Source organism: Mycobacterium sp. 134, assembly GCF_048282715.1.
Taxonomy (GTDB): Bacteria; Actinomycetota; Actinomycetes; order Mycobacteriales; family Mycobacteriaceae; genus Mycobacterium; species Mycobacterium septicum.
Genome location: NZ_JBLVUN010000008.1, coordinates 225,870 through 680,392, shown reverse-complemented (window position 1 = coordinate 680,392; position 454,523 = coordinate 225,870). Strand labels below are relative to the sequence as shown.

The window sequence follows — 454,523 nt, the reverse complement described above, 5'->3', positions numbered from 1 at the left end:
GCATCGCGCCGCGGTCGTCGATGCTGACCCGGGACACCCCGTGAACGTCCTTGGGCTGATCCACCACCACGACCGGCAACTGACGCTGACGCACCACCGGCAGATACGGATCGTCGTCGGAGGCCGAGTACACCACGAACCCGTCGACGCCCGCCGCGAGCACCGCCGCCGAACCGTCCTCGAAACTGCGGTTGGGCCCGATCGCCACCAGGAGCAGCCCCTGCCCCACCGCTTCGCAGGATTCGGCAAGTCCGGCAACGAAATCCAACGCGGCGGGATCACTGAACGAGTAGTTGAGCGCCTCGGTGATGATCAACCCCACAGCGCCGGCCTTGCGGGTCCGTAACGAGCGCGCCACCGGGTCCGGCCCGGCATAGCCCAGCCTCTTGGCCGCATCGAAGATCCGGTCGCGAAGCTCGGCGGACAACTGGTCAGGTCGGTTGTAGGCGTTGGAGATGGTGGTGCGAGAAACCTTCAGTTCGGCCGCCAACGAAGCCAGGGTGGCCCGCCGTGGCGGGTGGGGACTCCTTGGCATGCTTTCCGAGGCTAGTGGATTGCTGAATTCCTCACCCGGTCAACCGTCCAGACCGCCAGCCAGAATCCGCAGGCGATCGTGACGATCACGAAGCTCGGCGGCATGTTGAAGATTGCGGACACCGCCAGCCCGGCCCACACCGAGATGACGCTGATGCCGGTCGAGATCGCCATCGCGAGGATCGGCCGGGCCGTCACCATGATTGCCGTGGCAGCCGGGGTGACGACGAGCGCGAACAACAGCAGAGTGCCCACGGCCAGCACCGCCATCGTCACCGCGATCCCCAGCAGGACCATGAACAAGACCGACAGCACGCGTACCGGCACCCCTTTGGCCTCGGCCACCTGCGGGTTGACGGACGCGAACAGCAATGGGCGGAAGACGAATACGACCGTGGCGGCCAACAAGAGCAGCAGCGCGGTGAAGTTCAGCAACTGCTGATGCGTGATGGCCAGCAGGTTGCCGAACAACACGTTGGTCAGCGTGGACGAGTTCTTCGTCGCCAACGAGTTGAAGAACAGACCGAAACCGGTGGCCAGGGCCAGCACCGTGCCGGTGGCAACCTCGCGATCGTGGGCCCGGCTGCCCAGCGCCCCGATCACCAGGGCCCCGCCGACGCAGAACGCCAACAGGCCCATCCCGACCGGAAGCCCGAGCAGCGCCGCACCGGTGGCGCCGGGTAGACCGATGTGGGCCAGAGCGTGGGCGGCGAAAGCGGTGTTGCGCACGATGACGAAATAGCCGATCAGCCCGGCGGCCAGCGCCACCAGCGTGCCGCCGATCAACGCATTCCGCATGAATGCCGAAGTCAGGATCTGCCACCAGTTGTGCTGATAGCCCATCGCGAATGTGCCCGCAGCCTGCAGACCCGCCGACATCACACGCTCCTCATGTACATCTGCCCCAGCGGGGTGTGGGCCACCTGCACCTTGGTGCCGTACAGGTGGGTCAGCAACTCGGCATCCACCACCTCGTCGATGGCAGCGTGGTGGGCGTGCCCGTCGAGCAGATAGATGGCGCTGTCGAGCACACTCAGCAGCGGGTTGAGGTCATGGGCGACAACGAGGATCGTCACGCCCAGGTCCTGGTTGAGCCGGGCCAGCAGCTGCACGATCTCGTGCTGGTTGCGAAGGTCGAGCGCGGCCAACGGTTCGTCGAGGATCAGCATCTTCGGATGTCCGACAAGGGCATTGGCCAGGGCGATGCGCTGACGTTGCCCTCCGGACAGTTCCGAGAGCCGCATGTTGGCGAACCCGGTCGCCTCGACCCACGCCAGGGCCTCGTCGACCCGGGCCCGGTCGGCGGCCGAGGTTCGGGTGAAGCCCCACCGCCGTCCGGTGAGCCCGAGGGTCACCGCGCCCCGGGCCCGGATGGCCTCGCCCGCGCCTGCGGCGTAATCCTGCGGGACGTAGCCGATCAGGTCGTTGTGCTCACCGGGTGCACCGCCGAGCACCCGCACCGAACCCGACGCCGCGGGCAGCAGGCCCAGCATGACCTGCAGCATCGTCGACTTGCCCGACCCGTTGGAGCCGATCAGCGCGACGATGCCACCGGTCGGGATCTCGAAGGTGCCCTCCGACCAGATCAGCCGTCCTCCGCGCACGGCACTGACGTCGTCGAAGACAAGGGCGGGTTGAGACTCGGTGCTACTGCTGGACACCGAGAGCCTTGGCAAGGGCGGTCAATTGGTTCACCTGCCAAGCCTCGAACGAATCCGCTCCCGGCGCCACCGTTTCGGTGACATCGACAACCGGGATTCCCGCGCTCTCGGCGGCGGCCCGGATCTGCTTGGGCAGCGAGCCCTCGGTCTGGGTGTTGTAGATCAGCACGTCGACGCCGCGGTCGGCGAGCAGACGCAGGAACGCGTCCAGGTCGGCCGGCGACGGGTCGGTCTCGTTGGACGACGCGGCCTGGTAGCCCGCGGGTGTCGCATTGACCAGGCCGACCGCGGCCGCCATGTCGTCGAACACCGTTTCGGTGGCGGCGTAGCGCTTACCGGTGGCCTTGGCCTTGATGTCGGTGATCAGCTGTTGGTAGGGCTGCATCGAGGTGGTGAACTCGGTGCGGCGCTGCGCGAAGTAGTCGCGCGCGTCGGGAGCCAACTGGCCCAGTTCCTCGGTGATGGTGTCGGCGACGCCGTTCACCGCAGCGGGGCTGTACCAGGCGTGCGGGTTGTTCGAGTGCTCGTGGGCATGCCCCCCGTCCGCGTCGCCGTGGTCATGGTCATGGTCATGGTCGTCATCGCCCGCCCCGATCGCGGAGACGACGACGGCGTCCGGCGCCGTGCTCTGGGCCAGTTTGGCGGCCCACTCGTCGTAGTGCCCACCGTTGATGACCACCAACTGCGCGCCCTGGAACTTGGCCGCATCCGCGGGCGAGGGCTCGAAGTCGTGCGGATCGACCGATGACCCGGCCAGCACCGTGGTCACCTTGGCGCAGTCACCGCCCAGCGCGGAGACGATGTCGCCCCACTGGTCGACGCTGACGACCACGTTGACCGGCGTGGTCACGCAGTTCCCCGCGGACTCGGGCTGCTTGGCCTCATCGGAGCCGCAAGCGGCCAGGGCGAATGGGGTGGCCAGCAGGAACGCGGTGGCCACGGCGCGGAGATTCATGGGCGAGAGCACGGCGATAACGATAACCGTTTGCATTAGCGGATGCACGCCCGGATGATGATTTATTGAAAATCGTTTTCATTAAGGAGTGCGATGTCCGATTTGCTGCCCGTCACCGTGTTGTCCGGCTTCCTCGGCGCCGGGAAGACCACGCTGTTGAACCACATCCTGGCGAACCGGGACGGCAGGCGCGTCGCCGTGATCGTCAACGACATGAGCGAGGTCAACATCGACGCCGCGCTCATCGCCGGGCAGGGGCACCTCGACCGCACGGAGGAGAAGCTCGTCGAGCTGACCAACGGCTGCATCTGCTGCACCTTGCGCGAGGACCTGGTGGAAGCCGTCGGCGCGCTGGCGCGACAGAACCGGTTCGACCAGTTGGTGATCGAGTCGACAGGGATCTCCGAACCCATGCCCGTCGCGGCCACCTTCAGCTGGGAATTCGAGGACGGCTTCAGCCTGGGCACACTCGCGCGGCTGGACACACTGGTGACCGTCGTCGACGCGTCGACCTTCCTGACCGAGTTGGCCCGGGGCGAAGCGCTGGCCGAGCGCGAGATGACGGCGGGTCCGGGCGATGCCCGCAGCATCGCCGACCTGCTCACCGATCAGGTGGAGTTCGCCGACGTCATCCTGCTCAACAAGACCGACCTGGTCAGCCCGGCAACCCTCGACACCGTCCAAACACTGCTGCGCAGGCTGAATCCGACCGCCAAGCTGATCCGGACCGACCATGGCGTGGTCGACATCGGCGAGGTGCTGGGCACCGGGCTGTTCGACCCGGAGGCCGCCGCCCAGACCCCGGGCTGGGACGAGGAGATCGCCGACGGGCACACACCCGAAACCGAGGAGTACGGCATCAGCTCGATGACCTTCCGCTCCGACCGGCCGTTTCACCCCCAGCGCCTCGGTGACGCGCTCGGTCAGGTCACAAGGGTGTTGCGCAGCAAGGGATTCTGCTGGATCGCCAGCCGCCCGACGATCGCCGCCATCTGGTCACAGGCCGGGCCGAACCTGGCGATCGAGCCCGCGCAGTACTGGTCGCGCACCGAGATCGCACCGGGTCAGGAGATCGTGTTCATCGGGATCAAGCTCGACCGGGACAACATCCACCGGCTACTCGACGGGGCCCTGCTGACCGATGCGGAACTGGCCGAGGGCGAACGGGCCTGGGCCGGCTATCCCGATCCGCTGCCTGCCTGGAACGTCACTCACGCACACTGACGGGCTTACGCCCCCACACCGAGTACATCGTCGGTGACCGGTAGACGAACGTCGGGTCCGCCATGGCCCGACGGGCGTCGGCCAGGACCGACTCGGTGACGACCCCGCCGTCGATCATGACGTCGTCGAGCTTTGCGAAACTCTCCACGAGAAATCCTGATTTCACGCTTCCGCCCTGCTCCGTCGTCGAGCCGACGTCGTTGCCCCTGGCGTCCAGGCCCAGCTCGTCGACGTGGGCCGGCAGGCGTGCGCCGTAGTGCAGATCCATCACCCCTGCGGCGACCAGAAACTCGTGACGCGCGCGCAGGTAGGTATGAAAGCCCGCCGTCGACGGGTGATCCGGGGTGAGTGATCGGGCGGTGCTGTAGTCGGGCTCCTCGACCACCAGCCAACCTCCCGGCCGCAGCGCGGCCACCATGCGGCGCAGTACCGCGGGCGGATCGGCCATGTGCACCATCAGGACGCGGCAGTGCACGAGGTCGTATGCGGCCGGCTCGATCTCGTCACGGGTGATGTCGCAGCGACGTACCTCGATCCCCAGCGCGGGCAGGTCGTCCAGGAACCTCGGATCCAGGTCGACGGCGACGACATGGCCGGTGGGTCCCACGCGGCCGCCGAGCCACCGTGCGACCGATCCCCCTCCCGCGCCGACTTCTAGACAACGCCAGCCCGGACCGACCCCGATGGTGTCGAAGGTGCGGATGGTCCGTGGATCGCCCAGTGCTTCCAGCCGCTGCAGGCGCTCCCGCTCCTGCGTCGCTTCGTAGTCTGCGGCGAAGTACCGCCCGTCCGCGTCGGCATCGATCGCCATACCGACATTCTCGACTATTCCACCGGCTAGTGCGTATGGCCTACCGCGCCGCTGAGCTCGTTGGGTGCCTTATCCAGCGTTGTCGACGTGCCGACGTCGCCGGATTCGATGTCGACGGTGTGCACCTGCCTGGTGGCGGGGTCGGTGACGAACACGTCGTGGCCGCGGACGAACAGGCTCGGCCTGGGCTGCTGCCAGTCATCGGGCTCGGTCCACGGCTCGGTCACCGCGATGGTTTTCACGGTGCGCCCGGAAACCGGGTCGACGACATGGAGCTTGCCGTCGGTGCCCAGGATGAGCGCTTCGGCGTGCGGACCGCGCGCCAGTGACCGGAAGGAGTAGCTGACCGTCTGCGGCAGGGGTATCAGCCGCAGCTGATTGCTCGCGGTGTCGATCAGGGCGAACCGGTTGGGCCGCTCCAGTTCGGCATCGGGATCGACCTTGTAGTCGCCCAGCGCCACCGGTGAGTCCTCATGTCCGCGAACCGTTCCCACCCGGCCGTATGCGTCCGGGGCGGCGATCTTGGCGAAGGCACCGTCAGAGAATGTCAATGCGCCGTTCTCACAGCCGAATACGACAGTGGAGGTATCCACGACCGTTTCCCCATGGATACCCGGGCACTCAGCACTGCGGGCGATCTCCCGGTCCGAGGCGTCGAAAGCGACTGCACCGCTGCGTTCGTCGGAGTCACCTTCGGTACGCACCCAACTCCCGTCGTCGAGCACCACGGCGACACCGTGGTGCGGCTGTGGCGCTTTCATGCCTCTCATCCGCGGTACGGCAGCGGTGAGATTGTGCGGATCGAGCACGGTGATCTCACCGGACCCGTCGGCGAACAGCACGGTGTGTTCACCGTGGGCGACGACGTGACCGGGATCGTCGGCCACGAAGGTGGTGTCGGTCAGCTCCCCCGCCGACGCGTCGAGCAGCCGGAAACCCTCGCCCGTGGACACCAACAGGTGCGAATCGTCGCCGGCCGGGTTGACCCGCAGGAACCCCTCCAGCGGGATGTCGGCCTTGACCTGCAGGCTGTTGCCGTCCAGCACGTAGAGCCCACCGTCGTAGGTGACCACCAGCGGATCGGGTATCGGCTCGCGTGCCGTCTGCTGCGTTTCGCCGCCGCCGCAACCGGTCAGCGCTGCCGCGAGCGCACCGGCCAGGACGAAGACCTTCGATGGATTCGGCATTCGTTCTCCTTGCTTGTTGATCGGAATCACCAGCCCGCGGCCACCAGGAAATCCGGGATGACGTTCGTCCGGTGCGTGCGCTCGACCCGTAGGCCGTTCGCGTAGTCGACTTCGTGTACTGCCCTCGCCGTCGCGTCGTTCACGTAGGCCCGTCCTGCACCGACCTCGATCACCGGCGTGCCGACCGGAGCGGCGAGCAGTTCGAGGCGGCCGGCGTGTACGCCTGCCGCCACATCAAGGGCATGCAGAACGCCGTCTTGAGTCACCGCCAGGACGGTGGTGCCGCCTGCGGTGTTCACCGCGACCACGCCGGGCAGCCGCATCGACGCCCACCGGCGGCCGTCGAACAGCCACACCTCATCACCGGCCACGGCCGCCAGCGAATTCCCGTTCCTGCGATAGCCGAACGGCCCCAACGGCTCCCGGGGCCGGATCGGTCCGAAAGCGATGCTCTCGGTCACCAGCGCTCCGCCCCGGCTGGAGATCTTCAACGCACCGTCACGGCAACCGAGCACGACCGCCCGGCGGAGTGCCACCGCGTCGCTGACCGCCGGGCAGTCTCCGAGCACGGCGGCCTGTTCGGCGACCGTGCTGACCGGTCCCCGATCGGAGACCGTCACCAGGTCATCCCCCAATGCGACTGCAGCCAGCGCTTTGTCAGACCCCTGCGCGACGGCCGAGGATGTGACCTCACCGCGCGCGAAGGCGTCCCGATCCAGCGCTACGACCGCACCGTCAGCGCGGCGGGCGACGGCCAGCGCACCATGGCCCCGTACCGCGGCGACCCGCCCGTCGATCCGCCCCACCACGGCCGGTGGTCCGTCATAGAAATGCGAATGGTCGCCGTGGTCGAACGTCCACGCCCCGCCGTCCAGGATCGTCAGCCCGGCATCGCCGTGCAGGTAGCCGTACCGCCCGTCGCCACTCACGGCGTCGACGCGGCCGAGCTGCCCCAGCCCGGTCTCGACAGAGTCCGCGACATCGAGCACTGCGCCGGCCCCGGTTTGCCGCTCCACCAGGATCAGCCGCGTCACCGGCCGATCCGCTTCCCGGGGCGTCGCAGGCTGCCGGGGATCCGGCGCGGTGGAGCACCCGGCGATCAGGAGGGCGACGAGCGCCATCACCAAGGCCCTGTTCAGCACCCCAAACTCTTATCATTAATGACATTCATTTTCAATAAGGGATCGTGCTCGGCATGCCCGAGGGCCCACCTAAGCTCGACCCGTGTCTGAGCACGCCTTCAACCCCGACGAGCGCCGCGCCGTCTACCGGGCCATCGCCGAACGCCGGGACATGCGCCGGTTCGTCCCCGGCAGCACGGTGCCGCCCGAGGTCCTCGGCCGGCTTCTGCAGGCCGCCCACGCGGCGCCGAGCGTCGGCCTGATGCAGCCGTGGCGGTTCATCCGGATCACCGACGATGCGCTGCGCGGCAAGATCCACGCCCTGGTCGACCAGGAACGCATCCACACCGCCGACGCACTCGGCTCGCGCGGCGACGAATTCCTGGCGCTCAAGGTCGAAGGCATCCTCGACTGCGCCGAGCTGTTCGTCGTCGCCCTCGGCGAGAACCGCGACCGGCACATCTTCGGCCGCCGGACCCTGCCCCAGATGGACCTGGCCTCGGTGTCCTGCGCCATCCAGAACATGTGGCTGGCGGCGCGCGCCGAGGGCCTCGGCATGGGCTGGGTGTCGATCTTCGAGCCGCTGCCCCTGGCCCAGTTGATGGGCATGCCCGCCGACGCCGAGGCCGTGGCGATCCTGTGCCTGGGCCCAGTACCCGAATTCCCGGACCGGCCGGTGCTGGAGATCGAGCACTGGACCGTTGGGCGCCCGCTGCCCGAATTCGTGGCCGAGAACGGCTGGCCGAGCGAGGCGTCGCCTTAGGCTGGACGGATGGCCGCCTCCGTCGATCTCAATGCCGATCTCGGTGAGAGCTTCGGAGCGTGGAAACTCGGTGACGACGAAGCCATGCTCGGCCTGGTCACCAGCGCCAACGTGGCCTGCGGATTCCACGCCGGAGACCCGGCACTGCTGCTGCGCACGTGCCGCGAGGCCGCGGCGCGGGGGGTACGCGTCGGCGCCCAGGTGAGCTACCGGGACCTGGCCGGCTTCGGCAGGCGCTTCATCGACGTCACCCCCGAGGACCTGACCGCCGACGTGATCTATCAGATCGGCGCGCTGCAGGCCATCACCCATGCCGCGGGTACGACGGTGACCTACGTGAAACCCCATGGCGCGCTGTACAACACGATCGTCAGCCATCCCGAACAGGCAGCCGCCGTCGCGGCCGCGGTGGCCGCGGTGGACGCGGGCCTACCGGTGCTCGGCCTGTCGGGTTCAGCGTTCTTCGAGGAGGCAGGGCGGCGCGGGCTGCGCACCGTCGCCGAGGCCTTCGCCGACCGCGCCTACCAACCCGACGGCACGCTGGTATCCCGCCGCGACCCCGGCGCCGTGCTGCATGATGCTCCGGAGATCGCCGAGCGAGTCGCGGGCATGGTGATGAGGCTGCAGGTCACCGCGGTGGACGGATCCGTCATCCCTGTCACGGTGGAATCTGTTTGTGTACACGGTGATTCACCCGGAGCCGTCCAGATCGCCACGGCGGTGCGCGAGCGCCTGTCCGCTGAAGGGGTCACTCTGAGCGCCTTCTGCTGACAGGTTCGCCTGGCATGATGGCCGCGTGGTGGCGAACCCGGCGGTGATGCGGTGGCGGCCGAGTTCCATGCAGGTTCTCGTGGCCGGGATCATCGCGTTGGCATTGGCCGGCACCACCCTGCGTGGGATCGTCGAAAACACGCCCGACGTGGCGACGGCAGCCACGGTGTTCTGCGGTGTGTTCGTCCAAGCACTGCCGTTTCTGGCGCTCGGCGTGGTGATCAGCGGGCTGATCGCGGTCTTCGTGACGCCCGAGCGCCTGGCCCGCTGGCTGCCCCGGCGTCCCGGCGCGGCCATCTTGGCCGCCGGCATCGGCGGCGCGGCATTGCCCGGCTGCGAATGCGGTTCAGTGCCGGTGGCGCGCAGGCTTTTCGGCGACGACGCCGAGGACGGCACCGTGGGCGCGGCGGCGCTGACCTTCATGCTGGCGGCACCTGCCATCAACCCCGTCGTGCTGGTGGCCACCGCCGTCGCGTTCCCCGGGCACCCGCAGATGGTCGCCGCCCGGTGCGCGGCATCACTGCTCACCGCACTGATCATGGGCACACTCTGGGCCAGGTTCGGCAGCCCGGAGTGGATCACCCGCCGGCTGCCCAGGCCACACCACGGCGAGGGTTCACGGTGGGCGGTCTTCACCGAAGCCGCACGCCACGATTTCCTTTCAGCGGCCTCCTATCTGGTTGTGGGCGCGGCGGCCGCGGCGGCCCTGCACGTGTTGGTTCCGACGTGGGTGTACGAGCACCTCGCGGGCCAGATCGCGCTGGGGGTGATCACCATGGCGGCACTGGCGGTTGTGCTGGCGTTGTGTTCGGAGGCGGACGCGTTCGTCGCGGCCAGCCTCACCATGCTGCCGCTGCTGCCGCGGCTGGTGTTCCTGGTCGTCGGGCCGGCCGTCGACATCAAGCTGTTCGCGATGCAGGCCGGCATGTTCGGCCGCGCGTTCGCCGTCCGGTTCGCACCCACCACCTTCGTGGTCGCCACGGTGGTGGCGACGGGCATCGGCCTGCTGATCCTGGGGCCACAGTGAGCCGCGAAACCGAGAACGCTCTGCTGCTGCTGATCGGGGTCAGTACCGCGATCATCGCCGTCTCCGGCGCCTACACCCGGTACGTCAAGCCGGGACTGCTGCCGTACCTGGTGGCGACCGCGGTGTTGCTGATCGCGCTGGCGCTCGCCGCGATCGTGCGGGATATCCGGCACGGCCGCCGCGAAGGCGGTCCGGACGACGCGCATGATCATCCGCACTCGCCCGGCGTCGCGTGGCTGTTGCTCATCCCGATCGCGCTGCTGGCCTTCGTCGTGCCCCCGGCGATCCGTCCCGACGCCGCGTCGGTGACCGCGGTGTCCACCGATGTGCTGCGCCGTCCGTTCCCACCCCTACCCGACGGCACCGCTCCGGAGATCTCCCTGCCCGACGCACTGATCCGTGTGGCACAGGACTCCGCGGGCACCCTGGACAACCGCACGATCACCGTCACCGGGTTCACCATGCGCGACGGCGACCGCAGCGACCTGGCCCGGGTGGTGATCATCTGTTGCGCGGCCGACGCTCAGCTGGCCCGCATTCGTCTCTCCGGACCGGCAGCGGCACAGGTGGCCGGCTACCCGGACGACACCTGGATCAAGGTGGTGGGCACGATCCCTGCAGGGCAAAGCGATTCGAGCCGACGGGCCATCCCGACGATGACGGCCCTGAGCGTGACCCGCACCGATCCCCCGGCGCGTCCCTACGCCTACTGACGCCTGAGCCCGCAATCACCGCACTTCGATCCGCCCGGCACCCGGTAGTACAGGCAACAGCTGCGTCGGCGGAACGCCCACCCGGTCAGGTCGCCCGTGCCGGTCAGGTGCCCGGTGGCCAACAGCGATTCGGTGACTCCGCGGATATCGTCACCCAATTCCGGCCGAGCCCGCGCCAAATCGGCCGCCGCCGCGACCAGGGCCGCCGCGGCATTGCCGTAGAGCAGACGCGGCGCCATCTTGACCCGGAGCCCCGCGGCCAGCGGCTCAAGGTGTTCGGTGATCACCAGCCGATACAACTGGCCCACCATCGCCGGGCCACCATCCGCCGGCTCTCCCACCGGCACCGGCAACCTCAGCTCGGTGCGGGCGGCATGGCGCTGCAGATCGGCGAGGTCCGGCAGCACACCGAATCGCAGCGCACACGCCAGCAGCGGTGACCATAGGCGCGAGGCATGACTGAACTGGATCAGCGACGCACCGATACGCAGATCCGTCGTGGCGTTGCGCGCGCTCGTCGCGGCGACGAGGTCGGTGCAGCCGTCGTCATAGCAGCGCTGCACCGGAACCCAGTCGGCCGGCTCCCCGCCAACAGTGATCGCGAAGAATCCTCCATACGAGGCGATTTCGCTCAGTTGGTCACCGATGTTCACGGCCTCGCCCCGATCTTGGCGGGGACGGCTACCTGCGGCCTACCGGTATCGGCATCGAGGGTGATCCGGGCCTCGACCCCGTACACCTCGGACAGCAACCCCTCGGTGAGGACGTCGGCCGGCGTGCCGACCGCCACCAACCCTCCCCCGTCGAGCACGCAGATCCGATCGCAGTAAGACGCAGCGAGATTCAGATCGTGCAACGCGGCGATGACCGTCGCACCGGTCTCCCGCAGCAGGTGCAGTGCCTCGTGTTGATGGCGCAGGTCGAGGTGGTTGGTGGGCTCGTCGAGCACGATCACATCGGTGCGCTGAGCCAGCGCCCGGGCGATCAGCACGCGTTGCTTCTGTCCGCCCGACAGCCGGCCGTAACCGGCTTGGCTCAGTTCCGCGATGTCCAGCGCCGTCAAAGCCGCGCCGATGATCTCGCGGTCCTCTGCGTTGTCGGCCTCGAATGATCGCTTGTACGGGGTGCGACCCATGGCCACCATGTCGAACACGGTGAGCTCGAAATCGCCTGCAGCTTCCTGCAATACCGCCGCGACCCGGCGGGCGGCCCGCTTGCCCGGCAGCTTCCACACGTCGGTGCCGTCGACCAGCACCCGACCGGAGCTCGGTCGCTGCGCCCGGTACAAGGTGCGCAGCAGTGTGGTCTTGCCCGCGCCATTGGGACCCACGACGGCCAGCATCTCACCCGGGGCGACCGACAACGACACGTCGGAGATCAACGGTGTACCGCGCACCGTCACCGAGACCGCCTCGAACGTCACTGCCGCCGTCACGTCACGGCCTTCCGCCGCATCAGCCACAGGAAGAACGGCCCGCCGGCGAGCGCGGTCAGAATGCCCACCGGCAGTTCCTCCGGCGCGGCCACGGTGCGGGCCACGATGTCACACAGCACTAGGAACGCCGCGCCCAACAACGCGGCGGCCGGCAGCGCTCTGCGGTGATCGGCACCGACCAGCAGGCGCACCACGTGCGGCATGATCAGCCCGACGAACCCGATCGTGCCGCTGACCGCGACCATCGCCCCGACCATGAGCGCCACGACGACGAACATTCCCGCCCGGAACCGGTGCACGTCCAGACCGAGCGAGGTAGCCGCCTCCTCACCGGTATAGAGCAGGTTCAGCGATCGGGTGAAGGCCAGCAGCACGATCACACCGACGAGGACCGCCACCGCGGGTACCCACACCATGCGCCAGGTGGCGCCGCCCAGGCCGCCGAGCATCCATCGCACGGCCGCCTGGGTCTTGTGTGGATCGTCAGAGGTGACGATGAGCAGACTGGCCACCGCGGACAGAACTTCGGCCACCGCCACGCCGGCCAGGATCAACCGCGCGGTCGTCATCCGCCCGCCCGAGCGGGCCAGGAAGTACACCGCGACGAGCGCGAGAAAGGCTCCGAGGAAGGCCGCCAGCGGGACGGTGAACACCTGCAGCGCACCGGCACCGAACACCAGGATCACCACGGCACCGACCGACGCTCCCGACGAGACACCCAGCAACATGGGATCGGCCAGCGGATTGCGCACCACGGCCTGCAGCGCCATCCCACACGCCGCAAGGCCGGCGCCGACCACCACGCCCAGCACGACCCTGGGCAGCCGGGCGTCGAGCACGATGGATTCCCGCACCGCGGGCCAACTCTGCTCGACCAGGCCCGGATGGACGGCGTGCAGCACGATGGCCCACACCTGCCCAGGAGGTATGGACACCGAACCGATCGCGACACCGGCGGTCATCGCCATCAGCAACAGCCCGGCCAGTGCAGCGATGGTGAGCCGGTAGGGCATCAACTGAACCGGTCGGGGTGCAGCTGCCGGGCCAGGGCGTCCACTGCCCGGCCCACCCGTACGCCGACCACCACCGAGGACAACGGGAGGACCGCGAACCGCTGCTGGGCGACAGCCGGAACATGCTGCAGGAGAGGATGTTCGGTCAGGAATCGCTTCTTGTCCGCGACCGGCTGGTCACCGTAGTCGTAGATCACGATGACCTCGGGCGCGCGATCGGCGAACTGCTCGAACGACACGTCGCCCCACACCTTGGGCACATCGGCGAACACGTTGACGCCACCGGCGGCCTCGATCATCAGGTTTCCGATGCCCTTGCCACCCGAGGTGAATACGGTCGCCTCACCGCTGTCGTAGACCGCGACGCGCACGGGCCGCACCCCGCGCAGCTTCGCCGCGGACTGCGCCAGCTCGCCATGGAGCTTCTCGATCTGCTGCTCGGCCCTGGCGGTGACGCCGAATATTGTTCCGATGTTGCGGATTTCGTCGTCAACGGTGGATACCGCGACCGGCTCGGACCGGCAATCCTCGATGTTGAGATAGGTGTGAACCCCGGCATCGGTCAGCCGTTGCCTGCCGCGGCCCTCTTTCTCGTCGAACGCGCTGTCCCAGCCGCCGTAGACGAAATCGGGTTCGACGGCCAGCAGCGACTCGTAGGACGGGTACTCCTTGGCCAGCACCGGAACGGTGTCGTAGGCGGCCTGGTATTCGGGCAGGATCCGGTCGTCGAGATAGGACGTGCCGACCATGGAATTCTCCAGGCCCAGCGCCAGCAGCGTCTCGATCGCATGCTGATTGAGCGCGACCGCACGCGCCGGCGGCCGGTCATAGGTGGTGCTGATGCCGCAATTGTCCACGGTGACCGGGAATCCCGGCGCGGCATCGACCGCGGTGCCGGGCGCCTCGGTCGAGGCACACCCCGACACCAGTAACGCCGACGCCAGTCCGGCGATCAGCCAACGAGCGGCCATGGGCGTACCCGTCCTCTCCGGGGAGATCCGCCCCAGTACGTGAGGTGGCGACTGCGGTGTGTATCTGGCTCTACAGTGGCGGGACCGCGCCGGATTCTCACCGGCTTCCACGATCCGCAGTCGCCCTATCGCCGTCGATGGTAGGTCAGGCCGGGCCGACCACCGGCAGCAGCGCCATCTCCCTGGCGTTCTTGATCGCCGTGGCGACCTGGCGCTGTTGCTGCGGGGTGAGCCCGGTGATGCGTCGGGACCGGATCTTGCCCCGCTCACTGATGAAGGTGCGCAGCAGGTGGACATCCTTGTAGTCGACCTCGGTCACGCCGAGGGCCGTCAGTTGATTGCGCCTCGGCTTCTTGAGTTCGGTGACCGGAGGGCGCTTCTTGGTGTTCTTCCGGGAATTCGACGCCATCACCAGCTCGACTTCCGCACGCCCGGCAGTTCACCGCGGTGTGCCAGTTCGCGCACCCGGACCCGCGAAAGCCCGAACTTGCGCAGATGACCTCGCGGGCGGCCGTCGACCGCGTCTCGATTGCGCAGCCGCACCGGGCTCGAATCACGCGGCAGCCGTTGCAGCGCCGAGACCGCCGCGGTTTTCTCTTCACGGGTACTGGCCGGATTGCGGATGATCTCCTTGAGCTCGGTCCGCCGTTCGGCGTAACGCTCCACGAGTACCCGGCGCTGCTCGTTCTTGACGATCTTGGATCGCTTGGCCATCAGCGCTCCTCGCGGAAGTCGACGTGGCGGCGGACGACGGGGTCGTATTTGCGCAGCACGATCCGGTCCGGGTCATTGCGGCGGTTCTTGCGGGTGACGTAGGTGTACCCGGTCCCCGCAGTCGATTTCAGCTTCACGATGGGCCGAACATCGGTGCTGGCCATCAGATCTTCTCCCCCGCGCTACGCAGGCGGGCCACAACCGCCTCGATGCCGTCGCGGTCGATCACCTTGATCCCCTTGGCGCTGACCCGAAGTCGGATGCGGCGCCCTTCTGCTGGCAGGTAGTAGGTCTTGGTCTGAATGTTGGGGTTCCAGCGGCGTCGACTGCGCTTGTGCGAGTGCGACACCGTGTTGCCGAACCCGGGCGAGCGCCCGGTGACTTGGCAGTGGGCAGACATCGGTCTCCTTCGGATGGGGTAGCCTTACGATAATGATAATCGTTTTCAACAACAACTTCACCGGGAGGTGCAGTGCGAACCCCTGTGGTGCTGATCGCCGGTCAAGGTGACAGCGACGGCGTAGCGGAAGAACTGGGCCGCAGGCCGGGAACCGTGCTGGTGCGCCACGCCTTTGACGGCCAGGTGGTCCTGCGGACCGTGTCCGACGGCGGCGGGACATCCGAACTCGCCCTCGAGCTGGCCCACGGTTGCCTGACCTGCACGGTCCGTGACGATCTGCTGATCCTGTTGCGGCGCCTGAGCCGGCGCGGCGACGTGGAGCGCATCGTCGTGCAGTTGATGCCCTGGCTGGAGGCCGAGCCGGTGTGCTGGGCGATCAACACCGTCCGGGTCCACGTCGGGCCCGGCTACCTCGACGGACCCGCCGCCCGCGACGTGACCATCGAGGCGGTCGTCGCAAGCCTGGACGCCTCGGTCTGGCTGGAACAGTCCGTCGGCGACGAGGAGCTGCCCGACGGGCGCACGGTCGCCCAGGTGGTCGTCGGTCAGGCCGAGTTCGCCGACATGCTGGTGCTCAACGAACCCGACGCCACCACACTGGCGGTGCTGCGCCGGCTCGCACCCCGCGCCCGCATCACCGTGGGCCCCGACCAGGTGGAGCTCGGCCTGGCGCACCTGGAACCGAACAGTCCGCGCGGGCGCACCGCGACACCGCACGATCCGCTCCTGGCCGGTGAACCGCCGCTGGAACCCGACGACGAGGTCATCATCGTCGAATTCGCCGCGCGCCGGCCGTTTCACCCGCTGCGCCTGCACTCCGCCGTCGATCAGCTACTCGACGGTGTGGTGCGCACCCGTGGGCGGGCCTGGCTGGCCAACCGGCCCGCCGACGTCATGTGGATCGAGTCCGCAGGCGGCGGAATGCATTTCAGCAACGCCGGAAAATGGCTGGCGGCAATGGATTCCACCGAGCGGGCCTACACCGACCCCGAACGACTGGCGATGGCCGCGATCGACTGGCATCACCAGTTCGGTGATCGCCACATCTCTCTGACGGTCCTGGTCTGTGGAGCCAGGCCCGGCGAGGTCATCGAGGCGCTGCGCGGCGCGCTGCTCACCGACGACGAGCTGGCGCGGCCCGGGCAGTGGGCCGATTACCCCGACCCGTTCGGGGATTGGCACGAAGAACCCTGCCAGCCCGGAATCGACGAACCCGCCGCATCGGCCCGTCAGGAAGCCCACCAGGAAGGGGAATCCCAGTGAAATCCGACATCCACCCCGACTATCACCCCGTGGTGTTCCAGGACGCGGCGACGGGCACCAAATTTCTCACCCGGTCGACCGCAACCAGTGAGCGCACCATCGAGTGGCCCACTGCCGACGGGATCCAGACCTACCCGCTGATCGTCGTCGACGTCACCAGCGATTCGCACCCGTTCTGGACCGGCTCCGCGCGCCATATCGACTCGGCCGGGCAGGTGGAGAAGTTCCGCCGTCGCTACGGATAGGCCGGCTCTAGGGTGGGGCCATGCGGCTCAAGCCCGGCAGACCCGATCTGGCCCCCTATGCGCGGTTCTTCGACGCACCGTCGGCCACACCGCAATCCCCGGTCACGGTGACGTGGGCCGGGGTCAGCACGCTCCTGGTCGACGACGGCTCCTCGGCCGTCCTCACCGACGGGTTCTTCTCCCGGCCCGCGCTGTCGAGCGTCGTCCTGGGCAAGCTGACGCCGTCACTGCCGCGCATCGATGGCAGCCTCGCCCGTCTCGGCGTCGACAAGCTCGAAGCCGTGTTGCCGGTCCACACCCACTTCGACCACGCCATGGACTCGGCCGTCGTGGCCGAGCGCACCGGCGCCCGACTGGTGGGCGGTACCTCGACCGCCCAGGTCGGTGCCGGCGGCGGCCTGGCCCGCGACCGGATCGTCACCGTCACCCCGGGCGAAGCCGTCACCCTCGGAGCGTTTCAGGTGACGCTCTTCGAGTCCGAGCACTGCCCACCGGACCGCTTCCCCGGCACCATCACCGCGCCCGTCGTGCCGCCGGTGAAGGCCTCTGCGTACAAATGCGGTGAGGCCTGGTCGACACTGGTGCACCACCGGCCCAGCGACCGCAGCCTGCTGATCGTCGGCAGTGCCGGCGCGGTGCCGGGTGCACTGGACGGGCAGCACGCCGAGGTGGTCTACCTCGGGATCGGCCAGCTCGGGTTGCAGACCGAGCAGTACCTGGAGAGCTACTGGGCCGACACCGTGCGCACCGTGGGTGCGCGCCGCGTGGTGCTGATCCACTGGGACGACTTCTTCCGGCCGCTGCACAAACCCCTGCGCGCACTGCCGTACGCCGGTGACGACCTGGACGTCTCGATGCGGGTGCTGACCCGGCTGGCCGAACAGGACGCGGTGAGCCTGCACCTTCCGGCGCTGTGGGAGCGCGCCGACCCATGGATCAGTTGAGCCGCTGAAACGACGGCGGCAGCGGCAGGCCCAGCTCCGCCAGCACGCCACGCAGCCGCGTCGGGTAGTCGGTGATGAGGCCGTCGACGCCGTCCGCGATCAGCGCCCGCATGGCCGCCGGTTCGTTCACGGTCCACGGGGTCACCTTGAGGCCCAGCGCGTGTGCCCGCTCCACGAATCCCCGGTCCACCAGCTGGAACTGGGGTGAGAGCACCGTGGCGCCCACCGATACCGCGCCGGCGATCGGATCGCTGTCCACTGCCGGATCGATCCCACCGAGCCACGGAGAGCCGGGCACCCAGGTCGTGTCATCCCACAGCGCCACCCTCGGTATCGACGGCTCGGCCCGCCGCACCAATGGCAGTGTGCGCCAGTCGAAGCTCTGGATGTCCACCTTGTCGACCTTGCCCGCCGCCCGTACGGCATCGAGGATGACGTCGACGAACTCCTCCGGAGTGGCCGAGGTTTCGGGTTTGTCCGCCTCGATCTTCGTCTCGATGTTGAAACGCACGTCGGCGTTGTAGGCATCGGTCAGCGCGAACACCTCGGGCAGCACGGCAATCTTGTTGTCACGCACCACCTCGGCGTCGGGGAATCCGCTCAGGAACTTGCCGCAGTCGAGGGTGCGAATCTGGTCGAGGGTGAGATCGTGCACCAGCTTCCCCACGTACGGGTACATCGGGTCGCCCGGGAACGCCGGGGCCGTGTCGGCACATTTGGTCTCGTCGATCCGGGGGTCGTGCCACACCAGGGGTTGCCTGTCCTTCGTGAGCACGATGTCGAGCTCGAGCGTGCTCACCCCGAGCTCCAAGGACTTCGCGAAGGCGCGCAGCGACTCCTCGGTCGTCTCGCCACGCCCGCCCCGGTGGGACTGCAGGTCCAACCCGGCGGGCGCCGCGACGGCCGGCGGGACAGACTGGAACACGGCAGCCAGAGCGAACAACAGGACCATCGGTGCAGCCGGACGCATGGTCACCAACGCTATCGAGCAAACCGAGTACGGTCAGGTCCGCGTGGCCCGGCCGCGTGAATCGTCATCGAATGTTCGACTGGCCGAAAGGAACCACGCCGTTGATTCTGGCCCTGGTGCTGCTGGCCGTCGTGTTGGTGTTCGCGCTCACGCGGCCCGAGGGCTGGCCCGAGGCCGTCGTGGCGATTCCGGCTGCCGGGCTGTTGATCGCCTTCGGCGTGATCTCGCCGGACGACGCACTGGCCGAGGTGAATCGCCTTCTGCCCGTGGTCGGTTTCCTCGCCGCCGTGCTGGTGCTGGCCCACCTGTGTGACGACGAGGGCCTCTTCCACGCCGCGGGCACCCTGATGGCCCGGGCCAGCAGGGGTGATTCCCGAAGGTTGCTGACCCGGGTGTTCCTGATCGGGGCGACGACGACTGCCGTGCTCAGCCTGGACGCGACCGTGGTGCTGTTGACGCCGGTGGTGCTGGCCACCGCCCGCACACTGGCGATACCACCCCGCCCGCATGCCTACGCCACCGCGCATCTGGCCAACTCCGCGTCGCTGTTGTTTCCGGTGTCGAACCTGACCAACCTGCTGGCATTCGCGGTGGCCGGCCTGTCCTTCACCCAGTTCAGCGCGGTGATGGCGCTGCCCTGGCTGGCCGCCATCGGCGTCGAGTTCGTGGTGTTGCGTTGGCTTTTCCGCCGCGAGTTGAGCAGCCCCGCTGCCGAGGTGGCTCCTCCACCGCCCGAGGTTCCGGTATTCGTGCTCGTGGTGTTGGGTTTGACGCTGGCGGGTTTCGTCGTCACCTCGGTGTTCGACGTGTCGCCGGCCTGGGCGGCGCTGGCCGGGGCGGTGGTGCTCGGCGTGCGCAGTATGGCTCAGCGGCGCAGCACGATCGGCGGAATCGTGCGCGCCGTCAACGTGCCGTTCCTGGCGTTCGTACTGTGCCTCGGTGTGGTGGTGGACGCAGTGGTCCACAACGGCCTCGGCGACGCCATGCGCGGGCTCCTCCCGGCCGGCGATTCGCTGCTCGCGCTGCTGGGCTTCGCGGTGGTGGCCGCCGTACTGGCCAATGTGGTCAACAACCTGCCCGCGGTGCTGGTGCTGCTGCCGCTGGTGATGGCGTCGGGACCGGGAGCAGTACTGGCGGTGCTGATCGGGGTCAACGTCGGCCCCAACCTCACCTATGTCGGCTCTCTGTCGAACCTGCTGTGGCGCAATGTCGTTCACCGTGAATGCCTGCCCGCGCGGTTCACCGAGTTCAGCCGGGTGGGGCTGGCGACGGTGCCGCTCACCCTGGTGGCCTGTGTGTTGGCACTCTGGGCCGGCCTGCGGCTCTTCGGCGGTTAGGCGACACCGTTAACTTGCCGGTGCCGCACCGTTCGCATTGACCCGGTAGCACGGCAAGGGTGAGCGACAACGCGACAGTCAGCAGGCGAACGTTGCTTTTGGTGGGCGGCACCACCGCGATTCTGGGCGCCGGTGCCGGGATCGCCGTCGACGGTTTCGTCCGATCGTCGGGGCCGGAGCTCTGGCAGCGCGAGGACCGCAGTGGCGCGCCCCGGGTCGGCGGGCTGCACCTGCAGTACGGTGCCGATGCCTCGTCCGAGGTCGTGGTGTCCTGGCACACCGCCGCCCGGGTGGGCAACCCACGGGTGATGTTCGGCACCCCGAACGACGGCTTCGGCGAGACCGTCGCCGCCGACACCGTCACCTACCGCGACGGGCAGTCCGGCACCGAGATCCGGGTACACCACGCCCGGCTCACCGGCCTGCTACCCGACACCGACTACATCTACGCCGCGGTACACGACGGCGTGAGCCCCGAACTGGGCACCGCCCGGACTGCGCCGCGAGGCCGGGCTCCCTTCCGGTTCACCAGTTTCGGCGATCAGTCCACGCCGACGCTCGACGCGATGGTGGCCGACGCGTTCGGGAGCGACAACCGAGGTTCGCCTGCCGCGGGTGACATCACGACGGCGGTCGAGAACGCCCGACCGCTGTTCAACCTGGTCAACGGAGACCTCTGCTACGCCAACCTGTCCGGCGACCGGATCAGAACCTGGTCGGACTGGTTCGAGAACAACGCCCGCTCGGCGCGGCACCGGCCCTGGATGCCCGCCGCGGGCAATCACGAGAACGAACTGGGCAACGGTCCGATCGGCTACGCCGCGTACCAAACCTATTTCGCCCTTCCCGATTCCGGAGCGGACGCCGAGCTGCGCGGCATGTGGTACGCGTTCACCGCGGGCGCGGTACGAGTGATCAGCCTCAACAACGACGATGTGTGCTATCAGGACGGTGGGAACTCCTACGTCCACGGCTACTCCGGCGGAGCCCAGAAACGTTGGCTGGAGAGTGAATTGGAGCATTCGAATGCTGACACCGGGATCGACTGGATCGTGGTGTGCATGCACCAGACCGCGGTGTCGACCGCCGACCGCACCAACGGCGCGGATCTCGGGATCCGCGAGAGCTGGCTGCCCCTGTTCGACCGGTACGGCGTCGACCTGGTGGTGTGCGGACACGAGCACCACTACGAGCGCTCGCACCCGATCCGCGGTGTGCAGCCGACCGATACCCTCACCCCGATCCCCATCGACGGCCACGGGGATTCCATCGATACCAGCAGGGGCACAGTACATCTGGTGATCGGCGGTGGCGGCACCTCGATCCCGTCGAACCGGACGTTCTTCCCCGAGCCGCGCTGCCGCGTGCTGACCGGGGTCGGGGCGCTCGACCCGGCGCTGGGCAAACGCACCCCGCGATATGTCACCGAGGCCGCGCCGTGGTCGAAGTTCCGCGACCGGGACCACGCCTACGGTTTCGTGATGTTCGACGTCGACCCGGGATCGCCGGGCGGCGAAACCTCGATCGAAGCAACCTATTTCGCGGTCGACGGACCGTTCGGCCAGACCGCGCCGGTGGATCGCTTCACCCTGCGCAAGAAGCGCCGGGCCTGACTACGAACTGCGGCGCTGACGGGCGATCTCGGCCAGCACCACACCGGCCGCCACCGAGGCGTTCAACGACTCCGTCGGCCCGGCCATCGGGATGGAGACCACCGCGTCGCAGTTCTCCCGCACCAGCCGGGACAGGCCCTTGCCCTCCGAGCCGACCACCACGACCATCGGCCCCGAGCCCTCGAGCTCGTCGAGCGTGGTGTCACCACCGGCATCCAGGCCGACCACCTGCAGACCGGCATCGGCATAGCTCTTCAGCGTGCGAGTCAGATTCGTCGCCCGCGCCACCGGCGTACGGGCCGCGGCACCGGCGCTGGTGCGCCACGCCACCGCGGTCACCGACGCCGAACGGCGCTGCGGGATCACCACACCGTGCCCGCCGAACGCGGCCACGGAACGCACGATGGCGCCCAGGTTGCGCGGATCGGAGATGTTGTCCAGCGCGACCAGCAGCGCGGGCTCCCCTGACTCGCGGGCTGCCTTCAACAGGTCGTCCGGATGGGCGTAGTTGTACGGCGGCACCTGCAGGGCCAGGCCCTGGTGCAGTGCGTTGGAGCTCATCCGGTCCAGATCGTGGCGTTGCACCTCCAGGATCGAGATGCCCCGGTCCGCGGCGATCTGGACGGATTCGGTGAGCCGCTCGTCGGCCTCGGTGCCCAGGGCCACGTACAGCGCGGTGGCCGGGACCTTGGCCCGCAGGCACTCCACGACCGGGTTGCGGCCCAGCACCAACTCGGTGTCGTCGGTCTTCTTGTGCCTGCCCTGCGCCTGGCGCGCCGCCTTCGCGGCCTTCTTGGCGGCCGGATGATGCGGACGCTGATCCGCGCGCGGGGTGGCCCCACGGCCCTCGAGCCCGCGGCGACGCACGCCGCCGGACCCGACCGTCGGCCCCTTCTTGGTCCCCGCCTTGCGCACCGCGCCGCGCCGCTGCGAATTCCCGGCCATTACGCTCCGTTCCCGTCCACCAGTGCCCACTGAGGACCGTCGGCGGTGTCGGTGACCTCGATGCCGGCCGCTTTCAGCCGATCCCGGATGGCGTCGGCCGCCGCCCAGTCCCGGTTGGTCCGGGCCTCGGCCCGTCCGGCCAGGGCCCACTGCACCAGCTCATCCACTGCGGCCAGGGCGGCCGAAGTCTCGTCCCGCGATTCCCAGCGCTCGTCGAGCGGATCGCAACCCAGGATGCCCATCATCGCCCGGATGGAGGAGGCCTGCGCCATCGCGCCTTCGTGATCGCCGGCGTCCAGCGCGCGGTTGCCCACGGCCCGTGCGGCGTGCACCTCGGCCAGTGCGATCGGCACGGCGAGGTCGTCATTGAGCGCGGCCGCGAACTTCGGCGTCCAGTCGCCCACGGCGACGGCACCGACGCGGTTACGCACGCGGTGAAGGAAGTCCTCGATGCCGCTGTAGGCCTTCACCGCGTCCTGCAGCGCGTTCTCGGAGAACTCCAGCATGGACCTATAGTGCGCGCTGCCCAGGTAGTAACGCAGCTCGGCGGCCCGAACCCGTTGCAGCACAGCAGGAATCGAGAGCACATTGCCCAGCGACTTGCTCATCTTCTCGCCGCCCATGGTGACCCAGCCGTTGTGCAGCCAGTACCGGGCGAAACCGTCGCCCGCGGCCTGCGCCTGGGCAATCTCGTTTTCGTGGTGCGGGAAGACCAGGTCCATGCCGCCGGCATGGATGTCGAACTCCGCGCCCAGATACGCCTCGCACATCGCCACGCACTCGGTGTGCCAGCCGGGACGTCCGCGCCCCCAGGGCGTCGGCCACGACGGCTCGCCGGCTTGGCGCCCTTCCACAGCGTGAAATCGCGCTGATCACGCTTACCCGTCGCCGCACCCTCACCCTGGTGCACATCGTCGATGCGGTGGCCGGACAGCGCGCCGTAATCAGGCAGGCTCAGTACGTCGAAGTAGACGTCGCCGCCCGCGGCGTAGGCGTGGCCCTTCTCGATCAGCCGGTCGATGAGCTCGACCATCTGGGTGATGTGGCCGGTGGCCCGCGGCTCAGCCGAGGGCGGAAGCACGCCGAGCGCGTCGTACGCGGCGCTGAAAGCCCGCTCGTAGGTCGCGGCCCACTCCCACCACGGCCGGCCTGCGTCGGCCGCCTTGTTGAGGATCTTGTCGTCGATGTCGGTGACGTTGCGGATGAACGCAACGTCGTATCCATTGGCGGTCAGCCAGCGGCGCAGCACGTCGAACGCGACTCCGCTACGGACATGACCGATGTGCGGCAGGCCCTGGACGGTGGCACCGCACAGGTAGATCGATGCGTGCCCCGGCCGCAGCGGTACGAAATCTCGTACGGCACCCGCCATGGTGTCGTACAGCCGCAAATCGGAGGCAAACCCCGACGCGACAGCTTGAGCGCGATCGGTCACGACGTGCCAGCTTACCGGCCTATTCGGCAGGAACCACCAAAGCGCTGGCTATCGCGGCCAATCCTTCACCCCGGCCGGTCAGACCGAGCCCGTCGGTGGTGGTGGCCGACACCGATACGGGCGCCCCGATCAGCTCGGAGAGCACGCGCTGCGCCTCGTCCCGGCGTGGCCCGATCTTGGGCCGGTTGCCGACCACCTGGACCGTGGCATTGCCGATCTCGAAACCCGCCGCCAGCACCAGTCCGCGGACGTGACGCAACATGTCCGAGCCGGTGACCCCGCGCCATTCCGGCCGGTCGGTGCCGAAAACCGCGCCGAGGTCGCCGAGGCCGGCCGCACTGAGCAGCGCGTCACACAATGCGTGGGCGGCGACGTCGCCGTCGGAATGGCCGGCGCAGCCGTCGGCCCCGTCGAAAAGCAGCCCCAACAACCAGCAGGGGCGCCCCGGCTCGATCGGATGGACGTCGGTACCGAGCCCGACCCTGGGAATCCTCACGTGGCACGCGCCATGACAGCCTCGGCGAGCAGCAGATCCAGAGGCGTGGTGATCTTGAAGGCCAGCGGATCGCCCTCGACGATCTGCACGGGCGTACCGATCTGTTCGACGAGCGAGGCGTCATCGGTGACCGCGCCGGCCCCGGCCCGCTGATAGGCCCGGCGCAACACGTCGGTACGGAACCCCTGCGGGGTCTGTACGGCCCGCAGACCGGCCCGCTCGGGCGTCCCCAGCACCGCACCGTTGGCGTCGACCGCCTTGATGGTGTCGGCCAGTGGAAGACCCGGGACCACAGCGGAGTGGCCTTCGGCCAGCGCCGCGACCACCCGGGCGATCAGCGTCGGAGGGGTCAACGCCCGGGCGGCGTCGTGCACAAGGATGAAATCGGGGTCGCCGGCGGCTGCCAGGGCCAGCCCTACCGATTCGGTGCGATCGGCTCCCCCGGCCACGATCTGCGCGCGGCCCCCGAACAGCAAGGTCGCCTCATCCGTGAGCGCGGGCGGAACCGCGACCACGACCTTGTCGATCGCCCCTGAGGCCAGCAGCCCGTCAAGGGCGTACTCCAACAGGGGTTTGTCCCCCAGATTGACGAACGCTTTCGGTCTGCCCGCGCCTAGCCGCTCACCTGAGCCGGCGGCCGGGACGACCGCGACTGTTGTTGCCACCACGCGTCAGGACGCGGCGGCCAGAACCTCGTCGAGGATGGTCTCGGCCTTGGCGTCATCGGTGTTCTCGGCCAGCGCGAGCTCGCCGACCAGAATCTGCCGGGCCTTGGCCAGCATTCGCTTCTCACCCGCGGACAGACCGCGTTCCTGATCCCGACGCCACAGATCCCGGACTACCTCGGCAACCTTGTTCACGTCACCTGAGGCCAGCTTCTCGAGGTTGGCCTTGTAGCGGCGCGACCAGTTGGTCGGCTCTTCGGTGTGCGGAGCACGCAACACCTGGAAAACCTTGTCGAGGCCTTCTTGGCCAACGACGTCGCGGACTCCGACGTATTCGGCGTTGTCTGCGGGCACTCGAACGGTCAGATCCCCTTGGGAAACCTTCAGGACGAGATATTCTTTCTGCTCGCCTTTGATAGTCCGGGTTTCGATCGCCTCGATCAACGCAGCACCGTGGTGTGGATAGACGACGGTGTCTCCGACCTTAAAAATCATCTGATTCGAGCCCCTTTCGCTAGTCCATCCTAACACGGGCCCAGATCACATGCGCACCAACTGCGCAGGTCAGGGGCACTGCAGGTGAAGAACAGGGGTTGACATGGTGACGAAAGCGTGCAACCAACCGACCCTGGAGACGCCCGAAATGGGTGTCGGCGCAAAGCGGTTGCGGGCCTGAGCCGCCCGTTGCCGAGCCCCCTTGCGACCCGTCTGCCGAGCCCTCGCATTCCGCCCGCCGACGCCACCTACTACTGTGCATAGTCGAAGTACGCCGACCCAGCTCAGGAGGCTTGAGTGAACCGCTTCGCAATGCGCGCCTCGGCAGGTCTGGCCGCATGTGGCCTGACCGCAGCCGTTCTCACCGGCTGCAGCGCCGGGCAGGTCTCCCAGACGGCAACCCAGGAGCCCGCCGTCAACGGCGTGAACGCACAGGCCGGTGCGATCTCGCTGCGCAACGTGCACCTGCGCGCGCCGCAGCAGAAGGACTACGTCGAGCCGGGCTCCGAGGCCGAGCTGCTGTTCGTCGCGGCCAACGGATCGACCGAGGCTCCCAACAAGCTCGTCTCGATCAAGACGACCGTCGGCGACGTGGCACTGACCGGGGACCAGACCATCCCGGCAGGCGGCGTGCTCGTCGTCGGCGAGCCCGACGGCCAGCTGAAGCCGCTGGAGAAGACCGAGGCCGCCGACGCCGTCACCGCGAAGGTCACGCTGACCAAGCCGGTCACCAACGGACTGCTCTACGACTTCACGTTCAAGTTCGAGAACGGCGAGACCACGGTGGCCGTGCCGATCTCGGCAGGCGAGGCGCCCCGGCGCGACAAGGCCGGCGAGGAGCCCGCCGAGGGCGCCGAAGCCGGTGGCCATCACTGATCTGACGCACCGCTGACCCGCGGGGTCCCGTCCGGCGCGTGCACACCGCCGATGTCGGGGCCGACCGCTACTGTCACGGCGTGGCCGGTTCGAAAGTACGTTCGCAATACCGCTGCTCGGAATGTCAGCACTCCACACCCAAATGGGTGGGCCGCTGCGCCAATTGCGGCACCTGGGGCACGGTCGACGAAGTAGCGGTGCTCGCCTCTGTGGGCGGATCGGTCCGCCGCTCGGTGGCCCCGACCTCACCCGCGGTTCCGATCACCTCGATCGACCCCGGAATCACCCGGCACTACGCGACCGGCGTCACCGAACTGGACCGGGTCCTCGGCGGCGGCCTGGTGGCCGGTTCGGTCACGCTGCTGGCCGGTGAACCCGGCGTTGGCAAGTCCACCCTGCTCCTGGAGGTCGCCAACCGCTGGGCGCACACCGGCCGACGGGCGCTGTACCTGTCCGGCGAGGAGTCCGCGGGCCAGATCCGGCTGCGCGCCGAACGCACCGGCTGTACGCACGAGAACGTCTATCTGGCAGGCGAATCCGACCTGCAGATCGCTCTCGGTCACATCGAGGAGGTCAAACCGAGCCTGGTGATCGTCGATTCGGTGCAGACCATGTCCACCACCGAGGCCGACGGCGTGACCGGAGGGGTCACCCAGGTGCGTGCGGTGACCACGGCGCTGACGGGCCACGCCAAGACCGCCGTCGGAGACCCGGCCGTGGCCATGATCCTGGTCGGGCACGTGACCAAGGACGGCGCCATCGCGGGCCCGCGTTCCCTGGAGCATCTGGTCGACGTGGTGCTGCACTTCGAAGGTGATCACGCGTCGAGCCTGCGCATGGTGCGCGGGGTCAAGAACCGGTTCGGCGCCGCCGACGAGGTCGGCTGTTTTCAGATGCACGACAACGGAATCGAGTGTGTCAGCGATCCGTCCGGACTGTTCCTGGACCAGCGCCCGGCAGCGGTTCCCGGCACCGCCATCACGGTCACCCTCGACGGCAAGCGACCGATGATCGGTGAGGTACAGGCGCTCGTCGCCCCGCCCGTGGGGCCTCCCCGGCGGGTGGTCAGCGGGATCGATTCGGCCCGTGCGGCGATGATCGGCGCGGTGCTGCAGACCCGCTGCAGCCTGCCGATCGGCAACAACGACATCTACCTGTCCACCGTCGGCGGCATGCGGCTGACCGATCCGTCCTCGGACCTGGCCGTGGCGGTCGCCATCGCGTCGGGCTATCTCGACATCGCGTTGCCGATGAACGCGGTGGTTATCGGCGAGGTGGGGCTGGTCGGCGATCTGCGCCGGGTCACGGGCATGGATCGCCGGCTGGCCGAGGCCGCCCGGCTGGGCTTCAACATTGCCGTGGTGCCGCCCGGGGCCACCAGTGCACCCGCGGGGTTGCGCGTCATCACCGTCGATCACATCGGGGCGGCATTACGGGCACTCAAAGACATCGCGATTGCCAGCAATCGCGGACAGCATGGACAATAGCGGCCGACCCTAGGAGAACCGATGGCCGTGAACTCCGGCGCCAGGACCAGCCGCACCGTGGTGCATCTGGCTCGGCCGACGCTACGAGAAACCCTCGGCCGGCTGGCGCCCGGCACCCCGTTGCGCGACGGCCTGGAACGCATCCTGCGCGGCAAGACGGGCGCGCTGATCGTGCTGGGTTACGACGACAGCGTGGAAACCATCTGTGACGGCGGGTTCGCCCTGGACGTGCGTTACGCCCCCACCCGGCTGCGTGAGCTGTCGAAGATGGACGGCGCGGTGGTGCTGTCCAGCGACGGCAGCCGGATCGTGCGGGCCAACGTCCAGTTGGTGCCGGATCCGTCGATACCCACCGACGAATCCGGTACCCGCCACCGTTCGGCCGAGCGCACCGCCATCCAGACGGGCTATCCGGTGATCTCCGTGAGCCATTCGATGAGCATCGTGACGGTCTACGTCGCCGGGGAGCGGCATGTGGTGCCCGATTCGGCGACCATCCTGTCGCGGGCCAACCAGACCATCGCGACGCTGGAGCGCTACAAGGGCAGGCTCGACGAGGTCAGCAAGCAGCTGTCCACCGCCGAGATCGAAGATTTCGTGACGCTGCGCGACGTCATGACCGTGGTGCAGCGTCTGGAGATGGTGCGCCGGATCAGCCTTGAGATCGACGCCGACGTCGTCGAACTCGGCACCGACGGACGCCAGCTCAAACTGCAGCTCGACGAACTCGTGGGCGACAACGAGGCCGCGCGCGAGCTGATCGTGCGGGACTACCACGCGCTGCCGGACCCGCCGACCGCCGCTCAGGTCGGCGCGACGCTGGACGAGCTGGACGCCCTCACCGACAGCGAACTACTTGACTTCACAACGCTGGCAAGGGTTTACGGTTATCCCTCGACTTCCGAGGCGCAGGATTCGGCGATGAGCTCACGCGGCTACCGCGCCATGGCGGGGATACCGCGACTGCAGTTCGCCCACGTCGATCTGCTCGTCCGCTCGTTCGGCTCATTGCAGGGGCTGCTGGCCGCCAGCGCGGACGATCTGCAGTCGGTCGACGGAATCGGGTCGATGTGGGCCCGGCACATCCGTGAGGGACTGTCCCTGCTCGCCGAGTCGACGATCGCCGACCGGCTCGCCTGAACGTCAGTTACCCGGCGCGGCCGGATCAGCCGGCGCTGCACCCTCCGGGGGCGGCCCGGGCAGCTGCGGATTGGGTTGGGCCAGTATGAACGGCACCGGCGCCGATCTCAGATTGCCGAGCTGCACCATCAGGTTGTAGGTGCCGGGCCCGATCGGCTGACGCGGCATCGGGCACTGCGGCCCCGATCCCATGCCGGTCCAGGTCACCTCGGTGGTCACCTGTTCACCCGGGTTGAAGGTCTTCACCAGCGTTTCGTTGGACGGCGCGCAGTCCAGGTTGGACCAGAGCCGGTTGTTGTCCAGTGAGTACACGTAGGCGGCCAGTACCGCGGCGCCCACGTCACGTTTGCAGGCCACCAGGCCGATGTTGGTCACGACCATGGTGAACTTCGGCTGATCGCCCACGACGTACTCGGGCTGGCTGGTGATGCCCTTGACCGCGAGCGTCGAATCCGGGCAGTCGTCGCCCTCTTTGAGCAGCGGCGGCGGGGTCACCGCGGCGGTCGGCGTGGCCGTCGGCGGCGGCGCGTGCTGAGCCGGGGGCACCACCGGGGTCTTGACCTCGGGGTTCTCCCCCGGCAGCGGCGTCGGCGGTGCGGCCGTGGCAGACGCGTCGGTGGACTTTGTCTCGGCTCCAGAGCTGCTGGTCACGATCACCGCGACGATCGCGGCGATGATCCCCACGACGACCACCGCGATTCCGATGGCCAGCGCCCTGCGCCGCCAGTAAATCTGCGAGGGCAGCGGCCCATGAGGTTCGAGATCCAACACGGCTTTCACGGTAAGCCCAGGTCATGCACAGTTGTCCGAGGCGACTCGGCGTGTCGGAGCACTGAAGCTGTTTCGCTCCTCACGTGCGCAGCGAAATTCTCAGGCTTCGCCGATGTTGCCGAGATGGCTGCGCAGCTCCACGTGACCGTCCGACAGGTGGTAGGTGGCGCCGACGATGGCCTGCGTACCTGCGGCCAGACCATTGGAGATGGCGGCCGACCGCATCTGCAGCTGGTTGACCGTCTCCTTGACGTGGTAGGCCTCGAACTCGTCGACCCGGTTCAGGCCGGCGTGACGACCCATCAGGATCGACGGGGTCACCCGCTCCACGATGTCGCGCACGTAGCCGCCGGGCACCTGCCCCTCGTCGAGGGCGGTGATGGCGGCCTTGACCGCGCCGCAGCTGTCATGGCCCAGGACCACGATCAGCGGCACCTCCAGGATCGACACCGCGTACTCGATCGAGCCAAGCACCGCGTTGTCGATGACGTGGCCGGCGGTGCGCACCACGAACATGTCGCCCAGACCCTGGTCGAACAGCAACTCCGCGGCAACGCGGCTGTCGCCGCAGCCGAACACCACGGCGGTGGGCTTCTGCCCGTGGGTCAGCTTTGCTCGACGGGCGATGTCCTGGCTGGGGTGCTGCGGTTCGCCGGCGACGAAGCGGGCGTTACCGTCCTTGAGTGCCTTCCAAGCGGACACGGGATTCGAATTGGGCATATCAGCCATTTTGCATGAGATGCCGATGAGCATCGACGCGGAGCAGCTCGTCAGCTGGTACACAGACGCCCAGAGGGACCTGCCGTGGCGCCGACAAGGGGTGACCGCCTGGCAGATCCTGGTCAGCGAGTTCATGCTGCAGCAAACACCGGTGGCCCGGGTCGAGCCGATCTGGCTGGCCTGGATCGACCGGTGGCCCACCCCGTCCGCGACGGCGGCCGCCGGGTCGGCCGAGGTGCTGCGGGCCTGGGGCAAGCTGGGCTACCCGCGGCGGGCCAAACGTCTGCACGAATGCGCGGTGGTGATCGCAGGCGAATACGGCGACGAGGTGCCCACCGACGTCGAGACCCTGCTGACCCTGCCCGGCATCGGCGCCTACACCGCGCGAGCCGTGGCCTGCTTCGCCTACTCGGCCAGCGTTCCGGTCGTCGACACCAACGTGCGCCGTGTGGTCACCAGGGTCTTGCGTGGGCAGGCCGATGCACCCGCCCGTGCCCGCGACCTCGACGATGTCGCCGCGCTGCTGCCTGACGACGCCACCGCACCGACCTTCTCGGCCGCCCTGATGGAGCTGGGCGCGGTGGTGTGCACGGCCCGCGCGCCGCAGTGCGGCTGCTGCCCGCTGAGCCACTGCCGGTGGCGGTCGGCCGGGTATCCGGAGGGCACGATGACCCGAAAGGTGCAGCGCTACGCCGGAACCGATCGGCAGGTGCGCGGCAAGCTGCTGGATGTCCTGCGCGACAGCAGTTCTCCGGTCACCCGTGCGCAGCTGGACGTGGCCTGGCTCACCGATACCGCACAACGGGATCGCGCACTGGACTCGCTACTGGTCGACGGCCTCGTCGAGCAAACTATGGACGGCCGGTTCGCACTCGCCGGCGAAGGCGAAATTCCATGAGATCGGCATGAATCCGGTGCGCGGCACACCATTTGGGCCGCACATCACATAGAACGGATTCATGTCAAGCAAATTCTTAGCGACGTTTGCATGTACGGCAATGGGTCTGGGTATGGGGCTGGGCCTCGCGGCGACAGCCAACGCCGCACCTTCCGGTACCGGTTCGGCGGCCGACACGGTGCGCGACCTGCAGAGCCGGGGCTATCACGTGCAGATCAACTCGAACGCCAATACGGCCCTGTCGAATTGCCGGGTGACCGGGGTGCACGGACTGGCCGACTCCAACATCAACGAGGACGGCTACCGGATCGATTCGACTCAGCACACCACGGTGTACGTCAACGTGGCCTGCCAGCCCGACGGCTGAGCCATCACGCGATGACAGCGTCTTCGTCTACACCACAGGCGAATTGACGCCGGTAGTCCGAGGGCGTCACGCCGATCAGCCGGCGGAAGTGATGGCGCAGCAGCGTTGCGGTGCCGAACCCCGCCTGCCCGGCGATCCGGTCGATGTCCAGGTCGGACTCCTCCAGCAGCCTGCGCGCGTACAGCACCCGCTGATCGGTGATCCACTGCATGGGGGTCGTGCCGGTCTCCTCGACGAACCGGCGGGCGAAGGTGCGCGTGGACATCGCCGATCGCCTGGCCAACGTCGTCACCGTGTGCGGCTTGTCCAGATTGCCTATGATCCAATCCAGATGCGGCGCAAAGCCTTCCGAACACCTGACCGGAATCGGCTGATCGATGAACTGACGTTGCCCACCATCGCGCTGCGGCGGGACCACCATTCGCCGGGCGATCTTGTTGGTCACCTCGCTGCCGAGTTCGCGGCGAACCAGGTGCAGGCACGCGTCGATGCCCGCCGCCGTGCCTGCGCTGGTGATCAGATTGCCGTCGTCGACGAACAGGACATTCCGGTCCACCTTGGCGGTGGGATATTTGCGAGCCAAGGCGTCTGCGTGCATCCAGTGCGTGGTGCACGGCCTGCCGTCCAACAGACCCGCCGCGCCGGCGAGGAACGCGCCCGAGCACACCGTCAGGATGATCGAGCCCGCGTCGGCAGCGGCCCGCACGGCCTCCAACGCCTCCGGCAGGTATCCGGTGCCCCCTATTGCGGGGATCGCCACCAGGTCGGCGCCCTGGAGGGCATCGAGCCCATGCTCGGGGGTCAGGGTTGCCCCGACCGAAGTCCGCAGCGGCTTGCCCGGTTCGGGTCCGCACACTTTGAAGTCGAAGTTGGGTACACCGTCGGCCGACCGGTCGATCCCGAAAACCTCGCAGATGACGCCGAACTCGAAAACGGCCAGACCGTCCAGCACCAGCGTGGAGACGCTTCTCAGCATGGCAGCATTTTATCGTAAGGTGTCAGCGCTGCCACTGTTGGCTGAATATTTCCCCGACGAGCATTACTGCCATGACTATTGCACTCGCTCTGATCATCCTCATCTCACCCTTCGCGGTCGCCGCGGCAGTGGGCTGGGCGGCGCGGCGCGGCAATGTCCTGCGGTTCCGCCTCGACCTGTTCGACATCAACCAGCCCGACTACGAGACGTATCGCGCCGGCCACGACCTCGACGTGATACGCAGCCGGTTCGAACACCAGCCGTCCTGGCCGAGCGCAGGTGTCCTAGGCGAGCGCCGTTAGAAACTCCGTCACGGCTTCGCGGTACACCTCGGGCGCATCGTCGTGGATCAGGTGCCCCGCGCCGGGTACGTGCAGATACCTGGTGTCCTTCCCGATCTCGGCCATCCGGCGCATCTGCCCCGGCGGCGCCACCGAGTTGCCCGCCTCCATGAGCAGGGTCGGTACCCGCACGTCGCGCCACTGCTGCCAGTAGTCCCGCGTGCCCCACTGGGCAGCGATGTCCAGCCACCACTGCGGGTACCCGTGCAGCCGCCAGCCGGTGGGCGTTCGGTCGAACGCCTCAAGGAAGTACTGGCCCGCGACCGGCCCGAACTCGTCGTAAACCTCTTGTGCCGAGCCGAATTCGACCGGAAGGGCGTGCACCCACGGCTCCCACGGCCCGGTGGTGCGTCCCCGGAAATCCGGGGCCATGTCCTCCACCACCACCGCGCGGGCCAGTTCGGGGCGGGCGGCGGCCAGACACCACGAGTGCAACGCACCCATCGAATGCCCCACCAGCATCACCGGCCGCCCGAGACCTGCCACGGCGTCACCCAGGTCCGCGACGAAACGCTCGGTGCTGATCGGATACGGATCGACCACGTCGCGCCCGCGGTGCCACGGTGCGTCATAGGTGTAGACCTCGCCCAGCCCAGCCAACCAGGGCAATTGGCGCGACCAAGTGCTGCCGCGACCCATCAGCCCGTGCACCAGGACGATGGGCTCGCCGCGCCCCCCTCTATGGGTGAGCAGATCTGTGACCATCCCGTTATCTTGCCGGGCAGTCGCGGTAGCCTGAACACCATGCCCGTCGTGAAGATCAACGCCATCGAGGTCCCGCCCAACGCCGGCCCGGAACTGGAGAAGCGGTTCGCGAACCGTGCACACGCCGTCGACAGTCAGCCCGGCTTCCTGGGCTTCCAGTTGCTGCGCCCGGTCAAGGGCGAAGACCGCTACTTCGTGGTGACGCAGTGGGAAACCGAAGAGGCCTTCCAGGCCTGGGCTTCGGGCCCTGCTGTCGAGGCGCACAAGGGCCAGCAGGCAAAGCCTGTGGCCACCGGCGCATCGCTGCTGGAGTTCGAGGTTGTGCTGGACGTTGCAGGGCCCGCTGCCCAGGCGTAGCCGCGGCCGGACGCTGCACCGCACGGTCGGCCTGACGGCCATCGCAGCGGTCGCCGCGGCCCTGGCTTGTGGCTGTTCGCCGAACGTCGCGCCCGCGGCCGAAGTGTCCTACGGCGCGCACATCGACACCATCACCCCGCCGGGTCTGCGCGCCAAGCAGACCATGGACATGCTCAACTCCGACTGGCCGATCGGCCCGATCGGGGTGCGCACCCTGGCCGCACCCGAGAAGGTCGACCTGGTCGGGACCAAGATGGACTCCATCTGGTGGGACCGCCCGTTCAAGGTCACCTCGGTGGACATCGGGGCCGCGCAGGCCACGTTGCACGTACTGACGTCCTACAACGTGGCCCAGGACATCGAACTGCGGACCAACGATGTCGGTCTGGTGGACCGGTTCGAGGTCAACCTGGTGCCGCCGAAGATCGACAAGTGGTCCGACATCGACACCGAGCTGACCAAGTCGGGAGCGCGCTACTCCTACCGGGTGTCCAAGGTGAACAACGGCAAGTGCGAGCAGGTCGCCGGCACCAACACCGACATGTCGCTGCCGCTGGCTTCGATCTTCAAACTGTACGTACTGCTTGCGGTTTCGGATTCGGTCAAAGCCGGCACGCTCAAGTGGGACGATCACCTGACGATCACCAAGGAAGGCAAGAAGCTCGGCTCGGCCGGGCTGGACAAGCTTCCCCCCGGCGCTCAGATCACCGTGCGGACCGCCGCCCAGCAGATGATCTCGGCCAGTGACAACATGGCCACCGACCTGCTGATCGAGCGGATGGGCCCCGCCGCGGTGGAACGCGCACTGGTCACCGCGGGTCACCACGATCCGGCCAGCATGACCCCGTTCCCGACCATGCACGAAGTGTTCTCGGTCGGCTGGGGCGAGCCGAACCTGCGCGATCAGTGGAAGAACGCCTCACCCACCGATCGAGTGGCACTGCTGCAGCAGACCAATTCCCGCCCCTACGAACCGGATCCGTATCGCACCCACACCCCGGCCTCCAATGACGGCCTGGAGTGGTTCGCCAGCGCCGCCGACATCTGCCGGGTGCATGCCGCCCTGCAGGCCTCCGCGTTCGGGCCGGCCGCGCCGGTGAAGGACATCCTCTCGGCGCTGCCCGGAATCGACCCCGATCCGGCGAAGTGGAACTACATCGGCGCCAAGGGCGGCAACCTTCCCGGCGACCTGACCTTCAGCTGGTACGCGGTGGACTACACGGGGCAGCCATGGGTGTTCAGTTTTCAGCTGAACTGGCCGAAGTTCCGTAGCCCCACTGCCGCAGGCTGGTTGCTGCAGATCGCCAAGCGGGCGTTCGCCATGGCGCCGGTCGGACAGTAGGGCCGCGGACTAGTTGCTGCTCCGCAAGGTCCAGGCCTGGCCGCGGAAATGCATCACGGTGCGGCTGAGTGGCGCGATGTCGATGCGCCAGAACGACTTTGCCGGGGCGTCCAGCGCGACGAGGATGGCCGCCCGGATCACCGCCGGGTGGGTCACCGCGACCAGCCGCCCGCGCGTCGAGACCAGACCGTCCATCCAGCGATGAACCCGGTTGACGAGACCGACGACGGATTCGCCGCCGTGCGGCGCCCGGGTCGGATCGGTCAGCCAGACCGCCAGGTCCGCGGGCAGCACCCCGCCCAGCACACCCCCGCGCCAGCTGCCGAAGTCCAGATCGGCCAGTTGGGGTTCGACCACCGCTGACAGGCCCAGCAGCTCGGCGGTCTGGCGGACCCGTTTCTCCGGCCCGCAATACGCGGCGTCGATGACGCCCAGTTCGACGGTCGCATCGGCCTGGCGGTGGCCCAGCGGGTTCAGCGGCTCGTCGGTGGGAAATCGTCCGGCAGCGGTGGCGTCGGTCATGGCGTGCGACACCAACGTCAGCCGGACGACCTCACTCACTGGAACTCACGCGGTGACGGACTGCTTCTTCTCATCCAGCAACCGAGAAAGAGATGCCGCGCTGACAAGTCCGATCGTCGCCCAGATGATCACTTGGGTGCCCAGGCCATAGAGCCGGAACTCGTAGAGATCAACCGCCGGGAAACCCGGGAACACGATGGCGCCGGCATCATCCCGCAACGGACCGGGTGTCTCGTCGATCGTGGGCAGGATCAGCATCAGCACGGTCACCGCGACGATGTATGCCGCAACCCCGGCGAGGGTCGCATTCCAGGCACCGAGCTTCGGTGCCAGTTGATGACCGAGATATGCCGCGGCGACCATCAACAGCGCCGACAGGCCGACCATCAACAGGTACAGCAGCGCCCGCTGCGTGATCGTCTCATCGAGGCTCGTGGCCGGAGGATTCGGCGGATACTTGAGCGAAGGCACGATCCACAGCGAGATCAGCATGCCGCCGGCGATGAGCACGGACAGCGTGCGGGCCGACAGGTTGTTGAGCCGGCCGTATGCCACACAGAACACCACGGCGAACAGTGCGCCCATCGCGATGCTGAACAGCAGCACACCGAATCCCATGCCGATGTTGGACTGGATACCGCGACTGAAGAGCTCACCACCCTCTTCACCATGGCTGTGGCCACCATGTGCCACAGACATCGCCTCATGGGCCGCCGCAGTGCCGTCCTCGAAATCGATGGCGCGGCCGACGATGGGTTCGATGAAAATCTTCGACCACACGAACGCGAAAAGACCAGCTAGGGCGCCGGCGAGTACGCCGCGCCAGATGACATGTTTTTCCATTGTTCTGTTATCCCCAGCGTCAGGTCAGTGGCAGGGGAAACCGAGCAGGTGCCGGGCGTCGTGCACGAACTCGTGGATGTACATGTTGTCCCCGAAAACCGAGGTGGCACCCTGGTCGACGCCGACGAAGTACAGGATGACCAGCGCGAAAAACGCCGTCAAGGACAACCAGGCCACCGCACTGGCCGCAGACAGGTCGATCGCGCCCACCCGGCTGTTACGCGCCTCAGGAGTAGTCATCGGGGTTCCTTTCCGGGAATTCGCGTCCCAGTCCGTTCGTGACAGGTCAGGGTCTGACTGTTAACAGTGGCGCGGCCGTCCTGGATTCTCACCAGGTTCCTTTGCCTGTCGATTACAGCAGCATCCTAACCACCGCGCAGGAGTTCTCTCATCGGCAGGTATGAAACCGGCATGAAAAATGCCCCCGCCATTGCGGCGGGGGCATTTTTCGTCTTGGACCTTATTGCGCTTCGTCGCCGGAGGCGACTATTCGGCCGTGGCTCCGGCCTTGGCCAGATCCGGACCGTCGGAGCCGGCAGCCTTGGGCGCACCGGAGAACGTGAACTTCGCGTCCTCGCCGGCGCTTTCGCCGTCCCAGCCCTCGACATCGACCGTAACCAGCTGGCCCGGGCCGAGCTCTTCGAAGAGGATCTTCTCCGAGAGCTGGTCCTCGATCTCGCGCTGGATGGTGCGCCGCAGCGGGCGGGCACCGAGCACCGGATCGAAGCCACGCTTGGCCAGCAGGGCCTTGGCCTTGTCGGTCAGCTCCATGGCCATGTCCTTGGCCTTGAGCTGGTTTCCGACCCGGCCGATCATCAGGTCGACCATCTGGATGATCTCGTCCTGCGTCAGCTGGTGGAACACGATGATGTCATCGATGCGGTTGAGGAACTCCGGCCGGAAGTGCTTCTTGAGCTCGTCGTTGACCTTCTGCTTCATCCGCTCGTAGTTGTTCTCCCCGCCGCCCTGGCTGAAGCCGAGTCCGACAGCCTTGCTGATGTCGGAGGTTCCCAGGTTCGAGGTGAAGATCAACACCGTGTTCTTGAAGTCGACCGTGCGGCCCTGACCGTCGGTGAGACGTCCGTCCTCCAAGACCTGCAACAGGCTGTTGTAGATCTCCTGGTGGGCCTTCTCGATCTCGTCGAACAGCACGACCGAGAACGGCTTGCGACGCACCTTCTCGGTGAGCTGGCCGCCCTCTTCGTAGCCGACGTAGCCCGGAGGGGCACCGAACAGCCGCGACGCGGTGAAGCGGTCGTGGAACTCGCCCATGTCGATCTGGATGAGCGCATCGTCGTCGCCGAACAGGAAGTTGGCCAGCGCCTTGGACAGCTCGGTCTTACCGACACCGGACGGGCCGGCGAAGATGAACGAACCGGACGGACGCTTCGGGTCCTTCAGGCCGGCGCGGGTACGCCGGATCGCCTTGGAGACGGCCTTGACGGCGTCCTCCTGGCCGATGATCCGCTTGTGCAGCTCGTCTTCCATGCGCAGCAGGCGCGTGGTCTCGGCCTCGGTCAGCTTGAACACCGGGATGCCGGTCCAGTTGCCGAGCACCTCGGCGATCTGCTCGTCATCGACCTCGGCGACAACGTCGAGATCGCCTGAGCGCCACTGCTTCTCACGCTCACCGCGCTGAGCAACCAGGGTCTTCTCCCGATCGCGCAGGCTCGCGGCCTTCTCGAAGTCCTGCGCGTCGATCGCGGACTCCTTCTCCCGGCGCGCGTCGGCGATCTTCTCGTCGAACTCGCGCAGGTCTGGCGGAGCGGTCATCCGGCGGATACGCATCCGGGCGCCGGCCTCGTCGATCAGGTCGATCGCCTTGTCCGGCAGGAACCGGTCGTTGATGTACCGGTCGGCCAGGGTGGCCGCGGCCACCAGCGCACCGTCGGTGATCGAGACGCGGTGGTGCGCCTCGTAGCGGTCACGCAGACCCTTGAGGATCTCGATGGTGTGCTCGACCGTCGGCTCACCCACCTGGACCGGCTGGAACCGGCGCTCCAGGGCGGCGTCCTTCTCGATGTACTTGCGGTACTCGTCGAGGGTGGTCGCACCGATGGTCTGCAGCTCGCCACGGGCCAGCTTCGGCTTCAGGATCGACGCGGCGTCGATCGCGCCCTCGGCAGCACCCGCACCCACGAGCGTGTGCAGCTCGTCGATGAACAGGATGATGTCGCCGCGGGTGTTGATCTCCTTGAGCACCTTCTTCAGGCGCTCCTCGAAATCACCGCGGTAACGGCTGCCCGCGACCAGTGAACCCAGATCCAGGGTGTAGAGCTGCTTGTCCTTGAGCGTCTCGGGGACCTCGCCGTGGACGATGGCCTGGGCCAGGCCCTCGACGACGGCGGTCTTGCCGACGCCGGGCTCGCCGATCAGCACCGGGTTGTTCTTGGTGCGGCGGCTCAGCACCTGCATGACCCGCTCGATTTCCTTCTCACGGCCGATGACCGGATCGAGCTTGCCCTCCATGGCGGCGGCGGTCAGGTTGCGGCCGAACTGGTCGAGGACCAACGAGGTGGACGGGTTGCCCGACTCGCCGCCACGACCACCGGTACCGGCCTCGGCGGCCTCCTTGCCCTGGTAACCGCTCAGCAGCTGGATGACCTGCTGGCGCACCCGGGTCAGCTCGGCGCCGAGCTTGACCAGCACCTGCGCGGCCACGCCCTCGCCCTCACGGATCAGGCCGAGCAGAATGTGCTCGGTGCCGATGTAGTTGTGGCCGAGCTGCAGCGCCTCACGCAGGGACAGCTCCAGCACCTTCTTGGCACGCGGCGTGAAGGGGATGTGGCCGGACGGCGCCTGCTGTCCCTGGCCGATGATCTCCTCGACCTGGCTGCGCACGCCTTCCAGCGAGATGCCCAACGACTCCAGCGACTTGGCGGCTACGCCCTCGCCCTCGTGAATCAGACCCAACAGGATGTGCTCGGTCCCGATGTAGTTGTGGTTGAGCATCCGGGCTTCTTCTTGCGCCAGGACGACGACCCTGCGGGCACGGTCGGTGAATCTCTCAAACATCGGTGGTTACCTGCTCTCCATCGCTAGCGATACCCGCGTACGGCTGCGTTCTATCGGTTTTCTCGTAGCCCGCACGTGTACCTACCGTCCACTCTAATGGGCGGCCGTCCCGGGCGCGGAGGTTGGCGGTCCGTTCCGGCGGCGACGCACCCAGTACGAGCTGTCCACATCTACTGCTGCAGATGAGCAACGCCGCCGGTCGGCGAATCGTTTCCGAAAATCGCGGCTTTCGGGTTCGCCACTAGCGAAAACTCCGGACCGGGAATTCTCACCGGTCCGGAGCTGGCAACTGTCGGTTAAGTTGCGGTCGTTTATGTGGCGGCGTGGAAGGCGTCGATGACGTCTGCGGGGATACGGCCACGCGTCGACACGTTGTGCCCGTTGCGGCGGGCCCATTCGCGGATGGCGGCACTCTGCTCGCGATCGATGGCGCCGCGGCCACGGGCCGGGCCTGCCGCCCGTCCGCGCCGGCGCCCGCCGACCCGGCGTCCGGCCTCCACCCACTGCTTCAGGTCGTTGCGTAGCTTGGTGGCATTCTTCGAGGAAAGGTCGATCTCATAGGTGACACCATCGAGGCCGAATTCGACCGTCTCATCGGCGGTGGCCTCACCGTCGAAATCATCGACCAGCGTGACGGTCACTTTTTTCGCCATTACCCCGCACCGAACCCTTCTGCATACGCATTGGTGACTACGCCTGAGTATCCTGCACCTGCGCCCTAATGTGCCACAAAAACGCACACATTTCCAACGACGCGTGGATCACGGCAGTTCAGTTAGTCTGGCGGCGAACAATCGGGAACAAAACCGTCTCCCGAATAGACAACCCCGTCAGCGCCATCAACAAGCGATCGATACCCATTCCGGTGCCGGTGGTGGGCGGCATCGCGTACTCCAATGCGGCGAGGAAATCGTCGTCGAGAACCATTGCTTCGTCATCACCGGCTGCAGCCGCGCGGGCCTGGGCTTCGAATCGTTCCCGTTGGATTACCGGATCGACGAGTTCGGAATATCCCGTGGCGAGTTCGAAACGCCGTACGTAGAGGTCCCATTTCTCGGTCACCCCGGGAATGCTGCGGTGAGCCCGGGTCAGCGGCGAGGTCTCGACCGGGAAGTCGCGGACGAACGTCGGGGCCCAGAGCTTCTCCCCCACCGTGTGCTCCCAGAGTTCCTCGACCAATTTTCCGTGCCCGTAGCCACGGTCACGGGGAATCTCCAGCTCGAGCCCGTCGGCAATACGCCACAAGTACTCAACTGATGTGTCGGGAGTGATCTCCTCACCGAGAGCCTCCGACAGCGAGGGATACATTTCCAATGTGTCCCATTGCCCGTCGAGATCGTAGATAGTGCCATCGGGCAATGGCACTTGACGCGTACCGATCGCCTCGTCGGCAACTTCTTGAATAAGTTCACGCGTGACTACCGCGGAATCGTTGTAGTCGCCATACGCCTGATATGTCTCCAACATCGAGAATTCCGGCGAGTGTGTGGAATCGACGCCTTCGTTTCGAAAGTTCCGATTCAACTCGAAAACCCGGTCAAAACCGCCGACGATGCAGCGCTTGAGGAACAGTTCCGGCGCAATCCTCAGGTACAGATCGACATCGAGCGCATTGGAGTGGGTGATGAACGGCCGCGCCGCCGCGCCGCCGGCCAGCGTCTGCAGCATCGGCGTCTCGACCTCCAGGAAGCCGCGCCGTTCCAGCGCCGAACGCACCGCCCGCACCACCGCGACCCGCTGCCGGGCGATGCTGCGCGCCTCCGGGCGCACGATGAGATCGACGTAGCGCTGACGCACCCGGGTCTCTTCGCTCATTTCTTTGTGAGCAACGGGCAGGGGCCGCAGGGCCTTGGCCGCCATCTGCCAGGAGTCGGCCAGCACCGAGAGCTCACCGCGCTTGGAGCTGATCACCTCGCCGTGGACGAAGACGATGTCGCCGAGGTCGACGTCGGCCTTCCACGCGTCGATGGACTCCTGACCCACCTGAGCCAGGCTGATCATGGCCTGCAGCTGGGTGCCGTCTCCTTCCTGCAGCGTCGCGAAGCACAACTTGCCGGAATTCCGGGCGAACACCACCCGGCCCGTGACACCGACGATCTCGCCGGTCTGGGTGTCGGCGGCCAGGTCCGGGTAGGCGCTGCGCAGTTCGGCCAGCGAATGCGTGCGCGGAACGGTGACCGGATAGGGCTCGCGCCCCTCAGCCAGCAGCCGCTCCCGCTTGGCCTGACGAATCCGGAACTGCTCGGGAAGGTCGGCCTGGGACTGGGACGCGTCGTCGCGATCGGCTGGGCTCACAAAATGCCAGCTTAAATGAACTCGCGGGCGCGCAATTGCACGCCGACAAGCCGGCGGCTCCCGGCCACGAGCCAATGGACCGGCGGTTCAACGGCATACCCGCGTCCCGGCGGGGTCAGGCCGCGACCCAGGTGTGCACAACCTCACACCGGTCACCTGGCCGGCTTGAGCCGTCCCCGCTGGCTGTCCCGGTTGCGCTCGAACACCAGCCGCAGGCCGTCGAGGGTGAGATGGCGGTCGTAGTGCTCGACCGTCCGCAGGTCCGGCAGCACCAGCGGCGCGGTGTGGCCGGTGGCCACAACCGCGACGTCGCTGCCGGAGAAGCCGTCGACGTCCTCGCGGATCCGGCTGACCAGTCCGTCCACCAGTCCGGCGAACCCGAAAACCGCGCCGGCCTGCATGCATTCCACGGTGTTCTTGCCGATCACCGAACGCGGCCGGGTCAACTCGACCCGGCGCAGCGCGGCCGAGCGGGCAGCCGCGGCGTCGGAGGACACCTGCACACCGGGCGCAATCGCCCCGCCGAGGAACTCCCCCTTGGCCGACACCACATCAACACAGATCGACGAGCCGAAATCGACGATGATCGCCGCGGTGCCGTATTTGTGATAGGCGGCAAGACAATTCACGATGCGGTCGGCGCCGACTTCCTTCGGGTTGTCGACCAGCAGCGGGATGCCGGTACGCACACCGGGCTCGATCAGCACATGCGGCACCGTCGGCCAGTACTGCTCGAGCATCACACGCACCTCATGCAGCACCGAGGGCACAGTGGACAGCCCCGCGGCCCCGGTCAGACGCTCGGAGTCGTCACCGATCAAGCCGTCGATGGTGAGCGCCAACTCGTCGGCCGTCACCTCGGATTCGGTCCGGATCCGCCACTGCTGCACCACCTTCGCGTGATCACCTGTACCGGAGATCAACCCGACGACGGTGTGGGTGTTGCGGACGTCGATGGCGAGCAGCATCAGCGGGGCGACATCAGTTCGGAGACGTCCTCGGGGACATACGCCGGATCATGACCGTGTTCGCCGAGATCGATCTGCTTGTTGTCCGCGTCCACGAACACGATTCGCGGCTCATACGCGCGGGCCTCGGCATCCTCCATCACCCCGTAGGCGATCAGGATGACCAGATCGCCCGGGTGAATGAGATGCGCTGCGGCACCGTTGATCCCGATCACACCGGTGCCACGCTCGCCGGTGATGGCGTACGTCACCAGCCGGGCACCATTGTCGATGTCGACGATCGTCACCTGCTCGCCTTCGAGCAGATCGGCAGCCTCCATCAGGTCGGCGTCGATGGTCACCGAGCCCACATAGTGCAGGTCGGCCTGCGTCACCGTGGCGCGGTGAATCTTGGATTTCAGCATGGTGCGCTGCATCAGTTCCTCCAGGGCAGTTCGTGATTGTCGCCGTCGCCGACGCGAGGGTGTCCGTCGATTCCGGCGGATGCTCCGATATCTACTGAGATGTTGTCCAGCAGGCGAGTTCGGCCCAGCCGGGCTGCGACAAGCAGCCGGCCTGCCCCTCCCCCGGCGCGGGGCCCAGCATCGGATCGCGCACTTCCAGGTAATCGACGTCGATGGCGGGTACCTCGTCGAGCACTCCCCGGGCCGCGTCGATGGCGGCCGCCGCCCCGCCCGCCGCGGCGTACTTGCCGGCCAGCAGGGCCGCCGACAGGGCTCCGGCCTGTTCCCGCTCGTCGGCGTCGAGATACCGATTGCGCGATGACATTGCCAGGCCGTCGGATTCCCGGACGATGGGAACCCCGACGATCTGCACGTCGACGTTGAGATCGGTGACCATCTGCCGGATCAATGCCAGCTGTTGATAGTCCTTTTCGCCGAAGAAAGCCCGATCGGGCCGGACGATCTGGAGCAGCTTGAGCACGACGGTCAGCACCCCGGCGAAATGGCCGGGGCGCGCGGCCCCTTCGAGCTCACCGCCGCCGGGCCCGGGCTCCACACTGGTCCGCGGACCGTCCGGGTACATCCCTGAACCGGTTGGGGTGAAGGCGATCTCGACCCCTTCGGCGCGCAGCGCGGCCAGGTCCTCGTCGAGCGCGCGCGGGTAGGCGTCGAGATCCTCCCCCGCCCCGAACTGCAACGGGTTGACGAAGATCGACACCACCACGACCGCGCCGGGAACGCGCTTGGCCGCGCGAATCAGCGTCAGGTGGCCCTCGTGCAGCGCACCCATGGTGGGCACGAGGGTGACGCGGCGCCCGCTGGCGCGCAGGGCCCGGCTGACTGCCGCGACATCGGCCGGTGCCGAGTAGACGTTCAGTTCACCGGCGACGAACTTGGGAGGGTTGCTCTGGGTCATCCTTGACTCGTTTCAGGGCTGGTTTCCGGGCCTGCATCTGAGAGCACCGCGAACACGTCCACGGGCGCATGTGCGCGTTGGGCGGTACGCAGTGAGTCGGCCCGATATGCCTGGGCCAGTTGGGGATCCAATGCGCGCAGGGCTCTCAGGTGAGCGCCAACCGCTGCTGCGTCGCCGCGTGCGACGGGTCCGGTCAACGCGGCCTGGCCGCGTTGCAGCGCGTTCTCCAGCGCGGCCCGGGCCAGCGGGCCCACCACCCGCTCGGGCAGACCGCCGGGCGCATCGCCGACCAGCTCCTGGCCGAGCAGTTCCTCACCGCGCAGTGCGGCCCGCAGCGTGTCCACGGCGTCGAGCACCAACGTGACCAGGTGGTTGCTGGCATGCGCCAGTGCCGCGTGGTATTGCGTCCGCGCGTGCTCGGGCACCCGGAACGGCTCCCCACCGATCTCCAGCACCAGCGACTGGCCGATCGCGTAACCGACTTCGTCGGCCGCGGTGATGCCGAAACACGTATCGGGCAACCGCGCGAGGTCCTCGTCGGCGCCGGTGAACGTCATCGCCGGATGGATGGCGAGCGGGATGCACCCCTGCTCGGTCAGCGGGGCCAATACCGCCACCCCGTTGGCACCGGAGGTGTGCACCACGATGGTGCCGGGCCGCACCACGCCGGTGGCAGCGAGACCGGACACCAGCGATGCCAGCTCGGCGTCCGGAACCGTCAGCAGCAACAGCTCAGCGCGCTGCGCCACGTCGGGGACGGGAAGGATCGAGGTATCGGGCAGCCGCCGCTGTGCCCGCAGCCGGGAGGCCTCGGAGATGGCACTGCAGGCCACCACCACGTGCTCGACCCGTTCCAGGGCATAGCCGAGCGCCGTGCCGACCCGGCCCGCCGAAATGACGCCGACGCTGAGCCTGGCAGGACGCAATCCCTCAGGAGGGGACCACCCGTTTGCAGGGGGCTGCTCCATCGCAGACGACCTCACAGGATGAATAGGTTTCAGTCGTTCCAGTCCCGCGTTGCGGGTACCGGACGGTCGTCACGAGACTAGCTCACTCGTCGCGACGCCTGCGACGCCCGCCTTCGGCAGGGGCGGACTGAAACCGTGCCAGCAGCTCATTTACCGACTGCCCGTCGGCATGGTGCCCGTTCGCCGGCTCGGGTTCCGGTTCGCTGCGGTGCCGTGATCCCCGCCGGGGCGGTTCGGGCGGTTGCGACGATTCGGTGGCCAATGCCGGCGACGACTGGGCCGGTGCGGACCGGCCGGGATCGGAGGTCTCGGCCGCGGCGGAGTGCCTGCCACGAGGCGGCGGCTCGGGAGCTTGGCCTGCCGACATCGCGGGGGCCGGCGCAGGCGCCGGTTCGGGGGCCGGCGCAGGGGCCGGTTCGGGGGCCGGCGCAGGGGCCGGTTCCGGAGCTGGTTCGGGGGCCGGCGCCGAGGTTTCCTCTGGTGTCGATTCGGGGGCGCGGCGCCTGCCGACGTACTCGGCCGATGCGCCGTTCTGGGTCACCGGCGCGGACCAGTTGCTGCCGGGGGCGCCCGCGGGGATCCACTGTCCCTCGGCGGGAGCCGGTTCCCAGCCTGTGGCCGCGGGCTCGGCGACAGGCGCAGGCGTACTGACCGGCTCCGGTTCGGGAGCCTCGATCGTCGGTGACGGCTGCATCGGCGGCATGGCCGGCGGCGGTGGCGGCGGCGCCCACGTGGACGGCGGCTCCGGCTGACTGCGTGCGGCCGGTTGCGGCTCAGGCCTGCGCTGCGGCTGGGGCTCCGGGCGCGCCTGAGGCTGCGGTTGCGGTTCCGGTCGGGGCTCGGGCCGAGGCGCGGGCTGGGGCTCCGGCCGGGACACGGGTTGCGGTTCCGGTCGAGGCTGAGGTTCCGGCTGACGCGGGGGTTCCGGCTGACGCGGGGGTTCCGGCTGGCGTGCAGCGTCCTGCTGACGCCGGCGGCGACGGGGCTGTTCACCGGCAGGCATCGGTCGCGACGGTAGACGGTGCGCACCACCCGAGGTCGCCCAGTCGTACTCCGGCGGATGCGGCTCGGCCGGAACGTCGATGATCGGGCTTTCCTCGGTGCGCGACGTCCGAATGTCGGTGACCTCGACGGGGGGCACATCCAGGCGGCTGGCGGTCACCCGGCCCGCGGTGCGCACCGTGCTCTTGTCGGTCTCGATGGCCGGGCGGTGCACTAGGTCCGTGTCGAACAGGATCTCCAGGTTCGCCCGCAATGCGGCCAGCTCGGAACGCAGCGCGGCAACCTCGTCGGCCGCCTGCGCGCGCAGTTCGGAGGCCAGCTCCCGGCGCAGCTCGGTCTCGACGGTCAGCTCGTACTCCCGCCGCGCCGAGATCTCCCGATCCAGCTGCAGGTCGTAGACGAACTTCAGATCCCGGGCCTTGGCCTGGTCCAGGTCACTCTGACGCCGGTAGATGACGGAGACGAAGGCCGCCACCACGGCAGCCCACAGGGCCAGGATGACGGCGAGCTTCAGCAACTCGACGCGATCGGTGAACACCAATGCGGAACTGGCCAGAATGGCGAGTACCAGCAATACCGTTAAGAGCAGCCAGCCTGGCCTTCGGCCGCCGCGCCGTGGCCGACCACCGCGGGGCAGAACGGTCATGCGCCGACTGTACCCGTCACCGGTCATCCAGCCTGGCGACCACCACGGCGATTCGGGCAACTACCTCACACAATCCGTCACTCAGGGGCAGTGTCCCCGTTGTCCGGCGGTTCCTCGGGGGATTTGCAACAGTGCTGCAGCCACACCGCCGCGACAGCCAGCGCCAGGGCACTGACCGCGGCCACCGCCGCGCCGGGGGTGTCCTCGCCGGCCACCCGCAGTTCGCCGCGCCGGGGCAGCAGGTACACCAGCACACCGATCCACCAGCCCGCGACGACGGCGCCCACCCAGGCCGAGGCCTTGGCGATCACGACCGACCGGGCCACCGTGAGCGGGTGCAACCGACCTGCGCCGACCCCGATCTGCCCGTCGTTGATCTTGGCCCGCACGTAGAACGCCCAGCCCGCCTCGACGAGCGCGACGGCCAGCAGCGAAAGCCCGGTCCACACCGTCAGCGGCGGGAACCAGCGGTAGAGCACTCCGATCAGGATGTAGCCGACGATGGCGACGACAACGACCGCGGCGGCCAGGTCGCGCTTGCGGGTTGGGCCCATCAGTCCGCCACGGGTTCGGTGTCGAAGTCCAGCGCCAGGTCAGTGCGCCTGACCCCGGCCCGTTCGGCCGGGTCGATCTCCTCCAGCAGGTGCGCGACCCGCCGTGTTCGGCCGACCACTGTCAGCGTGGCATCCGGATCCACTGCCAACCACGGGATCAGGACGAAGGCACGGAGGTGGGCCAGCGGGTGCGGCAACGTGAGGTCGTCGTCGCGGGAAAGCACCTCGATGTCACCCTCGTGGCAGGTGACCAGGTCGACGTCGAGGGTGCGCGGGCCCCATCTCTGCTCCCGTACCCGGTCCGCCTCCTGCTCGAATTGTTGTCCCCGCCGCAGCCAGCCATGGCAGTCGAGGTCCGGATCGTCGGCGATCAACACCGCGTTCAGGAACGGTCCCTGCTCGACTCCGCCCCAGGCGTCGGTCTCGAACACCGGCGACACCGCGCGCACCGCGGTCCCCAATCCGTCGACCACCGACTGCAACCGGGCCAACCGGTCGCCGAGGTTCGACCCGATCGAGAGCACTGTGGAAGTCACTGGCTGTTCCCTCGCTCAGGCTTTCTCTGCTCCTCGCGTGCGCGGGACCGCCGGGCCACCACCGCGACGTCGTCGAACGTCAGAGGAATCGGGGCGCTGGGCTTGTGCACCACCACCTCGACCGCGTGCAGACGCTCGTCGGCCATGATGGCGTCGGCGATCTCGGCCGAGACCGTCTCGATCAAGTTGCGCGGCGGCCCCGCGACGATGTCCGCTGCCCGCTGGGCCAGTGCACCGTAATCCAGGGTGTCCGCCAGATCGTCGGTGGCCGCCGCCCGGCGCAGGTCCACCCACGCCGTGATGTCCACGACGAACTCCTGACCATCGCGGCGCTCGTGGTCGAAGACACCGTGATTGCCCCGAACCCGCAAGCCGCGCAACTCAATTCGATCAGCCAACCCGACCTCCAGATTCCCAGGCCTCCAGCACCGCGAGCGCGTCGACGGAGGCCACCACATCGTGCACCCGCACACCCCAGGCCCCGTGCTGGGCGGCCAGCATCGAGATCGCGGCCGTGGCCGTCTCCCGGCCGTCCGGTGGTCGGGGTGTCCCGTCCGCGCCGGCCAGCAAGGAACCCAGAAAACGCTTGCGTGACGCACCCACCAGCACCGGGATACCGGTGGCGATGAATTCGGGCAGCGCGTGCAGCAAGGCCCAATTGTCCTGGGCGGTCTTGGCGAATCCCAGGCCCGGGTCGATGATCAGCCGCTGCGGGTCGACACCCGCGGCGACCGCGGCGTCGACGGCGCCGAGCAGTTCGGCACGGACCTCGGCCACCACGTCGCCGTAACCCGGGGCGTGATGCGGCTGCTCGGCACCGACCGAACGCCAGTGCATCAGGATCCACGGCGCCTTCGCCTCGGCGAGCAGGGGTGCCATGTTCGGGTCGGCCAGGCCGCCGGACACGTCGTTGACGATCTGCGCGCCGCTTTCCAGCGCGACCTTCGCCACGTCGGCGTGCATGGTGTCGATGCTGACGGTGATTCCCTGGGCCGCAAGCGCTTCGATCACAGGAGCGACGCGGGCCGCCTCCACCGCGGGGTCGACCCGCACCGCACCGGGGCGGGTCGACTCCCCACCCACATCGATGATCGCGGCCCCCGCGGCGGCAAGAGCCAGCCCGTGTTCGACGGCTCGGTCGCGGTCGATGAACCTGCCGCCGTCGGAGAACGAATCGTCGGTCACGTTCACCACACCCATGACCTGCACGGGCGTTCCGCGAGGGACAATCGGGCCGGGTGGGTTCACTTCCGGAGGATGAGTTCCAGCGCCTCGGCCCGGGATGCCTTGTCGGTCTTGAACTGTCCCCGCACCGCGGAAGTGGTGGTGACCGCGCCCGGTTTACGGACACCGCGCATCGCCATGCAGAGGTGCTCGGCCTCGATCACCACGATGGCCCCGCGCGGATCGAGCTTCCGCATGAGCGCGTCGGCGATCTGGGCGGTCAGGCGTTCCTGCACCTGCGGGCGCTTCGAGTACAGGTCGACAAGGCGGGCGATCTTCGACAAACCGGTCACCCGGCCGTCGACGCCGGGGATGTATCCGACGTGCGCCACCCCGTGGAACGACACCAGATGGTGTTCGCAGGTGGAGTACAGCGGGATCTGCTTGACCAGCACGAGCTCGTCGTGCTCCTCGTCAAAGGTGGTGTTGAGCACCGCGTCCGGGTCCGTGTACAGACCCGCCATCAGCTCCTTGTACGCACGCGCCACCCGAGCAGGGGTGTCCAGCAGACCCTGTCGGTCGGGGTCCTCGCCGATGGCGATCAGCAATTCACGAACGGCCGCCTCGGCCCGGGGTTGGTCGAACACCCGCGTGGCCGTATCGGTGTTGTTGTGATGCTCGCGCAGCGACTGCGACATCGAAGCCTCCGTTCTCGGATCAGCCGTGGGCCGGCGGGTTGGGCCGGTCGGCCCGCTCAGGTCCACCGTCCTGGCCCGCCTCCTCGTTCGGATTCGGCTGACCGGGATGAGGATAAGGCTGGTACGGGTACGGCTGGGGCTGTTGCCATCCCGACGGATGCGGCGGCGGGTACCAGTAACCCTGCTGCTGGGGCGGCTGGTATCCGGGCTGCGACGGGGCGGGCGGCCAGCCCGGGGCGTGCCAGCCGGCCGGAGCACCGTAATCGGGCTGGGTCGAGCCGTTCTGGTTGGACCCGTTCGGCGGCGCACCGTTGGTCCCGGCCCCGTTGGTCTCGTTCGCGCGCTCGGCCTCGCGGCTGGCGGCGGCGATGGCGGCCTTGAACGCGGGCTCCGGCACCGGCGGCGGCCACGGCTCACCGCGCTCGATGGCGATCTCGCCCGGGGTCTTGATCGGCGGCTTGTCCGACGGCACCCGGCCACCGAAGTCGTCGAACATGGTCAGCCGGGGACGCTTCTTCACGTCACCGAAGATGGCCTCGAGCTCGACGCGGTGCAGCGTCTCCTTCTCCAGGAGCTCACCGGCCAGGGTGTCGAGCACGTCGCGGTACTCGCTGAGGATCTCCCACGCCTCGGTGTGCGCGGCCTCGATGAGCTTCCGCACCTCGTCGTCGATGTCGCGGGCCACCTCGTGGCCGAAGTCGGCCTGGGTACCCATGGTGCGGCCCAGGAACGGATCGCCGTGCTCGGTGCCGTAGCGCACGGCGCCAAGCTTGGAGCTCATGCCGTACTCGGTGACCATCGCACGGGCGATCTTGGTGGCCTGCTCAATGTCGGACACCGCACCCGTGGTGGGCTCGCGGAAGACCAGCTCCTCGGCAGCACGGCCACCCATCGCGAACACCAACCGGGCGATCATCTCCGACCGGGTCATCAGGCCCTTGTCGTCCTCGGGGACTGCTACGGCGTGGCCGCCGGTGCGGCCGCGGGCCAGGATCGTCACCTTGTAGATCGGCTCGATGTCGGGCATCGCCCACGCGGCCAGGGTGTGCCCGCCCTCGTGGTAGGCGGTGATCTTCTTTTCCTGCTCGCTGATGATGCGGCCCTTGCGGCGCGGGCCGCCCACGACGCGGTCGACGGCCTCTTCCAGCGCCGCACCGGTGATGACGGTGCCGTTCTCGCGGGCGGTCAGCAGCGCGGCCTCGTTGATGACGTTGGCCAGATCCGCGCCGGACATGCCGACGGTGCGCTTGGCCAGCCCGTCCAGGTCGGCGTCGGGGGCGATCGGCTTGCCCGCCGAGTGCACCTTGAGCACCGCGCGACGGCCGGCCAGGTCGGGGTTGGACACCGGGATCTGCCGGTCGAAGCGGCCGGGCCGCAGCAGGGCCGGGTCGAGGATGTCGGGCCGGTTGGTGGCCGCGATCAGGATGACGCCCTGGCGGTCGCCGAAACCGTCCATCTCGACCAGCAGCTGGTTGAGGGTCTGCTCACGTTCGTCGTGACCGCCGCCCATGCCCGCGCCGCGCTGACGGCCGACGGCGTCGATCTCGTCGACGAAGATGATGCACGGGCTGTTGGCCTTGGCCTGCTCGAACATGTCGCGCACGCGGGACGCACCGACGCCGACGAACATCTCGACGAAGTCCGAACCGGAGATGGTGAAGAACGGAACCCCGGCCTCACCCGCGACCGCGCGGGCCAGCAGGGTCTTGCCGGTGCCGGGCGGACCGTAGAGCAGAACGCCCTTGGGGATCTTTGCGCCCAGCGCCTGATAGCGGCTGGGGTTCTGCAGGAAGTCCTTGATCTCGTAGAGCTCCTCGACCGCCTCGTCGACGCCGGCAACGTCGGCGAAGGTGGTCTTGGGCATGTCCTTGCCGAGTTGCTTGGCCTTGGACTTGCCGAAGCCGAAGCCCATCCGGCCGCCGCCCTGCATGCGGGAGAACATCACGAACAGGCCGACCAGCAACAGCAGCGGCAGCATATAGATCAGCATCGAGCCGAGGAAGCTGCCCTGGTTGACCGTGGTGCCGAACTTGATGTTCTTGGCGCCCAGCTGATCGGCCAGCTTCAGCGCGTAGCCGGTCGGGTATTTGGTGATGACCTTGTCGGAATTCTCGGTCTCTTCTTTGCCGCTCTTCAGATCGAGACGCAGCTGCTGTTCGCGGTCGTCGATCTGGGCGCTGTTGACGTTGTCAGCGTTGATCTGAGCTACCGCCACCGAGGTGTCGACGGGTTTGTAGCCACGGGTGTCGTCGCTGAAATAGAAAAACGACCAGCCCAGCAACAGCACGACCGCGACCACGGTCAGCGTACGGATCACATTTTTGCGGTTCATCGATCACTCGGCCGAGTTCGGCCCGGTCCTTCCAACGTGCGCAGTTGAGACATTCAAGGCTACCGCTAGACCAACGTCCGGCAGTTCCCGGCGGTATCCAGCGTTACCAGGCGCACCTGAAGTGCCCTCACTCACGGGCGATGCGCGCCACTTCCGCGATGACGTCGCCGTACCAGCGGAAGAGTTTCAGGGGCTCGGGCTGATCGTCTTGTAGCAGGTCCGACCAGCAATCCGCGACCGCGGCCCGGGCCGCGCCACCGATCCACGGCTGCGGCAACAGTTGGGGTGGCAGCAGCGGATCCGGCTCCACGGCTCGGGTGAACTCCGCGGCCAGCTCGATCGCGATGCTGAGCCGGGTCGCCCGGGCGGCGCCCGCCAGCTCCTGCGCCGCCCGTCGCGCCGTTGCCAGGAGGCGATGATGACCGTCGGCGATGCGGTCGAGCGGCCACAGGGCTTCGGCGAGAGCCCGGGCCTCGCTGACACCGCCGACCGTGAGGTCGGTCGTGGTGAGGGTGGTGACGCGATCGGCGACGCCGAACCGGTCGGCCGCGGCCTGCACGTATGGCTCCCATTCGTTGGGTGAGACGTACAGGCCGCCCTGGACGGGGGCGCCGCCCAGGCGGAGGACGGCGTCGCGCATCGAGTCGCGGGCCGATCGCGCGGACTCGCCGATGGCGAAGGCCACCACATGCCACCGGCCATCCCAGTCGGCCTGTCCACGGTCCTGGGCGTACATGTAGCGGACGAACTCCAGATCCGGCTCGATGGTGCTGCGCATCTCCGGCGTCGCCCGCAACACCGCCTTGCGCCCGCGGCCGTCCTGGACGAACTGCCCTTCGGCCACCAGACGTTTGATGCACAACCGCACCTGCTGGTCGCTCATACCGAGGGTGTTGGCGACGTCGTAGAGCTCGCCCGCGTCGACCGTGGCGTCCGCACGCAGCATGCTCTCGACCAGGATCCGGGTCGGGACGGCATGGTCGGTCTCGGTGCGTACCTCAGGGCTCATCGGTACTCATGGTCCACCACGATCAGCGGGGGTGAACCGGTACGCCCGAGTTCACGATCGAGGTCGGCGAAGAACCGGTCGCTGTCGATCACCGCGTCGGGCGGGTGCACGCCGGCCCGACGGGCGCTGCCGTCGGCGATCTGGGACATGCCGAGCGCCAACGGAATTCCGGTAGCGCGGGCCATGTCTGTCAACAACGCGTCGATGCCGGCGGCCGGGTTGAGGTGGGCCAGCACGGCCGTGTCGCGGCCGCGGCGATCGCCGAACGCCGCGGCGAAGAAGGGCGGCAGGCTGCCCGGGCCCTTGTTGGTCAGGGCGCGCGGCAACGATCGGATGATGCCGGGGAGATCAGGTTTGGCGATGCGGCGGGCCGCGGTCTCGTTGGTGAGCCGGCCGCCGTCGATGCCCCGGCGCAGCACGTCGAGATAGGCGAGCGCAGACGGACTGATGACCATGAGGTTGGCCGATTCTCCGGTCGGTTTGAGGGTGCGTTGCAGCGTGACGGGTTCGGGGTGCCCAACGGTGTAGGCAGTGCCGCGGCGGCCGCCCGGGAGCTCGAGCGTCACCGGCCGCAGTGGCCGTTGTTCGGTCAGCGAGCCGGCCCGCACTCCGGTGATGGTGCCGCTGCTCTGCTGCATCCAGTGCACGGCCGCGGCCGTCGGTGACCCGTCCGGGCCGATCAGTTGGTCGCGGCCGGCCTCTTCCCCGCCGGCCGTCACGTCGACCGGCCATGCGGTGTAGACATCGCGCACCGAATCCAGCCGAGAGGCAGCCGCCGCGGCGAGCAGATTGCTCACCCCCGGGCTCGCACCCATGCCGATGACTGCGGTCACGCCCGCTGCACGGGCCTGCGCGTCCAGTTCGAGCATCTGCACGGTGGGTTCCCAGTCGTCGCAGATGTCGAGATAGTGCGTGCCCGTATCGATCGCGGCCCGCAACACCGCCAGTCCGAATCGGTAGTACGGGCCGACGGTGTTGAGCACCAGGTCGGCCTCGCCGAGCGCATCGAGCAGTCCGGCGCCGTCGGTGACATCCACCCGGCGAGCGCTGACCGGCACGGCGGCACCGGACAACTCACGCGCGAGGCGCTCGGCGGCCGCGAGATCACGGTCGGCGATGACGATGTGCTCGACGCCGCCGCCGTACGCAACGGTCCGAACGGCGACGGCACCCATCGCTCCGGCGCCGCCCAGGGCGAGAACTCTCATGGAGTGGTCCTTTCGGGTTGTGTTTCGACGAACTGCCTGAGGGAGTCGAGGTAGCCGGGGGCGTACAGCGAGCGCGGCGCGACAACCGCCACCAGGAACGACCGGACGCCTTGGTCGTGGTCGAGCGGCGCCTTGGCGATGCTGTGCGAGGCATCCGGGAACGTCTGAACGGTCAGCAGGTTCGGCGGCACCTGCGCGCGGTAGACCCGTTCGGTTTCGCCAACGTCGACGTTCCGGTCCTCGGCTCCCAGCATCAGCAGGACCGGGACCGTGATCCCGGACAGCTGTGGCGTCACGTCGGACAGGTAGTTGGTGCGCACGAACCGCCACCGGTCGGCCGACATCGGCGGGTCGTCGATCCCGCTCGCGATGTACCGGCCGTAGTCGGCACCGGCGCGCAGCAGCCGAACGGATTCGGCGCGGCGCGCCAATGCGGCAGCGATCTCGGGATCGCCGGCCCCGCGTGCCCGCAGTTCGGCCAGCAGGTTGTATTCGCCTTGGCGCAGCCAGTTGATCGCAGGCCCGACCAGGATCATGAACTGCAATTCGGGGTGGTTGACGGCCACCTCGGGCACTACCCAGCCGGCCTGGCTGATGCCCCATATCCCGATGCGGCGCGGATCGATGTCGCTGCGGCCGCGCGCCCAGGTCAGTACGGCCTCGGTCTCGACGGCACGGTCATGCATGCTCTGATACAGCCAATTGCCCTGCGCCCCTTGGACACCAGGCTTGTTCCAGGAGACCGAGGCATAACCGGCCCGGGCGAACGCCTCCCACAGCGGCCGGTAGAACGAATCGCGAGACGCGTCCGCCGGGCCGTCGCCGTGCACGAAGACCACCAGCCCGTGCGGCTTTTCCACGCCGGTCGGCAGGGCGAGGATCGCCTCGAGCGGCTGCGCCGAGCCCGGTATCTCCACATGTTCTTCGGTGATGGCGAAGTCGTTTCGAACGACGACGACGGCGCCGAGCGTGGCCGCGCCGAGGCAGCAGACGGCGATCACCCGAAGACAGACGCAGAGCATAAAACTATCGTACTTGAAACGTCCGTTTTACTTTCGATAGTTATCGATAGACAGGCTTACGAGGCCGCCGATCCTGTGCTTGGCTGAGACCGTGCCCATACCAACCGAACGGTTAGTCGATACAAATGGCGTGACACTGAAGGTGCTGGAGGCGGGTGAACGCGGAAATCCGGTGGTGGTGCTGACCCACGGATTCCCCGAACTGGCCTATTCATGGCGGCACCAGATCCCGGCGCTGGCGGCGGCCGGCTACCACGTCCTCGCCCCTGACCAGCGCGGTTATGGCGGCTCATCGCGGCCCGAAGCCATCGATGCGTACAACATCGTCGAGCTGACAGCCGACATCGCCGGTCTGCTCGACGACGTCGATACAGAGCAGGCCGTGCTCATTGGCCACGACTGGGGCTCACCGGTCGCGACGAACTTCCCGTTGTTCTACCCGGACCGGGCCAGAGCGGTCGTGGCCATGAGCGTGCCGCCGGTACCGAGGGCGCCCGCACCCCCGACGCAGATCTGGCGCAAGATCGTCGGAGACAACTTCTTCTACATCCTGTACTTCCAGGAACCCGGCGTCGCCGATGCCGCGTTGGGCGCCGACCCGCGGCAATCGTTGCGTCGAACCATCGCCATGGAGGGTCTCGCCGAGGCGCCCGAGAACGTGGCCGATCGCCCGGTGCCGCCGCTGCCGGACTGGATCAGCGCCGACGAGTTCGAGCACTACGTGCAGGCCTACACGGAGACCGGCTTCACCGGGCCGCTGAACTGGTACCGCAACTTCGACCGGAACTGGGAGCTGACCGAGAGCACTCCCGCGCCGACCATCACCGCGCCCACCCTGTTCCTGGCCGGCACCGCCGACCCGGTGCTGGGCTTCACTCCGCGCGACAGAGTGCGCGAAGTGGTCACCGGCGACTACCGCGAGGTGCTGCTCGACGGCGCCGGGCACTGGCTGCAGCAGGAACGGCCCGACGAGGTGAACGCGGCGCTGCTGGAGTTCCTGGGAGACCTCAAGTGAGCCCGCTGAACTTCGGCGTCTTCATCACGCCCTTCCACCCCGTGGGCCAATCCCCCACCACCGCACTGCAATACGACATGGACCGCGTCGAGGCGCTGGACCGGCTCGGCTATGACGAGGCATGGTTCGGTGAACACCACTCCGGCGGTTACGAACTCATCGCATGTCCCGAGGTGTTCATCGCCGCCGCCGCAGAACGGACCAGACACATCCGGCTGGGCACCGGCGTGGTGTCGCTGCCGTACCACCATCCGCTCATGGTCGCCGACCGCTGGGTGTTGCTCGACCACCTCACCCGCGGCCGGGTGATGTTCGGCACCGGACCGGGCGCGCTGCCGTCGGACGCCTACATGATGGGCATCGACCCGGTGGACCAGCGGCCGATGATGCAGGAATCCCTCGAGGCGATCCTGGCGTTGTTCCGTGCCGCACCCGACGAGCGGATCGACCGCAAAACCGACTGGTTCACCCTGCGTGACGCGGCACTGCACATCCGCCCCTACACCTGGCCCTATCCCGAAATTTCCACCGCGGCAATGGTTTCCCCATCAGGTCCGCGACTGGCCGGGGCGTTGGGCACGTCCCTGCTCTCCCTGTCGATGTCGGTGCCCGGAGGCTACGCGGCCATCGAGACCACCTGGGAGACGGTGCGCGACCAGGCCGCCAAATCCGACCGGCCCGAACCGGACCGGAAGAACTGGCGGGTACTGGGCATCATCCACCTCGCCGACACCCGCGAGCAGGCCATCGAGGACTGCACGTACGGCCTGCAGGACTTCGCCAACTACTTCGGGGCAGCCGGCTTCGTGCCACTTTCCAACGACACCGGTCCGGCCCCGTCCCCCTACGAGTTCGTGGAAAACTATGCCGCAGGCGGCAATTGCTGCATCGGTACCACCGCCGACGCCATCGCCTACATCCAGGACCTGCTGGACCGCTCGGGTGGCTTCGGCACCTTCCTGCTGCTCGGCCACGATTGGGCGCCCCCGGCCGCCACCTTCCATTCCTACGAACTTTTCGCGCGTGAGGTGATCCCGCATTTCAAGGGTCAGCTCACCGCGGCCCGGGCATCCCACGACTGGGCCAAGGGCATGCGGGATCAACTGCTGGGCCGCGCCGGGCAGGCGATCGTCAACGCGATCACCGAAGCCGTCACCGAGGACGCCGCCGGAGACGCCGCCGAGGAGAAGAGTTGATGCGCGCCGCGGTCCTGCGCGACGGACGGATGGTCGTCCGCGACGACGTGCCTGAACCGACGCCAGGCCCGGGTCAGGTGCTCGTCGAGGTGAAGGCCTGTGGAATCTGTGGCTCCGACCTGCATTTCGCCACCCACGGCGCCGACATGCTGGCCGCGAGCGCGGACCTGGAGGGCGTGCCCGACATCGACATCGACCTGGCCGGTGACGTCTTCATGGGCCACGAGTTCAGCGCCGAGATCCTCGCCGCGGGCCCGGGCACCGAGGCGCCCGCGGCGGGCACCCTGGTGACCTCCGTACCGGTGCTGATCTCGGCAGGTGGCGTCGCACCGATCGTGTACAGCAACACCACCATGGGCGGATACGCCGAGAAGATGCTGCTGTCGGCACCTTTGCTGCTACCGGTACCCAATGGTCTGAGTGCCGAACACGCCGCGCTCACCGAGCCGATGGCCGTCGGCCTGCATGCGGTCAACGCGTCGCGCATCGAACCCGGCGAGGCGGCGCTCGTCGTCGGCTGCGGCCCGGTCGGCATCGCCATCATCGCCGCGCTGAGGCTTCGCGGTGTGGAAACCATTGCGGCGTCGGACTTCTCCCCCGCCCGCCGGGAACTCGCCGCCACGATGGGCGCGCACGTGACGTTGGATCCGGCCGCCGATTCACCGTTCCATCAGTGCAAGCCCGCGGTGGTGTTCGAGGCAGTCGGCGCCCCCGGCGTCATCGACGACGTGCTGCGCCGGGCACCCGCGGGCGTCCGGCTGGTGGTGGCCGGAGTCTGCATGCAGCCCGACACCGTGCACCCGTTCTACGCGATCACCAAGCAGATCAACATCCAGTTCGTGTTCGGCTACGACCCCGCCGAGTTCGCGGACTCACTGCGGGCCATCGCCGAGGGCGACATCGACGTCGCACCGATGATCACCGGGACCGTGGGCCTCGACGGCGTGGGCGCCGCGTTCGGTGAACTCGCCTCCCCCGACCGGCACTGCAAAGTCCTGGTGACGCCGTGACGTCCCGGTAGGGTTTTGGTCATGCCGATCGCCGGAAATGCGAAATTGCGGGTCCTCGGCGTTGCCGCGGCGGGATTGATCGCCGTCAGCGCCAGCGCGTGCGATACGACCTCAGGCCCCGCCGGTGGCGCGCCGGACGGCGCCAGGCAGGTGACCGTCGTCGGATCCGGTCAGGTGCAGGGCGTTCCGGACACCCTCACCGCCGACGTGGCGATGGAGTTCACCGCGCCGGACGTGTCGGGCGCGCTCAACCAGTCCAGCCAGCGCCAGCAGGCCGTGATCGACGCGCTGGTCGGATCGGGGATCGACCGCAAGGACATCAGCACCACGCAGGTCAGCGTGCAGCCGCAGTTCACCGACAGCAAGATCTCGGGTTACCAGGCCAGCAATGCGATCAAGGTCAAGATCCGCGACACCGCCAAGGCCTCGGCGACGCTGGCGCTGATCGCGAGCACCGGAGGCGACGCGACCCGCATCAACTCGGTCAACTACTCGATCGAGGACGACTCGGATCTCGTGCGCGACGCCCGCGCCCGGGCATTCGACGACGCCAAGAACCGCGCCGATCAGTACGCCGGGCTATCCGGAATGCACCTCGGCAAGGTGATCTCGATATCCGAGCAGTCCGGCGGTTCCACCCCGCCCACGCCGACCCCGATGCCGCGCGCGGCGATGGAAGCGGTTCCGCTGGAACCAGGTCAGCAGACGGTGAACTTCTCGGTGACGGTGATCTGGGAGCTGACCTAGCCGTACCGCGGTCCCCGTTCACTTTGAGACCGCGCACACTGCTACCCGCAAAAATGCGGCGTCAGCTCAAAGTCAACAAGGAGTTTCTGTTCACCGGCTCAACCCGCCGGCGCGATGTCCACGGGGATGCCGTTGAGCACCGCGGTGCCCGACAACGGGTCCAGATGAGTGCCGTCGTTGAGCTGGTTGACGTTCACCCCGGGCCGGCCGGCCGCGAGCTCCTGACCGGTACCGCCGCGGTCATGACCCCAACCGTGCGGCAGCGAGACCACGCCGCGCCGCATGCCGTCGTCCACCTCGATCGGGGCGAGCAGCTCACCGCCCGGCCCCTTGATCACGGCGATGTCGGTGAGTCCCAGCTCCGCCGCGTCATCGGGGTGGATCTGCAGCGTGCACCGGTTGGAGCCGCCGGACAGCGCCGGAAGGTTGTGCATCCAGCTGTTGTTCGACCGCAGATGGCGCCTGCCGATCAACAGGAACCCGCCCGCCGTGCGGCCGAGCGCCTCGCGCAGCCGCGCCACGTCGGCGACGATCGGCTCCGGTGCGAGTTCGATTCGCCCGCTCGGGGTTCGCAGGATCTCGGGGACCCGCGGTTTCAGCGGCCCCAGGTCGATCCCGTGCGGGTTGGCCTTCAGCCGCTCCATGGTGAGCCCGCCGGGCTTGGTACCGAACGCGTCACCGTAGGGCCCGAGCCGCAGCATCATGTCCAGCCTGCGTTCGTAGCCGGGGCCGTCGTACAGCATCGAGGTGAGCTCCTCGACGTCGCGGCCCGCCACCGGTGAGTCGGCGTCGGCGACCTCTTTCGCCAGCGTCGTCGCGATCACCTGCGCGTCGACGAGCGCGGGGTCGCCGTCGGCACCGATGCCGTAGAGGATCAGCGCGAGCCGGGACAGGATCGCGGGCTCGTCGGGCCGCCCGTCGGTCGGCAGTGCCGGCGACGAGTACCGAACGTTGTTGCGCACCGCGAGGTTGTTCAGTGCGACGTCGAAGTGCGCGCTGCGGGCCGGCGGAGGCGGCGGCAGGATGACGTCGGCGTGGCGGGTGGTCTCGTTGAGGTAGGGATCGATGGACAGCATGAAGTCGACGCGGTCCAGAGCCAGGTCGAGGCGGTCACCGTCCGGCGCGGACAGCACCGGGTTTCCGGCGATCGTGATCATCGCCTTGATCTGGCCCTCGCCGGCGGTGTCGATCTCCTCGGCGAGCGCGGCGGCCGGCAGCTCGGAGAGCACCTCCGGGTAGCCCGAGACCCGGCTGGCCCACCGTCCGGTCTTGAAGCCGCGACCGGGTCTCGGCGGGCGTGGTGCCGGCGCGGCGGCGCCGAGCGCGAACATCGCCCCGCCGGGCCGGTCGAGGTTGCCGGTGAGGATGTTGATGACGTCGACGAGCCAGCTGCCGATGGTGCCGAACTCAACCGTGGATGTGCCCATCCGGCCGTAGACGGCCGCCGTCGGGGCTGCCGCGAGCTCGCGGGCCAGTTCTCTGATCTCGCCGGCGCCCACCCCGCACGCCGGGGCCACGGCCTCGGGGGAGAACTCGTCGGCCAGCGCGCGGAGCTGTTCGGCGCCGGTGACGTGGTCGGCGAGCGCACCGAGTGCGACCAGTTCCTCCTCGAACAGCACGTGCACGATGGCGAACAGGAGCGCCGCATCGGTACCGGGCCGGGGCGCGAGGTGGCGGTCGGCGAGTTCGGCGGTGCGCGTGCGGGCCGGGTCGATGACCGTGAGCCGGCCACCGCGTTTACGCAGTGCGCGCAGCTTGCCGGGGAAATCGGCGGCGGTGGCCAGGCTGCCGTTGGAGACGAGCGGATTCGCACCGATGATCACCAGATAGTCGGTGCGGTCGAGGTCGGGGACGGTGAACGCGATCGGGCTGCCGAACGTCAGGCCCAGCGCGACGTGCTTGGGCATCTGGTCGAGCGTGCTGGCGCTGAACACCTGCCGGGTGCCCAGACCCCGGATGATCAGCGGCGCATACAGGCTGCCTGCGATGGTGTGCGCGTTCGGGTTGCCGAGATACACCCCGACCGAGGCGCCGCCGTGCTCGCCGATCACCGCGCCGAGTCGCTCGGTGATGACCGCGTAGGCCTCGTCCCAGGTGCCCTCGGTCAGCACGCCGTCACGGCGGATCAGTGGTTGCGTCAGCCGGTCCGGATCGTTGTCGAGTTCACCGAAGCTGGCGCCCTTCGGGCAGATGAATCCCGCGCTGAACACGTCGTCCCGGTCACCGCGGGCGGCGGTCACCCGATCGTCGGAGATGGTGAGTGTCAGGCCGCAGGTGGCTTCGCAGAAGGGACAGATCCGCAGGGCTGTGCGCATCCCCGAATTCTGCGCCGGACGGCGGCCATATGTAAGCCTCCGGCTTAAGGCGTTTCGTACACCTTTGGTTCGAGGGTGCCGATGTAGGGCAGGTCGCGGTAGCGCTCGGCGAAGTCCAGCCCGTACCCGACGACGAACTCGTTGGGGATGTCGAAGCCCACGTAGGCGACGTCGAGTTCGGTCTTGACGGCCTCGGGCTTGCGTAGCAGCGTGCACACCCGCAGCGATCGCGGGTGCCGGGTGGCCAGGTTGCGCAGCAACCAGGACAGGGTCAGCCCCGAGTCGATGATGTCCTCGACGATGAGCACATCGCGGTCATTGATGTCGCGGTCGAGGTCTTTGAGGATGCGCACCACGCCAGAGGACGAGGTGGACGAGCCGTACGAGCTGACCGCCATGAACTCCAGCTGCGTGGGTAGCGGAATGGTCCGGGCCAGATCGGTGACGAACATGACCGCGCCCTTGAGCACGGTGACCAACAGCAGGTCGTCGTTGCCCAGATTGTCTCGGTACTGCTCGGCGATCATCTCGGCGAGTTCGACGGTGCGGGTCCGGATCTGCTCCTCGGACAACAGCACCGATTTGATGTCTCCCGCATACAGCTCGGCAGAGTCGACAGCCACTGCAACAGCGTGCCATGGGAGGGGGCCGCTTTCCAACGCGGATCGCTAGACCGGTGCGGTGTGCATCGTCAGCACGCCGTTGCGCCGCGCCGCGAACAACCGCTGTTTGCGCAGCCCGGAACCGACCGCCACGCCGCCCTGTCCGCGCCATGCCGTCACCAGCCGGTCCACCCCGCGGATCTGGATGTCGGTCAGATCACACGCGCCGCCGTCCAGCAACCAGGCCCGGATCACCCGGCGGCGCAGCGCGTCGGGCAACGGGGCCAGCCGGACCGTGTCCAGGCCGGCCTCGGTGCGCGCCGCGGCCAGCGCCTCGCCGGCCAGCGCGTCGAGCGTCTCGGTGTCCTCGCGCAGCGCGGTGGCGGTGCGGGCCAGCGCCTCGGCCACCCCTCCGCCGAGCACGTCCTCCAACAGGGGCAGCACCTCGTGCCGGAGCCGGACCCGGGTGAACCGGCGGTCGGCATTGTGCGGGTCCTGCCACGGGGCGAGGCCGAGTTCGTCACAGACCGCATGCGTCAGCGTGCGCCGGACCCCCAGCAGCGGCCGGTGCCACGGCGGGTCGTGCGGGCGCATCCCGGCGATCGAGCGAGCACCCGATCCGCGGCCCAGCCCGAGCAGCACCGTCTCGGCCTGATCGTCGAGGGTGTGGCCGAGCAGCACCGGCGCGCCGTCACGGGCTGTGTCGAGTGCTGCATAACGCGCTTGCCGGGCCGCGGCCTCCGGCCCGCCGGTCCGGCCAACCTCGACCGAAAGTACATGTGCCGCAACGCACCCCAGGGCCAGCGCGTGCCGGTGCGCGGTTTCGGCGACGGTGTCCGATCCGGCCTGCAGCCGGTGGTCGACGATCAGCGCGGTGGTGGGCCGCAGGTCGGCCGCGACCGCGGCCAGGGCCAGGGAATCCGGGCCGCCGGACAGTGCCACGCACCAGGCCGACCCGTCGATGCTCTGACCGGCGGCCGCCACGGCTTGCCGCAGCGCGGCTACAGCACCCGTTCGATCCATCGCTGCGGTTCGTCGATCTCGTCGGGCAGCGGCAGGGTGTCGGAGCTGGACCAGATCGTGTTGAAGCGGGCCATCCCGACCTTCGTCACCACGTGGTCGACGAACGCCTTGCCCCGGGTGTACTGGCTGATCTTGGCGTCGAAGCCCAGCAACGCGCGGACCACCCGCTGCAACGGAGGCTGCTTGCGCTGCCTGCGTTCGTCGAAGCGACGCCGGATGGTCGAGACCGTGGGCACCACCGCCGGACCGACGGCATCCATCACGTGATCGGCATGCCCCTCCAGCAGCGTGCCGAGCACCAACAGCTGATCGAGCGCGCGGCGCTGCGGTTCGGCCTGCACGGCGCGCATCAGGCCAAGGACACCGCTCGAATTCGGGTCAGGGGCCGCCCCGTTGCGTTGATCGCGGACGAACTGCGCAAGGCGGCCCACCACCTCGGCGACGTCCTCACCGGCATCCTGGGTGAGCACCGCCAGGGCCTGCGACATGTGGTCGGCCAGCCAGGGATTGGCCCGGAACTGCACCCGGTGGGTGACCTCGTGCAGGCACACCCACAGCCGGAAATCAGCTGGGCTGACCCGCAATTGACGTTCCACCGCGATGACGTTCGGATACACCAGCAAAAGCTCGCCACCGTCGGGGCCGAACGGATCGTACTGACCGAGGATGCCCGAGGAGATGAAAGCCAGCACCGCGCCCGTCTGTGCCCCGGTCACCCGGCCGGTGATGAATCCCGGCTTGTGCTCGTCACTTTCGTCACCGGGTTGGCCACCCGTGGTCATCACCCGCATCGAACGGGTGGCCGCGCGGATCCAGTCGGGACGGTCCACCACGCGGGCCTCCGGCACCTCCGCGCCCTCGATCAGACCCGTCACCTCGCGCACCGGCAGCTCGGCGGCCTTCGAACTCTCCGAGAGCTGCTCGATCACCTGGTTGCGGGTGTAGTCACTGGAAGCCGGGGCCGGCCGGGCCAGCTTCGCCCCGACCGTCGCGGCGAAATCCCAATCGACCGCGCGGCCCGCGGTCATGGTGACCCGGTCGCTCATGTGCCACATCCACACGACCGCAGCACCGCGGCCAGCTCGTCGATCGCGGTGCGCCCGGTGGGCCCGGCGTTGTTGGAGATCAGCGCGAACGTCAGCACCCGCCCGTTGTCGTCGGTGACGATGCCGGCCAGCGCATTGGTGCCAGTCAGCGACCCGGTCTTGGCTCGCAGCCAGCCCGCGGCGTCGCGCCCGGCATCGGTGTCGAGGTAGCGGTTGGACAGCGTGCCGCTGCCGCCCGCGATGGGCAGCAGGTCCACCAATGGCCGCACGGCAGGTTCGGTGTTGCCGGCCGCGATGTTGACCACCTCGTCGAGAATCCGGGCGGTCAGCCGGTCTTCGGTCGACAGCCCGCTGGAATCGACCAGCTTGGCGGCCGACATGTCGATGCCGATGCCCTCGAGTTGGCTCAGCACCGCGTCGACACCCCCGTCGAAGCTCTGCGGCCGATGCAGTTGAGCCGCCACCTCACGGGCGATCGACTCGGCCATCACGTTGTCGGATTCGTTCATCATCTGGCGCAGCCGCTCGATCAGCGGCGCGGACTGCACCGCGGCGATCTGCTTACCCGGCACCGCACCGGACAGCACCGTCACCGTCGCGGGGTCCACCTTGAGCGCGGCGGCCAGGGCCCGGCCCGCGTCGAGGGCCGGGGTGGTCGACCGCCTGGATTCGACCGTCACCGGCTGGATGCGCCCGCCGTCGAGCATCACCGATTCCATCGGCGCGATGTCACCGCCCTCGATGTCGGCGGGATCCCAGCCCGGGGCCATCGTCGGGCCGCTGTACTCGCTGGTGTCCACCCGGACCGCGGTTACCGTGATGCCGCTGTTGCGTACCTGCTCGGCCAGGTCACTGATGCGGGCCGCGCCTTTGTACCAGGTGTCGGTGTCCTCGGGTGCCGCCGAGAGCGTGGTGTCCCCGCCCCCCTTGAGCACCACCAGACCCGGCTGGGAGTCGACGGCCAGGACCGTGGTGGCCAGCCGGGCATTGCGGTCCAGGGTCAGCAGTGCGGCCGCCGTCGTCAGCACCTTGTTGACCGAGGCCGGCTGCATCGGCACCCCGGAATTCTGTTCCCACAGTTCGGCGCCGGTCTCGGCATCGGTGATCCGGCCGGTCACCTCACCGAGATCGGGATTCGCCAGAGCCGGTGCCAGCGCGGCGGCCAGGCCGCTCACTGTGGGAGTGGGCGCCGACATGTCCACCGGGACGATCCCCGGGCTGGCGGTCGCGGCAGCAGGTGCCGGCGTCACCGCCTCGGCATCACTGGACCGGTGCCCGGTGAGCACGGCAGCAACGGCGACGACGGCGGCGACCAGCACCAGGACCACGACGCCAACCGCCACATGGGTGGACTGCCGCCACCGTGTGGGCCGCATATTTCTCCTGCTCTGCCGGTGGTGGGGACGAGCCACCCGTTTAGGCCAGACTATCGCTCGATTAGGGTTGACCCGCGTCGTCGCCCGACGACCCAAGCCTGACCGCAGATGCGAAGGAGCCGCGACGGTGAAGTTCGACGTCGTCATCGAGATCCCGAAGGGTTCGCGCAACAAGTACGAGGTTGACCACGAGACTGGCCGGGTCAAGCTCGACCGCTATCTCTACACCTCGTTTGGTTACCCCGCCGACTACGGGTTCTTCGAGGACACCCTCGGCGAGGACGGCGATCCGCTGGACGCGCTGGTCCTGTTGCCCGAGTCGGTGTTCCCCGGCTGCACCGTCGAGGCCCGCCCGGTCGCGATGTTCAAGATGACCGACGAGGCCGGCGGCGACGACAAGTTGCTGTGCGTGCCCGCCGGGGATCCGCGCTGGGACCACATCCAGGATCTCGGCGATGTGTCGCAGTTCGAACTGGACGCGATCAAGCACTTCTTCGTCCACTACAAGGACCTGGAGCCGGGCAAATTCGTCAAGACCGCCGACTGGGTGGGTCGCGAAGAGGCCGAGGCCGAGCTGCAGCGTTCGGTCGAGCGCTTCAAGGCCGAAGGCCACTAGCTCCGTCGCAGATCCCAGCAGAGTTAGCCTCGCTGTAACACGGGGTAACTCCCCTGTGCTCTGCGCCTCTCATGCTGAGCAGGTGTTGATGCATCAGGGCATGGGACTTGAGGCGTACAACGCACTGCCCCTGCGGCGTGCGGTGCACGCTGTGTACGAGTGCTGCTACAGCGTGGTGCTGGCGACCGATCTCGCCGGTGGGCGCCCGTTCGCCGACCACGACTCGCTGTTCCGGCAGGCCGACGCCCTGCTGTTCAGCCTCGGTGAGGATTCCATCGACCGCGTGCTGCAGGCCTATCCGCACATCGGCAGGCGACCGCGCAGCCCGAAATCGGTGTGCGAACAGTGCTCGGTGTGGGACGACGATCCCGCGGTGATGACGCAGCTCAACAACGAGGTCCTGCACTACGCCGAGCGGTTCGGCTTCGGCTTCGTGATGTTCGTCGAGGATTGCTGCGCGCACCGGGCCATGACCGGGATCGTCGACCGGCTGCACAACGACCGCGAGACCGAACGCAAGGTCGTCCGCAACGAGCTGGCCCGCATCAACCGGGCCCGGCTGGAGCGCATGCTCGGCCCCGAGGGCGGCTACTACAACTGGTAGCCCGTCGCTACACGGTGATTTCGCGTGCGGAACCCGGATGCGTGCTGACGGTGACCACCACACGTCCCGGCCCGGTCCACAGAGTGCCGCGGCTGTAGCCCGCGGAGCCGTAGTGCCCGCCCGCGGCCGGGTCGGCCGTCGAGTCAACCGTGATGGACTGCCTGCCCGATTCCCCGGTGTCGCGGTTGCGCCACGTGGTTTCGACATCGAGTGCGCAGGCCGCGGTGCGGTTGTCCGACGAGAAGTGGACCGCCACCGCCACCCCGTTCTCCACCCGGTTGCCTTGCTGCAGCGGCGCGACCATGGCCTCGGCACCGGCGGTTCCTGAGCAACCCGGAAACACTGTGACCTGGGTGTCGTCGAAGTGGGCGTAGCCCGCGGCCGACGCGGGAGACGCGCATACGACTGCCGTAAGGATGGACACTCCGAGCGGTACCGCGATGCCGGCCGACATTGGCTTCCCCTCCCGAATCACTCGCTCCCCCTATGACCTATCGAGGCGACGTCGCAGCTTGTTACACACGGTGCCGTATCGTGATGCAGCAGAATCGATTTCATTGCCTACCGGGCACCGACCGAGGACAGCCATGCCCATTTCCACACATCGCGTCCTGCAGATCGGCCCGCTGAAGCCGTCACTGGCGGTAACCCTGCGCACCGACTACCAGGCCTACGTCCTGCCCAACGGAGACGGGCGCGGTGCGTTTCTGGCCGAACACGCGGCGGAGATCACCGCGGTGGTGGTCTCGGGCGTCACCCGCGTCGACCCGGATCTGATGGCGGCACTGCCGAATCTGAAAGTCGTGGTGAACTTCGGCGTCGGGTACGACAACATCGACGTGGACGCGGCCGCGGCGCGCGGTATCGGTGTCAGCAACACCCCCGACGTGCTCGACGACTGCGTGGCCGACACCGCGGTGGGCCTGCTCATCGACACCATGCGCCGGTTCTCCGCCGCCGACCGCTACGTGCGGGCCGGCCGCTGGCCTGTGGACGGGAACTATCCTCTGACACAACAGGTTTCGGGATCCAGCGTCGGCATCCTGGGGCTGGGCCGGATCGGTGGGGCGATCGCCACCCGGCTGACCGCGTTCGGCTGCTCGATCAGCTACCACAACCGCAGACAGGTCCCCGACAGCCCGTACCGCTACCTCGACTCGCCGGTCGAGCTGGCCCGCCAGGTAGAGGTGTTGGTGGTCGCCGCGGCAGGTGGCGCGGGCACCCGTCACCTCGTCGACCGGGAGGTTCTCGATGCACTGGGGTCCGACGGCTATCTGATCAACATCGCTCGCGGCACCGTGGTCGACCAGGACGCCCTGGTCGAGGCCCTGACTCACGGCCGGCTGGCCGGCGCGGGGCTGGACGTGTTCGCCGACGAACCGAACGTCCCCGACGCATTGACGAAACTGGACAACGTGGTGCTGCTGCCCCATGTCGGCAGTGGCACCGTGGAAACACGGGCAGCCATGGAGGCATTGGTCCTGGCCAACCTGAACCGGTTTCTGCAATCCGGTCAGCTGGTCACGCCGGTTCGGTGAACGCGGCCCTAACGCACGTTGCAGCCGGTCCCCATGTTGTGGCAGTGCACGCCGGAACTGCACGATCCGCAACTACACCCGCAGGCGACCTTGGACTGCGGCCGGACCGCGGGCTGTGGCGGATAGAAAACATCGACATCCCGGTCTCGACGCGGGCGATCACGACGCGGCATGAGTGGCTCCCCTCGCTGACTTCGGTCTATATGGGAAGGCTATGCCTCGGTCGGCGCGGGTAGTGGCGGATTGACCTGCCTCAATCACGCCCGTGACGGGTACCTGTGCGGCAATGATGTGCCGATGGACGACCTTGTGCACGGCCACTGTGACGACCGCTTTCACGCAGTACGCGACGCCCTGGCAGACGCGATCGCCGCCGGAGAGGAAACCGGCGCCGCCATCGCGATCGACATCGACGGTGAACTCGTCGCCGACATGTGGGGCGGGCACGCCGACGCCGCGCGTACCCGAACATGGGACGCCGACACCATCGTCAACGTCTTCTCGTCCACCAAGACCGTGACGGCACTGGCCGGGCTCATGCTGATCGACCGCGGACTGATCACCGCCGAGGCCCGGGTCGCCGATCACTGGCCCGAGTTCGCCGCAAACGGCAAGCAGGACATCGAGTTCCGTCATCTGTTGACGCACAGCTCAGGCTTGTCGGGATGGGACCAGCCGTTCACCATCGAGGAAAGCTACGACTGGGAGAAGTCCACCGCCGCACTGGCTGCCCAGGCACCGTGGTGGGAGCCGGGTACCGCGTCGGGGTATCACGCCCTGACCCACGGGCACCTCATCGGAGAGGTGGTGCGCCGAGTCACCGGCAAGTCTCTCAAAGAATTCGTCCGCGAAGAGATCTCGGGGCCGCTGGGCGCCGACTTCCAGATCGGGGCCGGCCCCGGGGACGCGCACCGCATCGCCGACATCATCCCGTCCGACGAACCGCTCGATCTGCCGTTGGACCAACTGTCCGAGATCGCACTCAAGACGTTCACGGGGACGCCGTCACCGGCAATCGCGAACAGTCCCGGCTGGCGCGCCGCCGACATCGGTGCGGCCAACGGACACGGCAACGCGCGGTCACTGGTCCGGATTCTCTCGGCAATCTCGTTGGGCGGCACGGTGGACGGGGTGCAGCTGCTGCGGCCGGAGACCGTCGAGTCGATCTTCGAGCTTCAGCTCGACGGCCCCGACGTGGTCCTGCTCGGACACCCGCTGCGCTGGGGACTGGGATTCGGTCTGCCGCAGACGCAGACCGTGTCCTATGTCCCCGATGGCAAGATCTGCTTCTGGGGCGGCTGGGGCGGTTCCTGGGAGACCTGCAACCCCGATCACCGCGCCACGTTCGCCTACGTGATGAACAAGATGGGGCCGGGCGTCGAAGGTTCCGCGCGCACCGCCCGCTATCTGAACCTGTTCTACGAGGCTCTGGCTGACAAGGCGAATCGGCGGCCTGCCGGGTGGGCTGCAACCTGCTGACGGGCTGCCAACGTTAGTATTTGTCGACGCGTCCTTGGATACCGTCTCCACAGGCGCACGAATCACGTCGGAGGTAACCGGATGACCAGCCAACCGGACCCGGCAGGCTGCTCAGTAGAAGAGAGCCGTGTCGGTCAGGTCAGTGTGGTGACAGTGGCCGGAACGGTCGACATGCTCACCGCGCCCCAGCTCGAAGAGGCGATCAACTCCGCCGTAAAGAGCTCAGCCCCGGCCATCGTTGTCGATATGAGCGCCGTGGAGTTCCTGGCCTCGGCCGGGATGGGCGTCTTGGTGGCGGCACGGGAACAACTCGGAGACACCGCGCGGTTCGCGGTTGTCGCCGACGGACCGGCCACCAGTCGACCGCTCAAACTGGTCGGGATCGCCGAGGTCGTTGATCTGTTCGCGACGCTCGACGAGGCTTTGGCCGCATTGAAGACATAACGCCGGCGACTACGGGGTAGCCATAGGTCGACATGACACACGCAGGCCAGTCAGCTCAGTTCGCCAAGGACGTGACGGCCGCACCGGAAGTTGCGGCCCAGATACGCCGTGAGTTCTCCAGTTGGCTGAGCACGCATCTCACGCTCGACCCGACCAAGGCCAGTGATGTGGTGCTGGCCGTGAACGAGGCGCTGGCCAATGCCGCCGAGTTCGCGTATGTGAATGCCCAAGCGCCCGGGGTGATGCACGTGCGCGCCGATTACGACGAGGACACGGCGGTACTCACCGTCACCGTCACCGACGAGGGCGTCTGGCGCATCGATGAGACCGGCCACAAGAACCCGGCCCGCGGGCGGGGAATCCCGTTGATGCGCGCCCTTACCGATCACGCCGTGATCGACTCGAACCACGCAGGTACCGAAGTCCGCCTGCAATGGCGTCACATCGATCAGGACTGCGGAAGCCGCACCACCTGAACGAAGAACTCGTCGATCTGACGGACCGCGCTCATGAACTGGTCCAGGTCAACGGGTTTGGTCACATAGGCGTTCGCATGCAGCTTGTAGCTGCGGAGAATGTCCTCCTCGGCCGAGGAGGTAGTCAGTACCACGATGGGGATGTAACACAGATCCGAGTCGGACTTGATCTTCTCCAGCAACTGCCTGCCGTCGTATTTCGGCAGGTTCAGGTCCAGCAGGATCAGATCCGGGCGCGGCGCGTGTTCGAAGGCGCCACGCCGATAGAGAAAGTCCAGGCCTTCCTCGCCGTCACGAGCGACGTGCAAGTTGTTCTTGATCTTGTTGTGCTCGAAGGCTTCCCGGGTGATGAGCTCGTCTCCGGGATCATCCTCGACCAACAGGATGTCAATGGCTCGGTTGACCGATAAGGTCACTGTGAAGTTCCTTCCAACTGGGCTTCAGACACGACGTCGGGGACGGTCGTGGGTGTCTCGGGCAGGGTGAATACGAACCGGGTGCCGGGCGAGTACGACGTGTCGATCCAGATGGATCCGCCGTGGTGCTCGACGATCTTCTTGCACAGCGCCAGTCCGATACCGGTGCCGCTGAAGGCGTCGCGTCCGTGCAGGCGTTGGAATATCACGAACACCTTGTCCACGAACTCCTCGCCGATGCCGATCCCATTGTCCGAAACACTGAATACCCAGTTTTCGGCCAGTTCACCCGTACCAGGCCGGCAGTTGATGACGATCCGGGGCACAACCCCCTCGCGACGGAACTTCACGGCGTTGCCGATCAGGTTCTGCCACAGCATGGCCATCAGGGTGGGATCGCCGTCTATCTGCGGCAACGGCTCATCCGGTCGTTCGATCTCGGCGCCCGACTCCCCGACCGCCGTCGCCAGGTTCTTCAACCCGCTGTCGAGTGCCTCGTCGAGGTTCACCTCGGTATGGGTGGCGTTGAGCCGGCCCACCCGCGAGAACGTCAGCAAGTCGTTGATCAGCGATTGCATGCGCTTGGCGCCGTCGACGGCGAAGCCGATGTACTCGAGTCCCCGCTCGTCCAATTTGTCGCTGTAGCGCTTCTCCAGCAGCTGACAGAACGAAGCGACCTTCCGCAACGGCTCCTGGAGATCATGCGATGCGACGTATGCGAACTGCTCCAGTTCGGCATTGGAACGGCGCAACTCCTCGGCCTGCTGATCGAGGGTCTCCTGAGCAGACCGCGATGCATCCAGTTCGTCGACAACCCGCTGCCGCATATCCTCGACATCGGCCGCGATGGCCCGAATATCCTTGGGGCCCTTGGGGATGATGCGTTCGGAGAAGTTCCCCTCGGTGATCCGGCGACACGAGGCTGCCAACGCGGCAAGTGGTCGGGTGACGGCGCTGCGCACCAGCACCGTCAACAACACCGCCATGGTGAAGAAGGCCGCGATCATCGCGATCACCACGCCGTCGCGCCAGGCCCGAACGTGGCCCAGCTCATCGACGCTGGCCTGCCGGGCCTGACTGAGGTTGGTGTTCTGCACATCGAAAAGCCCACGCAGGCCGTCGAATTCCCGCTTGCCGCGATCCGCGGAACGGGTGTCGACGACCGCGGGCCGGCCGACCTGAACGCCGGCGACGAGCGGCTCCGCATAGTTGGCCCGCCATGCCGCCGCTGCCGTCTCGATCGAGTCCAGATCGGCCAGGAGATCGTCGTGGCCGGCCAGGTAGCCGCGGATGTCCGCTGCCGCCGCCGCTTCGGCGCGCTGCCCGTCGCCGTAGGGCTCCAGGAACCGCGGGTCGGCGGCAATGGCGTATCCACGCACGGCCGTCTCCTGGTCCCGCAGAGCGGCCTGCAGTTGGTAGGCCGCAACCCGAGCGGGCTGAATGTTGTCGATCAGCTCTCGCGATACGGCATCGGTACGGCTCACCAGCGCGATACCGGCTACCGCACCGGTCAGGACGATTACACACATCACCGACACCAGCAGGTTCTGCCAGCCTTGCACTGTGAGCTTCATACCGGTGAACGCTCCACTCTGATCAGCGCGATGTCATCACTGAGACCGCCGTGTGGACGCGCGCGGGATTCGACTTCGCCGATCAGTGCATCGACGAAGTCGCGTCCGGGCAGCTCTGCCAGCGACTTCGCCAGTTCGAGCAGGCCTTCTTCGCCGAGACGTTCGCCGCCGGACCCCGCGTGCCCCTCGAACAATCCGTCGGTGAGCAGCACCAGACCGTGTCCTTCAGGCAATGCAAGCCGGTTGACCGGCCACTCCTTGGCCCCCAGGCCGAGCGCGGAGCCCGCGGTGGGCTCGATCCATCGCACGGTATCGCCGCCGTGTAGCAGCAGACCCGGATGTCCGGCCCGAACCACGTCGTACTGCCCGCTGTCGGGATCGAGCGCCACGCTGAGCAGGGTCGCGAAGATTCCCGGTCCGTGGCGCTCGGTGGTCAGGATGCGGTCGAGCTGGCGCATCCGCTCGTTGCCCCGCAACCCGGCGAATGTGAGTGCGCGCCAACCGATCCGCAGAGCCACGCCGAGGGCGGCCTCGTCGGGACCGTGTCCGGCGACGTCGCCCATCATCACGTGCACGGTCCGGTCGGGGGTCTGCACGATGTCGTAGAAGTCTCCGCCCAGCAGGGCATCCCGACGGCTGGGCAGAGATTTGGTGACGATCTCGACACCCGGATCGTCCAGGAGCAACGCCGAGGGCAGCAGGCCGCGCTCGAGACGAGCGTTCTCCCGTTCACGCAGCCGGCTGGCGTGCAGGTCCACCGCCGTCAGCTCGGCGCGCTTGCGCTCGATGGCGTACACCAACGCACGTCGCAGCATCTCCGGATCGACGCGTCCCTTGACGAGATAGTCCTGTGCGCCCGAGGCGACCGCGGATACGCCGAAATGCTCGTCGTTGAGACCGGTGAGCACGATGACCGGAATAGCCGAGTCCAGCCTGCCCAGCCGGTGCAGCGCATCAATGCCCTGTGCGTCGGGCAGATTCAGGTCGAGCAGCACGCAGTCGGGGCGGTCATCGGCCAGCACGCGTTCGGCGGCCGCCATGGACTGCACCCAGACCAGGTCGATGTCAGCGGTGTCGGCCAGATCGGCGATCTGCTCTTCGACCAGCAGCGCGTCGCCGCGGTCGTCCTCGACCAACAACAGAGACAATCGCCGGCCCGGACCGGGACCGGCGAGTGTGGCAGAGGGATACGGCTGCTCCGCGCGCATGGGATCACGTCCTTCACTCACTGAGGCCACCCGGTCGCGCTGACCTCTGCATTAGTGACGACGTGGTCGAGAGTACCTAGACGCGGGCGTCAATTCCCCGGCGGTCGACCAAATACGGGCTCGAGATCAGGAGGCCCGGGCCTGTGAGCGCAGTTCCAGCCTGCGCAGCACGTCGCCGCCCAGAACCCGCGCATCCTGGCCCGGCGTGGCCGGGATGAGGGTGACGCCGTCGGCGACCTCGGCGGCCTCGATGTCGGCGATCAGACCGGTAAGGCCGTCGACCGTCCCGACGTAGCGCACCTCGGCCTCGGGGCCGGCGACCGTCAGGCTGCAGCGCGCCGAGCGATAGTCCCCGGCCACCGCGACGGTGACATCGAGGATCACCGAGAGGGCCTCGTCCTCGGACTTGAGACCGGACCGGATCCGGCGCGCCTGGGCCAGGTCGGACGCTGAGATGCGCGCCGTCGGCTCGTCGCCGTCGGTCAGCTCGGTCCAGGTCTCGGCGTCCGCCACGAATATCCGCACCCCGCCACGCTAAGTGCAAATACCGCACCTGCACAGAGTTACGTTCAGGCGGAATGCAAGGAACTAACGCGCGTCCCGCACCCGTGTCTTGTACAGACTCGCGACGGTGGTGATGGCCAGCGTCACCACGATCACGCCGAGGCTGGCCAGCGTCGGGATCTCCGGGACGTGCACCGGCTCACCGCCGTTGATGAACGGCAGTTCGTTCTCGTGCAGTGCATGCAGCACCAGCTTGACGCCGATGAAGGCCAGGATGAACGCCAGTCCCTGGGACAGGTAGACCAGCCGCTTGAGCAGGTCACCGAGCAGGAAGTACAGCTGCCGCAGACCCATCAGGGCGAACACGTTGGCGGTGAACACCAGGTAGGGCTCCTGGGTCAGCCCGTAGATCGCCGGGATCGAGTCCAGCGCGAAAAGCAGGTCGGTGGTGCCCAGCGCGACGATCACCAGGAACATCGGCGTCATCAGCCGCTTGCCGTTCTCGTGCACCCACAGCTTCAGGCCGTCCCACTGGTCCGTGGTGCGCAGGTGCTTGCGGGCGAAGCGCACCACGCCGTTGTCGCCGTCGTCGTCGTGGTCGGTGTCACGGACGAGGTTGATCGCGGTGTACACCAGGAATGCGCCGAAGATGTAGAACACCCAGGAGAACTGGTTGATGGCCACCGCACCGAGCGCGATGAAGACGCCGCGGAAGATCAGCGCCAGGATGATGCCGACCAGCAGGGCCTGCTGTTGATAGACCCTCGGCACCTTGAAGCTGGCCATGATGATCAAGAAGATGAACAGGTTGTCGACCGAGAGTGAATATTCGGTGAGCCATCCCGCGAAGAACTCCAGCCCGAACTGGCTGCCGTGGAAGTACCAGACCCATACGCCGAAGGCCACCGCCATGCCGATGTAGATCGACAGGTACGTCGCGGTCTCACGCGTGGTGGGTTCGTGCGGGCGCCGCCCGATCACGATGACGTCGAACAGCAGAACGGCGATCGTCACTGCGAGGGTGACAATCCATTCCAGCTGGGTTACCTGCATCAAAAATCCTCCGGTCGTCAAAACGCCGGAGGTCTCTTCCACCGGAAACACGCACCGGTCCGCGACACCGATCGATCATTGACGACCGACGTGATGACGACATCGCAGCGAAGGAATACTCCCCTCCGCCGACCAGTCTGCCTGACGGATCCCACGAACCGAAATCGAACCGGCACGCCGGCCGACCCGCCGTGCGCCACTGGGCCGTCGCCGCGGCGGCTTAGTAGTTTGTACTCGTGACAGCTCCCGCCGGTCCGCACGAGATTCCTCCGCAGTACGTGCTATCCCCACTGGCCCCCGAGCCGCGCACGCTCGTCGACATCCTGCACGACACGGCCCGGCGTTTTCCCGACGCACCCGCCCTCGACGACGGCGCCGTCCAGCTGACCTACGCCGAGCTGATCGCCGACGTCGCCGACAGCGTGGCCTGGCTGGCGGCGCGCGGAATCGGCCGCGGCGACCGGCTCGGAATCCGGATGCCCTCGGGCAGCTATGCGCTGTACGTGGCGATCCTGTCGGTGCTGGCCTGCGGTGCGGCCTACGTCCCGGTCGACGCCGACGACCCCGACGAACGGGCCGAGCTGGTGTTCGGCGAGGCCAATGTGGTCGGCGTGATCACCGAGGCCGGCCTGGTGCGCGGGCCCGGTTCGTCGCGTGGCTGGCGGGCCGCCGAGCCGCTGGGTCGCGACGATGCCTGGATCATCTTCACCTCGGGGTCGACGGGCACTCCGAAAGGTGTGGCCGTCACCCATCGCAGCGCCGCGGCGTTCGTCGACGCCGAAGCACGAATGTTTCTGCAGGACAACCCGATCGGTCCGGGAGACCGGGTACTGGCCGGACTGTCGGTCGCCTTCGACGCGTCCTGCGAGGAGATGTGGCTGGCCTGGCGGCACGGCGCCTGCCTGGTGCCCGCGCCACGGTCGCTGGTGCGCAGCGGCATGGACCTGGGCCCATGGCTGGTCTCGCGGGACATCACGGTCGTCTCCACAGTGCCGACCCTGGCCGCACTGTGGCCGGCCGAGGCGCTGGAAGCGGTGCGGCTCTTGATCTTCGGAGGTGAGGCCTGCCCGCCCGAGCTGGCGGCCCGGCTCGCGGTGGACGGCCGCGAGGTGTGGAACACCTACGGCCCCACCGAGGCGACCGTCGTGGCCTGCGCCGCACAGCTGGACGGCCAGGGACCGGTCAGCATCGGCCTGCCGCTGGCCGGCTGGGACCTGGCCGTGGTGGACAAAGACGGCCTGCCGGTGGCGATCGGCGACGTCGGCGAGCTCGTGATCGGCGGAGTGGGTCTGGCCCGCTACCTCGACCCCGACAAGGACGCCGAGAAGTACGCGCCCATGCCGACGCTGGGCTGGAACCGCGCCTACCGCAGCGGCGACCTGGTACGCCTGGAGGCCGACGGCCTGTACTTCCAGGGCCGCGCCGATGATCAGGTCAAGGTCGGCGGCCGTCGCATCGAACTGGGCGAGGTCGACAACGCGCTCGTGCACCTGCCCGGTGTGAGTGGCGGCGCGGCCGCGGTGCGCAAGACTGCCAGCGGTACCCCGCTGCTGGTCGGCTACATCGCCAGCACGGACCCGGATTTCGATCTGGCCGCTGCCCGGACCGCACTGTCGGAGTCGCTGCCGGCCGCCCTGGTGCCCCGGCTGGTGCTGCTCGACGAACTCCCCACCCGCACGTCGGGCAAGGTGGACCGCAACGCACTGCCGTGGCCGCCGCCGGGAGATGCCGATCAGGGCGCCCCGCAGCTCGACGGCACCATGGGCTGGCTGGCCGGGCTGTGGCAGGACGTCCTCGGCACGCCCGTCGAAGGGCCGGAGGCTGATTTCATCGCGCTGGGCGGCGGTTCACTGTCCGCCGCGCAGTTGGTCGCCGCGCTGCGCCGGCGCTACCCGCTGGTGACCGTCGCCGACCTCTATGACCATCCTCGGCTCGGCTCACTGGCCGGCTATCTCGACGAGCTCAAGCCGCCGCCGCAGATCCAGATCCGCGAGGTCAAACCGACGCCGCTGCTCACCCAGGCCGCACAGGTCGCGTTGTCGCTGCCGTTGGCCACCCTCACCGCCATGCAGTGGGTGGTCTGGCTGGCGCTGCTTAACAATGTGGCCGCCCAGACGGGGATCGTGTCGTGGGCGCATCCGCTCAGCTGGTGGTGGGTGCTGGCCGGATTCCTGCTGTTCGTCACTCCCCTGGGTCGCATGGGCATCGCGGTGCTGTTCGCCCGGATGCTGCTGAGCGGACTCGAGCCGGGCACCTACCGCCGCGGCGGGCCGGTCCACCTGCGGGTCTGGATCGCCGAGCGGTTGGCCGATGCCAGCGGCGCGGAGAACCTGGCCGGTGCGCCGTGGATGGTCTACTACGCCCGCGCCCTGGGCAACAGCGTCGGCAAGGGCGTCGACATGCACTCGGCCCCGCCGGTCACCGGGATGCTCAAGATCGGGCACCGCGCCTCCGTCGAGCCCGAGGTGGACCTGACCGGACACTGGATCGACGGCGACCTGTTCCACGTCGGGCCGGTGTCGATCGGCAACGACGCCACGATCGGTGCCCGCACCACCCTGCTGCCCGGCGCGAGCATCGGCAAGAACGCCGACGTCGCCCCCGGATCGGCCGTGGTGGGCAAGGTCAAGAACGGTCAGTTCTGGAAGGGCTCGCCCGCCGTGAAATCCGGCAAGGCCCGCCACCCCTGGCCCGACCACCGGCCGGGGCGCGCCCCGGTGTGGGTCGCGGTGTACGGCGTGTCCTCGCTGCTGCTGGCCGGCCTGCCGCTGCTGGCCCTGGCCGCGGGCCTGGCGGTGATCGTCTGGGGCGTGCATGACACCGCCTCACCGGCCGACGCCCTGCTGCCCGCGCTCGCGTGGACCCCGGCCGCTGCAGTAGTCGCCCTGGTGACCTATGCCGCGCTGACCGTCGTCGGGGTGCGCATCCTGTCGGTGCGGCTCTCGGAGGGCTACCACCCCGTGCGCAGCCGGGTGGGCTGGCAGTTGTGGACCACCGAACGCCTGATGGACGCGGCCCGCAACTACCTGTTCCCGATCTACGCCAGTCTGCTCACGCCGTGGTGGCTGCGGCTGCTCGGCGCGAAAGTCGGTAAGGACACCGAGATCTCGACCGCCCTGTTCACCCCCAAGTTCACCGAGGTGCAAGACGGCGCGTTCCTGGCGGACGACACCATGGTGGCGTCCTACGAACTGGGCGGCGGCTGGATCCACGTCGCCAAGGCCACCATCGGCAAGCGCGCTTTCCTCGGCAACTCCGGCATCACCCAGCCGGGCCGCAAGGTGCCCGACGACGGCCTGGTGGCGGTGCTGTCGGCCGCGCCGCACAAGGCCAAGGCCGGCTCGTCATGGCTGGGCAGCCCACCGGTTCGGCTGCGCCGCAACGCCACCGAGGCTGATGCGCTGCGCACGTTCCATCCGTCGGTCCGGCTCAAGATCATGCGCTCGGCGGTGGAGACCTGCCGGCTGATCCCGGTGATCGTCACCTTCGCGATCGGCGTCGCGGTGCTGGGTGCGATACAGGCGGTGACGATGCGGTTCGGCTTCCTGTGGGCCGCACTGTCGGGAGGTGTCGTGCTGCTGGTCGCCGGCCTGGTGGCCGGAACCATCGCGGTGATCGCGAAGTGGTTGGTGGTCGGCCGGATTCGCGCGGTCGAACATCCGCTGTGGTCGTCGTTCGTCTGGCGCAACGAGGTGTCGGACACCTTCGTCGAAACCGTCGCCGCACCTTGGTTCGCCCGGGCCGCCAGTGGCACCCCCGTGATGAATCTGTGGCTGCGCGGACTGGGCGCCTCGATCGGCCGTGGCGTGTGGTGCGAAACCTATTGGTTGCCCGAAGCCGACCTGGTGGCGCTGGACACCGCCGCCACCGTCAACCGCGGCTGCGTCGTGCAGACTCACCTGTTCCACGACCGCATCATGCGGTTGGACAGTGTTGTCCTCGAAGAAGGTTCGACGCTGGGGCCGCACTGCGTGGCGCTGCCCGCGGCTCGGCTGGGTGCCGGCGCCACGGTCGGACCGGGCTCGCTGGTGATGCGCGGTGACGAGGTGCCGCCGTCGACGCGCTGGCAGGGCAACCCGATCGCGCCGTGGAACATGTTCGGCAAGAAGCGTGCGGCCGACAAGGCCGCCGAAAAGTCCGCCAAGAAGACAGAAGACCCCGCCGCGTGACCCGATCGAAGAAGGCTGCAAAGAAATTGGCACCCCCGCCGGTTATTGACCCGTATCTGCCGCGCAACGGCAATTTCGGGTACCGGGTGTCGCGCTACGAACTCGACCTCGAGTACAAGGTGGCGATCAACCGACTGGCGGGCACGGCCACGATCACCGCGGTGACCTTGGCCGCGCTGCGCAACTTCACCCTCGACCTGTCCGACGCCCTGGCGGTGTCGCGGGTCACGGTGAACGGCCGCCGCCCGGCCCAGTACCGATGTTCGGGCGGGAAGCTGTCGATCACCCTGTCCTCGGCATTGCCGGCCGGGGCCGCGATGACCGTCGTCGTCCGCTACAACGGAACCCCGCGCCCCATCGAGTCCTATTGGGGTGACGTAGGTTTCGAAGAACTGTCGAACGGGGCCCTGGTGGCCGGCCAGCCCAACGGGGCGGCTTCCTGGTTCCCGTGCGACGACCATCCCAGCTCGAAGGCGAGCTACCGGATCCAGATCAGCACCGACAGCCCCTACTACGCCCTGGCCAACGGTGAGTTGATCTCCCGCAAGGCGCGCGCAGGGCACACCGTGTGGACCTACGAGCAGGCCGAACCGACGTCGAGCTACCTGATCACCCTGCAGATCGGCCAATACGAGAGCCAGCGTCTGACCAAGACCCCGGTGCCGATGCACGCCGTGCTGCCGGCCCGGTTGCGCCGCGAGTTCGACCACGACTTCGAGCACCAGCCGCAGATGATGAAGTTGTTCATCAAGCTGTTCGGCCCGTACCCACTCTCCAGTGGCTACACCGTTGTCGTCACCGACGACGATCTCGAGATTCCGCTGGAGGCCCAGGGCATCTCGATCTTCGGGGCCAACCACTGCGACGGGCACCGCGGCGCCGAACGGCTGATCGCCCACGAACTGGCCCACCAGTGGTTCGGCAACTCGGTGACTGCGCGACGCTGGCGCGACATCTGGCTGCACGAGGGTTTCGCCTGCTACGCGGAATGGCTGTGGTCCGAGCATGCCGGCGGCCACACCGCGGCGGAGTGGGCCGAGCACTATCACGAGCGCCTGCGCGACAAGCCCCAGGATCTCCTGCTGTCCGATCCCGGACCGGAGGACATGTTCGACGACCGGGTCTACAAGCGCGGCGCGCTGACCCTGCACGTCCTGCGCACCCGGATCGGTGACCGGAATTTCTTTGCGCTGCTGAGGGATTGGACGGCCCGCTACCGGCACAGCACCGCGTTCACCGACGACTTCACCGGGCTGGCCGCCGGCTACACCGATGAGCCGCTACAACCGCTGTGGCAGGCCTGGCTGTATTCCAAAGAGCTGCCGGACCTGTGACCGATGCCGGCGGCGCCCCCGCCACAGGACCCATCACGCGCAGCAGCGTCGCCCGCGTCGGACTGGCGACGGCGATCAGCGCGTTGTGCGGTTACGCCGTGCTGTACCTGGCCGCGCGCGATCTCGAGCCCGCCGGCTTCTCGGTCTTCAGCGTGTTCTGGGGCGCGTTCGGCCTGGTGACCGGGGCCGCCAACGGTCTGTTGCAGGAGGCCACCCGCGAGGTCCGCTCGTCTCGGCACCGGGATCTCAGCGGCGGGCCCACCACCCACCCGATGCGTATCGCCGGGCTGGTCGGCATCGCCGCGGCCGTGGTGATCGCGGTCAGCTCACCGCTGTGGAGCCCGCATGTGTTCGTCGAGTCCCGGGCCTTGAGCGTGGTGCTGCTGAGCGTCGGGCTGGCCGGATTCTGTCTGCACGCCACCCTGCTCGGGATGCTCGCCGGGGTGAACCGCTGGACCGAGTACGGGTCCCTGATGGTCACCGACGCCGGAATCCGGGTGGCCGTCGCCGCAGCGACGTTCGTGCTCGGCTGGGGGCTGGCGGGGTTTCTGTGGGCCACCGTGGCCGGGGCGGTGGCCTGGCTGATCATGCTGATCGCGGCACCCGCCGCGCGCCTGGCGGCTGGGCTTTTGACCGCGGGCAGTCCCGCGACGTTCCTGCGCGGGGCCGCCCATTCGATCGCCGCGGCCGGCGCCAGCGCGATCCTGGTGATGGGGTTCCCGGTGCTGCTCAAGGCCACGTCGGGTGATCTGGGTGCGGCCGGCGGCGTGGTGATCCTGGCCGTGACCCTGACCCGGGCTCCGCTACTGGTTCCGCTCACCGCGATGCAGGGCAATCTGATCGCGCACTTCGTCGACCAGCGCGACAAACGGCTGCGGGCACTGCTGGCCCCGGCGGCCGCGGTGGCTGCTCTGGGCGCGGTGGGTGTGGCCGCGGCCGGACTGCTGGGGCCCTGGCTGCTGCGGGTGGGATTCGGCGACGAGTACCGGGCCGGCGGCGCCCTGCTGGCCTGGCTGACCGCGGCAGCCGTCGCCATCGCGATGCTCACCCTGACCGGCGCCGCGACCGTCGCCGCCGCCCTGCACCGGGCCTACGCGCTGGGCTGGATCATCGCCACGGTCGCCGCGGTGGCCCTCTTGTTGCTGCCGCTCGGATTGGAAGAGCGCACCATCATCGCGCTGCTGTGCGGACCGCTGGTGGGAATCGCGGTTCACCTGGGCGCGCTGGCGAAGCTGGCTCTCGAATGACCGTGTAGTTTGGTGCCCATCGACATGCGCTATCAGGACGTTTGGATCGTCATCCCCGCCTTCAACGAGGCGAGCATCATCGGCGACGTCATCTCCGACGTGCGCTCGGTTTTTCCTAACGTGGTGTGTGTCGATGACGGCAGCCGCGACGACACAGCGGATCTGGCATTCGCCGCCGGCGCGCACGTGGTCCCGCACCCGGTGAACCTGGGCCAGGGAGCGGCGATCCAGACCGGGGTGGAGTACGCCCGCAGCCGGCCCGGTGCCCGGGTGTTCGCGACGTTCGACGCAGATGGACAGCACCAGGTCAAAGACGTGATGCGGATGATCGATCGGCTCGACACCGACAATGTCGATCTGGTGGTCGGTACCCGGTTCGCCGGCACGGTCACCCACGTCCCGCCACTCAAGCGCGTCATCCTGCGCGCCGCGGCGTTTCTCAGCCCGCAGAGCCGCAGCCTCGGCCTGACCGATGCCCACAACGGACTGCGGGTGTTCAACAAGACCGTCGCCGACGCACTCAACCTGACCATGAACGGCATGAGCCATGCCGGCGAATTCATCGCACTGGCAGCCGAACACCATTGGCGGGTCGCCGAGGAACCGGTCGAGATTCTCTACACCGACTATTCGAAGTCGAAGGGCCAGCCGCTGCTCAACGGCGTCAACATCGTCTTCGACGGGCTGTTGCGCAGGAGGATGTCCCGGTGAACTGGATTCAGGCTCTGCTGATCGTCTCGGTGCTGGCGTTGCTGGCCTACCTGCTGGGATCCCGACGCAGCGCCCGGTCCAAAGCGTGGGTCAAGGTTGGCTTCGTGCTGTTCGTGGCGGCGGGCATCTACGCCATTCTGCGGCCCGATGACACCACGATTCTCGCGAATTGGCTTGGCGTGAAACGCGGTACGGACCTCATGGAGTACGTGCTCATCATCGCGTTCGTGTTTGTCACGCTGTCGACATACCTGCGCTTCAAGGACATCGAGCTGCGTTACGCCCGGCTGGCCCGGTCCGTGGCCCTGCAGAACGCGCGAGTTCCGGAAGATTCCTAGCGGCTGAGCAACGTCGCCAGCATTTCGATCCTGGCGTCCTCCAGCTCGGGCATCGGCAGCACGCGCCGCACCATCGCGGCCCCGTCGAATGTGTTGATCGCGATGGTCAGCATCACGGCGAAGACATCTTCGGGGAACTGATCCATCCCGGGCGCGGCCTTGGCGATTTCATAGATGCTGGCGATGTACTCGGCAAGCACGGTCTGCAGTGCGGCCCTGAGCTTTTCGTCGGTGCGAGCCGCCATGAGCAGCTCGTGCCACACGGTGTTGGTGTCACTGCCCGCGATGTCGCGCAGGATTCTCAACTGCGCCGGCAACGGCGGCTGCTCGGCGGCGATGTCCGCGCCCAACTTGCTGCCCAGCTCCAGCTGACGCCGTGCCACCTCACGGGCCGTGGCCGCCATGAAGTCGCTCATGGTGGGGAAATGCCGGAACAGCGCGCCGTCGGAAACCTTGGCCCGCTTGGCGATCACCGCTGCCGAGGCCTTGGCGTAGCCGACCTCGATGATGGTGTCGATCGCGGCGTCGAGTAGTCGTGCGACGGTTTCCTCGCGGCGCTGCTGCTGGGTTCTGGCCATGTCAGACCGGCGTATGGTCCAGTTTCTCAGCACCGGCCCGCAGGTAGCGCCCTGACTTCACCGACACACCGTAGCCCTCCCGGAACTCACCGTTGCGGAACACCACGGCGCCGTTGACGGCTGTGGCGACAACAGCGTCGTCGCTGCGGTTCACCATGCGGCTCAACCCTCCGTAGAACGGGACCGATTCCTCGTGATACGCCTCCACCGAGTCGTTCAGGCCGGCGGGGTCGATCACCACGAAGTCCGCCCGGTCACCTTCGCGCAGCGTACCGGCCGAGACGCCGAACCAGTCGGCTACCTCGGCGGTCAGCCGGTGGACGGCGTGCTCGGTGGTCATGAACGGCTTGCCCGCCAATTGCGCGTCGCGCACTCGCTTGAGCAGCTTCACCGAGTAGTTGTAGAACGCCATGTTGCGCAGGTGCGCACCGGCATCCGAGAAGCCCATGTGCACCGACGGGTCCTTTGCCAGCCGGTCGAGATGCTTGGGACGGTTGTTGGCCACGATGGTCGTCCAGCGAACATTGCGCTCACCGTTGTCGACGAGCACATCGAGGAACGCGTCCAGCGGGTGAATGCCGCGCTCGTCGGCGATCTGACCGAAGCTCTTGCCGATCAGCGCCTTGTCCGGGCATTCGACGATCGTGGCGTCGTGGAAGTCGCGGTGCCACAAGGTCGGTCCGAGCACGCGGCGGTCGAAGGACTTGCGGAACCGGCGGCGGTACTCCGGGTCGGCCAGCAGCTTGTTGCGCTCGAATTGATCCTTCAGATGCAGGGCTGCGGTACCCGCGCCGAACTCCTCGAACACCGGGAGATCGATTCCGTCCGAATACAATTCGAACGGCACGGGCAGATGCTGGAAACGCACCTTGGCACCGAGGACGCGGTTGAGCAGCCGGACGCCCGGCCCCAGCACCCGCACCGCACCGGGCGAGGACTTCGCGTCGGCCGAGACCAGCAGGCTCATCCGGACGTCCCGGCGGCGGCCGAACAGGCCGCTGCTCTCTATGAAGAAGTTCAGCGCCTCATGGATTTTGGCGACGTTCGGCGCGCTCTGCAGCATCCGTCCACGCTTGCGCAGCACCTTGATCAGGCGCCGGCGCTCACGCCAGGTCGCGAACGTCGACGGCAGTGCGCGGGACCGGAAGCGGTCCCCGTCGAGCTTGTCGATCGCCGCGTCCATCCCGGACATGCCGAGCATGCCCGCTTCGAGCGCCTCATCCAGCCTGGCCGCCATGGTCTCCAACTCGGCGTCGGTCGGCATGACCCCGCGGGTGGTGGCCCGGTCCAATCCCAGCACCGAGGCCCGCAGATCCGAATGGCCCAGCAGCGAGGCGATATTCGGGCCGAGTGGCAGCTCGTCGATGGCCTTCACGTATTCGGCGGGACCCGACCAGGTCTTGTGCTGCTCGAGGGCGCCCAGCACGAATTGACGCGGGACCGCCTCGACGCGGCTGAACAGGTCGGCAGCGTCCTCGGTGTCGGAGTAGACCGTCGACAACGAACACATGCCGAGCAGGACGGTGGTCACGCCGTGGCGCACCGATTCCCGCAGGCCCGGATCGAGCAGGATCTCGGCGTCGTAGTGGGTGTGCACGTCGACGAAGCCGGGCAGCACCCATTTGCCGCCGGCGTTGATGACATCCGGGCAGTCGGTCTCGTCAAGGGGTGTGGCCGACACCGCGACCACTACCCCGTCGCGGATTCCGAGCGTGCGGACCTGCGGCGGGGCGCCGGTGCCGTCGAACCACAGGCCGTTGCGAACGATGACGTCGTAGGACATGACGCCACGCTAAACGAGAAAGTGAGTACTCACAATCTTTTAGCGAGAATTACTCCGGAAGTATTCGACCGTCCTGGGGATACCCGCCGCCAGATCCACCTGCGGCCGCCAGCCCAGCACATCCCGGGCCCGGCGAATGTCGAGCTGGGAACGACGCAGGTCACCGAGCCGCGGCGGGTGCATCTCCGGTTCGTCTGCGGCACCGACCGCCAGGGCGATCGCGGTGTGCATCTCGCGGGTCGAGGTCTCCACCCCGGTGCCGACGTTGAACCGTTGACCGCCGCCGTCCGGCCCGGACGCCTTCACGAAGGCGTCGACCACGTCGTCGACGAACACGTAGTCGCGGGTGTCGGAACCGTCACCGAAGATCTTGGTGGGCCGCCCGGCCAGCAACGCCTGGGCGAAGATCGCCACCACGCCGGCCTCGCCGTGCGGATCCTGCCGTGGGCCGTAGACGTTGGCCGGGGCGATGTGCGAGCAATCCAGGTTGTACAGATTGCGGAACATGTTGAAGTAGACCTCGCCGGCCACCTTGCTCGCCGCATACGGTGAGGCCGGATTCGTCGGCGCATCCTCGCTCGTCGGGTAGGACGGCGGGGTGCCGTACACCGAACCGCCCGAGGACGTGTGCACCACCTTGCGGACGCCGGCCTGACGGGCCGCCTCGGCCAACCGGACCACGCCCACCACGTTGACCGTGGAGTCCAGTTGCGGATCGTCCACCGAACGCTTCACCGAGATCTGCGCCGCCAGGTGGAAGATCACCTCAGGCTGGGTGTCCTTGAGCAAGCCCAAAAGGTCCGCGTCGACGATGTCGGCCTTCACGAACTCGAACTTGTCGCTGTTGTCGGCGTTGCTGAGGTTGTCTGCCCGCCCCGTGCTCAGGTCGTCGAGTCCGACGACGCTGTGCCCGTCTGCGAGCAGCCGGTCGACCAGCGTCGATCCGATGAAACCTGCCGCTCCTGTCACCAGTGTTCGCACGGCCACACCATACCGACGGCGACTAGGGCCCCGCTGTGTCCGTACAGTCGGCAAGAGTGAACAAGGTCGCCCGCACTGCTGTTGCGCTGATCGCGCTGCATCTGGTGGTCCGGGCGATCCTCGCCTTCGGGGGCTATTTCTACTGGGACGATCTGATCCTGATCGGCCTGGCCGGAACCCAGAATCTGCTGTCGCCGTCCTTCCTGTTCGACGATCACGACGGCCATGTCATGCCCGCGGCGTTCCTGGTGTCCGGCGCCGTCACCCGGCTGGCCCCGTTCTCCTGGGTGCTGGCCGCGGTGAGCCTGGTGGTGATGCAGCTGCTGGCCTCGCTGGCGTTGCTGCGGGCACTGTGGGTGATCCTGGGCTGGCGGCCGGTGCTGCTGGTGCCGCTGACGTTCGCGTTGTTCACCCCGCTGGCGTTGCCGGGGTTCGCGTGGTGGGCGGCGGGGCTGAACACGCTGCCGATGCAGGCCGCGCTGGCGTGGGTGGTTGGTGAGGCCGTGCTGCTGGTGCGGACGGGTAATCCCCGCCACGCCGTCACCGGCGTGCTGGTCTTTCTCGGCGGGCTGCTGTTCTTCGAGAAGGCCGCGGTGATCCCGTTCGTGGCGTTCGCGGTGGTGGCTCTCTTGGGATACGTCACCGGGACTTTCAGCGTGCGCGAGGTGTGGCAGCGCGGTCTCCGGCTGTGGGTCGGGTCCCTGGCGCTGATCGTGGCGTGGATCGGGGTCTATCTCGTCGTCGTCGATCAGAAGCGGTGGAGCTTCGACCTGGCCATGACCTGGGACCTGCTCAGCCGCTCCTTCACCCATGGCATCGTGCCCGGGCTCGTCGGCGGCCCATGGTCCTGGCAGCGCTGGGCGCCGGCCTCCCCGTGGGCCACGCCGCCGGTCTCCGTGATGGTGCTGGGCTGGGCGTTCTTGGGCGTCGCGCTGGCGGTGGTGCTGGTGCGCAAGACCCGCATCTGGCCGGTGTTGGTCGTGGCCCTGGGCTATGCCGTGGCCTGCCAGATCCCGATCTATCTGATGCGCTCGTCGCGGTTCACCGCGTTGGAGCTGGCGCAGACGCTGCGCTACCTGCCCGATTTGGTCGTGGTGCTGGCGCTGCTGGCTGCCGTGGGATTCTGTGCGCCGAACCGGGATTCACGGTTCTCCGCCGCCCTCTCGGCATCGAAGGCGCGCACTGCCATATGCGTCTGTCTTGCAGCGCTTTTCGTAGCAAGCAGCCTGTATTCGACCTTCACCTTCTTGAAGGTGTGGCAGGACAACCCGGTGCCGGCCTATTTGAACAACGCCCGCGCGTCGCTGGCGTCCACCTCATCGGCCGCTCCGCTTCTGGACCAAGAGGTCGATCCGCTGATCCTGCAACGCGTGGCGGCCCCGGAGAACCTGGCCAGCCACATGTTCGCCCTCGCCTCACCGCGCCCAGAGTTCGCCTCGGCGACAACAGATCTGCGGATGTTCGATCGCACCGGGAAGCTACTTCCCGCGAAAGTGACGTGGGTGCGCACCATCGTCGAAGGGCCGGAACCGAAATGCGGATTCCTGGTACAGCCCGACGAGCCCGTCGTCATGCCCTTGGACGGGCCGCTGCTGCCGGCCGACTGGACCACCGAGATCAACTACCTGGCCAACAGCGACGGCTCCTTGACCATGGCGCTGGCCGAGGGGCCTGAGGTGAAGGTGCCGGTGCGCCCCGGGCTCAACCGCGTCTTCGTCCGGCTGCCCGGGGCTGGGCAATCGATCTCCGTGCAGGCCAACACCGCCGCCCTATCTGTATGCATCTCCCCCGGACCCGTGGGATTCCTGGCACCGAGGTAGCTCGGGTGCTGAGATACTGAGGGTTGACTATCGGGATTTGTCGAGGGGGACGCTTCTGTGAGCGCGCTTGATGGCTTCTATTCAACGTGGAGCAAAGCCAAGGACACCTTCGGTGTCGGCACCCCCACCGACGGCAGCCAGTACAACGGCAGCAGCTCGCAGCTGCTGAAGATGAAGTCCTCGATCGAATCGGCCCAGCCTGACGACCGCTGGCAGGGTTCGGGGTCTCAGGCCTATGCCGCGGTCAACAAACAACATGCCGGCGTGTACGAAAAGTTGGCCGACCTCGACAAGAAGATGGCCGCCGAGGTCACCAACGCCGCGAACGTCGTCACCAACGGGCGCAATCAACTCGACACCACGAAGTCCTGGGTCGACAGCGCGGTCCACTCATTGCCCCAATCGCTGAGCTCGCAGGCTCGCGAGAAGAGCCTGATCCCGATTGCCAAGGAAGGCATCACTCAGGTCAACAACACCGTCAGCACCGCCAACGGCGACATGCTCAAGATCGGCTTCCGCGTCAGCGACCTCAAGAATGCGTTTGATGAGCTCCAGAATCAGAAGCTCGGGCCGGGCGAGAAGAAGGGCAGCGAAGAAGCCCACGCGTTACCTCCAGAAGAGCAAGCCAAGAAGGATGTTCAGAACGCGCTACTCAAGGGGGACAAGGACGCGGCAGCGCATGTGGATCAGATATTGAGCGGGATCAAACCCGGTCAGGAGCTAACGGCGGAACAAGCCGCTTACATGAGCCAAATGGAATCCCAGCAAAAGGACATGTCAGTAGCGGCCCTGAAGGACGCAAGAGAAAAGCTCGGCGAGCATGGCGATGTCATCCCGAACTCATGGCAGCTAATGAGCAATGACGATGTCCCCCGATCCACGGGAAAATTCGATGACCAACAGAAGGGCGGCTTCGACCGATTGCCGCAGAGCGTTCAGGATGCCCTCAAATCGCCAGGCGCATTGCCAGTCACCACGGAGGTGAGTGACATCGCGGCCATCGTTAAGGAAGGTGATCCAGCGCTACAGACCGGTACCGAGCTAGATCGTGAACTGATGCGCAAGGCGGACCGGATGATGGACTCGGGGTTGTTCACGGGCGATGTCACTTTCGCAGACCCTCATGCGAAGTACGTTGAGAATACCGTTCAGGACATTTTTGAAGCAGCGGGCCGCGACCACCAGATCGTTTACGACCAAATATCGGGTAATCATGGCGACGACGGTCAGGATTTCTTGAAAGACGTCACCACGCACGAGTGGTCAGACGACGGAAAGGCCGCCGGTTCTCTGTTCGAATGGACGAAGGACTCTCCCGAGAGCAAACTCTCTGCTGAGACTGCAAATGTCTACGCCGAATTTCTCGGACGTGAAAGTGGCGATCTGCTTGCGATCAACGGCAACCATCAGATCGGGGACATGAATCCTGATCTCGTCAAGGCGTTCGCCAACGGATTGATGCCGTATCAGGACGAACTGGTCACGGACCAACCGAAGGTGAATACCGATTTCCACCGCCTCGACGACCTCGGCAGCACAATGGACAAGACGAAGGGCCTCTTCGCTGTAATAGATTCGCAGCCCGAAGCAGCGCGAGATTGGAACAAGGCCGCATACAACAACGCTCTTGAGATGCAGAATTCGTTCGCGGAATACGCGAAGGAACACCCCGACCTACCAAAAGGTGACGCCCGGGTGGACGACCTGCAAGCCTCGGCCCGACTGCTTGGCGTAATCGACGGCGGCATGAGTCAAGAGACACTTTCGAACATCCACAACGGCCAGATGAATGCCGATCAAGCACTGGAAAATGCTAAGGAAGCCTACGAAACCAAAAAAGACATACTCCGCAGCGTATTTTCCTACGGCAAAGGCGGTGACTTGATCACCAACACCTTCGCGGACATGATCGCAGGCGGCCCACCAGACAAGGCCGACTTTAAATTCAACGAGGACGGAACCCTAACCGACGTGGGCCTTACCGCCAATGAGACGTCGGTTCAGCATCAGATCACACAGGCTCAGTACGCCGTGGCGTCACAGTTCGTTCAGGATGGTAATCCACATATCGAAGACCGATTCTTCGATGACACCAGCGGACGGTTGAAGCCGCCAAGCCAGATTAGTGATGCGGACTGGAGCATTTACGACGCTCAGTTAACCGCCGCGATGGCCGACAAGACACAGATCGCGGCAATGATGACGAAGTTCAGCCAAACTTTCGGGCACGTCGGCGGGTACCAAAAATGAGGTTCTGGCTCACGCTAGTCACCGTCGGAATACTTGCGCTCGTCGTCGCCTGTACTTCGCAGGACGAGCCTTTGCTTCCTTCGAGCACGGACACCGTCGCGATCGCCGAGAAGATCACCGGATCAAACGATCAATCGTTCTTGTGGGATATCACCGCTGCATCGTGGGATGACGACGGTCGTCGGGCGGCTGAGCTCTTTGCCTGGGTTCCACGGGACGCGCTTTCGACCGATCGAACAACAGCAACCCGGGCGGGGGCCGCCGCGCACGCCATCGCATCGTTCTTGGCAGACGAGCGGGAGAAGGTTGCGGGTACACCGGCGAATCCTGCACTCTGGCAAGCCTTTGCGCAGAGCCTAGTGCCTTATCTCGGAGCGATGGTCGCCGATGAGAGCGGAGTTGCAGGATTCGAGCCGTTGGACGACCCCGAGTCGCAGATGCGGCGCACGGTCTCGCTATTCGCGGCGATGACGAAGGAAGCCGATGCGCACCGCACTTTCAGTACAGCCGTCTCCCAGCGTGCTGACACCTACGAAGCCGCGTTCGCAAGAGCCGCCGTGGCGGAACCTCTCCTCGCGGACAGAGGCCCCACCAAAGAAGAACTTCTTCAAGCAGCGCGCCTCCGAAGCCTTTTAGCGACTGGCACCCACTCGGCAGATCCGACCTCGGACAAGCCCACATCTACACGTGCGCAAACACAACTCGCTTATCAAGTTGTTTCACTCACCGCACGTCCGGATGATCCTCACATCAATGAAGAGTTTTTCAGAGACGGTCGCCTACTACCTCCAAGTGAAATTGCTGCCGAGGACTGGAGCATCTACGACAGTCAACTAACGGTGTATCTCGCTCCGTGGCCACGCATCAACGGGGCGATCCGCGAGTTCGGCAGCGCGTACGACGTTATTGCCCGGGGACAGTGACGCGAGAGGAAGAGCGCCACTGCCGTGACGAATTCTTTTGGGGTGCACAGGATCAGCGCTGCGGCCCTGTCGTTGGCCTTGGCCACATTCACACTTTCAGCATGTTTCCCAAGTTCGCACAATCGGCAACAGATGGAGACAACCATGAATGCTCCCGCCGCCAAGCACACGTCCAATCCCGTTCGACACGAGCTGGAGCCGTTGACCAAACGCTTCCCTGCGATCGGGTCGCCCGTCAACGCATCGTGGGTGAGCGGAGACATGGGTGATCCGGATGTACCTGGGCCATCGCTGTACTGGATCGACAGCGTCGTCGAACTGAGCCCGTCCGTCGCAGAGGATTTGAAGGCGAGGTACCGCCCGGTGCCGACCACCGACCGGCCCGATGTCTGGGAATCATTGCGGGCCGACCTGCCGCAGGGCAGCTTTCTCGCCAGTAGTCAACTCGACGCGGCTTTCACCGGCACCAAGATCAAGTCCAAGGCGTTCCTTGCCGAGGATGGGCCAGTCGTCGTCGTCACCGCCACCGGTGAATAGCTCGTCAGGCCCGTGCCAAGCTGGCAGGCATGACTGACGACGTACGCGAACAGGGTCTGCGGGTCCTCCAAGAACTCGTGCCGCATCTGTCGGAGAAGAACGTCGAACCCGACGGTTCCTTCGGCGACGAACTGCTGGCGATCGGGGTCGACAACGTCTTCGGCCGGCTGTGGAGCCGTGACTGACTGAGCCGGCGTGACCGCAGCCTGGTCACCATGGGCATTCTGATCGCCCTGCGCGCCACCGATGAGTTCGAATCCCACGTCAGGATCGGCCTGAGAAACGGCCTCACCGAAGACGAGATCGCCGAGGTGATCTACCACTCCAGTGGCTACGCGGGCTTCCCGAACGCCAACACGGCGATGAAGGTCGCCAAGAAGGTGATCGAAGGGCCGGACTCGCTGTAGCCGCTCTCCGAGCGCCTACGCCGACTAGCGCAAAAAAATGGAGCCACCCAGGGGAATCGAACCCCTGACCTATTCATTACGAGTGAATTGCTCTACCGACTGAGCTAGGGTGGCGCGCTCGGCGAACCGGGCGGCACGAGTCTACGGCAGGCCCCCGCCCAGACCCAACTCACCCACGCAGCGCCTGCCCGATGGTCGCCACCATGGCATCGACGGCGAACTTCGGCTTGACGTTGGTGGCCAGCGCTTCGCGGCATTCCAGCACCGCCTCGATGCAGCGCAGCAGCCGGTCCGGTGACACGTGGTCGGCCATGGCCTGCACTTTCTCGGCCATGTCCGGGTGATTGGCGGTCACCGCCGTGGCTCCCGATGACACCAGCAGTGCATCGCGGAAATAGGTGGCCAGGTCGATCAGGGCCCGGTCCAGCGCATCGCGGGAGGCCCGGGTCTGCCGGGACTTCTGCCGCCGCTCCAGCTCCTTGAGCGCACCGGCGGTGCCGCGGGTGGTGGTCGCGGTGCCCTTTCCGGTCCCGCCGGCCCCCAGGGCCGTCTTGAGCTCCTCGGTCTCGGTCTCGTTGCGCCCGACCGTCAACGCCAGCGCCTCCGCCTCGGCGACGGCCACCATCTCCTCAGCGGCCGCGAATGCCCGCGCCGGCGTCGCGGCGTCCCGGGCCAGTCCCAACGCGCGTTTGCGGCGCTCTCTGGCCTCCGGATCGGTCGCGAGCCGCCGGCCGGCCCACGTGCCCGCCGCTGACCGAGGCCGCCCAGCGAGCGTCTTCCTCGGGCAGCCCGTCACCGGAGATCAGCACGTCGGCGATGGCATCCACCGACGGCGTGGTCAGCGCGACGTGCCGGCACCGCGAGCGCAGCGTGATCGCGATGTCCTCGGGGTCCACCGATGGCGCGCACAGTAGGAACACCGTCGACGCGGGCGGTTCCTCCACCACCTTCAGCAGCGCGTTGGCAGCGCCTTCGGTGAGCCGGTCGGCGTCCTCGATCACGACGATCTGCCAGCGCCCGGTCCCGGGCCGGCGCGACGCGATCTGGACGATCTCGCGCATCTCCTTGACCGCGATGGACAGCCCCTCGGGCACGATCCGGCGCACATCGGCGTGGGTTCCGGCCATCGTCGTCGTGCAGGCCCGGCATTCACCGCACCCCGGAGTCCCCTCGGACGTGCACTGCAGGGCCGCCGCGAAGCACAGCGCCGCGACCGAACGCCCTGATCCGGGCGGGCCGGTGATCAGCCAGGCATGTGTCATGGTCCCGACGGTGGTGCCACTGTGTGGCGAATCACCCCGGGCCGCCAAGGCGGCCGCCACCAGCTCCTGTTCCACCGCATGCTGGCCAACCAGCCGCGCAAAAACCCCGCTCATCGTCCCCAACAGTAGTGGTCAAGCCGACACAACCGCGTCACAGCAGGCGCTCAACGTCCCTGTGGCCCGATACGGTGAACGGGTGACCGCGGAGGCAATCCCCATGAGGCGAATCAACGCATTCGTCCGGTGGGTGGCGCGTACCCCGTGGCCGGTGTTCACGCTGGGCATGCTGCAGGCCGACATCATCGGCGCACTGTTCGTTCTGGGCTTCCTGCGCTTCGGTCTGCCGCCCGAGGACCGCATCCAGCTCCAGGATCTGCCGGTGTTCAACCTGGCGATCTTCCTGGGCTACCTGTTCGTGTCGTTCACCATCGGCGCCTACCTGGCCCTGCGGCTGCTGATCCCGGTCATCCGATGGCAGCGCCGCGACACCCTGCTGTCCAAGTCGGACCCCAGCATCACCGAGCTGGCCCGCGTGCGGGCGCTGAAGATGCCCTTCTACCGCACCCTGATCAGCGTCACGAACTGGTTTCTCGGCTCGATCGTGTTCATCGTGGCCAGCTGGCCGGTGGCCAGTAAGTCCGCGCCCGTCGTCCTGGTCGCCACGGCCCTTGGCGCGACGGCCACCGCGATCATCGGCTATCTGCAGTCCGAGCGTGTGTTGCGGCCGGTCGCGGTCGCCGCGCTGCGCGGCGGCGTTCCGGAGAACTTCCGCGCCCCCGGGGTGATCCTGCGCCAGGTGCTGACCTGGGTGCTCTCGACGGGCGTGCCGGTCCTGGCCATCGTGCTGGCCCTGGTGGCCAGCAAGTTCTCGATCCTGACCGCATCCGCCGACCGGCTGATCACCCCGCTGTTGCTGCTGGCCATCGCCGCGCTGGTGATCGGGCTGTCCGGCACGATGCTGGTGGCGATGTCGATCGCCGACCCGCTGCGCCAGCTGCGCTGGGCGCTGGGTGAGGTGCAGCGCGGCAACTACAACGCGCACATGCAGATCTACGACGCCAGCGAGCTGGGCCTGCTGCAGGCCGGATTCAACGACATGGTGCGCGAGCTGGCCGAGCGGCAACGGTTGCGTGACCTGTTCGGCCGGTACGTGGGTGAGGACGTGGCCCGCCGTGCCCTGGAGCGTGGCACCGAGCTGGGCGGCCAGGAACGCGACGTCGCGGTGCTGTTCGTGGACCTGGTGGGTTCGACGCATCTGGCGTCGACCATCCCGGCCGGCGACGTGGTGAACCTGCTCAACGAGTTCTTCCGAGTCATCGTCGACACCGTCAACCGGCACGGCGGGTTCGTCAACAAGTTCCAGGGTGACGCGGCGCTGGCCATCTTCGGCGCGCCCATCGAGCATCCCGACGCCTCCGGTGGCGCGCTGGCCGCGTCCCGCGAGCTGCACGACGAGCTGCTCAGCGTGCTGGGCAGCGACACCGAGTTCGGTATCGGGGTCTCCGCCGGGCGCGCGATCGCCGGCCACATCGGCGCTCAGGCCCGTTTCGAGTACACCGTGATCGGCGACCCGGTGAACGAGGCCGCGCGCCTCACCGAGCTCGCCAAGCTGGAGGAAGGCCACGTGCTGGCCTCGGCGATCGCGGTCAGCGGCGCCCTCGATGCCGAGGCGCTGAGCTGGGACGTCGGCGAGATCGTGGAATTGCGCGGCCGCACGGTGCCCACTCAGCTGGCCCGCCCGATGAACCTGGTGCTGCCCCGCGACCTGGAGCGTCAGGCCGAGAGCGACGTCTCCAGCTAGAAGGCTCAGGCCTTCTTGGCGGCGGCCTTCTTCGCGGGAGCCTTCTTGGCCGGCGCCTTCTTGGCAGCCTTCTTCGCTGCCTTCTTGACCGGTCCACGGGCGCGGCGATCGGCCAGCAGTTCCGAGGCCCGCTCGTCGGTGATCGACTGCACGTCATCGCCCTTGCGCAGGCTGGCGTTGGTCTCACCATCGGTGACGTAGGGACCGAAGCGGCCGTCCTTGATCACCATCGGCTTGCCCGACGCCGGGTCGGTGCCCAGCTCACGCAGCGGCGGGGCGGCGGCGGCCTGGCGCCCACGGCGTTTCGGCTCCGCATAGATCTTCAGCGCCTCGTCGAGGGTGATGGTGAACATCTGTTCCTCGGTGGCCAGCGAGCGAGAGTCGGTGCCGCGCTTCAGGTATGGGCCGTAACGGCCGTTCTGCGCGGTGATCTCCTCGTTGTTCGACGGGTCGACGCCGACCACCCGCGGCAACGACAGCAGCTTGAGCGCGTCGTCGAGCGTCACCGTCTCCAGATCCATCGAGCGCAGGAGCGATCCGGTGCGCGGCTTGGGGCCGGTCGGCTTCTTGCCCTTCTTGGCCGTCGCGCCGGCATCCGGCTCCTCCGGCGGCTCGGGGAGGATCTCCGTGACGTAGGGACCGAATCGCCCGTCCTTGGCGACGATTTCGTGTCCTGACACGGGGTCGACACCCAGAACCCGACCCTCTTGCGGTGTGGCGAAAGCCTTTTCGGCCAACTCCAGGGTCAGCTCGTCGGGAGTCAGCTCATCCTTGAGGTTCGCGCGCTGCGGCTTGAGCTCCCCGGGATTGTCCGGGTCGGCGATCATCCGCTCCAGGTACGGACCGTTGCGGCCCACCCGGACCACCACTGCGCGGCCTTCTTCATCGTCAAAGAGCTTGATGGAGTTGACTTCTCGCGCGTCGATGCCTTCGAGATTCCCGCCGACGAGATGCTTGAGCCCACCGGCGCGGGCGATCGAGCCCTCGACGCCGTGCTCGCCGCCGAAGTAGAAGTTCGACAACCAATTGGTGCGCTGTTCCTGGCCGTTGGCGATCTCGTCGAGCTCGTCTTCCATGGCCGCGGTGAAGTCGTAATCCACCAGTCGTCCGAAGTGCTGCTCCAGCAGGCCCACGACGGCGAACGCGACCCAGGAGGGCACGAGAGCGCTGCCCTTCTTCTGCACGTAGCCGCGGTCCTGGATGGTCTTGATGATCGAGCTGTACGTCGACGGGCGACCGATGCCGAGCTCTTCGAGGGCCTTGATCAGCGAGGCCTCGGTATAGCGAGCCGGTGGGCTGGTCTGGTGGCCGTCGGCGGTCAGATCGGCGGCGTCGACGCGCTGCCCCTGGGTCAGGTTCGGCAGACGGCTCTCGGCGTCGTCGGACTCGCCGCCGGCCAGCTCGTCGATGCTCTCGACGTAGGCCTTGAGGAAGCCCGGGAACGTGATGGTGCGACCGGAGGCGTTGAAGACGACCTGCTCGCCACCCGCCGCGGTGCCGGCGATGCGCAGCGACAGCGTCGTACCGCGCGCGTCGGCCATCTGCGAGGCCACGGTGCGCTGCCAGATCAGCTCGTAGAGCCGGAACTCGTCGGTATCGAGCTGCGCGTGCAGCTGGCCCGGGGTCTGGAACACGTCACCGGCGGGGCGGATCGCCTCGTGCGCCTCTTGGGCGTTCTTGACCTTGCGGGTGTACTGCCGCGGCGTCGGGTGCACGTACTCCGAGCCGTACAGCTGGCCCGCCTGGGTACGCGCGGCGTTGATGGCCGACTCCGACAGCGTGGTCGAGTCGGTACGCATGTAGGTGATGTAGCCGTTCTCGTACAACCGCTGCGCGATGCTCATGGTGCGCTCCGAGGAGAACCGCAGCTTGCGGGCGGCCTCCTGCTGCAGCGTCGACGTCATGAACGGTGCGTACGGCTTGCGCGTGTACGGCTTCTGCTCGACGGAGCTGACGGCCAACTGGGCACCGCGCAGTCCGGCGGCCAGGGCCCCGGCGCTGGCCTCGTCGAGCACGAGCACCTCGTCGGGCTTCTTCAGCTGACCGAGGGAGTCGAAGTCACGACCGGCGGCGACCCGGCGCCCGTCGACGGTGTTGAGCTTGGCGGTGAACTTGGGCGGCGAGGCCTGCGGATCGGAGACGCTCGCGTCGAGTTCGGCGCTGACGTCCCAGTAGCCGGCGCTGCGGAACGCCATGCGCTCCCGCTCGCGCTGCACGATGATGCGCGTGGCCACCGACTGCACCCGGCCTGCCGAGAGCTTCGGCGCGACCTTCTTCCACAGCACGGGCGACACTTCGTAGCCGTAGAGCCGGTCGAGGATGCGGCGGGTTTCCTGCGCATCGACCAGCGCGATGTCCAGGTCACGCGGGTTTTCCGCGGCGGCACGGATGGCGGGCTCGGTGATCTCGTGGAACACCATCCGCCGGACCGGCACCTTGGGCTTCAGCGTCTCCAGCAGATGCCAGGCGATCGCCTCACCCTCACGGTCACCGTCCGTTGCGAGGTAGAGCTCGTCAACACCCTTGAGCAGGTCCTTGAGCTCGGTGACGGTGCTCTTCTTGTCGGGACTGACGATGTAGAGCGGTTCGAAGTTGTCGTCGACATTGACCCCGAGGCGCGCCCATGGCTCGGATTTGTACTTGGCCGGCACGTCGGCGGCATTGCGCGGCAGGTCACGAATGTGCCCGCGGGAGGATTCGACCACGTAATTGGAGCCCAGGTAGCCAGCTATCTTGCGCGCTTTTGTCGGCGACTCGACAATCACGAGTCGCCGGACATTTCCCTTGCTACCGCTGCCGCTATCGCCAGCCAACTGTGCCTACGCTCCACTTCTTTAGTTGCCGCGCCACGCCCGGCAACTGACAATTTCGCATTACGCGCGAGCCTACGCAAACCGGCTCTCCGCGTGTGCACCATTAAATACGTGGCCAATGCGCCAACGCCGCCGCCTCCCCCGGTGGTTCCCCTACGTTCTCGACCAGGCGCGATAAGCGACGCCGCCCACTGATCCGCAGGGCTGGATGCGAGCCCCTGGTCCCGATCAATGTCGGGGCGATCCCCACCCGCATCATGGCCGCGGCCAGCACAGCGTGGGTATCGGGAGCGTGTGGGTCCAGTCCCAGCAGGTAGCGGTCGTCGGCCTCGGGTGTGCCCGCCGCCAGCGTCCAGGCCCGCAGCTCGCGCGAACCGGGCAGCCAACCAGCCGGCACCGTCTTGACCGCGCCCCTGGTCCACTCTCCCGCGATCAGCATCAACTGCGGATCCAGCGCGGTGCGGACCAGCGGGTTGTTCTCGTCGGTCCGAGATACCTCCGACACCAGGCCGGCCTCACTCATCATCTCGGCCAGGCCATTGGCGCGCCACAGCTCGTCGACGACCACCGAAATCCGGGCTGCCTGCTGGCCGCCGTGGCTCGCCAGCACAACCTGTCCCGGCCCGGCGAGAACCCCGGTCAGGTCGGCCACCGAGGGCGGCACCGACTCGGCCGAGAAGAAGGACAGCTGGCTCACGAATCGACACTAAGCCAGCGCAGCCCGCAAAAACGAGAACACCCCCGCGGTGTCCTATGCGGACTCACACGGGGGTGTCTCTTTGGGTTTGTTTGGCTCAGATGGCCCGAACACCCGTGGCCTGGGGCCCCTTGGGGCTCTGGCCGACCTCGAACTCAACCTTCTGGTTCTCCTCCAGGGTGCGGAATCCGCTGCCCTGGATTTCCGTGTAGTGGACAAACACGTCAGCCGAGCCGTCCTCCGGAGCAATGAAGCCGAAGCCCTTCTCCGCGTTGAACCACTTCACAGTTCCCTGTGGCATCTTTTGTTCTTTCCTTCTCTTTCAACCGGGTGCGGTCCACCGACTTCCGATGCACCGGGCCCGTTCCGACCGCCATACCAACGCGCGAGTCGACCGGAACTTAGACCCGACCTACAACCCTCGCAGGAACCGCGATCGCAACGACGATCCTGCGAGTGCGAGTACAAACACAGAAGCTGCGACCGTGATCAGTCAATCATGTCGAAGGCTGCTGCGACAGTCTCGGGATGCGGCGCGTGGTGAACAATTCGTTTACAAATCCGACCCGATGTCGGCGGGGTAGATCGCAGGAGGACCAGCAGTGCTCGATCAGGGGTCAGATTTCGGCCGTGAGCTGCTTGCTTGCGCTGTCGACGGCACCCCTTCCGGCGAAAATCCGCTACGCCATGTTGCGGATATCCCTCCACGACAGGGCAAACCACATGAGTGGCCGCAATGGGCCAATTCGGAGGTCGTCCAGGCGTTGATCGACCGCGGGATCGCCGCGCCGTGGTCGCACCAACTCGCCGCCGCAGAGTTGGCCCACGACGGGCGGCATGTGGTCGTGTCCACCGGAACCGCGTCGGGCAAGTCCCTGGCCTACCAACTACCGATCCTGACGGCGTTGGCCGAGGAGCGGCAGGCGCGGGTGCTGTACCTGTCCCCGACGAAGGCGCTCGGCCATGACCAGCTGCGCACGGCACAGAATCTCACCGAAACCGTCACCGCACTGCGCGACGTCGCGCCCGCACCGTATGACGGGGACAGCGCGACCGAAGTGCGCCGGTTCGCCCGGGAGCGCTCACGGTGGATCTTCTCCAATCCGGACATGATCCATCTGTCGCTGCTGCGCAACCACGCGCGCTGGGCAGTGTTCCTGCGTCACCTCAAGTTCATCGTGATCGACGAATGCCATTATTACCGTGGCATTTTCGGTTCGAATGTGGCCATGGTGCTGCGCCGGCTCCTGCGGTTGTGCGAGCGTTATTCCCCGGACCATTCCGGGCCGACCGTGATTTTCGCGAGTGCCACCACAGCGTCACCGGCCGAGACCGCCGCCGAGTTGATCGGACAGACGGTCGCCGAGGTGACCGAGGACGGCTCCCCGCAGGGCGCACGCACGATCGCGCTGTGGGAGCCGGCCCTGCTGGACGACCTCACCGGCGAGAACGGCGCGCCGGTGCGACGTTCGGCCGGTGCCGAGGCCGCGCGGGTGATGGCCGATCTGATGACCGAGGGTGCGCGCACCCTGACCTTTGTCCGGTCCCGCCGCGGCGCGGAGCTCACCGCACTCGGAACCCGGGCCCGGCTGGAGGACACCGCACCCGAGCTTGCGGATCTGGTGGCGTCCTACCGGGCCGGTTATCTGGCCGAAGACCGCCGCGAGCTCGAACACGCGCTGACCGACGGACGACTGCGCGGTCTGGCCACCACCAACGCGCTGGAGCTCGGCATCGACATCGCCGGGCTGGATGCGGTGGTGCTGGCCGGGTTTCCCGGTACCGTCACCTCGTTCTGGCAGCAGGCCGGCCGGTCCGGCCGACGTGGGCAGGGCGCGCTGATCGTGCTGATCGCGCGCGATGACCCCCTGGACACCTACCTCGTGCACCATCCGGCGGCGCTGTTGGACAAGCCGATCGAGCGGGTGGTGATCGACCCGACGAATCCGCATGTGCTGGGCCCGCAATTGCTCTGTGCCGCGGCTGAGCTGCCGCTGACCGAGGCCGAGGTCCGACTGTGGAACGCCGAGACGGTCGCCGAGACACTGGTCGACGACGGGCTGCTGCGCAAACGTCCGGGCGGCTACTTCCCCGCTCCCGGCGTCGATCCGCACCCGGCCGTCGACATACGCGGCTCCAGCGGCGGCCAGATCGCGATCCTGGAGGCCGACACGGGCCGGATGCTGGGCAGCACCGGCGCGGGCCGGGCAGCGGCCTCTCTGCATCCCGGCGCGGTGTATCTGCACCAGGGCGAGACCTACCTCGTCGACTCGCTGTCTTTCGAGGACGGTGTGGCGTTCGTGTACGCGGCCGACCCCGGATACAGCACGTTCGCCAGGGAACTCACCGACATATCGGTCACCGGGGCCGGCGAGCGCAGGACGTTCGGCCCGGTCACCGTGGGTCTGGTTCCGGTTTCCGTGACCAACACCGTGGTCGGCTACCTGCGCCGCCGCATCGACGGCGAAGTCATCGATTTCGTGGAACTGGACATGCCGCCCAGCACGCTGGACACCATGGCGGTGATGTGCACCATCACCCCGGAGGCCTTACAAGACAGTGGTATTGACCCGCTTGCGGTGCCGGGGAGTCTGCATGCAGCCGAACACGCCTCGATCGGTCTGCTGCCGCTGGTGGCCAGCTGCGACCGCGGCGACATCGGCGGGGTCTCGACGGCTGTCGGGCCGGTGGACGGCCTGCCGTCGATCTTCGTCTACGACGGCTATCCGGGCGGTGCCGGCTTCGCAGACCGCGGATTCCGCAATCTGGGTACGTGGTGGGGCGCGACGGCCGATGCGATCGAGGCCTGTGAGTGCCCGCAGGGTTGCCCCTCGTGCGTGCAGTCACCGAAGTGCGGCAACGGCAACGACCCGCTGGACAAAACGGGCGCGATGAAAGTGCTCCGCCTGGTGCTCGGCGCGCTGAGTACTTCCTCAGCGTGATCCCCCGACCGCGTTGACGACCGACCCCTCGACGGCCGACTACGCGGATCGACAACTACGTGGCTGCATTCGGCCACGCCGAACACACAGACGTTGCGATGAACGGTCGGACAACGCGATCCGTTCCCAATCCCGGAGGCCGGGCGCAGTGGCAAATTACGTGAACTCACTCATGTTTGCAACCCGACAGACGGTAGTTCCGGAAACCCGTGACCGTAATCCGCAGTTTTCCGGTGCGGATTCCGTCGTCCTCGGGCGTGAAGGCAGCTACGGGCAGCGCCGGTAAAATGCCGCGCATGACCCACGACTGGCTGCTCGTGGAGACACTGGGTAGCGAGCCTGTTGTGGTCGCACGAGGTCTGCAGACAAAGAACCTCGTCCCGATCAGTGTGTTTCTGCGCCGAAATCCGCACCTGATGGCAATTCAGAGTGCCATCAGGGAAACCGTGCAAGCGGGCCAGGGCCTCAGCAGCATCACACCCAAGAACGACCGCGTAATCCGCACCGAGGTGGTGCGGATGTCCGACGGACACATCCACGGGGTGCATGTCTGGATCGGGCCGGCCGATGCCGAACCGCCGCAACGGCCTGTTCCCGGCCCGCTGGTCTGGGATCTGACCGCGGGCGTGGCCACCGACACCGCCGAATCCCTGCACAACAGCGGCATGAACCCGGAGACCGAGGCCACCCACGACCGCGCGTTCGCTGACGACTTGCCGTCTCGGGATCTCAACGGCAGCGAGTCCAAGGTGCTGGCCATGACGATCAAGCCGGTGGTGGGTAACACTTTGTGCACCACCTGGGACGTCACCGATCACCGCGGAGAGGCGATCACCGTGGGTTTCGTGGCCCGGGTGGTCACAGAACCCCACGATGACGGCTCCGACCGGCTGATCTGCCGGGCGATGAACTGGCGCAGTGAGCGCGAGACTCCCGTGGTCCGCCCGGACAACCTGGCGCAACGCATCCTCGACGGGCTGGCCCGGCCCGGCGTGCACCGGGCCCTGGTCGGCCTCGACGACTGGAAGCTGCTCAAGTGGCTCGACGAGCCCGCACCGTTCTTCGACTGGCGCAACCGCGACGGTGGACCGGCCCGCATCCATCCGGCCGACGCCCGGCACATGGCCCGGATGACCACCGATTTCTCCGGTGGCGCCACCACCGCCGTGCTGCGGATGCGCACCGAGGACGGCGGCTGGCAGCCGGTGCACATGACCATCAACCGGATCGAACTGGACGACAACACGTTCGCGGGGCTGATCGCCCTTCGGCTGCCGACCGACGACGAAGTCGCCGCGGCGGATCTCGACGAACTCGACTAACCGGCCACCTCGACTACCCGGCGAAGTCCACCGGGCCCGCGCGAGCGACCGCCCGGGCCGGACCGACTCCCCACCGACCGATGCGGACCGGAACCGAAACCTCCAGCACCACATCGAGCCCGTCGATCCGGCAGTCCGCGAGAACCGCCCGCATTCGGGCGGCAACCTGGGTGGCCTGTCGGCATGCCGCGTCCGGACCGGACACCACCGCGCCTGCGGCACCCAGGGCGGCCAGGTCCGCCGCGGCCTGCGCCCGGTGCCGCGCCGTCGCCGCAGCACCGAGGTAGGCGCCGCCGGCCGCGAACGCGACCACCATCGCGATCATGGCCGCGGCCAGCAGCGTGGCCGCTCCGCGCTCACCCGATGCCGGGTTCGGTGACTGCTGACGCCTCGGCCGACACCGTGAACCCCGGCAACGCCGTGGCCGCGCTGACCCGAGCCACCACCAAACCGCCGTCCTGCCCGACGTGCACCACCGCGCCGGACGGGGCGACCCGGCGAGCGGCCGCCGTTGCCGCCTCCCCCTCGCCGCGGGCCGCCAGGCGGGCGGCTTCGCGCGCGGCGTCGATGCAGCGGATCTGCATGCCCACCGCACTGAGGCCGCCCACACACAACACCAGGACCGCCACCAGCGATGCGATCGCGAAGGCGGCCTCGACGGTGACCGCGCCCCGGTCATCTAGATGTTGGTGTTCAGTGCCCGGCTGATGATGTTGGTCAGCGCGCTCACGATCGAGTCCCCGGTGACCACGGTGTACAAGATCGCCCCGAACGCCGCCGCGGCGATGGTGCCGATCGCGTACTCGACGGTGGACATTCCCGACTCGTCGAGCATCAACAGCGCCACCTTGGCGTTCACCCTCCGAATCATGTTTCCTGCCATGGTCTTTCCTCCCTTTGCGATGTGTGTTCACAACAGACCTGAACCCAGCACGTCACCGGCAAGACCGGCGACCACAGGTATGACGCCCAAACACAGAAACGCCGGCAGATAGCAGAGCCCCAGCGGGCCGGCCACCAGCACCGAGGCGCGTTCCGCCACCGCGTCGGCGGAGGTGGCAGCGTCGTGCCGGGTCTGGGCGGCCAGCTCGGCCACCCCGTCGGCCAAGGCGCTGCCCGAGGCGGCCGACCGGCGGGCCAAACGCAACAAGGCTTCGGCGTTCTTGTCCTGGGGCGCTGCAACATCTCCTGTGGCCCAGGCCGTGGCCGGGTCCGCCCCGAGTGCCAGGAGTTCGGCCGCACGACGCAGCAGCGGCGCCAGTGCCGCTGGCGCTGAAGGGGTTACCGCCGCAGCCGCTGTCGACACCGCCATCCCGGCCGCCAGGCAGGCGGCGAACAAGTCGAACGTCGAGGCCGCGCCAAGCGGATCGTCAGCCCGCACCGGCCGCGAGCGCGCGCGAACCACGCGGCGCTGCGCGGCGCGGGCCCGCACGCGGGCCGGATCCGCCCCGATGAGCAGGGCGACGGCCAGAAACATTGCTGCCCAGCTCATCTCAGCACCCGCTCGGTGATCCGGTCCGACCACATCAGCCCGGAACAGGCCAACAGGACTCCGATGACCAGCAGCCAGCCACCCGCTCCCGCACCGCACAGGAACGCCAACGGCCGCGCCCCGATCATCTGACCCAGCGCGATCCCGGCCACCGGCAAACCGGCGAGCACCGCCGCCGTCGCCCGCGGGCCGGCCATCGCCGCCTCGACATGCGAGGAAAAGCGTTCACGCTCAACGATGTCGCGTTGCGCTGTGCGCATCAGGGTGGCGATGGAGAGCCCATGCACGTGGGCCAGACGCCAACACGCCGCGAGCCGTTCCCAGTGCATCGGCAATCGGGATGCCGCCGCAACATCTTCCAGCCCGGCCGCGACGTCGGCGCCCAGGCGCGCGCGAGCGGCCACGGCGCTCATGCCGTGGTGCACCGGGCCGAAGACCTCGCCGGCCGCGGTGCCGAAGGCATTGACCGGGTGGACTCCGGTCCGCAGTTCACCGACCAACACGTCCAGGGCGGCCTGCAGGGCCGCGGATTCCTGTTGTCGCTGAAGCCGGCGAGCGCGGCCCCTGCGGCGTATCGCCACCGTTGCGGACACCACCGCCGCGGCGAGCGTGACCGGCAGCGGAACCAGCCCGGCCACGACGACTCCGACCACCACCACGATCGGCGCCGCCCGCACTCGACGCGGTCCCGGTGCGTCTGCCCGCCGCAGCGCGGTCGCCCGCCGGGGTGCGGCCGGCCACAGCAGAAGCGCGGCCGCCAGTGCCAGCGCGCTCGCCGTCACGGCGCCGCTCGCCGTTCGATGAGGGCATCGAGAGTCTTTGCTCCGCAGCCCAATCCGCTGCCGACATGCCAGGCCGTCACCACCTCGAGATCGCCCCGGGCGGCTCGGCGCAGCACCGCGATCTCGACGAGCCGGCGCTGCCCGGCGCCGTCACGCCCGACGTGCAGCAGAACCTGCACGGCCGCGGCGAGCTGACTGATCAACGCGGCGCGGTCCAGGCCGCCGAGCGCACCGAGGGCCTCCAATCGAGCCGGTACCTCCGCCGGACTGTTGGCATGCACGGTCCCCGCTCCGCCGTCGTGCCCGGTGTTGAGCGCCGCCAGCAGGTCCACCACTTCGGCCCCACGCACCTCCCCGACGACGATCCGGTCCGGGCGCATCCGCAAGGCCTGCCTGACCAGGTCGCGCACCGTGATCTCACCGATGCCCTCGACGTTGGCACCCCGGGCCACCAGCTTGACCAGATGCGGGTGGGACGGGGCCAATTCGGCGGCGTCCTCGACGCACACGATGCGTTCATGGGCGGGCACGGCACCCAGCGCTGCAGCCAGCAGGGTGGTCTTGCCGCACCCCGTGCCGCCCGAGATCAGGAATGCCAGCCGGGCCCGGATGATCGCGTGCACCAGGTCGGCGGCCTGCGGCGGGATCGCCCCGGACCGGGAGAGCGAGCCGAGATCCTGCGTCGCCGGGCGCAACACCCGCAGGGACAGGCAGGTGCCTGCGGCGGCGACGGGAGGCAACACCGCATGCAGACGCACGGTGAACGGCCCGATGCCGGTGAGCTGACCGTCCACCCAGGGCTGCGCCTCGTCGAGCCGGCGCCCGGCCGACAACGCCAACCGCTGCGCCAGCCGGCGGACGGCGGCTTCGTCAGGGAAACGCACTGTGCTTCGGTGTAATCCGTTGCCGTCGTCCACCCACACCGTGTCGGGTGCGGTGACGAGCACATCGGTGGTCGACGGGGCACACAGCAGTGGCTCCAGGACACCGGCGCCGGTCAGTTCGGTCTCGAGCAGCCGCAGGTTGCTCAGCACCTCGGTATCGCCGAGCAGTCCGCCGGACTCGGCCCGGATTGCCGCGGCGACCGCACCCGGATTCAGTGGGGTGGCCTCGGCCGCGAGCCGTTCGCGGACCCGGTCGATCAGTGAGGTGCTCATGCCGCCTCCTGCGCGGGGTGACCGGCCAGGACCGACAGCACCCGGCGCGCTGCCGCGCCCAACGGAGACCGTGGGCGCACCCGCAACCCGCCACGCTCCAGGACCTCCGCGATGCCGGCCTGTGCGCGCATCGCGGCCAGCATCGGCAGGTCCACGATGCGGGCCACCTCGTCGGCCCGCAGCCCGCCCGGCGACGGACCCCTCACCACGACACCCGCATTCGGGTTGCAGGCCAACACCCACGGTCGCGCCGCTGCCGCGGCGGTGCATGACCGCACGTCGGCCGGTGTCACCAGGACCACCAGATCGGCGGCGTCCAAAGCGGTTTCGGCCGCTTCGGTGGCCCGCCGCGGCACATCGCACACGACCGTGACGCCACCGCGGCACCCCGCGTCGATGACTGCACCCAGCGGCCCGGCCTCGATATCAGCACCCGAGCGTCCGCTGGAGAGCACGCTGACCCCGTCACGACGGGGCAGCGCGTCGCGCAGCGCCGGATAGCCCAACCGACCGCCCTGCAGTGCCAGATCCGGCCAGCGCAGGCCGGCCAGGTCCTCACTGCCTGCCACCAGGTCGATCCCTCCGCTCCACGGGTCTGCCTCGACCAGCAGCGCGGTCTGCGCAGATTGCGCCAGCGCCACCGCGAACACCGACGCCCCGGCGCCTCCTCTGGCACCCAGTACGGCCACCACGGGACCTCGACCGGCTTCGTCGTGGGAGGCGGCCTCGGACAGGGCGGCCACCAGCTCGGCGTCCTGGCCGGGAAGCGTCACCAGGTGTTGCGCGCCGATCGCGATGGCGGCCTGCCAGTCATCGGGCCGCGGGGCGTCGTTGCCGACCAGGATCACCCTGGTGCGCCTGGGCAGCGCCCGCGCGGCGCAGCGCTGTGCGGACGGGGCGTCGAGTACGACCGCGGCAGCCGCCATCCAAGCCTTCCGCCCCGAGGGTTGCTCGACGACGACGAGACCGACGCCGGCGGCAGCGGCCACCCGGGACACATCGTCACGCAGCAGTGGGTCGGCGATCAGTGCCAGCACCGTGCCGGTCGGGGCGATCGGGGGGTTCGGGACAGCCATATGCCCACCCTGCGGGCAACCACGGACCGGGCACCATCACCAATTCGCGGATTGTGGATGAAATCCGTGCTGGGGATGAACCACGGTCCGCGAACGTACCGCCGAGTTCAGGTGAAAATACGGTTCCGCAAAAAACGCGACCGGACGGCCAAGGATTCTTCCCCTGAAAAAGGGACGACCCCCGCCAGGGGGGAGGAGGCGGAGGTCGTCGTGTATCAGCCCCGGGGGGTCGGGCTGATACACCCTCGGCATAAGCCGAGTAATGCTCACTATACACACGGAACTGCCAAAACACGCAAGAGACACCTGCGCGGGCTACCAACCCGGATTCCGGGAGTCACGCCCGGAAGAATGTGTCGTGAACTGCCATTTTGCGTTACCGGACAGATGGCAGGGTGCACGTGCCTCTATGCTGGCGCTGTGACCGCATCCGATCGGGCTGCCGGGGAATTGATCGCACAGCAATCCGGGCCGCAGGACGGTCGGCCAGTGCGCACGGCGGCCTTCTTCGACCTCGACAAGACCGTCATCGCCAAGTCCAGCACCCTTGCTTTCAGCAAACCTTTCTTCAACCAGGGACTGCTGAACCGGCGCACCGTCCTCAAGTCGACGTACGCCCAGTTTCTGTTCCTGATGTCGGGCGCCGACCACGACCAGATGGACCGGATGCGCAGCTACATCACCAACATGTGCACAGGCTGGGACGTCGAACAGGTCAAGTCGATCGTCGGCGAGACCCTGCACGACATCGTCGACCCACTGGTGTTCGCGGAGGCCGCAGAGCTGATCGCCGACCATAAACTGTGTGGCCGCGACGTCGTGGTGGTGTCGGCCTCGGGCGAAGAGATCGTCGCGCCGATCGCCCGGGCACTGGGCGCCACCCACGCGATGGCCACCCGGATGGTGGTCGAAGAGGGCCGCTACACCGGCGACATCGCCTTCTACTGCTTCGGCGAGGGCAAGGTCGAAGCAATCCGCGCCCTGGCCGCACGCGAGGGCTACGCACTGGATCACTGCTACGCCTATTCGGATTCGATCACCGACGTCCCGATGCTCGAATCCGTGGGTCACCCCACCGCGGTCAATCCGGACCGGGGACTGCGCAAGGAAGCCGCCTCCCGCGGCTGGCCGGTGCTGACTTTCACCAGGCCGGTGTCGTTGCGCGACCGGCTTCCGGCGCCGTCCGGAGCCGCGGTGGCCACCACCGCGGCCGTTGGCATCAGCGCCATCGCGGCGGGTGCACTGACATATTCACTGCTGCGCCGCTTCACTTCCTGACCTACCGCATGTAGTAGCTGACACCCCGGCGTAACGATCAGAAGTCGGGTGCATTTCACCCTTGCTGTGACCGTGGTCACGTAGTACAAAGGAACCACGGAAGCTTGGATGAGGCCAAGAGTTAGCCGGAAGAGAAGGCTAGATCTCCCGAACCAGGCTCCCCAGCACGGGTCCCGGCACCCACGCGGAGCACATGCCGCGGAATAGGCAAAAGTGTTGCGGGCCTGCGTGATTGCGAAGAGCGGACGGCCACGACGGCCCTTTGGGTAGGGTTGCAGCCGAAGCGCATTGCAAGGACGCCGAGGCCACCCACGCAACCCACGTTGGCACGCTTGGTAACCGGTATCCGTGCTAGCGGGCGACGAGCCGAAACATCGTTTCGGACCGTCGCCCGCTTTCGTTTGCTGAGATTCCTCTGACGCGGAGCGTCAGCCGGCGGCCGACTGGGCGATCTGCAGCGCTTCCCGCGCTCCGCCCTTCAATGCCTCACTACTGAGCAGCAGCCATGCGGTCAGCCCGTCGGGCGTACCCGAGGCGAATCCCCGTGCGGCAGCCCGGTACTCCCCCGACTTCCGCATCCAGTGCACTTCGGGAACCCCGAGCCCGTGCGGGTCCAGCCCGCTGGCGATGGTCACCAGGCGTGAGACCGCGCGGGCCACTACGCCGTCGGCGGTGCCGAAGGGAGCCAGGCTGAGTAGTTCGCCGTGGGCGACGGCGGCCAGGACCGGGGCGGGCACCTTGGAACCGCCGGCCAGGATCTCCGTCAGCAGCTCGAGGCGGCGGCCGACGTCGGGATCGGTCCGCGGCCGGCCAAGATGCTCATCCTCGGTGAGGTCGGCGGCGGCCAGGGCGTGCAGCCGGGCCAGCGCCTGCATCGGGGCGCGCTGCCACACACCGACCAGCGCGGTGGCGCCGCCTTCGAGTGCCTCGGCGACCCGGATGGCGCCCGCCGTGACCGGATCGGGTTCACCGTCGGCGGACAGCTGGACGGCCCCGCCGTCGAGCACTGCCGAGGCCCGAGCCGCACGCAACGCGGCTTCGGCGGCGGTCTGCGGCCAGCCGCGCAGGTTGAACTTGTGTCGATGCGCCCGGCCCAGGGCCTCACGCGCTTCGTCACTGGCCGCTGAAACACCGGGCAGGTCGAGCAGCGGTGCGAGTGGATCGGTCATGGCCGAAACGCTAGCCGACCGCTGAACGCCGTCTCGCCGACCGTTGGGCGCATCAGGACAGCCGCCCGGCAACCGCCTTGTGAGCTCCCAACGCCGCTGCAACCTTTGGTGACTAGGCTCACATCCATGTCAAACGCGCCAGCGACGTCTACCGAAGTTCCGTCAGCCTATCCGCCGCCCGCCGATTTCGCGGCCAACGCCAACGCGACGGGCGAGTTGTACGCAGAGGCCGAGAAAGACCGGCTGGCGTTCTGGGCCACCCAGGCCAACCGGCTGAGCTGGCAGACCCCGTTCAGCGAGGTACTCGACTGGTCGGAGGCACCGTTCGCGAAGTGGTTCGTGGGCGGCAAGCTCAATGTCGCCTACAACTGCGTCGACCGCCATGTCGAGGCGGGCAACGGCGACCGGGTCGCGATCCACTGGGAGGGTGAGCCCGTCGGCGACGCCCGCGACATCACCTACGCCCAGCTCAAGGACGAGGTCAGCAAGGCCGCCAACGCGCTGACCGCACTCGGCCTGACCGCCGGCGACCGCGTCGCCATCTACATGCCGATGGTGCCCGAGGCGATCGTGGCCATGCTGGCCTGCGCCCGACTGGGCGCCATGCACAGTGTTGTCTTCGCGGGCTTCTCGGCCAGTGCGCTGCGGGCGCGCGTCGAGGACGCTTCGGCCAAGCTCGTCATCACCACCGACGGCCAGTACCGGCGCGGCAAGGCCGCCTCGCTCAAGGACGCCGTCGACGAGGCAGTCTCCGATCAGCCGTCGGTCGAGCACGTGCTGGTGGTGCGGCGCACCGGCATCGATGCGAACTGGACCGACGGACGCGACCTGTGGTGGCACGAGACCGTCGATGTCGCCTCCCCGGAGCACACCCCGGAATCCTTCGACTCCGAGCAGCCGCTGTTCCTGCTGTACACCTCGGGCACCACCGGCAAGCCCAAGGGCATCGTGCACACCTCGGGCGGTTACCTCACCCAGGCGGCCTATACCCACTACAACGTCTTCGACCTCAAGCCCGAGACCGACGTGTACTGGTGCACCGCCGACATCGGCTGGGTCACCGGGCACACCTACATCACCTACGGGCCACTGGCCAACGGCGCCACCCAGGTGGTCTACGAGGGCACGCCCACCTCGCCCACCGAGCACCGCCACTTCGAGATCATCGAAAAGTACGGTGTCACAATCTATTACACCGCTCCCACGCTGATCCGCACCTTCATGAAGCTGGGCCGCCAGATCCCGGCCGAGCACAACCTCTCGAGCCTGCGGCTGCTGGGTTCGGTCGGCGAGCCGATCAACCCCGAGGCCTGGCGCTGGTACCGGGAAGCCATCGGCGCCAACAAGACTCCGATCGTGGACACCTGGTGGCAGACCGAAACCGGTGCCATCATGATCTCCCCACTGCCCGGTGTCACCGCGACCAAGCCCGGATCGGCGATGACGCCGCTGCCCGGCATCTCGGCCAAGATCGTCGACGACGACGGCAACGAGCTGGTGCCCGGCGCCGACGAAGCCGAACATGTCACGGGTTACCTGGTGCTGGACCAGCCGTGGCCGTCGATGCTGCGCGGCATCTGGGGCGACCCGCAGCGGTTCAAGGAGACCTACTGGTCGCGCTTCGCCGAGCAGGGCTGGTACTTCGCCGGTGACGGCGCCCGCTATGACTCCGACGGCAACATCTGGGTCCTGGGCCGCATCGACGATGTCATGAACATCTCGGGCCACCGCATCTCGACCGCCGAGGTGGAGTCCGCCCTGGTCGGGCACTCCGGGGTGGCCGAGGCCGCTGTGGTCGGTGCCAGCGACGACACGACGGGTCAGGCCATCTGCGCGTTCGTGATCCTGAAGGCGTCCGCGCACGGCGGCGCCGAGAACATGATCGACGAACTGCGCGCCCAGGTGGCCACCGAGATCTCCCCGATCGCCAAGCCTCGGGAGATCCACGTGGTGCCCGAGCTGCCCAAGACCCGCAGCGGCAAGATCATGCGCCGGTTGCTGCGCGATGTGGCCGAGGGCCGCGAACTCGGTGACACCTCGACGCTGGTCGACCCCAGCGTGTTCGAGGCAATCCGCGCCAGCAAGTAGGCCAGTAGGTAGGACGTCCGCCTAACCGACCGGGACGAAACCCGTTCCCGGTCGGTTCTTGGCGGTGATGTCGGCCAGCTGCGTGTTGAACGACATGGTCACGGCCGGCGTGTGCAGGGGCACGAACTTCACCACGCAGGTCGGCAATTCCTCGGTGTAGGCGCCGTGGAGCATGCCGACCAGCCGGTTGTTCACCGTGACGGGCGCCCCGGAGTCACCGGGCTGGCCGCACACCTGGTTGACGATCGTGCCGGGGTCCTGTCCGGGCCCCCACGTGACACCGCACGAAGACCCCGTCGTGCGGCCCAGTTTGCAGGCGATGTCGCCGAACACCGGGTCCGGCCCGAGTCCGTCGATCTGGAATCCGTTGACGTTGTTGGTCGGGGTGACCTTGGCCGGATCGAACTGGATGACGGCGTAGTCCAGCAGATCGTTGCCGGCGACCATCGTGCCCACCACCCCGGCGTCGGGGGCACCTTCGGCTGCCACCACGGCGCCGGGACCCCCGCAGTGCGCCGACGTGAAACCGATGAGGCGGCCGGCGCTGTCGTGCCCGATCGTGGTGAGCGTGCAGAACGCATCGCCGTTGACCACGATGCCCGATCCGCCGCCGAGCACCACCGGCGGATCGGCAAGCGCCTGGGCCGGGGTCAGCATCGCCACGACGGCGATGATCGGCGCGCCAATGAGCCACTGCCAGCGGCGTCTGCTCGTCAAGTGTCCTCCGATCGACGCGCCCGACCCGCGCAACTCAAGAATGCGGTCAGTCTACTAAGACGCGGATGTCGGCCGGGATCGTTAACGGCTTCGCCGCATGGCAACATGAACGCCATGAGCACAGGCGACCGCAGGGACGGCGTTCCGACGACGGTGACCTCGATTCCGCTCGTCGACCCGCATGCCCCCAAGCCGGACCCCTCGATCGGTGACCTGGTCAAGGACGCCACCGCGCAGGTCTCCACCCTGCTGCGCGCCGAGGTGGAACTGGCCAAGGCCGAGATCACCCGCGACGTGAAGAAGGGCCTGACCGGCAGCGTGTTCTTCATCGCCGCGCTGGTGGTCCTGTTCTACTCGACCTTCTTTTTCTTCTTCTTCCTGGCCGAGCTGCTCGACACCTGGCTCTGGCGCTGGGTGGCCTTCCTGATCGTGTTCGGGCTCATGGTGCTGACGACAGGGGCGCTCGCGGTGTTCGGCTTCCTGAAGGTGCGGCGGATCAAGGGTCCGCAGCAGACCATCGAATCGGTCAAGGAGACACGCGAGGCGCTCACGCCCGGCCACGACAAGGCCGCGCTGCCAGCTGTCCAAACCAGGCCGGCCACCGACCCGTCAGGCTGGTAATGCCCCCACCCGACCCGTCGATCACCAGGATCGAGGGGCCATGGCGGCATCTGCAGGTGCACGCCAACGGTATTCGGTTCCATGTGGTGGAGGGCGAGAGCGAGAGCCCGCAGCCCGATCGCCCGCTGGTCATCCTCCTGCACGGGTTCGGCTCGTTCTGGTGGTCGTGGCGTCACCAACTCACCGGACTGCCCGGCGCCCGGGTCGTGGCGGTCGACCTGCGCGGCTACGGCGACAGCGACAAACCACCGCGCGGTTATGACGGCTGGACCCTGGCCGGGGACACCGCGGGGCTGGTGCGCGCGCTGGGGCACAAGACGGCGACGCTGGTCGGGCACGCCGACGGCGGCCTGGTGTGCTGGGCGACGGCCGTGCTGCATCCACGCGCAGTCGACGCGATCGCCCTCGTCAGCTCACCACATCCGGTGGCGCTGCGGGCCTCCACATTGACCCGCCGTGACCAGGGCCGGGCCCTGTTGCCGTCGATGTTGCGCTATCAGGTGCCCGCGTGGCCCGAACACGCGCTGACCCGGCATGACGGCGCCGAGTTGGAGCGCCTGGTCCGCGGCCGGGCCGGTGCCAAATGGCAGACCAGCCAAGACTTCTCCGACACCATGGGCCATCTGCGCCAGGCCATCCAGATTCCGGGAGCCGCGCATTGCGCGCTGGAATACCAGCGGTGGGCGGTGCGCAGCCAACTGCGCAGCGAGGGCCTGCGGTTCATGCGCTCGATGAAACGCCCGATCAGCGTGCCCGTGCTGCACATGCGCGGCGACGCCGACCCGTACGTCCTGACCGACCCGGTCCACCGGACCCAGCGCTATGCGCCGCACGGCCGATACGTATCGATCACGGACGCAGGGCATTTCGGCCACGAAGAACAACCCGAGGCCGTCAACGAGCAGCTGAGCCGCTTCCTGGCCCAGCTGCCCGCCAGGTGATCAGGAGTTGATGCACGTCCCGGTCGCCACCCGCTGGGTGTTGCCGACCTTGGCCAGCTGACGCTCGACTTCCTTGGCGGTCAGCACGAACCCGGTGTCGGCGTCGTCGACGGCCGCGCCGAACACCACGCCGAGCACCTTGCCCGCCCGGTTGATCATCGGCCCACCTGAATTGCCTTGCCGCACCGTGCCCCTGACCGTGTAGACCTCGCGGGTGACGGTGGTGCTCCGGTAGATGTCTGGTCCGTTGAGCTCGATGATCTCGCGCACGCGGGCCGGGGTGGCCAGGAAGTCGCCACCCCCCGGGTAACCCATCACCACGGCATCGGTGCCCTTCGGGGCCGGCTGATCGGCGAACTGCAGCGGGGTGATCGGCAGATCCGGCACGTCGAGGATCGAGATGTCGGCGTTGGGGTCGTACGACACCACGCCCGCGTCGTAGGTCTTGCCGTCGGCCTCGATGGTCACGCTGTCGGCGCCGGCCACCACGTGGGCATTGGACATCACCCGGTTGGGCGCGACCACGAATCCGCTGCCCTCCAGCACCTTCTGGCAGCTCGGCGCGATGCCGCGGATCTTGACCACGCTGGGCCGGCTCGTCGTCACGATGGGATCGGTGGCCAGCGCGGCGTCGGGGGCGTCGACGTTGACGATCGGGGTGCGGCCGAACGGTTCGAGCACATCGGGCAGCCCGGAGGTGTCCAGCAGTGCCGACAACCGGTTCGGCACCGAGCGCATCCAGTCCGGCGCCACCTTGTCGACCTCGGTGAGCACCCGCGAATTCTTCACTGCCGCAGCCAGATTGGGCTGATCCGAGGAGGTCAGCAGGCTACCCAGCAGCCAGGACGCCACCAGGACCGCGACCAGCATCAGGCTCACCCCGACCACCGAGTCCAACGCGCGGAACAGCCGGTTGCGGATGGTGCCGCGCACGGCACGGCCCAGCACCACACCGGCGATCTCACCGATCACCACCAGCGCGAGGATCAGGAACAGCGTCGCGAACAGCTTGGTGCGGTCACCGCTGACGTGCGGAATCACGTGCGGCGCCAGCAGCACGCCCGCCACCGCGCCGAGCACCACACCGATGAACGACAGCAGGGAGCCGAGCGCGCCGGAGCGCCAGCCGGAGATGGCTGCGACGAAGCCGATGCCGAGGATTGCGAAATCGAGCCAAACCGAGGGTGTCATCTATATCCACTTCAACATGGGGCTTCACCGTAACCGTTGTCATGCCCGACGAGGGCCATTGCGTCATCGAGTCCGCGGACGTCCTCGGTGTTCCAGGGCTTGGCCCAGCCCGCGACGTCGAGGATCGCCGAGATGACCTGGCCGGTGAAACCCCACACCAGCATCTCGTTGAGCAGGAAGGCCGGTCCGGCGAACCGGCTGGTGTTGGCCTCGCGGTACACCATGAGCCGGTTCTCCGGGTTGATGAAGGCCCGCACCGGAACCCGCGCCACGACGGCGGTCTCGGATTCGTCGACGACGGCCACCGGGCCCGGGTCGGGCGAGTACGCCAGCACCGGGACCACATGGAACCCCGACGGCGGGATGAACATCTTCTCCAGGGTCGCAAGGGGGTACAGCCGGCTGGTGTCGATGCCGGTCTCCTCCCACGCCTCGCGGAAGGCCGTGCCGACAGGCCCCTGGTCGCCGGGATCGGTCGCGCCGCCGGGGAACGCGGCCTGGCCGGCGTGGTGGCGCAGTGTCGAGGCGCGGACCGTCACCAGCAGGTCGGCGTCCTCGGGAAGGAGCGGGGGCGCGCCGTCCGGCGGGCCGGAGAAGAGGACCAGGACCGCGGCATCGCGGCGAGCACCGGCCTGGGCGGCCTGATTGTTGGCTTCGACAATCCCGGCCAGCACGTCCTTGGGTACCCGCCGGCGGTAGGCATCCGGCACCCGGTCGAGGTTGTCCACCAGCGGTTTGAGCCAGGCCGGGGCGGCATCCGGGAACAGCCCGTCGCGCGTCGATCTCACCCCGGTGCTCCTATCGGCTAGAGCGGATCTTCTCGTCGACCGCCGCCGCGATCTCGTCGGCGCTGACGAACGAACGGGGGAGGGTCCCGGCCACGCTACCGTCCGCGCGCAGTACCACCGTCGCAGGCATGACGTTGGGCACCTTGAGCGCGGCCGCGACCAGTCGCCGGCCGTCCTGCAGCGTCGGCAGGTGCACTCCGAGTTCGGCCAGCCGCACCAACGCGGCCGTCTCGTTCTCGTCCTGGTGCACGGTCACCACCAGCACGTCGTCACCGACCCGGCGTTGGTATTCGGCCATCGCGGGGAGCTCGTCGGCGCACGGCCCGCACCAGTAGGCCCACAGGTTGAGCACCACGGTCCGGCCCGCGAGCGCGGATGCCACGTCGACGGGCTTCCCGTCACCCGCACAGTCCAGGGTTATGCCGCGCAGCGGCCCGGAACCGGGAGCAGCGCCGGCCTTCTTGTCCTCACCGGGACAGGGCGCCAGATCCGCGCGGGCGCGAGGACCGGCCAGGGCCTCCGGGGTATCGGCGTCGCGGTGATCGCGAGACGTGGACTGCCCGGCCCCGGCCTGCGGCACCGGCTCGTCGCGCAGTTCCATCCAGAATGCGGTGCCCAGCGCCACCAGGACCACGAGGACCACCACGGTCCAGCGGGCCGATCTACTCATCGTGCGTTCACAGCCCCGCCAACGCCAGCAGATGCTCGGTCTCGGGGCCTTTGACCAGTGCGGCAGCGGTCTCCGGGTCGGTGGGTCCGAGCCCGAACGACGGGCAGTCCTTGGCCAGCACGCACACTCCGCAGGCCGGCTTGCGGGCGTGACAGACCCGGCGGCCGTGGAAGATCACCCGGTGGCTGAGCAAGGTCCATTCCTTGCGTTCGATGAGCTCACCGATCGCGAACTCGACCTTGACCGGGTCCTCCTCCGTCGTCCAGTGCCAGCGGCGCACCAGCCGCCCGAAGTGGGTGTCGACGGTGATCCCCGGGATGTCGAAGGCATTGCCCAGGATGACGTTGGCGGTCTTGCGCCCCACCCCGGGCAGGGTCACCAGGTCCTCGATGTTGTCGGGCACCTCGCCGTCGAACCGGGCCACCAGCTCCTGGCCCAGCCGGATCAGCGAGTTGGTCTTGTTCCGGTAGAAGCCGGTCGGCCGGATCAGCTCCTCCATCTCGGTGCGATCGGCCTGCGCGTAGTCCAGCGCCGTGCGGTATTTGAGGAACAACGCGGGCGTCGTCAGGTTCACCCGCTTGTCGGTGCTCTGCGCCGACAAGATGGTCGCCACCGCCAGTTCCAGCGGGTTGGTGAAGTCGAGCTCGCAGTAGACATGCGGAAATGCCCGGGCCAGTTCGCGATTCATCCGGCGGGCCCGACGAACCAGGCCCAGGTGGGTTTCGTTGTCCCACTTCTTGGACCGGCGCGTTTTCCCAGTTGGGGCAGCAGTCGCAGTCACGTCAATCAGCGTACTGACCTCGTCGGACATTCCGTGGCGCGGACCGGTGATGATTCGTGACCCCACTGAGACCTACGCCGTGTTAACTACTGCCTTGTGTCGTGGTTGCTGGTAGCGCTCACCCCGGGGTTGCTCATGCTGGCGGCGTTCGGGCTCGAGCGGCTCGAATCGGGGTTGGACCGAAAACCAGCCCCTGCGGCGGCCGTCATTCCACGCGTCAAGCCGATGATCATCGACCTCGACAGTGAGCGTTTGCCGACGCGGTACTACGAGCCGCAGGCCATCAATACCGGGTTTCCTGCGTCTCGACCTGTCAATCGTGTGTAGCGTGGGCTAGTCGCGAAACCGCGTACCTCTAGACTGAGCAGGAAGTATCAGTAAGAGGACAACAGACTCAATAGCTTAAGGGGCAACGTGGACGAGATCCTGGCCAGGGCCGGAATCTTCCAGGGCGTCGAACCGACCGCCGTTTCGGCGCTGACGAAGCAGTTGCAGCCCGTCGACTTCCCGCGCGGGCACACGGTCTTCGCCGAAGGCGAGCCCGGCGACCGCCTGTACATCATCATTTCCGGCAAGGTGAAGATCGGCCGCCGTTCGCCCGACGGTCGGGAGAACCTGCTGACCATCATGGGTCCGTCGGACATGTTCGGCGAGCTGTCGATCTTCGACCCGGGGCCCCGTACCTCGAGCGCCACCACCATCACCGAGGTGCGCGCGGTGTCGATGGACCGTGACGCCCTGCGCGCGTGGATCGCCGACCGTCCCGAGATCGCCGAGCAGCTGCTGCGCGTCCTCGCCCGTCGTCTGCGTCGCACCAACAACAACCTGGCCGACCTGATCTTCACCGACGTTCCCGGTCGCGTTGCCAAGCAGCTGCTGCAGCTGGCCCAGCGGTTCGGAACCCAGGAGGGCGGGGCGCTCCGCGTCACGCACGACCTCACGCAGGAAGAGATCGCCCAGCTCGTCGGCGCGTCCCGCGAGACCGTCAACAAGGCACTGGCCGATTTCGCCCACCGCGGCTGGATCCGGCTGGAGGGCAAGAGCGTGCTGATCAGCGACTCCGAGCGGCTCGCAAGGCGCGCCCGCTAAGCGCGCAGGTAGTCCAGCTGGGCCTGCACCGACTTCTCGGCGGCATCCCACAGCTTCTGGTCGACGTCGGTGTAGACGTGCTCGACGACCTGTCGGGCCCCGGCGTCTTCTCCGAGTTCCCTCAGCGCTGCCCGTACCTGGTCCAACCGCTCCTCGCGGTGGGCCAGGTACATCGCGGTCACCGCGTGGAGATCGGCAAGGTCCGGTCCGTGCCCGGGAAGCACCGTGCGGGCACCCAGCCCCTGCAGCCGGTGCAGGGATTCCAGGTAGTCGCGCAGGCTGCCGTCCTCGGTGTCGATGACGGTCGTTCCGCGCCCCAGCACGGTGTCTGCGGTCAACACCGCGTCGTCGAGCACGAACGACAGTGAATCGACGGTGTGCCCCGGAGTGGCCATCACCTTGATCCGCAGGCCGGCGGCATCGATCACCTCGCCGTCGGCCAGCGGGCCGCCCAGACCACGCAGGAAGCCGCTGCCGACCGAGCGCACCACCGCCCCGGTGGCATCCACGAGCTTGTCGATCCCGCCGGTGTGGTCCTCGTGCTTGTGGCTGATCAGCACCAACGCGACGGTCCCCAGTCCGGCGATACGCGCGATGTGCGCCTCGTCGTCGGGACCGGGGTCGACGACGACGATCTCGTCGCTGCCCGGCCCGCGCAGCACCCAGGTGTTGGTGCCCTCCAGCGTCATCAGGCCCGGGTTGTCGCAGAGCAAGACCGAGGCCGATTCGGTGACCGGTCGCAGCAGCCCGTAGGCCGGGTGTTCGGTCACGCTGTCACTCACGCGGTTTCGACGATGATCTCGACTTCGACCGGCGCGTTGCGCGGCAGTTCCGACACGCCGACGGCGGAACGCGCGTGTGCGCCCGCCTCGCCGAAGATCTCACCGAACAATTCCGAGGCGCCGTTGATGACGCCGGGCTGTCCGCTGAATCCGGGGGCGGAGGCGACGAACCCGACCACCTTGACGACCCTGACGACGGAGTCGATGCCCACCAGCGCGTGCACCGCGGCCAGCGCGTTGAGGCCGCAGATCCGGGCCAGCTCCTTGCCCTGCTCGGGGCTGACCTCGGCGCCCACCTTGCCGGTGGCCTGCAGCTCGCCGCCCTGGATCGGCAGCTGACCGGCGGTGTAGACCAGATTGCCGGTGCGCACCGCGGGTACGTAGGCGGCCAGCGGCGCGACCACGTCGGGCAGTTCGATACCGAGTTCGGCCAGCCGTGCCGTCACGGTCATTTCGGCCGCTTCAGGTAGGCGACGTGCTGCTCGCCGGTCGGGCCCGGCAGCACGGAGACCAGCTCCCAGCCGTCCTGTCCCCACTGGTCAAGAATCTGTTTGGTGGCGTGGGTCAACAACGGCACCGTGGCGTACTCCCACCGGGTTGGTTCGCTCATGGGCTGAGCTTATCGGTCGGACACACAGGCTTGGTTAGCATGCACTGGTGGCAACCACTGAGAGCGGCGCCAAACACGTCGGCTGGCCGTCAAGGCTGACCAAGGCCCGGCTGCATTTCGTAACGGGCAAGGGCGGCACCGGCAAGTCGACCGTCGCGGCGGCCCTGGCCCTGGCGCTGGCCGCCGGCGGCCGCAAGGTGCTGCTGGTCGAGGTCGAGGAGCGCCAGGGCATCGCGCAGCTGTTCGACGTGCCGCCGCTGCCGTACGAGGAAGTCAAGGTGGCCACGGCCGACGGCGGCGGTCAGGTCAACGCGCTCGCCATCGACATCGAGGCCGCGTTCCTGGAATACCTCGACATGTTCTACAACCTCGGCCTGGCCGGCCGGGCGATGCGCCGCATCGGGGCCATCGAGTTCGCGACCACCATCGCGCCCGGTCTGCGCGACGTGCTGCTCACCGGCAAGATCAAAGAGATCGTGACACGGACCGCCAAGGACGCCAAGGGCAAGCGCGGTGTCTATGACGCCGTTGTGGTGGATTCTCCTCCCACCGGCCGCATTTCGCGGTTCCTGGACGTCACCAAGGCGGTCTCCGACCTGGCCAAGGGTGGGCCGGTGCACTCCCAGGCCGATGGCGTGGTCAAGCTGCTGCACTCCGAGCAGACCGCCATTCACCTGGTGACGCTGCTGGAAGCACTCCCGATCCAGGAGACGCTGGAGGCGATCGACGAGCTGACCGAGATGGGGCTGCCGATCGGGAGCGTCATCGTCAACCGCAACATCCCGGCGTACCTGCCCGCCGGGGATCTGGCCAAGGCCGCCGAGGGCGACATCGACGCCGACGCCGTCCGCGCCGGCCTGGACAAGGTCGGAATCACCTTGGCGGACGATGATTTCGCCGGCCTGCTCACCGAGTCGATCCAGCACGCCACCCGGATCGCGGCCCGGGCCGAGAGCGCCGAACAGCTCGACGCCATCGACGTTCCCCGCCTCGAGCTGCCCGCGCTGGCCGACGGCGTCGACCTGGGCAGCCTGTATGAACTCGCCGAAGCACTCGAACAGCAGGGGGTCCGATAGTGAGTGCCAAACCGCCCGCCCTTGACATGCACACCATCCTGTCCGACACCGCCAACCGCGTCGTAGTCTGTTGTGGCGCAGGCGGAGTCGGCAAGACCACCACCGCTGCCGCGATGGCGCTGCGGGCGGCTGAATACGGCCGCACCGTCGTGGTGCTCACCATCGACCCGGCCAAGCGGCTGGCCCAGGCGCTGGGCATCAAGGATCTGGGCAACACCCCGCAGCGGGTTCCGCTGGCACCTGAGGTGACCGGCGAGCTGCACGCGATGATGCTGGACATGCGCCGCACCTTCGACGAGATGGTGGTGCAGTACTCGGATCCCGGCCGCGCAGACGCCATTCTGGAGAACCAGTTCTATCAAACCGTCGCCACGTCGCTCGCCGGGACGCAGGAATACATGGCGATGGAGAAGCTCGGCCAGCTCCTGGCCGAGGACAAGTGGGATCTTGTGGTGGTGGACACCCCGCCGTCTCGCAATGCGCTGGACTTCCTCGACGCGCCGAAGCGGTTGGGCAGCTTCATGGACAGCCGGTTGTGGCGCATGCTGCTGGCGCCGGGGCGGGGCATCGGCAAGCTCGTCACCGGCGCGGTCGGCCTGGCCATGAAGGCCCTGTCCACGGTGCTGGGTTCGCAAATGCTTTCGGACGCAGCCGGTTTCGTTCAGGCGCTGGACGCCACGTTCGACGGTTTCCGGCAGAAGGCCGACAAGACCTACGAACTACTCAAGCGGCGCGGCACCCAGTTCGTGGTGGTGTCGGCGGCCGAGCCCGATGCATTGCGTGAGGCGTCGTTCTTCGTCGACCGGCTCTCGAACGAGCACATGCCGCTGGCCGGGCTGATCCTGAACCGCACCCATCCCACGCTGTCCGACCTGCATGCCGAGAAGGCCGAGGAAGCCGCCGACGAATTGGCGGCCGAGGATCCGGATTCGCTGGCCGCGGCGGTGCTGCGCATCCACGCCGACCGGGCCCACACCGCCAAGCGCGAGGTGCGGCTGCTGTCCCGGTTCACCGGCGCCAACCCGCATGTGGCGATCGTCGGCGTGCCGTCGTTGCCGTTCGATGTGTCCGATCTCGACGCGCTGCGCGCGATCGCCGATCAGATCACCGGCGAGGCGGCCGACGCCGCCTGACCGGCGTCCTCCAGATATCGGCGGATCTCGTTGCCCAGCAGTCCCATCGCCTCCAGGCACGGATCGCGATGGTCCTCACCCCAGGCCCAGTTGGCCAGGACGGCGTAGCCGACCCGGCGTCCACTGGCAGGGTGCCCGACGCATCCGATGTCGATGCGCGCGTCGGAGATGGTCCCGGTCTTGTTCCAGAGTTCGAAGCCGGCGTCGGGCTCGGTGTGGGCCAGTGGGTCCAGGCCGAATGCCCGCGCCACCATGGACAGATCGGTGTTGACGCCGAGCCATCGCCGCACCCGTTCGGACGCCGCGACACCGTGGATGTCGCCCGCGTGCAGGCGTCCGACGAACTCGCACAGTTCCGCCGCGCTGCCCGTTGAGAGGGTGAGCGGATCATCCTGGGATCGGTTCAGCCGCACCCGGTCCCGCAACCCGCTGGCGGTGAACCCGAGGTCGCGGGTGGCGCGCTGCACCTCGTCGAGCCCGAGCCGGCGAAGCAGCATGTTGGTCGCCATGTTGTCGCTGACCGCACCGATCAGCAGGCACAGGTCATCGATCCGGTGGCCCTGCTGCCTCAGCAGGTAGAGGATGCCGGAATCCGCCACCTGGTCCTCGGCGGTGGCGGCGACGACTTCACCCGGGTCCAGGGTCACGTCGTCGAACCGGCGCGCCACCTCGGCCAGTAGGAAGACCTTCCCCACGCTGGCCGTCTTGAGCACGCGGTCCGGAGTGTGCTCCCACAAGGTCTGGCCGGTGCTCAGGTCCGTGACGCGGGCCGACCAGGTCGCCGTGTCGGCCAGCCAGGACGAGGCCCGGGAGAAGAAGCCGCTCATGCCAGTTCGGCGACCTCGGCGTCGACGGGCAGGCGCCCGAACCGCTTGCGCAGGACGTAGGCCACCACGACCACGACGAGGCTCACCACGCTGGCCAGCAGCTGGACGCGCTGATCGACGTCGAACAGCATGGCCAGCAGGACCACGACGAAACAGGCGATCACCACGATTGTCAGATACGGGAAGAACCACATCTTCAGCGTCAGCTTGGACGGGTCTTCACGTTCGATGGCCCGGCGTACCCGCAGTTCGGAGACGCCGATCATGATGTACATGAAGATCGCGACCACGCCGCACGAGTTCACCAGGAACAGGAACAGTGAATCGGGGGCGATGTAGGCGAGCACCACCGAGATCCAGCCGATGACCGTGCTGGCCAGTACGGCCCGGGTCGGTACGCCGCGGGAGTTGGTGCGCACCAACCACTCCGGCGCGTCGCCGTGCGACGCGAGGACCCGCAGCATGCGCGAGGACGTGTAGATCGACGAGTTCAGCACCGAGAGCACCGCGGTGAGGATGACGAAGTTCATGATCGCGCCGGCACCGGGAATCTCGAGTTTGTCCAGCGCGGCCACATACGGGCTGGACAGCACGGATGCGTCGTTCCACGGCAGGATGCACACGACCAGGAAGATCGACCCGACGTAGAACAGGATGATCCGCCAGATGACTCCGGTGGTGGCCCTGGCCACCGACTTCGCGGGCTCGGCGCTCTCCGCGGCGGCGATGGTGACGATCTCGGCTCCACCGAACGCGAAGATCACCACCACCACGGCGCCCAGGATCGCCCCGACACCGTTGGGCGCGAACCCGCCGTGGGACACCAGATTGCTCAGTCCGCTGGTATCGCCCGGCCACAGCCCCAGGACCCACAACAGGCCCAGCACGATGAAGGACACGATGGCGGCGACCTTGATGCCGGAGAACCAGAACTCGAATTCGCCGAACCACCGCACCGAGATCAGGTTCGTCACGGTCATCACGGCCATCAGCAGCATGGCCATGAGCCACAGCGGCAATCCGACCCAGACGGACAGGATCTTCGCCCCGGCAACGGCTTCCACCGCGATGATGATCACGTAGTAGTACCAGTACAACCAGCCGAGGGTGAAGCCCGCCCACGGCCCGATCCCCATCCGGGCGTAGTCGGCGAACGCACCGGTCCTCGGCTTTGCGACCACCATCTCGCCCAGCATGCGCAGGGTGCACAGCACCAGCGCGCCGGCCAGAACGTAGGACAGGATCGCGGCGGGGCCTGCGGTCTTGATGACCGCACCGCTACCGACGAACAGCCCGGCACCGATGGCACCGCCGATCGCGATCATCGTCATGTGTCGCGTTTTCAGCGACCGGGCCAGGCCGGAGCGGGGTTCGTCGGTGGAGGACGACTGGGATGTCGATTCGAGCATGTGGGCGGTCGCAATCAGTCGGAGGGTCAGGCGGACGGGAGCAGAGGCAGCGGCACAAGAGACGGTTCGCCGGCCTCGGTGACGATCTGCTCGATCGTCTGGGCCCGACGGGCAAGCGACCAGCGTCGGTCGCCCTCGGCGTCGGTCCCCACGGTGTAGACCGCGGGTCGGGGCAGCGCGTTGTACGAGAAGTGGGTGGAGAAGTAGTAGCCGCCCGTATCCGGAACAGCCACCAGGTCTCCCCCGCGAATGAACGGCAATTCGCGGCCGACGGCCAGCATGTCACCGGTGAAGCAGGCGGGCCCGGCCACATCCTGTACTCGCATGCCGTCGTCGCGTCGCCGCCCCTGCCGGTCGTAGATCTCGACCCGCAACGGCCAGGCCTCGGGCGCGAAGATCGTGCGGGTGGCCACCTGCACACCGGCGTGGGTGATGGCGATCGGCCGGCCGCCGGTGACCTTCGTGTACTCGACCCGGGCGACGATGGTGCCGGCCTTGGCCGTCAGCGCGCGCCCGAACTCGGTCACCAAGGCGTACGTGCCGTCGAACAGCTGCGGCACCGCGGCCTCCAGCGCGGCGCGGTGATCGGCGAAACTTGGTGTGATGTCGTCGGATTCGAAGTTGACCGGCAATCCTCCGCCGATGTCGATCCGCTGAATCTGCCGGAAGCCGACCCGTGCGGTGATCTCGGCGGCGAGCTCTGCCACCAGCCGTACGCCCTCGGCGGCGTGCGCGAGGCTCATCCCCTGCGATCCGCTGTGCACGTGCAGCTGGGTCAACCAGGGCCGGTCCGCGAAGGCGTCGACGATTTCGTCGCGATGGTCGGCCAGCCCGATCCCGAACTTGGAGGTGGTGGTGGCCGTGCTCATGGCGCCGATGGTGCCGGCGCCGGTCTGGGGATTCAGCCTCATGCCGATCACCGACCGATGTCCACCCGCCCGAGCGATCGCCTGATCGACCCGCGCCAGCTCCTGGAAGTTGTCGATGTTGAACGACACCCCCAGCGCGAGCGCCCTCTCTATCTCCGTCTCGGTCTTGGCCGGAGAGTCGAACACGATGCGTTCTGCCGGGAAGCCGGCGGCCAGCGCCAGTTCGAGCTCACCGGGGCTGGCCACCTCGCAACCGAATCCCGCCTGGGCGAAACGCGCCAGCACCGGGCGCAGGGTGATCGCCTTGGCCGCGATGGTGTGCAGTGCCGGCATGCTCGACGGGTAGGCCTCGGTCAGCGACCGCATCAGTTCATCGAGGGTGTCCAGATCGATGACTCCGCACATCGGGTGCAGGTCGCCGATGAATCCCTGCCGAACCACACCGGCCACGATTTCGCCGCGCCGGTGCAGGAGCGTGTCCGGATCCGGCAGTGGTGGCCCGGTACGCAGTGGTGCATCAATCACAGATAAACCCTATGAACACAGCCCCTGGTGGGGAGAGCCATACGGGCTGAGGAATTCCGCGCGGATCTTCGTCGGATTCAGAGGAAGCCCCCGAGAACTCGATGGTGGTATCTCCGAAATGCACTAACCGGATCCGCGATTCTTGTCGATGTCGACGGGCGGGTGGCCGGCGCGGACCTCACCGCGTCGTTCCCACACCAGCAGCCCAAGGGACGCGCGGAGCCGCGCTGCCGCCGAGTGCAGGTCGATACCGGAGACCACGCGGATCCGGTCCAGTCGGTACCGCAGCGAATTGGCGTGGATGCCCAGTTCGCGGGCCGCCCCGCTCAGATTGCCCGGGTGGTCGAGCACGGCCGCGACGGTGTCGATGAATGCGGTGCCGTGGTCGGTGTCGTGCCGGCGCAGGGCAGACAGCGGTTCGGTGATCGTGTCGGCCATCGGATCGAGCAGATCGGCCGCCCGAACCAGGGTCAGCGCGTCCTGTACGTCGGCAGCGGTGAGCACCGGCCCGTGCGGCGGGTACGCGGCACGAAGCGCGGCCGCGTCGAGGACCTGGCGGGCGACGACAGCGGAGTCGCGCAAGGAGGCGATGGCGTCGACGACGGGACCGACCGCGACCGGGCCGGCGTGGGCAGCCGAGACCCGGGTCAGGTGCCTCGACAGGTTGTCAGCCAGATCCGCTTCGGCGGACTCGTCGTCCAGCACCGGGAGCACGACGAGCAGATCGTCCCCGACCCGCGCCGTCCGGGCGCCGGCCCGCAGCGCCTGAACATGGAACATCAGGGAGCGCGACGCGGGCGTATCGGAGCCGAGCGCGACCACTGCATGTCTGCTGTCAGGTTGCAGCCCGAGCAACGCCGCCGGGACTCCGGGGTCCACCCCACGCGAGAGCAGGCCGACCAGAGCCGACTCCTGGAGCCGGCGTTCGTATTGGTCGCGGTGGACTTCTCGCAGCATCATCGCCGCGGCGGTCTGGCGCACCTGCAGCAGCAGCTGCCTCAGTTCTTCGCGATCGGTGTCGTCGTCCAACGCCGCCCAGATCGTGCCGAGCGTTTCGGTGCCCGATTTCATCGCGACCACCATGCGGGCCGGGTCGTCATCCTCGGCATTGCGCACGACCACGTCATCGGATCGCCAGACCGCAGGCAGGAATCCGGTGGACATCAGCCGCTCGACCCGCCACGCGGGTACTGCGCCACCCAGGATCGTCTGGTTTCGGATCGGATCGACACCCGGCCCGACGACGGCGTACGCCAGGACCCGGGAATCCAGATCCTCGATCGTCACCGGAGCGCCGGTCTGGCTACTGATCCAGCGGGCCAGGGCCTGCAAGTTGTCCACCTGCGGGGCCGGGCTGACGATGCGACCCGCACCGAGCAGCCGGACCAGGACCCGAAACAGCTCGCTCCAGCCCACCCATGGCGAACGCCGGAACAGTCTGGTGGAGTGGCTGGGCAACATCGACACGTCGGTCGTCGCGTCGGGTGGAAGCACAACGGCCGCAGCGGTTCCCACCTCGTCGAGCAACGACCCGAGCGCGAAGCGGTCCTCGATGCGACTGCTGACGAACACGATGGTGCCGCTGTAGTCCGCCGGCGTGCCGGGCTCATGCAGGGCGACGTCGCTCAACAACGGATCGTCGCCGGTTTCCGCCGCGGGCAGCGGTATCAGCATGCCGGCGGCACCAGAAACCATCGCCGACAACGGAAGAACGCTGGCAGGCTCACTCACTGCTGCTGATTACCATGTGCCACAACCGAATACACTACCGTCGGCTGCATTTTGGCGCGCGCGGGCAGAGTGAGCCCGCGTAAACACGGAGGCTAGACCGCGCTGCGGTGGTGCTTGCGCTGGGCGGCGAAGAACTCGGACCAGGAGATGACTTCGGGATGCTGCTTGAGCAGGGCACGGCGCTGACGTTCGGTCATCCCGCCCCAGACTCCGAACTCCACGCGGTTGTCGAGTGCATCGGCACCGCATTCGAGAATCACCGGGCAGTGCCTGCAGATCACCGCGGCTTTGCGTTGTGCGGCACCGCGGACGAACAATTCGTCCGGATCGGCCTGGCGGCACCTCGCCTGCGAAACCCAGGCGATCCGGGCTTCGCCCTCGCCTCGGTGGACCAGGTTGGCGGCTGGGGCGGAAGCGTTCATCTTGTCTGCGACAGTTCGTGTACCTGACACCAGCGATCCCTTCGTTCCAGCCATCTCCCCAGATGGCAGGCTTCGAACCTTCCGGTGTAGAACGCCGTTGCGATCTACGCCACATTGCGCCAGCCTGTGTTACCTGGATCGCACTGTGTGTCCAAGCTAGGTGGTCAGAGGGTATTAACGCAACAGTTTGCGAGCCACTTTTTTGGGACGGCCGTGCCGTCTGACTGAGTTATTGACGCATTCTGGTATTTCTGCAGGCAAGGGCGATATGCCGGTGGGCCCCGCTCGCCGGAAACCCACCTCGGCGAGATAGCTACTCTGTACCCATGCCGGAGCCGCCGACACGACCGCCCGCGCAGCCACCCCAAGCGGTCACCATCATCAAACTCGCATGGTGCTGCCTGCTGGCCAGCGTTTTGGTGGCCACTTTCATGTTCCCTGTCGTGGGTGGATTCGGCCTGATGTCCAACCGGGCCTCCGACGTGGTGGCCAACGGCTCGGCCGCCCTGGTGGACGGCGAAGTTCCGCAGGTCTCGACGATGGTCGACGCCAAGGGCAACACCATCGCGTGGCTGTATTCACAACGCCGCTTCGAGGTGCCCAGCGATCAGATCGCCAACACCATGAAGCTCGCCCTCGTCTCGATCGAGGACAAACGGTTCGCCGAGCACAACGGTGTGGACTGGCAGGGCACCCTCACCGGCCTGACCGGGTACATGCGCGGCGACTCGGACACCCGCGGCGGTTCGACCATCGAACAGCAGTACGTGAAGAACTACCAGCTGCTCGTCGTCGCCCAGACCGATGCCGAGCGCCGTGCCGCGATCGAGACCACACCGGCCCGCAAACTGCGTGAGATCCGGATGGCCCTGACGCTGGACAAGACCTTCACCAAGCCCGAGATCCTGACGCGCTACCTCAACCTGGTCTCGTTCGGCAACGGCGCGTTCGGCGTTCAGGACGCCGCGCAGACCTACTTCGGCGTCAACGCCTCCGAGCTGAACTGGCAGCAGGCCGCCCTGCTCGCCGGCATGGTGCAGTCCACCAGTGCGCTCAATCCCTACACCAATCCCGACGGCGCCCTGGCCCGGCGGAACCTGGTGCTGGACACCATGATCGACAACATCCCTCAGGAAGCCGAGGCGCTGCGGGCCGCCAAGCAGCAGCCGCTGGGCATCCTGCCGCAGCCCAACGAGCTGCCCCGCGGCTGCATCGCAGCCGGAGACCGGGCGTTCTTCTGCGATTACGCGCTGGAGTATCTGGCCCGCGCCGGCCTGTCCAAGGAACAGGTCGCCAAGGGCGGTTATCTGATCAAGACCACGCTGGATCCGGATGTGCAGGGCTCGGTGAAGTCGGCGATCGACAGCATCGCCCGGCCGGATGCCCCCGGCGTCGCCAGCGTCATGAGCGTGATCAAGCCGGGTAAGGAATCTCATCCGGTCCTGGCGATGGGCAGCAATCGCACCTACGGCCTGAACACCGACGCAGGCGAGACCATGCAGCCACAGCCGTTCTCGCTCGTCGGCGACGGCGCCGGGTCGATCTTCAAGATCTTCACCACGGCCGCGGCCATGGACATGGGGATGGGCATCAACACCCAGCTTCCGGTGCCCGGCTTCTTCCAGGCCAAGGGTCTGGGCAGCAGCGACACCCCGGGATGCCCCAAGGAAACCTGGTGCGTGAAGAACGCCGGCGGTTACCGGGGCTCGATGAGCGTCACCGATGCCCTGGCCACCTCGCCCAATACCGCCTTCGCCAAGCTCATCTCGCAGATCGGCGTGCAGCGGTCGGTCGACATGGCGGTCAAGCTGGGGCTGCGGTCCTACGCGTTGCCCGGCACCGCCCGCGACTACGACCCGGAGAGCAACGAGAGCCTCGCCGACTTCGTCAAGCGCCAGAACATCGGCTCGTTCACGCTGGGCCCCATCGAGGTCAACGCGCTCGAGCTGTCGAACGTGGCGGCCACGCTGGCCTCGGGCGGGACCTGGTGCCCGCCCAACCCGATCGGCCAGGTCCTCGACCGGCACGGCAATGAGGTGTCGGTGACCACCGAGACGTGCGAGCAAGCGGTGCCCGAGGGGCTGGCCAACACCCTGGCCAACGCGATGAGCAAGGACGACCAGGCCGGCGGTACCGCGTCGGGGTCGGCCGGTTCGGTGGGCTGGGATCTGCCGATGTCGGGCAAGACCGGCACCACCGAGGCGCACCGCTCGTCGGGCTTCCTTGGCTTCACCAACCAGTACGCGGCCGCCAACTACATCTACGACGATTCCACCACCCCCGGAGAGCTGTGCTCGTTCCCGCTGCGCCAGTGCGGGGACGGCGACCTGTTCGGCGGCAACGAGCCGGCCCGCACCTGGTTCACCGCGCTGAAGCCGATCGCCAACAACTTCGGGCCGGTCGCCCTGCCGCCGACCGATCCGCGCTATGTCGACGGCGGCCCCGGTTCCGTGGTGCCCACCGTGAACGGGCTGGACGAGACCGCCGCGCGCCAGCGGCTCAAGGAGTCCGGATTCCAGGTGGCCGACGGCGCCGCCTCGGTCAACAGCAGCTCGCGCTACGGCACCGTGGTCGGCACTTCGCCCGCCGGGCAGACGATTCCGGGCTCGATCATCACGATCCAGATCAGCAACGGGATCCCGCCGGCACCGCCGCCGCCCCCGGTGGCGTTCCCGTTCCCGGGTGGCCCGCCGCCGGAGATCGGCCAGACAGTGGTCGAGATCCCGGGGCTGCCTCCGATCACCGTGCCGGTGCTCGGGCCTCCACCACCCCCGTGACGGCCGGATCGCAGTAGGCTTGCCTGCATGTCAGTGAAGAAGGCAGCTGCCGTCACCGCCGGTTCGTTGGTTGCCGGGATCGGCTACGCGTCCCTCATCGAGCGCAATGCGTTCGTGCTGCGGGAAGCGACCATGCCGGTACTGGCCCCGGGCTCGTCGCCCCTGCGCGTGCTGCATCTCTCCGATCTCCACATGCGTCCCAATCAGCGCCGCAAGCAGGCCTGGCTGCGCGATCTGGCACGCCTCGAGCCCGACCTGGTGGTCAACACCGGCGACAATCTGGCCCACCCGAAGGCCGTGCCTGCTGTCGTGCAGTCATTGAGTGACCTGCTTTCGGCACCCGGCCTGTTCGTGTTCGGCAGCAACGACTATTTCGCGCCGCGCCTGAAGAACCCCCTGAACTACGTCACCAACCCGCAGCACCGCACGCACGGTGAGCCGCTGCCGTGGCAGGACCTGCGCGCGGCCTTCACCGAGCGCGGCTGGCTCGACATGACCCACATCCGCCGCGACATCGAGGTGGCCGGGCTGCACATCTCGGTGGCCGGGGTCGACGATCCGCACCTCAAGCGCGACCGTTACGACACCATCGCCGGCCGGGCCAACGGAGCGGCCAACCTGACGCTGGGCCTCACCCACTCCCCCGAGCCGCGGGTCCTGGACCGCTTCGCGGCCGACGGCTATCAGCTGGTGCTGGCCGGACATACCCACGGCGGGCAGCTGTGCCTGCCGTTCTACGGGGCCATCGTCACCAACTGCGAGCTGGACCGGTCCCGGGCCAAGGGCGCCTCGAAGTGGGGATCGCACATGCAGCTGCATGTGTCTGCGGGGATCGGCACGTCGCCGTTCGCGCCCGTGCGGTTCTGCTGCCGCCCGGAGGCCACCCTGCTGACGCTGGTCGCGGCGCCGACCGGAGGCGGGCACGTCGGGATCAGGGCCGGGCAATCCAGCCCGACCGTCTCGGCCCGGTGAGCGAACCTGGCTGTACCGCGTCGCGCCCCCGGCCCCGCCGGTGGGTCGACAATGCGGTGCGGCTGATCGAGGCCGATTCCAAGCGCAGCGCCGACACCCATCTGCTGCGCTATCCGCTGCCCGCAGGGTGGCGTGAGGAAGTGGATGTCGCGCTGTACCTCAAGGACGAGTCCACCCACATCACCGGCAGCCTCAAGCACCGGCTGGCTCGTTCCCTGTTCCTGTACGGGTTGTGTAACGGCTGGATCGGTGAGGGCACCACGATCATCGAGGCATCCTCGGGGTCGACGGCGGTGTCCGAGGCCTACTTCGCGGCACTGCTCGGTCTGCCCTTCATCGCGGTGGTGCCCGCCTCGACCAGCGGCTCGAAGATCGCACTGATCGAAGCCCAGGGTGGCCGTTGCCATTTCGTCGCCGAGTCGTCCCAGGTGTATGCCGAGGCGCACAAGTTGGCCGAGGAGACCGGCGGCCACTACCTGGACCAGTTCACCAACGCCGAGCGGGCCACCGACTGGCGCGGCAACAACAACATCGCCGAGTCGATCTATGAGCAGATGCGACTGGAACCGCATCCGGTCCCGGAGTGGATCGTGGTGGGGGCGGGCACCGGCGGCACCAGCGCGACGATCGGCCGCTACATCCGCTACCGCAGGCATGCCACGCAGTTGTGTGTCGTCGACCCGGAGAATTCGGCGTTCTTTCCCGGCTACGCGCAGGGCCGCGACGACGTCGTCACGGGAGCGTCCTCACGTATCGAGGGCATCGGCAGGCCGCGGGTGGAGCCGTCGTTTCTGCCCGGGGTGGTCGATCGCATGATCGCCGTGCCCGACAACGGGTCGGTGGCCGCGGCATACCACGCGAGCCGGGTGCTGGGACGCCGGGTCGGGCCGTCGACGGGAACCAATCTGTGGGGCGCGTTCCAGCTGCTGGCCGAGATGGTCGCGCACGGCCGCAGCGGGTCGGTGGTGACCCTGCTGGCCGACAGCGGTGACCGCTACGCGGACACCTACTTCGATGCGGACTGGCTCAGCGCCCAGGGGCTGGACACCTCGGAGTCCTCAGAGGTGCTCTCGGAGTTCGAGCGTTCGGGCAGCTGGTCCTGATCGGTCTCGGCCGTCAGGAACAGCCACAACGCTGCCAGGGCGAAGAACCCCAGGTAGATGAAGGCTCCCAGGACGGTCATGAGTACTCCAGTCGATTCCGGTGATGTCATTGTGTAGAACACCACCGACACGTCCTTTGCTTCCCGTTCCCGGGGAGTGACGTACGCCGCGGGGACCGTTTGGCTTTCGAGGTACCCGGTGCGATAGGCTGTCGAAGCTTCACGCGGGGTGTGGCGCAGCTTGGTAGCGCGCTTCGTTCGGGACGAAGAGGTCGTGGGTTCGAATCCCGCCACCCCGACAGTGACAAAGTGCCTGCCCGCCGGTAATTCCCGGCGGGCAGGCACTTCTCGTCAGATACTCGCGTTTGGCGATCAGGAGTTTCCGGTCAGTTTGTCCTTGACCGAATCGACCCCTTCCTTGATTTTGTCCCCGGCTTCGGAGATCTTCTGCTTGACCGAGGCGGAGCCCTGATCAGCTTGACCTTCGGCCTTCAGGTCGTCGTCGCCAGTGGCCGCACCGAAGCCTTCCTTGGCACGGCCCTTGAGGTCTTCGGCCTTGTTCTTCGCATCGTCAGCGATTCCCATATCTCAGGCATCCCCTTGTCCACATTGATCCAGCGGTTCGCTGGGTACTGTGCTGTACCCCGATACCGGGGTCGGCCAAACCGACGGCTCGAATGTGGTCAGAACCACCGGGCGTGCATCTGATCCAGAAATGCCTTGGTGATCGGATCGCCCGACCGGTCGGCGATGACGCTGTCGATTCCGCATCGGGGACGCAGGGCGGTCTGGGCCGAATCGGCAAGCAGCGCGCTGTTGCGGCTGCTGTGCCGGTGAGCATCGTCGACGTCACTCATGTGGATGGCCCTTCTTACCGTGGCCCTTTCCATTCCCGTGACCGTTGCCGTTGCCGATGCCAGGGCCCTGGTCCCACTCGTCCTCGGGCACCGTCGGCGTGAACGTCGGAATATCCGTCGCGGCCGGAACGGTCGGCTCGACTGACGTGGTCACCGGCGTGACCGGCGCGCGTTGTGGCGGCGGGTCGGAGATCAACAGAACGGCCGCGAGGATGACGCCGGCCAGTAGACCTGCCGTCAGGAGGGCCATCTGGATGCGGGAACGCCGGGCTGGAGGAGGCGGCGGCGGGGCGGGCAGCATCAGGGTCGCGGGCCGAGCCGGCGCCTTCTGCAGGGCGGCCCGCATCTCGGCGGCATTGGCGAAGCGGTAGGCAGGATCCCGCGACATCGCGCGCTCCAGCACGTGGATCAGAGCCGGATCGACATCCGGACGCAGCATCCCGATCGGCATCAGCGGCTGCTCGAGCACCGCGCGCATGGTGGCCACCGGATTGTCGCGTTCGAACGGAAGCTGCCTGGTCAATGCCTCGTAACCCAGGACGCCCAGGGCATACAGATCGTCCGACGGCGACGCCGGCCGGCCGGTAATCCTTTGTGGGCTCAGATAATTCGCGGTCCCGAACACCATCCCGACGCGGGTGTGGGCGGCCCCGTTGGTCTTTGCGATTCCGAAGTCGGCGAGCTTGGCCGTGCCGGATGCGGTGATCAAGACGTTGCCGGGCTTTATGTCGCGGTGCAGGATGCCCGCCTCGTGCGCGGCGGTCAGCGCACCGAGCAGGTCGGACAGCACCCAGCGCACGCGGTCGGCCGACAGCGGGCCGGCCTCGATCTCGTCGGCCAGGGTGGGCCCGGGCAGTCGTTCCATGACGATGTACGGCGTCCCGTTGTCTTCACCGCTGTCGTGGACGGCGACGATGTTGGGGTGGTTCAGCGCGGCAGCGGCCCGCGCCTCGTTCTCGAAACGCCTGCGGGTCACCTCGTCGGCGGCCAGGGCCGGATAGAGGAGTTTGATCGCCACCGGACGCGACAGCCTGGTGTCCCAGCCATCGTGCACCTCGGCCATGCCGCCGCGGCCGAGCACGCCGCGTAGCTGGTAGCGGCCGGCGAGCGCCGCCGTCATAGGTCCCCTCTCCGGTATGCGCTTGTATCCGAGTATCCCGCAGTGCCGCTGTGCGGCATGCTGGCACCATGCCCCGGTTCACGCTGGAATCCGCCGACGCCGATTTCTTCGACACGGCACCGCACATCTTCACCTATGAGAAGCGTTTCGCCGCACCGCCCGAAAAGGTGTGGGAGTCGCTGGTATCCGACGAGTCCCTGGCCGCGTGGGGTCCGTCGATCACCGCAGTGAACTGGTTGACGCCGAGGCCCTTCGGTGTCGGCACCTCCCGCGAGGTGACACTGGCGCCCGGCGTGGTGCGGGTACACGAGACGTTCTTCCGCTGGGAGGAAGGCCGCCGGTACTCGTTCACGGTCGATCACGCCAGCATTCCGTCGCTGCGCCGGTTCGCAGAGGACTACCTCGTCGAACCCGTCGGCGACGGCCAGACACAGTTCACCTGGATCGTGGCGATCGAGCCGAAACCGTTGTTCGCGATTCCGTTCAAGGGGCTGGCGCCGGTGCTCAAGGCCGCGTTCGGACGGCTGGCCTCCGACGGTCAGCGCTATTTCGCCAACCAGGTGTGAGCGCCGTCCCAACCAAGCAGTTGATAGCCTCGGCCGATGGCCGCGCTGAGCTGGATCGCCCAACTGTTGCAGTTCGATCGCCACGGTGATGACTTCTGTATTCGCGAGCCCCGCCGGGGTGCGGTCGAGCGGTTGTTCGGCGGCCTGATCGCGGCTCAGTCGCTGGCGGCTGCCGGCGCCACGGTCGACGACGGCAAACTCCCGCAATCGCTGCACGCCTACTTTGTCCGCGGCGGACGCTACGACGCCGACGTCGAGTTCCACGTCGACCGCATCCGGGACGGACGCGCGTTCGCCACCCGCCATGTCACCGCCAGCCAGGGCGGGGCGGTGATCCTGGAGATGATCGCGTCGTTCCACCATCCCGAACCGGGACTCGACTGGTTCCCCGAAGCACCGCCCGCACTGGAGTTCGCGGCGGCAGTCCCCAAGGCCGAGGTGCTGGATTTCGGGGACAAGTTCGAACTGCGCACCACCCACGACGATGCCTCGGAGTTCGCCATCCCACCGTTCTGGGTCAGGGCCAGCACCCCGATCGAGGACGATCCGCTGATCCGCGCCTGCACGCTGACGTTCATGTCCGATCTCGGTCCGGTGCCCTCGGCGCTGCCACCGAATGTCCGGCTACGGTCCGATCTCGGCTTCGCGGCGAGCCTGGATCATTCGATCTGGTTCCACCGCCCGTTCCACCCGGAGCGCTGGCATCGCTACGAGATCCAGCCGGCCAACCACAACGACTCGCGCGGCCTGGCGGTCGGTTCCCTTTACGACGCCGACACGACGCTGATCGCCAGCGTGACGCAGGAAGCGCTCTGGCGGATCCAACCGGACTGAAGCAGCGCTACAGCCGCGCCTTGACCGCGGCCGACAGCCGCGCACCATCGGCCTTGCCCGCGGCAATGGCCGTGGCGGCCTTCATCACCTGGCCCATCTGACGCATGCCGGGGCGCTCCCCGATCTGCTCGGCGACCTGTGCGATGGCGGTGTCGGCGACGTCGGCCAGCTCGGCGTCGGTCAGCGGGGTGGGCAGGTACTCGTCGATGACGCGGGCCTCGGCGTGCTCGTTGGCCGCCAGTTCGCCCCGGCCGTTCTGCGTGTAGATCTCGGCGGCCTCGCCGCGCTTCTTCGATTCGCGGGCCAGTACCGCGATCACCTCGGCGTCGGACAGCTCCCGGGCCTGCTTGCCCGAGACCTCCTCGCTCTGGATCGCGGCCAGCACCATGCGCAGGGTGGCGGTGCGCAACTTGTCCTGCGCCTTCATCGCGCCGGTCAGATCGGCACGCAGCTTGTCCTTGAGGTCGGCCATAGCGTCAACCTACGCTGCGATCACTCCTGGCCCGCCACGAATTTCGCGTCGACCGACATCGAGACCTCGATATCGGCGGGTGAGAAGTCGAGTTCCGGCGCACCGCCGCCCTTGGGTGCGGCCATCGCCCGCATTGCCAGAGGGGACGATGACCCCTCCGGAGACCGGCCCAGCATGCCGGCATCGCCGATCGCCACCGGCCGGACCGGACCGAGACCCAGTGCGTCGGAGAAGCGCTGGGCCCGGGTGACCGCGTCCTGCACGGCGGCGGTGTGCACCCGGACGACGAGTTCGTCGCGATGCTTGGCGGTCAGTGCCCATTCGATCCGCGACAGCGAAAAGCCGCCGGTGTCGGTGACGTGGCCGCCGACCCATCGCGCCATCGCGGTGAAATCACTGAACTTGACCTCGAGCCCGACGCTGGCATGGTGCACCAGGGGCAACTGCTTGCCCTCGTTGTTCCAGGGCCGGTCGGCCCAGGTGCGCACGTGCCCGGTGGACCACCAGGTGACCGGGCCGCCGTCGGGGTTGTGCAGCGGTGCGATCGAGGACTTCACCGCGTCCACGTCGCGGACCACCCGCTCGTACACCGGCTCGATGGCCGGCCCCTCGTAGCCGATGGTGGCATGCACGGTCGCACGTTCGGGCGGCTGAAAAGCGGAGAACGACCCACGCACGATGATCTCGGTCGACATGCCCACACGGTAGTTGCTGACGGCAACTACGGTGAATGCATGACGAGCGGCCGGCCATACCTTGCGCACTTTTCGGCAGGGAACGTCATCCCGCTTCGTCCGTTGAGCCTGACCGAGATCTTCAACGGCGCGGTGGCCTACGTCCGCACCAACCCCAAAGCGACGCTGGGGCTGGCCACCATCGTGGTGCTCGCCTCGCAGATCATCACGCTCGCACTGCAAATCGGGCCGCTGTCCGCGCTCGGCGAATTCGACTCCACGCTGCAGGGCGAGGCCCCGTCGTCCGGGACCGTCGCGGTGTTCGCCGGTGGCGTGTTCACCGGCATCGTGGTCACGACGCTGGCCTCACTTCTGCTCAGCGGCATGCTCACGGTGGTGATCGGCCGCTCGGTGTTCGGCGGAAGCATCACGGTCGGTGAGGCGTGGCAGCGGCTGCGTGGCCGGTTACCGGCACTGATCGGGCTGACCGTGTTGCAGGCTCTGGCTTTGGCGGCCGTCATTGCCGGCGTGGCGGTGGCGATCGCCGGTGCGGGCAGCATCGGCGGCGGGCTGGCCGCGTTCGCGATAGGTGCCCCGTTGGTGGCACTCGTGCTCGTCGGCGTGCTCTACGTGTCGACGGTTCTGCTGTTCGCCCCCGCGGCGATCGTGTTGGAACACCTCGGGATCGTCGCGGCGGTCAAGCGCTCATTCACGTTGGTGAGCAAGGACTTCTGGCGTGTGCTCGGCATCTGGGTGCTGGCCACGATCGTGGCCGCGGTGATCGGCTGGGGCGTGGGTGCGCCGTTCAACATCGCCGGGCAGATCATGACGATGATCGCCGACGGCCCCACGATGCCGGCGTTGATCCTCAGCGCCGTCGGCTCCGCTATCGGGCAGATCGTCACCGCACCGTTCAGCGCGGGCGTGGTCGTGCTGCTGTACGCCGATCGCCGGTTCCGGGCCGAGGCGTTCGATCTGATGCTGCAGACGGGCGCGGGTGCACCGGTCGAAACCGCCGACCAACTCTGGCTGCCTGCCCCGGTACACCCGAGGTGACGAGCATCGAAATCGACCGTGACGCCGCGCACGACGCCGCGCAGAACGAACTGACCAAGCCGATCTACCCCCGGGCTTCGCCGGCCGATCAGATCGGCGAGTGGCTGCGGGACCTGTTGTACCGGATCACCGCCGCCGGCTCGACGAACCCCGGCGGCTGGTTCACCATCTCGGTACTGGTGATCCTGGTCGTTGTCGCCGTCGTGGTGGCCGTACGGATCGCGCGGCGGACAATGCGCACCGCACGCGGTGCGGACCAAGCACTGTTCGGCAGCCAGGAGCTCAGCGCCGCCCAACACCGGTCGATCGCTGAACAATATGCCGCACAGGGTGATTGGTCGGCAGCAATCCGGCACCGGGTCCGCGCCCTGGCACGCCGCCTGGAGGAAACCGGGGTGCTCGACGCCGTTCCCGGGCGTACCGCGACCGAACTCGCCCGCGACGCCGCGGCGGCGCTACCCGCTGTGTCCACCGAACTGTTCAGCGCGGCAAACACATTCAACGACGTCACCTATGGTGAGCGGCCGGGTACCGAATCGGCCTACCGGGCGATCGCGGCCCTCGACGAGGTCAGGGCGCCTTGAACCCCAGTTCGGTAAGACACAGCCTCCGCACCGCCCGCTGGGTGCTGCTGACATTCGCCGTCGTCGTCGCGGTGGCGATCGCGACCGTCTACCTGACCGCACCGCGTCCCGGCGGGGCGATGGATCCCGAGTCCACCTCACCGGAGGGCACCCACGCATTGGTCAGCCTGTTGCGAGACCACGGTGTCGAGGTGATCACCGCTGCCGACGCCGACGCGGCGGCCCGCGCCGCCCCGGCACCCTGCTGGTGGTGGCGCAGACGATGTTCCTGTCCAGCGAGAAAACCGTCGCCCGGCTGACCCATCTCCCCGGGGACCTGCTGCTCGTCGCACCGACCGGGCTCACCCGCGAGAAACTGGCCCCGCAGATCCAGCTCGACAAGCCCACGGAGTTCGGCGGCGGAGAGCCGGATTGTGAACTGCCCGAGGCGAACCGGGCGGGCACGGCACAGTTGGGCACCACCGATACCTATGCGGCCGCCGGCAGTACGCCGGTCACCCTGTGCTACGACGGCGCACTGGCGCGCTACCACGACGGGCCACGCACCGTGACCGTGGTCGGCACGGGTGACTTCATGACGAACTCCCGCCTGCTCAAAGAGGGCAATGCGGCACTGGCCATGAATCTGGCCGGCGCCGCACCGCGGGTGATCTGGTACGCGCCACAGCATTTCGAGGCCAGCTCGACAGCGAACGGCAAGCTGTCGGATCTGATGCCACCGCAGGTCCGGTGGATCGTCCTGCAGCTCTGCCTGGTGGTGGCGCTGCTGGCGGTGGCCCAGGCCCGGCGCCTCGGTCCGTTGGTCACCGAATCCCTGCCGGTCGTGGTCCGCGCATCGGAGACCGTCGAGGGACGTGGACGGCTCTACCGTTCCCGCCGGGCGCGCGACCGGGCCGCCGACGCGTTACGCACCGCGGCGCTGGGCCGGCTGCTGCCCAGGCTCGGGTTGAACACCGCCGCGGCACCGCAGGCCGTCGCGGCCGCCGTCGCCGCACGCTGCGGCACCGCGGCGAACTCGGCCGGCGCCGGTAGTACTGCCGGCTCGGCCGGCGCCATCCTGTTCGGCCCGCCGCCGGTCTCCGACGCCGAACTCGTCCACCTCGCACACCAACTCGACGACATCGAAAGGCAGGTCGCACAGTCGTGACTCAGCCCACCTCCGAGAACGCCCGTGAAGCCCTGCTGGCCCTGCGCAACGAGATCGCCAAGGTGGTGGTCGGCCAGGACGCGGTGATCAGCGGCCTGGTGGTCGCGCTGCTGTGCCGCGGGCACGTGCTGCTCGAGGGGGTCCCGGGCGTGGCCAAGACCCTGTTGGTGCGCACCCTGGCCGCGGCGCTGCAGCTGGAATTCAAGCGGGTGCAGTTCACACCGGACCTGATGCCCGGCGACGTCACGGGCTCCCTGGTGTACGACGCGCGCACCGCCGAGTTCGAATTCCGCAGCGGCCCGGTGTTCACGAACCTGCTGCTGGCCGACGAGATCAACCGGACACCGCCGAAAACCCAGGCGGCGCTTCTGGAAGCCATGGAGGAACGTCAGGTCAGTGTCGACGGCCTTCCCCGGCCGCTGCCCGACCCGTTCATCGTGGCGGCCACCCAGAACCCGATCGAGTACGAGGGCACCTATCAGCTGCCCGAGGCCCAGTTGGACCGCTTCCTGCTGAAGCTCACCGTGCCGCTGCCGCCGCGGGATCAGGAGATCGCGATCCTGAGCCGGCACGCGCAGGGCTTCGATCCGCGCGACCTGTCGGCGGTACGGCCGGTGGCGGGTGCGGCCGAGCTGGCGGCTGGACGCGACGCGGTGCGCCAGGTGCTGGCCGGTGACGAGGTGCTGGGCTACATCGTCGACATCGTCGGTGCCACCCGGCATTCCCCGTCACTGCAGCTGGGTGTGTCACCGCGCGGCGCGACGGCCTTGCTGGCCACGGCAAGGTCGTGGGCCTGGCTGTCCGGCCGCAACTACGTGACCCCTGACGACGTGAAGGCGATGGCCCGGTCGACGCTGCGCCACCGGGTGGCGTTACGCCCGGAGGCCGAGTTGGAGGGGGCCACCTCCGACGGAGTGTTGGACGGCATCCTGGCCTCCGTCCCGGTACCGCGCTGATGGTTCTCACCGGCCGCGCCGGTCTGGTGGCACTGGTCTGTGTGCTGCCGATCGCGTTGGCCCCTTGGCCGGCAACGGCTTTCGCCGTGCTGGCGGCGCTGTTGGCCGCGGCGGTGGCGGCCGATGTCGCGCTGGCCGGCGCTACCGGCGGCCTCCAGGTGACTCGTAGCGGCGAGTCCACCGCGCGCCTGGGCCAGACCGTCGATGCGGTGCTGACCGTGCGCAACACCGGGCGCCGCCGGGTGCGCGGCGCGATCCGCGATGCCTGGCCGCCCAGCGCGTCGGCGCGACCTCGCGCCCACCAGGTGAACATCGCGGCGGGCCAACAAGTTTCGCTGGCCACCCGGTTGCACCCCGCGCGCCGCGGTGATCAACGGTGCGAGCTGGTCACGGTGCGCTCGATCGGCCCGCTGGGACTGGCCGGCCGGCAACGCTCACGGCAATTGCCCGGGCAGGTACGCATCCTGCCGCCGTTCCTGTCCCGCAAGCACCTGCCGTCCCGGCTGGCCCGACTGCGGCAGTTGGACGGTGCGATCCCGGTGCTGATCCGCGGTCAGGGCACCGAATTCGACTCGCTGCGTGAGTATGTGGTCGGTGACGACGTCCGCTCGATCGACTGGCGGGCCACCGCCCGGCGCGCCGACGTGGTGGTGCGTACCTGGCGTCCGGAACGCGACCGCCGGGTGGTGATCGTGCTCGACACCGGACGCACCTCGGCGGGCCGGGTCGGGGTGGACCCGACCTCGCTGGATCCGGGCGGGTGGCCGCGGCTGGACTGGTCGATGGATGCGGCGCTGCTGCTGGCGGCCCTGGCCTCGCGGGCCGGGGATCACGTCGATTTCCTGGCCATCGACCGGGTGACCCGCGCCGGGGTGTTCAATGCCTCACGCACCGAACTGCTGTCCACGCTGGTCTCGGCGATGGCGCCACTGCAGCCCGCCCTGGTGGAATCCGATGCGACCGCGATGGTTTCGGCGGTGGCGCGCCGGGTGCGGGGCCGGGCGCTGGTGGTCCTGCTGACAGACCTCAATGCCTCTGCCCTCGACGAAGGTTTGATGACGGTGTTGCCGCAACTGTCGGCACGCCATCAGGTGCTGCTGGCCGCGGTCGCCGATCCTCGGGTGGACCAGTTGGCGGCCGGCCGTTCCGATGCCGCGCAGGTGTATGACGCCGCCGCTGCCGAACGGGCCCGTAATGACCGCCGGGCCATCGCGTCACGGCTGCGCGGGCACGGCGTCGATGTGGTCGACGCCCCGCCCGAAGATCTGGCGCCGGCACTGGCCGACCACTATCTGGCGATGAAGGCGGCGGGAAAGCTCTAAGCGGTGGGAACCAGATCGGGTGCGTCTTCGAGATCGCCGCTCTCGCCCGCCCGCACGGCCTTGCGCCCGAAGTGGAACACATAGCCCAGAAAGGCCAGCTCGGCCGCGACGCCGATGCCGATCCGCATCCAGGTGGGTAGCGGCGACGGGGTCACCAGGGCCTCGATCAGACCGGACACCAGGAGCACCACGGCCAGTCCGACCGCGGCGGCGACCACTGCCCGGCCCTGTTCGGCCAGCACCTGCGCCCGCGGCCGGTTGCCGGGTGCGATCACCGTCCAGCCCAGCCGCATCCCCACCGCGGCGGCCAGGAACACGGCGGTCAGCTCGAGCAGTCCGTGCGGGGTGATCAGGCCGAGGAAGAAACCGCCCTTGCCCGCGCTGAACATCAGCCCGGCGATCAGGCCGAGGTTCGCGGCGTTCTGGAACAGCACGTACGGGATGGGCAGACCGAGCAGGATCGCGAAGGCGATGCATTGGGCGGCCACCCAGGAGTTGTTCACCCAGACCTGCAGGGCGAACGATCCGGCCGGGTGCTCGCTGTAGTAGGACTCGAAGTCGTGGTTGACCAATTCGTCGATCTCGCTGGGGGTTCCGACGGCCGCGTGCACATCGGGGTTGCCCGACACCCACAACGCCAGCGCCACGGTCACGATGAAGAACGCCACCGCGGATCCCAGCCACCAGCGCCAGGACCGGTAGGCCACCACCGGGAAGGACACCGTCCAGAACCGGACGAACTCACGCCACAGCGGCGCGTGCGCGCCGGTCACCGCGGCTCGTGCCCGGGCCACGAGCCCGGACAACCGTCCCACCAGGACCGAATCCTGCGAGGCCGATCGCACCATCGACAGGTGAGTGGAGACCCGCTGGTAGAGGTCCACGAGCTCGTCGACCTCGGCACCGGTCAACCGGCGGCGTCGTTTTACCAACTGCTCCAACCGGTCCCAGGTGGGGCGATGGGCCACGACGAACGCATCGACATCCACCCGGCAAAGCGTAGTCGGTAGCGTGTGTCGGTATGGTTTGGCAGCCCGCGCCGGTGGTGACCGGCGACGCCGTCGTCCTCGACGTGGCGATCGCCCAGTTGCCCGTGCGCACCCTGGCCGCACTGATCGACATCGTGGTCATCGCCGTCGGCTACGTGGTGGGCGTGGTGTTGTGGTCGATCACCCTGACCCAGCTCGACGAGGCGTTGTCGGCCGCGATCCTGATCATCTTCACGGTGCTGACCCTGGTGGGCTATCCGGTGCTGATGGAGACCGCGACGCGTGGCCGGTCGCTGGGCAAGATGGCGTTGGGCCTGCGAGTGGTCGCCGACGACGGCGGCCCGGAACGTTTCCGCCAGGCGATGTTCCGCGGGCTGGCCGGCTTCGTCGAGATCTGGATGCTCACCGGTGGGCCCGCCGTCATCTGCAGCCTGGTGTCGGCCAAGGGCAAACGGCTCGGCGACATCTTCGCCGGGACCGTGGTGATCAGTGAGCGCGGACCCAAGCTGAACCCGCCTCCGGTCATGCCCCCGGCGCTGGCCTGGTGGGCCGCCTCGCTGGAACTGTCGGGCCTCGGCCCCGAGCAGGCCGAGTTGGCCAGGCAATTCCTGTCGCGATCGGCTCAGCTCGATCCGCGGATACGCCATGAGATGGGGCACCGGATCTTCGGTGAGGTGGCCTCGCGCATCTCGCCACCGCCACCGCCGGGCGCGCCGGCCGAGTACGTGCTGGCAGCGGTGCTGGCCGAGCGGCACCGTCGCGCACTGGCCCGGCTGATGCCGCAAGCCCGTGCGGTGGCGTATCCGGCGGCCTATCCCGGCTATCCGCCACCACCGCCGACCAGCGGTTTCACCCCACCCAGCTAGGGTGTGGGACATCACTGTCTCATTTTGACCCGATCGTGCTACATTTTGATCCATGATCAATTCGGCATCGACGCACAGCGGGCCGCGTGAGCGCACCCGCAAGGCGATTCTCGATGCCGCGATGACGGTCCTGGCCGACAATGCGACGGCGTCGCTGAGCGATATCGCAACCGCCGCCGATGTCGGCCGCAGCACCGTGCACCGGTACTACCCGGAGCGCACCGACCTTCTGCGTGCCCTCGCCCGGCACGTCCATGAGCTCAGCAACGCCGAAATCGACCGCGCGGACCCGACTCACGGTCCCGCCGACGAGGCACTGCGCCGCGTGGTGGAAAGCCAGCTCGACCTGGGTCCGATCGTGTTGTTCGTCTACAGCGAGCCGACGATCCTGGCCGATCCCGAGCTGGCGGCCTATCTGGACACCGGCGACGAGGCGATCGTCGAGGTGCTCAACCGAGCGTCGGTCGACAGGCCCGAATATCCCCCAGGATGGGCCCGGCGGGTGTTCTGGGCGCTGCTGCTGGCCGGCTACGAAGCCGCCAAGCAGGACGGCACCCCCCGCCACCAGATCGTCGACGCCATCATGACCAGCCTGACCGCGGGCACCATTCATCTCCCGCGCGGCTGACCCCAAACTTGCTTGGAGAAACCCAATGTCCACCTGCCTCGACGGCAGCCCCGCTGTGACGCCGACCCCGAAACGCGCCTGGGTGGCGCTCGCGGTCCTGATGCTGCCGGTACTGCTGATCGCCATCGACAACACCGTCCTGGCCTTCGCCCTTCCGGCGATCGCCGAGGACTTCCGTCCCGCGGCATCCACCCAGCTATGGATCGTCGACGTCTACTCCCTGGTGCTGGCCGCGCTGCTGGTCGCCATGGGCGGGCTCGGTGACCGGTTCGGCCGGCGCCGCCTGCTGCTCATCGGCGCCACGGGCTTCGCGATCGTCTCGGCCGCCGCGGCCTTCGCGCCGAGTGCGGCCTACCTGGTCGCCGCGCGTGCGGCGCTCGGCGTCTTCGGTGCGATGCTGATGCCGTCGACGCTGTCGCTGATCCGCAACATCTTCGTCGACGCCTCCGCGCGCCGGCTCGCGATCGCCATCTGGGCCTCGTGCTTCACGGCGGGCTCGACGCTGGGCCCGATCGTCGGCGGCGCGCTGCTGCAGCATTTCCATTGGGGCTCGGTGTTCCTGGTGGCCGTGCCGATCCTGCTGCCGCTGCTGGTGCTGGGTCCCCGGCTGGTGCCGGAATCGCGTGACCCGAACCCGGGCCCGCTGGATCTGGTGAGCGTGACCCTGTCGTTCACCGCGATGCTGCCTTTCGTGTGGGCGATCAAGACTGCTGCCCACGACGGCTTCTCGGGTGGCGTCGTCGCGGCGTTCGCGATCGGCATCGCCTCCGGCGTGCTGTTCGTGCGCCGGCAGAACCGCAGTGCCACACCGATGCTCGACATGGGCCTGTTCTCCTACGCGCCGTTCAGCGCGTCGATCCTGGCGAACTTCCTGTCGATCGTCGGCCTGATCGGGTTCATCTTCTTCATCTCACAGCACCTGCAGTTGGTACTCGGCCTGTCGCCGCTGGCGGCCGGTCTGGTGACACTGCCGGGCGCGGTGGTGTCGATGATCGCCGGCCTGGCGGTGGTCAAGGCCGCCAAGCGGTTTGCGGCGGACAAACTGATGATCTTCGGCCTGGTCTTCGTCGCTGCCGGGTTCGGCTTGATCCTGGCCTTCCGTCACGATCTGTCGGTGGCCGCGGTGATCGCGTCGTTCGTGGTGCTTGAGCTGGGTGTCGGCGTCTCACAGACGGTGTCCAACGACACCATCGTGGCATCGGTGCCCGCGGCGAAAGCCGGTGCGGCGTCCGCGGTCTCGGAGACCGCCTACGAGCTGGGCGCCGTGGTGGGCACCGCGACGCTCGGCACGATCTTCACGGCGTTCTACCGCAACAACATCCAGGTGCCGGCCGGGCTGACCCCGGCGCAGGCCGCCGACGCCGGTGAGAGCATCGGCGGCGCCACCTCGGTGGCCGCGGATCTTCCCGCCGAAATCGCGCAGCGCCTGCTGGATTCGGCCCGCCTGGCGTTCGACTCCGGCATCGCGCCGACGGCGATCATCGCGGCGACGCTGGCGCTGGCGGCGGCCGGGATCGTGGCGGCCGCGTTCCGCAGGCAGGCTCAGCGGTAACGCAGACCGATCAACAGCAGTACGGCGCCGATGAACCCCGATGCGGTGCGCACGTGGTTCCAGGCCGTCCAGGTGGTGAAGTAGGCCTGCCATTCGGCGGCCGCATCGGCCAGGTCGATCTGGTCGAGGTGGTTGTTGAGCGGCACGTTGAACGCCATGGTGATCACCACGCCGAGGACGCCGAAGATCGCGCCGGCCAGCAGATACCAACTGCCCGGCCGGCCGATCTGGGCCACCGCGATCACGCCGACGATCACCGACAGCATCGCCGAACCCAACAGGAACAGCAGGAACGGTGCGTTGCTGTTGGCTTCGGCGTTCATGCCGCGCATGGCGGTGACGGCGTCGACCGGGCCGGTGCGGTCGAGGCCGCGCATCACGAAAGTGGAGAACGCGTAGAAGATTCCACCGGCGGCGGCACTGCCGAGGGCGGCGGCTGCGGTGAGGACGACGACGGGGCTGATGGTCATGGCTTCAGTCAACGATGCCGAGGTGAGACGTTCCATCGCCGAGAATCCCAATTCCATACGCGATCGTCTCGCTCGCGCCTCACACTGCCAAGATGGATCCGTGACGTTCGACGAGGTGGTGGCCGAAGCCGACGCGGCCTCGGTGGACGGCTGGGACTTCTCGTGGCTGGAGGGCCGGGCGACCGAGGCCCGGCCGTCGTGGGGCTATCAGCGCCTGATGAGCCAGAGATTGACGACCGCGTCCTCGGCGCTGGACATCCAGACCGGCGGCGGTGAGGTTCTCGCCGGCGCGGCGACGTTCCCGCCGGCCATGGCGGCCACCGAATCCTGGCCACCCAACCTCGACCGTGCGACCCGGCTGCTCGGACCCCGCGGCGTCGTCGTGGTCGCCGATCCCGACGAGCCGCCGCTGCCGTTCGCCGACGCGGCATTCGATCTTGTGCTCAGCCGGCACCCGGCCACCGTGTGGTGGGACGAGATCGCTCGCGTGCTGGCTTCGGGTGGTACCTACCTGGCCCAACATGTCGGCCCGGCAAGCGTTTTCGAGCTGACGGAGTTCTTCCTCGGCCCGCAGCCCGAGGCCCGCAGGGCCCGCGACCCGGAAACAGAGGCCGCCGCCGCGCGGACCGCCGGCCTGGACATCGTCGACCTGCGTGCCGAGCGGCTTCAGGTGGAGTTCTTCGACATCGGCGCGGTGGTGTACTTCCTGCGCAAGGTCATCTGGATCGTGCCCGGTTTCACGGTTGACACCTACCGCAACCGGCTCGCGGCGCTGCACCGGCAGATCGAGGCCGACGGTTCGTTCGTCGCGCACTCGTCGCGCCACCTGATCGAGGCGCGCAAGCCGGGCTGAGCGCTACCCTACGGTCGTGGACGCCCTGGTCGGACTGCTCGACGGGGTACGTGCGCGGGGCGCGTTCGTCCTGCGGTTGCGGATGGATCCGCCCTGGTCACTGGCCATTCGCGACGAAGCACCCCTGGCACTGATCTGTCAGACCCGCGGTGACGCGGTCATCGTCGGCGATCACAGCGGCACGTTCCGGTTGGGTGCGGGCGACGTCGCACTGACCCGCGGCACCGAAAACTATGTCTTCGCAGACGATCCGGCCACACCGCCGAGCGTCGTCATCAATCCCGGCCAGCGTTGCACGACCCTGTCCGGCGAAGATCTGCAGTTCGAGATGTCGCTGGGCCTGCGCAGCTGGGGCAACAGCGCGACCGGATCATCGGAGTCGATCGTCTGCGCCTACGAAGGGCGCAGCGAGGTCAGCGCCCGCCTGCTCGACGCGCTGCCGGCGGTGCTGGTGCTGCGAGCCGACGAGTGGGACACCCCGCTGATCGATCTGCTGTCCGTCGAAGCCGGCCGCGACGGACCCGGGCAGGAGGCCTACCTCGACCGCCTGCTCGACCTGCTGCTGATCGGCGTGCTGCGCACCTGGTTCGACCGGGACGGCAATGCTCCGTCGTGGTGGCAGGCCGAACAGGATCCCGTCGTCGGCCCCGCACTCAAATTGATCTACAACAATCCGGCACATCCCTGGACCGTTGGCAATCTTGCTGCAGCCGTGGGATGTTCGCGTGCGGTGTTCGCCCGCAGGTTCACCGATCAGGTCGGCGAACCGCCGATCGCGTTCCTCACCGGTTGGCGCCTGGCGCTCGCGGCCGACCTGCTGCGCGGCAGCGAGGCCACGATCGCCGCCGTGGCCCGGCAGGTCGGCTACTCCACACCGTTCGCATTGAGCAGCGCGTTCAAGCGGTCCTACGGGGTCAGCCCGAACGAACATCGGGCGGTGTGACCGCACCTGCGGCCCGGCGCGCAGCGAGCGCCCCGGCGATCGACGTGGTCGCGATGGTGAGCAGCGCGCCCAGCATCAGGGCCGCGGGCTCACCCGGCGCCAACAGATGCTGTTCGGTACCCAAAGTGGCGGCGGCGACCGGGACACCTAGCTGGGCGGCGGAGAACACCGCGAGGGTCGCCGGCTGACCCAGCAGCCGGCCCGCGCCGTGTGCCAGCACCGCACCGAGGCCCAGAGCCACACCGAGCCCGATGAATTCGGGATGGTCGGCGAGTTCCCGCACCTGCAGCGATGCACCCAGCCAGACGAAGAACAACGGGCCGAAGAATCCGTCGGTGATGCCGAACAACTGCCTGGCCAGCCGGCGGGGCTCCCCGATCGCCGACACCACCAGGCCCAGCGCGAAACCGGCGAGCATGATCGAGACGTGCGTGCCCAAGGCGATGGCCGACAGCCCGAACAGGAAGATCAGGCTGAACCGGAGCTCGAGCGCGAACTTGTGCTTCTCGGAATAGTGGTGCAGACGGCGGCGCAGACCCCGCGCATACGCGGCCCGCAGCACCAGGAACAGCACCCCCGCACAGCCCGCGATGACCAGCGCTCCCAGAGCCGCGCGCGGGGCGCGTTGGATGTCGATCACCAACGGCAGCAACACGATCGATGCCGCATCGGCGATCGCGATCTGAGCGGTCACGGACAGCACGGGCGGCCCCTCCAGGCGTAGCCCGTCGATGACCGGCAGGGCCAGCGCAGCAGACGACGAGGCCATCACGACGGCGTACAGCGCCGCGTGCCCGGTGCCGAACGCACGCGCGATCACCACGCCGAGCACCGCGGCCACCGCGCCCACGAAGACCGCCCGCAGCAGCGCCCTGGGGATCGCGGTACGCAGCGTGGTGTCACGCACCGGTACGTGGGTACCGACGACGAACATCACCAGGGCGAAGCCGATGTTGGCCAGCAGGGTGAAGGTCGGATCGGTGTGATCGACGATGCCGAATCCGGTTCTGCCGACCACGATCCCGGCGACGAGCTCACCGACCACCACCGGGACGCGCAACCGCGGCACCGCGGCCAGCACCGGTCCGGTCAGGCCGATGACCGCGACCAGCGCCAATGTGTCGAACCCGAACCCGGCCACCTCAGCCCGTCACGCCTGCCAGGACACCAGATGGCACGGTATCGGGGTGTTCTCGTCGGTGACGTAGCTCGCGCACACCCGGTGATAGCCGTCGGCGATCTGTAGCCGCACCCCGCCGACCGCCTGGCCGCGCACCAACAGGATCGGCGACAGCCGCTTGCCGGCGCTGATCTTCGACAGGTCGTCGCGGACGTGGGCGTTGGTTTCTGGCAGCAACGGCAGTCCGGCGGCCCGCAGGATGTCTTTTGCCTTGCGGTACACCACCTCCGCCGTCTTGAGCGCCGCCACCGTATCGGCCACAGCGCCGGGCTCGGCGATCAGGCCGAGGTAGTCGGCGGCGGCGTCATAGTCGTGCCCCTCGGGAGAATCGAGCCACTTCACGGCCATCCGCACACATTAGGCGCTGATCCAGTTCCCGTGGAACCCGTACGGCACCCGTCGCGGCAGTTTGATGGTGGCGACAGGCTTTCCGCCGAAGTCCGACGCATCCACGATCACGAGGTCGCTGCCGTCGCGCTCGGGGTTGTAGACGTAGCCCAGGTACCACCCGTTGGTCTCGTCGGCCGGACCCGTCCCGGGGACGAAGACGGCTTCCCCGGGCCCGCCTGATCCGAGTTCGTGGCGAACACCGGCACCGCTGGTCAGGTCGTAACGGATCCACGCGTTGTCCGCGACGGACACCGAGTACCGGGCCGGTAGGCCGGCCAGCCGGTCGTCGATGCGGGGGAACTCCACCCCGAGACCGTCGAGCTGACGTTCGCGGACCGTCCCGGTGGCCAGGTCGATCCGCCATTCCCACAGCACGCCCTCGACGTCGAACCCGCCATCGTTGCGCCAGAGCTCCGGATAGCGAACGGCCTGCAGCACAATCGAATTGCCGTCGTCATGGGCGTTGGCGACGTGGAACACGTAGCACGGGTCGATGTCGAACCAGCGGATCGGCGCGTCGGGGTCGTCGCGGCGCAGCACACCGAACCGGGCGCCGTAGTCATCGCTCCAGCGGTAGGGCATGTCACCTTCACCCTTGACCGCGATGTCCAGGTCGAACACCACGGGCAGGTCCATGAAGATCACATGGCCCGCGGTCATCGCGAAGTCGTGCATCATGGTGTGCGCCTTGACATCCACCGGCCGGTTGATGGTCAGCTCACCGTTGGCGTCGGCGCGGTGATAGGTGACGTAGGGCTCGAGGATGCTGCCGTATCCGAAGAAGTGCAGTTCCCCGGTCGTAGGGCAGATCTTGGGATGCGCGGTCATCGAGTCGACCAGTTTCCCGCCGAAGTCGTAGGCGCCCACGGTCTCCAGGTCGTCGGTGATCTCGTAGGGCAGCGAGGACTCCACGAGCGCCAGGGTCTTGCCCGCGTGGTTGACGACGTGGGTGTTGGCGACCGCGGACCGCAGGTTGCGCGTGCCGTCGGCGTTGTACAGCGGGAAGTCCTTGACGAAGCTGTCGGTGCGGACCCAGCGGTTGCGGTACCACTTGGCCGCACCGTTCTCGATGCGGATGCCGTGGATCATTCCGTCGCCGGTGAACCAGTGTTCGGTCGCCTGGCGCGGGTTCGGGCCGTTGCGCAGGTACCAGCCGTCGAGTTCGGCGGGGATGGCCCCGTCGACGGGCAGGTCGTACTCGGTGAGTTCGTCGGCAACGGGTGCGTAGTTGCCGCGCCGGAAGAAGTCGGTTTCGCCGATGGGCAGGGCTGAGGTCATGCACTCAACGGTGACATTCCACAACTGACATGTCAATAGTGGACGGTAGACTGATGGAATGAGTCTGCGCATGGCGGCACTTGGCCTGTTGGCACAGCACCCCGGCAGCGGGTACGACCTGCTCAAACGGTTCGAGAAATCGATGGCGAACGTCTGGCCCGCCACCCAGAGCCAGCTGTACGGCGAGCTCAACAAGCTGGCCGCCGCCGGCCTGATCGAGGTGTCGGCAATCGGCCCCCGCGGCCGCAAGGAGTACCGGATCACCCCGGCCGGCCGCACCGAACTGCAGCGCTGGATCACCAATCCCGCCGACGACCCGCCCGAGCGCAGCGCCGGGCTGCTACGGGTGTTCCTGCTGGGCGAACTGCCCCGCGACCAGGCCCGCGAGCACCTGGCAGCACTGGCCGCGCACGCCGACTCCGAAGTGGCGCGCCTCAAGGAACTGGAGTCCTCCATCCCCTGGTCCGACACCGACGAGGACCTCTATGGCCACGCAGCCTTGGAGTACGGCCTGCGTTTCAACGCCATGCAGGCCGAGTGGGCACATCGACTCACGAAGGCTATCGACAACCGATAGATTCCGATATATCGTTGACGCATCGGAAGCGCCAAACGATGCTTCCTCCCCGACAACGAAGGATTAACTTCAATGACCCACCCATTCAATTCACAAAACGGCGGCTTCGGATTCGTTCCACTCGGCCGCGAAGAGGCCCGCATCATGTTCCGCCAGGCCCGACAGGCCCGCCGGGACATGCGCGAGCAGATGCGCGCACAGGCGGACGCGACCCGTGAGCACGGCGTCGACGCCACCTGCCAGACCGGCTTCGGCGGCCCAGGATTCGGCGGCCCGGGCTTCGGGCCCGGTCGCGGCTTCGAATTCGGTTTCGAGCCGCGCGGCGGCTTCGGCTTCGGATTCGGCGGACCCCGGGGGCGGGGTGGCCGCGGCGGACGCCGCGGTCGACGCGGCGACGTGCGTGCCGCCATCCTGACCTTGCTGGCCGAACGGCCCATGCACGGCTACGAGATGACGCAGGAGATCGCCACCCGCAGTCACAACCTGTGGAAGCCCAGCCCCGGCTCGGTGTACCCGACCCTGCAACTGCTCGTCGACGAAGGTCTGATCACCCCGACCGAAACCGAGGGCAGCAAGAAGACTTTCGAGCTGACCGAGGAAGGCCGCCAGGCCGCAGCCGGAATCGAGACCGCGCCCTGGGACCAGATCACAGAGGACGCCGATCCCGCTGCCATGAACCTCCGCGGCGCCCTCGGCCAGCTGATGGCCGCCGTCGGGCAGTCGAGCTTCACTGCCAGCGAGGATCAGCAACAGCGCATCCTCGACATCGTCAACAACGCCCGCCGTGAGGTCTACCAGGTCCTCGGCGAGGAGTAACGGCCCGTAGGCTGCGTTTGTGAACAGCCTCGTGACAACCATCGCGCCGGCCGTCGTCGCAGTCTTGACCGCGGCCGGCGCGGTCATCGGACTCCAATTCCGTGATGTCGATTCCTACGAGCGCCGGCGCAACATCTGGCAGTGGCTCCTGGTCCTGCTCGCCGCCGCCGCGACATTAGGGGCCGTCGGATCGGCCTCCGGTGTGGGAAGCATCGTCGAGGCCACCATCATGACGGTGGTCGGCGTGGCCGCCGTCGTCCTCGCGCACGTGCTGTGGCGGCGGCGTGTTCCCGACGCCGAACCCCGTAACGTCGCGATCGCCACTGCCGCCGCCGCGTGCGCGGTCCTGGTCATCGTCGGCGTGACCACACTGACCTACACCGGGAACAAGGGCTGCCGTCAGGCCGATCCGCTCGTGCAGTCCAGCCGCGCGAGTTCGGGCGCTCTCATGCCGACGATCGAGGCCAACCAGGGTCCGACGGTCGGCGACTTCACCGACTGGGCCAAGATCATCCGCGAGCAGGCCGATCAGGTGACCGACGGCGACGTCGCGCAGCACGCGCACCGAATGGGCGAGCTGGCAGGACAGATCGCCGAGTCGGTCAGGAGCAACGACAAGGCCCAGCACGCGCTGCTCGGCAAGGAGTACTACGACGAACTCGGGGCGATCCTGAAGAAGTGCCAGATCCAGGTGACCCGCTAGATCTCGACCCAATCCAGGGTTCGTGAAACCGCCTTGCGCCAGCCGGCGTAACCCGCGGAACGCTGCTCGTCATCCCATTGCGGGCTCCACCGCTGGCCCTCCTGCCAGTTCGCCCGCAGGTCGTCGGCACTCTCCCAGAACCCGACCGCGAGCCCGGCCGCGTACGCCGCGCCCAGTGCCGTGGTCTCGGCCACCACGGGCTTGACCACCTCGACTCCCAGCACGTCAGCCTGGATCTGCATGCACAGCGCATTGGCGGTGATACCGCCGTCCACCTTCAGAACCTCAAGGTGCACACCGGAATCGGCTTCCATGGCCTCGACCACGTCGCGGCTCTGGTAGCAGATCGCCTCCAGGGTGGCCCGCGCCAGGTGAGCGTTGGTGTTGAAGCGCGACAGGCCGACGATGACGCCTCGCGCGTCGGAGCGCCAGTAGGGAGCGAACAGCCCGGAGAACGCCGGCACGAAGTAGACGCCGCCGTTGTCGGCCACCTGCCTGGCCAGCGCCTCGCTCTGCGCGGCACCGCTGATGATGCCCAGCTGATCGCGCAGCCACTGCACCGCCGAGCCCGTCACCGCAATCGAACCCTCAAGGGCGTAAACCGGTTTCGCGTCACCGAACTGGTAGCACACCGTGGTGAGCAGCCCGTTCTCCGAACGCACGATCTTCTCGCCCGTATTGAGCAGCAGGAAATTGCCTGTGCCGTAAGTGTTCTTGGCCTCACCGGGCTCCAGGCACACCTGCCCCACCATCGCGGCCTGCTGATCGCCGAGGATTCCGGTGACCGGCACCTGCCCGGCCAGGGGACCATCGTCGCGGGTGATCCCGTACGAGGCCGGGTACGACGACGGCTTGATCTCGGGCAGCATCTGCCGCGGAATCGAGAAGAAGGACAACAGTTCGTCGTCCCAGTCCAGGGTTTCCAGGTTCATCAACATGGTGCGGCTGGCGTTGGTGACGTCGGTGACGTGCACGCCGCCGCGGTAACCACCGGTGAGGTTCCAGGTCACCCAGCTGTCGGGCGTACCGAAGATCGCGTCACCGTTCTCCGCGTCGCGCCGGACCCCCTCGACGTTGTCCAGGATCCACTGGATCTTGCCGCCCGAGAAGTACGTCGCGGGCGGTAGCCCCGCCTTGCGGCGGATCACGTCACCGCGGCCGTCGCGGTCCAGGGCCGCGGCGATGCGGTCGGTGCGGGTGTCCTGCCAGACGATCGCGTTGTGGTACGGCCGCCCGGTGTGGCGGTTCCAGACCAGCGTGGTCTCCCGCTGATTCGTGATGCCCAGCGCGGCGAGGTCCCCGGCCACCAGGTTGGTCTTGTTCAGCGCGGTCATGATCGCCGCGGAGGTGCGTTCCCAGATCTCGACCGGGTTGTGTTCCACCCACCCCGCCTTGGGCAGGATCTGCTGGTGCTCGAGCTGATGGCGCCCCACCTCGGCACCGGCGTGATCGAAGATCATGCATCGGGTGCTGGTGGTGCCCTGGTCGATTGCAGCTACGAAGTCCGCGGACATTCGTACATGATGGCTTACATGGCTCCCGACCCCTCAGATATCGACCGGATGCCACGGGGCGGGTTCCGCGCGTCGTGCCTGGACCGGCTGCTCGAGACCGACCGGCCGGAGTACCTGGACCGGGACGATGTCGACACCTCTGTGAAGAACCAGGTGATCGGGGCGCTGGACTGGACCGGCCGGTTCTTCAAGAACCATCAGCGCTTCGCCGCGATCGCGCTCGATCTGGTCGCCGAGGTTCCCGATCCCCGAATCCTGGAGTTGGGCGCCGGGCACGGCGGGGTGTCTCGCCAACTGCTGGCCGACCATCCATCGGCACGGGTCACCGTCACCGACGTCGACCCGGAATCGGTGGCCCGCATCGCCGCGGGTGACCTGGGCAGCCATCCCCGCGCCGAGGTCCGCCAGATGGACGCCACTGCGATCGACGCCGCCGACGGCAGCTACGACCTGGCCCTGTTCGCGTTGTCGTTCCACCACCTGCGCCCGGCTCAGGCCGCGCGGGTGTTCGCCGAGGGCACCCGGGTTGCCGACACTCTCTTGATCATCGACCTGCCGCGCCCGCCTGCCCCGCTGCACCTGCTGCGCCTGGCAACGATGCTGCCCGCGGCGGTGGTGCTCCCGTTCGCGCACGACGGTGTCATCAGCTCACTGCGCAGCTACAGCCCCTCGGCATTGCGCAGCCTTGCCCGCCACGCCGACCCGTCGATCGAGCTCAAGCTGCGCAGCGGACTGAACCTGCCCCAGATCGTCATCGCCAGACGCGCACGGTGAATCTCCTCAGGCGCGTCGTTTGACCTGTGGCGCCACCGCGAAGAAATCTGCCACGGTGGAAGCCAGCTCCAGGAAGGCCTGCCGCGTCGGCCCGCCGAGGAAGCCGAGGTCCACTTCGGCGCCCTCGGCGAGGTGGTCGTCGAATGGGATCACGTGCAATGCCCGCACCCTGGGCAGGAAATGGTTGGACAGCTGCCCCATGTCGAGCCCGAGCGCGCCCGGCCTCGATGCGCTGACCACCACGACCGCCTTCGGCACCAGGCGTGAATAGCCATTGCGCTCAAGCCAATCCAATGTGGCGAGCGCGCTTCGCGCCGAATCGATGGCAGGCGAGGCCACGATCACGATCGCGTCCGCAGCATCCAGCACGCCCGCCATCGCCGAGTGCACCAGCCCGGTGCCGCAGTCGGTCAGGATGATGTTGTAGAAGCGCTGCAACACACTCAGCACGCCGCGATAGTCATACTCCGAGAAGGCTTCTGAGGTGGCCGGGTCCCGCTCGGACGCGAGGATCTCGAGGCGGCTCGTACTCTGAGAGGTGTGCCGGCGGATGTCGGAGTAGCGGGATATGCCGTCGTCGAGGAGCACGTCGCGCACCGTGGAAGCGCATTCGTTGGGCCCGCGCTGGGCCAGCGTGCCGAAGTCGGGGTTGGCGTCCACCGCGATCACCCGGTCCCCGCGGGTCGCCGCCAGCGTGGCTCCCAGGCCGACGGTGGTGGTGGTCTTGCCGACCCCGCCCTTCTGGGACAGCAGGGCGATGTTGAACGGACCGCCGACCACCGGCTGGTTGACCCTGTCGATGAGCGACTTTCGGCTGGCCTCCTGCTCGGAGACTCCCGGGTTGATGCCGGTGGCCCGGTAAACAGCCTTGCGCCAGCCAGATTTCGGGGTGGGCGCAGCACGGATCAGCCCCAGATCGCCGTTGCTCGGCACCACCGAGGCAGGGTGGCTCGTCGCGGCTTCCGGCTTGCTGGACGTGAACGGAGTCTGCTCCGGCGGCCCGAGCGGGAGCCGCTCGTCGTCGCGATCGGTCATCGCTGCTTCCTTTCGGTCAACTCGAGGCCGTCATGCCGAGCACCTGCTTGAGTGCCGCCCGCATGTCGGCCGGCTCGATCCGCATCAGTTGCGCCTCGTCGAGTTCCGCCAGGTTCGTACCGTGGATCTCGCTGAGCCGGTACTCGCGCTCCTCCTCGGCCGCCTCGATCACGTTGCGCACGAACCGGCCGTTGCCGGCGAGGTCGATGCCGGGGCGCAGTTGTCCCGTCGAGTCGAGGGCCTCGCTCTGGCACAGCGTGACGCACGAGCTGACGAGTTCCTCGTGGGCGGCCTCCGACAGTTCCGAATCCCTGGTGCGGGCCACCAGCTTTCCGATGTCCCCGAGTTCCTGGGGACCGTACGAGCCGAACCGTATCCGCTTGGTGAACCGTGACGCCAGACCGTCATTGGAGGCCAGGAAGCGATCGATCTCGGCGTCGTACCCGGCGATGATCACGACCAGGCGGTCGCGATCGTTCTCCATGCGAGCCAGCAAGGTGTCGACTGCCTCACGACCGAAGGCGTCGCCGCCGGACAGCCCGGTCTGGATCAGCGTGTAGGCCTCGTCGATGAACAGCACCCCGTCCATCGCCGAGTCGATCAGCGCGGTCGTCTTGATCGCCGTGCTGCCGAGATGCTGGCCGACGAAATCGTGACGCTTGGCCTCCACGATGTTCGGTGTCCGGAGCAACCCCAGCCCGCAGTAGGTCTGGGCGACCACCCGGGCGATCGTGGTCTTGCCGGTCCCGGGTGGGCCGGTGAACGCCAGGTGCAGGCTGCGCGCCGCCGAGCTGAGCCCCTTGTCTCCGCGAACCTTTGCCAGCATCGCCGCCGACTTCAGTTTGGCAACTTGAAGTTTGACCTCTGACAGGCCGATCTGCCGATCCAGTTCCTCCTGCGCGGCCCGCAGGTATTCGTTGCCGCGCTCCGACAGATCGTCGGCCAGCAGGTCTTCTGCCGACGGCACACTGGCCGGGTCCCACCGGTCGGAGCGCGAGTCGACGATCTCCTTAGAGGTGATCACCAGGCGGTACTTCGGATCGGCCAGCGCGGCGGCGTTCGCCTCGAATCCCGGGTCCTCGCTGTAGATACGCTCGAAGATCACCCGGGCGTCCTGCTCCTCGCCCATCTCCCGCAGGGTCAGTCCCTTGCAGAACTCCGCAGCCCGCCGAGCCCCGGGTACCGGGCCCTCGATCGCCCGGTCGAGCCGGCGGATGCCTTCTCCGAACAGTCCCATCTGCGCGCACGCCGACCCGACCATCAGATCGGCTCCGGCACCGATATAGCTGTCGGTGAAGGATCCCGAACTGCTCAACGCACTCAATACGTCAGGCCAGCGCTGCGTGGTGAAGTGCAGTACGCCGCGGATGTACGCACAGATCTCACCGGTGTCGCCATCCGCCGGCGTTGTGGTCTGTTCCAGCTTGTCGAGAACCTGCTCGGCTTCGTCGAAATCCTTGGCCTGAATCATGCTGGCCGCGTATGCGAGCCACATCTCGGTCTTGCTGCTCAACGGGTAGTCGAGGTACAGGCCGGTCTGGAAGCGTCCGCTCAACGCTCGTTGCGGCAGCCCGAGTCGGCGCTGCTCGCGAAACAATGAGAGTGTGCTGGTTCGGTACAGGTGGTAGATGACCTCGGGACTGGTGTCACCGGTGGCCGCACGGCCCAACCACGCATCGCACATGTCCGGGTCGTACTCGGTGGCCCGGCGGAACGCCAGTGCCGCGTACTGCAGGTCGCGCTCGGTCTCCAACCCGTCGATGGGAATGCCGAGCGACAGCACCCCGGCATCGAAAACCCGCTGCGCATCGGTAGATCCACTCATCGGAGGTGACACATCTCCTCACTGCACGGTCAGCCGCGATTCGCCCGCGAGTGTACTAAGTTGAGCAGAATGGCACAGCCGGTGCAGTCACCGGGCGGAACGATTTCGGTGCACACGACCGAACGGGGTCTGCCCGTCGCTCTTCGACTCGACCCCGTCGAGTTGAAGAAACCGCCTGCGCAACTAGCCGATGAGATCATGGCGCTGTGCCGCTTGTCGGCGGCCCGCGCCCAGGTCGACCGCAGGCGGGAGCTGGCCGAAAAGGGTTACGGCACATCGGTCATCGACCCGCTGCGGCTGGCGACCGAAGACGAATTGGCCCGTGCCGAGGACGAGGTCCTCGGTGACGAGGAGGACCTTCCGCCGACCTGGGGCAGGTCGGTATGACCAGTCTCGCCGACTCCCTCCTCGCCCGCATCCGTAAGCAGCGTGACCTGGTGCAAGCCATGGACGAGCACTGCCAATCGATTTCGGCGCGCGTCACCAGCCGTGACGGGAACGTCAGTGCCGAGGTCGACGGGCTGGGATCGATGACCGGGCTCTGGCTCGGGCCCGGCGCACACAAGCTGGGCGCCGATGTGCTTGCCAAGCTCATCGTCGAAACCGCCAGCGCCGCTGCACAGGTCGCATCGGCACGGCAGCAGTACCTCACCGAAGAGTTTGCCCAGCGCATGCAGGAACTCGGCCAGGCGCCGCTGACCCGTTGGGACGGCGGCTCTTTCGAACCCGAGCGTCAATAACCGCCGGGCAAACCAGTTGCGCGGACGGGATGACGACTGCGCCGCAGTTCAGGGCGCCCAAGAATTGCTTATCCAGCAATTTTTGCCGTTGCACTAATTACCAGTACGAACGATCTACACGTGTAATTCGCACAAAATTCAGTTAGCTGCGGCCGGTCAACGCCGCTATAGTTTATTGGTCTCGTGCCCACACAACCCCCGCTTCCAGCCGGAAAGGTATTAGCACGATGAGCGACATTTTCGCCGCCCAACCTTCGGGAATGGCCACCTTTTCCGCTGCAAACGAAGCAGTCGGCTCCGCGATAACCACAGTCGGTTCTGCCGACTCGGCGGCGATGCTCATGTCCGCAGCGGCCGCGCTCGGCCCGATCGGAGCGGTCTACCTCGCCGCCTTCGGACCAGCTCAGGCCAACAATCTGGCAGGGACACTGTTGGTCGGCGGGGTGCACGCCGCCACAGGTGCCGCCACTGAAATGTCGCGGTCCGCCGTGCTGTCCAACGACGACGCCTAGGCCTGACGCGATATGCCGACAGTTTTGCCTCCCCGCCCGGTGACCCCGGTAGGTCAGCTAGCTCAACAGGTTCCCGGCTACGACGCAACCCCGGTTATCGCTGCTCAAGAACAGAATCTGCAAGATTTTCTGAATTTGCCAGTGCGACAAATTCTTGAGCGCCTGGGTTTGCCACCAATTGCCGATCAAAAGCCCGCGGAAGAACCGCCGCCCGAGGGCCAACCCGAGCAGCAGCCGCCGGCCAATCCGATGGACCCGAGTGCGTTGATCAGTCCCGTCACCGATGCGCTGAGCAGTTTGGGCAGCGGCTTGTTCGAGGGCGTCGATCCGACGACGATGTTGCAGTCCATCTCCAAGATGTTCGACTCCACCGGCGGGTCCATGTCCAAGTCGGTCAGTTCGGCAGGCGACGCGTGGCAAGGTGCCTCCGGTACGGCCGCGGCGACCAAGACCACCGCCGCAATTTCCGACGGCGCTGAGGTCGGAGCCCAATCCGATGCGCTCAGGACCAGTTTGTCCGCGGCAGCAACCAACGTCGGCCAGGCTCGGGTCCGGCTCATCGAGATCATCACCGAATTCGCCGCGACGATCGCGGCCATCGGACCCATGATCATCTTTCCGTGGGGCTGGGCAGCCGCAATCGCCGCCGCCAACAAGGCAATTGCCACCACGGCCGAGGTGATGACGGAACTGCAGACTTCGCTGGCCACCCAGGCAGCTCAGGTCACCACAGCCGGTGCACCGGTGGGCATCACCGCTGCACCCGAGGGTGCCTCGTCGCTGGCCGGCCTGGCCTCGCTGATGCCGATGGCGATGAAGGGCGCCGAGGCCGGGGTGCAAGCCGGGACCGGTGCGGCGTCGGCGGCCAGTCAGGCCGCCGCGAATCCCGCCATCGATCCATTGGACCCGGCCGCTGCCGATGCGGCCGAGGCCGAAGGCGGCCCACCGATCGCGGGCGCGGGAATGGGCGCAGGCGGCGGTGGCGGTGGCGGTGGGATCGGCAGCGGCGCACTGGCACCGCGCTCACTACCCATGGCATCAATGCTTCAAGCGGAAAGCGCAAGTGCCCCAGCACAATCAGCTGCACCGCGAATGGGGGGCGCCGGTGCACCGGGCATGATGGGCGGCGCACCCATGGGGGCGATGGGCGCCGGGCAGGGCGCGAACGCCTCATCGAGCAACAACCACACCTCGGCATCGTTCCTGCACACCACCGACCAAGGCAGCGAGATCGTCGGCGATCTCGGTACCGCGGCACCCCCGGTCCTCGGGGAAGCCGACCCGTATCAGACCCCGGACGTCGAACTCCGGATCTAACCAACCCGACAAGGAGAACCGTCATGGCCGACAACGCCGGTATGTCCATCCAGCCCGGAGAGGTCCAGGAGATCAGCCGTCAACTCGACGAGCTCGCCAACCGGGTCCAGCGGGTGATGACCGACGAGGCGCCCAACCTCACGGTGACGCCATCCGCCCGCGATGAAGTGTCGCAACGAATCGCCCAGACCCTCAACGAGGTACACACCTCGTTCGGTACGTCCACAGACCAGGGCATGACCGAGGTTCACGAGGTGGCGGCGACGCTGCGTGGCCATTCGTCCAACATCGCGGCCTCCGAGGACTTCGCCGGCTGATATCGCCACGACCATTCGAGTTCTGTCGACGAGGGGAGGTTTCCGGGCGTGGGGTTCACCGACGTTGCGTGGGAGTCGCGCAGCACCGAACAGCTGGCTCGCGACCTCACCGAGGGGCCCGGTCCGGCGTCGGTCGGCGGAGCCGGTGCGGCCTGGATCCGGGTTGCCAACGAATTGGCAAACATCTCTGTTGATTTCGACAAGCTTGTGGCGCGCCTCCGGACTGTCTGGGACAGCCAGGCCTCCGACGCCGCAGCACAGCGCCTGGAAGAGTTCGGTAAGTGGCTGCAGGCGATCAGCCTCAGCGCAGCCGGCAACGGACAGCGTGCTGAGGAAGCTGCAGTTGCCAACACCGTGGCAGTGCTGGCGATGCCCAGCGTGTCAGAGGCGATCGAGACGAAGACCGCACAGGACATGATGGCCTCGCTGGCGGCTTACAACGGGGCCGTGCTGACCGGAACGTTCGCCGAGTTCGACGCGGCCGCCACCGCCGACGCGGCCAACGCTGCCGCCGTCATGCAGCAGTATGAGGAGGCCGCTGCTCCCCTGGCCCAGCCGTGGGAACAGCCCGTGCCTCCCGAGGTGTCAAAAGGCAACGCACTCAAGGCTGAACAGGGTGCCGACAGTGCAGCAGGCGCCGGCGGTGGGGCCGCCGGCGGCGTCGCGTCGGTGCCCCCTCCGCCGCTGGCACCCATGTTCGCACCGGGCATCAAGTCGAGCGGCGACCCGAAGGCGCTGCAGAAGACCGGGTTCGCCGGCGGGGGCGGCGGTGGATCGGGCACCGGGATGAGTGGTGCCCCCTATGCGCCGATGGCTGCGATGGGCCGCGGCGACCAGAACCGCGACTACGAATCCGTCCAGCCTGCGGCGGCTCTGGACGGGGCGGGTGAACCAGGTGCGGGGGTGTCCGACGCAGGGCAGGCCTGGCTGCCGGCCGCGCAGCAGAACGATGCGCCGTTCATGGTGTCGAATGTCAGTTGGGGTCCCGATACCGCGGTGTTCGACGAACTCGCCGCTCCCGAGGTGCCCGCTGGTGAAGGTTTCGCCGATGAACCGGAGCGCACTCTCGAGCAGGTGGACAACCGCTGGGTCACTCCTCCTGTGATCGGCGTCGACCGGGGGCTCAACTTATGACGGCGTCGCTCGCTGGACAGTTCGTCGTCACCGACGACGAACTGCATGTTCTGGCAGCACGTCTCGGTGTCCAGGCGATGCCGTTGGTGCTGGACCTGCGACCGCGGCACCCTACCGAGACTGCCCGCGCCGAGGCGCTCTGGCAGGCCACCCGGAGCCTCACCGAGCGCGGCCTCCTGACGGCCGGGGAGGTGAGCGCGGAACTGTCTGCGGTGGTGCAGTCGCTGCAGCGGCCCGACCGTGAGCTGGCCATGCGCCTGGTGACCCCCGATGGTTTGGCCCGTGTCACAGTCGTGCTGGATGGCACGCAATGCATTTCGGCCTGCCGGGTGGGTGACGCGATCACGGTGGAGACGATCGACGACGGTGCGAACCTGTCCAGCGCGGCGGGCGCCCTGCTGCGTCGGCTTCCGGCATCTGCACCCGCGGAGATCAGTCCGGTCGGCGCTCCGCTCACCGAGGTCAGCCAGGCACTGTCTGATACCCATGACGCCACGGTGTTGTCCGACCGGATCCGGGCGCTCGGAGCCGATCCCCGCTCCGCGATGACGCTGGGTTCGGCGCTGGCGGCGCGGTTGGCGTTCGCCGAGATCGTCTACTACGCACTCGATGACGACGTCGACCGAATCTCGCGGTCCGCCGGGGCGGTCGGCATCTTCTACACCAAGCGCGGACGGATCGTGGGCGCGCCCAGTGCATCGCCCAGCGGCCAGTTGTGGACCACCCTCAAGCCGGGATCGGACCACACGATCAAGCAGGCCGTCGGCCAACTTGTCGAGCTGTCCGGCTACAGATGGGGGGACTGCTAGATCCGCTCCGTGTTCACTAGCGAATTCTCAACCACCGTCCGGCGATTCGCGCCGGGTATGACAAAGAGAGGTACGGCATGACGCTTCATCTGACGCCCGCGGAAGCTCAGCAAAAGATCGAGAACATCGACAAACAGATGATGGATGTCCGGCGGCTGGCAGCCCAGATCCTGGACCAGACCGAGTCCATGACGGCCAGTTCCTGGACGGGCGGCAAGGCGGCGAAGTTTCGCGGCATCATGACGCAGCACCACGAAGACTTCAACTACGTCATCAACAACCTGCAGCAGATCGTCGACAAGGGAAAGTCCGACATCAACACACTTGTCACCCACGACGCCGATTAGAGATCGAAAGGTTTGATCAATGGATACGGATAACATTCGGTACCAGTACGGAGCCAACTACGCGTCCCTGGACGACATTCAGGGAGCGACCAACAACGCGCAGGCCATGCGTGAGGAAGTCAGCCAGGTTTTCGCCGCGCTGCAGGGCGTGTACGAGGGCCAGGCCGCAGAGACGCTGAACCAGAAGCAGATTCAGATCCTGCAGCAGATGGACGCGATCCTCAACGAGATCACTCAGACCCGGACCGGGGGCAATCAATCTCAGGAAGACGCCGCGGCGCTCGACGCCCACCTTGCCGGCGGCTTCTAGGGCGCCAGTATCGTCGGCGGGCTCGGTTGTCGGCTTCATCGCGACCGAGCCCGCTTACGCGTCCGGTGCGGGCTGTCAGAGAGAAAGGGGCTCAGCATGATCACTGATGAGGTAGCCCCGCTTCGCCATGGGCTCGAGCCGTGGTTCATGAGCGGTTTCGAGTTCCGTTGCATCTGGGAGGCACTCGGCCTCGACCGCCTGCCGTCCCCATTGTCCTACCGCCACCGCGGACCGACGTTCATGTCCGAGGTGGCGGCCGACCGCCGTGAGGCGCTCGCCCGGTTGCGCGCCGGACTGAACCCGAATCGGGTTCGTATCCTTGAGGCTTTGCGGTACCCGGCATACCTCCTGCAGGGATTCGGCCAGATCGAGACCGGCCAGGTCTACCGATTGCTCGGGGTGATCGGCACGACGGGTTACTGCGCGGTCATCACCCAGGATCCGAGCGAGCAGCTCATCTTCGGCGAAGACGTTCAGATCATCGGCTGTGTGAACATCGACTTTCCTCAGGTCGTCCTGGAGGCGCTCCCTGCCTACAAGCCCGGTACCCGGCCCCGCAAGGAAGAACTGCTCGAGGACGAGACCCCGACCTCGGCGCTTCGGGACACGAAGATCACCGGATCGATTCTGCTCAGCGGTTCGCCCGAGTTCACGATGGACTATCAGCTGCTCAACCCCGACCACCTGACCGTGATCAACATCGCCGACGACGGTGCGTACGTGGTGAACGAGGGCACGAAGTCATTTCAGATCATCCCGGCGACGGTGCCCAATCTCATGCAGGTCTTCAAGAAGGTCGAGAAACGGCAAGCAGAAGCATTGGCGGAGAAGCTCTCCGCCGAGAAGTCGGACCGGGATTTCGATGCCCTACCTTGACGCCGTCTCCGTCTACGTGCCTGCGGGTACGGACAGTCAAGGCCGCCCGAAACATCTCGCGACCGCCGCTTCCGAGATGCAGTCGGTCCACGAGATGGTGGAACTTGCCGGTCGTCAGATCGACGAGTCCGCGTTGTCCGCGGCGGCGGACAGCATGGCCGCCTCCTTCCATTGCGGCACCCTCTATCAGGGCGAACATTTCTGGCCGATACAGAATTCACTGCAGCAGTCCCTGCTGGGCAGAACGTCGGCCGGATCCGCCACAGAGATCCGCCAGTTCTGCTCCGGTGGGCTGTATGGCGTGATGCTCGCCGACGCGGTGCTGCAGGCTGGTTGGGCCGGCGACTACGCCATGGTGACGGGCGGTGACAGCATCTTCTATTTCGACCGGCATGAGTATGCCGCCAGCCCGGCCACCGAGGGTTCGCTGCTGGGCGACAGCGGTTTCTGCGCGCTTCTGAACCGCGAACACGGGTTCGCCCGAGTGGTGTCCGCCGCAGCACGCTCCCACAATCCGTCTGCCGGCATGATGCACGGCAGGGCCGACGGCGCCATCGACGATCCGAAGTTTCCGACCTTGGCGGACTGGATCACCCGGTGGGAAGACTATGACCGACGCGGTCCCGGGACGGTACGAGACAACGCGATAGCCAGTTTCCGGGTGGCCGTCCAAACCGTGACCGAATGCTATGAGCGCGCGGGCGTGCAGCCGGACGACATCGATTGGTTCGCCCCATCGTTCATCGAGCCGAGCTACGTCACGGACATGCTGGCCAAGCAGACCTTCCTGCGACCCACATCCGGTCTGTATTCCTTCGCCGCACAATTCGGTCATCTGACCGTCTCGGATTTCGGCGTGAATCTCGCCTATCTGATGAACAACAAGATCGCCAAGGTGGGCGACCTGGTGCTGCTGTTCGCCGCCGGGAATTTCGTCAACTGCGCCGCGGTGCTCCTGCGTATCGAGAAAGAGGTGACTCTCCCATTCAATATGCCGGCGTGACACCGCGATTCACATGAACCACCACCGCAGAGGAGAAGACTGATGACCAACCCGTGGGGCGGCCTGGACGCCGACACCGTGAACAAGAAGCTCTACCTCGACCCGACCGTCATCTCAGAGGTCAACAGGGTCTTCGAACCGTACGAGGAGAGCCTCGAAACCCTCATCGGCGATTCCCTCGACGAGACCACGGGATACTTCGGCACGCCGGAAAACCCGCTGGCAGTTCTGGTTCAGAAAGTCTTCGATGCCCGCGGCAAGGAATTGACCGATTACCTGAAAGAGCAGTTGTCGCAGACGCAGGGATTTGTGAAGACTGCCCGGGATGCGGCGGAGGCCATGCGGACCTCCGAGAACGACTAGTCACAGCACCAACAAGCAGCTTGGGGACATCATGAGTGGCTTCGGGAATCACCTCGGCGCAACGATGGGTACAGCCACAAACGAAGAAGGCGACAGCCAGAGCGTCTATGACAGTGCGTTCGTCACCAACTCCTATTTCCCCAAACGGGCCGCGCTGATCGGCGACGACGGCAAGTTCGTCCAGTTGGACTCGGATCTGCAGGACGAGAACAAGGTCGCCAAATACCAGCCGAACAGCGCCCTTCTCGGCGAAGTCCCCGGATTGATATCGGACAACAGCACGTACCTGGAGGTACAGGACAAACTCTCCGGCCCCGAGTCCCTGAACTGGGAGGGCAAGTCCTTCATCTTCATGCGCAAGGAGCGGGACTCGCTCAACCCCGGCAAGATCCAGCAGCTGGGCAAGGACTGGACGGAACACGGCGACACCCTGAAGACGACTTCCAAGGATTTCAAGGAGACCGTCAACAAGACGATCGAGGGAAAGTGGTCCGGTGAGAGCGCCACGGCCGCCGAAGCGGCGTCCAAGCAGGTCACCAAAACGTCTATCTACGACTTCACGCTGGCTTCCGACGCGATAGCCGACCGACTCACCGTGCTCCACGACGCGTTCACCAGTCTTCGAGACCAGTTCCCCACCTACGCGAACGACCAGTTGATCGAAAAGGGTGATTTCGACAAGGCGAAGCTCGACGCGAAGATCGCCGATTTCAATTCCAAGTACCACATCGACGGCAGTGGCTACCTGCGCAACAACGATGACGGTTACGTCACCGCGGCCGACGCACTCAAACAGCTGGACGAGATCAACCGCTCGATCGACGCCTATCAGAAGGCGGTTCAGCTGTTTCAGAACATCTACAACCCGACCGTCGAAGCAGTCACGAAGAATTTCCCCAACCTGCCGACCCCACCGAACATGAAGTACGGGGATCCCACCGCGCCCGGCGGACCCGGCGGACCGACGAGCCCCGGCGGGCCCGGTGGCGGCACCAGCCCGTTCAAGCCGGGTGGCGGCAGCGGCATCAAACCTTTCGACAAGTCGGACCTCGACAAGCTGAAAACAGACAAGCCGACCGACCTCGACAAATACAAGCCGATCGACCAAAAGCCCACGGATCAGAACGATTCCACGACCGATCCGACCAAGGACGCTCTCGACAGCCTGACCGATCCCATCAAGTCGGCCATCGACTCGGCAACCAACGCCGCCAAGGATGCGGCCGGCCAGCTCGCAGATGCCATGAAGAACGCCGCAGGGCAGAACCCATTGGGGCAAGGGCTCGGCGGCCCGCCCGAGGGCGTTCTCGGCCTCGGGCCGCAAGGACTCGGCGGCGCAGGTGCAGGCAAGGGGGCGGGCGGCGCGGGTGGCGGAGTCCCGTTGCGCGGCATGCCGAGTGGCCTCCCGTCCACCGCACCCGCGACCACCGCGGCGAAGGTGACCGCCCCGGCCGCCGCCGCCGCCGGCCTGGGTGCGGGAGCGGGCAGCCCCGGAGCGGGCGCCCCCGCTGCCGGGCAGCGCGGAGATCAGAACGGCAAGGGCCACCAGGTCAACAAGGCACTGCGCCGCAAGAAGAACGGCAAGGACGTCATCGGCGACGCGGACGCGTCGGTGCCTGTGGTCGGCGCGAACGAGGAAGCGGAACAGCCGGAGAACGCACCCGTCGAGCAGTCCGAGTTCCGTCGCCGCATTCCGCAGCGGGACGGTACCTGGCAGCCCAACTCGGCGGTCCAGCCCGGCCCCGCGCGGCAGACCCGAGCGCCGCAGTTCACGCAGGAGCGCTCAGAGTGATGACTCAGGGCTTGTCTTGTTGTTCCAGAGCGTCGGCGGTGATCCGCAGGCCGTCGGCGTAGTAGTCGAGCAGGTTGGTCTTGGCGGTGATCGACCCGTCGACCCAATCCAGCTGCGCCTTATAGCCTTTGGAGCCGTCGGCGAACCTGTTGCCGATCTTGTCGTGGCCCCATGCCTCGCCCTCACCGCTGAGGAACTGCATCAGCGCCGAGTGCACGGCTTTCATGTCATTGCTGACGAAGGCGAGGTATGCGGCGGTGCCCCGCAGCTCGGACGGTGTGACTCCCAGCGGTACGGTCATCGCACGCTCCTCACGGTCGGGTACTCGTCTGGTTCTTCTTCGCCGCCGTAACCCCGAACCGGCGCCTGCACAACGGACGACAACAGATCCCTGATGTCGGGGGCACCGTCGACGATGTCGGACAGTGAGGGCATCTCCTCCCGCCGTCGCGCCAGCGGGGCAAGGAGTTCCGCGACCTTCTGCTCGACGTCACGGGCGGCCTCCTGGGCCGCGGCGGTGATGTGCGATCCCAGATCGGCCAGATCATGGTCGTCCAAATAGGATTCGCCGACCGCCACATGGGTGACGACACCGTCGGCGTTCACAGTGACCGTGACTGTCCCACCGGCCTGAGTGGCTGTTGCGGACAACACTGCCCGCTCTTCCTCGACGGCAGCCAGCTCGGTGAACTGTTCCTGCACGAGTGCAAGAGCATTGATGAGTTCATGCCGTGCCGCATCGTTGTCCATGCTCAGTCCCCGTCTCCCCCACTGGCCGCCGCGGCGCCACCCCCATCGGGTGTCGAAGCCTTGGTGCTGCGTGCCGCAGCTCTGCCCCGCACCCCGCCGGTGACGGCAGTGGGCACCGACCCGAGGACCGAAACGGGGTCGATGTTCTGACCCGTGGCCAGTGCGCCTGTCACCTTCTTGGACATGCCGGCGACGTACCCGACGGCAGCCCCCTTCAGAGCTGAATTGCCCAGTGCGCGCTGTCCATAGATGCTGACAGTGCCCTGCGTCGCGCCACCGACTGTGTTCGCCAGCGCGACCACTCCCAACCGATTCCAGTCGACTCCGTTCTGATGCCCCTTGGACTGCTGCACCCCCTGGATGAACACTTCTTGCCCCAGGGCTTCAGCCGCCTCGACGCCGGCCTTCTTGATGATCCGGTGCACGGTTGTCTTCGTCATCGCCTTGCCCAGGTCGGTCATGACGTCTTTGAGCAGCACCGCCACCATCCGCTGGATCGCGGCGGATGTCGTCGTCTCGATGATGGGGATCTCCGCCGCCGATGCGCCGAAGGTCACCGAGGTCTGAGCCAGTGCCCAGGAAATCTCGAATGCCGCGATCGCCAGTGAGGTCAGGATCTGGAGCTTGGTGTATTCGATGTTCTTGCCGGTACTTTCGGCAAGCGTGCCGAGCGCGGCCATCGCATCGGCGAGCTTGTCGACCGTGGCGTCGCCGTCGAACAACATCGCGAACTGCTTGTCCGCGGCTCCAGCCGTAACGCCCTGTAGGACTGCACTCGTGCCGGCCCGCATCCGGTTCAGTTCGGGTATCAGATCTCTCAATTGTTCGGCGCGGTCGCCCCATTCACCGCCGATGCGGTACATGGCGTCCTCGTCACCTTTGGGCCATTGCGAGCCGACCAGGTAGGACACCCACTGTAAAGGCCCGGGAATCTGCAGGGTCACGCGATCCCCCATCGGCGAAAAGTTCCATGCAGCATTGAAATTCAACGCTATTGCGCGCTACCGCACACCGCCATTTCTGACGGCCTTGTTCGCCGAGAGTTCAGCTACCCGCCAGTTCTAAGTCAGAAGACCCGCCAAGCTCAGCTGGTTGGCCGCGGCATAGACCTGCGCATCGGGACGATCACCGAAAATCGCCGCGACGTCATCGACGGTGGCGGTGCGATCGGTGGCGACCTCCAACAGGGCCTGGCAGCGATCGATCGTGGCAGCGCCGGTTTGGGACACCATGTCGGCGACCGTCGCCTCCGGGGTCCAGATGGCCGGGAACGGCACGTCGAGCTCGCCTGAAGTGTCGGTTCCGCCGCGATACCACTGACCGTTCGACCACCAGAAGCAGAAACTCAGCAGCCCGTTGCGATTTCGGGTGTTCAGCACCGAATCGTTGACCCAGGCGGGCGCTCCCCCGTACAGGTCGGGCAGCGGACCGCCGCCGTTGTAGGCGGCTTCGAGCAACTCGGAATTCCATTTGCCGCCGGAGAGCACCGCACGGTCACCAGGCAGCAGGAACAGCGTCGACCCGCTGCGGACGTCGCTCTCGAACCAGGCGTACCCGGGATAGATGCGTGGCCCCCAGCCCGACCCGCTACCTGCGTAGGCAGCCGACAGCACGGCCCAGCGGGCCAGCAGCTCGGGAAGCGGCGGGATCTGTTCTGTGACGACGGCTTCGCGGCCGGCATCCTTGTCGGCGGCGGCCGCGGCCGCGGCCTGGGCGGCGTCGCGTCCCTGTGCGTCGGGCCCGGCGGTGTAGCCGGCCAGCCACACCGGCACCTGCGCACGTGGGTAGGCGTCGAGGTCGTTGCGGTAGTGCTCGGCCGCCACGATCTGGTCGTCCGGGAACGGCTCGTCGCCGTAGTCGTAGTCGACCGTCGCCTCACCGCGATTGGTGACGTTCAGCAACAGCCGCCACCACGGCCCGGCACTCATGCGGGCCGCGACCTCGCGTTGTTGCCGCACCAGGTCGGCGATCGACTGGGGCACCGGGACCAGGCCGGTTCGGTCCTGGGCCCAGAACTGCACCTGGGCGATCTGGGAGGTGACGGTGAAGGCGAACACCGCGGAGAACTCGTCCCAGCCTTCCGGACCGAGCTGGGCCAGCTGCTGCACGATCGAGTCGATGAGGCGGGACGCCTCCTCGGCCGTCGCGGTTTCTGAACTGGTCGGTGCGTCGCCCACCGGTGCGGGTGGCTCGTCGACGATCGTGAAGTCGGCGATCGCGCCCGGGTCGTCGGCGGCCGCCAACCGGAACTGCTTCTCGAACTCGGCCATGAAGGCGGCCTCCGCGGAGTCAGCGCCGTTGGACTGAGCTCCGCCATTGGTTTGGACCGCGGGTTCCTGTGCGGTGAACGCATCCCGCGCCTGCTGCGGCGGGATCGACGACGACACCTCTTCGATGCGCCCGGAGTCACCCACCAGGAAGATCGACCGTCCGACCGGGATGTCGAGGAAGGCCATCGGGTCGCTGTCGTCGATCTCGACCGGTGCGTACACACTCCAGCCCTTGTCGAAGCGATCAGCCGCCAGACCTTCGGTCGGATAGTCGAGCCCCCTGGACCTGATCCAGTTCGTGACCAACGAGATTGCCTGTGCCGCTTCCATTGCCCCCTACCTTCCCAGCTTCTGCTGTTCGGCTTCGATTTCGTCGGCCAGCGCCGAGCGTTCGGCTTGTTGGCGCGCCAGCAGCCCGGCGCTGAATGCGGTCCAGGCCGCGTCCTGCTCCGGCGTCATCTGAGCGCCGTGCACCTCGGATTCGACATCCGGGTGGTGGTCCAGGAACTGGTTGAACAGCGCACCCATCTCCCGACTGTGCTTGCGGTTGAGTTCGATCCGTCGCGGGTCCATACCTACTCCTCGTCACCCTCGTACAGCGCCAACTGGTCGAAGACCACCAACGCCACCCGGTCCGGGTCATCGGTCGGGTGCACCCGCAGCGTGTGGTGTGGGTTCGGCGCATCGTCGACGATGATCACGCTCTTTATCCCGGCCGGGAGGTTCGCCGGCCAGTCGATCTCGTCGGTGGGTTCCTCGACCAGCACATGCGCGCGCTTTCCGCGCAGGCCGGTCTGGTCGTACCGCAACGGCGTGGGCTTCTGGCTGCTCATGTGGTGTCCTCTTCCTGATCCTGCGGACGGTCGTCGTCGGGCCCCCTCATGGGCGGCAGATCGGGCGGATTGTCCGGATCGATGCCGAGACCTGCGTTCACACTGCCACGGCTGCGGGTGGAGCTGGCAACGATGGCCTCGTAGATCTCATCGCCGACGCGTCCCTTGGCGCGGTTCCGTTCCACGAGCTCGTCGAAGGTGGGGTTCGGTTCATTTTCGTTGAGCCATTCGGCCAGCTGCCGGTCCGACATCAGGGAGCGGGTCCAGCTGCGGATGGTCGCTCTCATCCCGTACATCGTCCTGGCCCGTTCCTCGGCGCCGACGCCGTCGCGCAGGAGTTGGTCCCGAAGCTCCCGCATCCGCAGTTCGTACGTGGTGTAGACGGTGCGGGTCTCCTCGTCGGACAAGGTCCCTGCCGAGTAGTGACTATGGGTGGCACCGTCGATGATGGCTTCGTAGACGGCGTCGCCCGACAGTCCCTTACGTTCGTACCGGGCGACCAGATCCTCGAACGACGGATTGCTCTCGTTCGCCGACAGCCAGTCGGCGGCCGGGCGGTTCTCCATCAACTCCCGGGTCCAGGCGCGCAGCGAGCTACGCAGACCCGCCAGGGTCCTGGCGCGGTCCTCCGCGCTGACACCGTCGCGGATCATCTGCTCGTTGAGCGCCCGCAGCCCGAGTTCGAACTGCGAGTACACCGCACCGGTCTCGATGTCGGTCAGACTGCCCGGTGCCATGCGGCTATGGGTGGAGGTGTCGACGATCGCTTCGTAGATCGCATCCCCGGTCAGACCGCGCTCGGCGTTGCGCGCGACCAGGTCCTCGAAGGTCGGGGTGGTTGTGTTGCGCGACAGGAACTCCGCGGCGTCCCGGTTGCTCATGAGCTGATAGGTCCAGGCTCGCAGGGCGTTCCGGGCATCAGATAGCTGTCTGGCCCGTTCCTCCGCGCTGACGCCGTTGCGCATCAGTTCTTCGTTGAGCTGACGCAGCTTGCTCTCTCCGTCGCTGAACGCCGTGATCGCCTGGGCCTCCGTCAGCGAACCCGGTACCTGGTCGGGCAACCCGAGCGGACTGAGCGGATCCGCGTCGGCGATGGGCAGATGCTTGACCAGGTCGATCGAGGTGTTCTCCAGCAGCCGACGCCCAAGGTCTGGTTCAGCGTCGGTCTCCAGGACCGCGAGGTCGATGGGCTCCGGCAGTCGGGGGTTGTCCACTTCCAGCTGCGGCATCATCTCGTCGAGCAGCGCCCGGCCCTCGGCGCTGAGCCCGTTGTACATGTCCTCGGCCCGCATCTTGATCTGGTCCAGCGCGCCTTGCAGGTTCTCGAGATCGGGACCCCAGGTGAACCCGCGACGCGCCCACGCGTTGCTGCCCTGTCCCTCGGAAGTCAGTTCGATCCGGTGCACTCCGGAGCGCACGTAGTAGCGCTCCAGTTCGGCCGACAGCGCCTTGGAGAAACCTTCACCCCGGTCCTGTTCCCGGGTGATGGACATCAGTGTGTTCTCGACGACGAGGTTGCCGTCCTCGTCGCGATAGAACACCCGATCGACGGACCCGATTTCGTTGTCGCCGTTCAGGATTGTCCCCGAGAGGAAGACCTGTCCGGTATCAGGCGATGCCTCACCCTGGAACTCGACGCGGTACGGCCCGTACGTTCCGGACAGATCTTCGGCGAGTCGTTGCACGCGCTGCGGATCGAGGTTGTCGACCAGGTCGCCGAGCGGCTCCGGTTCTCGGGGGCCGCCCTTCACATCGCCGACGGAGTCAGCGGCACCCAGGCGCAACGGCACGTCGTGCAAAGGGTTCACCGCATCGCCATTGGCATCGAGATAGCCGACTGCGGTGCGGTCTACCGCGCCCTGACCCCAGTGCGGCGGCCATCCCGAACGCTGCCCGGTCTCCCGGTCGATCAGATAGATCTCATCGCCGTCGTTGACCGCGAGGTACGCATGCCCGCCGCTGCGTCCGCCCCGCCAGCGCGACGTCACCACCGCCGACGAGCCGTCACCCAGTTGCCGAAGCGTCTGTTCCACTTCGTCGTAGGTGGCAAATCGCGCCGAGGATCCGACAGCTTCGTACAGGGACCGGGCCGGTACGCCGGTACGAGTGGGTTCGACGTCGACCTGGTAGTCGCGGCCGTATCGCTCTGACAACCGGTCGGCGACATCGAGTGCGCAGTTCTGCGTCGATGTCTGCGGATCGCCGGCGAGTTCCACCACCGCCGGACCAGGCAGATACTTCACGTAGTAGATCGAGGTGTCGTCGAGTAGTTTTCGGCCCAGTGCCGGTTCGGCAGCCGTGGCGAGGACGGCGAGGTCGATCGGCTCGGGTAACCGCGGGTGACCGACTTCGAGCCGTGGCATGATCCCGTCGAGCACGGTCTGGGCCTCGGTACTGACCTGGTCCCGCAGTTGGCGCGCAGCGTCTTTGATGCCGTCGAGTGACTCCTGCAAGAGGTCTGGGTCTGTATCCCAGGTGAATCCCCTGTGTGCCCACGCGTTGCTGCCCTGCATGTCGGACATCAATTCGATGCGATCGACGCCCGACCGCACGTAGTACTGTTCCAGTTCGGACGACAGCGCTTTCGAGAAACCCTTTCCGCGATAGTCGGTGTTCTCGATTTCCACGAGCACGTTCTTGACCACGAGGCTGCCGTCCCCGTCGCGATAGAACTGCAGTGTGACGTAGCCGATTTCGGCATCGGCGCGGATCACGCCGTGAAGGTCGAAACCCTGACCGGCGATATTCGGCGCAGCCTGGAACTCCACCTGATACGGCCCGTATCTCCCGGACAGATCCGCCGCGAGTCGGCGCGTCCGAGCCGGGTCGGCGCTGTCCACCACCTCGCCGAGCGGTTCGGCGTACCGACCTTGGACATCACCGATCGCATCGGCGGCATCGAGGTACCTGACCCCGCTCCAGTGCGTTCCGGTCAGCAGGTCGCGCCCCAGATGCGGTTCCTCCGCTGTGGCCAGCGCCGCCACATCGAAAGGCTCGGGGAAATCCGGTCGACTCGGATCCAGGCGCTGCACAAGGTCATCGAGGACCGCCCGCGCATCCGGACCGACCTGATCACGCAGTTGGAGCGCCGCGTTCCTGACGTTGTCGAGCGACGCCTGCAACTTCGCCGGATCGGGGTTCCAGGTGAAACCTTGACGCGCCCAGGCGTAGCCACCGTCCTGTTCGGTACGCATCTCGACCCGGTCGACTCCCGAGATCGCGTAGTAGCGCTCCAGCTGCACACGCAAGGCCTTCGAGAAGCCCTTGCCGCGGAACTCCTTGTCGGCAATGTCGATCACGTTCTGCTGAGCGACCAGGTTGCCGTCCCTGTCACGGACGAAGGTCACCTGCATGAACCCGATTTCCTCGTCGCCGTCGAGGATCGAGCCGCCTACGATGACCTCACCGGTCCGTTCGTCGGCAACGGCCCGGAACATCTCGACGCGATATGGGCCGTATATCCCAGAAAGATCCGCGGCCAGTTGCTGGACCTGATCCGCGTCGAAGCTGTCGACGATCTCACCCAGTGGTTGGGCGTAGGTCGAGTCGACCCGCCGGGTGGTTTGGTCCTGCGCCCGGTACTCCTGTTGTCTCGCCAGGAAGCCGTCGGCGTCTGGCAGACCTTTGACATCGCCGACGCTGTCGGCGGCGCTCAGCGAAACCTGCACGGGCTCATCACCGATCGGGTGGACCGGCTCACCGTTCTCGTCGAGATATCCGACGGCGGTGCGGTCCACGGCGCCTTCGCCCCAGTGCGGTGGCCAGGGCGAGTACTGCCGGGTCCGCGGGTCATAGAGCTGCACCTGCTCGCCGTCGGTGACCGCGAGGAAGGCATGCCCACCCTGACGGCCGCCGTCGGCCGACCAGCGCGACACCACGATTGCCGACGACCCGGCGGGCCTGCCCAGCAGTTCGGTCTCGATGTCGGAATAGGTCGCGAACTGGGAGCGCGACTGCGCCGCCTGGAACAGCGCCCAGGCGGGCACCCCCGTACTCGTGGGCGCTACGGACAGATCGAAACGCCTGCCGTAGAGCGTCGACAGCTCGCCGGCCACCCCGTAGGCGCAGTTGTCGTTGGCCGGGTTCGAAGTGGAGTCGCCCCCGAAGAGGTTCTGCAGCCAGCCTTTCAGGCCCGTGCGGGTCGGAGCGACGGGCGCGGAGTCCAGATACTTGACGTAGTGCACGCCATTCCGGCCGTGCACCGCGCCGGTGCCGTCCAGCAGGCGCCGGCCCAGATCAGGCTCGGCGGTGGTGGCCAGGTTGGCCAGGTCGATGGGTTCCGGCAACCGCGGGTTACTCGGATCCAGCTGTCGCACAACCTGATCCAGGAGGGCCTTGGCCTCGTCGCTGACTGTTTCGCGCAGCTGGCCGGCCGACATCTTCACCCGGTCGAGCGATTCCTGCAGCTGACGGGCCCCGGGATCCCAGGCGTAGCCTCGTCGGGCCCAGGCGAAGGCACCCTTGTCGTGGGTGGTCAGCTCGATCCGGTCGATGCCCGAGTGCACGTAGAAACGTTCCAGCTCCGAGGTCAGGGCCTTGGAGAAGCCCTTGCCACGCAGTTGGGTGTCCTCGATGACCAGCCCGGTGTGGTAGGCGACGAGGTTGCCGTCACCATCCCTGGCGAACGATCGCTGAATGGTCCCGATCTTGGTGTCGCCGTTGAAGATCTCTCCGGTCAGCATGACCTCGCCGGTCAGGTTCTCGGCGCGCAGTTGAATGCGGTAGGGCCCGTACCTCCCGGACAGGTCCCTGGCGAGCTGTTGGACCCGGGCATGGTCGGAGGCGTTGTCGACCACGTCACCCAGTGGCTCGGCGTAGCGGGTGTCGACCAGTCTTGTGGCCGGGTTCTGCGCCCGGTACTCGGCCTGCTGCCGGGAGAATTCCGGATCACGCTGGGGGCCTTGAACATTGCCTACGGCATCGGCAGCATCGAGCTGCAACGGCACGTCGGCGGTCATCGGCCCGACCGGATCGCCATTGGTGCGCAGGTAGCCGACGGCGGTCTGGGTTACCGCGTGCTGACCCCAGTGCGGTGGCCACGGCGAGTATTGCCGGGTGTGCGGATCGTAGAGCTGCACCTGGCCGTCGATCTTGACAGCCAGGTAGGCGTGACCGCCCTGCCGCCCACCGGTCCACTGCGACGTCAGCACGGCCACCCGCAGCGACGGGTCGCCCAGCAGTCTCGCCTCGACCTCGTCGTACGTCGCGAACTGCGCATCGGAGCCGACGGCCTGGAACAGCGCGCGTGCGGGCACACCGCGCCGCGACGGGGTGGCATCCAGACCGAACGTCCGGCCGAACAACGAGGACAGCTCTTCGGAGACCGTGACGGCGCAGTTCGGCGGCCGGCGCCACAGCGCGTTCCAGAATCGTCGGCCCCCCACTCGATCTCCGGCGGGTTCGACAGTGCGCAGCAATGGCTGCCGGCGGCTGCGTCCCATCTCGGTGCGGTGCTGCTCGGTGGTGACGGCATCGGTACGCCCAGCGGCGACGCGCCCCAGGTTCGTCGTCGATTCGGTGTTCAGGAAGTACGTGTGGTGGGTGCCGCCCGTGAGGAGGCGATTCGTGGATGCCGGCGGCTCGGCGGTGACCCGCACGGCGCCAAAGGAATCCATCGCCGGGTCGGTGCCGAGGCCGATGCCCAGGATCCGGCCGTTGGAGCCGGAGGTACGCCCGCCCAGCGCGGTGACCACATCTCGCGATGAGGAGGCGACGAACACGTTGTCGGCGCCGATACCGAACTCACCGGCGGTACGCACCGGGCCCGCCCCGGGCGAGCCGACCAGGGACACGGTTCGGACCTGCCCGGCCAATCTCCCGTTCTGACCGGCGTATCCGGTGGTGGTCGATCCGTAGGAGTATCCGAAGACGTGATTGCCGGTGAAGTGGCTGCCGTCGCCGGCGAGTGTGTCTCGGGCGGCGTTGAATGCCCTGATGTCGCTGTAGAGGATGTCTCCGCCGGTGCGGGCCATGCCGTGCCCGGCCGCACGCAACGTGCTCCAACCGCTGGGCGCGTCATAGCCGACCCAGGCGATCGATGCCGCCGACAATCCCGGGTTCTCCTGCTGCACAGCCTGAAGGTGATTCAGTGCGGAGGTGGTGTTGAAGCCGAGCAGCGAGTCCATCGTGGTGCCGACGCCCGGCACGTGCCAGGACACCGAGTCCGCGATGTAGGGGTCGGCGCCGTAGCTGAGCACGGCGCGCCCGTCACCGCCGAACTCCGATACGTCGAAGGCCAGCAGCAGCGGTCCGTCGACCCCGGCCTGTGCGGCGTCGACGGCTGCCTTGCGCAGCGCGAGGTCGAGTTTGTCCATCCGGCGGAGGAATTTCTTCTCCGCGCCGCTCAACCGTTCCCCGCGATCCGCCTTCGACTGGACGGCATCCGCCTGCTCCCGCATCTGTTGCAGGACATTGCGGTTCGCGCGGTCGCGATCCGCAGCGCCGATCCCTTCCGCGTTACCGATGTGCTGCGGGTATGTCTCGATGACGGCGCTGCGTTGCTCGTCGGTCAGGCCGGACCACCAGCGGGCATTGTTGGCCGCCCGTGCCGACGCCTCCTCGGCCGGCCCCATCGGATTGCGCAGTTCGTCGGGCCGCACCGGCGGAATCCGCCGCGCCAAGGCATCGTCGGCCAACTGCCGAACCGTCTCGCTGAGTGCAGGTTCCGGCGCAGTCACCGAACTTTCGTGCTCGGTGGACGATTGCGTGGGCGCATCTCCGAGCATGTTCCCGGTTCGGCCCGGATGGTCGGTGGCGACCCAGTCGACGCCGAGGTCCCGGGCGAACTGCACATCGGCCTCGTTGTTGACCGTCCAGCAGTAGGTGGCGAGTCCCCGGGCCGCGGCCGCCCCGACGAGTTCAGGATTGTTGCGCAGCGTTTCGATGGACGGGCCGATGGCCGTGGCACCCACCATGCCGGCCAGATATCGGGCCGACGGGCCCAGCAGAACCGTGGGGACGTTCGGCGCGGCCATGCGGACCCGCACCAACGCATCGGGGTAGAACGAGATCACCGCCGCCTTGACCAACTGGTCCGGTCCCGGGTTCGCCAGCCCGTGCCGTTCCAGCGCGGCGACCACCTCACGCTCGATCTTCAAGCCCTGCTGCGCAGGATGTTTGGTCTCGATGAACAAAGTCACCGGACGGTCGGCATCCTGGGCAAGCTGGATGAACTCATCCAGGGTCAGAATGCCGTGGCCGTCGAAGTCGAGTGCCTGCAACTCGGCCAGCGTCATGTCGCCGACCCGGCCGGTGCCATTCGACGTGCGGTCCACGGTCTTGTCGTGGATGAGCACCAACTCACCGTCCTTGGTGAGCCGGACATCGCATTCGAGGGCGCCCGCGCCCTGCCGCAGCGCTTCGGTGTACGCGGCCCGGGTCTGCTCCGGGAAATCGTGGGAAGCGCCCCGGTGGGCGACCACCTGGGTCCCGGACTCGGTGCGGCTCGGCGGGCCCGCTTGGGTGACAACGTGATTGCCGGTGAACGGTCCCGGCTCTCCCAATGACTGACGGGTCGCGTGGAAGGCGGCCAGGTCCCGGTGCAGCGCCCCGGTGTCGCCGATCCAGGCGATGGCCGCCGAGTCCTGCACGCCGGTGGAGCTTTGCAGCCCGTCGAGAGCACGGGCGGTCACGGTGCCCAGCTGTTCGATCGCCCCTCGAGTGGTCTGCCAGGTCACGTTCGAAGCGTGGTACGGGTCGGCGCCGAAGCTGATGACGGCGTGACCGTTGCCGCTGAACGCCGAGGTGTCCAAGGTGAGCACCAGCGGGGTGTCGAGGCCGGCCCGGGCAGCGTCGGCGTCGGCCTTCCGCACCGCGAGGTCGATCCGGTTGACCCGCTCCAGGAAGGCACGTTCTTCGCGGGTGGCCCGGCCGAACTGGTCGAGCTTGGTCTGGATGTGGTCGGCGCGCTGTCGGTAGTGCTGCAGCACAGCACGATTCGCGACATCACGTTCGGCGGCCGGCAGACCGTCGGTGTTTCCGTGCGCCAGACCTTCGGGGAGTCCCTGGACCCTGCCGATGGCGGCCGCGGCGAACTGGTTGTGCCACCGGCCACGGTGGACAGGTTCGCCGTTACTGCGCAGGTAACCGACGGCGGTCTGGGTCACCGCGTCCTGACCCCAGTGCGGGGGCCATCCCGAATACTGTCGGGTGTGCGGGTCGAACAGGTACACCCGGCCGTCGATGTTGACCGCCATGTAGGCGTGCCCGACGGGCTGTCCTCCGCTCCAGCGCGAGGCCATGACCGCCATCGATCCCGGCGGCATACCCAGCAGCGTCTCCTCCACCTGCGTGTACGTCGCGAAGTCGGCGCTGGATCCGAACGCTTTGAACATCGCCCGCGCGGGTGTCCCACGGCGTGACGGCGCGGTGTCGAGCTGGATGTCCCGGCCGGTGCGTGCCGACACCTCCCCGGCCAGAACCTGGGCGCAGTCAGCGCCGCGGGTCCACCGCGGGACGCGGTTCCGGTTGTGCGTGTCGGTCGGGTGAAAGACACCGGGATCGTCGTCGAGCCGCATGACCGGCCGGCTCGCGGCGGGTTCCGTGGTGCGGGAGCGGTTTCCGTCGACGGCGCGATGCGGTTCGAGGTGGACCCGCTCCGGGTGTCCGGCAGCGATGCGGCCGATGTTGGTCAGCGATTCGGTGCGGACCGCATGAGAAGGAGTGACCAGCCACTGCCGGGTCCCGGGACCGTCGGTTTCCAGATAGTCGAAGTAGGCGTTGTGGGTCGTCAGGGTGTCCTTGCGATCCATCGACGCGGGGAATTCAGCGCTGATGCGTTGCCCGCCGAAGGTATCCATCGCGGGGTCGGTGCCCAGACCGATCCCGAACCGGCCCTGCGAGTCCGAGGTCCGCCCACCCAGCCCGGTGACGAAGTCCCGCGACGACGAGGCGACGAAGACGTTGCGGGTGTCGATCCCGAAATCACCGGCACTCCGCAACGGACCGGCGCCCGGTGAGCCGATCAGCGTCACCGTGGTGATGTGCGGCGCCAGCCGGCCTCCGGCACCGGCGTAGCCCGTGGTGGTCGACCCGTACGAATGCCCGAACACATGATTGCCGTTGAAATGGCTTCCGTCACCGGCGAATGCGTCGTGCACCGCGTTGAAGGTGCTGATGTCGGTGTAGAGCATCTCGCCGCCGGCACGGGCCAGGCCGGCGGCTACACGCGCCGATGCCGAATCGTTCGGTGCGTCATATCCCAGCCAGGCGATCGAGGCTGCCGACAGTGAGGGGTTCTCGGTTCGCGTCGACTGCAGGATGTTCAACGCGCAGTGCATGATGTAGTCGAGCTTGTCCAGCTGGGAACCCAGGCCGGGCACGTACCACGACACCGATTCCGCCGTATACGGGTCGACTCCGAAACTCACCAGCGCGCGGCCGTCACCACCGAACGCCCCCAGGTCCAGCGCCAGCAGCAGCGGGTGCCCGACCCCGGCCTGCTGAGCCGCCACTTCCGCTCGCTGCATGGTGGTTTCGAGCCGGTTGATCCTTCGCAAGAAGTCCAGGTCGCGATTGCCGGGATTCTGACCGGCATCGACCTTTGCCTGCACTGCCGCAGCCCGCTCGGCGTGGCGCCGCAGCATCTCCCGGTTGGCGGCGTCGCGAACGGCAGCGGGAATGCCTTCGGCGTTGCCGATCTGCTGCGGATACTCCTGGAGCAGAGCTTGTTGCTGCTCCTCCGACAACCCCGACCACCACGCGGCGTTGTTGCGAGCTCGCGCCACCGCTTGCGGTTCCCGACCCAGGGGATGTGCCAGGTCGTCGACGGCCAGCGGCGGAATCCGTTGCCCCAGCGCCTCGTCCGCGACCACGCGCGCCACCGACGGCTCGATCTCACCCGCACGCCACCGTGGATTCCACGGCCGTCGCGGGCCTTCGTGCTCTACCTGGGTATCGCCGTCCAGTCGCAGTGGACGTCCGGCCCCCGGATCCACCGTGCGGCCGTCGACCACCCGACGATGCCCTTCCAGGTCCAGCCTGTCGGTGCGCCCTGCGGCGATCCGCCCGGAATTGGCCAGGGATTCCGTCCGCACCGGCGGACCGTCGCCCTCACTCACATGGTGGTAGTAGCTCTTGTGTGTCCCGACGGTGCTCGCAGTGTTCATCGACGCCGGGAACTCGGAGGTGACCCGGACTGCCCCGAATTCGTCCATCGCCGGATCCATACCCAGCCCGCGCCCCGCGAAGCGGCCGTTCTGCTCCGCTCTGCGCCCACCGAACCCGGTGACCGGATCCCGCGACGAGGACGCGACGAACACGTTGCCGTCCTCGAGCCCGAACTGACTGGCATGGTGCATCGGTCCGGCACCTGGGGAGCCCAGCAGTGTCACGGTGCGGACGTCGTTGGCCAGACGCGCGCCCCGGCCCGCGTAGCTCACGGTGGTCGAGCCGTAAGAGTGGCCGAAGATGTGGTTTCCGTTGAAGCGGCTGCCATCTCCGGCCACGGTGTCGCGGGCGGCATTGAAAGCCCGGATATCGGAGTACAGGATCTCGGCGCCGGCGCGCGCCAACGCCGGGCTCAGCACCCGGCCACTGGCTGCGCCGTTGGGCGCGTCATAGCCGATCCAGGCAATGGACGTGGCCGCGAGTGTGGGATCTTCGCGCATCGTCGACTGCACGTGGTTCAGCGCGTTGCGCATGTTGCCTTCGAGCTTGTCGACCGTCGTCGCGAATCCGGGCACCAGCCACGACACCGAATCCGCCTGATACGGATCCGCACCGAAGCTCACGACCGCCCGGCCGTCACCACCGAACTCGAACGGGTCCAGTGAGAGCACCATCGGTCCGCCGACCCCGGCCTGCGCCGCGTTCGCCGCCGCTGCCTGCAAGGCGAGGTCCAGACGATTCACCCGCAACAGATTGGCGAGGTCGTCCTTCCCCGGTCGCACACCACGATCGATCATCGACTGCACGTGATCCCGGAAACGGCTGATCGCCAGGCGGTTCGCGGCATCCCGGGCTGCCGGCGGGATACCTTCCGCGTTGCCGATCCGTGACGGATACGACTCGATCAGCGCCTGCCGCTGCGCATCCGTCAGGCCCGACCACCACGCGGCATTGTCGCGGGCCCGCGCCACCGCATCCCCGGCCCTACCCAGCGGATTGACCAGATCGGCGGCACCCGCGGGCGGAACCCGCTGCGCCAGAGCAGCATCCGCCACCGCCCGGGTTGCCGTGTGCTGCGTCTGGCCGCTGGCCGGAGTCCAGGTGGGTTCGGTGACGGCGTGCTGTGGGTCGACTTCGATGTCGGCATCGCGCCACCGCGGATTCCACCAGTTGCGGCCCTGGTTGTTGTTCCGTGCCCCCGCCGGTTCGACGGTTTCCCTGCGAGTTCCGAAGAAGCGCCCGGGCCGCTCCGCCATGGTGCGGTGTGGTTCGAGATCGAGTCGTTCGGTGTGCCCGGAAGCGATGCGGCCGACGTTGGCCAGCGACTCGGATCGGACCGCGTTCGCCGGAGTGACCAGCCACTGCCGGGTGCCCGGGCCGTCGGTCTCCTGGAAATCGAAGTACGCGTTGTGGGTCGCGGTCGTGTCCTTGCGGTCCATCGACGCCGGGAACTCCGCCCGGATCCGCTGCGCGCCGAAGGTATCCATCGCGGGATCGGTGCCCAGACCCCGGCCCCACCTTCCATGCGAATCCGGCGTGCGCCCACCGATGCCCGTCACGAAATCCCGAGAAGACGACGCCACGAACACGTTGCGAGGGTCGATCCCGAAATCGCTGGCACTCTGCAACGGGCCCACGCCGGGTGAGCCCAGCAGCGTGATCGTGCTGACGTGCTCCCCCAACCGGCCGCCACGTCCGGCATAACCGGTGGTCGTCGACCCGTACGAATGCCCGAAGATGTGATTGCCGGTGAAATGGCTACCGTCCCCGGCGAACGCGTCACGCGTCGCGTTGAACGCGCTGATGTCGGCGTGCAGGATGTCACCGCCGGCCTCGGCCAACTTCGTACTGCCAACCCGGACCGTCGCCGAGTCATTGGGTGCGTCATAGCCCAACCAGGCGATCGAAGCCGCCGATAGGGACGGGTTCTCGGTTTGCGTCGACTGCAGGATGTTCAGTGCGCAGTGCATGATGTAGTCGAGCTTGTTGATCTGCGACCCCATACCGGGCACGTACCACGACACCGAGTCCGCCACGTACGGGTCGACGCCGAAGCTCACCAGCACACGTCCGTCGCCGCCGAATGCCGGAGGGTCGAAGGCGAGGACCAGCGGCTCCCCCACACCGGCCTGCTGAGCGGCCACGTGCGCCCGTTGCAGGGCACTCTCCAGCCGGTTCACCCGCAGCAGGAAGTCGAGCTGCGTGTCGTTGGGGCGGGTACCGGCATCGATCTGCGCCTGGATACCGGCGGCACGGTCCAGATAGCGTTGCAGCACACGGCGATTGGCCACGTCGCGGTCGGCGGCCGGGATGCCTTCGGCATTGCCGATCTGGAACGGGTACGCCTCGATCAGATCGGCCCGCTGCTGCTCGTCGAGTCCCGACCACCACGCCGCGTTGGCTCGTGCGCGGGCCACCGCCTCGGCCTCGTTCCCCAGCGGGGTGACCAGGTCCTTGATGCCCACCGGCGGGATCCGTTGCCCCAGCGCCTGATCCGCTGCCACCTGCGCTGCTGACGGCTCGACCTGGCCCGGATGCCACCGAGGATTCCACCGGCGTGGCTCCCCGGGCCGGTGGGTGTCGATATCGCCGTCCAGCCGCAATGCGCGCCCGGCGGCCGGTTCGACGGTGCGCCCGTCGACGACCGTGCGATACCGTTCGCCGTGAAGCCTCTCGGGATGCCCGGCGGCGATCCGGCCGAAGTTGGCCAGCGATTCTGTGCGCACCCGTGGATCGGTGTCGCCGTCCATGTAGCGGTAGTAGCTTCGGTGGGTGCCGACGCTTCCGCCGTCGTTCATCGATGCTGGGAATTGGGCGGTAACCCGCACCGCCCCAAACGTATCCATCGCCGGATCGAGGCCGAGACCGCGCCCGAAGAACCGGCCGTTCTCACCGGGTGTGCGCCCACCCAACCCGGTGACGGGGTCCAGCGAGGAGGACGCGACGAACACATTGTCGGCGCCGATCCCGAAATCGCGGGCATGCCGCATCGGACCCGCACCGGGCGAGCCCAGCAGCGTCACGGTGCGGATGTCGTTGGCCAGTCGCCCGTTCCGACCGGCGTAGCTCGCGGTGGTGGAACCGTACGAATGCGCGAAGATATGGTTGCCACTGAAATGGCTGCCGTCAGCGGCCACCGTGTCGCGCGCTGCGTTGAACGCCCGGATGTCGCTGTACAGAATCTCGGCGCCCTGGCGTGCGAGCGTCGGCCTGGCGACCCGGGGGGTGGCCGAATCGTTCGGCGCGTCATAGCCGATCCAGGCGATCGACGTCGCCGCCAGCGTCGGATTCTCCCGCAGCGTCGACTGCAGGTGGTTCAGCGCATTGCGCATGTTCCCTTCGAGCTTGTCGATCGTCGTCGCGAACCCCGGCACCAGCCACGACACCGAATCCGCCTGATACGGGTCTGCGCCGAAGCTCACGACGGCCCGGCCGTCGCCGCCGAACGCGGGCGGATCGAATGCCAGCACCAGCGGCGCGTCGAGGCCGGCCTCGGCTGCTTCGCGCCCCATCTGTTGCAACGCGGCATCCAGGCGGTTCATGCGCAGCAGGTGGTTCTTCTCCGGCTTGGTCAGCTTTTCGCCGCGATCGAGCTTCTGCTGCACGTGATCCCGGGCCATCTGCAGGGCGGTGCGGTTCGCCAGGTCGCGGGCGGCCGGCGGAATGCCCTCGGAATTGCCGATCCGCGTCGGGTACGTGTCGATCAGCGCCTGCCGCTGTTCCTCGGTCAGACCCGCCCACCAGCGCACGTTGGCCTCGGCCCGGGTTCGGGCGTCCTCGGCCACACCGAGTGGATTGACCACATCCCCGGCGCTCGCGGGGGGATCCCTCTGCGCCAGCGCATCATCCGCGATCTCGCGCGTGCTCTGAACCGTGGGCGCGGTCGGTTCGAGAGCAGGAGCATCGGTCTCGGACGACGGTTCGAGTTGTGTGTGGGTTCCGCGGTTGGCTCCGAAGGCTTCCGCCCACGGGTCGACCCCGAGGCTGAGTTCGGCGATCGGCGTCCGTCCTGCCTGCGCGGCGGGAACGTCCCGCGACGTCGACGCCACGTAGACGTTGTCGGCCCCGATGCCGAACTCGGCGGCGCGGCGTACCGGGCCGGCTCCCGGCGAGTCGGTGAGGGTGACCGTACGAATGTCATTGGCCAGCCGACCATCTCGGCCTGCGTAGCTGACGGCGGTCGAACCGTAGCCGTGGGCGAAGATGTGGTTGTCGGTGAAGTGGCTGCCGTCGGCGGCCACGGTGTCGCGGCCCGCGTTGAACGCCCGGATATCGCTGTAGAGGACGGCGCCGCCCTCGCGCGCGGACCCGTGCCCCGCCACCCGCCACCCGCTCCAGCCGCTGGGCGCGTCATAGCCGAGCCACGCGATCGAGGCCGCTGACTGCCCCGGGTTGGTCTGGAGGGTGGCCTGCAGGTGGCTGAGAGCGCCGTCCATGCAGGCGCCGATCCGGTCGATCGTGGTGCCCTGCCCCGGCACGTGCCACGACACCGAATCCGCTCGATACGGATCGGCACCGAAGCTGACGACCGCTCGGCCGTGACCGCCGAATTCCGACGCATCGAAGGCCAACAGCATCGGCGCGTCGACCCCTGCCTCCTGGGCGCGGGCTTGCGCGTCGGCGAGCGAGCTCTGGATCCGGTCCAGCCGAGCCAGCATTCGGCTCTGACTGCGGGTCAACCGCTGGCCACTGTCCCGCCAATCCTGCAATTGCCGACGTTGCGCTTCCAGCAGTTGGGTGTTCGCCGCATGGCGGGCTGCCGGCGGGATGCCCTCCGCATTCCCGATGTGCTGCGGGTGCATGTCGATCAGGGCGCGCTGCTCGTTGCCCGTCAGCCCGGTCCACCAGGTCGCGTTGGCGCGCGCCCTTGCGTCGGCCGACTCCATCAGTCCCAGCGGGTTTCGCAGGTCACCGGCATCGACCGGGGGCACGCGTTTCGCGAGCGCCTCGTCGGCGATCTGGCTCTGGGGTGTGACATGCCGCCACTGCTCACCCGGCGCCTGGTCCGGGGTGCCCTGTACGTCGCCCACCGCAATCGCCGCGGCGAGATCGTCGGAGCGAAGTCCGAGCTCGTTCACCGGATTGCCCTGTGCGTCAAGGTAACCGACGGCGGTCGTCGACACCGCGCTCTGGCCCCAGGACGGTGGCCAGCCCTGCCGTTCCCCGCGGTGCAGCAGATATACGTCTTTACCGTCGAACACGGCGACGTAGGCATGTCCGCCCTGGCGTTGTCCGTCGCCGGCCCATGCCGACGTGATGACCGCGGCAGAACCGGGCTCCATCCCGCGCAGCGCGGCCTCGATCTCGCTGTAGGTGGCGAAGTCGGCCCGTGACCCGATGGCCTGGTACAGGGCCCGGGCCGGCATTCCGGTGGACGACGGCTCCCCGGTGACCGGGTAGTCCCGGCCGAAGTGCGACGCCAGATCATCGGCAGCGTCGAGCACACAATTCTGGTCGCCACGCGTCGGAACCGAGACCTGTTCACCGGTGTTCGGCGCGTTGTTCTGGTTCGTGTCCTGCGCGGTCTCCTGGATCCGCGCGGCCGGGACTCCCGCGGCCTGCGATTCCGGCCCGGCGGGCTGAGCCGTCGGAGGGGCCTGCTTCGGCTCGGCGGGCTTCGAATCAGAGTTCGTCGCAGCCGGTTTGGCAGCTTGCCCGGGTGTGTTGGTTGTTGTCGTGGGTGCGCTGGTCGTGGTCGTGGTCGTGGGTGTGGAGGCCACCGGTGTCGGCGAGGTGGCCGGCGATACTGTGCCCGGCGACAACGGGGCTTCCGGCGTGGGAGCCTGCTGCACCTGCGTCGGATCGGCAGGTGCCTGTGCGACGTCTGCGACCTCGGGAGCAGCCTGTGCACCTTCGACATGCTGAGGGCCGTCGACCGACACCGGTTCGGCAGCTACTGCGGCGTGGGGCACGTCCGTTGTCGAGACATTCGCCGCCGGGTCGGCGGCATCCTGGTCCGGGCTGAGCATGGCCGTATGTGCGGGCTCATCGGCGGGGATGTCGGCCGAATCGCTGTTGTCGTGCTCCGCCTCTGACGAGTCCTGCTGCTCATCCCGATCGGCGGGTGCATGTCGGCTTTCGGCGTCGGCTTCGGTATCGGTCTCGGCGTCGGCTTTGTCGGGTGTCTCGTCGGAGTCCTGATCTGTGGACTCGTCGACCGCGCTGTGCCGTTCCCCGTTCTTGGACGTCGGCTTCGAATCGGACTGCGGTGTCGTGTTGTTCGTCTGGCCACCGCTTCCGCGCCCGGCTCCCGCCTTCGCCGGTGCGACCGACTGCCCGGTGGAATCGTTCTGCGGAGTTCGGTTGGCCGTGGTCTCACCGTCGTCGTCGGTGTCCTGCTGTCCGGTGTCCAGCCTCCCGTCCGGATTCTCGCCCCGCAGGCCGACATTCGGAGCATCGGGCCGCGGCGGACCCGCCGGATTCGTCTGGTTGCCCTGCTGAGGCGCATGGCCTCCGCCGATGCCCTTCAGACCACCGATGCTCGTGCTGGTGGAACTGGCAAGGATCGAGATCGTGTCGAACTCGCCACCGACCGACAAGGTGCCGGCCACGTTGCCAGATACGCCGGCGGTGAACATGGTGGTGGCGCCCTTGGTGGCCGCCATGAACCGGTTGCGGGCAGGTCCGAGCCCGTGCGCGACCGGGACAGCGGTTGCCCCGCCGGCTCCACCACCGACCGTCGAGGCGATCGCCGTCTGTTTGAACCGGTCCCACCGGTAGTCGGCGTGTCCGTTGTTCGCCTGGATACCCTGGACGATCCCCTCTTGAAGCAGCCCCTGCCCGAGCTCCTCGAAGGATTCCTGGATGGTTTCGTGCAGGAGCCTTTTCATCATCGTCTTGGTCAGCAGTTCGGCCATCTTCTCGCCGATACGCCGGATCGCCCACGCGACGAGCGCACGTATCCACGCCATCGTCGTTGTCTCGATGACGGGGATCGCTGCCGTCGACGCCCCGAGCGTCGGACTCGACATGGCCAGGCTGTACGAGATCTCGGCGGCCGCAAGGGCCAGTCCGACGATGATCGACAGCTTGCTGTATTCGATCTCGGAGCTGAAGTTGGTGGCGCCCTCACCCATCCCCGAAATGCCTTGGGCGAGTTTGTCCACCGTGTAGTCGCCGTCGAACAGCATGGCGAACTGCTTCTCCGCGGCATCGGCGGTGTCGCCGAACAGCACCGACATGGTCTCACCGCGGACCCGGCTCAGGTCCGGGACGAGATCCTGAAGTGCTTCTGCCGCGGCTTGATAGTGCTCGCCGATACGGCGCGTGCGGGTTTCACTGCCTTGCGGCCACTCACCGCCCGCGAGATATGACACCCATTGGAGCTCGGGTGGGATCTGGATGTCCACGCGGTGCGGTGACCGCTACGGCTGGTCTTGCTGTTCGAAGGAGTCCGCGGAGCCCTTCAAGCCGTCCGAGTAGTAATCGAGCAGGTCGGTCTTGACCGCCACGGACCCGTCGACCCAATCCTTTTGCGCCAGATAGCCTCCGCCGCCTCTCGCGAACCCGTCACCCATCTTGTCGTCACCCCACGCGGCGCCTTCGGCGGCCAGATTGGATTGCAGGGACGACAGCACGTTCTTCATCCTGACGCTGACGTCATTGAGGTCCTTCGAGGTCGCCCGCAGGTCAGAAGGTCCGACACCGAGTTCGTCAGCCATTGATTCATCTCCTCACGGTGGGGAAGGCGGATTCGTCCCGGTCGTCGTCCTCCGGCTCACCCGCCCGGACCGCGTCATCGTTGCCGTATACAGCTCTGGTCAGATCGCGCAGATCGGGCGCGCTGTCGACGACGTCGGACAGCGACGGCATCATCCGGCGCCGTTCCTCGATCGGCATCATCAGCGCAGCCGACCGCTGCGCCACGAGCTGGGCCGCGGACTGCGCGGCCTCTGTCACGTGGCCGCCCAGTTCTTCGAGTTCGAACTCTTCGAGATAGTTCTCATCGATCACGGTTTCGATGACACGGCCGCGGGCGTCGACGGTCACCTCGACCAGGCCATCGGCCGCCTTGACGCTGGCGGTGAGCTGCGCCTGCTCGCGCTGCACCGCCGCAATATCGGCCATCTGCTCTTGGACCAAGGCAAGCACCTCGGTCATCTGATGCCGGAGGGCATCGTTACTCATTCGGGCCAGTCTTCCAGATCCACCCAGGCACCGCCACGTTCTTTGCCGAATTCGATTACGGCCGACCATATTTGAGCGTGTGAACAATTACGTTTGCGAAATTGCCATCGTCGCAATGCCACTCACACCGTAATTTGCCACCCACGCGTAGATAACCGAGATTTACTCGGCAGTCCGTGTCGTCCGCCGATAGCTCTCACGCCCTTGACCGATGGGCACGTTCTTTGCCTTCCCCGACCGTGAGGGCGGCGTGGTCACCCGTACTGGGATGCGGCGCGCAGCCTGGGAAACTTCTCCGCAACGGCCGCAGCCAATTCCAGATACGCCTGGAGTGTGGCCGGATCCAGCAGGTCGAAGTCGACGTCGGCACCCTCGGCCAGATGCGGATCGAACGGGATCATGTGCACCGAACGGCATCGGGCTTGGAAGTGCTCGTAGACCTTGTCCAGTTTGAGTTTCGCCGATCCTGGCCGCGAGGCACTGAGCACCACGTGCGCTTCGCGGACCAGAGCGGAGTGACCGTGCTGCATCAGCCAGTCCAGCGTCGCCGATGCGCTACGGGCCGCGTCGATCGCCGGGGAGCTGACCAGCACGATCGCGTGCGCCAGATCGAGCACGCCCGCCATCGCGGAATGCATAATGCCGGTGCCACAGTCGGTGAGGATGATGTTGTAGTAGCGACGCAGGATGCTGACGGTGCGGCGGTAGTCGGATTCTCCGAAGACCTCCGAAACCGCGGGTTCCTGTTCGCTGGCCAGCACTTCCAGTCGGCTGCCGGCCATCCGGGTGTGGTTGCGGACGTCGGCGTAGCGCTCGATGTCGGGATCCGACAGCAGGTCCCGCACGGTGGACTGGCTCGACGCGTCCCGAACCCGTTCGGCCAGCGTCCCGCGATCCGGGTTGGCATCGACCGCGATCACCCGGTCCTGCCTCATCATCGACAGCGCCGAGCCCAACCCCAGCGTCGTCGTGGTCTTGCCGACACCACCCTTGATCGACAACACCGCGATCCTGAAGTCGCCGGCGATCGGCTGACGGATCTGGGCCAGCAGGTCGTCCCGCTCACGCTCCCTGCGTGATTCACCGGGATTGACGTGACCCGCACTCGCCAGATGCACAGCCCGGCGCCATCCGGAGTGAGGTGCGTTGCGGGCACGGTTGATGATTCCGGCGTCGTCGAGTGAGGGCGGCACCGGCGAGTACTGCGGCGGCGGGGCGGCGCCGGTCGGCGGGGGCAGGAGTGGGGGCAAGAAGCCGGCGGCGGGAACGGAAGCGGAGGGAGCGGAGGAGGAGGCGGGGGCGGTAGTGGCGGCAGGGCATGCCTTGCCGTCTCCGGCAGCGGCGGAATCGGGATCAAACCGGTCGGCGGCTCCGGGCGCTCAGGAGCCGGCGGCTCAGGCTGAGGCTCAGGTTCAGGGGTCGGCTCGGGACGGCGTTGCGGTTCCGGCTCGTCGACGTCGAACCGTTCGGCGAACTCGCGCGACCCGATCGAGCTGTGCATCTGCCACGGCGGCGGGGCCAGCCGACGAGCAGGAGCCGGTGCAGGCGCAGGCGCCGCAGGAGGAGGAGACACCACAAAGGCGTCGGTCGTGTCATCGGCAGGCGAGGTGGCGGTGTGGGCCTGCCGGGCCGACCGTTGCGCCGCAATCTGTTCCAGCAACGCAGCAGCCCGGGCCTCCACCGCGTCCAATTCGCCAGGCGCCAAGTCGTCGAGCGATGTGGGCTCGCCGATCGGCCGATTCTCGTCCGGCATCTTTCCCCTAACTCACCTGGTCCGCCGCCGGGCAGCAGCCACCGCCACCGCCGCCACCATCAACGCAAGACACGCCGCGGTGACGGTGAAGACGATCCTGCGCGCCCGCACATTACCCGGGTCGGGTTGCGGCGGCCCGCTGATCGGTGAAGCGGCAGTGACATCGCGGCCGTCGACCCCCGGCGGGAGCTGGTAGGTCAGTGCCGCGACTGGGTCCACGACTCCATAACCCGTGGCCTGGTTGGGTCCATTCCCCGGGGTGCGGGCCGTCCGTTCGACCAGATCCTTGACCTCGCCCGCGGTCAGGCCCGGGTAACGCGACCGGATCAGCGCCACCACACCCGAGACGAACGGCGCCGCGAAGCTCGTGCCGTTCAGTGGGGCCAGCCCCTGCTGGCCGAGTTGTGCGTTGCTCAGGCCGGGACCGCCGGCGTCCAACGAGGTGACCCGCTCGCCCGGGGCAGCCACCGCCACCCACGGCCCGTGCAGGCTGAAGTCGGCCGGGGTGGCCGACGTCGTCACGGCGCCGACGGTCAGCACGTAGTCGGAGAACCAGGCCGGGCTGGCGATGGTGCTGACGCTGTCCCAGCCGGTGTGCAGCGGTTGGTTCGGATCGTTCATGTTGTTCTGTGCCTTGCACATGCTCTGGGAGTTGAAGTTGCCCGCCGCGGCCACCACCACGACATTGCGTTCGTAGGCGTAGCGCACCGCAAGCCCGAGTTCCCGGTCGTCCATTCCGGCCGAAACCGGCGCGCAAGCCACCTCCGACAGGTTGATCACCGTGGCACCGAGGTCCACCGCCCGAGTGATCGCTAGCGCCAGAGTGTGCGTATTGCCGTAACCGATCGATGTCGCGTTGGGGTCGTCGTTCTGGCTGCTGCTCGTGCCCGCGACGCTGAAGGCGCCGCTGTTCTGCCGGATCGACAGGATCGAGGCCTCGGGGGCCACCCCGGCGAAGCTGTCACCGTCGGCGGGGGACGCACCGATGATCCCGGCGACCAGGGTGCCGTGTGCGTCGCAGTCGACCAGGCCGTCGCTGTTCGACACATAGTCGCCGCCCGGTTCGAGCGCGGGAAGCCGGGGATGACGGTTGACGCCGGTGTCGATCACCGCCACCTTCTGCCCGGCGCCACGCGAAAAGCGCCATGCCCTGCGGTATTCCAGCATTGCCTCCGCGCTGGTCTGCTTGGTGAAGTCAGTTCCCGGGAGTACGCCGGTGGGGACTCCGCAGATCGCCTTCTGCTCGGTCGGCTGAGCCGGTGCGACAGGCCCGTTCGGCGGCGGACCGGGTTCGACGACCGGCGGCGCCACCGCACCGGCAGGCGGCGCGCCGAAGCCGGCCAGCGCCACCGTCAGGACGACGGTCGCCACCGCCACGTACCGCCGGGCGGTCACTAGCCGCCCAGCCGTTCGTACAGTCCGAGCGGCCACAACGCGAGTGGGATCACCGCGGCGACGGCCAGGTATTCGAGATACACCGCGACGCTCCGGATCCGATGCGCGTAGGAGGCGGCGACCCCGCCCACCACCAGCACCGCGAGTACGACGACTCCGGCGAGCTGCAACAACCAGGCTCCGGTCTGGGCTTGCACACAGGCCACCAGCACCAGCGCCACGGCAGGCACGGCAAGCGCGGCCCGTTCCGGCCAGGTCGTCGCCCGGCGGCTTCTCAGGGCCGGGACCGCAGCACAGACCAGGGCGAAAGCGAATGCCGCCCAACCGGTATCGACCCGCATCAATGCAGTGGTGCTGATCAGCGCGGTGGTTGCCGACCCGGCCAGCAGGCCGGAGCGGGTCAGCACCGCTGACTGCACCCGGTCCCACACCTGTTCCGCGCTCGGCATCGGGGTGCCGGGTTCCGCCGCGGCGACGGACGCGGTGAAGGGATCGTCGCCCGGCGATGCGCCTGCGGACGGCACCGGGTATTGGTCCAGCCGTGCCGTCAGCGCAGGCACAGCCAGACACCCGAACACCGCCACCACGGCGGTGACCGCAGCCACCACCGCGACCGGTACGCCCAGCGTCCTGGCCGCGAATGCCGCCGTGCCGAAGCCCAGCAGCACCGCCGCCGCGACGTAGGTCCAGTGGCCGGCACTGATCACGCGGTGACATATCACCGTGAGCACCAACAACACTGCGCTCCCGACCGCCAGGCCGACATCACCGTGCGGGGCCGCGAGCACCCAGCCCGCGGCGACGCCGACGGCGATCACCGGCGGGCCGACCGCAGCGGCGATGTCGGTCCTGCCGAGCACTCGGCGCACGAGTGCGGCTGCGCCGACCAGTGCAAGCGCCATCAGCGCCGCAGAGACCAGAATCATCGGCCGATGCGCCGACAACCCAGGGGCGAGCAGGAGAACGACCCACACGGCCGCGCACAGCCACAACCCGGCGAATGCCATCATCCGCGCCGCGGTGGCACTCCATGCCGCGTAGGACGCGCGGTTCAACCGGGCCGCCGCGTCCACCACGTCGTCGTACAACGTGGGCGGCGACAACGCCTGACGAGCCGAGAGGCGCAACAGCTCACCGTTTTTCACCCCGGCTTCGCGCAGGGTCCGGTTGGGCTCCAGCACACCGGCGCCGGCCCGGCCCGCACGACTGAGCACCCAGAACGTCCGTCGCTCATCCCGATCGGCCATGTCGTCACTGCGCTCGTCGTCCCGGGACTTGATCAACCGGGCCAGCTCCGGAAGGAACGCGGCCACCGGGACGTCGGCCGGCAGCGCGACATCGAGTTGGGTGCGCCCGCCGACCACGGACACCCGCATCGCCTCGGGTGCCGCGGACACCACGTGCACCGAGCGAAGCTCCTCGACGCCGGTCACAGGTCGGGCATCCGGGACAGTTGCACCACGCCGCTACGGGTGGTCCGCGAGACCAGCATGCCGCGGCCGGGAGGCATCGCGGTGGCCTTGTAGCCGCCGAACAGGCCGCCCTCGTCCTTGCTTCCGCTCATCACCAAACCATTGCAGGACAGGTCTTTCAGGCGTCCGACGATCGGATCCATCATCGCCCGCCCGGCACCGCCGCTGCGGCGGACCACCACCACGCGCAGGCCGATGTCACGGGCCTGCGGCAGATACTCCACCAGCGGGCCGAGCGGATGACTCAGCGAACCACCGGGAATCAGGTCGTAGTCGTCGACCATCACGAACAGGTCCGGGCCCGACCACCAGGACCGCTCCTTGAGTTGCTGCTGGGTGATGTCGTTGGGTGGCAGGCGATCTTTGAGGGCCCCGGCCAGTGCCGTCATCAGATCGGTGCACGACTGAGGTGCCGTGGCATAGCCGCCGAGGTATTCGTCGGGGACGACGCCCAGCATCGAACGACGGAAGTCGACCAGGATGATCTTGGCCTCCACCGGGCTGGCGTTCTCCATGACACCGGCGGCAATGTTGCGCAGCAGACCGGTCTTTCCGCATTCGGTATCGGCGAAGGCCACCAGGTGCGGTTGTGAATCGAAGTCAAGAACCACGGGGGCGAGCTCTTCTTCGTTGATGCCGATCGCGATCCGGGCCTTGCTGAGTTGGCCGGCATCGCGGGCCGCGCGTACGACGTCGTCGCGGTTCACGTCGTGCGGGAGCATCCGCACCTTCGGCGCCTCCCGGTCCTGATAGTGGGCGCGCACCGCCTCGACGGCCCCGGCCACCCCGGCGGGCAGATCCTCCACCGCCGAACTGGAGTCAAGCCGGGGCAACCCGATCAGGATGTGCAGCCGCTCGGAGTTGATACCGCGACCGGGCCGCCCGATCGGCACCAGTTCGGCAGAGCGGCGTGCCACCTCGCTGTCGATCGGGTCGCCCAGGCGGAGTTCGACGCGGGTACCGAGCATGTCCTTGACCGCAGGCCGGATCTCCATCCACCGCGATGCGGTGATGGCCAGGTGCACGCCGTAGGACAGACCCTGGATGGCCAGCGACTGGATCACCGGGTCGAGCAGCTCGAAGTCGCTCTTGATCGAAGCCCAGCCGTCGATGACCAGCACCACGTCGCCGAACTTGTCCTGGGGCACCTCTCCTTTGGCCTTGCGCTGGCGGAAGTCGCGCATGGACTCGATGCCGAGTTCACGGAACAGCTGCTCGCGGCTCCGCAGCACCCCGGCCACCTCGGCCACGGTGCGCCGGATGGCGTCGGCGTCCATCCGGCCGGCCACCCCGCCGACGTGCGGCAGCTTGGCCAGGCTGGTGAGGGTGCCGCCGCCGAAGTCCAGGCAGTAGAACTGCAACTGCTCAGGGGTATGGGTGGTAGCGGCGGCCAGGATCAATGTGCGCAGCGTGGTGGACTTGCCCGACTGCGGCCCACCGACCACGGCCACGTTGCCCTGGGCGCCGGACAGGTCGACCATGAGCACATCGCGACGCTGATCGTAAGGCCGGTCCACCACACCCATCGGCATCCACAAGCGGCCGTTGAGGTTCTGTGGTGCCGACCAATCTGATTCGGGCAGAAGCTCGTTCACCGCAGGACTGTCGTCGAGCGGCGGCAGCCACACCTCGTGGGCGGGCCTGCCATGGCCGCGCAGCCGGCTGACCACCATGTCGAGAAGCGTGGTCTTGGTGGGACCGACCGGAGCGGAATCCGCCTCGACCGGCGGCAGCGCCGAAGGCGCCTGGCCCCGGTCGGGCACCACGTCCTTCTTGACCGGTGTGGCGGTGAACAGCTTGGGCGCCAGCGCGCCCAACTGGGCCACCCGACCGGTACGGGCCGATATCCGTGGCTTGACGTACTCGCCCGAGACATAGCACGCGTTGAACCGGATCGGTTCGGAGGCATCGCATTTCAGGAATGCCGACCCTGGAACGCTGGGCAGGTGGTAGGCATCGGGCACACCGAGCACGCTGCGCGACTCGCCCGCCGAGAACGTCTTGAGACCGATCCGGTAGGACAGGTGCGAGTCCAGGCCGCGCAGCTTGCCCTCCTCCAGCCGCTGCGAGGCCAGCAACAGGTGCATGTGCAGCGAGCGGCCCAGCCGGCCGATCATCACGAACAGCTCGGCGAAATCCGGCTTCTGGGAAAGCAGTTCGGAGAATTCGTCGACAACGATGAACAGTGCGGGAAGCGGTTCGAGGTCGGCGCCCGCCGCGCGGGCCCGCTCGTATTCGGTGACGTTGGGGAAATTTCCGGCGGAGCGCAGCAGCTCCTGGCGGCGGTTCATCTCACCGGCCAAAGCGTCCCGCATGCGGTCCACCATGGTCAGCTCGTCTTCGAGGTTGGTGATGATCGCCGCGATGTGGGCGATCCCGTCCAGACCGAGGAATGTCGCGCCGCCCTTGAAGTCGACGAGCACCAGGTTGAGCTGCTCGGGCGAGTGCGACGTGATCATCGACAGCACCAGCGTGCGCAGGAATTCCGACTTGCCCGACCCGGTGGCTCCGATGCACAGCCCGTGCGGGCCCATGCCGCCCTCGGCGGCCTCCTTGATGTCGAGTTCGATGGGCTGACCGTTGGGGGTGATACCGATCGGCACCCGCAGCCGCTCCCGCGGGGACCGCTGCCGCCAAATCTGTTCTGGCACGATGCCCGCGGCGTCGGGAATCTTCAGCAGTGCCATCAGTCCTGGGTCGACAGCCCTCGAATCGGCCTCCAGGCTGACGATGTGCGCGGCGTTCGCCGGCCGGTAGCGGCCGATCCGCCGTGCGGTGGTCTCGGCCTCGGGAATGGTGATGGTGTCCGGGGTCGCGAACCGTTCGACACCGACGGCGGTCCGCGCGGCCACGTCGTCACCCTCGACGACCAGTTGGAGGCTGCGCCGGGCGGACGCCCCGGCACGCAGGCCGTTCAGGTCGAGCAGCGTCACGCTGTCCAGCCCGGCATCGGTGATCAACTGCTCGTCGCCGGTGACGAATCCGTCGTCCAGCACGACGACCAATTGCTTGAGCCCCTGCGTCGGCTGCGAGTTACGCGTGAACCGGCCGCGTTCCGCCAACTCCGAAGACAGTGCCGTCTCCATCAGCTCGAGCGTGGGGAACAGCAACCTCATCGAACCCATGCCGTCGCGGGTCACCGCGTGCTGCGCGTGCGGCAGCCATTTGACCCAGCTCCAGTTCTCACCGTCCGGGTTGGCGGTGACGATCGCCACCTGCACGTGGTCGGGTCCGTGAAAGGTGCACAGTTCCAGCACCATCGACCGCACCAGCTGCTGCGCGAGCCTACGCTCGCCTTCGAAGGTGATGGTGGGGAACGCGCGCAGCGACACCGCGGTCGGCAGCGCGTGCACCACCGAATGGGTCTTGACGAACCGGCGCAGCGCCACCGTCGACACCGGTTCCAGGTCCTCGGGCGGTCCGGTCTCGGGCGCCATCAACCGCGTCGCCAACCGGTGGGTCCCGATACCGACCCGGATGTGGCAGTAATCCGCATCGCTGGGCCGCCGCTCCCACATGCGCCGGGTACCGACCACGTCGGTCAGCGCCCGCGGATCAGGATGGCTCCATTCCAGCGCGGTGCGTTGTTCGGCTCCGGTGGTGTCGGCTTCCTCGCGAAGATTGGCGAGATAACTGAAGTAGTCCTTGCGTTCCTCGTTGAGCTCGGCGGCGGCTTTGCCATTGCGGTTCCCGCCGCCCATGAACATGCCGACCATCGACATGATCATCATCATCGGGAAAAGCAGGAACATGGGGCTTCTGGCCATGTCGCGGCCACCCACCGTGATCATCAGCGCGATCATGCCGATCACCGCCACCAGCATCACGAACGGCATCAGCCGCATCATCAGGTTTCCCGGGATCGCGCGCGGCACCTCGGGCGGTGGCGCCAGGTTGACCTCGCCGCCGGGCATCCGCGGCGGTGCCACCCGAAGGCGGCGGACGAACCCCTGCGTACTCAACCTTCCCTCCCCGGAAGCTGCTGGAGCCGGATGCTGGGTATTGTTCGTGTCGAGCAATCCCATTGCGCAGGAGGCCGACTGGATTGTGACCCTACTTGAGCCAGACCTCGAAGCCGAACCGGAACTGAGCCGACTGACCCTGGTGGTCGGCGAACTGAACATCGACGTCGGGCTGCCTGCACACGTCAGCATCGCCCAATACATCCCCGATGTCATCGATATCGCGAATGAACAGATCACTGCGAATGACGCGATCGTCGAGTTCGCCGCCGCTGACGGGCAGTGGACATTGGCCCCGCTCGGGGGCGAACCGATCGCCCCGCACCTGTCGCTCGGCGAAGCAGGGGTCTACGACGGCGACCTGTTGATGATCTGCGCGGCGGGCCAGCCGGTCAGCCCGTTGCTGTTCGACGACGTCGACGACACCCAGAGCCCAGGGGCCGGCACCGTGCGGAGCTGGTTCACGGACAACGCCACCGTGTTGGCCGGCTTCGGTGTCACCGCGGCCGCCGCCGTCACGCTGGCGGGCGTGCTGGCCCATTGGGCCGCCCAGCCCGCGGTGCCCGCGACGGTGCTGGCCCTCGGCGTGTTGGGGGTGCTGCTGGCCTGCCTGGCGGCGCACCGGCCGGCCGCCACCGGAACGTCGGCCTGGATCGCCGCGGTGTCGATGCCACTGGTCTTCGCCGGCTCGCTGTATCTGGTGCCCGACGGATCCGGGGCCACCTCGCTGCCGATGTCGTTCGCCCTGACCGCGTTCGGCGCACTGCTCGTGCTCCTGGTCTCGGGAAGCGGATCCGCCGTGTACACCGCGATCATCGCGGCGTGCACTTTCGGTGGCGTCAGTTCCACGGCAATGTTGCTGTGGCAGCCGCCCATCCGGACGGTGGGGGCTTTGCTCGCGACCGCGGCCGTTATCGTCGTCTACCTCGCTCCGCGGGTGACGATCGGGCTGTCGAAACTGCCGATCCCCCGGGTGCCGACGGCAGGCGAACCGCTCGACGACATCGAGACCCAGGGCGGCACAACTGTCGAAGGCGTCAATGCCATCGGCAAACAGATCATCCCGACCGAGGAAGATCTGATCAGCCGGGTCCGGCGGGCCAATCAGCACCTCACCGGCATTCTCGTCGCGGCCGCCCTCGCGGCCCTGGCCGGTTGTTATCTGGCGGTGGACGTCAGCACCGGGTTCTACTGGCAGGGCACCGTTTTCGCCATCATGGTGGCGACCGTGCTGTGCCTGCGCGGCCGTGGCCACCATGACCTGGTGCAATCCGCGACACTCATCGGCAGCGGGCTGACCATCGCCGTCGCCGTGGTCCTCAAGACCGCGGTGAACGTCGAGGGCTGGCAGGCCCGCGCCGTGGTCGTGCTGCTCGCCCTGATGGTGCTGATCCTGGCGTGCGGGCTGGTCGCACCGCTGCGCGAGTTCTCCCCGGTGATGCGGCGTCAGGTCGAGATACTCGAGTACATCGCCGTGGGATCGCTTTTCCCGCTGTGCTTCTGGATCATCCGCGTCTACGCGTTCTTCCGCGAGATGCGCCTTTAGCCTCGATCCACCGATGTATCGGCTGGTCGCAGGGTGTCGGAATGAGGAAAGTGCCCTTTGAACTGGGAAGATTGGTGTTCTCGACGCACTAATCAGTCCAGGTCAGAAAGGCACTTCCGGTGAAAGTGTCCCATAGTTTCGCTGTGTCGTCGGCGGTCTTCGATGATGACCATCTCGTGTCCTGTGCTGGATTGGTCCCGGTGATGACCCTGGCGGCCCAGACTGCCTTGCCGCAGCTATTACGTGACAAGGTGGTCATTGCCGAGCCGAGGATCAAGTCCGGGGCGGCCAACCCGGCACCGAAGCTGAGCACAGTCATCGCGGGCATGTGTGCCGGTGCGGACTGCATTGACGATCTCGACCTGGTGCGGGCAGGTGGGATGAAGACACTGTTCGGCGGCGTGTATGCACCCTCGACCATCGGAACTTTGTTGCGCGAGTTTACTTTCGGACACGCCCGCCAGCTCGAATCGGTTTTGCGCGAGCACCTGGCCGGACTCTGCGCGCGGGTCGATCTGTTGCCTGGCGCCGACGAGCGCGCGTTCCTCGACATCGACTCACTGCTGCGTCCGGTCTATGGCCACGCCAAACAAGGTGCTTCCTACGGACACACCAAAATCGCGGGCAAGCAGATCCTGCGCAAGGGCCTGTCGCCGTTGGTCACCACGATCAGCACCGCCACGAGTGCGCCGGTGATCACCGGCGCCCGGTTGCGAGCCGGGAAGGCCAACTCCGGCAAGGGTGCGGCCCGGATGATCGCCCAAGCCGTCGCCACCGCCCGCACCGCCGGGGTCACCGGCCAGATTGTGGTGCGCGGCGATTCGGCCTACGGCAACAGCACCGTGGCCACAGCCTGCCGCCGCGCCGGTGCCCAGTTCTCGTTGGTGCTGACCAAGACCCGCGCCGTCGCTGCAGCCATCGAGTCCATCGACGAGAGCGCCTGGATTGCAGTGGAATACCCCGGAGCGGTCCGTGATCCCGACACGGGAGCCTGGATCTCCGATGCCGAAGTCGCCGAGACCACCTACACCGCCTTCACCTCCACCGACAACCCGATGACCGCCCGGTTGATCGTGCGTCGGGTCAAAGATGCCCGCTTTCCTGATGCGCTGTTTCCGGTGTGGCGGTATCACCCGTTCTTCACCGACACCGACGAACCCACCGTTGCGGCCGACATCACCCACCGCCGCCACGCGATCATCGAAACCGTGTTCGCCGACCTGATCGATGGACCCCTGGCTCACATGCCTTCGGGACGTTTCGGAGCGAACTCGGCGTGGATCCTGTGCGCCGCTATTGCCCACAACCTGCTGCGCGCCGCCGGCGTCCTGGCCGGTGGAGCCCACGCAGTCGCCCGGGGCGCCACACTGCGCCGCAAGCTCATCACCGTCCCCGCACGCCTGGTCCGACCGCAACGCCGACCCCTTCTGCACCTACCGAGCCACTGGCCCTGGGCTGACCACTGGCTTACGCTGTGGCGCAACACCATCGGCCACAGCCCACCACTCACCGCCACCACCTGACCACCTGGCCGAATAGGCCCCTACCGGAGCGCACAGGGAAAAGCTGGGCAGACCAGCGGTTACGTCACGCTCACAAGCCCACCAAACGACAACCAGCCACGGCAGACACATCAATCACTCAAGTCCACGGATCGAGGTTTAGCCCGTCGACACCTTGCTACTGTCCGGGTCGGCGGCCATGCCGTCATGGGCGACCAGCGCCGCCTCCTGGGACAGCTCCGGCCCGGCCGGCAACAACGACAACACCGGCCACGGTGCCCACTGCGGTGCGTTGACCGGACCGTCGGGAATCTTGACGCCGCTCACCCCGAGCACCTCGGCGGTCGGCAAATCCTTGATGTGGTACCGCACTCCGGTATCCGAGACATAGAACAGCTGCCCCGTCGAGCGGCTGTCCGGATCGCTGCCGGTGGCCTGCACATACTCGCCGGCACCCGGGGTCAGGTACACCGAGTCCGCCCCGGGCCCGCTGCCGTCGGCACTGGCCAGCCGGACCATCTGCGCTCCCTCGGCGGTGGGCAGCCGGTGACCGACCAGCAGCCGCACATTCGCACCGGCGTCGGTGTTGGACCGCTGCCAGCCCATACACACCACCCGGTCCGGGTTGGGCGACACGATCCGCGGCGACACCTGTGGGTAGTGGTCGATCGCCAGCCGGTGCACGGTGGGCACCTCGGCCAGCGTCGCGGGCGCGATGTCGGCGATCTGTCCCGTGGCCACCTCGCCGGACGCGCTGTACCGGATGATGTCGGCAGTGGCCTGCGAGACGGGTTGCAGACCTTCGCGCAACACGACGTAGAGCTGTTCACCGCGGGAGTCGACGGATTTGACGATAGCGCCGACCGGGTGGTCCGGCCCCAACGGACCGGGCTCCCCCGACCCCTGGATCTGCACCGGGGTGATCGGGTCGACCAACGGGAAGGTGTTGAGGAGAGCCAACGACATCGGCCGGGTGGCCGCACCCTGCAGGTGAAGTCCGTTGACCAGAACCGGATCTGACACATCGATCGGGGCGCGCACGCCGCGGTAGACCAGGTACGTCGTCCCGCCGGTCTCGGTGAGGACGGCCTCGGCGGAATCGACCGGCCGGATACCGCCGTCGAGCACCGGATCGTTGGCCAGCACCGTGGTCTGCAGACTGGGCGTGCCGGTGGTTTCGGTGACGGCAGGCATCAGCAGGTTGTCGCAGACCGTCCACGACGACAACGCCAAGTCATCGCCGCGGTTGATACTCGCCGGTGCGCCGACGATGCCGACCATGGGTCCGCGCGGTACGACGTCGAGGAACTTGTCGTCGACCTGCTTGGGGCTGTCGTTCTTGCCGACGATCAGCCGGGCCGAGGCCAGGTTCAGCACCGGATGGATCTGGTCCCCGATCCGGACGAACGGCGCACCGCTGGACTTGCTCAGCACGATCTGCGCGTCGCCGATGTTGGGCGCGGGCTTGAAGAAAGCCATGACAGCCGAGGCGCCCGTGATCAGGACGGCGATCACCGCCCCTACGATCAGTGCCCGCATCTGGCCGCGCATCGGATCGTGGATCATCCGCGAATCGCCCCGGATGAGCGCGTGCTCAAGGCGGCGGATCAGGAAACGGTAGCCGTTCACCTGTGCGCGAGTGGTAACTTGCGCTGGCATGCGTAGTGTTTAGCACGTCCGCACCACCTCGAGATGAAGTCCGAGCGCCTATCCGAAAAGCGATGCGTCCATTGACTTTCGCAGCAAAGCTCGTCACCGCCGGTGATACCGGCCCGCAGCGGCTCTTCCCCTTGGTCGACCTGATCGCCCTGCAAATTATCGTCGTCGTCGGAATCGTCGGCGCCCAGCTACTGGACCGGCCCGGTTGGCAGGGTGCGGCGGTGGCCCTGGTGCTTGGGTTACTGCTGGTTGCTCCGGTCGTCCGGGGTACGACGGCACCGCGGGCGCTGGCGCTGCGCGGGAGGTTTCTGCGCAATCGACGACGACGCACCGGCAAGTCCGCTCCGGCTTCCCTGCCGACCGAGCCGTTCGACGTTCCGACTCCCGACGGACTGCAGATCGGATTCCGTTGGAACGGTTCGACTTTGCTGTCGTTGCTCAAGATCGACGAAAACCCCAGGGCTCTGACGGTTTTGGAGCCGGGGGTCACCGTTTCCGGCGAGATGGTTCCGGTGCAGGCCCTGCTGGACTGCCTGCGTCAGTTCGACATCACGCTCGAGTCCATCGACATCATCAGCCAGGGTGCCCGCTCGGCCGGTCACACCGACGTCGCCGCGGTCTACGACTCCGTGCTGGGCCCGCTGCCCGCGATTGCCCAGCGCACCGTGTGGATTGCCGTGCGATTCAACCCGTCGCGCTGCGCGGAGGCGGTCCGGCGCCGTGGCGGCGACCGCGACGGCATCCTGCGTGCCGCCACCACCGCGACCCGGCGCGTCGCCAATCGGCTGGCCGAGGCAGGTCTGCAGCCCCAGTTCCTGTCGGCCAGCGGCATCGCGGCGGCCACCAATCAGCTCAGCGACGGCGTCAACCTCGGCACCGTCGAGGAGACCTGGGAGGACTGCAGGGAAGGCCACTTCCGGCTGTCCAGCTTCGCCGTGCAGCCGAACATGCTGACCACGGCCGGACTCGGGCTGTTGTGGACGGTGCCCAGCTACTCCACCACGGTGTGTCTGTCGCTGCGTGAGGCCCCCGATCACGGCGCCGACGACGATCTGGTCCAGGTCCGTGGACTCGCCCGCTTCGACAGCGACGTGCGCGTCCCCACCCAGTTACGCGGGCTCATCCCGCTGCACGGTCAGCAATTCTCCGCGCTCGCGGCGACCCTTCCGATCCCGGAGGTTCCCGGCGCCCGCCACATCGAGCACTGGGCCTCCGGACTTCGCGGCGACGCACTCAGTGATCTGGCCCTGCCCGCTTCGGGTTGCGGTCAGGTGATCGGCGCCGACCAGGAGGGCCGCGCGGTGGCGCTGCCGGTCTTCGGGCCCCAGATCCGCCGGGTCGAGATCGTGGGCACCCTGCATCTCGCCCAGCAGGTGGTGCTGCGCTCGCTGGCCCTGGGTGCCCGGGTGCTGGTGCACAGCCGGCGGCCCGCGTTCTGGCGCGACATGGTCGAGGTCGTCGGGCGCCATGACCTGCTGTGGGTTGCCGACTTCAACCGGCGCGCCATCCAGGCCGGTGCGGAGCGCAACTACACCGTCGAGATGTTCGACGGTGTACCAGAGCAATCGGTCCGGATCGGGGTGACAACCATGGTGCTCGCCCCGCCGAACACCCGGCCGTCCGATCAGGCCGACGTGGTCCTCGACCTGATCTCGCTCGAACACGACACGGTCAAGGTGAGCACCCAAGCCGGCTCGGCGGTGGTCACGATGGTCGCCACCGATGACGAGATGCGTTATCTGAGAGCATCCGCGAACAGCATCGACTGATGTGAAGGAGTGATCGTGGTCAATTCACCGAGCCGCAACCTGTCGATCGCGGTGGTGGTGCTGGGTCTTGCCGGCTACTGCGTGAGTTTCGGGCCTGCGGCCGACGGCGGAGGCAACGACTGGCACGTCAGGTTCGCGGTACTGGCCGGCCTGGCGGCCGCAATCGGCTTGCTGCCCAAGCAGACTGCCATCCCATGGCTCACTGCCATCCTGGCCGCGGCGGGTTTTCTCGACGCCTTGTCCAACGTCCTGACCTCCTCGGGGTGGGTGCTGACCGCGATCGCGGTACTCAACGGGATGCAGACCGTGGCGGCCATCGCGGCGCTGTGGCTGGCACCGGAGACGCCGAAGGCCACTGCCGCCGGTGGGTACGAGGCCTACCTCGACTACTACAACCAGGCGGTCCAGCAGTACTACCAGCAGGGCGCGGTGGCACAACCGGATGCGGCGCAGCGCAGCGGTTACGGCCAGGCCTACGCCCAGTCCCAAGCCACGCAGCAAGCACCCCAGTACGGCGATTACGCCGATCTGCTGTCGCCGCAACAGGATTACGGCCGGACCGCTGCCGCGGCGCCCGCCCAGTCCGGCGGGGCGGTGGCCCCACCGGGGCGGGCGGGTGCCGGTCCGGCCACTAACCGCGCGGCCGAGTCAGCCGATGGAGCAGCCACGCCGCAGGCACCGTGGCCACCAACGTCACGATGAACAACACGGTGGCCGAACCGGTGTAGACGTTCCAGCCCAGCACGAACTCCATCACCAGGTCCATGGCGACCACGTGCAGCAGGAAGACCTCGTAGGAGATCTCGCCGAGGGCCACCATCGGCCTGCTGCCCATCAGTCGCGCGTAGAGGCCGTCCCCATCCAGTGCCAGGGGGGCCACCACGAGGGCCGCGATGATCGCGTAGAACATCGTCTTGGCCAGGTCCTCGGTCAGGTCGAGGGATACCGCGGTGGTGATCCCGGCGATCGGGGTCGAGACCACCAGATAGCAGGCCAGTGCCAGGGGCAGCGCCGCCATCGCATAGCAGCGCACGCCCATCGCGCTCAGCACGGCGAGCATCATCCCGCCGACGAACCAGACCAGATAGTGCGGCAGCCATGCCCCACCGCCGACCGGCATCCATTCGGTGTTGTGCAGCAGCACCAACCACAGCGGGCTGATCGCGGCCAGACCGGTCAACCCGGCCAGCAGCAGGGCAGGTCGAAAACGTCTGCGACACAACACCACCAACAGCAGGTAGGCCATGAGCGGCAGCACCGCGTAGAACGCGACCTCCACCGCCAGGCTCCACATCTGGCTCAACCCCTGGTGCAGGTAGTCCGTGAAGTAGTTGTCGCTGTAGATCTGGGTCAGCGTCAGGTTGCGGAGCAGGCCCGCCCACGTGTGCCCGGGATTCGGCTGTACGGGCCGCAGTTCGTAGACGCCGTAGACGATGAGGACCGTGACGACATAGGCGGGCATGATGCGGCGGAACCGATTTCGCGCGTAGCGCAGGGTGCTCGGCGCGTCGGCCCCCGAGGCAGCCGCCTGCACCCAGGGCCGGAACAGCAACAGCCCGGAGAGCACGAAGAAGATCGCCACCCCCACCTCGAGGCGGGCGCTCATCAAACCCAGGTACCCCTGGGAGAGCAGGCCGGTCCCGTACGCCGCGTGGGTTCCCATCACGGTCAGCGCGGCCACCGCGCGCACACCGGTCAGCGACGCGATGCGATCCGCGTGCGAGACCTGCTCGAGCCCGCCCTGGTCGTCCTCAACCACCGTGCTCCTTGGTCGGCCCGCCTCCGTGGTCATTTGGCCATTCTGCTGCGCGCGCGGCCGTTCGCGTTGTTGCATCGCGGTGTGGGTGAAGAGGTCAAGAACACCGAGTTCAGCCGCGCGCACCGGCAGGAGTACCGGCGCAAGGTGCAGCTGTGCCTCGACGTGTTCGAAACCATGCTGGCCCGGTCGAGTTTCGAGTTCGAGCGCCCGCTCACCGGCATGGAGATCGAGTGCAACCTCGTCGACAACGAATACCAGCCCGCGATGACCAACCAAGAGGTCCTGGCCTCGATCGCCGATCCGGCCTATCAGACCGAATTGGGCGCCTACAACATCGAATTCAACGTCCCGCCACGCCCGCTACCCGGCCGGGCCGCGCTGGAACTCGAGGACGAGGTGCGGCGCAGCCTCAATGCCGCCGAGGTCAAGGCCAGCGAGGACGGCGCGCACATCGTGATGGTGGGCATCCTGCCGACGCTGATGCCCGAGCATCTGTCCGACGGTTGGATGAGCCAGTCGACGCGGTACCAGGCGCTCAACGACTCGATCTTCACCGCCCGCGGCGAGGACATGCCCATCGACATCTCCGGGCCGGAACGGCTGAGCCTGCAGTCGGCGTCCATCGCGCCGGAATCCGCGTGCACCAGCATGCAGCTGCACCTGCAGGTCTCCCCCGCCGATTTCGCCCGGAACTGGAACGCCGCTCAGGTGCTGGCCGGACCACAGCTGGCGGTCGGCGCCAACTCGCCGTACTTCTTCGGCCATCAACTGTGGGCCGAGACCCGCATCGAGCTGTTCACGCAGTCCACCGACACCCGTCCCGATGAGCTCAAGGCTCAGGGGGTGCGGCCCCGGGTCTGGTTCGGCGAGCGCTGGATCACCTCGATCTTCGATCTGTTCGAGGAGAACGTGCGGTACTTCCCGTCGTTGCTGCCCGAGCTGACCGACGAGGATCCGGCCGCCGAGCTCGCGGCAGGCCGGGCGCCTCAGCTCGCCGAGCTGCGGCTGCACAACGGGACCATCTACCGGTGGAACCGCCCGGTGTACGACGTGGTGGACGGTGTTCCCCATCTGCGGGTGGAGAACCGCGTGCTGCCTGCCGGCCCGACCGTTGTGGACATGCTCGCCAACGCGGCGTTCTATTACGGCCTGCTGCGGACGCTGTCCGAAGAGGACCGCCCGCTGTGGACCAAGATGAGCTTCGCCGCGGCCCACCACAACTTCGTCGAGGGCGCCCAGCACGGTCTGGACGCCCGGCTGTACTGGCCCGGCCTGGGCGAGGTGACGCCCGATGAGTTGGTGCTGCGCAGGCTGCTCCCGATGGCGCACGACGGGCTGCGCCGGTGGGGTGTGGCAGGGGAAGTCTGCGACCGGTATCTGGGGGTCATCGAAGGTCGCGCCAAGACCGGACAGACCGGAGCGACCTGGCAGGTAGCGACGGTGAAGAAACTGCAATCACGGGGGTTGACCAGGCCCAAGGCGCTGGCCGAAATGTTGCGGGAGTATGTCCAGCGGATGCACAGTAATGAGCCCGTCCATACCTGGGATTGAGGCGCGTACGTTGGAGCCATGACATCTGGACAGGTCTTGGACTGGGATGGCGCCTACAAGGGGGAAGCAGGTTTCGAGGGCCCGCCACCGTGGAATATCGGTGAGCCGCAGCCCGAGCTTGCTGCGCTGCACCGGGCCGGGAAGTTCGAAAGCGATGTCCTCGACGCCGGCTGCGGGCATGCCGAGTTGTCGCTCGCGCTGGCCTCGGACGGCTACACCGTCGTAGGCCTGGATCTGAGCCCGACGGCGATCGCCGCGGCCAACAATGCCGCACAGGTGCGCGGGCTGTCGACGGCGAGCTTCGCCCAAGCCGACATCACCTCGTTCACGGGTTACGACGGCCGGTTCAACACCGTGATCGACTCGACCTTGTTCCACTCCCTGCCGGTCGAAGGTCGCGACGGCTACCTGAAATCCATCCACCGGGCCTCTGCACCGGGTGCGCACTATTACGTGCTGGTGTTCGCCAAAGGCGCGTTCCCGGCCGAGTTGGAGACCAAGCCCAACGAGGTGTCCGAAGAAGAACTCCGCGACGCGGTGTCCAAGTACTGGGTGGTCGACGACATCCGGCCGGCATTCATCCATGCGAACGCCGCTGGATTGCCTGTGGACGCCCCCGTCGAACTGCCGCAGCACGAGCTCGACGAAAAGGGCCGCATCAAATTCCCCGCGTTCCTGCTGACCGCGCACAAGGCCTGACCCACCCGCTCAGAACGGTGGGTCCTCCGGGGCCGGCGGCCGTTCAGGTGGCGGCTCCCAGTCCGGGGGTAGTTCCTCGGGTTCGAATGGGTCGTTGATCCAGGTGCAGTACGGGCTGGTGCTGAGCTCATCGCCTTTGAAGAATTTCAGGGTGGCCCGCATGCGGTTGCGGTTGCGCCGCCGCTCCAATTCCTGTCGCCGGGCCGCTTGGGTGCGGCGGTAGGCCTTGTTGACCGGACGGAGCCGCCGGTTCTTGGCGCGGGTCTGTTCGATTCGCGCGGCGCGGGTGACGGTCCGGGGCCGCTGCGGGCCGGGTTGGCCGCATGGCGCAGGCCTGAAGCTGTTGAACAGATCGGCTCCGCCCGGCGTGGTGCGATAGATCTTACTGCTCGGCGATGTCCACACCACGGTGCCGTCCGGGTACTGCTCATCGCTCCAACCGCCAAAAGTCTTGAGCCGGTGATGAAAACGGCAGAGGCATTTCAAGTTCGCCGGGACAGTCAGCCCACCGCGAGATGGATCGCTGTGGTCGAACGGCACCGTGTGGTCGATGTCGCAGGACTCGGCCGGGTGCTCACATCCGGGGAATCGACACGTCAGGTCGCGGCAACGGACCCAGCGCTGGACCGACACCGTCGGCTGATAACGCAGCGCGGCCGCAGCATCCACCTCCGGCTCGGTCACCAACCTCGTTGTGGCTTCGGCAGCGAGCTCCCGAACCTGCTCGGCGTCGACCACCCCGAAGCCACACACATACCCGGCCGCCGTCCCGGTCCCGAGGACCGTGTCACGTTCGGCGATCACGTTGACCACAACCTTGACCGGCGGCTCTGACGGCTCGTTCGTCGACCGGACCGGACACGCGGCGCGGCCACACTCGCACGACAGCTCTCGCCCCTCCGCCAGGGCCTCGATTGCATCAGAGCGGCGCTGGTCGTTGCTGCGCGGATCTTTCGGGCACAGCCTGGCCGACATCTCCGAAAGCTTTGAGTCGAAGGTCAATCCGGCACGAGTCGTGACGATGGCGTCGATCTTGGCTGTGCCATCCCCTCGCGGGCTCACGTCGACCCGGCGGCGGTCGGCGGCATGTTCGCGTTCGCAGATCGCGGCCGGGTCCAAGGTCCGCACCTTGGCATCCACGGTGGTGGTGATACGCCCGTCAGACCAGCACTGCCACCCGGTAATCCGCTGCGCCAGCTCCTCGTCCAGCTGCTCCATCACCCGCGGCGAGACGAACCGGGTCCGCGTGATCACGATTTCGACAGTGCGCCAGTCGGTCTGCCCGTCGCTCAACAGCGCGGCCAATCGGGGCAGCCGGTCGCGCAATGCCTCGGCCTGCCCAACGAGCCGGCTGGCGGCGCCCGAGGTCAGGTTCAACGCCGCCCCCACCTCAGCGCTCGCGCGGGCGAACCCGGTGAGGATCATGTAGTTCGGGTGCACACCCTCGACATTGAGTTCAGCGGTCCGCTGCGCCAACAAGTCCGCCACCGCTGCCATCCGAGTCGCGATCAACCGCGCCTCTGCACGCGCACTGTCGGCCAGCACTTCCACGAGCTGACCCGGTACCACCGGATCGAACTCGATATCGAACATGCGTTCGAGTGTAGTTGGTGCCACCGACATCCGCCGGCAAACGCCTAAGGCACGTCCCGCAATACCTCGGCGAACTGCTCCAGGTCCTCGGCAGTCGTGTCGACATGCGGTGAAACCCGCAGCACCGGCTTGGCCATCTCGAACGGAGCCCGCGCGAATTCACATGCGGTGGTGACGATTCCGCGCTCGGCGATCAGCCAGGCCCGCACCGCGGTCGGATCGGCACCGTCGGTTGGTTCGAGCGTGGTGATCGCGGTGGGTTCGCCGACGGCTTCCACCACCCGCCATCCGGGTACCCCGGCCAGCACCTGCCGGGCTGTGCGGCCCACCTCGGCGAGCCGGCCGCGCACGTTATCCGGTCCGGCGGCCAGGTGTTCACCGAGAGCAACTGAGTATCCGACGCGGGTCGCGGCATTGTGCTCACCGTGCTCGAAGCTCGCCAGCACGCTCACCGGCACATCCCACGACGCCGGAGGCACACGTCGTTGCAGCCGACCGACAAGTTCCGGCCGCACGGCCAGGAAACCGACCCCACGCGGCCCGGCCAACCATTTGCGCGACGACGAGTAGACCGCGTCGGCGCCGACGTTGCAGTCCAGATGCCCGAATGCCTGCGCGGCGTCCACCGCGATCGGGACCCCGGCCTCGCGGCACACCGCGACCATCTCGGCCAGCGGCTGAGCCACCCCGCGGTGGCTGGCCAGTGCCGTGAAGTGCACCAGTGCCGGCGGATCGGAGGCCAGCGCGCGGGCCGCCTCATCGATCGCGACCCGGCCATCCCCGTCAACGGGTAGAGCGCGCACCTGAAAACCGTTGGCGGCCATGACCGCCAGGTTCGGCCCGAACTCGCCGGGCAGGCAGGCCAGCGTGCGCTCCCCCGCCCAGCTGCCGAGCAGCAGGTCCAGGGAATGGTTGGAGCCCGTCGTGTAGACCACGTCAGCGGCATCGAGCCCGGTCAGTGCCGCAACCGCGGCCCGGCCCGCCGCGAGCACAGGTGCCGCCGCCTCCGCGGCCACGTAGCCGCCGACTTCGGCCTCATGGCGGGCATGTGCGGCGACGGCATCGCTCACCGCGAGGCTCTGCCGCGAGCAGGCGCCACTGTCGAGGTGCAGTCCGGCGACTTTGGGGCGGGCGTCCGCCCACTGCTGCGCGAGGCTCACTTCACCGCCAGCGACAGGCCGAAGTCACCGGCGTCATCGGTCCACCAATGGGTCTGCCGAAGGCCGGCTTTCGCCAATTCGTCGGCCACCCCGTCGGCCCGGAACTTGCACGACACCTCGGTGAGCATCTCCTCACCGGCACCGAATGCGACGTCGAGATCCAGACCGGCGATCCTGACCTGCTGCGGTGCGTCCGTCCGCAGCCACATCTCAATGCGCTCCTCGTCGGCATTCCATTTCGCCACATGCTCGAATGCGTCGAGGTCGAAATCGGCGTCGAGCTCACGGTTCACCACCGACAGCACGTTGCGGTTGAACGCCGCGGTGACACCGGCACTGTCGTCGTAGGCGCGGACCAACCGGTCGGTGTCCTTGACCAGGTCGGTGCCCAGCAACACGCTGTCGCCGGGCTGCAGGGTCTCGGCCAGGGACGTCAGGAAATCCGCTCGCGGACCGGGTGTCAGATTGCCGATCGTCGAACCGAGGAACGCGACCAGACGGCGCCCCACCGACGGGATCTTGCCCAGGTGTTCTTCGAAATCACCGCACACCGCGTCGATCTCGATGCCGGGATACTCCTGGCCGATGGCATCTCCGGCAGCGCGCAGCACGCCGGCGTCGACGTCGAACGGGATGAACCGGCGCAACTGCCCGCCGTCACGCATCGCGTCGAGCAGCATCCTGGTCTTTTCGGAAGTGCCGCTGCCCAGCTCGACGAGGGTGTCGGCCCCGGCGGCCTCGGTGATCTCCGGCGAGCGGTCCCGCAGGATCTGCGCTTCGGTGCGCGTCGGGTAGTACTCGGGCAGGCGGGTGATCTGGTCGAACAGATCGCTGCCAACCGAATCGTAGAACCACTTGGGCGGCAGCATCTTCGGCGACTGGGCCAGCCCTTCGCGTACATCGTGACGAAGCGCGGTGGCGGCGGAATCGGCCGCCAGATAGTTGGACAGGGTGAGCGTCATACCGAACCTTTCAGTGGGGTGAGCTCGACATGCGAGTCAGAGACGTGCACCAGATGGCGGTCCGGGATGTCGGACCAGCCGGGATCGTCGTCGTAGGGTTCACTGGCGAGCACGACGCCATCCGGCAGTCGCAGCATCGACAAGGTGTCGCCCCAGGTGGTGGCAACCATACGAGAACCGTTGGCAGCCAGGATGTTCAGCCGGGCATTCGGATCCAGCGCGCCCACCTCAGCGATGGTCTCACCCAGGGCATCGAGGCTCCGAGAGAAGATCAACGCGGCCAGCACCGCGCTGTCCACAACGGATTCGGCCTCTCCGGTCAACGGCAGCACCGCACGGTCGACCACCCCGTTGTGCGACAGCAGCCACTGCCCGTCGGTGAACGGCGCCGAGGCCGTGGGGTCGATCGGCATGCCGATGGTCGCCGAGCGCACGGCCGCGACCACACACCCGCTGCTCAACGCCGGTGCGACCGAGGCGAAGGAGGCGTCACCCCACAGCGGCTTGTCGCTGCGCCACCGCCGGGGCACGCCCTCATCAAAAAACCCTGCACCCCAACCATCGGCATTCATCAACCCGTGCTTCTGCCGACGCGGAGCGTACGACTGAACCAACAGGCCCTGCGGCGGGTCCAGCACCAGCGAGGCCACCGATCGCGGTGCGCCCAGCCATCCGATATGCCGGCACATCAGACGTCCCAGGCCAACCGCACGCCGGAGAAGATCTGGCGCCGGATCGGATGATCCCAGTTGCGGAAGCTCGGCCGCAGGATGTCGGCGGACACCGCCCACGAACCGCCGCGCAGGATCCGGTAGTCACCGTCGAAGAAGGGCTCGGTGTAGCGGTCGTACACCATCGGCGTGAAGCCGGGCCACGGCCGCAGCGGGGACGTGGTCCATTCCCAGACGTCACCCAGCATCTGCTCGACACCGTAGGCCGATACACCGGCCGGATATGCCCCCACGGGGGCGGGCCGGCGCGCGTCGCCGCCGAGGTTGGCCAGTGCCTCGGTGGGTTCGGAAGAGCCCCACGGGAATCGGCGGCGGCTCCCCGCCACCGGATCCCAGGCGCAGGCCTTCTCCCATTCGATTTCGGTGGGCAGCCGGGCTCCTGCCCAGGCGGCGTACGCCTCGGCCTCGAAGAACGTGACGTGCTGGACGGGTTCGTCGGCCGGGATCGTCTCGATGTGGCCGAACCGGGTGCGGGTGCCGTCGTGCCCCCAGAACTCGGGTGCCGTCAGCCCCGCCTCCTGGCGATGGGCCCAACCGGGCTCGGACCACCAACGCTGCTGTTGATAGCCGCCGTCGTCGATGAACTCGCGCCACTCGGCATTGGTGACCGGCACCCGCCCGATGCGGAAGGAGGTCACGTCGACCTCATGCGGCGGGCGCTCGTTGTCCAGCGAATGCGGTTCGGTGAGTTCGTCCACCCCGAGCACGAACGGGCCACCCGGGATCAGTACCGACGTGCCGGCCAGTCCGGGTCGGCCGGAGGGCAGCGCGCTGCCGGTGTCGAGCAGCGGCGGGCCGGCTCGCATGTTCAGCGCCTGGAGCATGGTCTCGTCGTGTTGGTTCTCGTGACTGATGACCAGACCGAAGTTGAACCCGGAGTCGTCTGCGTCAAGAGCGTCGAGGGCATCGAGAGCACGGGACCGCACGGTCGCGCAGTACGTGCGCGCATCGGTGGGCGGCAGCAAGGGGAGGGCGACGCGGCTGGCCCGTGAGTGCACGAAGGCGTCGTAGAGCCGGTCCACGTCCGGGGCCAGCATGCCCGGACGGTCTGGGTTGCCGCCGCGCAGCAGCCACAGCTCCTCCTGCTGGCCGATGTGGGCGAGATCCCAGACCAGCGGGCTCATCAACGGGCTGTACTGGCGATGCAGTTCGGCATCGTCGAAATCGACCAGACCCAAGGTGCGTTCCCGCGCCCTGGTGAGCTGCTGTGCCAGCGTCTCGCGTGTGGTCAAAGCTCGCCCTTCACCAGTTGGCTCATCGCGGCAGCGATTCCGTGAGCCACCACCTGGTCGGCGAAATCGTCGGCCGGGCAGCGTCCCTCCTGGACCGAACGCGTCAACTGCGCCATCGATTCCGCCAACTCCGCCGGGGCCCGCTCCGCCGCGGCCGAGACGCATGCGACGGCCGCTTCCTGTAGGCGGCGGTCGGCCAGCCCGATCCGGGCGGCCCGGTCCCACGCGGTGGCCACCGGTGCGGTCGCCTCGGTGGCGATCGCGGCGGCCCCCGGATCATCCAGGAGTGTCGTCGTCATGAAAACCACGGCGGGCCACAGGGCGTCCGGAACGCTGTCGAGATAACGGATCTCCAGCCAGCGCCGCGGCCGCACCGGCGGGAACAGCGTGGTCAGGTGGTACTCGAGATCGGCCTCGGTGGGGCGGCGCCCGCCGAGTACCGCGCGTCCGTCGGCCCAGTCGGCGAACGGGACCCAGTTGGTCACCGGGACGGCATCCGGGGTGTTGACGAGCATCACCGGTGCCCGCAGCGCATAGCGCGCCCAGTCACTGGCCGGATCGTCGCCGTCGGCGCCCAGGATCGGCCCGCAGCGCGCGGAATCCAGCTGCCCCCACACCCGCTGCCGTGACGACTGCCAGCCGGTGAACTGACCGCCGAGCATGGGCGAATTCGCGGTGATGGCGATCATCGTCGGGCCGAGCGCGTGGGCCAGCCGTACCCGCTCGGCCCAGCCGTCCCGCGGACCGGCGTCGAGATTGACCTGAACCGAGGCGGTCGACGTCATCATGGCTGCGCCGGGTTCGGCCGATCCGCTGGCCGCGAAGAACTGCTCCATGGCCTGATAGCGCGCGCCAGGGTTGACCCGTTGGGTGGGCCGGACCGGATCGGCGCCCAGCAGCACCAGCCCCAGACCGCGGCGTTCGAACTCCGTACGCAGCACGGCCCGGTCGGCGAGCAGTGCGGCGATGGCGGCCGAGGGTCCGTCGGCCGGCGGGCCGGACAGTTCGACCGCACCGCCAGGCTCGACGGTGATGCGGCTGCCACCGGGCAGCGCGGGCACCGAGGCGATGACCTCGGAGAGTTCCTCCCAGCCCGGGCGCCGATGTGGATCGTCGAGGTCGAAACAGTGCGCCTCGATCTCCAGACCGACCTGCCCGACCGGCCCGTCATCGAGGCAGTGCTCTCCGATGAAGGCTGCGGCGTGTTCGGCGCTGGTGAACTCGACGGGAGTCAGATGGGCTGCATCAGCCCTGACGGGTACTGCCATGGCAACCACCCCTCCCGGTCCTCACCGGATTCAAACGGCTCGGTTCTGTTCCATCATCCAGATCGGACCGACACGTTCTACTGCCCCAGCGTGTTCTGCATGGCGCCGGCCAGCACGTTGACCGCGGGGCCGGCGTTGCCGGACTGGCACACCTTGGCTTGTAGCAGGACGTTTTCCCGTTTGCGGGTGGTGTTGAAACAGCGGCGGTCCGTGCCGGCCTCCTGTTTCACCCAATCCGCGTCGGTGGCGCTCGCCGGGCCGCCGGTGAACGTCCACACCTGGGTCACGAAATTGTCCAGGTGCATCGCGGTGGTCTGGCCCGAGCAGCCGTTGGTGCGGTCCACCACCCGGTGGAAGGCCCGGTCGGCGGCCTCCGGCGTCGCGAACACCCCGATCGCCTGCTTGACGTAATGGTTGTCGTCACCGGCCGTCGTCTGGGTGGTGGCGCCGTTGAACGAGGCGAGGTCCGGGTCGTTGAACACCTCGGGCAGGCCGATGTCGGCCCAGTTGTTGCACACCGGGTTCTCGACCGAGAAAGCCTGGAACGGGACGGTGAACTGGGACTCCCACGTCATCGGAGCACCGATGATGTTGCCCACCGAGCCCTTGGGCATGACGGCGTAGGACACGACACCAGGATCCGAGGGACGCGCACCAGCAGGTGCAGCCAATGCCAGCGCCAGACCGGCCAGCCCGAAACCGACAGTCAGGGCACGCATGGCCTCGATCATGCCAGTTAGTGAACCGTCCGCGTGCAATAGGTTCGCGCCGGCGACGGGTAGGGCCAGGCGTAGTGCCCTGTTTCGGCGGGGCAGGCCGACCCGTCCCGTACGTCCAGCCGTTGGGTCACCTGAACCATCACGCCCGGACCGCGTTCGGTGCGCGCGGTGCAGTCGGTCAGCTCCACCATGCCCGCGGGCATGCCGAGCTCGTAGCAGTGATTGGCGACCAGATTGGGAACCAGGCACAGACGCGCGGTCGACGGATCGGCGAGCCCGGCGGGCAGGTGCTGGTATTCGGCGCTCGGGCACTTCCCGGCACCGTCGGCGATGGCCCCGACCGTGTAGCTGGGGTCGACGTCGCAGGACACCTTGCCGGCGCGGGTCACTTCGGGCGCAACGGGTGTGGTGGCCGGGACGCTCACGCAATCACCGACCGCGAAGACCATGGCCGCACCGCGCTCGGGTTCGGCCCCCGCGCCGCAGCCGGCGGCCAGCAGCGGCACTGCGATCAGTGCCGCAACCAGGAGCCGATTGCGCGTCATGGTTAGCGAGAATCTCACGATTCCCCGCACCCGACCCAGTGCTTGGGTGAAAAGCCAGGCGCCCCGGCCACCAAGGGGAAGTGGCCGGGGCGTCCGTTGGGCTGCAGAGTGGTCTAGTTGGGTGCGGGTGTCTGGCAATCCGCGCAGACTCCCCAGAACACGACTTCGGCTTCGTCAACCGCGAATCCGGCCAGTTCAGAGGGCTCCAGGCACGGGGTCTGCCCGACAGCGCAATCGACGTCGGCAACCGCACCGCACACCCGGCAGACCAGGTGATGGTGGTTGTCGCCGGCGCGGGTCTCGTAGCGCGCCGAGGAGCCGGCGGGTTCGATACGACGGACCAGACCCGCATTGACGCAGGCCCGCAGGACGTCGTAGACCGCCTGGGTCGACACCGAGCCGAGGTTTTCGCGGGCCAGACCGGCCACATCGTCTGCAGTCGAATGCGGATGGTCGGCCAGCGCCTGGAGAACCGCGACCCGCGGTGCGGTCACACGCAGCCCGGCAGCCCGCAACAGGGCCTTGGGGTCGTGTTCATGCACCGTGGTCACGGCTCCAGTATGCGCGCTCTTTGGAGTCAGTCCAAAAGAGCGGACTGTGATTATGGTCGCGCAGGCTGTGCGGGTGTCGGCGGCGTCTCAGCGCGCTCCGGGCCGCTACCCGGTCCGCCGGGGCCACCGGGTCCCCAACCGGGGCCACCCGGGCCGAATCGAGCCGGGCCCACCGGGACCCCACGGCGGCATCATGCCGTGCGGCGGTCCCATCCGCCCCGGTCCGCCGTCCGGCCCTCCGCGGTGGAACATCATCATGCCGCCGCGGTCGTGGCCGCCGCGGTGGTGATGGCCGTCGCCGCCACCGGAATGTGCACCGAGGAAGAACCCGGTACCGAAGACCACGGCGACGATGAAGACGGTGCCTGCCGCGATACCCACCCAGGCGAGGGCCTGCAGCAGGCGGCTCGGCTTGTTCTCGGCAGGCGGGGCGGTGACCACGGGCGGTGCTGCCGGCGCAGCTACCGGCTCCGTCGCGGGGTCGGACGTGGGAGGTGTTTCAGTCATGACACGAGCATGCGAGGGCTGGTGAGGTGCTGATCAAGAATTGGCTGTGAATCAGCTTTGAAAGACCCGGGCTATTGCTCCCAGGGCTTGATCGGGTTCACCGCGTACTGGATCACGCGGTACGGCGAGCCGCCGCGGGCCATGGTGTTCCACTGGCTGATGAAAACCCGGACCTGATCCAGCGTCGATCCCGGCGAGATGTAGCCGCCGTAGGGCTGGGCCAACTGGTTGACCTCCGGCGGGGGCAACGAGTCGACCGGGTCGGGCCAGGCACTCGCGAACACCACCGTGGTCACGGGTGCCGTACCCAGACCGGTCGGGTCGTAGGCGACCCGCATCTCCATGTTTCCGTTGGTGGCGTTGAAGTACGACAGCACGGGCTTGCCGTCGATCTGCCGGATGCTCATCTCCCCCGTGCGGTCGGCGAACAACGCCGTCGGCGGCTTGCCCCAGCCGCCCGCCGACGACCAGCCCTGCCAGCCGGCCCGGTCGGTGAAGGTCTTCGGGTTCGCCCGGTACAGGAACGGCGGGCTGCTGCGATCGAAATTGTTGGCCAGGATGTAGACCCACCCACTCGGTGAATCCGGCGCCGGGACCGGGTCGTAGTAGCCCGTGATCTGCGACTGGGCGCCACCCACAAACGTGGCGTCACGCACCGAACCGGGCACCGTCGGCCAATTCGGCCGGGCCGCATCGGCTTTCACCAACCGGGAGCTGTACGGCTTGAGGTTGTAGGTGGTGGTGACCATCATGTAGTTCTCCCGGTTGATCGCCACCACACCGGCAGGCAACTGGGATCCGCCCGGCGGCGTCGGGTCCGCCAGCAACGGCTTGTCCACCCCGGTGACACCGCGGTAGCGCACACCGCCCGCGTCCTCGATCGAGTCGGCATCGACGTGCAGAGCCACCGGTGAGTGCCAGCCGCCGAAGCCGACGGCCTGCCCCGCGAAGCTGTCACCGCAGACCTGGAGCACCCGACTGGGAAACTCCATGAACTCACACAGATCCGTCGCACCGATACCGTAATCAGCCGTAGGCGTACCGGTTCCGGCACTCGGCCCGATTCGCAGCACCTGGCCGGGGGTCAGCGGAGGCACCACCGGATCGCCGAAGCCCGGATTGGCGTGGGCGAAAGGGGCCTGCCACACCGCCGCAGCGAGCATCGCGACAAGGGCGAACCTGCGGGCCGGGTTCACCCGCGGATCAGAGCTCGGCGGCCAGCAGTTCGGCGATTTGAATCGTGTTCAGCGCGGCACCTTTTCGCAGGTTGTCGCCGGACACGAACAGGGCGAGACCACGTCCGTCGGGCGCACCCGGATCCTGGCGGATCCGGCCGACCAGGGACTCGTCGGCGCCGGCGGCGGCCAACGGGGTCGGCACGTCGACCAGTTTCACACCCGCGGCACCAGCCAGCAGTTCCTTCGCCCGCTCAACCGAAAGCGGCTGGGCGAATTCGGCATTGATCGACAGCGAGTGCCCGGTGAAGACCGGAACGCGAACACAGGTGCCCGAGACGAGAAGGTCCGGGATACCGAGGATCTTGCGGCTCTCGTTGCGCAGCTTCTGGTCCTCGTCGGTCTCGCCGGAGCCGTCGTCGACCAGTGAGCCGGCCAGCGGGATCACGTTGAAGGCAATGGGCGCAACGTATTTCACCGGCGCCGGGAACGTCAGTGCCGAGCCGTCGTGCACCAGCTGCTCGGCTCCGTCGACCACTGCGCGGGTCTGCGATGCGAGCTCCTCGACACCGGCCAGGCCGCTGCCCGACACCGCCTGGTAGCTCGACACGACCAAGCGGGTCAGCCCGGCTTCCTCGTGCAGCGGCTTGAGCACCGGCATGGCGGCCATGGTGGTGCAGTTCGGGTTGGCGATGATGCCCTTGGGACGGACACGGCCGTCGCGCTTGAAGTTCACCTCACTGACGACGAGAGGTACGTCCGGGTCCTTGCGCCAGGCCGACGAGTTGTCGACGACGACCGCGCCGGCCGCGGCGAACCGCGGGGCCTGCACACGCGACATCGTCGCTCCGGCGGAGAACAACGCGATGTCCAGACCGGACGGATCGGCCGTCTCGCTGTTCTCGACCTCGATCTCCTGGCCACGGAACGTCAGCTTCTTGCCTTCGGACCTCGCCGAGGCGAAGAACCGGACCGAGCTGGCCGGGAAGTTCCGCTGCTCCAGCAGGGTGCGCATGACCTGGCCGACCTGGCCGGTCGCACCGACTACACCGATCGAAACCATGTCAGCGCCCCGTTCCGCCGTAGACGACAGCCTCGTCCTCGCCGCCGAGGTCGAACGCCTCGTGCAGCGCGCGGACGGCCGTGTCCAACTCGGTGTCCTTGACCAGAACCGAGATCCGGATCTCGGAGGTGGAGATCAGGTCGATGTTGACGCCGACCTCGGCCAGCGCCTCGCAGAACTTGGCGGTGACGCCGGGATGGCTGCGCATCCCCGCACCGACCAGCGACACCTTGCCGATGTGGTCGTCGTAGAGCACCTGGCTGAACCCGATCTCGTCCTTGAGCGCGGTCAGCTTCTCCACGGCCGTCGGGCCGTTGTCCATCGGACAGGTGAAGGTGATGTCGGTCTTGCCGTCCTCGACCTTCGAGATATTCTGCAGCACCATGTCGATGTTCACGTCGGCGTCGGCGACCGCGCGGAACACCTGGGCGGCGTAACCCGGCACGTCGGGCAGACCGACGACGGTGACCTTGGCCTCCCCGCGGTCGTGGGCTACTCCGGTCAGAAGGGCGTCTTCCATGGGGATGTCCTCGATCGATCCTTTGACGATGGTGCCGGGCTTGTCCGTGTACGACGAACGAACGTGAATCGGCACGTTGTAACGGCGGGCGTATTCGACGCAGCGCAGCATCAGCACCTTGGCGCCGCATGCGGCCATCTCGAGCATCTCCTCGAAGGAGACGGTGTCGAGGTGGCGGGCGTTGGGCACGATGCGCGGGTCGGCGGTGAAGATGCCGTCGACGTCGGTGTAGATCTCGCAGACGTCGGCCTTGAGCGCGGCCGCCAAGGCGACGGCGGTGGTGTCCGAGCCGCCGCGGCCCATGGTGGTGACGTCCTTGCTGTCCTGGCTGACGCCCTGGAACCCGGCGACGAGCACGATGACGCCCTCGTCCAGCGCATCGCGCAGGCGGCCGGGAGTGACGTCGATGATCTTGGCGTTGCCGTGGGTGCCGGTGGTGACGATGCCGGCCTGGGAGCCGGTGAACGAGCGGGCCTGTGCACCGAGGGACTCGATGGCCATCGCGACCAGGGCGTTGGAGATGCGCTCACCGGCGGTCAGCAGCATGTCCATCTCGCGCGCAGGCGGGGCCGGGGAAACCTGACGGGCCAGGTCAAGCAGGTCGTCGGTGGTATCCCCCATCGCCGAGACCACCACGACGACGTCGTTGCCGGCCTTCTTCGTCTCGACGATGCGCTCGGCCACCCGACGGATCCGATCGGCATCCGATACCGAGGATCCGCCGTACTTCTGTACGACGAGCGCCACTATCTAACCCTTCGAGCTTCGGGAATGAGTCCCAAACAGGATAAGGGAGACGCGCACACGATTTTCTCCGCCGGTAGCTTGGCTGACGTGCCTGACACGCCGAGCGGTCGGTCGGCCGCCACCGCTGTACCGATCCATCCCGATCTCGCGGCCCGCTGGAGTCCCCGGGCGTTCGATCCCGATGCCGCCATTACCGCTGACCAGCTCACCGCGCTGCTGGAGGCGGCGCGCTGGGCCGCCAGTTGGGGTCACCGGCAGCCGGTGCGGTTCGTCGTGGGCCGGCGAGGGGATGAGACCTTCGTTACATTGGCCGGCCTGCTCAAACGTGGCAACAGCTACGCGCATGCGGCCTCCGCGCTGATCCTGGTGTGTGCCGACCAGGGAGAAGATGAGAGGACGGCCGTGTACTCGGCGGTCGACACCGGAGCGGCTATCGCACAGCTGACCGTCGAGGCGGTGTCCCGCGGGTTGATCGTCCATCCGATGGCCGGCTTCGACGCCGACGGTGCCCGGGAAGCGTTCGGGATTCCCGAGGGCGTGCGGCCCCTGGCCGTCATCGCCATCGGCGCGCTCGGCGACTACGCGCAAGTCGACGAGGCCATCGCCGAACGCGACGGCCGGCCCCGCGAACGGTTACCGCTGGAGCAGATTGCATTTGGTGGGCGCTGGGGAATTCCGCTCGGCTGACTGGCGCACCGGCTAGTTTTGGTGAAGCACCGGGAGAGGAACACATGGCAGGACAGGCCATCCGCAAAGCCGTCATCCCCGCCGCGGGGATCGGTTCGCGTCTCCTGCCGCTGACCAAGGCCATCCCCAAGGAAATGCTGCCGGTCGGCGACAAGCCTGTCATCGAACACACGGTGCGCGAGCTGGTCAATTCCGGGATCACGGACATCACGATCGTGGTTTCCGGCGGAAAGACCTTGATAGAGGAGCATTTTCGCCCGAATACGACGCTGGTCGATCAGCTTCGCGCCGACGGCAAGGACGCTTACGCCGACGCGGTCGAGGAGGTCGGCGAACTCTCCGCCCGCGGCCACATCACCTACCTCCATCAGCACGGTCCGTACGGCAACGGCACTCCGGTGCTCAATGCCTCACGCTCGTTCGGTGACGAACCGGTCCTGGTGCTGTGGCCCGACGACGTCTTCGTCGCCGAGGTGCCGCGCGCCCAGCAACTGATCCGGGCCTACGAACAGACCTCGTCCCCGGTGCTGGCGTTGATGCCGATGGCTCCTGAGAACTCCCGCCGGTACGGCGTCCCGATCATCGACGAGGATCTGGGCGGCGGGCTGCTGCGGATCACCGGAATCGTCGAGAAGCCACAGCCCCACGAGGCGCGCTCCGAGTACGCCGCGATCGGTGGCTATGTCGTCACACCCGGCATCATCGACGAGCTTCGTGAGCAGACGAAGCGTTGGTACGCCCAGACCCAGCCCGGCGAGATCTATCTGACCGACGCGATCAATGCCCATGCCAGGGACCATGCCGTCTACGGCCAGGTGATCCAGGGGCACTGGTATGACACCGGCAATCCGGCCGACTATCTGGTCGCACAGTTCGCCTTCGCGTTGGCCCATCCCGAATACGGTGCCGCGCTACAGCAGTTGGCCGACCAGCCAGACCTGCTGCTACACAAGCTTTCGCGTCAGATCGGGGAGGGTCCACCCACATGAACTTGTCCCTGACCAACGGTCTGATCCCGATCACGCTGCAACTGCTGGCATTGATCGCCATCGTGGTCGCGATCGGCCGCGGCCGGTCTCGGGAGTGGATGAGGCGCTGGCTGCTAGCCGCAGTGCTCGTCGGCGTCGGCCTCGCGGCGGCCGCGCGACTGTTCGTCCGGGATCAGGGCTGGTCCGCCGACGCCATCTCGTTCGGCACGATCTTCTGGACGGCGATGTTCGGATTCGCCGTCACGGTTCTCATCGGCGGCTGGCATGGCACTGCGTGGTGGCGCCGGTTGGTATCCGTGCTGTCCGTGGTGATGATGGTGGTGTGCGGTCTTGCCGCGCTCAACACCGCGACCGGCTACTTCCCCACGGTTCGGGCTGCCTGGCTCCGGCTGACCCACACCGAGCCCGAACAGTGGATCGATGAATCCCAGCTCGCCGCCCTTCAGCAGTCCGGTGAGGTACCGACGCGCGGCACGGTGGTGCGGGTCAACATCCCAGCCGACGCATCGGGTTTCGAGCACCGGACCGAGGTGGTCTACCTTCCGCCGGCCTGGTTCGCCAGCAACCCGCCACCTCAACTACCCGCGGTCATCTTGATGGGCGGCGAGTTCAACCATCCCAACGACTGGCTGCAATCGACCGGCGCCCTGCATACGCTCGACGACTTCGCCGCACTGCATCACGGCAATGCGCCGGTCATCGTATTCCCCGACATCGCAGGCAAGTTCAGCAATGACACCGAATGCGTCGACGGGACCCGCGGCAACGCCGCCTCCCACCTGACCAAAGACCTGGTGCCCTACCTGATTTCACGCTTCGGGGTCAGCCCGAAAGCCGAGAACTGGGGACTGGCGGGATGGTCTTCGGGTGCGACGTGCGCCCTGAACACCGCCGTCCGCAATCCCGAGATGTTCAGCGCCTTCGTCTGGCTGGACGGCACCCTCGGTCCCAACGCGGGCACAAAAGACCAGACCATCGCACGCCTCTTCGGTGGCGACCGGGCGGCCTGGGAGGCATTCGACCCCAAGACAGTGATCACCCGGCACGGCCCGTACGACACCATGGCGGCGTGGCTCGGGGTCGGTGAAAGCACACCGACCATTCACCGTGACCCCACGACGACTCCTCCGTCTGAGGAGGCGATCGCCGGCTGGGACACGTTCTCCGAGGAGCATGCCTCCAACGCCAACAAGCTGTGCGCCCTGCTGAGCGGTTACAACGTCGAATGCTCCGTGGTGGGCTACAAGGGCGGGCACGATTTCCAGGCGGCCAGTACGGCATTCGATGCAGCGCTGCCCTGGCTGGCCTGGCGGCTCGGTACGCCCGGTGTGCGAGAACGACCCCTGCCCGGATCGGACGGGAACTAGCCGACCGTCACTTCCAGAGTGCCTCCAGCGAGGTGACGGACTGGCCGAGCGCGCGGGCGCTCAGCGCTCTCAGCGCACGCCTCTCCACCACGTCGAAACTCGCCCCGACATGCTCATGCAAGGCGGTGCGGCCGGCGTCAAGCTGATCATCGAGCAGAAGGTCGACGATCTGGAGGTGCTCGTCGATGGTGGCGATCACCCGTTCCTCGGTGACGAAGTCATACATCCGGATCAGCCGGATCCGCCGGTTGAGGTTGTCGAGCGTGGCCACCATCGCCTTGTTCCCGGATGCCGCGCACAACTCGAGGTGGAATGACTCGTCGCGCAGCACCATGTCACCGTCCGGCGGGGGCGGGCTGGCCTTCAGGTCCAGCCACTCCGCGCGCAATGTCGCGAGCCGGTCCTTGTCGTAGTGCAGCTCACCGGTTTCCAGGATCCGGGTGATGCCGCGCAGTTCGATGGTGATTCGCAGCTCGTAGAGGTCGCGGACGCCCGGGATATCCAGCGCGACTGGGTAGTACCCGTCGGGCCTGCGTTCGAGCATGCCGTCGGCGTGCAGCCGGACCAGTGCCTCTCTCAGCGGGGTCCGGCTGACATTGAGTGTCTCGCACAGCTGGGACTCGACCAGCCTGGTGCGGTGGTCGATCTCGCCGACCATGAGCTTCTTGCCGAGGTCGAGGTAGACGCGGTCGCGCAGGGATACCGGTTCGTCCACTTGCGCCGTGGTCATTGCAGTTCCTTGAGCGCGGCCACCACATCGGAGCTGGTGGCATGCGCCCCGAACACCCCGCCCTGCATGGTGATCATGTTCAGCGCCGCAACGTGGTTGGCGTAGTCGGTGGCACCGGTGGCGTCGGAGACGACGAGGCATTCGTATCCGCGGTCGTTGGCGTCACGCATGGTGGTGTGCACACACACGTCGGTGGTGATCCCGGTGAAGATGATGTGCGTGATGCCGCGGCTTCGCAGCACCAGTTCCAGATCCGTCGCGTAGAAGCTGCCCTTGCCCGGCTTGTCGATGACGGGCTCGCCTGGCAGAGCAGCCATCTCGGGTACCAACTGCCAGCCCGGCTCACCCTGGGTGAGGATCCGTCCGCATGGACCGGCCGAGCCGATCTCGGCTCCGATCTGGGCCGAGCGCCAGCGCTTGTTGGCCGGCAGGTCCGACAGGTCGGGCCGGTGGCCTTCCCGGGTGTGGACGATGAACAGTCCGGCGGCGCGGGCCGCGGCGAGTACCTCCTGCGCGGGGCCGAGCGGGGTACGCACCAGGGACAGGTCGTAGCCCATGGTGTCGACGTATCCGCCCTCGCCGCAGAAGTCGACCTGCCAGTCGATGTTGATCAACGCCGTTCGCCCGGTGGGGATGTCACCGTCGTAGGGCCACGCATACGGGTTGGCGGCAATGGTGACAGTCATGCGGTCTCTCCCACGAGAACGGGTTGCCCGGTGCGCACCGGCAGGTACGCCAGGGCGGTGAAGGCCAGGCCGCCGACGACCATCGCCACGACCGCATCGGACAGCTGGGGCGCGTAGTAGTGCGTCAGCAGCGCTCCCCCGGCCCCGATCGCCCATGCGGCGAACGGCTTCCAAGCCACCGCTGCGGTGGCCCGACGGTGGGCGAACACCAGCTGGTCGAGGATGAGCACGATGCCGATCGGGGGTACCAGCACCCCGAGGATGTTCAGCCAGGTTGCGAAGTACGACCAGATACCGGCCACCGCGGCGACGGTTCCGACGATGCCGAGCACGATCGTCAACTGGCGCATGGTCTTTCCGGTGATGTTGCCGAATCCGACGGCCCCGTTGTACAGGCAGTGCGCACACACGCTGCCCAGGTTGACGAAGACGAACACGATCGCCAGCGGCACCAGGACTCCCCCGGCGCTGACCAGGACATGCAGGAAGTCGCCGCCTGCGGTGTCGGCCGCGGCGGCGGCGCCGAGTGCGACCACGAGCGCGCCGACCAGCTGAGCGATGAAGTAGGCGAACGGGAATGCGGCGAACGCCGCCAGCGCACCTTCCCTGCCGTTGCGGGCCCACCGCGTGAAATCGGCAGTCATGGTGCCCGAGTCGGCGAAGCACGCGAAGACCATCGTCACGGCGACGCCGAAACTGAACGCACTCGCCCCGGCTCCGCCGCCGTAGGACAGGGCCGAGCCGATGCCGCCATCGGCCGCCGCCAACACGACGGCGACCACACCGAGCGGGACGAACAGGACCGACGCCACCACCCCGATCCACGAGATCGCCCGGATCCCGACGAAGGTCAGCGCCACGAACAGCACCCCGGCCAGCAGCGTGATCCACGGTGCGCTCCACCCCATGGACAAGTTGAGCGTCGAGCCCACCATGCCGGTCTGAAAGGCGAACCAGCCGATCACCAGCGCGGACAGAAATGCCGACACGATGCGAAAACCCTTGGCTCCGAAGGTGTCCGCCGCGGTGAGCGCGAAGTTCTTGCCGGAGCGCCCGGCCAGGTAGCTCAGCGTGCCCACGTAGCCCATGAGGATGAGGTCGCCGACGACGATCGCCGCCATTCCGGCGACGAAGCCGAGGTTGTAGACGACGATGCCGGCGAACACCGCCGACGTCATGATCATCGGGAATCCCACCCACACCGCCGACACCGCGAACAGCGATTTGCGGGCGGACGCCGGGACGGGCTGGTTCTCGTACTCCTCACCAAGCGCCGAATGATGTTCGGCGTGCGCTGTATCCATGGCTGTATACGGTGCGGTATACGGATTTCCCGAGCGTTTCTGTCGATGAACGTTCCGTAACGGGGTCCTCACCGCCGTGCGGCGCCGAGGTTTACGTCACCGCAACACAACGAGCCGGTCCACGTAACAGAAACGTCGTCAACTCCCAGTGATCGGCCCGTCCGGGCCGCCACCCCCAGGAGATGTTGATGGATACAGGAACCACGGCATTCATGCTGTGTTGCATCATCGGCCTCACGCTGATGATCCCGGGCCTTGCCCTGTTCTACGGCGGCATGGTCTCGGTCAAGAGCTCGACGAACATGATGATGATGACGTTCGGCGCAGTCGCCCTGGTGGGCGTGCTGTGGGTGCTGTTCGGCTTCTCGATGGCGTTCGGGACGTCCTACGGCGACCTCGGACTGCTCGGCAGCATCACCGAGTTCGCAGGCATGAAGAATCTGGTCGAGCCGATGACGTCCGTCAATGGCCTACCAGTCAGCCTATTCTCCCTTTTCCAGGCACTTTTCGCGGCGATCACGGTCGCGCTGATCTCCGGCGCGGTCGCCGACCGGATGAAGTTCGGCGCCTGGATGATCTTCGCCGGAGTCTGGGCCGTGCTGGTGTACTTCCCTGTCGCACACTGGGTGTTCGCCTTTGACGGGACGTTCTCGGAGGACTCCGTCGGCGGCTGGATCGCCAACAAGCTGCACGCGGTCGACTTCGCCGGTGGCACCGCGGTGCACATCAACGCCGGCGCCGCCGCCTTGGCGCTGGCCATCGTGCTGGGCAAGTCCGCACTGTTCGGCCAGCTGCGCAAGCCGCACAACGTTCCGCTGACCCTGCTGGGTGCGGGCATGCTGTGGGCCGGCTGGTACGCCTTCAACGGCGGATCCGCCCTGGCCGCAGGCAATTCCGCGGCGATCGTCATGGTCACCACGTTCGTCGCCACCTGTGCCGCCACGCTGGCCTGGATCGCGGTCGAAAAGCTCAAGACCGGCCACGTCACCGGCGTGGGTGCGGCGTCGGGTGCCATTGCCGGCCTGGTCGCCATCACCCCGGCCTGCGGTGCCGTCACCCCCGTCGGCGCCATCGCCCTGGGCGCCATCGCAGGCGCGGTCTGCGTGCTCGCCGTCGGCCTCAAGGAGAAGCTCGGCTACGACGACTCCCTGGACGTGGTGGGCGTCCACCTCGTCGGTGGTGTGATCGGCACCCTGCTGATCGGTCTCCTGGCCTCGGAGGCCATGCCCAGCAAGGTCAGCGGACTGTTCTACGGCGGCGGCCTGGAGCAGCTGTGGAAGCAGGCGATCGCCGCGGGCGCGGTGGCCGTCTACTCGTTCGCGGTCGCGTTCGCCATCGCCTTCGTCCTCAAGAAGACGATCGGAATCCGCATCTCGTCCGACGAGGAGGAGAAGGGGATCGACACGAAGTTCCACCGGGATTCGGCCTACGAGCTCGAATTCGCCTGACAGCAGTCTGATTCCCCGGCCCGGCTGCCGTGGACCGCTCTCGCGGCAGCCGGTGACCGGGGTTTCCTCGGCTTGCCGAAGTTTCCTACTGTGATACCTTGATTCATAACAAGAGACGAAAGTGCTGGTGCTATGCCCTCCGATCTCGCCGCCCTCGCCGAACAATCCGGCACCAAATTCATCCTCGCGCTGTTCGTCGACCTGCGCGGAAAGCCTTGCGCCAAATTGGTTCCCGTCGAATCGGTCGAGATGCTGGCCACCGAGGGCGTCGGCTTCGCCGGCTACGCCGTCGGCGCCATGGGCCAGGAGCCCAAAGACCCCGACCTGATCGCCATCCCCGATCCCGCCTCGTTCACCCCGATCCCGTTCATCAAAGAAGGCCTGGCCCTGGTGCACTGCGACCCCCACGTCGGGGGCGCGCCGTGGCCGTACGCGCCGCGGGTCATCCTCAGAGGTCTGATCCAGCGCGCCGCCGACGCGGGATTCGAACCCTGGGTCGGCGCCGAGGTCGAGTACTTCCTGCTGCGCCGCGGCGCCGACGGCGCCCTGGCCACCGCCGACGCGGCGGACACTGCCGCCCAACCCTGTTACGACGCCCGCGGCGTCACCCGGATGTATGACCACCTCACCGCGATCTCCACCGCGATGAACTCACTCGGCTGGTCCAACTACGCCAACGACCACGAGGACGGCAACGGGCAGTTCGAGCAGAACTTCGAGTTCTCCGACGCACTGACCACCGCCGACCGGGTGATCACCCTGCGCTACCTGCTGTCGATGATCGCCGCCGAACGGGACATGGTGGCCACCTTCATGCCCAAGCCGTTCTCCGACCGCACCGGCAGCGGCCTGCACCTGCACCTGTCACTGACCAGCGCCGGGACGCCGGCCTTCCCGGCCGATGCCGACGAACGGGGCCTGGGCCTGTCCGAGACGGCGTACGCGTTCATCGGCGGCATCCTCGACCACGCCTGCGCGCTGCAGTCCGTCGTCGCGCCGACCGTCAACTCCTACAAGCGAACCGGCGCCACCTCGACCGCATCGGGCGCCTCGTGGGCCCCGCGCAAGCCCAGCTACGGCGGCAACGATCGCACCCACTACATCCGGGTGCCCGACAGTCAGCGCATCGAGTTGCGCGGCGGCGACGGGTCGGCCAACCCGTATCTCGCGATCGCCGCCGCGTTGGGTGCCGGCCTCGACGGCGTCAAGCGCAGCCTCGACCCGGGAGCCGTGGGCGCCCAAGGACCGGCGGCCCTGCCGCCCACGCTGCTGCACGCGATCGAATCCCTGGAGACCGATCCGATCGTCACCGGCGTGCTCGACGTCGCGGGCGACGGTGTCGCCTCCTACTTCGCCGACGTCAAACGCGACGAGTTCTTCGCCTACCACGGCACCGTCACGCCGTGGGAGATCGACCACTACCTGACGGCGTTCTAGCCGTACGGCTTTCACGGAAGGGAGAACAACATGTGCGGGATCGTGGGGCTACACCTGCGCACACCGGAGCTGTACCCGCGCCTCGGCGAACTGCTCGCCGCGATGCTGGGCGAGATGTCCGATCGCGGCGCCGACTCGGCGGGGATCGCGATCTACGGAGACCCGGAGTGGTCGCCGTACGGGCAGGGCTGTGTCTCGATCACCGATGTCGCCGAGACACCGGAGTTGGGACCGGATGTAGATGTGGTGCAGGTGGATTCGACCTACCTGCTGTCGGCCGACATGGACTCCGAGGAGCTGTTGAGCCTGGCACGGGCGGCTTACCCGACCGCCTTGATCTCCGGGTTCGGCCCTGATCTGGCAGTGCTCAAAGGGGTCGGTCATCCGCGCGCCCTCACCGAGGCCTGGGGCCTGGCCAAGGCCCAGGGCTGGCAGGGCGTCGGGCATACCCGGATGGCCACCGAGTCCGCGGTGACGCCGTCGGGCTGCCATCCGTACACCGTCGGCCCCGGACAGTGCCTGGTGCACAACGGGTCTTTCGCCAACCACGCCACCATCCGCCGCGAACTGCGCCGCGCCGGTGTGGCGTTCGACAGCGAGAACGACACCGAGGTGGGCGCCCGGTTCGTGGCCGAACAGCTGGCCGCCGGCCGCGATGTGGCGACCGCGCTCAAGGAGCTGTGCGCCACGTTCGACGGCTTCTACACACTGTTGGTCTCCGATCACGACTCGTTCGCGGTGGTGCGTGACGCCATTGCCTGCAAGCCGGCGGTGATCGCCGAAACCGCCGACTGGGTGGCGATGGCCAGCGAGTACCGCGCCCTGGCCGGGCTGCCCGGGGTCGAGCAGGCACGCATTTGGGAACCGGAACCGGAGGTGGTCTACGCATGGACCAGATGACACTGACCCAATTTGACCTGCGCACAACGCCATTGCGTGAGGTCAACGCGGCGCTGCATCAACCGGGTGTGGAGGGTGACTACGTCATCGCGCACCCCGACGGTGCGCACAATGTGGCCGTCGGCCTCGACGCGCCGGTACGCGTGACGGTCGAAGGCCACGTCGGCTACTACGCGGCCGGGATGAATCAGCTCGCCGAGGTGACCATCAACGGCAATGCCGGCACCGGGGTGGCCGAGAACATGATGAGCGGCACGGTGCGGGTCACCGGGAATGCCTCGCAGTCGGCGGGTGCCACCGCACACGGCGGCCTGCTGGTCATCGAAGGGGACGCCGCCGCGCGCTGCGGCATCTCGATGAAGGGCGTGGACATCGTGGTGGGCGGCAGCATCGGTCACATGAGCGCGTTCATGGCCCAGGCCGGTCGGCTGGTGGTGCGCGGCGACGCCGGTGAGGCGCTGGGTGATTCGATCTATGAGGCCCGCATCTACGTGCGCGGCGAGGTGACCTCGCTGGGTGCGGACTGCATCGCCAAGCCGATGCGCGCCGAGCACCGCGCCGAACTCGCGGAGTTGTTGACAGCCAGTGGTTTCTGCGACGACGACACCTCCGATTACACCCGCTACGGCTCGGCCCGAAACCTCTACCACTTCCACGTCGACAACGCGAGTGAGTACTGATGCGCGAATCCGCCACCTTCGATCGATCCACGATCGCCGACATCCAGCGCGCCGCCGAGACCGGCATCTACGACATCCGCGGCTGGGGCGCCAAACGCCGGCTGCCGCATTTCGACGACCTGCTGTTCCTGGGTGCGTCGATGTCGCGTTACCCCTTGGAGGGCTACCGCGAACGCTGCGGCACCGACGTGATCCTCGGTGACCGGCACGCCAAACATCCTCTGCACCTGGATATCCCGGTCACCATCGCGGGCATGAGCTTCGGCGCGCTGTCCGGGCCTGCCAAGGAGGCCCTGGGCCGCGGGGCCAGCGAGGCCGGCACGTCGACCACCACCGGCGACGGCGGCATGACGCCCGAGGAGCGCGGGCAGAGCAAGCACCTGGTGTACCAGTACCTGCCCTCGCGCTACGGGATGAACCCCGACGACCTGCGCAAGGCCGACGCCATCGAGGTGGTGCTCGGCCAGGGCGCCAAGCCCGGCGGCGGCGGAATGCTGCTGGGACAGAAGATCTCCCCGCGGGTCGCGCAGATGCGCACGCTGCCCGAGGGCATCGACCAGCGCAGCGCCTGCAGGCACCCGGACTGGACCGGCCCGGACGATCTCACCATCAAGATCAACGAACTGCGGGAGATCACCGACTGGGAGAAACCCATCTACGTCAAGGTCGGGGCCACCCGCACCTACTACGACGTGAAGCTGGCCGTGCACGCCGGGGCCGACGTCGTGGTGGTCGATGGCATGCAGGGCGGCACGGCCGCCACCCAGGAGGTGTTCATCGAGCACGTCGGCATCCCGACCCTGGCCGCAGTGCCGCAGGCGGTGCAGGCCCTGCAGGAACTGGACGTGCACAGAAAAGTTCAATTGATCGTGAGCGGCGGCATCCGCTCCGGCGCCGACGTGGCCAAGGCGCTGGCGCTGGGCGCCGACGCGGTCGCGATCGGCACCGCAGCACTGATCGCGCTGGGCGACAACCACCCCCGGTACGCCGCCGAGTACGAAAAGCTGGGCAGCGCAGCCGGTTTCTACGACGACTTCCAGGACGGGCGCGATCCGGCCGGCATCACCACCCAGGATCCGGAGCTGGCCGCCAGGTTCGACCCGGTCGAGGGCGGCCGACGGTTGGCCAACTACCTGCGCGTGCTGACCATGGAAGCCCAGACCATCGCCCGGGCGTGCGGCAAGGCCCATGTGTGCCACCTGGAGCCCGAGGACCTGGTGGCAGTGACCATCGAGGCCGCGGCGATGGCGCGGGTTCCGCTGGCCGGCACGAACTGGATTCCAGGCTCGTGAGCGAAACAGCGGACGTCGTCATCGTCGGCGGTGGCCTGGAGGGCGCGGCGGCGGCCTGGGCCCTGAGCCAACGCGGCGTCACCGATGTGACTGTGCTGGAGCGCAATACCGTCGGCTCCGGGATGACCGGGAAATCCAGCGGGATCGTGCGCTGCCACTACGGGGTCAGCTCACTGGCCGCCATGGCCACGGTCGGCCTCGAGGTGTTCGAGAAGGCCGAGCAGTATTTCGGGACCGACATCGGTTTCCGGCAGACCGGCTATGTCGTCGGAGTCGGCGAGCCCAACGTCGACAATCTGCGCAAGAGCCTGGCCGCCCAGCGCGAGGTCGGGGTGCAGACCGAGGAGATCGACGCCTCCGAGGTGGCCAAGCTGTGGCCGTGGGCCGATCTGGAACCGTTCGCGGCCTTCGGTTGGGAGGCGCGCGGCGGATACGGCGACGCCTACCAGACCGCGCAGGCGTTCGCGGTGTCGGCGAGAGCCGCCGGCGTACGAATCCGACAGGGCGCCAACGTGACCGGACTGGTGCTCGACGGTGGCCGGGCCACCGGTGTCGAGCTGGCCGACGGCACAAGGGTTTCGGCGGGCACCGTCGTCGTGACGACCGGCGCATGGACCCGGCCGTTCCTGGCCCCCTACGGAATCGACGTGCCGATCAGGGTGGTTCGGGAGCAGATCGTCACCATCTCCCCCGGGGTGCCGATCGGAGCGGTCCCGGTGTTCTCCGACCTGGTGTCGCTGCAGTACGTGCGCCCCGAGCTGGGTGGGGAGATCCTGTTCGGCAACAGCGACCTGGCGCACTGCGAGCCCGCCGACCCGGACGACTACCTGAACCGGGCCACCGACGGCTTCATCGACCTGACCGTCGACAAGGTGGGTACCCGATTCCCCGGCTTCGGAGACGCGGCGATCACCGGCAGCTACGCCGGTTGCTACGACGTCACGCCGGACTGGAATCCCGTCATCTCCGCGACCGGGATCGACGGCCTGATGGTGGCGGCCGGATTCAGCGGGCACGGCTTCAAGATCGCGCCGGCGGTCGGCAAGCTGGTCGCCGACCTGGTGACCGAGGGCCGCAGCTCCGACCCGCGGATACCCGAGACGGATTTCCGATTGGCCCGGTTCGCAGAGGACAATTTGCTCAAGAGCCGGTACCCGTACGTCGGGGCCGGGGAGATGCGATAGACGGGGAGTGCCGTGAGCGACCTGCCGCTGCTCCGCAACACCGGCACAGCCCGCGACCGTGATCCGAACGAACCGGTCGAGGAACTGGAATTCGAGGCGGCGATCGGGCGCAATGTGCGTCAGCTGCGTCAGCAGCACGGGCTGACCGTGGCCGAGATGGCCGCCCGGGTGGGCATCTCCAAGGCGATGCTGTCGAAGATCGAGAACGCCCAGACCTCGTGCAGCCTGTCGACCCTTGCCCTGCTCGCAAAGGGGCTCGACGTCCCGGTCACCAGCCTGTTCCGCGGGGCCGACGTCGAGCGGCCTGCGGCATTCGTCAAGGCGGGCACGGGTCCGGAGATCGTGCGCAACGGCACCAAACAGGGCCATGAGTATCAATTGCTCAGCTCCCTGCGCGGGGAGCACAAGCGGCTGGAATGCCTGCACGTCACGCTGACCGAGAAGAGTCAGACATACCCGCTGTTCCAGCATCCCGGCACCGAGTTCATCTACATGCTCGAAGGCGTCATGGACTACAGCCACAGCCGCTCGGTGTATCGGCTGCAACCCGGCGACTCCCTGCAGATAGACGGGGAAGGCGCTCACGGACCGGTTGACCTGATCGAACTGCCGATCCGGTTCCTGTCGGTGATCGCCTTCCCCGATTCGCAGGTGTGAGTCACCACGTCGATCACTCGTAGATGCTGGTGATCCGCTGCGGGCCGTGATGGTTGTGCCAGCCGGGCTTCATGCCGGGTGCCGGAGTGGCGTAGGTATCAGGGCTGTAGAGGTTGCCCGAGCCCTGCGGAGTCTGCGCGGCGGCCGTGCCGGCCAGGCCGAGCGCGACGGCGCCGAAGACGCCTGCGGACAGGATGGGCAGTGCCAGGGCCTTGGTGAACTTGGTCATGATCGTGAATCCTTCTGTCTCAGTTGGCTTTTCGTTTCCCTTAGCGGTTTGTTCGGCCGCTGATACAAGAATGCGATCTGGACGGCCCCAGGTCTGTCGGGCAATCAGGCGATGAGAATGGTGAAGATGCGTTCCCCCGATCGGGGGAAGTGCACGTCAACCGCGGGCCCATGACCGGCGTTTGGGGCCGGTGTGTCGGGAGTAGGCAGGCAGCGACACGGGTGTCACTGTTGTTCCATGCGCCACCGTGCACGTCGAGCGGTCCGCGACGCATCCACCTGCCTCGCTGTGATCGTTCGGATGGCATTGACCAGCGCGGTCGCCGTCGCGCCCAGCCTGGTCTGCCTGGTCCAGGAGAATCGGAGATGGCCGGTGGCCGCGGTCCTGCCCTTGCCCGACCTCGCCCTCCAGCCCTGGGCGGAGAGGTCGGCGCGTCCAACTGCCGCGGCGCCGACTACGACGGGGTCACCGCCACCCTCGGAGGTTCAGGCACCGGGCGCGGTGCACATCCCCGCGATCGCACTGGCGGCCTACCAGAACGCCGACGCCATGATGGCGCAGAGCCAACCCGACTGCGGTGTGACCTGGAACCTGCTCGCCGGAATCGGGTACGTCGAGTCCACGCATGCGTTCGGCGGCGCCGCCGACGAACGCGGTGATCCCGTCAGTCCCATCTATGGGCCCGCCCTCGACGGCTCACTGCCGGGCAACGAGGTCATCGTCGCCGGCAGCTTTGGCGGCGGCACGCACTACGCCCGCGCGCTGGGGCCCATGCAGTTCCTGCCGAGCACGTGGTTGCTGCACGGCGCCGACGGCGACGGCGACGGCCAGGCCGATCCGCACAACCTCTTCGACGCCACCCTGGCCGCGGCCCGCTACCTCTGCAGCGACGGTGCGGACTTGCGCGACCAGGCGCAGCTGACCATCGCGGTGCTGCGCTACAACCACTCGATGGCCTACGTCGCCAACGTGCTGGGCTGGGCGCTGGCCTACGCCACCGGTGTGGCTCCGGTGGACCTGCCGCCGCTCACTGCGCCGCGGCCCCCAAGCGTCGCCGTTCGCGCGGTCGATAGCTCCGCCACGCCGGACGAGACCGTGCGTCGAGACGGCGCCCGCGACACCGGTACATCGACAAACCGGCCGGGATCTTCGGGCACGAGCAAGGGCTCCGCCAACACGAACACGACGAGCGGGTCCCGGCGCAGCACCGGCGCCGCCACACCCAAGGTCAAGTTCGGCAACGGTCGTTCCGGCAGTGCGCGCTGACGCCGCGGATCCATTTTGGCCAACCAGTCCCCCGGGCGTACAGTGAACGACGTGCAGCGGGTGCTCCTTCTCGGACGCCGCGACGGGGTCTGACCAGACCGGCTTCCCGTCGCGGGTTTTTGCGATGCGCCGGTCGAGTCCCCTTGACCTCCCGGAGCAAAAACATGACCACCCCCGACATCTCTGCAGATGCCTTCAGTTCGGTTCGCGCGATCAATACGCCGGCCGGCAATCCCAACCCCGGACAGCCCGTCTGGAACACCCAGCGCGGTTCATCCATGCCGGTCAGCCGCTATCGCAGCTTCGCCGACGAGGTTCCCGGCGGCAGCCCGGCCTTCGGCACCGGCGTCCCGTTCGACCGCACCTGGCCGGACCGCGTCATCGACACCGCGCCCCAGTGGTGCGCCGTCGACCTGCGCGACGGTAACCAGGCCCTGATCGACCCCATGAGCCCCGCGCGCAAGCGCCGCATGTTCGACCTGCTGGTACGGATGGGTTACAAGGAGATCGAGGTCGGCTTCCCGTCTGCGAGCCAGACCGACTACGACTTCGTCCGCGAGATCATCGAGGACGGCGCGATCCCGGATGACGTCACCATCCAGGTGCTGACGCAGTGCCGGCCCGAGCTGATCGAGCGCACCTTCGAGGCCTGCGCGGGAGCCCCGCAGGCGATCGTGCACTTCTACAACTCGACGTCGATCCTGCAGCGCCGCGTGGTGTTCCGGGCCGACCGCGACGCCGTCAAGAAGATCGCCACCGACGGCGCCCAGATGTGTGTCGAGGAGGCCGAGAAGTACCCCCAGACCCGGTGGCGCTTCGAGTACTCCCCCGAGTCCTACACGGGGACCGAGCTGGAGTACGCCGTCGAGGTGTGCAACGCCGTAGCCGACATCGTCAAGCCCACGCCCGAGTGGCCGCTGATCGTCAACCTGCCCGCTACGGTCGAGATGGCCACCCCGAACGTCTACGCCGATTCGATCGAGTGGATGAGCCGGCACCTGACCCCGCGCGACTCGATCATCCTGAGCCTGCACCCGCACAACGACCGCGGCACCGGCGTTGCCGCAGCGGAACTGGGCTACCAGGCCGGCGCCGACCGGATCGAGGGCTGCCTGTTCGGCAACGGCGAGCGCACGGGCAATGTCTGTCTGGTGACGCTGGGCCTGAACATGTTCAGCCGCGGCGTCGATCCGCAGATCGACTTCTCCAACATCGACGAGATCCGGCGCACCGTCGAGTACTGCAACCAGCTGCCCGTGCACGAGCGCCACCCCTACGGGGGTGACCTGGTCTACACCGCGTTCTCCGGCAGCCACCAGGACGCCATCAACAAGGGCCTGGACCAGATGAAGGTCGATGCCGACGAAGCCGACGCCGACATGGACGACATCCTGTGGCAGGTCCCCTACCTGCCGATCGACCCGAAGGACGTCGGCCGCACCTACGAGGCCGTGATCCGGGTGAACTCGCAGTCCGGCAAGGGCGGCGTGGCCTACATCATGAAGGCCGACCACGGTCTGGTGCTGCCGCGCCGGCTGCAGATCGAGTTCAGCCAGGCCATCCAGCAGATCACCGACGGTGAGGGCGGCGAGGTGTCGCCCAAGGAGATCTGGGGCGCGTTCTCCGAGGAGTACCTGGCCCCGATCATCCCGTTGGAACGCATTCGCCAGAAGGTGGTTGCCTCCGAGGTGGACGGCGGCACCGACACCATCACCGCGATCGTCAAGATCGACGGCGTCGAACGCGAGATCATCGGTGCCGGCAACGGCCCGCTGGCGGCGTTCGTCGACGCCCTGGGAGCCATCGGCTACGACATCAACGTGCTCGATTACTCCGAGCACGCCATGTCCTCGGGTGAAGAGGCGCAGGCCGCGGCCTACGTCGAGGCGTCGATCGGCGGCAAGACCGTCTGGGGCGTCGGTATCGCGACTTCGATCACAACTGCATCACTTCGCGCGGTCGTATCTGCCATCAACCGCGCGGCGCGTGATTAGCTGACGCCGGCGTAGATCACTACGCGAAGGCCAACGGCAAGGAGCAGTCCATGGACTGGGGCTCGACATGGGATTTCCTCTGGCATTTCCTGATCATCTTCGCCTGGATCGCATACCTGCTGGTCCTGTTCCAGATCCTCACGGACCTGTTCTGGCGTGACCACAAGACCTCCGGCTGGATCAAGGCCGTCTGGGTGGTCTTCCTGATCGTGTTCCCGTGGCTTACCGCGCTGGTGTACCTGATCGCCCGGGGTAAGGGCATGTCCGAGCGCGCGCAGGCAGCCGCGCTGGCGGCCAAGCAGGACACCGACGCCTACATCCGCGAGGCAGCCGGCCGGTCCCCGGCACAGGAGATCGCCGACGCCAAGGCGCTGCTGGATGCCGGCACGATCAGCCAGGCCGAGTTCGACGGGTTGAAGGCGAAGGCGCTCAGCCAGTAGACCGCGGCGAGCCGCCCGGGTCGTTTCCGGTCCCGAGAATTCGGGTGCACCAGATTACGGCCTGGGCGGCGAAGTGGTGTGCGGCAACAGCTTTCGACGGGTCCAGCAACCTTTCGTTGAGGAGCGTCGTCACTCCACCGACACAGAACAACGCCGCATCGAAGCTCTCCGGGTCCGCATCGCGGTCGGGCTGCAGGACGGACAATATGGCTGCCGCGACCCGGTATTGCGCCACCCGAATGTGCCGGGCAGCCGCGTCGACGTGCCGGGCGTCGGTCAAGTAGATGCGGACAGCGAGCGGATCGCTTTCAGCATGTTCGACGAAGGCGGCCAACCCCAGCGTCAGGCGTGTCTCGACGGTCGCGGATTCAGGTGGCGCGCTGCCCGCCTCGATCATGGCGGTGAACGATTCCTCGAGAATGTCGTCGATCACCGCGCCGATGAGCGCACCGATATCGGCGAACTGCTCGTAGAAATAGCGGTCGGTGAGTTTCGCCCGCGCCGAGATGGCCCGGACACTCACCGCAGGTAGGCCGCCCTCTCGCCACAGATCCTTGGCCGCGTCCAACAACGCCCTGCGCCGCACCGCACGACGTTGTTCGGCCGACATGCCGGCGTATCGCCGGTGCCCGGCCCCGGCCGCAACACCCTCTGCGCCTGTCACCTCACGCACTCCCGTCTTGACATCGCATGTTGTCATGCCGAAACTGAGGACATCCGTCATCAGATTAGGGGTGTCATGACAGCCATTGTTCCCGAGCGACCTTCTCTGACCGAACTACACAGCCGGCCATTCGCCTCGCTGTACGGCGAATACGACTACCAGGTCAACCGCATCGAGGGGACGCTGCCGGCCGACCTCACCGGCACGCTGTTCCGCATCGGTCCCGGCAAGTTCGAGGTGGGCGACACCGTACTGAAGACGATGTTCGACGCCGACGGGATGGTGTCGCGCTTCATTCTCGACGGGCAGACCGTCCGCTTCACCAACCGCTATGTCCGCACGATGCAGTACCTGGGTGGCAACACCATGAGGCAACGCGGAATCACCACCAGCGCGCCATCGCTGCGGGGAAACCTGCGCCCGCCGGCCAACACCGCCAACACCAACATCGTGTCGATCTGCGGCGAACTCCTGGCCCTGTGGGAAGGCGGCCCTCCCCACCAGGTGCACCCCGATTCACTGGAAACCTTGGGCACCAAGCATTTCGACGGCGACCGCCTGGGATTCCTCGGCGCGTTCTCTGCTCATCCCAAATGGGACCCCCGCACCAACGAGGTGTTCAACTTCGGTCTCGACCTGTTGCCCACACCGCGACTGCGCTGCTATCGCGTCGACCCTGGCGGACGATGCACCCAGATCAACACCCTCGGCCTCTGGGACATGGTGTGGAATCACGATTTTGCATTGACCGAGCGCCACATGGTGTTCGTACTGGATCCGCTGCGACCCAACATTCCGACACTGCTGCGCACCCGTTCACTGGAACGAGCATTGGAGTACCAGCTCCACAACGGGTCGACCCGCTTCGCGCTGGTACCCCGCGATGGTTCCAAGCCTCGAGTGATCGAGCATGATCCGCTCGCCCATATCCACGTCACCAACGCCTACGAAGACGGTGGCGACACAGTCGTCGAATTCATCCGGTTCGAAGACCCACAGATCTTCGTCCAGCTCGGCGAGCGCATCGAAGCCGCGGGGCAGAACGCCGATCCCCGAGCGCACCTGACCATCGACCGGTGGCCACGCGGGCACCTGGCCCGCTATCGCATCAGCAAGTCCGGCCGGATCACCGAGACCGTGCTATCTGAGAGTTCGCCGATGGAGTTCCCGCAGTACGACTGGCGCCGGTCCGCCTCCGAGCACTCGATCACCTACGCCGCAGCCGCCACCGAAGGTCTCGGTCACTACAACTCCGTCGTCAAGATCGACCATCGCACCGGCATCCAAACCAGCTTCGACTTCGGACTGGCTCAGACCGGCGAACCATTGTTCGTACCGCGATCACGCACCGCCGCCGAAGACGATGGCTGGCTGCTGGTGCTCAACCACGACCTGCTCAGTCATCGTTCGGCGCTGGCAATCCTCGACGCCCGGCACATCTCGGACGGACCTCTGGCCACCGCACATCTGGCCCATCACCTGCCGCTGGGGTTCCACGGCACATTCAGCCGAAAAGTGGCGCGGCCCAGAACTACGCCTCAGAACAGCGTGTACTGATCGCTCTCGGCGGGGATGTCGCAGAACTGCTCGATGTCGGAGCCACCGACGACATGGGTGAGCAGGCCCATGAAGGCCTCGTCATCGAGCAGCGGCACCCCCACCTCGACGGCCTGGTAGCCCTTGCCCTGATCGGGAGCCGCTTCGTTGCAGATCACCAACGAGGTCTGCTGGTCCACCAGGTCGGTGTAGGCCAGACCGGCATGCAGGATGCGCTCGACGAGTTCCTCGTGGGTGCGTGCCACCTCGGCCGACAGCGCCACCCGCATGCCCTGCACCAACGGCCGTCCCGGCACGAAGACACCCGGGTTGGCGTACTCGCACGGCAGGCGCGAGGCCAGCACCTTCAACGGGCGCAGCTCTTCATGGGTGATGTGGCCATTGGGCCAGCGCCGTCGGCTCACCTCCCGCAGCGGCAACCAGACCTTGCGGTCGCGGGCCCGGGCCAGGGTCGGCTTCAGGATCTGTGCCAGCACCAACGCGTCGTCGAGAGCATCGTGTGGCTTCATCTGGCTCACGCCCCAATGCGCTGCCAGCGTCTCCAGGCGCAGGTTCTCGGTGCCCAGCGCCAGCCGGCGGGCCAGCTCGACGGTGCACATGACGCTGTCGATCGGCAGCTCGGCGCCGACCAACTCGGCCTCGGCGGCGAGGAAGCTGTAGTCGAAGCCCACGTTGTGTGCGACCAACGTGCGTCCACGCAAGATGTCGCTCAATTCGTCGACGACGTCCCCGAAGGTCGGCTGACCTTCCAGCATCTCGGTCGTCAGCCCGTGCACATGGGTAGGTCCTGGATCCACACCCGGGTTCAGCAGGGTCGCGACACTGCGCTCGACATTTCCGTCATCCCCGACCGCGAGGGCGGCCACGCTGACGATGCGTGCCTGTCCCGGCCGGAACCCCGTGGTCTCCACGTCGACGACGGCCCAGCCCGCGCCCGGCTAATCCGCCGGTCTGCCCCACGCGCTGCTCATATTCGCCAGGATGGCACGCGAGTCCGACAGAGTCCGATTGCCGCGCCGCGACGCCTCGGTCGGCGTCGCAGCGTGTCGTGCCCCTAAAATCGCCGGAATGCTGACCCTTCGCGGGCGCGCCGCCCTGGCCGCCGGATCAACCGCGCGTTGGGCGTCGCGGGTCACCGGCCGCGGCGCCGGTGCGATGATCGGCGGCCTGGTGGCGATGACGCTGGACCGCTCGATCCTGGGCCAACTGGGCCAAGGCCGCCGCAGCGTCGTCGTGACCGGCACCAATGGCAAGTCGACCACCACCCGGATGACCGCGGCCGCCCTGGCCACGCTCGGCCCGGTGGCCAGTAACTCCGAAGGCGCCAACATGGACGCCGGTCTGGTGGCGGCGCTGGCCGGGGCCCGCGATGCCACGCTGGCGGCCCTGGAAGTCGACGAGATGCATGTCCCGCACGTCAGCGATGCGGTGTCGCCATCGGTCATCGTCTTGCTGAATCTGTCCCGTGACCAGCTCGACCGGGTCGGTGAGATCAACCACATCGAGCGCACGTTGCGAGGCGGGCTGGCCCGTCATCCCGACGCGGTGATCGTGGCCAACTGCGACGACGTCCTGATGACCTCGGCCGCCTACGACAGCCCCAATGTGGTGTGGGTGGCCGCCGGCGGCAGCTGGGCGGGTGACTCGGTGAGCTGCCCGCGATCCGGCGAGATCATCGAGCGCAACGGCCGCGACTGGTACTCGACCGGCAGCGACTTCAAACGTCCCAGCCCGCAGTGGTGGTTCGACGACACCCATATCTACGGTCCGGACGGCCTGGTGCTGCCGATGACCCTGGCCCTGCCCGGCGCCGTCAACCGCGGTAACGCCACCCAGGCCGTCGCGGCGGCCGTGGCGCTGGGCGCCGACCCCGCCGCCGCGGTCGCCACGGTCTCCGGCGTCGACGAGGTCGCCGGGCGGTACCGCACGGTCCAGATCGGCACGCACACCGCGCGGATCCTGCTGGCCAAGAACCCGGCAGGATGGCAAGAGGCCCTGTCCATGGTCGACAAGCACGGCGCGGGCGTCGTCATCTCGGTCAACGGGCAGGTGCCCGACGGCGAGGACTTGTCCTGGCTGTGGGACGTCCGGTTCGAGCACTTCGACGACACCGTCGTGGTCGCCGCAGGCGAACGCGGCACCGACCTCGCGGTGCGGCTCGGCTACGCCGGCGTCGAGCATTCACTGGTGCACGACACCGTCGCCGCGATCGACTCCTGCCCGCCCGGGCATGTCGAGGTGATCGCCAACTACACGGCCTTCCTGCAACTGAATCGGCGGATCTCGTGAGTGCGGTGCGGATCGGGCTCGTGCTGCCCGACGTGATGGGGACCTACGGAGACAGCGGCAATGCGGTGGTGCTGCAACAGCGGTTGCGGCTGCGCGGTATCGACGCCGAGATCGTCGAGATCACCTTGGCCGACCCGGTGCCGGATTCGCTGGACCTGTACACGCTCGGTGGCGCCGAGGACTACGCGCAGCGGCTGGCCACCAAGCACCTGATCCGGTACCCCGGTCTGCAACAAGCGGTTTCGCGGGGCGCGCCCGTGCTCGCGATCTGCGCGGCGATCCAGGTCCTCGGCCACTGGTACGAGACCTCGGCCGGCGAGCGGGTGGACGGCGTCGGGCTGCTCGACGTCACCACGTCGCCGCAAGAGGCCCGCACCATCGGCGAGGTGGCATCCACTCCCCTGCTCGACGGGCTCACCCAGCCGTTGACGGGTTTCGAAAACCACCGTGGCGGAACGGTTCTCGGCCCCGATGCCAGGCCGCTGGCGAAGGTCACCAAAGGGGCGGGCAACCGGTTGGGCGACGGCTATGACGGCGCGGTTCAAGGCAGCGTGGTGGCGACCTATCTGCACGGCCCGTGCCTGGCCCGCAATCCGGAACTGGCCGACCATCTGCTGACGCAGGTGGTGGGTGAGCTGCCGCCGCTGGAGCTTCCGGAAGTCGAGCTGCTGCGCCGCGAACGCCTGGCCGCCCCGCGCCGGGTGTAGCTCGCACGTCAGGCGGCGAAAACGTCGACCGCCGCAGCGATACGGGCTGCGGCATCGGTGAGAATCGGCTCACCGTGCCCGAAACCGGCGCGCTGCGCGCCTGTGGCAGCGAGCTTGGACACAGAGTCGGCGAGCTCGGCGCGGTCGGTGTTGAAAACACCCATGATCACCTGGCCGTCGGACTCGGCGACCACGTCGCCGGTCAGCACGGCGTCGGCAGCCGGCAGATAGAGGGCGATGCCGCCCGGGGTGTGGCCGGGCACGCCGATCACCCGCGCCCCGCCGGCGAAGTCCAGCACGTCACCGTCGCCGACCACCCGGTCCACCCGGCAGGCCGGGCCGTGCGGTGAGGCGACGAAGTCGGGGCGCAGCGTGCGCTCCGAGTCGGTGAGCACGGGCAGTGGCCCGGATTCGTCGCCGCGGATGAACTCGGCGTCACCTTTGCCTGCGACGACCTCCACGTCGGACCAGTCCGCGATCTCGGCGGCCGCACCGCAATGGTCCTCGTGGAAATGAGTGAGCACGACGCGCTTGACGTGCAGGCGCCGCATGCCGAGCGCGGCCAGCGCCTCGGCGATCAGGCCGGAGCTGTCCGGCCACCCGGTGTCGATGAGCGTGACACCTTCACCGTCCAGCCACAGGTAGCTGTTGAGCAGGTGCGCCCGTTCACCGGGGATGCGCAGCCGGTACAACGAGGGCGCCAGCTGTTGGAGATCCGCCATGGAACCGACCGTAGTGACCTTGGCCATGGCCGGTCGAGGGGTTTCGCTGTGGCCGAAACCTCGGATCAGGCCATCGCGCGGCGGCCGGCCAGTGCCCGGCCCAGGGTGAGTTCGTCGGCGAACTCCAGGTCGCCGCCCATCGGCAGGCCCGAGGCGATGCGGGTGACCGTCAGCCCGGGGATGTCGCGCAGCATCCGGACCAGATAGGTAGCCGTGGCCTCACCCTCGGTGTTGGGGTCGGTCGCGATGATCACCTCGGCCACGTCGACGCCGTCGACGCGTTCACCGATCCGGTTGAGCAGCTCACGGATGCGCAGCTGGTCGGGCCCGACGCCCGACAACGGATCCAGCGCCCCGCCCAGCACGTGGTAGCGGCCGCGGAATTCGCGGGTGCGCTCGACGGCCTGCACGTCCTTGGGTTCCTCGACCACGCACACCAGCGAGGCATCGCGGCGGGGATCCTTGCAGATCCGGCAGCGTTCCTCGTCGGAGACGTTGCCGCAGACCGCACAGAAGGTGACGCCGTCACGGATGCGGCCCAGCACCGCGGTCAACCGATCGATGTCCGGTGGCTCGACGCTCAGCAGGTGAAACGCGATCCGCTGCGCGCTCTTGGGCCCGATGCCGGGCAGCTTGCCCAGCTCGTCGATCAGATCCTGTACTGGGCCTTCGAACACTTACAGCCCCGGAAGTCCGAATCCGCCCAGCCCGCCGGCCAGCGGACCCAGGCGGCTTTGTGCCAAAGCGGTCACCTGATTGGAGGCATCGGCGAGGGCACCGACGATGAGGTCCTGAAGGGTCTCGACGTCCTCGGGGTCAACGACCTTGGGATCGATCGCCACCGCGATCACCTCCCCGCTGCCCTTGACCGTGACCTGGACCAGCCCGCCGCCGGCCTGGCCGTGCACCTCGGAGTTGGCCAGCGCCTCTTGCGCCTCCATGAGCTGCTGCTGTACTTGCTGCGCCTGCGCCAGCAGGGCCGACATGTCGGGCGTGCCTCCGGGTTGCATTCGTGGTCCCCTTGCCGTGTTGATTGCGTCTTGGTCTCGACTTGGTTGCTCTCGCCTGTCGGCGGCGATTCGGACTTTCAGCCTAGTCGGCGTGCGGGCTAGCGTGGCGCCCGTGCGAGTCCCAGCCTGCGTGCGTGTCGGCACCGCGATGGTCAGCAGCGTCCTTGTCGCCGCGGCCGTCCCGGCTGTCATCGACGCTCCCCACGCCAACGCCGCTCCCTCGAACATCGCCGGCATGATCGTTTTCCTCGATCCCGGCCACAACGGCGCGAACGACGCGTCGATCAGCCGCCAGGTGCCCACCGGCCGCGGCGGCACCAAGGACTGCCAGGCCAGCGGCACCTCCACCACGGACGGCTACCCCGAGCACACCTTCACCTGGGACACCACGCTGCGGGTACGCGCCATCCTGAACCAGATGGGTGTGCGCACCGCGATGTCACGCGGCAACGACAACGCGCTGGGCCCGTGCGTCGACGAACGGGCCTCGATGGCCAATGCACTGCGGCCGAACGCCATCGTGTCCATCCACGCCGACGGCGGCCCGCCCAACGGCCGCGGCTTCCACGTGCTCTACTCGTCGCCGCCGTTGAACAATGTGCAGGCCGGGCCGTCTGTGCAATTCGCCCAGACCATGCGCGATCAGCTGTCCGCCTCAGGCATCCCGCCCGCCACCTACATCGGTTCCGGTGGTCTGGACGCCCGTTCCGACATCGCCGGGCTCAACTTGGCGCAGTTCCCGTCGATCCTCGTCGAGTGCGGCAACATGAAGAACCCGGTCGACTCAGCGCTGATGAAAACCCCGGACGGCCAGCAGAAGTATGCCGAGGCAATCGCCCGGGGTGTCGCCGCGTATCTGGGTTCGCAGGCGCGCTAGCTGTTCTTCACGGGTAGGTTGTGAACGCGTAGGCGCTCGATTGGTGTCATTCCGCCGATGCCGGTGTGGGGTCGGTGGTGATTGTAGTGATGCAGCCAGTGCTGGTAGGTTCCGGCGCGTTCGGCCTCAGAGCGGTAGGTCTGCGCATAGGCCCATTCGGTGGTCAGGGTGCGGTTGAATCGCTCGACTTTGCCGTTGGTCTGTGGCCGGTAGGGCCGGGTCCTCTTGTGGGTGATGTCGGGGCCGAGCGCTTCAGCGAAATTCTTTGACCGGTAACAGGATCCATTGTCGGTCAACACTCGTTTGACGGTGATGCCGTGGTCGGCGAAGAACGCGTTGGCGCGTTTCCAGAATCCCGCGGCGGTTTCTTTGCGTTCGTCGGTGAGGTCCTCGGAGTAGGCCAGCCGGGAGTGGTCATCAACGGCGTGGTGCAAGAACGTGTATCCCATGCCGCAGCGGTTGCGCCGGCCGGCTTGGCGACCCAGCTTGCGATGGCCGCCCCCGTCGGGGATGCGGCCCAGTTTCTTGACGTCGACATGGACCAAGTCGCCGGGAGCCGGGTGCTCATAGCGGCGGGGTTTGGGCCGGCGTACCGGTAACCCGGTGTTTTGGTCCAGGTGCCGCAGCAATGGCATCCGGTAGCGGCGCAGCACCGCCTCAACGGTCGAGCGTGGCAGGTGCAGGTAAGCGGCGATGCGATGTGGGCCCCAGCGCCGGGTGAAGCGCAGGTTGACGATGCGCCGCTCACGTCGTTTCGGCAACCGCAACGGACTGCGATGCGGCCGGCTGGGCCGGTCTACCATCGCTGCTTCGCCACCGTCGCGATAACGGTCGGCCCATTTCTTGGCTGTGGCCACCGAACATTGGAACCGCTCAGCCGCGCGCCGCAAACTCCAGCCCTGATCAACAACCGCCTGCGCAAGCCGCAACCGCCCACGAGGAGTCAACGAAGCATTAGCGTGGACCATGAGGACCTCTCGGTAATCGGATGTGCGTATTTGGTAACCACACCGATACCGGAGGTCCTCACCTACTTCCGCTCACCACGCCGTTCACAACCTGTCTGGGAGTTACAGCTAGCTCTCGACTTCCTTCTTCAGGTTGGCCAGCACCTCGTCCTGGATCTTGCGCAGGCCCAGCGGTGCGAAAGTCTTCTCGAAGAAGCCCTTGACCCCGCCGGCACCGGTCCAGCTGGTCTTGAGGTTGACCGACGATCCGGCGCCCGCCGGGGCGACAGTCCAGTTGGTCACCAGGCTGGAGTTCGCGTCCTTCTCGATCACCGTGTGGCCGGCAACGTCCACCGACGCCTTGATGTCACGCACCCGGGACTCCGTCGCCTGCAGCTTCCAGCTGGCCACCGTGCCCGCACCCTGACCACCCTCGAGCACCTGGTAGTCGCGGTAGTGCGAAGAGAGGATCTTCGGGCGCACGGTCTGGTAGTCCGCGATCGCGGCGAACACCGCGGCCGGCTCGGCGTTGATCAGAACCGTGCTGACCGCACTGACCTGTCCCATGACTGAAACTCCTTTTACTCGTGTTACCCGTGTCTGCGGTCGCATCGTCGGCAACCTCCGACTAGCGTATATGTGTGTCTGTTGTTACGACTGACGCACAAGCTGTCCATGCCCTTGGCGTGCAGCGCCTACTGGACAGCTACCGCGCCATACCGCCCAATTCGACGGTGCGGCTTGCCAAGCCCACGTCGAACCTGTTCCGTGCGCGAGATCGCAGCGATGTCAAGGGTCTGGACGTATCGGGGCTGACCAATGTGATCGCCGTCGACGCCGAAGCCCGTACCGCCGACGTCGCCGGTATGTGCACCTACGAGGACCTGGTGGCCGCGACGCTGCCGCACGGCCTGGCGCCGCTGGTGGTGCCGCAGCTCAAGACCATCACGCTGGGCGGCGCCGTCACCGGCCTCGGCATCGAGTCGACGTCATTCCGCAACGGTCTGCCGCACGAATCGGTGCTGGAGATGGACATTCTCACCGGGGCAGGCGAAATCGTCACCGCATCACCCGAACAGCATCCCGACCTGTTTCGAACGTTCCCCAATTCATATGGCACGCTCGGATATTCGACACGGCTTCGAATCGAGCTGGAACCCGTCACCTCTTTTGTCGCGTTGCGTCACCTTCGGTTTCACTCGCTGACCGACCTCGTCGCGGCGATGGACCGGATCATCGAAACCGGTGGGCTGGACGGCGAGCCGGTCGACTACCTCGACGGCGTGGTGTTCAGTGCCGACGAGAGCTACCTGTGCGTCGGTTTCAAGACGACGACGCCCGGCCCGGTCAGCGACTACACCGGCCAGGACATCTACTACCGCTCGATCCAGCACGCGCACGGCGAGAAACACGACCGGCTGACGATTCACGACTATCTGTGGCGTTGGGACACCGACTGGTTCTGGTGCTCACGGGCATTCGGCGCGCAGAACCCCACCATCCGGCGGTTCTGGCCGCGCCGGCTGCGGCGCAGCAGCTTCTACTGGAAGCTCGTCGGCTACGACCAGCGGTTCAACATCGCCGACCGTATCGAGAAGCGCAACGGGCGCCCGCCCCGCGAGCGAGTAGTGCAGGACATCGAGGTGCCCATAGAGAACTGTGAACGGTTCCTCTCGTGGTTCCTGGAGAACGTGCCGATCGAACCGATCTGGCTGTGCCCACTGCGGTTACGCGATGACGATCGCCATGCGGCCGGCTGGCCCCTCTATCCCCTGCGCGCCCACCACACCTACGTCAACGTCGGGTTCTGGTCCTCGGTACCGGTCGGCCCGGTGGAAGGCCACACCAACAAGCTGATCGAGAACAAGGTCAGCGAGCTCGACGGACACAAGTCCCTGTATTCCGATTCCTACTATCCGCGTGAGGATTTCGATCAGCTCTACGGCGGTGAGACCTACAAGGCCGTCAAGAAGTCCTACGACCCCGATTCACGTCTGTTTGACCTGTATTCGAAAGCCGTGTTGCGCCGATGAACGGAGAACAGCGATGACCACCTTCAAAGAACACTCGACGCACGCAACCGACCACAAGCTCAGCCTCGCCGAGATCCTGGAGATCTTCGCATCCGGCTCGCAGCCACTGAAGTTCACCGCGTACGACGGAAGCACCTCGGGGCCCACCGACGCCACGCTCGGCCTGGACCTCAAGACTCCGCGCGGCACCACCTATCTCGCGACCGCTCCCGGGGATCTGGGCCTGGCCCGCGCCTACGTGTCCGGCGACCTGGAGCTGTACGGGGTCCATCCCGGCGACCCGTACCCGCTGCTGTGCGCGCTGGCCGAGAAGATGGCGTTCAAGCGTCCGCCCGCCCGGGTGCTGGCCAACATCGTGCGGTCCATCGGCATCGAGCACCTCAAGCCCATCGCGCCGCCGCCGCAGGAGGCGCTGCCGCGGTGGCGCCGGGCGGTAGAGGGGTTGCGACACAGCAAGACCCGCGACGCCGAGGCGATCCACCACCACTACGACGTGTCGAACACGTTCTATGAGTGGGTGCTCGGGCCGTCGATGACCTACACCTGCGCGTGCTACCCGGATGCCGATGCCGGCCTGGAGGAGGCGCAGGACAACAAGTACCGCCTGGTGTTCGAGAAGCTACGGCTCCAACCCGGTGACCGCTTGCTCGACGTCGGCTGCGGATGGGGCGGCATGGTGCGTTACGCCGCACGCCACGGGGTCAAGGCGATCGGGGTGACACTGTCCAAGGAACAGGCCCGGTGGGCGCAGGAGGCCATCGTCAGGGAGGGTCTCGGAGACCTGGCCGAGGTGCGCCACGGCGACTACCGCGACATCGCCGAGACCGGGTTCGACGCCGTCTCCTCGATCGGCCTGACCGAGCACATCGGCGTGCACAACTATCCGTCGTACTTCGGTTTCCTGAAGTCGAAGATGCGTACCGGTGCGCTGCTGCTCAACCACTGCATCACCCGCCACGACAACCGAAGCGGAGCGGCCGCCGGAGGTTTCATCGACCGCTACGTGTTCCCGGACGGCGAGCTGACCGGCTCGGGACGCATCATCACCGAGGTGCAGGACGTCGGCCTGGAGGTCATGCACGAGGAGAACCTTCGCAACCACTACGCGATGACGCTGCGCGACTGGTGCGCCAACCTCGTCGAGCACTGGGACGAGGCCGTCGCCGAGGTCGGGCTGCCCACCGCCAAGGTGTGGGGCCTGTACATGGCGGGCTCCAGGCTCGGCTTCGAGACGAATGTCGTCCAGCTGCACCAGGTTCTGGCCGTCAAGCTCGACGACCGCGGCAACGACGGCGGCCTGCCGCTGCGGCCGTGGTGGACCGCCTAGAACCCAAACTTAGCCAAGACGATCGGTAACGTTTTCCGGATGATTCGTTATTGATCGTCTTGGGTGAGCCTCATACCGTTTGAACCATGAAAACGGTTCTCATCACGGGTTGTTCATCAGGGTACGGACTCGAAACCGCCCGCCACTTCCACGCCAACGGTTGGAACGTGATCGCCACGATGCGCACGCCGCGCACCGGGCTGCTGCCGGAATCGGACCGAATCCAGTTGGTGGCGCTGGACGTCACCGACCCCGAAAGCATCTCGGTGGCTATCGAGGCCAGTGGCCCGATCGACGTGCTGGTCAACAATGCGGGCATCGGCGTCGTCGGCGCCTTCGAGCCCATGTCGATGGACACGATCCGGGAAGTGTTCGAGACCAACACATTCGGCGTGATCGCCACGACACAGGCTGTGCTGCCCCAGATGCGAACGCGCGGGTCCGGGGTGGTGGTCAACGTGACGTCGAGCGTGACGCTGACGGCGATGCCGTTGGCCGCGGTGTACACCGCCAGCAAGATGGCGATCGAAGGATTCACCGCGTCACTGGCACTCGAACTCGAGGCGGTGAACGTGACGGCGAAACTTGTCGAACCGGGCTACGGGCCGACGACGAGCTTCACCAGTAACGGTGCGACCCGGATGGACGGACTGATTCCCGAGCCGTATCAGGCGTTCGCCGCACCGATCCTGGCCGCGTTCGGGCAGGCCACCGTCTTCACGACCGAGGCCGACGTCGCCGAGACCGTCTACCAGGCCGCGACCGACACGTCCGGCCGGCTGCGGTTCCCGGCCGGCGCAGACGCGGTGGCGCTCGCAGGCCGGTAGACCGGCATGGCGGAGGCGCTATCTTGTCGGCATGCCCCCGGCAGGTGTCGCCTCCGTGGCCGATCCGCTCGAAACGGTCATTCCGTTGCTGCGTCCCCAGGTCGTGCTGTCGAAGGTCGTCAGCGGAGCCGGCGACTGGAGTATCCGCAAGCCGCGCTACGCCGACCCCTCGTTCTGTCTGATGTTGGCGGGCAACTGCTGGCTCAGCCCGGACGGCATCGATCCCGTCGAACTGTTCGCGGGCGACTTCCTGTTACTGCCCGAGACACCCAGTTTCGTGATGGCCAGCGACCCCGCCTTGGCACCGACCGACGTAGAACTCCATCCGGCCGCCGATTCCCATTACGGACCGGCGGACGGACCGGAGCCGATGCGGATGCTCGGTGGATACTTCCGCTTTGATCGGGCCAACGCCAGGCTGCTGGTAAAGCTCCTCCCGCCAACGATTCTCATCCGGCACGACGAATCAGGCTCGGCCCGCCTGAACCGGATCGTCGAACTCATCACCGACGAGGCGATCGCGCAACGTCCGTGTCGCGAACCGATCCTCGAGCGGCTCGTCGAGGTGCTGCTGATCGAGGCCTGCCGGTTCCGAACCGAACGTCCCACCGCAGGCGAGAACGGCCTGATCGCCGGGCTTTCCGATCCGCAGCTCGCCGGTGCCCTGCGAGAGATTCACGACGGCGTCGCCGAGCACTGGACGGTCGAGAAGCTGGCCCGCACCGCGAACATGTCCCGCGCCGTATTCGCGGAACGGTTCGCGAACACGATCGGGATGCCCCCCATGCAGTACGTCCTGGAGTGGCGGGTAGCACTGGCCAAGGACATGCTGCAATCCGAGCAACTCGCGATCGGAGAGATCGCGGCCAGGACCGGCTACCAGTCGGCCAGTGCGTTCACCACCGCGTTCACCCGAGTGACCGGATGCTCCCCACGCGAATACGCCCGCGGCAGCGGGGACTGATCAGCGTCAGCTCTCGATCTTTCGCGCGCCCAGTTCGTTCTGAAGCAGTTCCAGTGCGACCTCTTCGGGGTCGCGGCGCGGCCCGGCCTCGCTCTGCGAAGCCTCGGCGAGCATCTCTGCCTCTTCCTGCTCCGGGGACGGCGGCGGTTCGGGATCTGGCACCGGCTCGGGTTCGGGAATGACCCGGCCCGGGCGGGTCGGGACCCGCGGCGGGGGTTTGGCGGCCTTCGGCGGGGGCGGTGGGGCCGCCTCCGCAGTGCCGACCTCACAGCGGATCTGCCAGTCCACCCCGAGCGCATCCTTGAGCGCATCCCGGATCACATCGGCATTGCGCGACTCGGTGAGCCGCTTCGCCAGCGGCGGTGATTCATGAGACAGCACAAGGGTTTTGTCCTCGACCGCTCGCACGATCGCCCCCGACAGCATGACCTCGGTGGTGCGGCTGCGTTCGCGCACCTTCTCCCGCACCGTCGTCCACATCGAGCGCACGGCGGCTGCGTTGGGCTCGCCACCGGGGGTCACCGCTGCCGGCGCCGGCAGGGGTTCGGGCTCGGGTTCCGGGGCAGGCTCGGGCTCGAAGTCGGGCTCCGGCGGGAGCGGCGGCTCGGGCTCGGGTTCCGGAGCGGGTGGCGGTGGCGGCGGTGCCGAGACCGGTTCGGGGACGGCGACCGGTTCCGGAGCGGCGACCGGTTCCGGAGCGGCGACCGGTTCGGGAGCGGGCGGCGGCGTCGGGGCGGGAGCCTCGGCAGGGGCCTCTACCGGGGCCGCCTGGCTGCGCCGGGTGAAGGTCTTGGCGGGCTCGGCGGCGGGGCGGGCGGCCGATGCCGCGGCCTCGCCGGCCGGGATCGACAGGTCCAGCCGGGTCTCGATGCGTTCGATGCGCTGCAGCAGCGCCGACTCGGTGTCATGCGCCGAGGGCAGCAGCAGCCGGGCACACACCACTTCCAGCAGCAGCCGCGGCGCGGTCGCGCCACGCATCTCCCCGAGGCCCGCGTGCACCACCTCGGCATAGCGGGCCAGCGTGGCCGCGCCCACCTTGTCGGCCTGCTCCCGCATCCGCTCCAGCACGTCGGCCGGTGCGTCCACGACACCGCGGGTGACCGCGTCGGGCACGGCCTGCAGCACGATCAGATCCCGAAAGCGTTCCAGCAGATCGGTGGCGAAGCGCCGCGGATCATGCCCGGCGTCGATCACCGCCTCCACGGCGCCGAACAATGCGGCCGCGTCGCCGGCGGCCAGTGCCTCGACCGCATCGTCGATGAGCGCCATGTCCGTGGCACCGAGTAGCGCCAGCGCCCGCTGATAGGTGATGTGGTTGCCGGTGGCGCCCTGCTCGGAGCCGGCAAGCAGCTGATCGAGCACCGAGAGCGTGTCGCGGGGGGAACCGCCGCCGGCGCGGATGACCAGCGGGTACACCGCGTCGTCGACGTTGACGTTCTCCTCGGCGCAGATGCGCTCGAGCAGCGGGCGCATGGTGCGCGGGGCCAGCAGCCGGAACGGGTAGTGGTGGGTACGCGACCGGATGGTCGGCAGCACCTTCTCCGGTTCGGTGGTGGCGAACACGAAGATCAGGTGCTCGGGCGGCTCCTCGACGATCTTGAGGAGCGCGTTGAAACCGGCCGTGGTGACCATGTGCGCTTCGTCGATGATGAAGATGCGGTAGCGGGATTGCGCAGGGGTGAAGAACGCTCGGTCGCGCAGTTCTCGGGTGTCGTCGACGCCACCGTGGCTGGCCGCGTCGAGTTCGGTGACGTCGAGGTTGCCCGGGCCGTTGGGGGCCAGCGCGACGCACGAGTCGCAGACCCCGCAGGGTGTGGGCGTGGGCCCCTGCTCGCAGTTGAGCGAGCGGGCCAGGATGCGCGCCGAGGATGTCTTGCCGCAGCCGCGCGGCCCGGAGAACAGGTAGGCGTGGTTGATCCGGCCTGCGGTCAGCGCAGTAGATAGCGGCTCGGTGACATGTTCCTGGCCAACGACTTCCGCGAAGCTTGCCGGCCGGTATTTGCGGTAGAGAGCCACGGAAGAAGGCTACCGACTGCGTCCGACGCCGCGCCGGTGCCCGTTGACTTTGCAACCGCGCACACGGCTACCCGCACAAATGCAGCGTCAACTCAACGTCAACACAGAGTTCTGCACAGCCCGCGATTCATCCACAGGCCGGCGACGCCGAGACCGGCACACACCCATCTTTGTCCCCGCCACCGGCGACTCTCGCCGAATGAGTGAGCCCTTCATCGGCACCGAAGCCCTGGCGGCCGGCGTCGTCAACCGCTATCAGCTCAGTCGCGACCACCGCACGATCTTGCCGAACATCTACGTGGACAAGCGAACTGCTGTGTCGCTACGGCAACGCAGTGCGGCGGCATGGTTGTGGTCGGGTCGCGACGCGGTGATCGCGGGTGCCGCCGCATCGGCGCTCCATGGCGCGAAGTGGGTGACCGACGACGTTCCGATCGAGTTGATCAGCACCAAGACCAAGCCGCCCGAGAAGGTGATCACGCGCCAGGACCTGATCTGCGACGGGGAGGTCACGCGCATCGGAGGTCTGTCGGTCACGAGCGTCGAGCGCACTGCCTTTGACCTTGGGCGCCGCGGGTTGATCGGCGCGGCCGTCGCACGGCTCGACGCACTTGCTCGAGCCACCGGATTGAAGACGGACGACGTGCTGACGCTTGCCGCACACCACCGCCACGCCCGTGGCCTGCGGCAACTCGAACGGGCGCTGAACCTATTCGACCCCGGCGGCCAGTCCCCGAAAGAAACCTGGCTGCGGTTGATGCTCATCGACGCAGGTTTTCCGCGGCCGCAGACACAGATACCGGTGCTGGGGCCCGACGGCTACCCGAGGTACTTCCTCGACATGGGTTGGGAGGAGCTGATGCTGGCGGTCGAATACGAGGGTGTGCAGCATGCCGATCAGCTCGGCTATGACATCACGCGTGCCGACTCCATCACGCGAGCCGGCTGGACCCACGTGAGAGTGGCCGCGGGACACCGACGGCCCGCCATCATCGCCCGGGTGGAACGCGAATGGGTCCGACTTTGGCGACCAGAGCTCGGGATCACGCCGCGGAGGCCGCCGCTGGCCGGTCCCCCGCTGGAACTCGGCTGTTGACTTTGAAACCGCGCACACCGCTACTCGCACAAATGCGGCGTCAGTTCCGAGTCAACGCAAAAGATGCTCGGTCGCCGCCAGCAGGGCGCAGGTGGCCAGGCCGTCGATCGCCTCACGCACGTCGGACAGCGACGGGAACGTCGGCGCGATGCGGATGTTCTTGTCCTCGGGGTCCTTGCGGTACGGGAACGACGCACCCGCCTCGGTCACCGCGATCCCGGCGTCCTTGGCCAGGGAAACGGTGCGCTTGGCGGTGCCGGGCCACACGTCGAGGCTGACGAAGTAGCCGCCCTTGGGATCGGTCCACGACGCGATCTTCGACTCCCCCAGCCGGTCCTCGAGGATCTCGGCGACCAAGGCGAACTTGGGGGCGATCAGCTGCCGGTGGCGCTGCATCTGCAGCCGCACACCGTCGGCGTCGCGGAAGTAGCGGCTGTGGCGCAGCTGGTTGATCTTGTCCGGCCCGATCGTCTTCTTGCCCGCGTGCTGCAGGTACCACGCGATGTTTCCCAACGAGCCGCCCTGGAAGCTCACCCCCGCCCCGGCGAAGGTGATCTTGGAGGTCGAGGCGAACACCAGCGGCCGGTTCGGGTTACCGGCGGCCTCGGCCAGACCCAGCACGTCGACCTGGCGGATGAACTCGTCGGTCAGGGTGTGAACCGCGTAGGCGTTGTCCCACATCAACCGGAAATCGTTTGCCGCCGTGCGCATCTGGACGAGACGCCGGACCACTTCCCAGGAGTAGGTGACGCCGGTCGGGTTGCCGTACACCGGAACGCACCACATGCCCTTGATCGCCGGATCGGCCGCGACGAGTTCCTCGATCAGGTCGACGTCCGGCCCGTCCTCGCGCATCGGCACCGCGATCATCTCGATTCCGAAGGACTCGGTGATGGCGAAATGCCGGTCATATCCGGGCGCCGGGCAGAGGAACTTCACTTTCGCCTCTTGCCCCCAGGGCCGCACCGAGTCCACACCGCCGTGCAGCAGCGAGAACACGATGACGTCGTGCATCATCTCCAGGCTCGCGTTGTTGCCCGCGATCAGGTTCTGCACCGGGATGCCGAGCAGCTCGCCGAAGATCTCCCGCAGTTCGGGCAGCCCGTGCAGGCCGCCGTAGTTGCGGGTGTCGGTGCCTTCGCGGTCGCGGAAGGAGTCTTTTTCGGAGCCGGGGAGCGACAGCAGCGCGTTGGAAAGATCCAACTGCTCGGGAGCCGGCTTACCCCGGGTCAGGTCCAGGCTCAGCTTCTTGGCCTGCAGCTCTGCGTAGTTGCGCTGTTGGACTTCGTGCTGCGCGAGCAGATCGTCGCGGCCGAGAGACTGGAACGACACCGCGCGCCTTTCACAGATGGTGAATGAGCTGAACATAAGGGGACCCCGCGCACCCGCCAGAGCCCGTTGACCCTTGCTGCCTTCCGGCCCTGGGGGAGTTCACAGGATGGACGCCGCGCGGGGTCCACAGCGAGTGTAATACCCGCCCCTTCCCCGGCGTTTACGGGACTGGTTCAAGCGTCGGCTACGATTGCCGACGGAGGATTCGCCTAGTGGCCTATGGCGCTCGCCTGGAACGCGGGTTGGGTTAACAGCCCTCAGGGGTTCAAATCCCCTATCCTCCGCGCTCGGGTCCGGGGTGCGACCTGCTGAATCAACCCTGATCAGCAGGTCGCACCCCGGCCCAATTAAGTACCCGAGGAGGAGTATGGGCCGCACCGTCGCGGTGATCTGGCACGTGTCGTTTTCGATCGTGGCCGCCGGCCTCTTCTTCTTTTTCGTTCTTCCGCGATGGCCCGAACTCATGGGCCAGACCTCGCCGACGCTCGGGCTGATCCTGCGCATCGTCACCGGCGCGCTGATCGGTCTCGCGGCCCTGCCGGTGGTGTTCACCCTGCAGCGGACCAAGCGTCCCGAGCTGGCCACCCCGGAGCTCGCGCTGCGGTTGCGGACCGCCTCGATTTCCCTGCATGTGCTGGCAGCAGTGCTGATCGTCGTCACCGCGGTCTCCGAGATCTGGTTGTCACTGGACAGCTTCGGTCCGTGGCTGTTCGGGATCTACGGCGCCGCCGCCGCAATCGCGCTCCTCGGCATCTTTGCCTTCTACCTGGCCTTTGTCGCCGAATTGCCGCCCCCGCCGCCGAGGCCGGTCAAGACCCGCGAAAAGGCCGAGCGCCGCGGACGCAAGAAGGCCGACGCGGAAGAGACCGTGGTCGAGGAGACCGAGGAGCCTGCCGAGACCGACGCCGACGCCGACGCTGAAGCCGAAGAGACCGAGGACGAGTCCGAGGCCGAAAAGGCTGACGAGGACGAAGCTTCCGAAGAGTCCGAAGAATCCACCGAGGACGAGAAGGCGGAGGGTGCGTCTCTGCGTAACCGCCGGCCGTCCAGCAAGAGTGGCACCAAGCGCAGGGGCTGGCGCTCGCGCGGCGACGTCGCCACCGAAGACTGACGCAACGCCATTCGCGTCGACATCGGGTTCTTGCCCAGCCAAGATGGGTACATGAGCAAAGTGGGCTCACATCCGTTCAAAGTGATTCTCGCCGCGGCACTGACCGCCGCGGCAACCGTCGTCGTCCCGTCGGCACCTGCCGGCGCCGCACCCGGTGACCCGGAGGCGGTGGCCACCCAGGTCGAACCATCGGTGGCGCGCATCGACACCCGGGTCGACTACCAACAGGCCTACGGCATCGGCACCGGCATCGTGCTCTCCCCGAGCGGTGAGGTGCTGACCAACTATCACGTCGTCCAAGGGGCCAACTCGATCAGCGCCACCGTCGGCGGCCAGAGTTTCCCCGCCGACCTGGTCGGCTACGACCGGCAGAACGACATCGCGGTGCTGCAACTGCACGGTGCGGCCGGCCTGCCACCGGCACCGATCGGCGATTCGGGCGCGCTGGCACCGGGTCAGCCGGTGGTCGCGCTCGGCAATGCCGGGGGTAGCGGCGCGCCGCTGACCCGCGAGATCGGCACCGTCAGCGCCTTCAACCGGACCGTCAACGCCGAAGACGAGCTGACCGGCACCAGCGATGAGATCAACGGGCTGTTCGAGTTCGCCGCGCCGGTCCGTGCCGGCGATTCCGGCGGGCCGGTGGTCAACGATGCGGGCCAGGTCGTCGGGATGACGACAGCCGCGTCGGTGAACTTCCGGATGGGCCCCGGCGGCAAGGGATTCGCGATCCCGATCAATGACGCGATGGGCATCGCCGGACAGATCCGCGCCCGCACCCCGTCACCCTCGGTGCACATCGGACCGCCCACCATGCTCGGCGTCGGAGTGCGCACCGCGCAGCGCCAGAACGGCGGCGTGATCGTCCAGGACGTCATTCCCGGCGGACCGGCAGAGGCGGCCGGCCTGAACCCGGGCGATCTGCTCACCAACATCGAGGGCACCCGGCTGGATTCGGCCCGCACCCTGACGCTGGTTCTCGATCAGCACTACCCGGGCGATGTCGTGGGCCTGACCTGGCTGGACCAGGGGGGCCAACAACGCACCGGCAAGGCCACGCTGGCTGCCGGGCCGTAATCCGTGGTCACGCTGGACCGCCTGATCAACGTCCTCGGCGGCTACGGGGTGCGGCTGCGCACCCCGGCGAACGGCCCCTGCCCGGCGCCACGCTCGACCGAGCTGCGCAGCGTCGTGATGCACGAACCCGGGCAGGTCATCGGTGACGTCCTGCTGGCAGTCGGGGCCACCTCGGTCGCCGAGGCTGTTCAGTGGGCGGCCGCCGCGCGTGCCGTGGTGGTGCTGGTCCGCGGTCCCGACAGTCCCGCCGGCGATGACGAACCGGTGGCCGACGACCGTATCGCGGTGATGACCGTCGACCCCGAAGTCTCCTGGAGCGAGCTGGCGGCCGTTGTCTACGGCGTCGTACTGGAGGGCCGGGAAACCGAATCCGGGCGTGGCCCAACCGATTTGTTCGCTCTGGCCGACAGCCTGGCCGACGCCGTGGGTGGCTCGGTCACGATCGAGGACCGGCGCAGTTCGGTGCTGGCCTACTCGCGGCTGCAGCAGCATGCGGACCCGGCCCGCGCCGAGACGATCCTGAGCCGCCGGGCTCCGCAGCACCTGCGGGCCCTGTTCGAAGCCCGCGGGGTGTTCCGGCATCTGGCCGAATCCGACGAGCCGATGTTCGTCGGCGGCGACGACGAACGCGGCCTGACCGGGCGGATGGTGGTCGCCGCCCGGGCCGGCCGCGAACTGCTCGGGTCGATCTGGGTGACATGTGCCGAGCCGTTGCCCGACGTGCGCCGGGCCGCGCTCGCCGACGGCGCCCGCATGGTCGCCCTACACCTGCTGCGCTCACGCGCCAGCGCCGATCTGGAACGCCAGGTGGAGTCCGAACTCGTCATCCGTCTGCTCGAGGGCGCTGCCGACGCCCCCACGGCGGCCAGCCGGCTCGGGCTCCCGCAGACGCCGCTGCGGGTGATCGCGCTGCGGGCCCAGACCGCCGACGAGCGGCACGCCGCCCTGCTGTTGGCGTTCGAGCGGGCGACGGCCGGCTTCGGCTGGTCGCGACCCGGGCGCAGCGCCCTGGCCGGCAACACCGTCTACACCGTGCTGCCCGGCGCCGATGCTCAGGCCGCGAGTGGCTGGGTGGCCGGGTTGCGCGCCGCGCTGCCCGAGCCGGTGACCGTGCTGGCCGGGATCAGCGGTCCGGCCACCGCCGCCGAACTGGCGCTGGCCCGCAGTGAGGCCGACGAGTGCCTGGCCCTGCACGAGGTGCGCCACGGCGACGCCCAGAACCTGGACGAACAGGTGCCCGTCTACGACGAGGCATGGGACGAGATCCTGCTGCAGCGCCTGCGGATCGCCGCCCGCGCCGGCCGTGCCCCGCAGCGCGGACCGGTTGCCGAGCTACGCGCCCACGATCAGGCCCACGGCACGCAATACGCGGAGACGCTACGGGCGTGGTTGGAGGCCCAGGGCGATCTGGCCGGGGCCGGGCGGGCACTGGGCGTGCACGAGAACACCGTGCGCTACCGGCTGCGCAAGATGGTCGAGCTCACCCAGCTCGACCTGGGCGATGCGCGCAAGCGACTGGCGATGATGATCGAGCTCGCGGCGACAGAAGAGTTGTCGTAACTCGACAATCTCACCCCTGGCGTTTGTCGAGATCCTGCAAACAAAGTGTGCCGGGTCAGTCCCACCATGGGGAGCATGAATGGGGTCGAGCGCATTGACGGTGGACCGCGGTCAGCGGTGGTCGTGGGGTGCAGGCATTGTCGGCCTGTCCACGGCATGGTTTCTCCAAGAGCGCGGGGTCGAGGTCACTGTCGTCGACCGCCGCGGAGTGGCCGCGGGTGCATCCTGGGGCAACGCCGGTTGGATCTCGCCGACGCTGACCATCCCGCTCAACGACCCCGCGGTGCTGCGTTACGGGCTGCGGTCGCTGTTCGACTCGGCCGCTCCCCTGCACATCCCGCTGAACTCGGGACCCCGCGTGCTGGCGTTCCTGACCCGGTTCGCCATGAACTGCAGGCTCTCGACGTGGACCCGGGCCGCCAAGGCCAACGTCCCGTTCAACGAGGAATGCCTCGAGGCCTACGACGTCCTGACCGCCAACGGAGTGTCGGTACCCACCACCGACGGACCGATCACAGCGCTGTTCGAAACGCAGCGGCAGGCCGAACATCTGATGACCGAACTGCGCCGGATGGCGGCGGTCGGTCAGACCGTGACCGTGACCGGCCTGTCCGGCGAAACACTGCGCGACCATGTGCCGCTGGCGTCCGCGGCGATCACCGCGGGCATCAGCGTGGAGGGTCAACGATTCGTGGATCCGGGCCGGTTCGTCCAGGCGCTCGGTGATGCCGTCATGGCCAGAGGTGCGGAGTTGGTCATCGATGAGGTCACCGACGTTCGGGCCGAGGGCGCCACTGTCACCGTGGATCTGGCAGACGGCTCGCTGAGCGCCGACAGCGCGGTGATCGCCACCGGGGCGTGGCTGTCGAAGCTCGCCAAGCCCTGGGTCCGTACACCGGTGCAGGCCGGACGCGGTTACTCGTTCACCGTGCCGGTGGACCGCCCGATTCTCGGACCCATCTACCTGCCCGACGCCCGTGTCGCCTGCACGCCGTACCAGGGCGGGCTGAGGGTGGCGGGGACCATGGAGTTCCGTTCCCCCGACGATCCGCTACAACCGCGGCGAGTCGACGCGATCATCGCCTCCGCCGCCCCACTGCTCGACGGTGTCGACTGGGATGCCCGCACCGACGTGTGGGTGGGCGGCCGTCCTGTAACGCCGGACGGGCGCCCACTGATCGGTGAAGTGGCACAAGGCATCTACGTGGCAGGCGGCCACGGCATGTGGGGCCTGGCCCACGGCCCCGTCACCGGGCGGCTGCTTGCCGAATACATCACCACCGGAAAGCAACCCGAAGTCCTGAGGGAATTCGACCCGCGCCGCTGACGATTCACGACATTGCCCTAACGGGCCAACAAGCCGTCAGGGGCGGCGCGCGAACCCGCCCCTGACGGCATCTCCGCATCATCGGAAGGAAACCACAATGACTGTCAGCCAACGTATTTGGTTGTCACCACAGGCGTTCGACCGACTCCAGACCGAGTTGTCGACGCTGCGCGAACTGATCTCGGGCGAAGCCGCATCGGATTCCGACGAGAACGAGGTGGCGATCCAGCGGGCCCGCCAGACCCGCATCCAGCAGATCCACGACCTGCTGCTCAACGCCGTCGTCGGCGAGGATCCGCCCGACGACGGGGTGGCCGAGCCGGGCATGGTGCTGACCGTGCGCTATGACCAGACCGGCGAGATCGAGACGTTCCTGCTGGGTATCCGCGGCGCCGAATACGGCGACCTGGAGGTCTATTCGGTGAACTCACCGCTGGGCGAAGCCATCGTCGGCGCGCGCCCCGGCGAACAGCGGCAGTATCCCGTGCCCAGCGGCGAGGCAGTGCCCGTCACCCTGATCAGCGCGGTGCCGTTCGGGATGCACCTGCCAGCCGCGGGATAGGGCGCGCGCGTCTTACTCTGTCCGAATGGCAGGCGAACGCAAGGGCACGCCCGGCAGCTTGACCGCCGATGACTGGGTGCACGCCGGGTACGCCCTGCTGGCCTCCGACGGGATGCGGGCGCTGAAGATCGAGCGGCTCTGCGAGCAGATCGGCGCCACCCGGGGCAGCTTCTATTGGCATTTCACCGATATGAAGGGCTATCGGGCCGCCCTGGTGGCGTCGTGGAATGCCTTCCTGGAACAGGACCGCCGCGCGCTGGCCGAACTCGAGGACCTGCCGCCCCGCGAACGGCTGTCGCAGATGATGAGGCAGCTGTTGAGCCCGCGACACTGGACCCTTGAGCGCGCGATGCGGGAGTGGGCCAGATCCGACGACATCGCCGCGGCCAACGTGCGGGCGGCCGATCACCGGGTGCTGGTCGCCGTCACCAAGGCCTACCTCGACTACGGGTTCAGCCCCGAGGACGCGGGCCTGCGCGGCCAGGCCACCTTCGCCACCGGTATCGGGGCGTTGCACCTCATGGATTCGGCCGACGCGCTCACCGCCGCGGACCGCTACGAGCGCTTTCTGGACCTCATGCTGGCTCGATGATCGCGGAGAACACGCGCTCGAACAGGTCGGTCAGCTGATCGGTGTCCGCGTCGGTCAAGCCCGGACTCCTGATCACCCGACGCATCAGGAGTACACCGCTCATCACCGACAGCATGGCATCGGTGCGGAGCTGCCTGCCGGCCTCCGGGAGCTGCCGGGCCAACCGCTGACCGACGTGGCGCGCGATCGCGTCGCGGACGATGTTCACCGCAGCCGGATTCGAGATGGACCGGAGCATGATCAGGAACGGCTCCAGCGGGTCGGCGTCCGGGTCGGAGCGTTCGACCAGTGCGACGGCGGCATCGCGGGCGAGGGCGTCGGGTTCCTCGGCGACGATCGTCGGGGGCGCGAACGAGGTCTCGACCGCCTCGGCGAACAGCTGCTCCTTGGACCCGAAGTAGCGGTTCACCAGCATTGCGGTGACCCCGGCGTCTCGCGCGATCTCACGAACGCCGACACCGTCGTACCCGGACAGCGCAAAGTGGCGGATCGCCGATTGCAGGATCGCCTCGCGGGTGGCAGCGGCATTACGTGGTCGGGAGGAACCCATACCGAGAACGCTAGGGAATATCCCGCCGCAAGTCTACGTATGTATACCTATCGGATGTATACGGTCGTAGACATAGGAGCGGGTCATGAATCTGGGTCTGTCGGGCAAGCGGGCACTGGTCACCGGTTCGAGCACCGGACTCGGTCAGGCCATCGCTGAAACGCTTGCCGCGGAGGGCGCTTCCGTCGTGGTCCACGGGCGCGACGCATCACGCACGAAGGCCGTCGCCGACGGTATTCGTGCCGGCGGCGGCGACGCGGTGTCCGTCACCGGCGACCTGACCACCGACGCAGGCGCCGACACCGTTGCCGCGACCGCGGGCGACATCGACATCCTCGTCAACAATGCCGGGCACTACGACGGGCTCGGTTGGGCCGAACTCACGGCCGAGCGATGGGCGCGGATCTATCAGGTCAATGTCGTATCCGGGGTGCGCATGATCGAGCGCCTCGTTCCGGGGATGCGGCGGCGCGGCTGGGGCCGCGTCATTCAGATCGGTGGCGGGCTGGCGATCCAGCCCGTCGCCATGCAGCCGCACTACAACGCCACCCTCGCCGCCCGACACAACCTCACCGTGTCGCTGGCCCGGGAACTCGCCGGCACGGGCATCACATCCAACACCGTCGCGCCAGGGGCCATCCTGACCGAACCCGTGCGCGAGATGGCCATCCGCGCCGCAGCAGTGCACGGGTGGGGCTCGACGTGGGAGGACATCGAGAGCGCCGCGGCGACCGAGTGGTTTCCCAACGACATCGGCCGCTTCGGTCGGCCGGACGAAATCGCCTCCGCGGTCGCATTTTTGGCCAGCACGCAGGCCGGCTACATCAGCGGTGCCGATCTGCGCGTCGACGGCGGAACGATCCGCAGCGTCGCCTGAACCACTACCCCACCCAGATATGTCAACCGAAAGCAGGTAATCGCAATGTCGTACGTATTTCTGGTATCTGGCGCATCCCGCGGTCTGGGCCGCGCCATCGTAGAGGCCGCATTGGGCGCGGGACACCGCGTCGTCGCCGGCGTCCGCTCCCCTGACGCCCTGGTCGACCTTGCCGCCGGGGAACCGGACCGCCTCGCCGTTGTCCAACTCGACGTGACCGACGACGACCAGGTGCGCGCAGCCGTGGCCGCCGCGGTCGAGCGGTTCGGGCGGCTCGACGTATTGGTCAACAACGCGGGCTACGCGAACATGGCCGCCATCGAAGACTTCGACTTCGATGACTTCCGCACCCAGATCGACGCCAACTTCCTCGGCGTCGTTCGCCTCACCCAAGCCGCGCTCCCCGTCATGCGCGCCCAGCGCGCCGGTCACATCGTCCAGATCTCGTCGGTCGGTGGACGACTCGTGCGCGCCGGCCTGGGCGCATACCAGTCGGCCAAGTGGGCTGTCACCGGATTCTCCGGCGTGCTCGCCAAGGAAGTCGCACCTCTCGGAATCAAGGTCACGGTCCTGGAACCCGGTGGTATGCGCACTGATTGGGCGGGGTCGTCGATGCGCGTAGACACGGTCCGCGAGGAGTACGCCGCCACCGTCGGTGCGTCGATCACCCAAAGCACTCCGGAGAACCTCGGGGCCAGCGACCCCGCCAAGGTGGCCGGACTCGTCGTCAGCATCGCCGAGATGACTGATCCCCCGGCGAGGTTGCTCGTAGGCCCCGATGCCTACCGCTACGCGACCGCCGCCGGACGCGACCTGCTGGCCGACGACGAGAAGTGGGAGGCCCTCAGCCTTTCCACCGCGGCCGATGACGTCACCGCCGATCAGGTCGACCCGCTGGGCATTCCGAGCTAATCCTGGCGGCGGTTGCCGTGCTCGTCCCAGTGCTCGGCGACCTTCTTGCTCGGCTGCACCCGGGGCGGCTCGCCCGGCATCTTCGGATAGCTCGGCGGGTACGGCAGATCCCCCAGGCCGCGTTCCTCATCGGCGGCCACCAGGTCCAGTAGCGGCTGCAGGGACTGCTTCTTCTCGTCGATGCCGGCCCACGGATCCTCGCGGCCGGCAAGGAAATCCGGCACGCTGGCGATCGTGTAGTCGTCGGGGTTGGCTGTCCGGAGCTCGTCCCAGGACAACGGCGTCGACACGGTGGCGATCGGGGTCTTGCGGGCCGAATAGGCCGAGGCGAACGTGCGGTCGCGGGCGTTCTGGTTGTAGTCGATGAACAACCGCTCGCCCCGCTCCTCCTTCCACCACGACGTGGTCACCGCATCGGGAGCGCGGCGCTCCACCTCGCGGGCCAGGGCGATCCCGGCGCGGCGCACCTCGATGAAATCCCAGTCGGTCTTGATCCGCAGGAAGATGTGCACGCCGCGGCCGCCGGAGGTTTTCGGATAGCCGATCAGGCCCAGCTCGTCGAGAAGCGGCTTGAGCACATCGCAGGCGACCGCGGCGGCCTCGGCGAACCCCGTGCCCGGCTGGGGGTCCAGGTCGATCCGCAACTCGTCGGGATGCTCGGTGTCCGGGCACCGAACCTGCCAGGGGTGCAAGGTGATCGTGCCCATCTGCGCGGCCCATGCGATGGCCGCCGGGTGCGTCACCTTGAGGGCATCGGCGGTTCGGCCGGACGGGAAGGTGACGACGCAGGTCTCCAGGTAGTCGGGATGCTTCTGTGGGACCCGCTTCTGGTAGATCTCCTCACCCTCGATGCCGTCGGGAAACCGCTGCAGATGGGTGGGCCGATCCTTCAACAACGTGACCATGCGGTCGGCGACACCGAGGTAGTACTCCATCAGCTTGCCCTTGGTACCGCCACTGCCGAGCTTGGGGTAATACACCTTGTCCGGGTTGGTGAACCGGACCTTGATCCCGTCGACATCGAGTTCGGTTGCCGGGGTTGCCATCTCAGCTGTCTCCCTCGAGGACGTCGTACAGGTCGTAGTTGATCGGCACGTCGAGCTGATCGAACGTGCAGCTCGACGGTTCCCGGTCCGGGCGCCAGCGCATGAACTTCACGGCATGCCGGAAGCGTTGCCCGTGGACGGTGTTGCCTTCCATCTGGTCATAGGCCACCTCACACACGAATTCGGGGCGCACCGGAATCCAGCGCTTGTCGGCGGCCGAGTTCCAGCGGCTGGGGTCGCCCTCACGGACTTCGTCGCCCTCCCGCAGCGGCTCCAGGTCGGCCAGCAGCTTGAGCCGGTCCTTCACGCTGAACGAGGCTGCGCCACCGACCATCTGCAGCTCACTGTCGGGGCGGTAGAGGCCGAGCAGGATCGAGCCGATGCCCTCCCCGCTCTTGTGGATGCGGTAACCGATGGCCACGCAGTCGGCGTCGCGGTGGTGCTTGACCTTCACCATCTCCCGCTTGCCCGGCAGGTACGGTCCGTCGAGCTTCTTGGCGATCACCCCGTCGAGCCCGGCCCCCTCGAAGGTCTGCAACCACTGGGCCCCGAGTTCGGGATCGGTGGTGGTCCGGGTGACATGACACCACTTCTCGGCGTTGACAGCCTCGATCAGCGCCTCGCGGCGCACCCGGAACGGCTCAGTGAGCAACGACCGGTCACCGGTGGCCAGAGCGTCGAATCCGATGAAGTGCGCCGGGGTCTGTTCGGCGAGCATCCGCACCCTCGACTCGGCGGGATGGATGCGCTGTGACAACGACTCCCAGTCCAGGCGCACCCGGCCGTCGATCTCACGCGGCACCACCACCTCACCGTCGAGGACGCAGCGGTCGGCGAGTTCGGCACGCAGGGCGTCGAGCAGTTCGGGGAAGTAGCGCCCGAGTTCCTTTCCGCTGCGGGACTGCAGCACCACTTCGTCGCCGTCCCGGAAGGCCAGCGCGCGGAAGCCGTCCCATTTCGGCTCGTAGGACCACACCCCGCCCTCGTCAGGGACCTTCACCTGGGCTTTGGCGAGCATCGGTTCTATCGGCGGCACTACGGGTAGGTCCACGGGCTCCATCCTGGATCATCGGGGTGTCATGGATCTAGACCGCCGCGCCGCCGCCAACTCATCGCACGGATCTGAGAACAGTCCGGCGGCGGTTGGGACCAGTCACGCTCTGCTTGACGCATACCCGAAGGGGCCGCCTGAAACCCGGTACTCCCGCTCTTGCCTCGCGACTTGGCCGGACTGTGTCGCGCATACTGAGTAGCCACAAACCGCGCAATCCACACCCCGATCGGGATCCATGCTGCTACCCGTGATGCCGCCCGTCTCGCCGATGCTGGCCAAGCCGGCAACAGTGATTCCACCGGATGCGTCCTACGAACCGAAGTGGGACGGCTTCCGGGCGTTGGTGTTCCGCGACGGCGACGAAGTCGAGTTGGGCAGCCGCAACGAGCGGCCGATGACCCGGTATTTCCCCGAACTCGTCGAGGCGGCCAGGGCCGAACTCCCGGCGCGGTGTGTTGTCGACGGCGAGATCGTCCTGCCCACCGCCGGCGGCCTGGACTTCGAGGCCCTGCAACTGCGTCTGCACCCGGCAGCATCCCGGGTACGGCTGCTGGCCGAACAGACCCCCGCCTGCTTCATCGCCTTCGACCTGCTCGCCCTCGGTGACGACGACTTCACGGGCCTGCCGTTCGTGCAACGTCGCGCCGCACTGGTCGACGCGATCGGTTCGGGTCCGTCGTTCCATGTCACCCCGGCCACCACCGATCTGCCGACCGCGCGGCGCTGGTTCGACGAGTTCGAGGGAGCCGGGCTCGACGGGCTGATCGCCAAACCGCTCACCCTCACCTATCAGCCCGACAAACGGGTCATGGTGAAGATCAAGCACCAGCGGACCGCCGACTGCGTGGTCGCCGGGTATCGGCTCCACAAGTCGGGCCCGGATGCGATCGGTTCGCTGCTGCTCGGGCTCTACACCGATGTCGGCGAGCTGGCATCCGTCGGCGTCATCGGCGCCTTCCCGATGGAACGACGCCGGGCCCTGTTCACCGAATTACAGTCCTTGGTAACCGAATTCGAGAATCACCCGTGGAACTGGGCCGCGCAGGTGGCCGCCGACCCGGACCTCGCGCGCAGGTACGGCGGCGGCTCACGCTGGAACGCCGGCAAGGACCTGTCCTTCGTGCCGCTCCGACCCGAACGCGTCGTCGAGGTCCGCTATGACCACATGGAGGGCAGGCGGTTCCGCCACACCGCCCAATTCAACCGCTGGCGGCCCGACCGCGACCCGCGGTCGTGCACCTATGCCCAGCTGGACCAACCGGTCACCTTCCGGCTCAACGACATCGTTCCGGGCCTGCTTCCCCACTAGGGGTGATCCGGCGGCTGCAACCAGGTCGCGAGATTGCGCACGTAATCCTTGAATACCCCCAGCCGTGACGGATCGGCCCTGATCTGCCAGCCGGGCCGATCGGTGACGAACGACGGTGCCCCGCGATCCAGATCCCAGTTGTAGTCGGCGAAATGGTGGAAGGTCGACTCGGCCACGGCCCGGCCCATCGGTCTGCCCTCCGGCGTCCGCTCACCGTCGAGTGCCACCGCGAGATTGAACTGCCTGCCGGTCGCGGTGCTGCGTCCCCGGGCCACCACCGTCGCGAACGGCACCCGGGCCGAGACCGAACCCTCATGGGGGTGGGCCGGGAACCACTCGATGCGGCCGCTGGCGGTCCGGGCGGTGCGCAGCAGCTGGTGCACCGGCTCTTCGGCCAGCACCGGCTGATAGTCACCGTTGGCGCCCGAGTGGTAGTTGGGCCACGAGATGTCCGGATTGTCCTGGTCGTCGCACCGCGACGCGGGGTCCAGGCTCGCGTCGTGGAATTCGTTGACCTGCCCCAACGACCCCAGACCACGCAGGCAGCTGCCCAGATCCTGGTGGTCGCGAGCCGTGAGCACCGCGCCGCCGAGTCCGCGGAACCTGCCGATCGCCGCACATTCGTCGGGCGTGAGACCGTTGCCGACATCGACGGCCATCAACCACAGCTGGTCGAACCCGAGCTCGTCGAGGTTGCGGAGCACCGGGTCCTCCGCAACGCGATCAGCCCGATTACGGGCCAGCACATCGTGCCCGTCGGCCCGTAGCTCGGCGGCCAGCATCGAGAATCGGCTGACATCCCAGTCGTCGGGATTCGCTGTGATCGTGGTTTGCAGCAGGATTGTCGCCATTCGACGAGCCTGGCGGCTCCAACGGCGCTTCGGACCCTTGAAAACCCGTGGTTCAGCCGGTCCAAGACACGGATCGCAGCTGCCTGCGGGACCGGACACCGAGCTTGACGAAGACCTTGCGCAGATGCCATTCGACGGTGTGGGTGCTGATGAACAACTGCGCACCGATCTCCTGATTGGTCAGCCCGTCACGGGCCAACTGGGCGATCTGTGCCTCCTGGGCGGTCAACTCGTCGCCCGAGGCCAACGGCTGTTTGCGCACCTTCTCCCCGGTGGCCGTCAGCTCACGCCGGGCCCGCTCGGCGAACGCGTCCGCGCCCATCTTGGTGAACATCTCGTAGGCGACGTTGAGGTGCTCACGCGCGCTGGTGCGCCGCTTCTGGCGGCGCAACCATTCCCCGTAACGCAGATGCGTGCGGGCCAGCTGCACCCCGATCCGGGTGCGGCCCAGCCGTTCGATGGCTTCGGTGAACAACGCATCGGCTTCGGCGTCATCAGCCAGCAACGCCCGCGCACCGGCCAATGCTCCTATTCCCCAATCTGTTTCACTGGCACCCGCACAGACCTCCAGCCGGCGCACGGCGTCCTCGGCGACGTCCCGCTCACCGACGCGCACCGCGGCCTCGGTCAGCTCGAGCAAGGTCCAGGTGTAGAACCCGAGATTGTGGTACTCGCAGGCTTTCTGGGCCGCCGCCAACGCTTCCTGGTACCGGCCCAGCCCGTTGTAGAGCACCGCGGCCGCATACCCGGCGGCACCCAGCAGCCGGCCCTCACCCTTGGCGATTCCCTCCGCGGTGCCCGCCTCGATCAGGTCACCAGCCTTGGCGAGATCTCCGCGGTAGGCGGCAAGCTCCACTTTGTGGTACTTCATCGGGTGATGGCCGATGGCCGCCGAGATCGAATCGGCCTCTTCCATAAGCCTTGCCGCCGTGACGAATTCGCCGTGATGCACGTGCGCGCCGGCCTGGTAGGCGATCGCCGCCGGCAAAACGGCCAGCGCTCCCGTAGCGCGGGCGTAGCCGACCATGTCGGTGGCGAGGCGGTCGATCAGGTCGTCGTCCCATATCTCGTGTGCGGCGGATTCCTGGACGATCGGGAAGGCCAACGTCAACCAGCGCAGTGCCCGGCCGTCGTGCCGGTGGGCGTGTTCGCACCACAGCTCCAGTGCGGTGCGCAGGTCATCGGCCGCTGCCGCCAGACCTTCGGTGATCAACTTCGCCATGCCGATGAGCAGGAGGTCGATGGGGCGAGACGGCGCCACGACGCCCTCGACCGCGGCACGCGCCGCCTCGGCGGCCGTGACCAGCGCCTCCGGCTGGCTGCGCGAGGCGAACATCGCGGCGGCCATCGCCTCGATGTAGGTCTCGCGGGCCAGCTCGTCATCGAGGCTCTCCAGCTGCTTGGCTGCATCCAGCAGCAGCGCAGCAGCGTGGCGGACCGCCGGCGCCCCCGGCAAGCCGCCCCGGCTGCGGGTGAACTCCATCTGTGCGCGCAGTCGCCCCACCTGGGCCCGCTGCAGGTCGGTCAGCGGGTTCAGTTCAGCCAGGGAGAGCAGCTCATAGGCGGCTTCGGGCGCGGCGGCCTCCCGTTTGGCTCCGGCCGCCGCGATCGCCCGGGAACTGCGCAGGCCCGGATCGGCCGTCAGGATCGCGGACCGCTCGAGGAAGGTGGCCGCGGCGGCGATGCCACCCCGGCCCTGTGCGCGCCACGCCGAGGCTTCCAATTCGGCCGCCACCGCATCATCGGGACCGGCCGCGGCGTTCGCGGCATGCCAGGCCCGGCGGTCGGGATCCACATCAGGGTCGGTGGCAATGGCCAAGGCGCGGTGCACCTCCCGCCTATCGGACGCCTCAGCCGCCCGATAGGCGGCCGACCGGACCAGGGGGTGGTGGAAACGCATGCGTGACCCGAACTCGATCACGCCGGCCGCCTCGGCCGGCGCCAGCGCGTCCATCGCAATCCCCAAATAGCTTGCGGCACTGGCGAACAGCATCGGGTCGCCGAGTGGATCAGCCGCGGCGAGCAGCACCAGCCGCCGGGTATCGGCCGGCAGCGACTGGATCCGGCGGACAAATCCTTCCTCGACCTGCCCCACCGACAGGCGCGCCGAGGCGAGCCAGAAACCTCCGGCCAGCTCGGCAGCCGAGACGTTGCGCGGCACCTCCAGCAGGGCCAGTGGGTTGCCACGGGTTTCGGCGATGACCCGGTCGCGGACCCGCTCGTCGAGGCGGCCCAGAACCACCGAATCCAAAAGCTCCCTGGCGTCACTGTCAGACAGGCCCCCGACCCGCAGCTCAGGCAGGCCGGGCAGAATGTCGACCACGCCGTCGCGACTGTCGCGCACTCCGAAGACCAGTACAACGGGCTCGGCCAGCAGCCGCCGCGCCACGAAGCCCAAGGTCTGCACCGACACCTGATCGAGCCATTGCGCATCGTCGATCACACACAACAGCGGTTTGTTGTCGGCGGCCACGGACAACAGGCTCAGCACGGCCAGACCGACCAGATAGCGATCGGGCGCCGATCCGACGCCACGGCCGAATGCCACCGAGAGCGCGTCGCGCTGAGGTTCGGGGAGCTTGTCGAGACGATCCAGCAGTGGTGCGCACAGCTGATGCAATCCGGCGAAGGCCAGTTCCATGTCGGATTCGACGCCGGCCACCTGGGTCACCCGGAACCCCGGCGCGTGTTCGACGACGTAATCGAGCAGCGCCGTCTTGCCGACGCCCGCCTCACCCCGCACCACCAGCACCGCGCTGCCGCCCGAACGGCCACCGGATACCAGGGTTCGAAGTGCCGCGCATTCGCTGACGCGGCCACGTAGTGACGGGACTGCGCCCATAATCGCCATCACACCACCACGTCCGAATTTTGCCGAAACCCTACCAAGGGCGGTCTGTTCCGGCTCAGCCGAACCGCAGCGCCGGCGTGGGCAGCGATTCGACGCCGCGGTGGGCGAATTGCGCCCACCGAGCGCGCATCTCGGCCGAGAGCTGACCGTCGATGGCCCGCTGCGGGCCGAGCATCGGGGCGTCCGCCCAGGTCTGCGGTGTGCCGAACAAGAACGGCAACTCCATGCAGTGGCAGGCGCCCAACGGGGCGTTGACCGGTGTCCAGTCAAACCGATAGGTGCCCACCCGGCCGCCGTGGGTTCGCCAGGCCTCGGCCAGGCGTTCGGCGGGGCCGGAGAACGCCTGTTTCGTGATCGCCACCGACCCGGCCCGGACGGCCAGACGCCCGAGGACGGGCACCCGGTTCAGCCTGGCCACCCGGGGATCCATCGCCACGAACGGCGCGGCGTCGTCCTTGGTGTAGCCGATCAGCAGCTCGATACGGCTCGCGGCGTCAGCGATGGCGTCGGGTACGTCCGCGGGTGCCGGCAGCGGCGTGCGGCCGAGCCGGGGTGCGAATGCGAGTCCGCCCAGGAGGCCGAAGCCCTGCGCTGCGGCGACGGCGGCACCTTCCGCGGCGAGCAGCTGGTCGACACTCGCCTCGGCCGGATCGGCACCGGCGAGTGAGGTGGCCATCGCCGAGCCCATGGCCCGCGCCATCTCGTCGCGTCCGTCGTCCAACTCGAGCGGGGCGCTCTGCAGGATCGCGCGGTGGAACAGCCCGACCGCCTCCTGGCACAGCATGAGCGACATGACCGAATGAGCTCCGGCCGATTGACCGAATGCGGTGACGTTGGCCGCGTCGCCACCGAACGCCGCGATGTTGTCACGCACCCAGCGCAACGCGACGATCTGATCGCGCAGTCCCACGTTGTCCTCGCCGGCCCCCGGCGGCGCGAGATAACCGAAGATGCCGAGCCGGTAGCTCACGTTGACCACCACCACGTTGCCGGCACGGGCCAGGGCACTGGGGTCGTATTTGGCCGACTCCCCACTGCCGGCGACGTACGCACCGCCGTGGAACCACACCATGACCGGCAACCGGTGCGCATCGGCCGGGGCGGTGACGGTCAGCACGAGGCAGTTCTCGTTCGTCGTCAGGCCCGCGAGCGCGTCGCCGGTGACCCAGCCCAGACGTGATGGCCGCTGCGGGCAGGCCGGTCCCGGCTGCGTCGCGTCGCGGACACCTGACCATGGCGCCGGTGGTTCGGCGGCCGCGAATCGTCTGGAGGTCCCGTAGCGCACGCCCCGTGCGCGCACCAGCCCGTCTCGATGGTCGACCTGGATCGTGCCGCCCTTGATGTGTCGCTCGCGCACGCGTCCCACGCTATAGATTGCGGGCGTGAGCCTCACCCCCGCCGGGCGGTTCGCGCCGAGTCCGTCGGCCGACCTGCACATCGGCAACCTGCGCACCGCGGTGCTGGCCTGGTTGTTCGCCCGGTCCACCGGGCGGCGGTTTCTGCTGCGGGTCGAGGATCTCGATGACCGCACGTTCGCCGAGATCGGTACGCGTCAAGTGTCCGACCTTGCCGCGATCGGATTGACCTGGGATGAGCCGGTGGAATGGCAGACGGGTCACCAGGACCGCTACGACGCCGTCATCGATCAGTTGCGGGACGACGACCTGCTGTACGAATGCTATTGCAGCCGAAGGGACATCGCGCAGGCACCGCGGGCACCACACGCCCCGGAAGGCGCTTACCCGGGCACCTGCCGGGACCTCACCGAGACCGAGCGTGCAGAGCGCCGCGAAGAAACCGGACGGCCACCCGCGCTGCGGCTGCGCACCGACACCTTCGTCGGCACCGTCACCGATCTGCTGCACGGCAGCTACACGGGGATCATCGACGACTTCGTGGTGCGCCGCGGTGACGGCGTGCCCGCCTACAACCTGGCCGTCGTGGTCGACGATGCCGCCTCCGGTGTCGACCAGGTGGTGCGCGGCGACGACCTGTTGAGCTCGTCCCCGCGCCAGGCATATCTGGCCCGGATGCTGGACTATCCGCAACCCGTCTACGCCCACGTTCCGCTTGTGCTCAACGAGGACGGCACCGGCTGGCCAAGCGCGACGGTGCGGTCACTTTGGCCGAGATCGGCGTAGAGCGCGCAATGAAGCAGATCAGCGCATCGCTGGGCTGGCCGGCCCTTGACCTCGACGGCATGCTGGACCGGTTCGACCCGGCGAGACTGCCCAGGCACCCGTGGATATATCAGCCGGGCTGAGCAGAAACCTGCAGAACCTCGCGCACCCCTGTTAGCGTCCGGCCGTGCGCTCCCGACGAATTCCGCTGCTGGGACTCCTCCTGATCGTCGCGGTGATGATGGCCGCGTGCGGAGGAACAACCGGCAATACCGATGAACCGCTGAAATCGGCCGGTGTGCTGAGGGTCGGCACCGAGGGTGTCTACTCCCCGTTCAGCTACCACGACACCGCCACCGGTCAACTCGTCGGCTACGACGTCGACGTCGCTCGCGCGGTCGGGGACAAACTCGGCGTCAGAGTCGATTTCGTCGAAACACCGTGGGATTCGATCTTCGCCGCGCTCGAGGCCAACCGGTTCGACGTGGTGGCCAACGAGGTCACGATCACGCCGGAACGGCAAGCCAAATATGACCTCTCACAGCCGTACTCGGTCGGCGAGGGGGTCATCGTCACCCGCGCCGACGACAACTCGATCAAGACGCTCGCGGATCTGAAGGGCAAAGTCGCCGCCGAGAACGCCACCAGCAACTGGTCGGAGATCGCCCGCAAGGCCGGCGCTCGGGTGGAAGCAGTCGAAGGGTTCACCCAGGCCATCAAGCTGCTCAACCAGGGCCGGGTCGATGTCGTGGTCAACGACAGCATCGCCGTCTACGCCTATCTCGCCGAGACGAACGACAAGTCGGTGAAGATCGCGGGCAACGTGGGCGAGAAGAGCGAACAGGGCTTCGCGGCCCGCAAGGACAGCGGCCTGCTGCCCGAACTCAACAGCGCCCTCGACGAGTTGCGGGCCGACGGCACTCTGGCCACCATCTCGCAGAAATACCTCAAGGCCGACGCTTCCGGAGCACCTGCCGAAGGTGCACCCGCCGCGCGTTCGACGTGGCAGCTCATCGCCGACAATCTGTGGCCGCTGGCCAAAGCTGCCCTGACGATGACCATTCCGTTGACGATCATCAGCTTCATCATCGGTCTGGTGATCGCACTGGCTGTCGCCCTGGCCCGGCTGTCGTCGAATGTGGTGCTGAGCAACGTCGCCCGGTTCTACATCTCGATCATCCGTGGAACACCGCTGCTGGTGCAGCTGTTCATCGTGTTCTTCGCGCTGCCCGAGTTCGGGGTGAAGATCGACCCGTTCCCGGCCGCGGTGATCGCCTTCAGCCTCAACGTCGGTGGCTATGCGGCCGAGATCATCCGCTCGGCAATCCAGAGCATCCCGAAGGGGCAGTGGGAGGCGGCCGAGACGATCGGGCTGAACTACATCGGCACGCTGCGGCGCATCATCCTGCCTCAGGCCGCCCGGGTGGCGGTGCCGCCGCTGTCGAACACACTGATATCGCTGGTCAAAGACACGTCCCTGGCATCGACCATCCTGGTGACCGAACTGCTGCGCCAAGCCCAGATCATCGCGGCGCCGACGTTCGAATTCTTCGCTCTCTATGGCACGGCCGCGATCTACTACTGGGTGATCTGCCTGGTGCTGTCGTTCGGCCAGAGCCGCCTGGAACGCCGACTGGAAAGGCATGTTGCGCGATGACCACAGAACGCGAAGACCGGATCGTCGCCACCGATGTGCACAAGGCCTTCGGGGACTTCCAGGTGCTCAAGGGTGTGTCGTTCACCGTTCCGCGGGGCACCGCGACCACGGTCATCGGCCCCTCTGGTTCCGGGAAGACCACGCTGCTGCGCACGCTGAATGCCCTCGATGTGGCCGATTCCGGGGTGATCCGGGTCGGCGACACCGAACTGGACTTCTCCAAGCCGGTGCCCAAGGACCAACTGCGCCGCTATCAGGCGCAGAGCGGCTTTGTGTTCCAGTCCCACAATCTGTTTCCGCACAAGACGGTGTTGCAGAACGTCACCGAGGGCCCGCTAGTGGTGCAGAAACGCCCACGCGAGGAGGTGCTGGCGGAGGCGACCGAGCTACTGGGCCAGGTCGGACTGTCGGACCAGCAGGACAAATATCCGTATCAGCTCTCAGGCGGTCAACAGCAGCGCGTCGGGATCGCCCGGGCCCTGGCGCTGAAACCGAAAGTGGTGCTGTTCGACGAGCCGACCTCTGCGCTGGACCCGGAATTGGTCGGCGAGGTGCTAGCGGTGATCCGGGACCTGGCCGTCGAAGGCTGGACGCTGGTGATCGTCACGCACGAAATCCAGTTCGCCCGACAGGTTTCCGATCAGGTGCTGTTCACCGACCGCGGGGTGATCCTGGAGCAGGGTCCACCCGCCGCGGTGATCGGCGACCCGAAAGAGGAACGCACCCGACAATTCCTGCAGCGGATCCTCAACCCGCTCTAGTTGTCCCCGCACCTGCGATTCCCCTCGCGAGCAGACGCGGAGGTACCCATTTTCGCCCGTTCAGGGGTGCGTTCGCGTCTGCTCGGCAGAGATGGTGACGGCCCACACGACAAGCGAACGCAAGTAGCTCAGCACCAGCTCGTCAGGATGTCCGGCCGGGTCCTCGAGGTGCAGACGGGCCAGTTCTTCGATGGCCGACAACAGGATTCGCACGGTGGTGCCGTCCGGATCGACATCCGCGCCTACCGCGACCGACAGCGGATGGGCCGCGACCTTCCTGGCATAACGGCGGCCCAACTCGATGCGCTCGGCCACCTGCGGGGGTGCGCCGTCGGGCGGTCGCAAGATGATCCGCCAGCTTGTCGGCGCTGCGTGCAGGTAGTCCAGAATCCCGCGGCCTAGTTCTCCCGGGTCGAGATCGGGCTGGTCGACAGTGCTCATGCCGGCGAAAGCGATCGCCGACTCACGGTCCAACAGCGCGGTGGTCAATCCGGCCAGATCGGTGAACTGTTGGTAGACAACGGTCCTGGTGACACCCGAGCTGCCCGCCACTCGCTCGATGGTCAATGCGGGGTAGCCGCCGTCGGCGACGATGTCGCGGGCGACGTCGAGCAACTGCGCCCTGCGGTCGGCGCCGCTGAGCCGCCGCCGCGTCATTGCCGGAGTTCCAGCAACAGGTCGACGGCCTTGGCTGCGCTCTGCACGGCGCTCTCCATGGTCGCCGACCAGTCCGTCGCAGTCCAGTCGCCTGCCAGCACCAGCGAAGGCACCGAGGTCTTTTGCGGCGGCCGCAGTGCATCCGTGCCCACCACCTGGGAGAACGTGGCCCTGGGCATCTTGACCACCTGCGCCTGGACCACTTCCGCCTCGCGCGCCGCCGGATAGTAACGCCGCAGCAGCGCCATCTGCTCGTCGACGATCTCGTCGTTGCTCTTGTGGATCTGCTCGTAGGCACCGCTGGTGGTCAGGCAGTACAGCCAAGCCCGGTCGGTATTGCGGCCGTGCATGATCTGGCGGTCGAAGACCTCGTCGATCACCCCGGTTCCGCCGATGAGTCCCTCGAACGCGGACTCGGTGCCCAATGGCCGATCGAGGTAGAGGTTGGTGCTGACGATCGGCGTATAGCCCAGTTTGTCTGCCGCGGCATATATCTCGGGGTGTTCGGGGAGATCGTCGAGCAGCCCGCCGATGTTCGAGTTCGGTACCGCGCAGACCACAGCGTCGGCAGGGATCCGGGTGCCGTCCGACAAGGTAACGCCGGTAACCCTGCCGTGGTCGATCACGATCTTTCGGGCCACCGCGCGGTACCGCACATCGACACCGCGCTCCTCGAACACTCTCAACGCCCCGGAGATGTAGAGCGTGTCGAGATCCACTGTGGGGTAACCGATGGTGACGGGGGTGCGGTGTTTGACGCCAAGCCGGAAGCCGGTCGCCATCACGTTGGCGAACACCTTGGCCGATTCACGCGCCACCGGCTCGGCCGCGATCCCGAGAGCGAGCCAGTCCCACAACGCTTCTCGAGCCGGGGCGGGCATGCCCACCCGCTCGAACCACTGCTCGGTGCTCAGATCCGCCAGGTCGGCTGGTTGATGCAACGCCTGCCAACCCAACTGCAGCGTGGCGCGGGCCGCCCGTAGCCGGTCGGCCCAGCTCGCGTCGGGATGGACCCCGAACAGGGCGCGGATCGCGCCGAGGCCGGTCGTCTGCATGGTGGTGCTGCGACCGTCGGGCCAGCGCAACGTCGAGCTCTTGGGAAACTCGATGAACTGCCGGGTACCCACACTGGTGAGATAGCGCCACAGATGTTCATATCCGCTGGCGACCACATGCTGGCCGTTGTCGGGTGTGTCGTCGGCGATTTCAGCTCGCATCGCGTGGGTGCGCCCGCCGAGCTGACCCCGACGTTCCAACAGGGTGACGTTCTTGCCCGCTTCACTCAGCCATACCGCGGCGGCCAGGCCCGCCAGTCCCCCGCCGATGACAACGTAGCGTTCACCCATGTCGTAGCCCCTCCGCCGATCAACTTGCAAATTGTAAGTTAACGGCCGGGCGCGCGGGCGCTATTGGGCGGGCGGGCGTCCCTGCGCTGCCCGCTGCGCGGCAGCAAGAAGCGCGTCGCGGAACTGCGGATGCGCGATCGCGGCCAGCGCCTCGCCGCGCTCACGAACCGTCCGGCCCTCCAATTCGGCTGCGCCGTACTCGGTGACGATCACGTCGACCTGGTGACGCGGCGTCGTGATCACCGCGCCGGGGCCGAACCACGGCACGATCCGTGACTGGAGCACGCCGTCCTTCTCGAACGTCGAAGGCAGGCAGATCAACGAACGGTCCGACAGCTCAAGGCCGGCGCCTGCCACGAAATCCTCGGCACCGCCGATTCCGCTGAACTGGTCACCGGCGATGGTGTCGGCGACGACCTGGCCGTGGACGTCGACCCCCAGCGCGCCGTTGATCGTGACCATGTCGTTGTTGGCACCGATCACCTCCGGCGCGTTGACGATCTCGACCGGGAGGAACGCAACGTCGGGGTTGCCGTCCAGCCACGCGTAGAGCTCGGCCGAGCCGAACGCGAAGGTCGTCACACTCACCCCGTCGTACAGTCCCTTGCCGGCGTTGGTGACCTTGCCGGCACGGTGCAACTGCATGCACCCATCGGTGAACATCTCGCTGTGCAGGCCGTACCCACCCCCATCGCCCTCGGCGAGCAGCGCGGCGATCTGGCTGGGAATGGAGCCGATGCCCGTCTGCAGCGTCGCGCCGGGCGGGATGTACGCGACGGAGTGCTTCGCGATCGCCCTGTCGACGTCGGTGGGCGACGCCGCGGGCAGTGCGAGCGGTGCGTCGGACGAGGGCACGAGGATGTCGATCTCGTCGACGTGCAACGCATGGCGGTAGTCGTCGAGCCCGAATGTTCGTGGAAACACATCCGATGCCTCGACGACGAGCAGCCGCTGCGGATCAGCGCCCGCGCGGCGCAATTCACCGACTGTGGCACCCGCGTGCAGGGACAGGGAGCACCAGCCGTCCGCGTCGGGAGCCGCCGCGACGGTCGTCATCACGCGCGGCGCCTGGCGCTCGAGCAACGGGGCGAACCGGCGGAAGTCCGCCGGCGCGAACTCGACGTCGGCTCCCATATCGCGCAACATCCGCTCGAAGGGACCGTAGAAACCGGACCGGTAGTGGACGCCCGGCCGGGTGAACAGTTCGGTGCCTACCCCGAGCAGCGCGCCGTAGACGCGCAGGTCCGTCCAATCCGTGCGATCGCCCAGCGCTCGCAGGAATGCCGGAGGCTGCCCGGGCCCCAGCGGGATCCCGAGCGTGTCGGCGGTCGCCAGGCGCGCCGCGGCCTGCTGGGCGGTGAGCTCTTCCGGCATGGCGTCACTCTTCCACACCGCATGGTCCGATTTCCGCCAGCACGCCGGCACAGGCGCTCATAACGTCACACTCATGACACCGCAGCCCGAAATGCGCCGAATCACCGTGTGGTTCATGGCGATTGCCGCAGCCGTCGGCACCGCCGCCATCTACCCACTGCAACCGGCGATATCCGATGTCGCTGACAGTCTTGACATCTCGGTCGCCCAGGTCGGTATGGCGCTGGCATGCGGTCCCGTCGGCTACCTACTGGGGCTCGCGATACTGGTGCCGCTCGTCGACCGGTTTCCGCCGAATCACGTCCTCGCGGCGCAGTTCGGCGCGTTGGCCGTGGCCTTGGCGGCCAATGCCGCCGCCGGCTCCCTGTGGATCCTGGGGCTCACCGTCGGAGTGATCGGCGCCTGTTCCACCGTCGGCGCGCAGTTGAGTTCGACCACTGCACGTTTCGTCGCGGACGGCCGCCGGGCAACCGCGCTGGGAGTTGTGACAGCGGGCATTTCGGCGGGGATCATCGGTGGCCGGATCGCCGGTGGCTGGCTGACGGACGTGGCGGGCTGGCGGGGCGGCCTGCTCGTGTTCGCCATCGCCTGCACCGTCGCCGCCCTCGTCTCGCTGCGGGCCCTGCCCACCACAGCCGGCTCGGCCACGAGCGGCTATCTGGCGACGCTGCGCGGTCTGCCTGGCCTGTACCTGCGATTTCCGGCGTTGCGCATCGCCGCGCTGCGCGGCGCGCTCTGGTTCTTCGCGTTCTGCGCGGTGTGGGCCGGCCTCGCCGTCGCGCTGGCACAGCCGCCGTACTCCTACTCGGCCGAACGGATCGGCCTGTACGCCCTCGCCGGCCTGCTGGGCATCGTCGCCACCCGCATCGCGGGGGTGTGGACCGACCGCGTGGGCGCACGACGAGTCATGATGACCGGACTGGTCATCGCCGCCCTGGGCGCGGTCGCCCTCGGCGGGTGCCTGTCCAATCCCGCGGCCACCCTCGTCTGCCTGGCCGTGTTCGACGCGGGGCTGTTCGCTGCCCAAGTAGCCAATCAGAGCACGGTTCTGGCGATCGACCCGGACGCGCCCGCGCAGTTCAACAGCGCCTACATGGTGGTGTACTTCGTGGGCGGCAGCCTGGGAACCGCATTCGGCGCGGCCGCCGTCGGATGGCTGGGCTGGCCGGTGACCGCGGCCGTCACCGCCGCGGCGATCGTGCTTGCGATACTGCTCACTGCCGCCGACCGTTGCGAAGTGAGCCGGCGGGCTACGGTGCGAGTTCCTTGATGCCCCACGGCGAGCCGTAATCCTTCAACAGATCGAGGAACGGCACCGCGTCGAACGCCTCCGGGCCCAGCACGCCGGTGCCGCTCCAGGTTCCGTTGGCCAGAAGTTCCAGTGCCACAACGGGATTGATCGCCGTCTGCCACACCACGCACTGATGGCCATACTCGGCCATCGACCATTGGTTGTCGACGACGTGGTACAGGTACGTCGAGCGCGGGTTACCGTCCTTGCCGGTACCGGTCACCCACAACCCCGCGCAGGTCTTGCCGTGCATCTGCGGGCCGAGGGTGGCCGGGTTGGGCAGGCACGCCGCGACCACATCGCGGGGGCTGACCTGGACCGGGCCGACGGTGACCTTGTCGGTGCGGTCCAGCCCCACCTTGTGCAAGGCCTTGAGCACATCGATGAACTCGGTGCCGAGGCCGTACTTGAACGTCGCACGCTTGCAGTCCACCCAGCGTGGCATCAACAGCACCTCCTCGTGCTCGACGTTGACGCATTCGACCGGGCCGATACCCTCGGGAAAGTCGAAAACCTCTGGCTCACTGAACGGTTCGGTGACAAACCAGCCGCGGCCAGTCTCCCAGATGACCGGCGGGTTCAGACACTCCTCGATCGTGGTCCAGATCGAGAACGACGGCGCGAAGTCGTATCCGTCGACGGTGAGGTTGGACCCGTCACGGGTGCCCAGTTCGTCGATCTCGGAGAACAGGTGGTCGGCGGCGTAGCGCGCGAACACATCCGAGAGGCCGGGCTCCACTCCGATGCCTACCAGGGCCAATCTGCCCGCGGCCTGCCAATCGTCGGCCACCGCGAACTGCTCGTCACCGAGCTTGACCCCGGTGAGCTCGTAGGGCTTGTCGGGATGACGATGCGACAGGCTCATCGCCATGTCGAGATAGTCGGCCCCACCGGCCAGGGCGCCGTTGAAGATCGGCATCACGAATCGGGGATCGACGGCGTTCATCACGTGGGTGATGCCGTGTTGGCGCACCAGTCCGGCGACGGCGTCGGCCGAGCCGGCGTCGACCTGGGCGGCGCTGAACCTGGGGTCGCCGACCTCCTCGACCGCCGTGGCGGCCCGGGCCTCGTCGTAGTCGCACACCACGATCCGCTCGAAGAAATCACGTCGTGCCGCGATCGCACAGAACGCCGAGCCGACGCCGCCCGCACCCACCAACAGAATCCGCATGCGGAAGAACCGTACCTGCAGATTGCGATTTTCGTCGAAGTTAGCGGCTATCGAAGCTGATTCCGCAACTGATGGCCTAAATCGCCACGGATAGCGTCGACATCCCCCGCAGGGTCAGGTTCGCCTTGTACACCGGGTCGGCAGCCAGGCGGGCGTTCGGGAACCGTGCGGTGGCCGCCGACAGCGCCACCGAGGCCTCCAACCGGGCCAGCGGTGCGCCGAGGCAGAAATGTGCACCCTTGCCGAACCCGATATGCCGGATACTCTCGCGGGCCGGGTCGAACTCCTCGGGCCGCTCATTGGCCGCCGGGTCGCGGTGTGCGGCGGCCAGCAGCAACAGCATGGTGTCCCCGGCCGGGACCGTGATGTCACCAATGGTCATGTCTTCACCGGCAATTCGGCCCACCAGTTGCACCGGCGGGTCGTACCGCATGGTCTCTTCGATGATGGCGGCGACCCGGGATGCGTCCGCACCGAGTCCCGCCCACTCGGCCGGATGACGCAGCATCGCCAGCGTCGCGTTGGCGATCAGGTTGACCGTCGTCTCATGTCCGGCGATGAGCAACAGATTGCACGTCGCGACGATCTCGTCCTCGGTGAGCTGGTCCCCGGATTCCTCGACCGCGATCAGCGCCGACATCAGGTCCTCACCGGGGGCGCTGCGGCGGAGGTCGATGAGGTCACGCAAGTAGTCGTTCAGCCATATCCCGGCCTTCATCTGCTCATCGAACAGATCCGAGGTGTGGCCGGTCAGGGCCAGGAACGGGTCCAGCGATGCGGCCAGCAGGCCCGAGGCGTGACTGAACTTCGGCTCGTCCTCGACCGGCACGCCGAGCAGTCGGCAGATCACCGCCACCGGAAGCGGGTAGGCCAGGTCGGCGATGACGTCTAAATCCCCACGACGCTCGACCTCGTCCAGCAATCCGTCCACCAGCGCGGCGATGTCGGGTTCGAGGGCCTTGACCACCTTCGGCACGAAGGCCTTGCTGACCAGCCTGCGCAGCCGGGTGTGATCGGGCGGGTCGAGGAACAGGAAGCTCGCCGGGCCGCGGGGGCGGGGGCCGGACTCGGACTCCAGCTGCCGCTGCGTGATGGTGGAGTTGGTCCGGTCGCTGCGGGTTGACGGATGCCGCAGCACCTCGTCGCAGTCGGCGAACGACGAGAACACCGTGAGATTCGACTCGGGCAGGTGCAGCGGCCCGAGCTCGCGGATCCGGTTGTACGACGGGTAGGGATCGGCCGGCAGGCCGGGTCGAGCAGCTGCATCAGCAGGGCCTGCGGGGCCTGATCGTCGGTGACGGTCGCCATCTTCTTATTGTGCACGCGTAGAAGAAGCGGCAGTTCAGCTGATGGGCACTCCGTAGTACCGCCCCAGCACGTGCGCCCGCAGCTCATCGAACTCACCGGCCACGATCGAGGCCCGGATCTGGTCGACCAGCCGGATCACGAACCGCTCGTTGTGGATCGTGCACAGCGTCGCCGACAGCATCTCCTTGGCCTTGAACAGGTGCCGGATGTAGGCGCGTGAGTAATTGGCGCAGGTGTAGCAGTCGCATTCGGCATCGATCGGGGTGAAATCCCGCTTGTACCGGGCCCCGGTGATGTTGAACCGCCCGGTCGCCGAGTACACCGCCGCGTTGCGCGCCACCCGCGACGGCGAAACGCAGTCGAAGGTGTCGGCCCCGGCGGCCACCGCGTCGAACAGGTCGTCCGGCTCGCTGATCCCGAGCAGGTGCCGGGGCTTGTCCGCGGGCAGTTCACTGCTGACCCAGCCGACGATGGTGGCCAGGTTCTGCTTCTCCAGCGCACCGCCGATGCCGTAGCCGTCGAAGCTCAGCCCCTCGGCCGGCCCGGCCTCCTGCCCGATCGAGGCCAGCCCGCTCGCGGCCTGCCTGCGCAGGTCCTCGTACTGGGCGCCCTGCACCACGCCGAACAGCGCCTGCCGCGGCCGCTCCGGTGACAAACCCTGCAGCCGGTGATGCTCGGCCAGGCACCGCACCGCCCACTCGTGCGTGCGCTGCACCGAGCTTTCCTGGTAGGAGCGGGTGTTGACCAGCGTGGTGAGCTCGTCGAACGCGAAGATGATGTCGGCGCCCAGCTTGTTCTGGATGCCGATCGAGACTTCCGGGGTGAACCGGTGTTTCGAGCCGTCCAGATGCGAGCGGAAGGTGACGCCGTCGTCGTCCACGACGGCCAGCCGTTCCTTGCCCTTGGCGATGATGTCGTCGGTCTGCAGCCGCTCGGTGTCCATGGCCAGGACCTTCTTGAACCCGACGCCCAGCGACATCACCTGGAAGCCGCCGCTGTCGGTGAACGTCGGGCCGGGCCAGTTCATGAAGGCCCCGAGCCCGCCGGCCTCGGCCACGACGTCCGGGCCCGGCTGCAGGTACAGGTGATAGGCGTTGGCCAGGACCGCTTGGGCGCCAAGCTCTTTCATGGTCTCGGGAAGCACCGATTTCACGGTGGCCGCGGTGCCGACCGCGATGAACGCCGGGGTGTGGATATCGCCGTGCGGAGTGTGAATGGTCCCGACCCGGCCGAATCGGCCGGGCAACTCGGCCTCCACGGTGAAATACGGCTGGTCCACACCACGTATTCAACCGGATGCGCGTCCGATTTCCGTCACGGGGGCGGACGCGACCATACTGCGGACGTGAATTTGGTCATGAGCCGCCCCATTGTCATTGCCACCGGATTTGCCGTGTGTCTGGCCGCAGTCGCCGGATGCTCGTCGCAGGAGTCGGGTTCTTCAGGGAAGTCCGGCCAGGGCCGGGTCACCTTCGGTCCCAATGACGCCGGTCCGGTCAGCAGCGTCAGCTGCGAGACCAAGGACGGGCTGACCACGATCGGCATCAAGGGCAAGATGCCGGCCTCCGTGGTGCTGACCGACGGCGAGGCCCCGGTGGTGCAATCGGTGAACATCGGCGACGTGAACGGCGAGGGTGCGTCGCTGACCTATCTCTCCGGCCTGTCGGGCGTCCCGGTGGTGGCCGCGCGCGACGGCAAGGGCTACACCGTCACGGGCACCGGCATGGGCATCGACCCCAACGAACCGACCGCGCCGGTGGACATGCCGTTCGACATCGCGGTCACCTGCCCGTAGTCGGACGGTCGGCGAGGAACTCGACGATCGCCTCGGCCAGTTCCTCGCCGGCATCCTCTTGCAGGAAATGACCGGCATCGCGGATCACCGGATGGTCGATCCCCTGCGCGCCGCGCATCTCCCGCTTGAAGATGGGTGCCATGCCGCCGGTGATCGGATCACTGTCACCGAATGCCACCAGCATCGGAGTCCGGCTGGCCGACAACACCTTCCACGCTGAACGGTTCGCGGCCGAGGCCGGGTCGTCGGGGGTGGTGGGCACCAGGCCCGGCATCGCCCGGGGGCCCGCGCAGTAGGCGTCGTCAGGGAACGGCGCATCGTAGGCCGCGCGGACCTCATCGCTGACCGGACGACGGCAACCCGAGGCCACGAACCTGCCGACGTCGATCGTGGGCAGGTTCTGGATGGCCGTGCGGAACTGCCACCAGATCTCGGGCATCGGAATATCACCGGTCGGCAGCCCCGTGTTCGCCACGACGATGCCGGCGAACCGGTCCGGGTGCTCGGCCGCCAGGCGCAACCCGATCAGGCCGCCCCAGTCCTGACCGACCAGCGTCACCCGCCGCAGGTCGAGGACGTCGAAGGCAAGCGCGCGCATCCACTCGACGTGCCGGGCGTAACTGTGGTCCTCGATGCGGGTGGGTTTGTCCGACCGGCCGAAGCCGACCAGGTCCGGACAGACGACGCGGTGCCCCGCCGCGGCCAGGATCGGAATCATCCGCCGGTAGAGAAACGACCAGGATGGTTCCCCATGCAACAACAGGATCGGGTCGGCATCCGGCGGCCCGGCCTGCACCCAGGCCACCCGAAGCCGGCCACCGTCGCCGTCGTCGACATCGGAATACTCTGGCGAGTAAGGGAATTCAGGTAACTCACCGAAGCGGGCATCGGGCGTGCGCAGTATCTGCATGGTGCCGAACTTACGAGCGCACGCTCGCGGCTACGGACAATTCGCCCAAATCCACGCCCACGACCTGCACGAACCCGAATACTTCTGCCTGACAGTCCGCCACTTGCGACGGGCTGCGCAACCGTGAGGAGAGCAGTGGTGAAGCGTGAGTTCCTGGTAGCCGTCGGCGGCGCCGCGATCGTCGTCGCAGGCCTGTCTGGCTGTTCGTCGAGCGACAAGAAAGACACCTCCAGCGAGACGAAGGCCACCGCGACAGCGTCGCCCTCCGCCTCTGTCGAGGCCGGAGACGCCACGGCGGCAACCGGCGCGGGCACCGCCCGGGTCAACATCGACGGCAAGGACCACAAGGTCGAGGGCACGGTCGTGTGCGCCACGGTCGCGGGCAACGTCAGCCTGACCGTCGGGCAGGGCATGTCCGCGGTCAGCGCCACGCTCAGCGAGGGCGACCAGCCGTCGGTGACCGCTGTGGCCCTGGGGAACATCGACGGCGTGAGCCTCGGCTACACCCCAGGAGTGCCCGGCGGCAGCGCCGAAGCAACCAAGGATGGCAACAAGTACACGATCAAGGGCGACGCGACCGGTGTGGACGGAATGAACCCGGTGACCAAGTCTTTCGAGCTCGAGGTGGCCTGCCCGTAACAAAAACCGCACATCCAGCAAATCTCTGACATAGTGTGGGCCCGGACTGAACCCGGGCCCACACTCCGTTCTCAGTCGTTTTGAATCAGACGACCGGAGGTGCACCGTGGCCAATCACCGAAAGCGCGCGCGTTCGTCCGCTGCCGCGGTGGCCGGAGCCACAGCAGGTATGGCCGCGGTACTCACCTTCGGGCATGTCGCCGACGCACTGGCCGCCACCCTGCCGGGCAGCGTCGCCGTGGTCGGTGTGGGCGGGAAAGACGACACTTTGGGTGCGCGGATCCCGAACAAGTTCGGCGGCGATTACGTGCCGTACAACGGCGGGTACGCCGGGCCGGCGGACGGTCGGTACTACCCGGTCCACTATTCGGCCACGCTGCCGATCGACACGAGTGTGGCCGACGGTCGCCAACCGCTGATCGACCAGGTGAACACCGCCCGCACCGGGGTCGGTGCCGACGGGACGATCTATATCGTCAGTTACTCCGAGGGGACCATCGTCGCCGAGAAGTACAAGCGCGAACTCGACGCCAACGGCAGCCAGGGCACCGACACGCTGAAGTTCGTCTACATCGCGTCGCCGACGGTTCCCAACGGCGGCATCTACGCCCGATTCCCGGATCTGGGGCCGCTCGGCCTTCTCGGGTTCACCAGCACCGGCGCGGCCGAGCAGTCGCCGTACGACGAAACCTTCATCACCATCGAGTACGACCCCGTCGGTGACTTCCCGGCCTATGCCAACCCGTTGTCACTGGCCAATGCCGCCGCCGGGTTCATCTACCTGCACGGCGATCCGACCCCGGACGCCGCCGACCTCAACGATCCGGACGCGGTCATCGTGACACCGGTCAGCACGACCGGTGGCGGCACGGACACCTACATCCTGGTCAAGACCGAGCACCTGCCCCTGCTGCAGCCGTTCCGCGACTTCTCCACCGCCCTCAACGCCACGGCGTTCACCGAACCGGTGCTCGGCGCGATCGAGCCGACGCTCAAGCTCGCCGTCGACATGGGCTACACCGACCGGGACTACTCCGATCCCGCCACGCCGACCCGCTTCTCGTTGATCACCCCGCCGAAACGCATCATCGAAACCGTCAACGCGCTGCCCGGTGCCATCCAGGAAGGTGCCGACAACTTCAAGGACGGATTGCCTTCCACCGCAGCACCTTCGACGACCTCGGGGCCCACCGACCGCACCGCGGCGAAGAACGACGTACCCAAGATCGCCCCCAAGACCGTCGAACCGAAGGACGAGACGAACGACGAGGCCGACGTCCCCAAGAAGCCGGTCAAGCGCACCCCGGCGCAACGTCGCGACGAGGTGCGCAACGCTGTGTCGGACGTGGCGAAGAACGTCAAAGACGCGTTCAAGCCGAAGCCCAGGCGCGAGGCCAAGCCCAAACACGAGTCAGACCACGGGTCAGACACCGACAAGGCCGCCTGACTCGCTGATGTCATGCTGGGAGCATGACTCGATGGCGCGCCTTGCTCTTTCTGCTGTGCCTGTTTCTCCCGATCGTGGGATGTTCCTCGTCTCCCGACCCTGCTGACCGCTTCGCCGCCTTCGCCGATGCCCTGCAGCGCAAAGATGCCGGCGCAGCAGCCGCACAGACCACCGACCCGGCCGCCGCCGAGCCCGCGATCAAGTCGATGTTCGACGGCATGGGCGACGCCGCCTCGGTCAAGGTCGGCGCCGAGACCGAGGACGGCGACGAGTCCGGTGCGACACTGAAGTATCAGTGGTCCTGGGGTGAGGGCCACGACTTCACCTACGACGCCACCGGCACCGCGACGAAGACCGGCGACGACTGGCGGATCTCCTGGGCGCCGACGCTGTTGCACCCGGATATGCGGGACGGCTTGAAGTTTCAGTACAGCACCGACAGCGACCTGCAGACCCCGGTGCTGGACCGGAGCGGTCAGCCGTTGATGACGTGGCAGACCGTCGGCGTGATCTCCCTGGACCGCACGCATCTGGATTCGGCCGCCCCGCTGGCCGCGCTGCTGGCCCCCTTCGATGCCACCACCACCGCTGAATCCATCGGCGCGCAGTTCGCGTCGAACACCGATGACCGGGTGACGGTGATGAAGCTGCGCGAGGACGACCTCACATCGGTGCGCGACCAGCTGACCCAGGTTCCGGGCGTCACGGTGACCGAGCAGGGTGAGCTGCTGACGACCGACCGCCAGTTGTCCTCACCCGCCATCAGCGGTTTGGCCCAGCTGTGGCACGACCGGATCACCAAAGCCGCCGGGTGGTCGGTCTATCTGGTCGACGGGAAGGGCGCAGCCGCTCAGCGGCTGACCGCACAACCACCCGCGCCGACGGACCCGATGCGCACCACGCTGGACCTGCGGCTGCAACTGCTGGCGCAGCAGGCGGTCGCCCAGGAAGCCCGGCCCGCCGTGGTCGTCGCGATCTCCGGGTCGACGGGCGGCATCCTGGCCGCCGCGCAGAACACCGCCGCAGATCCGCAAGGCGCCATTGCCTTTTCGGGCCTCTATCCGCCGGGTTCGACGTTCAAGACCATCACCACCGCAGCCGCGCTGGAGGCCAACCTGGCGACCCCGGACACCCCAGTGGCCTGCCCCGGCCGGTTGACGATCGAGAACCGCACCATTCCCAACGACGACGACTTCGACCTGGGCACAGTTCCGTTGGCGTCGGCGTTCTCCCATTCGTGCAACACCAGCATGGCGGCGCTGTCGGACAAACTTCCCGCCGATGCGCTGACCAAGACCGCCCGTGCGTTCGGCATCGGAGTCGACTTCACCATCCCTGGGCTCACCACGGTGACCGGTCGGGTTCCCAACGCGGACACCGCGGCCCAGCGGGTGGAGAACGGAATCGGCCAGGGCACCGTGACGGTCAGCCCGTTCGGCCTCGCGGTCGCCGAGGCCAGCCTGGCGCACGGGTCGACGATCCTGCCCACCCTGGTCGACGGCGACAAGGTGACCGCCGACACCCCCTCGGAGACACTGCCGGCCGGCATCACCGGGGCGCTGCGCGACATGATGCGCAAGACCGTGACCGAGGGCACCGCAAGCCAATTGAGCGATATCCCCGATCTCGGCGGCAAGACCGGAACCGCCGAGTTCGGCGACAACACGCACTCGCACGGATGGTTCGCCGGGATCGCCGGTGACATCGCGTTCGCCACCCTGGTGGTGGGCGGTGACTCGTCGACGCCCGCGGTGAAGATCTCCGGAGACTTCCTGCGGGCTACCGGCTAGCCCTACCTGCGAGATGGGTGTCAGCAGCGACGACGCCGAGGTGCCCAGGCGACAGGATTGGTTCATGAAGAACCCGATGAAGTTCGCCGCCACCGCACTGGCCGCCGCCGCGATCGGCGGGGCGCTCGCCATGGCCCCGATCGCCGCAGCCGCACCCGCACCCACACCCACGCCGATGAGCGGCACCGATCCCCTGGTCCCCTACGGCACCAATCCCTACCTGCCCTACCCGCAGGGCTACGTCGATTCCAACCATGACGAGGTCTACACCACGAATGGCAGTGTGGAACTCCCGTTCTGAGGCCGCCCCGTCAGCTCCGCGAAGCGGTGGCGCACAGATGCACCAGCCCGGACGCCACCGCGAACCGCGGGCCGTGCACACCGTCGATGTTGGCCCGCCCCACCACGACCCCGACGCCGCGCAGGGATTCGCCGACCGTGCGCAGCAGTTCGTCGTCGAGCGCTCCGCCGCCGGCCAGCACCAGGGCGGTCGGGGGTTTCTCGAACGCGGCCAGGCAGCGGGCGATGTTGGCCGCGACGGTCTCCTGCTTGATCGCCAGCCGTAGGCTGCGCCATTCCTCGGCAGCGAGTTTGGTGGAGAACGGCACCAGCCCGACAGTGCCGCGGGTGCACAGTCTGCCGATCGCGTCGGCCGGGGCGGGTGCGTCGAGGAACAACCGCCGCCCGTCCTCCTCGTGCGCGACGTGCGGGCCTTCGACCCGGATCGCCGGGGTGCGCTTCACCCGTTCGGCCAGCGCCCGAGGGATGTTCAGCATGCGCGCCACCGCGACGGTGATGGTCTCCCCCGCGCCCGCCGCCGTGACCGTACGTTCCGGACCGATCAGATCGATGGTGCCGCCACCGATGTCGCACACCACCGAATCCGGCGGCAGCCCTGGCGTTGTCCGTGCACCCCGTGCCGCGGCCTCCGGCTCGGTAGAGATCGTGCGAGCCGGGCGCCCCGTCAGCTCGGAAAGTGTCGTCGCGGCATCCTCGACGTGATCGGCCGCCAGCAGGGCCACCACCGTGCCACGTGCGTCGGCCACACCACGGCGCAGCCACGTTCCGCTGTCCAGTGCGGCCAGGTCGGTGAAAAAGGCGTCGTCGACGGCGATCTCATGATCGGCAGTCGGGATGGAACGCAACCGGATCCGCACCACGCTGCCAGGTGGTTCGCGCCGCAGGATGGCGTGGGCCTGCGCAGGCGAGTACCTGACCAGCGTTCCGTTGATGCTGAATTCGATGTAGTCGTCGTCCACCGCGGGCGGTTCCGGCGCCTCGGTACGCGCCGTCACGGCGATGGCCGGCGAATCCGCGAGCTCCCTGGTGAATTCGGCGACGTCGTGGATCTGCTCGGGACCGAGTTCCAATGCCGCACACAGCGCGATCGGATCAGCCAGCGCCCGGTAGGCGCGCCCCTCGGCCACCACCTCCACCGCGACGAGCGCTCCGGACGCCAACCCGTCGAGGGTCACCTCGTCGACCACGGGAATGTCGAGCGGAATCCGGTTGCGGATCAACACCGCATCGTCCTGGGCGGCCAGTACGCCCTCGATCGTCCAGCCCCGGGACACCGCGTCGGTGATCGCAGCCGCGGCGACCTCGAAATCGGTGTCGCCGTCCACCGAGACGATCACCGGGCCGGTCCGGGGGTCAGAAACGAGATCGCTCAGCGGGACGTGCCGGCCGACCGCATACCCGGTACCGGCCGGGGTGCTGGAATCGGGCTTGCGCAAGCTGCGCACCGGTGAGCGCGGCGACGGGGCCGGGGCCAGTGGCGCGGTTTCGGTGTCGACCGGACGGATCGCCGAGAGCGCCAATTCGTCGGCCCGTGCCCCCGCGTCGACCTCGATGCGGTGCAGCAGCGCCGCCGCCCCTTCCAGCGAGTCCCGGGATCCCTTGCGGCCCCGGGTCGGTGCCTGGCCGTGGCTCAGCGGTTGCACCTCGCCATCGACGATGCGGGCCAAGACGATCTCGGTGGTGTGGTTACCGACGTCGATCCCGGCGACAACACGGCCGCTGGAAGTCACCGCAACAATCCCCGCCGGGCGTACACCGTGGCGGCCTGTCGCACCAGTTCCGCACAGCGCGCGGCACCGCGATTTTCCAGGGACGCCTGCAACGCGTCGAGTTCGGCCGCCGTGGAACGGTGCGGGCGCAGCGCCTCGTACAGGCCCATCACCTCTTCGTCGCCGATGGTGGCCAATTCGGCTGCGCGCAGGAAGTTCTCGGCGAGCTGGGGATTGCCGTTCTCCTCGGCGACCACGGCCTGGTGGGCCAGCGCCGCCGGGTCCATCCGCAGATCCGACAGGTCGAGCTTGCCGTCGACGGCGGCCTGCACTGAAAAAGTCCGGGCGAACTTGTCCGTCATTTCCGCGTCACCTCCACCGTGACGGGTGCCTGGCCCGGCTCGCTGGCCTCACGTTCCAAGGCGACCAGGGCCACCGCGCGGGCGTGGTAGCGCGCCGAGATCGACTCGTCGGTGCCCCCGGTCAGGATCGGCACCGGAGCCATGCCCTTGGCGTGGCGGGCCGCGTTGCGGCCCAGTTCCCGATAGTTACGCGCCGTCAACAGCGGGGCCACGCTGAACAGCTCCAGGTTGGCCAGCGGCGCCAGGTCACGGCGGTGGATGAGCGCAGTGCCCTTGCCCTGCAGTCCGATTCCGATCCCCGAACCGGACAGCTTGGCCGCGGTCAGGCCGATCAGGCCGACGTCGATGGTCGAGCGCACCCGGACGAACCGCGGCACACACCCCTCCTCCTCCAGCCCGGCGGACAGTTGACGGATCACCTCGCCGATCGGCAGGCCGCACAGGCTCAGCCACACACTGCGTCCCAGCGCCGGGGACAACCCGATGACCACCTCGCGCGGATCGCTGCCCTGGCGGGCCGGTTCGAGATCGGTGACGCTGATATGGCCCGCATGCTCGGTCTGGTCGGCGGTGAGCTCGGTGCCGTTGCGCTGCTGGCGGATGTTGTCGATCTCGGCGCGGCGCTCGTCGGTCAGCGTGTAACCCGTTCCGGGACCGGTGTAATCGTTCGGGTCGGTGATCTTGGACAGCACCCGGAACTGCTCGTCGAAGATCGCCGACGTCTGCAGCTGGTCGCCGCGCAGGCGCTCGGACGTGAGCCGCATGATGGCCTCGGCCTCGTCGTCGTAACCGGTGCGCTTCAGCGAGGCGATCACGTCGAACACCGTGAGCTGCTTGGCCTCGATGGCGTTGGCCGCCTCCGCGACGGCCTTCGGATCGCCGGGCGGCAGATCGCGTGACCCGTTGGCGACCACCACATCCTCGATGTGACTGTCGTCGAAGTCCGCCAAGCCCAGGTCGCGGTACACCGCCTGCACGGCCGTCGCCGCCCTTCTGCGGACCGCGGCCAGGTGCTCGGCCGACACCGTCCGCAGGCCGCCGTCGGCACCCCAATCCCGTTGCAGGACCAGGAAATCGTCCATGTCGTCGGAGTTGAAGTTGGACAGCGCGAACGCGTTGTCGTAGCGCGGGATCGAGCCGAACCCGGAAAAGATGAAATCCGCGCCGGCCAGCAGCACCGGCAGGGTGTGCGCGCTGCGGCGGATGTCGGACTCGGAGATCAGGTTGTCGTTGCCCGCGCACGACTCCAGGTCCCGCATCATCACCATCAGGTTCTCGGCGAGCAGCTCCTTCATGCCCTCGGGCACCGAGGCCACCACACCGACCCCGTCGATGCCGCCGTTCTGCACGCCCTGCGAACCCAGCGCCCGGGCCAGCGACACGCAGCGCGATTCCAGGTACAGGATCGAGCACTTCTCGGCCGCGCCCATCAGCACCTCGGCGCCGCCGCCGCTGGTGACCCGCATCTTGAGTCCGCGCGACGCGTAGGCGCTCGTCAGGATCGCCTTCGAGAACGGGGTGTCGTCGCCGTCGACGAACACCTGCTCGGTGCCGTAGATGGAAATGGTCTCGGCATAGCTGGTCAGCCCGCGCATACCGAGCCGCAGCTCCAGCGCCTCCTCGATCGCGCACTGCGCCATCGCTCCCGGTGTCCCCACCTGCGAACCGATCAGCAACGCAACGGCATTCGAGGACGCATCCCCGAGCACCGGCACCGTCGTCTCGACCTCGCGGAACCCGTAGGCCACCGCGCTCGCCGCGTCGGCCGCGATCAGTATGGGATCGTCGAGCTGGTTGGTGACGTGGGCCTGGTTGCTGGGGGTACGCCGGACCCGCATCTTGGCCATCGCCATCTGCATCTCGACGGGCGTCAGTACGGCGATGACCCTCGCGAGTTTGGCCGGCGTCGTGCCGCCGATCAGCCGGACCACCTCGGCGCGAGGCACGTTGAGGTCGACGGTCTTGCGGGCCAGTTCGGCGTCGGACATCGCCATGGCCTCGGGCGCGACGCCGAGGTCGAGGCCGTAGCGAGCGATGAACTCGTCGATCACGTCGAAGTCCGCGGCAGCCTTGCCGTCCATCTCGATGACCTGGCCGTCACGCAGTACCAGCGACGGTTCCGGATCGTGCGGGCTGCGCATCGCGACCAAGCCCAGATCCGGATTGGTCACGCTGAACCCGTCGAGGTTCACCGGTTTCGCATCGAGGATCCGCATCCTGCCGAGGTAGGCACCGCCGTCATCCGCCACGCCGACCATTTTGCGGGACGAACCCTATTTGGTCTACCCATTACGCCTTTTGGTGTCAGACCCCGGACGCGACCTCCAGCGCCTTGAGCGAGTCCTCCAGATGGCTGAGCATCCGCTGCAGATGCGGCACACTGCGCCGGCAGCCGACCAACCCGAAATCCAGGTTGTCGGCGTTGTTGGCCAGGGTGATGTTCATCGCCTGCCCGTCCAGCGCGATCGACAGCGGATAGTTGCCGTCGAGCCGAGCCCCCTTCCAGTACAACGGATGTCGCGGTCCGGGCACATTGGAGATGACCAGGTTGAACGGCGGCGAGGTGGCCCCGACGAAACCGGGCACCGCGGCAAGGCCGAGCGGCGCGATCATCATCGCCGACAGTGCCAGGGCCTGAACCCGCGGCAGCTCCGAGAACACCTTCTTGTTGCCCCGCATCGACTCGCCGACGACGGCCAGCCGCTCCGCGGGATCCTCCAGATCGGTCCCGAGATTGCACAGCACCGAGCCGACCAGGTTGCCACCGGCGTCGGCCTCGTGCTCGGCGCGCAGACTCACCGGCACCATCGCGATCAGCGGCCGGTCCGGCAGCGCGTCCTGCTCCACCAGGTACGCACGCAAAGCTCCGGCACACACCGTCAGCACCACATCGTTGACCGTGAACCCGGCAGCCTGCGAGATCCGCTTGAACCGCTCCAGCGGCCAGGACTGCGCCGCGACCCGACGGGCACCACCGATCTTCACGTTGAACATGGTCTTGGGCGCCGCGAACGGCAACGTGAGCTGCTGCTCCAGCAGCGCCGAGCGGGCCAGCCGCAGCGTCGACGGACCCAGTCCCGCGACCGATCCGGCCGCATCGGTGACCGTCCGCAGCAGCGACGAACCCTGATGCGGACGCTTCCGGCGCGGCAGCGCCCACGGCACCCGCACCTCGGTGTCACCGGGATCCTCCGACAGCGTGCGCATCAACAGCTTGAGCGCCGACACCCCGTCGATCAGCGAATGGTGCATCTTCGTGTAGACCGCGAACCGGCCGTCGGCCAGCCCCTCGATCAGGTGGGCCTCCCACAGCGGACGGTGCCGGTCGAGCAGGCCGCCGTGCAGGCGCGAGGTCAGCTCGAGCAGATCCCGGACCCGGCCCGGAGACGGCAAGCCCGAGCGGCGCAGGTGGTAGTCCAGGTCGACGTCGTTGTCGTAGGTCCAGCCGACGTTGGCGATGCCGCCAAGAATGGTCGCCGGGTGCTTCCGGAACACGGGCTCGACCTCGGTGTGGGCAACCATCTGCTCGTACAACTCCCGCACGAAGTCCCGGTCCGCGCCCGCCGGGGGCTCGTAGAGCGCGAGGCCGCCGACATGGAACGGATGCTCCCGGGTCTCGGCGATCAGAAACATCGAGTCGGTCGGCGACATCAGCTCCATGGACACATTCAACGCTGCCACGGCAGACGCCACGCACGCATGGCAAAACAAGTAGCCGACTACGCGTTCCTCCGGGCTCCCGAGCACGCAGGATCTGTGCATGGCCAACGCGGCGCGCAAGATTCTCGCACTGATCAGAATCGTCAACGGTGTGGCGGGGTTGCTCGCGCCCGAGAAACTGCTGGGCAGGCTCGGCGTCGATACGACCCAGGATCGGTCGGGCGCCTATCCCTTCCGGATGTTCGGCATCCGGACCGTCATCATCGGGCTCGAACTCCTGATGCTGCGCGGCGCAGAACTGCGTCGCGCCGAAAGACTCGCGGTGCTCATCCACGCCACCGACACCGTCTCGGCCGCCGTCACCACAGCCCGCGGCGATCTGCCACGCAAACAGGGATCGGTGGCCATAGTCATCTCCGCAATCAACACCGCACTCGCCGTCACCGCATGGAAAGGAGGCCGGGATGCCATCCCTGCTGACACAGTGGTTCATCAAAGCCACTGAGATCGTCGACCGTCGAATCGGGTGGGACAAGCTCCCGCCGTGGATCGGGCTCTCTGTGCTGATCGGGATTCGCGACGCGCTACGCGAACACAACCTGTACGACACCTACCAGGGCAATCCCCCGGCCGCACCGGGACACCCACCGGCCGAATACCTCACCATCAGGACCGTCGACGGGTCCCACAACGACCTGTCGGCGCCTTCGATGGGTATGGCCCACACCCGGTTCGGGCGCAACGTGCCGCTGGACAAGGGGCATGGCGAACAGCCGCCTCACCTGATGGACCCCAACCCGCGGGTGATCAGCAACGAGCTGCTGCGCCGCGACGAGTTCAAACCGGCCCCCACCCTCAACGTCCTGGCGGCAGCCTGGCTGCAGTTCGAGACCCGCGACTGGTTCAGCCACGACACCGACCCCACGAAGATGATCGAGATTCCGGTGCCCGAGGGTGACGAGTGGGACGAGACGACCATCCGGATCCCGTCGACACCCGCCGACCCGAACCCGACCCCGGGCGAGACGACGTTCATCAACACCGAGACCCACTGGTGGGACGCATCGCAGATCTACGGCAGCAACCAACTGTTCCAGGATGCGATCCGCACGAAGGACAAGAAGGACGGCAGGGTCCGCATCGACGCCGACGGGTTCATCGACCTCGACCCGTCCCTGCTCGGCGCCTCCGGCGGGGCCGACGGCTGGTGGCTCGGACTGGAACTGATGGGCACGATCTTCCTGCGCGAGCACAACGCCATCTGCGACCGGCTGGAAGCCGCCTATCCGACCTGGTCCCCCGATCAGATCTTCCACAAGGCGCGGATGATCAACGCGGCACTGATCGCCAAGATCCACACCATCGAATGGACACCCGCGATCCTGGGGCACCCGACCCTGCAGATAGGCATGCGGGCGAACTGGTTCGGGCTGGCGGGCGAGCGAGTCAAGCAGCTGTTCGGACGGCTCAGCTCCAGCGAGGCGATCAGCGGCGTCGTCGGGTCGGCCACCGATCACCACAGCGCGCCGTACTCCATCACCGAGGACTTCGTCACCGTCTATCGCATGCACCCACTGGTGCCCGACGACTACGAATTCCTCAACCTGGCCGGAAAGGCCGAGCCGCAGCAGCTTTCCTTCGACAGCATTCACGGCGGCGCCAACTCACGCGGCACACTCAAGAGTGTGGGGCTCTCGAACTGCCTCTACTCGCTGGGCGTCGCGCACCCCGGCGCGGTCACCCTGCACAACAGCCCCAACTTCATGCGCCGCTTCGACCGCACCGACGGTCACGTCATCGACATGATCTCGACCGACATCATCCGGTCCCGTGAGCGGGGGGTGCCGCGCTACAACGAGTTCCGCCGCCAGTTGCGGTTGAAGCCGGCGACATCGTTCGACGAGATCAGCGGCGGGGACCGCGACACCGCCCTCAAGATGAGCGAGATCTACGGTGGTGACATCGAGAAGGTCGACGCCATGGTCGGCATGTTCGGCGAGAAGCTTCCGAAGGGATTCGGATTCAGCGACACGGCATTCCGCATCTTCGTGCTGATGGCGACCCGCCGGCTCAAGAGCGACCGGTTCTTCACGGTCGACTTCACGCCGCGGATCTACACCCCGGAGGGGATCGCCTGGATCGCCGACAACGACATGTGCTCGGTGCTCATCCGGCACTACCCCGAGCTCGAACCGGTGCTGCGCGGCCACACCAACGCGTTCGCGCCGTGGCCCCGACTCGGGCAGGAACGGCGATGACAAGCCCCGAGCCGGAGCTGACCCGGCGGATGGCCCTCGACGAGTCGCTGTTGCTCGGCTACCCCAACAGCGCGTTGGACCTGCTGTTCCGGCAGTCCGAGGCCGGGCCCATCCCCGACGGGGACACCCGGGGCACGCTGCTGGCCTGGCCCGGGACGTGGCTGGCCAAGCCGCTCGCCCTGCTGGTCCGCGTGATCATCTGGCAGGGCAAGGTGCTCGACCGTCGCGAGGGCGTGCTGCGCAACAAGGTGACCCCGTTCGGTCTTCGGCTCGTCAAAGCCCGGCTCTCGATCGCATCGAGCTGGGTGGACGACGGTGACTGCGTGCTCATCGACTACTCCACGACGTCGTTCCTCGCGCGCATGGTGCGCGATGAGATCCGCCAGGTCGGCCCCGGCCTCTACCTCGGAGTCGTATGGCTGTGGCGGAAACGCGTCGGGTGGTTCACCATTCGCTCGACGGGGTGACCGAGATGCCACACCAGGAAGCGTTCACCGTGCTCGCCGACGTCAGCCGGGATCAACTGACCGCGCTTCGAGAACTACTGGGGCGTATCCCGGACCACGTCGAGCGCTGGGACGTGATGCCCTTCGAGAAGCTGAGCGGCCTGCACTTCGCCAGGCTCGTGTTGTTCGACCCCACCGAGGATCTCGACGGGCACCCGGTGCCCGCTCAACTCGCATTGCTGACCGACGTCGACGCACCGCTGCGCGGGCATGTCGACGAGCTGGCGACGATCTGCGGCCCGGGCCTCGACGCGGTGTTCTCCCACTGCGTCGGCTACCCGGGCACGGCGTCCGTGCCGGACCGGCGGGCGTTCCTGCGGGCACATCAGACCAAAGTCGCCGCGGCACACATCAACCGGCGCGGCCGTTCGGTCGGCCAGATCCGGCAGGAGGACGTGTTGCAGCGCGAGATCAACAGGTTCCTGGATGCCGGCGACCTCGGATCGCTGGATCCCGGGAAGGTCAAGAGCGCAGTCGTGGACTTCGTGCGTGACCGCGAGGACCTGGCCTGGGCCTTGAAACAGGCGGAGGGGCCGTCGTTGGCGTGGCGGTCCAAAGAGGCTTTGCACAAGTACTTCTGGATCGCCGCACTGGCCGTGGTGACGGTGCTGTTCCTGCCCCTTGTGGTGCTCGGCCTCGGGTTGTTCACCCTCGCACTCCGCTACCACGAGAAGCGCGACGTGCCCGACACCCGCGGCGCCGCACCCGATGTGGTCCGGGCCTACCGCGACGACGAGGACTACTGGGCACACAACCAGATCGTCGCCGTCGGATTCCTCAAGCCCGGGCCGTTCCGCCGGCTGACGACGACGGCGATCCTGTTCCTGACCGACTACGCGACCCGCCACATCTACAACCGCGGAACCCTGTCCGGGCTCAACACCATTCATTTCGCCCGGTGGGTGCGGATGAACGGCAACCGCGGCCTGTTCTTCTCCAGCAACTACGACGGCAGCCTGGAGAGCTACATGAACGACTTCATCGACAAGGCGTTCTGGGGGCTCAACGCCATCTTCAGCAACGGCGACGGCTTCCCGCGCACGCGCTTCCTGTTCTTCGGCGGCATCACCGACGAGAAGGCCTACAAGAAGCTGCTGCCCACCCGCCAGGCCCCGAGCAATGTCTGGTACAGCGCCTACCCGCATCTGACGACCAAGAACATCGCAAACAACGAGGCCATCCGCCAGGGCCTCTCGGACAAGATGGACGATGCCCAGACGCGGCGCTGGCTGCGCCGATTCGGTTGCGGCAACGACCTTCCCGAATCCAACTGGGCGGCCCGAAAGCTCGACAGCATTCCCTGGGACAGGCTATGGCTCTCCAACTAGACGACATCCAGGGCGTCATCCTGCACGGCTACGGAGCGCTGGAGGATGCGGCGTTCCTGCTGCTGACGATCGACGACGTCGCGGCGGCCAAGCGGTGGTTGTCGCGGCTTCCCCTGCGCGACAGCACAGTCCGGCCCGAGACCACCGACACCTGCACCAACATCGCCTTCACGCCGTCGGGCCTGGCGCGGCTGGGGCTGCCACCCGAGCATCTCGGCATGCTGGCCGGCGAGTTCCGCGAGGGGATGTCCGGCACCGAGCATCGCCGTCGCATCCTCGGCGACCACGGTGACAGCTGCCCGTCGGGCTGGCGATGGAACGGCGACGACATCCACGCGCTGCTACTGCTCTACGCACGGGATGCCGACGCGGTCACCGAGCTGGAGAAGAGTCACGATCTGGCCGGCTCCGGTATGCGCGTCGTCAGGCGGCTCGATTCGCTGACGCTCCCGGGACGCAAGGAGCACTTCGGTTTTCGCGACGGTATCTCGCAACCATTGGTCGACGGCTACGACGAGGGCGGACCGGCGGGAAACACCGTGGCCCCGGGCGAGTTCGTGCTCGGCTATCCCAACGCCTACGGGCAGTACACCGACCGGCCACTGGTGGATGCGTCCGCCGACCCGCGAAACCTGTTGTCCGCGGCGGCCGATGCACCGGCGCTGCGCGACCTCGGCAAGGACGGCAGCTACCTCGTCTTCCGGCAACTCAAGCAGGATGTGGCGGGGTTCTGGAACAGCCTGGCCGAACGATCCGCCGATGTGCTCGACCGGGTGCCGGCATGCGTGGGGCTGGCAGCCAAGATGGTCGGTCGCTGGCCCAGCGGTGCGCCGCTGGTGAAAGCGCCGACCGCCGACGATCCCGCACTCGCCGACGACAACGACTTCATGTACTTCCGGTCCGAGGATCCCGACGGTCTGAGATGCCCGATCGGCTCGCATCTGCGCCGGTCCAATCCACGCGATGCGCTCGACCCGGTCCCCGGATCCGACCGGTCGATCGATGTGGGCAAGCGCCACCGCATCATTCGCCGGGGCCGGGCCTACGGTCCGCCCCTGGCGCCGTCCATGGACCCCGCCGACATGATCGGGGCGCGCGACGACGGCGCCGAGCGCGGCCTGCACTTCATCTGCTTCAACACCCAACTCGGCCGGCAGTTCGAGTTCATCCAGCACACCTGGGTCAACAGCACCAAGTTCGACGGCGGCTACGCCGAGGACGATCCGATCGCCGGCGCCCGCGGCGATGGAAACGGCAACGGGCACGGCACTTTCACGGTCCAGCAGGAACCGATTCGCCGGCGCGTCACCGGGCTGCCCCGCTTCGTCCACACCGTCGGCGGCGCGTACTTCTTCATGCCCGGTGTGGCCGCCACGCGCTATCTCGCGGCCCTGCCATGACGGCCTGGCGGGAGTGGGCTCCACTGCCTCTGCGACTGTTCCTCGGCGGCGGGCTGATCCTGCACGGCGGCATCAAACTGTTCGCATCCGGCGGCCACGCCAACATCGCCCACCTGGTCGGGCAGCTCGGCGTGCCGTTCCCCGACTTTGTCGGCTGGGTCGTCGGCATCGTCGAGTTCGGCGGCGGCATCGGCATCCTGCTCGGTGTCTGCTTCCGGCTCGCCACGGTGGTCAATGCCCTCAACGTCACCGGCCTCCTGGTGCTCGGGTGGGCCGCGGGCGGCATCCCCGCACCGCTGCCCGGCGGTGATCCGCTACCCGGTTTCCGGGAGGCACTGCTGATCCTGGCCGGCGTAGTCAGCCTGCTGCTCAGCGGACCCGGCCGCCTCGCGCTGTCCGGAAAGTCAGGAGGTCACCATGAGCAACGACAGTCTGAGTGGGATACCTCGGGTCGAGCTTGAGTCCCGGCCTCTTTGGAAGCGGCAACTGTTCTGGTTGATCGGCGGCAAGCTGTTCACCACCGAACGGGCCGCGGGATTCTGGCGGCGACGGATCGCACCGCTGGAGGCCCCGGTGATCAAAGCGACCCGTGGGCGGGCACGGATGAGCTTCAGCATCCCGGTACTGGTGCTCACCTCGACCGGGGCCCGCAGCGGCAAGCGGTACGAGACCCCGCTGGCCTACTTCACCGACGGTGACGACGTGGTGCTGATCGCCTCCAACTATGGGCGCGAGCATCACCCGAGCTGGTATCACAACCTGCTCGCGCATCCGGCGTGCGAGCTGCACATCGGGCCACGCGGTGGCCGGTTCGTGGCCCGCGAGGCCACCGGGGCCGACCGCGACCGCCTCTACGCGCTGGCCGCCGACCGGCTCAACAAGGGTTGGAACGTGTACGAACAGCGCACCGACGGGATCAGAACCATCCCGGTGCTGAGGCTGTCGGCCGAGGGCCAGTCACAAAAAAGCTAGTTGCCGCGCTCGTAGATGTCTGAGGCGATGGCGATGGCGGTGTCGTTGCACTGCTCGTCGGTGAGCGGCAGGTCGCCCATCATCGCCACGCTCCACGAGATGGTCAGCAGGGCCTGCCTGGCGTGGTAGACCGCGACAGGTTCGTGGTCGGGTGCCGTCATGGCGTCGGCAATTGTGCGGAATTGGTAGCGCAGGTCAGCACCCACGCCAAGCCGATTGAACGCCGCATAGTTCTCATGCATGAACCGCGTCATGGCGCGGCCGGTGCCGTGCAGAACCGCTCCGTAGCGACGCAGGACCTCACGTCCGGTGCGTTTTCCCGCCGGCTGATCGGCGGCCCATCGCAGGATCTCATCCACACCGGTGCGCAGATCGTCGGCAAGGCTCACCACGATGTCTTCTTTCGCCGGGAAGTGGTAGTAGACAGCGGCTTTCGTGATCTCGAGACGTTCGGCGATCTGCCGGATCGAGGTTTGGTCATAGCCGTGGGCGGAGAACAGTTCCAGAGCCACGGCACGGATCTTGTCTCGGGTATCGGTCCGTCGACCTGCCATCCAAATCCCTTTCATTACTTGACGACCGGCTAGGGATGAGCTTAGCGTGGGCGCACCATTACTTACCGGCCGTCAAGTAATGATTGGAACTCACCGAGGGGGATCAGATGGACCGACCGCAGCTGCCCACAACCTTGACCGGACCACCGCTTACCGCTGTCGGCGTCGCCGTCATCCGAGCGCGCGAAACCCAACGGGACGACCGGCTCTACGCCGATCCGTACGCCGCCCGGTTCGTCGAGGCAGCTCAGCAGGCATATCTGGACCCCGCCGCACCGGAGGGTGCCGAACGCACCTGGGCGACGGTGTTGCAGTTGGCCGACGCGATGTATGAGGCCCGCACAATCGGCGTCCGCATCGTCGACGACGCACTGACCGAAGCCGCGACGGCCGGGCGCACGCAGATCGTGCTGATCGGCGCCGGGTTGGACACCCACGCGTTCCGAACGACGTGGCCCGGCCCCGTCAAGCTGTTCGAGATCGACCTGCCCGAGCTCTTCACGTTCAAAGAACCGATACTGCGCGACGCCGTCGCGACCTGCGAACGCCACCTCATCGAGGCCGACCTCGCAGCCGGAGACTGGCCGGAAGCGCTGGTGACCAACGGGTTTGATCCGGCCATCCCCACGCATTGGGTCGACCACGCACTGATGACACTCCCGACGGACACGGCGCGCGCCGGGGTCGAGGCGATCACCCGATTGTCCGCGCCCGGCAGCCGGTACGGATTCCCGACGATGGGCCGCCAGAGCTTCGACACCACTCTGAAATCGGTAGAGGGCGCCGCGGATCTGTACCGCACCATGTCCAATGTCGACCGCGGCCTTGGTGACGACGCCCGGCAGTGGATCGAAACCCTGGGATGGTCAACATCTTTCATCAGCTTTTCCGAGCTGGCCGCGCGCTATCCCCGCACGGTCGGTTCGGATACCGGCAGCGGAACCGTCACTGCCACCCGCTTGGGGCCCAGCCGCGAGGCGGCCGGCATGACCGGCACATGAAAAACCCGCTCCCTGCGATCACAGGAAGCGGGTTTTTATGGCGGTGGCGGAGGGATTTGAACCCTCGGACGGGGGTTACCCGTCACACGCTTTCGAGGCGTGCTCCTTAGGCCGCTCGGACACGCCACCGTGTGGCAGCTTACCGGGCCAGCGCCGCTGGCCCTAATCGTCACCGCTGGGCCGCGAAGAACTCCTCCAACAGCGCCGCGCACTCGTCGGCCAGGACCCCGCCGACCACCTCGGGGCGGTGGTTGAGCCGGCGATCACGCACCACATCCCACAGCGAGCCGACCGCCCCGGTCTTGGGTTCCCACGCGCCGAACACCACCCGCGCCACCCGGGCCAGCACGAGTGCGCCCGCGCACATCGTGCACGGCTCGACGGTCACGGCCAGCGTCGCACCTTCGAGCCGCCACCCGTCGCCGAGCACCCGGGCGGCCTCACGCATCGCCACGATCTCGGCATGCCCGGCCGGGTCGCCGGTGGCCTCGCGGACATTGGCCGCGCGGGCCAGTTCGGTGCCGTCGGCCGCGAACACCACCGCGCCGATCGGCACATCACGAGGACCGGCCGTCCGGGCAGCGTCGAGGGCAGCGCGGATCAGGGCTTCGTCAGAGGTCACCGACCGAGCCGGTCGAGCACCGCCGACAGCTCGTCGGCGAAGCCCATCTCGCGGGCGATGCGCCCGATCTGCTCATCGGCATACAGGTCGGTTTCGGACAGAATCACGCCGAGCACGTCCTCGTGCAGACCGATGTCGGACAGCACCGAGAGGTCGCCCTCCTCGAAGGGATCGGAATCTTCGAGATCCTCTTCTTCCAGGTCAGCGTCCAAATTCTCCAGCGCCTCGGCGGCGATGTCGTAGTCCAGCGCAGCGGTGGCATCCGACAGCAGCAACCGGGTTCCCGCCGGTGCCGGCCGCACGATCACGAAAAACTCGTCGTCCACATCGAGCAGCCCGAAGACCGCCCCGGCACTGCGCAGCTCACGAAGCTCGGTCTCCGCCGCGGTCAAACTCTTCAACGAGGACGACCGCATGGGGGCGCACCGCCACTTGCCTTCCTCTCGGACAACGGCCACCCCAAAGCCATCAGGCAGGTCTGCCGGTGCACGCTGTGCCTCCATGCCCGCCTACGGTAGTCGCCGACCAGCAATTTTGACAGGGATCACCCTCGGCCCCGGTGCGGTCGGTATGCCAGTCTTGAACCGTGACGAACACACCGGTGTGCGTGCTGGGCCTTGGCCTGATCGGTGGCTCGCTGATGCGTGCCGCTGCCGGGGCCGGCCGCGAGGTCTTCGGCTACAACCGGTCGATGGAGGCCGTCGCGGCCGCAAAGTTCGACGGGTTCGACGCCACCGAGAATCTCGACGAGGCGCTGGGCCGCGCTGCCGACCGCGATGCGCTGATCGTGCTGGCCGTGCCGATGCCGGCCCTGCCACAGCTGCTCGACCACATCCGAGACACCGCGCCCAAGTGCGCGCTGACCGACGTCACCAGCGTCAAAGGCGCAGTGCTCGACGAGGTCGGCAAGTTCGGGTTGCTGCAGAACTTCGTCGGTGGCCATCCGATGGCAGGCACCGCGCACTCGGGCTGGTCGGCCGGCGACGCCGGACTGTTCACCGGCGCCCCCTGGGTGGTCAGCGTGGACGATCACGTCGACGCGCAGGTCTGGTCGCAGGTCACGCAGCTGGCTCTGGATTGCCGCGCGGTGGTGGTGCCGGCCCGATCCGACGAGCACGACGCCGCCGCGGCCGCCATCTCGCACCTGCCGCACCTGTTCGCCGAAACCCTGGCCGTCGTCGCCGGTGAGGTGCCGCTGGCCTTCGCCCTGGCCGCCGGATCCTTCCGCGACGGCACCCGCGTGGCGGCCAGCGCGCCGGACCTGGTGCGGGCCATGTGCGAGGCCAACTCCGAACAGCTGCTGCCCGCGCTCGAGCAGGGCATCGAACTGCTGACCCGCGCCAAGGAAACCCTGGCCGCCACGGGTTCGGTGGCCGACCTGGTCGAGACGGGTCACGCCGCGAGGATGCGCTACGACAGCTTCAGCCGCCCCGAGATCATCACCACGGTGGTGGGCACGGACAACTGGCGGGCCGAGCTCGCCGCGGCCGGACGTGCCGGCGGGGTGATCAGATCCGCTCTGCCAGTCCTGGGTAATCAAGGATGAAGCCGTCGGAATCCACCGTGATGGTGGTGTCGGCGACCGGCGAGCGCAGCTTCACCGGGGCTCCGGGACCGGAACTGGTGTAGCTGATGTGGGCGGTGTCCACCGAGAAGTCGGGCAACCGTACGTAGACCACCGGCAAGGTCACCGACTCAGCCCGCTGATGCAGGCCGGTCCGCCGGATCGGCAGAGCATTGAAGAACGGGCTGAACACCACGTCGACGTCGAGCGCGCCGCCGAAGTCCGAGCGCTTGGTCTGCGTGTGGTCCTGCACCAGCCACATGTTCTCCTCGTCGCGGGCGATGGAGAGCTGGCGTTCCCGCTCGGCCAGGGTGACGGTGAGCGACAGCCGCTTGGTGGCGCCCGTCTCGTCGGTGACCAGGTCATAGGAGGCCGAGAACGCCGGGTGGGATTCGGTGGCGGCGGCCACAATCCGGCCGTAGGCCTTGATCCGGTTGCCCGACAGCTGAACCCGCACGGACTCCATCCGGGGTTCATCGTGCGCCCGCCAGGTCAACACCGCTGGCCAGACACGGTCCTTCTCGTCGCTCACCCGTCTACCGTATGCGACGAGACTCGGCCTTCGTAGCCGAGTCCGGAACTCCCCCGCGCGCTCCCCCGGGCAGGTGACTCGAGGGCCACCTCGTCGTCGAGCAACGGCTGCGGAATCCGGCGCTGACGTCCCAACCGGCCACTACCGGGCACCGACAACCACACCGCGAACGCCAGCGCGGCATCGAGAATCAAGGCCAGCGCCGTGACCATGAGCGCGCCCACCAACGCGATGTGGAACTGACGCACCTTGATGCCGTCGATCAGATACCGGCCCAGCCCGCCGAGGCTGGCATAGGCCGCGACCGTCGCCGTCGCCACGATCTGAAGCGTCGCGGTGCGCAGCCCGCCCACGATCAACGGCAGCGCATTGGGCACCTCCACCCCGAACAGCACGCGCCGCTCGGTCATCCCCATCGAGCGGGCCGCGTCGACGACGGCAGGGTCGACGTTCGCGATGCCGGCATAGGTCCCGGCCAACAAAGGTGGGATGCCCAGCAGCATCAGCGCGACCGTCGGCGGTACCAGCCCCAGCCCCCACAACAGCACCCCGAGCAGCAGCACGCCGAGTGTGGGCAGGGCGCGCAATGCGTTGACCCCGGTGACGACCAGGAAGGTGCCCCGCCCGGTGTGCCCGATGAGCAGGCCGACCGGGATCGCGATCACCGCCGAGGCCACCACTGCGACCACGGTGTACTGCAGGTGTTCGACGATGCGGGCGGCCAGGCCGGCGGGCCCGCCCCAGTTGGCGGCGGTGAAGATGAAGTCCAGTGCCTGCTGCAGGAAGTTCATGCGGCCGCCTTGACGCGCCCGGTCCGTGGCTTGCGGGACGTTCTGGTCCACGGCGTGATCGCCCTGCCGGCCAACATGATCAGGCTGTCGATGATGACGGCCAGCACGAAGATCGCGATGATCCCGGCGATGATCTGGTCGCTCTTGTTGGACTGATAGCCCTCGGTGAACCAGGTACCCAGGCCGCCGATACCGATCACCGAACCCACCGACACCATCGAGATGTTGGTGACCGCCACCACGCGCAGACCCGCCACCAGCACCGGGATGGCCAGCGGAAGCTCCACCTTGAGCATCCGCACCAGCGGCCGGTAGCCGATCGCGGTCGCCGCGTCCCGCACCTGCTCGGGCACCGCGTCGAGCGCCTCCGGTACCGCCCGCACCAACAGTGCCGTGGTGTAAAGGGTCAGCGCCACAATGACATTGGCCTCATCCAGGATCCGGGTCGGGATGATCAGCGGCAGCACCACGAACAACGCCAGCGACGGGATGGTGAAGATGATGCTCGCCGTGAGGGTGGTCATCCGCCGCAGTGCGGTGGTGCGCTGAACCGCCGCGCCGAGCGGGACGGCGATCAGCAGCCCCAGCACGATCGGCACCAACGACAACCGCAGGTGCACGACGGTCAACACCCACAGGTCGTCGAGATGGTTGAGCAGATATCGCATGAGCTACCCCAGCTCCGGGACGCGGCGCTGCTCCCTGAGTGCCTCGAGCACATCGTCGGCCCGGACGCCACCGACGAGCTTGCCGTCCTCGTCGACCGCGACACCGAGGCCGCTCGGTGAGGACAGCGCGGAGTCCAGCGCCTGCCGCAGGTTGCCGTCGGGCGGGAAGAACGACCCACCCCCGATGGTGCTGTCGTAGAGCGCATTGCCCTTGCGGTGGACCTCGACGCCCTCGGCGTTGATCCACGCGAAGGGCGTGCCGGATTTGATGACCAGCCGCCACTCCCCCGGGCTGAGGTTCAGTGCGTCGATGTCGTCCTCGTCGACGTGCTCGATCTCGTGCAGGGGCAGGCCGCTGGCGTGAAAGAACTGCAGCCCGCGGTAACCGCGGTCGGCGCCGACGAATCCCGACACGAGTTCGTTGGCCGGATTCGACAGGACAAACGCGGGATCGGCGTATTGCAGCAAGGCGCCGCCGCGGCCGAACACCGCGACCTTGTCCCCGAGCTTGACCGCCTCGTCGATGTCGTGCGTGACGAAGACGATGGTCTTGCGCAATTCGCTTTGCAATCGGAGGATCTCGGCCTGCAGATCTTCGCGCACCACCGGGTCGACCGCGCTGAAGGGCTCATCCATCAACAGGATCGGCGGGTCCGCGGCCAGCGCGCGGGCCACCCCGACGCGCTGCTGTTGTCCGCCCGACAGCTGGGCCGGATAGCGGTCGGCCAGTTTCGGGTCGAGCCCCACCCGTTCCATCACCCCGATCGCGGCCTTGCGGGCACTGCGCCGGGATTCGCCCCGCAACACCGGCACGGTCGCGACGTTGTCGACCACCCGCAGATGCGGCATCAGCCCGGCGCTCTGGATGACGTAGCCGATCCCGAGCCGCAGCTTGACCGGGTCGACGGTGCTGATGTCCTCCCCGTTGACCGTGAGGGTGCCCGAGGTGGGATCGATCATCCGATTGATCATCCGCATCGAGGTGGTCTTGCCGCAGCCCGACGGTCCGACGAACACCGTCAGCGTGCCCTGCGGCACTTGCAGATTCAGGTTGTCGACGGCGACTGTGCCGTCGGGGTACTGCTTGGTGACGTTCTCGAAGGTGATCATCGCGTCACCGGCTTGTCGAATCCGTTGTCCCTGATCCACTTTTCGGCCGCCTCGTCGGGGTCGACGCCGGCATTGCCCTCCACCGCGGTGTTCAACTCGATCAGGGCTTCGGTGGTGAGCTTGGCCGACACCGCGTCGAGCACGGTCTTGAGTTGATCGGACATCTTCTGCGAGGCCACCAGCGGAACGACATTGGCTGCCAGGAAGACGTTCTTGGGATCCTCCAGCGGCACCAGGTGGTACTGCCCGATCGCCGGTGAGGTGCTGAAGATGTTCGCGGCCGTGACCGCGCCGCTGTTCAGCGCTTGAACGGTGGCCGGCCCGCCACCATCGCTGATCGCGACGAAGTTGACCGGTGCGATGTCAAGGCCGTACCGGGATTTCAGGCCGACCAGCCCCGTCTGGCGGGTCTGAAACTCCGATGGTGCACCGACTTTCACCTCGGCCGAATGCGCGGCCAGGTCCGCGATGGTCTTCAGGTTCCAGCGCTGGGCGGTCTCGGCGGTGACGGCGAGGGTGTCCTTGTCCTCTGCCGGTGAGGGATAGAGGATCGACAGGTCCCCGGGTAGGGCCTTCAGCAGCGCGATCAACACCTGGTCGGAGGTCGTGGCGGTCGCCTCGGCGTCGAAGTACTGCAGGAGATTTCCGGTGTACTCCGGGATCAGATCGATCGAGTGATCCTGCACCGCAGGCACATATGTCTCGCGGCTGCCGATACCGAACTGCCTGCGGATCTGAAAGTCATTGGCCTCCAGCGCCTGGGCATAGATCTCGGCGATGATCTTGGACTCCGGGAAGTCAGCGGATCCGACCGTGATCGATTTCAGGTCACCCGAGATGGGTCCACCGCCCAGCGGATTGGAGCTTCCGCAGGCCACCGCCAGCGGCACGATCAGGGCGAGCAGGGTCATCGCGATTGCCAGGGTTTTGCGCTGCACAGGCGCATCCTTTCGGCGACGGCGGCGGGACGATCAGCCTCTGACGACCCTAACGGCACACCCGACATGCCGCCGCGCTTTACCTCAGGGTGGTTTGCTTTGAGGCCTTGACGGGCAAAGATGTCAGTATGACCAGCGATCCGTCTGCATCGCCCGATTTGCCTGAGCCGACGCCGAATGTGCCGGTGCCACCGTCGCCCGACCCAGGCAAAGTCCCCGATGCCGGCAAGCCCCCCGCCAAGTCGGGTAAGTCGGGTAAGGCCACCGAGCCCAAACTGACCCGCGCCGGGGCCCTGTGGTCAGCGTTGATCCTGGGTTTCCTGGTGCTGATCGTGCTGCTGATCTTCATCGCGCAGAACACCGCCGCGGTCCCGCTCACCTTCCTGAGCTGGCATGGTCGTTGCCGACGGGCGTGGCCATCCTGGGTGCCGCGGTGGCCGGCGGCCTGCTGACCGTCGCCGCCGGATCGGCACGGATCTTCCAGCTGCGCCGCGCGGCCAAGAAGAACTTCAAGGCCGCCCAGCGCGACTGACACCTCAGCCCAGGGCGCTCAGTCCCGAGGCGATCGCCGGGGCCACCGCCGCGCCGACGCTTGAACTCCCCGGCGCCTCGGAGCCCTGACGCGCACGGAAGTCGATGCCCGCGGCAATGATGGCTGCCTTGAAGTAGGCCAGCGCCATGTAGAAATCCCAGTGCGCCAGCTCCTGGCCGGACTGCACCGAGTACCGGTTGGCCAGATCGTCGGCCGACGGCATCTGCGGCGAGCTCCACGCCGCTTCCATGCTCAGGATCAGGTTGAACATCGGGTCGCGGTACACGCACATCAGCGCGGCGTCGCTCAACGGGTCACCCAGGGTGGACAGCTCCCAGTCCAGCACCGCGAGGACCTTCGTCGGGTCCTGTGCGTCCAGGATGGTGTTGTCGATGCGGTAGTCACCGTGGACGATCGAGTTGCGGCTCTGCGCCGGAACCGAATCCGCCAGCGCCTGATGCAGGCGCTTGACGTCGTCGTCGCGGGGATCGTCGGGCAGGCGGACCAGGTCCCACTGCGAACCCCAGCGGCGCACCTGGCGTTCCAGATAGCCCGCGGGCTTGCCGAAGTCGCTGAGACCGACCGCGTCGGGGTCGACCGCGTGCAGGTCGGCCAGCACCCGGATCAGGGCGTCGACGCTGTCGCTGATGACCTGCTCGTCGCCCATCGCGGCAAGTTCCGAAGCGCTGCGGACCACCTGGCCCGCGACGTTCTCGACCATCTGGAACGGCGCCCCCAGCACGGAGTCGTCGTTGCTCATCGTCACCGCACGGGCCACCGGCACCGCGGTGCCTGACAGGGCCGCCACCACCTTGTACTCGCGGGCCATGTCGTGCGCGGACGGGGTCAGACCGTGCAGCGGCGGACGCCGCAACACCCACGCCGAGGCGTCGTCATGCACCCGGAAGGTCAGGTTGGAGCGGCCACCGGCGATCAGTTCGGCGCGGAGCTCACCGCTGCGGGCAATGCCCTCGGAACGCAGGTGCCGGTCCAGCGCGGCGAGGTCGAGGCCCTCCAGATTCGTCACGGTCATTGTTTACCACCGCACGTTTCGCGGCAGCAGGTCCCATACGTGCTCGGTGCCGTTCACCGAGGCGACGGCCAGCTTGCCCGAGCGGGACGACAGCAGCCGGGTGACCGAGGCGTAGTCGACGTGGAAGGACAGCAGCCGCTCGGTGCCCAGGATCTGGTGCAGCAGCACGTTGATCACGCCGCCGTGGCTGAACACCGCGACGGTGCCGTCATGGTCGCCGGCGGCCACCAGCTCCTCGACGGCCGCATTGATGCGCGCCATGAAGGCGTTCTCGTCCACGCTGCTGGGCAGATGCCCGCTCACCAGCCGGGCCAGCTCTTCGGGGTTCTCCTTCGCGATCTCCTCGATCGGCACGTAGTGCGACATGTCGCGGTCGTACTCGGCGAGCCGTTCGTCGACCTCGACCTGCAGTCCCAGCTCGGCGGCGAGCGGTCCGGCGGTCTGGATCGCGCGCCGCTGCGGGCTGCTGACGAGCCGGCTGACGGGGAACCGGGACAGGGCGGCGGGCAGGCGCTCCGCCTGCGCGATGCCTTCCTCGGACAGGTCGGGGTCGGACCCTTGACCGGGCTCGCTGCGCAGCGGTAAAGCATGTCGGACCAGAAGCAGTTGCACCGTGCCACCATAGGGCCGCGGTGCGCGACGGCCGGAGAGGGTCATCACCATGGGATATGCCGACGAGTTGTTCGACCTCACCGACCGGGTGGTGCTGGTCACCGGCGGCAGCCGCGGGCTGGGCCGCGAGATCGCGCTCGCGGCGGCGCGCTGCGGCGCCGACGTGGTGATCGCCAGCCGCAACCTGGATTCCTGCGTGGCCGCGGCCGAGGAGATCGCCGCGGCCACCGGTCGCGCCGCCCTGCCGTACCAGGTGCACGTGGGCCGCTGGGATCAGCTCGACGGTCTGGTCGAGGCGACCTACGAGCGGTTCGGGAAGGTCGATGTGCTGGTCAATAACGCCGGCATGTCACCGCTGTACGAATCGCTCGGCTCGGTCACCGAGAAACTGTTCGACTCGGTCTTCAACCTGAATCTCAAAGGGCCGTTCCGGCTTTCGGCCCTACTCGGTGAACGCATGGCGGCCGACGGCGGCGGCGCGATCATCAACGTCAGCTCATCCGGATCGCTGCGCCCCGACCAGTACATGCTGCCCTACGCCGCAGCCAAGGCCGGTCTGAACGCCATGACCGAAGGCCTGGCCAAGGCGTTCGGGCCGACCGTGCGGGTCAACACCCTGATGGCCGGGCCGTTTCTCACCGATGTCAGCAAGGCCTGGGACATGGCCGGCGAGCCGTTCGGCCACCTCGCCCTGCGACGGGCCGGCAACCCACCCGAGATCGTCGGCGCCGCACTGTTTCTGATGTCGGACGCATCCAGCTTCACCACCGGCTCCATCCTGCGGGTGGACGGCGGCCTGCCCTGAGCAGGGCACGGTACTGTAGCCCAGTAGCAAACTTGTCATGACAACCTGACCGAAAGGTGATGCGGATGGCGGGGCCCCGTTCGCGCCACGAGCACGTCGCCGCCGAGTTGCGCCAGCGCATCACGCGTGGGGACTACGCCATCGGTCAGCCGCTGCCCACCGAGAGCGCACTGTGCGCGGAGTTCGACGTGTCCCGCGGGCCGGTGCGCCAGGCCCTGGCCACCCTGAAGAACGAAGGCCTGATCCGGGTCTCGCGCGGCAAGCCGGCGGTGGTCCGCAGCCATGACGCCACACAGACGCTGGACACCTTCACGCCGTTCACCCAGTGGGCCGAGCGCGTCGGCCGTACGGCGGGTAACCGCACGATCGAGGTGGCGCGCCGCCGCGCTTCCGAAACCGCCATCGAGGCATTGGGTTTGACGGCCGACGACTTCGTGGTCGAGGTGCTGCGCGTACGCCTGCTCGACGGTGAGCCGGCGATGATCGAGCGCAGCACGTTCATCGAATCCGTGGGATCCCTGCTGTTCGAATTCGACACCGACTCGGGCTCGATGACCGATTACCTCGCCGGCCGCGGCGTGTACTTCGACTCCATGGAGCACGTTCTCGACGCGGTCGCGGCCGGGCCCGACGACGCGGCGAATCTCGGGATCGCACCGGGCAGTCCCCTGTTGCGGGAGCGACGCGTCTCGCGCGATCAGCACGGTGTCGTCTTCGAATGCGCCGATGACCGTTACCGACCGGACGTGGTCACGTTCAGCATCGTCAACGCCCGCACCAAGTTCTCCTCCGCCGAGCAGACATAAAGTCGCACCCTCCGGGTTCGGAGAGTGCGACTTTACGTCTGCTCGCGGGGGGTTAGTCTGCGGCGGGCATCCGGTTCCAGTGCGGGATGAGCAGCAGCATGGAGAGCAGTGCGGCACCGGCGAATCCGTAGAACAGCGTCGACGTACTCAGGTAGCCGGGCAGCAGTCCGCCGAGAATCGCACCGACCGAACCGCAGCAGTTGATGAAGCCGGCCGCGGTACCGGCGTGCTTGGAAGTACCGAAGTCCACCGCGGCGACACAGGAGATCATCGCGTCGGCGCCGTAGACGCTCAGCCCGATCAGACCGAGCACCACCACCATGACCCAGGCACTCCCGGTCGCGGTGAGCGGACCGAACAGCGCCAGCACCGCAACCAGGATCGCCAGGCTGATCACACAGGCCGGCACCCGTCGCGCGTTGAAGACCCGATCCGAGATCCGGCCGAGCAGGATCGGAGCGATCACACCTGCGACGCCGAATGCCACCGGGATGGTCACGGCCTGGAACTTGTCCCCGTCCACCAGCCGTTCGGCGACGATCACCGGGCCCCACAGCAGGATCGCGTAGCGGGCCGGCTTGAGCAGGAAGTACGACGCGCCAAGGGTTCTCACCATGCTGTCACTCAGCACCGCCTTCAGTGATTCCCGCCATGACGTGGCCGGTTCGGCGACCGCCTCGGCCTCGGGCGACTCATCGAGTTCGACACCTTCCCGGGCGTCCTGGGATGCCCGGTACTCCTCGATCGGCGGCAATCCGACGTCCTGCGGGCGGTTGCGCTGGAACAGCAGCACGAGCACGAACACCCCGACCACGATGGCGGCCCCGGTGAAAAACGCCGCCCGCCACGAACCGAACACGTCGTAGGCGGCCCAGCCCAGGATCGGTGCGGCCACCAGGCCGCCGAATGCGTAGTTGGTGCTCCACAATCCGAGAACCCGACCGCGTTCTCCGATCGAGAAGAACTGGGCCATGTTGCTCAGCGTCGGGGACCAGCCGGTGGACTGGGCCAGGCCTTGCACGATCATCAGCGGCAACAGGAACACCAACGCGGGCAGCAGGCCCATGAAGACGGTGGCGATCGCTGATATTGCCAGTCCGCCGAGGATGACCACCCGTGGGCCGAAGCGGTCGGAGACCTGGCCCCAGACGAACTGCCCGGCGGCGTAGGCGGCGAGGTAGGCCGCATCGAGGTTGGCCAAGGTGCTCTTGGTCAGGTGCGTGCTGAGGATCGGGTCTTCGAGGATGCCGAGCTTGGCGACGGAGAAAGCCTGGCGGGTGAAATAGAAACCGGCATAGGCGATCCAGGTGACGGCGAAGATCTGGAAGCGCCAGCGCTTGTAGCGCGGAATGGTCGATGGCGTGGTGGGAATCGCGGTTTGGGTCATGAGAATGCACCTCTGGTGGGCGTGCTGCAGGCAGGCGGTGTGCTGACGGGCCGGGGCAGATTGCCGAGCGAGTGTGGCCGAACGTCAAAGGCAGGTTTCTCTTGCGAGAACGGTGCAGAGAGGAAGTGCGGCGGTCGGGAGGAGCGGCCTACGACCGACCGCCGCAAGGGCTGTGGTGGTGGGGTGAACTATCGCAGAGCTGCCACCAGGGCGGGAAGGTCGGCGACGCTGTCGAGGATGTGCGTGGCGCCCGCGTCGGAGAGCTGGGTCCGGTTGTGGGCGCCGGTCAGCACTCCGATCGAGGCCCGTGCGCCCGCACGTAGCCCGCTGATGACGTCCGAGGAAGAGTCGCCCAGCACGATCATCGAACGCACCGAATCGGTTTCGGTCTGCATCAGCGCGGTCAGCGCCATGTCCGGATACGGCCGGCCCCGCACGCCCGGCGACGGGCACAACACCAGGTCGGCGAGGTTGTGCCAGCCGAGCGCGTCGATGATGGCCGCCTGGGTCTCCCGGGCGAATCCGGTGGTCAGCGCGGTCTTGATGCCGCTGGACCGCAAAGATGTAATGACATCTTCAGCGCCCGGGATGGGGCTGCAGTTGCCCTCTGATACCAGCTGGGCGTAGCAGCGTTCGAACTCCTTGTTCGCGGCCTGCGCCTGCTCCTCGTTGCCCTTGGCCAGGTGCCGGAAGACCACGATCTTGGACTGCCCCATGGTGTCGGAGACGTAGCGCAGCATCTCCTCGCGGTCGGCGTCGGTCTTCGACAGACCCGCGTGATTGTCGGCAGCCAGGAAGGACTGCTGAACCAGCCCGCTGTCCTCGACGGTGGTTCCGGCCATGTCGAACACGACGAGGCTGATCGGATCAGTTGCTTTGGTTCCCATTGGTTTATCCCTTCGAGTTGGATCGTTCAGACGGTGGCGACGAGTCGGTCCAGCGCGTTGCCGACGCTGGCGTGGGCGAGGCCCATGCTGGTGGTCATGCCGATACCGGTGGTGACGGTGACGACGTGGGTGCCCTCGACGGGCTGTTCGATCAGGAATTCCTGACCGGGAGCAGAGGTGTACACGCCCTGCCAGCGCTCGGATACCTCGATGTCATTGACCCCGAACAGTTTCCGGGCCTCATCGAGAAGGACGGCGAAGCCCTCTTCGGATTGGAACGGCGGCGCGGAGATGTCGCGGTAGTGGGTGTCGCCGATCAGCAGCGAGCCGTCGGGCTGCGGGGTGTACATCTGGTGCAGGTCGATCGCGACGTAATCGGGGTGTTCGGCGCGCAACCTGTCGGCCACCGCTTCGGTACTCGGCAGTCCCTCGAATCCCGAATATCTAAGCAGCGACCAACCGGTGAACAGCGGCGCGGGCAGGGTGAAGGCCAGCGGCAACCGGGCCCGCAGCATGTGCAGCCGGCACCGCAGCAGACCGTCGCGTTCGGCCAGCGCCGGGAAGAGCCGGTCGACGTCGTAGTTGACCGTGACGAATGTCGTACCCGCGCGCAGCGGTCCGCGCGAAGTGTGCACCACCCCCGGCTCGAACCCGGAAGCCGCGGTACGCCAATGGAAGTCGACACCTTCACTGGCGAGCCACCGTGCGATCGACGGTGCGGCCGTACGCGGATCGACCTGCAGGTCGTTCGGCAGGTACATGCCGCCGGTGACCCCGGACGACACTACGGGGATCTGCTTGAGGATCTGCTCGCGGCTCAGCAGCCGCACCTCGTCGGCCCCGCGCTCAGCGGCGAACTCGCCCATCACGGCGAGTTCGTCGTCGTGGCGGGCGACGCAGAAGGTGCCCGACTCGGCCGACCAGAACCCCGCCTTGAGGGACAGGTCCAGCCAGTGCCGGCGCCCGTTGCGGGCGTAGTCCCGCGCGATACCGGACTGCGCGGTGATGCAAGCGTGGCCGAAGTTCTGGACCGATGCGCCGACGACACCGTCGGCGTGATCGACAACGGCGACGCTCAGTCCCCGCTGATGCGCGTGATAGGCGTGCGCCAGGCCGACGATGCCTGCGCCGACCACGACGACGTCGTAGCTGTGGTGATTTCCCATGCGGATACTGTGGTCCGCATCACCACAACTTGTCAATACAAGTTCGAGATTTTTACCTCATGTCTATATATGTAAAGTTCCGTTCACCTCACGGCGTCACGATGTCGAAGTTCGGATCGGGCCGGTCCAGCGCCGCCAACAGGGACGGCAGGGCGTCGGCGTCGCCGGCCACCTCCAGTCCGGGGAACTCGTGTCGCCCGCCGCGACGGCCAGCAGTCGCAGCTTGTTCGCCAGCTTCACGGTGGTGCCCGCACTGGCCTCGTCGGCATCGACCTTGCGGTAGACCAGCACCCCGTTGCTGACGGTCACCCGGTAGTTGACGCCGGTATCGAGGAACGTCACGTCGATCGCCAGGTCGAGATCCCACGCCCGGGGTCCGTTGAGGCTGATGGCGAGGACGTCGAACATCTGCTCTGGACTCAGTTGGGCCAGCATCGTCGGCGCCGTCACCTGCCCCGCGGTACCGAACTTGCCGTGGCGCAGCTCGGTGGCACCGGAAAGGAAGAAGTTGCGCCAGGTGGCGTTCTCCGCCCCGTAGGCCAGCTGCTCGAAGGTGTCGGCATAGAGCTCCCGCGCCGCGGCATGCTCGGCATCGGTGAACATCACGTGGTCCAGAAGGGTTGCCGCCCAGCGGAAGTCACCGGTGTCGAAGGCCTGTTGGGCAAGCTCGACGACTCGGTCGGCACCCCCCATCGCCGCCACGTAACGGGGCGCGAGCGCCTCGGGCGGATGCGGCCACAACCGCCCCGGGTTGCCGTCGAACCAGCCCATGTAGCGCTGGTAGATCGCTTTGACATTGTGGTTGACCGAGCCGTAGTAGCCGTGGGCATGCCAGGCTTTCTCCAATGCCGGCGGCAGCTGGAACTGCTCGGCGATCTCGATCCCGGTGTATCCCTGGTTGAGCTGACGCAGCGTCTGGTCGTGCAGGTAGGCGTATAGATCCCGTTGCAGCGAAAGGAATTCCACGATCCGCTCGCGGCCCCAGGTGGGCCAGTGGTGCGATGCGAAGACCACGTCGGCGCGGTCGGCGAACGTGTCGATGGCCTCGGTGAGGTAACCCGCCCAGCCGTGCGGATCGCGCACCAACGCACCGCGCAGGGTCAGCAGGTTGTGCAGATTGTGGGTGGCGTTCTCGGCCATGCACAGCGCCCGGAACTTGGGAAAGTAGAAGTGCATCTCGGCGGGCGCCTCGGTACCGGGCGCCATCTGGAACTCGATCTCGACGCCGTCGATGGTGTGGGTTTCACCCGTGTGGCGGATGTCGATGGTGGGCACGATCATCGCCACCTCACCCGTCGACGTGTTCTGGCCGAGGCCACAACCCACCTGCCCCTGTGGCCCACGATCGAGCTGCGTGCCGTACATGTAGGTGGCGCGGCGGGTCATCGCGGTACCGGCATAGACGTTCTCCTGCACCGCGTGCTCGACGAAACCCTCGGGTGCCAATACCGCAACCTTGCCCGCGTCGACGTCGGCCTGGGAGGTGACGCCGAGGACTCCGCCGAAGTGGTCACCGTGGCTGTGCGTGTAGATGACGGCGACCACCGGCCGATCTCCGCGGTGCGCGCGGTACAGGCCGAATGCCGCGGCCGCCACCTCGGTGGAGATCAACGGGTCGATGACGATGACACCGGTCTCGCCCTCGATGAAGCTGATGTTCGAGATGTCCAGTCCACGCACCTGGTAAATGCCCTCGACCACCTCGTAGAGGCCCTGTTTGGCGCACAGTTGCGACTGGCGCCACAGGCTGGGATGCACCGATGCCGGCGCGTCCCCTTCCAGGAACGAGTAGGCATCGTTGTCCCACACCACCCTTCCGTCGGCTGCCTTCACCACACACGGGTCGAGCGCCCCGATGAATCCGCGGTCGGCGTCCTCGATATCCCTGGTGTCCTCGAACGGCAGGTTCTTCAGATGCGCGCGGTTGGCTGCCTCGATGACTGCGGTGGGTGGCTTCTGCTCCATACCGAAGAGCGTGCCACCTCAGGGTGTAGGCACGGTCACGGCTGACGGAATGATCCGGCTGATCTCGTCGGCTCCGTGCCCGGCGGCGACCGCCGCGTCCACGTAACCCCGGAACGCCTCCAGGGCGCCGGCATCCAAGCCCGCCGAATGTGACGCAGCGACCAGGTGCCGGACCGAGGCGGCCACCGAGGACACCGGGGCACTGGCGTCGCTGTGACGGTCCGCTTCGGTGCGTTCGGCGATCTCGCCGAAGACCGGCGGCAGGATCGCGGCGATGTTGTTCGCGTGCGGCAGCAGCTCGGTGGGGGCGATGCCGTGCGCACGGGCCATCGCGAGGGCGTGCACGAATCCACTGACCGAGGTCCAGAACACATCGAGCAGCGCCATGTCGAAGGCCGCGGCGCGGCCGATGTCCGCGCCGACCCAGCTGACCGTCGCGAGCGCGTCGAACACGGTCCGGTGGGCGTCGAAGAGATCGCGCGGTCCGGCGAAAAGAATACTGGCGCCAGGGGTTCCGATGGTGTCGGTCGGCGTCATGATGGCCCCGTCGAGGTAGCGCCCGCCGCGTGCGGTCACCAGCTCCTCCGTACGGTGCGCCGAATCGGGGACGTCTGAGGACAAACCCACGACCACCCTGCCCGCGATCGCGTCACCCGCGGCGCCCAGCACTGCGTCCGCGGCGGCCTGATCGACGACGTTGACCAGGATGAGGTCACTGGCCGCCACCGCCTCCGCGGGCGAATCGGCCAACACCGCACCGCGGGCACGCAGCGCGCCGGCCTTGGCAGGTGTCCGATTCCACACGGTGGTGCGATGATTCGCCGCCACCAACGCCCCGGCCAGCGCCTGTCCCATCGGCCCCAGGCCGAGCACGCTCACGGTCATGCGGCCGCCCCCTTCTTGATGCTCTCGATGACGCGCGCGAAGCCGTCATCGCCGTGCCCGGCATCGATCTGCCGGTGGATGAGCCGCTGCACCACGTCGACGACCTCGGTGCTGATCCCCTGGTCGCGGCTGGCGTCGACGATGTCACTGATATCGGAGAAGAGCAGGCTCTGCTGGCCGGGGACGGCGTAGTCCCCTCCGTCGATGACGGAGGCGTAGTCGGCGAGCGAGGGCATCAGTGCCGGCAGCCACGCGGCGGTGCGGGTGGCGAACTCCTTCGCGGGTACTCCGGCCGCTCCGACCATCGCAGCGCCGTGGAAAAAGCCGGCGAACATCACGTACATGGCCGACAGGAGCGCCAGGTCGTACAGCGACGCCATGCCGGCGTCGTCGCCGAAGTACTCAGCGCCACCCCAGATTTCCAACAACGTCCGATGGTCCTCGAACAACGTGGCCGAGCCGCTGTAGAGGATCGCCGACTGCGGCGTCGCGATCATCTCCGGCGTCGCCATGATGCCGCCGTCGAGATAGTCGGCCCCGTGCCCGGCCGCCCACCGGGCCAGCTCACGTGCCCCCTCCGGTGACGTCGTGGTCAGGTTCACCACCCGGCGCCCGGCCAGCAGGTGCGCCACCGGGTCGAGGACCTCGTGCACCGACGCCTGGTCGAACAGGCACACCACGATTAGGTCCGCGTCGAGAGCCCCGGCCGCATCCGTCGCTGCGGTGGCGCCTTCGTCGACGAGCGCCGCGGCCCGCGCGGCCGTGCGGTTCCAGACGATGGTCGGGTGCCCCGCTCTGAGAGCTGTGCGGGCCAGCTCCGATCCCATCTCGCCCAGACCGAGAAAACTGACCGAATGGCGTGTGGTTGTCATGCCACCATCGTTGGAGAGACACTGACTACAGGACAAGTACCCACTAAAAAGTGGGATACTTACTTTTTTGAAACTATTGGCCCTGAACTGCAAGGATCCTGCCATGAGCCAGCTGGGCAAGTACACCTGCGGACTCGATGCGGCGTTCGCCGTGGTCGACGGAAAGTGGAAACCGCTCATCCTCTGGGAGCTTCAGGCCGGACCGAAGCGCTTCAACGCGCTGCACCGCAGCCTGCCCGGGGTGTCCCAGAAGATGCTGACCCAGCACCTCAAGGAACTCCAGCGTCATGGCGTGGTGCACCGGGAGAGCTATCACGAGGTGCCGCCGCGGGTGGAGTACTCCATGACGCCCGCAGGCCGGGAGTTGCTCGGATCCCTTGAACCGCTCAGCGATTGGGCCACCAAGCACATCGAGCTGATATGCCAGGAGGAAGCCGGCTAGCCGTCCAGCGTGTGCAGGCTGACATCAGACAGCACCCCCGAGGCGATGCGCGCCGTCATGTAGGTGCAGTACGGCTGGCGCCGACGGTCGGTCGGTGACCCCGGATTCAGCAGGCGCAGACCGGTTCTCGCGGTGGTATCCCACGGGATGTGACTGTGCCCGAAGACCAGGACGTCGGTTCCGGGATAGTCCCTGGCCATCCGGGCCTCCCGCCCGGTGGCCGCACCGGTCTCGTGCACGACGGTGAATCGCAGACCGTCCAGTGTCACGTCGGCCCGCTCGGGCAGTCGCCTGCGCAGTTCCGCCCCGTCGTTGTTGCCCCAGCAGCCGATCAGGTGCGCCGCACGTGAGCTGAGCGCGTCGAGCAGTGCGGGGTCGACCCAATCACCGGCGTGGACAACGACATCCGCCAGGTCCACCTCATCCCACACCTGAGCCGGGAGGTCCTTGGCGCGCTTGGGTACGTGGGTATCGGCGATCAGCAGCAGCCGCATCCAGCCGAGACTAGTTGACGGATACCGACGAGCCCGGGATCTCGCGCCGCTTACACTCCGACGCATGGATCTACTACGCAACGTAGTTGTTTATGCACATCTCATCGGTTTCGCAGTCATGGTCGGCGCCTGGATCGCCGAGGCCGCGGCCCGACGCTTCCTGATCACCCCGGTGATGACCTACGGCATGACGCTGTCTCTCATCACCGGCGTGGCCCTGGCCGCACCCTGGCCGGCCGGCATCGTCCTGAACTACCCCAAGATCGGCACCAAGCTGATCCTCCTGGTGGCGCTCGGCGCGGTACTGGGCATCGGCACCGCGCGCCAGCGTCGCGCGGGCGGCCAACCGGTCATGGGCCTGTTCATCGCCGCCGGCGTGTTGCCCCTGCTCGCGTCGGCGATCGCGGTGCTGTGGAACTGAGGCCCCGGCCTCGAACCTGAGCTGAACCTGAGACGTTCCCGTAAAGTTAACTGGCAAACAACAATTGTCGGCAGGTACGGGAACGATGAGTCACAGACACGCCATGGCAACGGCCAGGGTCATGCGCACGGCGGCATTCACCGGATGCGATTCCCCGCGGGGTGACATCCGCGTGCGGGCGAGGACGCGGCCTGCGGCTTCCGCGCGTCAAACCCACCACGGCGTGTTCGAGCAGCCGCGGCGGCGCCGCTACAGCGGACAGCTGAAGACCTCGACATCCACGGTGGCCGGCCGGTCGCCGTGGATGAACGATCGTGTGACCGTGCTGCGCGGGTTCCTGGCCGATCTGCACGGGCTGCACCTCCCGCTCGAACTCGCCCGGGTCCAGGTGGCCGGCCACATCGAGCTCCTGGTCTCCGTGCTCCGACTGGACCGCCAGACCGCGCGTCAGTTCGTGACCGACGACGTGCTGCGCGAGATGGCCGTCGACATCGCGACAGCCGTCGCCTCCGAGTAGCACTCCCAAACGAAATAAATCGGGGCGCGGTCTGATGACCGCGCCCCGATTTTTTTAGAGTGCGCCCGAAGGGATTCGAACCCCTAACCTTCTGATCCGTAGTCAGATGCTCTATCCGTTGAGCTACGGGCGCCTAGCGTTATTCAGTTGTGCGGTTGACGAGTCAACCTTGGCGGAGGCGAGAGGATTTGAACCTCCGGTCCCCTGTAAGGGGGACAACTCATTAGCAGTGAGTCCCATTCGGCCGCTCTGGCACGCCTCCTTTGAACTTCTGTGAGGGTACCGGACTCCGTCCTGTCGCCCGAAACCGCCGAGGGCACACAGTACACAGCCTCCCCTATCCTGGCCAAGTGAGTATCCGTTTGCGCCCCGAAATGGCCGACCTTCCGGCGTACGCACCAGGCAAAACAGTTCCGGGCGCAATCAAGATCGCGAGCAACGAAACCGTGTTCCCGCCGCTGCCCAGCGTGCGTGAAGCGATCCTGCGAGCCACCGAGAACATCAACCGCTACCCCGACAACGGGTACCTTGACCTGCGCGAACACCTGGCCAAGCACGTCGGCTTCGCGCCGGAGAACATCGCCGTCGGCTGCGGTTCGGTGAGCCTGTGCCAGCAGTTGATACAAATCACATCCGCCCCCGGCGACGAAGTCGTCTACGGATGGCGCAGTTTCGAGATCTATCCGCTGCAGATCCGCACCGCCGGCGCGACGGGCGTCCCGGTGCCCCTGCGTGACGAGACTCACGATCTCGACGCCATGCTCGCGGCGATCACCGACCGCACCCGACTGATCTTCGTCTGCAACCCGAACAACCCGACCAGCACCGTGGTCGAGCCAGAGGCTCTGGCTCGGTTCGTGGCGGCCGTGCCCTCGGACATCCTGATCGTGCTCGACGAGGCCTACGTGGAGTACATCCGCGACGGGTTGGCGCCCGACAGCCTCGGATTGGTCCGGGCCCACCGCAATGTGGTTGTTCTGCGCACCTTCTCGAAGGCCTACGGGCTGGCCGGGCTGCGGGTCGGGTACGCCGTCGCCGACCCGGAGATCGTGACCGCACTGGGCAAGGTCTACGTGCCCTTCAGCGCGACGAGCGTGTCCCAGGCCGCAGCGATCGCCAGCCTGGAGGCCGCCGACGAACTGCTGGCCCGCACAGACGCCGTCGTGGCCGAACGCATCCGCGTCTGCGCCGCACTGCGCGAGGCGGGATACGAACTCCCGCCGACGCAGGCCAACTTCGTCTGGCTGCCGTTGGCCGAACGCACCCTGGACTTCGTAGCCAGGGCCGCCGACAGCCGCATCATCGTGCGCCCGTACGGTGAGGACGGCGTGCGGGTCACCATCGGCGCACCGCACGAGAACGACGCCTTTCTGGAGTTCGCCCAACGCTGGATCGCGGGTGACGCCGGGACTCGGACAGGAGAGACCAAGTGAGCGACGCACGCGGCACGTTCGACGGATTCGTCAGCCGCGAGGGGCAGATCCCCGACGCCGAACTCGACGCGTTCTGGGCGCTGCTCCGGCCCGCCAGCATCGACTTCATGCTCGGTGAGTGGAAGGGCGGCGAATTCCAGACCGGGCACAAGGCCAACGGATTCATGAAGCGGCTCAACTGGTTCGGCAAGACGTTCCGCTCTGCCGCCGAAGCGCAGCCGCTGGTGTGCCTGGACGGCGACGGCAACAAGTTCTCCAACACCGAGGCCATGAACGGCGAGGCCAGCCTGTGGCTGGAGGAGTTCCGCGGTGAGGTGACCGCGACCATGGTCTACGACGGCCGTCCCGTGCACGACCACTTCAAGGTGGTCGACGACAACACCGTGATGGGCATCATGAACGGCAAGGGCGCCGTCGTCGACGGCCGCTACCTGTACTTCTTCCTGCAGCGCGTCTAGCCCGTCGGCCTGCGGCCGGTAAAGGCCAGCAACCGGTCCAGCGACCGTGCGCCCGCACCGATCTCGACCGGGTCGTCGAAGCCGGCGCGCACACGTCCCTCGGGCGTGATGATCTCCCGCGCCCACCCCAGGACGCACTCCGGTTGCTCATCCGGCACGTCGACCGTCTGCCCGGTTGCCGCGGCGTAATCCCAGGCGTGCACCAGGAATTCCAGAGACAGGATCCGGGCCATCATCTGTGCCGGCGCCTCGCCCTGCCCGAACGGCACCGTGCCGTCGACCCCGCGCCCTCGCCACGCCGCCACGGCAGGCCGCGCCGCGCTGAGCACCTGGTCCTCCACCGAGGTGTCGGGGTCGCGTTCGGGAATCTGTGCCCCGGCCGCCGAGCCGATCAGGGTGATCGAGTTCGGGAGATGGTCCGTCAGCCCCGCAACGTCGAACTCGCGACAAGGGGTCGGACGGGACAGATCGTCCGCGATGATGCCGTGGAGCACGCGTTGCAGCACGTCGAGCGTGGCCTCGGCGCCTTCGAGTTCATCCATACTCGGTAGTGTCCACTCCATGTCTGACACGTACGAGTCCGTTTCCGTCGAGATCAAGGACCACGTCGCCCAGGTGACGCTGCTGGGTCCCGGCAAGGGCAACGCGATGGGTCCGGCGTTCTGGGCCGAGATGCCGGACGTCTTCGGCACCCTCGACGCCGACCCCGAGGTGCGCGCGATCGTGCTGACCGGCTCGGGCAAGAACTTCAGCTACGGCCTCGACCTGCCCGCGATGGGTGCGACGCTGCCCGGCCTGGACGCCGGCGCGAAGGCCCGGGCCGACTTCCACACCACGCTGCGGAAGATGCAGGGGGCCATCACGGCCGTCGCGGACTGCCGCACCCCGACCATCGCCTCGATCCACGGCTGGTGCATCGGCGGCGGTGTCGATCTGATCAGCGCGGTCGACATCCGCTACGCCAGCACCGACGCCAAGTTCTCGGTGCGCGAGACCAAGCTGGCCATCGTCGCCGACGTGGGCAGCCTGGCCCGCCTGCCGTTGATCCTGTCCGACGGGCATCTGCGTGAGCTCGTCCTGACGGGCAAGGACATCGATGCCGCGCGGGCCGAAAAGATCGGTCTGGTCAACGAGGTCCACGCCGACGCCGACGCCTCGCTGGCCGCCGCACACGCCACGGCCACCGAGATCGCCGCCAACCCGCCGCTGACCGTCGCCGGGGTGAAGGACGTACTCGACCAGCAGCGCACCGCCAGGGTGGCCGAGAGCCTGCGCTACGTGGCCGCGTGGAATTCGGCCTTCCTGCCGTCCAAGGATCTGGCCGAGGCCGTCACGGCGATGTTCCAGAAGCGCCCGCCGCAGTTCACCGGGGAATAGGCGTCCAGCCGAGTTCCGCTTTGGCCTTCGCGTTCGACAGCGGCAGCCACGCCTGCCCGAACGCGGTCGCCGGGTACGAGGCGACCAGTCCCACCAGCCGATGCGAGATCGGCACCGGTGGCGGCCGGTGCAGCTTTCGGCTCAGCTCCCTGGCGTAGTCGCCGAACGACTGCGGGCGGTCGTCGACGATGTTGTAGATCTGCCCGCCCCGGCCCTTGTCGAGCGCGTCGGCCGTGGCCCGGGCCACGTCGTCGATGTGCACCCAGGACAGGACTCCGGGACCCGTCAGTGCCGGCAGAGCCCACCACTTGGCCAACCCGCGGAACAGATCGTCGTGAGTGACGCCGGGACCGTAGAAAACGCCGTACCGCAACACGATTCCCTCGGTGCCGCTGTGTTCGGCGGAGCTCAGCACCGTGCGTTCCATCCCCCGCAGCGCCTCCAGGAAGTCGGCACCGTGCGGCGGTGGCGGCCCGGGATAGGGATCGGTCTCGTCGATCAACGCCGGCCCGGTAGAGCCATAGCCGTACGCGAAGATGACCGATTCCGCGACGACGCGGCGTACACCGGCCCGCTGGGCGGCGGCCACCAGATTCGGGGCCCCGCGGCTCCACAACTCGGTTGCGGGCCGGAAGTCCTTGGGCCGCTTCGGACCCCACTTCGGCAGCGTCGTCAGCAGGCTCACCACCGCCTCGGGGGCGAATTCGGCCAGCACGGAATCGATCTGGCCCGCATCGAGGACGTCGGCCACCACGGGCTTGGCCCCGGCCGCCGAGATCTGGGCCGTCTTTCCCGATGAGCGGGTCACCCCGATGACCTCGTGGCCGCGGCTGTTGAGCTCACGCAACAACGGGATTCCGGGGACACTGGTCGCACCGGCCACCAGGACACGCATCTATGGTTCTCCTGCCTTGTCGTCGGACATGCTGATCCGCAATGCAATTGCCAACAGGACCGTGGTCACCACCAGGCCCGCGGCTTCCAGCCAACCGACCCAGCTGCCTGCCGCGTGGTTGGTGTCGATCAGGTGGCTCAACGAATGCAGGGCCCAGTGCAGGGTGGCGAACGCCAGCGTCGGCACCCGCCACCGCGGCCACTTGAGAGCCGCCAGCATCGTCAATCCGAGCGGCAGTTCGAAGGACGCGTTGTCGAGGATGTAGTGATCGTTGCGCACGCCGAAGGCGCCGAGCGTGTCGAAGAACGTGCCCGGCGCCAGCAGCATGAACAGACCGAGCAGCACCGAGTAGACGCCGAACACGGCGAGGACCACTTCCGGGTAGCGCCGGGTTCGTGTCACCGGGCCCGCAGCGTTGGCCATGTCATCACGCTAACGCCACAGTGGTCTCCGAGTAGGCTCCAATTCCATGGCAACTTCGGGTACCAGTTCGGCCCCGGAACTGCTGGTCGAATTGGACCGGGACAGCAAGCGGCCGTTGCACCGCCAACTCGCCGACGGACTGCGCGACGCCGTCCGGTCCGGACGGTTGACGCCCGGCTCCCGCATGCCGTCCACCCGGGTGCTGTCCGCCGACCTCGGGGTGTCGCGCCGGCTGGTGGTCGAGGCCTACGGCCAGTTGACGGCCGAAGGATTCCTGCACAGCAGCCAGGGCGGCTGCACCCGCGTCGCAGCCGTCGACGCCGTTCCCGCCAGCCGCGTCCGGTCCGACCGGGCCCGGCCCCGATTCGACATCGACTTCGCCCCGGGCTCACCGGATCTCACCAGCTTCCCGCGTCAGGCCTGGCTGCGGGCCATGCGCCAGGGCCTGGCCGAGATCGAGTCCAGCGCGTTCGGTTACGTGGCCCCGCACGGCCTGCCTGCCGCGCGCGCCGCGGTGGCCGATTACCTGCGGCGAACCCGCGGCGTGGTGGCCGACCCACGTCTGATCGTGTTGTGCTCGGGCGCAACGCAAGCCGTCGCACTGCTGGCCCGCTGCCTCGAAGGCCCGGTGGCGACAGAGGATCCGGGATTCTGGCTACACCGGATGGTTCTGCGGCACAACGGCATCGATCCGCTGCCGATCCCCGTGGACGGCAACGGCATCGACGTCGGCGCGTTGACCGCGAGTCGCGCGACCACGGTGCTGACCACCCCGGCCCACCAATCGCCGACCGGCGTGGTGCTCTCGGCGGCCCGGCGCACCGAACTCCTGGAATGGGCCCAGCCCGGACGGTTGATCGTCGAGGACGACTACGACGCCGAGTACCGCTACGACCGGGCCCCGGTGGGCGCACTGCAGGGGGTGGCACCCGACCGGGTGGTGTACGTCGGCTCCACCAGCAAGACCCTGGCGCCCGGACTGCGGATCGGATGGATGGTCGTGCCCGCCCACCTGATCGATCGTGTCAGAACCGCCAAAAGCCTTGCCGACACCGGTAGTTCGGTGATGGACCAGATCGCTTTCAGCCAGTTCCTGACCTCCGGCGGCTACGACCGGCACCTGCGGCAGATGCGCCGCCGCTACCCGGCCCGGCGCGCGGCCCTACTGGCCGCACTGTCGCACCACCTGCCGCAGGCCGAGGTTCTGGGCGCGGCCGCCGGGGTGCACCTCACGGTCCGGTTCCCGGCCGGCTTCCCCATCGAGGAGTTCACCCGCCGTGCCACCGAGTCACGCATCCGGCTGGAGGCCCTGGCACCGTGCTACGCCGATCCCGACACGGCACCACCCGGGCTGATCCTGGGCTACGCCAACCTCACCGAATCCCAGATCGCCACGGGTGTGGAGATGCTCGGTCAGGCTGCACGCCAATCGAGTGCGGCCTGACCGTGAAGCTTCGTCAGCCCGCTTCTTTGGCCGACTTCCGCTCCGCCAGCTTGTACTTCACAAGAGCGACCAGCGCCTTGGGATTGCGCGCGAAAGCGCCTGCGGCCTGCAGGTACAGCTTGGCCTTCTGCCCGAACGTCAACTGCTGCTCTTGTTCCGTCACTGACCCACCCCTGTCCGAGAAAACGTGCTCGAACAATAGCGCGCGACGCCGTGAGGGTTCCTACCGCCCGGAGGCCTGGTCGACACTGCGGTCCTGCCGCTGACCGTTCAGCCGCGCCACCACGTAGTCGGCTGCCTGATCCGTCAGCCCGTTGGCGGCGTACAGGTTGTGCGCGTTGTTGTCGCTTCCGGTCGGCGAGCACACCGGATCCTCCGGGATGCACAGGTCATCGGTCTTGGCGGCGTACCGGCTGCCGACCGTGATCGGCGGTGCGCCGGTGTAGATCATCTGCAGGAAGCCGCTCGACGGCTTGCCGAACAACGCCACCGCGGCGACATGGTCGGCGACCCCCGCGGGCAGCGGGCCGGTGATGCTCGGCGGCAGCGCGAAGCCCTGCGGCACGGCGTCCTCGGTGAGGTAGGCGGCCACCGCCGCACCCTGCGAGAAGCCACCCAGCACGATCTTGCTGTCCGGGCAGGCCGCGACCGTGCTCTGGACCTTGTTGCTCGCGTCGGCGACGCCGTCGGCGGCAGTCGCGAAGTCAAGGGATGCCGGGTAGTTCACCGCGTAGACGTCCACGGACTTGCCACCGGCCTTGGCCCGCAGCGCCTCGGTGAACGCGTCCCCGACACCGCCAACACCCGGCGGCTCGAACGTGCCCCGCGCGAAGACCACCTGCACATCCGCACAGGAGTCCGCAGATGCCTGACCGGCCGCGGCGATACAGCCGCCCGCCACGAACACTGCCGATGCCACCGCACTCAACCAACGACCGATCCGGTTCATTCTCGACCCCACTCGTTTCGACCCACCACAACGTTCCGTGCCAACTACTCCTCGATACCCAAGATCGACGCTAGGCGAACTCCGGAGAGTGTGTGATGTACGACACGTTTGGTGGACGAGCCGGAGGCAGTCGAGTTGCTACGACGCTGCCCCGACATGCTCGCGTTCGCGTTTGTCCTCGTAGAACCGGGCCCGTTCATCGACTATGTCCAGGAACTGAGCTAGCTCCTCGCGAGCCTTCTCGCCCTCGGGCCCGAAATCGGTTCGATCGAAGATCCGCCAGAACCGCAACACCGGCTGCACCACGTCGTCGTGATGGACGCGTAGGTCGTAGATGCCGGCCTTGGCGATGGTGATGGTGATCTGCGCGAAGTCGGCCATTCCGAGACCCGGCATCGCGAAGTTCACCACCTCGTCACGGATGGCCGTCATCGCGGCGTCGGGAGCGATGTCCAGCGCTGCCGCCATGAGATTGCGATAGAACACCATGTGCAGGTTCTCGTCGGCGGCTATCCGCGCGAGCAGCTGATCGGCGATGGGGCAACCGGACGCCCGCCCGGTGTTCCGATGAGATACCCGGGTGGCCAGCTCCTGGAACGACACATATGCCATCGCCGCCATCGGCGTCTTGTCACCAGAGTCGTACCCGGCAACGGTATGCGCCATGCGAAGGCGTTCCAGCGCAACGGGATCCACACCGCGCGTGACGACGAGGTAGTCGCGCAACGCGATGCTGTGGCGGCCTTCTTCCGCCGTCCACTGCCCTACCCAGGTGCCCCACGCGCCGTCGCGGGAGAACCGCGTGGCGATCTCCCGGTGATAGGACGGCAGATTGTCCTCGGTCAGCAGGTTGACCGTCATGGCCACCTTGGCGACGTGGCTCAACGGCGAGTCCTCGGGCTGCCAGTCTTCCCCGTCCAAGAAGGCGAAGTCGCGTCCTCTGCTCCACGGGACGTAGTCGTGCGGAAACCACTCCCGCGCCATCGACAGATGTCGGTCGAGGTTGCTCGCGACAACGGGTTCAAGCTCGTGAAGCACTCCGCCCTGGGCGTCCATCCGTGTCCTCCCAACGTCTTCGGCAGGCGTCGTCATCGGCCTGCCGCTCGTAACCTACGGTACCGTAGGTTACGGAACCGTAGGTTAATTTTCGGTAAGAATGCCCATGACGTTGCGGCCGCCGACGAGTCGAGCGACGCCTGCGACAAGGCTGGCGAAAATGCCTTCCACACTTGATGTTTCGCCGACAGCGCCCTGATGGCAGAGGCCCGCACTAGGCTCGCCGGCATGTGTACGCGAGTCATGTGGCCCGAGGCGGGCGAAGCGGTTCTGGTCGGCAGGAACATGGATTTCCACAAGGACCTGATGACCAACCTGTGGAAGCAACCCCGCGGCATCCAGCGCGACGACGCGGTTTCGGGCAAGCTCACCTGGACCTCGAAGTACGGCAGCGTGATCGCCGCCGCCTTCGACATCGCCTCCGTGGACGGAATGAACGAGGCCGGTCTGGCCGGGCACATCCTGTGGCTGGCCGAATCCACCTACGGCGAGCCGGACGACTCGCGGACCCAGCTCGGCCAGTACATCTGGCTGCAGTACTTCCTTGACAACTTCGCCACCGTCGCCGATGCCGTCGCCTGGATCGCGGAGACCGACGTGCAGGTGGTGCAGATGGACGACCCGACCGGCGGCGTCCGCCCCGGCCTGCACCTGGCCCTCGACGACGCGACCGGGGACTCGGCGATCATCGAGTACATCGACGGCCACGCGCGGGTCTATCACTCGAAGGACTACACCGTGATGACCAATTCACCCACCTTCGACCAGCAGCTGGAGCTGGTGAAGTCGTTCACCGGCCTCGGTGGTGACCAGCCGATCCCGGGCTCGACCCTGGCCAGCGACCGCTTCGCCCGGGCCACCTATTACTCGGGCCGGCTGCCCAAGCCGTCCAGCCAGGTGGAGGCCATCGCGGGCATGTTCTCGGTGATCCGCAACGCCGCGCAGCCCTTCCGGATCCCCGACCCGGGCAAGCCCGATGCCTCCCAGACCATCTGGCAGGTGGTGCTCGACCTCACCAACAAGCGGTACGTCTACGAATCCACCACCCGCCCCAACATCGTCTGGATCGACCTGGCGGACCTCGATTTCTCCGAAGGCAGCCCCCAGCTCAAGCTCGACCTGATCGGCAAGCTCGCAGTGCAGGGCGGAATCGCCGGCAACGTGGCCGACAAGTTCGAGGACAAGGGCCCCATGACCTTCCTGTCCTTGAAAATCATGGAGGCGCTGGAGGCAGCCGAGAAGGGTCAGGCCACCGGCACGTAGACCTTCGTCCGCAGCCGGTCCTCAGGTACCTCGCGCGGGTCGTCGAGGTACACGTTGAAGTGGTGCGTCGTGACATCGTCGACAGTGCGCGTCAGGGTCAGCCCACGCTCGGTCACGTAGGCGCCGATGAGTTCGTGCGCCCGCGGGATCGCCTCGGCGTAGGGGCCGGTGACGGTGGCCACCACGGCCCGTCGGGCAGGGGCGACGAGCACTCCGAGCGGAGCCCGGGCGGTGGTGTCGGCCGGAACCTCGAGGAACACCGACTCGTCGACATCGGATTCGCGGAACTCGTCGTCGTGTTCGATGCAGCCACCGAACTGCCCGGGCGCGATGCCCTGCTCTTGCAGAGCGGGCATGAACCGCTCCCACAGCTGGCCCTCAGCGGCGTAATTCGGCATGGTGTCGCGCAGGTAGACGGCGGTCAGGGCGGGGACGGTCTCTTCGGTGACGGTGTCGGTCATGGTGAGCTCCTTCTCGGCAAGCAGGTGGTCGATGAGCTGGAGCCGCGCGTTCGCCTCTTCCGCCGCCGCGACGAGCTCGATGCGTTGGGCCGCGAGGGCTGCATCGAACGCCGGGGTGCCTCGGACGGCGAGCAGGGCTCCGATGGCGGACACGCCGAATCCGATGTCGCGAAGCCGCCGGATCGCGGCGGCGTCGGCAAGCTGCACCGCGGCGTACCGGCGGTAGCCGCTGGCCGCGTCCACCCGCGCGGGCACCAGGACACCATGTTTGTCGTAGTGGCGCAGCATGCGAACGGAGATACGGCTCAGCGAGGAGAACCTGCCGATCGACATCAGGGACGGGGTGTCGGTCACGGACAAGAGCCTGCCGTCTCACACGGTGTGAGAGTCAAACCCGGCGGTGCGACAACAGGTTCCGCCTCTTCAGCACCAGCAGCCGCCGAACACCGACGTATGTTCGTCGGTCTCGATCGATTCCTCACGCACCACCGTGGAGCCGCTCCGCGGATCGAAGTGAAACACCGAGCTGACGGGGTCATGCCGGATCCACACGGCCACCGAGAGCGGATGCCCCTGCTCGATCTCGTAGGAGACCAGTTCGATTCCACCCGGCTTCCCGAAGCCGCGCACATCGGAGACCACCGCTCGTATCCGCTGCCCCGACAGGTCGGCCGCGGTGAACGCCGTCTCGCCCGCATGCAGGTCGGCGATCGAGTCCATGTCCTCTACCTCGCCGTCGCGCACCCAGTAGTCGTGCAACCGGCCGTCGGCGGCGACTGCCTCGACCGAGACCAGATTGGAGGTCACCGTCACGCGCCGCAACGGCAGGTCACCGAGCCGCGTGCGCACCACGTCCAGTTCCGAGTCCAGCCGCTGTGAGGAGAACAGGTCCTCCCGCGCGACGCCGCCCACAGCGCGAATGACCCGGCCGGGCACATCGCCGACGACCACGACCACCGCGGCGACGGCCACGACGACCGAGACGGCGACAACGGCCGCGTACTTCGCCCGGTGGTTCGACCGGGGTACGTCCGGTTCTGCGTCCCGCGTACTCATGGAGGGATGGTTCCACAGCAGGAACCCGCGAGTGTTGCTCCTGCTCGCTGCGCCAGACGTGGCGTCTGGCAGCATCCGACGACATGGGCGCATGGGAGGACCGCTAGCGAACGCGGATCGACGAGGCTTGGCGCCGGTTGTGTCAGAACTGTGTCAACCCTCCGATGCGGCGGCCGTCGTCGCGCCGAGGCAGGTTTGCTCGGGTGCGGCTCAGTACGCCTTGGAAGCTGGCCTCCTCCGACTGGAGTCGGCGCTGTAGCGTGCCCAGACTCACCGCCAGCCTGCGGGACACGCTGTCGATGTCTGATTGCACGGCAATGGATTCAGCAATACGACCGGCAACCAAGGGATCAGCCGAGGTCGGGGTGCGGTCAGCTTCGGGCACCGGAACCGGCACCCGAGTCCTGAAGCAGCTGCATCTCCGCAGCGATCTCCTCGGCTGACACCGGCCGCAGCGCCCACGCCTCCAGCGACACACAGATCGACCGCTTCCCCGACCGTCTCACAGCGCTGTGGGTGTGGCCATGGATCAGCCACTGGCCCATATCCGGCAACTGGTACTGGTCGAAGTTCTTGCGCGAGAAGCGGTCTGGCGTACCGGCGTACGGGAAGTGGCTGAGCATCACCCCCTCGCCGCTGACCTTCGTCCGCGCCACCTGTTGGACACTTGTGAAAACCGCCGCGTAGTCCGCGAAGTGCTTCTGCCCGTCGCGGTACATCGGGTGCACCGGGTCGTGATTCCCCGTCACCAGGTGCATCGGCACCCGCAGAGTGCTGAGATGCTCCAGCGCCGACTCCATGGATGCCACCCCGCCCGCACAGATGTCGCCGAGCACCCACAGCGTGTCCTGTTCCGGGACGAGCTGGTACAGCTCCGCCATCACCGCGGCGTCGTGCGCCGCGACGGTGTCGAACCCGCGCAAGCCCGCGAGCTTCGGGTGCGCCAGGTGCAAATCGGCGGTGAAGTACTGCACGGGCGGCGAGAGTACGCGTACAGGGGGACAGGCGAAATCGAGTTTCTGTCCCAGCGGCGTCGTACGTTCTCTCTACGGTGGACGGAGGTGGCGCCGGCGGCACGGCCGACCAGATCGGGCTGCGGGGTGCGGGACCGGCCGTGGCGGCGACGTCGCTAGTTCAAGACGTCGTTAGTTCAAGTAGTTCTACTGATCCGGCAGGCCTGCCGCGCGGCCCACGATGGAGCCATGAGTCCCGAACTGCGCCGCAACCCTGGACTGTCGATGATCGGCATCGTGGCGACGGTCATCGCATACGTACTGGCGTTCACTGTGCTCTCCGATACCGGCATGGCGTCGAAGTTCGAGAACGGCGTCGCACCGCCCGGAACCGATGTTGCCGGCCTCCGTGTCGCTGCCGTCGGGAGCATCGTGGCCGCCGGAGGCGCATGGGTGTCCGTGCTCGCAGGCCGCGCGATCATCCCGATCGTGCTGGTGCTCGTGGCCTCTGCGCCGTTCGCGCTGCTGTCGCTCTTCACGTTGCAGCTTGCGTTCTGATCGACGGGGTGCGCATCCGCAGCGGGTGTCGAAGTCGCGGGACAGCGCCCAGCGGTGAGACGGAAACGTGGACAGCAACGCTACAGTCCTCCTCGTTGCTCACTTCTACATGCACGGATATACAATCCAACCCATGTTCAGCAACCGGCAAATCTTCCGGGACTCGTCAGTCGAGTTGACCTTCGCGCAGGAGTCCTCGGCCAGGAACGCGGCCCAGCGAGCGGCGCATGAGGCTCGGCGTTCGCTGCGCACTGCCCGTGGGCAGTACCGGCGCTACCGCGCGGTCGCGGGAGCCGTTTACCTGGACTGGCCCCGGTGGCACGGGGAGTATCTCAACGAGTATCACGGTGGCGGTGGGATCAACGAGGGTGGCCTTCAGGTCGGCACCAACGTTCCCGGCGACGCGATCTGACTGCCACCCGAGCGCGCCGACACTCATCAGTTACCCGCTATTGTTCAACAACATGCGTCCCACGACGTCATTTAGGCCGCCTCTCGCCTTTGCGGCAAAGCTGTGTGCAGCGATCACCGCCACGATCGTCGCAGGCTCCGCCCCACCCGTTGCCGCTCTGGCCGGCGCTGAACCGATGACGGTGTGCCCTCCGAACCAGCCGTCCTACTGGAACGGGCAGCCGTGCTTCCCGCAGCCGTGCGTGCCGCCGTACGCGCCCGGGATCCCGCCGTGCCTCATGCCACCGCCGCAGATCGGTCCGAACGGGCTACCGGTGATCGGGTGAAACGTGTCGAGCTCTCCGGGAGGCGATTCGTCACCGCGAGAGTCGCCCGCATCGTTGGCGACTCGTCGTGGTGGGTGTTCGTCGTCGCACGGTTGATGGCCGAGATGAACTCGTTCGGTATTCCGCGCCGCTACGCCGACTACGACGAAGCGATCTTCGGAGTCGGCTTGGGCCACAGCGACTTCGGTTGGACCGCGTACGAGCCGTTGACCAACCAGGCCCCGTCGCCGGTCACCGACTTCTTCTACAGCGTGAACCTGGTGTCGTCCGTCGCGGTCCTCGCCTTGGTCGTGACCGTGATCGTCGCGGTGGTCGAAGCCGTCGTGGTCGGCAGGTGGCCGGCCGGGGTCGCGACGATTCTCACCCCGGTCGCGGGTGCGGGCGTCATCCTCACCGCGCTCTATTACCGGAGCGGGTTGGCAGGCGGGCCGCAGCCGAGCCTCACCGTGGTGTTCGTGCTGGTGCTTCTCGGCGTGGCGATCCGCGAGACGTGGAGTCGCGTGTGGGCGCCCCGTTGGACGCGCAAGCCGTGAACTGCCTACCGCACCGAACCGCGGGCGCATGGATCCTCGGCGGCATCGGGGTACGACAACCGGCTGGCCCGACGATGGCAGGACCAGCACACGCCAAGACCCGGTCGCGTCAGCCGATGAGGCTCATGAGTGCCGGATCGGTGAACAGCGCTGTCGGGATGCCGAGAACCTGCTTGGGGCGGACTCGCAGCACGATCAGCGCACCCGCCGGGCGGACCGAGATGATGTTGCTGCGGTCGATGACCAGAGTGGAGGCCGGGGTATCGATACGGATTCGGGTTTCATCGCCGCCAGCGGCCCACCGTGAGCCGGTGCGCAGAACTCGCCGGTTTGGGACGTACGCGCACACCAGGCTCACCGCGACTGCGAACGCCGCGTAAACCACAGCTGCCGCTGCGAATATGACGGACCCGACCAGCCACCCGCTGCCGTTTACGACGCACACGCCGGCGGCGATCGCCGCGACCACCGTCGTGAATGTCAGCAGCCGTTTCCACAGCGCGGGTTGCCGCAGAATCGACAACGTTGCCCGGCACGCGTCGCCGGGCTGAGCGGCCCACTCCGTGGTGGCCTTGGGGATCTCATCCACACTGCCGGTCACGGACGCAGTCTGGCACGGCGGTCGGGGACGCCACCACGCCGTAGCCTCGACACATGGAGCACCGGATCTTCGGCACTGCCGTCGCAGCGGTGTACCCGCACTATCTGGCGAAGATGGAGCGCAAGGGCCGCACGCAGGCCGAACTCGACGAGGCCATCCGTTGGCTGACCGGCTTCGATGAGACGGCGCTGCGGGGCCATCTCGATGACGAGACGACGTTCTCGGAGTTCTTCGCCGACGCCTCGCTGAACCCGAACGCCTCGCTGATCACAGGCGTCGTGTGCGGGGTGAAGGTGCAGGAGATCGAGGACCCACTGATGCAGAAGATCCGCTACCTCGACAAGCTCGTCGACGAACTCGCGCGCGGCAAGCCGATGAACAAGGTGCTGCGCACGGCGTAGTCGGGATCACCATGCCGATCTCCTTGATGGCAGCCGTCAGAATCTCAACGCGAATCCTGTTGGGACACCGCGACGGGGCTGTACCAAAAAATTTTCAAATTTCAGGAGTGCCCGGCGTCAGGCTCAACGCCGGTAACCACCACTGATGGCGGTGGCGGAGGGATTTGAACCCCCGGACGGTGTTAGCCGTCTCTCGCTTTCAAGGCGAGTGCATTAGGCCGCTCTGCCACGCCACCGCCGACAAGAGTACGGGTTTTACACCCGACCGATGTGGGCGGGCGGCGATCCGTTCTTCAGCGCGACGCTGATCCGGCGGCAGTTCTCGCCCATCGCCGCGATCTGCGGACGCGAGAGCCTGCCGAGGAAGTGTGACCGGACGCCCTGCCCGTAGGTCACCATCGCCTCACGAACAGCGGCCCTGCCCTCTTCGGTGATCGTGGCGACCACCCCGCGCCCGTCGTCGGGACTGGCACACCTGGTCACCAGGTTCTGGACTTCCAGCCGCCGGATCTGCCGGGTCACCCGGCTGGGCAGTGACATCAGCCGTTCGGCCAAGTCACCCATCCGAGCCGACCCGGTCGATGACTTGTCCAAGATGTCGAGCAGGCGCACATCATTGAGGGTGAGGTGATGTGCGTCCACCAGCGACCGGTTCAAGGTCGCATACATTCGCAAAGCCGAGTCGAGGTAGTTCTGCCATGACCTCTGCTCGGCGATGTCCAGGCCCGGCATGTCACCCGCCGTGCGCCCCGCAATCATCCCCGCCATGGGCGCAATCGTAAGGGACGTCAGTATTGCTGCGCTTGGGAAACAGCATGCTTGTAGCGTGGAAATAATGCATGCAATTGTCGCCTCCGTTAACGGCCATCTGACCTGGCAAAACGTCGCTGATATCGAAGCAGCAAACGAAGAAGTTCTGATCCGGGTTCACGCCGCGGGTGTCAATCGCGCCGACTTACTCCAGGCCGCGGGCAAGTATCCGCCCCCGCCAGGCGCCAGTGAGGTCATCGGATTGGAGGTGTCGGGCACCGTCGCCGCCCTCGGCTCGAATGTTACCGACTGGTCAGTTGGGCAACCCGTGTGCGCATTGCTCGCAGGCGGCGGCTACGCGGAGTACGTCGCGGTACCCGCCGCACAGGTGCTGCCATTGCCCGATGGCGTTGCTCTCAACGAAGCAGCAGGATTGCCCGAGGTTGCCTGCACGGTGTGGTCCAACCTCGTCATGACCGCAGGGTTGGCACCGGGTCAACTCGTCTTGCTGCACGGCGGCGCCAGCGGCATCGGCACCCACGCCATTCAGGTGGCCCACGCGCTCGGCGCGCGCGTCGCCGTAACTGCAGGGTCGGCGGACAAGCTCGCGCTGTGCCGCGAACTGGGCGCCGACATCACCATCAACTATCGCGACGAGGACTTCGTCGAGCGGCTCCGGGCCGAGACCGGCGGCGCAGGCGCCGACGTGATCCTCGACATCATGGGAGCGGCCTACCTGGACCGCAATGTGGACGCCCTGGCCGCAGGCGGGCGCCTGGTGATCATCGGCATGCAGGGTGGCATCAAGGCCGAGCTGAACATCGCCAAGCTGCTCGGCAAGCGGGCCGGCGTCATCGCCACCTCGCTGCGCCCCCGGCCGGTGGACGGACCGGGCGGCAAGGGGGAGATCGTCCGGGCGGTGCTCGACAACGTCTGGCCGATGATCTCCGACGGACGGGTGCGTCCCATCATCGGCGCCGAACTGCCCATCCAGGAGGCCCAGCGGGCCCACGAACTGCTGGCCTCGGGTGAGGTGTCGGGGAAGATCGTGCTCACGGTCTAGCCCACCGCGGCGGGAGGAGCGATCAGCCCAGCGAGGCCAGCGCCCGCACGAGCTGGTCGACCTCGGCGCCCGTCGAGTAGTGGGACAGCCCGACCGTCACCGCGCCGCCGATGTCGTTCACACCGATCACGTCGAGCACGCGGGAGCTGGCATTCGAGATCGCCAGGATTCCGTTGTCGGCCAACCGCTGCACCACCCGCTCGGCCGGGATGTCGCGCACCACGAAGCTGAGCACCGGAATCTGCGACTCCGGCCTGCCGATCACCATCACCAACGGCAACGAGCGCAGCGAGGTCACCAGGTACTCGAAAAGGCGGTCCAGATATGCGCCTGCCGACTGCATCGAGACCGTCAGCCTTTCGCGGCGCGAGCCGCTGGCCGTGTCGTCGAGGTTGGACAGGTACTCGATGCTGGCCACCACACCGCCCAGCAGGCCGTACTGATGCGCGCCCACCTCCAGCCGGGCCGGACCCGTCGCCTGCGGGTTCAACGACACCGAGGCCAACGAATCGATGGCCGACGGGTCGCGGAACACCAGGGCGCCGATCGGCGGGCCGCCCCACGGCACGGCGTTGAGGGCCACGACGTCGGCATCGATCTCGTTGATGTCGATCAGCCGGTACGGGGCCGCGGCCGAGTGGTCGACGACGACCATGCCGCCTACCTCGTGGGTGAGCTTGGTCACCTCGCCCAGGTCGGTGATGGTTCCCAGGGTCGACGAGGCCGACGCGATGGCCACCAGGCGGGTGGGCTTGTCGATCAGCCCTTCCCACTGCCAGGCCGGGAGCTCACCTGTCTCGATGTCGACCTCGGCCCACTTGACCTTGGCGCCATAGCGATTCGCCGCCCGCAACCACGGCGCGATGTTCGCCTCGTCATCCAGGCGGGTGACCACCACCTCGTAGCCGAGTCCGACCCGGCTCGAAGATGCCTCGGCCAGCGCGGTCAGCAGCTGGGCCCGGTCCGCGCCCAGGACCACACCCCGCGGATCTGCATTGACCAGATCCGCGACGGCCTGGCGGGCAGCGGTGAGTACGGCCGCGCTGCGGCGTGCCGATGGGTGCGGTCCCACAGCGGTGGGCATCGAGCCGCGGAAGGCGGTAGAAACCGTCGTCGCGACCGAATCGGGCACCAACATGCCGTTCTGGGCATCGAAGTGGACCCACCCATCGCCCAATGACGGATGCAAGCCACGCACCCGGGCGACGTCGTATGCCATGCCAGCCACCTTAGAGCGTCCGCAAATATCACAAACCGACACGATTTGGTGAGCGCCCGACCGCACGTTTGCACTTCCGAGACCATGCTCGGACCGGGTCACCCTGGGCAGCCATACTAGTCCAGTGGGCTTCGGGTTCGGAGTGCTAATCGCACTGTTGTTGCTGGTGATCCCCGGGGCACTGATAGCCAGGGCGGGCGGACTGACCGCGTCGACGGCGGTCGCAGTGGGTCCAGCCTTGACCTACGGCACCGTCGCGCTGACGATCGTTCCGCTCGGGGCCATCGGTGTGCCGTGGAACGCGTGGACGGCGTTGTTTGCTGTAGTCGTTGTTTCCGCCATTGCGGCCGGGTTACGGAGGGTGCTGGCCCGCTACCGTGACCCCGATGCCGAGGCATCGGGCCTGTCGCGGCGGCCGGCCTTGGTGGTTGCGGCGGGTGTGCTGCTGGGTGCCGCGCTGATCGCCGCCGCCGCGTTCGCCGGACTGCCGCACTGGCAATCCATCCCCAGCACCTGGGACTCGGTGTGGCACGCCAACACCATCCGGTGGATCCTCGACACCGGCCAGGCCTCACCCACCCACATGGGCGAGCTGCGAAACGTGGAGACCCACGAGGCGCTCTACTACCCGTCGGCCTTCCACGCCCTGGCCGCGGTCTACTGCCAGCTCACCGGCGCCGCCGCGACCACCGCCTACACCGTGAGTTCGGTCACCGCGGCCGTGTGGCTGTTCCCGGTCAGCGCCGCGGTGCTGACGTGGAAGATGGTCCGCCCGCACACCTGCGAGATGCGCACCGCCGTCGCCGCGGCCACCGCGGCAGCGCTCGCCGCGTCGTTCACCGCGGTGCCCTACGTCGAATTCGATGTGGCGGCGATGCCCAACCTGGTCGCCTACGGGCTCGCCGTGCCGGTGTTCGCCCTGATCATCTCGACACCGGCGCACCGCGACCGCATCGGTCTGGCCGTACTCGCGACCGTCGGCGTCTTCTCGGTGCACCTGACCGGCGGTGTGGTGACCGTGCTGCTGGTCGGCGTCTGGTGGCTGGTGGAAGCGCTGTGGCACCCGGTCCGCAGCCGGCTGAGCGACTTCCTGGCGCTGGCCGCCGTCGCGGTGCCCGCCCTGCTGATCATGCTTCCCCAGTTTCTCGGGGTCCTTCAGCAAGCCGACATCATCGTCGGGCACGCCTTCGTCAACCACCTCGGCAAGAAGCACTCGCTGTTCGCGGCGATCGTCCAGCACACCCGCCACCTCAACGACTTCCCGATCCAGAACGCACTCATCGCGCTGGCCGCCATCGGCGGACTGGTCATGCTGGTCAAGAAGATCTGGTGGCCGCTGGCCGTGTGGCTGCTGCTCATCGCGTCGATCGTGCATTCCGGCGCACCGTTCGGCGGACCGCTGGGCGTCATCACCGGCAAGTTCAGCGACCTGTTCTACAGCGACCCGCGTCGCTTGTCGGCCGTCGTCGCGATGCTGTACGCACCGATGGCGGCGATCGGCCTGTGCGCACTGGTCCTGCTGGGCGCGGCTGCCCTGCGCCGGACCGGTGCCCGCCCGGCCTGGATCCGCGCGACGGCCGCCGTCGCGCTGGTCGCCACCGCTGTGGGTCTGGCCTGGCACTACTTCCCCCGGCACAAGTACCTGTTCGGGCAGAAGTACGACTCGGTGATGATCGACGCCAAGGACCTGGATGCCTTCGCCCACCTGGCCACGCTGCCCGACGCCCGCACCACGCTGATCGGCGACGCCAACACCGACGGCACCGCCTGGATGTACGCGGTTTCAGGGCTTCACCCGCTGTGGACCCACTACGACTACCCCATGCAACAGGGCCCTGGGTACAACCGGTTCATCTTCTGGGCCTACGCCGACGACGCGGACACCGATCCCAGGGTTGCCGAGGCGGTCGAGGCGCTCAACATCCGCTATGTGCTCACCAGCACTCCGGTGGTTCGAGGGTTCGTCATGCCCGACGGGCTAGTGTCGCTAGACAGCTCGAGGTCGTGGGAGAAGATCTACGACAACGGTGAGGACCGCATCTACCGCTGGCACGGAGAGAACGCGGCCACCAGGGCGACAAACTGACACGACCCAGCACTGACTAGATCCAAGGGAAGGCAATGACCATCAACCCCGACGATGACAACATCGAGATCCTGGCGAGCACGCCTGATGAGACCGATGCCGACGCTGACGGCAAGTCGCTGACAGACCTCGTCGAACAACCGGCGAAGGTCATGCGCATCGGCACCATGATCAAGCAGCTGCTGGAAGAGGTGCGCGCGGCTCCGCTCGACGACGCCAGCCGGGAGCGGCTGCGCGACATCCACCGCACCAGCATCCACGAACTCGAGGACGGTCTGGCCCCCGAGCTGCGTGACGAACTCGAGCGGCTGACGCTGCCCTTCACCGAGGACAGCGTGCCGTCCGACGCCGAACTGCGCATCGCGCAGGCGCAGCTGGTGGGCTGGCTGGAAGGCCTGTTCCACGGCATCCAGACGGCGTTGTTCGCCCAGCAGATGGCCGCCCGCGCACAGCTCGAGCAGATGCGCCAGGGCGCTCTCCCTCCAGGGCTGCAGGGCCCCGGCGGACAGCGCGGCGGGCCGTCCCATCCCGGCACCGGCCAGTACCTGTAGGTCTGAGTTGTCTGATCCGTACATCTCGACGCGCGAAGCATGGGTGGAGTTCCCCATCTTCGATGCCAAGACACGCTCGCTGAAGAAGGCGTTCCTCGGCAAGGCCGGCGGCGCCATCGGGCGCAACGAGTCCAACGTCGTCGTCATCGAGGCGCTCCGCGACATCACCATGTCACTGAAAATGGGTGACCGGGTCGGGCTGGTCGGCCACAACGGCGCGGGCAAATCCACACTGCTGCGGCTGCTTTCGGGCATCTACGAGCCGACCCGCGGCTCTGCCACGGTGAGCGGCCGGGTGGCCCCGGTGTTCGACCTCGGCGTCGGGATGGACCCGGAGATCTCGGGTTTCGAGAACATCATCATCCGCGGGCTGTTCCTCGGGCAGACCCGCAAGCAGATGCTGGCCAAGGTCGACGAGATCGCGGAGTTCACCGAACTCGGCGAGTACCTGTCGATGCCGCTCCGCACCTATTCGACCGGCATGCGGGTGCGCCTGGCGATGGGCGTGGTCACCAGCATCGACCCCGAGATCCTGCTGCTCGACGAAGGCATCGGTGCGGTCGACGCGGAGTTCCTGAAGAAGGCGCAGTCACGGCTGCAGAGCCTGGTCGAGCGGTCCGGAATCCTGGTGTTCGCAAGCCATTCCAACGAGTTCCTGGCCCGGCTCTGCAAGACCGCGATGTGGATCGACCACGGCACCATCAAGATGACCGGCGGCATCGAAGAAGTCGTCGGCGCCTACGAGGGACCGGACGCTGCGCGTCATGTGCGCGAGGTGCTGGAGGAAACGGCCCGTGGAGCCTGAATCCGTCGTCGCGGTGATCGTGACGCACCGGCGTCGGGAACTGCTGACCAAGTCCCTTGCCGCAGTGGTGGACCAGGACCGCAGACCCGACCACCTGATCGTCGTCGACAACGACGACGACGAGGCCGTGCGCGACCTGGTCCTCGGCCAGCCGGTGCCGGCCACCTACCTCGGTTCCCGCCGAAACCTTGGCGGCGCAGGCGGTTTCGCACTGGGCATGCTGCACGCCCTGGCTCAGGGTGCCGACTGGATCTGGCTGGCCGACGACGACGGCCGCCCCGCCGACAACACCGTGCTGTCCACCCTGCTGGCCTGCGCCGAGCAGTACACCCTGGCCGAGGTCTCGCCCATGGTGTGCAACCTCGACGACCCGAACCGGCTGGCGTTCCCGCTGCGGCGAGGACTGGTGTGGCGGCGGTTGGTCAGCGAATTGCGCACCGAGGGTGAAGGCGATGTGCTGCCCGGTATCGCATCGCTGTTCAACGGTGCCCTGTTCCGTGCCGCCACGGTCGAGGCCGTCGGTGTCCCGGATCTGCGTCTGTTCGTCCGCGGCGACGAGGTCGAACTGCACCGGCGCCTGGTGCGCTCGGGCCTGCCGTTCGGAACATGCTTGACCGCAAGCTATCTGCACCCGTGCGGCACCGACGAGTTCAAACCGATCCTCGGCGGCCGGATGCACACTCAGTACCCCGACGACGAGACCAAACGGTTCTTCACCTACCGCAACCGTGGCTACCTGCTGTCCCAGCCGGGCTTGCGCAAACTGCTGCCCCAGGAGTGGGTCCGGTTCGGCTGGTACTTTCTGGTGTCCCGACGCGACCCCGCGGGTCTGCGCGAATGGATTCGCCTGCGGCGGTTGGGCAGGAGCGAAAGGTTCCAGAGATGACATTCACCGACGCGGCATCCGAGTCCAAGACCATGACGCGGGCCGTACGCGATCTCACCGAAGGCTTCAGCAAGCGCGAACTGTGGCTGCACCTGGGCTGGCAGGACATCAAGCAGCGTTACCGGCGCAGCGTCCTCGGGCCGTTCTGGATCACCATCGCCACCGGCACCACCGCGGTGGCGATGGGCCTGCTGTACTCGAAGCTGTTCAAGCTGCCGCTCGAGGAGCACCTGCCCTACGTCACGCTCGGCCTGATCATCTGGAACCTGATCAACGCCTCGATCCTCGAAGGCGCCGACGTCTTCATCGCCAACGAAGGGCTGATCAAACAACTTCCGACGCCGCTGTCGGTCCACGTCTACCGGCTGGTGTGGCGGCAGGTGATCCTGTTCGGCCACAACATCGTCATCTTCGTGGTCATCGCGATCATCTATCCGAAACCGTGGAAGTGGACCGACCTGGCGGTCATCCCCGCGCTGGGGCTGATCGTGCTGAACTGCGTATGGGTGTCGATCTGTTTCGGCATTCTCGCCACCCGCTACCGCGACATCGGGCCGCTACTGGCCTCGATCGTGCAGTTGCTGTTCTTCATGACACCGATCATCTGGAACGAGTCGACGCTGCAGCAGCAGGGCGCCGGATCCTGGGCCAAGATCGTCGAGATCAACCCGCTGCTGCACTACCTGGACATCGTGCGCGCACCATTGCTGGGCGCCGATCAGGAAGTCCGGCACTGGGTGGTGGTGCTGGCACTCACGGCGATCGGGTGGACGTTCGCGGCGTTGGCCATGCGCCAGTACCGCGCACGCGTCCCGTACTGGGTCTGAGCCGCTACGCGTCCCCCGGCACGCCACCGAAGACGAACCGGCGCCCGGAGATCTCTTTCGGCCGGATCCGCACGTAGCGCCGCTTCGTGGTGGCGATCCACGACAACAGCTGGGCGCGCTCGGCCTCGGCGATCTCCTCCGGCGTCTCGAGGAGCTGCGGTACACCCCGCACGATCACACTCCACCCGCCGACGCCCGTGTGGTCGTCGGCCTCGAACAGCACCCGGTCGTTGAACAGGGTGCTGATCAGCTTGGTGCCCTCGGCCGTCCGGAACAGCACCGTGCGGTGCTGGACGACGAAGTTGACCGGGAAGATCTCCAGTCTGGTGCCGATCGTCGAGACAAGGCGGCCCAGGGTAACGCTGGACAGCAGCTGCCAGCTGTCGTCCTCCCCGAGCACCGAAACCGGGCTCTGCGGCGTCATGAGGCCACCGTAGCCGCCATATGACAATCGGCGCGCCCTGCTTCTCGGGAGAAGCGGGACGCGCCGACTGCGAAGGTGCCTATTGGACGTTCATGTCCTCAGTTCATGTTCCAGGGCTCGCCGTAGGTGGTGACGCTGTCACCGGTCGAGGCGATCAGGCGGGCGAACGGACGCAGCAGCACGCCACCGGCCGCACCGGTCACGGTGCCGTGCGCGTTGGACACCGCCACACCCCCGGCCGGACCCTTGACGTCCACCGAGAAGGTGGCCACTTCCTGGATACCCGGGCCGTTGCCCAGGTCAGCGCTGATCGACACACCCGGGAACAGGTTCGGGGTGATGACCGAGTTCAGGCCGAAGGGCGGGCCGGTGATGTCACCATCGTCGATCAGGATGTTCGGGGTGGTGTAGGAGAAGTTGATCCCCACACCCAGCGACCAGGGGAAGCCGATCTGGTAGCCCAGCTCCAGCGTGCCCTCGAAGTCGTCGGCACCCGCGCCGGCCACCGTGTACTTGGCGCGACCGGAGTGGAACCACTCACGGGTCAGCCGGTTGCGGTCCAGGGGGAACACACCGTTGAGGAAGGTGTCCCACTGCTGAACGGTCAGGGTGCGGTCCTGACCATCAACCAGGCTCAGTTCATTGTCCAGACCCGCATGAGAAGTGCCCGTGCCTATGAAGAGGCCAGCGACGACCCCGGCCATTGCGGTCACCAATGCGACCAGCACCCGACTGAATGCCTTCATGTTCTCCCTAGCTATGTCGGTGATCCGATTCGTTCTTCACCAACCAGGGCCCCCGCCCTAGATGTTCTTCACGGGTAGGTTGTGAACGCGTAGGCGCTCGATTGGTGTCATTCCGCCGATGCCGGTGTGGGGTCGGTGGTGATTGTAGTGATGCAGCCAGTGCTGGTAGGTTCCGGCGCGTTCGGCCTCAGAGCGGTAGGTCTGCGCATAGGCCCATTCGGTGGTCAGGGTGCGGTTGAATCGCTCGACTTTGCCGTTGGTCTGTGGCCGGTAGGGCCGGGTCCTCTTGTGGGTGATGTCGGGGCCGAGCGCTTCAGCGAAATTCTTTGACCGGTAACAGGATCCATTGTCGGTCAACACTCGTTTGACGGTGATGCCGTGGTCGGCGAAGAACGCGTTGGCGCGTTTCCAGAATCCCGCGGCGGTTTCTTTGCGTTCGTCGGTGAGGTCCTCGGAGTAGGCCAGCCGGGAGTGGTCATCAACGGCGTGGTGCAAGAACGTGTATCCCATGCCGCAGCGGTTGCGCCGGCCGGCTTGGCGACCCAGCTTGCGATGGCCGCCCCCGTCGGGGATGCGGCCCAGTTTCTTGACGTCGACATGGACCAAGTCGCCGGGAGCCGGGTGCTCATAGCGGCGGGGTTTGGGCCGGCGTACCGGTAACCCGGTGTTTTGGTCCAGGTGCCGCAGCAATGGCATCCGGTAGCGGCGCAGCACCGCCTCAACGGTCGAGCGTGGCAGGTGCAGGTAAGCGGCGATGCGATGTGGGCCCCAGCGCCGGGTGAAGCGCAGGTTGACGATGCGCCGCTCACGTCGTTTCGGCAACCGCAACGGACTGCGATGCGGCCGGCTGGGCCGGTCTACCATCGCTGCTTCGCCACCGTCGCGATAACGGTCGGCCCATTTCTTGGCTGTGGCCACCGAACATTGGAACCGCTCAGCCGCGCGCCGCAAACTCCAGCCCTGATCAACAACCGCCTGCGCAAGCCGCAACCGCCCACGAGGAGTCAACGAAGCATTAGCGTGGACCATGAGGACCTCTCGGTAATCGGATGTGCGTATTTGGTAACCACACCGATACCGGAGGTCCTCACCTACTTCCGCTCACCACGCCGTTCACAACCTGTCTGGGAGTTACACCTAGAGATCGATCGGCCGCGTACCGCCCGATTAGGGAGGTCACACCCGGTTCTCATGCCTTGCTCATGATTGGCAGGAGGAAACGTAACCGGGCGGCATCCGGGCGGCAACGGCAACCTGTTTCCGCCCACCCTACATACAAAGAGTGATACAAAGTTTGCTAGATCAACACCGACGTGCGTCACACCGCCGCTGCCGATTGCCTGTGAACGCCGAACGCCGAGCCCGGATCGCACCGGCACCCAGAAACCCGGACAAGCCGCCGCCATACCGCCGGAACTGGCATTTCCCCCTTTCCGCCGAGCACGGACGGGGCAATCACGCTGAGCGGAATGATTGCCGTCACAATCGTCAATATCGCGGACCGGTCCGCCGACCGCCCCGGGTTTGCGCTTGCTGTGTAAACGTTCCGTTACGCAGCGCGGAACACCCGGATTAACTGAACGGCCGCAGATCGATTCAACGGACCCCCGGCCGATATTCCGAATTGTGACGGACGTCATACCGAAAGCGGTGGCGAAAGCGCCTCCGAGTCCGTCCAGGGCCTCCGATCGGGCCTTACGCGACCCTGCCCGTACTCACAGGCACTTCACAGCAGGGTGGGACGTTATGCCGATATGAGCATCCCGCCATATGAGCCCCCGAAATCCCCTCCGCCTTCCGGTATCGGCAACACCTTGCTGTGCCCGAAGTGCGCGGGGGTCATGAAGACCTATGAGCGCAACGGCATCCATCTGGAGCAATGCGACACATGTCGCGGCATCTTCCTGGACTTCGGCGAGCTCGAGGCGCTGACTCAGATGGAGAACCGGTTCGTCCAGGCGCCCCCACCGCCGCCGCAGGCGCACTCGGGTTACAACCAGGGCTACTCGGACTATGGACCGGGCTGGGGCCACCGCGGCAACAAGCACTACCGCAAGCAGGGCTTCGGCCGGCTGTTCTTCTCCAGCTGAGGCATCCGCGCGCAGGCCGCCGCCAACAGTTCGTCATCGGGATCGTTGGCGGCGGACTGGATGACGGCGGCCCGGGCGAACGGCTCGAGCACGGGCCACGGGTCCCCGGGCGGCAACGCCGGGCCACCGGCCGCCCGGTAGGCATCGAGGAACAGCAACCAATCGGCGTCGGGAATGAGCCCGGCCGCCCAGAACCCGGCGGGACGCGCCAAATCCCAAGCGGGATCGCCCAATCCGAGGTCATCGACATCGATGAGCAGCCAGTGCCCGTCGTGCCGCCCCACTTGACCCAGGTGAAAGTCGCCGTGGACGAGGGTGCGCGGCCGGTCTGTCGACCCCGGCCGCCACGCTTCGTCGGGCAGACCCGCCGCGGCGCGCGACACCACCCGGTCACCACGCCCGCGGGCCTGCTCGACCGCACGCCTGAGTCTTGCCGGCCAGCCGTGTGGTGGCAGCCGTGCGGTGACGGGTTCGGCGTGCAACGCCGCCAGCAGCCGCCCGATGTCGGCCCACGGCACGCTTTCAGGTTGCACTGCAAGGGTTTCCACCAGGGGCCACCGGGTCAGCAAGCGGCCCTCGACCACATCGGGCACAGCGGACACCGGACTCAGCAGGACATCGACGCGGCCGGCCACACGGAGCCGGACGCGCAGTGCGCGCGGATCGGTCCCCGGCCGGTGCAGCTTGTGCACGACTGCGCCGTGCACCGTGATGTCTGCACCTGACCGGGTCCGCACACCTCCAGTTTCCCGCGCGTTCAGCGCCGCGGGGCGGGCATCCGCACGGTGACGTTGATCCGGTTCCACGCGTTGATGGTCACTGCCATCGCGATCACCTGACCGAGCTCGCGTTCGGTGAACGCGGCAGCCGCGCGGGCATACACGGCGTCGGGAACGTGGCCGTCGCCCAGTTCGGTGATGGCCTCGGTCAGGGCCAACGCCGCCTGCTCACGTTCGGTGAACAGGTCACCCGCCTCCTGCCAGGCTGCGATGAGCGCGAGTCGCTGCTCGGTCTCGCCCTGCTTGCGGGCGTCGTGGGTGTGCATGTCGAGGCAGAACGCGCAGTGGTTGATCTGCGACGCCCGGATCTTGACGAGCTCGCCGATCGTCGGGTCGACGTCCTTGGCCGCGGCGTTCGACAGCGTCATCATCGCGTCGTAGAGCTCCGGAGAAACCTTGTAGATCTTGAGGCGGTCGACGGTGGTGGCGGGTTCGAGTGTCTGTGTCATGCCGTCAACGCTATCCGGGAAAATACCGTCTAGATGGTTCAATATTGCAGTGACTTCGCGGGCCAATTCCGACCGGGACCTGCATCTCGAACTGCGCGCGATGATCGAGCCCGGCAGTCGCACCGCCCGCGAACAGCTGGTCACCGCGCTTCGGGAGGGGATTCGCAGCGGCCGGTTGGGTACCGACACGCGGCTGCCGCCGTCGCGCGCGCTGGCGTCCGATCTGGGGTTGGCCCGCAACACCGTCGCCGAGGCGTACGCCGAACTGGTCGCCGAAGGCTGGCTGGCCTCCCGCCAGGGCGCGGGCACCTGGGTCGCGCGGGCCACGGCACCGGGGCCGGCACCGCGCCCGCGCCGCATTCCTGCCGTCCCCCGGCACAACCTGATGCCCGGCTCCCCCGATGTGTCGGAGTTTCCGCGGTCGGCCTGGTTGGCGTCGGCGCGCCGGGCCATCACGGACGCGCCGGTCTCCGCACTGCGGATGGGCGACCCGCGCGGACCGGCAGTTCTGCGCGAGGCTCTCACCGAATATCTGGGCCGCGTGCGCGGCGTGCGGACCAACCCCGAGTCGATCGTGATCTGCTCCGGGGTGCGCGACGGCGTCGACCTGCTGGGCCGGGTGCTCGGCACCCGGCGACCGATCGCCGTGGAGGCCCACGGGCTGTTCATCTTCCGCGACGCGCTCGCGGGCCTCGGCGTACCGACAACGCCGATCGGTGTCGACGCCCACGGCGCGGTGATCAGCGATCTGGACCGGCTGGACACCCCGGCGGTACTACTGACTCCCGCACACCAGAGCCCGTTCGGGATGGCACTGCACCCGGCGCGGCGCACCGCGGTCATCGACTGGGCGCAGCGCACCGGCGGATACGTGGTGGACGACGACTACGACGGCGAATTCCGCTACGACCGCCAACCCGTCGGAGCCCTGCAGTCGCTGAACCCCGAACGCGTCGTCTACCTCGGTTCGGCCAGCAAGAGCATGGCCCAGGTGATGCGGGTGGGCTGGATGGTGCTTCCCGACGCATTGATCGATCCGGTCATCGCGGCGGCCGGCGGGGCGCAGTACCACGTCGACGCGCTCACCGCGCTGACCCTGGCCGACTTCATCCGCAGCGGCGGCTACGACCGGCACATCCGGCGGATGCGCAATCGCTACCGGCGGCGACGCGACACCCTCGCCGCCGCACTCGCCGGGTTCGACCTCGGCATCGGCGGATTGGCGGCTGGGGTGAATATGCTGCTGACCCTGCCCGACGGAGCCGAACCCGAGGTGCTGCGCCGGGCCGGTGAGGCCGGTATCGCGTTGAACGGGCTGTCGATCATGCGGCACCCCCTGGCCGGACCGGATACCCCCGACCCCGACGGGGTGATCATCGGATTCGGGGCGCCCGCGGACCACGCCTTCGGGCCTGCCGTCGACGCGCTGTGCGGCGTGCTGTCAGCGGCGCTGCGCTAGGAGTCCTCACCCGCGATCAGGTCCGACGGGCCGGTGGGCAACCGCCAGTGGAATGCCAGCCCAGCCAGGCGCAGCGTCGTGGCCAGCACCGTGCCCACCGCCAGGCCGACCCACTGCGGGCCGAAGTAGTCGATGACCGCGTACGTCGTCGCACCCATCAGCGCAGGGACGGCATACAGATCGTCCGGCCGCATCAGCATCGGGATCTCCCGGACCAATACGTCGCGGATGATGCCGCCGCCGATCGCGGTGGTCATGCCGATCAGCACCGCTGCGAACCAGCTGGCCCCGTGGTCCACGGCGAACGCCGCGCCGGAGGTCGCGAAGAAGCCCATGCCGATCGCGTCCAGCGGCAGCACGATGTGGTTGAACCGGATCAGGTGCTTCGCGGTGAGGGTCGCCACCGCTGTCGCGGCCACCGCGACGGTGATGTTGGGCCAGTGCTGGATAGAGGTGGGTGGATGGACCCCGAGGAAGAGGTCGCGGATCACCCCGCCACTCACGCCGGTCAGCACCCCGAGGGCCGCGATACCGAACAGATCGAAGCCCTTGCGGATCGCGACCATCGCTCCCGACGACGCGAACACCGCGATCCCGAGGTCGTTGAGCACCGTCTGCAGCACGAGTGCACCGTACGGCCTCGCTAAGCTGCCCAGGTGGCCGAACCCGTGATGTCGCCGACCCTGAGCCTCAAGACCCAGGCGGTCAGATTCATCATCACCGGCGGACTGGCCGCGATCGTGGACTTCGGCCTGTACATCACCTTCCTCCGGCTCTTCGCCACGTTCTGGCACGTCGACGAGGACATCCGGGTCAACGTCGCGAAGACCATCAGCTTCATCGCCGGCACCGCCACGGCCTACCTGATCAACCGGCGCTGGACGTTCCAGGCACCTCCGAGCACTGCCCGGTTCATCGCCGTCTGCGTTCTCTACGCGGTGACCTACGCGGTGCAGGTGGGCATCAACTTCGTGTTCTACATGCAGTTCGAGGACCAGCCCTGGCGGGTGCCGGTCGCGTTCATCATCGCCCAGGGCACTGCCACGGTGATCAACTTCATCGTCCAGCGCGCGGTGATCTTCAAACTGCACTGAGGTCCGGGCCCGGCTACTGCCGGGTACGCTTCTCTGCGATGTCGACTACCGATTTGCCGACCACTCCCAAGCGCCTGACAGGCTGGGGCCGGACCGCACCGACCGTGGCACAGGTGCTCTCAACCAGCGATCCCGAGGTCATCGTCCGGGCCGTCGCGCGCGCCGCCGAGCAGAAGGGCCGGGGTGTGATCGCCCGCGGCCTGGGCCGCTCCTACGGCGACAACGCGCAGAACGGTGGCGGTCTCGTCATCGACATGTCGTCGCTGAACCAGATCCACTCGATCGATGCCGGCTCCAAGCTGGTCGACGTGGACGGCGGGGTGAACCTCGACCAGCTGATGCGGGCCGCACTGCCCCACGGACTGTGGGTTCCGGTGCTGCCGGGCACCCGCCAGGTGACCATCGGCGGCGCCATCGGCTGCGACATCCACGGCAAGAACCACCACAGCGCAGGCAGTTTCGGCAACCATGTGCGCTCGATGGATCTGCTGACCGCGGGCGGCGAGGTGCTGCACCTGACCCCGGAAGGCGAGAACGCCGACATCTTCTGGGCCACGGTCGGCGGTAACGGCCTGACCGGCATCATCCTGCGCGCCACCATCGAGATGACGCCTACGGAGACTGCCTATTTCATCGCCGACGGCGATGTCACCAAGACGCTCGACGAGACCATCGAGTTCCACAGCGACGGCAGCGAGTCCAACTACACCTACTCGTCGGCCTGGTTCGACGCGATCAGCAAGCCACCGAAGCTCGGCCGCGCCGCGATCTCGCGAGGTTCACTGGCAACCCTGGACCAGCTGCCCCCGAAGCTGCAGAAGGACCCGCTGAAATTCGATGCGCCGCAACTACTCACGTTGCCGGACGTGTTCCCGAACGGGTTGGCCAACAAGCTCACGTTCATGCCGATCGGCGAGTTGTGGTACCTGAAGTCGGGCACCTACCGCAACAAGGTGCAGAACCTGACGCAGTTTTATCACCCACTGGACATGTTCGGAGAATGGAACCGCGCCTACGGCCCGGCGGGTTTCCTGCAGTACCAGTTCGTGGTCCCCACCGAGGCCGTCGAGGAGTTCAAGGGCATCATCCTCGACATCCAGCGCTCGGGGCACTACTCCTTCCTCAACGTGTTCAAGCTGTTCGGCCCCGGCAATCAAGCACCGCTGAGCTTCCCGATCCCCGGCTGGAACGTCTGCGTCGACTTCCCGATCAAGGCCGGGCTGAACGAGTTCGTCACCGAACTCGACCGCCGGGTACTGGAATTCGGTGGCCGGCTGTACACCGCCAAGGATTCCCGCACGACGGCCGAGACGTTCCACGCGATGTACCCGCGCATCGATGAGTGGCTGGCCGTGCGTCGCAGGGTCGATCCCGACGGCCTGTTCGTCTCGGACATGGCACGCCGACTGGAGCTCGTCTAGCCCCTCACCGTTCCTCTCGAATTGGCGAGAATTTTATTCTTGACTAATTCCAGAAAAGGGACGAGACTTCGGTCCGTGGCGACAACCGCGGACTTCCAGCAGATGCTGCGAAGCGCCGACATGCGTGTGACCCGCCCCCGAGTGGCGGTCCTGCACGCGGTCCATGCGAACCCGCACGCCGATACGGACACGATCATCCGGTCGGTGCGTGAAGACCTGCCCGAGGTCTCCCACCAGGCCGTATATGACTCGTTGCATGCGCTCACCGCCGCAGCACTGGTGCGGCGCATCCAGCCCTCCGGATCAGTCGCCCGGTACGAATCACGTATCGGCGACAACCACCACCACGTCGTGTGCCGATCGTGTGGCGCAATCGCCGACGTGGACTGCGCGGCCGGGTCGGCCCCATGCCTGACCGCGTCACACGACCACGGTTTCGAGATCGATGAAGCCGAGGTCATCTATTGGGGTACTTGCCCCGAATGTTCCATTGCTCCAAGTAGATAACCCCTTAACCCGCCAGCCCCGGAAAGGATTTGTCATGGCCGACGCCGAAACTCACCCCCCGATTGGTGAAGCACAAACCGAACCCGCCGAAAGCGGCTGTCCGATGCGGATCAAGCCTCCCGTCGAGGGCGGCAGCAACCGCGACTGGTGGCCCAACGCGGTCAACCTGAAGATCCTGCAGAAGAACCCGCCCGCCATCGACCCGACGGACGAGGGCTACGACTACCGCGAGGCCGTCAAGACCCTCGATTTCGAGGCTTTCGAGCGCGATTTCGATGCCCTGCTGACGGATTCGCAGGACTGGTGGCCGGCCGACTTCGGTCACTACGGCCCGCTGTTCGTCCGCATGTCGTGGCACGCCGCGGGTACCTACCGCGTGCAGGACGGCCGCGGTGGCGGCGGACGCGGTATGCAGCGGTTCGCCCCGCTGAACAGCTGGCCCGACAACGTCAGCCTGGACAAGGCCCGTCGTCTGCTGTGGCCGCTGAAGAAGAAGTACGGCAAGAAGATCTCGTGGTCCGACCTGATCGTCTACGCGGGTAACCGGGCGATGGAGCACATGGGCTTCAAGACCGCCGGCTTCGCCTTCGGCCGCCCGGACTTCTGGGAGCCCGAGGAGGACATCTACTGGGGCGCCGAGCACGAGTGGCTCGGTTCGCAGGACCGCTACGCCGGCAACGCTGACCGGACCAAGCTGGAGAACCCGCTGGCCGCCAGCCACATGGGTCTGATCTACGTCAACCCCGAAGGCCCCGAGGGCAATCCGGATTACCTGGCCGCGGCCATCGACATCCGCGAGACCTTCGGCCGGATGGCGATGAACGACATCGAGACCGCCGCGCTGATCGTCGGTGGCCACACCTTCGGCAAGACCCACGGCGCCACCGACATCGAGAACGGCGTGGAGCCCGAAGCCGCACCGCTCGAGCAGATGGGCCTGGGCTGGGCCAACCCCGGCCTCGGCAACGAGACCGTCAGCAGCGGCATCGAGGTGACCTGGACGCACACCCCCACCAAGTGGGACAACAGCTTCCTGGAGATCCTCTACAGCAACGAGTGGGAGCTGACGAAGAGCCCGGCGGGCGCCAACCAGTGGAAGCCCAAGGACAACGGCTGGGCCAACTCGGTGCCGATGGCGCAGGGCACCGGCAAGACCCACCCGTCGATGCTCACCACCGATCTGTCGATGCGGTTCGACCCGATCTACGGCAAGATCACCCGCCGCTGGCTGGATCACCCGGAGGAGCTGGCCGAGGAGTACGCCAAGGCCTGGTTCAAGCTGCTGCACCGCGACCTGGGTCCGGTGGCCCGCTACCTCGGACCCCTGGTACCCAAGCAGACCTGGGTATGGCAGGACGTCGTTCCGGCCGGTAAGACCCTGAGCGATGCCGATGTCGACGCACTCAAGGCCGCCATCGCGGACTCGGGTCTGACTGTCCAGCAGCTGGTTTCGACGGCATGGAAGACTGCGTCGTCGTTCCGTTCCAGCGATATGCGCGGTGGCGCGAACGGCGGCCGGATCCGCCTGCAGCCGCAGCTGGGCTGGGAGGCCAACGAGCCCGACGAGCTGGCCCAGGTGATCCGCAAGCTGGAGGAAATCCAGGCCGCGTCCGACACGGGTGTGTCGTTCGCCGATCTGGTGGTCCTCGGCGGTGCCGTCGGAGTCGAGAAGGCGGCCAAGGACGCCGGATTCGACGTCACCGTGCCGTTCCTCTCGGGTCGCGGCGACGCCACCCAGGACCAGACCGACGTCGAGTCGTTCGCATGGCTGGAGACCCTGTCCGACGGGTTCCGCAACCACGTCGGCAAGGGTGACCCGCTGCCTCCGGAGTACCGGATCATCGACAAGGCCAACCTGTTGGGCCTGTCGGGTCCGGAGCTGACCGTGCTCGTCGGTGGCCTGCGTGTGCTGGGCGCCAACCACGGCGGCTCGGATCTCGGTGTGCTGACCGCCGGCAAGGGCAAGCTGACGAACGACTACTTCGTCAACCTGACCGACATGGGCATCAAGTGGGCGCCGTCGCCGGCCGATGACGGCACCTACGTCGGCTCCGACCGGGCCAGCGGTGCGCAGAAGTTCACCGCCAGCCGCGTCGACCTGCTGTTCGGCTCGAACTCGCAGCTGCGGGCCCTGGCCGAGGTGTACGCCGAGGACGATTCCAAGGAGAAGTTCGTCAAGGATTTCGTCGCCGCCTGGAACAAGGTGATGAACGCCGACCGGTTCGACGTCTGATCTGTCGGCTCAGCCGACGGTCTGATCTGACGAGTAACAACAACACCCCGCGGGCTCGAAGCTCGCGGGGTGTTGTTGTTGCACTAGGGTTTTGCGCGCACCGCGCGGTAGGCCGCCTTGCCGAAGGTTTCGGCCACCGATTCTGAATCGCCGTCGGCGTCGAGCATCTTCCGGACGGCGGCCTCGCAGATCGCCAGGAACACCTCGACCAGCATGGGCAGTGCGACGTCGAGGTCAGCGACCTGCCACCGCTGCAGCAGCGGGCGCATCACGGTCGCGAGTTGGCTGCGAAGACGGTCCCGGCCACGCACGATGGCCGCGGTGAGCACCGGGTCAGGATCCGCCCCGAAGATGATGCGCCACGAGGCGGGACGCTCGCGCACGGTGCTGTGCAGCGCGCGGAACCCGTCGACGAACAGTTGCTCGATGGAGCCGGTTCGCTGCGGCGGCAACAGCTCGAGCAGACTGGCCAGCACCTCGTCGGTTTCCCGATCCAACAGTGCGGCAAGCACTTCCCCACGCCCGGGGTAGCAGGCGTAAACGACCGGCCGGGTGACACCCAGACGGCTTGCGACGTTACCCATCGTCACGTCGGCCAGCCCCTGCTGCGCGGCGATCTCCAACGCGGTGTCGAGGACCTGTGGCCGGCGCCGGTCCGGGCCCAGATGTTCGGCGCGGGCCCGGTTGGCGATTGCGGTTTCGTTCACCTCACTCCACTCATGTCAGCGTGACATTCGCGATGATCAGTACCGGCCACGCGACGATCTCGCCCAACAGTGAGAACAGCTTGTCCAGCCCCGTGAGCCCAGCGATGTGGTCGCTGTGGGTGAGGGCCCAGATCATGCCGATCACGAAGTACGGGGCCCCCATCACGATCGCGAGGTAGACGAGTTGCCGGATGCTCAACCGGTAGTCGAGAAGATTCTTGATCACGAGTTATCCGATCCTCCCGAGAATCGGCTGCGACTCCACGATGCCCTCGTCACTGGGTGCGATTCCTTCGCCGAACACGCGGACCGCCTGCCTCTCCCGAAACTCGAAGTGCGCCTGGCTCGGTGCGGCGTAGCCGAAGCGGCGCTGGGCCTCGCGCGGTGTCGTGGTGACCGGATCCTTCGGCGGAACCGACAACAAGACCCGGGCGCCGATGGGCAGGGTCGCAGGCGACAGCAGCCGCAGCAGAATCAGCTCGAGCCGCGTACTCATGGCGATCACCGTAAACGCCGCATTCAGCGGCGGCACCACCAGCGCATCCAGAAGCCGGGATGTGCTGAGCCCGGCCATCTCCCGCATCCACCGCGGCATCGTCGCCAGGGTGCCGCGGCGCAGGAACGCGGTGATCACCCTGGTGCCGGGCCGCAGCAGCAGTGGCATCTTGGGCAACATCACCTCGGCGCCCAGCAGGTGGTGCATGGCCTGCCGGGCGATATCCGAGCCGATCAGCTGGGGTCGCATCTTCTCGAAGTACTCCCGGATGCCCTCGCGGGTAAGGGGAACATCGGAGGGATCGCAGGTCTGCAGTTCGGCGGCGATCGCGCATTCGCGCCAGTACTGCAATTCCTCTTCGGGCGGCAGCGGTCCGGGGCCGTACTTCTCGTAGGCCACCAGAATGGAATGCCATGCGGTCAGGTGGATCCACAGCTGCGAATCCGGGTTGTTGGCGTCGTAGGTCTTTCCCGTGACCGGGTCGGTGCCGATGGCCTTGGAGTGGATCTTGACCAGAACGTCGGCGGCCTTCGTGGTCGAACGGCTGTCGTCGAACGCCACCATGGCGAAGTAGCGCAGCGTCCGGTCGTACCGGGTGCGCGGCCGCGAGTAGATCTCGTGGGTCTTGTCGACCGCCGCGACGAGCGCGGGGTCGAGTTCCTCGATGACGACGGCGCGCTGGAACCCGATCGACAGCGAAGTGGGATAGCTCCACACCTTCCAAGTCACCGAATCGGGGCCGAAGAACCCGTAGTCCTCCCCCGGTTCCGTCTCGGGCAATGCCAGCCAGTCACGGATCGTCATGATCTCCCCCATTTCCTACACGGTGTAGAAAAAAACTACGGCGTGTAGGAAATGCGGTCAAGGTCCTGCGCCCGGATTGCTCGAATTTTCGAAGGAAACCGCACGGTACCCTCGTCACGATGTCCCCCGAGGCTTGGAGCTGCGCTAGATGGTGTTCGACGCCGTAGGTAACCCCCAGACGATTCTGCTGCTCGGCGGCACTTCAGAGATCGGGCTGGCGATCTGTGAGCGCTATCTGCGCGACGCCTCTGCCCGCATCGTGCTGGCCGCCCTCCCCGGGGATCCGGGCCGCGACGACGCGGTGGCCCAGCTGCGTAACGCCGGCGCCAGTTCGGTCGAGGTCATCGACTTCGACGCGCTCGACTCCAAAAGCCACCCCGATGTGATCGACAAGGCATTCGCCTCCGGTGACGTGGATGTCGCGATCGTCGCCTTCGGCCTGCTCGGCGATGCCGAAGAGTTGTGGCAGAACCAGCGCAAGGCCGTCCAGATCGCCGAAATCAACTACACCGCAGCCGTTTCCGTCGGCGTCCTGGTCGGTGAGAAGATGCGCGCCCAAGGCTACGGCCAGATCATCGCGATGAGCTCCGCCGCGGGCGAGCGGGTGCGCCGGTCCAACTTCGTCTACGGCTCCACCAAGGCCGGACTCGACGGGTTCTACCTCGGCCTCGGTGAGGCCCTGCGCGAGTTCGGCGTGCGGGTCCTGGTGATCCGGCCCGGTCAGGTGCGCACCCGCATGAGCGCCCACGTCAAGGAAGCCCCGCTGACCGTCGACAAGGAATACGTGGCCGACCTGGCCGTCACCGCGTCGGCCAAGGGCAAGGATCTGGTCTGGGCGCCTGGCGCGTTCCGCTACGTGATGATGGTTCTGCGGCACATCCCGCGGCCCATCTTCCGCAAGCTTCCCATCTGATGCAGGCCGGACTGGCCGGTCCGGCCAGGGTGACCGGACACATGGTGATCGCCCTCATGCTCGCCTCGGCGGTGGCCGGGGTGTCCATCGCGGCGATCGCCCAGGTCCAATGGCCGGCCTACAACACGTCCAACCAACTGCACGCGCTCACCACGGTGGGCCAGGTCGGCGCGCTGGCCGGAATCTTCGCCGCCGGACTGATCTGGCGTCGAGGCCGGCGCACCCTGGCCCGGCTGGCCGCGCTGATCTTCCTGTCCGCGTTCTCGGTGGTCACCCTGGCGATGCCACTGGGCGCCACCAAGCTGTACCTGTTCGGGGTCTCGGTCGACCAGCAGTTCCGCACCGAGTACCTGACCCGGCTGGCCGATGCCCCCGGCCTGCACGACATGACCTACTTCGGGCTTCCGCCCTACTACCCGGCCGGCTGGTTCTGGATGGGCGGGCGCATCGCCGCGGCCACCGGCACCCCGGCCTGGGAGATGTTCAAGCCCTGGTCGATCGTCTCGATCACCATCGCCGTGGCACTCGCTTTCGTGTTGTGGGCAACCATGATTCGCTTCGAGTACGCGCTGATCGTGACCACCGCGAGCACCGCCGCGATGCTGGCCTACTCCTCCACCGAGCCCTACGCCGCGATCATCACCGTGCTGTTGCCGCCGGTGTTCGTGCTGGCCTGGTCGGGGTTGAGAGGCAAGACCCGCCCCGGCGAGCCGGGAATTCAGCACAGTGGGGGTTGGGCTGCCGTCATCGGCGTCGGGATCTTCCTCGGCTTCGCCGCCCTCTTCTACACCCTGCTGCTGGCCTACTGCGCGTTCACGCTGGCGCTGATGGCGCTGGTGCTGGCGATCGCCCGGCGCAGCATCGACCCGTTGCTACGCCTGGCCGTCATCGGCGTGATCTCCGGGGCCATCGCCCTGATCACCTGGGGCCCGTACCTGCTGGCGTCACTGCGCGGAACACCCGCAGAGAAGGGCACCGCCCAGCACTATCTACCCGACGCCGGCGCCCAGCTGACCTTCCCGATGCTGAGCTTCACGCTGCTCGGCGCGCTGTGCATGCTCGGCACGCTGTGGCTGGTGGTCCGCGCGCGCTCCTCGACGCGGGCCGGGGCGCTGGCCATCGCGGTGCTCGCGGTCTACGCCTGGTCGCTGCTGTCGATGCTGACCACCCTGGCCGGCACCACGCTGCTGTCCTTCCGGTTGCAGCCCGCACTGACCGTGCTGCTCACCACCGCGGGCGCGTTCGGCTTCATCGAGGCGACGCAGGCCATCGCGAGGCGCTACCAGCCGGAAACCGCGCAGCGCATCACCATCGCGGCCGCCGCCGTCGGCGTGATCGGCGCCGTCACGTTCAGCCAGGACATCCCCGACGTGCTGCGCCCCGACATCAACGTGGCCTACACGGACACCGACGGAACCGGGCAGCGGGCAGACCGCCGGGCGCCCGGGGCCGAGCGCTACTACCGCGAGATCGACGCCAAGATCGCCGAGGTCACCGGAGTGCCGCGCAACCAGACCGTGGTGCTGACCGCCGACTACAGCTTCCTGTCGTACTACCCCTACTACGGCTTCCAGGGCCTGACGTCGCATTACGCGAACCCGCTGGCCGAATTCGACAAGCGTGCCAAGGCCATCGAGGGCTGGGCCACGCTGAGCAAGGCCGACCAGTTCGTGAAGGCGCTCGACGAAATGCCGTGGAAGGCGCCGACCGTGTTCCTGATGCGCCACGGCGCGAACGACACCTACACGCTGCGCCTGGCCTCCGACGTCTACCCCAATCAGCCGAACGTGCGCCGCTACCACGTGGCGCTCGACGCGGCACTGTTCAAAGATCCACGTTTCGAGGTGACCGACATCGGCCCATTTGTCCTGGCGATCAGAAAGCCCGCTCCCAATGGCCACTGATACGCCGATAGCATCAGAGCCCGTGACGGGACCGCAGGGAACCGCCGGCAGCAACCACCGGACGGTGCGGCTCATCGCCGTCGTCGCCGGTTTGCTCGGCGTATTGATGGCGGTGGCGACACCGCTGCTTCCGGTCAAACAGACGACCGCCCAGCTGAACTGGCCACAGAACGGCACCTGGCAGAGCATCAACGCGCCGCTGATCGGGTACGTCGCCACCGATCTGACCATCACCGTGCCGTGCCAGGCCGCCGCAGGCCTGGCCGGACCGGAGAATCGCGGCCGAACCGTCCTGCTGTCGACCGTGCCCAAGCAGGCGCCCAAGGCCGTCGACCGCGGCCTGCTGATCGAGCGGGTCAACAACGACCTGCTGGTCATCGTGCGCAACACCCCGGTGGTCAGCGCGCCGCTGGATGCGGTGCTCAGCCGGCCTGCCAGTCCCTGACCTTCACCGCGCACGCCGACAAGGTGACCGGCGAATTCGTCGGGCTCACCCAGGCCGATGCCAGTGACACCGCCGACGACCCCGACGCGCCCCTGCGCGGTGAGCGCGGCGGCTACGACTTCCGGCCGCAGATCGTCGGCGTCTTCACCGACCTGTCCGGCCCCGCACCCGAGGGCCTGAAGTTCTCGGCCACCATCGACTCCCGGTACAGCAGCGCCCCGACGCTGCTCAAGCTGATGGCGATGATCATCGGCGTCGCCATGACCGTCATCGCCCTGGGCGCGCTGCATCGTCTCGACTCCGCCGACGGTGTCCGGCACCGGCGTTTCCTGCCGCCGCGATGGTGGTCGATGAAGCCGCTGGACGGACTGGTCACCGCGGTCCTGGTGTGGTGGCACTTCGTCGGGGCCAACACCTCCGACGATGGCTACATCCTGACCATGGCCCGGGTGTCCGAACACGCCGGCTACATGGCCAACTACTACCGCTGGTTCGGCACCCCCGAGGCCCCGTTCGGCTGGTACTACGACCTGCTGGCGCTGTGGGCCCACGTCTCGACCGCCAGCATCTGGCTGCGACTGCCCACGTTGCTCATGGCGCTGGCCTGCTGGTGGGTGATCAGCCGTGAGGTGCTGCCACGGCTCGGTAGGGCCGTCAAGACCAACCGCGCGGCCGCCTGGACCGCCGCAGGCATGTTCCTGGCGTTCTGGCTACCGCTCAACAACGGCCTTCGCCCCGAACCGATCATCGCCCTCGGCATCCTGCTGACCTGGTGTTCGGTGGAACGCGGGGTGGCCACCAACCGCATGTTGCCGGTGGCCATCGCGATCATCATCGGTGCGCTGACCCTGTTCTCCGGCCCCACCGGTATCGCCGCCGTCGGTGCCCTGCTGGTCGCCGTGGGACCGCTGAAAACGATTGTGGCCCGGCATACCTCACGCTTCGGGCACCTACCGCTGCTGGCCCCGATCCTGGCCGCCTGCACCGTGACGATCATCCTGATCTTCCGCGATCAGACCCTGGCCGGCGAGATCCAGGCCAGCACCTTCAAGTCCGCCGTCGGCCCCAGCCTGGCCTGGTTCGACGAGCACATCCGCTACTCGCGGTTGTTCACCTCGAGCCCGGACGGTTCGGTGGCGCGGCGCTTCGCGGTGCTGACCCTGTTGGTGGCGCTGGCGGTGTCGATCGCGATGACGCTGCGCAAGGGCCGCATCCCCGGCACCGCCGCCGGTCCGAGCCGACGCATCATCGGCATCACGATCATCTCGTTCCTGGCGATGATGTTCACCCCGACCAAGTGGACGCACCACTTCGGCGTGTTCGCCGGGCTGGCCGGATCCCTCGGTGCGCTGGCCGCCGTCGCCGTGACGGCCGTCGCGATGAAGTCGCGCCGCAACCGGTCGATGTTCGCCGCCCTGGTGCTGTTCGTGGTGGCGCTGTCGTTCGCCACTGTCAACGGCTGGTGGTACGTCTCCAACTTCGGTGTGCCCTGGTCGAACTCGTTCCCCGAATACAAGTTCGGGTTCACCACCATCCTGCTGGGCTTCTCGGTGCTGACCTTGTTGTTGGCGGCCTGGTTCCACTTCAGCGGCCGCGACAAGTCCCCGGACGAGCCGCAGCACCGCTGGCAGCGGATCGTCCAATCACCACTGGCCATCGCCGCGTGGGTGCTGGTGATGTTCGAAGTGGTGTCACTGACCCTGGCGATGACCAATCAGTACCCGGCCTGGTCCGTCGGGCGTTCCAACCTGGAGGCGCTCACCGGCAAGACCTGCGGACTGGCCAGCGACGTGATGGTCGAGGAGAACGCGAACGCCGGCCTGCTGGCCCCGATCAACGAACCTCCCGGCCAGGCCCTCGGCGCGGTCACCGCGCAGGGATTCGGCCCCAACGGCATCCCGTCGGACGTCTCGGCCGACCCGGTGATGGAACAGCCCGGCGCCGGCAACTTCGCCGACAGCGACTCCGGCACCGTGACCGGCAGCGAGGTGGGCACCGAGGGTGGCACCACCGCGGCCGCCGGCGTCAACGGCTCCCGGGCCCGGCTGCCCTACGGCCTCGACCCGGCCACCACCCCGGTGCTGGGCAGCTGGCGCGCCGGCACCCAGCAGCCCGCGATCATGCGCTCGGCCTGGTACCGGCTGCCCGACCGCGATCAGGCCGGACCGCTGCTGGTCGTCGCCGCAGCGGGCCGCTTCGATCCGGGCGAGGTCGTCGTGCAATGGGCCACCGATGCGCAGGCCGCCGAGAACAAACCCGGCGGCGGCGTCGGATTCGCCGATGTGGGCGCCGCCCCGGCCTGGCGCAACCTGCGGGCCCCCATGGCCGCCATCCCGCGCGAGGCCACCCAGATCCGGTTGGTCGCCTCGGACGACGACCTGGCCCCGCAGCACTGGATCGCGGTGACCCCGCCGCGGATCCCGCAGCTGCGCACCCTCCAGGACGTGGTCGGGTCGCAGGACCCGGTCCTGCTGGACTGGCTCGTGGGCCTGGCGTTCCCGTGCCAGCGCCCGTTCGGCCATCAGTACGGCGTCACCGAGGTGCCCAAGTGGCGGATCCTGCCGGACCGCTTCGGCGCCGAGGCCAACTCTCCGGTGATGGACTACCTGGGCGGCGGCCCGCTGGGCATCACCGAACTGCTGCTGCGGCCGTCGAGCGTTCCGACCTATCTGCGGGACGACTGGTTCCGGGACTGGGGTTCGCTGCAACGGCTCACGCCGTGGTACCCGGACGCCGAACCGGCCCGTCTGGACCTGGGCACCGCGATCCGCAGCGGACTGTGGAGCCCGGCGCCCCTGCGGCACAGCTAGGACGGCGTCGGGCCCAGGTGTCCCGCACTGCGCGGCGGATTGCAGTCACCATCAAGCAGCAATCCGCCGCACAGGCCCTGCGCCGTCTCGGTGAGGCTGCTTGATTAGAAGTTCACACACACACTCACCAAAAGGGCGACGGAGAACCGGGGCTCACATACGGGTCGCATAACATCGAGCCTCGTGCCTTCCGATGAGCCAACCGACCGTGTTGTGGGCATCGCACGCCTGATCGCCATCGTCGCGGGCATCGCGGGTGTGGTGCTGTGCGCGCTGGTGCCGCTGCTGCCCGTCAAACAGACCACCGCGACCATCCTGTGGCCGCAGGGGACCGACGCCGGAGGAAACGTCACCGCGGTGACGGCCCCGCTGGTGTCGGGCGCCCCGCAGTCGCTCGACGTGTCCATCCCGTGCTCGGCGATCGCGACCCTGCCCGCCCAGGGCGGCCTGGTGTTCTCGACGATCCCCTCGGGTGGCATCGACGCCAGCCGCAACGGGCTGTTCGTGCGAGCCAACGCCGACACCGTGGTCGTGGCGTTCCGCGACTCGGTGGCCGCCGTCGCCCCCCGTGCGGCGATCAACGCGGGCGGCTGCAGCGCCCTGCATCTGTGGGCGAACCTCGGCGGCGTCGGCGCGGACTTCGTCGGCATCCCCGGTGCCACCGGCACCGCGGCCGTGGAGAAGAAGCCACAGGTCGCCGGGCTGTTCACCGACCTGAAGGTGGCACCACAGCCCGGGTTGAGCGCCCGCGTCGACATCGACACCCGCTTCATCACCTCACCCACCCCGCTGAAACTGCTGGTGATGGCGCTCGGCGTGGTGTGCGTGGTGGCCTCGATCATCGCGCTGGCCGTCCTCGACCGGCGCGGAGGACACCGTGTCGGCGGGGCATGGAGACGCTTCGTCAAGGTCCCCGTCGGAACCTGGATCGCTGACATCGGCGTCATCGGCGGCCTGCTGCTGTGGCACGTCATCGGCGCCATCTCGTCGGACGACGGCTACAACCTGACCATCGCGCGAGTATCGGCCGACGCCGGCTACACCGCCAACTACTTCCGCTACTTCGGCGCCACCGAGGCCCCGTTCGACTGGTACCAGTCGGTGCTGGCCCAGTTCGCGGCGATCAGCACGGCCGGCGTCTGGATGCGGGTGCCCGCCACCCTGGCCGGCATCGGCACGTGGCTGTTGCTCAGCCGCTGGGTGATCCCCCGGCTCGGACATCGCGTCGCGCGCAACAGCGTCACCATGTGGACCGCGGGCGCGGTCTTCCTGGCCGCCTGGTTCCCGTTCAACAACGGCCTGCGGCCAGAACCGCTGATCGCCTTCGGCGTGCTCGCGGTGTGGGCGCTGATCGAGAACACGATCGCCACCCGCCGAATCTGGCCGACCTGCCTGGCGATCATCGTCGCGGCGTTCAGCGTGACGCTGGCCCCCCAGGGAATCATCGCGCTGGCTCCCCTGCTGGTCGGTGCCCGCAGCGTCGTCGGCATCATCCGCAGCCGCCGCATCGCCCTGCCCGCGGTGGCCGCGCTCGCCGGATCGGCCGCCCTGGTGTTCGTCGTCGTGTTCCGCGACCAGACCCTGGCCAGCGTCGCCGAATCGGCCCGGATCAAATACACCGTCGGCCCGACCATCTCCTGGTACCAGGAATTCCTGCGCTACTACTTCCTCACGGTCGAAGACTCCGTCGACAGCTCGCTGACCCGACGGTTCGCGGTGCTGACCATGATGCTGTGCCTGTTCGGCATGATCGCAGTGCTGCTGCGCAAGGGCCGGGTGCCCGGGCTGGCCAGCGGCCCGGTCTGGCGGCTGATCGGCACCACCGCGATCGGCCTGCTGCTGCTGCACTTCACCCCGACCAAGTGGGCCGTGCAGTTCGGCGCCTTCGCCGGGCTGGCAGCAGCGCTCGGGGCGGTGACGGCGTTCGCCTTCGCCCTGGTGGGCCTGCACAGCCGACGCAACCTGGCCCTCTACGTCACGGCGCTGCTGTTCGTGCTCGCCTGGGCCACCTCCGGCATCAACGGCTGGTTCTACGTCGGCAACTACGGCGTGCCCTGGTTCGACCGGCAACCGGTGATCGCCGGATTCCCGGTGACCACCATCTTCCTGGCCCTGGCGATCGTCACCGCGGTGCTGGCCGGCTGGTTGCACTTCCGGATCGACTACGCCGGGCACACCGAAGTGGCCAACACCCGGCGCAACCGGGCACTGGCGTCGACGCCGCTGCTGGTGGTCGCGACCATCATGGTGGTGCTCGAAGTCGGGTCGATGGCCAAGGGCTTCGTCCAGCGCTACCCCGTCTACACCACCGCCAAGGCCAACGTCTCGGCGCTGACCTCGGGACTGTCGTCCAACAGTTGCGCCATGGCCGACGACATCCTGGTCGAGGCCGACACCAACGCCGGCATGCTGCAACCGGTCGAAGGCCAGACCTACGGCGAGTACGGCCCGCTGGGCGGCGAGAACCCGGTCGGATTCACCCCCAACGGAATCAGCGACACCCTCGAACCGCCGAAACCGGTCGTCGCCAACCCCGGCACGGTGAACTCCGACGGATCGCCCAACAAGCCCAACGTCGGCATCGCCTACGCCGCCGGCACCGGCGGCGGCTACGGACCCGTCGGCGTCAACGGTTCCCGGGTGTACCTGCCGTTCGGCCTGGACCCCGCGCGCACCCCCGTGATGGGCAGCTACAAGGAGAACACCGTCGCGGCCAAAGCCACCTCGGCCTGGTACCAGCTGCCGCCACGCACCGCGGACCGGCCGCTGGTGACAGTCGCCGCCGCCGGCGCCATCTGGTACTACGACGAGGAGCACGAGTTCCACTACGGCCAGTCGCTGAAACTGCAGTGGGGCGTGCACCGTCCCGACGGCAGCTTCCAGGCCCTCGACGCCGTGCAACCGATCGACGTGTTCGCCCAATACGCCTGGCGCAACCTGCGTTTCCCGCTGGCCTGGGCGCCGCCGGAGGCCAACGTGGCCAGGATCGTCGCCGACGATCCGAACCTCTCGGATGACCAGTGGTTCGGCTTCACCCCGCCGCGGGTGCCGACCCTGCAGACCGCGCAGCAGTTCCTGGGCGCACAGACCCCGGTGCTGATGGATATCGCGACCGCCGCGAATTTCCCCTGCCAGCGCCCGTTCTCCGAACGGCTCGGTGTGGCCGAGCTGCCGGAGTACCGCATCCTTCCCAACGTCAAGCAAGTGGTGGTGTCGTCGAACATGTGGCAGTCCGCCCAGAAGGGTGGTCCCTTCCTCTTCATCCAGGCGCTGCTGCGCACGTCGACCATCCCGACGTATCTGCGTGACGACTGGTACCGGGACTGGGGCTCGATCGAGAAATACGACCCGGTGGTGCCGGCCGGGCAGGCGCCCGTCGCCAACATCGATGAAGGAACCCAGCGAGTGTTCGGCTTCAGCCGGCCCGGACCGATCCGAGCCCTGCCATGACCGTGACCGTGCGTGAACACGCCGCCGACAAGAACGTTCAGGTGACCCGCTGGGTCGCGATGATCGCCGGCCTGATCGGCTTCCTGTGCGCGGTGGCCACACCGCTGCTGCCGGTGGTGCAGACCACCGCCACGCTGAACTGGCCTCAGGCCGGTCAGATGAACAGCGTCACCGCACCGCTGATCACCCAGACGCCGGTCACGATGTCGGTGACGGTGCCCTGTGAGGTGATCCGGTCGATGCCGCCCGAGGGTGGCCTGGTGCTGGGCACCGCACCCAAGGAGGGCAGGCAGGCCGCCCTCAACGCGCTGTTCGTCAACGTCAACAGCAAGCGCGTCGACATCACCGACCGCAACGTGGTGATCGCGAGCGTGACGCGGGACAAGGTCAGTTCGCCTGCCTGTGAACGCATCGAGATCACGTCGTCGGACGCGGGAACCTTCGCCACCTTCGTCGGCCTCACCGGCACCGACGGCAAGGAGCTGCGCACCGGCTTCGCCGACCCGAACCTGCGGCCGCAGATCGTCGGTGTCTTCACCGAACTGAGCGGACCTGCCCCGCAAGGGCTTTCCCTGTCGGCCACGATCGACACCCGGTTCACTTCCAAGCCCACCCCGCTCAAGCTGGTGGCGATGCTGCTCGGCATCGCGGCCACGGTGGTCGCGGTGCTGGCGCTGTGGAAGTTGGACCGGCTCGACGGACGGCGGATGCACCACCTGATCCCCACCCGCTGGCGCACGTTCAGCGCCGTCGATGTGGTGGTGGTCGGCGGGTTCCTGACCTGGCACGTGATCGGGGCGAACTCGTCGGACGACGGCTACATCCTGCAGATGGCACGGGTGGCCGACCACGCCGGCTACATGTCGAACTACTTCCGCTGGTTCGGCAGCCCCGAGGATCCGTTCGGCTGGTTCTACAACCTGCTGGCCCTGATGACCCATGTCAGCGACGCCAGCATCTGGATGCGGCTGCCCGACCTGATCTGTGCGCTGGTGTGCTGGCTGCTCCTGTCGCGTGAGGTGCTGCCCCGCCTCGGGCCCGCAGTCATCGCCTCCAAGCCCGCGCTGTGGGCTGCGGGCCTGGTTCTGATGGCGGCCTGGATGCCGTTCAACAACGGGCTGCGTCCCGAGGGCCAGATCGCCACCGGCGCACTGATCACCTACGTGCTGATCGAACGGGCCATCATCTCCGGACGGCTCACCCCCGCCGCCATGGCGATCATCTCCGCGGCCTTCACCCTCGGCATCCAGCCGACCGGCCTGATCGCCGTCGCCGCGCTGCTCGCCGGTGGTCGTCCGCTGCTGCGCATCCTGGTGCGCCGTGGCCGCACGCTCGGCGTGTGGCCGCTGGTGCTGCCGCTGCTGGCCGCGGGCACGGTGATCCTGACCGTGGTCTTCGCCGACCAGACGCTGGCAACGGTGTTGGAGGCGACCAGGATTCGCACCGCGATCGGCCCGAGCCAGGAGTGGTACACCGAGAACCTGCGCTACTACTACCTGATCCTGCCGACCGTCGACGGCTCGCTGTCGCGCCGGTTCGGCTTCATCATCACCGCGCTGAGCCTGTTCGCCTCGCTGTTCATCATGTTGCGGCGCAAGCGGATTCCCGGTGTGGCCCGCGGGCCGGTATGGCGGCTGATGGGCATCATCTTCGCCACCATGTTCTGCCTGATGTTCACCCCCACCAAGTGGGTGCACCACTTCGGCCTGTTCGCCGCGGTGGGTGCGGCCATGGCCGCGGTGGTCACCGTCGTCGCCGGGCCCGCGGTACTGCGTTCGGCGCGCAACCGGATGGCGTTCACGTCTGCCGTGTTGTTCGTGCTGGCCCTGTGCTTCGCCACCACCAACGGCTGGTGGTACGTGTCCAGCTACGGCGTGCCGTTCAACAACGACAAGCCCAACATCGGCGGAATCACGGTGAGCGCCATCTTCTTCGCGCTCTTCGCCGTCACCGCCCTGTGGGCGTACTGGCTGCATCTGCGGCCCTCGGCCGAGGGCCGACTGGCACGGGCACTGACCGCCGCACCGGTGCCGATAGCGGCCGGGTTCATGGTGGTGGTCTTCGTCGGTTCGATGCTCTACGGCGTGGTGCGCCAGGACGGCACCTACTCCAACGCGTCGTCGAACCTGCGAGCTTTCGCCGGTGGTTGCGGCCTGGCCGACGATGTGCTCGTCGAACCCGACACCAACGACGGGTTCCTGACCCCGGCGCCGGGCGACTATGGGCCGCTGGGGCCACTCGGCGGCACCGCACCGACCGGGTTCACCCCGAACGGGGTGCCGGACCACATTGTCGCCGAGGCGATCCGGATCACCGTGCCGATGCCGGGCATCGACGCGGACTGGAACGCGGACGCCAAGCTGGACACCCCCGGCATCAACGGATCGACGGTGCCGCTGCCCTACGGGCTGGACCCGGCCCGGGTTCCACTGGCCGGCAGCTACGTCGAAGGCCCGGCACAGCAGGAGAGCAAGCTGGCCTCGGCCTGGTACCAGCTGCCCGCCCCCGACGCCGCCCATCCGCTGGTCGTCGTCACCGCGGCCGGAACCATCACCGGCAACAGCATTTTCAACGGTCGCACCGAAGGCCAGACGGTCCAGCTCGAATACGGACGGCCCGGGCCCGACGGTGCAGCGGTGCCGGCCGGACGGGTGACGCCCTACGACCTCGGACCGATCCCGTCATGGCGCAACCTGCGGTTCGACCGCAGCGAGATTCCGGCCGACGCAACGTTCGTCCGGGTCATCGCCGAGGACAAGTCGCTGAGCCTCGGCGACTGGATCGCGGTCACGCCGCCCCGCGTGCCCCAGGTCAAGACCGTGCAGGAGTACATCGGCTCACAGCAGCCCGTGCTGATGGACTGGGCTGTGGGCCTGGCCTTCCCGTGCCAGCAGCCAATGCTGCACGCCAACGGAGTCACCGAGGTGCCGAAGTTCCGGATCACCCCGGACTACAACGCCAAGATGAAGGACACCGACACCTGGGAGGACGGCATCAACGGCGGCCTGCTGGGCATCAGTGACCTGCTGCTGCGCCAGCACGTGATGGCCACCTACCTGAACAAGGACTGGGGCCGCGACTGGGGTTCGCTGCGCAAGTTCGACACCATCGTCGATGCGGTTCCCGCGACGATCGAGCTTGGGACAGCGACACATTCCGGTCTCTACAAGCCGGGCCGGATCCGTATCAAGCCGTAATCGTGACCGATCCCAACCATGGCGAGTCCCCGGCGCCCGCGGATCAGATCCGCGAGCTCAGCCGGGACGACAGCCTCGGCGCACTGCCGCGGCACCGGCATGGGCTGTCCCGAGCCGAGGTGCGTCACTCTCAGGAGACGCGGGTTCGGGTGGCGACCGTCGAAGTGGTGGCCGAACGCGGGTACGCCGGGGCGAGCGTGCGTGAGATCGCCTCGCGTGCCGGCATTTCCACCAAGACGTTCTACGAGCTGTACGCCGACAAGGAGGTCGCGTTCCTCGCGACCTACGCTGCGGTGGACATCGTCGTGGAACGGATGCGGGTGGCATCCACGTCTGTCACGACGGCCAAAGCCGCGGTCGAAGCCGGACTGCGGACGTATCTGGCCACTCTCGCCGCCAACCCCGCATTCACCCAGAGTCTGGTGGTTGAGGCGGTGGCCTCCACCGACCGGATCCGGGAGCGCCGCACCCAGGGCTTGCGCGATTTCGCGTCCGTTCTCGTCGACGGGCTACGCCGGGTCCGCGGGCCGGCCGGCCCGATCCCATGCCGGCGCCAGGCGATGAGATTCTGCTGATCGGTGCCCTCGGCGCCGTCAACGAGCTGGTCGTCCAACATCTGGGTTCCGAACCCGCGTCCAGCTTGCTCGACATCACCTCACCTGCAATGGAACTGCTGGGGCGGATCTTCCTGACCGCCGACGAACGCATGGGCTGACCCTCTTCATTTGACCGATCCGCATCCTGCGGTGCTATCGTCGGCCCAATTGAGAAGACGGTCGTTTTCTCTATAACGACGATGAGGAGTTCGTTGTGTCACAGCTGCCCGACGTCGATGCCGATGCCGAGACGCGCCGCCCCGCAGTGACCTCCGCCGGGGCAACCGACGACCCACTGGCGCCGGGCACGGTCGGCCATTGGGTCAGCGCCCACCCGCTGGTACTGCTCTACGCCAACGTCCCTGCGCTGATCATGCCGACGCTGTACCCCAGGATCGCCCACGTGCTCAGCGAGAAGGACCGTGCACTGAACGGAACCGAGGACCTGCCCACACTTCAGGCCGCATCCCGACGGCTGATCAGCACCTACGAAATGGTGATGGGCATCGTGTTCGCCGGCCCCGAAAGCGACGACGTGGCACACGGATTGCATGAACTGCACCGCCCGATCGCCGGTTCCATGCCCGACGGCACCGCCTATCATGCGTGGAACAAGGACATGTGGAACTGGACCTGGGGTTCGATCCTCAAGGGCGGCTTGGACATCGCCGATGAGTTCCGGCTGTTCCGCGACGACCGGGAACGCCAGGAGGCGTACCGCGGGCTGAACGAGGTGGGGCGCAGGTTCGGTGTTCGCAACTTGCCGGACACCTACGACGACTTCGTTACCTACTGGCAGCCCATCGTCGAGGACACCCTGCAGGTCAATCCTCAGGTTCAGTTCATCGTCGACCACGCGCTGTATCCACCGAAGCCGCGTGGCTGGGGCCTGGTGCCGATACCGTTGTGGCGCTTGATCTCCCTGCCCTTGACCCGCACTCTCCGCGTCGGGGTGCTGGCCGGGGTGCCGGAGAAGTTCCACGCCGAGATGGGCCTACGGACCACGCGCGTCGACCTCATCGAACGCCGGTTGCACGCCGCCTTCTGGCGGGCGATGCCGCGGTCGCTCTCCGGACGTTTCGGGCCGGCCTATTTCACCCTGCGGCGCCGCTTCGGCCAGCCAGGATGGCGCACGCACTACTCCCGCGAGCAACTGGACGCCCACCGGGCCGAGTCCGACCGGCTCCGGCTGACCTAGGAGCGCTTTTCAGCCGCCAGGACGAGCTTGCGCGACAACGTCCCGAGCACCACGCGGAGGACGAGCCAGTAGGCCGATCCGACCACGCGCCAACGGGTCTGGTACCCACCTCGCCAGGCCACCTCTGTTCCACCGGAGACCCCGGTGAACGTCACCTCGGCCTGATAGTCGCGGATCGGGCCGTCGGCGAGCATGGTGTAGCCGTGCCGGTGGTCTGGTTCGTGGATGGTGGTCATCTCGCGGGTCGGCTTCTTCCGGGTGCCCACAGCACGGATCGCCCCGACCCCACCGTCGCCGGCCGGGCCGCGGGATTCCCAGGCCGAGTAGGGAATCAGGGGCGAGGCCCACTCGGACCACCGGGATCCGTCGGAGACGATGGCGAACAGGGTATTTGGCGAGGCCGTGGTGTGGCGCCGAATGACGCATTCGTAGCGGTTCACGGTTCGCGACTTTAACAGAACAATGTTCTATTATTTCAGGATGCCGGAATCCGCCCCATCATTCACCCGGGCACGCAGCGAGGCGCAGCGCCAGGACCGGCTGTCCGGATTGGTGACAGCGACGAGGGAGTGCCTGGCGCAGACGCGCGCCGCGACGCTGACGCTGGGCGACGTGGCCGCCGCTGCCGGCCTGGCCAAGTCGGGCATCCTGCGGTACGTCGGCTCCCGCGAAGCGCTACTGCTGCGGGTGATGTACGACGAGCACCTGCGCTGGATCGATGCACTGGCGGCCGAACTCCACACCGCCGCTCCGGCTGCGGCACTGGCCCGCACGCTGGCCGCGCGACCCGTGCTGTGCGACCTGATCGCGGCCTCGCCCGCGCTCATCAGCCGGCTCGGCCCGGACGATCTGGCCGTTTTGGCGACTCAGGCCCAGGATGCCCAGCAGCGGCTCGGCACGGCGCTACAGCCGTCGCTGCCGTTGTCCGATGATCAACTCCGCTCCCTGACGGCAGCCGTCCACGCATTCACCGGCACGGCATGGGCGTGGACCACCCCGGGACCGGCCGGGCGCAACACGATGGTCACCGATTTCGAAGCCACCGTGGCCGGGCTGCTCGTAATCTTCATCGCGGGCCTGACGCAGCGCGGGGCGGCTCACGGCTTGGCGTAGACCACCCTGCTGCTGAACACGATGTCCTGCAACGACCTTCGTCTGGCATCGACGGCCACCCAGAGCAGGCCCACCGGAAACAGGACATAGGCGACCGCCCGCAAGAACGCGACCACCGGAGACAGCCGGTTGGCACGGACCGCCGTCACGCGCAGGCCCATCGTCACCGCCCCGGCCGTGCAGCCCGACACCGCCCAGCACCCGGTCAGATACAGCACCGCGACGCCGAACATCACCGCGGTCGAGAACACCACGCTCAGCGTGGGAAGGCTGAATGCGGTGGGGTTGAACATCAGTCGGGCCAGCACCAGCCCCAGATACAGGGCACCGAGCACGACGCCGACGACCACGAGGTCGATCACCGCGGCGATGCCACGACTGACGATGCCCGCGGCGCGCGGCGGCTCGTCGGCCGAACCAGCGGAGGTCAACTCAGGTCCCGCTCACGGCCGAGCAGCCGATCTACGAACCCGGACACCACGTCGTCCGCACGCTCGCCCTGCGTTCGCACATCAGCCATGACTTCCGTGGTGACCGACTCGGTGGACTGCCGGATGATGGCCGGCAGGTCAATGCCATCTACCACCTCGTTGGCCAAGCCGATCAGATCGACCCGTTCCCGTACCAACTCGTTGAGGTCGAGTTCGTCGAGCACCCGGTCCACGATCTGCACGGCGATCGCGCTGACCGCCGTCTTGACCGGTTCGACGCCCGCGGCGATGACCTGCTCCCCGCGGGCCGCCAGATCCGTCCTCGCCCGCCGCAACCAGCCTCCGACGACCGGCAGTCCCTCGACGCCCCGGTAGGCCGATACCGCGCCACCGACGACGGTTGCTGCCGCACCGGCGGCAACCGTCACCGCAGGATGATCCGCCAGGCCGGGCACGGATGGAATCGTAGCCGTGACCGGACCCCCACACAGCGGCGGGAATCCAGCCAACGCCGATGACCTGTGGACAACTTGTGGATGGTTTTCGACGGGCCCAATATTGCCGCTGATCACACCGTACGTTTGTGAATTACACGCTTGTGAGTAGGAATGTGTGTCGATGGCCTGTCGCAAACTTCACCAGACTCACCGCGCCAGGGCGGAGAGCGCGACCGCAGCGGCGTTGGCACCGCACATGCCGTGCGCGCCGGGTCCCGGTGGCGTCGCCGCCGAGCACAGGTACATGCCGGGAACACCAATTCGGTAGGGCTGCAGCGTAGTCCGCGGGCCGAACACCAACTGCCGGATGTCCTTGGCACCCGTACAGATGTCCCCGCCGACGTAGTTCGCGTTGTACACCGACATCTCGGTCGTAGAGCGCACCGCCATCCCGACGATCCGGTCGCGGAACCCGGGCGCGAACCGCTCGAACTGGCCGATGATCGCCTCCGTCGCATCGCCGGTATAGCCGTGTGGCACATGGGCATACGAGTACACCGGGTTGATGTCGCCGACCGAACGCCCCGGATCGGCCACATACTGCTGACCGACGAGCACGAACGGCCGCCGCGGCATCCGGCCGGCCTGGATCTCCCGCTCGGTCGCGGCGATCTCACCGAAGTCACCGCCCAGATGCACCGTCCCGGCACCGCCGACCGCGGGGTTCTTCCACGGCACGGGACCGTGCAATGCGAAGTCGACCTTGAATGCCCCTGGACCGTAGCGGAATCCACCCAGGCCACGGGCCACCCGCCTGGGCAACCGGTCCCCGAGGATGTCGGCGACCGCCGTGGGTGCGAGATCGAACATCGTCACGTCGGCCGGCGGGAGCTGCGCCGCGGAGGTGACCCGAACACCGGTCTCCACCTTGACGTCCAACTCCGCGAGCACCGCCGCCAGCGCATCGGTGATGGCCTGCGAACCGCCCTGAGCCACCGCCCAACCGTGCCGGTGCCCCGCCGTGATGATGCCGAGACCGATCGCCGACGTCAGCGGATAGTGCAGGGGCCGGAAGGTATGTGCCGCAACGCCGCCGAACAATGCCCGGGCCGCCTCGGTACCGAACAGCCGGGCGAATGCCGAGGCCGGCAGCACCGTCGGCACGCCGAACCGGGCCAGCGTCAGCGGATGCTTCGGCACCCGCAGCAGCGGCCCCATGATGTCTTGCGACAGGGTGTCGAACTTGGCCGACGGCCTGCCGAAGACCCGCCGCCATCGACCGCCGTCCGCGCCGAGCGCCGCCGCGGTGTCGTCGACGCTGCGGTACAGCAGGCCGGCATCACCGTCGTCGAGCGGATGCGCACAATCGATCTCGGGCCATTTCCACTGCAGTCCATGGCGTTCCAGCCCGAGACCGTTCAGGAAAGGCGAACCGACCGCCATCGGATGGATGGCCGAGCAGTGGTCGACAACGAGGCCGTCGGGGAAACCATCCACGAGGGTCCGGCTCGACGAGCGCACCCCGCCGCCGATCGCGTCGTCGGCCTCCAGCACGGTGACGTCCACACCGGCCGACGCCAGCGTGATGGCGGCCGCGAGCCCGTTCGGCCCGGCACCGACCACGACCGCGGTACTCACTGGTTGACCCGGGTCCGCTGCTGCCAGGTGACGTTCAGCGGGATCGGCCCATTGGGCAGCCAGGGCTGTTCGTCGACGAGGTCCGACACGTTCCAGGTTCCCCGTTCGATCACCCCGAGGGCCGCGTCGATCAACTTGTACTCCTGGGTCTTCTTGTGGATCGGCTGGGACTCCACCCATGCAATCACAAACTCACCCGGCTCGAACTGAGCCTCAGCCTGGATCGCAGCGATCAGGTCCTCATTGTGCAGGTGGCCGTCACCGAAGTTGAAACCGATGATCGTGTTGCACGACATCTCCCCCTCCCGCACCGTGCGGGTATCGATATCCGGGAGTGATTTCAGGAGAACCGAATACAGCCCGCGGCCCTGGCTGTGCAGGGCCCGCCATGCGGTGACCTGCTGCGTGAAAACCTCGGCGTCGACCGGATCCCACCCGAAGTTGATGTACTGGTCGACCGTGTTGGGCGCCGACCGGGTCACGCGGTTCAGTTTCTGCTCGGCACCGGGCGTGAAGGTCCACACCGCAGAGGCCCAGTTGCCTGCGTACTGCCGCATGGCAGGCAGGAAGGACACCAGGTCGGGCCGCAGATTGCCCAGCACCGGGAAGAAGCACAACCCGATCAGCAGCGCAACGGTGAGCCACGGCGATGACATGTCCCAGATCGCGTAGCCCTGCCAGTTCGGGAAGCCGAGGAACAGGAAGACGGTGGCATAGGCGAACAGCACGTTCCATTCCACCGGCACCGCGAGCGGGAACGTCGAGATGATGAACAGGTGGAAGCACACCATGACAGCGGCCGCACCGAAGGTCAGCCACGGCCACGGTGAGAGCAGCAGCGTCACCGGCGCGACGATCTCGACGAAACTGCCCGGACCATGCGCCATGAAGGTGGCCAGGTGCGACGGCCGCAGGTCGTCCGGGAAGTTGCGGTAGTGGGCGCGCTTGAGCCACTTGACCGGAAGCGTCGGGCTGTTGCTCACCATCGGCGGGATGACATTGGTGAAATGCAGGCCGAACTTGGAGATGCCGGCCCAGATCCACACGGTTCCGATCAGGAGCTTGCCGGCGATGATCATGTCGACGAACGGCAGCGTGGCGAAGAACAACAGCGCGGGCAGGTACTGCTCACCGCGGGCAGCCAGGAAAATGGTCTTGTCCCGCAACCCGATCACGACCAGCAGCAGCATCGGCACGATCAGCAGTGCCGGATTCACCAGGCCCGAATCATTGTCCGGCAGCACAGCCGACAGCGAATCACTGTGCACGCCGGGAGCAACCAGTGCCGCCACGACGGCAACCAGCAACGCCAGATAGACGATCACGTCGAACCAGGTGCGCCGGTCACCGTTGGTGAACGGCACCGCTTTCCAGGGCCGCAGCCGAATCGTGTTGATCTTGGCCCAGAATCGGTAGCCGCCGGTCATCGGTTTGGTCTTGCCGGCAAGTGGGCCCCACGACCCGGCGAGCCCGAGGAGTTCGAGCAGGATGGTCCACAGGATCACCTTCTGGTACACGATCGGCTGGTTCCACCAGCCCGAGACATGCCAGAAGGCAGGCAGATCGGAGGTCACGGTCGCGATGGCCACCCCGCCCAGCGCATAGAAGAAGACCAGCTTGACGATGTAGAGAACGTGAATCATCCGGGGTACGCCGAGGCCGTGGTCAGCCCACTTGACGGTCATGACCCGGATCCGCTCCATGAGGGGGAGCCGCAGAAATTCTTCGAGGTCGCCCTCGGGCAGGGTTGGTTTGACGAATCCCATGATGAGCTCCTTCGGTGGGATCAGGTTAGTTTTGCGGGGCGACGACAGCGAGGGCTTTGCGCAGCGACGGCTTGTCGATCTTGCCGACAGGGTTCTTGGGCAGCTCCGGGAGAATCGTGATCGCCACGGGCAGCTTGTATTTCGACAGCGCAGCGCGGAGATGGCCGGCAATGACATCGACGTCCAAGTCGGTGCCGGGGTGCAGAGCGGCGAACAGCACCGGTTCCTCGCCGTACACCGGATCGGCGCGTCCCACGACGGCAGCCTCGGCGATCTCGGGCAGCCGGTGGACGACCGTCTCGATCTCCTTGGGGTAGATGTTCTCCCCACCGCGGATGATCATGTCCTTGGCCCGGTCCACCAGCACCAGATAGCCATCCTCGTCGAACCTGCCAAGATCCCCGGTGTGCAACCAGCCGTCGACCACGGTGCCGGCGGTCTCCTCCGGGCGGTTGAGATAGCCGCGCATCACGTTGGGACCCTTGATGATCACTTCACCGACCCTTCCTTGCGGGAGGATCGCGCCGGAGCTGTCGACGATGCGGATCTCCTGACCGGGCAACGGCACGCCGACGGTTCCCGCCTTGCGCTTGCCGTGCAGCGGATTGCCGGTGCTGGCGCAGGATCCTTCCGACAAGCCGTAGCCTTCGATGATCCCGATGCCGTACCGCCGCTCGAACCGATCCAGGAGTTCGACGCTGGCCGGCGCCGCGCCGCACACCGCGAACCGCACCGAGCTGGTGTCCGGCGCCACGGTGCCGGGCAGTCCGACGAGCATGGTGTAGATCGTCGGTACCGCGGAAAAGTAAGTGGCGCGGGTAGTTTCGACCCGGTCGAAGAACGTGACCGGGTTGAACCGGCCAGCGATGGTGGTCCGACCACCGGCGATCAGCGGGGACAGCGCGCTGACCACGATGGCGTTGACGTGGAAGAGCGGCAGGATCAGCAGGCTGTGGTCGGCCGCGGTGAGCTCGAAGCCCTGGATCACCATGTCGCACATGGCGTTGACATTGGCGTGATCGAGCATGACGCCCTTGGGCCTGCCGGTGGTGCCGCTGGTGTAGATCAGCAGGGCCAGCGTGTCATCGGCATTGCCGTCGGGCGCGACCGGTTCCGGTGTCCCGGCGGCCAGGTCGCCGAGTGTCAGGACCGGCACCTGCGCCTCGGTGTCGTCATCGACGACGAGCACCTTGGACCCGGCGTCGGCAACCTGATAGGCCATCTCGGCGGGCACCAGGGTCGGACTGATCGGCGTGACGGCGGCACCCAGGCGCCAGGCCGCGAACAGCACCACGACGAATTCGGCGCGGTTGGGGAGCCTGACTGCGACGACGTCATCGGGCCCCACACCGGCCGAACGCAGTGCGTTTGCGGCCCGCGTCACCGCACCGAGAAAGGCGGCATTGTCGTAATCGAGAGCGTCGTCGGCGACGGCGGGGGCCTGTGGAGCCGCCGCGGACCGAAGGTCTGGCAAGGAGGCGAGGTTCATGTCACGACGGTAGGTATTTTGTGGTCGCCGCCACACCATCGCGGGGAGATGAAGTCGACCCGACGATTTGTTGCCGGGAGACAAAAATGCGATCTAGGGTCAGCGCATGGATCCCGCGGTCGCCACCGCTTCCGCCGAGGTGATGGACCGGTTGATGGCCCGTCAGGTCACGGTGAGCCACTTCGTGCAACAGGCCCTGGCCAGCAACATCACGCAATTGCGTGGGGACAGGGAGCTTGTGCAACTCCTCGGGGCCAGCGTCGCGGGCAATGTCGAGACCATCTTCAACGCCCTTCGCCACGACATACCGCTCGACAACATCGAACCGCCCACCGCGGCCTTGGAGTACGCCCGCCGCGTGGCCCAGCGCGGTGTCCCGATGGACGCGCTGGTGCGGGCCTACCGCCTGGGCCACTCGCTGGTGATCGACGCCGCGTCCGAGGAGGTCAACGCCGCCGGACTGGACGCGCGGATCGGGCTGGCGGTGTTCGAGCGCATCACCTCGGTGTCGTTCCGCTACATCGACTGGATCAGCCAGCAGGTGGTGGTGGTCTACGAGGAGGAGCGTGACCGATGGCTGACCAACCAGAACAGTGCCCGGGCGCTGCGGGTACGTGAAGTGCTCGAGGCCCCGGCGTCAGCCCCGGCCTCCGATCCGGAAGCGCTCACCGCGGCACTGCGATACCCCGTACAGCGCACGCATCTGGCCATCGTGCTGTGGTGGCCCGCCGATTCGGAACACGAAGACGGGCTCGGCCGGCTGGAGGCGGTGCTGCGGGAAATCGCCGATGTTCTCGGGCCACAAGGCAGTCCGCTGTTCGTGGCGGCCGACCGCAACACCGGATGGGGGTGGATACCGTTGACCTCGGCCGCGGCGGATGCGGCGGTCGACGCCGTCCGCACTCACCTCACCGCACGGTCGGCCTCACCCGCCGTCGCGCTCGGCACGCCCTTGTACGGTGTCGAAGGCTTCCGTAGATCGCACCGCCAGGCCATGAAGGCCCGTGGTGTGGCACTCGCCGCCGGCACCGACGGGGTCATCGCCGCCGGCGACCCGGGACTGGCGGCCGCGGCTTTGATCGCTGAAAACCTGGACGATGCACGGGAATTCGTGTCGGAGACGCTGGGCGCACTGGCCTCGGATACCGCCAACGACGCCCGGCTGCGCGAAACCCTGCGGGTCTACCTGCACGACGGCGCCAGCTACAAGTCCGCCGGCGAGAAGCTCAACCTGCACTTCAACTCGGTCAAATACCGCGTCGGGCGCGCCGAAGAGCGCCGCGGCAGGCCAGTCGACGACGATCGACTCGACGTCGAACTGGCCCTGCTGTTGTGCCGGCGGTACGGAACCGCCGTGTTGTCCGGCCCCTGACCGACGATCAGATCGGGGTCAGGCCGTGCTTGCGCTGGACCTTGGGCATGTTCTGCTTGTCCCGCAACAGATGCAGAGACTTACGCAGCAGCAGCCGGGTCTCGTGCGGCTGGATCACCCCGTCGATGTAGCCCCGCTCGGCCGCGATCCACGGAGTGGCCAGATTGAGGTTGTATCCCTCGATGAAGTCGGCACGGATCTTCTGCACCTCGGGCGCGGTCGGATCCGGGAACCGCTTGACCAACAGCTGCGCCGCACCCTCGGCACCGATCACCGCGATACGCGCGGTCGGCCAGGCGAAGTTCAGGTCCGCGGACAGCTGCTTGGAACCCATCACCGCATACCCGCCGCCGTAGGCCTTGCGGACGATGATGGTCACCTTCGGCACATCGGCCTCGACGATCGCGTTGAAGAACCGGCCGCCGCGCTTGATGATCCCCTTCTCTTCCTCGGCGAAGCCCGGCATGGCGCCGGGGGTGTCCACGACGAAAACCAAAGGCAGGTTGAAGGAGTCGCAGAACCGGATGAAGCTGGCGGCCTTGTCGGAGGCATCGGTGTCCACCACGCCGGACAGGTGCATCGGCTGATTGGCGATCACACCGACCGGGCGGCCGTCCACCCGGGCGAACGCGGTGATCATGGCCGGGCCACGCTGCTCGGCGATCTCGAAGATGTCACCGTCGTCGAAGATCCGCAGCAGGATCTCGTGCATGTCGTAGGACGTGTTGTCGGCGTCCGGGACGATCGCGTCCAGCTCCAGATCGTGCGGGGTGATCTCGGGTTCCAGACCCGGATTCACGATCGGCGCGTCGTCGAAGTGGTTGGCGGGCAGGAACGAAAGGTAGTCGCGGACGTACTGGAACGCCGCCGCTTCGTCCTCGACAACCTTGTGGATGTTGCCGCGCTGGGCCTGTACGTCGGCGCCGCCGAGTTCGTCGAACGTCACGTCCTCGCCGGTGACGTCCTTGATCACGTCGGGCCCGGTGATGAACATGTAGCCCTGATCGCGCACTGCCACCAGCAGATCCGTCTGGATCGGCGAGTACACCGCACCGCCGGCGCACTTGCCCAGAATGATCGAGATCTCCGGGACCAGACCGCGCAGCATTTCGTGGCGGCGGCCCAGCTCGGCGTACCAGGCCAGCGACGTCACCGCGTCCTGGATGCGGGCACCGGCCGAGTCGTTGATGCCGATGATCGGGCAGCCCACCATCGCCACCCACTCCATGAGCTTGGCCACCTTGCGGCCGAACATCTCGCCGACCGAACCCTGGAACACCGTCTGGTCGTGGCTGAACACACCGACCGGGCGTCCGTTGATGGTGCCGTGGCCGGTCACCACGCCGTCGCCGAAGAGCGCGTTGGGGTCACCGGGAGTGCGCGCCAGCGCACCGATCTCGAGGAAGCTGCCCGGATCGAGCAGTGAGTGAATCCTGGCCCGGGCAGAAGGGATGCCCTTCTTGTCCCGGCGGGCCTTGGCCTTCTCATCGCCCGGATCGGCAGCCAGTTCCAGCTTCTCGCGGAGCTCGGCCAGCAGTTCGGCCGTGGTCTTGTTCGTCACTTGCTCTCGCTCTCCGCTTCGATACGGTTGATCGCCTCGCTCATGTGAGCACCGACTTTGGCAATGTACGGCTCGTCGATGGCCTGAATGTGCTCGCCCCCGATGTGCACGACCTCCAGGTCCGGGGCGGCCTCGCCCCAGCCACCGTCGGGCTGGCGGGTCGCATACGCGGGCTCGAACACGATCGCGTCATCGTGGTAGCGGTCGGCCATGTAGAGCGTGACGTGCCCGTCGTACGGCTGGATCTCGATGGTGTCCAGCGCGCGATTGTCCAGGTAGGACGTGCGCTGGTGTTCGATGATCCCGCCGGGGATCTGCACGCCGCTCTGCGCGACGACCTCCAGCACGAACTTGACCTGGCCCTCGTCGTCGAGCTTCTCGAGCTCCTCGTAAGGAATCGCCGGAACCTCGACGTTGAAGGTGCGCTCGGCGAACCGCGCGTAGCGGTCCCAACGTGCACGCATCCCCGCCTGGGTCTGGTCGATCGGCTCGCCGGGGCGAACACAGTCGATCAGGCCGACGAACCGGACATCGGCACCGGCCTGCTTCAGGCCGATCGCGCACGCGTAGGCCAGCGCCCCGCCCAGCGACCAGCCGGCCAGGACGAACGGGCCCTTGTGCATCTCCAGCAGCTTGGGCACGTACTCGGCGGCGCGCTCCTCGATGGAACCCTCGACCCGCTCGATGCCGTAGATCGGAGTGTCGGCCGGAAGCCGCTTCATCAACGGCTCGTAGACGACGGTCGATCCGCCGGCCGGGTGGAACACGAACAAAGGAACCTTCGAGGCACCCGCAGAGTTTTCGCCGGGGGCCCGCAGGGTACGGACGAATCCGTCGACCACGCCCTCTTCGAGCTGATCGCGCACGATCGTGGACAGCTCTTCGATGTTCCTCGCCGAGCGCACCTGCTCGACCGAGACAGTGCCCTCGGCCCGCTCGGAGAGCCGCTCGGACAGCTTGGTCGCCGTCTCGACATCGACGAACGGCAGCTCGTTGAAGATGCCGCCCGGCGACTTGCCGGTGACGATGGCCCAGGTCGCGAACGTGACGCGCTCGGCGGCGTCACGCGGTGGCACGTCGGCGCCGAGCGCCTCGGTGACCGCTTCCTGAGTGAGCACCTTGGCAGCGGCGGCAGCCGCGGTGGCCTTGCTGGGTCCGGACGGATCGGACGGCGCCGGTGGAACCGGCAAATCGCCAGCGGCCGGGATCGCAGGTCCCGACGGATCGCTGGGCGGCGCCGGGATGTCCAGTGCGGGCGCAGCTTCGGCAACTTCAGCAGCTTCAGCGCTGTCTTCGGAGGTCTTCTCCGCCAACGGATGACCGGCATCGGCCAGCTTGGCCTCGAGCTCGGCGACCGTGGAGGCACCGCCCAGGAGTTCGGACTGCTCCGCAGCGATCTCCTCGGCCGTCTTGCCCTTCTGGGACTCGGCGATCTGATCCACCTCGTCGCGGTGCTCGATCGCGTACTTGATGAGATCCTCGACGTTGTACAGGTTGGCGTCGCGCACCGCGGTCAGCTGGATCGGCGGCAGGTCGAAGTCGTATTCGACCCGGTTCTTGATCCGCACCGCCATCAGGGAATCCAGGCCCAGCTCGATCAGCGGCACCTCCCACGGCAGGTCCTCGGGCTCGTAGCCCATGGCACCGCCGACGATGGTGCCGAGTCGCTGTGCGATGGTCTCGCCCGAATCCGGTGACCACTTGGCAAAGCCCGCACCGAGATTGGCGCCCTTGGTCAGGTTGTCGGACAGAATCGCCGCGTCGTCCTCGACCTCGGGCTCAGCCACCGCAGCCGGGGCGGCCGAAACCTGCTCGGCGACCACGCCGGCGGCGCCGACCGCGGTCGGCAGCGCTGCCGGGGCGCCACCGCGGGTCACGATCGCGTCGTAGACCAGGGTGAAGGACTCCTCGATGCGGGCGTGCACCTGCACCGAGGCGCCACCCGGGTGCCGGGTCAGCGTGGTGACCAGGCGCGAGCCATCGGCGGCCACCGCACGCTGCTCGGAGGCAGTCAGCTTGGCATCCGGAAGCACCTGCGCGGCCGCCGCTTTCACCAGTGCGGCGAAGTCAGCGGCACCCTTCGGCACGAACTCCCAGACGTGCTTGCCGTCGGGTGTCGCGACGTGGTTGCCGGGCATCACTGCCGAGCTGTCCGCCGTGAACTGGGCGTCCAGCCAGTGCTGCTTGCGCTTGAACCGGGTGGCCGGGATGTTCGCGAAGTCCAGGGCGCCGGCCAACCCGCTGGACTTGCGCGGGAACAGGGTCCGGAAGTCCAGCTCATGGCCGTGCACGAACAGGTGGGACATGGCCGTAACCATCGACTCGACCTCGTCCTGCTTGCGGGCCAGGGTCGCGATGAGCTGTGCGTCATGAAGTCCAGCGGAGGCCGTCGTCAACCCAACCTGCATGAGCGCCACCGGGTTCGGCGCCAGCTCAAGGAACGTGGTGTGACCGTTGTCCACCGCGTTGCGGATGCCGTGGGTGAAGTAGACGCTGTGCCGCAGCCCCTTCTTCCAGTACTCCACATCGTGGATCGGCTCGGCGCCGGCCCGGATGAACTTGCCCTCGTGCACGGTCGAGAAGTAGCCCGTGGTCAGCGGATGCGCTTCGATACCTTGGATTTCGGCGGACAGCTCACCGAGCAGCGGGTCCATCTGCTGGGTGTGGCTGGCGCCCTTGGTCTGCAGCTTGCGGGCGAATTTGCCCTCGGATTCGGCCCGGGCGATGATCGCGTCGATCTGCTCCGGCGGGCCACCGATGACGGTCTGGGTCGGGGCCGCGTAGACACACACCTCGAGGCCCGGGTAGTCGGCGAAGACGGTCTTGATCTCGTCGGCCGAGTACTCCACGAGCGCCATCAGCCGGATGTACTCGCCGAACAGCATCGCCTCGCCCTCACCCATCAGGTGCGCGCGCGAGCAGATGGTCCGGGTGGCGTCGGCCAGCGACAGCCCGCCCGCGAAGTAGGCGGCGGCCGCTTCACCGAGCGACTGTCCGACCACCGCACCGGGTTTCGCACCGTGCGCCTTGAGGAACTCGCCGAGCGCGATCTGGAGGGCGAAGATCACCGTCTGGACCACTTCGATCGGGTATTCGCAGGTCTCGTTGGTGTAGTCGATCGCGTCATCGAGAATCAGCTCGACGATCGAGTACCCGCGCTCATCCTGGATGTGAGCGTCGACCTTGTTGATCCACTCGGCGAACACCGGCTCGCGCAGGTACAGACTCTTGCCCATCTTGCGGTGCTGCGCACCGAATCCGGCGAGCACCCACACCGGGCCGTTGGTCACCGGGCCGTCGGACGAGATCACCGTCGGATGCTGCTTGCCCTCGGCGATCGCCCGCAGGCCCTTGATCGCCTCGTCGTGGTCATGGGCCAGCACCACGGCGCGGGAACGGCCGTGGCTGCGGCGCGACAGCGAGCGTCCGATGGATTCCAGGGAGGCCTCGCGCCCCTCAGGGCTGTCGATCCAGTCCGCCAGCTCCGCCGCGGCGACCTTCTTGCGTGAGGTCAGGAATGCCGAAATAGCCAGCGGGACAACCTTCTTGGCAGGCTCGGCAGCATCCGCCGCCGCCAGTTCCGCACGCGCCGCCTCGATCAGGCGCAGCGCCTCGTCGGTCAGGCCGGGCAGCTCGTGAGTTGCCTCGTCGTAGGCCGGGTATTCGTCCACCTCCGGCTCATCGTGGATGAACTCGCCGTACTCGTCCATCCGCACGCCACCGACGTACACGGCGTCGGCCTCGCCGGAATCAGACTTGTCCTCGACCGCTTCGGGTTCCGGCTGCGGTTCGACCAGATCGGACGGCAAGACCTCGCGCAGCACCAGGTGGGCGTTGGCGCCACCGAAGCCGAAGCCCGACACACCGGTGATGGCATGCCCGCTGTAACGCGGCCACTCCGAGACGGTGTCGTTGACCTTGAGGTGTTCCTTGTCGAAGTCGATGTACGGGTTGGGCCCCGCGTAGTTGATCGACGGGGGCAGCTTGTCGTGCTGCAGCGAGAGGGTCATCTTCGCCAGGCTGGCCGCGCCGGCGGCCGACTCCAGGTGTCCCACATTGGATTTCACCGCACCCAGCAGGGCGGGCTTGTCTGCATCGCGACCGCGGCCGACCACCCGGCCCAGTGCGTCGGCCTCGATCGGGTCACCCAGGATGGTGCCGGTGCCGTGCGCCTCGATGTAGTCGACGTCGCGCGGGTTGATCCCGGCGTCCTTGTAGGCCTTGCGCAGCACGTCTTCCTGCGCGTCCGGGTTCGGCGCGAGCATGCCGTTGGAGCGGCCGTCATGGTTGACCGCGCTGCCTGCGATCACAGCGAGGATGGTGTCCCCGTCGCGGCGGGCATCGGAGACGCGCTTGAACACCAGCATGCCGCCGCCCTCGGAGCGGGCATATCCGTTGGCGTCGGAGGAGAACGACTTGATCCGGCCGTCCGGGGCCAGCACTCCGCCGACCTCGTCGAAACCGATCGTGACGATCGGGGTGATCATGGCGTTGACCCCGCCGACGATGGCCACATCGGCCTCGCCGGAGCGCAGCGCCTGCACGCCCTGGTGGGCGGCCACCAGCGAGCTGGAGCAGGCGGTGTCGACCGATACCGACGGTCCGCGGAAATCGTAGAAGTAGGACACGCGGTTGGCGATGATCGAGGTGGCGGTACCGGTGATCGCGTAGGGGTGCGCGGCTGTCGGGTCCATCAGGGCCAGGAACTGGTAGTCGTTGTTTGAACTACCTACGTACACAGCGACATTGGTGCCGCGCAGGCTCGACGCCGGGATGCGCGCATGCTCCAGCGCCTGCCAGGTCAGTTCGAGCGCCATCCGCTGCTGCGGATCGATGTTGTCGGCCTCCATCTTCGACAGCGCGAAGAACTCGGAGTCGAAACCCTTGATGTCCGAGAGATAGCCGCCGCGAATGCTGGCCTTGCCGACGCGCTCGGCGATCCGCGGCTCGGCCAGGAATTCCTCCCAGCGGCCCTCGGGCAGGTCCGTGATGGCGTCGCGGCCTTCCAGCAGCGCCTGCCACATCTCGTCAGGGGAATTCATGTCCCCCGGAAAGCGGGTGGCGACGCCGACGATCGCGATGTCCTCGACGTCGGAGTCACGCGACCAGTCTTCGTCGCCGGTGTCCTCGGGCTCGGGCTCGCCCTCGATGATCACGGTGGCCAGCGACTCGATGGTCGGGTGCCGGAAGAGCACCGTCGCCGTCAGCGTGACGCCGGTGAGGTCCTCGATGTCGCTGGCCATGGCCACCGCGTCGCGCGAGGACAGGCCCAGCTCGATCAGCGGCGTGGTCTCGTCGATCACGTCGGGCGACTGGCTCGTGGCGGTGGCCACCGCCTTGCGCAGCCATTCGCGCATCTCCGCGACGGTCAGGTCGGGGCGCGACGCCGGTGCCCCGGCGGGCTGGGTGTCCCGGCCGCGCACGTGAGGAGCAATCTGATCAGGAAGATTCGAATTGCTTTGTGTTTCATCCATATTCAGGTCACCTTGCATCAGACGGGCGCTCGTCGGCGTCGTGTCGTTGGGTGGAGGTTTCGATCAGTCCGTCTCGTCGGGGAACGCGTTGGCGATCTTCCCGCTGCGCAGCGAGCCGTCCAGGTACGCGGAGCGGCAGGCCCGACGGCCGATCTTGCCGCTGGAGGTACGCGGGATGGCGCCTGCCGCGGTCAGCAGCACGTCGCGCACGGTGACACCGTGCCGCACGGCGATCGCGGCCCGGATGTCGTCGGTGATCGGGCCGACTTCGAGCTTGTGGGAGCCGGGAGCGCGCTCGGCGACGATGACCAGCTGCTCGGAGCTGTCGTCGTCGTCACGGTGCAGGCCGGCGTGGGCGTTCTCGAACACCTCGGCGGGCAGCTGGTTGGCCGGCACCGAGAAGGCCGCGACGTAGCCGGTGCGCAACGCCTTGCTGGCCTCCTGCGCCGAGTACTCGAGGTCCTGCGGGTAGTGGTTACGGCCGTCGATGATCACCAGGTCCTTGACGCGGCCGGTGATGTAGAGGTCGCCGTCGTAGAAGGCGCCGTAGTCGCCGGTACGGACCCAGGTGGCGTCGTCTTCGGCGCCTTCGGCGTGCGACGGGCTGGTGCGCGATTTGAGCGTGTTCTGGAAGACCTCGACAGTCTCTTCGGGCTTGCCCCAGTAGCCCGTGCCCATGTTCTGGCCGCTCATCCAGATCTCGCCGACCTGGCCGTCGGGCAGCTCGGTCGCGCTCTCGGCGTCCACGATGACGGCCCACTCCGAGACGCCGACCTTGCCTGCCGAGGCCTGGGCGACCGCCTTGACCGAATCGCCATCCACCTCGACGATCCGACCGCTGTTGAGCTCGTCGCGGTCGACGTAGATGATCTTCGGCTCTTCGGCGGCAGGCGTGGTCGACACCATCAACGTCGCCTCGGCCAGACCGTAGGACGGCTTGATCGCCTTGGCAGGGAAGCCGAACGGGCTGAAGGCCTCGTTGAACCGGCGCACGGTGGCAGCCGAGATCGGCTCGCTGCCGTTGAGCACGGCCTTGACGTTGGAGAGATCGATCGCAGCTTCACCCTCTTTGGGGACGCCACGAGCGGCCGCGTGGTCGAACGCGAAGTTCGGCGCCACGGAGATGACACCGCCGGTGTCGCCCTCCTTGCGGGCCATCTCCCGGATCCAGCGCTCCGGCCGGCGCACGAAGGCGGCCGGGGTCATGAAGGTGAAGTAGTGACCGATCATCGGAGCGATCAGCCCGGTGACCAGACCCATGTCGTGGAAGAACGGCAGCCAGGACAGGCCGCGGTCGCCTTCCTCACCTTCGAGCGCCTCGACGATCTGCACCACGTTGGTGGCCATGTTCAGGTGGGTGATCTGCACACCGGTCGGGATCCGGGTCGACCCGGACGTGTACTGCAGATAGGCGATGGTGGTCTCGTCGACGTCCTCGAAGTGGACCCAGGTGGCGGCGACGTCGTCGGGCACCGCGTCCACCGCGATGACCCGGGGCCGCTGGTTGGCCGGCCGGCTGCGGAAGAACTTGCGGACGCCCTCGGCGGCCTCGGTGGTGGTCAGGACCGCCGAAGGGTGGCAGTCGTCCAGCACCGCGTGCAGGCGGCCGACGTGTCCGGGCTCGGACGGATCGAACAGCGGCACCGCGACGCGGCCTGCGTAGAGCGCGCCGAAGAAGGCGACGAGATAGTCGAGGTTCTGCGGGCACAGGATGGCGACGCGGTCACCGGGCTGGGTGACCTGCTGAAGCCGGGCGGCCACGGCCTTGTTGCGCGCGCTGAACTGGGCCCACGTCAGGTCGCGGGCGACGCCGTCGCGTTCGGTGGAGAAGTCCAGGAAGCGGTATGCCAGCTTGTCGCTGCGAACCCTGGCCCAGCGCTCGACGTGCTCGACGATGCTGGCGCCGTCAGGGAACTTGATCTGCCCGTCCTTGATGAACGGATTGATGAACGGCATTTAACTCTCCTGTCAGAGCCGTACTCGTCGCGTTGTCGCACGTCACTGGCGGTGCGTTGCAGCCACTCAAGCGGCCGTACGTACCCAAACCCGGACGATCGTACCGGGCGCGGCGACCACGCCTACGAGTCAGCTGACGGCTCTAGTCAACCAACCACGCACGCGCAAAGCTCTTATTTTTCTCTTAATGTTAAGGGACTGTGACGGTCTCGGCCAAATCTGCCACGCGAGTCGCGTCCCGGGCGTGTTCGGTGTCAACCGTGCTTGGGATGAGGCGCGTTGTCCACCAGGTCCTTGGCCCAGCTCAGCGTCCACTGTGTGGCGGTCTCCCCGTTCTCCACCCAGAACTGCGGGGTGTTGTACAGCGCGTGCACCGGTCCGGCCGCGCTGCCGGTCAGTGTCTCCAGGGTCTTGGGCAGGTTGAAGATCGAGAACGCCTCCTCGGGCGCCGAGCAGATCAAATCACCCTTGCCGCAGATCTGGTTGGTCCGGTTGTTGAGCGCACCGAAGCCGCCCTGCCGCGGGCCCGTCATGGTCAGGCCCATCTCCGACAGCACCGGCACCTCGTGCAGCGTGATCTCGGCGCCCTGGCCCGGCGGGTTGGGGCCGACGTCCTGGCCCACACCGAGCTCGCGGCGTCCGTCGGCGATCAACGTCACCCCCAGCACCAGATCCTCGTCGACCGGGCCGCGGCCGTTGCCGATGTCGCTGGCCAGGTCACCGCCGATCACCGCGCCCTGCGAGAACCCGGCGATCACGTAGCTGGTCAGCGGGCAGCGATCGTTCATCTCCGTCATCGCCTTGACCGCGGCGCGCTTCCCCTCGGCGCGGCTGTCGTTGTACGACATCTGGTTGTCGGCCGAGAACGGGTTATGGAACTGCGCGGTGTACGGCACCGTGTAGACCTCGAGGCGGTCCTTCCCGAACTGCTCGGCCATCGGCCGGCTCACATTGGTCATCAACGACAGCGGGAACTGCGTCGGGTTGAACGGGTCGTCCAGCGGTGAGGACTCCCAGGTGCCCGGAATCGAGACCAGCATCACGTCGGGGCAATCGGCGGACTGGAACTCCGGACGCGGCTTACGCGTCGCCGACGGGCCCGGGACCCCGGCCGGAGGCTGGGCCGACGGCGGTGCCGACGGGGTCTCCGGGCGACGCATGATGATCACCACGATCGTCACCACCAGCACCACGACGAGTGCCATCGCCGCGGCGGCGATCAGGGCCAGGATGCGGTGACGCTTCCTGCGGCTGGCATTTTTGGCCATGGGTTACTCGGGCTCCTCGCGTGCGGTGCGGTGATCTGCGGCTAGCAGAGATGATCGGTGGCGATACGGATGTAGTCGGTGGCGGCGGTGTCGATCTCACCGGGTGTGGGGCTTTCCTGGCCGGACCTGGCGGCCCGGACATCACTGCGCACCAACGGCAGGACGAACTCCCGCACGGCCTGATCATCCTGCTTGGCGGCACGGCCCTGGCACACATACGACCCGATCGACAGCGCCAGCAGCTCACTGGACGGGGTGATCCCGGCGGCCTTGAGCTCATCGAGATAGGTGTGCTGCTGCGACGTGATCGCCAGATCACCGCCGCGACGTGGGAGAGGCTGCGCGGATGCCGCCTGGGGCTGCGCACCGTTGACCTGTGACGTGGGCAGGGCCAGCGGCGCCATGATGTCACCGCCCGCATCGCATGCCGTGAGCAACGACGCAGCGGACACCGCTACCACCAGGGTGGCCGACCGTACCGTGTGCTGCACGCTTCCACCGTACCGGCTGGTGAAAAGTGTCCCGGCGCAGCTGATTCTGGTCACGACGGCGTGCCGACCGGCCTCTACTTGATGGTCGCGACCAGTTCGCCCGACATCTGCGCCAGCTGCGGGGCCCAGCTGCCCCAGTCGTGCTGACCGCCTGCAGGCATGTCGAAGTGCCCGTTGCTGCCGCCGACGGTGCGGTAATGCTGGTAGAACGACCTGTTGCTGCCCTGGGCGAGATCGCAGACACCGATCATCGCGGCCGGGTCGCTGCATGTCAGCGTGCCCGGGCTGTACACCCACAGCCGGGTGTTGGCATCGGCCAGCAACTGCACGTGCACGTCGGGGTCATGCCACTTCCAGCGGCCAAGCTGTGGGGCACCCCACATGCCGTAGCTGTCGACGCCACCGAACTGCGCCATGCCCGCGGTGATCGCGCCGTTGAGGGTCGTGGCCGACGGGGTCAGGAAGCCCGACAGCGATCCGGCGAAGCGGAACCGGTCGGGATGGAAGGCGGCCAGCGTCAGCGCGCCGGTCCCGCCCTGCGAGGCACCCACGATCCCATGCCCGCCCGGGGCGAGTCCCTTGTTGGCGGCCAGCCAGTCCGGCAGCTCGGCGGAAAGGAAGGTCTCCCACTGCTTGCTGCCGTCCTGCTCCCAGTTCGTGTACAGGCTCCACGCACCGCCTGCCGGGGCCGCCACCGAGATACCGCGGCCGGCGAGGGTCGACATCGCATGACCGGCGTTGACCCAGTTGCTCACGTCGGGAGCCGCGTTGAATGCGTCGAGCAGGAACACCGCATGCGGGCCACCGCCCTGGAACGCGACCGGGATGTCACGGCCCATCGCGGCCGACGGGACCATCAGGTACTCGACGCCGTCGGCCCGGGCCGGCGCGCTCGTCGTCGCCGAAACGGCCCAGAGGGCAGCACCGAGCACCGGAGCCAACAGGGCCAGCAGCATTGCCCGCATCAGACTCAACGCACGCCTCATCATCAACCTCTCCTGCTGCCGGTCGTTCGAAGTGCCCCCGCACACGTAACCCGCGTTGTAGTGAACCACATCGCAACCACAGCCGGGGCGTCAAATGACTGACGGCGGCGTCCCCTTGAGGGGAGCGCCGCCGTCAGCTTCGACTGCGTTGAGCCGCTGTGCCGTCCGCTAGGCGGTCGGGGTCGCGCCCAGGACGCGCTGCAGGTCAGGCTTCATGGCCTGCAGCTGCTGGCCCCAGTAGGCCCAGTTGTGCGTACCGCTCTGCGGGAAGTTGAACACAGCGTTCTTGCCACCGGCCGCGATGTACTTCTCCTGGAAGGTGGAGTTCGTCCGGCAGACGAAGCCCTCGAGGAACTTGGCGGGCATGTCGGCGCCGCCCAGCTCGCCCGGCTTGCCGTTACCGCAGTACACCCAGAGCCGGGTGCCGTTGTTGGCCAGGGTCGCGACGTTCTCCGTCGGGTCGTTGGCCTTCCAGGCGTTGTTCGGGTCGCCCGTCGAGCCCCACATGTCGTCGGCCTTGTAGCCACCGGCGTCACCCATCGAGACACCGATCAGCATCGGCCACCAGCCCTCGGACGGGTTCAACGTGCCCGACAGCGAGGATGCGTAGATGAACTGATCCGGGTGGCGAGCCGACAGCATCAGCGCCGACGAACCGGCCATCGACAGACCGACCACAGCGCTACCGGTCGACTTCACGTCCTTGTTGGCCGCCAGCCACGCCGGGAGCTCCTGGGTCAGGAAGGTCTCCCACTTGTAGGTCTTGCAGCCGCCGTCCTTGCTGCCACAGGCCGGCTTGTACCAGTCGCTGTAGAAGCTGGACTGGCCACCGACCGGCATCACAACCGAGATGCCAGAGTTCAGGAACCACTCGAACGTCGGGAGTTCGATGTCCCAGCCGTTCTGGTCTTCGCGAGCGCGCATACCGTCGAGCAGGTACAGCGCGGGTGCGCCCGCGCCACCGCTCTGGAACTCGACCTTGATGTCACGTCCCATCGCTGCCGACGGAACTTCGAGATACTCGACCGGCAAGCCAGGTCGAGACCAGGCTCCAGCGGTCGCCGAGCCGCCTACGACGCCAACCAGGCCAGGCAGCACGGCCGCAGCGGCGACCGCAACCGTCAACCGGCGCGACAGGCCGCGCATCTTCCCAACGAACTTCATACCGCTCCCTATCTGAATCTCTTCTTCGTATTCCGCACATCGATCAAGGACCGACGTAAGCGGCTCACGTGCCCGTGTAGTCAACCACACGAACGCGCGGTGCTTCTCTGCAGCAGTTCTCGTCCCTGGTCGGCCCTGCGCCATTGCCGGTCGCGATCAGGTCTGGTTCGGGTGCCTGCGACCAGGTGTCGATACCAGAGGTCAACATCGGTTTTTCGTACCGTCCGTTCAAGATCGGTGTGCAGGCTCGTCTGGGTATCGGTCCGGACGGGCCGGGCGTTACCAAACACACAGATTTCCTCAGAACGGTGACGGAACCGGTTACGGGCCGGTGGCCGGCATCCCGGTGTACGGCGGGTTCTTGGGCTCGGGAACCGGAAGTCCGCACCGCTTCAGGTCATAGAGCGGCACCCGGTCGATCCGGTACTTGGTGAACTCGTACGCGTGCGCCAGGTTCGACAGGAAGCGCCGTGGGCTCATCTCGCCGCGCACCGAGGTCAGCATCGACTCGGTGGCCGGGCAGGCCAGCGCGGCCTCGGCCTGGGAGATCCATTCCTCGTCCAGGTAGGGCGGGATGTACGGCCTGGTCTTGAGCCACGGCCCTTCGGCCACGGCCCAGTCCGGGAACAGGTTCTTGTCGTGGCCGATACGCCCGTCGGTCAACCGCTGGGTGTGCATCGCAAGCGGATTCGTCAGGCCGATCTGGTCGATGACCCGCACGTCGAGGCCGACATTCATGCCCAACATGCCCATGTTGGTGAAGAACACGGTGTGCGGGGTTCTCAACGCCCGCCGGTCCGCCGGGCTGAGATCGGGTGGAGGCGGGTAGGCGGGGACGACGTCCCATTGGTCGTAGTTGCCCGACGGCAGCAGCAGCGCACCGTCGGGGGTGTTGTTGATCGCCGTCAGCACCGCACGCATGCGCGGGTAGTCCAGGTAATCGGCAGCGGTCAACGGGTGCGCATGACCGGTGGCCTGCGAGTAGAACCGGCGCTCGTCGACGATGCCGGTGTAGGTGACCCGCGTGCCGTCGGCGCCAAGGCCGGGCGAGTTGGCGGCCCAGATCGACCAGCCCACCACTGCGGCCCACAGCACGCTGGTGGCGGCGGCCAGCAGATAACCCGTCTCCCTGGTGAACTTGGTGCCGTCGGGCAGCACCACGGGGATCACCGCGACGGGCATCAACATGCAGAACAGCGGGGTCAGCAACACCCGGCCGTGCATGAAGTCACCGCCCTGGCGTACCCAGTAGATCGCCTGCAGCAGGCCGCTGACGAACATGAAAAGCACTACGGCAGCCGGGCTTTGAACGGTGCGGGCCAGCCAGCCGTAGCCGCGGGGCACCTGATGGCGCACCCACCACGGCCGGGTCCTTGTGGTCAGCAGGACGACGCTGAGCGCGGCCAGCAGCATCACCGGTACCCACAGCAGGTAGGGCTGGTTGAAATTGCTCAGATAGGTGAAGCCCTGGGACCATTTGGCGCCCGATGCGTCCTTGGCCACCGCGGTCCCGGGCACGATCAGCGCGTAGTACCCCATCCGGAAGATCTGGTAGGCAACCGGCAGCAGTCCACCGGCCACCAGGATCAGGACGCGGCGGCGCCAACCTCGCGCCGCGATCAGCATCATGACCAGTGCGCCCCCGCCGATCAACGCCAGCTCGGGACGGATGAGCACACTCAACCCGGCGACGGCGGCCAGCGCTCCTTCGAAGTACCGGCTCGAGACCGGACTCGGCGCAGTCTTCGGGCTGCCCCGACCGACTGTTTTGGGAGCCGCGCGCAGCGCCTGCGACCAGCACACCATCATCCACCACAGCAGGCCCAAATAGGCCAGCACCAAACCGTTTTCGAGCCCCGAGGTGGCAAAGTCGCGGGCCGGGGGTACCGCGATGTAGACCAGAGCGCCTGCGGGCAGCAGCAGCGCCCGGCGGCCCTGGAGGCTCGGGGCGTACAGCCGGCCGGTGCCCAGCATCGCCAGTACGACACCGAGCACGCTCAGCATCAGCGCGAAGGCCAGCGCCACGTATTCCATCCGGACCGGGCCACCCAGCCATGCGCCCAGCGTCACCAGGTAGGTCCACGCCGTGGAGGTGTTGGCCTCGATCCGCTCACCCGCGTTGAAAACAGGACCGTTGCCCGCCAACAGGTTCCGCACCGTGCGCAGCACGATCAGGCCGTCGTCGGCGATCCAGCGGCGCTGCCAGGCGCCCCAGCCGAACAGCCCGGCGACCACGACCACACTCACCCACAGGCTGATCCGTACCGTGACGTCGTACGGAAACACCGGCCAGCGCGACAACCGGTCACCGACGCCGCCCGCCAGGCGGCGCAGAGTGATTCGGTCAGCTGAAGTAGACAGCTGCACCGATGGTTCCGATCCACGCCAGGAACAGGACCTGCAGCACTCGATCTTTCAGCGCGATCTCCTCTGGCTCACCGGCGATGCCACCATCGATGTCAACGGCATAACGCAGGATCGCGATGGTGAACGGAACCATCGTGATCGCGTACCACGACGCATCCTGGCCGTCGAGCCCCAGAGCATCGTTGGCACTGTCGCGCCCGAATGCCCACAGGCCGTAGCAGAGCACCATCGCGGTGGCCGACAACGTCCAGACGAAACGCAGGTAGCTGCTGGTGTAGCTCTCCAGCGACTTGCGGATCTTGGCGCCCGTGCGCTCGGCCAGTTGCAGCTCGGCGAACCGCTTGCCTGCCGCCATGAACAGCGAGCCGAAGGCCATCACCAGCAGGAACCATTGCGACAGCGGGATATCGGCGGCCACGCCACCGGCGATGGCGCGGAGCAGGAAGCCCGAGGACACGATGCAGATGTCGAGCACAGCCTGGTGTTTGAGCCCGAAGCAGTACGCCAACTGGATGGCGATGTACACCGCCATCACCAATGCCAGATTCGGTGTCAGCAGCCACGAGATGCCCAGAGAGGCCAGCGCGAGCACAACCGCCAGCACGTAGGCCAGTGACTGCGGCACCACACCGGCGGCGATGGGCCGGAACCGTTTGGTGGGATGGGCGCGGTCGGCCTCGACGTCGCGGGCGTCGTTGACCAGATAGATCGACGATGCCGCCAGGCAGAACACCACGAAGGCGATCGACACCTTGTACGCGAGGTCGGCGTAGTTGTACTCGATGCCGCTGCCCACCGCGGCCAGCGGCGCGGCCAGCACCAGAAGGTTCTTGATCCACTGGCGCGGACGGATCGCCTTGATCAGCCCGGAGGCCAGATTCTTGGGCGGCCCGAGCTCCGGCTGCGCTTCCTCACTCATCGGGCACAGTCTCCTTCGGCCCCAACACCGGCAGTTTTTCCGACCACAGAACCCACGAGCGTCCCGACGGCCACGCCGGTCAGTACATCGGTGGGATAGTGCACACCCAACACCAGGCGCGACAGCGCCATCGGAACCACCAGAACCGCGCGCAGCGGCAGACCAGTGGTCCGGGCCAACAGTACGGCGGCCGCCGCGGTCGAGGTGGCATGTGCCGACGGGAAACTCAACCGGCTCGGCGTGCCGACGTTCACGGCGATGGCGGGATGATGCGGCCGCTCACGGCGCACCACCCGCTTGATCAGGACAGCGGCGGCATGGGCCAGAAACGCTCCGGCGCCCACCGCCAGCCATGACTTGCGCTTGGCCGGCTGGGCCAGCGCACCCGCGGCCGCGACCGCGAGCCAACCCAGGCTGTGTTCACCGAAGTGCGACAGCGCACGCGCGCCGCTCAGCACGCCCGGCCGGGTGGCCAGGGCAGACTGCACGGCAACCAACACGGCGTCCTCGCCGCGCGGGGCATCGGTCATGTCAGTTTTTCTCCGCCGACTCTGTCAGCAACACCGTCTCCCACTTCTGGGTGCTGGTCAGCACCGGCAGCGCCTCACGATAGACCTTGCGCATCCGGTCGAATTGACGGACCACGCGCAACTGCTGGCGCAGCGAGGCACGCAGCAACGCGAACATCTTGGCGCGGTCCCGCTGCCGGAACACCACACCCCGCCCATCGGCGGTGGTGACGGTGACTCCGTCGACGCGACTCAGCGAGAACCAACGGGCGTCCTGGGTGGCCACGTTGATCTGCGGCCGGATGTGGGTCTCCGGATCGTGCGGGCGCAGTTGGTTGACCACTCCGCGGGCCAGGTTCAGGATGATCGCCGGCTTGGACACCGGGATGCCGATCTTCTTGCGCTTGAGGTCCGAGGCCGCAGGCAGCTCGGTGGCACCGGGCAGCACGACGGCGTCGGGGAACTGCTGGCGCATCGCGCGGATGTCGGGCAGCGCCGACTCGAGGATGGAGAAGATGTGTTCCGGGCCGGCCAGGAAGTCCTCCATGGCCCGGTTCTGGATGGCGACCGTCGAATACTCAAGGCACAGCAGGTGTTTGAACGTGGCCTTGAGGTGGCTGGCCAGCAGCCCACGTACGTCGCCGTCCCAGTGGATCGCGGAGATCACCAGCCGGTTGCGCAGGTGGAAGTAGGCCTGCCAGTCGATGGCGTCGTCCTTGTCGCTCCACGCCATGTGCCAGATCGCCGCGCCGGGCAGGGTGACCGTGCGGTAGCCGTGCTCGGCGGCCCGCAGGCCGTATTCGACGTCGTCCCACTTGATGAACAACGGCAGCGGTTGCCCGAGCTCCTCGGCCACCTGACGGGGGATCATGCACATCCACCAGCCGTTGAAGTCCACATCGATCCGGCGGTGCAGCAGCTTGCTGCGGTTGGACTCGGTGTCGTCGAGCGCATGCTTGGAGAAGTCGTGGTCGTATTCGGCGTTGGGCGCTGCCGACCACATGAAGTTCGACCGGTCCACCATCTCGCCCATGATGTGCAGGTGTGACGGCTCCTGCAGGTTGAGCATCTGCCCGCCCACCAGCATCGGCTCCTTGGCGAACCGGTTCATGGCCAGCGCCCGCAGGATCGAATCGGGTTCGATGCGGATGTCGTCGTCCATGAACAGGATCTGCTCACAGTCGGTGTTCTTCAGTGCCTCGTACATCACGCGGCTGTAGCCGCCGGACCCACCGAGGTTGGGCTGGTTGTGGATCGTCAGCCGGTTGCCCAGCGCGGCCGCGGCGGCCTCGAAACCGGGATGGTCCTTGGCCTTGCTGGTGCCCTGGTCGGACACGATGACCGCGCTGATCACCTCGTCCACCAACGGATCCGAGGTCAGTGCGGCCAGTGCGTTGACACAGTCCGAGGGCCGGTTGAAGGTCGGGATGCCGACGGCGATGTTGGCCGCCGGCGCGGGCGTCGGGGCGTACCAGCCTGCGCTGTGCACCCGCACCGCGGTGTCGGTGGTGATGTCGAACCAGATCCAGCCGCCGTCTTCGAACGGCGTCAGGTCGATCTCGAACTCGACCGTGGCGCGGGCGCCACCATCGGGTCCGGCCGGGTTTCCTTCACTGGAGACGGGGGCGCCGCCGACGGTGATGCGCGCACCCGTGGCCTTGGACCGGTACACGTCGACACGGGCAGTGCCGGTCAGCTCGACGCGCAGGACCACCGACTTCAGCGTCGACCAGCGGCGCCAGTAGCTGGCCGGGAAGGCGTTGAAGTAGGTCGCGAACGAGATCCCCGATTCGGTGCCGATCTCGAGAGTGGTGCGGGTGGGCGCGTGCGCCCGCCGGGCATTGGTCGGGTCTTCGACGAGGTAGAGCTTGCGGACGTCCAGCGGCTCGCCCGGTCGCGGCAGGATGACGCGGGCCAGCAGACTGACGGCCCGCGATTCCCCGGCGTCGAGGGCGCCGGATGGGATGTCACTCATGCTTTGCTGCTTTCGTTCTCGGTCGTCAGCGGCGCACCGTCAGTCAGGTGCGGTGCCAGGGTGTTGTCGTACATGTTCAGCGCACTGGCGATGGCCATGTGCATGTCGAGGTACTGGTAGGTGCCCAGCCGGCCACCGAAAAGCACCTTCGCCGAGGCGGTTTCGGCCTTTGCGCGGGTTCGGTAGGAGGACAGCAGCGCGCGGTCCGCCTCGGTGTTGATCGGGTAGTACGGCTCGTCGTCTTCTTCGGCGAACCGCGAGAACTCCCGCATGATCACCGTCTTGTCGGCCGGGTAGTCCCGCTCGGGGTGGAAATGGCGGAACTCGTGGATGCGGGTGTAGTCCACGTCGGCGTCGTTGTAGTTCATGACGGGTGTGCCTTGAAAATCACCGCAGTCCGTCAATACCTCAAGATCGAAATCGAGTGTGCGCCAGCCCAACCGGCCCTCGGAGTAGTCGAAGTAGCGGTCGAGTGGCCCCGTGTAGACAACCGGGGCGTCGGGGTTGGCCGCGCGGAGTTCTTCCTGGACGTCGAACCAGTCGGTATCGAGCCGCACCTCGATGCGGTCGTCGGCGGCCATGTTCTCCAGCCAGGCGGTGTACCCGTCGACCGGCAGGCCCTCGTACGTGTCGTTGAAGTAGCGGTTGTCGAACGTGTAGCGCACCGGCAGCCGGGTGATGTTGGCCGCGGGCAGTTCCTTCGGGTCGGTCTGCCACTGCTTGGCGGTGTAGGCCTTCACGAACGCCTCGTAGAGCGGGCGCCCGATCAGCGAGATGGCCTTCTCCTCGAAGTTGGCCGCCTCGTGCCCGGCGATCTCGCTGGCCTGTTCGGCGATCAGGGCGCGAGCCTCGTCGGGGGTGAAGTACCGGCCGAAGAACTGCGAGACCAGCCCGAGGCCCATGGGGAACTGGTAGGCCTGGCCGTCGTGCATCGCGAAGACCCGGTGCTGGTAGCCGGTGAAGTCGGTGAACTGCCGCACGTAGTCCCACACCCGCTGGTTGGACGTGTGGAACAGGTGGGCCCCGTACTTGTGGACTTCGATACCGGTCTGCGGTTCGGCTTCCGAGTAGGCGTTACCGCCGATATGCGGGCGGCGTTCTATAACAAGGACACGCTTGCCCAGCTGCGTTGCCACGCGCTCGGCGATCGTCAGACCGAAGAAACCGGAACCGACGACGAATAAGTCGAAATGTCCGCTGGACTGGTCTGTAGCGACCCGGGGAGATAAGGACGTCATCGGCAGCCAGGGTATCCGACCGCGCCCCTGTGCCCCGAATTAGACAAAGGGCCCAGGTCGCAATTCGCTCACAATTCAATATCGTCACTCTAGACCCACGAGTCACAGCCTTAACATCGATCTCGTCGGTATTCATGGGCTTCTCAGCATCCGGTCCGGAACCGCCGATGAAGAAGCGGAGAGCACCCCACGTGCGATCCGAAGTGCAGTCCTTCGCTGCAAACATATTGAGGAGACTTCCGTGCCGAACCGCCGTCGACGCAAGCTCTCGACAGCCATGAGCGCAGTCGCCGCAGTGGCAGTCGCAAGTCCAGTCGCCCTAGTTGCCGTGTCGCAGCTTTCCCCCGCGCCGCAGGAGCGCGAGTTCACCCAGGCCGCGCTGGTCACCGACCTCCCGGGTGAACTGATGTCCGCACTGTCCCAGGGCCTGTCCCAGTTCGGCGTCAACCTGCCGCCGATGCCGTTTCTGAACAGCTCCACCCCGGCGCCGACCCTCGGCTCGCCGACCCTGACCTCACCCGGTCTGGCGTCGCCCGGTCTGACGTCGCCAGGTCTGACCGCCCCCGGCCTGACCGACCCCGGTCTTACGTCGCCCGGGCTCACCCCGCCCGGCCTCACGTCACCTGGGCTCACGTCACCTGGGCTCACGTCACCAGGGCTGACCTCCCCGGGCCTCACCTCGCCCGACGCCGCGCTGACCAGCCCCAACGGCCTGTCGCCGAGCTTGACCTCGCCGACGGCCGGCCTTCCGGGCGCACCCGGCGGGCTGACCAACCCGGCACTGACGCCGCCGACCGGCGGGCTCACCAACCCGGCACTGACGCCGGCGGGAGCCGTGCCGGGCGGGCTCACCACCACCCCCGCTGGACTGGGCGGTGGCCTGACCTCGCCGACGGGCCTCGACCCGGCGCTGTCCGGCGGCCTGGGCGCCCCGGGTGAGGTGCCGATCTCGGCTCCGATCGGGCTGGATCCCAGTGCGGGCACCTACCCGCTGCTGGGCGCCGACCCGTCGCTGGCCGCGATGCCCGCCACCGGCGGTGGCGGCGGCGGACTGTTCGGCGATCTGTCGAGTGCCGCCAACCAGCTCGGCGCCGGCCAGGCCATCGACCTGCTCAAGGGCATGGTGATGCCGGCAATCACCTCGGCGATGAAGGCCCCGGCGGCCGCGGTGCCGCCGCCCCCGGCCCCCGCGCCGCTCCCGTAAGACAAAGGCCCGGTTGAGAGAACGGCACCGCAGAAGCCATCTGGCTCTGCGGTGCCGTTGCCTGTGAAAGACACGCGCGGACCGTGTCGAATCATTCGTAACATCAGACTCATACGTAACATCAGTCCGTGCAGTCCCATCGTCCCGCGCCGTCGATTCTCTTCACCACGCTTGCGGCGACAGTCGTGATCGTGCCGTGGGCGATCTCCGGATCCGAGTTCGGCAAAGACCCCGACCCGTCCAGTACTGCACCGCAACTCACACAGCAACCGCTGAACAACCTCGCGGTCGGCGAGAGCATCCGCGAGGTCCATCAGGACACCCCGTTCTCGATGGTCGCGCTCACCTCACCGGACCTGCGCGGAACCTCCGCCCGGGTCCGGGCCCGTAAGGACGACGGCACCTGGGGCCCCTGGTACCAGGCGGAGAACCTCGACGGCGTCGGCGCCGACACCCCCGGACCGCGCGGCACCGAACCGGTGTTCGTCGGCCGCACCACCACCGTGCAGATCGCCGTCACCCGCGCGCCTCAGGCACCCGTACCGCCGCCCGGGAAGGCCGCGAAACCCGGGCCTGCCAAGCCGGCACTCGGTTATGTGCCCGCCAACGTCGAAGCACCCATCGGCCAGAACGTCACCGCGGTGCTGATCAGCCCGCCCCAGGCCCCCGTCGACGTCGGGCCACTCCCGACCGCCGCAATCAACCCCGGCCAGCCGCCGACCATCATCAGCCGCGCCCAATGGGGCGCCAACGAAGCGATGCGATGCGGAAACACCGTGTACGACAAGGGAATCCGGGCCGGCATCGTGCACCACACGGCGGGCAGCAACGACTACGCCCCCGAGGATTCGGCAGGCATCATCCGGTCGATCTACGAGTACCACACCCGTGAGCTGGGCTGGTGCGACATCGCCTACAACGCCATGGTCGACAAGTACGGGCAGGTGTTCGAGGGCCGCGCGGGCGGCATGGACAAGCCGGTCGAGGGATCCCACACCGGCGGTTTCAACATCGACACCTGGGGTGTGGCGATGCTGGGCGATTTCGACGTCGTGCCACCCACCGAGATCCAGGTGCGCAACACCGGCCGACTCCTGGGCTGGCGCCTCGGCCTCGATCACATCGACCCGCGCGGCACCGTCGTGCTCACCTCCGCCGGCGGATCGTTCACGCACTTCCCGCGCGGAGCCACCCCGACCCTGCCGACGATCTTCACCCACCGCGACGTCGGCATCACCGACTGCCCCGGCAACGCGGCGTATGCCCAGATGGACCGCATCCGCGACATCGCCGCCCGGTTCAACCAGCCACCCGGCCCCGCCGACCTGGCCGAACAGATGCGTGGCGGCGCGATCTACGCCCGATGGCAGGCCGAAGGCGGCGAGAACGGCCTGCTGGGCAATCCGACATCACCCGAGGCTGCCGGTGAAGGGGCCGCGCGTTACGCGACCTTCGAGCGCGGCGTCGTGTACTGGTCACCGGACAGCGGCGCCGAGCCGGTCACCGGCGCCATCTACGAGGCATGGGGAACGCTCGGCTTCGAGCGCGGAATCCTCGGCCTGCCCACCAGTTCCGAGATCCCCGAACCCCAGTGGATCGTGCAGAACTTCCAGCACGGCACGCTGAACTTCGACCGCGAGAAGGGCACGGTCACCCGCGTGGTCGACGGCGTGCCGGTGGAACTGCCGCCGCCGTCACCCGATCAGCAGCCGGTGCAACTGGAGCGCTTCACCCCGATCACCTGATCGCTCGGCGCGTCAGGACCACCAGCGTTCCAGTACGTGGGCCACACCGTCCTCGGCATTGGTCACGGTGATCTCGTCGGCCGCGTCCACCGCCTCGGGGTGCGCATTGCCCATCGCCACACCGCGCCCCGCCCAGCGCAGCATCGGTATGTCGTTGGGCATGTCGCCGAAGGTCACGATGTCGCCGGCGGTCAGCCCCAGCGGGGCCGCCAACTCCTCGACACCGGTGGCCTTGCTGATGCCCAGCGGCACCACCTCGATCAGGCCGTTGTTGGTCGAGTAGGTGATATCGCCCTGTAGACCAATGTGTTTGAGCAGTTCGGCGGCCATGTCGGCGCTGCGTGCGCCGGCCTTGCGGATGAGCAGCTTGACCGCGGGAGCACTGAGCAGATCCTCGACCGAAACCTCGGTGTTGTCCGGGTTGAGCCAGGCGTGTTCGTATCCCGGCGAGCTGACGAACTGCGGGGTCGCCGCGTCGTGCGCGGAGGAGCCCACCCGTTCCACAGCCAGCCCAACCCCGGGGATCACCCGCGTCGCGATCTCCGCGAGCTCGCCGAGCACGTCGGCCGACAGCGTGTGGGCCGAGACGATCCGATCGGTGGCCGGGTCGTAGATCACCGCGCCGTTGGCGCACACCGCCATCGGCGCCAGGCCGAGACCGTCGACCACCGGTGCGATCCAGCGTGGCGGGCGCCCGGTGGCCAGCACGAACGTCGCCCCCGCCTCGACCGCGGCCTGCACCGCCGCCCGGGTGCGCGGCGTGACCTTCTCGTCCTCGTCGAGCAGCGTTCCGTCCACGTCGGTGGCGATCAGCCCCGGCGCCCGCTCGGCGTTCATCAACTTCTCCCCGTCGCTTCGCTCGCCCTCTTGCGGGCACGTTCGGCCAATTCCGCCTCGTCCAGCCGTTTGGCCTGCGCAAGCGTCGGCGCGCTGCCACCGAGCCGTTTCGGAACCCAGTATGCCCCGGCCGGGGTGGGGTAGTCCTGCTGCGCCCGGCTCAGCAGGGCCGACATGGCGGCGCGCAGGGTGTCATCGATCCGGGCCACCGAACCCGTCGCCCGGATCGGTTCACCGACCGCGACGCTCACCGGAATCTTCTTGCGCCCCACCGCTTTCGGGTGATCCTTGGTCCAGATGCGCTGCGCACCCCAGACGATCAGCGGAATGATCGGCACTCCGGCCTCCACGGCCATGCGCGCCGCACCGGTCTTGAATTCCTTGAGCTCGAAGCTGCGACTGATCGTGGCCTCCGGATACACCCCGACCAACTCGCCGCGGCGCAACGCGTCCACCGCCGCGGCATAGGCACCCGCGCCTGCCCCGCGGTCCACCGGGATGGTCCCGGTGTGTTTGATCAGGTAGCCGACGGGCTGCACCCGCTCCATCTCCGCCTTGATCATGAACCGCATCCGGCGACCGCGTTCGCGCGCGGCCAGGGCCGCGGGCAAGAAGTCCACGTAGCTGGTGTGGTTGATGGCGATGACAGCACCGCCGGTGGCGGGCAGATTGTCCACCCCGCGGAAGGTGATCCGGGTTCCGGTGGCCCGCACCGCGAGCCCCGCGGCGATCTCCAAACTTCGGAAAACCGGTTCCATAGGCGGCTTACCCCGGAGCCCCGGTGGGTTCGATGGGTCCGGAAGGTCCGGCCTCGGCTCGCTTGGCCGCCTTCGCGGCCGCCTCGTCGGCATCCATCCGGTTGGCCTCGGCCAGCGTCGGCGCCGAACCGCCCAAGCGGTGCGGCACCCAGAACTCACCGGGCGGATACGGCCCGTAGGCGTCCTGCACCTGGGCGAGCAGGTGTTGCATGCGCGAATGCAGCAATGCGGTGAGTTCGGCCGCGGGCAGCGTCGGCTGGATGGCCTCGCCCACCGCGATCGAGATCGGCACCTTGGGCCGGTACAGGTTCTTCGGGTGCCCCTTGGTCCAGATGCGCTGCGCACCCCACACGATGTGCGGCACGATCGGCACGCCGGCCTCGATCGCCATCCGCGCCGCGCCGGACTTGAAGTCCTTGATCTCGAAGCTGCGGCTGATGGTCGCTTCCGGGTACACGCCGACCAGCTCACCGGCCTTGAGGTAGTCGACGGCGGCCTCGAACGAGGCGGCCCCGCTGTCGCGATCCACCTCGATGTGGCGCAGGCTGCGCATGATCGGCCCGGTGATCTTGTTGTCGAAGACTTCCTTCTTTGCCATGAACCGCACCTTGCGACCCCGCTTCTGCAGGTAGGCAGGCAAGCCGGCAAAGGTGAAGTCGAAGTAGCTGGTGTGGTTTATGGCCACCACCGCACCACCGGTGACCGGGATGTTCTCCACCCCGGTCACGTTGAACTTCAGCCCCTGCAGACGCCAGGCAGCCCGAGCGATTTGTATGACAGTCCCGTACACCGGTTCCACGTAGCCAGCCTAATCCCAGCCCGGATCGGCGCATCACCCAACTCGGGCTAGGCTGGGCGGGCATCGAAATACTCCATCGAAAGGCTGTTTGTGCAGGTCACCAGCGTCGGGCATGCCGGCTTCCTGATCGAGACCAAGGCTGGCAGCATTCTTTGCGACCCCTGGGTCAACCCCGCGTATTTCGCCTCATGGGTCCCGTTCCCCGACAACAGCACGTTGGACTGGACGGCTCTCGGGGACGTCGACTACCTCTACGTGTCGCATCTGCACAAAGACCACTTCGACCCGGAGAACCTGCGCCGCCACGTCAACAAGGACGCGGTCGTGCTGCTGCCCGACTTCCCCGTGCCCGACCTGCAACGCGAACTGCAGAAGCTGGGCTTCCACCGGTTCTTCGAGACCACCGACTCGGTCAAGCACACCGTCAGCGGCCCCAAGGGCGACCTGGATGTGATGATCATCGCGCTGCGCGCACCGGCCGACGGCCCGATCGGCGATTCAGGCCTGGTGGTCGACGACGGTGAGACCGTCGTCTTCAACATGAACGACGCTCGCCCCGTCGATCTGGAGATGTTGCACACGGACTTCGGCCAGATCGACGTGCACATGCTGCAGTACTCGGGGGCCATCTGGTACCCGATGGTCTACGACATGCCCGCCCGCGCCAAAGAGGCCTTCGGCATCCAGAAGCGGCAGCGCCAGATGGACCGATGCCGCCAGTACATCGCGCAGGTCGGAGCGACCTGGGTGATCCCCTCGGCCGGGCCGCCGTGCTTCCTGGATCCCGAACTTCGCGATCTCAACGACGACCAAGGCGATCCGGCCAACATCTTCCCCGACCAGGTGGTGTTCCTAGATCAGATGCAGCGCCACGGCCATGACGGCGGCCTGCTGATGATCCCCGGTAGCACAGCCGATTTCACCGGATCGCAACTCAATTCGCTGACCCACCCGGTCGAGGATCCGGAAACGATCTTCACCACCGGCAAGGCCGCCTACATCGAGGACTTCGCCCAGCGGATGGCCCCGGTGCTGGCCGCGGAAAAGGCGTCATGGGCACCCGCGGCCGGGGAACCCCTGCTGCCCGGCCTGCGCGCGCTGTTCGAGCCGATCATGAGCCAGACCGACCAGATCTGCGACGGCATCGGCTATCCGGTGGAGCTGCGCCTGTCCGGACCCGAGCACAGCGAGACCGTGGTACTGGATTTCCCGAAACGTCTTGTGCGCGAACCGATCGCGGATGAGAAGTTCCGCTACGGGTTCGCGATCCCGCCCGAGCTGGTGCGCACCGTGCTGCGCGACAACGAGCCGGACTGGGTCAACACCATCTTCCTGTCGACCCGGTTCAAGGCCTGGCGCGTGGGCGGCTACAACGAGTACCTGTACACGTTCTTCAAGTGCCTGACCGATGAGCGCATCGCCTACGCCGACGGCTGGTTCGCCGAAGCCCACGACGATTCCTCGTCGATCACCCTGGATGGCTTCCAGATCCAGCGCCGGTGTCCGCACCTGAAGGCCGACCTGTCGAAATTCGGTGTGGTCGAAGGGAAGACCCTCACCTGCAATCTGCACGGCTGGCAGTGGAACCTGGAGACCGGCAAGTGCCTGACCACCAAGGGGCACGAGCTTCGGTGCGCACGCGAGGAGCAGAAAGCGCCGGGCAGCAAGTCATGAACGCGCCGCGCCAGTACTACGACGACGGCCTGATCCAGTTGGATCGCGAGGCGATCACGTTGCGGCGCTACCACTTCCCGTCGGGAACGTCCAAGGTGATCCCGTTGCGCGACATCCGCTCGTACAAGGCCGAGTCACTCGGACTGTGGATGCAGCGCTTCCGGCTGTGGGGCAGCACCGACCTGCGCCGCTGGCTGCCTTTGGACGTGCACCGGCCCCTGCGGTCGACGCTGATCACCCTCGACGTGCCGGGCACCTACCCCAAACCGGCGTTCACCCCGGCCCGCCCGGACGAGTTCGTGGCCAGCCTGGACGAGCTGCTCGGCCGCTAGCGGGCCGAGACCACCTGCCGCAGTTCCGAAGCCGCACTCGATGCGCTGTCGTAGACGCGAACGATCGCCTCGTCCCCCGGCTTGAGGTAGGTCGACTCGCCCAGCGGGGTGTACCGGGTGGCCCCGATACCGATCAGCACGTTCTCGGGATGGCCGCTGGCCACCATCAGGGCGCCGACGTCCTCCAACGGCGTATCAGCCGAACCCTTCTGGTTGGCCAGCCGTTCGACGATCCAGTCCAGCAGCACCTCGCCGTAGTACGAGTAGCCCACCAGCGGTGAATCCACGCCGTACGCGTGCTGCTGACCGCCGTCCTGGCTCAGGTAGCAGACCAGCCGCATGGTGGCGGTCGGGCCGTCCGGGGTGAGGTCACTGATCTCGAAGAATTGCGGCGCAACACCTTTGGACGCCGCGCCCCAGTTCTTCTTGTAGCTGATCTTCGGTGCGCCCGGCCTGCGGATCGAACAGTCGTTGAAGGCGCCGAGAGCGAACGGCTCCAGCCGCGCCACCGTGTCGCCGTTCCACACCACCCGGCAGGCCACGCCGACCTCGGGCTCGATCTGCAGGTTCAGTGGGCCCTGGAATTCGGGGCTCTCGCCGACGTCAGGAATCAGGATGGCATCGCTGGACAGGGGGAACTCACCGAGAAAGTCGTCCCGGCCGGGCGCGTACCACGGGAAGATGCCTTTGGGCGCATACCCTTCGGTAACAACCTTGACGAAATCCCCGGCCTCCCCTGCCTGTTCGAGATGGCCCGCGAAGTTGCCGGCCACACCGAAGCCGAACCAGTTGCGCACTTCGCCCAGGTCGATATCGATCATGGCTGCAACCCTACTGTGGCCATGACAAGCGGGATACAAGTCGCACTTAAGTCGCCGGCTGCAGGCTGTGCTCTCCAGACTTCCGATCCACCCACCGGGGATCGGCACAGACCGAGGAGATCTGCCGTGCCAACCACCGTCACCGTCGCACCCCGTAGCGCAGGCGATCCCGAACCGGACCTGCTGGGCATCACCGTGGCGCACCGCGCCATGCTGGCGGACCTGCGCCGCCTCACCGATCTGGCCATCGCGGTGCGCGACCGCGACGTGATCTGCACACCACACCGGGCCCGCGCCATCTCGCGGTACGTGGAGCTGCTGTGTGACTCCGTCCATCACCACCACACCACCGAGGACGACGTCCTGTGGCCCGTGATCCAGGCCAGCGGGGGCAGCCATCTCGACCTGAGCGAACTGACCGAGGACCACGCCGCCCTGGACCCGCGGCTGGACCAGTTGCGGGCCCGGGCGGCGTCCCTGCGGCTGTCGATGGGCGATCGCCAGGTCGCGAGCCTGATGGTCATCGAGCTTGCCGAACTGTCGGCCCTGCTCACCGAGCACATCGAGGAAGAGGAACGTGACGTGTTCCCCCTCATCACCGAGCACGTGTCGGTGGCGGACTGGGCGACCGTGGAGGCCGCCGCCCGGTCAGGCGGCCGGTTGTGGTTCGAGGGCCCACGCTCGCTGGCCGTGATGACCGACGACGAGCGCGCACAACTGACCGCAGGGATCGGTCTACGGATCATCCTCGGCGTCGTCGGGCTGCGGTACCGGCGGCTGGAGCGGGCGGTCTTCGGGACGGCAATCCCCCGCGAGATCGAGATCGTTCAAGAGGTCCCGCAAGACGAGGGCGACGAAACGCCCGACGTCAGTCGATGAAGATCTGCGCCTCGGCGGCCAGCCGGTCCCGCAGCACCGAAGCCGCCTCACGGTAGCCACGCGCCTCGTCGGGCCGGCCCAGCGCGTCGGCAGCGGCGGCGAGCGCCTCGTCGACCGGACCCACCATCAACCCGTCGACGCCGAGCCCCGCGATCCGGCCCGAGTACGAACCGAGGTCGGCCGCCCGGACCCGGGCCTCCTCCAGGTCGCCCAGCGCCACAGCCGCATTGACGCGCAGCACGGTGAACGGGAGCCAGAAGTAAGCCCGCTCGATCGGCTGACGATCTCGCCACAGCTCACGCGCCTCGGCCTCGCGGCCTTGAGCGATCAGCGCCAGCACCGCGGCGTCCAGTGCGGCCACCGACACCTCGCGGTAGAAGAACACCAGCTCGTCGGCCAGCAGACCCAGGTCCCCGAGGCAGAACTCGCCCGTCACCCGGCCCACCATCGCCAGCTTGGCCCCGTTGGCGGCGCCGTTCTCCACCATCCGCGCCGCCAGGTCGGTGTAGGCGCTGACCGCCTCCTCCAGGCGCCCCGCCAGCAGGTACATCCGGGCCCGGAACAGACCCAGCACGCCGAGCAGGTGGACGAGCTGCCCGGTGCCGGCCCGGGCCACCGCGACGTCGACGTGCCGTTTGGCCGTCACCAGATCGGACCGGTGACCCGCGGCCAGCGAGAGCAGCCAGTGCGCCACCGCCTGATAGTCGGCCTGCTCGGTGGCCTCGGCGGTCCGCAGCAGTTCGGCGGCGGTCGAGTCACGTTCGGCATCGAGGTCGGGCCCCAGCGCGCAGTAGGCCCGGACGTTGAGCGCGGTGCACAGCAGCCGGCCCGACGATCCCGGGTCCTCGGCATAGGCACGTCGCGCCAACTCGAGCAGTTCCGTGCTGGCGGCCAATGCCCCGTCCGGGTCGGTGCCCTCCAGTTCCACGTACAGCGCCTTGAGCAGCCGGATCCGGTCGGCCACCGGCATTTCGGCCACCCGGCCGGTTTCGCCGCCGGCCAGCACCTGGCGCAGCAGCCCGATCATCTGGCTGTCGGATTCGTCGTATTCGCGGTCCCGCCACACCAACGGGGTGTCCCACGCGGTGAGCACGCGCACCGTCAGGTCGTCTCGCGACTTTCCGGTCAGCAGTTGCAGCGCGGCCTTCATCTCGATGCGCGCCGCGACGGCGTCGCCGGACTGAGCCAGCGCGGAGATCAGCCCGCAGCGGGCCTCGGTCTGACCCTCCAGACCGTCGACGACGGGCAGCAGCCTGCGGCCGGCCGCCAGCTCCAGCATCTGCACGGCGGCACGCCACTGCCGGGCGGCTTCTGCGTGGGCACCGACCGAATCGGCCTCACGGGCCGCATCTGTCGCGAAAGCCGCAGCAGCCAAGGATGTCTCGGCGGTGGCCGCGGCGACGGCGTGGTGTGCCAGGGCGGCCGGGTCGACCGATCGCCCCGGTGCGCGGAGCAGTTCCAGCGCGGCCGCATGCAACCGGGACCGGCGCAGTTTCGAGGTGTCCTCGTAGAGGGTGTCGCGCACCAGCGCGTGGGCGAACCGCAATCGGCCGGGCTCGGGCTCGTCCAACAGGCCGAGCAGGACGGCCGGCTCCAGCGCGTCGAGCAGGTCGTCCGGGTCGCTTCGGCCCAGTTCGGACAGCAGGTCGACATCGATGTCACGTCCCAGCACGGCGGCCTGGCGCAGCGCGGTGACGGTCTGGCCGGGCAGCCGGGCCAGCCGGCGCCGCAGCACATCTCGGACCCCGACCGGCACCGATGCCCACACCGCGTCGGGCCCTTCGGCCGCCATCAGCCGGGCCAGCTCCCGGACGAACAGCGGATTGCCGCCGGTCCGCTCGCGCAACAACCGCAGGGCCTCACCGCTGGCGGCGGTCATCCCGCAGTCGGCGGCCAGCGCGGCGGTGGCGGCGGCGTCCAGCCCGCCGAGAATCAGGTGCGCCGCGGTGTGCACCGTCAGCGCCGCCCGGGCGACCTCCAGCTCGCCTCGATCCTCCGAGGGCCGGTAGGTGCCGATCACGAGCACCGGAAGATCCTTGATCCGGTCGGCCACCAGGCGCAGCAGCTCCAACGTCAGGCCGTCGGTGCGGTGCAGGTCATCGAGGACGACGGCCAGTGGCTGGTCCGCGGCGACCGCGCTCAGGACATCGGCCACCGCGTGCCCCAACCAGAACGTGCCCGGCTCGGCCGAGGCCACGTCGTGCAGCAACGGAGCCAGCACCTGCCTGTCGTCGGCCGGGGCACCGGCTTTCAGAAGTTCCCGCAGCACCTCGGTCCACGCCCAGCCCGCCGGTGCGCCGTGCACCTCCGGGGAGCGGCCGTGCACCGTCCGCCAGCCCGCCGCGCGCAACCGGCTGGTCGCGGCGGCTGCCAGCGTGGTCTTGCCGGAGCCCGCCTCTCCCGCGATCCACAGCACGGCGCTGCCGCCCGCGACGACCGCGCGCGCGGCGTTGTCGATCTCCGCGAATTCCTCGGTGCGGCCGTAGGCGGCGGCCTCGACCCGATCGGGTGACGCGACCTCCGGTATCGCCGGCTGCAACAGCGGCCGGGACGGTTCCAGGTGGTCGGCCTGCCGCAAGATGTCGCGCTCGAGGTCCCGCAGCGCCCGGCCGGGTTCCAGACCGAGCTGGTCGACCAGGTGATCGCGGGTGCGCCGCAACACGTCCAGCGCGTCGGTCTGCCGCCCGGTCCGATACAGCGCGGTGGCCAGTACGGCGGCCGCTCCCTCCCGGCCCGGACGCTCGCGGACGTGCCGTTCCAGTGCGGCGACGGCGGTGCTGTACCGGCCGAGCTCGACCTGCGCGGCGGCCTGCGCCTCCACCGCACTCAGCCGCAGTTCGGTCAGCCGGGCCACCTCCGGCGCCGCCCACAACGCGTCACCGGCGCCTGCGAACGGATCCCCCGACCAACCGGACAGCGCTTCTTCGAGGAGACGCACCCGCTGCTGCGGATCCGATTCCTCATACGCCGCAGTGACTTTGGCTTCGAACTGCCAGGAGTCGACGGCATCGACCGGCAGCCGGAGGCAGTATCCGGGTGCGGCACTGACCAGGATGCGGGCCGGCGCGCGACGCTCCCGCCCCGGCTCCAGCGCACGCCTCAGATGCGAGACATAAACCTGGAGAGCCGACAACGCCTTGGGTGGCGGCTCGCCCTCCCACAGGTCGTCGATCAGCCGGTCGACGGACACGGTGTGCCCATGTGCGGCCACCAGCCGGGCCAGCAACGCCCGCTGCAGCCGGGCCCCGAGATCCACCGGATCGTCACCGACCCAAGCCTGTACCGGGCCCAGCACCCTCACCCGCACCAGCGGGTCATCCCCCGTCATCGTCCGCAGTACTACTGGGCCACGGGTGGTTACTTACCGGGCTCCAGCACCGCGGTGCCGACGAACGGCACCAGGGCGTCCGGGACCCGCACGCTGCCGTCGGGTTGCTGGTGGTTCTCCAGGATCGCCACCAGCCAGCGGGTGGTGCCGAGCGTGCCGTTGAGGGTCGCGGCGATCTGCGGCTTGCCGTTCTCGTCGCGGTAACGCGTGGCCAGCCGCCTGGCCTGGAACGTCGTGCAGTTCGAGGTCGAGGTGAGCTCCCGGTAGGTCTGCTGGGTGGGCACCCACGCCTCGCAGTCGTACTTGCGCGCCGCCGACGAGCCCAGATCGCCTGCGGCGACATCAATCACCCGGTAGGGCACCTCGATGGCCGCCAGCATCTCGCGCTGCCAGCCCAACAGCTTCTGATGCTCGGCGACCGCTTCTTCGGGCTTGCAGTAGATGAATCCCTCGACCTTGTCGAACTGGTGCACCCGGATGATGCCGCGGGTGTCCTTGCCGTAGCTGCCCGCCTCGCGCCGGAAGCACGACGACCAGCCCGCATACCGCTTGGGGCCCGCGGAAAGGTCGAGGATCTCGTTGGAGTGGTAGCCCGCCAGCGGCACCTCCGAGGTACCGACCAGGTACAGGTCGTCGGCCTCCAACCGGTAGATCTCGTCGGCGTGCGCACCGAGGAATCCGGTGCCCGCCATGACTTCCGGGCGCACCAGCACCGGCGGGATCATCAGCGTGAACCCGTTCCGCACCGCCACCTGGGTGGCCAGCTGCAGCAGGCCCAGCTGCAGCAGGGCGCCGGCACCGGTGAGGAAGTAGAAGCGCGAACCCGACACCTTGGCGCCGCGTTCCATGTCGATCAGCCCGAGCGTCTCACCCAATTCGAGGTGGTCCTTGGGATTCTCGATCGCCCGCGGCTCGCCGACGGTGTCGAGCACCACGAAGTCGTCCTCGCCGCCGGCCGGCACGCCGTCGATGATCACGTTGCCGATCGCCATGTGGGCGGCGGTGAAGGCGCTCTCGGCCTCGGCCTGCGCGGCCTCGGCGGCCTTGACCTGCTCGGCCAGGTCCTTGGCCTGCTGCAGCAGGGCCGGACGCTCCTCGGGTGTCGCCTTGCCCACCAGCTTGCTGGCGGCCTTCTGATCGGCGCGCAGGTTGTCGGCCGCCGAGATCGCGGCCCGCCGCGCCGTATCGGCCTGCAACAGCGCGTCGACGCGCGCCGGGTCCTCTCCGCGAGCCCGTTGCGACGCACGGACGGTGTCGGGATTGTCGCGCAGCAGCTTGAGGTCGATCACGGGCGCAACCCTACTTTTTGAAGTGCGGCGACGTACATCTGAGGTGGTCGATCGAAGTGCGGGAAGTGGCGGCGACCTGGTTCCCGCCGCCGCCGGGCACAACCTCGCAACATTACAACCGCATCACTTGTCACAGAGGCTGACACGCCTGTCACAATGGAGGGCAATGTTGGAAGCACCCGAGCACCCCGAGCACCCCGAGAGCGGGGGCCTGCTCGACGCACCTCTGCAGGACGAACAACCCGCCAAGGAACCGTGGTGGCAGAGTCTGGCGGCCGCGTCGACGCGGCGTGCGTTGTTGTTGACCGCGCTCGGCGCACTGCTCATCGCCGGCCTGATCACCGCGCTGCCCCGGAGCGAAGGGGCCAACTCCGGACCGGGCGCCATCGCCCTGGGTCCCCGCGGTAACGACACGTTCAATCACGTCAAGCGTGGCGACTGCCTGAACTGGCCCGGCCGCAACCCCGACGCCGCGCACATCGTCGACTGCAAGGACGGCCACCGTTTCGAGGTCGCCCAGTCCGTCGACATGCGCACGTTCCCCGGCAGCGAGTACGGGCCGGGTGCACCGCCACCGACGGTGGATCGGATCAAGCAGATCAGCCAGGAGCAGTGCACCCCGTCGGTGCGCGGCTACCTCGGTCCGAAGTACGACCCGAACGGCAAATACACCATCGGCCTGCTCTGGTCCGGCGAGAAGGCCTGGAAGCAGTCCGGCGAGCGGCGCATGCTGTGCGGCCTGCAGTTGCTCGGCCCGGGCGACAGCCAGCTGGAATCCGCGGGCAAGGTGTCCGACGTCGATCAGTCCAAGGTGTGGGCCGCGGGCACCTGCCTCGGTATCGACGCCGCCACCAACCAGCCCACCGACGTCCCGGTCGACTGCGCGGCGCCGCACGCGATGGAGGTCACCGGAGCGGTCGACCTCGCCGAGAAGTTCCCCGGCGGGCTGCCGGCCGAGGGCGACCAGGACAACTTCATCAAGGACGCGTGCACCGCCCAGACCGATTCGTATCTGGCCCCGGTCCAATTGCGCAGCACCACACTGGCACTGAGCTACAGCACGATCTCGCTGCCCAGCTGGTCGGCCGGCAGCCACCAGGTGTCGTGCAGCATCGGCGCCACGCTGGGCAACGGCGGCTGGTCGACGCTGGTCAACAGCGCCAAGGGACCGTTGATGATCAACGGCCAGCCCCCGGTCGCACCGCCCGACATCCCGGAGGAGCGGCTCAACATGGAGCCCATCCCGATGCCGGATGTGGACGAGCCGTCGTCGTCTTCTTCGAGTTCCTCCGGGTCGTCGTCCTCGTCGGGCTCCTCGGGATCGGGCTCATCGGGTTCGTCGGGCTCGAGTTCGTCGTCGGGCTCGTCCGGATCCTCGGGATCCTCGGGATCCTCTGGTTCGTCGAGTTCGTCGGGCGGCCAGCACCTGCCTCAGGCCGCGACCACAGCGGCGCCGGCTCCCACACAGGCCAACACGTTCAACCCGCCGCCGCCCGAACAGGCTCCGGCACCGGCTCCCGATGGCGGCGCGCCGCCCGCCGGCGCGCCGCCCGCCGGCCCGCCGCCGGGTGAGCCGGTCCCCGTACCGCCGGGACCGTAACCCGTGCCGGTGCGGATGAGCTCGCAGCGTTTCGACGAGTTGGTATCCGACGCACTCGACCTGATCCCGCCGCAGTTGGCGGCAGCGATCGACAACGTGGTGATCCTGGTCGAGGATCGCGACCCCGACGAGCCCGACATCCTGGGCCTGTACCGGGGAATCGCGCTGACCGAGCGGGATTCCTGGTACGCCGGGTCGTTGCCGGACACCATCACGATCTACCGCGAAGCCCTGCTGGACTTCTGTGACAGTGAGGCCGACGTGGTCGACGAGGTGGCGATCACCGTGATCCACGAGATCGCGCACCATTTCGGGATCGATGACGAGCGGCTCCACGAACTTGGCTGGGGATGAGCCGCTTGCGCGAAGACAACTAGCTGGGGCTAGGTCACCAGGCGCGGCAACCACGTTTTGTCGGTCCACAGTGCTATCAACGGGCTATGACCATCCAGTGCCGGGAGTGCGCGGCCGGTCTGGAGCATTGCCACGGCACCGTGATCCACCACGTCCGGTACCGCACGGAATGCACCGACGACGCCTGCACCACCCCCGAAGCAGCGCACACGTTCAGCCTCGACTGTGAGGCGGTCGGCTGCCAGTGTGCGCATGAGAACGCTCTCTCGAGCCGGCGGTACGCCTAGCCCATCGGGTCGGTTTCGGACGTCACCGCGTCCGCGACCGGTGTCGCGGCGGGCTCCGGATAGAACGGCGGAGTCACCGCCGCCCACTGCACACAACTCCAGCGCCCATCGGTGATCGGCGCCAGCACAATCGATTCGGTGTTGGCCAGGTGATGGTCGAGGGCGAAGCTGCCGTCGACGCCGGCCAGCACGGCAGCCACCAACCGGATCGCGGCGCCATGGCTCACCAGCACGATGTCGCTGTGGAAGTCCTGGTCGTCGAGGTAGCGCAACCGAAGATCGGTGAGCACCGGCACGTACCGGCCCAGGACCGCCTCTGCGCTCTCGCCGCCGGGCATCGGCACGTCCAGTTCGCCGAGGTGCCAGCGCTCGTAGATCCGGTTGAACTCGGCAACGGCGTCGTCGTCGCTGCGGTCCTCCAGTTCACCGACCTGAACTTCGTGGACCCCTTCGAATTCGAATGGGACAAGTCCGGTTTCGGTGCCGATTCCGGCAGCGGTCTGCGCTGCGCGCCGGGCCACGGAATGGGCCAGGATCGACGGACGCTGACCGAGCGTGCCGGCGAACCGCCGGGCCTGGTCATGGCCGAGGTCGGTCAGCTCGGCACCGGGCGGCCGGGTGTCCAGACGCCGGGCTACGTTGCCGTGAGACTGACCGTGGCGGACGAGTATCAGCCGTCCGCTCATGAGCCGCCCGTCCCGTTACGCAAGCCCGTCAACCACCGCGTGGCCTCGTCCAGCCGCGGCGGGGGCGCACCCGCGCTCGCTCCGGTCGGCCATGAACCCAGATATCGCACATCAGTACAACGTCGGTGCAGCGCTTTGAGTGCCTCGGCCACCGAATCGTCATCGATGTGTCCCACGCAGTCCAGGAAGAACATGTACGTGCCCAGCTCGGTTCTGGTGGGCCGGGATTCGATCCGGGTGAGGTCGATGTCGCGGATCGAGAATTCCGTCATCGCCGTGACCAGCGCGCCCGGGACGTTGTCCAGGCGCAGCACCACCGAGGTGCGGTCGGCTCCGGTGGCCGCCGGTGGTACGCCGGGCGGGCCGGCCAGGACGAAGCGGGTTCGCGCGTTGGCCTCGTCGACGACGTCGGCGGCCAGGATGTCGAGGCCGCAACGCTCGGCGGCGAGCCGGGTGCTCACCCCGGCGTCGGCGTGGCCCCCGGCGACCTCGTGGGCGGCCGCGGCGTTGGAGGTGGCGGGCACGATCTCCGCGTCGGGCAGGTTGGCGGCCAGCCATCGGCGCACCTGCGCGAGGGCCACCGGGAATGCGGCCACGGTCTGTACCGGCCCGGTGTGCCCGGGGCGGGTGACGATCGTGAAGGCGACGTCGAGGGTCAGCTCGGCGTAGATCTGCAGCGGTTTGCCGACCGCCAGGCTGTCCAGCGTGGGAAGCACCGATCCCTCGATCGAGTTCTCGATCGGCACGCAGGCGTAGTCGGCCCGGCCGTCCCGGACCGCGGCCAGTGCACCGGGGGTGCTGTCGGTCAGGACAGGGGTGAAGCGGTCCTTGCCCTCACCGGTCGCCGGCTGCAGGTCCGGCACCATCTCGTGGGCCACCATCTGCAGTAACGCCACTTCGGTAAAGGTTCCCTCCGGCCCGAGGTAGGCGATGCGCGGCACGTCCCAACCCTATCGGGTCGACGGGCGGGCTACGGGTCGATGACGGTCCGGCCGGTGTTTCACGAAAGCCTTGCCCGCACCGCACCGCGCAGTTAAGTTAGGCTTACCTCACCTAAAGACCTCACCTAGTTTCGAAGGCGGCGAGATGGCCATAGCGACACCGACGACAGCCGAGCGGATCCGCAGTGCATGCGCGCGAGGCGGCGGCGCCATGCTCGCGGTCGAGGGCATCGAGCCGGTCGCCTCGCCCGTTCATCACCTGCTCGACGACGGGTCCTTCGCGATCACGGTCCCCGAGAACAGCCCGCTGGCCGGCATGGCGATGTCAGCAGGCTCGGCCGGTGTCCAGGCCGTATTGGAGATGACCGACTACGCCCCGCTGCCGCTGCGCGAGCCGGTGCGCTCCCTGGTGTGGATCCGCGGCCGCCTGCAGCACGTGCCGTCGTCGGAGGTCGCCGCCCTGCTCGATCTGGTCGCCACCGAGAATCCGGATCCGGCCCTGCTGCAGGTCAACTCCAGCGCCGGGTCGCATGCCGGACAGGATGACGACAACCACATGCTGATGCGCCTGGAGATCGAGTCGGTGGTGGTGGCCGATTCCACGGGTGCCGAGTCGGTCGGCCTGGGCGCCCTGCTGCAGGCCCGCCCCGATCCGTTCTGCGCGATGGAATCCGGCTGGTTGCAACACATGGAGTCCTCCCACCGCGACGTGGTGGAACGCCTGGCGACCCGGCTGCCGATGACCCTGCGCCAGGGCCGGGTCCGCCCGCTGGGGCTGGACCGCTACGGCGTGCAGCTGCGGGTGGAGAACGAACACGGCGACCACGACGTGCGGTTGCCGTTCCCCAAGCCGGTCGACGACGTCACCGGACTGAGCCAGGCCATCCGCGTCCTGATGGGCTGCCCGTTCCTCAACGGCCTGCGCGCGCGCCGGATCTGACCCGCACGATCTTCCCCGCGGCCCGGGCGCCGCTACCGTAGCTTCGGTGACGACTTCGGCTACCGGGCCCGACGAGCAGCTCGAGCCGCAGCGTCGCACGCTCAAGATCGAGATCGCCGTCGTGCTGGCGGTGACGTTCGGGCTCAGCGCCTACACCGCGGGGCTGCGGCTCATCGAAGCGGTGCTGCTCGGGCTGTCCGGGCAGACCGTCGCCCTCAACCCGAAGCGCTCCCCGTTCGACCTGATCGACCTCGGCCTGCACCTGGCCGTGGTCCTGCAGCTGCTGGCCTGGGGCGCGTTGGCCCTCTACCTGTTGTGGCGCAGCGGTTTCGGTCCATCCGCGATCGGGCTGTCGCGCCCGCAATGGCGTGCCGACGGTTTGGGTGGGCTCGGCCTGGCCCTGCTGATCGGTCTGCCCGGCCTCGGCTTCTACGTGCTGGCCCGAGTGCTGGGCCTGAGCGCCGATGTCGAACCGGCCGAGCTGTACGACACGTGGTGGCGCATCCCGATGCTGCTCGGCGTGGCGTTCGCCAACGGTTGGGCCGAAGAGATCATCGTGGTGGGGTTCCTGCTGACCCGGCTGCGCCAGCTCGACGTCAGCCCCGGGCGGGCACTGGTGATCTCCAGCCTGCTGCGCGGCGCATATCACCTGTACCAGGGCTACAGCGCGGGTCTCGGCAACGTGGTGATGGGCCTGGTGTTCGGCTACGCATGGCAGCGCACCGGGCGGCTGTGGCCGCTGATCATCGCCCACACCCTGATCGACGCGGTGGCATTCGTCGGCTACGCGCTCGTGGCGGATCATCTGAGCTGGCTGCGATAGCGCATCGGCCACGTACATTTCTGCTGTGGACGACTTCACCGCCTCAGGGGGACCTCCCGACCCGCGCTCGCGGCGTCCGGGACCGCGCCGCCGTGACGCCGAGCCGTCCCAGGTGATCCGGCGGGACCCGAACCAGCGCCCGGCCTGGCCGCCGAATCCGCCCACACCGCCCCGGCGACAGCCCCTGCCACCCAGACAGGCCCCGCCACCCAGACAGCCCCCGAGGCAGCCCCCACCGAGGTCGGCTCCCCCACCACCCCCACCGCGGCCGCGGCCTCAGCCGGCGGCGGCGCGACCGCCCGCACCGACGCCGGTACGCAAACCCCGGCGCCGGCGGCACTGGGGCCGTCGGGTGTCGGCGATGCTCCTCGTCTTCGTGCTGGCGGTCGTGCTGGCGGTGATCGGCGGCGGCTTCTGGATCGACTCGTCGCTGCACCGCATCCCGGCCCTCGCCGACTACCCCGAGCGCCCCGCCGCGGCCCAGGGCACCACCTGGCTGCTGGTCGGATCGGACAGCCGCCAGAACCTCAGTCCCGAGCAGCAGGCCGATCTCGCCACCGGCGGGGACATCGGCAACGGCCGCACCGACACCATCCTGTTGGTGCACATCCCCGGGATCGGCTCGGGCAACCCGGCCACCATGGTCTCGATACCCCGCGATTCCTATCTGCCGATCCCTGGCTACGGCGAGGACAAGGTCAACGCGGCGTTCTCACTGGGCGGGGCGCCGCTGCTGGCCCAGACCGTCGAACTCGCGACCGGCCTGCACCTCGACCACTACGCCGAGATCGGCTTCGACGGTTTCGCCGCACTCGTCGACGCCGTCGGCGGGGTGACGATGTGCCCGGCCGAACCGATCAGCGACCCGCTCGCCGGGATCGACCTGCCTGCGGGCTGCCAGGAGCTCGACGGCCGTAGCGCGCTCGGTTACGTCCGCACCCGCGCGACGCCGCGCGCCGACCTGGACCGCATGATCCACCAGCGGGCATTCATGTCCGCGCTGCTGCACCGGGCCACCAGCCCGGAGGTGCTGCTCAACCCGTTGCGCTGGCAGCCGATGGCCCGCGCGGCCACCGACTCGGTGGCGGTCGACGAGGACGCTCACGTCTGGGACCTCGGGCGGCTGGCCTGGGCGATGCACGGCGACGACCTGGTCACCACGACGGTGCCGATCGGCGAGTTCACCGGCAGCGATTCGGGTGCGGTCGTCGTGTGGGACAGCGACGCGGCCGGCCGCCTGTTCACCGCACTGGCCAACGACTCAGCCGTCCCGGCCGATGTCATCGAAAAGCCCGAACCTTAAGCTTAGGCAAAGCTAAATAAGGCGATAGCAAATTCTCAGCAGCAAATGTAATGCGCGCCACACCAAAGCCCGGCGACTAAGGTAAAGCTGACCTCAATGAGGTCAACCTTCGATGACAATGCGCCCTGACCTGCTATATCCTCGCAATCATGACGACGACCAGTGAACTCGACACGAAATTCCACGCACTTATCTCCGACCAGATCCGCAGCGAGTTCACCGCGTCTCAGCAATACATCGCAATTGCGGTTTATTTCGACGGCGCCGACCTGCCGCAGCTCGCCAAGCACTTCTATGCCCAAGCGGTCGAAGAGCGCAACCACGCCATGATGCTGGTCCAGTACCTGCTCGATCGGGATATCGACGTCGAGATCCCCGGTGTCGACGCGGTGTGCAACCGCTTCGATGCTCCCCGCGACGCGCTCGCACTGGCACTCAGCCAGGAGCGCACCGTCACCGAGCAGATCAGCCGGCTCGCCAGTGTGGCCCGCGAGGAGGGCGACTACCTCGGCGAGCAGTTCATGCAGTGGTTCCTCAAGGAGCAGATCGAAGAGGTTTCGTCGATGGCGACGCTGGTGCGCATCGCCGACCGCGCCGGCGCCAACCTGTTCCACATCGAGGATTTCGTGGCCCGCGAACTCGCCGGCGGTGCCGGTCCGGACACCAGCGCGCCGAAGGCCGCCGGCGGCAATCTCTGACTCTCAGTCCCGGCCCGCACCGGTCAGGCCGTTCTGCAGCCAACTCTTGGTGCGGCCGGGATGGTTGGTGGCCACCCACCCGACGCCGATGTCCCGGCAGAACTGGACATCCTCGTAGTGGTCGACGGTCCAGCAGTACAGCGCACGTCCCTGGGCGGCGGCCCGGTCGACCAGTTCGGGATGCTCACGCAGGGTTGCGATGGACGGGCCGACCGCCGTGGCCCCGACCGTGGTGGCCGCGCTGCCGCCCAGGTAGCGCGACGTCTCACCGAGTAGCACTGTCGGCAGCATCGGGGCGGCCCGGCGGATCCGCCACACCGCCGCCGCCGAGAAGGACATCACCACCGCGCGCGACAGATCGGCCGAGGCCGGCGCGGCGATGCCGTACCGGTGCAGCAGCGCCAGCACCTTGTTCTCCACCAGCGCGCCGTAGCGCACGGGGTGTTTGGTCTCGATGAACAGCTTGACCGGCCGGTTCCAGTCCAGCACCAGCGAGACGAGGTCGTCGAGCGTCAGCAGCCCGGTATCCCCGATCGGACCGGCCTCCGGATCGATCGCGTCGGCATCGCCGGAACGTCCGCCGGCGTGCCATGACCCGTAATCCAACCGACGCAGCTCGGCCAGCGTCATCTCGCTGACCAGACCGGTGCCGGTGGAGGTGCGGTCCACCCGGCGGTCGTGCACACACACCAGGTGTCCGTCACGGGTCAGCCGCACATCGCATTCCACGCCGTCGGCGCCCTCGCGCAGGGCCAGGTCGTATGCGGCAAGTGTGTGCTCGGGTTTGTCGGCGGATGCCCCCCGGTGGGCCACCACGAACGGATGCCCAGGCCCCGGGGTCGCCTGTGCAGCGCCTCCGCCGTCGCCCGTTTCCATACGGCCTATGCTGCCGGGTTCTGCCCTTGGGGCTCAACCGGAACGGCCGATTCGGCCGAATCCTCACGATTCTCCGAAGGCTCAGCCGCCTCGGGCTCGAGCACCACCCAGCGCCGGACGCTGCGCTCAGCCGTCGTCGTACCGGTGCCCTCGAAACCGGTGAACACCTTGGCGGTCAGCAGGAAGGCCGCCAACCCCAGCAGGTAGCCGACGATCACGGCCACCGTGTTGTCGGCGATGTTCTGCGGGACGTCGTTGAAGAAGGTCACGTACACCGTGCTCGCCATCGTCCACGTCGCAACCACCGCGCTGAGCACCCAGACGATCCACCACACGACGATCGGGCGCCGCAGATACGAGAGGCGTCCTTCCAGGGTGGCCAGTTCCCACACGAACACCGGCGCCATCACCAGGTTCACCCCCGGCGCCAGGCAACAGAGCCACAGGGTCGTGGTGCTGCGCGGATCCACCTCGCCGTGCTCGGCGTAAGCGGCGGCCCGACGCGCGATCAGCCAGCGCACGAGGGCCACCACCGTCATGACCACGACGCCGATCGCAACGACGCTGGCCAGCAGACCGATCACCAGGCCGCCGATGGCGATCAGCGGGTGCAGCAGCACGCTGCGGTTGATCAGCAGAAGCACATACCGGATCACATGGGCGAAGGCCGCGATCCCCAGCACCACCATGGCTGCGACGAGCATGATGCGCACCGTGGCGACGCCGGACTCTTCAGGGGTCTTCTCCGGCTGTTCATCGACGTCGAAGTACTGGTGCAGGCCCCAGCTCGGGATCGTGCGGTAGTGCGGCGTCGGCCCGAGTGAGCGGCGCCGGCGCCGCTGATGTGGTGGAGCGCCCGGGCGCAGGGCGATCCAGCGGTAGCCGGGCGCGAGTTGCGGCGTGCGCGGTGCCCCTGGTGACCGTGGTGACGGTGCCGGAGACGCGGGCGACTGCGCAGCAGGTCCCCACGGGGACTGAGGCGACGACGCAGAGGGCGCCAACAACGAACCGCCGCACCGGGGACACCACGACCGCTGCCGGTCACGCACGTTCCAGCGCGTCCCGCACTGCGAACACACCTGGATCATCCGACCAGCCTAGCCACGATCTCCCGCCCGGTCCCCGCGGTCAGACGCTGCCCGGGCCGCCGGCGTCGGTGATGACCGGGCGACCGGCTCCGGCCCAGGCCAGCATTCCGCCCTCGACGTTGACCGGGGTGTAGCCGTTGCGGGCCAGGTAGTTCGCCACGCGCAGAGAGCGTCCACCCGCGTGGCAGATCACGTACAGCTCGGCGTCCGGGTCGATCTCGGCGATCCTGCTCGGGACATCACCCATCGGGATGTGCTGCGCGCCCGCGGCGTGACCGCGTTGCCATTCGTCGTCCTCACGGACGTCCAGCAGCACGACCGCACCTTCGAACGTGGTGGGTACCGCAGCGATATCGGCCTGCCCGACTTCCACATCGTCCATGCCCTCAATGCTCGCATGCCCGGGCCGCCGGGTGCACCCGCCCCTGATGCCTCGCGGCGGCGTTAGCAACGAGAAGCTATCCACAGTTTCCACAGGTTCATCCACAGGCCGGCACCAGCGGAAAAGCCCGCGATATGGGGATTACTGTGCGGTAGCTGTCCTTCACTGTGGATAACCCTGGGGTGTCCACGGCAGCGATCAACAACCACCACCGATGCGGAGCGAAATTAAGCATTCGGCTAAACGTGGCCACGGGCGCCTCACCCGGATCGATTGGGATCAGCCTGATTCCAGGCGCTGAGCCCGCCTCATCCACTTACGCGAAGGCCGATTTTCCCTTGGCCATTGCAGGGTCTATGATCAGCGTCACACCAGCTGTTGTGACAGAACTCACTGGGGGGCAAGCATTGATCGTGCAGGTCAGGAGTGTTTGATGGCGTCACATCCGATGGGATCGGGATCAGCCTTTCCGCAGCCCGAGTGGCATTCCGCCGGGCATCTGCACACCCGTAACCAATTGATGGCCTTCCTTCGGGCCGGAGTGATCGCCCTGCTGTTGCTGGGCGTGCTCGCAGTCATCGTCTTGTTCTGACCGTCGCCGCATCGGGTATACGTGTGGTCGGCGCGCGCGTCCTTGCGGTGCGCCCTGCGATGGAGCAAGGTTGGCAGCGATCTTGACGAACTTCAGGATCGCTGAGGGCGCCTGGCTCCATCGATCGATAATGAGGAAGGAATCTCGTGGCTGAATACACTTTGCCGGACCTGGATTACGACTACGGAGCGCTGGAGCCCCACATCTCCGGGCAGATCAACGAACTCCACCACAGCAAGCACCACGCGGCCTACGTCAAGGGTGTCAACGACGCCGTCGCCAAGCTCGATGAGGCTCGGGCCAACGGTGACCACGCGGCGATCTTCCTCAACGAGAAGAACCTCGCGTTCCACCTCGGCGGCCACGTGAACCACTCGATCTGGTGGAAGAACCTGTCCCCCAACGGTGGTGACAAGCCGACCGGTGACCTGGCTGCGGCCATCGACGACCAGTTCGGCTCGTTCGACAAGTTCCAGGCACAGTTCACCGCCGCCGCCAACGGACTTCAGGGTTCGGGCTGGGCCGTCCTCGGCTACGACAGCCTCGGCGACCGGCTGCTGACCTTCCAGCTCTACGACCAGCAGGCCAACGTGCCGCTCGGCATCATCCCGCTGCTGCAGGTCGACATGTGGGAGCACGCCTTCTACCTGCAGTACAAGAACGTCAAGGCCGACTACGTCAAGGCGTTCTGGAATGTCGTGAACTGGGAGGACGTGCAGAACCGCTACGCGGCGGCCACCTCCAAGACCAACGGCCTGATCTTCGGCTAGTTCGGCCATAGGTCCGGTTCGAGGGCTGGATCGGTTTTCTGATCTCTCACCAAGGGGCGTCGCGCGCACTGCGTGACGCCCCGCCCTCGTTTCCGGGCCGTGTCGCCTTGCACCGTTCCCGCTACTGCCTCATTCTGATGTGATCGACCCACAGACGTGTCGGAGCACCGATCCGCCGGTGCACCAACACCGATGTCCCGGAGGCGATATGGATACGACGGGGTCCGGCCGGGCGATCGAGATCGCCCCTTTTCATTCCGGCGGTGCGCTCAAAGGTTTTGTGGTCGCGGGTCGATGGCCCGAATCCACCAAGGAGTGGGCGCAGCTTCTCATGGTGACCGTCCGGGTCGCTTCACTTCCCGGATTGCTTTCCACTACAACGGTTTTCGGCGTCCGCGAGGAGTTGCCTGAGCAGCCCCTGCCCGGGACCGTCGGCCTAGTCATAGCCGAGGGGCCGGTGGTCGGCGAATCCGCGGTTCCACCCGGGTATTTCGCCGAGCATCAACCACCGGCACTGCTGATGCTGCATCCGCCCTCGGAGACCACGCCGTCCCTTCCGGAGTGCACCGGCGCGGCGTCGGGTTGCGTACTGCTACCCGGGCTTCCATATCTCGGGCTGGAACACCGAGCTGCCTGGGTCGAAGCCGAATCGGACGGCACGGTGACATCGATGGTCAGCCGGGTGGGTGTCGATCCGATCAGCCACCCCGACACCGCGATCCTGGCGATGCTGCTGGCGGCATGACGCTGCCAGTCGAGGGACACCCTCTCCGATCAGGAGAATCTGGCTACCCGAAAAAGATAGGAAATGTAGCGGACTACGTCATCAGCGGCTAGGGTCCTCAAGATCAGCGAAGGGCAACAGCCCGCAATCGTCGTGTCGACACGCTGGCGTCAGGCCCGGCCGACGGATGGCGATGCGGTGGGTGAGTGAGACCTTCGACCGTATGTAAGTGCGCCGCGCACGCGGCACATACCGGCGGTGTGTCGAAAGGTCGCCATGTCCGCAGCCGCAGGCGTCAGCGCCGGCGTCAGCAGCAGGGTCGCCGTACTCGGCTACCCATCGCGACCCTCAGATAGCCGTGGCACCCCGCCGCAACCCTCCCCGCCGCCATATTTGTGCCATCGTTTGTCCGGCCGCAGCGCAAACGCCCACGGGTTTCCGCCCCGCAACTCCACCTGGAATCGGCGCCAGAATCCTCCCGCGACCGTCTGGCTATCGCACGCAAGGGGGCTGATGCACATTCCATCGCCCAACCTGTAACGTGTTCCACGTCGTTCGACAACAGCCTTGCGCGCAATCCGACGCGACGAGGGGTCCGCGCTCCAGCAAATTTCCGTTTCCCCTAGTCACAGCCGCGCCCTGGTTGCCGGCCCAGAAGTTGATCATGATCGAGTGCACCTGTGAGCGCAGCTCACCGTGCCGAATACAACGCGACCGTCACCTTTTGCATTGCCAGACGGCGCAATCCCGCGCCACCTCCACGGCGAAGACCCCGGTTTCCGTGCCGGAGGCCGTCAAAACGCAAAGCCAGTTTAACTTTTGTGGCGTTTGCACTTGGTTGTCGTCACAACACTCGCTACCATAGTCAGCAAATACGCCGCCTATTCGTACCGCTCGTGAAGCATGTGGAGGTCAAATCGATGAGCAAGACGTTCGCCGCCCGCCTAAACCGCCTGTTCGATACGGTTTATCCGCCTGGGCGCGGACCCCACACGTCTGCCGAGGTGATCGCCGCACTCAAGTCCGAGGGCGTCACCATGTCGGCCCCGTACCTGTCGCAGCTCCGTTCGGGCAACCGGACGAACCCGTCGGTGGCAACCATGGCCGCACTTGCCAACTTCTTCCGGATCAAGCCGGCTTACTTCACCGACGACGAGTACTACGAGAAGCTCGACAAGGAGCTGACCTGGCTGGCCAGCATGCGTGACGAGGGGATCCGCCGGATCGCCGCCCGCACCGTCGGGCTGTCCAACGAGGCTCAGCAGGACCTGGTCCAGAAGGTCGACGAGCTGCGCCGCCGCGAGCACCTCGACGACTGATTCGTCAGACTCGTCTGGCGTCTCACCGCGCTCAAACCCACGTCGGTGGGGACCATTTCGGTGGTTCCCACTCACGCGGGTTTCAGCTGCGTGCTGCTGAGCGGTCCAAATCCCGGTACTGCTCGGCAATCGCCAGAATCCATTCCCGGTCTGAATACGATTCGGGCTGACTGAGCCACGCCAACCCGGGGAACGCCGAATCCCTGTCGTCTTCGCGGGTGTCGTAGATCCATTGGGCGATGGCCCGCGCCTGATCCCGGGGTGACACCTGAGGCCGCTCGGTGTCCCCCAATTCCGTTGGGCCACTTGATCCGCGCGGACCGGCGGTTTCGTGCCGTCGCGCGTCGGCCGCGGTGGCCTCCAGATAGAGCGCGTCGGAGATCAGCGACATCCGTTCGGCGACGCGGAACACCAGCGGCCCGCGCGGCCGGACCCCGATGCCCACATCGGGCTGGCGGCGGGCCAGTTCATTCAGCAGCGGTTTGATGGTCCGCAGCTCGTGCTGCGCACCGAACCAGTCTTCGACGCTCGGCAGCAGTGATCCGGCGGCGACGACGACCATGGCGCACCCGAGCATGGTCGCCGCGGCGCCGACGCCGACGGGCTCGGTCCGCCCCGCGGCCCGGAGCAGGACGAAGCCACTGGCAGCGACTATCAGCACCATGCCGACGGTGAACAGGAACAGCGCCCGCCCGCGCCGGCTGCGGTTCGAATAGCGCAGCCCGGCCCAGGCCACCAGGGTGAGGGCCAGGAAAACGTAGAGCAATGGCAACAGCCACGACGTGCCGCTCGACCCGAGGTCCCGTCTGAGGTACTCCGAGGGGGACATCTCCGGTTGCCTACCGGCACGGAAGAAGATCACCAGGCTGATGACGGCCACGACACCGGCGATGCCGTACTGGATCAGCGCGATGCGCCGGGTGAGGGTGGCCGAATGACCCGAGGACGCGGTCGTGATCATCACGCAGCTGCCGGCGGCACATGCGATCAGCGCAAGCTGGCTCAGGCCGACCGCGATGTTGGGCCAGTGCACCACCGTGTCGATCAGCAGGGCGAGCGGTTGCCAGTTCAGTGCGGCCACGACGCCGAGGCTGCCCAACGACAGGATCATCGCGGAGCTCACCAGGGATTGTTTGTTGACCAGTGCCCAACCGATGCGCAGGCCGGTAGCCAGGCCCAGAAGGCCGGCGATCACCCAGACGATCAACCAAATGCCTCTCCGAGGCGCACCTGCACGATCGATGACCGGTCGGAGGGCAGCCGACCGAGGCGGTAGAGCAGGAGCGCGGCGAAGTCCTCGGCTTCTTGCTCGATGTCCTCGCCGTTGGGACCCATGCAGCCGGTCCGTTGGTTGAGCATGTAACTGATCAGATCCGAGGTGGCTACCTCGGCAGTGGCAGCGGCCGCATCGACGATCGAGATGCCCTCGTGGCCCAGCACCAGGTGGCCGAGCTCGTGAGCCAGGGTGCGATCCCAGGCCGGCAGGCCCTGCTGGATGAGGAACACATCGCGGTCGGCGTACTGACGCCACTGCCCGCAGACCCCGGGCGGAAGCTCTGCCATGGTCAGTTCGATCGGCCTACCGCGGTCTGCGCTCACCGCGTCGACCAGGCGGGTCAGCGTGACTTCGCCCTGTCGAGGGGCGAGGTCGAGAACCTCGTTGACAGCGCGCGTGACGCTTCGACTGGCGGACATGATCCCCCTTTCCACCCGTGATTCTCCCAGGTCGTTCCTAACGCATGAACCGACTGGCGTCGATTCGGACCGTACGGCCGGCTTTCGCCTGCCGGTAACCCACGAGCCCGCCCAGGCCGGTCAGTGCCATCATCCCTGTCACGCCGGGCAGAGCCATCGCCGCGATCTCCAGCGTGTTGGCGGTGCGCAGGTAGTCCGTGTAGCCGGCCCGGAAGGACGCCGGCGGGAGGCCCGCGTCCAAACCGGCGGCTGCGGGAGTCCTCGTCTGGGTCCGCATCTTGGTGTTGGGCTGTACATCTGGTCCTGACCTCGGGCCGGACTGCGGCCCATGGTCAGAGCCCGGGGCGCCCAACGGCACCGCGAGCGGCGGCACGATGACGGGCAGCACGACCACCGGAACGGCCACCGGCGCCACCCCGGCCGCTGCGGCCAGGCCGGGCGGGGGCGGCGCGGCCACGTCGTCGATCGCCTGGGCCTGAGGTGGCGGCAAGAGCATCTGCGGCGGGCGCGGGAAGTTGAACGGCGCGGGCACACCGCCGCCGACACCACCGCCTCCTCCTCCCGGGACGCCGATGAGGGTCGTGGTGGTTTCGGTGGTCTCCGAAGAGGTGGTCCCCGAAGTCTCAGAGGTCGTCTCAGAGGTCGACTTGGTGGTCTCGGTGGTCGACTTGGTGGTCTCGGTGGTCGTCTCGGTCGTTTTCGTGGTGGTCGCGGTCGTCTCGGTCGTGCGCGAGGTGGTCGCAGTCGTGGTCTCGGTCGACGACACCGCCGTGGTCGTCTCGACGGTGCCCGAAGTCGTGGGTGTCTCCGACTCGGACGGCTTCGTGCTGGGTGTCGCCGTGTCGGTCTTGGTCGGCGTCGCCGTGTCGGTCTTGGTCGGGGTGTCGGTCTTGGTGGGGGTGTCGGTTCCGGTTTGCGGAGGCGTCCGGGTGCCGGACGGTTGCGACGGCCCGCTGGGCTCGTCGGTCTTGGTTGGTTTGCCCGTCGTCTTGGTGGGCTTGCCGCTCGTCTTGGTGGGTTTGTGGGACGTGCGGGTGCCCGGCGAGCCTCCGCCGTCGTCACCTTCGCCCTGGGAGTCGCCGTCCTGACCATGGCCTTGGCCGTGGTCCTTGCCGCCGTGCCCGTCGTGCCCGTTGCCGGCATTGTTCGACGAGCCCTGACCGCTGTCGGGCCGACCCCGATCCGGATCGGCAAACGCCAATGCTCCCCCGACACCGGCGATGATCAGGCCAGTAAGCACCAGACCGGTCGAGGCGGCGACGCGCAACCGCGAACGCACGTTGTCACCACCCTTTCGCGCACCGCCCAAACGCTTCCCTAACGGATTCGATTCTTGCACAAACACGCAGTCCAAATTTGCTAGCTGAGGCGATTGACCGCCCCGATCGCGGGGAGCGGCGGCGGAGCAAATCCGCCGGACGATACTGTGGGTCTGCAGCAGTTCTGCGGTGACCACGAACACACGACGAATTGACCGGGAGGCAACCGGAATGGGCCTGTTCACGCGACGAAAAAGCCGCGCCACCCGCCGCGCCGAAGCCCGCGCCATCAAGGCCAAGGCCAAGCTGGAAGCCCGGCTCACCGCAAAGAACGAGGCTCGTCGCATCAAGTCCGATCAAAAATCTGCGCAGCGGGCCCTCAAAGCTCAGGTCAAGACGCAGCGGGACAGCGACCGCGCGGCTCTCAAGGTGGCCGAGACCGAGTTGAAAGCCGCCCGCGAGGGACGCCTGCTCGCCCCCGCCAGGATTCGCCGTCTACTGACCGTCACACGTTTGCTGGCGCCGGTCCTCGTGCCGTTGATCTACCGTGCCGCCACGGCCGCCCGGGGTGCCCTGGACGAACGTCGCGCCGATCGACTCGGTGTCCCGCTGGCGCAGCTCGGCCAGTTCTCCGGGCACGGCGCCGAGCTGTCCGCGCGGATCTCCGGGGCCGAGCAGACGCTGCGGCAGGTCGCCGAGAAGAAGCCGAAGGACGCCGAGACCAAGCAGTTCGTCACGGCGGTCAACGAACGGCTCACCGACCTGGCCGCGGCGGTGACCGCCGCCGAGAACATGCCGACCGCGCGTCGCCGCGGCGCCCACGCGGCCATCGCCGCCCAACTCGACGGCATCGATGCCGACCTGATGGCTCGGCTGGGACTGGTCTGAGCCCGATTCCATGACCGGCGTCCGTATCGATTCCGCAGCCCCGCTGCGCGGTACGGCCGTCGGCTCCCTCACGGCCGCATTGGCCGTCGCGGCCCATGGCGCCGCCGGCGGCGCCCTGCCGGGCGGGGCAGTCGCCGCCCAGCTCGTCGTCCTCGCCGTGACCCTCGGATCGGTGGCCGCGTCCGTGGCCTGCGCGAACCGCATCGCGGTGTTGTGGGGGCTGCTGGGTACCGGCCAGCTGCTGGCCCATGTGCTCCTGGCCACGGCGGGCCACTCGCACGGCGCCCAGCCCGGCTTGATGATGTTCGGCGCGCACCTGGCAGCGGTATCGCTCGGCGCGGGCCTGATCGCGTGCGGTGCCCGGTCGTGGGCCACGGTGTCTCGGGTGGTGCGCGCGATGGTCCGGGAGGCCCGGAACGGGCCGGTGTCGACGGTCTGCCGCATGGCACGCGGCACCGACCAGCCGCTGCAATCGGCCCTCTTCCTGGCCGCTTCGGTGTCTCACCGGGGCCCACCGGTCGGCGTCAGAGCCTGACCGTCCCGCCCCGACCAACTCCAGAAAGACACCCCCAGATGCAACCCCTCACCGGGGCGCCCTCGCGCGCCCTGCTCACGACCGCGGCGATCGCCGTCACCGGTCTGCTCACCGCCGCACCGGCGTGGGCACATGTCCACGTCGACGCCGACAATCCGACGCCGGGGGCCACCTCGGTCCTCACCTTCCGGGTTCCCGGCGAGTCCGATACCGGTGCGCTGACAACACAATTGACGGTCGATCTGCCCGACGTCGCCTCTGCCCGCACCGAGGTCGTGCCGGGTTGGACCGCCAAGCTCGACCGTGACACCGGCGCGGGCACGGTCCGGAGCGTCACCTGGACCGCGGCACCCGGGGTGGGCATCTCTCCCGAGCAGTTCGCACTGTTCCGGGTGTCGGTCAAACTGCCCGATGCTCCGATGGCCAGCTTCCCGGCCACCCAGACCTATTCCGACGGCTCCGTCGTCCGCTGGGATCAGGCCCCGTTGCCCGACGGCAGCGAGCCCGAGCACCCCGCACCACAACTGACGCTGACCGGAACCCCGCCCGCACCGGAACCTGCCGAACACGGCACCGAGGCACCCGGCTCGAGCACCGCCGACAGCTCGAGCACCGTCGACAATTCGGCCCGCTGGCTGGCCGGCGGAGCGTTGATCGTCGCGGCCGCCGCGGTGGTCGCAAGCCTGCTGACCCGGCGCCGGTCATGAGCCGGCTGCTGGCCGCGGCTCTGACCGGGCTGATCCTGGCAGGCTCCGCACTGCTCGGGGCCCCTGCCGCATCGGCGCACGCGGCCCGGGTGGCAGCGGAGCCGGCCGAGCATGCGGCGCTCAGCGCCTCACCGCCACGGGTGAGCGCCACTTTCAACGAGGCGCTGCAGCCGGCCTTCGCCAGCATGACCGTCGTCGGCCCGGACAACAACCTGTGGTCCGAGGGTGATCCGTCGGTCACCGGCGCGGTGCTGAGCGTCGGGGTCCGGCCGCTGGGCCCGGCCGGTACCTACACGGTGAACTACCGGGTGACCTCGGCAGACGGGCATGTGGTCTCGGGTTCCTGGTCGTTCGACCTGACTGTCGCCGGCACCGGCACTCCGGGGCCTGCCGCCTCGTCACCGGCGCAGTCCGACGGCGGCATCGTGGTGTGGCCGTTCGTTCTGGTCGCCGTCGTACTCATCGGCGGCGGAGCCTGGTGGGCGGTCCGGCGCCAGCGGTGACCGGTGCGCTGATCCGGGCGCTGGCTGACGGCGCCGCCATCGTCACGCTCGGCCTGGCCGCGGTGCCCCTCCTCGAATCCGACCGCTACCGCGCCGAGTTGAGCCGGCGGGCGGCCGGGCCGCTCGCCCTGGCCGCGGCGATCTGGCTGCTGGCCGAGATCGTGCGGTTGACCGTGGAGGCGGCGCAGACCGCGGGAGTCGGGTTCTGGCAGATCGGCGTGCGCACCCTGACCGACTTCGGTCTGTACACCGCCTCCGGACGTTCAGGGCTGGTCGGCATCGCGGCGGCACTCGTCGTCGGTGTGGTGGCGATCCTCGTTCCGCGCGGCCCCGCCACCACGTCCGCGATTGTCGGCGTCGCAGCCGTCGGGATGGCCGCCAGAACTCTGACCGGGCATCTTTCGGAGAGCCCGATCGGTGGGATGGCCGTGGCGGTGCACGCACTGGCTGCGGCGGTGTGGTGCGGCGTGCTGGCGGCGCTGGTGCTGACGGTGACGCATCGTGGCCAGTGGGCCAGGGTGCTGCCCCGGTTCTCGCAGTTGTCGCTGTGGTGCGTCGGTGTGCTGCTGATCGCCGGTGTGGCCGGAGCCGCGATCAAGTTGAATTCGCCCGCCGAGTTGTGGGGCACCGGCTATGGCCGGCTGTTGGCGGCCAAAGTGGTCGTGACCGTGATCTTGTTGGTGCTGGCCTGGCGAAACCGGTCACAGTGGCTGCCCGCGGCGCGGGCGCACCGCAGCAGCGCCGCGTTGTCGCAGCACCGTTCGTTGGTGGAATTGGGCATGATGGCTGTTGCGGTCACCCTTGCCGCGGCTCTGGCCGTCACGGGTTGACCGCTGCGGCGCCTGGCATGATGGGAAACACTGCCGGCCCCGCCCACCGCGGAACACCAGATACTGCAAAGGAGCAGCCAGATGGCAGAGCAGCAGGATCAACCCGCCGAGAAGCCCGAAACCCCGGCCCAGCCGGCTGCGGCCGATGCGTCAGCGGCCGGCGCGGATCCTGCCCCGCCCACTCCGGCTCCTCCCACTCCTGCCCCGCCCACTCCGGCTCCTCCCACTCCGGCTCCTCCCACTCCGGCTCCCAAACCCGGTCCTCCGCCGGCCAAGAAGGCTCCGGCGAAGAAAGCCCCGGCCAAGAAGGCCGCAGCGAAGAAGGCTCCCGCCAAGGCCGCCAAGAAAGCTCCGGCGAAGAAGGCCCCGGCCAAGAAGGCTCAGCCTGCCCCGCCGACCACCCCGCCCCCTGCATCGACCACCCCGCCTCCGGTCAAGGCGGCCCCCGCTCCCGTCACTCCCCTGCCTGATGTCGCGAAGGCCGCCAAAGAGGCTGCGGCCCAAGCCAAGTCGACTGTCACCTCGGCAGCCAACCCGGTGTCCGGTCCGCCGCCGGTCCCGATCAGCGAGAGTCCGTCGTCCAAGTTGCCACTCGCCGCGGCGGTGGCGGTGGGCGTTTTGGCGGTGCTGCTGGTGTTGCTCAGCCGCCGTCATTCCGACGAGAGCTGACCTGGGCTTGACCCTGACGCGACGTCAGGGTCGATAGTGGCCTCATGCACGCGAAGTCAGAGGTGAGAACGGTCGGTGCGGTCGCCGCACTGACCGGGGTCTCGGTGCGCACGCTGCATCATTACGACCACATCGGCCTGGTGGTGCCGAGCGTGCGTACTGCCGCCGGTTACCGCGGCTACACCGACGCCGACATCGAGCGCCTGCACCTGGTGCTGGTGTACCGCTCTGTCGACCTGGCCCTGGACGAGATCCGGTCCCTGATCGACGGCGATGCCGACGTGCTCGCCCACCTGCGACGCCAGCACAGCCTGCTGTGCGATCAGGCCGAGCGGCTTCGGCAGACCATCAAGGCAGTGGAGGAATTGATGAGCGCCCACAACAGAGGAATCCAGCTGACCGCCGAGGAGCAGGTGGAGATCTTCGGCAGTGCCGTGCACGACGAGCATTCCGACGAGGTCCGCGACCGCTGGGGCGGCACCGACGAATGGCGGCAGTCACAGGAACGCGCGGCCAGACTCACCAAACAGGACTGGGTCGAGATCAAGGCGGAGAACGACGCACTACTCGACGCCCTGGCCGAGGGTAAGCGCGCCGGATTCGCGCCGGGGTCGCCACAGGCGAATGCGCTGGCTTCCCGCCATCGGGCCGGCATATCGCGGTTCTACGACTGCGGCGACGACATGCACGTCTGCCTGGCGCAGATGTATCTCGCGGATGAGCGGTTCACCCGCTACTACGACGACATCGAACCGGGCCTGGCCCAGTTCGTGCACGACATCATCGTGCAAAGCATCGCCTGCCGGCCGGCTGCGATAATCGCCGGGTGAGTATCGAACCGCGCGCCACCGCTGATCTGGTCGACGAAATCTACCCCGACGTCCGTAGCTGCGATCTGCAGTTACAGAACTACGGCGGCAAGACCATGTTCGCCGGGCCGATCACCACGGTGCGCTGCTTTCAGGACAACGCACTGCTCAAGTCGATCCTGTCCACCCCGGGCAATGGCGGGGTGCTGGTGGTCGACGGCGGTGGCTCGCTGCACACCGCGCTGGTCGGCGACATCATCGCCGGACTGGCCCATGACAACGGCTGGTCGGGCGTGGTCGTCAACGGCCCGGTGCGGGACGCCGCGACGCTGCGCACCATCGACGTCGGCATCAAGGCCCTTGGCACCAACCCGCGCAAGGGCACCAAGACCGGCGAGGGTGAGCGCGACGTGCCCGTGGAGTTCGGCGGGGTGACCTTCGTCCCGGGCGAGATCGCCTACTGCGACGAGGACGGCATCGTCGTGGTGGCTCCGTAACACCGGACGAAAAAAGCCCCCCACTGTGGAGTGGGGGGCTTTTTCCTGTTCTGCCGACCTAGACCGTCACTGCGGCACGGTGTTTGGTGAACATCAGCGACTCTTCGTCGACCTTGCCGTACCGGATGGTGCGCATGTCGAAGAAGTAGTTCTGCTTGAGCTTCCACGGCGCTTCCGAGCCCGACTTGGGCAGGCTTTCCATGGCCCGCCGGAAGTAGCCCGGGGTGAAGTCCATGAACGGCAGCTCGTCGACGGCACCGCCGGGGTGCTGCGGTTCGACGCGGTCGAAACCGTTGGCGTCCATGTAGTTCAGCACGCGGCAGATGAACTCGGACACCAGGTCGGCCTTCAGCGTCCAGGACGCGTTCGTGTAGCCGAACGTGATGGCCATGTTCGGCACACCCGAGAGCATGAGGCCCTTGTAGGTCATGGACCTGGTCAGATCGATCGGCTCGCCGTTGCGGTGGGCCACCGCGCCGCCGAACAGCTGCATGTTCAGGCCGGTCGCGGTGACGATGATGTCGGCCTGCAGCTCCTCACCGGAGCTCAGCTTGATACCGGTCTCGGTGAAGGTCTCGATGGTGTCGGTGACGACGCCGGCCTTGCCGGAGCGGATGGCCTTGAACAGATCCCCGTTGGGGGCCAGGCAGACTCGCTCGTCCCACGGGGCGTAGCTCGGGCTGAAGTGCTTGTCGTAGTCGAAGCCCTCGGGCAGGCGGCGGGTCCCCATCTTGCGCAGGAACTGCTTGAAGACCGACGGGAAGCGGCGCGCGACCTGGTACTGGCCGGTGCTGTATCCGATCTGCTTCCACCGGTTGACGAAGTGCGCCAGGTTCATGGGCAGGTACTTGTTGGTCTTCACTGCCACCGGGTCGACCAGCGGCAGGGATCCGATGTAGGTGGGTGAACGCTGCAGCATCGTGACGTGTCCGACGCCGCCGCTGACCAGCGACGGGATGAGCGTGATGGCAGTGGCTCCGGAGCCGATCACCACGACGTTCTTGCCCGTGTAGTCGAGGTCCTCGGGCCAGTGCTGCGGGTGGACGATCTGACCCTTGAAGTTCTCGGACCCCGGGAACTCAGGCGAGTAGCCCTCGTCGTAGTTGTAGTAGCCACTGCACACCGACAGGAACGACGCGGTGATCTGCTTGGCTTCGCCGTCGTGCTCGACGTCGACGGTCCAGCGGTTGTCAGCGTCCGACCAATCCACCGAGAGCACGCGGTGGCCGGTGCGGATGTGGTGGCGGATGCCGTTCTCGTCGGCGGCCTCGTTGATGTAGTTCCAGATCGACTCGCCGTCGGCGATCGACTTGGCCGACTCCCACGGCTTGAAGCGGAATCCGAGGGTGAACATGTCCGAGTCGGAGCGGATGCCCGGGTACTTGAACAGGTCCCAGGTGCCGCCGATGTTCTCCCGGCGCTCGAGGATCACGTAGCTCTTGGTCGGGCAACGGTCCTGCAGGTGCCAGGCCGTGCTGATGCCGGAAATGCCGGCACCGACGATCACAACATCGAAATGTTCGGTCATGGGACCGACGGTATCAACACCGTGTTGAGTCGGTCAACAGTGTGTTGAGAAACTCAACGCGGTGTTAGGCTCCTTGATTGTGACCAGCTCCAGCACGACGCGCGCCCCGCGCGGCCGCCGTGCCACCCGCCCGTCGGGCGACGACCGCGAAGCGGCGATTCTCGCGACCGCCAGGCGGCTGCTGGAGACCAAGAAGTTCGCCGACATATCTGTCGATGACCTGGCCAAAGGCGCCGGGATCTCCCGGCCGACGTTCTACTTCTACTTCCCGTCGAAGGAAGCGGTCGTGTTGTCGTTGCTCGATCCGCTGATCAAGCGCGCGGACACCGGTTTCGACAGCGCACTGGAAGCCATGCCGGCCGATCCCAAGCGGGCGGTCCGCCGCGGCATCGAGATCTTCTTCAGCTCGTTCCGGTCGGATCCGGCCACGGCCCGCGCCGGCACCGAGGCACTCAACAGCAGCCCGGAGTTCCGCGCGCTCTGGTCCGGGCTCATGCAGAAGTGGATCGCCCTGACCGCCGCCCTGATCACTGCCGAACGCCAACGCGGCGCCGCGCCGGAGACCATTCCGGCCATGGACCTCGCGACGTCGCTCAACCTGATGAACGAGCGGACCATGATGGCGGCCCTGAGCGCCGAACAACCCGCGGTCGACTACGACAAGGTGGTCGACACCCTCGCCCACATATGGCTGACCAGCATCTACGGCGAGGCTCTCTGACCCGTCCGCCGGCTATGCGAACATATGTTCGTGTCCGACGCGGTTCGATCCCCATTGCCTGCTCCGCAGGCGGCGGCCATCCTGCACGCTGATCTCGACTCGTTCTACGCATCGGTCGAGCAGCGCGACGATCCGGCCCTGCGCGGCCGTCCGGTGATCGTGGGCGGCGGGGTCGTACTGGCGGCCAGCTACGAGGCCAAGGCCTTCGGGGTACGCACGGCGATGGGCGGGCGCCAGGCCCGGACGCTGTGCCCGCAGGCCGTGGTGGTGCCGCCGCGCATGTCGGCCTATTCGGAAGCCAGTCGGCACGTGTTCGAGGTCTTCCACGACACCACGCCGGTGGTCGAGCCGCTGTCGGTGGACGAGGCGTTTCTCGACGTGTCCGGGTTGGGCCGGGTGTCGGGCACCCCGGTGGAGATCGCCCGCCGGCTGCGCGAGCAGGTCAGCGAGCAGGTGGGCCTGCCCATCACCGTCGGCATTGCGCGCACCAAGTTCCTGGCCAAGGTGGCCAGCCAGGTCGCCAAACCGGACGGCCTGCTGCTGGTCCCACCCGACCGCGAGTTGGCGTTCCTGCATCCGCTGCCCGTCCGCCGGCTGTGGGGCGTCGGCGCCAAAACCGCCGAGAAGCTGCACGCCCACGGTGTCGAGACGGTCGCCGATGTGGCCGAGTTGTCCGAGTCGGCACTGGGCACCATGGTCGGCGGCGCGATGGCGCGGCAGCTGTATGCCTTGTCGCGCAACATCGATCGACGCCGGGTGACGACAGGCGTTCGTCGCAGTTCGGTCGGGGCCCAACGCGCACTCGGGCGGCGCGGCAACACGATGTCGGCCGCGGAGGTGGACGTCGTGGTGGTCAACCTCGTCGACCGCATCACCCGCCGCATGCGTGGGGCCGGACGCACCGGGCGCACCGTCGTATTGCGTTTGCGCTTCGATGATTTCGGCCGGGCCACCCGGTCGCACACCCTGCCCCGGGCCACCGCATCGACCGATGCGGTGCTGGCCGCCGCCCGTGCGTTGGTGACGGCGGCCGCGCCGGTGATCGCCGAGCGCGGGCTGACCCTGATCGGGTTCGCGGTGTCCAACATCGATCACGAGGGCAGCCAGCAGTTGGAGTTGCCTTTCGAATCCCAACCCGACCCGGTGGCGATCGACGGCGCGATCGACGAGGTGCGTCAGCGGTTCGGCAACGCGATGCTGACCCGCGGGGTGCTGGTCGGGCGCGATCCCGGGTTGGAGATGCCCACGCTCCCGTACTAGAACAGTTGCGCGGCAATGAATCCGGCGAGCAGCACGGCAAACCCGCCGATCTCACCGACGATGAGTGCGACCATCCCGGCGTGCAGTCCCGCGGTGGGCCGCTCGAACTGGTTGGTGGTGTCCCGCCTGGCGCCGTGCTCGATGTAGCTTCCGATGGCGACGACGAAGAACAGCACCAGCACCATGGCCGCGGTGAGGTTCACCCAGGTGGGCCAGGCGCTGAGTTCGACGAACACCGCCACCAGCAGCGTCGCGAAGGAATACAGCAGGGCGGCCCGGTGGGCGATGTCGACGTACGGGTGGGCCAGGTGGTTCTCACTGGTCGCCATCTGCCGGTACTTCCACACCCCGAGCACCAGCGCCAGCAGGAAGATCAGGCCGGCAGCCAGCAGGGTGATGACGGTGTCGATCCCGAGATCCGCGTGCATCGCGTGAGCTTAGACCGAGGAGTTTTGAGTAGTCTCACGCATCCGGCGAATCGTGTTCTACGCCAGGCTCGGGACATGATCGCACTCAACGACAGTTCGAGAGTCACCGCCGCGTTCGCGCTGCAGGCCACCATCGCATTCGGGGTGAGTTTCCTCGGGGTGCTCGGCGGAATCTTCTTCCTGCCGATCGACAGCTGGCAGCGGATGTTCCTGGCGATGTCCGTCCTGTTCCTGGTGACCAGCGCGTTCACCCTGGCCAAGGTGATCCGCGATCAGCAGGAAGCTGCCACTGTCCGGGTTCGCCTCGACGAGGCCCGTATGGAAAGACTTCTCGCCGAGCATGATCCGTTCACCTCGGGGACGTGAGTCTCAGCCGGCGGTCCACGCGAGCAGCTGCTCGGCGGGCCAGGTGTTGACGATCCGGTCGATCGGCACCTCGGCCTCCAGTGCGCGCTGGGCCCCGTAGCCGAGAAATTCGAGCTGGCCGGGCGCGTGGGAATCGGTGTCGATGCTGAACAGGCAGCCGATCTCCAGCGCCAGGTTGAGTAACCGGGTCGGTGGGTCCCGTCGCTCCGGCCGGGAGTTGATCTCGACGGCGGTGCCGTGGTCGAGGCAGGCCGTGAAGACCTTCTCGGCATCGAACTTGGACTCCGGCCGCACGCCGCGTCCGCCGGTGACCAGGCGTCCGGTGCAGTGCCCGAGCACGTCGGTATGCGGGTTCGACACGGCTTTGACCATGCGCCGCGTCATGGCCGCCGCGTCCATGGCGAGTTTGGAGTGGACGCTGGCCACCACCACGTCGAGGCGCTCGAGTAGTTCGGGTTCCTGGTCCAGCGATCCGTCTTCGAGGATGTCGACCTCGATCCCGGTGAGGATGCGCATCGGGGCCACGAGTTCGCGGAGTTCCTCGATGACGTCGAGCTGCTCACGCAACCGTTCCGGCGACAGCCCGTTGGCCACCCGCAGCCGCGGTGAGTGGTCGGTCAGCGCGCAGTACTCATGGCCCAGGTCGCGCGCGGCCAGCATCATCTCCTCGATGGGGGCCGATCCGTCCGACCAGTTGGAGTGCACGTGCAGGTCGCCCCGGAGCGCGGCGCGCACTTCGCCACCACCGAGATCCTCAGCTGCCGAACGCAACTCGATGAGGGTGTCGGGCTCACGGCCGGCCCAGGCCTGGGCGATCACCTTCGCGGTCTTGGGTCCCACGCCCGGCAACGACTGCCAGCTGTTCGTCGCACCCAGGCGCTCGCGCTGTTGATCGGTCAGCGCCTCGACAATGTCGGCCGCATTGCGATAGGCCATCACCCGCCGCGAGTCTTCCCGCGCGCGGTCCTTGTAGTACGCGATCTGGCGGAGTGCGGTAACCGGATCCATCGCCACTAGCAGTCGCCTGGGCGCGCGGCGCAGTGCGGCGTGGTGCCCGGGAACCGGTACCGGTGGCTCGCCACCCAGCGGTAGGCGGCGTTCTGCAACTGACGCACACCGGGAATCCGATACACCCCCAACGGAATCCGGCTACCCATCCCGGCCGACAATGCGGCGTTGATGGCTTCGGCCCCGCGGTACACAGTCCCCGACGAGTCCTTCCACCACGCCGCTTCGAGCATCTCATCGTTCGAGACGCCGAGGAGCTCCGGCGTGCCGGGCCGCTGAAAGGGCTCGATGTGCAGGTCTCCGGTCCGCTGCCGCCGCATCAGGGAATTGACGCTGCGGGTGCACATGCCGCAGTTGCCGTCGAAGTACAGGACGCCGCTCATACCTTCAGTCTGCCCAGCATTTGTAATGCCGTACAGTGGATTGCGGAATCTCTCAATCCATCAATTCGTCAGGCGATACCCTTGATCAGAACCGCGGCCGGCACCTTCCGTCGGCTGCTGCCCCATCGCGACGACTACACCGAACTGCCGCGCTCGTGGCGCCGCGACATCCTCGCCGGTGTGACCGTCGGCGTGGTGGCACTGCCGTTGGCGTTGGCATTCGGGATCAGTTCAGGCGTGGGAGCCGCCGCCGGACTGGTCACCGCGGTGGTCGCCGGCCTGGTCGCGGCCGTGTTCGGCGGTTCCCATGTGCAGGTGTCCGGCCCGACGGGGGCGATGGCGGTGGTCCTCGCGCCGATCGTCGCGCAACACGGACTCGGCAGCATCGCCCTGGTGACGGTGGTGGCAGGCCTGCTGGTGCTGGCGGCCGGGGTCACCGGTCTCGGCCGGGCCGTGACGTTCATTCCGTGGCCGGTGATCGAGGGCTTCACCCTGGGCATCGCGGCGATCATCTTCCTGCAGCAGGTTCCCGCCGCCTTCGCGCAGCAGTCCCCGGCCGGTGAGCGCACGCTGCCCGCGGCGATCGCGGTGATCGCCCAAGCCGATTGGACCGCCGCCGCGAAAACCCTTGGGGTGGTGGCTGTCGTCGCGCTCCTCATGATCACCCTGCCCCGGCTGCACCGCGCCATTCCCGAGTCCCTCACGGCGGTCATCGTGGTCACGGTTCTGGTCGGCATCCTGCACATCCCGGTCGCCGCGATCGGTGCGTTGCCGTCACACCTGCCCGCCCCGGTGCTGCCGCACGCCGACCTCGGCGCCATGCGCACCCTGCTCGGCGCCGCGCTGGCCATCGCCGCGCTGGCGGCCATCGAATCGCTACTGTCGGCGCGGGTCGCGGCCACCATGTCGCCGACCGGGCCGTACGACCCCGACCGTGAGCTGGCGGGGCAGGGTCTGGCCTCGGTGGCCTCGGGAGTTTTCGGCGGTATGCCCGCCACCGGCGCGATCGCCCGCACGGCGGTCAACGTCCGGTCCGGCGCCAGGACGCGGGTGGCGGCGATCGTGCACTCGCTTGTCCTGCTGGGCGTTGTTTACCTGGCCACCGGCCCGGTGTCCACCATTCCGCTCGCCGCTCTGGCCGGGGTGCTGATGGTGACGTCGTTCCGGATGATCTCGGCCGGCACGATCCGGAAGATCCTGCGCTCCACGCGATCCGATGCGTTGACGTTCGCGCTGACCGCCGCGGTCACCGTGTGCTTCGACCTGATCGAGGCCGTCGAGATCGGCGTCGTGGTCGCCGCGTTCTTCGCGCTGCGTTCGGTGGCACGGCGCAGCAGCGTCGTCCGTGAGGAACTCCCGGGACCGTCGCATCCCGGGGATGATCGGATCGCGCTGCTGCGCCTCGATGGCGCGATGTTCTTCGGTGCGGCCGAACGTATTTCGAGTGCGATCGTGGACGCCGAGCATCCGCAGACATCCGTCGTCATCATCCGGATGTCGCAATTGGGCATGCTCGACGCCACCGGCGCACACACGCTCGCCGAGATCGCATCCGAACTGGAGTCCCGCGGTATCACGGTGATCATCAAGGGTGTTCGCCCCGAACACGCCGAGTTGCTGGCCAACGTCGGCGTGTTCGAGTCACTGCGACACGAGAACCATCTGCTCGATTCGCTCGACGAAGCGATCGAGCATGCCCGCTCGCACGTCAGCTGACCGTACGGATCAGCTTCTTGTTCACGAACTCGTCCATGCCGAACCTGCCGAGCTCACGCCCGAAACCGGATCGCTTGATGCCGCCGAACGGCAACTCGGCCCCTTCGGCGCCGACGGCGTTGACGAACACCATGCCCGCATCGATGCGGTCGGCCACGCGTGCGGCCTGATCGGCATCGGTGGTGAAGACGTAGGAGCCCAGCCCGAACGGGGTGTCGTTGGCGATTTCGACGGCCTCGTCCTCCGAGCCGGCCTTGTACACCACGGCCACCGGACCGAACAGCTCCTGCCGGTAGGCGTCGTTGTCCACGGTGACACCGGTCAGCACGGCCGGCGGGTAGAAGGCGCCGCGGCGCTCCCCCGCCGAAGTCAGCTTGGCACCCTGATCGACGGCGGCCTTGACCTGTTGCTCGAGCCTCTCGGCGGCCAATTCCGAAGACAGCGGGGCGATCCCGTCGGCGGCGGCCAGCAGCTTCTCGGTGAACTTGGCCAGGAAGTCGTCGTAGAGGTTCTCGGCGACGATGAACCGCTTCGCGGCGTTGCAGGCCTGCCCGGTGTTCTCCATCCGGCCTTCGACCGCGGACTGCACGGTCGCGTCGAGGTCATCGGTGGACAGCACGATGAACGGATCGGAGCCGCCGAGTTCCAGCACACACTTCTTGAGGTTGCGGCCGGCGATCTCGGCCACCGCGGCACCCGCGCGCTCGGAACCGGTCAGCGACACCGCGGCCACCCGTGGGTCGGCGATGATGTCGGCGACCTGGTCGTTGGTGGCACGGATGTCGACGTAGGCGCCCTGCGGCAGGCCGGCCTCGAGGAAGATCAGCTGCAGCAGCTCGGCGGATTCAGGGCATTGAGGGGCGTGCTTGAGCAGAATTGTGTTGCCCACGATCAGGTTTGGACCGGCGAACCGGGCGACCTGGTAGTAGGGGTAGTTCCAGGGCATGATGCCGAGCAGCACACCGACGGGACCTCGCTTGACCACTGCGCTGCCCTCGCCGTCGAGCAGGGCGATCTCCTCGTCGGCGAGGAACTTCTCCGCGTTGTCGGCGTAGTACTGATAGATGGCGGCGCTGAAGTCGACCTCGCCCAGGGCCTGGTCGCGAGGCTTGCCCATCTCACGGACGATGACGTCGGCCAGCTGCTCGCGACGCTGCTCGTGCAGGGCGGCGACCTTGCCGATGAGCGCGGCCCGCTCGGCCACCGTGGTGGTGCGGGCCCAGCTGCGGCCGGTCTTGGCCGCAGCCTCGATCGCAGCCTGGATCTCGGCGTCGGTCGAGGTCGGATAGGTGGCGACCACCTCGGCGGTCGCCGGATCGGTGACTGCGTACTCGCTCATGTTCACTCCCAGACGGGTCGGATCGGGGGATTTCGTATATTTCCCTGCCTGAGACTACCGATTGCGACGGCAAAATGGCACCGAAGATACGGAATCAGCACAGCCGAGCTCGCCAGGAATGAATCGTCGGACCGGACTGGTTTGTGATGACGTGCGCTTCGCCTTCAAAACCTCCCCGCAGAACACGACCTGGGCCGACATGCTGGCCATCTGGAAAGCTGCCGACACGATCGACGTCTTCGAATCCGGCTGGACGTTCGACCACTTCTATCCGATCTTCTCCGACTCGTCCGGACCTTGCCTCGAGGGCTGGACGACGCTGACCGCCCTGGCGCAGGCCACTGAGCGGCTCCGCGTCGGGGTGCTCGTCACCGGCATCCACTACCGCCATCCCGCCGTGCTGGCGAACATGGCCTCCGCACTCGACATCGTCTCCAACGGCCGCCTGGAGCTCGGCATCGGCGCCGGCTGGAACGAGGAGGAGTCCGGGGCCTACGGCATCGAACTGGGTTCGATCAAGGAGCGCTTCGACCGGTTCGAGGAGGCCTGCCAGGTTCTGAAAGGCCTGCTGTCGCAGGAGACGACGACGTTCGACGGCAAGTTCTACCAACTCAAGGACGCTCGCAACGAGCCGAAGGGGCCGCAGCAGCCGCACCCGCCGTTCTGTATCGGCGGAAGTGGCGAGAAGCGCACGCTGCGCATCACCGCGCAGTACGCCGATCACTGGAACTTCGTCGGCGGGCCGCCGGAGGAGTTCGCCCGTAAGCGCGATGTGCTCGCCGCGCACTGCGCCGACATCGGCCGCGACCCCAAGGAGATCACCTTGTCGGCGCACGTGCGCCTCGGCGAGGACCGCGACTACAAGAAGGTGGTCGACGAGGCCGCGGCGCTCGGTGCAGAGGGACTCGATCTCGCGATCATCTACCTGCCGCCACCCTACGACCCGGCCGTACTCGAGCCGTTGGCCGAGGCGATCAGGGATTCCGGCCAACTGGCCCGCTGATACATACGGCCACGCCCTCGGATCGGCGCAATCGCGTCGGTTCGAGGGCGTTGTGCACTGCATTCAACGAACAGCAACGGGGTGCGGTCCACCCCGGGCTATGGTGACGGATACCCGTCAAATACTGAAACGAAGTAGCTCGTCTGCCGTGGCCAGGCGTTCGTTCTTGGCCGGAAACTCACGGCTCTTCATCGGATGACGGAACAATGACCAGGCAATACGACCCATCCGTGACCGACTGATCGGATTGATGTACACGGTGATCACTCCTGCGAATTACTGGTTGCTGTACCCGTAGTTCTACGTTACCGCAGCACTCTCACCACGTCATTAGATACCCAACATCCGGCAAACAGCGTGAGGCACGCCGCACAAAGATCTGATGTTTCTTATGAGACTGCTGGGGCAAATGTGACACATAAACGGGTCGAGAATGAGATCCGGATCACTTTTCACCGTCGATCAACCGGCCCATGAACTGTGATGCAGGACACATCAGTTAATTAAGAGATCTCTCAAGGCCGCCACTCTGAGCGCGAGCCAACTCCTCGTCGAGAAACTCCGGTGGGTAGTCGCCGATGTCGTCCGACGTCATCGAGATCGCGACTGGTTCGCCTTGCTTCGGCGTCGTGCTCAGCCGCAACCAACTCACCGCAGCGATCGTGAAGCACACGAACACCAGCGGATACCAGCCACTCGCGAGCTGGCCGACCCAGGACCGTCGCAGATCCAGAAAGTTCCAGTACACGCCGTTGAAGTACATGGTGGCGTGATCGCGGCCAGGCCGGTGCAATGTCCACATGAATGTCATCGCGAGCAGGCCGGCAGCCCGGTAGGCCCAGCCACGGGCCCACGGGCCTTGTGTCGTGCACGCTTTCGCGATGAGCCAGAAGATCGCAGGGGCGAACCACACCCAGTGCGCCGCCCAGCTGAAGGGAGATACCGCGCAGCCCGTCAGGCCCACCAGTACCAGCGCCAGTGCACGTTCCCTCCGTCGGTGCGCCCACGCTGCGACGGCGAGACCAGCGGCAAATGCCAGCAGGCTCAACATGATCCACAGCCATTCCGGCCGTGGATCCGGCGCGAAATACCGGGCGAGAAATCCGTTGATCGACTGGTTCGCCAGGTGATCGATCGTGCTGATGTGGGCGGTGTCTCCGAGGTGGCTCCAGAACCAGGCACTGTCTCGCGGTAGGAATGGCCAGGTGAACACAGCTGTCGCAACGAAAGTCACTGCGGCAGTTGCCGAAGCACGCCACTGCCGGGTGAGCAGCAGATACGGAAGGAACACCAGCGGGGTGAGCTTGACACCCGCGGCGATGCCCAAGGCGATCCCCCGCCACCGGGCCTGGTCGGATTGCAACAGATCGAGCATCACCATCGCCATGAGCAGGACGTTGATCTGTCCCCACCACAGGGTGGCCTGCACCGGTTCGACATCGATGACGATCACCGCGAGCGCGGCGCTCATCATCCCGAGACGAAGATCTGCGCGCATACCCGCCAGGCGCAGGACGCGCCATGCGATGAGCGCCAGCAAGCCGATCGACAGAACCAGCAGGAGGTACTTGGCGACGTCGAAACCGAGCCAAGCGAACGGCGCGAGAATGAAGGTGGCGAACGGCGGATAGACGAACCAGGCCCCGCGCAGCGCCGGCTCCTGGTAAAGGCTCCTACCGTCCCAGGACGCGTGCACCGCGGCGCGGTACGTGTCCAGGTCGAAGTTGTTGCCGGTCAGTCCGAAGAACTCCGTCTGAAACGGAACGAGGTGGTTGTACACCACCACCGCCAGCACCGCCACGAACACCGCGCCTGCGACGACGTCACGTCGCAGGCGCATCTCCCCACCCCCGGTACGCACTGCGGCAACTTTTCCAGAGCCCTCAAGGGGTCTGGATGCCGGCACCGGGGAAGGTGCGCGCCGGCCGGCGTACGCCCCACGGGCGATCAGCCGCGAGATGTTGCCCCGGTAGATCTCGTCGGCCTCGGCGTGCAGAACCGGTTCGCGGTCGAGCCACAGATTCTTCGGATGGATCGGTTCGTCGTACATGCGACCGAAGATCTCGGTGCGAAGGTCCTTGAGCCAATTCGAGTTCAGGTTCATCACCCGGAACTGACGCAGTGCCTCGATGTCGACCACACCCGCCACCACCGAGTTGTGACCGGAAACGGTGTGGCCGAGTATCGCGCCGTTGTAGTCGACGATGTGCGAGTTGCCGCCGGCGATGTCGAAGGCATGCGCTGCATCCTGCGTCGGATACACCGGACCGGTGTTCGGGCAGATCATGTACAGGCTGTTGAAATGCGCATGGGCGCGGTTCTGCAGCAACCACGTTCCACCCGGGTCGGGCCCGGCTTGCGTCATGGGTACGGCCTCGCTTGGCCGGTACACCACCTCTGCTCCCTGAAACGCCAACGCACGCACTGCTTCCGGATACTCGCCGTCGCTGCAGCAGATCGTCCCGATCGAGCCGATGTCCGGCGTGCGCAGAACGGGGTAGAAGGCGTCCAGTCCGTCGCCGAACAGTTCGACCCACCGGTCGTAGACGTCGTGCGGAGTGCAGGACCGTTCGCGGCACCAGACGTGATTCTTGGTCGCGCGATGCACCACCTCGCCGGCCGGGGAGATCACGATCATCGAGTTGAAGAAGCGATCCGGCATCACCTCGGGCCACCTCGCCTTGCATTGCGCGATGAGGTAGACCCCGTGCTGCTTGGCGAGCTCACCCAGCCGATCGGTCTCGGGACCGGGGATGTCGATGAACATCTCACGCGCGGCTTTCACATGCGGCACATCGAAGGCTTCGTCGCCGAAGCCGGTCAGGGCGCCTTCGGCGAGGGCGACCAGCTTGACCGGCATGTTGATCGAAACCGTGGATACCGCGGCATGAACGGTGTCCTCGATGACATCGAGGTTCGCCTGGATCTGCGATCGCCGTTCGATGTTGCGCACCACAGTCGAAAGGCCCACCGCGAGATAGGGGGCGATCGGCGTCCTGCTCTCGTCAGCGTGCACCGGCGTTCACCCCCGGTACCCGATCGGCCCAGGGCATGGCCGTCTCCAGTTGGGACGCAACAGCAATCAGGGTGCCCTCGTCGCACATGGGTGCCGCCAGCTGGACACCGATCGGCAATCCGGAACGCGTCCATCCCAGCGGCAGGCTCACAGCGGGTCCACCGGTGACGTTGAACAGCGGGGTGAAGGAACACACGCCGAGCAGCTTGTGCATCCATTCCCTGGGACTGAGCGACTCGTCGTCGGCGTCGAGCTCGCCCAGCGGTTGGGGCGGTTGACTCAGTGTGGGAGTCAGCAGCAGGTCGTAGTCGGTGAAGAACGTTCCGACCGCCCGTGACACCTGGTTGAAGACGGCGAGCGCTCCGCCGAGTTGCGTGGCGGTGACGAGCCGGCCGTACTCCGCACATGCCAGCGTTGTCGCTTCGAGGTTGCCGGGGCCCGGCGCCGTGCCGAAGGCCGTTGCGAGCGCGTCGACACCCTCGGCGAGAGACACACTCCACACCGGCAGGTTGGCGTCGACGAACTGCCCCCAGTCGAAGACGGGCGAGTCCGGAATCACTTGGTGCCCCATGCCTTCCAGCACCGTCGCCACTGCATTCACCGCATCTGATATCTCCTCGTCGACCGGTCCACCGGACCAGGATTCAGTGTGAATCGCGATGCGCAAGCGCCCCGGATTCCGGCCGACTTCCTCACGGTAGGGCCGGACAGGGTCACGGATGATGTACTTGTCCCCCGCGGCCGGCCCGCTCACGGCATCGAGCAGGGCCGCGCAGTCCCGCACCGATCGGGTCAGTCCGAACTCGGCACCCAAACCCGACAGTGGCTCGCTCGAATCCGGTCCCACTGGTACTCGACCACGGCTCGGCTTCAGGCCCACCAATCCGTTGGCCGAAGCGGGAATTCGGATCGAACCGCCACCGTCGGTCGCGTGGGCGATCGGAAGCGCTCGGGCGGCGACCAGCACCGCCGAGCCACCACTCGAGCCTCCGGCACTTCGCGTCGTGTCCCACGGGTTCCGGGTTGACCCCTGTGTCACGGGTTCGGTGTTTCCGTTGAACGCGAACTCCGGCGTGGTGGTCGATGCGACGGTCGCCAGCCCGGCCGCCCGGAACCGCGTCATCAGTTCGGTGTCGTGTGGAAACACCGCGCCTTCACCGGCGAGCCGGCTGCCGAACCGGGTCGGGACTCCGGCCGCGTGTATCGCGAAATCCTTGAGTGCGAATGGAATACCCGCGAACGCACCCGCCATGTCGCAGTCGAGCGGCGCTTTCCAGGGCCCGGAGACCACGGCATTGAGCGTCCCCTCGACCGCGTCGATCGCGGCGCGGGCCGCGTCGTGCACTTCGGCAACCGAGACCTGTTCGCCTCGGATCAGCTCGGCGAGCCCGGTCGCGTCGTACTCGGCGTATTCTTCCGTCTTCATCGCAGCACACCGTCGTCGTGAACGACGTTCCCCGCCAAC

At 67.5% G+C, this 454,523-nt stretch carries 422 protein-coding genes, 7 tRNA genes, 1 other RNA gene, 17 pseudogenes and 2 riboswitches (2 of these 449 cut by a window edge); of the genes and pseudogenes, 204 read left to right on the top strand and 243 right to left on the bottom strand.

What is annotated here, in order from left to right; all coding sequences use genetic code 11:
• The 4 genes in view from ACNQVK_RS08180 to ACNQVK_RS08165 are tightly spaced (at most 11 nt apart) and all read right to left on the bottom strand, a layout consistent with a single transcriptional unit that may run on beyond the window.
• On the bottom strand, window positions 1-535 hold the 5' end (the start) of the coding sequence (locus ACNQVK_RS08180; RefSeq protein WP_418029114.1) for a LacI family DNA-binding transcriptional regulator. Its footprint begins 566 nt before the window's first position; the window shows 535 of its 1,101 coding nt (coding positions 1-535); the start codon lies at window positions 533-535; its stop codon lies off the left edge, out of view.
• Between the two features lie 11 nt (window positions 536-546).
• Entirely contained in the window at window positions 547-1,413 is an 867-nt protein-coding gene (locus ACNQVK_RS08175; protein WP_418029113.1) for a metal ABC transporter permease, read from the bottom strand.
• On the bottom strand, window positions 1,413-2,195 hold the full coding sequence (locus ACNQVK_RS08170) for a metal ABC transporter ATP-binding protein (RefSeq protein ID WP_273736525.1): 783 nt from the start codon (window positions 2,193-2,195) through the stop codon (window positions 1,413-1,415). Before ACNQVK_RS08170 ends, ACNQVK_RS08175 begins: the two co-directional genes overlap by 1 nt.
• The gene (locus tag ACNQVK_RS08165; RefSeq protein WP_418034036.1) at window positions 2,182-3,150 is read right to left on the bottom strand and encodes a metal ABC transporter solute-binding protein, Zn/Mn family; all 969 of its coding nucleotides are present in this window, start codon (window positions 3,148-3,150) and stop codon (window positions 2,182-2,184) included. Before ACNQVK_RS08165 ends, ACNQVK_RS08170 begins: the two co-directional genes overlap by 14 nt.
• 93 nt (window positions 3,151-3,243) lie before the next feature.
• On the opposite strand from ACNQVK_RS08165, the gene ACNQVK_RS08160 reads away from it, so the two are divergent.
• The gene (locus tag ACNQVK_RS08160) at window positions 3,244-4,374 is read left to right on the top strand and encodes a GTP-binding protein (RefSeq protein WP_418029112.1); all 1,131 of its coding nucleotides are present in this window, start codon (window positions 3,244-3,246) and stop codon (window positions 4,372-4,374) included.
• On the opposite strand, the gene ACNQVK_RS08155 is transcribed toward ACNQVK_RS08160, so the two are convergent.
• From ACNQVK_RS08155 to ACNQVK_RS08145, 3 genes are read right to left on the bottom strand one after another with little or no spacing between them, the layout of a single operon-like run.
• On the bottom strand, window positions 4,358-5,185 hold the full coding sequence (locus tag ACNQVK_RS08155) for a class I SAM-dependent methyltransferase (protein WP_418029111.1): 828 nt from the start codon (window positions 5,183-5,185) through the stop codon (window positions 4,358-4,360). The genes ACNQVK_RS08160 and ACNQVK_RS08155 overlap by 17 nt on opposite strands.
• Window positions 5,186-5,211: 26 nt before the next feature.
• Window positions 5,212-6,372, bottom strand: coding sequence for a zinc metallochaperone AztD (gene aztD / locus ACNQVK_RS08150; protein ID WP_418029110.1), 1,161 nt, complete (start codon window positions 6,370-6,372; stop codon window positions 5,212-5,214).
• 26 nt (window positions 6,373-6,398) lie between these two features.
• A complete protein-coding gene (locus ACNQVK_RS08145; RefSeq protein ID WP_418029109.1) occupies window positions 6,399-7,514 on the bottom strand; it encodes an ABC transporter in 1,116 nt (371 codons plus the stop codon).
• Window positions 7,515-7,596: 82 nt separating this feature from the next.
• On the opposite strand from ACNQVK_RS08145, the gene bluB reads away from it, so the two are divergent.
• The 4 genes from bluB (at window position 7,597) to ACNQVK_RS08125 (ending at window position 10,767) form a co-directional block, all read left to right on the top strand.
• A complete protein-coding gene (bluB, locus tag ACNQVK_RS08140; protein WP_211156234.1) occupies window positions 7,597-8,256 on the top strand; it encodes a 5,6-dimethylbenzimidazole synthase in 660 nt (219 codons plus the stop codon).
• A gap of 9 nt (window positions 8,257-8,265) precedes the next feature.
• Window positions 8,266-9,027, top strand: coding sequence for a LamB/YcsF family protein (locus tag ACNQVK_RS08135; RefSeq protein WP_418029108.1), 762 nt, complete (start codon window positions 8,266-8,268; stop codon window positions 9,025-9,027).
• 67 nt (window positions 9,028-9,094) lie between these two features.
• Window positions 9,095-10,054 (top strand): permease, encoded by a 960-nt coding sequence (locus ACNQVK_RS08130; RefSeq protein WP_418034034.1) that lies wholly within the window; start codon window positions 9,095-9,097, stop codon window positions 10,052-10,054.
• Window positions 10,051-10,767 carry a TIGR03943 family putative permease subunit gene (locus tag ACNQVK_RS08125; protein WP_418029107.1) on the top strand — a complete coding sequence of 239 codons (717 nt, stop codon included), beginning with the start codon at window positions 10,051-10,053 and terminating at the stop codon, window positions 10,765-10,767. The genes ACNQVK_RS08130 and ACNQVK_RS08125 overlap by 4 nt, the downstream gene beginning before the upstream one ends.
• Here ACNQVK_RS08125 and ACNQVK_RS08120 read toward each other — a convergent pair.
• The 8 genes from ACNQVK_RS08120 to rpmB all read right to left on the bottom strand — a co-directional run bounded on the left by ACNQVK_RS08120 (window position 10,761) and on the right by rpmB (window position 15,300).
• Window positions 10,761-11,420 carry a (2Fe-2S)-binding protein gene (locus ACNQVK_RS08120; RefSeq protein ID WP_418029106.1) on the bottom strand — a complete coding sequence of 220 codons (660 nt, stop codon included), beginning with the start codon at window positions 11,418-11,420 and terminating at the stop codon, window positions 10,761-10,763. The two genes, ACNQVK_RS08125 and ACNQVK_RS08120, sit on opposite strands and share 7 nt — an antisense overlap.
• Entirely contained in the window at window positions 11,417-12,202 is a 786-nt protein-coding gene (locus ACNQVK_RS08115) for an ABC transporter ATP-binding protein (RefSeq protein ID WP_418029105.1), read from the bottom strand. Before ACNQVK_RS08115 ends, ACNQVK_RS08120 begins: the two co-directional genes overlap by 4 nt.
• Window positions 12,199-13,215, bottom strand: a complete 1,017-nt coding sequence (locus tag ACNQVK_RS08110; RefSeq protein ID WP_418029104.1) for a FecCD family ABC transporter permease — start codon at window positions 13,213-13,215, stop codon at window positions 12,199-12,201. Before ACNQVK_RS08110 ends, ACNQVK_RS08115 begins: the two co-directional genes overlap by 4 nt.
• Entirely contained in the window at window positions 13,215-14,186 is a 972-nt protein-coding gene (locus ACNQVK_RS08105) for an ABC transporter substrate-binding protein (protein WP_418029103.1), read from the bottom strand. Before ACNQVK_RS08105 ends, ACNQVK_RS08110 begins: the two co-directional genes overlap by 1 nt.
• 37 nt (window positions 14,187-14,223) lie before the next feature.
• Window positions 14,224-14,337: riboswitch (cobalamin riboswitch) on the bottom strand.
• Window positions 14,332-14,595 (bottom strand): 30S ribosomal protein S18, encoded by a 264-nt coding sequence (rpsR, locus tag ACNQVK_RS08100; protein ID WP_418029102.1) that lies wholly within the window; start codon window positions 14,593-14,595, stop codon window positions 14,332-14,334. It overlaps the preceding riboswitch by 6 nt.
• Complete coding sequence (gene rpsN, locus ACNQVK_RS08095) at window positions 14,595-14,900, bottom strand: 30S ribosomal protein S14 (protein WP_418029101.1); 306 nt, start codon at window positions 14,898-14,900, stop codon at window positions 14,595-14,597. The genes rpsR and rpsN overlap by 1 nt, the downstream gene beginning before the upstream one ends.
• On the bottom strand, window positions 14,900-15,064 hold the full coding sequence (gene rpmG, locus ACNQVK_RS08090; RefSeq protein WP_044520825.1) for a 50S ribosomal protein L33: 165 nt from the start codon (window positions 15,062-15,064) through the stop codon (window positions 14,900-14,902). Before rpmG ends, rpsN begins: the two co-directional genes overlap by 1 nt.
• A complete protein-coding gene (gene rpmB, locus ACNQVK_RS08085) occupies window positions 15,064-15,300 on the bottom strand; it encodes a 50S ribosomal protein L28 (RefSeq protein WP_409548232.1) in 237 nt (78 codons plus the stop codon). The genes rpmG and rpmB overlap by 1 nt, the downstream gene beginning before the upstream one ends.
• A gap of 72 nt (window positions 15,301-15,372) precedes the next feature.
• On the opposite strand from rpmB, the gene mrf reads away from it, so the two are divergent.
• Genes mrf through ACNQVK_RS08070 form a run of 3 tightly spaced genes read left to right on the top strand, consistent with a single transcriptional unit; the run spans window position 15,373 to window position 17,752 of the window.
• Window positions 15,373-16,563 (top strand): ribosome hibernation factor-recruiting GTPase MRF, encoded by a 1,191-nt coding sequence (gene mrf, locus ACNQVK_RS08080; RefSeq protein ID WP_418029100.1) that lies wholly within the window; start codon window positions 15,373-15,375, stop codon window positions 16,561-16,563.
• Window positions 16,560-16,808: a type B 50S ribosomal protein L31 gene (locus tag ACNQVK_RS08075; RefSeq protein WP_418029099.1), complete on the top strand. Its 249-nt coding sequence runs from the start codon at window positions 16,560-16,562 to the stop codon at window positions 16,806-16,808. The genes mrf and ACNQVK_RS08075 overlap by 4 nt, the downstream gene beginning before the upstream one ends.
• A gap of 20 nt (window positions 16,809-16,828) precedes the next feature.
• Window positions 16,829-17,752: an MBL fold metallo-hydrolase gene (locus ACNQVK_RS08070; protein ID WP_418029098.1), complete on the top strand. Its 924-nt coding sequence runs from the start codon at window positions 16,829-16,831 to the stop codon at window positions 17,750-17,752.
• On the opposite strand, the gene ACNQVK_RS08065 is transcribed toward ACNQVK_RS08070, so the two are convergent.
• Entirely contained in the window at window positions 17,745-18,722 is a 978-nt protein-coding gene (locus tag ACNQVK_RS08065) for a glycerophosphodiester phosphodiesterase (protein ID WP_418029096.1), read from the bottom strand. The two genes, ACNQVK_RS08070 and ACNQVK_RS08065, sit on opposite strands and share 8 nt — an antisense overlap.
• Before the next feature lie 71 nt (window positions 18,723-18,793).
• On the opposite strand from ACNQVK_RS08065, the gene ACNQVK_RS08060 reads away from it, so the two are divergent.
• Together ACNQVK_RS08060 and ACNQVK_RS08055 are read left to right on the top strand one after the other, a co-directional pair.
• Window positions 18,794-20,059 (top strand): SLC13 family permease, encoded by a 1,266-nt coding sequence (locus ACNQVK_RS08060; RefSeq protein WP_418029095.1) that lies wholly within the window; start codon window positions 18,794-18,796, stop codon window positions 20,057-20,059.
• Between the two features lie 59 nt (window positions 20,060-20,118).
• Complete coding sequence (locus ACNQVK_RS08055; RefSeq protein ID WP_418029094.1) at window positions 20,119-21,672, top strand: purple acid phosphatase family protein; 1,554 nt, start codon at window positions 20,119-20,121, stop codon at window positions 21,670-21,672.
• Here ACNQVK_RS08055 and rlmB read toward each other — a convergent pair whose 3' ends face one another.
• From rlmB to carD, 5 genes and pseudogenes are all read right to left on the bottom strand, one after another.
• Complete coding sequence (gene rlmB / locus ACNQVK_RS08050; RefSeq protein ID WP_409548225.1) at window positions 21,673-22,617, bottom strand: 23S rRNA (guanosine(2251)-2'-O)-methyltransferase RlmB; 945 nt, start codon at window positions 22,615-22,617, stop codon at window positions 21,673-21,675.
• Window positions 22,617-24,052 (bottom strand): annotated as a pseudogene (cysS, locus tag ACNQVK_RS08045) (cysteine--tRNA ligase). The gene rlmB and the pseudogene cysS overlap by 1 nt, the downstream one beginning before the upstream one ends.
• A 19-nt stretch (window positions 24,053-24,071) precedes the next feature.
• The gene (gene ispF, locus ACNQVK_RS08040; RefSeq protein WP_418029093.1) at window positions 24,072-24,548 is read right to left on the bottom strand and encodes a 2-C-methyl-D-erythritol 2,4-cyclodiphosphate synthase; all 477 of its coding nucleotides are present in this window, start codon (window positions 24,546-24,548) and stop codon (window positions 24,072-24,074) included.
• Window positions 24,545-25,213, bottom strand: coding sequence for a 2-C-methyl-D-erythritol 4-phosphate cytidylyltransferase (gene ispD / locus ACNQVK_RS08035; RefSeq protein ID WP_418029092.1), 669 nt, complete (start codon window positions 25,211-25,213; stop codon window positions 24,545-24,547). The genes ispF and ispD overlap by 4 nt, the downstream gene beginning before the upstream one ends.
• A 6-nt stretch (window positions 25,214-25,219) precedes the next feature.
• Window positions 25,220-25,708, bottom strand: coding sequence for an RNA polymerase-binding transcription factor CarD (gene carD, locus ACNQVK_RS08030; protein WP_003882506.1), 489 nt, complete (start codon window positions 25,706-25,708; stop codon window positions 25,220-25,222).
• 297 nt (window positions 25,709-26,005) lie between these two features.
• Here carD and ACNQVK_RS08025 point away from each other — a divergent pair, with 297 nt between their 5' ends.
• The 3 genes from ACNQVK_RS08025 to disA all read left to right on the top strand — a co-directional run bounded on the left by ACNQVK_RS08025 (window position 26,006) and on the right by disA (window position 29,211).
• Window positions 26,006-26,584: a hypothetical protein gene (locus tag ACNQVK_RS08025; RefSeq protein ID WP_418029091.1), complete on the top strand. Its 579-nt coding sequence runs from the start codon at window positions 26,006-26,008 to the stop codon at window positions 26,582-26,584.
• An 80-nt stretch (window positions 26,585-26,664) separates the two neighbouring features.
• Window positions 26,665-28,071 carry a DNA repair protein RadA gene (gene radA / locus ACNQVK_RS08020; RefSeq protein WP_276130067.1) on the top strand — a complete coding sequence of 469 codons (1,407 nt, stop codon included), beginning with the start codon at window positions 26,665-26,667 and terminating at the stop codon, window positions 28,069-28,071.
• A 60-nt stretch (window positions 28,072-28,131) separates the two neighbouring features.
• The gene (gene disA / locus ACNQVK_RS08015) at window positions 28,132-29,211 is read left to right on the top strand and encodes a DNA integrity scanning diadenylate cyclase DisA (RefSeq protein WP_418034032.1); all 1,080 of its coding nucleotides are present in this window, start codon (window positions 28,132-28,134) and stop codon (window positions 29,209-29,211) included.
• A gap of 3 nt (window positions 29,212-29,214) precedes the next feature.
• Here the strand turns inward: disA and ACNQVK_RS08010 are convergent, their stop codons facing one another.
• Window positions 29,215-29,982, bottom strand: a complete 768-nt coding sequence (locus tag ACNQVK_RS08010; RefSeq protein ID WP_211156253.1) for a hypothetical protein — start codon at window positions 29,980-29,982, stop codon at window positions 29,215-29,217.
• 99 nt (window positions 29,983-30,081) lie between these two features.
• The gene (locus tag ACNQVK_RS08005; RefSeq protein WP_044520849.1) at window positions 30,082-30,702 is read right to left on the bottom strand and encodes a carbonic anhydrase; all 621 of its coding nucleotides are present in this window, start codon (window positions 30,700-30,702) and stop codon (window positions 30,082-30,084) included.
• Window positions 30,703-30,727: 25 nt separating this feature from the next.
• On the opposite strand from ACNQVK_RS08005, the gene ACNQVK_RS08000 reads away from it, so the two are divergent.
• On the top strand, window positions 30,728-31,600 hold the full coding sequence (locus ACNQVK_RS08000; RefSeq protein WP_418029090.1) for an A/G-specific adenine glycosylase: 873 nt from the start codon (window positions 30,728-30,730) through the stop codon (window positions 31,598-31,600).
• A gap of 100 nt (window positions 31,601-31,700) precedes the next feature.
• Window positions 31,701-31,967 (top strand): hypothetical protein, encoded by a 267-nt coding sequence (locus ACNQVK_RS07995; protein ID WP_235732636.1) that lies wholly within the window; start codon window positions 31,701-31,703, stop codon window positions 31,965-31,967.
• A 4-nt stretch (window positions 31,968-31,971) separates the two neighbouring features.
• Here the strand turns inward: ACNQVK_RS07995 and ACNQVK_RS07990 are convergent, their stop codons facing one another.
• On the bottom strand, window positions 31,972-32,943 hold the full coding sequence (locus tag ACNQVK_RS07990; RefSeq protein ID WP_418029089.1) for a helix-turn-helix domain-containing protein: 972 nt from the start codon (window positions 32,941-32,943) through the stop codon (window positions 31,972-31,974).
• Window positions 32,944-33,014: 71 nt separating this feature from the next.
• Here ACNQVK_RS07990 and ACNQVK_RS07985 point away from each other — a divergent pair, with 71 nt between their 5' ends.
• The gene (locus ACNQVK_RS07985) at window positions 33,015-33,245 is read left to right on the top strand and encodes a hypothetical protein (RefSeq protein WP_418029088.1); all 231 of its coding nucleotides are present in this window, start codon (window positions 33,015-33,017) and stop codon (window positions 33,243-33,245) included.
• Here ACNQVK_RS07985 and ACNQVK_RS07980 read toward each other — a convergent pair.
• Window positions 33,228-33,989 (bottom strand): alpha/beta fold hydrolase, encoded by a 762-nt coding sequence (locus ACNQVK_RS07980; protein ID WP_211156256.1) that lies wholly within the window; start codon window positions 33,987-33,989, stop codon window positions 33,228-33,230. The genes ACNQVK_RS07985 and ACNQVK_RS07980 overlap by 18 nt on opposite strands.
• A gap of 39 nt (window positions 33,990-34,028) precedes the next feature.
• Here ACNQVK_RS07980 and ACNQVK_RS07975 point away from each other — a divergent pair, with 39 nt between their 5' ends.
• Both ACNQVK_RS07975 and ACNQVK_RS07970 read left to right on the top strand, forming a co-directional pair.
• Window positions 34,029-34,346 (top strand): antibiotic biosynthesis monooxygenase family protein, encoded by a 318-nt coding sequence (locus ACNQVK_RS07975; RefSeq protein ID WP_029108325.1) that lies wholly within the window; start codon window positions 34,029-34,031, stop codon window positions 34,344-34,346.
• Window positions 34,321-35,688 (top strand): serine hydrolase, encoded by a 1,368-nt coding sequence (locus ACNQVK_RS07970; protein WP_418029087.1) that lies wholly within the window; start codon window positions 34,321-34,323, stop codon window positions 35,686-35,688. The genes ACNQVK_RS07975 and ACNQVK_RS07970 overlap by 26 nt, the downstream gene beginning before the upstream one ends.
• 9 nt (window positions 35,689-35,697) lie before the next feature.
• On the opposite strand, the gene ACNQVK_RS07965 is transcribed toward ACNQVK_RS07970, so the two are convergent.
• The 20 genes and pseudogenes from ACNQVK_RS07965 to ACNQVK_RS07870 all read right to left on the bottom strand — a co-directional run bounded on the left by ACNQVK_RS07965 (window position 35,698) and on the right by ACNQVK_RS07870 (window position 55,829).
• On the bottom strand, window positions 35,698-36,249 hold the full coding sequence (locus ACNQVK_RS07965) for a histidine phosphatase family protein (protein WP_418029086.1): 552 nt from the start codon (window positions 36,247-36,249) through the stop codon (window positions 35,698-35,700).
• A 6-nt stretch (window positions 36,250-36,255) separates the two neighbouring features.
• Complete coding sequence (locus tag ACNQVK_RS07960; RefSeq protein ID WP_418029085.1) at window positions 36,256-37,053, bottom strand: CbtA family protein; 798 nt, start codon at window positions 37,051-37,053, stop codon at window positions 36,256-36,258.
• A 24-nt stretch (window positions 37,054-37,077) separates the two neighbouring features.
• Window positions 37,078-37,293 (bottom strand): CbtB domain-containing protein, encoded by a 216-nt coding sequence (locus ACNQVK_RS07955; protein WP_418029084.1) that lies wholly within the window; start codon window positions 37,291-37,293, stop codon window positions 37,078-37,080.
• A gap of 30 nt (window positions 37,294-37,323) precedes the next feature.
• Window positions 37,324-37,438: riboswitch (cobalamin riboswitch) on the bottom strand.
• 101 nt (window positions 37,439-37,539) lie between these two features.
• Window positions 37,540-40,068, bottom strand: coding sequence for an ATP-dependent protease ATP-binding subunit ClpC (gene clpC1, locus ACNQVK_RS07950; RefSeq protein ID WP_418029083.1), 2,529 nt, complete (start codon window positions 40,066-40,068; stop codon window positions 37,540-37,542).
• Between the two features lie 311 nt (window positions 40,069-40,379).
• Window positions 40,380-40,721, bottom strand: coding sequence for a histone-like nucleoid-structuring protein Lsr2 (gene lsr2 / locus ACNQVK_RS07945; RefSeq protein ID WP_036442478.1), 342 nt, complete (start codon window positions 40,719-40,721; stop codon window positions 40,380-40,382).
• 118 nt (window positions 40,722-40,839) lie between these two features.
• Complete coding sequence (gene lysS, locus ACNQVK_RS07940; protein ID WP_418029082.1) at window positions 40,840-42,363, bottom strand: lysine--tRNA ligase; 1,524 nt, start codon at window positions 42,361-42,363, stop codon at window positions 40,840-40,842.
• A gap of 152 nt (window positions 42,364-42,515) precedes the next feature.
• Window positions 42,516-43,331, bottom strand: coding sequence for a type III pantothenate kinase (locus tag ACNQVK_RS07935; protein WP_418029081.1), 816 nt, complete (start codon window positions 43,329-43,331; stop codon window positions 42,516-42,518).
• Complete coding sequence (gene panD / locus ACNQVK_RS07930) at window positions 43,331-43,747, bottom strand: aspartate 1-decarboxylase (protein ID WP_409548216.1); 417 nt, start codon at window positions 43,745-43,747, stop codon at window positions 43,331-43,333. Before panD ends, ACNQVK_RS07935 begins: the two co-directional genes overlap by 1 nt.
• A pseudogene (gene panC, locus ACNQVK_RS07925) lies at window positions 43,747-44,690 on the bottom strand (pantoate--beta-alanine ligase). The gene panD and the pseudogene panC overlap by 1 nt, the downstream one beginning before the upstream one ends.
• The gene (locus tag ACNQVK_RS07920; protein WP_418029080.1) at window positions 44,687-45,658 is read right to left on the bottom strand and encodes a Rossmann-like and DUF2520 domain-containing protein; all 972 of its coding nucleotides are present in this window, start codon (window positions 45,656-45,658) and stop codon (window positions 44,687-44,689) included. Before ACNQVK_RS07920 ends, panC begins: the two are co-directional and overlap by 4 nt.
• Window positions 45,659-45,740: 82 nt before the next feature.
• Window positions 45,741-47,306, bottom strand: coding sequence for a DUF6779 domain-containing protein (locus tag ACNQVK_RS07915; RefSeq protein ID WP_418029079.1), 1,566 nt, complete (start codon window positions 47,304-47,306; stop codon window positions 45,741-45,743).
• Between the two features lie 77 nt (window positions 47,307-47,383).
• Window positions 47,384-47,860 carry a DUF3180 domain-containing protein gene (locus tag ACNQVK_RS07910; RefSeq protein ID WP_418029078.1) on the bottom strand — a complete coding sequence of 159 codons (477 nt, stop codon included), beginning with the start codon at window positions 47,858-47,860 and terminating at the stop codon, window positions 47,384-47,386.
• Window positions 47,860-48,396, bottom strand: coding sequence for a 2-amino-4-hydroxy-6-hydroxymethyldihydropteridine diphosphokinase (gene folK / locus ACNQVK_RS07905; RefSeq protein WP_418029077.1), 537 nt, complete (start codon window positions 48,394-48,396; stop codon window positions 47,860-47,862). Before folK ends, ACNQVK_RS07910 begins: the two co-directional genes overlap by 1 nt.
• On the bottom strand, window positions 48,393-48,794 hold the full coding sequence (gene folB / locus ACNQVK_RS07900; protein ID WP_211156267.1) for a dihydroneopterin aldolase: 402 nt from the start codon (window positions 48,792-48,794) through the stop codon (window positions 48,393-48,395). Before folB ends, folK begins: the two co-directional genes overlap by 4 nt.
• Window positions 48,787-49,596: a dihydropteroate synthase gene (gene folP, locus ACNQVK_RS07895; RefSeq protein ID WP_418034030.1), complete on the bottom strand. Its 810-nt coding sequence runs from the start codon at window positions 49,594-49,596 to the stop codon at window positions 48,787-48,789. The genes folB and folP overlap by 8 nt, the downstream gene beginning before the upstream one ends.
• A gap of 44 nt (window positions 49,597-49,640) precedes the next feature.
• A complete protein-coding gene (gene folE / locus ACNQVK_RS07890) occupies window positions 49,641-50,258 on the bottom strand; it encodes a GTP cyclohydrolase I FolE (RefSeq protein WP_044520882.1) in 618 nt (205 codons plus the stop codon).
• A gap of 19 nt (window positions 50,259-50,277) precedes the next feature.
• Complete coding sequence (ftsH, locus tag ACNQVK_RS07885; RefSeq protein WP_418029076.1) at window positions 50,278-52,590, bottom strand: ATP-dependent zinc metalloprotease FtsH; 2,313 nt, start codon at window positions 52,588-52,590, stop codon at window positions 50,278-50,280.
• A 127-nt stretch (window positions 52,591-52,717) separates the two neighbouring features.
• A complete protein-coding gene (locus tag ACNQVK_RS07880) occupies window positions 52,718-53,599 on the bottom strand; it encodes a PaaX family transcriptional regulator C-terminal domain-containing protein (protein ID WP_418029075.1) in 882 nt (293 codons plus the stop codon).
• Complete coding sequence (locus ACNQVK_RS07875; protein ID WP_418029074.1) at window positions 53,596-54,807, bottom strand: saccharopine dehydrogenase family protein; 1,212 nt, start codon at window positions 54,805-54,807, stop codon at window positions 53,596-53,598. The genes ACNQVK_RS07880 and ACNQVK_RS07875 overlap by 4 nt, the downstream gene beginning before the upstream one ends.
• Window positions 54,804-55,829 (bottom strand): alpha/beta hydrolase family protein, encoded by a 1,026-nt coding sequence (locus ACNQVK_RS07870; protein WP_418029073.1) that lies wholly within the window; start codon window positions 55,827-55,829, stop codon window positions 54,804-54,806. The genes ACNQVK_RS07875 and ACNQVK_RS07870 overlap by 4 nt, the downstream gene beginning before the upstream one ends.
• A gap of 91 nt (window positions 55,830-55,920) precedes the next feature.
• On the opposite strand from ACNQVK_RS07870, the gene ACNQVK_RS07865 reads away from it, so the two are divergent.
• From ACNQVK_RS07865 to ACNQVK_RS07850, 4 genes are read left to right on the top strand one after another with little or no spacing between them, the layout of a single operon-like run.
• The gene (locus ACNQVK_RS07865) at window positions 55,921-56,844 is read left to right on the top strand and encodes an alpha/beta fold hydrolase (RefSeq protein WP_418029072.1); all 924 of its coding nucleotides are present in this window, start codon (window positions 55,921-55,923) and stop codon (window positions 56,842-56,844) included.
• Complete coding sequence (locus tag ACNQVK_RS07860) at window positions 56,841-58,040, top strand: LLM class flavin-dependent oxidoreductase (RefSeq protein ID WP_418029071.1); 1,200 nt, start codon at window positions 56,841-56,843, stop codon at window positions 58,038-58,040. Before ACNQVK_RS07865 ends, ACNQVK_RS07860 begins: the two co-directional genes overlap by 4 nt.
• Window positions 58,040-59,050 carry a zinc-binding dehydrogenase gene (locus ACNQVK_RS07855; protein WP_418029070.1) on the top strand — a complete coding sequence of 337 codons (1,011 nt, stop codon included), beginning with the start codon at window positions 58,040-58,042 and terminating at the stop codon, window positions 59,048-59,050. The genes ACNQVK_RS07860 and ACNQVK_RS07855 overlap by 1 nt, the downstream gene beginning before the upstream one ends.
• A 21-nt stretch (window positions 59,051-59,071) precedes the next feature.
• Complete coding sequence (locus ACNQVK_RS07850) at window positions 59,072-59,797, top strand: SIMPL domain-containing protein (RefSeq protein WP_409548206.1); 726 nt, start codon at window positions 59,072-59,074, stop codon at window positions 59,795-59,797.
• A 98-nt stretch (window positions 59,798-59,895) separates the two neighbouring features.
• On the opposite strand, the gene ACNQVK_RS07845 is transcribed toward ACNQVK_RS07850, so the two are convergent.
• Genes ACNQVK_RS07845 through dacB form a run of 5 tightly spaced genes read right to left on the bottom strand, consistent with a single transcriptional unit; the run spans window position 59,896 to window position 66,159 of the window.
• Window positions 59,896-62,112, bottom strand: coding sequence for a molybdopterin oxidoreductase family protein (locus ACNQVK_RS07845; protein ID WP_418029069.1), 2,217 nt, complete (start codon window positions 62,110-62,112; stop codon window positions 59,896-59,898).
• 44 nt (window positions 62,113-62,156) lie between these two features.
• The gene (hpt, locus tag ACNQVK_RS07840) at window positions 62,157-62,735 is read right to left on the bottom strand and encodes a hypoxanthine phosphoribosyltransferase (RefSeq protein ID WP_170856359.1); all 579 of its coding nucleotides are present in this window, start codon (window positions 62,733-62,735) and stop codon (window positions 62,157-62,159) included.
• Window positions 62,736-62,780: 45 nt separating this feature from the next.
• Window positions 62,781-63,737, bottom strand: a complete 957-nt coding sequence (tilS, locus tag ACNQVK_RS07835; protein WP_418029068.1) for a tRNA lysidine(34) synthetase TilS — start codon at window positions 63,735-63,737, stop codon at window positions 62,781-62,783.
• Window positions 63,716-64,783 (bottom strand): zinc-dependent metalloprotease, encoded by a 1,068-nt coding sequence (locus ACNQVK_RS07830; RefSeq protein ID WP_418029067.1) that lies wholly within the window; start codon window positions 64,781-64,783, stop codon window positions 63,716-63,718. Before ACNQVK_RS07830 ends, tilS begins: the two co-directional genes overlap by 22 nt.
• The gene (gene dacB, locus ACNQVK_RS07825; RefSeq protein ID WP_418029066.1) at window positions 64,780-66,159 is read right to left on the bottom strand and encodes a D-alanyl-D-alanine carboxypeptidase/D-alanyl-D-alanine-endopeptidase; all 1,380 of its coding nucleotides are present in this window, start codon (window positions 66,157-66,159) and stop codon (window positions 64,780-64,782) included. Before dacB ends, ACNQVK_RS07830 begins: the two co-directional genes overlap by 4 nt.
• Before the next feature lie 127 nt (window positions 66,160-66,286).
• Here dacB and ACNQVK_RS07820 point away from each other — a divergent pair, with 127 nt between their 5' ends.
• Together ACNQVK_RS07820 and ACNQVK_RS07815 are read left to right on the top strand one after the other, a co-directional pair.
• Window positions 66,287-66,775 carry an inorganic diphosphatase gene (locus tag ACNQVK_RS07820; protein WP_418029065.1) on the top strand — a complete coding sequence of 163 codons (489 nt, stop codon included), beginning with the start codon at window positions 66,287-66,289 and terminating at the stop codon, window positions 66,773-66,775.
• An 88-nt stretch (window positions 66,776-66,863) separates the two neighbouring features.
• A complete protein-coding gene (locus ACNQVK_RS07815) occupies window positions 66,864-67,379 on the top strand; it encodes a 2-oxo-4-hydroxy-4-carboxy-5-ureidoimidazoline decarboxylase (protein ID WP_418034028.1) in 516 nt (171 codons plus the stop codon).
• A gap of 7 nt (window positions 67,380-67,386) precedes the next feature.
• Here the strand turns inward: ACNQVK_RS07815 and ACNQVK_RS07810 are convergent, their stop codons facing one another.
• Entirely contained in the window at window positions 67,387-67,833 is a 447-nt protein-coding gene (locus tag ACNQVK_RS07810) for a hypothetical protein (RefSeq protein WP_418029064.1), read from the bottom strand.
• 133 nt (window positions 67,834-67,966) lie between these two features.
• Between ACNQVK_RS07810 and ACNQVK_RS07805 the strand changes: the two genes are divergently transcribed.
• From ACNQVK_RS07805 to ACNQVK_RS07790, 4 genes are all read left to right on the top strand, one after another.
• Entirely contained in the window at window positions 67,967-68,917 is a 951-nt protein-coding gene (locus tag ACNQVK_RS07805; protein WP_418029063.1) for a 2-hydroxyacid dehydrogenase, read from the top strand.
• 297 nt (window positions 68,918-69,214) lie between these two features.
• The gene (locus tag ACNQVK_RS07800) at window positions 69,215-70,396 is read left to right on the top strand and encodes a serine hydrolase domain-containing protein (protein WP_418029062.1); all 1,182 of its coding nucleotides are present in this window, start codon (window positions 69,215-69,217) and stop codon (window positions 70,394-70,396) included.
• 81 nt (window positions 70,397-70,477) lie between these two features.
• Window positions 70,478-70,840 carry an STAS domain-containing protein gene (locus ACNQVK_RS07795; RefSeq protein ID WP_418029061.1) on the top strand — a complete coding sequence of 121 codons (363 nt, stop codon included), beginning with the start codon at window positions 70,478-70,480 and terminating at the stop codon, window positions 70,838-70,840.
• 32 nt (window positions 70,841-70,872) lie between these two features.
• A complete protein-coding gene (locus ACNQVK_RS07790; protein WP_418029060.1) occupies window positions 70,873-71,316 on the top strand; it encodes an ATP-binding protein in 444 nt (147 codons plus the stop codon).
• On the opposite strand, the gene ACNQVK_RS07785 is transcribed toward ACNQVK_RS07790, so the two are convergent.
• From ACNQVK_RS07785 to ACNQVK_RS07765, 5 genes are all read right to left on the bottom strand, one after another.
• Complete coding sequence (locus ACNQVK_RS07785) at window positions 71,289-71,732, bottom strand: response regulator (RefSeq protein WP_418029059.1); 444 nt, start codon at window positions 71,730-71,732, stop codon at window positions 71,289-71,291. The two genes, ACNQVK_RS07790 and ACNQVK_RS07785, sit on opposite strands and share 28 nt — an antisense overlap.
• Window positions 71,729-73,306, bottom strand: coding sequence for a sensor histidine kinase (locus ACNQVK_RS07780; RefSeq protein WP_418029058.1), 1,578 nt, complete (start codon window positions 73,304-73,306; stop codon window positions 71,729-71,731). Before ACNQVK_RS07780 ends, ACNQVK_RS07785 begins: the two co-directional genes overlap by 4 nt.
• A complete protein-coding gene (locus ACNQVK_RS07775; RefSeq protein ID WP_418029057.1) occupies window positions 73,303-74,514 on the bottom strand; it encodes a PP2C family protein-serine/threonine phosphatase in 1,212 nt (403 codons plus the stop codon). Before ACNQVK_RS07775 ends, ACNQVK_RS07780 begins: the two co-directional genes overlap by 4 nt.
• A 126-nt stretch (window positions 74,515-74,640) precedes the next feature.
• Entirely contained in the window at window positions 74,641-75,039 is a 399-nt protein-coding gene (locus ACNQVK_RS07770) for a hypothetical protein (RefSeq protein ID WP_235732638.1), read from the bottom strand.
• A gap of 63 nt (window positions 75,040-75,102) precedes the next feature.
• A complete protein-coding gene (locus ACNQVK_RS07765; RefSeq protein ID WP_090430839.1) occupies window positions 75,103-76,071 on the bottom strand; it encodes a TerC family protein in 969 nt (322 codons plus the stop codon).
• A 236-nt stretch (window positions 76,072-76,307) separates the two neighbouring features.
• Here ACNQVK_RS07765 and ACNQVK_RS07760 point away from each other — a divergent pair, with 236 nt between their 5' ends.
• From ACNQVK_RS07760 to ACNQVK_RS07740, 5 genes are read left to right on the top strand one after another with little or no spacing between them, the layout of a single operon-like run.
• A complete protein-coding gene (locus tag ACNQVK_RS07760) occupies window positions 76,308-80,240 on the top strand; it encodes a Pls/PosA family non-ribosomal peptide synthetase (RefSeq protein ID WP_418029056.1) in 3,933 nt (1,310 codons plus the stop codon).
• The gene (locus tag ACNQVK_RS07755; RefSeq protein ID WP_418029055.1) at window positions 80,237-81,574 is read left to right on the top strand and encodes a M1 family metallopeptidase; all 1,338 of its coding nucleotides are present in this window, start codon (window positions 80,237-80,239) and stop codon (window positions 81,572-81,574) included. Before ACNQVK_RS07760 ends, ACNQVK_RS07755 begins: the two co-directional genes overlap by 4 nt.
• The gene (locus tag ACNQVK_RS07750) at window positions 81,571-82,821 is read left to right on the top strand and encodes a hypothetical protein (protein WP_418029054.1); all 1,251 of its coding nucleotides are present in this window, start codon (window positions 81,571-81,573) and stop codon (window positions 82,819-82,821) included. Before ACNQVK_RS07755 ends, ACNQVK_RS07750 begins: the two co-directional genes overlap by 4 nt.
• 24 nt (window positions 82,822-82,845) lie before the next feature.
• Window positions 82,846-83,532: a glycosyltransferase family 2 protein gene (locus tag ACNQVK_RS07745; RefSeq protein ID WP_418034026.1), complete on the top strand. Its 687-nt coding sequence runs from the start codon at window positions 82,846-82,848 to the stop codon at window positions 83,530-83,532.
• A complete protein-coding gene (locus ACNQVK_RS07740) occupies window positions 83,529-83,870 on the top strand; it encodes a DUF2304 domain-containing protein (RefSeq protein ID WP_418029053.1) in 342 nt (113 codons plus the stop codon). Before ACNQVK_RS07745 ends, ACNQVK_RS07740 begins: the two co-directional genes overlap by 4 nt.
• Here the strand turns inward: ACNQVK_RS07740 and ACNQVK_RS07735 are convergent.
• Genes ACNQVK_RS07735 through ACNQVK_RS07725 form a run of 3 tightly spaced genes read right to left on the bottom strand, consistent with a single transcriptional unit; the run spans window position 83,867 to window position 87,212 of the window.
• Window positions 83,867-84,448 (bottom strand): TetR/AcrR family transcriptional regulator, encoded by a 582-nt coding sequence (locus ACNQVK_RS07735; protein ID WP_418029052.1) that lies wholly within the window; start codon window positions 84,446-84,448, stop codon window positions 83,867-83,869. The genes ACNQVK_RS07740 and ACNQVK_RS07735 overlap by 4 nt on opposite strands.
• Before the next feature lies 1 nt (window position 84,449).
• A complete protein-coding gene (locus tag ACNQVK_RS07730; RefSeq protein ID WP_418029051.1) occupies window positions 84,450-86,231 on the bottom strand; it encodes an N-acyl-D-amino-acid deacylase family protein in 1,782 nt (593 codons plus the stop codon).
• Window positions 86,232-86,270: 39 nt separating this feature from the next.
• On the bottom strand, window positions 86,271-87,212 hold the full coding sequence (locus ACNQVK_RS07725) for a GDP-mannose 4,6-dehydratase (RefSeq protein ID WP_418029050.1): 942 nt from the start codon (window positions 87,210-87,212) through the stop codon (window positions 86,271-86,273).
• A 56-nt stretch (window positions 87,213-87,268) separates the two neighbouring features.
• Between ACNQVK_RS07725 and ACNQVK_RS07720 the strand changes: the two genes are divergently transcribed.
• From ACNQVK_RS07720 to ACNQVK_RS07700, 5 genes and pseudogenes are all read left to right on the top strand, one after another.
• Window positions 87,269-89,032 (top strand): hypothetical protein, encoded by a 1,764-nt coding sequence (locus ACNQVK_RS07720; protein WP_418029049.1) that lies wholly within the window; start codon window positions 87,269-87,271, stop codon window positions 89,030-89,032.
• 57 nt (window positions 89,033-89,089) lie between these two features.
• Window positions 89,090-91,282 carry an EspA/EspE family type VII secretion system effector gene (locus tag ACNQVK_RS07715; protein ID WP_418029048.1) on the top strand — a complete coding sequence of 731 codons (2,193 nt, stop codon included), beginning with the start codon at window positions 89,090-89,092 and terminating at the stop codon, window positions 91,280-91,282.
• A complete protein-coding gene (locus ACNQVK_RS07710) occupies window positions 91,279-92,205 on the top strand; it encodes a hypothetical protein (RefSeq protein WP_409548183.1) in 927 nt (308 codons plus the stop codon). Before ACNQVK_RS07715 ends, ACNQVK_RS07710 begins: the two co-directional genes overlap by 4 nt.
• A gap of 144 nt (window positions 92,206-92,349) precedes the next feature.
• On the top strand, window positions 92,350-92,742 hold the full coding sequence (locus ACNQVK_RS07705; protein WP_418029047.1) for a hypothetical protein: 393 nt from the start codon (window positions 92,350-92,352) through the stop codon (window positions 92,740-92,742).
• A 29-nt stretch (window positions 92,743-92,771) separates the two neighbouring features.
• A pseudogene (locus ACNQVK_RS07700) lies at window positions 92,772-93,149 on the top strand (carboxymuconolactone decarboxylase family protein).
• A 38-nt stretch (window positions 93,150-93,187) separates the two neighbouring features.
• Here the strand turns inward: ACNQVK_RS07700 and ACNQVK_RS07695 are convergent.
• Both ACNQVK_RS07695 and ACNQVK_RS07690 read right to left on the bottom strand, forming a co-directional pair.
• Window positions 93,188-93,263 (bottom strand) — tRNA-Thr (locus ACNQVK_RS07695).
• A 55-nt stretch (window positions 93,264-93,318) separates the two neighbouring features.
• Window positions 93,319-94,525 (bottom strand): annotated as a pseudogene (locus ACNQVK_RS07690) (DNA polymerase III subunit delta').
• Window positions 94,526-94,628: 103 nt separating this feature from the next.
• On the opposite strand from ACNQVK_RS07690, the gene ACNQVK_RS07685 reads away from it, so the two are divergent.
• A complete protein-coding gene (locus ACNQVK_RS07685) occupies window positions 94,629-96,212 on the top strand; it encodes an adenylate/guanylate cyclase domain-containing protein (protein ID WP_210742037.1) in 1,584 nt (527 codons plus the stop codon).
• A 5-nt stretch (window positions 96,213-96,217) separates the two neighbouring features.
• On the opposite strand, the gene topA is transcribed toward ACNQVK_RS07685, so the two are convergent.
• The 3 genes from topA to ACNQVK_RS07670 all read right to left on the bottom strand — a co-directional run bounded on the left by topA (window position 96,218) and on the right by ACNQVK_RS07670 (window position 100,023).
• The gene (topA, locus tag ACNQVK_RS07680; protein ID WP_418029046.1) at window positions 96,218-99,025 is read right to left on the bottom strand and encodes a type I DNA topoisomerase; all 2,808 of its coding nucleotides are present in this window, start codon (window positions 99,023-99,025) and stop codon (window positions 96,218-96,220) included.
• 103 nt (window positions 99,026-99,128) lie between these two features.
• Entirely contained in the window at window positions 99,129-99,722 is a 594-nt protein-coding gene (locus ACNQVK_RS07675) for a hypothetical protein (RefSeq protein ID WP_409548178.1), read from the bottom strand.
• Between the two features lie 97 nt (window positions 99,723-99,819).
• Complete coding sequence (locus ACNQVK_RS07670) at window positions 99,820-100,023, bottom strand: cold-shock protein (RefSeq protein ID WP_003882601.1); 204 nt, start codon at window positions 100,021-100,023, stop codon at window positions 99,820-99,822.
• A 301-nt stretch (window positions 100,024-100,324) separates the two neighbouring features.
• Between ACNQVK_RS07670 and ACNQVK_RS07665 the strand changes: the two genes are divergently transcribed.
• Window positions 100,325-102,664, top strand: coding sequence for a DEAD/DEAH box helicase (locus tag ACNQVK_RS07665; RefSeq protein WP_418029045.1), 2,340 nt, complete (start codon window positions 100,325-100,327; stop codon window positions 102,662-102,664).
• Between the two features lie 296 nt (window positions 102,665-102,960).
• The gene (locus ACNQVK_RS07660) at window positions 102,961-103,986 is read left to right on the top strand and encodes a PAS domain-containing protein (protein ID WP_044520969.1); all 1,026 of its coding nucleotides are present in this window, start codon (window positions 102,961-102,963) and stop codon (window positions 103,984-103,986) included.
• A gap of 13 nt (window positions 103,987-103,999) precedes the next feature.
• Here ACNQVK_RS07660 and ACNQVK_RS07655 read toward each other — a convergent pair whose 3' ends face one another.
• From ACNQVK_RS07655 to ssd, 7 genes are all read right to left on the bottom strand, one after another.
• The gene (locus ACNQVK_RS07655; RefSeq protein ID WP_418029044.1) at window positions 104,000-104,311 is read right to left on the bottom strand and encodes an Rv3654c family TadE-like protein; all 312 of its coding nucleotides are present in this window, start codon (window positions 104,309-104,311) and stop codon (window positions 104,000-104,002) included.
• A gap of 31 nt (window positions 104,312-104,342) precedes the next feature.
• Entirely contained in the window at window positions 104,343-104,594 is a 252-nt protein-coding gene (locus ACNQVK_RS07650) for a TadE family type IV pilus minor pilin (protein ID WP_418029043.1), read from the bottom strand.
• 71 nt (window positions 104,595-104,665) lie between these two features.
• A complete protein-coding gene (locus ACNQVK_RS07645) occupies window positions 104,666-104,869 on the bottom strand; it encodes a DUF4244 domain-containing protein (protein WP_418029042.1) in 204 nt (67 codons plus the stop codon).
• A 27-nt stretch (window positions 104,870-104,896) separates the two neighbouring features.
• Complete coding sequence (locus ACNQVK_RS07640) at window positions 104,897-105,478, bottom strand: type II secretion system F family protein (protein WP_418029041.1); 582 nt, start codon at window positions 105,476-105,478, stop codon at window positions 104,897-104,899.
• Entirely contained in the window at window positions 105,475-106,260 is a 786-nt protein-coding gene (locus ACNQVK_RS07635) for a type II secretion system F family protein (protein WP_418029040.1), read from the bottom strand. The genes ACNQVK_RS07640 and ACNQVK_RS07635 overlap by 4 nt, the downstream gene beginning before the upstream one ends.
• The gene (locus ACNQVK_RS07630) at window positions 106,257-107,417 is read right to left on the bottom strand and encodes a TadA family conjugal transfer-associated ATPase (RefSeq protein WP_418029039.1); all 1,161 of its coding nucleotides are present in this window, start codon (window positions 107,415-107,417) and stop codon (window positions 106,257-106,259) included. The genes ACNQVK_RS07635 and ACNQVK_RS07630 overlap by 4 nt, the downstream gene beginning before the upstream one ends.
• Window positions 107,414-108,493 carry a septum site-determining protein Ssd gene (gene ssd, locus ACNQVK_RS07625; protein WP_418029038.1) on the bottom strand — a complete coding sequence of 360 codons (1,080 nt, stop codon included), beginning with the start codon at window positions 108,491-108,493 and terminating at the stop codon, window positions 107,414-107,416. Before ssd ends, ACNQVK_RS07630 begins: the two co-directional genes overlap by 4 nt.
• Window positions 108,494-108,913: 420 nt before the next feature.
• On the opposite strand from ssd, the gene ACNQVK_RS07620 reads away from it, so the two are divergent.
• Window positions 108,914-109,771 (top strand): HAD-IB family hydrolase, encoded by an 858-nt coding sequence (locus ACNQVK_RS07620; RefSeq protein ID WP_418029037.1) that lies wholly within the window; start codon window positions 108,914-108,916, stop codon window positions 109,769-109,771.
• A gap of 428 nt (window positions 109,772-110,199) precedes the next feature.
• Here ACNQVK_RS07620 and ACNQVK_RS07615 read toward each other — a convergent pair whose 3' ends face one another.
• Window positions 110,200-110,940, bottom strand: a complete 741-nt coding sequence (locus ACNQVK_RS07615; protein WP_418029036.1) for an oxidoreductase — start codon at window positions 110,938-110,940, stop codon at window positions 110,200-110,202.
• 126 nt (window positions 110,941-111,066) lie between these two features.
• Between ACNQVK_RS07615 and acs the strand changes: the two genes are divergently transcribed.
• Complete coding sequence (gene acs / locus ACNQVK_RS07610; protein WP_418029035.1) at window positions 111,067-113,028, top strand: acetate--CoA ligase; 1,962 nt, start codon at window positions 111,067-111,069, stop codon at window positions 113,026-113,028.
• A 21-nt stretch (window positions 113,029-113,049) separates the two neighbouring features.
• On the opposite strand, the gene ACNQVK_RS07605 is transcribed toward acs, so the two are convergent.
• On the bottom strand, window positions 113,050-113,685 hold the full coding sequence (locus ACNQVK_RS07605; RefSeq protein ID WP_418034024.1) for a S1 family peptidase: 636 nt from the start codon (window positions 113,683-113,685) through the stop codon (window positions 113,050-113,052).
• Window positions 113,686-113,859: 174 nt separating this feature from the next.
• Between ACNQVK_RS07605 and ACNQVK_RS07600 the strand changes: the two genes are divergently transcribed.
• Together ACNQVK_RS07600 and ACNQVK_RS07595 are read left to right on the top strand one after the other, a co-directional pair.
• Entirely contained in the window at window positions 113,860-114,366 is a 507-nt protein-coding gene (locus tag ACNQVK_RS07600; RefSeq protein WP_090430835.1) for a phage holin family protein, read from the top strand.
• Complete coding sequence (locus tag ACNQVK_RS07595) at window positions 114,366-115,307, top strand: alpha/beta fold hydrolase (RefSeq protein ID WP_418029034.1); 942 nt, start codon at window positions 114,366-114,368, stop codon at window positions 115,305-115,307. The genes ACNQVK_RS07600 and ACNQVK_RS07595 overlap by 1 nt, the downstream gene beginning before the upstream one ends.
• On the opposite strand, the gene marP is transcribed toward ACNQVK_RS07595, so the two are convergent.
• From marP to nth, 4 genes are read right to left on the bottom strand one after another with little or no spacing between them, the layout of a single operon-like run.
• Window positions 115,308-116,498: an acid resistance serine protease MarP gene (gene marP / locus ACNQVK_RS07590; RefSeq protein WP_418029033.1), complete on the bottom strand. Its 1,191-nt coding sequence runs from the start codon at window positions 116,496-116,498 to the stop codon at window positions 115,308-115,310. It abuts the gene before it with no gap.
• Window positions 116,499-116,509: 11 nt separating this feature from the next.
• Entirely contained in the window at window positions 116,510-117,286 is a 777-nt protein-coding gene (locus tag ACNQVK_RS07585) for an NUDIX hydrolase (RefSeq protein WP_090430323.1), read from the bottom strand.
• Between the two features lie 10 nt (window positions 117,287-117,296).
• Window positions 117,297-117,956: a TlpA family protein disulfide reductase gene (locus tag ACNQVK_RS07580; RefSeq protein ID WP_418029032.1), complete on the bottom strand. Its 660-nt coding sequence runs from the start codon at window positions 117,954-117,956 to the stop codon at window positions 117,297-117,299.
• A 7-nt stretch (window positions 117,957-117,963) separates the two neighbouring features.
• Entirely contained in the window at window positions 117,964-118,644 is a 681-nt protein-coding gene (gene nth / locus ACNQVK_RS07575; protein ID WP_044521023.1) for an endonuclease III, read from the bottom strand.
• A gap of 228 nt (window positions 118,645-118,872) precedes the next feature.
• On the opposite strand from nth, the gene ACNQVK_RS07570 reads away from it, so the two are divergent.
• A complete protein-coding gene (locus ACNQVK_RS07570; RefSeq protein WP_418029031.1) occupies window positions 118,873-119,064 on the top strand; it encodes a hypothetical protein in 192 nt (63 codons plus the stop codon).
• 87 nt (window positions 119,065-119,151) lie between these two features.
• On the top strand, window positions 119,152-119,826 hold the full coding sequence (crp, locus tag ACNQVK_RS07565) for a cAMP-activated global transcriptional regulator CRP (protein ID WP_003883807.1): 675 nt from the start codon (window positions 119,152-119,154) through the stop codon (window positions 119,824-119,826).
• Here the strand turns inward: crp and ACNQVK_RS07560 are convergent.
• The 3 genes from ACNQVK_RS07560 to ACNQVK_RS07550 are packed head-to-tail and all read right to left on the bottom strand — an operon-like array spanning window position 119,823 to window position 121,218.
• A complete protein-coding gene (locus ACNQVK_RS07560; RefSeq protein ID WP_418029030.1) occupies window positions 119,823-120,608 on the bottom strand; it encodes an MBL fold metallo-hydrolase in 786 nt (261 codons plus the stop codon). The two genes, crp and ACNQVK_RS07560, sit on opposite strands and share 4 nt — an antisense overlap.
• The gene (locus ACNQVK_RS07555; protein WP_418029029.1) at window positions 120,605-121,060 is read right to left on the bottom strand and encodes a RidA family protein; all 456 of its coding nucleotides are present in this window, start codon (window positions 121,058-121,060) and stop codon (window positions 120,605-120,607) included. Before ACNQVK_RS07555 ends, ACNQVK_RS07560 begins: the two co-directional genes overlap by 4 nt.
• Window positions 121,057-121,218 carry a DUF4177 domain-containing protein gene (locus ACNQVK_RS07550; RefSeq protein ID WP_075908995.1) on the bottom strand — a complete coding sequence of 54 codons (162 nt, stop codon included), beginning with the start codon at window positions 121,216-121,218 and terminating at the stop codon, window positions 121,057-121,059. Before ACNQVK_RS07550 ends, ACNQVK_RS07555 begins: the two co-directional genes overlap by 4 nt.
• A 44-nt stretch (window positions 121,219-121,262) precedes the next feature.
• Here ACNQVK_RS07550 and ACNQVK_RS07545 point away from each other — a divergent pair, with 44 nt between their 5' ends.
• Window positions 121,263-122,294, top strand: a complete 1,032-nt coding sequence (locus ACNQVK_RS07545; RefSeq protein ID WP_418034022.1) for an ArsA family ATPase — start codon at window positions 121,263-121,265, stop codon at window positions 122,292-122,294.
• A gap of 26 nt (window positions 122,295-122,320) precedes the next feature.
• The gene (locus ACNQVK_RS07540) at window positions 122,321-123,427 is read left to right on the top strand and encodes an ArsA family ATPase (protein WP_418034020.1); all 1,107 of its coding nucleotides are present in this window, start codon (window positions 122,321-122,323) and stop codon (window positions 123,425-123,427) included.
• Here ACNQVK_RS07540 and ACNQVK_RS07535 read toward each other — a convergent pair.
• The 5 genes from ACNQVK_RS07535 to ACNQVK_RS07515 all read right to left on the bottom strand — a co-directional run bounded on the left by ACNQVK_RS07535 (window position 123,394) and on the right by ACNQVK_RS07515 (window position 129,210).
• Complete coding sequence (locus ACNQVK_RS07535; RefSeq protein WP_418029028.1) at window positions 123,394-124,254, bottom strand: serine hydrolase; 861 nt, start codon at window positions 124,252-124,254, stop codon at window positions 123,394-123,396. The genes ACNQVK_RS07540 and ACNQVK_RS07535 overlap by 34 nt on opposite strands.
• Window positions 124,251-125,663: an amino acid permease gene (locus tag ACNQVK_RS07530; RefSeq protein WP_418029027.1), complete on the bottom strand. Its 1,413-nt coding sequence runs from the start codon at window positions 125,661-125,663 to the stop codon at window positions 124,251-124,253. Before ACNQVK_RS07530 ends, ACNQVK_RS07535 begins: the two co-directional genes overlap by 4 nt.
• A gap of 26 nt (window positions 125,664-125,689) precedes the next feature.
• Entirely contained in the window at window positions 125,690-127,057 is a 1,368-nt protein-coding gene (locus ACNQVK_RS07525) for a diaminopimelate decarboxylase (protein ID WP_418029026.1), read from the bottom strand.
• Window positions 127,058-127,180: 123 nt separating this feature from the next.
• On the bottom strand, window positions 127,181-128,788 hold the full coding sequence (locus tag ACNQVK_RS07520) for a PucR family transcriptional regulator (RefSeq protein WP_418029025.1): 1,608 nt from the start codon (window positions 128,786-128,788) through the stop codon (window positions 127,181-127,183).
• 92 nt (window positions 128,789-128,880) lie between these two features.
• Window positions 128,881-129,210, bottom strand: a complete 330-nt coding sequence (locus ACNQVK_RS07515; RefSeq protein WP_090430830.1) for a WhiB family transcriptional regulator — start codon at window positions 129,208-129,210, stop codon at window positions 128,881-128,883.
• 326 nt (window positions 129,211-129,536) lie between these two features.
• Here ACNQVK_RS07515 and ponA2 point away from each other — a divergent pair, with 326 nt between their 5' ends.
• The 4 genes from ponA2 to ACNQVK_RS07495 all read left to right on the top strand — a co-directional run bounded on the left by ponA2 (window position 129,537) and on the right by ACNQVK_RS07495 (window position 134,360).
• On the top strand, window positions 129,537-131,987 hold the full coding sequence (gene ponA2 / locus ACNQVK_RS07510) for a transglycosylase/D,D-transpeptidase PonA2 (RefSeq protein ID WP_164480960.1): 2,451 nt from the start codon (window positions 129,537-129,539) through the stop codon (window positions 131,985-131,987).
• A 27-nt stretch (window positions 131,988-132,014) separates the two neighbouring features.
• Window positions 132,015-132,959: a metallophosphoesterase gene (locus ACNQVK_RS07505; protein WP_044521072.1), complete on the top strand. Its 945-nt coding sequence runs from the start codon at window positions 132,015-132,017 to the stop codon at window positions 132,957-132,959.
• On the top strand, window positions 132,956-134,062 hold the full coding sequence (locus ACNQVK_RS07500; protein WP_418029024.1) for a PLP-dependent cysteine synthase family protein: 1,107 nt from the start codon (window positions 132,956-132,958) through the stop codon (window positions 134,060-134,062). The genes ACNQVK_RS07505 and ACNQVK_RS07500 overlap by 4 nt, the downstream gene beginning before the upstream one ends.
• A 224-nt stretch (window positions 134,063-134,286) precedes the next feature.
• Window positions 134,287-134,360: transfer RNA gene (locus tag ACNQVK_RS07495), tRNA-Pro, on the top strand.
• A 73-nt stretch (window positions 134,361-134,433) separates the two neighbouring features.
• Here ACNQVK_RS07495 and ACNQVK_RS07490 read toward each other — a convergent pair.
• From ACNQVK_RS07490 to ACNQVK_RS07480, 3 genes are all read right to left on the bottom strand, one after another.
• The gene (locus ACNQVK_RS07490) at window positions 134,434-134,646 is read right to left on the bottom strand and encodes a CsbD family protein (RefSeq protein ID WP_409548140.1); all 213 of its coding nucleotides are present in this window, start codon (window positions 134,644-134,646) and stop codon (window positions 134,434-134,436) included.
• 98 nt (window positions 134,647-134,744) lie between these two features.
• Entirely contained in the window at window positions 134,745-134,918 is a 174-nt protein-coding gene (locus tag ACNQVK_RS07485; protein ID WP_418029023.1) for a hypothetical protein, read from the bottom strand.
• Entirely contained in the window at window positions 134,911-136,038 is a 1,128-nt protein-coding gene (locus tag ACNQVK_RS07480) for a serine/threonine-protein kinase (protein ID WP_418029022.1), read from the bottom strand. The genes ACNQVK_RS07485 and ACNQVK_RS07480 overlap by 8 nt, the downstream gene beginning before the upstream one ends.
• Before the next feature lie 68 nt (window positions 136,039-136,106).
• Between ACNQVK_RS07480 and ACNQVK_RS07475 the strand changes: the two genes are divergently transcribed.
• Both ACNQVK_RS07475 and ACNQVK_RS07470 read left to right on the top strand, forming a co-directional pair.
• Window positions 136,107-136,604 (top strand): SRPBCC family protein, encoded by a 498-nt coding sequence (locus ACNQVK_RS07475; protein WP_418029021.1) that lies wholly within the window; start codon window positions 136,107-136,109, stop codon window positions 136,602-136,604.
• 36 nt (window positions 136,605-136,640) lie between these two features.
• On the top strand, window positions 136,641-137,438 hold the full coding sequence (locus tag ACNQVK_RS07470; protein ID WP_418029020.1) for an acyl-CoA thioesterase: 798 nt from the start codon (window positions 136,641-136,643) through the stop codon (window positions 137,436-137,438).
• Window positions 137,439-137,445: 7 nt separating this feature from the next.
• On the opposite strand, the gene ACNQVK_RS07465 is transcribed toward ACNQVK_RS07470, so the two are convergent.
• Window positions 137,446-137,910 (bottom strand): GatB/YqeY domain-containing protein, encoded by a 465-nt coding sequence (locus ACNQVK_RS07465; protein WP_418029019.1) that lies wholly within the window; start codon window positions 137,908-137,910, stop codon window positions 137,446-137,448.
• A 20-nt stretch (window positions 137,911-137,930) separates the two neighbouring features.
• Complete coding sequence (locus tag ACNQVK_RS07460; protein WP_418029018.1) at window positions 137,931-138,605, bottom strand: SIMPL domain-containing protein; 675 nt, start codon at window positions 138,603-138,605, stop codon at window positions 137,931-137,933.
• A 39-nt stretch (window positions 138,606-138,644) separates the two neighbouring features.
• Between ACNQVK_RS07460 and ACNQVK_RS07455 the strand changes: the two genes are divergently transcribed.
• From ACNQVK_RS07455 to ACNQVK_RS07435, 5 genes and pseudogenes are all read left to right on the top strand, one after another.
• Window positions 138,645-139,640: a hypothetical protein gene (locus ACNQVK_RS07455; protein ID WP_418029017.1), complete on the top strand. Its 996-nt coding sequence runs from the start codon at window positions 138,645-138,647 to the stop codon at window positions 139,638-139,640.
• Window positions 139,637-140,224: a DUF4129 domain-containing protein gene (locus ACNQVK_RS07450; protein ID WP_418029016.1), complete on the top strand. Its 588-nt coding sequence runs from the start codon at window positions 139,637-139,639 to the stop codon at window positions 140,222-140,224. Before ACNQVK_RS07455 ends, ACNQVK_RS07450 begins: the two co-directional genes overlap by 4 nt.
• Window positions 140,221-141,371: pseudogene (locus ACNQVK_RS07445) on the top strand (DUF4350 domain-containing protein). The gene ACNQVK_RS07450 and the pseudogene ACNQVK_RS07445 overlap by 4 nt, the downstream one beginning before the upstream one ends.
• Entirely contained in the window at window positions 141,368-142,327 is a 960-nt protein-coding gene (locus tag ACNQVK_RS07440; RefSeq protein WP_418029015.1) for an AAA family ATPase, read from the top strand. Before ACNQVK_RS07445 ends, ACNQVK_RS07440 begins: the two are co-directional and overlap by 4 nt.
• A complete protein-coding gene (locus ACNQVK_RS07435; protein ID WP_418029014.1) occupies window positions 142,327-143,649 on the top strand; it encodes a DUF58 domain-containing protein in 1,323 nt (440 codons plus the stop codon). Before ACNQVK_RS07440 ends, ACNQVK_RS07435 begins: the two co-directional genes overlap by 1 nt.
• Here ACNQVK_RS07435 and ACNQVK_RS07430 read toward each other — a convergent pair.
• Window positions 143,646-144,638: a stage II sporulation protein M gene (locus ACNQVK_RS07430; RefSeq protein WP_418029013.1), complete on the bottom strand. Its 993-nt coding sequence runs from the start codon at window positions 144,636-144,638 to the stop codon at window positions 143,646-143,648. The genes ACNQVK_RS07435 and ACNQVK_RS07430 overlap by 4 nt on opposite strands.
• A gap of 32 nt (window positions 144,639-144,670) precedes the next feature.
• On the opposite strand from ACNQVK_RS07430, the gene ACNQVK_RS07425 reads away from it, so the two are divergent.
• From ACNQVK_RS07425 to lfrA, 3 genes are read left to right on the top strand one after another with little or no spacing between them, the layout of a single operon-like run.
• Window positions 144,671-145,504, top strand: a complete 834-nt coding sequence (locus ACNQVK_RS07425; protein WP_418029012.1) for an RDD family protein — start codon at window positions 144,671-144,673, stop codon at window positions 145,502-145,504.
• A 52-nt stretch (window positions 145,505-145,556) separates the two neighbouring features.
• Window positions 145,557-146,132, top strand: coding sequence for a TetR/AcrR family transcriptional regulator (locus ACNQVK_RS07420; protein WP_044521128.1), 576 nt, complete (start codon window positions 145,557-145,559; stop codon window positions 146,130-146,132).
• A 25-nt stretch (window positions 146,133-146,157) separates the two neighbouring features.
• On the top strand, window positions 146,158-147,684 hold the full coding sequence (gene lfrA, locus ACNQVK_RS07415) for an efflux MFS transporter LfrA (RefSeq protein ID WP_418029011.1): 1,527 nt from the start codon (window positions 146,158-146,160) through the stop codon (window positions 147,682-147,684).
• Here the strand turns inward: lfrA and ACNQVK_RS07410 are convergent.
• Window positions 147,675-148,211 (bottom strand): DUF1772 domain-containing protein, encoded by a 537-nt coding sequence (locus tag ACNQVK_RS07410; protein WP_418029010.1) that lies wholly within the window; start codon window positions 148,209-148,211, stop codon window positions 147,675-147,677. The two genes, lfrA and ACNQVK_RS07410, sit on opposite strands and share 10 nt — an antisense overlap.
• Before the next feature lie 43 nt (window positions 148,212-148,254).
• Between ACNQVK_RS07410 and ACNQVK_RS07405 the strand changes: the two genes are divergently transcribed.
• Together ACNQVK_RS07405 and ACNQVK_RS07400 are read left to right on the top strand one after the other, a co-directional pair.
• On the top strand, window positions 148,255-149,007 hold the full coding sequence (locus ACNQVK_RS07405) for a class I SAM-dependent methyltransferase (RefSeq protein WP_418029009.1): 753 nt from the start codon (window positions 148,255-148,257) through the stop codon (window positions 149,005-149,007).
• Window positions 149,008-149,023: 16 nt separating this feature from the next.
• A complete protein-coding gene (locus ACNQVK_RS07400; protein WP_418029008.1) occupies window positions 149,024-149,950 on the top strand; it encodes an AraC family transcriptional regulator in 927 nt (308 codons plus the stop codon).
• Here ACNQVK_RS07400 and ACNQVK_RS07395 read toward each other — a convergent pair.
• From ACNQVK_RS07395 to ACNQVK_RS07385, 3 genes are read right to left on the bottom strand one after another with little or no spacing between them, the layout of a single operon-like run.
• Entirely contained in the window at window positions 149,922-151,091 is a 1,170-nt protein-coding gene (locus tag ACNQVK_RS07395; protein WP_418029007.1) for a cation:proton antiporter, read from the bottom strand. The genes ACNQVK_RS07400 and ACNQVK_RS07395 overlap by 29 nt on opposite strands.
• 9 nt (window positions 151,092-151,100) lie before the next feature.
• A complete protein-coding gene (locus ACNQVK_RS07390; protein ID WP_418029006.1) occupies window positions 151,101-151,478 on the bottom strand; it encodes a hypothetical protein in 378 nt (125 codons plus the stop codon).
• A gap of 9 nt (window positions 151,479-151,487) precedes the next feature.
• Window positions 151,488-152,798 carry a carotenoid oxygenase family protein gene (locus ACNQVK_RS07385; RefSeq protein ID WP_418029005.1) on the bottom strand — a complete coding sequence of 437 codons (1,311 nt, stop codon included), beginning with the start codon at window positions 152,796-152,798 and terminating at the stop codon, window positions 151,488-151,490.
• Window positions 152,799-152,856: 58 nt separating this feature from the next.
• Between ACNQVK_RS07385 and ACNQVK_RS07380 the strand changes: the two genes are divergently transcribed.
• From ACNQVK_RS07380 to ACNQVK_RS07370, 3 genes are all read left to right on the top strand, one after another.
• A complete protein-coding gene (locus ACNQVK_RS07380; protein ID WP_418029004.1) occupies window positions 152,857-153,375 on the top strand; it encodes a PadR family transcriptional regulator in 519 nt (172 codons plus the stop codon).
• A 72-nt stretch (window positions 153,376-153,447) separates the two neighbouring features.
• Window positions 153,448-154,191, top strand: a complete 744-nt coding sequence (locus ACNQVK_RS07375) for a PadR family transcriptional regulator (protein WP_418029003.1) — start codon at window positions 153,448-153,450, stop codon at window positions 154,189-154,191.
• A 19-nt stretch (window positions 154,192-154,210) separates the two neighbouring features.
• Entirely contained in the window at window positions 154,211-154,894 is a 684-nt protein-coding gene (locus tag ACNQVK_RS07370; RefSeq protein ID WP_418029002.1) for a hypothetical protein, read from the top strand.
• On the opposite strand, the gene glpK is transcribed toward ACNQVK_RS07370, so the two are convergent.
• Window positions 154,891-156,408 (bottom strand): glycerol kinase GlpK, encoded by a 1,518-nt coding sequence (glpK, locus tag ACNQVK_RS07365; protein ID WP_418029001.1) that lies wholly within the window; start codon window positions 156,406-156,408, stop codon window positions 154,891-154,893. The genes ACNQVK_RS07370 and glpK overlap by 4 nt on opposite strands.
• Window positions 156,409-156,417: 9 nt before the next feature.
• Between glpK and ACNQVK_RS07360 the strand changes: the two genes are divergently transcribed.
• Window positions 156,418-157,182: a class I SAM-dependent methyltransferase gene (locus ACNQVK_RS07360; protein WP_044522042.1), complete on the top strand. Its 765-nt coding sequence runs from the start codon at window positions 156,418-156,420 to the stop codon at window positions 157,180-157,182.
• A 6-nt stretch (window positions 157,183-157,188) separates the two neighbouring features.
• Here ACNQVK_RS07360 and ACNQVK_RS07355 read toward each other — a convergent pair.
• Together ACNQVK_RS07355 and eccA are read right to left on the bottom strand one after the other, a co-directional pair.
• Window positions 157,189-158,220, bottom strand: a pseudogene (locus ACNQVK_RS07355) (AAA family ATPase); the annotation flags it as partial.
• Window positions 158,221-158,233: 13 nt separating this feature from the next.
• Entirely contained in the window at window positions 158,234-160,042 is a 1,809-nt protein-coding gene (gene eccA / locus ACNQVK_RS07350; RefSeq protein ID WP_418029000.1) for a type VII secretion AAA-ATPase EccA, read from the bottom strand.
• A gap of 69 nt (window positions 160,043-160,111) precedes the next feature.
• On the opposite strand from eccA, the gene ACNQVK_RS07345 reads away from it, so the two are divergent.
• The 13 genes from ACNQVK_RS07345 to ACNQVK_RS07285 all read left to right on the top strand — a co-directional run bounded on the left by ACNQVK_RS07345 (window position 160,112) and on the right by ACNQVK_RS07285 (window position 169,562).
• On the top strand, window positions 160,112-160,429 hold the full coding sequence (locus ACNQVK_RS07345; RefSeq protein ID WP_418028999.1) for a hypothetical protein: 318 nt from the start codon (window positions 160,112-160,114) through the stop codon (window positions 160,427-160,429).
• Window positions 160,426-160,782, top strand: a complete 357-nt coding sequence (locus tag ACNQVK_RS07340; RefSeq protein ID WP_418028998.1) for a YbaB/EbfC family nucleoid-associated protein — start codon at window positions 160,426-160,428, stop codon at window positions 160,780-160,782. Before ACNQVK_RS07345 ends, ACNQVK_RS07340 begins: the two co-directional genes overlap by 4 nt.
• 227 nt (window positions 160,783-161,009) lie before the next feature.
• Window positions 161,010-161,294 carry a hypothetical protein gene (locus ACNQVK_RS07335; RefSeq protein ID WP_418028997.1) on the top strand — a complete coding sequence of 95 codons (285 nt, stop codon included), beginning with the start codon at window positions 161,010-161,012 and terminating at the stop codon, window positions 161,292-161,294.
• A 141-nt stretch (window positions 161,295-161,435) separates the two neighbouring features.
• Entirely contained in the window at window positions 161,436-162,611 is a 1,176-nt protein-coding gene (locus tag ACNQVK_RS07330) for a hypothetical protein (RefSeq protein ID WP_418028996.1), read from the top strand.
• Window positions 162,612-162,634: 23 nt separating this feature from the next.
• Window positions 162,635-162,928 (top strand): PE domain-containing protein, encoded by a 294-nt coding sequence (locus ACNQVK_RS07325; protein WP_090430822.1) that lies wholly within the window; start codon window positions 162,635-162,637, stop codon window positions 162,926-162,928.
• A gap of 48 nt (window positions 162,929-162,976) precedes the next feature.
• Window positions 162,977-164,062, top strand: a complete 1,086-nt coding sequence (locus ACNQVK_RS07320) for a PPE domain-containing protein (RefSeq protein ID WP_418028994.1) — start codon at window positions 162,977-162,979, stop codon at window positions 164,060-164,062.
• The gene (locus tag ACNQVK_RS07315; RefSeq protein ID WP_418028993.1) at window positions 164,059-164,871 is read left to right on the top strand and encodes an ESX secretion-associated protein EspG; all 813 of its coding nucleotides are present in this window, start codon (window positions 164,059-164,061) and stop codon (window positions 164,869-164,871) included. The genes ACNQVK_RS07320 and ACNQVK_RS07315 overlap by 4 nt, the downstream gene beginning before the upstream one ends.
• A 77-nt stretch (window positions 164,872-164,948) precedes the next feature.
• Entirely contained in the window at window positions 164,949-165,218 is a 270-nt protein-coding gene (locus ACNQVK_RS07310; protein ID WP_418028991.1) for a WXG100 family type VII secretion target, read from the top strand.
• Window positions 165,219-165,237: 19 nt separating this feature from the next.
• The gene (locus tag ACNQVK_RS07305) at window positions 165,238-165,528 is read left to right on the top strand and encodes a hypothetical protein (protein WP_276129201.1); all 291 of its coding nucleotides are present in this window, start codon (window positions 165,238-165,240) and stop codon (window positions 165,526-165,528) included.
• A gap of 96 nt (window positions 165,529-165,624) precedes the next feature.
• Window positions 165,625-166,404, top strand: coding sequence for an ESX secretion-associated protein EspG (locus ACNQVK_RS07300; protein ID WP_418028990.1), 780 nt, complete (start codon window positions 165,625-165,627; stop codon window positions 166,402-166,404).
• The gene (locus ACNQVK_RS07295; RefSeq protein ID WP_418028989.1) at window positions 166,391-167,407 is read left to right on the top strand and encodes a 3-oxoacyl-[acyl-carrier-protein] synthase III C-terminal domain-containing protein; all 1,017 of its coding nucleotides are present in this window, start codon (window positions 166,391-166,393) and stop codon (window positions 167,405-167,407) included. Before ACNQVK_RS07300 ends, ACNQVK_RS07295 begins: the two co-directional genes overlap by 14 nt.
• Window positions 167,408-167,449: 42 nt before the next feature.
• Window positions 167,450-167,770: a hypothetical protein gene (locus ACNQVK_RS07290; protein ID WP_044521190.1), complete on the top strand. Its 321-nt coding sequence runs from the start codon at window positions 167,450-167,452 to the stop codon at window positions 167,768-167,770.
• 64 nt (window positions 167,771-167,834) lie between these two features.
• Complete coding sequence (locus ACNQVK_RS07285) at window positions 167,835-169,562, top strand: hypothetical protein (RefSeq protein WP_418028988.1); 1,728 nt, start codon at window positions 167,835-167,837, stop codon at window positions 169,560-169,562.
• Window positions 169,563-169,566: 4 nt separating this feature from the next.
• On the opposite strand, the gene ACNQVK_RS07280 is transcribed toward ACNQVK_RS07285, so the two are convergent.
• From ACNQVK_RS07280 to eccCa, 16 genes and pseudogenes are all read right to left on the bottom strand, one after another.
• Window positions 169,567-169,863, bottom strand: a complete 297-nt coding sequence (locus ACNQVK_RS07280) for a hypothetical protein (protein ID WP_418028987.1) — start codon at window positions 169,861-169,863, stop codon at window positions 169,567-169,569.
• On the bottom strand, window positions 169,860-170,312 hold the full coding sequence (locus ACNQVK_RS07275; protein ID WP_418028986.1) for a YbaB/EbfC family nucleoid-associated protein: 453 nt from the start codon (window positions 170,310-170,312) through the stop codon (window positions 169,860-169,862). The genes ACNQVK_RS07280 and ACNQVK_RS07275 overlap by 4 nt, the downstream gene beginning before the upstream one ends.
• Before the next feature lie 2 nt (window positions 170,313-170,314).
• Window positions 170,315-171,268 carry a hypothetical protein gene (locus ACNQVK_RS07270; RefSeq protein ID WP_418028985.1) on the bottom strand — a complete coding sequence of 318 codons (954 nt, stop codon included), beginning with the start codon at window positions 171,266-171,268 and terminating at the stop codon, window positions 170,315-170,317.
• Between the two features lie 105 nt (window positions 171,269-171,373).
• Window positions 171,374-172,912: a hypothetical protein gene (locus ACNQVK_RS07265; RefSeq protein WP_418028984.1), complete on the bottom strand. Its 1,539-nt coding sequence runs from the start codon at window positions 172,910-172,912 to the stop codon at window positions 171,374-171,376.
• A gap of 6 nt (window positions 172,913-172,918) precedes the next feature.
• Window positions 172,919-173,155: a hypothetical protein gene (locus ACNQVK_RS07260; protein WP_418028983.1), complete on the bottom strand. Its 237-nt coding sequence runs from the start codon at window positions 173,153-173,155 to the stop codon at window positions 172,919-172,921.
• A gap of 2 nt (window positions 173,156-173,157) precedes the next feature.
• Window positions 173,158-173,415, bottom strand: a complete 258-nt coding sequence (locus tag ACNQVK_RS07255; protein WP_044521202.1) for a DUF7161 family protein — start codon at window positions 173,413-173,415, stop codon at window positions 173,158-173,160.
• Entirely contained in the window at window positions 173,412-176,768 is a 3,357-nt protein-coding gene (locus ACNQVK_RS07250) for a toxin glutamine deamidase domain-containing protein (protein ID WP_418034018.1), read from the bottom strand. The genes ACNQVK_RS07255 and ACNQVK_RS07250 overlap by 4 nt, the downstream gene beginning before the upstream one ends.
• Before the next feature lie 438 nt (window positions 176,769-177,206).
• Window positions 177,207-179,609 (bottom strand): annotated as a pseudogene (locus ACNQVK_RS07245) (alpha/beta hydrolase); the annotation flags it as partial.
• 525 nt (window positions 179,610-180,134) lie between these two features.
• Window positions 180,135-180,836, bottom strand: a pseudogene (locus tag ACNQVK_RS07240) (glycerophosphodiester phosphodiesterase); the annotation flags it as partial.
• 738 nt (window positions 180,837-181,574) lie between these two features.
• Window positions 181,575-188,099, bottom strand: a pseudogene (locus tag ACNQVK_RS07235) (alpha/beta hydrolase); the annotation flags it as partial.
• A gap of 2,787 nt (window positions 188,100-190,886) precedes the next feature.
• Window positions 190,887-191,183, bottom strand: a complete 297-nt coding sequence (locus ACNQVK_RS07230) for a WXG100 family type VII secretion target (RefSeq protein WP_044521206.1) — start codon at window positions 191,181-191,183, stop codon at window positions 190,887-190,889.
• Window positions 191,184-191,187: 4 nt separating this feature from the next.
• A complete protein-coding gene (locus ACNQVK_RS07225; protein WP_418028982.1) occupies window positions 191,188-191,649 on the bottom strand; it encodes a YbaB/EbfC family nucleoid-associated protein in 462 nt (153 codons plus the stop codon).
• Window positions 191,650-191,903: 254 nt separating this feature from the next.
• Window positions 191,904-192,884 (bottom strand): annotated as a pseudogene (locus ACNQVK_RS07220) (MinD/ParA family ATP-binding protein); the annotation flags it as partial.
• Window positions 192,885-193,414: 530 nt separating this feature from the next.
• On the bottom strand, window positions 193,415-194,797 hold the full coding sequence (mycP, locus tag ACNQVK_RS07215; RefSeq protein ID WP_418028981.1) for a type VII secretion-associated serine protease mycosin: 1,383 nt from the start codon (window positions 194,795-194,797) through the stop codon (window positions 193,415-193,417).
• The gene (gene eccD, locus ACNQVK_RS07210; protein WP_418028980.1) at window positions 194,797-196,230 is read right to left on the bottom strand and encodes a type VII secretion integral membrane protein EccD; all 1,434 of its coding nucleotides are present in this window, start codon (window positions 196,228-196,230) and stop codon (window positions 194,797-194,799) included. Before eccD (ACNQVK_RS07210) ends, mycP begins: the two co-directional genes overlap by 1 nt.
• The gene (gene eccCa, locus ACNQVK_RS07205; protein WP_418028979.1) at window positions 196,227-200,231 is read right to left on the bottom strand and encodes a type VII secretion protein EccCa; all 4,005 of its coding nucleotides are present in this window, start codon (window positions 200,229-200,231) and stop codon (window positions 196,227-196,229) included. The genes eccD (ACNQVK_RS07210) and eccCa overlap by 4 nt, the downstream gene beginning before the upstream one ends.
• 85 nt (window positions 200,232-200,316) lie before the next feature.
• Here eccCa and eccD (ACNQVK_RS07200) point away from each other — a divergent pair, with 85 nt between their 5' ends.
• Window positions 200,317-201,777 (top strand): type VII secretion integral membrane protein EccD, encoded by a 1,461-nt coding sequence (eccD, locus tag ACNQVK_RS07200; protein WP_418028977.1) that lies wholly within the window; start codon window positions 200,317-200,319, stop codon window positions 201,775-201,777.
• A 119-nt stretch (window positions 201,778-201,896) separates the two neighbouring features.
• A complete protein-coding gene (locus ACNQVK_RS07195; RefSeq protein ID WP_025997282.1) occupies window positions 201,897-203,300 on the top strand; it encodes an IS1380 family transposase in 1,404 nt (467 codons plus the stop codon).
• A 138-nt stretch (window positions 203,301-203,438) separates the two neighbouring features.
• Here the strand turns inward: ACNQVK_RS07195 and eccB are convergent, their stop codons facing one another.
• On the bottom strand, window positions 203,439-204,938 hold the full coding sequence (gene eccB / locus ACNQVK_RS07190; RefSeq protein WP_418028976.1) for a type VII secretion protein EccB: 1,500 nt from the start codon (window positions 204,936-204,938) through the stop codon (window positions 203,439-203,441).
• Between the two features lie 62 nt (window positions 204,939-205,000).
• On the opposite strand from eccB, the gene eccE reads away from it, so the two are divergent.
• Window positions 205,001-206,707 (top strand): type VII secretion protein EccE, encoded by a 1,707-nt coding sequence (gene eccE / locus ACNQVK_RS07185; RefSeq protein ID WP_418028975.1) that lies wholly within the window; start codon window positions 205,001-205,003, stop codon window positions 206,705-206,707.
• 15 nt (window positions 206,708-206,722) lie between these two features.
• Complete coding sequence (locus ACNQVK_RS07180; protein WP_418028974.1) at window positions 206,723-207,409, top strand: DUF5336 domain-containing protein; 687 nt, start codon at window positions 206,723-206,725, stop codon at window positions 207,407-207,409.
• Here ACNQVK_RS07180 and ACNQVK_RS07175 read toward each other — a convergent pair.
• On the bottom strand, window positions 207,339-208,466 hold the full coding sequence (locus ACNQVK_RS07175; protein WP_418028973.1) for an acyltransferase family protein: 1,128 nt from the start codon (window positions 208,464-208,466) through the stop codon (window positions 207,339-207,341). The two genes, ACNQVK_RS07180 and ACNQVK_RS07175, sit on opposite strands and share 71 nt — an antisense overlap.
• Before the next feature lie 81 nt (window positions 208,467-208,547).
• On the opposite strand from ACNQVK_RS07175, the gene ACNQVK_RS07170 reads away from it, so the two are divergent.
• Window positions 208,548-210,017 carry a glutamate--cysteine ligase gene (locus ACNQVK_RS07170; protein ID WP_418034016.1) on the top strand — a complete coding sequence of 490 codons (1,470 nt, stop codon included), beginning with the start codon at window positions 208,548-208,550 and terminating at the stop codon, window positions 210,015-210,017.
• 18 nt (window positions 210,018-210,035) lie between these two features.
• Window positions 210,036-210,716 (top strand): class I SAM-dependent methyltransferase, encoded by a 681-nt coding sequence (locus ACNQVK_RS07165; protein ID WP_418028972.1) that lies wholly within the window; start codon window positions 210,036-210,038, stop codon window positions 210,714-210,716.
• 9 nt (window positions 210,717-210,725) lie between these two features.
• Here the strand turns inward: ACNQVK_RS07165 and ACNQVK_RS07160 are convergent, their stop codons facing one another.
• The 13 genes from ACNQVK_RS07160 to ACNQVK_RS07100 all read right to left on the bottom strand — a co-directional run bounded on the left by ACNQVK_RS07160 (window position 210,726) and on the right by ACNQVK_RS07100 (window position 223,489).
• A complete protein-coding gene (locus tag ACNQVK_RS07160; protein WP_418028971.1) occupies window positions 210,726-212,309 on the bottom strand; it encodes a DUF222 domain-containing protein in 1,584 nt (527 codons plus the stop codon).
• Window positions 212,310-212,353: 44 nt separating this feature from the next.
• A complete protein-coding gene (gene egtE / locus ACNQVK_RS07155; RefSeq protein ID WP_418028970.1) occupies window positions 212,354-213,469 on the bottom strand; it encodes an ergothioneine biosynthesis PLP-dependent enzyme EgtE in 1,116 nt (371 codons plus the stop codon).
• Window positions 213,466-214,431 carry an L-histidine N(alpha)-methyltransferase gene (gene egtD / locus ACNQVK_RS07150; RefSeq protein ID WP_418028968.1) on the bottom strand — a complete coding sequence of 322 codons (966 nt, stop codon included), beginning with the start codon at window positions 214,429-214,431 and terminating at the stop codon, window positions 213,466-213,468. The genes egtE and egtD overlap by 4 nt, the downstream gene beginning before the upstream one ends.
• Window positions 214,428-215,120: an ergothioneine biosynthesis protein EgtC gene (gene egtC, locus ACNQVK_RS07145; RefSeq protein ID WP_418028967.1), complete on the bottom strand. Its 693-nt coding sequence runs from the start codon at window positions 215,118-215,120 to the stop codon at window positions 214,428-214,430. Before egtC ends, egtD begins: the two co-directional genes overlap by 4 nt.
• The gene (gene egtB, locus ACNQVK_RS07140; RefSeq protein WP_418028966.1) at window positions 215,120-216,394 is read right to left on the bottom strand and encodes an ergothioneine biosynthesis protein EgtB; all 1,275 of its coding nucleotides are present in this window, start codon (window positions 216,392-216,394) and stop codon (window positions 215,120-215,122) included. The genes egtC and egtB overlap by 1 nt, the downstream gene beginning before the upstream one ends.
• Entirely contained in the window at window positions 216,391-217,662 is a 1,272-nt protein-coding gene (egtA, locus tag ACNQVK_RS07135; RefSeq protein WP_418028965.1) for an ergothioneine biosynthesis glutamate--cysteine ligase EgtA, read from the bottom strand. Before egtA ends, egtB begins: the two co-directional genes overlap by 4 nt.
• A 77-nt stretch (window positions 217,663-217,739) precedes the next feature.
• A complete protein-coding gene (locus ACNQVK_RS07130; RefSeq protein ID WP_409548091.1) occupies window positions 217,740-218,381 on the bottom strand; it encodes a sensor domain-containing protein in 642 nt (213 codons plus the stop codon).
• A gap of 17 nt (window positions 218,382-218,398) precedes the next feature.
• On the bottom strand, window positions 218,399-218,926 hold the full coding sequence (locus tag ACNQVK_RS07125; RefSeq protein WP_418028964.1) for a hypothetical protein: 528 nt from the start codon (window positions 218,924-218,926) through the stop codon (window positions 218,399-218,401).
• A 113-nt stretch (window positions 218,927-219,039) separates the two neighbouring features.
• A complete protein-coding gene (locus ACNQVK_RS07120; protein WP_044521244.1) occupies window positions 219,040-219,477 on the bottom strand; it encodes a Fur family transcriptional regulator in 438 nt (145 codons plus the stop codon).
• A gap of 105 nt (window positions 219,478-219,582) precedes the next feature.
• Window positions 219,583-219,984: a hypothetical protein gene (locus ACNQVK_RS07115; RefSeq protein WP_418028963.1), complete on the bottom strand. Its 402-nt coding sequence runs from the start codon at window positions 219,982-219,984 to the stop codon at window positions 219,583-219,585.
• A gap of 71 nt (window positions 219,985-220,055) precedes the next feature.
• Window positions 220,056-221,147: a DUF4185 domain-containing protein gene (locus ACNQVK_RS07110; RefSeq protein ID WP_418034014.1), complete on the bottom strand. Its 1,092-nt coding sequence runs from the start codon at window positions 221,145-221,147 to the stop codon at window positions 220,056-220,058.
• 40 nt (window positions 221,148-221,187) lie between these two features.
• Window positions 221,188-222,222 (bottom strand): aspartate-semialdehyde dehydrogenase, encoded by a 1,035-nt coding sequence (locus tag ACNQVK_RS07105; protein ID WP_418028962.1) that lies wholly within the window; start codon window positions 222,220-222,222, stop codon window positions 221,188-221,190.
• Window position 222,223: 1 nt separating this feature from the next.
• Window positions 222,224-223,489 (bottom strand): aspartate kinase, encoded by a 1,266-nt coding sequence (locus ACNQVK_RS07100; protein WP_044521271.1) that lies wholly within the window; start codon window positions 223,487-223,489, stop codon window positions 222,224-222,226.
• An 87-nt stretch (window positions 223,490-223,576) separates the two neighbouring features.
• Here ACNQVK_RS07100 and ACNQVK_RS07095 point away from each other — a divergent pair, with 87 nt between their 5' ends.
• Genes ACNQVK_RS07095 through ACNQVK_RS07085 form a run of 3 tightly spaced genes read left to right on the top strand, consistent with a single transcriptional unit; the run spans window position 223,577 to window position 226,532 of the window.
• The gene (locus ACNQVK_RS07095) at window positions 223,577-224,176 is read left to right on the top strand and encodes a nitroreductase family protein (protein ID WP_418028961.1); all 600 of its coding nucleotides are present in this window, start codon (window positions 223,577-223,579) and stop codon (window positions 224,174-224,176) included.
• A gap of 44 nt (window positions 224,177-224,220) precedes the next feature.
• Window positions 224,221-225,165 carry a UTP--glucose-1-phosphate uridylyltransferase gene (locus tag ACNQVK_RS07090; RefSeq protein ID WP_418028960.1) on the top strand — a complete coding sequence of 315 codons (945 nt, stop codon included), beginning with the start codon at window positions 224,221-224,223 and terminating at the stop codon, window positions 225,163-225,165.
• Window positions 225,162-226,532 carry an alpha/beta hydrolase gene (locus ACNQVK_RS07085; RefSeq protein WP_418028959.1) on the top strand — a complete coding sequence of 457 codons (1,371 nt, stop codon included), beginning with the start codon at window positions 225,162-225,164 and terminating at the stop codon, window positions 226,530-226,532. The genes ACNQVK_RS07090 and ACNQVK_RS07085 overlap by 4 nt, the downstream gene beginning before the upstream one ends.
• Before the next feature lie 7 nt (window positions 226,533-226,539).
• Here ACNQVK_RS07085 and ACNQVK_RS07080 read toward each other — a convergent pair whose 3' ends face one another.
• From ACNQVK_RS07080 to ACNQVK_RS07070, 3 genes are read right to left on the bottom strand one after another with little or no spacing between them, the layout of a single operon-like run.
• Complete coding sequence (locus ACNQVK_RS07080) at window positions 226,540-227,262, bottom strand: GntR family transcriptional regulator (RefSeq protein WP_418028958.1); 723 nt, start codon at window positions 227,260-227,262, stop codon at window positions 226,540-226,542.
• Window positions 227,259-227,948 carry a cysteine hydrolase family protein gene (locus ACNQVK_RS07075; RefSeq protein WP_418028956.1) on the bottom strand — a complete coding sequence of 230 codons (690 nt, stop codon included), beginning with the start codon at window positions 227,946-227,948 and terminating at the stop codon, window positions 227,259-227,261. Before ACNQVK_RS07075 ends, ACNQVK_RS07080 begins: the two co-directional genes overlap by 4 nt.
• The gene (locus ACNQVK_RS07070; protein ID WP_418028955.1) at window positions 227,945-229,252 is read right to left on the bottom strand and encodes a cytosine permease; all 1,308 of its coding nucleotides are present in this window, start codon (window positions 229,250-229,252) and stop codon (window positions 227,945-227,947) included. Before ACNQVK_RS07070 ends, ACNQVK_RS07075 begins: the two co-directional genes overlap by 4 nt.
• 188 nt (window positions 229,253-229,440) lie before the next feature.
• Here ACNQVK_RS07070 and ACNQVK_RS07065 point away from each other — a divergent pair, with 188 nt between their 5' ends.
• The 7 genes from ACNQVK_RS07065 to ACNQVK_RS07035 all read left to right on the top strand — a co-directional run bounded on the left by ACNQVK_RS07065 (window position 229,441) and on the right by ACNQVK_RS07035 (window position 236,850).
• Window positions 229,441-230,700 carry an ammonium transporter gene (locus ACNQVK_RS07065; RefSeq protein ID WP_276129242.1) on the top strand — a complete coding sequence of 420 codons (1,260 nt, stop codon included), beginning with the start codon at window positions 229,441-229,443 and terminating at the stop codon, window positions 230,698-230,700.
• 132 nt (window positions 230,701-230,832) lie between these two features.
• A complete protein-coding gene (gene glnT, locus ACNQVK_RS07060; RefSeq protein ID WP_418028954.1) occupies window positions 230,833-232,137 on the top strand; it encodes a type III glutamate--ammonia ligase in 1,305 nt (434 codons plus the stop codon).
• Window positions 232,138-232,167: 30 nt separating this feature from the next.
• Window positions 232,168-233,037: a glutamine amidotransferase gene (locus ACNQVK_RS07055; RefSeq protein ID WP_276129244.1), complete on the top strand. Its 870-nt coding sequence runs from the start codon at window positions 232,168-232,170 to the stop codon at window positions 233,035-233,037.
• On the top strand, window positions 233,025-233,717 hold the full coding sequence (locus ACNQVK_RS07050; protein WP_418028953.1) for a protein glxC: 693 nt from the start codon (window positions 233,025-233,027) through the stop codon (window positions 233,715-233,717). Before ACNQVK_RS07055 ends, ACNQVK_RS07050 begins: the two co-directional genes overlap by 13 nt.
• A complete protein-coding gene (locus ACNQVK_RS07045; protein WP_418028952.1) occupies window positions 233,717-235,009 on the top strand; it encodes an FMN-binding glutamate synthase family protein in 1,293 nt (430 codons plus the stop codon). The genes ACNQVK_RS07050 and ACNQVK_RS07045 overlap by 1 nt, the downstream gene beginning before the upstream one ends.
• Window positions 235,006-236,193: an NAD(P)/FAD-dependent oxidoreductase gene (locus ACNQVK_RS07040; protein ID WP_418028951.1), complete on the top strand. Its 1,188-nt coding sequence runs from the start codon at window positions 235,006-235,008 to the stop codon at window positions 236,191-236,193. The genes ACNQVK_RS07045 and ACNQVK_RS07040 overlap by 4 nt, the downstream gene beginning before the upstream one ends.
• A 12-nt stretch (window positions 236,194-236,205) precedes the next feature.
• A complete protein-coding gene (locus tag ACNQVK_RS07035; RefSeq protein ID WP_090430127.1) occupies window positions 236,206-236,850 on the top strand; it encodes a helix-turn-helix domain-containing protein in 645 nt (214 codons plus the stop codon).
• Window positions 236,851-236,863: 13 nt separating this feature from the next.
• Here ACNQVK_RS07035 and ACNQVK_RS07030 read toward each other — a convergent pair whose 3' ends face one another.
• Entirely contained in the window at window positions 236,864-237,079 is a 216-nt protein-coding gene (locus tag ACNQVK_RS07030; protein WP_064878783.1) for a hypothetical protein, read from the bottom strand.
• A 300-nt stretch (window positions 237,080-237,379) separates the two neighbouring features.
• Here ACNQVK_RS07030 and ACNQVK_RS07025 point away from each other — a divergent pair, with 300 nt between their 5' ends.
• The 3 genes from ACNQVK_RS07025 (at window position 237,380) to ACNQVK_RS07015 (ending at window position 240,779) form a co-directional block, all read left to right on the top strand.
• Window positions 237,380-238,345: a lytic transglycosylase domain-containing protein gene (locus tag ACNQVK_RS07025; protein ID WP_418028950.1), complete on the top strand. Its 966-nt coding sequence runs from the start codon at window positions 237,380-237,382 to the stop codon at window positions 238,343-238,345.
• Window positions 238,346-238,509: 164 nt separating this feature from the next.
• Window positions 238,510-240,339 carry a 2-isopropylmalate synthase gene (gene leuA / locus ACNQVK_RS07020; RefSeq protein ID WP_418028949.1) on the top strand — a complete coding sequence of 610 codons (1,830 nt, stop codon included), beginning with the start codon at window positions 238,510-238,512 and terminating at the stop codon, window positions 240,337-240,339.
• Window positions 240,340-240,389: 50 nt separating this feature from the next.
• A complete protein-coding gene (locus ACNQVK_RS07015; protein ID WP_418028948.1) occupies window positions 240,390-240,779 on the top strand; it encodes an SHOCT domain-containing protein in 390 nt (129 codons plus the stop codon).
• Here the strand turns inward: ACNQVK_RS07015 and ACNQVK_RS07010 are convergent.
• Entirely contained in the window at window positions 240,769-241,503 is a 735-nt protein-coding gene (locus tag ACNQVK_RS07010; protein WP_418028947.1) for a TetR/AcrR family transcriptional regulator, read from the bottom strand. The genes ACNQVK_RS07015 and ACNQVK_RS07010 overlap by 11 nt on opposite strands.
• Window positions 241,504-241,518: 15 nt before the next feature.
• Between ACNQVK_RS07010 and ACNQVK_RS07005 the strand changes: the two genes are divergently transcribed.
• Window positions 241,519-243,000 carry a carotenoid oxygenase family protein gene (locus ACNQVK_RS07005; protein ID WP_418028946.1) on the top strand — a complete coding sequence of 494 codons (1,482 nt, stop codon included), beginning with the start codon at window positions 241,519-241,521 and terminating at the stop codon, window positions 242,998-243,000.
• Here the strand turns inward: ACNQVK_RS07005 and ACNQVK_RS07000 are convergent.
• The gene (locus tag ACNQVK_RS07000) at window positions 242,982-243,911 is read right to left on the bottom strand and encodes a DEDDh family exonuclease (protein ID WP_418028944.1); all 930 of its coding nucleotides are present in this window, start codon (window positions 243,909-243,911) and stop codon (window positions 242,982-242,984) included. The two genes, ACNQVK_RS07005 and ACNQVK_RS07000, sit on opposite strands and share 19 nt — an antisense overlap.
• A 157-nt stretch (window positions 243,912-244,068) precedes the next feature.
• On the opposite strand from ACNQVK_RS07000, the gene ACNQVK_RS06995 reads away from it, so the two are divergent.
• Complete coding sequence (locus tag ACNQVK_RS06995; RefSeq protein ID WP_418028943.1) at window positions 244,069-245,289, top strand: MurT ligase domain-containing protein; 1,221 nt, start codon at window positions 244,069-244,071, stop codon at window positions 245,287-245,289.
• Window positions 245,290-245,294: 5 nt separating this feature from the next.
• A complete protein-coding gene (locus ACNQVK_RS06990) occupies window positions 245,295-245,996 on the top strand; it encodes a type 1 glutamine amidotransferase (RefSeq protein ID WP_418034012.1) in 702 nt (233 codons plus the stop codon).
• An 8-nt stretch (window positions 245,997-246,004) separates the two neighbouring features.
• Here the strand turns inward: ACNQVK_RS06990 and ACNQVK_RS06985 are convergent, their stop codons facing one another.
• From ACNQVK_RS06985 to ACNQVK_RS06975, 3 genes are all read right to left on the bottom strand, one after another.
• On the bottom strand, window positions 246,005-246,718 hold the full coding sequence (locus ACNQVK_RS06985) for an MBL fold metallo-hydrolase (RefSeq protein WP_418028942.1): 714 nt from the start codon (window positions 246,716-246,718) through the stop codon (window positions 246,005-246,007).
• A 65-nt stretch (window positions 246,719-246,783) separates the two neighbouring features.
• Entirely contained in the window at window positions 246,784-247,395 is a 612-nt protein-coding gene (gene recR / locus ACNQVK_RS06980; RefSeq protein WP_003883644.1) for a recombination mediator RecR, read from the bottom strand.
• A complete protein-coding gene (locus tag ACNQVK_RS06975) occupies window positions 247,396-247,728 on the bottom strand; it encodes a YbaB/EbfC family nucleoid-associated protein (protein WP_044521368.1) in 333 nt (110 codons plus the stop codon).
• Between the two features lie 148 nt (window positions 247,729-247,876).
• Between ACNQVK_RS06975 and ACNQVK_RS06970 the strand changes: the two genes are divergently transcribed.
• On the top strand, window positions 247,877-248,605 hold the full coding sequence (locus tag ACNQVK_RS06970) for an Rv3717 family N-acetylmuramoyl-L-alanine amidase (RefSeq protein ID WP_409549082.1): 729 nt from the start codon (window positions 247,877-247,879) through the stop codon (window positions 248,603-248,605).
• On the opposite strand, the gene ACNQVK_RS06965 is transcribed toward ACNQVK_RS06970, so the two are convergent.
• On the bottom strand, window positions 248,602-249,573 hold the full coding sequence (locus tag ACNQVK_RS06965; RefSeq protein WP_047328137.1) for an IS481 family transposase: 972 nt from the start codon (window positions 249,571-249,573) through the stop codon (window positions 248,602-248,604). The two genes, ACNQVK_RS06970 and ACNQVK_RS06965, sit on opposite strands and share 4 nt — an antisense overlap.
• A gap of 108 nt (window positions 249,574-249,681) precedes the next feature.
• Window positions 249,682-250,119 (bottom strand): SRPBCC family protein, encoded by a 438-nt coding sequence (locus ACNQVK_RS06960; RefSeq protein WP_044521372.1) that lies wholly within the window; start codon window positions 250,117-250,119, stop codon window positions 249,682-249,684.
• A gap of 74 nt (window positions 250,120-250,193) precedes the next feature.
• Between ACNQVK_RS06960 and ACNQVK_RS06955 the strand changes: the two genes are divergently transcribed.
• From ACNQVK_RS06955 to ACNQVK_RS06940, 4 genes are all read left to right on the top strand, one after another.
• The gene (locus ACNQVK_RS06955; RefSeq protein WP_418028941.1) at window positions 250,194-251,585 is read left to right on the top strand and encodes an FAD-binding oxidoreductase; all 1,392 of its coding nucleotides are present in this window, start codon (window positions 250,194-250,196) and stop codon (window positions 251,583-251,585) included.
• A 13-nt stretch (window positions 251,586-251,598) separates the two neighbouring features.
• On the top strand, window positions 251,599-252,912 hold the full coding sequence (locus ACNQVK_RS06950) for a class I SAM-dependent methyltransferase (RefSeq protein WP_418028940.1): 1,314 nt from the start codon (window positions 251,599-251,601) through the stop codon (window positions 252,910-252,912).
• Window positions 252,913-252,998: 86 nt separating this feature from the next.
• Window positions 252,999-253,739, top strand: a complete 741-nt coding sequence (locus tag ACNQVK_RS06945) for an SDR family oxidoreductase (protein ID WP_418028939.1) — start codon at window positions 252,999-253,001, stop codon at window positions 253,737-253,739.
• A 31-nt stretch (window positions 253,740-253,770) separates the two neighbouring features.
• On the top strand, window positions 253,771-254,703 hold the full coding sequence (locus ACNQVK_RS06940) for an AraC family transcriptional regulator (protein ID WP_418028938.1): 933 nt from the start codon (window positions 253,771-253,773) through the stop codon (window positions 254,701-254,703).
• A 6-nt stretch (window positions 254,704-254,709) separates the two neighbouring features.
• Here ACNQVK_RS06940 and ACNQVK_RS06935 read toward each other — a convergent pair whose 3' ends face one another.
• Entirely contained in the window at window positions 254,710-256,719 is a 2,010-nt protein-coding gene (locus tag ACNQVK_RS06935; protein WP_418028937.1) for a DNA polymerase III subunits gamma/tau, read from the bottom strand.
• 199 nt (window positions 256,720-256,918) lie between these two features.
• Here ACNQVK_RS06935 and ACNQVK_RS06930 point away from each other — a divergent pair, with 199 nt between their 5' ends.
• A complete protein-coding gene (locus ACNQVK_RS06930) occupies window positions 256,919-257,815 on the top strand; it encodes a hypothetical protein (RefSeq protein WP_418028936.1) in 897 nt (298 codons plus the stop codon).
• Between the two features lie 51 nt (window positions 257,816-257,866).
• Here ACNQVK_RS06930 and ACNQVK_RS06925 read toward each other — a convergent pair whose 3' ends face one another.
• Window positions 257,867-259,147, bottom strand: a complete 1,281-nt coding sequence (locus tag ACNQVK_RS06925) for an aminotransferase class I/II-fold pyridoxal phosphate-dependent enzyme (RefSeq protein WP_418028935.1) — start codon at window positions 259,145-259,147, stop codon at window positions 257,867-257,869.
• Between the two features lie 34 nt (window positions 259,148-259,181).
• An RNA gene (ffs, locus tag ACNQVK_RS06920) (signal recognition particle sRNA small type) lies at window positions 259,182-259,276 on the bottom strand.
• Between the two features lie 69 nt (window positions 259,277-259,345).
• Here ffs and ACNQVK_RS06915 point away from each other — a divergent pair.
• The 7 genes and pseudogenes from ACNQVK_RS06915 to ACNQVK_RS06885 all read left to right on the top strand — a co-directional run bounded on the left by ACNQVK_RS06915 (window position 259,346) and on the right by ACNQVK_RS06885 (window position 265,373).
• A tRNA-Ser gene (locus ACNQVK_RS06915) sits at window positions 259,346-259,431 on the top strand.
• 83 nt (window positions 259,432-259,514) lie between these two features.
• The gene (locus tag ACNQVK_RS06910) at window positions 259,515-260,258 is read left to right on the top strand and encodes a hypothetical protein (RefSeq protein ID WP_418028934.1); all 744 of its coding nucleotides are present in this window, start codon (window positions 259,515-259,517) and stop codon (window positions 260,256-260,258) included.
• Window positions 260,259-260,309: 51 nt separating this feature from the next.
• Window positions 260,310-261,332, top strand: coding sequence for a S1C family serine protease (locus ACNQVK_RS06905; RefSeq protein ID WP_418028932.1), 1,023 nt, complete (start codon window positions 260,310-260,312; stop codon window positions 261,330-261,332).
• 3 nt (window positions 261,333-261,335) lie between these two features.
• A complete protein-coding gene (locus tag ACNQVK_RS06900; protein ID WP_418028931.1) occupies window positions 261,336-262,892 on the top strand; it encodes a PucR family transcriptional regulator in 1,557 nt (518 codons plus the stop codon).
• A 75-nt stretch (window positions 262,893-262,967) separates the two neighbouring features.
• Window positions 262,968-264,219, top strand: a pseudogene (locus ACNQVK_RS06895) (NAD(P)/FAD-dependent oxidoreductase).
• A gap of 97 nt (window positions 264,220-264,316) precedes the next feature.
• Window positions 264,317-264,781: a GreA/GreB family elongation factor gene (locus ACNQVK_RS06890; protein WP_418028930.1), complete on the top strand. Its 465-nt coding sequence runs from the start codon at window positions 264,317-264,319 to the stop codon at window positions 264,779-264,781.
• A 25-nt stretch (window positions 264,782-264,806) separates the two neighbouring features.
• The gene (locus ACNQVK_RS06885) at window positions 264,807-265,373 is read left to right on the top strand and encodes a TetR/AcrR family transcriptional regulator (protein ID WP_418028929.1); all 567 of its coding nucleotides are present in this window, start codon (window positions 264,807-264,809) and stop codon (window positions 265,371-265,373) included.
• Here the strand turns inward: ACNQVK_RS06885 and ACNQVK_RS06880 are convergent.
• On the bottom strand, window positions 265,357-265,923 hold the full coding sequence (locus ACNQVK_RS06880; protein ID WP_418028928.1) for a TetR/AcrR family transcriptional regulator: 567 nt from the start codon (window positions 265,921-265,923) through the stop codon (window positions 265,357-265,359). The two genes, ACNQVK_RS06885 and ACNQVK_RS06880, sit on opposite strands and share 17 nt — an antisense overlap.
• Before the next feature lie 85 nt (window positions 265,924-266,008).
• Here ACNQVK_RS06880 and ACNQVK_RS06875 point away from each other — a divergent pair, with 85 nt between their 5' ends.
• Both ACNQVK_RS06875 and ACNQVK_RS06870 read left to right on the top strand, forming a co-directional pair.
• Window positions 266,009-266,800 (top strand): SDR family NAD(P)-dependent oxidoreductase, encoded by a 792-nt coding sequence (locus ACNQVK_RS06875; RefSeq protein WP_418028927.1) that lies wholly within the window; start codon window positions 266,009-266,011, stop codon window positions 266,798-266,800.
• A 45-nt stretch (window positions 266,801-266,845) separates the two neighbouring features.
• Window positions 266,846-267,712 carry an SDR family NAD(P)-dependent oxidoreductase gene (locus tag ACNQVK_RS06870; RefSeq protein ID WP_418028926.1) on the top strand — a complete coding sequence of 289 codons (867 nt, stop codon included), beginning with the start codon at window positions 266,846-266,848 and terminating at the stop codon, window positions 267,710-267,712.
• Here the strand turns inward: ACNQVK_RS06870 and ligD are convergent.
• Together ligD and ACNQVK_RS06860 are read right to left on the bottom strand one after the other, a co-directional pair.
• On the bottom strand, window positions 267,709-268,758 hold the full coding sequence (ligD, locus tag ACNQVK_RS06865; RefSeq protein WP_418028925.1) for a non-homologous end-joining DNA ligase: 1,050 nt from the start codon (window positions 268,756-268,758) through the stop codon (window positions 267,709-267,711). The two genes, ACNQVK_RS06870 and ligD, sit on opposite strands and share 4 nt — an antisense overlap.
• Window position 268,759: 1 nt before the next feature.
• Window positions 268,760-269,818, bottom strand: coding sequence for an ATP-dependent DNA ligase (locus tag ACNQVK_RS06860; RefSeq protein ID WP_418028924.1), 1,059 nt, complete (start codon window positions 269,816-269,818; stop codon window positions 268,760-268,762).
• A gap of 229 nt (window positions 269,819-270,047) precedes the next feature.
• On the opposite strand from ACNQVK_RS06860, the gene ACNQVK_RS06855 reads away from it, so the two are divergent.
• A complete protein-coding gene (locus ACNQVK_RS06855; protein WP_418028923.1) occupies window positions 270,048-271,121 on the top strand; it encodes an ATP-dependent DNA ligase in 1,074 nt (357 codons plus the stop codon).
• Here the strand turns inward: ACNQVK_RS06855 and ACNQVK_RS06850 are convergent.
• From ACNQVK_RS06850 to ACNQVK_RS06840, 3 genes are read right to left on the bottom strand one after another with little or no spacing between them, the layout of a single operon-like run.
• Complete coding sequence (locus ACNQVK_RS06850; protein WP_418028922.1) at window positions 271,118-271,972, bottom strand: hypothetical protein; 855 nt, start codon at window positions 271,970-271,972, stop codon at window positions 271,118-271,120. The two genes, ACNQVK_RS06855 and ACNQVK_RS06850, sit on opposite strands and share 4 nt — an antisense overlap.
• A 52-nt stretch (window positions 271,973-272,024) precedes the next feature.
• Complete coding sequence (locus ACNQVK_RS06845) at window positions 272,025-274,823, bottom strand: helix-turn-helix transcriptional regulator (RefSeq protein ID WP_418028921.1); 2,799 nt, start codon at window positions 274,821-274,823, stop codon at window positions 272,025-272,027.
• A 55-nt stretch (window positions 274,824-274,878) separates the two neighbouring features.
• A complete protein-coding gene (locus tag ACNQVK_RS06840; RefSeq protein ID WP_418028920.1) occupies window positions 274,879-276,180 on the bottom strand; it encodes a carboxylesterase family protein in 1,302 nt (433 codons plus the stop codon).
• 25 nt (window positions 276,181-276,205) lie between these two features.
• Here ACNQVK_RS06840 and gluQRS point away from each other — a divergent pair.
• From gluQRS to ACNQVK_RS06825, 3 genes and pseudogenes are all read left to right on the top strand, one after another.
• Window positions 276,206-277,086, top strand: a pseudogene (gene gluQRS / locus ACNQVK_RS06835) (tRNA glutamyl-Q(34) synthetase GluQRS).
• Window positions 277,087-277,181: 95 nt separating this feature from the next.
• Window positions 277,182-278,600, top strand: coding sequence for an ABC transporter permease subunit (locus ACNQVK_RS06830; RefSeq protein ID WP_418034010.1), 1,419 nt, complete (start codon window positions 277,182-277,184; stop codon window positions 278,598-278,600).
• Window positions 278,597-279,361, top strand: coding sequence for an amino acid ABC transporter ATP-binding protein (locus ACNQVK_RS06825; protein WP_418028919.1), 765 nt, complete (start codon window positions 278,597-278,599; stop codon window positions 279,359-279,361). Before ACNQVK_RS06830 ends, ACNQVK_RS06825 begins: the two co-directional genes overlap by 4 nt.
• A 60-nt stretch (window positions 279,362-279,421) precedes the next feature.
• On the opposite strand, the gene ACNQVK_RS06820 is transcribed toward ACNQVK_RS06825, so the two are convergent.
• The 3 genes from ACNQVK_RS06820 to ACNQVK_RS06810 are packed head-to-tail and all read right to left on the bottom strand — an operon-like array spanning window position 279,422 to window position 282,738.
• Window positions 279,422-280,018: a TetR/AcrR family transcriptional regulator gene (locus ACNQVK_RS06820; protein WP_418028918.1), complete on the bottom strand. Its 597-nt coding sequence runs from the start codon at window positions 280,016-280,018 to the stop codon at window positions 279,422-279,424.
• Window positions 280,015-281,364 carry a hydroxysqualene dehydroxylase HpnE gene (gene hpnE, locus ACNQVK_RS06815; RefSeq protein ID WP_418028917.1) on the bottom strand — a complete coding sequence of 450 codons (1,350 nt, stop codon included), beginning with the start codon at window positions 281,362-281,364 and terminating at the stop codon, window positions 280,015-280,017. Before hpnE ends, ACNQVK_RS06820 begins: the two co-directional genes overlap by 4 nt.
• A gap of 60 nt (window positions 281,365-281,424) precedes the next feature.
• On the bottom strand, window positions 281,425-282,738 hold the full coding sequence (locus ACNQVK_RS06810; RefSeq protein ID WP_418028916.1) for an acetyl-CoA hydrolase/transferase family protein: 1,314 nt from the start codon (window positions 282,736-282,738) through the stop codon (window positions 281,425-281,427).
• A 73-nt stretch (window positions 282,739-282,811) separates the two neighbouring features.
• Between ACNQVK_RS06810 and ACNQVK_RS06805 the strand changes: the two genes are divergently transcribed.
• Window positions 282,812-284,008, top strand: coding sequence for an MFS transporter (locus tag ACNQVK_RS06805; RefSeq protein ID WP_418028915.1), 1,197 nt, complete (start codon window positions 282,812-282,814; stop codon window positions 284,006-284,008).
• Here ACNQVK_RS06805 and ACNQVK_RS06800 read toward each other — a convergent pair.
• The 3 genes and pseudogenes from ACNQVK_RS06800 to tgt all read right to left on the bottom strand — a co-directional run bounded on the left by ACNQVK_RS06800 (window position 283,989) and on the right by tgt (window position 287,787).
• Window positions 283,989-285,200, bottom strand: coding sequence for a saccharopine dehydrogenase family protein (locus ACNQVK_RS06800; RefSeq protein WP_418028914.1), 1,212 nt, complete (start codon window positions 285,198-285,200; stop codon window positions 283,989-283,991). The genes ACNQVK_RS06805 and ACNQVK_RS06800 overlap by 20 nt on opposite strands.
• 76 nt (window positions 285,201-285,276) lie before the next feature.
• Window positions 285,277-286,508, bottom strand: a pseudogene (locus ACNQVK_RS06795) (cytochrome P450).
• 34 nt (window positions 286,509-286,542) lie between these two features.
• On the bottom strand, window positions 286,543-287,787 hold the full coding sequence (gene tgt, locus ACNQVK_RS06790) for a tRNA guanosine(34) transglycosylase Tgt (protein ID WP_418028913.1): 1,245 nt from the start codon (window positions 287,785-287,787) through the stop codon (window positions 286,543-286,545).
• 78 nt (window positions 287,788-287,865) lie between these two features.
• Here tgt and ACNQVK_RS06785 point away from each other — a divergent pair, with 78 nt between their 5' ends.
• The gene (locus ACNQVK_RS06785; RefSeq protein WP_418028912.1) at window positions 287,866-288,303 is read left to right on the top strand and encodes a lipoprotein LpqH; all 438 of its coding nucleotides are present in this window, start codon (window positions 287,866-287,868) and stop codon (window positions 288,301-288,303) included.
• Here the strand turns inward: ACNQVK_RS06785 and ACNQVK_RS06780 are convergent.
• Window positions 288,290-289,213: a haloalkane dehalogenase gene (locus tag ACNQVK_RS06780; protein ID WP_418028911.1), complete on the bottom strand. Its 924-nt coding sequence runs from the start codon at window positions 289,211-289,213 to the stop codon at window positions 288,290-288,292. The genes ACNQVK_RS06785 and ACNQVK_RS06780 overlap by 14 nt on opposite strands.
• Window positions 289,214-289,351: 138 nt before the next feature.
• Between ACNQVK_RS06780 and ACNQVK_RS06775 the strand changes: the two genes are divergently transcribed.
• The 4 genes from ACNQVK_RS06775 to ACNQVK_RS06760 all read left to right on the top strand — a co-directional run bounded on the left by ACNQVK_RS06775 (window position 289,352) and on the right by ACNQVK_RS06760 (window position 293,390).
• Window positions 289,352-289,852, top strand: a complete 501-nt coding sequence (locus tag ACNQVK_RS06775) for a lipoprotein LpqH (protein ID WP_044518937.1) — start codon at window positions 289,352-289,354, stop codon at window positions 289,850-289,852.
• A gap of 106 nt (window positions 289,853-289,958) precedes the next feature.
• The gene (locus ACNQVK_RS06770; RefSeq protein WP_418028910.1) at window positions 289,959-291,299 is read left to right on the top strand and encodes a PE-PPE domain-containing protein; all 1,341 of its coding nucleotides are present in this window, start codon (window positions 289,959-289,961) and stop codon (window positions 291,297-291,299) included.
• A 23-nt stretch (window positions 291,300-291,322) separates the two neighbouring features.
• Window positions 291,323-293,089 carry a penicillin-binding transpeptidase domain-containing protein gene (locus tag ACNQVK_RS06765; RefSeq protein ID WP_418028909.1) on the top strand — a complete coding sequence of 589 codons (1,767 nt, stop codon included), beginning with the start codon at window positions 291,323-291,325 and terminating at the stop codon, window positions 293,087-293,089.
• Window positions 293,090-293,153: 64 nt separating this feature from the next.
• Window positions 293,154-293,390, top strand: a complete 237-nt coding sequence (locus tag ACNQVK_RS06760; RefSeq protein WP_418028908.1) for a hypothetical protein — start codon at window positions 293,154-293,156, stop codon at window positions 293,388-293,390.
• Between the two features lie 10 nt (window positions 293,391-293,400).
• On the opposite strand, the gene ACNQVK_RS06755 is transcribed toward ACNQVK_RS06760, so the two are convergent.
• The 4 genes from ACNQVK_RS06755 to ACNQVK_RS06740 all read right to left on the bottom strand — a co-directional run bounded on the left by ACNQVK_RS06755 (window position 293,401) and on the right by ACNQVK_RS06740 (window position 299,120).
• Window positions 293,401-295,119 carry a diol dehydratase reactivase ATPase-like domain-containing protein gene (locus ACNQVK_RS06755; protein WP_418028907.1) on the bottom strand — a complete coding sequence of 573 codons (1,719 nt, stop codon included), beginning with the start codon at window positions 295,117-295,119 and terminating at the stop codon, window positions 293,401-293,403.
• Window positions 295,116-295,460 (bottom strand): diol dehydratase small subunit, encoded by a 345-nt coding sequence (locus ACNQVK_RS06750; protein ID WP_418028906.1) that lies wholly within the window; start codon window positions 295,458-295,460, stop codon window positions 295,116-295,118. Before ACNQVK_RS06750 ends, ACNQVK_RS06755 begins: the two co-directional genes overlap by 4 nt.
• A complete protein-coding gene (locus ACNQVK_RS06745; RefSeq protein WP_418034008.1) occupies window positions 295,457-297,676 on the bottom strand; it encodes a propanediol/glycerol family dehydratase large subunit in 2,220 nt (739 codons plus the stop codon). The genes ACNQVK_RS06750 and ACNQVK_RS06745 overlap by 4 nt, the downstream gene beginning before the upstream one ends.
• An 88-nt stretch (window positions 297,677-297,764) precedes the next feature.
• On the bottom strand, window positions 297,765-299,120 hold the full coding sequence (locus tag ACNQVK_RS06740; RefSeq protein WP_418034006.1) for a WS/DGAT/MGAT family O-acyltransferase: 1,356 nt from the start codon (window positions 299,118-299,120) through the stop codon (window positions 297,765-297,767).
• Between the two features lie 100 nt (window positions 299,121-299,220).
• On the opposite strand from ACNQVK_RS06740, the gene ACNQVK_RS06735 reads away from it, so the two are divergent.
• Genes ACNQVK_RS06735 through ACNQVK_RS06705 form a run of 7 tightly spaced genes read left to right on the top strand, consistent with a single transcriptional unit; the run spans window position 299,221 to window position 305,584 of the window.
• The gene (locus ACNQVK_RS06735) at window positions 299,221-299,625 is read left to right on the top strand and encodes a hypothetical protein (RefSeq protein ID WP_418028905.1); all 405 of its coding nucleotides are present in this window, start codon (window positions 299,221-299,223) and stop codon (window positions 299,623-299,625) included.
• Window positions 299,585-301,378: a peroxidase family protein gene (locus ACNQVK_RS06730; protein WP_418028904.1), complete on the top strand. Its 1,794-nt coding sequence runs from the start codon at window positions 299,585-299,587 to the stop codon at window positions 301,376-301,378. The genes ACNQVK_RS06735 and ACNQVK_RS06730 overlap by 41 nt, the downstream gene beginning before the upstream one ends.
• Window positions 301,375-301,845 (top strand): hypothetical protein, encoded by a 471-nt coding sequence (locus ACNQVK_RS06725; protein WP_276130017.1) that lies wholly within the window; start codon window positions 301,375-301,377, stop codon window positions 301,843-301,845. The genes ACNQVK_RS06730 and ACNQVK_RS06725 overlap by 4 nt, the downstream gene beginning before the upstream one ends.
• A complete protein-coding gene (locus ACNQVK_RS06720; protein ID WP_418028903.1) occupies window positions 301,842-303,212 on the top strand; it encodes a hypothetical protein in 1,371 nt (456 codons plus the stop codon). Before ACNQVK_RS06725 ends, ACNQVK_RS06720 begins: the two co-directional genes overlap by 4 nt.
• Window positions 303,197-304,612, top strand: a complete 1,416-nt coding sequence (locus ACNQVK_RS06715; RefSeq protein WP_418028902.1) for a Dyp-type peroxidase — start codon at window positions 303,197-303,199, stop codon at window positions 304,610-304,612. Before ACNQVK_RS06720 ends, ACNQVK_RS06715 begins: the two co-directional genes overlap by 16 nt.
• On the top strand, window positions 304,609-305,073 hold the full coding sequence (locus ACNQVK_RS06710) for a DoxX family membrane protein (RefSeq protein WP_418028901.1): 465 nt from the start codon (window positions 304,609-304,611) through the stop codon (window positions 305,071-305,073). Before ACNQVK_RS06715 ends, ACNQVK_RS06710 begins: the two co-directional genes overlap by 4 nt.
• Window positions 305,030-305,584, top strand: a complete 555-nt coding sequence (locus ACNQVK_RS06705; RefSeq protein WP_418028900.1) for a nitroreductase family deazaflavin-dependent oxidoreductase — start codon at window positions 305,030-305,032, stop codon at window positions 305,582-305,584. Before ACNQVK_RS06710 ends, ACNQVK_RS06705 begins: the two co-directional genes overlap by 44 nt.
• On the opposite strand, the gene ACNQVK_RS06700 is transcribed toward ACNQVK_RS06705, so the two are convergent.
• A complete protein-coding gene (locus tag ACNQVK_RS06700; RefSeq protein WP_418028899.1) occupies window positions 305,581-306,138 on the bottom strand; it encodes a TetR/AcrR family transcriptional regulator in 558 nt (185 codons plus the stop codon). The two genes, ACNQVK_RS06705 and ACNQVK_RS06700, sit on opposite strands and share 4 nt — an antisense overlap.
• Window positions 306,139-306,245: 107 nt before the next feature.
• On the opposite strand from ACNQVK_RS06700, the gene ACNQVK_RS06695 reads away from it, so the two are divergent.
• Entirely contained in the window at window positions 306,246-307,139 is an 894-nt protein-coding gene (locus ACNQVK_RS06695; RefSeq protein ID WP_418028898.1) for an SAM-dependent methyltransferase, read from the top strand.
• Window positions 307,140-307,177: 38 nt separating this feature from the next.
• Here ACNQVK_RS06695 and ACNQVK_RS06690 read toward each other — a convergent pair.
• From ACNQVK_RS06690 to ACNQVK_RS06680, 3 genes are all read right to left on the bottom strand, one after another.
• Window positions 307,178-307,268 (bottom strand) — tRNA-Ser (locus ACNQVK_RS06690).
• A 40-nt stretch (window positions 307,269-307,308) separates the two neighbouring features.
• Entirely contained in the window at window positions 307,309-307,761 is a 453-nt protein-coding gene (locus ACNQVK_RS06685; RefSeq protein WP_044513746.1) for a nucleoside deaminase, read from the bottom strand.
• Entirely contained in the window at window positions 307,758-308,264 is a 507-nt protein-coding gene (locus ACNQVK_RS06680; RefSeq protein ID WP_276130012.1) for a tRNA adenosine deaminase-associated protein, read from the bottom strand. Before ACNQVK_RS06680 ends, ACNQVK_RS06685 begins: the two co-directional genes overlap by 4 nt.
• Window positions 308,265-308,362: 98 nt before the next feature.
• On the opposite strand from ACNQVK_RS06680, the gene ACNQVK_RS06675 reads away from it, so the two are divergent.
• On the top strand, window positions 308,363-309,307 hold the full coding sequence (locus tag ACNQVK_RS06675) for a prephenate dehydrogenase (RefSeq protein ID WP_418034004.1): 945 nt from the start codon (window positions 308,363-308,365) through the stop codon (window positions 309,305-309,307).
• On the opposite strand, the gene ACNQVK_RS06670 is transcribed toward ACNQVK_RS06675, so the two are convergent.
• Genes ACNQVK_RS06670 through ACNQVK_RS06650 form a run of 5 tightly spaced genes read right to left on the bottom strand, consistent with a single transcriptional unit; the run spans window position 309,270 to window position 313,337 of the window.
• The gene (locus tag ACNQVK_RS06670) at window positions 309,270-309,857 is read right to left on the bottom strand and encodes a putative glycolipid-binding domain-containing protein (protein WP_418028897.1); all 588 of its coding nucleotides are present in this window, start codon (window positions 309,855-309,857) and stop codon (window positions 309,270-309,272) included. The two genes, ACNQVK_RS06675 and ACNQVK_RS06670, sit on opposite strands and share 38 nt — an antisense overlap.
• Window positions 309,854-310,648 carry an ABC transporter permease gene (locus tag ACNQVK_RS06665; RefSeq protein WP_418028896.1) on the bottom strand — a complete coding sequence of 265 codons (795 nt, stop codon included), beginning with the start codon at window positions 310,646-310,648 and terminating at the stop codon, window positions 309,854-309,856. The genes ACNQVK_RS06670 and ACNQVK_RS06665 overlap by 4 nt, the downstream gene beginning before the upstream one ends.
• The gene (locus tag ACNQVK_RS06660; RefSeq protein WP_418028895.1) at window positions 310,645-311,316 is read right to left on the bottom strand and encodes an ABC transporter permease; all 672 of its coding nucleotides are present in this window, start codon (window positions 311,314-311,316) and stop codon (window positions 310,645-310,647) included. Before ACNQVK_RS06660 ends, ACNQVK_RS06665 begins: the two co-directional genes overlap by 4 nt.
• 3 nt (window positions 311,317-311,319) lie before the next feature.
• On the bottom strand, window positions 311,320-312,426 hold the full coding sequence (locus ACNQVK_RS06655; RefSeq protein WP_418028894.1) for an ABC transporter ATP-binding protein: 1,107 nt from the start codon (window positions 312,424-312,426) through the stop codon (window positions 311,320-311,322).
• Entirely contained in the window at window positions 312,423-313,337 is a 915-nt protein-coding gene (locus ACNQVK_RS06650) for an ABC transporter substrate-binding protein (RefSeq protein ID WP_418034003.1), read from the bottom strand. Before ACNQVK_RS06650 ends, ACNQVK_RS06655 begins: the two co-directional genes overlap by 4 nt.
• Before the next feature lie 155 nt (window positions 313,338-313,492).
• On the opposite strand from ACNQVK_RS06650, the pseudogene ACNQVK_RS06645 reads away from it, so the two are divergent.
• Window positions 313,493-313,896: pseudogene (locus ACNQVK_RS06645) on the top strand (lipopolysaccharide assembly protein LapA domain-containing protein).
• Between the two features lie 4 nt (window positions 313,897-313,900).
• On the opposite strand, the gene ACNQVK_RS06640 reads toward ACNQVK_RS06645, so the two are convergent.
• Together ACNQVK_RS06640 and ACNQVK_RS06635 are read right to left on the bottom strand one after the other, a co-directional pair.
• On the bottom strand, window positions 313,901-314,923 hold the full coding sequence (locus ACNQVK_RS06640; RefSeq protein WP_418034001.1) for a phosphotransferase family protein: 1,023 nt from the start codon (window positions 314,921-314,923) through the stop codon (window positions 313,901-313,903).
• A gap of 9 nt (window positions 314,924-314,932) precedes the next feature.
• Window positions 314,933-315,541, bottom strand: coding sequence for a histidine phosphatase family protein (locus ACNQVK_RS06635; RefSeq protein WP_418033999.1), 609 nt, complete (start codon window positions 315,539-315,541; stop codon window positions 314,933-314,935).
• Window positions 315,542-315,590: 49 nt separating this feature from the next.
• On the opposite strand from ACNQVK_RS06635, the gene ACNQVK_RS06630 reads away from it, so the two are divergent.
• Together ACNQVK_RS06630 and ACNQVK_RS06625 are read left to right on the top strand one after the other, a co-directional pair.
• Complete coding sequence (locus tag ACNQVK_RS06630) at window positions 315,591-316,346, top strand: SDR family NAD(P)-dependent oxidoreductase (RefSeq protein WP_418028893.1); 756 nt, start codon at window positions 315,591-315,593, stop codon at window positions 316,344-316,346.
• A 65-nt stretch (window positions 316,347-316,411) separates the two neighbouring features.
• Complete coding sequence (locus ACNQVK_RS06625; protein ID WP_418028892.1) at window positions 316,412-317,152, top strand: GntR family transcriptional regulator; 741 nt, start codon at window positions 316,412-316,414, stop codon at window positions 317,150-317,152.
• 52 nt (window positions 317,153-317,204) lie between these two features.
• Here the strand turns inward: ACNQVK_RS06625 and ACNQVK_RS06620 are convergent, their stop codons facing one another.
• From ACNQVK_RS06620 to ACNQVK_RS06595, 6 genes and pseudogenes are all read right to left on the bottom strand, one after another.
• Complete coding sequence (locus ACNQVK_RS06620; RefSeq protein WP_418028891.1) at window positions 317,205-318,539, bottom strand: MFS transporter; 1,335 nt, start codon at window positions 318,537-318,539, stop codon at window positions 317,205-317,207.
• Window positions 318,540-318,727: 188 nt separating this feature from the next.
• A complete protein-coding gene (locus ACNQVK_RS06615; protein ID WP_418028890.1) occupies window positions 318,728-319,426 on the bottom strand; it encodes a phosphonatase-like hydrolase in 699 nt (232 codons plus the stop codon).
• A 26-nt stretch (window positions 319,427-319,452) separates the two neighbouring features.
• Window positions 319,453-320,592, bottom strand: a complete 1,140-nt coding sequence (locus tag ACNQVK_RS06610) for a TIGR03364 family FAD-dependent oxidoreductase (RefSeq protein WP_418028888.1) — start codon at window positions 320,590-320,592, stop codon at window positions 319,453-319,455.
• Between the two features lie 88 nt (window positions 320,593-320,680).
• Window positions 320,681-322,557, bottom strand: a pseudogene (locus tag ACNQVK_RS06605) (alkyl/aryl-sulfatase).
• Window positions 322,558-322,575: 18 nt separating this feature from the next.
• On the bottom strand, window positions 322,576-323,442 hold the full coding sequence (locus ACNQVK_RS06600; protein WP_418028887.1) for an NAD(P)-dependent oxidoreductase: 867 nt from the start codon (window positions 323,440-323,442) through the stop codon (window positions 322,576-322,578).
• Complete coding sequence (locus ACNQVK_RS06595; RefSeq protein WP_418028886.1) at window positions 323,439-324,314, bottom strand: NAD(P)-dependent oxidoreductase; 876 nt, start codon at window positions 324,312-324,314, stop codon at window positions 323,439-323,441. Before ACNQVK_RS06595 ends, ACNQVK_RS06600 begins: the two co-directional genes overlap by 4 nt.
• A gap of 103 nt (window positions 324,315-324,417) precedes the next feature.
• On the opposite strand from ACNQVK_RS06595, the gene ACNQVK_RS06590 reads away from it, so the two are divergent.
• Window positions 324,418-324,756 carry a winged helix-turn-helix transcriptional regulator gene (locus ACNQVK_RS06590; RefSeq protein WP_418028885.1) on the top strand — a complete coding sequence of 113 codons (339 nt, stop codon included), beginning with the start codon at window positions 324,418-324,420 and terminating at the stop codon, window positions 324,754-324,756.
• Here the strand turns inward: ACNQVK_RS06590 and ACNQVK_RS06585 are convergent.
• A complete protein-coding gene (locus tag ACNQVK_RS06585) occupies window positions 324,753-325,250 on the bottom strand; it encodes a metallophosphoesterase family protein (RefSeq protein ID WP_418028884.1) in 498 nt (165 codons plus the stop codon). The genes ACNQVK_RS06590 and ACNQVK_RS06585 overlap by 4 nt on opposite strands.
• A 64-nt stretch (window positions 325,251-325,314) precedes the next feature.
• Between ACNQVK_RS06585 and ACNQVK_RS06580 the strand changes: the two genes are divergently transcribed.
• A complete protein-coding gene (locus tag ACNQVK_RS06580) occupies window positions 325,315-325,671 on the top strand; it encodes a Fe-S protein (protein ID WP_409548010.1) in 357 nt (118 codons plus the stop codon).
• Between the two features lie 103 nt (window positions 325,672-325,774).
• Window positions 325,775-326,188 carry a hypothetical protein gene (locus tag ACNQVK_RS06575; protein ID WP_276129996.1) on the top strand — a complete coding sequence of 138 codons (414 nt, stop codon included), beginning with the start codon at window positions 325,775-325,777 and terminating at the stop codon, window positions 326,186-326,188.
• Between the two features lie 60 nt (window positions 326,189-326,248).
• Here the strand turns inward: ACNQVK_RS06575 and ACNQVK_RS06570 are convergent.
• Window positions 326,249-326,321: transfer RNA gene (locus ACNQVK_RS06570), tRNA-Arg, on the bottom strand.
• Window positions 326,322-326,358: 37 nt separating this feature from the next.
• Window positions 326,359-326,450: transfer RNA gene (locus tag ACNQVK_RS06565), tRNA-Ser, on the bottom strand.
• An 88-nt stretch (window positions 326,451-326,538) separates the two neighbouring features.
• Here ACNQVK_RS06565 and hisC point away from each other — a divergent pair.
• Entirely contained in the window at window positions 326,539-327,621 is a 1,083-nt protein-coding gene (hisC, locus tag ACNQVK_RS06560) for a histidinol-phosphate transaminase (RefSeq protein ID WP_418028883.1), read from the top strand.
• Window positions 327,618-328,079 carry a DUF4334 domain-containing protein gene (locus tag ACNQVK_RS06555; protein ID WP_418028882.1) on the top strand — a complete coding sequence of 154 codons (462 nt, stop codon included), beginning with the start codon at window positions 327,618-327,620 and terminating at the stop codon, window positions 328,077-328,079. Before hisC ends, ACNQVK_RS06555 begins: the two co-directional genes overlap by 4 nt.
• Here ACNQVK_RS06555 and ACNQVK_RS06550 read toward each other — a convergent pair.
• Entirely contained in the window at window positions 328,076-328,621 is a 546-nt protein-coding gene (locus ACNQVK_RS06550; protein ID WP_418028881.1) for a TIGR03086 family metal-binding protein, read from the bottom strand. The genes ACNQVK_RS06555 and ACNQVK_RS06550 overlap by 4 nt on opposite strands.
• Before the next feature lie 19 nt (window positions 328,622-328,640).
• Here ACNQVK_RS06550 and ACNQVK_RS06545 point away from each other — a divergent pair, with 19 nt between their 5' ends.
• Window positions 328,641-329,456 carry a crotonase/enoyl-CoA hydratase family protein gene (locus ACNQVK_RS06545; RefSeq protein ID WP_418028880.1) on the top strand — a complete coding sequence of 272 codons (816 nt, stop codon included), beginning with the start codon at window positions 328,641-328,643 and terminating at the stop codon, window positions 329,454-329,456.
• On the opposite strand, the gene ACNQVK_RS06540 is transcribed toward ACNQVK_RS06545, so the two are convergent.
• Window positions 329,443-330,351, bottom strand: a complete 909-nt coding sequence (locus ACNQVK_RS06540) for an NAD-dependent epimerase/dehydratase family protein (RefSeq protein WP_418028879.1) — start codon at window positions 330,349-330,351, stop codon at window positions 329,443-329,445. The genes ACNQVK_RS06545 and ACNQVK_RS06540 overlap by 14 nt on opposite strands.
• Window positions 330,352-330,774, bottom strand: a complete 423-nt coding sequence (locus tag ACNQVK_RS06535) for a hypothetical protein (RefSeq protein ID WP_418028878.1) — start codon at window positions 330,772-330,774, stop codon at window positions 330,352-330,354. It abuts the gene before it with no gap.
• Between the two features lie 46 nt (window positions 330,775-330,820).
• Between ACNQVK_RS06535 and ACNQVK_RS06530 the strand changes: the two genes are divergently transcribed.
• Entirely contained in the window at window positions 330,821-332,218 is a 1,398-nt protein-coding gene (locus tag ACNQVK_RS06530) for a PLP-dependent aminotransferase family protein (protein WP_418028877.1), read from the top strand.
• Between the two features lie 13 nt (window positions 332,219-332,231).
• Here the strand turns inward: ACNQVK_RS06530 and ACNQVK_RS06525 are convergent, their stop codons facing one another.
• The 3 genes from ACNQVK_RS06525 to ACNQVK_RS06515 all read right to left on the bottom strand — a co-directional run bounded on the left by ACNQVK_RS06525 (window position 332,232) and on the right by ACNQVK_RS06515 (window position 334,223).
• Window positions 332,232-332,381, bottom strand: coding sequence for a hypothetical protein (locus ACNQVK_RS06525; protein ID WP_162563056.1), 150 nt, complete (start codon window positions 332,379-332,381; stop codon window positions 332,232-332,234).
• 60 nt (window positions 332,382-332,441) lie between these two features.
• On the bottom strand, window positions 332,442-333,167 hold the full coding sequence (locus ACNQVK_RS06520; RefSeq protein ID WP_409547987.1) for a cutinase family protein: 726 nt from the start codon (window positions 333,165-333,167) through the stop codon (window positions 332,442-332,444).
• Between the two features lie 138 nt (window positions 333,168-333,305).
• Window positions 333,306-334,223: an acyl-ACP desaturase gene (locus ACNQVK_RS06515; RefSeq protein WP_418028876.1), complete on the bottom strand. Its 918-nt coding sequence runs from the start codon at window positions 334,221-334,223 to the stop codon at window positions 333,306-333,308.
• A 228-nt stretch (window positions 334,224-334,451) separates the two neighbouring features.
• On the opposite strand from ACNQVK_RS06515, the gene ACNQVK_RS06510 reads away from it, so the two are divergent.
• Entirely contained in the window at window positions 334,452-335,486 is a 1,035-nt protein-coding gene (locus ACNQVK_RS06510) for a linear amide C-N hydrolase (protein WP_418028875.1), read from the top strand.
• Here ACNQVK_RS06510 and ACNQVK_RS06505 read toward each other — a convergent pair.
• From ACNQVK_RS06505 to ACNQVK_RS06495, 3 genes are all read right to left on the bottom strand, one after another.
• Complete coding sequence (locus ACNQVK_RS06505) at window positions 335,468-336,301, bottom strand: MerR family transcriptional regulator (protein ID WP_418028874.1); 834 nt, start codon at window positions 336,299-336,301, stop codon at window positions 335,468-335,470. The genes ACNQVK_RS06510 and ACNQVK_RS06505 overlap by 19 nt on opposite strands.
• Before the next feature lie 69 nt (window positions 336,302-336,370).
• A complete protein-coding gene (locus ACNQVK_RS06500; protein WP_418028873.1) occupies window positions 336,371-337,003 on the bottom strand; it encodes a hypothetical protein in 633 nt (210 codons plus the stop codon).
• A 371-nt stretch (window positions 337,004-337,374) separates the two neighbouring features.
• The gene (locus tag ACNQVK_RS06495) at window positions 337,375-337,977 is read right to left on the bottom strand and encodes a metallophosphoesterase family protein (protein WP_418028872.1); all 603 of its coding nucleotides are present in this window, start codon (window positions 337,975-337,977) and stop codon (window positions 337,375-337,377) included.
• A 228-nt stretch (window positions 337,978-338,205) separates the two neighbouring features.
• Here ACNQVK_RS06495 and ACNQVK_RS06490 point away from each other — a divergent pair, with 228 nt between their 5' ends.
• The 3 genes from ACNQVK_RS06490 (at window position 338,206) to ACNQVK_RS06480 (ending at window position 339,784) form a co-directional block, all read left to right on the top strand.
• Window positions 338,206-338,514 (top strand): hypothetical protein, encoded by a 309-nt coding sequence (locus ACNQVK_RS06490; protein ID WP_418028871.1) that lies wholly within the window; start codon window positions 338,206-338,208, stop codon window positions 338,512-338,514.
• 133 nt (window positions 338,515-338,647) lie between these two features.
• Complete coding sequence (locus ACNQVK_RS06485; RefSeq protein ID WP_418028870.1) at window positions 338,648-338,926, top strand: hypothetical protein; 279 nt, start codon at window positions 338,648-338,650, stop codon at window positions 338,924-338,926.
• A gap of 183 nt (window positions 338,927-339,109) precedes the next feature.
• Entirely contained in the window at window positions 339,110-339,784 is a 675-nt protein-coding gene (locus ACNQVK_RS06480) for a hypothetical protein (RefSeq protein ID WP_418028869.1), read from the top strand.
• Window positions 339,785-339,893: 109 nt separating this feature from the next.
• Here the strand turns inward: ACNQVK_RS06480 and ACNQVK_RS06475 are convergent, their stop codons facing one another.
• Window positions 339,894-340,385 carry a hypothetical protein gene (locus ACNQVK_RS06475; RefSeq protein WP_418028868.1) on the bottom strand — a complete coding sequence of 164 codons (492 nt, stop codon included), beginning with the start codon at window positions 340,383-340,385 and terminating at the stop codon, window positions 339,894-339,896.
• A 53-nt stretch (window positions 340,386-340,438) separates the two neighbouring features.
• Between ACNQVK_RS06475 and ACNQVK_RS06470 the strand changes: the two genes are divergently transcribed.
• On the top strand, window positions 340,439-340,786 hold the full coding sequence (locus tag ACNQVK_RS06470; RefSeq protein ID WP_418028867.1) for a DUF2200 domain-containing protein: 348 nt from the start codon (window positions 340,439-340,441) through the stop codon (window positions 340,784-340,786).
• Window positions 340,787-340,932: 146 nt separating this feature from the next.
• Here the strand turns inward: ACNQVK_RS06470 and ACNQVK_RS06465 are convergent.
• A tRNA-Ser gene (locus ACNQVK_RS06465) sits at window positions 340,933-341,022 on the bottom strand.
• A 19-nt stretch (window positions 341,023-341,041) separates the two neighbouring features.
• Complete coding sequence (locus ACNQVK_RS06460) at window positions 341,042-341,554, bottom strand: MarR family winged helix-turn-helix transcriptional regulator (RefSeq protein ID WP_064957336.1); 513 nt, start codon at window positions 341,552-341,554, stop codon at window positions 341,042-341,044.
• Between the two features lie 67 nt (window positions 341,555-341,621).
• Between ACNQVK_RS06460 and ACNQVK_RS06455 the strand changes: the two genes are divergently transcribed.
• A complete protein-coding gene (locus ACNQVK_RS06455; RefSeq protein WP_418028866.1) occupies window positions 341,622-342,599 on the top strand; it encodes an NAD(P)H-quinone oxidoreductase in 978 nt (325 codons plus the stop codon).
• A 22-nt stretch (window positions 342,600-342,621) separates the two neighbouring features.
• On the opposite strand, the gene ACNQVK_RS06450 is transcribed toward ACNQVK_RS06455, so the two are convergent.
• Window positions 342,622-343,818, bottom strand: a complete 1,197-nt coding sequence (locus ACNQVK_RS06450) for a cysteine desulfurase-like protein (protein WP_418028865.1) — start codon at window positions 343,816-343,818, stop codon at window positions 342,622-342,624.
• Between the two features lie 124 nt (window positions 343,819-343,942).
• Here ACNQVK_RS06450 and ACNQVK_RS06445 point away from each other — a divergent pair, with 124 nt between their 5' ends.
• From ACNQVK_RS06445 to ACNQVK_RS06425, 5 genes are read left to right on the top strand one after another with little or no spacing between them, the layout of a single operon-like run.
• A complete protein-coding gene (locus ACNQVK_RS06445; protein ID WP_418028864.1) occupies window positions 343,943-345,904 on the top strand; it encodes a DUF6541 family protein in 1,962 nt (653 codons plus the stop codon).
• A 35-nt stretch (window positions 345,905-345,939) separates the two neighbouring features.
• Window positions 345,940-346,455 carry a bacterial proteasome activator family protein gene (locus tag ACNQVK_RS06440; RefSeq protein ID WP_418028863.1) on the top strand — a complete coding sequence of 172 codons (516 nt, stop codon included), beginning with the start codon at window positions 345,940-345,942 and terminating at the stop codon, window positions 346,453-346,455.
• Between the two features lie 7 nt (window positions 346,456-346,462).
• A complete protein-coding gene (locus tag ACNQVK_RS06435) occupies window positions 346,463-347,260 on the top strand; it encodes an ABC transporter ATP-binding protein (RefSeq protein ID WP_090429953.1) in 798 nt (265 codons plus the stop codon).
• A complete protein-coding gene (locus tag ACNQVK_RS06430; RefSeq protein ID WP_418028862.1) occupies window positions 347,220-348,146 on the top strand; it encodes a glycosyltransferase in 927 nt (308 codons plus the stop codon). Before ACNQVK_RS06435 ends, ACNQVK_RS06430 begins: the two co-directional genes overlap by 41 nt.
• On the top strand, window positions 348,143-348,973 hold the full coding sequence (locus ACNQVK_RS06425) for an ABC transporter permease (protein ID WP_044513810.1): 831 nt from the start codon (window positions 348,143-348,145) through the stop codon (window positions 348,971-348,973). The genes ACNQVK_RS06430 and ACNQVK_RS06425 overlap by 4 nt, the downstream gene beginning before the upstream one ends.
• A gap of 4 nt (window positions 348,974-348,977) precedes the next feature.
• Here ACNQVK_RS06425 and ACNQVK_RS06420 read toward each other — a convergent pair whose 3' ends face one another.
• The 3 genes from ACNQVK_RS06420 to ACNQVK_RS06410 all read right to left on the bottom strand — a co-directional run bounded on the left by ACNQVK_RS06420 (window position 348,978) and on the right by ACNQVK_RS06410 (window position 351,172).
• Window positions 348,978-349,397, bottom strand: a complete 420-nt coding sequence (locus tag ACNQVK_RS06420; RefSeq protein ID WP_418028861.1) for a pyridoxamine 5'-phosphate oxidase family protein — start codon at window positions 349,395-349,397, stop codon at window positions 348,978-348,980.
• 98 nt (window positions 349,398-349,495) lie between these two features.
• Window positions 349,496-350,143, bottom strand: a complete 648-nt coding sequence (locus ACNQVK_RS06415) for an MspA family porin (protein ID WP_418028860.1) — start codon at window positions 350,141-350,143, stop codon at window positions 349,496-349,498.
• Window positions 350,144-350,200: 57 nt separating this feature from the next.
• Window positions 350,201-351,172, bottom strand: coding sequence for an IS481 family transposase (locus tag ACNQVK_RS06410; protein ID WP_047328152.1), 972 nt, complete (start codon window positions 351,170-351,172; stop codon window positions 350,201-350,203).
• A gap of 725 nt (window positions 351,173-351,897) precedes the next feature.
• Between ACNQVK_RS06410 and ACNQVK_RS06405 the strand changes: the two genes are divergently transcribed.
• Window positions 351,898-352,233 (top strand): zf-TFIIB domain-containing protein, encoded by a 336-nt coding sequence (locus ACNQVK_RS06405; protein WP_418028859.1) that lies wholly within the window; start codon window positions 351,898-351,900, stop codon window positions 352,231-352,233.
• Here ACNQVK_RS06405 and ACNQVK_RS06400 read toward each other — a convergent pair.
• Both ACNQVK_RS06400 and ACNQVK_RS06395 read right to left on the bottom strand, forming a co-directional pair.
• Complete coding sequence (locus ACNQVK_RS06400) at window positions 352,191-352,970, bottom strand: phosphotransferase family protein (protein WP_418028858.1); 780 nt, start codon at window positions 352,968-352,970, stop codon at window positions 352,191-352,193. The two genes, ACNQVK_RS06405 and ACNQVK_RS06400, sit on opposite strands and share 43 nt — an antisense overlap.
• Before the next feature lie 20 nt (window positions 352,971-352,990).
• Window positions 352,991-353,461, bottom strand: coding sequence for a carboxymuconolactone decarboxylase family protein (locus tag ACNQVK_RS06395; RefSeq protein WP_418028857.1), 471 nt, complete (start codon window positions 353,459-353,461; stop codon window positions 352,991-352,993).
• Here ACNQVK_RS06395 and ACNQVK_RS06390 point away from each other — a divergent pair.
• Complete coding sequence (locus tag ACNQVK_RS06390; protein WP_418028856.1) at window positions 353,460-354,920, top strand: PLP-dependent aminotransferase family protein; 1,461 nt, start codon at window positions 353,460-353,462, stop codon at window positions 354,918-354,920. The two genes, ACNQVK_RS06395 and ACNQVK_RS06390, sit on opposite strands and share 2 nt — an antisense overlap.
• Here ACNQVK_RS06390 and ACNQVK_RS06385 read toward each other — a convergent pair.
• Window positions 354,917-355,543: a trimeric intracellular cation channel family protein gene (locus ACNQVK_RS06385; RefSeq protein ID WP_044513818.1), complete on the bottom strand. Its 627-nt coding sequence runs from the start codon at window positions 355,541-355,543 to the stop codon at window positions 354,917-354,919. The genes ACNQVK_RS06390 and ACNQVK_RS06385 overlap by 4 nt on opposite strands.
• Window positions 355,544-355,591: 48 nt before the next feature.
• Here ACNQVK_RS06385 and ACNQVK_RS06380 point away from each other — a divergent pair, with 48 nt between their 5' ends.
• The 4 genes from ACNQVK_RS06380 to katG all read left to right on the top strand — a co-directional run bounded on the left by ACNQVK_RS06380 (window position 355,592) and on the right by katG (window position 360,175).
• A complete protein-coding gene (locus tag ACNQVK_RS06380) occupies window positions 355,592-356,014 on the top strand; it encodes a GtrA family protein (RefSeq protein ID WP_273734357.1) in 423 nt (140 codons plus the stop codon).
• Window positions 356,015-356,052: 38 nt separating this feature from the next.
• Window positions 356,053-357,435, top strand: a complete 1,383-nt coding sequence (locus ACNQVK_RS06375) for an FAD-binding protein (protein WP_418028855.1) — start codon at window positions 356,053-356,055, stop codon at window positions 357,433-357,435.
• A gap of 102 nt (window positions 357,436-357,537) precedes the next feature.
• Window positions 357,538-357,942, top strand: a complete 405-nt coding sequence (locus ACNQVK_RS06370; protein ID WP_418033997.1) for a Fur family transcriptional regulator — start codon at window positions 357,538-357,540, stop codon at window positions 357,940-357,942.
• Window positions 357,943-357,976: 34 nt separating this feature from the next.
• Window positions 357,977-360,175, top strand: a complete 2,199-nt coding sequence (gene katG / locus ACNQVK_RS06365; protein ID WP_418028854.1) for a catalase/peroxidase HPI — start codon at window positions 357,977-357,979, stop codon at window positions 360,173-360,175.
• An 83-nt stretch (window positions 360,176-360,258) separates the two neighbouring features.
• On the opposite strand, the gene ACNQVK_RS06360 is transcribed toward katG, so the two are convergent.
• From ACNQVK_RS06360 to ACNQVK_RS06350, 3 genes are read right to left on the bottom strand one after another with little or no spacing between them, the layout of a single operon-like run.
• Complete coding sequence (locus ACNQVK_RS06360) at window positions 360,259-360,882, bottom strand: TetR/AcrR family transcriptional regulator (protein WP_418028853.1); 624 nt, start codon at window positions 360,880-360,882, stop codon at window positions 360,259-360,261.
• Window positions 360,883-360,892: 10 nt separating this feature from the next.
• Entirely contained in the window at window positions 360,893-361,108 is a 216-nt protein-coding gene (locus ACNQVK_RS06355; RefSeq protein WP_418028852.1) for a hypothetical protein, read from the bottom strand.
• A gap of 3 nt (window positions 361,109-361,111) precedes the next feature.
• Entirely contained in the window at window positions 361,112-362,194 is a 1,083-nt protein-coding gene (locus ACNQVK_RS06350) for an oxygenase MpaB family protein (protein ID WP_418028851.1), read from the bottom strand.
• A 136-nt stretch (window positions 362,195-362,330) separates the two neighbouring features.
• On the opposite strand from ACNQVK_RS06350, the gene ACNQVK_RS06345 reads away from it, so the two are divergent.
• The 8 genes and pseudogenes from ACNQVK_RS06345 to ACNQVK_RS06310 all read left to right on the top strand — a co-directional run bounded on the left by ACNQVK_RS06345 (window position 362,331) and on the right by ACNQVK_RS06310 (window position 376,695).
• Window positions 362,331-363,095, top strand: a complete 765-nt coding sequence (locus tag ACNQVK_RS06345; RefSeq protein ID WP_418028850.1) for a decaprenylphospho-beta-D-erythro-pentofuranosid-2-ulose 2-reductase — start codon at window positions 362,331-362,333, stop codon at window positions 363,093-363,095.
• Window positions 363,095-364,999: a galactan 5-O-arabinofuranosyltransferase gene (locus ACNQVK_RS06340; protein WP_418028849.1), complete on the top strand. Its 1,905-nt coding sequence runs from the start codon at window positions 363,095-363,097 to the stop codon at window positions 364,997-364,999. Before ACNQVK_RS06345 ends, ACNQVK_RS06340 begins: the two co-directional genes overlap by 1 nt.
• Window positions 364,989-368,254, top strand: a pseudogene (locus ACNQVK_RS06335) (arabinosyltransferase domain-containing protein). The gene ACNQVK_RS06340 and the pseudogene ACNQVK_RS06335 overlap by 11 nt, the downstream one beginning before the upstream one ends.
• 183 nt (window positions 368,255-368,437) lie before the next feature.
• On the top strand, window positions 368,438-371,704 hold the full coding sequence (locus ACNQVK_RS06330; RefSeq protein WP_418028848.1) for an arabinosyltransferase domain-containing protein: 3,267 nt from the start codon (window positions 368,438-368,440) through the stop codon (window positions 371,702-371,704).
• Entirely contained in the window at window positions 371,701-374,901 is a 3,201-nt protein-coding gene (locus tag ACNQVK_RS06325) for an arabinosyltransferase domain-containing protein (RefSeq protein ID WP_418028847.1), read from the top strand. The genes ACNQVK_RS06330 and ACNQVK_RS06325 overlap by 4 nt, the downstream gene beginning before the upstream one ends.
• 2 nt (window positions 374,902-374,903) lie before the next feature.
• On the top strand, window positions 374,904-375,476 hold the full coding sequence (locus tag ACNQVK_RS06320; protein WP_418028846.1) for a TetR/AcrR family transcriptional regulator: 573 nt from the start codon (window positions 374,904-374,906) through the stop codon (window positions 375,474-375,476).
• Window positions 375,446-375,616, top strand: coding sequence for a hypothetical protein (locus ACNQVK_RS06315; protein ID WP_418028845.1), 171 nt, complete (start codon window positions 375,446-375,448; stop codon window positions 375,614-375,616). The genes ACNQVK_RS06320 and ACNQVK_RS06315 overlap by 31 nt, the downstream gene beginning before the upstream one ends.
• Before the next feature lie 95 nt (window positions 375,617-375,711).
• Complete coding sequence (locus ACNQVK_RS06310) at window positions 375,712-376,695, top strand: oxygenase MpaB family protein (RefSeq protein WP_418028844.1); 984 nt, start codon at window positions 375,712-375,714, stop codon at window positions 376,693-376,695.
• On the opposite strand, the gene ACNQVK_RS06305 is transcribed toward ACNQVK_RS06310, so the two are convergent.
• A complete protein-coding gene (locus ACNQVK_RS06305; protein WP_418028843.1) occupies window positions 376,692-377,135 on the bottom strand; it encodes an SRPBCC family protein in 444 nt (147 codons plus the stop codon). The genes ACNQVK_RS06310 and ACNQVK_RS06305 overlap by 4 nt on opposite strands.
• Before the next feature lie 40 nt (window positions 377,136-377,175).
• Between ACNQVK_RS06305 and ACNQVK_RS06300 the strand changes: the two genes are divergently transcribed.
• On the top strand, window positions 377,176-377,808 hold the full coding sequence (locus ACNQVK_RS06300) for a TetR/AcrR family transcriptional regulator (RefSeq protein ID WP_418028842.1): 633 nt from the start codon (window positions 377,176-377,178) through the stop codon (window positions 377,806-377,808).
• On the opposite strand, the gene ACNQVK_RS06295 is transcribed toward ACNQVK_RS06300, so the two are convergent.
• The 5 genes from ACNQVK_RS06295 to ACNQVK_RS06275 form a co-directional block, all read right to left on the bottom strand.
• Window positions 377,793-378,239 (bottom strand): RDD family protein, encoded by a 447-nt coding sequence (locus ACNQVK_RS06295; protein WP_418028841.1) that lies wholly within the window; start codon window positions 378,237-378,239, stop codon window positions 377,793-377,795. The genes ACNQVK_RS06300 and ACNQVK_RS06295 overlap by 16 nt on opposite strands.
• Window positions 378,236-378,694 (bottom strand): hypothetical protein, encoded by a 459-nt coding sequence (locus tag ACNQVK_RS06290; RefSeq protein ID WP_418028840.1) that lies wholly within the window; start codon window positions 378,692-378,694, stop codon window positions 378,236-378,238. Before ACNQVK_RS06290 ends, ACNQVK_RS06295 begins: the two co-directional genes overlap by 4 nt.
• Before the next feature lie 189 nt (window positions 378,695-378,883).
• Complete coding sequence (locus ACNQVK_RS06285) at window positions 378,884-380,314, bottom strand: phytoene desaturase family protein (RefSeq protein WP_418028839.1); 1,431 nt, start codon at window positions 380,312-380,314, stop codon at window positions 378,884-378,886.
• Window positions 380,311-382,080 carry a DUF3556 domain-containing protein gene (locus ACNQVK_RS06280; RefSeq protein ID WP_418028838.1) on the bottom strand — a complete coding sequence of 590 codons (1,770 nt, stop codon included), beginning with the start codon at window positions 382,078-382,080 and terminating at the stop codon, window positions 380,311-380,313. Before ACNQVK_RS06280 ends, ACNQVK_RS06285 begins: the two co-directional genes overlap by 4 nt.
• A 25-nt stretch (window positions 382,081-382,105) precedes the next feature.
• The gene (locus ACNQVK_RS06275) at window positions 382,106-383,569 is read right to left on the bottom strand and encodes a class I adenylate-forming enzyme family protein (protein WP_418028837.1); all 1,464 of its coding nucleotides are present in this window, start codon (window positions 383,567-383,569) and stop codon (window positions 382,106-382,108) included.
• Window positions 383,570-383,675: 106 nt separating this feature from the next.
• Between ACNQVK_RS06275 and ACNQVK_RS06270 the strand changes: the two genes are divergently transcribed.
• Complete coding sequence (locus ACNQVK_RS06270; RefSeq protein ID WP_418028836.1) at window positions 383,676-384,941, top strand: PucR family transcriptional regulator; 1,266 nt, start codon at window positions 383,676-383,678, stop codon at window positions 384,939-384,941.
• A gap of 7 nt (window positions 384,942-384,948) precedes the next feature.
• On the opposite strand, the gene ACNQVK_RS06265 is transcribed toward ACNQVK_RS06270, so the two are convergent.
• The 12 genes from ACNQVK_RS06265 to glf all read right to left on the bottom strand — a co-directional run bounded on the left by ACNQVK_RS06265 (window position 384,949) and on the right by glf (window position 404,849).
• Window positions 384,949-386,502 carry an acyl-CoA carboxylase subunit beta gene (locus tag ACNQVK_RS06265; RefSeq protein ID WP_418028835.1) on the bottom strand — a complete coding sequence of 518 codons (1,554 nt, stop codon included), beginning with the start codon at window positions 386,500-386,502 and terminating at the stop codon, window positions 384,949-384,951.
• Window positions 386,499-391,976 carry a polyketide synthase Pks13 gene (gene pks13 / locus ACNQVK_RS06260; protein WP_418028834.1) on the bottom strand — a complete coding sequence of 1,826 codons (5,478 nt, stop codon included), beginning with the start codon at window positions 391,974-391,976 and terminating at the stop codon, window positions 386,499-386,501. Before pks13 ends, ACNQVK_RS06265 begins: the two co-directional genes overlap by 4 nt.
• A 63-nt stretch (window positions 391,977-392,039) precedes the next feature.
• Window positions 392,040-393,932, bottom strand: coding sequence for a long-chain-fatty-acid--AMP ligase FadD32 (gene fadD32, locus ACNQVK_RS06255; RefSeq protein ID WP_418028833.1), 1,893 nt, complete (start codon window positions 393,930-393,932; stop codon window positions 392,040-392,042).
• Between the two features lie 254 nt (window positions 393,933-394,186).
• The gene (locus ACNQVK_RS06250) at window positions 394,187-395,200 is read right to left on the bottom strand and encodes a cutinase family protein (RefSeq protein ID WP_276129931.1); all 1,014 of its coding nucleotides are present in this window, start codon (window positions 395,198-395,200) and stop codon (window positions 394,187-394,189) included.
• A 41-nt stretch (window positions 395,201-395,241) separates the two neighbouring features.
• The gene (locus ACNQVK_RS06245; protein ID WP_418028832.1) at window positions 395,242-395,691 is read right to left on the bottom strand and encodes a hypothetical protein; all 450 of its coding nucleotides are present in this window, start codon (window positions 395,689-395,691) and stop codon (window positions 395,242-395,244) included.
• Between the two features lie 74 nt (window positions 395,692-395,765).
• The gene (locus ACNQVK_RS06240; protein WP_418033995.1) at window positions 395,766-396,677 is read right to left on the bottom strand and encodes an alpha/beta hydrolase-fold protein; all 912 of its coding nucleotides are present in this window, start codon (window positions 396,675-396,677) and stop codon (window positions 395,766-395,768) included.
• Window positions 396,678-396,845: 168 nt separating this feature from the next.
• Window positions 396,846-397,841: an esterase family protein gene (locus tag ACNQVK_RS06235; RefSeq protein WP_044513844.1), complete on the bottom strand. Its 996-nt coding sequence runs from the start codon at window positions 397,839-397,841 to the stop codon at window positions 396,846-396,848.
• Window positions 397,842-398,162: 321 nt separating this feature from the next.
• Window positions 398,163-400,208 (bottom strand): flagellar motor control protein ZomB, encoded by a 2,046-nt coding sequence (gene zomB, locus ACNQVK_RS06230; RefSeq protein WP_418028831.1) that lies wholly within the window; start codon window positions 400,206-400,208, stop codon window positions 398,163-398,165.
• A complete protein-coding gene (locus ACNQVK_RS06225) occupies window positions 400,186-401,127 on the bottom strand; it encodes a decaprenyl-phosphate phosphoribosyltransferase (RefSeq protein WP_418028830.1) in 942 nt (313 codons plus the stop codon). Before ACNQVK_RS06225 ends, zomB begins: the two co-directional genes overlap by 23 nt.
• On the bottom strand, window positions 401,124-401,657 hold the full coding sequence (locus tag ACNQVK_RS06220) for a phosphatase PAP2 family protein (RefSeq protein WP_418028829.1): 534 nt from the start codon (window positions 401,655-401,657) through the stop codon (window positions 401,124-401,126). The genes ACNQVK_RS06225 and ACNQVK_RS06220 overlap by 4 nt, the downstream gene beginning before the upstream one ends.
• A 1-nt stretch (window position 401,658) precedes the next feature.
• The gene (locus tag ACNQVK_RS06215) at window positions 401,659-403,611 is read right to left on the bottom strand and encodes a glycosyltransferase (protein WP_418028828.1); all 1,953 of its coding nucleotides are present in this window, start codon (window positions 403,609-403,611) and stop codon (window positions 401,659-401,661) included.
• Complete coding sequence (gene glf, locus ACNQVK_RS06210) at window positions 403,608-404,849, bottom strand: UDP-galactopyranose mutase (protein WP_418028827.1); 1,242 nt, start codon at window positions 404,847-404,849, stop codon at window positions 403,608-403,610. The genes ACNQVK_RS06215 and glf overlap by 4 nt, the downstream gene beginning before the upstream one ends.
• Before the next feature lie 241 nt (window positions 404,850-405,090).
• Between glf and ACNQVK_RS06205 the strand changes: the two genes are divergently transcribed.
• On the top strand, window positions 405,091-406,053 hold the full coding sequence (locus ACNQVK_RS06205) for a hypothetical protein (RefSeq protein WP_418028826.1): 963 nt from the start codon (window positions 405,091-405,093) through the stop codon (window positions 406,051-406,053).
• 128 nt (window positions 406,054-406,181) lie between these two features.
• Window positions 406,182-407,798, top strand: a complete 1,617-nt coding sequence (locus ACNQVK_RS06200; protein ID WP_418028825.1) for an N-acetylmuramoyl-L-alanine amidase — start codon at window positions 406,182-406,184, stop codon at window positions 407,796-407,798.
• 12 nt (window positions 407,799-407,810) lie between these two features.
• On the opposite strand, the gene ACNQVK_RS06195 is transcribed toward ACNQVK_RS06200, so the two are convergent.
• Genes ACNQVK_RS06195 through ACNQVK_RS06185 form a run of 3 tightly spaced genes read right to left on the bottom strand, consistent with a single transcriptional unit; the run spans window position 407,811 to window position 410,192 of the window.
• Window positions 407,811-408,635 (bottom strand): Cof-type HAD-IIB family hydrolase, encoded by an 825-nt coding sequence (locus ACNQVK_RS06195; RefSeq protein WP_044513860.1) that lies wholly within the window; start codon window positions 408,633-408,635, stop codon window positions 407,811-407,813.
• A complete protein-coding gene (locus ACNQVK_RS06190) occupies window positions 408,635-409,393 on the bottom strand; it encodes a lysophospholipid acyltransferase family protein (protein WP_418028824.1) in 759 nt (252 codons plus the stop codon). The genes ACNQVK_RS06195 and ACNQVK_RS06190 overlap by 1 nt, the downstream gene beginning before the upstream one ends.
• 7 nt (window positions 409,394-409,400) lie before the next feature.
• Window positions 409,401-410,192: a lysophospholipid acyltransferase family protein gene (locus ACNQVK_RS06185; RefSeq protein ID WP_418028823.1), complete on the bottom strand. Its 792-nt coding sequence runs from the start codon at window positions 410,190-410,192 to the stop codon at window positions 409,401-409,403.
• 90 nt (window positions 410,193-410,282) lie between these two features.
• On the opposite strand from ACNQVK_RS06185, the gene ACNQVK_RS06180 reads away from it, so the two are divergent.
• Together ACNQVK_RS06180 and ACNQVK_RS06175 are read left to right on the top strand one after the other, a co-directional pair.
• Window positions 410,283-411,866 (top strand): Rieske 2Fe-2S domain-containing protein, encoded by a 1,584-nt coding sequence (locus ACNQVK_RS06180; RefSeq protein WP_418028822.1) that lies wholly within the window; start codon window positions 410,283-410,285, stop codon window positions 411,864-411,866.
• Window positions 411,863-412,198 (top strand): hypothetical protein, encoded by a 336-nt coding sequence (locus tag ACNQVK_RS06175; RefSeq protein ID WP_211156510.1) that lies wholly within the window; start codon window positions 411,863-411,865, stop codon window positions 412,196-412,198. Before ACNQVK_RS06180 ends, ACNQVK_RS06175 begins: the two co-directional genes overlap by 4 nt.
• Here the strand turns inward: ACNQVK_RS06175 and ACNQVK_RS06170 are convergent.
• Window positions 412,195-413,019, bottom strand: coding sequence for a DUF5718 family protein (locus ACNQVK_RS06170; protein WP_418028821.1), 825 nt, complete (start codon window positions 413,017-413,019; stop codon window positions 412,195-412,197). The two genes, ACNQVK_RS06175 and ACNQVK_RS06170, sit on opposite strands and share 4 nt — an antisense overlap.
• A gap of 126 nt (window positions 413,020-413,145) precedes the next feature.
• On the opposite strand from ACNQVK_RS06170, the gene ACNQVK_RS06165 reads away from it, so the two are divergent.
• Window positions 413,146-413,898, top strand: a complete 753-nt coding sequence (locus ACNQVK_RS06165; RefSeq protein ID WP_418028820.1) for a hemerythrin domain-containing protein — start codon at window positions 413,146-413,148, stop codon at window positions 413,896-413,898.
• On the opposite strand, the gene ACNQVK_RS06160 is transcribed toward ACNQVK_RS06165, so the two are convergent.
• Together ACNQVK_RS06160 and serS are read right to left on the bottom strand one after the other, a co-directional pair.
• Window positions 413,888-417,226 carry a BTAD domain-containing putative transcriptional regulator gene (locus ACNQVK_RS06160; RefSeq protein WP_418028819.1) on the bottom strand — a complete coding sequence of 1,113 codons (3,339 nt, stop codon included), beginning with the start codon at window positions 417,224-417,226 and terminating at the stop codon, window positions 413,888-413,890. The two genes, ACNQVK_RS06165 and ACNQVK_RS06160, sit on opposite strands and share 11 nt — an antisense overlap.
• 29 nt (window positions 417,227-417,255) lie before the next feature.
• Window positions 417,256-418,515: a serine--tRNA ligase gene (gene serS, locus ACNQVK_RS06155; RefSeq protein ID WP_418028818.1), complete on the bottom strand. Its 1,260-nt coding sequence runs from the start codon at window positions 418,513-418,515 to the stop codon at window positions 417,256-417,258.
• Window positions 418,516-418,681: 166 nt separating this feature from the next.
• On the opposite strand from serS, the gene ACNQVK_RS06150 reads away from it, so the two are divergent.
• The 3 genes from ACNQVK_RS06150 (at window position 418,682) to ACNQVK_RS06140 (ending at window position 420,756) form a co-directional block, all read left to right on the top strand.
• Window positions 418,682-420,115: a septum formation family protein gene (locus ACNQVK_RS06150; RefSeq protein ID WP_418028817.1), complete on the top strand. Its 1,434-nt coding sequence runs from the start codon at window positions 418,682-418,684 to the stop codon at window positions 420,113-420,115.
• Between the two features lie 3 nt (window positions 420,116-420,118).
• Window positions 420,119-420,469 carry a metallopeptidase family protein gene (locus tag ACNQVK_RS06145; protein ID WP_418028816.1) on the top strand — a complete coding sequence of 117 codons (351 nt, stop codon included), beginning with the start codon at window positions 420,119-420,121 and terminating at the stop codon, window positions 420,467-420,469.
• A gap of 86 nt (window positions 420,470-420,555) precedes the next feature.
• The gene (locus ACNQVK_RS06140) at window positions 420,556-420,756 is read left to right on the top strand and encodes a hypothetical protein (RefSeq protein ID WP_418028815.1); all 201 of its coding nucleotides are present in this window, start codon (window positions 420,556-420,558) and stop codon (window positions 420,754-420,756) included.
• Here the strand turns inward: ACNQVK_RS06140 and ACNQVK_RS06135 are convergent.
• Complete coding sequence (locus tag ACNQVK_RS06135; RefSeq protein ID WP_044513879.1) at window positions 420,753-421,442, bottom strand: histidine phosphatase family protein; 690 nt, start codon at window positions 421,440-421,442, stop codon at window positions 420,753-420,755. The genes ACNQVK_RS06140 and ACNQVK_RS06135 overlap by 4 nt on opposite strands.
• Window positions 421,439-422,383 (bottom strand): prephenate dehydratase, encoded by a 945-nt coding sequence (pheA, locus tag ACNQVK_RS06130; RefSeq protein ID WP_418028814.1) that lies wholly within the window; start codon window positions 422,381-422,383, stop codon window positions 421,439-421,441. Before pheA ends, ACNQVK_RS06135 begins: the two co-directional genes overlap by 4 nt.
• Window positions 422,384-422,528: 145 nt before the next feature.
• Between pheA and ACNQVK_RS06125 the strand changes: the two genes are divergently transcribed.
• The 4 genes from ACNQVK_RS06125 (at window position 422,529) to ACNQVK_RS06110 (ending at window position 426,147) form a co-directional block, all read left to right on the top strand.
• On the top strand, window positions 422,529-423,323 hold the full coding sequence (locus tag ACNQVK_RS06125) for a DUF2470 domain-containing protein (protein WP_418028813.1): 795 nt from the start codon (window positions 422,529-422,531) through the stop codon (window positions 423,321-423,323).
• 46 nt (window positions 423,324-423,369) lie between these two features.
• Complete coding sequence (locus ACNQVK_RS06120) at window positions 423,370-424,146, top strand: CPBP family intramembrane glutamic endopeptidase (RefSeq protein ID WP_409547932.1); 777 nt, start codon at window positions 423,370-423,372, stop codon at window positions 424,144-424,146.
• 112 nt (window positions 424,147-424,258) lie between these two features.
• Window positions 424,259-425,449 carry an LCP family protein gene (locus ACNQVK_RS06115; protein WP_418033993.1) on the top strand — a complete coding sequence of 397 codons (1,191 nt, stop codon included), beginning with the start codon at window positions 424,259-424,261 and terminating at the stop codon, window positions 425,447-425,449.
• Window positions 425,450-425,598: 149 nt separating this feature from the next.
• Complete coding sequence (locus tag ACNQVK_RS06110) at window positions 425,599-426,147, top strand: ferritin (protein ID WP_418028812.1); 549 nt, start codon at window positions 425,599-425,601, stop codon at window positions 426,145-426,147.
• Window positions 426,148-426,150: 3 nt separating this feature from the next.
• On the opposite strand, the gene ACNQVK_RS06105 is transcribed toward ACNQVK_RS06110, so the two are convergent.
• Genes ACNQVK_RS06105 through ACNQVK_RS06095 form a run of 3 tightly spaced genes read right to left on the bottom strand, consistent with a single transcriptional unit; the run spans window position 426,151 to window position 428,493 of the window.
• Window positions 426,151-427,023 (bottom strand): glycerophosphodiester phosphodiesterase, encoded by an 873-nt coding sequence (locus ACNQVK_RS06105; protein ID WP_418028811.1) that lies wholly within the window; start codon window positions 427,021-427,023, stop codon window positions 426,151-426,153.
• Window positions 427,024-427,028: 5 nt separating this feature from the next.
• Window positions 427,029-428,111 carry a DUF4328 domain-containing protein gene (locus tag ACNQVK_RS06100; RefSeq protein WP_418028810.1) on the bottom strand — a complete coding sequence of 361 codons (1,083 nt, stop codon included), beginning with the start codon at window positions 428,109-428,111 and terminating at the stop codon, window positions 427,029-427,031.
• A 40-nt stretch (window positions 428,112-428,151) separates the two neighbouring features.
• Window positions 428,152-428,493, bottom strand: a complete 342-nt coding sequence (locus ACNQVK_RS06095) for a rhodanese-like domain-containing protein (protein ID WP_418028809.1) — start codon at window positions 428,491-428,493, stop codon at window positions 428,152-428,154.
• Between the two features lie 433 nt (window positions 428,494-428,926).
• Between ACNQVK_RS06095 and ACNQVK_RS06090 the strand changes: the two genes are divergently transcribed.
• The 4 genes from ACNQVK_RS06090 (at window position 428,927) to ACNQVK_RS06075 (ending at window position 431,898) form a co-directional block, all read left to right on the top strand.
• Window positions 428,927-429,085, top strand: coding sequence for a hypothetical protein (locus tag ACNQVK_RS06090; RefSeq protein ID WP_167333285.1), 159 nt, complete (start codon window positions 428,927-428,929; stop codon window positions 429,083-429,085).
• Between the two features lie 146 nt (window positions 429,086-429,231).
• Window positions 429,232-429,855 (top strand): superoxide dismutase, encoded by a 624-nt coding sequence (locus tag ACNQVK_RS06085; RefSeq protein ID WP_003883955.1) that lies wholly within the window; start codon window positions 429,232-429,234, stop codon window positions 429,853-429,855.
• Between the two features lie 208 nt (window positions 429,856-430,063).
• Window positions 430,064-430,600, top strand: a complete 537-nt coding sequence (locus tag ACNQVK_RS06080) for a hypothetical protein (protein ID WP_044513899.1) — start codon at window positions 430,064-430,066, stop codon at window positions 430,598-430,600.
• Window positions 430,601-431,499: 899 nt separating this feature from the next.
• A complete protein-coding gene (locus ACNQVK_RS06075; protein WP_044518958.1) occupies window positions 431,500-431,898 on the top strand; it encodes a secretion protein EspR in 399 nt (132 codons plus the stop codon).
• A gap of 82 nt (window positions 431,899-431,980) precedes the next feature.
• Here ACNQVK_RS06075 and ACNQVK_RS06070 read toward each other — a convergent pair whose 3' ends face one another.
• From ACNQVK_RS06070 to ACNQVK_RS06060, 3 genes are read right to left on the bottom strand one after another with little or no spacing between them, the layout of a single operon-like run.
• Window positions 431,981-433,105 (bottom strand): hypothetical protein, encoded by a 1,125-nt coding sequence (locus ACNQVK_RS06070; protein WP_418028808.1) that lies wholly within the window; start codon window positions 433,103-433,105, stop codon window positions 431,981-431,983.
• On the bottom strand, window positions 433,102-433,593 hold the full coding sequence (locus ACNQVK_RS06065; protein ID WP_029109019.1) for an ImmA/IrrE family metallo-endopeptidase: 492 nt from the start codon (window positions 433,591-433,593) through the stop codon (window positions 433,102-433,104). Before ACNQVK_RS06065 ends, ACNQVK_RS06070 begins: the two co-directional genes overlap by 4 nt.
• A gap of 37 nt (window positions 433,594-433,630) precedes the next feature.
• The gene (locus ACNQVK_RS06060; RefSeq protein ID WP_418028807.1) at window positions 433,631-434,872 is read right to left on the bottom strand and encodes a hypothetical protein; all 1,242 of its coding nucleotides are present in this window, start codon (window positions 434,870-434,872) and stop codon (window positions 433,631-433,633) included.
• Window positions 434,873-435,083: 211 nt separating this feature from the next.
• Here ACNQVK_RS06060 and ACNQVK_RS06055 point away from each other — a divergent pair, with 211 nt between their 5' ends.
• From ACNQVK_RS06055 to rraA, 8 genes are all read left to right on the top strand, one after another.
• Window positions 435,084-435,740, top strand: coding sequence for a DUF6474 family protein (locus tag ACNQVK_RS06055; protein WP_418033991.1), 657 nt, complete (start codon window positions 435,084-435,086; stop codon window positions 435,738-435,740).
• Between the two features lie 10 nt (window positions 435,741-435,750).
• Window positions 435,751-436,275 carry a hypothetical protein gene (locus ACNQVK_RS06050; RefSeq protein ID WP_418028806.1) on the top strand — a complete coding sequence of 175 codons (525 nt, stop codon included), beginning with the start codon at window positions 435,751-435,753 and terminating at the stop codon, window positions 436,273-436,275.
• A 38-nt stretch (window positions 436,276-436,313) separates the two neighbouring features.
• Window positions 436,314-436,982 (top strand): YcnI family protein, encoded by a 669-nt coding sequence (locus tag ACNQVK_RS06045; RefSeq protein WP_418028805.1) that lies wholly within the window; start codon window positions 436,314-436,316, stop codon window positions 436,980-436,982.
• Window positions 436,979-437,485 carry a copper resistance CopC family protein gene (locus tag ACNQVK_RS06040; protein WP_418028804.1) on the top strand — a complete coding sequence of 169 codons (507 nt, stop codon included), beginning with the start codon at window positions 436,979-436,981 and terminating at the stop codon, window positions 437,483-437,485. Before ACNQVK_RS06045 ends, ACNQVK_RS06040 begins: the two co-directional genes overlap by 4 nt.
• Window positions 437,461-438,315 carry a CopD family protein gene (locus ACNQVK_RS06035; protein WP_418028803.1) on the top strand — a complete coding sequence of 285 codons (855 nt, stop codon included), beginning with the start codon at window positions 437,461-437,463 and terminating at the stop codon, window positions 438,313-438,315. The genes ACNQVK_RS06040 and ACNQVK_RS06035 overlap by 25 nt, the downstream gene beginning before the upstream one ends.
• Before the next feature lie 81 nt (window positions 438,316-438,396).
• Entirely contained in the window at window positions 438,397-438,984 is a 588-nt protein-coding gene (locus tag ACNQVK_RS06030) for a hypothetical protein (protein ID WP_418028802.1), read from the top strand.
• Window positions 438,985-439,028: 44 nt separating this feature from the next.
• On the top strand, window positions 439,029-439,814 hold the full coding sequence (locus tag ACNQVK_RS06025) for a MerR family transcriptional regulator (protein ID WP_418028801.1): 786 nt from the start codon (window positions 439,029-439,031) through the stop codon (window positions 439,812-439,814).
• Window positions 439,811-440,290 (top strand): ribonuclease E activity regulator RraA, encoded by a 480-nt coding sequence (gene rraA / locus ACNQVK_RS06020; RefSeq protein WP_211156530.1) that lies wholly within the window; start codon window positions 439,811-439,813, stop codon window positions 440,288-440,290. Before ACNQVK_RS06025 ends, rraA begins: the two co-directional genes overlap by 4 nt.
• A 58-nt stretch (window positions 440,291-440,348) precedes the next feature.
• Here rraA and ACNQVK_RS06015 read toward each other — a convergent pair whose 3' ends face one another.
• Window positions 440,349-441,818 (bottom strand): flavin-containing monooxygenase, encoded by a 1,470-nt coding sequence (locus ACNQVK_RS06015; protein WP_418028800.1) that lies wholly within the window; start codon window positions 441,816-441,818, stop codon window positions 440,349-440,351.
• Between the two features lie 79 nt (window positions 441,819-441,897).
• Between ACNQVK_RS06015 and ACNQVK_RS06010 the strand changes: the two genes are divergently transcribed.
• Both ACNQVK_RS06010 and dinB read left to right on the top strand, forming a co-directional pair.
• Window positions 441,898-442,539, top strand: a complete 642-nt coding sequence (locus ACNQVK_RS06010; protein WP_418028799.1) for a TetR/AcrR family transcriptional regulator — start codon at window positions 441,898-441,900, stop codon at window positions 442,537-442,539.
• A 24-nt stretch (window positions 442,540-442,563) separates the two neighbouring features.
• Window positions 442,564-443,799, top strand: a complete 1,236-nt coding sequence (gene dinB / locus ACNQVK_RS06005) for a DNA polymerase IV (RefSeq protein WP_418028798.1) — start codon at window positions 442,564-442,566, stop codon at window positions 443,797-443,799.
• Here dinB and ACNQVK_RS06000 read toward each other — a convergent pair.
• Window positions 443,796-444,227, bottom strand: a complete 432-nt coding sequence (locus ACNQVK_RS06000; protein ID WP_276130713.1) for a hypothetical protein — start codon at window positions 444,225-444,227, stop codon at window positions 443,796-443,798. The two genes, dinB and ACNQVK_RS06000, sit on opposite strands and share 4 nt — an antisense overlap.
• A 75-nt stretch (window positions 444,228-444,302) precedes the next feature.
• Here ACNQVK_RS06000 and ACNQVK_RS05995 point away from each other — a divergent pair, with 75 nt between their 5' ends.
• Window positions 444,303-444,593: a YiaA/YiaB family inner membrane protein gene (locus tag ACNQVK_RS05995; RefSeq protein ID WP_090429826.1), complete on the top strand. Its 291-nt coding sequence runs from the start codon at window positions 444,303-444,305 to the stop codon at window positions 444,591-444,593.
• A 3-nt stretch (window positions 444,594-444,596) separates the two neighbouring features.
• Here ACNQVK_RS05995 and ACNQVK_RS05990 read toward each other — a convergent pair whose 3' ends face one another.
• Together ACNQVK_RS05990 and ACNQVK_RS05985 are read right to left on the bottom strand one after the other, a co-directional pair.
• Window positions 444,597-445,601: a PHP domain-containing protein gene (locus ACNQVK_RS05990; protein WP_418028797.1), complete on the bottom strand. Its 1,005-nt coding sequence runs from the start codon at window positions 445,599-445,601 to the stop codon at window positions 444,597-444,599.
• A gap of 5 nt (window positions 445,602-445,606) precedes the next feature.
• Entirely contained in the window at window positions 445,607-445,984 is a 378-nt protein-coding gene (locus tag ACNQVK_RS05985; RefSeq protein WP_418028796.1) for a thiol-disulfide oxidoreductase DCC family protein, read from the bottom strand.
• Window positions 445,985-446,065: 81 nt separating this feature from the next.
• Here ACNQVK_RS05985 and ACNQVK_RS05980 point away from each other — a divergent pair, with 81 nt between their 5' ends.
• A complete protein-coding gene (locus ACNQVK_RS05980) occupies window positions 446,066-447,700 on the top strand; it encodes a SulP family inorganic anion transporter (protein WP_418028795.1) in 1,635 nt (544 codons plus the stop codon).
• Here the strand turns inward: ACNQVK_RS05980 and ACNQVK_RS05975 are convergent.
• Window positions 447,693-449,039 (bottom strand): NAD-dependent succinate-semialdehyde dehydrogenase, encoded by a 1,347-nt coding sequence (locus ACNQVK_RS05975; protein ID WP_418028794.1) that lies wholly within the window; start codon window positions 449,037-449,039, stop codon window positions 447,693-447,695. The genes ACNQVK_RS05980 and ACNQVK_RS05975 overlap by 8 nt on opposite strands.
• 151 nt (window positions 449,040-449,190) lie before the next feature.
• On the opposite strand from ACNQVK_RS05975, the gene ACNQVK_RS05970 reads away from it, so the two are divergent.
• Window positions 449,191-450,042, top strand: a complete 852-nt coding sequence (locus tag ACNQVK_RS05970; protein WP_418028793.1) for an LLM class F420-dependent oxidoreductase — start codon at window positions 449,191-449,193, stop codon at window positions 450,040-450,042.
• Window positions 450,043-450,541: 499 nt separating this feature from the next.
• On the opposite strand, the gene ACNQVK_RS05965 is transcribed toward ACNQVK_RS05970, so the two are convergent.
• The 4 genes and pseudogenes from ACNQVK_RS05965 to ACNQVK_RS05950 all read right to left on the bottom strand — a co-directional run.
• Window positions 450,542-451,903: a glycosyltransferase 87 family protein gene (locus tag ACNQVK_RS05965; protein ID WP_418033989.1), complete on the bottom strand. Its 1,362-nt coding sequence runs from the start codon at window positions 451,901-451,903 to the stop codon at window positions 450,542-450,544.
• A 258-nt stretch (window positions 451,904-452,161) separates the two neighbouring features.
• Window positions 452,162-452,995: pseudogene (locus ACNQVK_RS05960) on the bottom strand (nitrilase-related carbon-nitrogen hydrolase); the annotation flags it as partial.
• 52 nt (window positions 452,996-453,047) lie between these two features.
• Complete coding sequence (locus tag ACNQVK_RS05955; RefSeq protein ID WP_418028792.1) at window positions 453,048-454,484, bottom strand: amidase; 1,437 nt, start codon at window positions 454,482-454,484, stop codon at window positions 453,048-453,050.
• On the bottom strand, window positions 454,481-454,523 hold the end of the coding sequence (locus ACNQVK_RS05950; protein ID WP_418028791.1) for an amidohydrolase. Its footprint extends 1,670 nt past the window's final position; 43 of the gene's 1,713 nt are visible here — the last part of the coding sequence; its start codon lies off the right edge, out of view; its stop codon occupies window positions 454,481-454,483. Before ACNQVK_RS05950 ends, ACNQVK_RS05955 begins: the two co-directional genes overlap by 4 nt.

Bases quoted from the DNA above. Each gene is read 5' to 3' on its own strand.
- ACNQVK_RS05975 (WP_418028794.1), bottom strand. From the start codon at position 449,039: ATGAGCGAGTACGCAGTCACCGATCCGGCGACCGCCGAGGTGGTCGCC.
- ACNQVK_RS07290 (WP_044521190.1), top strand. From the start codon at position 167,450: ATGACCAACCCGTGGGGCGGCCTGGACGCCGACACCGTGAACAAGAAG.
- ftsH (WP_418029076.1), bottom strand. From the start codon at position 52,590: ATGAACCGCAAAAATGTGATCCGTACGCTGACCGTGGTCGCGGTCGTG.
- ACNQVK_RS08130 (WP_418034034.1), top strand. From the start codon at position 9,095: ATGCAGGTTCTCGTGGCCGGGATCATCGCGTTGGCATTGGCCGGCACC.
- lsr2 (WP_036442478.1), bottom strand. From the start codon at position 40,721: ATGGCGAAAAAAGTGACCGTCACGCTGGTCGATGATTTCGACGGTGAG.
- ACNQVK_RS06450 (WP_418028865.1), bottom strand. From the start codon at position 343,818: ATGGCATACGACGTCGCCCGGGTGCGTGGCTTGCATCCGTCATTGGGC.
- ACNQVK_RS06425 (WP_044513810.1), top strand. From the start codon at position 348,143: ATGACATTCACCGACGCGGCATCCGAGTCCAAGACCATGACGCGGGCC.
- ACNQVK_RS06950 (WP_418028940.1), top strand. From the start codon at position 251,599: ATGACCACCTTCAAAGAACACTCGACGCACGCAACCGACCACAAGCTC.
- ACNQVK_RS08110 (WP_418029104.1), bottom strand. From the start codon at position 13,215: ATGCCCTACCGGCTCACCATCGCTGCACTGGCCGGGCTGTTGCTGATG.
- ACNQVK_RS06225 (WP_418028830.1), bottom strand. From the start codon at position 401,127: ATGAGTGAGGAAGCGCAGCCGGAGCTCGGGCCGCCCAAGAATCTGGCC.
- ACNQVK_RS07805 (WP_418029063.1), top strand. From the start codon at position 67,967: ATGCCCATTTCCACACATCGCGTCCTGCAGATCGGCCCGCTGAAGCCG.
- ACNQVK_RS06890 (WP_418028930.1), top strand. From the start codon at position 264,317: ATGACTGTCAGCCAACGTATTTGGTTGTCACCACAGGCGTTCGACCGA.
- ACNQVK_RS06995 (WP_418028943.1), top strand. From the start codon at position 244,069: ATGCTGACCCTTCGCGGGCGCGCCGCCCTGGCCGCCGGATCAACCGCG.
- ACNQVK_RS06405 (WP_418028859.1), top strand. From the start codon at position 351,898: ATGAGCATCCCGCCATATGAGCCCCCGAAATCCCCTCCGCCTTCCGGT.
- ACNQVK_RS06760 (WP_418028908.1), top strand. From the start codon at position 293,154: ATGAAGAACCCGATGAAGTTCGCCGCCACCGCACTGGCCGCCGCCGCG.
- ACNQVK_RS06535 (WP_418028878.1), bottom strand. From the start codon at position 330,774: ATGGCCAACGCTGCGGGCCCGGTGACACGAACCCGGCGCTACCCGGAA.
- ACNQVK_RS06780 (WP_418028911.1), bottom strand. From the start codon at position 289,213: ATGCAGATACTGCGCACGCCCGATGCCCGCTTCGGTGAGTTACCTGAA.
- ACNQVK_RS06905 (WP_418028932.1), top strand. From the start codon at position 260,310: ATGAGCAAAGTGGGCTCACATCCGTTCAAAGTGATTCTCGCCGCGGCA.
- ACNQVK_RS06345 (WP_418028850.1), top strand. From the start codon at position 362,331: ATGGTGTTCGACGCCGTAGGTAACCCCCAGACGATTCTGCTGCTCGGC.
- ACNQVK_RS06485 (WP_418028870.1), top strand. From the start codon at position 338,648: ATGTTCAGCAACCGGCAAATCTTCCGGGACTCGTCAGTCGAGTTGACC.
- ACNQVK_RS07410 (WP_418029010.1), bottom strand. From the start codon at position 148,211: ATGGAATTGGGATTCTCGGCGATGGAACGTCTCACCTCGGCATCGTTG.
- glpK (WP_418029001.1), bottom strand. From the start codon at position 156,408: ATGTCCGCGGACTTCGTAGCTGCAATCGACCAGGGCACCACCAGCACC.
- ACNQVK_RS06045 (WP_418028805.1), top strand. From the start codon at position 436,314: ATGCAACCCCTCACCGGGGCGCCCTCGCGCGCCCTGCTCACGACCGCG.
- ACNQVK_RS07275 (WP_418028986.1), bottom strand. From the start codon at position 170,312: ATGGACAACGATGCGGCACGGCATGAACTCATCAATGCTCTTGCACTC.
- ACNQVK_RS06220 (WP_418028829.1), bottom strand. From the start codon at position 401,657: ATGACCGATGCCCCGCGCGGCGAGGACGCCGTGTTGGTTGCCGTGCAG.
- ACNQVK_RS08070 (WP_418029098.1), top strand. From the start codon at position 16,829: ATGCGGCTCAAGCCCGGCAGACCCGATCTGGCCCCCTATGCGCGGTTC.
- ACNQVK_RS06820 (WP_418028918.1), bottom strand. From the start codon at position 280,018: ATGACGCGGCGGCGGCTCAGCGGCGCCGACCGCAGGGCGCAGTTGCTC.
- ACNQVK_RS06380 (WP_273734357.1), top strand. From the start codon at position 355,592: ATGTCGCCGACCCTGAGCCTCAAGACCCAGGCGGTCAGATTCATCATC.
- ACNQVK_RS06665 (WP_418028896.1), bottom strand. From the start codon at position 310,648: ATGAACTTCCTGCAGCAGGCACTGGACTTCATCTTCACCGCCGCCAAC.
- ACNQVK_RS07910 (WP_418029078.1), bottom strand. From the start codon at position 47,860: ATGGGCCCAACCCGCAAGCGCGACCTGGCCGCCGCGGTCGTTGTCGTC.
- tilS (WP_418029068.1), bottom strand. From the start codon at position 63,737: ATGGATCGAACGGGTGCTGTAGCCGCGCTGCGGCAAGCCGTGGCGGCC.
- ACNQVK_RS06000 (WP_276130713.1), bottom strand. From the start codon at position 444,227: ATGCACGCGGATCTCGGGATCGACACCGTCATCACCCTGCTGGCTGCC.
- ACNQVK_RS07125 (WP_418028964.1), bottom strand. From the start codon at position 218,926: ATGACGCGCAATCGGCTCCTGGTTGCGGCACTGATCGCAGTGCCGCTG.
- ACNQVK_RS06030 (WP_418028802.1), top strand. From the start codon at position 438,397: ATGGCAGAGCAGCAGGATCAACCCGCCGAGAAGCCCGAAACCCCGGCC.
- ACNQVK_RS06455 (WP_418028866.1), top strand. From the start codon at position 341,622: ATGCATGCAATTGTCGCCTCCGTTAACGGCCATCTGACCTGGCAAAAC.
- ACNQVK_RS06140 (WP_418028815.1), top strand. From the start codon at position 420,556: ATGACCATCCAGTGCCGGGAGTGCGCGGCCGGTCTGGAGCATTGCCAC.
- ACNQVK_RS07485 (WP_418029023.1), bottom strand. From the start codon at position 134,918: ATGAGTGACGTCGACGATGCTCACCGGCACAGCAGCCGCAACAGCGCG.
- ACNQVK_RS06965 (WP_047328137.1), bottom strand. From the start codon at position 249,573: ATGGTCCACGCTAATGCTTCGTTGACTCCTCGTGGGCGGTTGCGGCTT.
- ACNQVK_RS07660 (WP_044520969.1), top strand. From the start codon at position 102,961: ATGACCCACGACTGGCTGCTCGTGGAGACACTGGGTAGCGAGCCTGTT.
- ACNQVK_RS07065 (WP_276129242.1), top strand. From the start codon at position 229,441: ATGGATACAGGAACCACGGCATTCATGCTGTGTTGCATCATCGGCCTC.
- ACNQVK_RS06470 (WP_418028867.1), top strand. From the start codon at position 340,439: ATGGAGCACCGGATCTTCGGCACTGCCGTCGCAGCGGTGTACCCGCAC.
- ACNQVK_RS07280 (WP_418028987.1), bottom strand. From the start codon at position 169,863: ATGACCGTACCGCTGGGAGTCACACCGTCCGAGCTGCGGGGCACCGCC.
- ACNQVK_RS07580 (WP_418029032.1), bottom strand. From the start codon at position 117,956: ATGAGTAGATCGGCCCGCTGGACCGTGGTGGTCCTCGTGGTCCTGGTG.
- dacB (WP_418029066.1), bottom strand. From the start codon at position 66,159: ATGCGGCCCACACGGTGGCGGCAGTCCACCCATGTGGCGGTTGGCGTC.
- rpsR (WP_418029102.1), bottom strand. From the start codon at position 14,595: ATGGCGTCGAATTCCCGGAAGAACACCAAGAAGCGCCCTCCGGTCACC.
- ACNQVK_RS06855 (WP_418028923.1), top strand. From the start codon at position 270,048: ATGCTGCTACCCGTGATGCCGCCCGTCTCGCCGATGCTGGCCAAGCCG.
- ACNQVK_RS06960 (WP_044521372.1), bottom strand. From the start codon at position 250,119: ATGGGACAGGTCAGTGCGGTCAGCACGGTTCTGATCAACGCCGAGCCG.
- ACNQVK_RS07540 (WP_418034020.1), top strand. From the start codon at position 122,321: ATGCACACCATCCTGTCCGACACCGCCAACCGCGTCGTAGTCTGTTGT.
- ACNQVK_RS07535 (WP_418029028.1), bottom strand. From the start codon at position 124,254: ATGAGCGGCTTCTTCTCCCGGGCCTCGTCCTGGCTGGCCGACACGGCG.
- ACNQVK_RS07745 (WP_418034026.1), top strand. From the start codon at position 82,846: ATGCGCTATCAGGACGTTTGGATCGTCATCCCCGCCTTCAACGAGGCG.
- ACNQVK_RS07505 (WP_044521072.1), top strand. From the start codon at position 132,015: ATGTCAGTGAAGAAGGCAGCTGCCGTCACCGCCGGTTCGTTGGTTGCC.
- ACNQVK_RS06410 (WP_047328152.1), bottom strand. From the start codon at position 351,172: ATGGTCCACGCTAATGCTTCGTTGACTCCTCGTGGGCGGTTGCGGCTT.
- ACNQVK_RS06615 (WP_418028890.1), bottom strand. From the start codon at position 319,426: ATGGGAACCAAAGCAACTGATCCGATCAGCCTCGTCGTGTTCGACATG.
- ACNQVK_RS06430 (WP_418028862.1), top strand. From the start codon at position 347,220: ATGTGCGCGAGGTGCTGGAGGAAACGGCCCGTGGAGCCTGAATCCGTC.
- ACNQVK_RS08135 (WP_418029108.1), top strand. From the start codon at position 8,266: ATGGCCGCCTCCGTCGATCTCAATGCCGATCTCGGTGAGAGCTTCGGA.
- ACNQVK_RS06420 (WP_418028861.1), bottom strand. From the start codon at position 349,397: ATGACGCCGCAGAGCCCGGTTTCGGTGCTCGGGGAGGACGACAGCTGG.
- ACNQVK_RS06040 (WP_418028804.1), top strand. From the start codon at position 436,979: ATGAGCCGGCTGCTGGCCGCGGCTCTGACCGGGCTGATCCTGGCAGGC.
- ACNQVK_RS06215 (WP_418028828.1), bottom strand. From the start codon at position 403,611: ATGAGTGACATCCCATCCGGCGCCCTCGACGCCGGGGAATCGCGGGCC.
- ACNQVK_RS06870 (WP_418028926.1), top strand. From the start codon at position 266,846: ATGTCGTACGTATTTCTGGTATCTGGCGCATCCCGCGGTCTGGGCCGC.
- ACNQVK_RS08000 (WP_418029090.1), top strand. From the start codon at position 30,728: ATGAGCATCGACGCGGAGCAGCTCGTCAGCTGGTACACAGACGCCCAG.
- ACNQVK_RS06270 (WP_418028836.1), top strand. From the start codon at position 383,676: ATGGATCCCGCGGTCGCCACCGCTTCCGCCGAGGTGATGGACCGGTTG.
- ACNQVK_RS06325 (WP_418028847.1), top strand. From the start codon at position 371,701: ATGACCGTGACCGTGCGTGAACACGCCGCCGACAAGAACGTTCAGGTG.
- ACNQVK_RS06805 (WP_418028915.1), top strand. From the start codon at position 282,812: ATGACACCGCAGCCCGAAATGCGCCGAATCACCGTGTGGTTCATGGCG.
- ACNQVK_RS07420 (WP_044521128.1), top strand. From the start codon at position 145,557: ATGATCAATTCGGCATCGACGCACAGCGGGCCGCGTGAGCGCACCCGC.
- ACNQVK_RS06730 (WP_418028904.1), top strand. From the start codon at position 299,585: ATGCCATCCCTGCTGACACAGTGGTTCATCAAAGCCACTGAGATCGTC.
- ACNQVK_RS06065 (WP_029109019.1), bottom strand. From the start codon at position 433,593: ATGTCCGCCAGTCGAAGCGTCACGCGCGCTGTCAACGAGGTTCTCGAC.
- ACNQVK_RS07295 (WP_418028989.1), top strand. From the start codon at position 166,391: ATGCCCTACCTTGACGCCGTCTCCGTCTACGTGCCTGCGGGTACGGAC.
- ACNQVK_RS07775 (WP_418029057.1), bottom strand. From the start codon at position 74,514: ATGCGCGCGGAGCAGCCGTATCCCTCTGCCACACTCGCCGGTCCCGGT.
- ACNQVK_RS07285 (WP_418028988.1), top strand. From the start codon at position 167,835: ATGGGTACAGCCACAAACGAAGAAGGCGACAGCCAGAGCGTCTATGAC.
- ACNQVK_RS08065 (WP_418029096.1), bottom strand. From the start codon at position 18,722: ATGCGTCCGGCTGCACCGATGGTCCTGTTGTTCGCTCTGGCTGCCGTG.
- ACNQVK_RS06105 (WP_418028811.1), bottom strand. From the start codon at position 427,023: ATGGAAACGGGCGACGGCGGAGGCGCTGCACAGGCGACCCCGGGGCCT.
- ACNQVK_RS07515 (WP_090430830.1), bottom strand. From the start codon at position 129,210: ATGAACGCTTCCGCCCCAGCCGCCAACCTGGTCCACCGAGGCGAGGGC.
- ACNQVK_RS06440 (WP_418028863.1), top strand. From the start codon at position 345,940: ATGACCATCAACCCCGACGATGACAACATCGAGATCCTGGCGAGCACG.
- panD (WP_409548216.1), bottom strand. From the start codon at position 43,747: ATGCAGCGCACCATGCTGAAATCCAAGATTCACCGCGCCACGGTGACG.
- ACNQVK_RS07765 (WP_090430839.1), bottom strand. From the start codon at position 76,071: ATGCAGGTAACCCAGCTGGAATGGATTGTCACCCTCGCAGTGACGATC.
- ACNQVK_RS06235 (WP_044513844.1), bottom strand. From the start codon at position 397,841: ATGAAGTTCGTTGGGAAGATGCGCGGCCTGTCGCGCCGGTTGACGGTT.
- ACNQVK_RS07630 (WP_418029039.1), bottom strand. From the start codon at position 107,417: ATGAGCACCTCACTGATCGACCGGGTCCGCGAACGGCTCGCGGCCGAG.
- ACNQVK_RS06970 (WP_409549082.1), top strand. From the start codon at position 247,877: ATGGTCAGCAGCGTCCTTGTCGCCGCGGCCGTCCCGGCTGTCATCGAC.
- ACNQVK_RS06585 (WP_418028884.1), bottom strand. From the start codon at position 325,250: ATGCGGCTGCTGCTGATCGCCGATACCCACGTACCCAAGCGCGCCAAG.
- ACNQVK_RS07380 (WP_418029004.1), top strand. From the start codon at position 152,857: ATGAGTCTGCGCATGGCGGCACTTGGCCTGTTGGCACAGCACCCCGGC.
- ACNQVK_RS07315 (WP_418028993.1), top strand. From the start codon at position 164,059: ATGACGGCGTCGCTCGCTGGACAGTTCGTCGTCACCGACGACGAACTG.
- ACNQVK_RS07325 (WP_090430822.1), top strand. From the start codon at position 162,635: ATGGCCGACAACGCCGGTATGTCCATCCAGCCCGGAGAGGTCCAGGAG.
- ACNQVK_RS06350 (WP_418028851.1), bottom strand. From the start codon at position 362,194: ATGGGGGAGATCATGACGATCCGTGACTGGCTGGCATTGCCCGAGACG.
- ACNQVK_RS07915 (WP_418029079.1), bottom strand. From the start codon at position 47,306: ATGACCGTTCTGCCCCGCGGTGGTCGGCCACGGCGCGGCGGCCGAAGG.
- ACNQVK_RS07075 (WP_418028956.1), bottom strand. From the start codon at position 227,948: ATGACTGTCACCATTGCCGCCAACCCGTATGCGTGGCCCTACGACGGT.
- ACNQVK_RS06490 (WP_418028871.1), top strand. From the start codon at position 338,206: ATGAGTCCCGAACTGCGCCGCAACCCTGGACTGTCGATGATCGGCATC.
- ACNQVK_RS07165 (WP_418028972.1), top strand. From the start codon at position 210,036: ATGACATCTGGACAGGTCTTGGACTGGGATGGCGCCTACAAGGGGGAA.
- ACNQVK_RS06735 (WP_418028905.1), top strand. From the start codon at position 299,221: ATGGCCAACGCGGCGCGCAAGATTCTCGCACTGATCAGAATCGTCAAC.
- ACNQVK_RS07705 (WP_418029047.1), top strand. From the start codon at position 92,350: ATGAATGCTCCCGCCGCCAAGCACACGTCCAATCCCGTTCGACACGAG.
- ACNQVK_RS06600 (WP_418028887.1), bottom strand. From the start codon at position 323,442: ATGACCGTGAGCGTGCTCGGCCTGGGGCCGATGGGACAGGCGCTGGCC.
- ACNQVK_RS07270 (WP_418028985.1), bottom strand. From the start codon at position 171,268: ATGGGGGATCGCGTGACCCTGCAGATTCCCGGGCCTTTACAGTGGGTG.
- ACNQVK_RS07480 (WP_418029022.1), bottom strand. From the start codon at position 136,038: ATGACGGCGGCGCTCGCCGGCCGCTACCAGCTACGCGGCGTGCTCGGC.
- ACNQVK_RS07385 (WP_418029005.1), bottom strand. From the start codon at position 152,798: ATGACCTCAGCCCTGCCCATCGGCGAAACCGACTTCTTCCGGCGCGGC.
- ACNQVK_RS07830 (WP_418029067.1), bottom strand. From the start codon at position 64,783: ATGAGCGACCGGGTCACCATGACCGCGGGCCGCGCGGTCGATTGGGAT.
- ACNQVK_RS07670 (WP_003882601.1), bottom strand. From the start codon at position 100,023: ATGCCACAGGGAACTGTGAAGTGGTTCAACGCGGAGAAGGGCTTCGGC.
- ACNQVK_RS06080 (WP_044513899.1), top strand. From the start codon at position 430,064: ATGGATACGACGGGGTCCGGCCGGGCGATCGAGATCGCCCCTTTTCAT.
- ACNQVK_RS07570 (WP_418029031.1), top strand. From the start codon at position 118,873: ATGCTGGCGGCGTTCGGGCTCGAGCGGCTCGAATCGGGGTTGGACCGA.
- ACNQVK_RS06075 (WP_044518958.1), top strand. From the start codon at position 431,500: ATGAGCAAGACGTTCGCCGCCCGCCTAAACCGCCTGTTCGATACGGTT.
- ACNQVK_RS07795 (WP_418029061.1), top strand. From the start codon at position 70,478: ATGACCAGCCAACCGGACCCGGCAGGCTGCTCAGTAGAAGAGAGCCGT.
- ACNQVK_RS06520 (WP_409547987.1), bottom strand. From the start codon at position 333,167: ATGAACCGGATCGGTCGTTGGTTGAGTGCGGTGGCATCGGCAGTGTTC.
- aztD (WP_418029110.1), bottom strand. From the start codon at position 6,372: ATGCCGAATCCATCGAAGGTCTTCGTCCTGGCCGGTGCGCTCGCGGCA.
- ACNQVK_RS06375 (WP_418028855.1), top strand. From the start codon at position 356,053: ATGTCGACTACCGATTTGCCGACCACTCCCAAGCGCCTGACAGGCTGG.
- ACNQVK_RS07130 (WP_409548091.1), bottom strand. From the start codon at position 218,381: ATGCGTGCCCTGACTGTCGGTTTCGGGCTGGCCGGTCTGGCGCTGGCA.
- ACNQVK_RS08165 (WP_418034036.1), bottom strand. From the start codon at position 3,150: ATGAATCTCCGCGCCGTGGCCACCGCGTTCCTGCTGGCCACCCCATTC.
- ACNQVK_RS06625 (WP_418028892.1), top strand. From the start codon at position 316,412: ATGGCGGGGCCCCGTTCGCGCCACGAGCACGTCGCCGCCGAGTTGCGC.
- ACNQVK_RS06985 (WP_418028942.1), bottom strand. From the start codon at position 246,718: ATGGCGGATCTCCAACAGCTGGCGCCCTCGTTGTACCGGCTGCGCATC.
- folP (WP_418034030.1), bottom strand. From the start codon at position 49,596: ATGGGTGTGGTGAACGTGACCGACGATTCGTTCTCCGACGGCGGCAGG.
- ACNQVK_RS06340 (WP_418028849.1), top strand. From the start codon at position 363,095: ATGCAGGCCGGACTGGCCGGTCCGGCCAGGGTGACCGGACACATGGTG.
- ACNQVK_RS06610 (WP_418028888.1), bottom strand. From the start codon at position 320,592: ATGGGAAATCACCACAGCTACGACGTCGTCGTGGTCGGCGCAGGCATC.
- carD (WP_003882506.1), bottom strand. From the start codon at position 25,708: ATGATTTTTAAGGTCGGAGACACCGTCGTCTATCCACACCACGGTGCT.
- ACNQVK_RS06545 (WP_418028880.1), top strand. From the start codon at position 328,641: ATGTCTGACACGTACGAGTCCGTTTCCGTCGAGATCAAGGACCACGTC.
- nth (WP_044521023.1), bottom strand. From the start codon at position 118,644: ATGAATCGCGAACTGGCCCGGGCATTTCCGCATGTCTACTGCGAGCTC.
- glnT (WP_418028954.1), top strand. From the start codon at position 230,833: ATGCCCTCCGATCTCGCCGCCCTCGCCGAACAATCCGGCACCAAATTC.
- ACNQVK_RS05990 (WP_418028797.1), bottom strand. From the start codon at position 445,601: ATGGATCCGGTTACCGCACTCCGCCAGATCGCGTACTACAAGGACCGC.
- ACNQVK_RS07985 (WP_418029088.1), top strand. From the start codon at position 33,015: ATGACTATTGCACTCGCTCTGATCATCCTCATCTCACCCTTCGCGGTC.
- ACNQVK_RS06500 (WP_418028873.1), bottom strand. From the start codon at position 337,003: ATGAGTACGCGGGACGCAGAACCGGACGTACCCCGGTCGAACCACCGG.
- ACNQVK_RS06705 (WP_418028900.1), top strand. From the start codon at position 305,030: ATGAGCAACGACAGTCTGAGTGGGATACCTCGGGTCGAGCTTGAGTCC.
- ssd (WP_418029038.1), bottom strand. From the start codon at position 108,493: ATGGCTGTCCCGAACCCCCCGATCGCCCCGACCGGCACGGTGCTGGCA.
- ACNQVK_RS07090 (WP_418028960.1), top strand. From the start codon at position 224,221: ATGGCAGGACAGGCCATCCGCAAAGCCGTCATCCCCGCCGCGGGGATC.
- ACNQVK_RS07030 (WP_064878783.1), bottom strand. From the start codon at position 237,079: ATGACCAAGTTCACCAAGGCCCTGGCACTGCCCATCCTGTCCGCAGGC.
- ACNQVK_RS07800 (WP_418029062.1), top strand. From the start codon at position 69,215: ATGGACGACCTTGTGCACGGCCACTGTGACGACCGCTTTCACGCAGTA.
- ACNQVK_RS08175 (WP_418029113.1), bottom strand. From the start codon at position 1,413: ATGTCGGCGGGTCTGCAGGCTGCGGGCACATTCGCGATGGGCTATCAG.
- ACNQVK_RS06125 (WP_418028813.1), top strand. From the start codon at position 422,529: ATGGCCATAGCGACACCGACGACAGCCGAGCGGATCCGCAGTGCATGC.
- ACNQVK_RS07045 (WP_418028952.1), top strand. From the start codon at position 233,717: ATGCGCGAATCCGCCACCTTCGATCGATCCACGATCGCCGACATCCAG.
- ACNQVK_RS06930 (WP_418028936.1), top strand. From the start codon at position 256,919: ATGAGTGAGCCCTTCATCGGCACCGAAGCCCTGGCGGCCGGCGTCGTC.
- ACNQVK_RS07555 (WP_418029029.1), bottom strand. From the start codon at position 121,060: ATGACCGTGACGGCACGGCTGGCCGAACTCGGTATCGAACTGCCCGAC.
- ACNQVK_RS06660 (WP_418028895.1), bottom strand. From the start codon at position 311,316: ATGCGATATCTGCTCAACCATCTCGACGACCTGTGGGTGTTGACCGTC.
- leuA (WP_418028949.1), top strand. From the start codon at position 238,510: ATGACCACCCCCGACATCTCTGCAGATGCCTTCAGTTCGGTTCGCGCG.
- ACNQVK_RS07375 (WP_418029003.1), top strand. From the start codon at position 153,448: ATGACCCACCCATTCAATTCACAAAACGGCGGCTTCGGATTCGTTCCA.
- ACNQVK_RS06135 (WP_044513879.1), bottom strand. From the start codon at position 421,442: ATGAGCGGACGGCTGATACTCGTCCGCCACGGTCAGTCTCACGGCAAC.
- ACNQVK_RS07735 (WP_418029052.1), bottom strand. From the start codon at position 84,448: ATGGCCAGAACCCAGCAGCAGCGCCGCGAGGAAACCGTCGCACGACTA.
- ACNQVK_RS06975 (WP_044521368.1), bottom strand. From the start codon at position 247,728: ATGCAACCCGGAGGCACGCCCGACATGTCGGCCCTGCTGGCGCAGGCG.
- ACNQVK_RS06510 (WP_418028875.1), top strand. From the start codon at position 334,452: ATGTGTACGCGAGTCATGTGGCCCGAGGCGGGCGAAGCGGTTCTGGTC.
- ACNQVK_RS06800 (WP_418028914.1), bottom strand. From the start codon at position 285,200: ATGCGGATTCTGTTGGTGGGTGCGGGCGGCGTCGGCTCGGCGTTCTGT.
- hpnE (WP_418028917.1), bottom strand. From the start codon at position 281,364: ATGGGTGAACGCTACGTTGTCATCGGCGGGGGACTGGCGGGCCTGGCC.
- ACNQVK_RS07260 (WP_418028983.1), bottom strand. From the start codon at position 173,155: ATGGACCCGCGACGGATCGAACTCAACCGCAAGCACAGTCGGGAGATG.
- ACNQVK_RS06655 (WP_418028894.1), bottom strand. From the start codon at position 312,426: ATGATCACCTTCGAGAACGTCACCAAGCAGTACCCCGACGGCACAGTC.
- ACNQVK_RS06515 (WP_418028876.1), bottom strand. From the start codon at position 334,223: ATGGACGCCCAGGGCGGAGTGCTTCACGAGCTTGAACCCGTTGTCGCG.
- ACNQVK_RS06945 (WP_418028939.1), top strand. From the start codon at position 252,999: ATGAAAACGGTTCTCATCACGGGTTGTTCATCAGGGTACGGACTCGAA.
- dinB (WP_418028798.1), top strand. From the start codon at position 442,564: ATGTTCGTGTCCGACGCGGTTCGATCCCCATTGCCTGCTCCGCAGGCG.
- ACNQVK_RS06860 (WP_418028924.1), bottom strand. From the start codon at position 269,818: ATGGAGCCCGTGGACCTACCCGTAGTGCCGCCGATAGAACCGATGCTC.
- ligD (WP_418028925.1), bottom strand. From the start codon at position 268,758: ATGGCAACCCCGGCAACCGAACTCGATGTCGACGGGATCAAGGTCCGG.
- ACNQVK_RS06785 (WP_418028912.1), top strand. From the start codon at position 287,866: ATGAGCCGCCCCATTGTCATTGCCACCGGATTTGCCGTGTGTCTGGCC.
- ACNQVK_RS06680 (WP_276130012.1), bottom strand. From the start codon at position 308,264: ATGGAGGCACAGCGTGCACCGGCAGACCTGCCTGATGGCTTTGGGGTG.
- ACNQVK_RS07640 (WP_418029041.1), bottom strand. From the start codon at position 105,478: ATGAGCTGGGCAGCAATGTTTCTGGCCGTCGCCCTGCTCATCGGGGCG.
- ACNQVK_RS07250 (WP_418034018.1), bottom strand. From the start codon at position 176,768: ATGCAGGTGACCTTCGTCCGTGACAGGGACGGCAACCTGGTCGCTCAG.
- glf (WP_418028827.1), bottom strand. From the start codon at position 404,849: ATGACGTCCTTATCTCCCCGGGTCGCTACAGACCAGTCCAGCGGACAT.
- ACNQVK_RS07845 (WP_418029069.1), bottom strand. From the start codon at position 62,112: ATGCGCACAGCCCTGCGGATCTGTCCCTTCTGCGAAGCCACCTGCGGC.
- ACNQVK_RS07005 (WP_418028946.1), top strand. From the start codon at position 241,519: ATGACAGCCATTGTTCCCGAGCGACCTTCTCTGACCGAACTACACAGC.
- ACNQVK_RS07875 (WP_418029074.1), bottom strand. From the start codon at position 54,807: ATGAGAGTTCTCGCCCTGGGCGGCGCCGGAGCGATGGGTGCCGTCGCC.
- ACNQVK_RS07025 (WP_418028950.1), top strand. From the start codon at position 237,380: ATGGCATTGACCAGCGCGGTCGCCGTCGCGCCCAGCCTGGTCTGCCTG.
- ACNQVK_RS06395 (WP_418028857.1), bottom strand. From the start codon at position 353,461: ATGACACAGACACTCGAACCCGCCACCACCGTCGACCGCCTCAAGATC.
- ACNQVK_RS07055 (WP_276129244.1), top strand. From the start codon at position 232,168: ATGTGCGGGATCGTGGGGCTACACCTGCGCACACCGGAGCTGTACCCG.
- ACNQVK_RS06880 (WP_418028928.1), bottom strand. From the start codon at position 265,923: ATGGGTTCCTCCCGACCACGTAATGCCGCTGCCACCCGCGAGGCGATC.
- ACNQVK_RS06150 (WP_418028817.1), top strand. From the start codon at position 418,682: ATGTTGGAAGCACCCGAGCACCCCGAGCACCCCGAGAGCGGGGGCCTG.
- ACNQVK_RS07230 (WP_044521206.1), bottom strand. From the start codon at position 191,183: ATGGCTGACGAACTCGGTGTCGGACCTTCTGACCTGCGGGCGACCTCG.
- ACNQVK_RS07225 (WP_418028982.1), bottom strand. From the start codon at position 191,649: ATGAGTAACGATGCCCTCCGGCATCAGATGACCGAGGTGCTTGCCTTG.
- ACNQVK_RS06940 (WP_418028938.1), top strand. From the start codon at position 253,771: ATGCCCCCGGCAGGTGTCGCCTCCGTGGCCGATCCGCTCGAAACGGTC.
- ACNQVK_RS07255 (WP_044521202.1), bottom strand. From the start codon at position 173,415: ATGAGCAGCCAGAAGCCCACGCCGTTGCGGTACGACCAGACCGGCCTG.
- ACNQVK_RS06825 (WP_418028919.1), top strand. From the start codon at position 278,597: ATGACCACAGAACGCGAAGACCGGATCGTCGCCACCGATGTGCACAAG.
- ACNQVK_RS07085 (WP_418028959.1), top strand. From the start codon at position 225,162: ATGAACTTGTCCCTGACCAACGGTCTGATCCCGATCACGCTGCAACTG.
- ACNQVK_RS06595 (WP_418028886.1), bottom strand. From the start codon at position 324,314: ATGACAACCACACGCCATTCGGTCAGTTTTCTCGGTCTGGGCGAGATG.
- ACNQVK_RS07160 (WP_418028971.1), bottom strand. From the start codon at position 212,309: ATGTTCGATATCGAGTTCGATCCGGTGGTACCGGGTCAGCTCGTGGAA.
- ACNQVK_RS06650 (WP_418034003.1), bottom strand. From the start codon at position 313,337: ATGACCCTGCTCGCCCTGATCGTGCCGCTGGCGGTGGCCTGCGGAAGC.
- ACNQVK_RS05985 (WP_418028796.1), bottom strand. From the start codon at position 445,984: ATGAGCGGCGTCCTGTACTTCGACGGCAACTGCGGCATGTGCACCCGC.
- ACNQVK_RS07850 (WP_409548206.1), top strand. From the start codon at position 59,072: ATGCCGATCGCCGGAAATGCGAAATTGCGGGTCCTCGGCGTTGCCGCG.
- ACNQVK_RS07960 (WP_418029085.1), bottom strand. From the start codon at position 37,053: ATGGAAAAACATGTCATCTGGCGCGGCGTACTCGCCGGCGCCCTAGCT.
- ACNQVK_RS07595 (WP_418029034.1), top strand. From the start codon at position 114,366: ATGCCCCCACCCGACCCGTCGATCACCAGGATCGAGGGGCCATGGCGG.
- ACNQVK_RS05955 (WP_418028792.1), bottom strand. From the start codon at position 454,484: ATGAAGACGGAAGAATACGCCGAGTACGACGCGACCGGGCTCGCCGAG.
- rpmG (WP_044520825.1), bottom strand. From the start codon at position 15,064: ATGGCCAGCACCGATGTTCGGCCCATCGTGAAGCTGAAATCGACTGCG.
- ACNQVK_RS07470 (WP_418029020.1), top strand. From the start codon at position 136,641: ATGGCCGCGCTGAGCTGGATCGCCCAACTGTTGCAGTTCGATCGCCAC.
- ACNQVK_RS07655 (WP_418029044.1), bottom strand. From the start codon at position 104,311: ATGATCGCGATGGTGGTCGCGTTCGCGGCCGGCGGCGCCTACCTCGGT.
- ACNQVK_RS07265 (WP_418028984.1), bottom strand. From the start codon at position 172,912: ATGGAAGCGGCACAGGCAATCTCGTTGGTCACGAACTGGATCAGGTCC.
- pks13 (WP_418028834.1), bottom strand. From the start codon at position 391,976: ATGGATGAAACACAAAGCAATTCGAATCTTCCTGATCAGATTGCTCCT.
- ACNQVK_RS06745 (WP_418034008.1), bottom strand. From the start codon at position 297,676: ATGCGGATCCTCGATGCGAAACCGGTGAACCTCGACGGGTTCAGCGTG.
- ACNQVK_RS07855 (WP_418029070.1), top strand. From the start codon at position 58,040: ATGCGCGCCGCGGTCCTGCGCGACGGACGGATGGTCGTCCGCGACGAC.
- ACNQVK_RS07685 (WP_210742037.1), top strand. From the start codon at position 94,629: ATGAGGCGAATCAACGCATTCGTCCGGTGGGTGGCGCGTACCCCGTGG.
- ACNQVK_RS07955 (WP_418029084.1), bottom strand. From the start codon at position 37,293: ATGACTACTCCTGAGGCGCGTAACAGCCGGGTGGGCGCGATCGACCTG.
- ACNQVK_RS06110 (WP_418028812.1), top strand. From the start codon at position 425,599: ATGACGACGACCAGTGAACTCGACACGAAATTCCACGCACTTATCTCC.
- ACNQVK_RS06190 (WP_418028824.1), bottom strand. From the start codon at position 409,393: ATGGAACCGGTTTTCCGAAGTTTGGAGATCGCCGCGGGGCTCGCGGTG.
- ACNQVK_RS08105 (WP_418029103.1), bottom strand. From the start codon at position 14,186: ATGGCCGCTCGTTGGCTGATCGCCGGACTGGCGTCGGCGTTACTGGTG.
- ACNQVK_RS06015 (WP_418028800.1), bottom strand. From the start codon at position 441,818: ATGACCGAACATTTCGATGTTGTGATCGTCGGTGCCGGCATTTCCGGC.
- ACNQVK_RS06715 (WP_418028902.1), top strand. From the start codon at position 303,197: ATGGCTCTCCAACTAGACGACATCCAGGGCGTCATCCTGCACGGCTAC.
- ACNQVK_RS07550 (WP_075908995.1), bottom strand. From the start codon at position 121,218: ATGAGCGAACCAACCCGGTGGGAGTACGCCACGGTGCCGTTGTTGACC.
- ACNQVK_RS05995 (WP_090429826.1), top strand. From the start codon at position 444,303: ATGATCGCACTCAACGACAGTTCGAGAGTCACCGCCGCGTTCGCGCTG.
- ACNQVK_RS06100 (WP_418028810.1), bottom strand. From the start codon at position 428,111: ATGATCCAGGTGTGTTCGCAGTGCGGGACGCGCTGGAACGTGCGTGAC.
- ACNQVK_RS07810 (WP_418029064.1), bottom strand. From the start codon at position 67,833: ATGTCGGCCGGCATCGCGGTACCGCTCGGAGTGTCCATCCTTACGGCA.
- ACNQVK_RS07710 (WP_409548183.1), top strand. From the start codon at position 91,279: ATGAGGTTCTGGCTCACGCTAGTCACCGTCGGAATACTTGCGCTCGTC.
- eccB (WP_418028976.1), bottom strand. From the start codon at position 204,938: ATGCCAGCGCAAGTTACCACTCGCGCACAGGTGAACGGCTACCGTTTC.
- ACNQVK_RS07870 (WP_418029073.1), bottom strand. From the start codon at position 55,829: ATGCTCTGCGTCTGTCTTCGGGTGATCGCCGTCTGCTGCCTCGGCGCG.
- ACNQVK_RS07105 (WP_418028962.1), bottom strand. From the start codon at position 222,222: ATGGTTTCGATCGGTGTAGTCGGTGCGACCGGCCAGGTCGGCCAGGTC.
- ACNQVK_RS06810 (WP_418028916.1), bottom strand. From the start codon at position 282,738: ATGCCGGAAGAGCTCACCGCCCAGCAGGCCGCGGCGCGCCTGGCGACC.
- ACNQVK_RS08060 (WP_418029095.1), top strand. From the start codon at position 18,794: ATGTTCGACTGGCCGAAAGGAACCACGCCGTTGATTCTGGCCCTGGTG.
- ACNQVK_RS07880 (WP_418029075.1), bottom strand. From the start codon at position 53,599: ATGAGCCCTGAGGTACGCACCGAGACCGACCATGCCGTCCCGACCCGG.
- ACNQVK_RS07305 (WP_276129201.1), top strand. From the start codon at position 165,238: ATGGATACGGATAACATTCGGTACCAGTACGGAGCCAACTACGCGTCC.
- ACNQVK_RS06765 (WP_418028909.1), top strand. From the start codon at position 291,323: ATGACTCGATGGCGCGCCTTGCTCTTTCTGCTGTGCCTGTTTCTCCCG.
- ACNQVK_RS06580 (WP_409548010.1), top strand. From the start codon at position 325,315: ATGGATCTACTACGCAACGTAGTTGTTTATGCACATCTCATCGGTTTC.
- ACNQVK_RS07475 (WP_418029021.1), top strand. From the start codon at position 136,107: ATGCCCCGGTTCACGCTGGAATCCGCCGACGCCGATTTCTTCGACACG.
- ACNQVK_RS06390 (WP_418028856.1), top strand. From the start codon at position 353,460: ATGCCGTCAACGCTATCCGGGAAAATACCGTCTAGATGGTTCAATATT.
- ACNQVK_RS06695 (WP_418028898.1), top strand. From the start codon at position 306,246: ATGGACCGACCGCAGCTGCCCACAACCTTGACCGGACCACCGCTTACC.
- ACNQVK_RS07455 (WP_418029017.1), top strand. From the start codon at position 138,645: ATGACGAGCGGCCGGCCATACCTTGCGCACTTTTCGGCAGGGAACGTC.
- ACNQVK_RS08005 (WP_044520849.1), bottom strand. From the start codon at position 30,702: ATGCCCAATTCGAATCCCGTGTCCGCTTGGAAGGCACTCAAGGACGGT.
- ACNQVK_RS06540 (WP_418028879.1), bottom strand. From the start codon at position 330,351: ATGCGTGTCCTGGTGGCCGGTGCGACCAGTGTCCCCGGAATCCCGTTG.
- ACNQVK_RS07730 (WP_418029051.1), bottom strand. From the start codon at position 86,231: ATGTCCTACGACGTCATCGTTCGCAACGGCCTGTGGTTCGACGGCACC.
- ACNQVK_RS06620 (WP_418028891.1), bottom strand. From the start codon at position 318,539: ATGACCCAAACCGCGATTCCCACCACGCCATCGACCATTCCGCGCTAC.
- ACNQVK_RS06050 (WP_418028806.1), top strand. From the start codon at position 435,751: ATGACCGGCGTCCGTATCGATTCCGCAGCCCCGCTGCGCGGTACGGCC.
- ACNQVK_RS07530 (WP_418029027.1), bottom strand. From the start codon at position 125,663: ATGCTCGAATCGACATCCCAGTCGTCCTCCACCGACGAACCCCGCTCC.
- ACNQVK_RS06055 (WP_418033991.1), top strand. From the start codon at position 435,084: ATGGGCCTGTTCACGCGACGAAAAAGCCGCGCCACCCGCCGCGCCGAA.
- marP (WP_418029033.1), bottom strand. From the start codon at position 116,498: ATGACACCCTCGGTTTGGCTCGATTTCGCAATCCTCGGCATCGGCTTC.
- ACNQVK_RS07465 (WP_418029019.1), bottom strand. From the start codon at position 137,910: ATGGCCGACCTCAAGGACAAGCTGCGTGCCGATCTGACCGGCGCGATG.
- ACNQVK_RS06850 (WP_418028922.1), bottom strand. From the start codon at position 271,972: ATGGCGACAATCCTGCTGCAAACCACGATCACAGCGAATCCCGACGAC.
- rpsN (WP_418029101.1), bottom strand. From the start codon at position 14,900: ATGGCCAAGCGATCCAAGATCGTCAAGAACGAGCAGCGCCGGGTACTC.
- ACNQVK_RS07935 (WP_418029081.1), bottom strand. From the start codon at position 43,331: ATGCTGCTCGCCATCGACGTCCGCAACACCCACACCGTCGTCGGGTTG.
- ACNQVK_RS06025 (WP_418028801.1), top strand. From the start codon at position 439,029: ATGCACGCGAAGTCAGAGGTGAGAACGGTCGGTGCGGTCGCCGCACTG.
- ACNQVK_RS06370 (WP_418033997.1), top strand. From the start codon at position 357,538: ATGCTGCGAAGCGCCGACATGCGTGTGACCCGCCCCCGAGTGGCGGTC.
- ACNQVK_RS06710 (WP_418028901.1), top strand. From the start codon at position 304,609: ATGACGGCCTGGCGGGAGTGGGCTCCACTGCCTCTGCGACTGTTCCTC.
- ACNQVK_RS06195 (WP_044513860.1), bottom strand. From the start codon at position 408,635: ATGAACGCCGAGCGGGCGCCGGGGCTGATCGCCACCGACGTGGACGGA.
- ACNQVK_RS07300 (WP_418028990.1), top strand. From the start codon at position 165,625: ATGATCACTGATGAGGTAGCCCCGCTTCGCCATGGGCTCGAGCCGTGG.
- ACNQVK_RS07995 (WP_235732636.1), top strand. From the start codon at position 31,701: ATGGGTCTGGGTATGGGGCTGGGCCTCGCGGCGACAGCCAACGCCGCA.
- ACNQVK_RS07460 (WP_418029018.1), bottom strand. From the start codon at position 138,605: ATGTCGACCGAGATCATCGTGCGTGGGTCGTTCTCCGCTTTTCAGCCG.
- ACNQVK_RS07605 (WP_418034024.1), bottom strand. From the start codon at position 113,685: ATGCTGACCCCGGCCCAGGCGCTTGCCGATCCGCCGGTGGTGCTCGGC.
- ACNQVK_RS07975 (WP_029108325.1), top strand. From the start codon at position 34,029: ATGCCCGTCGTGAAGATCAACGCCATCGAGGTCCCGCCCAACGCCGGC.
- egtA (WP_418028965.1), bottom strand. From the start codon at position 217,662: ATGGCAGTACCCGTCAGGGCTGATGCAGCCCATCTGACTCCCGTCGAG.
- ACNQVK_RS06415 (WP_418028860.1), bottom strand. From the start codon at position 350,143: ATGAAGGCATTCAGTCGGGTGCTGGTCGCATTGGTGACCGCAATGGCC.
- ACNQVK_RS07980 (WP_211156256.1), bottom strand. From the start codon at position 33,989: ATGGTCACAGATCTGCTCACCCATAGAGGGGGGCGCGGCGAGCCCATC.
- egtC (WP_418028967.1), bottom strand. From the start codon at position 215,120: ATGTGCCGGCATATCGGATGGCTGGGCGCACCGCGATCGGTGGCCTCG.
- ACNQVK_RS06175 (WP_211156510.1), top strand. From the start codon at position 411,863: ATGAACGCGCCGCGCCAGTACTACGACGACGGCCTGATCCAGTTGGAT.
- ACNQVK_RS07015 (WP_418028948.1), top strand. From the start codon at position 240,390: ATGGACTGGGGCTCGACATGGGATTTCCTCTGGCATTTCCTGATCATC.
- ACNQVK_RS06630 (WP_418028893.1), top strand. From the start codon at position 315,591: ATGGGATATGCCGACGAGTTGTTCGACCTCACCGACCGGGTGGTGCTG.
- ACNQVK_RS06160 (WP_418028819.1), bottom strand. From the start codon at position 417,226: ATGACGGGGGATGACCCGCTGGTGCGGGTGAGGGTGCTGGGCCCGGTA.
- ACNQVK_RS07345 (WP_418028999.1), top strand. From the start codon at position 160,112: ATGGCACAGCCGGTGCAGTCACCGGGCGGAACGATTTCGGTGCACACG.
- eccE (WP_418028975.1), top strand. From the start codon at position 205,001: ATGCGTCCATTGACTTTCGCAGCAAAGCTCGTCACCGCCGGTGATACC.
- ACNQVK_RS06090 (WP_167333285.1), top strand. From the start codon at position 428,927: ATGGCGTCACATCCGATGGGATCGGGATCAGCCTTTCCGCAGCCCGAG.
- katG (WP_418028854.1), top strand. From the start codon at position 357,977: ATGGCCGACGCCGAAACTCACCCCCCGATTGGTGAAGCACAAACCGAA.
- ACNQVK_RS07070 (WP_418028955.1), bottom strand. From the start codon at position 229,252: ATGGATACAGCGCACGCCGAACATCATTCGGCGCTTGGTGAGGAGTAC.
- ACNQVK_RS06550 (WP_418028881.1), bottom strand. From the start codon at position 328,621: ATGGATGAACTCGAAGGCGCCGAGGCCACGCTCGACGTGCTGCAACGC.
- ACNQVK_RS08160 (WP_418029112.1), top strand. From the start codon at position 3,244: ATGTCCGATTTGCTGCCCGTCACCGTGTTGTCCGGCTTCCTCGGCGCC.
- ACNQVK_RS06885 (WP_418028929.1), top strand. From the start codon at position 264,807: ATGGCAGGCGAACGCAAGGGCACGCCCGGCAGCTTGACCGCCGATGAC.
- ACNQVK_RS06460 (WP_064957336.1), bottom strand. From the start codon at position 341,554: ATGGCGGGGATGATTGCGGGGCGCACGGCGGGTGACATGCCGGGCCTG.
- acs (WP_418029035.1), top strand. From the start codon at position 111,067: ATGTCAAACGCGCCAGCGACGTCTACCGAAGTTCCGTCAGCCTATCCG.
- ACNQVK_RS07050 (WP_418028953.1), top strand. From the start codon at position 233,025: ATGGACCAGATGACACTGACCCAATTTGACCTGCGCACAACGCCATTG.
- ACNQVK_RS06750 (WP_418028906.1), bottom strand. From the start codon at position 295,460: ATGACGGACAAGTTCGCCCGGACTTTTTCAGTGCAGGCCGCCGTCGAC.
- ACNQVK_RS07780 (WP_418029058.1), bottom strand. From the start codon at position 73,306: ATGAAGCTCACAGTGCAAGGCTGGCAGAACCTGCTGGTGTCGGTGATG.
- ACNQVK_RS07645 (WP_418029042.1), bottom strand. From the start codon at position 104,869: ATGGCAGGAAACATGATTCGGAGGGTGAACGCCAAGGTGGCGCTGTTG.
- ACNQVK_RS07790 (WP_418029060.1), top strand. From the start codon at position 70,873: ATGACACACGCAGGCCAGTCAGCTCAGTTCGCCAAGGACGTGACGGCC.
- ACNQVK_RS06700 (WP_418028899.1), bottom strand. From the start codon at position 306,138: ATGGCAGGTCGACGGACCGATACCCGAGACAAGATCCGTGCCGTGGCT.
- folE (WP_044520882.1), bottom strand. From the start codon at position 50,258: ATGTCGCAGTCGCTGCGCGAGCATCACAACAACACCGATACGGCCACG.
- ACNQVK_RS06830 (WP_418034010.1), top strand. From the start codon at position 277,182: ATGATGGCCGCGTGCGGAGGAACAACCGGCAATACCGATGAACCGCTG.
- ACNQVK_RS08155 (WP_418029111.1), bottom strand. From the start codon at position 5,185: ATGGCGATCGATGCCGACGCGGACGGGCGGTACTTCGCCGCAGACTAC.
- ACNQVK_RS06875 (WP_418028927.1), top strand. From the start codon at position 266,009: ATGAATCTGGGTCTGTCGGGCAAGCGGGCACTGGTCACCGGTTCGAGC.
- fadD32 (WP_418028833.1), bottom strand. From the start codon at position 393,932: ATGCCGTTCATCAATCCGTTCATCAAGGACGGGCAGATCAAGTTCCCT.
- ACNQVK_RS07600 (WP_090430835.1), top strand. From the start codon at position 113,860: ATGAGCACAGGCGACCGCAGGGACGGCGTTCCGACGACGGTGACCTCG.
- ACNQVK_RS06315 (WP_418028845.1), top strand. From the start codon at position 375,446: ATGCCGGCGCCAGGCGATGAGATTCTGCTGATCGGTGCCCTCGGCGCC.
- ACNQVK_RS07490 (WP_409548140.1), bottom strand. From the start codon at position 134,646: ATGGGAATCGCTGACGATGCGAAGAACAAGGCCGAAGACCTCAAGGGC.
- ACNQVK_RS07425 (WP_418029012.1), top strand. From the start codon at position 144,671: ATGGTTTGGCAGCCCGCGCCGGTGGTGACCGGCGACGCCGTCGTCCTC.
- ACNQVK_RS07115 (WP_418028963.1), bottom strand. From the start codon at position 219,984: ATGACTGAAACACCTCCCACGTCCGACCCCGCGACGGAGCCGGTAGCT.
- ACNQVK_RS07010 (WP_418028947.1), bottom strand. From the start codon at position 241,503: ATGACGGATGTCCTCAGTTTCGGCATGACAACATGCGATGTCAAGACG.
- ACNQVK_RS07080 (WP_418028958.1), bottom strand. From the start codon at position 227,262: ATGACCACGGCGCAAGTGGACGAACCGGTATCCCTGCGCGACCGCGTC.
- ACNQVK_RS06275 (WP_418028837.1), bottom strand. From the start codon at position 383,569: ATGAACCTCGCCTCCTTGCCAGACCTTCGGTCCGCGGCGGCTCCACAG.
- ACNQVK_RS07615 (WP_418029036.1), bottom strand. From the start codon at position 110,940: ATGACCGATCCACTCGCACCGCTGCTCGACCTGCCCGGTGTTTCAGCG.
- ACNQVK_RS06845 (WP_418028921.1), bottom strand. From the start codon at position 274,823: ATGGCGATTATGGGCGCAGTCCCGTCACTACGTGGCCGCGTCAGCGAA.
- ACNQVK_RS06250 (WP_276129931.1), bottom strand. From the start codon at position 395,200: ATGGCCAAAAATGCCAGCCGCAGGAAGCGTCACCGCATCCTGGCCCTG.
- rlmB (WP_409548225.1), bottom strand. From the start codon at position 22,617: ATGGCCGGGAATTCGCAGCGGCGCGGCGCGGTGCGCAAGGCGGGGACC.
- ACNQVK_RS07360 (WP_044522042.1), top strand. From the start codon at position 156,418: ATGGCTTACATGGCTCCCGACCCCTCAGATATCGACCGGATGCCACGG.
- clpC1 (WP_418029083.1), bottom strand. From the start codon at position 40,068: ATGTTTGAGAGATTCACCGACCGTGCCCGCAGGGTCGTCGTCCTGGCG.
- ACNQVK_RS07435 (WP_418029014.1), top strand. From the start codon at position 142,327: ATGGTTCTCACCGGCCGCGCCGGTCTGGTGGCACTGGTCTGTGTGCTG.
- ACNQVK_RS06740 (WP_418034006.1), bottom strand. From the start codon at position 299,120: ATGGAGCTGATGTCGCCGACCGACTCGATGTTTCTGATCGCCGAGACC.
- ACNQVK_RS07110 (WP_418034014.1), bottom strand. From the start codon at position 221,147: ATGCTCGCTGCGGCGGTGTGGCAGGCCCCTTTCGCCCACGCCAATCCG.
- ACNQVK_RS06530 (WP_418028877.1), top strand. From the start codon at position 330,821: ATGGCAACTTCGGGTACCAGTTCGGCCCCGGAACTGCTGGTCGAATTG.
- ACNQVK_RS07340 (WP_418028998.1), top strand. From the start codon at position 160,426: ATGACCAGTCTCGCCGACTCCCTCCTCGCCCGCATCCGTAAGCAGCGT.
- ACNQVK_RS07920 (WP_418029080.1), bottom strand. From the start codon at position 45,658: ATGGAGCAGCCCCCTGCAAACGGGTGGTCCCCTCCTGAGGGATTGCGT.
- rpmB (WP_409548232.1), bottom strand. From the start codon at position 15,300: ATGTCTGCCCACTGCCAAGTCACCGGGCGCTCGCCCGGGTTCGGCAAC.
- ACNQVK_RS06725 (WP_276130017.1), top strand. From the start codon at position 301,375: ATGACAAGCCCCGAGCCGGAGCTGACCCGGCGGATGGCCCTCGACGAG.
- ACNQVK_RS06300 (WP_418028842.1), top strand. From the start codon at position 377,176: ATGCCGGAATCCGCCCCATCATTCACCCGGGCACGCAGCGAGGCGCAG.
- ACNQVK_RS06575 (WP_276129996.1), top strand. From the start codon at position 325,775: ATGGCAACGGCCAGGGTCATGCGCACGGCGGCATTCACCGGATGCGAT.
- ACNQVK_RS06590 (WP_418028885.1), top strand. From the start codon at position 324,418: ATGAGCCAGCTGGGCAAGTACACCTGCGGACTCGATGCGGCGTTCGCC.
- ACNQVK_RS07390 (WP_418029006.1), bottom strand. From the start codon at position 151,478: ATGGCCGTGAAGTGGCTCGATTCTCCCGAGGGGCACGACTATGACGCC.
- ponA2 (WP_164480960.1), top strand. From the start codon at position 129,537: ATGCCGGAGCCGCCGACACGACCGCCCGCGCAGCCACCCCAAGCGGTC.
- ACNQVK_RS06170 (WP_418028821.1), bottom strand. From the start codon at position 413,019: ATGATCGATATCGACCTGGGCGAAGTGCGCAACTGGTTCGGCTTCGGT.
- ACNQVK_RS06910 (WP_418028934.1), top strand. From the start codon at position 259,515: ATGGGCCGCACCGTCGCGGTGATCTGGCACGTGTCGTTTTCGATCGTG.
- eccA (WP_418029000.1), bottom strand. From the start codon at position 160,042: ATGAGTGGATCTACCGATGCGCAGCGGGTTTTCGATGCCGGGGTGCTG.
- ACNQVK_RS06095 (WP_418028809.1), bottom strand. From the start codon at position 428,493: ATGGACGATGTGGAAGTCGGGCAGGCCGATATCGCTGCGGTACCCACC.
- egtD (WP_418028968.1), bottom strand. From the start codon at position 214,431: ATGACGCTCACCCTGTCCAACTATCTGGCGGCCGATTCCGCCGCCACC.
- ACNQVK_RS06280 (WP_418028838.1), bottom strand. From the start codon at position 382,080: ATGGGATTCGTCAAACCAACCCTGCCCGAGGGCGACCTCGAAGAATTT.
- ACNQVK_RS07990 (WP_418029089.1), bottom strand. From the start codon at position 32,943: ATGCTGAGAAGCGTCTCCACGCTGGTGCTGGACGGTCTGGCCGTTTTC.
- ACNQVK_RS06240 (WP_418033995.1), bottom strand. From the start codon at position 396,677: ATGAGGCGTGCGTTGAGTCTGATGCGGGCAATGCTGCTGGCCCTGTTG.
- ACNQVK_RS07815 (WP_418034028.1), top strand. From the start codon at position 66,864: ATGCATCAGGGCATGGGACTTGAGGCGTACAACGCACTGCCCCTGCGG.
- ACNQVK_RS07335 (WP_418028997.1), top strand. From the start codon at position 161,010: ATGAGCGACATTTTCGCCGCCCAACCTTCGGGAATGGCCACCTTTTCC.
- lfrA (WP_418029011.1), top strand. From the start codon at position 146,158: ATGTCCACCTGCCTCGACGGCAGCCCCGCTGTGACGCCGACCCCGAAA.
- ACNQVK_RS07310 (WP_418028991.1), top strand. From the start codon at position 164,949: ATGACGCTTCATCTGACGCCCGCGGAAGCTCAGCAAAAGATCGAGAAC.